The sequence below is a fragment of the Kiloniella laminariae genome, assembly GCF_027214005.1.
Taxonomy (GTDB): domain Bacteria; phylum Pseudomonadota; class Alphaproteobacteria; order Kiloniellales; family Kiloniellaceae; genus Kiloniella; species Kiloniella laminariae_A.
The window spans coordinates 521860-923771 of the sequence record NZ_JAPWGY010000002.1 but is presented as its reverse complement, the minus strand read 5'-3'; the positions used below and the strand labels follow the sequence as shown (position 1 = coordinate 923771).

At 51.6% G+C, this 401912-nt stretch carries 372 protein-coding genes, 2 tRNA genes, 2 other RNA genes, 2 pseudogenes and 2 riboswitches; of the genes and pseudogenes, 221 read left to right on the top strand and 157 right to left on the bottom strand.

Annotated elements, in window-relative coordinates:
• Positions 1-534 precede the first annotated feature (534 nt).
• The 3 genes from O4H49_RS09030 to O4H49_RS09020 form a co-directional block, all read right to left on the bottom strand.
• Complete coding sequence (locus O4H49_RS09030; RefSeq protein WP_020591136.1) at positions 535-1425, bottom strand: LysR family transcriptional regulator; 891 nt, start codon at positions 1423-1425, stop codon at positions 535-537.
• Positions 1426-1639: 214 nt separating this feature from the next.
• Positions 1640-2587 (bottom strand): thioredoxin-disulfide reductase, encoded by a 948-nt coding sequence (trxB, locus tag O4H49_RS09025; protein WP_269423086.1) that lies wholly within the window; start codon positions 2585-2587, stop codon positions 1640-1642.
• 140 nt (positions 2588-2727) lie between these two features.
• A complete protein-coding gene (locus tag O4H49_RS09020; protein WP_331283751.1) occupies positions 2728-3828 on the bottom strand; it encodes a mitochondrial fission ELM1 family protein in 1101 nt (366 codons plus the stop codon).
• A 143-nt stretch (positions 3829-3971) separates the two neighbouring features.
• Here O4H49_RS09020 and O4H49_RS09015 point away from each other — a divergent pair, with 143 nt between their 5' ends.
• Both O4H49_RS09015 and O4H49_RS09010 read left to right on the top strand, forming a co-directional pair.
• The gene (locus O4H49_RS09015; RefSeq protein WP_269423085.1) at positions 3972-4472 is read left to right on the top strand and encodes an Lrp/AsnC family transcriptional regulator; all 501 of its coding nucleotides are present in this window, start codon (positions 3972-3974) and stop codon (positions 4470-4472) included.
• A 323-nt stretch (positions 4473-4795) separates the two neighbouring features.
• Complete coding sequence (locus O4H49_RS09010; protein ID WP_269423084.1) at positions 4796-6040, top strand: SAM-dependent methyltransferase; 1245 nt, start codon at positions 4796-4798, stop codon at positions 6038-6040.
• Between the two features lie 10 nt (positions 6041-6050).
• Here O4H49_RS09010 and O4H49_RS09005 read toward each other — a convergent pair whose 3' ends face one another.
• Both O4H49_RS09005 and O4H49_RS09000 read right to left on the bottom strand, forming a co-directional pair.
• Positions 6051-7259 (bottom strand): sensor domain-containing diguanylate cyclase, encoded by a 1209-nt coding sequence (locus O4H49_RS09005; RefSeq protein ID WP_269423083.1) that lies wholly within the window; start codon positions 7257-7259, stop codon positions 6051-6053.
• A gap of 84 nt (positions 7260-7343) precedes the next feature.
• The gene (locus O4H49_RS09000; RefSeq protein ID WP_269423082.1) at positions 7344-8333 is read right to left on the bottom strand and encodes a hypothetical protein; all 990 of its coding nucleotides are present in this window, start codon (positions 8331-8333) and stop codon (positions 7344-7346) included.
• Positions 8334-8442: 109 nt separating this feature from the next.
• On the opposite strand from O4H49_RS09000, the gene O4H49_RS08995 reads away from it, so the two are divergent.
• Positions 8443-8865 carry a rhodanese-like domain-containing protein gene (locus O4H49_RS08995; RefSeq protein ID WP_269423081.1) on the top strand — a complete coding sequence of 141 codons (423 nt, stop codon included), beginning with the start codon at positions 8443-8445 and terminating at the stop codon, positions 8863-8865.
• A gap of 78 nt (positions 8866-8943) precedes the next feature.
• Positions 8944-10155 (top strand): O-succinylhomoserine sulfhydrylase, encoded by a 1212-nt coding sequence (gene metZ, locus O4H49_RS08990; RefSeq protein WP_419715216.1) that lies wholly within the window; start codon positions 8944-8946, stop codon positions 10153-10155.
• 82 nt (positions 10156-10237) lie between these two features.
• Here metZ and O4H49_RS08985 read toward each other — a convergent pair whose 3' ends face one another.
• Both O4H49_RS08985 and O4H49_RS08980 read right to left on the bottom strand, forming a co-directional pair.
• Positions 10238-10738 (bottom strand): GNAT family N-acetyltransferase, encoded by a 501-nt coding sequence (locus O4H49_RS08985; protein ID WP_269423079.1) that lies wholly within the window; start codon positions 10736-10738, stop codon positions 10238-10240.
• Between the two features lie 53 nt (positions 10739-10791).
• Positions 10792-12180 (bottom strand): aspartate aminotransferase family protein, encoded by a 1389-nt coding sequence (locus O4H49_RS08980; RefSeq protein WP_269423078.1) that lies wholly within the window; start codon positions 12178-12180, stop codon positions 10792-10794.
• A 123-nt stretch (positions 12181-12303) separates the two neighbouring features.
• Here O4H49_RS08980 and O4H49_RS08975 point away from each other — a divergent pair, with 123 nt between their 5' ends.
• Positions 12304-13188, top strand: a complete 885-nt coding sequence (locus tag O4H49_RS08975; protein ID WP_269423077.1) for a LysR substrate-binding domain-containing protein — start codon at positions 12304-12306, stop codon at positions 13186-13188.
• Positions 13189-13232: 44 nt separating this feature from the next.
• Here O4H49_RS08975 and O4H49_RS08970 read toward each other — a convergent pair whose 3' ends face one another.
• Both O4H49_RS08970 and O4H49_RS08965 read right to left on the bottom strand, forming a co-directional pair.
• On the bottom strand, positions 13233-14009 hold the full coding sequence (locus tag O4H49_RS08970; protein ID WP_269423076.1) for a PIG-L deacetylase family protein: 777 nt from the start codon (positions 14007-14009) through the stop codon (positions 13233-13235).
• Between the two features lie 15 nt (positions 14010-14024).
• Positions 14025-14891 (bottom strand): GNAT family N-acetyltransferase, encoded by an 867-nt coding sequence (locus O4H49_RS08965; protein WP_269423075.1) that lies wholly within the window; start codon positions 14889-14891, stop codon positions 14025-14027.
• Positions 14892-15130: 239 nt separating this feature from the next.
• On the opposite strand from O4H49_RS08965, the gene O4H49_RS08960 reads away from it, so the two are divergent.
• From O4H49_RS08960 to O4H49_RS08950, 3 genes are read left to right on the top strand one after another with little or no spacing between them, the layout of a single operon-like run.
• Positions 15131-15472: an EamA family transporter gene (locus O4H49_RS08960; RefSeq protein WP_020591152.1), complete on the top strand. Its 342-nt coding sequence runs from the start codon at positions 15131-15133 to the stop codon at positions 15470-15472.
• Between the two features lie 10 nt (positions 15473-15482).
• Positions 15483-16502: a glycosyltransferase family 2 protein gene (locus O4H49_RS08955; protein ID WP_269423074.1), complete on the top strand. Its 1020-nt coding sequence runs from the start codon at positions 15483-15485 to the stop codon at positions 16500-16502.
• Positions 16499-17866: a hypothetical protein gene (locus tag O4H49_RS08950; RefSeq protein ID WP_269423073.1), complete on the top strand. Its 1368-nt coding sequence runs from the start codon at positions 16499-16501 to the stop codon at positions 17864-17866. The genes O4H49_RS08955 and O4H49_RS08950 overlap by 4 nt, the downstream gene beginning before the upstream one ends.
• A 10-nt stretch (positions 17867-17876) precedes the next feature.
• On the opposite strand, the gene O4H49_RS08945 is transcribed toward O4H49_RS08950, so the two are convergent.
• The 4 genes from O4H49_RS08945 to O4H49_RS08930 form a co-directional block, all read right to left on the bottom strand.
• A complete protein-coding gene (locus O4H49_RS08945) occupies positions 17877-18470 on the bottom strand; it encodes an HD domain-containing protein (protein WP_269423072.1) in 594 nt (197 codons plus the stop codon).
• Positions 18471-18534: 64 nt separating this feature from the next.
• Complete coding sequence (locus tag O4H49_RS08940) at positions 18535-19398, bottom strand: type 1 glutamine amidotransferase (protein WP_269423071.1); 864 nt, start codon at positions 19396-19398, stop codon at positions 18535-18537.
• A 64-nt stretch (positions 19399-19462) separates the two neighbouring features.
• Positions 19463-20221, bottom strand: coding sequence for an HAD family hydrolase (locus O4H49_RS08935; protein ID WP_269423070.1), 759 nt, complete (start codon positions 20219-20221; stop codon positions 19463-19465).
• A 402-nt stretch (positions 20222-20623) separates the two neighbouring features.
• Positions 20624-21232 carry an FMN-dependent NADH-azoreductase gene (locus O4H49_RS08930; RefSeq protein ID WP_269423069.1) on the bottom strand — a complete coding sequence of 203 codons (609 nt, stop codon included), beginning with the start codon at positions 21230-21232 and terminating at the stop codon, positions 20624-20626.
• Positions 21233-21336: 104 nt separating this feature from the next.
• Here O4H49_RS08930 and O4H49_RS08925 point away from each other — a divergent pair, with 104 nt between their 5' ends.
• Positions 21337-22281, top strand: a complete 945-nt coding sequence (locus O4H49_RS08925; RefSeq protein WP_269423068.1) for a LysR family transcriptional regulator — start codon at positions 21337-21339, stop codon at positions 22279-22281.
• A 45-nt stretch (positions 22282-22326) separates the two neighbouring features.
• On the opposite strand, the gene O4H49_RS08920 is transcribed toward O4H49_RS08925, so the two are convergent.
• Positions 22327-23814 carry a flavin-containing monooxygenase gene (locus O4H49_RS08920; RefSeq protein ID WP_269423067.1) on the bottom strand — a complete coding sequence of 496 codons (1488 nt, stop codon included), beginning with the start codon at positions 23812-23814 and terminating at the stop codon, positions 22327-22329.
• 9 nt (positions 23815-23823) lie between these two features.
• Positions 23824-24270: a cupin domain-containing protein gene (locus tag O4H49_RS08915; RefSeq protein WP_269423066.1), complete on the bottom strand. Its 447-nt coding sequence runs from the start codon at positions 24268-24270 to the stop codon at positions 23824-23826.
• A gap of 141 nt (positions 24271-24411) precedes the next feature.
• On the opposite strand from O4H49_RS08915, the gene O4H49_RS08910 reads away from it, so the two are divergent.
• The 4 genes from O4H49_RS08910 to O4H49_RS08895 all read left to right on the top strand — a co-directional run bounded on the left by O4H49_RS08910 (position 24412) and on the right by O4H49_RS08895 (position 27970).
• Positions 24412-25443 carry an AraC family transcriptional regulator gene (locus O4H49_RS08910; protein WP_269423065.1) on the top strand — a complete coding sequence of 344 codons (1032 nt, stop codon included), beginning with the start codon at positions 24412-24414 and terminating at the stop codon, positions 25441-25443.
• 73 nt (positions 25444-25516) lie between these two features.
• Entirely contained in the window at positions 25517-26500 is a 984-nt protein-coding gene (gene dusA, locus O4H49_RS08905; RefSeq protein WP_269423106.1) for a tRNA dihydrouridine(20/20a) synthase DusA, read from the top strand.
• 38 nt (positions 26501-26538) lie between these two features.
• Positions 26539-26985: an OmpA family protein gene (locus O4H49_RS08900; protein WP_269423064.1), complete on the top strand. Its 447-nt coding sequence runs from the start codon at positions 26539-26541 to the stop codon at positions 26983-26985.
• A gap of 55 nt (positions 26986-27040) precedes the next feature.
• Positions 27041-27970 (top strand): polysaccharide deacetylase family protein, encoded by a 930-nt coding sequence (locus O4H49_RS08895; RefSeq protein ID WP_269423063.1) that lies wholly within the window; start codon positions 27041-27043, stop codon positions 27968-27970.
• Here the strand turns inward: O4H49_RS08895 and O4H49_RS08890 are convergent.
• The gene (locus O4H49_RS08890) at positions 27956-29242 is read right to left on the bottom strand and encodes a 3-deoxy-D-manno-octulosonic acid transferase (RefSeq protein WP_269423062.1); all 1287 of its coding nucleotides are present in this window, start codon (positions 29240-29242) and stop codon (positions 27956-27958) included. The two genes, O4H49_RS08895 and O4H49_RS08890, sit on opposite strands and share 15 nt — an antisense overlap.
• Positions 29243-29252: 10 nt before the next feature.
• A complete protein-coding gene (locus O4H49_RS08885) occupies positions 29253-30380 on the bottom strand; it encodes a glycosyltransferase family 4 protein (RefSeq protein ID WP_269423061.1) in 1128 nt (375 codons plus the stop codon).
• A 242-nt stretch (positions 30381-30622) separates the two neighbouring features.
• On the opposite strand from O4H49_RS08885, the gene O4H49_RS08880 reads away from it, so the two are divergent.
• The 4 genes from O4H49_RS08880 to O4H49_RS08865 all read left to right on the top strand — a co-directional run bounded on the left by O4H49_RS08880 (position 30623) and on the right by O4H49_RS08865 (position 35056).
• Positions 30623-31606 (top strand): NAD-dependent epimerase/dehydratase family protein, encoded by a 984-nt coding sequence (locus O4H49_RS08880; RefSeq protein ID WP_269423060.1) that lies wholly within the window; start codon positions 30623-30625, stop codon positions 31604-31606.
• A gap of 276 nt (positions 31607-31882) precedes the next feature.
• Positions 31883-32656, top strand: coding sequence for a hypothetical protein (locus O4H49_RS08875; protein WP_269423059.1), 774 nt, complete (start codon positions 31883-31885; stop codon positions 32654-32656).
• A gap of 45 nt (positions 32657-32701) precedes the next feature.
• Positions 32702-33484 carry a response regulator transcription factor gene (locus O4H49_RS08870; RefSeq protein ID WP_269423058.1) on the top strand — a complete coding sequence of 261 codons (783 nt, stop codon included), beginning with the start codon at positions 32702-32704 and terminating at the stop codon, positions 33482-33484.
• A 15-nt stretch (positions 33485-33499) separates the two neighbouring features.
• Entirely contained in the window at positions 33500-35056 is a 1557-nt protein-coding gene (locus O4H49_RS08865; RefSeq protein ID WP_269423057.1) for a sensor histidine kinase, read from the top strand.
• Positions 35057-35059: 3 nt separating this feature from the next.
• Here O4H49_RS08865 and O4H49_RS08860 read toward each other — a convergent pair whose 3' ends face one another.
• The 5 genes from O4H49_RS08860 to O4H49_RS08840 form a co-directional block, all read right to left on the bottom strand.
• Positions 35060-36364: an MATE family efflux transporter gene (locus O4H49_RS08860; protein ID WP_269423056.1), complete on the bottom strand. Its 1305-nt coding sequence runs from the start codon at positions 36362-36364 to the stop codon at positions 35060-35062.
• A 241-nt stretch (positions 36365-36605) separates the two neighbouring features.
• On the bottom strand, positions 36606-36947 hold the full coding sequence (locus O4H49_RS08855; protein WP_269423055.1) for a hypothetical protein: 342 nt from the start codon (positions 36945-36947) through the stop codon (positions 36606-36608).
• Between the two features lie 35 nt (positions 36948-36982).
• Positions 36983-37185: riboswitch (cobalamin riboswitch) on the bottom strand.
• Between the two features lie 136 nt (positions 37186-37321).
• Positions 37322-38179: a transglycosylase SLT domain-containing protein gene (locus O4H49_RS08850; protein ID WP_269423054.1), complete on the bottom strand. Its 858-nt coding sequence runs from the start codon at positions 38177-38179 to the stop codon at positions 37322-37324.
• A gap of 121 nt (positions 38180-38300) precedes the next feature.
• Entirely contained in the window at positions 38301-38705 is a 405-nt protein-coding gene (locus O4H49_RS08845) for an OsmC family protein (RefSeq protein WP_269423053.1), read from the bottom strand.
• A 169-nt stretch (positions 38706-38874) separates the two neighbouring features.
• The gene (locus O4H49_RS08840) at positions 38875-39840 is read right to left on the bottom strand and encodes an N-formylglutamate amidohydrolase (protein ID WP_269423052.1); all 966 of its coding nucleotides are present in this window, start codon (positions 39838-39840) and stop codon (positions 38875-38877) included.
• A 215-nt stretch (positions 39841-40055) separates the two neighbouring features.
• Between O4H49_RS08840 and O4H49_RS08835 the strand changes: the two genes are divergently transcribed.
• Positions 40056-40415 carry a response regulator gene (locus O4H49_RS08835; RefSeq protein WP_269423051.1) on the top strand — a complete coding sequence of 120 codons (360 nt, stop codon included), beginning with the start codon at positions 40056-40058 and terminating at the stop codon, positions 40413-40415.
• A gap of 139 nt (positions 40416-40554) precedes the next feature.
• Positions 40555-40629: transfer RNA gene (locus O4H49_RS08830), tRNA-Val, on the top strand.
• A 66-nt stretch (positions 40630-40695) separates the two neighbouring features.
• On the opposite strand, the gene O4H49_RS08825 is transcribed toward O4H49_RS08830, so the two are convergent.
• Complete coding sequence (locus O4H49_RS08825) at positions 40696-41409, bottom strand: sulfite exporter TauE/SafE family protein (protein ID WP_269423050.1); 714 nt, start codon at positions 41407-41409, stop codon at positions 40696-40698.
• 371 nt (positions 41410-41780) lie between these two features.
• On the opposite strand from O4H49_RS08825, the gene O4H49_RS08820 reads away from it, so the two are divergent.
• The 10 genes from O4H49_RS08820 (at position 41781) to rarD (ending at position 52957) form a co-directional block, all read left to right on the top strand.
• A complete protein-coding gene (locus O4H49_RS08820) occupies positions 41781-43163 on the top strand; it encodes a TadE/TadG family type IV pilus assembly protein (protein ID WP_269423049.1) in 1383 nt (460 codons plus the stop codon).
• Positions 43164-43174: 11 nt separating this feature from the next.
• On the top strand, positions 43175-43777 hold the full coding sequence (locus tag O4H49_RS08815) for a TadE/TadG family type IV pilus assembly protein (protein ID WP_269423048.1): 603 nt from the start codon (positions 43175-43177) through the stop codon (positions 43775-43777).
• Entirely contained in the window at positions 43771-44397 is a 627-nt protein-coding gene (locus O4H49_RS08810) for a TadE/TadG family type IV pilus assembly protein (protein ID WP_269423047.1), read from the top strand. Before O4H49_RS08815 ends, O4H49_RS08810 begins: the two co-directional genes overlap by 7 nt.
• 202 nt (positions 44398-44599) lie before the next feature.
• Positions 44600-45538, top strand: coding sequence for a class I SAM-dependent methyltransferase (locus O4H49_RS08805; RefSeq protein WP_269423046.1), 939 nt, complete (start codon positions 44600-44602; stop codon positions 45536-45538).
• Between the two features lie 173 nt (positions 45539-45711).
• A complete protein-coding gene (gene ykgO, locus O4H49_RS08800) occupies positions 45712-45837 on the top strand; it encodes a type B 50S ribosomal protein L36 (protein ID WP_046503444.1) in 126 nt (41 codons plus the stop codon).
• A 178-nt stretch (positions 45838-46015) separates the two neighbouring features.
• Positions 46016-47503: an FAD-linked oxidase C-terminal domain-containing protein gene (locus O4H49_RS08795; protein WP_269423045.1), complete on the top strand. Its 1488-nt coding sequence runs from the start codon at positions 46016-46018 to the stop codon at positions 47501-47503.
• 54 nt (positions 47504-47557) lie between these two features.
• Positions 47558-48769, top strand: coding sequence for an FAD-binding protein (locus tag O4H49_RS08790; protein WP_269423044.1), 1212 nt, complete (start codon positions 47558-47560; stop codon positions 48767-48769).
• A gap of 10 nt (positions 48770-48779) precedes the next feature.
• On the top strand, positions 48780-50078 hold the full coding sequence (gene glcF / locus O4H49_RS08785; protein ID WP_269423043.1) for a glycolate oxidase subunit GlcF: 1299 nt from the start codon (positions 48780-48782) through the stop codon (positions 50076-50078).
• Between the two features lie 246 nt (positions 50079-50324).
• Positions 50325-51935: a GMC family oxidoreductase gene (locus tag O4H49_RS08780; RefSeq protein WP_269423042.1), complete on the top strand. Its 1611-nt coding sequence runs from the start codon at positions 50325-50327 to the stop codon at positions 51933-51935.
• Positions 51936-52057: 122 nt separating this feature from the next.
• A complete protein-coding gene (gene rarD, locus O4H49_RS08775; RefSeq protein WP_269423041.1) occupies positions 52058-52957 on the top strand; it encodes an EamA family transporter RarD in 900 nt (299 codons plus the stop codon).
• A 33-nt stretch (positions 52958-52990) separates the two neighbouring features.
• On the opposite strand, the gene O4H49_RS08770 is transcribed toward rarD, so the two are convergent.
• Positions 52991-54277 carry a glycerate kinase type-2 family protein gene (locus tag O4H49_RS08770; RefSeq protein WP_269423040.1) on the bottom strand — a complete coding sequence of 429 codons (1287 nt, stop codon included), beginning with the start codon at positions 54275-54277 and terminating at the stop codon, positions 52991-52993.
• 289 nt (positions 54278-54566) lie between these two features.
• Here O4H49_RS08770 and O4H49_RS08765 point away from each other — a divergent pair, with 289 nt between their 5' ends.
• The 4 genes from O4H49_RS08765 (at position 54567) to O4H49_RS08750 (ending at position 57359) form a co-directional block, all read left to right on the top strand.
• On the top strand, positions 54567-55355 hold the full coding sequence (locus O4H49_RS08765; RefSeq protein ID WP_269423039.1) for an N-formylglutamate amidohydrolase: 789 nt from the start codon (positions 54567-54569) through the stop codon (positions 55353-55355).
• On the top strand, positions 55352-56488 hold the full coding sequence (locus O4H49_RS08760) for a carboxylate-amine ligase (protein ID WP_269423038.1): 1137 nt from the start codon (positions 55352-55354) through the stop codon (positions 56486-56488). The genes O4H49_RS08765 and O4H49_RS08760 overlap by 4 nt, the downstream gene beginning before the upstream one ends.
• Before the next feature lie 86 nt (positions 56489-56574).
• Positions 56575-56871, top strand: coding sequence for a DUF1244 domain-containing protein (locus O4H49_RS08755; RefSeq protein ID WP_269423037.1), 297 nt, complete (start codon positions 56575-56577; stop codon positions 56869-56871).
• A gap of 155 nt (positions 56872-57026) precedes the next feature.
• Complete coding sequence (locus O4H49_RS08750; RefSeq protein WP_331283749.1) at positions 57027-57359, top strand: DUF2312 domain-containing protein; 333 nt, start codon at positions 57027-57029, stop codon at positions 57357-57359.
• A gap of 79 nt (positions 57360-57438) precedes the next feature.
• Here the strand turns inward: O4H49_RS08750 and O4H49_RS08745 are convergent, their stop codons facing one another.
• The gene (locus O4H49_RS08745; RefSeq protein WP_269423036.1) at positions 57439-60870 is read right to left on the bottom strand and encodes an acyl-[ACP]--phospholipid O-acyltransferase; all 3432 of its coding nucleotides are present in this window, start codon (positions 60868-60870) and stop codon (positions 57439-57441) included.
• Between the two features lie 328 nt (positions 60871-61198).
• Between O4H49_RS08745 and O4H49_RS08740 the strand changes: the two genes are divergently transcribed.
• The gene (locus tag O4H49_RS08740; protein ID WP_269423035.1) at positions 61199-62818 is read left to right on the top strand and encodes a BCCT family transporter; all 1620 of its coding nucleotides are present in this window, start codon (positions 61199-61201) and stop codon (positions 62816-62818) included.
• 51 nt (positions 62819-62869) lie between these two features.
• Here the strand turns inward: O4H49_RS08740 and O4H49_RS08735 are convergent, their stop codons facing one another.
• Entirely contained in the window at positions 62870-64660 is a 1791-nt protein-coding gene (locus O4H49_RS08735; protein WP_269423034.1) for an AMP-dependent synthetase/ligase, read from the bottom strand.
• Positions 64661-64836: 176 nt separating this feature from the next.
• Between O4H49_RS08735 and O4H49_RS08730 the strand changes: the two genes are divergently transcribed.
• The gene (locus O4H49_RS08730; protein WP_269423033.1) at positions 64837-66642 is read left to right on the top strand and encodes a M3 family oligoendopeptidase; all 1806 of its coding nucleotides are present in this window, start codon (positions 64837-64839) and stop codon (positions 66640-66642) included.
• A 77-nt stretch (positions 66643-66719) separates the two neighbouring features.
• Here O4H49_RS08730 and O4H49_RS08725 read toward each other — a convergent pair whose 3' ends face one another.
• Entirely contained in the window at positions 66720-67808 is a 1089-nt protein-coding gene (locus tag O4H49_RS08725; RefSeq protein ID WP_269423032.1) for a PLP-dependent cysteine synthase family protein, read from the bottom strand.
• 334 nt (positions 67809-68142) lie between these two features.
• On the opposite strand from O4H49_RS08725, the gene O4H49_RS08720 reads away from it, so the two are divergent.
• The 5 genes from O4H49_RS08720 (at position 68143) to O4H49_RS08700 (ending at position 74377) form a co-directional block, all read left to right on the top strand.
• Positions 68143-69552 carry an ABC1 kinase family protein gene (locus O4H49_RS08720; RefSeq protein WP_269423031.1) on the top strand — a complete coding sequence of 470 codons (1410 nt, stop codon included), beginning with the start codon at positions 68143-68145 and terminating at the stop codon, positions 69550-69552.
• A 247-nt stretch (positions 69553-69799) separates the two neighbouring features.
• Positions 69800-71047, top strand: a complete 1248-nt coding sequence (locus O4H49_RS08715) for a Re/Si-specific NAD(P)(+) transhydrogenase subunit alpha (RefSeq protein ID WP_269423030.1) — start codon at positions 69800-69802, stop codon at positions 71045-71047.
• Positions 71047-71460, top strand: coding sequence for an NAD(P) transhydrogenase subunit alpha (locus O4H49_RS08710; protein ID WP_269423029.1), 414 nt, complete (start codon positions 71047-71049; stop codon positions 71458-71460). Before O4H49_RS08715 ends, O4H49_RS08710 begins: the two co-directional genes overlap by 1 nt.
• Positions 71461-71472: 12 nt before the next feature.
• On the top strand, positions 71473-72876 hold the full coding sequence (locus O4H49_RS08705; protein ID WP_269423028.1) for an NAD(P)(+) transhydrogenase (Re/Si-specific) subunit beta: 1404 nt from the start codon (positions 71473-71475) through the stop codon (positions 72874-72876).
• A 184-nt stretch (positions 72877-73060) separates the two neighbouring features.
• Positions 73061-74377 (top strand): Hsp70 family protein, encoded by a 1317-nt coding sequence (locus O4H49_RS08700; RefSeq protein WP_269423027.1) that lies wholly within the window; start codon positions 73061-73063, stop codon positions 74375-74377.
• 121 nt (positions 74378-74498) lie between these two features.
• On the opposite strand, the gene rpsU is transcribed toward O4H49_RS08700, so the two are convergent.
• Positions 74499-74702: a 30S ribosomal protein S21 gene (rpsU, locus tag O4H49_RS08695; RefSeq protein WP_020591205.1), complete on the bottom strand. Its 204-nt coding sequence runs from the start codon at positions 74700-74702 to the stop codon at positions 74499-74501.
• A 311-nt stretch (positions 74703-75013) separates the two neighbouring features.
• On the opposite strand from rpsU, the gene def reads away from it, so the two are divergent.
• Both def and O4H49_RS08685 read left to right on the top strand, forming a co-directional pair.
• Positions 75014-75568: a peptide deformylase gene (def, locus tag O4H49_RS08690; RefSeq protein ID WP_269423026.1), complete on the top strand. Its 555-nt coding sequence runs from the start codon at positions 75014-75016 to the stop codon at positions 75566-75568.
• A 67-nt stretch (positions 75569-75635) separates the two neighbouring features.
• Positions 75636-76271, top strand: a complete 636-nt coding sequence (locus O4H49_RS08685) for a COQ9 family protein (RefSeq protein WP_269423025.1) — start codon at positions 75636-75638, stop codon at positions 76269-76271.
• Between the two features lie 78 nt (positions 76272-76349).
• Here the strand turns inward: O4H49_RS08685 and O4H49_RS08680 are convergent, their stop codons facing one another.
• From O4H49_RS08680 to purE, 3 genes are all read right to left on the bottom strand, one after another.
• Complete coding sequence (locus O4H49_RS08680; protein WP_269423024.1) at positions 76350-77210, bottom strand: hypothetical protein; 861 nt, start codon at positions 77208-77210, stop codon at positions 76350-76352.
• 71 nt (positions 77211-77281) lie between these two features.
• A complete protein-coding gene (locus O4H49_RS08675; protein WP_269423023.1) occupies positions 77282-78382 on the bottom strand; it encodes a 5-(carboxyamino)imidazole ribonucleotide synthase in 1101 nt (366 codons plus the stop codon).
• A 42-nt stretch (positions 78383-78424) separates the two neighbouring features.
• On the bottom strand, positions 78425-78922 hold the full coding sequence (gene purE, locus O4H49_RS08670; RefSeq protein ID WP_269423022.1) for a 5-(carboxyamino)imidazole ribonucleotide mutase: 498 nt from the start codon (positions 78920-78922) through the stop codon (positions 78425-78427).
• Between the two features lie 239 nt (positions 78923-79161).
• On the opposite strand from purE, the gene O4H49_RS08665 reads away from it, so the two are divergent.
• Positions 79162-79908 carry a GGDEF domain-containing protein gene (locus O4H49_RS08665; RefSeq protein ID WP_269423021.1) on the top strand — a complete coding sequence of 249 codons (747 nt, stop codon included), beginning with the start codon at positions 79162-79164 and terminating at the stop codon, positions 79906-79908.
• A gap of 28 nt (positions 79909-79936) precedes the next feature.
• On the opposite strand, the gene O4H49_RS08660 is transcribed toward O4H49_RS08665, so the two are convergent.
• Both O4H49_RS08660 and O4H49_RS08655 read right to left on the bottom strand, forming a co-directional pair.
• The gene (locus tag O4H49_RS08660; protein ID WP_269423020.1) at positions 79937-80569 is read right to left on the bottom strand and encodes a glutathione S-transferase family protein; all 633 of its coding nucleotides are present in this window, start codon (positions 80567-80569) and stop codon (positions 79937-79939) included.
• 74 nt (positions 80570-80643) lie between these two features.
• Complete coding sequence (locus O4H49_RS08655) at positions 80644-80850, bottom strand: YdcH family protein (RefSeq protein WP_026261287.1); 207 nt, start codon at positions 80848-80850, stop codon at positions 80644-80646.
• Positions 80851-81029: 179 nt separating this feature from the next.
• On the opposite strand from O4H49_RS08655, the gene O4H49_RS08650 reads away from it, so the two are divergent.
• Positions 81030-82121, top strand: coding sequence for an ATP-dependent 6-phosphofructokinase (locus tag O4H49_RS08650; protein ID WP_269423019.1), 1092 nt, complete (start codon positions 81030-81032; stop codon positions 82119-82121).
• The gene (locus O4H49_RS08645; RefSeq protein WP_269423018.1) at positions 82114-82659 is read left to right on the top strand and encodes a TIGR02444 family protein; all 546 of its coding nucleotides are present in this window, start codon (positions 82114-82116) and stop codon (positions 82657-82659) included. Before O4H49_RS08650 ends, O4H49_RS08645 begins: the two co-directional genes overlap by 8 nt.
• A gap of 27 nt (positions 82660-82686) precedes the next feature.
• Here O4H49_RS08645 and O4H49_RS08640 read toward each other — a convergent pair whose 3' ends face one another.
• Positions 82687-83274 (bottom strand): UbiX family flavin prenyltransferase, encoded by a 588-nt coding sequence (locus O4H49_RS08640; RefSeq protein ID WP_269423017.1) that lies wholly within the window; start codon positions 83272-83274, stop codon positions 82687-82689.
• A gap of 374 nt (positions 83275-83648) precedes the next feature.
• Here O4H49_RS08640 and O4H49_RS08635 point away from each other — a divergent pair, with 374 nt between their 5' ends.
• From O4H49_RS08635 to O4H49_RS08625, 3 genes are all read left to right on the top strand, one after another.
• The gene (locus O4H49_RS08635; RefSeq protein ID WP_269423016.1) at positions 83649-83819 is read left to right on the top strand and encodes a YdcH family protein; all 171 of its coding nucleotides are present in this window, start codon (positions 83649-83651) and stop codon (positions 83817-83819) included.
• 271 nt (positions 83820-84090) lie between these two features.
• A complete protein-coding gene (locus tag O4H49_RS08630; protein ID WP_269423015.1) occupies positions 84091-85989 on the top strand; it encodes a propionyl-CoA synthetase in 1899 nt (632 codons plus the stop codon).
• A 166-nt stretch (positions 85990-86155) separates the two neighbouring features.
• A complete protein-coding gene (locus tag O4H49_RS08625) occupies positions 86156-86572 on the top strand; it encodes a group III truncated hemoglobin (protein WP_269423014.1) in 417 nt (138 codons plus the stop codon).
• A 94-nt stretch (positions 86573-86666) separates the two neighbouring features.
• On the opposite strand, the gene O4H49_RS08620 is transcribed toward O4H49_RS08625, so the two are convergent.
• Together O4H49_RS08620 and O4H49_RS08615 are read right to left on the bottom strand one after the other, a co-directional pair.
• On the bottom strand, positions 86667-87305 hold the full coding sequence (locus tag O4H49_RS08620) for a DUF1013 domain-containing protein (RefSeq protein ID WP_269423013.1): 639 nt from the start codon (positions 87303-87305) through the stop codon (positions 86667-86669).
• Positions 87306-87430: 125 nt separating this feature from the next.
• Positions 87431-88438, bottom strand: a complete 1008-nt coding sequence (locus tag O4H49_RS08615; RefSeq protein ID WP_269423012.1) for an NAD(P)H-quinone oxidoreductase — start codon at positions 88436-88438, stop codon at positions 87431-87433.
• A 149-nt stretch (positions 88439-88587) separates the two neighbouring features.
• Here O4H49_RS08615 and O4H49_RS08610 point away from each other — a divergent pair, with 149 nt between their 5' ends.
• From O4H49_RS08610 to O4H49_RS08600, 3 genes are all read left to right on the top strand, one after another.
• Positions 88588-88770 (top strand): DUF1192 domain-containing protein, encoded by a 183-nt coding sequence (locus O4H49_RS08610; protein WP_269423011.1) that lies wholly within the window; start codon positions 88588-88590, stop codon positions 88768-88770.
• Positions 88771-88825: 55 nt separating this feature from the next.
• The gene (locus O4H49_RS08605; protein WP_269423010.1) at positions 88826-89788 is read left to right on the top strand and encodes an AEC family transporter; all 963 of its coding nucleotides are present in this window, start codon (positions 88826-88828) and stop codon (positions 89786-89788) included.
• 115 nt (positions 89789-89903) lie between these two features.
• Positions 89904-90692 (top strand): 3-hydroxybutyrate dehydrogenase, encoded by a 789-nt coding sequence (locus O4H49_RS08600; protein WP_269423009.1) that lies wholly within the window; start codon positions 89904-89906, stop codon positions 90690-90692.
• Between the two features lie 544 nt (positions 90693-91236).
• Here O4H49_RS08600 and O4H49_RS08595 read toward each other — a convergent pair.
• Positions 91237-91776: an Hsp20 family protein gene (locus tag O4H49_RS08595; RefSeq protein ID WP_331283748.1), complete on the bottom strand. Its 540-nt coding sequence runs from the start codon at positions 91774-91776 to the stop codon at positions 91237-91239.
• 294 nt (positions 91777-92070) lie between these two features.
• Here O4H49_RS08595 and O4H49_RS08590 point away from each other — a divergent pair, with 294 nt between their 5' ends.
• Complete coding sequence (locus O4H49_RS08590) at positions 92071-92454, top strand: DUF1465 family protein (RefSeq protein ID WP_269423008.1); 384 nt, start codon at positions 92071-92073, stop codon at positions 92452-92454.
• Positions 92455-92505: 51 nt separating this feature from the next.
• On the opposite strand, the gene rpmE is transcribed toward O4H49_RS08590, so the two are convergent.
• Positions 92506-92730: a 50S ribosomal protein L31 gene (rpmE, locus tag O4H49_RS08585; protein ID WP_020594422.1), complete on the bottom strand. Its 225-nt coding sequence runs from the start codon at positions 92728-92730 to the stop codon at positions 92506-92508.
• 229 nt (positions 92731-92959) lie between these two features.
• Between rpmE and O4H49_RS08580 the strand changes: the two genes are divergently transcribed.
• Positions 92960-94837: an ABC transporter transmembrane domain-containing protein gene (locus tag O4H49_RS08580; protein WP_269423007.1), complete on the top strand. Its 1878-nt coding sequence runs from the start codon at positions 92960-92962 to the stop codon at positions 94835-94837.
• Between the two features lie 79 nt (positions 94838-94916).
• Here O4H49_RS08580 and O4H49_RS08575 read toward each other — a convergent pair whose 3' ends face one another.
• The 10 genes from O4H49_RS08575 to tkt form a co-directional block, all read right to left on the bottom strand.
• Positions 94917-96239 carry a peptidoglycan -binding protein gene (locus O4H49_RS08575; RefSeq protein ID WP_269423006.1) on the bottom strand — a complete coding sequence of 441 codons (1323 nt, stop codon included), beginning with the start codon at positions 96237-96239 and terminating at the stop codon, positions 94917-94919.
• Positions 96240-96245: 6 nt separating this feature from the next.
• Entirely contained in the window at positions 96246-97406 is a 1161-nt protein-coding gene (locus tag O4H49_RS08570) for a flagellar motor protein MotA (protein ID WP_269423005.1), read from the bottom strand.
• A 99-nt stretch (positions 97407-97505) separates the two neighbouring features.
• Positions 97506-98864 (bottom strand): OmpA family protein, encoded by a 1359-nt coding sequence (locus tag O4H49_RS08565; RefSeq protein ID WP_269423004.1) that lies wholly within the window; start codon positions 98862-98864, stop codon positions 97506-97508.
• A gap of 144 nt (positions 98865-99008) precedes the next feature.
• Positions 99009-99809 (bottom strand): inositol monophosphatase family protein, encoded by an 801-nt coding sequence (locus O4H49_RS08560; protein ID WP_020594417.1) that lies wholly within the window; start codon positions 99807-99809, stop codon positions 99009-99011.
• Positions 99810-99870: 61 nt separating this feature from the next.
• Entirely contained in the window at positions 99871-100437 is a 567-nt protein-coding gene (gene efp, locus O4H49_RS08555) for an elongation factor P (protein ID WP_331283747.1), read from the bottom strand.
• 77 nt (positions 100438-100514) lie between these two features.
• Positions 100515-101168: a thiamine phosphate synthase gene (locus O4H49_RS08550; protein ID WP_269423003.1), complete on the bottom strand. Its 654-nt coding sequence runs from the start codon at positions 101166-101168 to the stop codon at positions 100515-100517.
• A gap of 94 nt (positions 101169-101262) precedes the next feature.
• Positions 101263-101901 carry a LysE family translocator gene (locus O4H49_RS08545; RefSeq protein WP_269423002.1) on the bottom strand — a complete coding sequence of 213 codons (639 nt, stop codon included), beginning with the start codon at positions 101899-101901 and terminating at the stop codon, positions 101263-101265.
• Positions 101902-102054: 153 nt separating this feature from the next.
• Entirely contained in the window at positions 102055-103065 is a 1011-nt protein-coding gene (gap, locus tag O4H49_RS08540; RefSeq protein WP_269423001.1) for a type I glyceraldehyde-3-phosphate dehydrogenase, read from the bottom strand.
• A gap of 120 nt (positions 103066-103185) precedes the next feature.
• Positions 103186-104184 (bottom strand): class I fructose-bisphosphate aldolase, encoded by a 999-nt coding sequence (locus O4H49_RS08535; RefSeq protein ID WP_269423000.1) that lies wholly within the window; start codon positions 104182-104184, stop codon positions 103186-103188.
• Positions 104185-104283: 99 nt separating this feature from the next.
• The gene (gene tkt / locus O4H49_RS08530; protein WP_269422999.1) at positions 104284-106299 is read right to left on the bottom strand and encodes a transketolase; all 2016 of its coding nucleotides are present in this window, start codon (positions 106297-106299) and stop codon (positions 104284-104286) included.
• 271 nt (positions 106300-106570) lie between these two features.
• Here tkt and O4H49_RS08525 point away from each other — a divergent pair, with 271 nt between their 5' ends.
• From O4H49_RS08525 to O4H49_RS08505, 5 genes are all read left to right on the top strand, one after another.
• Entirely contained in the window at positions 106571-106810 is a 240-nt protein-coding gene (locus O4H49_RS08525) for a hypothetical protein (protein WP_269422998.1), read from the top strand.
• Between the two features lies 1 nt (position 106811).
• Entirely contained in the window at positions 106812-107153 is a 342-nt protein-coding gene (locus tag O4H49_RS08520; protein ID WP_269422997.1) for a cell division protein ZapA, read from the top strand.
• Positions 107154-107162: 9 nt separating this feature from the next.
• Positions 107163-107317: non-coding RNA, 6S RNA (ssrS, locus tag O4H49_RS08515), on the top strand.
• A gap of 75 nt (positions 107318-107392) precedes the next feature.
• On the top strand, positions 107393-107995 hold the full coding sequence (locus tag O4H49_RS08510) for a 5-formyltetrahydrofolate cyclo-ligase (RefSeq protein WP_269422996.1): 603 nt from the start codon (positions 107393-107395) through the stop codon (positions 107993-107995).
• A gap of 167 nt (positions 107996-108162) precedes the next feature.
• On the top strand, positions 108163-108981 hold the full coding sequence (locus O4H49_RS08505) for a TIGR00282 family metallophosphoesterase (RefSeq protein WP_269422995.1): 819 nt from the start codon (positions 108163-108165) through the stop codon (positions 108979-108981).
• 49 nt (positions 108982-109030) lie between these two features.
• On the opposite strand, the gene O4H49_RS08500 is transcribed toward O4H49_RS08505, so the two are convergent.
• On the bottom strand, positions 109031-109333 hold the full coding sequence (locus tag O4H49_RS08500; protein WP_269422994.1) for a hypothetical protein: 303 nt from the start codon (positions 109331-109333) through the stop codon (positions 109031-109033).
• A 213-nt stretch (positions 109334-109546) separates the two neighbouring features.
• Between O4H49_RS08500 and O4H49_RS08495 the strand changes: the two genes are divergently transcribed.
• From O4H49_RS08495 to glmM, 15 genes and pseudogenes are all read left to right on the top strand, one after another.
• The gene (locus O4H49_RS08495) at positions 109547-110299 is read left to right on the top strand and encodes a YebC/PmpR family DNA-binding transcriptional regulator (RefSeq protein ID WP_269422993.1); all 753 of its coding nucleotides are present in this window, start codon (positions 109547-109549) and stop codon (positions 110297-110299) included.
• A 27-nt stretch (positions 110300-110326) separates the two neighbouring features.
• Positions 110327-110782 (top strand): annotated as a pseudogene (gene ruvC, locus O4H49_RS08490) (crossover junction endodeoxyribonuclease RuvC); the annotation flags it as partial.
• 140 nt (positions 110783-110922) lie between these two features.
• Positions 110923-111561, top strand: coding sequence for a Holliday junction branch migration protein RuvA (gene ruvA / locus O4H49_RS08485; RefSeq protein WP_269422992.1), 639 nt, complete (start codon positions 110923-110925; stop codon positions 111559-111561).
• Complete coding sequence (ruvB, locus tag O4H49_RS08480) at positions 111558-112628, top strand: Holliday junction branch migration DNA helicase RuvB (RefSeq protein WP_419715215.1); 1071 nt, start codon at positions 111558-111560, stop codon at positions 112626-112628. The genes ruvA and ruvB overlap by 4 nt, the downstream gene beginning before the upstream one ends.
• Positions 112625-113080: a tol-pal system-associated acyl-CoA thioesterase gene (gene ybgC / locus O4H49_RS08475; protein WP_269422991.1), complete on the top strand. Its 456-nt coding sequence runs from the start codon at positions 112625-112627 to the stop codon at positions 113078-113080. The genes ruvB and ybgC overlap by 4 nt, the downstream gene beginning before the upstream one ends.
• An 18-nt stretch (positions 113081-113098) precedes the next feature.
• A complete protein-coding gene (gene tolQ, locus O4H49_RS08470; protein WP_020594399.1) occupies positions 113099-113866 on the top strand; it encodes a protein TolQ in 768 nt (255 codons plus the stop codon).
• A 1-nt stretch (position 113867) separates the two neighbouring features.
• Positions 113868-114323, top strand: a complete 456-nt coding sequence (gene tolR / locus O4H49_RS08465; protein ID WP_269422990.1) for a protein TolR — start codon at positions 113868-113870, stop codon at positions 114321-114323.
• Between the two features lie 19 nt (positions 114324-114342).
• The gene (locus O4H49_RS08460) at positions 114343-115275 is read left to right on the top strand and encodes an energy transducer TonB (protein ID WP_269422989.1); all 933 of its coding nucleotides are present in this window, start codon (positions 114343-114345) and stop codon (positions 115273-115275) included.
• A gap of 27 nt (positions 115276-115302) precedes the next feature.
• Positions 115303-116631, top strand: a complete 1329-nt coding sequence (gene tolB / locus O4H49_RS08455) for a Tol-Pal system beta propeller repeat protein TolB (RefSeq protein WP_269422988.1) — start codon at positions 115303-115305, stop codon at positions 116629-116631.
• 230 nt (positions 116632-116861) lie between these two features.
• On the top strand, positions 116862-117374 hold the full coding sequence (gene pal / locus O4H49_RS08450; RefSeq protein WP_020594395.1) for a peptidoglycan-associated lipoprotein Pal: 513 nt from the start codon (positions 116862-116864) through the stop codon (positions 117372-117374).
• 146 nt (positions 117375-117520) lie between these two features.
• Entirely contained in the window at positions 117521-118528 is a 1008-nt protein-coding gene (ybgF, locus tag O4H49_RS08445) for a tol-pal system protein YbgF (protein ID WP_269422987.1), read from the top strand.
• A 37-nt stretch (positions 118529-118565) separates the two neighbouring features.
• Positions 118566-119900 carry a tRNA lysidine(34) synthetase TilS gene (tilS, locus tag O4H49_RS08440; RefSeq protein ID WP_269422986.1) on the top strand — a complete coding sequence of 445 codons (1335 nt, stop codon included), beginning with the start codon at positions 118566-118568 and terminating at the stop codon, positions 119898-119900.
• Between the two features lie 87 nt (positions 119901-119987).
• Positions 119988-121934, top strand: coding sequence for an ATP-dependent zinc metalloprotease FtsH (gene ftsH, locus O4H49_RS08435; RefSeq protein ID WP_269422985.1), 1947 nt, complete (start codon positions 119988-119990; stop codon positions 121932-121934).
• A gap of 85 nt (positions 121935-122019) precedes the next feature.
• Positions 122020-123081 (top strand): dihydropteroate synthase, encoded by a 1062-nt coding sequence (gene folP / locus O4H49_RS08430; RefSeq protein ID WP_269422984.1) that lies wholly within the window; start codon positions 122020-122022, stop codon positions 123079-123081.
• A gap of 83 nt (positions 123082-123164) precedes the next feature.
• Positions 123165-124520: a phosphoglucosamine mutase gene (gene glmM, locus O4H49_RS08425; protein WP_269422983.1), complete on the top strand. Its 1356-nt coding sequence runs from the start codon at positions 123165-123167 to the stop codon at positions 124518-124520.
• A gap of 73 nt (positions 124521-124593) precedes the next feature.
• On the opposite strand, the gene O4H49_RS08420 is transcribed toward glmM, so the two are convergent.
• Positions 124594-125976, bottom strand: a complete 1383-nt coding sequence (locus O4H49_RS08420; protein ID WP_269422982.1) for a PLP-dependent aminotransferase family protein — start codon at positions 125974-125976, stop codon at positions 124594-124596.
• Positions 125977-126082: 106 nt separating this feature from the next.
• Here O4H49_RS08420 and O4H49_RS08415 point away from each other — a divergent pair, with 106 nt between their 5' ends.
• The 4 genes and pseudogenes from O4H49_RS08415 (at position 126083) to O4H49_RS08400 (ending at position 129411) form a co-directional block, all read left to right on the top strand.
• Entirely contained in the window at positions 126083-127447 is a 1365-nt protein-coding gene (locus O4H49_RS08415) for a pyridoxal phosphate-dependent decarboxylase family protein (RefSeq protein ID WP_269422981.1), read from the top strand.
• The gene (locus O4H49_RS08410) at positions 127444-128229 is read left to right on the top strand and encodes a PhzF family phenazine biosynthesis protein (RefSeq protein ID WP_269422980.1); all 786 of its coding nucleotides are present in this window, start codon (positions 127444-127446) and stop codon (positions 128227-128229) included. Before O4H49_RS08415 ends, O4H49_RS08410 begins: the two co-directional genes overlap by 4 nt.
• Positions 128230-128294: 65 nt before the next feature.
• A pseudogene (locus O4H49_RS08405) lies at positions 128295-128906 on the top strand (LysE family translocator).
• 22 nt (positions 128907-128928) lie between these two features.
• A complete protein-coding gene (locus tag O4H49_RS08400; RefSeq protein WP_269422979.1) occupies positions 128929-129411 on the top strand; it encodes a GNAT family N-acetyltransferase in 483 nt (160 codons plus the stop codon).
• 24 nt (positions 129412-129435) lie between these two features.
• Here O4H49_RS08400 and O4H49_RS08395 read toward each other — a convergent pair whose 3' ends face one another.
• Positions 129436-131220, bottom strand: a complete 1785-nt coding sequence (locus O4H49_RS08395; protein ID WP_269422978.1) for an SLC13 family permease — start codon at positions 131218-131220, stop codon at positions 129436-129438.
• A gap of 243 nt (positions 131221-131463) precedes the next feature.
• Here O4H49_RS08395 and O4H49_RS08390 point away from each other — a divergent pair, with 243 nt between their 5' ends.
• The 6 genes from O4H49_RS08390 to O4H49_RS08365 all read left to right on the top strand — a co-directional run bounded on the left by O4H49_RS08390 (position 131464) and on the right by O4H49_RS08365 (position 139669).
• Positions 131464-132624 (top strand): phosphoserine transaminase, encoded by a 1161-nt coding sequence (locus tag O4H49_RS08390; protein ID WP_269422977.1) that lies wholly within the window; start codon positions 131464-131466, stop codon positions 132622-132624.
• Positions 132625-132639: 15 nt separating this feature from the next.
• Positions 132640-134217: a phosphoglycerate dehydrogenase gene (gene serA, locus O4H49_RS08385; protein WP_269422976.1), complete on the top strand. Its 1578-nt coding sequence runs from the start codon at positions 132640-132642 to the stop codon at positions 134215-134217.
• 241 nt (positions 134218-134458) lie between these two features.
• Entirely contained in the window at positions 134459-135616 is a 1158-nt protein-coding gene (locus O4H49_RS08380) for an ATP phosphoribosyltransferase regulatory subunit (protein WP_269422975.1), read from the top strand.
• Between the two features lies 1 nt (position 135617).
• Positions 135618-136919 (top strand): adenylosuccinate synthase, encoded by a 1302-nt coding sequence (locus O4H49_RS08375; RefSeq protein ID WP_269422974.1) that lies wholly within the window; start codon positions 135618-135620, stop codon positions 136917-136919.
• A 250-nt stretch (positions 136920-137169) separates the two neighbouring features.
• The gene (locus O4H49_RS08370; protein ID WP_269422973.1) at positions 137170-139200 is read left to right on the top strand and encodes a serine/threonine-protein kinase; all 2031 of its coding nucleotides are present in this window, start codon (positions 137170-137172) and stop codon (positions 139198-139200) included.
• 10 nt (positions 139201-139210) lie between these two features.
• The gene (locus O4H49_RS08365) at positions 139211-139669 is read left to right on the top strand and encodes a hypothetical protein (RefSeq protein ID WP_269422972.1); all 459 of its coding nucleotides are present in this window, start codon (positions 139211-139213) and stop codon (positions 139667-139669) included.
• A gap of 46 nt (positions 139670-139715) precedes the next feature.
• On the opposite strand, the gene O4H49_RS08360 is transcribed toward O4H49_RS08365, so the two are convergent.
• From O4H49_RS08360 to O4H49_RS08350, 3 genes are all read right to left on the bottom strand, one after another.
• Positions 139716-140432: a hypothetical protein gene (locus O4H49_RS08360; protein WP_269422971.1), complete on the bottom strand. Its 717-nt coding sequence runs from the start codon at positions 140430-140432 to the stop codon at positions 139716-139718.
• A gap of 180 nt (positions 140433-140612) precedes the next feature.
• A complete protein-coding gene (gene rpoH / locus O4H49_RS08355) occupies positions 140613-141497 on the bottom strand; it encodes an RNA polymerase sigma factor RpoH (RefSeq protein ID WP_269422970.1) in 885 nt (294 codons plus the stop codon).
• A 134-nt stretch (positions 141498-141631) separates the two neighbouring features.
• A complete protein-coding gene (locus tag O4H49_RS08350; RefSeq protein ID WP_269422969.1) occupies positions 141632-142633 on the bottom strand; it encodes an RluA family pseudouridine synthase in 1002 nt (333 codons plus the stop codon).
• 85 nt (positions 142634-142718) lie between these two features.
• On the opposite strand from O4H49_RS08350, the gene O4H49_RS08345 reads away from it, so the two are divergent.
• Positions 142719-143075: a hypothetical protein gene (locus tag O4H49_RS08345; protein WP_269422968.1), complete on the top strand. Its 357-nt coding sequence runs from the start codon at positions 142719-142721 to the stop codon at positions 143073-143075.
• 60 nt (positions 143076-143135) lie between these two features.
• Positions 143136-144167 (top strand): threonine aldolase family protein, encoded by a 1032-nt coding sequence (locus tag O4H49_RS08340; protein WP_269422967.1) that lies wholly within the window; start codon positions 143136-143138, stop codon positions 144165-144167.
• A gap of 96 nt (positions 144168-144263) precedes the next feature.
• On the opposite strand, the gene O4H49_RS08335 is transcribed toward O4H49_RS08340, so the two are convergent.
• Complete coding sequence (locus O4H49_RS08335) at positions 144264-145592, bottom strand: sodium-dependent transporter (protein ID WP_269422966.1); 1329 nt, start codon at positions 145590-145592, stop codon at positions 144264-144266.
• Positions 145593-145981: 389 nt separating this feature from the next.
• On the opposite strand from O4H49_RS08335, the gene O4H49_RS08330 reads away from it, so the two are divergent.
• The 5 genes from O4H49_RS08330 (at position 145982) to O4H49_RS08310 (ending at position 153117) form a co-directional block, all read left to right on the top strand.
• Entirely contained in the window at positions 145982-147925 is a 1944-nt protein-coding gene (locus O4H49_RS08330) for a PrkA family serine protein kinase (RefSeq protein WP_419715218.1), read from the top strand.
• A gap of 51 nt (positions 147926-147976) precedes the next feature.
• Positions 147977-149281: a YeaH/YhbH family protein gene (locus O4H49_RS08325; protein ID WP_269422964.1), complete on the top strand. Its 1305-nt coding sequence runs from the start codon at positions 147977-147979 to the stop codon at positions 149279-149281.
• Positions 149282-149296: 15 nt separating this feature from the next.
• Positions 149297-150841: a SpoVR family protein gene (locus O4H49_RS08320; protein WP_269422963.1), complete on the top strand. Its 1545-nt coding sequence runs from the start codon at positions 149297-149299 to the stop codon at positions 150839-150841.
• Positions 150842-151132: 291 nt separating this feature from the next.
• A complete protein-coding gene (locus tag O4H49_RS08315) occupies positions 151133-151486 on the top strand; it encodes an Hpt domain-containing protein (RefSeq protein ID WP_269422962.1) in 354 nt (117 codons plus the stop codon).
• 188 nt (positions 151487-151674) lie between these two features.
• The gene (locus tag O4H49_RS08310; RefSeq protein WP_269422961.1) at positions 151675-153117 is read left to right on the top strand and encodes a sigma-54-dependent transcriptional regulator; all 1443 of its coding nucleotides are present in this window, start codon (positions 151675-151677) and stop codon (positions 153115-153117) included.
• Between the two features lie 31 nt (positions 153118-153148).
• Here the strand turns inward: O4H49_RS08310 and O4H49_RS08305 are convergent, their stop codons facing one another.
• Positions 153149-154327, bottom strand: a complete 1179-nt coding sequence (locus O4H49_RS08305) for an MFS transporter (RefSeq protein WP_269422960.1) — start codon at positions 154325-154327, stop codon at positions 153149-153151.
• The gene (locus O4H49_RS08300) at positions 154320-154655 is read right to left on the bottom strand and encodes a Rap1a/Tai family immunity protein (protein ID WP_269422959.1); all 336 of its coding nucleotides are present in this window, start codon (positions 154653-154655) and stop codon (positions 154320-154322) included. The genes O4H49_RS08305 and O4H49_RS08300 overlap by 8 nt, the downstream gene beginning before the upstream one ends.
• 367 nt (positions 154656-155022) lie before the next feature.
• Between O4H49_RS08300 and O4H49_RS08295 the strand changes: the two genes are divergently transcribed.
• The gene (locus tag O4H49_RS08295; RefSeq protein ID WP_269422958.1) at positions 155023-158493 is read left to right on the top strand and encodes an AsmA family protein; all 3471 of its coding nucleotides are present in this window, start codon (positions 155023-155025) and stop codon (positions 158491-158493) included.
• 17 nt (positions 158494-158510) lie between these two features.
• Here O4H49_RS08295 and O4H49_RS08290 read toward each other — a convergent pair whose 3' ends face one another.
• The 4 genes from O4H49_RS08290 to O4H49_RS08275 form a co-directional block, all read right to left on the bottom strand.
• Entirely contained in the window at positions 158511-158750 is a 240-nt protein-coding gene (locus tag O4H49_RS08290) for a ribbon-helix-helix domain-containing protein (RefSeq protein WP_269422957.1), read from the bottom strand.
• 75 nt (positions 158751-158825) lie between these two features.
• Positions 158826-160232: a class II fumarate hydratase gene (gene fumC, locus O4H49_RS08285; RefSeq protein ID WP_269422956.1), complete on the bottom strand. Its 1407-nt coding sequence runs from the start codon at positions 160230-160232 to the stop codon at positions 158826-158828.
• A 206-nt stretch (positions 160233-160438) separates the two neighbouring features.
• Positions 160439-160798, bottom strand: a complete 360-nt coding sequence (locus tag O4H49_RS08280) for a TfoX/Sxy family protein (protein ID WP_269422955.1) — start codon at positions 160796-160798, stop codon at positions 160439-160441.
• Positions 160795-161421 carry an alpha/beta family hydrolase gene (locus O4H49_RS08275; protein WP_269422954.1) on the bottom strand — a complete coding sequence of 209 codons (627 nt, stop codon included), beginning with the start codon at positions 161419-161421 and terminating at the stop codon, positions 160795-160797. The genes O4H49_RS08280 and O4H49_RS08275 overlap by 4 nt, the downstream gene beginning before the upstream one ends.
• A gap of 73 nt (positions 161422-161494) precedes the next feature.
• Between O4H49_RS08275 and O4H49_RS08270 the strand changes: the two genes are divergently transcribed.
• Positions 161495-161701: a hypothetical protein gene (locus O4H49_RS08270; protein ID WP_269422953.1), complete on the top strand. Its 207-nt coding sequence runs from the start codon at positions 161495-161497 to the stop codon at positions 161699-161701.
• A 131-nt stretch (positions 161702-161832) separates the two neighbouring features.
• On the opposite strand, the gene O4H49_RS08265 is transcribed toward O4H49_RS08270, so the two are convergent.
• Together O4H49_RS08265 and ssrA are read right to left on the bottom strand one after the other, a co-directional pair.
• Complete coding sequence (locus O4H49_RS08265) at positions 161833-162396, bottom strand: SspB family protein (RefSeq protein ID WP_269422952.1); 564 nt, start codon at positions 162394-162396, stop codon at positions 161833-161835.
• A gap of 82 nt (positions 162397-162478) precedes the next feature.
• Positions 162479-162846: a transfer-messenger RNA gene (ssrA, locus tag O4H49_RS08260) on the bottom strand.
• Positions 162847-163062: 216 nt separating this feature from the next.
• Here ssrA and O4H49_RS08255 point away from each other — a divergent pair.
• From O4H49_RS08255 to O4H49_RS08235, 5 genes are all read left to right on the top strand, one after another.
• Complete coding sequence (locus O4H49_RS08255; protein ID WP_269422951.1) at positions 163063-163857, top strand: thymidylate synthase; 795 nt, start codon at positions 163063-163065, stop codon at positions 163855-163857.
• 20 nt (positions 163858-163877) lie between these two features.
• A complete protein-coding gene (locus tag O4H49_RS08250) occupies positions 163878-165008 on the top strand; it encodes an alanine racemase (RefSeq protein ID WP_269422950.1) in 1131 nt (376 codons plus the stop codon).
• 150 nt (positions 165009-165158) lie between these two features.
• Positions 165159-166169, top strand: coding sequence for a TAXI family TRAP transporter solute-binding subunit (locus tag O4H49_RS08245; protein WP_269422949.1), 1011 nt, complete (start codon positions 165159-165161; stop codon positions 166167-166169).
• A 51-nt stretch (positions 166170-166220) separates the two neighbouring features.
• Entirely contained in the window at positions 166221-168275 is a 2055-nt protein-coding gene (locus tag O4H49_RS08240; RefSeq protein WP_269422948.1) for a TRAP transporter permease, read from the top strand.
• A 44-nt stretch (positions 168276-168319) separates the two neighbouring features.
• On the top strand, positions 168320-168886 hold the full coding sequence (locus tag O4H49_RS08235; protein WP_269422947.1) for a rhomboid family intramembrane serine protease: 567 nt from the start codon (positions 168320-168322) through the stop codon (positions 168884-168886).
• 69 nt (positions 168887-168955) lie between these two features.
• Here O4H49_RS08235 and O4H49_RS08230 read toward each other — a convergent pair whose 3' ends face one another.
• The 4 genes from O4H49_RS08230 to O4H49_RS08215 form a co-directional block, all read right to left on the bottom strand.
• Positions 168956-169957 carry a 4-hydroxyproline epimerase gene (locus tag O4H49_RS08230; protein WP_269422946.1) on the bottom strand — a complete coding sequence of 334 codons (1002 nt, stop codon included), beginning with the start codon at positions 169955-169957 and terminating at the stop codon, positions 168956-168958.
• A 43-nt stretch (positions 169958-170000) separates the two neighbouring features.
• A complete protein-coding gene (locus O4H49_RS08225; protein ID WP_269422945.1) occupies positions 170001-171263 on the bottom strand; it encodes an NAD(P)/FAD-dependent oxidoreductase in 1263 nt (420 codons plus the stop codon).
• A 43-nt stretch (positions 171264-171306) separates the two neighbouring features.
• Entirely contained in the window at positions 171307-172737 is a 1431-nt protein-coding gene (locus O4H49_RS08220; RefSeq protein WP_269422944.1) for an aldehyde dehydrogenase family protein, read from the bottom strand.
• Between the two features lie 336 nt (positions 172738-173073).
• A complete protein-coding gene (locus O4H49_RS08215) occupies positions 173074-173760 on the bottom strand; it encodes a GntR family transcriptional regulator (protein ID WP_269422943.1) in 687 nt (228 codons plus the stop codon).
• A gap of 179 nt (positions 173761-173939) precedes the next feature.
• Between O4H49_RS08215 and O4H49_RS08210 the strand changes: the two genes are divergently transcribed.
• Positions 173940-174458: a dihydrofolate reductase gene (locus tag O4H49_RS08210; protein WP_269422942.1), complete on the top strand. Its 519-nt coding sequence runs from the start codon at positions 173940-173942 to the stop codon at positions 174456-174458.
• A gap of 41 nt (positions 174459-174499) precedes the next feature.
• On the opposite strand, the gene O4H49_RS08205 is transcribed toward O4H49_RS08210, so the two are convergent.
• A complete protein-coding gene (locus O4H49_RS08205) occupies positions 174500-175345 on the bottom strand; it encodes a DUF1194 domain-containing protein (protein WP_269422941.1) in 846 nt (281 codons plus the stop codon).
• Between the two features lie 209 nt (positions 175346-175554).
• Positions 175555-176664 (bottom strand): iron-sulfur cluster carrier protein ApbC, encoded by a 1110-nt coding sequence (gene apbC, locus O4H49_RS08200; protein ID WP_269422940.1) that lies wholly within the window; start codon positions 176662-176664, stop codon positions 175555-175557.
• A 244-nt stretch (positions 176665-176908) separates the two neighbouring features.
• Between apbC and hflK the strand changes: the two genes are divergently transcribed.
• The 4 genes from hflK (at position 176909) to O4H49_RS08180 (ending at position 180873) form a co-directional block, all read left to right on the top strand.
• A complete protein-coding gene (hflK, locus tag O4H49_RS08195) occupies positions 176909-177982 on the top strand; it encodes an FtsH protease activity modulator HflK (protein ID WP_269422939.1) in 1074 nt (357 codons plus the stop codon).
• A gap of 18 nt (positions 177983-178000) precedes the next feature.
• Positions 178001-178864, top strand: a complete 864-nt coding sequence (gene hflC / locus O4H49_RS08190) for a protease modulator HflC (RefSeq protein WP_269422938.1) — start codon at positions 178001-178003, stop codon at positions 178862-178864.
• A gap of 98 nt (positions 178865-178962) precedes the next feature.
• The gene (locus tag O4H49_RS08185; RefSeq protein WP_269422937.1) at positions 178963-179193 is read left to right on the top strand and encodes a DUF2065 domain-containing protein; all 231 of its coding nucleotides are present in this window, start codon (positions 178963-178965) and stop codon (positions 179191-179193) included.
• A gap of 150 nt (positions 179194-179343) precedes the next feature.
• Positions 179344-180873, top strand: a complete 1530-nt coding sequence (locus O4H49_RS08180) for a DegQ family serine endoprotease (RefSeq protein ID WP_269422936.1) — start codon at positions 179344-179346, stop codon at positions 180871-180873.
• Between the two features lie 93 nt (positions 180874-180966).
• Here the strand turns inward: O4H49_RS08180 and serB are convergent, their stop codons facing one another.
• Positions 180967-181860, bottom strand: a complete 894-nt coding sequence (gene serB, locus O4H49_RS08175; protein ID WP_269422935.1) for a phosphoserine phosphatase SerB — start codon at positions 181858-181860, stop codon at positions 180967-180969.
• A 68-nt stretch (positions 181861-181928) separates the two neighbouring features.
• Between serB and miaA the strand changes: the two genes are divergently transcribed.
• From miaA to rodA, 9 genes are all read left to right on the top strand, one after another.
• Positions 181929-182906 carry a tRNA (adenosine(37)-N6)-dimethylallyltransferase MiaA gene (gene miaA, locus O4H49_RS08170; RefSeq protein WP_269422934.1) on the top strand — a complete coding sequence of 326 codons (978 nt, stop codon included), beginning with the start codon at positions 181929-181931 and terminating at the stop codon, positions 182904-182906.
• Positions 182907-183039: 133 nt separating this feature from the next.
• A complete protein-coding gene (locus tag O4H49_RS08165; protein ID WP_269422933.1) occupies positions 183040-184803 on the top strand; it encodes an acetolactate synthase 3 large subunit in 1764 nt (587 codons plus the stop codon).
• Positions 184804-184894: 91 nt separating this feature from the next.
• A complete protein-coding gene (ilvN, locus tag O4H49_RS08160) occupies positions 184895-185410 on the top strand; it encodes an acetolactate synthase small subunit (protein ID WP_419715214.1) in 516 nt (171 codons plus the stop codon).
• Between the two features lie 67 nt (positions 185411-185477).
• Entirely contained in the window at positions 185478-186497 is a 1020-nt protein-coding gene (gene ilvC, locus O4H49_RS08155; protein ID WP_269422932.1) for a ketol-acid reductoisomerase, read from the top strand.
• Positions 186498-186847: 350 nt separating this feature from the next.
• The gene (locus O4H49_RS08150; protein ID WP_020594331.1) at positions 186848-187885 is read left to right on the top strand and encodes a rod shape-determining protein; all 1038 of its coding nucleotides are present in this window, start codon (positions 186848-186850) and stop codon (positions 187883-187885) included.
• 129 nt (positions 187886-188014) lie between these two features.
• A complete protein-coding gene (gene mreC / locus O4H49_RS08145; RefSeq protein ID WP_269422931.1) occupies positions 188015-188899 on the top strand; it encodes a rod shape-determining protein MreC in 885 nt (294 codons plus the stop codon).
• Positions 188896-189408, top strand: a complete 513-nt coding sequence (gene mreD / locus O4H49_RS08140; RefSeq protein ID WP_269422930.1) for a rod shape-determining protein MreD — start codon at positions 188896-188898, stop codon at positions 189406-189408. The genes mreC and mreD overlap by 4 nt, the downstream gene beginning before the upstream one ends.
• A gap of 11 nt (positions 189409-189419) precedes the next feature.
• Complete coding sequence (mrdA, locus tag O4H49_RS08135) at positions 189420-191318, top strand: penicillin-binding protein 2 (RefSeq protein WP_269422929.1); 1899 nt, start codon at positions 189420-189422, stop codon at positions 191316-191318.
• A gap of 2 nt (positions 191319-191320) precedes the next feature.
• A complete protein-coding gene (rodA, locus tag O4H49_RS08130) occupies positions 191321-192481 on the top strand; it encodes a rod shape-determining protein RodA (protein WP_269422928.1) in 1161 nt (386 codons plus the stop codon).
• Between the two features lie 33 nt (positions 192482-192514).
• Here the strand turns inward: rodA and O4H49_RS08125 are convergent, their stop codons facing one another.
• Positions 192515-193801, bottom strand: a complete 1287-nt coding sequence (locus O4H49_RS08125; protein ID WP_269422927.1) for a nucleotide sugar dehydrogenase — start codon at positions 193799-193801, stop codon at positions 192515-192517.
• A 206-nt stretch (positions 193802-194007) separates the two neighbouring features.
• Here O4H49_RS08125 and O4H49_RS08120 point away from each other — a divergent pair, with 206 nt between their 5' ends.
• Both O4H49_RS08120 and O4H49_RS08115 read left to right on the top strand, forming a co-directional pair.
• A complete protein-coding gene (locus O4H49_RS08120) occupies positions 194008-194460 on the top strand; it encodes a hypothetical protein (RefSeq protein ID WP_269422926.1) in 453 nt (150 codons plus the stop codon).
• A 108-nt stretch (positions 194461-194568) separates the two neighbouring features.
• The gene (locus tag O4H49_RS08115; protein ID WP_269422925.1) at positions 194569-194904 is read left to right on the top strand and encodes a hypothetical protein; all 336 of its coding nucleotides are present in this window, start codon (positions 194569-194571) and stop codon (positions 194902-194904) included.
• Positions 194905-195452: 548 nt separating this feature from the next.
• Here the strand turns inward: O4H49_RS08115 and O4H49_RS08110 are convergent.
• Together O4H49_RS08110 and O4H49_RS08105 are read right to left on the bottom strand one after the other, a co-directional pair.
• A complete protein-coding gene (locus O4H49_RS08110) occupies positions 195453-196271 on the bottom strand; it encodes a sulfite exporter TauE/SafE family protein (protein WP_269422924.1) in 819 nt (272 codons plus the stop codon).
• An 86-nt stretch (positions 196272-196357) separates the two neighbouring features.
• Positions 196358-196918: a nitroreductase family protein gene (locus O4H49_RS08105; protein ID WP_269422923.1), complete on the bottom strand. Its 561-nt coding sequence runs from the start codon at positions 196916-196918 to the stop codon at positions 196358-196360.
• A 197-nt stretch (positions 196919-197115) separates the two neighbouring features.
• On the opposite strand from O4H49_RS08105, the gene O4H49_RS20635 reads away from it, so the two are divergent.
• The 3 genes from O4H49_RS20635 to O4H49_RS08090 all read left to right on the top strand — a co-directional run bounded on the left by O4H49_RS20635 (position 197116) and on the right by O4H49_RS08090 (position 201323).
• A complete protein-coding gene (locus O4H49_RS20635; protein WP_020594321.1) occupies positions 197116-197322 on the top strand; it encodes a (2Fe-2S)-binding protein in 207 nt (68 codons plus the stop codon).
• 322 nt (positions 197323-197644) lie between these two features.
• Positions 197645-200296 (top strand): aminopeptidase N, encoded by a 2652-nt coding sequence (gene pepN / locus O4H49_RS08095; RefSeq protein WP_269423100.1) that lies wholly within the window; start codon positions 197645-197647, stop codon positions 200294-200296.
• Positions 200297-200558: 262 nt separating this feature from the next.
• Positions 200559-201323 (top strand): hypothetical protein, encoded by a 765-nt coding sequence (locus O4H49_RS08090; RefSeq protein ID WP_269422921.1) that lies wholly within the window; start codon positions 200559-200561, stop codon positions 201321-201323.
• A 129-nt stretch (positions 201324-201452) separates the two neighbouring features.
• Here O4H49_RS08090 and O4H49_RS08085 read toward each other — a convergent pair whose 3' ends face one another.
• From O4H49_RS08085 to bluB, 4 genes are all read right to left on the bottom strand, one after another.
• Positions 201453-201737 (bottom strand): transposase, encoded by a 285-nt coding sequence (locus O4H49_RS08085; RefSeq protein WP_419715217.1) that lies wholly within the window; start codon positions 201735-201737, stop codon positions 201453-201455.
• A gap of 165 nt (positions 201738-201902) precedes the next feature.
• On the bottom strand, positions 201903-202460 hold the full coding sequence (locus O4H49_RS08080) for a glyoxalase superfamily protein (RefSeq protein ID WP_269422920.1): 558 nt from the start codon (positions 202458-202460) through the stop codon (positions 201903-201905).
• A gap of 223 nt (positions 202461-202683) precedes the next feature.
• Positions 202684-203949 carry a SulP family inorganic anion transporter gene (locus tag O4H49_RS08075; RefSeq protein WP_269422919.1) on the bottom strand — a complete coding sequence of 422 codons (1266 nt, stop codon included), beginning with the start codon at positions 203947-203949 and terminating at the stop codon, positions 202684-202686.
• A 159-nt stretch (positions 203950-204108) separates the two neighbouring features.
• A complete protein-coding gene (bluB, locus tag O4H49_RS08070; RefSeq protein ID WP_269422918.1) occupies positions 204109-204747 on the bottom strand; it encodes a 5,6-dimethylbenzimidazole synthase in 639 nt (212 codons plus the stop codon).
• 256 nt (positions 204748-205003) lie between these two features.
• On the opposite strand from bluB, the gene cobU reads away from it, so the two are divergent.
• The 6 genes from cobU to O4H49_RS08040 all read left to right on the top strand — a co-directional run bounded on the left by cobU (position 205004) and on the right by O4H49_RS08040 (position 212691).
• Complete coding sequence (gene cobU, locus O4H49_RS08065) at positions 205004-205543, top strand: bifunctional adenosylcobinamide kinase/adenosylcobinamide-phosphate guanylyltransferase (RefSeq protein WP_269422917.1); 540 nt, start codon at positions 205004-205006, stop codon at positions 205541-205543.
• Positions 205544-205599: 56 nt separating this feature from the next.
• Positions 205600-206634 (top strand): cobalamin biosynthesis protein CobW, encoded by a 1035-nt coding sequence (gene cobW, locus O4H49_RS08060; protein WP_269422916.1) that lies wholly within the window; start codon positions 205600-205602, stop codon positions 206632-206634.
• A 75-nt stretch (positions 206635-206709) separates the two neighbouring features.
• Positions 206710-210444, top strand: a complete 3735-nt coding sequence (cobN, locus tag O4H49_RS08055) for a cobaltochelatase subunit CobN (protein WP_269422915.1) — start codon at positions 206710-206712, stop codon at positions 210442-210444.
• Positions 210445-210480: 36 nt separating this feature from the next.
• Complete coding sequence (gene cobO / locus O4H49_RS08050; protein WP_269422914.1) at positions 210481-211140, top strand: cob(I)yrinic acid a,c-diamide adenosyltransferase; 660 nt, start codon at positions 210481-210483, stop codon at positions 211138-211140.
• A 111-nt stretch (positions 211141-211251) separates the two neighbouring features.
• On the top strand, positions 211252-211875 hold the full coding sequence (locus O4H49_RS08045; RefSeq protein WP_269422913.1) for a flavin reductase family protein: 624 nt from the start codon (positions 211252-211254) through the stop codon (positions 211873-211875).
• A gap of 57 nt (positions 211876-211932) precedes the next feature.
• Complete coding sequence (locus O4H49_RS08040) at positions 211933-212691, top strand: sulfite exporter TauE/SafE family protein (RefSeq protein WP_269422912.1); 759 nt, start codon at positions 211933-211935, stop codon at positions 212689-212691.
• On the opposite strand, the gene cbiB is transcribed toward O4H49_RS08040, so the two are convergent.
• A complete protein-coding gene (gene cbiB, locus O4H49_RS08035; RefSeq protein ID WP_269422911.1) occupies positions 212692-213690 on the bottom strand; it encodes an adenosylcobinamide-phosphate synthase CbiB in 999 nt (332 codons plus the stop codon).
• Positions 213691-213804: 114 nt separating this feature from the next.
• Between cbiB and O4H49_RS08030 the strand changes: the two genes are divergently transcribed.
• From O4H49_RS08030 to O4H49_RS07995, 8 genes are all read left to right on the top strand, one after another.
• Positions 213805-214947 carry a sirohydrochlorin chelatase gene (locus O4H49_RS08030; RefSeq protein WP_269422910.1) on the top strand — a complete coding sequence of 381 codons (1143 nt, stop codon included), beginning with the start codon at positions 213805-213807 and terminating at the stop codon, positions 214945-214947.
• Between the two features lie 22 nt (positions 214948-214969).
• Entirely contained in the window at positions 214970-215605 is a 636-nt protein-coding gene (locus O4H49_RS08025) for a precorrin-8X methylmutase (protein WP_269422909.1), read from the top strand.
• A complete protein-coding gene (cbiE, locus tag O4H49_RS08020; protein ID WP_269422908.1) occupies positions 215602-216834 on the top strand; it encodes a precorrin-6y C5,15-methyltransferase (decarboxylating) subunit CbiE in 1233 nt (410 codons plus the stop codon). The genes O4H49_RS08025 and cbiE overlap by 4 nt, the downstream gene beginning before the upstream one ends.
• The gene (locus tag O4H49_RS08015) at positions 216824-217543 is read left to right on the top strand and encodes a precorrin-2 C(20)-methyltransferase (protein ID WP_269422907.1); all 720 of its coding nucleotides are present in this window, start codon (positions 216824-216826) and stop codon (positions 217541-217543) included. The genes cbiE and O4H49_RS08015 overlap by 11 nt, the downstream gene beginning before the upstream one ends.
• Complete coding sequence (cobJ, locus tag O4H49_RS08010; RefSeq protein WP_269422906.1) at positions 217543-219411, top strand: precorrin-3B C(17)-methyltransferase; 1869 nt, start codon at positions 217543-217545, stop codon at positions 219409-219411. The genes O4H49_RS08015 and cobJ overlap by 1 nt, the downstream gene beginning before the upstream one ends.
• Positions 219408-220226, top strand: a complete 819-nt coding sequence (gene cobM, locus O4H49_RS08005) for a precorrin-4 C(11)-methyltransferase (protein WP_269422905.1) — start codon at positions 219408-219410, stop codon at positions 220224-220226. The genes cobJ and cobM overlap by 4 nt, the downstream gene beginning before the upstream one ends.
• Positions 220227-220326: 100 nt before the next feature.
• The gene (locus tag O4H49_RS08000; protein WP_269422904.1) at positions 220327-220545 is read left to right on the top strand and encodes a DUF6500 family protein; all 219 of its coding nucleotides are present in this window, start codon (positions 220327-220329) and stop codon (positions 220543-220545) included.
• Between the two features lie 186 nt (positions 220546-220731).
• Positions 220732-221628, top strand: coding sequence for a hypothetical protein (locus O4H49_RS07995; RefSeq protein ID WP_269422903.1), 897 nt, complete (start codon positions 220732-220734; stop codon positions 221626-221628).
• Positions 221629-221661: 33 nt separating this feature from the next.
• Here O4H49_RS07995 and O4H49_RS07990 read toward each other — a convergent pair whose 3' ends face one another.
• Positions 221662-222177, bottom strand: coding sequence for a MarR family winged helix-turn-helix transcriptional regulator (locus O4H49_RS07990; RefSeq protein WP_269422902.1), 516 nt, complete (start codon positions 222175-222177; stop codon positions 221662-221664).
• 127 nt (positions 222178-222304) lie between these two features.
• Between O4H49_RS07990 and O4H49_RS07985 the strand changes: the two genes are divergently transcribed.
• Positions 222305-222934, top strand: coding sequence for a nitroreductase family protein (locus O4H49_RS07985; RefSeq protein ID WP_269422901.1), 630 nt, complete (start codon positions 222305-222307; stop codon positions 222932-222934).
• A gap of 90 nt (positions 222935-223024) precedes the next feature.
• Positions 223025-224008: a DMT family transporter gene (locus O4H49_RS07980; RefSeq protein ID WP_269422900.1), complete on the top strand. Its 984-nt coding sequence runs from the start codon at positions 223025-223027 to the stop codon at positions 224006-224008.
• Between the two features lie 51 nt (positions 224009-224059).
• Here the strand turns inward: O4H49_RS07980 and O4H49_RS07975 are convergent, their stop codons facing one another.
• Entirely contained in the window at positions 224060-224293 is a 234-nt protein-coding gene (locus O4H49_RS07975; RefSeq protein ID WP_269422899.1) for a DUF2164 domain-containing protein, read from the bottom strand.
• 326 nt (positions 224294-224619) lie between these two features.
• Between O4H49_RS07975 and O4H49_RS07970 the strand changes: the two genes are divergently transcribed.
• Positions 224620-224826 carry a cold-shock protein gene (locus O4H49_RS07970; RefSeq protein ID WP_020594292.1) on the top strand — a complete coding sequence of 69 codons (207 nt, stop codon included), beginning with the start codon at positions 224620-224622 and terminating at the stop codon, positions 224824-224826.
• A gap of 655 nt (positions 224827-225481) precedes the next feature.
• Here O4H49_RS07970 and O4H49_RS07965 read toward each other — a convergent pair.
• From O4H49_RS07965 to O4H49_RS07955, 3 genes are read right to left on the bottom strand one after another with little or no spacing between them, the layout of a single operon-like run.
• Positions 225482-226285 carry an endo alpha-1,4 polygalactosaminidase gene (locus tag O4H49_RS07965; protein WP_269422898.1) on the bottom strand — a complete coding sequence of 268 codons (804 nt, stop codon included), beginning with the start codon at positions 226283-226285 and terminating at the stop codon, positions 225482-225484.
• Positions 226282-227088: a cobalt-precorrin-6A reductase gene (locus O4H49_RS07960; protein WP_269422897.1), complete on the bottom strand. Its 807-nt coding sequence runs from the start codon at positions 227086-227088 to the stop codon at positions 226282-226284. Before O4H49_RS07960 ends, O4H49_RS07965 begins: the two co-directional genes overlap by 4 nt.
• Positions 227085-228176 carry a cobalt-precorrin-5B (C(1))-methyltransferase gene (locus O4H49_RS07955; protein ID WP_269422896.1) on the bottom strand — a complete coding sequence of 364 codons (1092 nt, stop codon included), beginning with the start codon at positions 228174-228176 and terminating at the stop codon, positions 227085-227087. Before O4H49_RS07955 ends, O4H49_RS07960 begins: the two co-directional genes overlap by 4 nt.
• A 161-nt stretch (positions 228177-228337) precedes the next feature.
• Between O4H49_RS07955 and cobA the strand changes: the two genes are divergently transcribed.
• The 5 genes from cobA to O4H49_RS07930 all read left to right on the top strand — a co-directional run bounded on the left by cobA (position 228338) and on the right by O4H49_RS07930 (position 234869).
• Positions 228338-229186 (top strand): uroporphyrinogen-III C-methyltransferase, encoded by an 849-nt coding sequence (gene cobA, locus O4H49_RS07950; RefSeq protein WP_269422895.1) that lies wholly within the window; start codon positions 228338-228340, stop codon positions 229184-229186.
• 33 nt (positions 229187-229219) lie between these two features.
• Entirely contained in the window at positions 229220-230539 is a 1320-nt protein-coding gene (locus O4H49_RS07945) for a cobyrinate a,c-diamide synthase (protein ID WP_269422894.1), read from the top strand.
• A gap of 218 nt (positions 230540-230757) precedes the next feature.
• The gene (locus O4H49_RS07940; protein ID WP_269422893.1) at positions 230758-232089 is read left to right on the top strand and encodes an alpha/beta hydrolase; all 1332 of its coding nucleotides are present in this window, start codon (positions 230758-230760) and stop codon (positions 232087-232089) included.
• Positions 232090-232399: 310 nt separating this feature from the next.
• Positions 232400-233557 (top strand): tRNA 2-thiouridine(34) synthase MnmA, encoded by a 1158-nt coding sequence (gene mnmA, locus O4H49_RS07935; RefSeq protein ID WP_269422892.1) that lies wholly within the window; start codon positions 232400-232402, stop codon positions 233555-233557.
• A gap of 97 nt (positions 233558-233654) precedes the next feature.
• Positions 233655-234869 carry a winged helix-turn-helix domain-containing protein gene (locus tag O4H49_RS07930; protein WP_269422891.1) on the top strand — a complete coding sequence of 405 codons (1215 nt, stop codon included), beginning with the start codon at positions 233655-233657 and terminating at the stop codon, positions 234867-234869.
• Positions 234870-234876: 7 nt separating this feature from the next.
• On the opposite strand, the gene O4H49_RS07925 is transcribed toward O4H49_RS07930, so the two are convergent.
• Positions 234877-235380, bottom strand: coding sequence for a DUF6653 family protein (locus O4H49_RS07925; RefSeq protein ID WP_269422890.1), 504 nt, complete (start codon positions 235378-235380; stop codon positions 234877-234879).
• 251 nt (positions 235381-235631) lie between these two features.
• On the opposite strand from O4H49_RS07925, the gene O4H49_RS07920 reads away from it, so the two are divergent.
• A tRNA-Met gene (locus O4H49_RS07920) sits at positions 235632-235708 on the top strand.
• Between the two features lie 60 nt (positions 235709-235768).
• Here O4H49_RS07920 and rtcR read toward each other — a convergent pair.
• A complete protein-coding gene (gene rtcR / locus O4H49_RS07915; RefSeq protein ID WP_269422889.1) occupies positions 235769-237370 on the bottom strand; it encodes an RNA repair transcriptional activator RtcR in 1602 nt (533 codons plus the stop codon).
• 212 nt (positions 237371-237582) lie between these two features.
• Between rtcR and O4H49_RS07910 the strand changes: the two genes are divergently transcribed.
• From O4H49_RS07910 to O4H49_RS07900, 3 genes are all read left to right on the top strand, one after another.
• On the top strand, positions 237583-238968 hold the full coding sequence (locus tag O4H49_RS07910; protein ID WP_269422888.1) for an RtcB family protein: 1386 nt from the start codon (positions 237583-237585) through the stop codon (positions 238966-238968).
• Between the two features lie 222 nt (positions 238969-239190).
• Positions 239191-240339, top strand: coding sequence for an alpha-hydroxy acid oxidase (locus O4H49_RS07905; RefSeq protein ID WP_269422887.1), 1149 nt, complete (start codon positions 239191-239193; stop codon positions 240337-240339).
• Between the two features lie 76 nt (positions 240340-240415).
• Complete coding sequence (locus O4H49_RS07900; RefSeq protein WP_269422886.1) at positions 240416-240829, top strand: hypothetical protein; 414 nt, start codon at positions 240416-240418, stop codon at positions 240827-240829.
• Positions 240830-240870: 41 nt separating this feature from the next.
• Here O4H49_RS07900 and O4H49_RS07895 read toward each other — a convergent pair whose 3' ends face one another.
• The 3 genes from O4H49_RS07895 to O4H49_RS07885 all read right to left on the bottom strand — a co-directional run bounded on the left by O4H49_RS07895 (position 240871) and on the right by O4H49_RS07885 (position 243540).
• Complete coding sequence (locus tag O4H49_RS07895) at positions 240871-241707, bottom strand: alkaline phosphatase family protein (protein WP_269422885.1); 837 nt, start codon at positions 241705-241707, stop codon at positions 240871-240873.
• Positions 241708-241789: 82 nt separating this feature from the next.
• Positions 241790-242389, bottom strand: a complete 600-nt coding sequence (locus tag O4H49_RS07890) for an HD domain-containing protein (protein WP_269422884.1) — start codon at positions 242387-242389, stop codon at positions 241790-241792.
• The gene (locus O4H49_RS07885; RefSeq protein WP_269422883.1) at positions 242386-243540 is read right to left on the bottom strand and encodes a gamma-butyrobetaine dioxygenase; all 1155 of its coding nucleotides are present in this window, start codon (positions 243538-243540) and stop codon (positions 242386-242388) included. Before O4H49_RS07885 ends, O4H49_RS07890 begins: the two co-directional genes overlap by 4 nt.
• Before the next feature lie 130 nt (positions 243541-243670).
• Between O4H49_RS07885 and O4H49_RS07880 the strand changes: the two genes are divergently transcribed.
• The 4 genes from O4H49_RS07880 to O4H49_RS07865 all read left to right on the top strand — a co-directional run bounded on the left by O4H49_RS07880 (position 243671) and on the right by O4H49_RS07865 (position 246422).
• Complete coding sequence (locus O4H49_RS07880; RefSeq protein WP_269422882.1) at positions 243671-244543, top strand: LysR family transcriptional regulator; 873 nt, start codon at positions 243671-243673, stop codon at positions 244541-244543.
• Positions 244544-244699: 156 nt separating this feature from the next.
• Positions 244700-245275, top strand: coding sequence for a DUF2589 domain-containing protein (locus tag O4H49_RS07875; protein WP_269422881.1), 576 nt, complete (start codon positions 244700-244702; stop codon positions 245273-245275).
• Positions 245276-245289: 14 nt separating this feature from the next.
• Complete coding sequence (locus tag O4H49_RS07870) at positions 245290-245928, top strand: DUF2589 domain-containing protein (protein WP_269422880.1); 639 nt, start codon at positions 245290-245292, stop codon at positions 245926-245928.
• 131 nt (positions 245929-246059) lie between these two features.
• Complete coding sequence (locus O4H49_RS07865; protein WP_269422879.1) at positions 246060-246422, top strand: hypothetical protein; 363 nt, start codon at positions 246060-246062, stop codon at positions 246420-246422.
• Positions 246423-246618: 196 nt separating this feature from the next.
• On the opposite strand, the gene O4H49_RS07860 is transcribed toward O4H49_RS07865, so the two are convergent.
• Together O4H49_RS07860 and O4H49_RS07855 are read right to left on the bottom strand one after the other, a co-directional pair.
• Positions 246619-247026, bottom strand: coding sequence for a GFA family protein (locus tag O4H49_RS07860; protein ID WP_269422878.1), 408 nt, complete (start codon positions 247024-247026; stop codon positions 246619-246621).
• A 141-nt stretch (positions 247027-247167) separates the two neighbouring features.
• Positions 247168-248961 (bottom strand): SLC13 family permease, encoded by a 1794-nt coding sequence (locus O4H49_RS07855; RefSeq protein WP_269422877.1) that lies wholly within the window; start codon positions 248959-248961, stop codon positions 247168-247170.
• A 366-nt stretch (positions 248962-249327) separates the two neighbouring features.
• On the opposite strand from O4H49_RS07855, the gene O4H49_RS07850 reads away from it, so the two are divergent.
• On the top strand, positions 249328-250284 hold the full coding sequence (locus O4H49_RS07850) for a calcium/sodium antiporter (protein ID WP_269422876.1): 957 nt from the start codon (positions 249328-249330) through the stop codon (positions 250282-250284).
• Between the two features lie 154 nt (positions 250285-250438).
• On the opposite strand, the gene O4H49_RS07845 is transcribed toward O4H49_RS07850, so the two are convergent.
• On the bottom strand, positions 250439-253585 hold the full coding sequence (locus O4H49_RS07845) for an efflux RND transporter permease subunit (RefSeq protein WP_269422875.1): 3147 nt from the start codon (positions 253583-253585) through the stop codon (positions 250439-250441).
• Between the two features lie 3 nt (positions 253586-253588).
• Positions 253589-254770, bottom strand: coding sequence for an efflux RND transporter periplasmic adaptor subunit (locus O4H49_RS07840; protein WP_269422874.1), 1182 nt, complete (start codon positions 254768-254770; stop codon positions 253589-253591).
• A 116-nt stretch (positions 254771-254886) separates the two neighbouring features.
• Between O4H49_RS07840 and O4H49_RS07835 the strand changes: the two genes are divergently transcribed.
• Positions 254887-255492, top strand: coding sequence for a TetR/AcrR family transcriptional regulator (locus tag O4H49_RS07835; RefSeq protein WP_269422873.1), 606 nt, complete (start codon positions 254887-254889; stop codon positions 255490-255492).
• Positions 255493-255647: 155 nt separating this feature from the next.
• Positions 255648-256007, top strand: a complete 360-nt coding sequence (locus tag O4H49_RS07830) for a hypothetical protein (RefSeq protein WP_269422872.1) — start codon at positions 255648-255650, stop codon at positions 256005-256007.
• Positions 256008-256030: 23 nt separating this feature from the next.
• On the opposite strand, the gene O4H49_RS07825 is transcribed toward O4H49_RS07830, so the two are convergent.
• Together O4H49_RS07825 and O4H49_RS07820 are read right to left on the bottom strand one after the other, a co-directional pair.
• The gene (locus O4H49_RS07825; RefSeq protein ID WP_269422871.1) at positions 256031-257419 is read right to left on the bottom strand and encodes a multicopper oxidase family protein; all 1389 of its coding nucleotides are present in this window, start codon (positions 257417-257419) and stop codon (positions 256031-256033) included.
• Between the two features lie 159 nt (positions 257420-257578).
• Positions 257579-258490 (bottom strand): LysR family transcriptional regulator, encoded by a 912-nt coding sequence (locus O4H49_RS07820; RefSeq protein ID WP_269422870.1) that lies wholly within the window; start codon positions 258488-258490, stop codon positions 257579-257581.
• A gap of 111 nt (positions 258491-258601) precedes the next feature.
• Here O4H49_RS07820 and O4H49_RS07815 point away from each other — a divergent pair, with 111 nt between their 5' ends.
• Positions 258602-259363, top strand: a complete 762-nt coding sequence (locus O4H49_RS07815) for an SDR family oxidoreductase (protein WP_269422869.1) — start codon at positions 258602-258604, stop codon at positions 259361-259363.
• Positions 259364-259417: 54 nt separating this feature from the next.
• Here the strand turns inward: O4H49_RS07815 and dtd are convergent, their stop codons facing one another.
• The 3 genes from dtd to O4H49_RS07800 form a co-directional block, all read right to left on the bottom strand.
• Positions 259418-259867, bottom strand: a complete 450-nt coding sequence (gene dtd / locus O4H49_RS07810) for a D-aminoacyl-tRNA deacylase (protein WP_269422868.1) — start codon at positions 259865-259867, stop codon at positions 259418-259420.
• Positions 259868-259880: 13 nt separating this feature from the next.
• Positions 259881-260297 (bottom strand): OsmC family protein, encoded by a 417-nt coding sequence (locus O4H49_RS07805; protein ID WP_269422867.1) that lies wholly within the window; start codon positions 260295-260297, stop codon positions 259881-259883.
• A gap of 218 nt (positions 260298-260515) precedes the next feature.
• Complete coding sequence (locus tag O4H49_RS07800; RefSeq protein ID WP_269422866.1) at positions 260516-261007, bottom strand: PAS domain-containing protein; 492 nt, start codon at positions 261005-261007, stop codon at positions 260516-260518.
• A gap of 167 nt (positions 261008-261174) precedes the next feature.
• Here O4H49_RS07800 and O4H49_RS07795 point away from each other — a divergent pair, with 167 nt between their 5' ends.
• A complete protein-coding gene (locus O4H49_RS07795; RefSeq protein ID WP_269422865.1) occupies positions 261175-261594 on the top strand; it encodes a secondary thiamine-phosphate synthase enzyme YjbQ in 420 nt (139 codons plus the stop codon).
• A 7-nt stretch (positions 261595-261601) separates the two neighbouring features.
• On the opposite strand, the gene mog is transcribed toward O4H49_RS07795, so the two are convergent.
• Positions 261602-262141, bottom strand: a complete 540-nt coding sequence (gene mog / locus O4H49_RS07790) for a molybdopterin adenylyltransferase (RefSeq protein ID WP_269422864.1) — start codon at positions 262139-262141, stop codon at positions 261602-261604.
• A 256-nt stretch (positions 262142-262397) separates the two neighbouring features.
• Here mog and ubiT point away from each other — a divergent pair, with 256 nt between their 5' ends.
• The 9 genes from ubiT to O4H49_RS07745 all read left to right on the top strand — a co-directional run bounded on the left by ubiT (position 262398) and on the right by O4H49_RS07745 (position 271390).
• Complete coding sequence (gene ubiT, locus O4H49_RS07785) at positions 262398-263162, top strand: ubiquinone anaerobic biosynthesis accessory factor UbiT (protein ID WP_269422863.1); 765 nt, start codon at positions 262398-262400, stop codon at positions 263160-263162.
• A 2-nt stretch (positions 263163-263164) separates the two neighbouring features.
• A complete protein-coding gene (gene ubiU / locus O4H49_RS07780; protein ID WP_269422862.1) occupies positions 263165-264145 on the top strand; it encodes a ubiquinone anaerobic biosynthesis protein UbiU in 981 nt (326 codons plus the stop codon).
• Between the two features lie 2 nt (positions 264146-264147).
• A complete protein-coding gene (gene ubiV, locus O4H49_RS07775; RefSeq protein ID WP_269422861.1) occupies positions 264148-265050 on the top strand; it encodes a ubiquinone anaerobic biosynthesis protein UbiV in 903 nt (300 codons plus the stop codon).
• A gap of 107 nt (positions 265051-265157) precedes the next feature.
• Entirely contained in the window at positions 265158-265616 is a 459-nt protein-coding gene (locus O4H49_RS07770; protein ID WP_269422860.1) for a PAS domain-containing protein, read from the top strand.
• A 183-nt stretch (positions 265617-265799) separates the two neighbouring features.
• A complete protein-coding gene (locus O4H49_RS07765; protein WP_269422859.1) occupies positions 265800-267125 on the top strand; it encodes an acetyl-CoA hydrolase/transferase family protein in 1326 nt (441 codons plus the stop codon).
• A 162-nt stretch (positions 267126-267287) separates the two neighbouring features.
• A complete protein-coding gene (gene panB / locus O4H49_RS07760) occupies positions 267288-268058 on the top strand; it encodes a 3-methyl-2-oxobutanoate hydroxymethyltransferase (protein ID WP_269422858.1) in 771 nt (256 codons plus the stop codon).
• A gap of 210 nt (positions 268059-268268) precedes the next feature.
• Positions 268269-268541: a hypothetical protein gene (locus O4H49_RS07755; RefSeq protein WP_269422857.1), complete on the top strand. Its 273-nt coding sequence runs from the start codon at positions 268269-268271 to the stop codon at positions 268539-268541.
• 116 nt (positions 268542-268657) lie between these two features.
• Positions 268658-269017, top strand: coding sequence for a hypothetical protein (locus O4H49_RS07750; RefSeq protein WP_269422856.1), 360 nt, complete (start codon positions 268658-268660; stop codon positions 269015-269017).
• Between the two features lie 63 nt (positions 269018-269080).
• Positions 269081-271390, top strand: coding sequence for a molybdopterin guanine dinucleotide-containing S/N-oxide reductase (locus O4H49_RS07745; protein WP_269422855.1), 2310 nt, complete (start codon positions 269081-269083; stop codon positions 271388-271390).
• Between the two features lie 12 nt (positions 271391-271402).
• On the opposite strand, the gene O4H49_RS07740 is transcribed toward O4H49_RS07745, so the two are convergent.
• Positions 271403-272242 carry a trypsin-like serine peptidase gene (locus O4H49_RS07740; RefSeq protein WP_269422854.1) on the bottom strand — a complete coding sequence of 280 codons (840 nt, stop codon included), beginning with the start codon at positions 272240-272242 and terminating at the stop codon, positions 271403-271405.
• Between the two features lie 301 nt (positions 272243-272543).
• On the opposite strand from O4H49_RS07740, the gene O4H49_RS07735 reads away from it, so the two are divergent.
• A complete protein-coding gene (locus tag O4H49_RS07735) occupies positions 272544-273461 on the top strand; it encodes an OmpA family protein (protein WP_269422853.1) in 918 nt (305 codons plus the stop codon).
• A gap of 383 nt (positions 273462-273844) precedes the next feature.
• Entirely contained in the window at positions 273845-286393 is a 12549-nt protein-coding gene (locus O4H49_RS07730) for a DUF5801 repeats-in-toxin domain-containing protein (RefSeq protein WP_269422852.1), read from the top strand.
• A 186-nt stretch (positions 286394-286579) separates the two neighbouring features.
• Here O4H49_RS07730 and O4H49_RS07725 read toward each other — a convergent pair whose 3' ends face one another.
• The 10 genes from O4H49_RS07725 to gph all read right to left on the bottom strand — a co-directional run bounded on the left by O4H49_RS07725 (position 286580) and on the right by gph (position 298413).
• On the bottom strand, positions 286580-286846 hold the full coding sequence (locus O4H49_RS07725) for a hypothetical protein (RefSeq protein WP_269422851.1): 267 nt from the start codon (positions 286844-286846) through the stop codon (positions 286580-286582).
• Positions 286847-287008: 162 nt separating this feature from the next.
• The gene (locus tag O4H49_RS07720; RefSeq protein WP_269422850.1) at positions 287009-287977 is read right to left on the bottom strand and encodes a trypsin-like serine peptidase; all 969 of its coding nucleotides are present in this window, start codon (positions 287975-287977) and stop codon (positions 287009-287011) included.
• A gap of 152 nt (positions 287978-288129) precedes the next feature.
• Entirely contained in the window at positions 288130-290226 is a 2097-nt protein-coding gene (locus O4H49_RS07715) for an HD-GYP domain-containing protein (protein ID WP_269422849.1), read from the bottom strand.
• Positions 290227-290275: 49 nt separating this feature from the next.
• Positions 290276-290995, bottom strand: a complete 720-nt coding sequence (locus tag O4H49_RS07710; RefSeq protein ID WP_269422848.1) for a transglutaminase-like cysteine peptidase — start codon at positions 290993-290995, stop codon at positions 290276-290278.
• A gap of 165 nt (positions 290996-291160) precedes the next feature.
• Positions 291161-292489 (bottom strand): HlyD family type I secretion periplasmic adaptor subunit, encoded by a 1329-nt coding sequence (locus tag O4H49_RS07705; protein WP_269422847.1) that lies wholly within the window; start codon positions 292487-292489, stop codon positions 291161-291163.
• A 63-nt stretch (positions 292490-292552) separates the two neighbouring features.
• Complete coding sequence (locus O4H49_RS07700) at positions 292553-294820, bottom strand: type I secretion system permease/ATPase (protein ID WP_269422846.1); 2268 nt, start codon at positions 294818-294820, stop codon at positions 292553-292555.
• A 304-nt stretch (positions 294821-295124) separates the two neighbouring features.
• Complete coding sequence (locus O4H49_RS07695; protein ID WP_269422845.1) at positions 295125-295499, bottom strand: c-type cytochrome; 375 nt, start codon at positions 295497-295499, stop codon at positions 295125-295127.
• A gap of 140 nt (positions 295500-295639) precedes the next feature.
• A complete protein-coding gene (locus tag O4H49_RS07690; protein ID WP_269422844.1) occupies positions 295640-296947 on the bottom strand; it encodes an NAD(P)/FAD-dependent oxidoreductase in 1308 nt (435 codons plus the stop codon).
• Between the two features lie 219 nt (positions 296948-297166).
• On the bottom strand, positions 297167-297544 hold the full coding sequence (locus O4H49_RS07685) for a c-type cytochrome (protein ID WP_269422843.1): 378 nt from the start codon (positions 297542-297544) through the stop codon (positions 297167-297169).
• 221 nt (positions 297545-297765) lie between these two features.
• On the bottom strand, positions 297766-298413 hold the full coding sequence (gph, locus tag O4H49_RS07680) for a phosphoglycolate phosphatase (RefSeq protein WP_269422842.1): 648 nt from the start codon (positions 298411-298413) through the stop codon (positions 297766-297768).
• A gap of 341 nt (positions 298414-298754) precedes the next feature.
• On the opposite strand from gph, the gene glmU reads away from it, so the two are divergent.
• From glmU to O4H49_RS07650, 6 genes are all read left to right on the top strand, one after another.
• Positions 298755-300149, top strand: coding sequence for a bifunctional UDP-N-acetylglucosamine diphosphorylase/glucosamine-1-phosphate N-acetyltransferase GlmU (gene glmU, locus O4H49_RS07675; protein WP_269422841.1), 1395 nt, complete (start codon positions 298755-298757; stop codon positions 300147-300149).
• Positions 300150-300155: 6 nt separating this feature from the next.
• Positions 300156-301979, top strand: coding sequence for a glutamine--fructose-6-phosphate transaminase (isomerizing) (gene glmS, locus O4H49_RS07670; protein WP_269422840.1), 1824 nt, complete (start codon positions 300156-300158; stop codon positions 301977-301979).
• Positions 301980-302017: 38 nt separating this feature from the next.
• Positions 302018-302467 carry a hypothetical protein gene (locus tag O4H49_RS07665; RefSeq protein ID WP_269422839.1) on the top strand — a complete coding sequence of 150 codons (450 nt, stop codon included), beginning with the start codon at positions 302018-302020 and terminating at the stop codon, positions 302465-302467.
• 91 nt (positions 302468-302558) lie between these two features.
• A complete protein-coding gene (locus O4H49_RS07660) occupies positions 302559-303026 on the top strand; it encodes an NUDIX domain-containing protein (RefSeq protein ID WP_269422837.1) in 468 nt (155 codons plus the stop codon).
• 379 nt (positions 303027-303405) lie between these two features.
• Positions 303406-303621, top strand: a complete 216-nt coding sequence (locus tag O4H49_RS07655) for a DUF7336 domain-containing protein (protein ID WP_269422836.1) — start codon at positions 303406-303408, stop codon at positions 303619-303621.
• 49 nt (positions 303622-303670) lie between these two features.
• The gene (locus tag O4H49_RS07650) at positions 303671-303886 is read left to right on the top strand and encodes a DUF7336 domain-containing protein (protein ID WP_269422835.1); all 216 of its coding nucleotides are present in this window, start codon (positions 303671-303673) and stop codon (positions 303884-303886) included.
• Between the two features lie 168 nt (positions 303887-304054).
• Here the strand turns inward: O4H49_RS07650 and O4H49_RS07645 are convergent, their stop codons facing one another.
• The gene (locus O4H49_RS07645) at positions 304055-304423 is read right to left on the bottom strand and encodes a hypothetical protein (RefSeq protein WP_269422834.1); all 369 of its coding nucleotides are present in this window, start codon (positions 304421-304423) and stop codon (positions 304055-304057) included.
• 80 nt (positions 304424-304503) lie between these two features.
• Between O4H49_RS07645 and O4H49_RS07640 the strand changes: the two genes are divergently transcribed.
• The 6 genes from O4H49_RS07640 (at position 304504) to O4H49_RS07615 (ending at position 310052) form a co-directional block, all read left to right on the top strand.
• A complete protein-coding gene (locus O4H49_RS07640; RefSeq protein ID WP_269422833.1) occupies positions 304504-304917 on the top strand; it encodes a hypothetical protein in 414 nt (137 codons plus the stop codon).
• Positions 304918-305117: 200 nt separating this feature from the next.
• Complete coding sequence (gene rbsD / locus O4H49_RS07635; protein WP_269422832.1) at positions 305118-305537, top strand: D-ribose pyranase; 420 nt, start codon at positions 305118-305120, stop codon at positions 305535-305537.
• A 9-nt stretch (positions 305538-305546) separates the two neighbouring features.
• Positions 305547-307028, top strand: a complete 1482-nt coding sequence (locus O4H49_RS07630; protein WP_269422831.1) for a sugar ABC transporter ATP-binding protein — start codon at positions 305547-305549, stop codon at positions 307026-307028.
• Between the two features lie 41 nt (positions 307029-307069).
• Positions 307070-308014 (top strand): ribose ABC transporter permease, encoded by a 945-nt coding sequence (gene rbsC / locus O4H49_RS07625; RefSeq protein ID WP_269422830.1) that lies wholly within the window; start codon positions 307070-307072, stop codon positions 308012-308014.
• 69 nt (positions 308015-308083) lie between these two features.
• Complete coding sequence (gene rbsB / locus O4H49_RS07620; protein ID WP_269422829.1) at positions 308084-308965, top strand: ribose ABC transporter substrate-binding protein RbsB; 882 nt, start codon at positions 308084-308086, stop codon at positions 308963-308965.
• A 76-nt stretch (positions 308966-309041) separates the two neighbouring features.
• Positions 309042-310052: a LacI family DNA-binding transcriptional regulator gene (locus O4H49_RS07615; RefSeq protein ID WP_269422828.1), complete on the top strand. Its 1011-nt coding sequence runs from the start codon at positions 309042-309044 to the stop codon at positions 310050-310052.
• Between the two features lie 73 nt (positions 310053-310125).
• On the opposite strand, the gene O4H49_RS07610 is transcribed toward O4H49_RS07615, so the two are convergent.
• The 6 genes from O4H49_RS07610 to O4H49_RS07585 form a co-directional block, all read right to left on the bottom strand.
• Entirely contained in the window at positions 310126-311019 is an 894-nt protein-coding gene (locus O4H49_RS07610; RefSeq protein WP_269422827.1) for an endonuclease/exonuclease/phosphatase family protein, read from the bottom strand.
• Positions 311016-311843 (bottom strand): carbohydrate ABC transporter permease, encoded by an 828-nt coding sequence (locus O4H49_RS07605; RefSeq protein ID WP_269422826.1) that lies wholly within the window; start codon positions 311841-311843, stop codon positions 311016-311018. Before O4H49_RS07605 ends, O4H49_RS07610 begins: the two co-directional genes overlap by 4 nt.
• Positions 311840-312721 carry a carbohydrate ABC transporter permease gene (locus O4H49_RS07600; RefSeq protein WP_269422825.1) on the bottom strand — a complete coding sequence of 294 codons (882 nt, stop codon included), beginning with the start codon at positions 312719-312721 and terminating at the stop codon, positions 311840-311842. The genes O4H49_RS07605 and O4H49_RS07600 overlap by 4 nt, the downstream gene beginning before the upstream one ends.
• Positions 312722-312804: 83 nt before the next feature.
• On the bottom strand, positions 312805-314094 hold the full coding sequence (locus tag O4H49_RS07595) for an ABC transporter substrate-binding protein (RefSeq protein ID WP_269422824.1): 1290 nt from the start codon (positions 314092-314094) through the stop codon (positions 312805-312807).
• Positions 314095-314199: 105 nt separating this feature from the next.
• A complete protein-coding gene (locus O4H49_RS07590) occupies positions 314200-315243 on the bottom strand; it encodes an ABC transporter ATP-binding protein (RefSeq protein ID WP_269422823.1) in 1044 nt (347 codons plus the stop codon).
• Positions 315244-315457: 214 nt separating this feature from the next.
• Positions 315458-316252: a DeoR/GlpR family DNA-binding transcription regulator gene (locus O4H49_RS07585; RefSeq protein ID WP_269422822.1), complete on the bottom strand. Its 795-nt coding sequence runs from the start codon at positions 316250-316252 to the stop codon at positions 315458-315460.
• Positions 316253-316583: 331 nt separating this feature from the next.
• Here O4H49_RS07585 and O4H49_RS07580 point away from each other — a divergent pair, with 331 nt between their 5' ends.
• Both O4H49_RS07580 and O4H49_RS07575 read left to right on the top strand, forming a co-directional pair.
• A complete protein-coding gene (locus tag O4H49_RS07580) occupies positions 316584-318047 on the top strand; it encodes an NAD-dependent succinate-semialdehyde dehydrogenase (protein ID WP_269422821.1) in 1464 nt (487 codons plus the stop codon).
• A gap of 59 nt (positions 318048-318106) precedes the next feature.
• Positions 318107-319108 carry an NADP-dependent oxidoreductase gene (locus O4H49_RS07575; protein WP_269422820.1) on the top strand — a complete coding sequence of 334 codons (1002 nt, stop codon included), beginning with the start codon at positions 318107-318109 and terminating at the stop codon, positions 319106-319108.
• Here the strand turns inward: O4H49_RS07575 and O4H49_RS07570 are convergent.
• On the bottom strand, positions 319105-319494 hold the full coding sequence (locus tag O4H49_RS07570) for a hypothetical protein (RefSeq protein WP_269422819.1): 390 nt from the start codon (positions 319492-319494) through the stop codon (positions 319105-319107). The two genes, O4H49_RS07575 and O4H49_RS07570, sit on opposite strands and share 4 nt — an antisense overlap.
• Before the next feature lie 296 nt (positions 319495-319790).
• Here O4H49_RS07570 and gor point away from each other — a divergent pair, with 296 nt between their 5' ends.
• Positions 319791-321161: a glutathione-disulfide reductase gene (gor, locus tag O4H49_RS07565; RefSeq protein WP_269422818.1), complete on the top strand. Its 1371-nt coding sequence runs from the start codon at positions 319791-319793 to the stop codon at positions 321159-321161.
• 107 nt (positions 321162-321268) lie between these two features.
• Here gor and O4H49_RS07560 read toward each other — a convergent pair whose 3' ends face one another.
• Positions 321269-322060 carry an aspartyl/asparaginyl beta-hydroxylase domain-containing protein gene (locus O4H49_RS07560; protein WP_269422817.1) on the bottom strand — a complete coding sequence of 264 codons (792 nt, stop codon included), beginning with the start codon at positions 322058-322060 and terminating at the stop codon, positions 321269-321271.
• 382 nt (positions 322061-322442) lie between these two features.
• Here O4H49_RS07560 and O4H49_RS07555 point away from each other — a divergent pair, with 382 nt between their 5' ends.
• From O4H49_RS07555 to cysS, 8 genes are all read left to right on the top strand, one after another.
• Positions 322443-323828 carry a class II 3-deoxy-7-phosphoheptulonate synthase gene (locus O4H49_RS07555; RefSeq protein ID WP_269422816.1) on the top strand — a complete coding sequence of 462 codons (1386 nt, stop codon included), beginning with the start codon at positions 322443-322445 and terminating at the stop codon, positions 323826-323828.
• A gap of 27 nt (positions 323829-323855) precedes the next feature.
• The gene (locus O4H49_RS07550; protein WP_269422815.1) at positions 323856-325037 is read left to right on the top strand and encodes a nicotinate phosphoribosyltransferase; all 1182 of its coding nucleotides are present in this window, start codon (positions 323856-323858) and stop codon (positions 325035-325037) included.
• A gap of 9 nt (positions 325038-325046) precedes the next feature.
• A complete protein-coding gene (locus O4H49_RS07545) occupies positions 325047-325481 on the top strand; it encodes a SufE family protein (protein WP_269422814.1) in 435 nt (144 codons plus the stop codon).
• Between the two features lie 199 nt (positions 325482-325680).
• On the top strand, positions 325681-326391 hold the full coding sequence (locus O4H49_RS07540; protein ID WP_269422813.1) for a TetR/AcrR family transcriptional regulator: 711 nt from the start codon (positions 325681-325683) through the stop codon (positions 326389-326391).
• A gap of 86 nt (positions 326392-326477) precedes the next feature.
• Positions 326478-327746, top strand: a complete 1269-nt coding sequence (locus O4H49_RS07535; RefSeq protein ID WP_269422812.1) for an MFS transporter — start codon at positions 326478-326480, stop codon at positions 327744-327746.
• Between the two features lie 164 nt (positions 327747-327910).
• Positions 327911-329632, top strand: a complete 1722-nt coding sequence (locus O4H49_RS07530; protein ID WP_269422811.1) for an NAD+ synthase — start codon at positions 327911-327913, stop codon at positions 329630-329632.
• Positions 329633-329702: 70 nt separating this feature from the next.
• The gene (gene gltX, locus O4H49_RS07525) at positions 329703-331034 is read left to right on the top strand and encodes a glutamate--tRNA ligase (RefSeq protein ID WP_269422810.1); all 1332 of its coding nucleotides are present in this window, start codon (positions 329703-329705) and stop codon (positions 331032-331034) included.
• An 87-nt stretch (positions 331035-331121) separates the two neighbouring features.
• Positions 331122-332507, top strand: a complete 1386-nt coding sequence (gene cysS, locus O4H49_RS07520; RefSeq protein WP_269422809.1) for a cysteine--tRNA ligase — start codon at positions 331122-331124, stop codon at positions 332505-332507.
• 64 nt (positions 332508-332571) lie between these two features.
• Here cysS and O4H49_RS07515 read toward each other — a convergent pair whose 3' ends face one another.
• The 6 genes from O4H49_RS07515 to O4H49_RS07490 all read right to left on the bottom strand — a co-directional run bounded on the left by O4H49_RS07515 (position 332572) and on the right by O4H49_RS07490 (position 336796).
• On the bottom strand, positions 332572-333060 hold the full coding sequence (locus O4H49_RS07515) for a hypothetical protein (RefSeq protein WP_269422808.1): 489 nt from the start codon (positions 333058-333060) through the stop codon (positions 332572-332574).
• Between the two features lie 203 nt (positions 333061-333263).
• Complete coding sequence (locus O4H49_RS07510; RefSeq protein WP_269422807.1) at positions 333264-333914, bottom strand: LysE family translocator; 651 nt, start codon at positions 333912-333914, stop codon at positions 333264-333266.
• A 112-nt stretch (positions 333915-334026) separates the two neighbouring features.
• A complete protein-coding gene (locus O4H49_RS07505; protein ID WP_269422806.1) occupies positions 334027-335070 on the bottom strand; it encodes a succinylglutamate desuccinylase/aspartoacylase family protein in 1044 nt (347 codons plus the stop codon).
• Entirely contained in the window at positions 335070-335975 is a 906-nt protein-coding gene (gene rimK, locus O4H49_RS07500; protein ID WP_020591966.1) for a 30S ribosomal protein S6--L-glutamate ligase, read from the bottom strand. Before rimK ends, O4H49_RS07505 begins: the two co-directional genes overlap by 1 nt.
• A gap of 58 nt (positions 335976-336033) precedes the next feature.
• On the bottom strand, positions 336034-336504 hold the full coding sequence (locus O4H49_RS07495; RefSeq protein ID WP_269422805.1) for an ATP-dependent zinc protease: 471 nt from the start codon (positions 336502-336504) through the stop codon (positions 336034-336036).
• A gap of 10 nt (positions 336505-336514) precedes the next feature.
• Positions 336515-336796, bottom strand: a complete 282-nt coding sequence (locus tag O4H49_RS07490) for a hypothetical protein (RefSeq protein ID WP_269422804.1) — start codon at positions 336794-336796, stop codon at positions 336515-336517.
• A gap of 115 nt (positions 336797-336911) precedes the next feature.
• On the opposite strand from O4H49_RS07490, the gene mgtE reads away from it, so the two are divergent.
• The 4 genes from mgtE to rpsD all read left to right on the top strand — a co-directional run bounded on the left by mgtE (position 336912) and on the right by rpsD (position 341855).
• Positions 336912-338300 (top strand): magnesium transporter, encoded by a 1389-nt coding sequence (gene mgtE, locus O4H49_RS07485; protein WP_269422803.1) that lies wholly within the window; start codon positions 336912-336914, stop codon positions 338298-338300.
• A gap of 178 nt (positions 338301-338478) precedes the next feature.
• Positions 338479-340077, top strand: a complete 1599-nt coding sequence (cimA, locus tag O4H49_RS07480) for a citramalate synthase (RefSeq protein ID WP_269422802.1) — start codon at positions 338479-338481, stop codon at positions 340075-340077.
• 57 nt (positions 340078-340134) lie between these two features.
• Positions 340135-340932 (top strand): RNA methyltransferase, encoded by a 798-nt coding sequence (locus tag O4H49_RS07475; RefSeq protein WP_269422801.1) that lies wholly within the window; start codon positions 340135-340137, stop codon positions 340930-340932.
• Between the two features lie 305 nt (positions 340933-341237).
• A complete protein-coding gene (gene rpsD, locus O4H49_RS07470; RefSeq protein WP_020591973.1) occupies positions 341238-341855 on the top strand; it encodes a 30S ribosomal protein S4 in 618 nt (205 codons plus the stop codon).
• 102 nt (positions 341856-341957) lie between these two features.
• Here rpsD and O4H49_RS07465 read toward each other — a convergent pair whose 3' ends face one another.
• The 9 genes from O4H49_RS07465 to O4H49_RS07425 form a co-directional block, all read right to left on the bottom strand.
• Entirely contained in the window at positions 341958-342296 is a 339-nt protein-coding gene (locus O4H49_RS07465) for a hypothetical protein (RefSeq protein WP_269422800.1), read from the bottom strand.
• An 80-nt stretch (positions 342297-342376) separates the two neighbouring features.
• Positions 342377-342742 carry a hypothetical protein gene (locus O4H49_RS07460; RefSeq protein WP_269422799.1) on the bottom strand — a complete coding sequence of 122 codons (366 nt, stop codon included), beginning with the start codon at positions 342740-342742 and terminating at the stop codon, positions 342377-342379.
• 94 nt (positions 342743-342836) lie between these two features.
• The gene (gene grxD, locus O4H49_RS07455) at positions 342837-343178 is read right to left on the bottom strand and encodes a Grx4 family monothiol glutaredoxin (RefSeq protein ID WP_269422798.1); all 342 of its coding nucleotides are present in this window, start codon (positions 343176-343178) and stop codon (positions 342837-342839) included.
• Between the two features lie 43 nt (positions 343179-343221).
• Positions 343222-343458 carry a BolA family protein gene (locus O4H49_RS07450; RefSeq protein ID WP_020591977.1) on the bottom strand — a complete coding sequence of 79 codons (237 nt, stop codon included), beginning with the start codon at positions 343456-343458 and terminating at the stop codon, positions 343222-343224.
• A 151-nt stretch (positions 343459-343609) separates the two neighbouring features.
• Positions 343610-345799 carry a phosphoribosylformylglycinamidine synthase subunit PurL gene (gene purL, locus O4H49_RS07445; protein ID WP_269422797.1) on the bottom strand — a complete coding sequence of 730 codons (2190 nt, stop codon included), beginning with the start codon at positions 345797-345799 and terminating at the stop codon, positions 343610-343612.
• Positions 345800-345811: 12 nt separating this feature from the next.
• Positions 345812-346501 carry a phosphoribosylformylglycinamidine synthase subunit PurQ gene (gene purQ, locus O4H49_RS07440; protein ID WP_269422796.1) on the bottom strand — a complete coding sequence of 230 codons (690 nt, stop codon included), beginning with the start codon at positions 346499-346501 and terminating at the stop codon, positions 345812-345814.
• Between the two features lie 94 nt (positions 346502-346595).
• Positions 346596-346838 (bottom strand): phosphoribosylformylglycinamidine synthase subunit PurS, encoded by a 243-nt coding sequence (gene purS / locus O4H49_RS07435; protein ID WP_269422794.1) that lies wholly within the window; start codon positions 346836-346838, stop codon positions 346596-346598.
• Between the two features lie 106 nt (positions 346839-346944).
• Positions 346945-347691 (bottom strand): phosphoribosylaminoimidazolesuccinocarboxamide synthase, encoded by a 747-nt coding sequence (purC, locus tag O4H49_RS07430; protein ID WP_269422793.1) that lies wholly within the window; start codon positions 347689-347691, stop codon positions 346945-346947.
• Positions 347692-347898: 207 nt separating this feature from the next.
• On the bottom strand, positions 347899-348654 hold the full coding sequence (locus tag O4H49_RS07425; protein ID WP_269422792.1) for an NRDE family protein: 756 nt from the start codon (positions 348652-348654) through the stop codon (positions 347899-347901).
• A gap of 194 nt (positions 348655-348848) precedes the next feature.
• Here O4H49_RS07425 and O4H49_RS07420 point away from each other — a divergent pair, with 194 nt between their 5' ends.
• Together O4H49_RS07420 and O4H49_RS07415 are read left to right on the top strand one after the other, a co-directional pair.
• Positions 348849-349169 carry a DUF1476 domain-containing protein gene (locus O4H49_RS07420; protein ID WP_269422791.1) on the top strand — a complete coding sequence of 107 codons (321 nt, stop codon included), beginning with the start codon at positions 348849-348851 and terminating at the stop codon, positions 349167-349169.
• 226 nt (positions 349170-349395) lie between these two features.
• Complete coding sequence (locus O4H49_RS07415) at positions 349396-349719, top strand: DUF1476 domain-containing protein (protein WP_269422790.1); 324 nt, start codon at positions 349396-349398, stop codon at positions 349717-349719.
• A 91-nt stretch (positions 349720-349810) separates the two neighbouring features.
• Here O4H49_RS07415 and purB read toward each other — a convergent pair whose 3' ends face one another.
• Positions 349811-351202 carry an adenylosuccinate lyase gene (purB, locus tag O4H49_RS07410; protein WP_269422789.1) on the bottom strand — a complete coding sequence of 464 codons (1392 nt, stop codon included), beginning with the start codon at positions 351200-351202 and terminating at the stop codon, positions 349811-349813.
• Between the two features lie 305 nt (positions 351203-351507).
• Here purB and O4H49_RS07405 point away from each other — a divergent pair, with 305 nt between their 5' ends.
• The 7 genes from O4H49_RS07405 to O4H49_RS07375 all read left to right on the top strand — a co-directional run bounded on the left by O4H49_RS07405 (position 351508) and on the right by O4H49_RS07375 (position 357793).
• A complete protein-coding gene (locus tag O4H49_RS07405; protein ID WP_269422788.1) occupies positions 351508-352242 on the top strand; it encodes a hypothetical protein in 735 nt (244 codons plus the stop codon).
• 186 nt (positions 352243-352428) lie between these two features.
• The gene (locus tag O4H49_RS07400) at positions 352429-353142 is read left to right on the top strand and encodes a glycosyltransferase family A protein (RefSeq protein WP_269423099.1); all 714 of its coding nucleotides are present in this window, start codon (positions 352429-352431) and stop codon (positions 353140-353142) included.
• A 257-nt stretch (positions 353143-353399) separates the two neighbouring features.
• Entirely contained in the window at positions 353400-354548 is a 1149-nt protein-coding gene (locus O4H49_RS07395) for an ABC transporter substrate-binding protein (protein WP_269422787.1), read from the top strand.
• A 51-nt stretch (positions 354549-354599) separates the two neighbouring features.
• A complete protein-coding gene (locus O4H49_RS07390) occupies positions 354600-355460 on the top strand; it encodes a branched-chain amino acid ABC transporter permease (protein ID WP_269422786.1) in 861 nt (286 codons plus the stop codon).
• Between the two features lie 2 nt (positions 355461-355462).
• Positions 355463-356329 carry a branched-chain amino acid ABC transporter permease gene (locus O4H49_RS07385; RefSeq protein ID WP_269422785.1) on the top strand — a complete coding sequence of 289 codons (867 nt, stop codon included), beginning with the start codon at positions 355463-355465 and terminating at the stop codon, positions 356327-356329.
• Positions 356326-357090, top strand: coding sequence for an ABC transporter ATP-binding protein (locus O4H49_RS07380; RefSeq protein ID WP_269422784.1), 765 nt, complete (start codon positions 356326-356328; stop codon positions 357088-357090). Before O4H49_RS07385 ends, O4H49_RS07380 begins: the two co-directional genes overlap by 4 nt.
• Positions 357071-357793, top strand: coding sequence for an ABC transporter ATP-binding protein (locus tag O4H49_RS07375; protein WP_269422783.1), 723 nt, complete (start codon positions 357071-357073; stop codon positions 357791-357793). Before O4H49_RS07380 ends, O4H49_RS07375 begins: the two co-directional genes overlap by 20 nt.
• 72 nt (positions 357794-357865) lie before the next feature.
• Here O4H49_RS07375 and O4H49_RS07370 read toward each other — a convergent pair whose 3' ends face one another.
• From O4H49_RS07370 to sfsA, 4 genes are all read right to left on the bottom strand, one after another.
• Positions 357866-358318 carry a RidA family protein gene (locus O4H49_RS07370; protein WP_269422782.1) on the bottom strand — a complete coding sequence of 151 codons (453 nt, stop codon included), beginning with the start codon at positions 358316-358318 and terminating at the stop codon, positions 357866-357868.
• 170 nt (positions 358319-358488) lie between these two features.
• Positions 358489-359172 carry a RadC family protein gene (radC, locus tag O4H49_RS07365; RefSeq protein ID WP_269422781.1) on the bottom strand — a complete coding sequence of 228 codons (684 nt, stop codon included), beginning with the start codon at positions 359170-359172 and terminating at the stop codon, positions 358489-358491.
• 35 nt (positions 359173-359207) lie between these two features.
• Positions 359208-360017 (bottom strand): type I methionyl aminopeptidase, encoded by an 810-nt coding sequence (gene map, locus O4H49_RS07360; protein WP_269422780.1) that lies wholly within the window; start codon positions 360015-360017, stop codon positions 359208-359210.
• A 62-nt stretch (positions 360018-360079) separates the two neighbouring features.
• On the bottom strand, positions 360080-360781 hold the full coding sequence (sfsA, locus tag O4H49_RS07355) for a DNA/RNA nuclease SfsA (RefSeq protein ID WP_269422779.1): 702 nt from the start codon (positions 360779-360781) through the stop codon (positions 360080-360082).
• A 254-nt stretch (positions 360782-361035) separates the two neighbouring features.
• Here sfsA and O4H49_RS07350 point away from each other — a divergent pair, with 254 nt between their 5' ends.
• The 6 genes from O4H49_RS07350 to O4H49_RS07325 all read left to right on the top strand — a co-directional run bounded on the left by O4H49_RS07350 (position 361036) and on the right by O4H49_RS07325 (position 365528).
• Positions 361036-361590, top strand: a complete 555-nt coding sequence (locus O4H49_RS07350; protein ID WP_269422778.1) for a hypothetical protein — start codon at positions 361036-361038, stop codon at positions 361588-361590.
• 176 nt (positions 361591-361766) lie between these two features.
• Positions 361767-362183, top strand: a complete 417-nt coding sequence (locus O4H49_RS07345; RefSeq protein ID WP_269422777.1) for a hypothetical protein — start codon at positions 361767-361769, stop codon at positions 362181-362183.
• 62 nt (positions 362184-362245) lie between these two features.
• Positions 362246-363613, top strand: a complete 1368-nt coding sequence (locus O4H49_RS07340; protein WP_269422776.1) for a PepSY-associated TM helix domain-containing protein — start codon at positions 362246-362248, stop codon at positions 363611-363613.
• 96 nt (positions 363614-363709) lie between these two features.
• Positions 363710-364225, top strand: a complete 516-nt coding sequence (locus O4H49_RS07335) for a YtoQ family protein (RefSeq protein WP_269422775.1) — start codon at positions 363710-363712, stop codon at positions 364223-364225.
• A 13-nt stretch (positions 364226-364238) separates the two neighbouring features.
• Entirely contained in the window at positions 364239-364964 is a 726-nt protein-coding gene (locus O4H49_RS07330) for a competence/damage-inducible protein A (RefSeq protein WP_269422774.1), read from the top strand.
• A 228-nt stretch (positions 364965-365192) separates the two neighbouring features.
• Complete coding sequence (locus O4H49_RS07325; RefSeq protein ID WP_269422773.1) at positions 365193-365528, top strand: PilZ domain-containing protein; 336 nt, start codon at positions 365193-365195, stop codon at positions 365526-365528.
• Positions 365529-365628: 100 nt separating this feature from the next.
• Here O4H49_RS07325 and O4H49_RS07320 read toward each other — a convergent pair whose 3' ends face one another.
• Positions 365629-366150, bottom strand: a complete 522-nt coding sequence (locus O4H49_RS07320; RefSeq protein ID WP_269422772.1) for a gamma-glutamylcyclotransferase family protein — start codon at positions 366148-366150, stop codon at positions 365629-365631.
• Between the two features lie 678 nt (positions 366151-366828).
• A complete protein-coding gene (locus tag O4H49_RS07315; RefSeq protein ID WP_269422771.1) occupies positions 366829-367806 on the bottom strand; it encodes a transcriptional regulator GcvA in 978 nt (325 codons plus the stop codon).
• Positions 367807-367948: 142 nt separating this feature from the next.
• On the opposite strand from O4H49_RS07315, the gene O4H49_RS07310 reads away from it, so the two are divergent.
• Positions 367949-368185 (top strand): DUF1127 domain-containing protein, encoded by a 237-nt coding sequence (locus O4H49_RS07310; RefSeq protein ID WP_269422770.1) that lies wholly within the window; start codon positions 367949-367951, stop codon positions 368183-368185.
• 206 nt (positions 368186-368391) lie between these two features.
• On the opposite strand, the gene O4H49_RS07305 is transcribed toward O4H49_RS07310, so the two are convergent.
• Entirely contained in the window at positions 368392-369186 is a 795-nt protein-coding gene (locus O4H49_RS07305; RefSeq protein ID WP_331283746.1) for an NAD kinase, read from the bottom strand.
• A 192-nt stretch (positions 369187-369378) separates the two neighbouring features.
• Between O4H49_RS07305 and O4H49_RS07300 the strand changes: the two genes are divergently transcribed.
• Both O4H49_RS07300 and O4H49_RS07295 read left to right on the top strand, forming a co-directional pair.
• On the top strand, positions 369379-369849 hold the full coding sequence (locus tag O4H49_RS07300; RefSeq protein ID WP_269422769.1) for a molybdopterin-guanine dinucleotide biosynthesis protein A: 471 nt from the start codon (positions 369379-369381) through the stop codon (positions 369847-369849).
• 61 nt (positions 369850-369910) lie between these two features.
• Positions 369911-371149 carry an MFS transporter gene (locus O4H49_RS07295; protein WP_269422768.1) on the top strand — a complete coding sequence of 413 codons (1239 nt, stop codon included), beginning with the start codon at positions 369911-369913 and terminating at the stop codon, positions 371147-371149.
• A 40-nt stretch (positions 371150-371189) separates the two neighbouring features.
• Here O4H49_RS07295 and moaA read toward each other — a convergent pair whose 3' ends face one another.
• From moaA to O4H49_RS07240, 11 genes are all read right to left on the bottom strand, one after another.
• The gene (moaA, locus tag O4H49_RS07290) at positions 371190-372179 is read right to left on the bottom strand and encodes a GTP 3',8-cyclase MoaA (RefSeq protein WP_269423097.1); all 990 of its coding nucleotides are present in this window, start codon (positions 372177-372179) and stop codon (positions 371190-371192) included.
• A gap of 175 nt (positions 372180-372354) precedes the next feature.
• Complete coding sequence (locus O4H49_RS07285) at positions 372355-373224, bottom strand: hypothetical protein (protein ID WP_269422767.1); 870 nt, start codon at positions 373222-373224, stop codon at positions 372355-372357.
• 4 nt (positions 373225-373228) lie between these two features.
• Positions 373229-374077: a C40 family peptidase gene (locus tag O4H49_RS07280; RefSeq protein WP_269422766.1), complete on the bottom strand. Its 849-nt coding sequence runs from the start codon at positions 374075-374077 to the stop codon at positions 373229-373231.
• Positions 374078-374154: 77 nt separating this feature from the next.
• Positions 374155-375597, bottom strand: coding sequence for a mechanosensitive ion channel family protein (locus O4H49_RS07275; RefSeq protein WP_269422765.1), 1443 nt, complete (start codon positions 375595-375597; stop codon positions 374155-374157).
• Between the two features lie 104 nt (positions 375598-375701).
• A complete protein-coding gene (locus O4H49_RS07270) occupies positions 375702-376517 on the bottom strand; it encodes a M23 family metallopeptidase (RefSeq protein WP_269422764.1) in 816 nt (271 codons plus the stop codon).
• A 25-nt stretch (positions 376518-376542) separates the two neighbouring features.
• Complete coding sequence (locus O4H49_RS07265; protein WP_269422763.1) at positions 376543-377337, bottom strand: ABC transporter ATP-binding protein; 795 nt, start codon at positions 377335-377337, stop codon at positions 376543-376545.
• A 1-nt stretch (position 377338) separates the two neighbouring features.
• On the bottom strand, positions 377339-378235 hold the full coding sequence (locus tag O4H49_RS07260; RefSeq protein WP_269422762.1) for an ABC transporter permease: 897 nt from the start codon (positions 378233-378235) through the stop codon (positions 377339-377341).
• Positions 378236-378381: 146 nt separating this feature from the next.
• Positions 378382-379356 (bottom strand): ABC transporter substrate-binding protein, encoded by a 975-nt coding sequence (locus O4H49_RS07255; protein WP_269422761.1) that lies wholly within the window; start codon positions 379354-379356, stop codon positions 378382-378384.
• 273 nt (positions 379357-379629) lie between these two features.
• A complete protein-coding gene (locus O4H49_RS07250) occupies positions 379630-380451 on the bottom strand; it encodes a substrate-binding domain-containing protein (protein ID WP_269423096.1) in 822 nt (273 codons plus the stop codon).
• Positions 380452-380505: 54 nt separating this feature from the next.
• Positions 380506-381222: an ATP-binding cassette domain-containing protein gene (locus O4H49_RS07245; RefSeq protein WP_269422760.1), complete on the bottom strand. Its 717-nt coding sequence runs from the start codon at positions 381220-381222 to the stop codon at positions 380506-380508.
• Positions 381219-381923 carry an ABC transporter permease gene (locus tag O4H49_RS07240; protein ID WP_020592019.1) on the bottom strand — a complete coding sequence of 235 codons (705 nt, stop codon included), beginning with the start codon at positions 381921-381923 and terminating at the stop codon, positions 381219-381221. Before O4H49_RS07240 ends, O4H49_RS07245 begins: the two co-directional genes overlap by 4 nt.
• A gap of 236 nt (positions 381924-382159) precedes the next feature.
• Between O4H49_RS07240 and fdhD the strand changes: the two genes are divergently transcribed.
• The 3 genes from fdhD to O4H49_RS07225 all read left to right on the top strand — a co-directional run bounded on the left by fdhD (position 382160) and on the right by O4H49_RS07225 (position 385206).
• A complete protein-coding gene (gene fdhD, locus O4H49_RS07235) occupies positions 382160-383128 on the top strand; it encodes a formate dehydrogenase accessory sulfurtransferase FdhD (RefSeq protein ID WP_269422759.1) in 969 nt (322 codons plus the stop codon).
• Positions 383125-383766 (top strand): molybdenum cofactor guanylyltransferase MobA, encoded by a 642-nt coding sequence (mobA, locus tag O4H49_RS07230; RefSeq protein WP_269422758.1) that lies wholly within the window; start codon positions 383125-383127, stop codon positions 383764-383766. The genes fdhD and mobA overlap by 4 nt, the downstream gene beginning before the upstream one ends.
• 126 nt (positions 383767-383892) lie before the next feature.
• Complete coding sequence (locus O4H49_RS07225) at positions 383893-385206, top strand: MFS transporter (RefSeq protein ID WP_269422757.1); 1314 nt, start codon at positions 383893-383895, stop codon at positions 385204-385206.
• Positions 385207-385303: 97 nt separating this feature from the next.
• Here the strand turns inward: O4H49_RS07225 and O4H49_RS07220 are convergent, their stop codons facing one another.
• From O4H49_RS07220 to thiD, 4 genes are read right to left on the bottom strand one after another with little or no spacing between them, the layout of a single operon-like run.
• On the bottom strand, positions 385304-386263 hold the full coding sequence (locus O4H49_RS07220; RefSeq protein WP_269422756.1) for an ABC transporter substrate-binding protein: 960 nt from the start codon (positions 386261-386263) through the stop codon (positions 385304-385306).
• Positions 386264-386293: 30 nt separating this feature from the next.
• The gene (locus tag O4H49_RS07215) at positions 386294-387049 is read right to left on the bottom strand and encodes an ABC transporter permease (RefSeq protein WP_331283745.1); all 756 of its coding nucleotides are present in this window, start codon (positions 387047-387049) and stop codon (positions 386294-386296) included.
• Positions 387046-387843 (bottom strand): ABC transporter ATP-binding protein, encoded by a 798-nt coding sequence (locus O4H49_RS07210; RefSeq protein WP_269422755.1) that lies wholly within the window; start codon positions 387841-387843, stop codon positions 387046-387048. Before O4H49_RS07210 ends, O4H49_RS07215 begins: the two co-directional genes overlap by 4 nt.
• Positions 387840-388655, bottom strand: coding sequence for a bifunctional hydroxymethylpyrimidine kinase/phosphomethylpyrimidine kinase (gene thiD, locus O4H49_RS07205; RefSeq protein WP_269422754.1), 816 nt, complete (start codon positions 388653-388655; stop codon positions 387840-387842). Before thiD ends, O4H49_RS07210 begins: the two co-directional genes overlap by 4 nt.
• A gap of 82 nt (positions 388656-388737) precedes the next feature.
• Positions 388738-388852: riboswitch (TPP riboswitch) on the bottom strand.
• Between the two features lie 148 nt (positions 388853-389000).
• Between thiD and O4H49_RS07200 the strand changes: the two genes are divergently transcribed.
• The 10 genes from O4H49_RS07200 to O4H49_RS07155 all read left to right on the top strand — a co-directional run bounded on the left by O4H49_RS07200 (position 389001) and on the right by O4H49_RS07155 (position 399103).
• Positions 389001-389348, top strand: coding sequence for a RidA family protein (locus tag O4H49_RS07200; protein ID WP_269422753.1), 348 nt, complete (start codon positions 389001-389003; stop codon positions 389346-389348).
• Between the two features lie 405 nt (positions 389349-389753).
• Positions 389754-391388, top strand: coding sequence for a peptide ABC transporter substrate-binding protein (locus O4H49_RS07195; RefSeq protein ID WP_269422752.1), 1635 nt, complete (start codon positions 389754-389756; stop codon positions 391386-391388).
• 80 nt (positions 391389-391468) lie between these two features.
• The gene (oppB, locus tag O4H49_RS07190; RefSeq protein WP_269422751.1) at positions 391469-392389 is read left to right on the top strand and encodes an oligopeptide ABC transporter permease OppB; all 921 of its coding nucleotides are present in this window, start codon (positions 391469-391471) and stop codon (positions 392387-392389) included.
• Complete coding sequence (locus tag O4H49_RS07185; protein WP_269422750.1) at positions 392389-393288, top strand: ABC transporter permease subunit; 900 nt, start codon at positions 392389-392391, stop codon at positions 393286-393288. Before oppB ends, O4H49_RS07185 begins: the two co-directional genes overlap by 1 nt.
• A gap of 13 nt (positions 393289-393301) precedes the next feature.
• The gene (locus tag O4H49_RS07180; RefSeq protein ID WP_269422749.1) at positions 393302-394279 is read left to right on the top strand and encodes an ABC transporter ATP-binding protein; all 978 of its coding nucleotides are present in this window, start codon (positions 393302-393304) and stop codon (positions 394277-394279) included.
• Complete coding sequence (locus O4H49_RS07175; RefSeq protein WP_269422748.1) at positions 394276-395265, top strand: ABC transporter ATP-binding protein; 990 nt, start codon at positions 394276-394278, stop codon at positions 395263-395265. The genes O4H49_RS07180 and O4H49_RS07175 overlap by 4 nt, the downstream gene beginning before the upstream one ends.
• 275 nt (positions 395266-395540) lie before the next feature.
• Positions 395541-396281, top strand: coding sequence for a 4Fe-4S binding protein (locus O4H49_RS07170; protein WP_269422747.1), 741 nt, complete (start codon positions 395541-395543; stop codon positions 396279-396281).
• Positions 396269-397546 (top strand): radical SAM family heme chaperone HemW, encoded by a 1278-nt coding sequence (gene hemW / locus O4H49_RS07165; protein ID WP_269422746.1) that lies wholly within the window; start codon positions 396269-396271, stop codon positions 397544-397546. Before O4H49_RS07170 ends, hemW begins: the two co-directional genes overlap by 13 nt.
• Positions 397547-397577: 31 nt before the next feature.
• Positions 397578-397868, top strand: a complete 291-nt coding sequence (locus O4H49_RS07160; protein ID WP_269422745.1) for a hypothetical protein — start codon at positions 397578-397580, stop codon at positions 397866-397868.
• Positions 397869-397945: 77 nt separating this feature from the next.
• On the top strand, positions 397946-399103 hold the full coding sequence (locus tag O4H49_RS07155; protein WP_269422744.1) for an ATP-grasp domain-containing protein: 1158 nt from the start codon (positions 397946-397948) through the stop codon (positions 399101-399103).
• Positions 399104-399121: 18 nt separating this feature from the next.
• Here the strand turns inward: O4H49_RS07155 and O4H49_RS07150 are convergent, their stop codons facing one another.
• Complete coding sequence (locus O4H49_RS07150) at positions 399122-400183, bottom strand: P1 family peptidase (RefSeq protein ID WP_269422743.1); 1062 nt, start codon at positions 400181-400183, stop codon at positions 399122-399124.
• A 464-nt stretch (positions 400184-400647) separates the two neighbouring features.
• Here O4H49_RS07150 and O4H49_RS07145 point away from each other — a divergent pair.
• Positions 400648-401912 (top strand): cadherin domain-containing protein (locus O4H49_RS07145; protein ID WP_269422742.1); only part of this gene is annotated, 1265 nt, incomplete at its 3' end.

The window sequence follows — 401912 nt, the reverse complement described above, 5'->3', positions numbered from 1 at the left end:
CCCATGAAACACCTCCTCCCGAAAGTGAATCATAGAATACCGCTTTTGGGAATCCCGAAACCGATTCAGATCAAAAGCAAAACGCTTTAGTATCAGCGCCCCTTTTTTATCTCCTGGTGTTTGGGGAAAGCTGGCGCAGGCAGGAAGAACATACTGTTGCTTTGCCGGGCGAGTCTATTTGAAGAAGTACGTTTGAGGAAGAACGCCTTGAGTGGACGTGACAGGTGCGAAACGGGCCAGGCAAAAAAAAACCGGGCCACGAAGGCCCGGCAAGTTGAACAGGGAGGCTTCACGTCTGGGAAGACGTGGGGTCCGAAGACCCTCCAGGCCGAAGCCTGGAAAAACAGACCAACCGGAGCATGGCTCAACAGTCAATCTGTATAAGATATTGCATAGCAACATCTGATGACATGAATGTAGCGTTTTTTCCGGGGATGTCGATTTACATTATTACAGTGCCGATATGCATTGGGCGCATAGCTTTTAACTAGTTGTTATATAATGATAAAAATCAGTATATTGGTTAATTAAGTCTTAGAATTTGGATTCCGCGACCTTGCGCAGAAGGAAATCACGGAAGATCGATATGCGTTTTGAGGAGCGCATCTCTTCGGCATAGACGAAGTAGGCATCAAACTGTGGCCCTTCGATCTCGGGAAGAACCTGTACCAGGTCGCTGGTTTCCTGGGTCATGAAATCTGGCAGGGCACCAAGTCCGGCCCCTGATCTCAGGGCCTTCATGATGGCGTAGACATTATTGATGGTCATGGAGGGCGTGCGCATGTGCCCACCTTTGGTGCCGACCCGGAGTAACCAGTTGATATCCGGTAGCGGTGGGCGTGAATCATCCCCATAGACAACGATTCGGTGTGCCGAGAGATCTTCAACAGTCCGGGGCATACCGTGTTTCTTGATATAGCTGACCGCGGCATAGATGTGCATCTGCGCGGTAAGAAGATGTCTTTGAATCAGATCGGCCTGACGTGGGGGGTGCAAACGCACTGCGATATCAGCTTCGCGCATGGAAAGGTCCAGTTCCGCATCCGTGAGGACAAGGTGAACCTGAATATCCGGATAGAGCTCGATAAATTCCTGCAGTCTCGGGGCGAGCCAGGTTGAGCCAAAGGCGACTGTCGTCGTGATTTTGAGAGGGCCTTTGGGGCGGTCCTTGCTCTCGGTCAGTTGCGCTTCTGTCATGGCGAGCTTGCCAAAGACATCATGCGCAGTGCGATAGAGCAGCTCTCCCTGCTCTGTCAGGATCAAACCGCGGGCGTGACGGTGAAACAGGGATACCTTGAGGCTGTCCTCCAGGGCAGATATCTGGCGGCTGACGGCAGACTGGCTCAGATTCAGCTGTTCACCGGCGTGTGTGAAACTGCCTGCCTCAGCCACGGCATGAAAAATCCGCAACTTGTCCCAGTCCATGATGGTTGCCCCAAGACGTCCCCGGCGTTTTGAGCCCTCTGGCAAGACAGTTCTCCCTAATTTTCCGTGCGTTGTGCCGCAACAGCGATTCGTTAAATTGCGCTCATAATACTTTAGGCAGAGGTTCTTAACAAATCATGCCTGCTTTGAGCTATGCAAAAAAAAACAGTGGAGACCTGTAAGGCTCCACTGTTTGGTCGGAATCAGATAAAATTCAGCTGTTTTCCTGCTCTGTAACGAAACGTTCGGCTTCCAATGCAGCCATGCAACCCATGCCAGCCGCTGTTACAGCCTGGCGGTAAATCTTGTCAACGCAGTCACCGGCTGCAAAAACCCCGGGAATATTGGTTTTGACGGTGCCAGCGGCTGTGAGGATGTAATTTTCAGCATCCATTTCAACCTTGCCTTTGAAGATAGCTGTCGCCGGATCATGTCCAATGGCGACAAACATGCCATTAACAGCGAGTTCCGAAAATTCTCCGTTGAGCGTGTTCTTCAGCTTGAGGCCGGTAACGCCGTCATTCGCGGTGCCGAGAACGTCATCGACAACCTGGTTCCACTGAATATCGATTTTTTCGTGTTTGAGCAGGCGGTCTTCAAGAATTTTTTCGCAGCGCAAAGCATCGCGACGATGGACGAGGGTTACCTTTGAACAGATGTTCGCCAGATAGAGGGCTTCTTCAACTGCCGTATTGCCGCCTCCAATGACGGCCACTTCCTTGCCACGATAGAAAAATCCGTCACAGGTTGCGCAAGCGGATACACCACGCCCATTGTAGGTTTCTTCCCCGGGAAGTCCGAGCCAGCGGGCCTGTGCGCCTGTGCAAATGATGACCGTATCGGCAATATAATTGTTGCCACTATCGCCAGTGCAAACAAAAGGACGCTTGGAGAAGTCAACTTCATTGATGATGTCAAAATGCATCTTGGTGCCGACGTGTTCTGCCTGCTTTTGCATCTGCTCCATCAGCCAGGGGCCCTGGATCACATCGGCAAAACCGGGATAGTTTTCCACATCTGTGGTGATTGTCAGCTGTCCACCCGGCTGCAATCCCTGGACCAGTATCGGTTCAAGATTGGCGCGGGCAGCATAGATTGCTGCTGTATAACCCGCAGGGCCAGAACCAATAATCAGTACCTTGGAGCGGTGGGTTTCGGACATAATCTGAAATCTTTCTCTATGGCGTGGGGCAGCCCCACGGGAATCGGTCTAATGAATTTTGGAAAATAGAGAGACTTGCGTGTCGCTTCAAGAGGAGGTTCACGAACTTTTGTCGCAAAAAGTCGAATTCTCCAAAGTTTTCAGGTTCTGGCTTGATCGACGAGATTTCTGACTTCTTTGTGCCGGGCAAGCCTTTCGAGGACCTTTTTTGCGATTCTCTTGCTTTCCGACAAAGGGGGGTACTGCCAATGCTCTAGTGTGCCGGTGAAGTCACGAATGATGCCCTTGTCTTTAAGCTGCTGATGAAAGCGGGAAAATTTTTTATTACCGCCTTCGAGCTCAACAACATGGACCGGCTTTCCGGTTGAGGCAGCCTCAGTGACCATATTCACAGAATCGCTTGTCACGATAAAGGCATCGGCACTGCCCAGAAAACCAAAGTAGGGATTGTCGCCCGTGCCATCCCAGAAGAAAGCGGGAAGATCGGCGAGGGCCTGTCTCAGATGAGCGGTATGCTCTTTTCCGGTTCGGCGAGAGGTCGTGACGAGAAAGCTACAGCCGCTGTCCTGTTGCAGCTGGTGAAGCTGTACGCCCAGTTTTTGCACGATGGTTTCGGTCAGGCGATAGGCTTTGCTTTTTCCACCGACAAGCACAGCAACCCGAGGTCGGGGGAGTGCGTTAATTTCTGGTGCGAGATCTGCTTTTGCCTGCTCGAGCCGGGCTGGGGTCACACGGTTGATGCCGCCGGTGGTGAGAAGGACATTGTCGCCGCGAAGGGTGTCATGTTCGGGGGTAATGACCAGATCGTAGTGTCGTGAAGAAATGCGGGGATCCTGAACCTGAATGGCAAAAGTTTTGCCACGGCTTTTCTCGCGTACAAGAGCATTGAAAATAGCAGCCTGACGTCCGCAGGCAATGGTTACGTCTGGCCATTCATCTGGTGTCGTGATGTCTTGAGACGTTGGAAAATCATTGCCATAAACCGCAGGATGAAGAGGTATCAGTGCAGGAGGCAACCACTTCCAGGGCTTGGCCATTTCGACATTTTTGATAACGGGCTCAAGGCCCATAGCTTCCGCCAGCCCGGTACACTGTACCTGGATCCCGGCGCGCCCATCACTGATTACCCAGCAGGTAAGTGGTTTTTCGGTCTGATTCATGACAGGTGGAATATCGCGCCAGATCCTGATCTGTGCAAGGGAAAGCCCGGTTGAAGAATGTTTTGCGGTGATAAAGCACACGAATAATTCTTTAATGCGCCTTGAACTTGCGGGCGCTGCGGGTAATATTGTTACCCAAATCTCATCGATTCGCTCCAAAGCTTATAAATAAATGGTTTGTAAGCTTCGGGGTGTTACCGGAAATCAGTAAACAGGACCTTTGTATGCGCCGCGTAAAACTAGATCGTATTGATCTTCGTATCCTTCAGGATCTTCAGGAAGACGGACGTGTCACAAACGTTGAACTCGCCCGACGTGCGGGAATTTCCGCACCACCTTGCCTTCGGCGGGTCAGGGCCCTTGAAGAAGCTGGATATATCAAGGGATATCATGCGGAACTTGAGGCAGAGGCCTTGGGGTATGAAGTTGCTTTTTATGCTCTGGTTGGTTTGTCCGGCCAATCGGAACAGGTGCTTCAGGAGTTCGAGAGTTATATGAAGGAATGGCCAGAAGTGCGCGAATGCAGCATGACCCGTGGCTCGAACGACTTTGTACTCAAGCTGGTGGCCCGGAACACCGCGCATGAAAATCAGTTGACTGGCAAGCTGACGGCGGCTCCACATGTTGCAACCGTCCAGACGATTCAGGTAATCCGGACTTCGAAAAATACACCCGGTGTACCGATTGATGACAGTGATGCCACACTGTTAAATGGGCACGACTGAAACGCACTGACAGAACAGGGGCGATCTGTTCTTGAGAGATACAGGGACGCAGAGGCTGACTTATCTTCTGCGTCCCTTTTGTCTTTTATTATGGCTGATCCAGGGGACATCGGAAACGGACTGTCTTCACTCCCGGATTGATTTCAGTTTATACTGCCAGCTAAACAAGGGGATATTCCCTGTTTGACGGGCAGCTGAAAAAGGCTTTCCTTAATTCTGGCGGTGCCTCTGAAATAAAACGTAGTTTTCGATCTTTGGGGCACCTGATTTAATGTCTCCCAGGTGACCTGATCCCGGGTATATTTTCAGGAAGGTCCAAGGTGATGAGCTTTCTGCAGGAAAATCGGTTTTTCAAACATGCTGCGTGTGACGGCCCTGGGTCGTCTTTGGCGCTATGGTTGCTTTCAAAAATTGTCCGGAGCGGCCGACTCGAGGTGACCTTGCCCAAGGGGAATGTTGTCGAGTTGGGAGATGGCAGCGGGAATATTTGTGGTATGTCATTGCCACCTCTGAAAAATGTGCTGTTGCTGTTCTTTCGACCTGATCCTTCCTTGCCGGATGCTTTTGTCGCGGGGAAGTGGCGGGTCACAAAAGGAGAGCTGGAAGAGCTTATTTTCCTGTTGCTCGAGAATGAGAAACAGGCTCCCTGTAAAACCCTTCGTGGGATGATCTCGCGCATTAAAAAGAAGTTCTTCCATTTGCGGCAATACAGCCCTGTCGATCTGTCCAGTCACAGGGTGCGTCATCACTATGATCTGGGTAACAGGCTCTATCGCGCCTTTCTGGATCCCGAGATGTTCTATTCCTGCGCTTTTTTTGAGAAAGAAAGCGATGATCTGGAGCAAGCCCAAAAAAACAAGGTACGCATCACTCTGGAGAGACTGGGGCTGGATGACAAAACCCGGACTGTTCTGGATATCGGTTCGGGCTGGGGTGGGTTAACCCGTGCGATCGCTTTGCGCAGTGATGCTGAGGTTACCGGGATTACGCTCTCTCATGAACAGTTCGAACTGGCGAACCTGCGAAAAGAAGAAATCGGCGAGAAAAAGGCGAGAAAGCTGTTTTATGAACTCTGTGATTATCGACAACACAAGGAAGGGCAGACGGCTTGTTATGATCGGATTGTCTCTGTCGGTATGTATGAGCATGTGGGGATTACACAGTATCGGATTTTTTTTGACACGATTTTTCGTCTGCTGAAACAAGACGGGCGGGCTGTTGTCCACAGTATTGTCAGGCGAGAATCTGATACCACCAGCCGCTGGATTGACCAGAACATTTTTCCTGGCGGCTATATTCCGGCCATCTCCGAAATGATCCGTCCCGCAGAAGAGGCAGGCCTGAATGTCGAAGCTGTCTATAGTCATGAGGGCAAAAACTATGCCCGAACCCTCCGGCTATGGCGCGAACGCTTTCGCCGGGCAAAAGGTGAACTGGCGACGGAGGGATATGATGAAAAATTTTCCCGTATGTGGGAGTTTTATCTTGGTGCCTGTATAAACAGTTTTGATGCGCGACAGGAGAATCTTCGGGTGGCTCAAGTGGTGTTTACCAAGGCATTACTGTAAAGAAGTGATTTCAGTTTCGGATAACGCAGTTGCGACCTTTATCCTTCGCTTTGTATAGGGCCCGATCCGCATTCTTCATGATGTCCTCTGGTTCATCCTGTTTGTCTTTGCGCTCGGAAAGGCCAATTGAAACGGTAATCTTGACCCGCTTGTTTCCGGATGGTCCTGCCGTTCTTTTGGGTTTTTTGTTGGGGCGATCCTGTCCTCTGACGACGAAAGCCGTTTTTTCAATCCGCTCTCTGACTTCTTCAAGGTAGTCGATGGCTTCTTTTGCATCCTTTCCTGGAAACAACAGTGTAAATTCCTCGCCGCCATAGCGATAGGCCCGACTGCCGCCCCCAGTCTGGCTGAGACGAGAAGCAATCATTCGCAACACCTGATCACCGACATCATGGCCATAGTTGTCGTTGAATTTTTTAAAAAAATCGACATCGACCATGGCCAGAGAATAACGACGACCAAGCTTCTTCATATCAGCAAGCAGGGCGCGACGACCGGGTATCCCTGTCAGTTCATCGAGAAAGGCCATGCGATGAGATTCCTGGAACAGGGCCAGAATCAGAAGCAGGGAGATCAGGATCAGGAAAATGGCTGTGGCACCCTGATCCCCTTGACGCAGGCCACTGCCAAAAAGGGCGATCAGCGCACCGAGATAGCCTGCATCCAAAGGGCGATGTTTTCTTGTCAGACGTACAGTCAGAAGAAGGGTTGCCAGTGAGAAAGTCGCCAACGCCAAAGCAGGCAGGGCCAATCCAGGCCCCCAACCGGGGCGCCAGTGCAGGACGTAGTGAAGATCAATCCAGAAATTAGCAAAGATCCCGAGGTCACCGGCAGGATAGTCGAGAGAAAAAATGATAAGGGCAAGAACCACAAGGCTGGCTGCCTTCGTGAACCCGGAAGGAGTTAACAGGCCACGTTCTTCACTCAATGCCAGGACAAGCCAGCAGAGGGGAAGGATTATATAGACGGCGACAGTCTGTGTTGCTGAAAGAACATCGACAAAGTAGGCGAAGATGGCAACAAGGGAAAATGCAAAGACAGGATTGGATTTTCTAAGCCAGAAACAGATACTTGCCCCGAAAACAGGCAAAGCGACGGGTGCGCTCTCCAGAAGCAGGGAGACCGGTGCAGGGTAACTTTGAGGATAGAGAGCAAGATATACTGCAGCCGATAATAAAAACACCGAAGGCAGGTACAGCTTAAGAAAATGTGAGATCACGTTGTTCGGGCTCTGGAGTCTGGCTCTGGGATAAAAGAACTCAATCAGTGTAAAGCAGCATTAGCCTGAGCACTCTTGATGAGGTCAGTCATTCTGTGCCAGTGCCTGCTTGCTGATTCTTTCCATGATATCCTCGATTTCCGGTTTGGCAGGAGGTGTTTCGTCGTCCTGGGCATTTTTCTCAAGAAAACTGTCGATACTGTCCGAGAGGTTTTCTGCAGTATCATCATCACCAGCATCATCCTCCCCAGTGCCGTTATCTCCGGTGTCGTCATTTTCACTTTCTGCTTCAGCAGTCAGTTCTGCATCCTGATCAGCATCCTCAAGTTCAGCGTCTTCAAGCTCCATATCTGCAATTTCAAAAGAGTCGTCCGCTTCCTCAGAAGAAACAGAATTTTCACTGGCCTCTTCAGAATCCTCGGTTGCGAAGTCCTCGGGGAGGACTTCCTCGAGATTCTCTGCAATCTCGGCAATCAGGGCATCTTCAGAGTCGTCTTCCAAAGCGAAGTCATTGGAATCGTCTTCTTCCGCATCGTCCTCTTCGCCATTTTCAGAAACCAGCATGTCATCGTCAGTGGTTTCATCTGCGAGATTATCTGTACTTTCATCCGTTTCGAGAGCGGGTGTCTCATCCTGATCTGGAGTACTCTCAGTTGGCTCTTCGGAGGCAGGTTCTTCTTCGGTTACTTCGAACTCTTCGGCGGAATCGGGGGCGTCAGCAATCTCTGGGACTTCCGGATCGTCGATTTCCAGCTGCTGAACTTCATCACCGGTCTCTGTGGTCTCTTTTGCTGTAATTGCAAGGGTTTCTCCGGTCATTGCTGAAATTCGGGCATCCATATCGTGCAGAGTATCGCTGGTGTTTCCGCTTTCAATCGCTTGCAGGAGAGAGAAGAGCATGGAACGAAGCTGTTCATTTTCGCCCTCTAACTTCTCAATCACCTGGTCTTTTTGCTCTGTGACATTGAGCAGGGCAATCAGGCGTTTGCTATAACCTTGTTGCTGATCTGCAAGGAGACCAAAACGTCCCTCGGCGGCTTCTACTCTTTGGCGAAGTTCTTCTAAGTCAGACATACCAGAATCCCAAATCATAAGTATTTGAGATAAGTATTGGTCGAAAAAGGTTTTAAAATCCCTAATTCTCCATATTAATAAGCGGCTCAGGGAAGAAGGAGTAGGTTATATGGGACAGGATTACGCGGGTGATGTATCAGTTACGACCGCCTGGAAAGCCTTGCAGGAAGATCAGAACGCCATTCTTGTCGATGTGCGGACGATCCCGGAATTCCAGTTTGTCGGTGTGCCAGATCTTTCTGCTGCGGGAAAACAGGTTCACTGTTTGTCGTGGCAGGTCTATCCACAGATGCAGGTGAACCCTAACTTTGTCGAGGCAATCCAGGAGCTGGCAACCTCGGAAGATCAAGCCATTTACCTGCTTTGCCGCTCGGGTGTACGGTCTGTTTCGGCAGCGGTTGCACTGACCGCTGCAGGGTTTAAAAACTGCTATAATATCGAGCAGGGTTTTGAAGGTCCCCCTGATCCCAGTGGTCATCGTGGCGCAATTGCCGGATGGAAAGCATCCGGTCTTCCCTGGAAACAGAACTGAGGAAAGGTTTCCTCAGAAGAAAGCAGCTTAATGGCTGTTTATGACTCTTCAGCCTGAATTGGCTGGATAATGATATGGATGAGAAAGATGACGGATAATACTTCAAAGGTTTCAGCAGGCAGGCTTCGCCCCCAGACAGAACTGGTGCGTGGCGGGCTCATGCGCAGCGGATTCGATGAAACCAGCGAAGCAATGTTTCTCAATTCCGGTTATGTCTATTCCTCTGCAGAAGAGGCCGAGCAGGCCTTTAATGGAGAGCGCGAGCGCTATGTCTATTCCCGCTATGCCAATCCGACGCTTTCCATGTTCGAAGAACGGATGCGGTTGCTGGAAGGCGCTGAAGTCTGTCGCGGGACGGCAAGTGGTATGGCCGCCGTTAATGCTGCTCTTTTGTCCCAGGTAAAGGCAGGGGATCGGGTCGTTGGAGCCAAGGCGCTCTTTGGCTCATGCCTCTATATTCTCAATGAACTTCTGCCTCGATACGGGGTGGAGACCGAAGTTGTCGACGGTACCGATCTGAAAGCCTGGGAATCTGCCCTGTCAAAGGGCGCAAAAGCTGTTCTCGTAGAAACGCCTTCCAATCCCGCTCTGGATATCATTGACCTCAAGGCGGTTTGTGATATGGCGCATGCAGCAGGGGCCCTGGTGATTGTAGACAATGTTTTTGCGACACCGATGCTGCAAAAACCCTTGGAATACGGCGCAGATATCGTTGTCTATTCCACAACAAAGCATATTGATGGTCAGGGGCGTTGCATGGGAGGCGCAATCCTTTGCAGCAAGGAATTCGACGCAGATCACCTGAAAGATTTTTACCGCCATACCGGCCCCTCCATGAGCCCGTTCAATGCCTGGACCATGCTTAAGGGACTCGAGACGCTTGGATTGCGGGTCGATCGCATGAGTGACAATGCCCTTGCTCTGGCGAGCCATCTTGAGACCTTGCCTGGCCTCAGGAAAGTTATCTATCCCGGCCTGAAATCCCATCCCCAGCATGAATTGGCAATGGCCCAGATGTCAGGTAAGGGCAGTACATTGATCGGTCTGGAGCTTGATGGGGGCAAGGAAGCGGCTTTCAAAGTTCTTAACCGTTTGCGGGTTGCGGACATCTCCAACAATCTTGGCGATGCAAAAACCCTGATCACACACCCTTCTTCAACCACCCATCAACGTTTGAGTGAAGAAGAAAGACTGGCTGTCGGGATTACCCAGAGCTTCTTGCGGATCTCTGTCGGTCTGGAAGACGTCGAAGATCTCAAAGAAGATCTGGAGCAGGCCATTCGTGGATAAGGCAAAGTAACTACAAGAAACAGGGGGGCTTTTAATGCCCCCATTTTTTTATGGGTTTCTTTTTAGGGCTTCTTTCCTGGATCTACTGGCTTTGGGACTGGTGGGAGTGTGCAGGCCAACGGGTTTGTAATGCCAGTTTCATACCTTCATGGCTGGCTTTGAAACCAAGTTTTTCGTAGAAACTTATGGCGTCAGGTCTAGACTTGTCTGTGGTCAGTTGGACCAGTTCACAACCGCGTGCCCGACACTGCTCAATGGCCCAGTTGAACATCTTCTGCCCCAGCCCGCTGCCGCGATGATCTGCTGCAATACGTATACTCTCGATTTGCCCGCGCCACATCCCCTGACGCGAGAGGCCGGGAATGAAGCTCAACTGCAAACAACCGACAATCACGTTTTCCAGTTCCACCACAGCCAGATATTGATTGGGGTCGCGTTCTATCGCTTTGAAAGCCGAGATGTACTCCTTGTTGAGAGGAAGAGAACTATCTTCCCTGCTTGCTCCCAATAGGTCATCGGCAAGCAGCGTAACAATTTCGGGTAAGTCGGCCTCACTGGCGCGTCGATATCGGATAGTATTCATTCCCTCAGGCTAGGATCATCTCATGATCGAAGCAATGGTTTCATGTTTTTGTTCTAGCAATACCCCAACTCCTTTTCCACTTCTGCCAGGCTTTCATCAATTATGTTCATCGCCTGTTCCATTTGAGCCTGGGTGGTTACCAGTGCCGGGGTGAAGGTCAGGACGTTGCCCATGGTGGTCTTGAAGCTCAGGCCTTTATCGAGCGCACGGTAGAGCACCATATCTGCGGCGTCATTGGCGGGGGAACGGCTGTCTCGATCTGTCACCAGTTCGGCCCCGAAGAGGCAGCCCCGTCCCCGGACATCGCCGATCAGGGGGTGGCGGGTCATCATTTCCTGCAAACGCTCAAAGGCGTAATGCCCAACCGTGGCGGCATTCTCGACCAGTCCTTCATCTTCAATAATCTGAAGCGTGGTCAGGGCGGCGCGGGTGGTTACCGGATTTTTTTCGTGGGTGTAGTGTCCATAGGCATATTTGTCAGCAATATCCAGTTCAGGTCGGCAGAGTGTGGCCGCAATAGGCAAGATACCGCCGCCAAGACTTTTCCCTACCACCAGAATGTCCGGCACCACGTCATCATGTTCGCAGGAAAACATCTTGCCGGTTTTGCCAAGGCCTGTAGGGATTTCGTCGAAGATCAGCAAGGCACCATGATCGTTACAAGCCTGTCGCACTTTTTGCCAGAAACCGGGAGGGGCAATGTAGGGAACGGCCCGGGTAGGTTCGGCGATCACAGCGGCGATATCACCTTCTTTTTCCAGTACGTAACGGATGGTGTTGGCACAGAGATCGGCTGATCCCTCGCGTACGTCCCAGGCATTTCGATAATCCCCAAAGGGAGGAACATGCTCGGTACCGGGGAGTAATGGGCCTATGGGGCCGGAGCGGAACATTTCCTCGCCCCCGATCGAGCGGGCACCGAAACCCGCACCGTGAAAAGAATCCCAAAAGGAGATGGTCTTGAAACGTCCGGTCTTGGCCCTGGCATAGGCTAGAGCGATTTCGATGGCATCAGACCCGCCTGTGGCAAAGAGAACCTTGCCCAGATCCCCCGGGGCCAGTTCAATCAGCTTTTCCGCCAGTTCTACCGCCGGGTCACAGGTGAAACGGCGGGGGGCAAAGGGCAGGTCATCCAGCTGTTTTTTGATCGCGTCTTTCAGGCGCGGGTGCCCATAACCGATGTGGTGGACGTTATTGCCGTGGAAATCCATAAAACGTTGGCCACGATTGTCTTCAATCCAGATGCCTTCAGCCTTGCGGATGACAGAAAGGCAGGGTGTGGAAACCGACTGGTGCAGGAAGACTTTCTGGTCCCGGTCGAGGAGCTCTTTCGCGCCGCTGTCGATATTTCTGACATGCCAGTCCTTGCGCCGGGGCGAGTGATTGACGTCGCCTTCGGCTCCCTGTGGGGTGGTGTGGACATCAGGGCGGGAAGTGGACATGGACTTTTCCTTGCATGAAATGATGCGAGAGCGGGTGTGTTCTGTTCTGGAGTATGAGGACAAAAGTGATATAATTCTAATCGTAGTTTTTTATCCCTTTCATAACTAAAGATTATATCGCAGATGAATCTTTCCCAACTCCGCGCTTTTAATGCTGTTGCCCGTGAAGGCAGCTTTACCCGTGCTGCGGAACGATTGTCCATCAGTCAGCCCGCAGTGACGGCGCACATCAAGGCCTTGGAGGAAAGCTATGAGACCGGCTTGTTCCGGCGTGGCAGTAAAGGGGTGGAATTAACAGAAGCCGGGGTCGATCTGGCGGTGTTGACCCGGCAGATCTTTGCCCTTGAGCTTGAGGCTTCTGAACTGCTTTCCGCTACCCGGGCTCTGACCAGGGGTAACCTGCGTATTGCTGCGGGTAGTCCTTATTTTATTGTGCCGATCCTTGCTGCTTTCCAGAAGAAATTTCCGGCTGTGCATATTGATCTGAAGATTGGCAACTCCCGGAAAGTTACGGCTGATCTCCTTGGTGAGAGAGTTGATGTGGCAATGCAGACGGGTTGGGAGGAAAATCCGCTGGTAGAGGCTCTACCCTTTAACACCCACAATGTCGTGGTTTTTTGTCAGCGGGATCATCCCTTTGCCATGGCAGGGAAAAAGACATTGAAATTAACAGAGCTTGTCGGGGAGAGGATGATCTGGCGGGAACCGCAATCCCTCACCCGGCAGGTGTTCGAGGCCGCCTGTAAAAAAGCCCGGGTTTCTATTACTCCAGTAATGGAGGTCGAAAGCAGAGAAACCTTGCTGGAAGTTGTTGCCGCCGGCCTCGGACTGGGTATTGTTTCCTCTCACGAACTTCCCGCAGACAACCGAATTCAGGTGTTCGATGTTGAAGAATCACAACTGGAAACCACAGAATATATGTTGACCCTCAAACGCCGTCGGCACCTGAGGGTCGTCAAGGAGTTCCACAAGGTTGCCGAGGAATTTTGTCAGAGAATATGCCGTTGAATCACAAAGAGAGTCATTTGAGTGAAACTATATGAAGGGCCTTATTATTGTTCTTTGGACTCTTTAACAAGTTTTTGAATGAACCCTGTGGTTTTTTCACTGAATTCACCATAGCTCGTTACTTTCCGTGCTTCATAGAGAAGGGTGCCTTCGTGTGGTGCTTTTATAATAGGCTCTAGAGAACAAGGCTGTAGTTTTTGGTGTCCATCAAATAGGTAGTGACAAAGAGTGAAGGGAAAAAGGCCAATCCAGGTTTTAAGTTGTGAGGGGTAACTGCAACAATGCTTTAGGTAACGCCAACGCTCTTTCCAAGATATGCGGATCTTAATAATTTCGCCGTTGTGAGAAATAGGGGTTAAAACCCTGTAAAAAATCCATGGGAGAGCGTAACCGTTATAAAGAGAAAACTGGAAGGTGTTTTTCAGGCAATTATATCTCGTTGCTAAAGCTAAGCCAAGGAGATGAGCAGCATCATGATCTTGATGCCCACCTTCCCAAGCATGGATATATAATGTGTTTGGTACGCCAATTTTTTTGAAAAGATGGTGAAGTGTATTCTCTGCTGCGGAAATATTTTTATAGAGTTGTCCGTCTGCAATTTGTTGCTGGCCCCCTATAAAATGTACCTGTTCGGAAGTGATGCCAAATTTAGAGAGAACATTAAGACTTTCCTTGTTGCGGGAAGCAGAAAGATTGCCGTCAAAAGTTCCCGAAGTAAGGTAGATAAAATGAGCATTTTCAAGATTGTCTTTTAGGTCTTCGATGACTTTGAAAACGCCAAATTCATCATCCTGATGAGAAAAAAGAAAGACGTGTAACAATGTTATATGGCCTTATTAATAAGCATCAAAATCAAGAAAGTTAAAATATAGCTGTTGATTGTTCAATTGTAGATTATCTCCCTGCAGGGGAAGATAAATCAAATTTAACGGAGATGGCTTCAATTTGTCAGGCACTGGCAGATACCCCCCCCAGGAGAGGTTCTCCGGTAATGTTCCTAACATTAACCTGAAACCAAAGCCAGACTTGGGGAAGTCGATGGTGTTTCCTTGATGTGGGATTTCTGCGTATGCATTGAAAAATGGTTTGTCTGTAGGTGCTTCTATCTGGGCAAGTTGCGAGTTAGATCCCGTGATGCATCCCGGATTGTTGGGATTGGAAAGGCGCCAGCTAAGCGATGTTTCATTCCAATTATGGCGAGTGAGTGAAGGTGATGTTTGTAAATATTCGCGGGTCCTTGTCGGTAGCGCTCCAAGACCAATGCGTGCTTGTAAAGGTGTTACAAGGGAAAAACCCAGTTTGCGGAGAAAGCCTGGTGTTGAGTTGTGATTGGCGACACCGATGACAAAATCATATCCTTGGCTTTGAGCGGCTTGATAGGTTTTTTCCGCGAGTTGGGTGAATAGGCCTTTTCCTCTAAATTCAGGATGGGTCGCCGTATTGAGAGATAGTAGTCCTTTGTAGCAATTCCCGGAGAAAGACCAGTTTACAGGAATAGTGGAGTAATGGGCTGCCAGGGTATCCCCTTCCCAGGCATCATAACCAACGACTTTTCCCTCAGGATTGTCTCTATAGAGCCATTGCAGATATTTCCTGGCTTCATTTGTATCGGTAAGATGGCGAGCATTCGAAAAACAAAGACTAAAGAGTTTAGAGTATTCGCTGATCAAATTGAGAGTTGTGTGTACTGGAGAGAATTCCAAAGGTTAAATCCATAAGCGTGATTGATCAATGTCCTGCCCTGAACTATCCTTAATGGCCTTTGAATTGTCTAGGTATTTTCCCGGTTCATCAGAAAAGTGAAATGCTGTTTATGCCGCGATAGTGTCAGGTATTGTGATGCGATGATTATACCTATATCAAGAACCGGAGGTTGGGGTTGTTGGCGACTGATCCAGGTGGTGGCCAGTAATGGAACATATTATTAGTGAAAAGTTATAGCATGAAAATCTTGATCTTGGTTCTTTTCACGTTGGTTATGTCTTTGGGACAATTGCTGTTCAAAAAAGCGTCAATGGAGATTAACTGGAGCGGGGGACTGCTGGAACTTTTTAACCCTTGGCTCATTGTGGCGATCACACTTTATGCTGGTGCAACATTGGTTTGGGTGTGGATCTTGCGGACTGTGCCCCTGAATTTTGCTTATCCTTTTACGGCTCTGGCTTTCGTGATTGTGCCTGTTGCTGCCTCTTATATCTTCAAGGAGAGTCTGGGCTGGCCAAATGTTGTGGGCACGGTTCTTATAATGGCAGGGATTGCCGTTATTTCTTTGAAAGAGATTTAAGAGTATTTCAATGATGGAAGCTATATCCAAGACTTCTATAGCGGTCGTTATCCCCTGTTATCAGGTCAAATCCCATATCCAGCAGGTACTGGAAGCGATTCCTGATCTGGTAAATGAAATTTTTTGTGTTGATGATGCCTGTCCTGATAAATCTGGAGATTTCATAGAAAGTATCAGCCGGGATAAACGTGTAACAGTTATTAGGCACCAGAAAAATCGCGGTGTTGGTGGGGCAATGTTGACCGGGTTTGGGGCCGCGTTAGGGGCCGGGCATGATATAGCTGTGAAAATTGACGGGGACGGGCAGATGGATCCCCAGCTTATCCCCTTGTTCATAAATCCGATTATTTCTGGCCAAGCAGATTATACAAAAGGTAATCGTTTCTGGGATAGCCGAAGCATACTCGAAATGCCGAAAGTTCGGGTTTTCGGAAATGCAATATTGGGTTTTTTAAACAAATTCTCTTCAGGCTACTGGCGGATTATGGATCCAACGAATGGATATGTTGCCATTCATCTTTCCGTTTTTGCTTTGCTTGATTCCTCAAAAATTGCGAACAACTATTTTTTTGAAAGTGACATGCTGTTCAGACTGAATGTTGCCCGTGCAGTCGTTCAGGATATTCCAATGGAAGCGAAATACGGTACCGAAGTATCGAATTTGAAAATTCACAAGATTGTTTTTCCTTTTTTGGCGGGACATTTACGAAACGCCTCAAAACGGTTTGTTTATAGCTATTTGCTTAGAGATTTCAGTCTTGCGTCCATCGAATTTTTACTGGGACCTTTGCTCGTCTGTTTTGGTGTCTTGTTTGGTGCCTGGCATTGGTATCTGTCTTCTTTTTCAGGACTACAAGCCACACCGGGGCAGGTGATGCTTGCCGCCCTGCCAATGATCGGTGGTTTGCAATTAATTTTATCTGCTTTGAATTTTGATATGACGAATGAACCGCGCATTCCCTTGCAACAGACAATTCGACGTTCTGCAGCTTTAAAAGACAATTCCTCTGTTGATGGAGGGGGAAAGTGAAGTGGTTTTCTATGCCCGCCATCACGGGGAAAGCAATTTTCTTTGCTCCTTTGCTGATCTGCCTGACAGTGGTTTTTATCCAAATGATGAGAACAGGGTATCAAGAACCAGTTGCTGATGCCTTGGGTTATGCTGACCGGGCAGTAATTTTCTCGGTTACTCCAATCGAAAAGACGTGGGGTAATGGCATCGTTGTCGCCCCTTTCTATCCAGCATTTCTGAATCTTATGATGCAGGCTGATCCTGCTGTTGAGGTGGCATTAAAATGTTATGCCGCTAGATCAGATGGTTGTGATGTTGGTGGGTTGGCTGCTGTTTATACTGTGCAGGCAGTTGTTGTTGCACTGACAGTGTATTTCAGCTTCCTCGCGTGCCTCTTTATGTCGGGGAAATACGGCCTCTCTTTTGGGGTGATGGTACTTATTCTGGCTGCTGGACGACTGACCGAATACACGGACTGGCTTATTACCGAGGCGTGGGCTTTCTTCGGGTTTATGGGGTTTGTGGCCTCTTTATCTTATGCTGCACGTGTCAGGGATAGCTTGTGGGCTTTCCTTCTTATGGGGTTGGGACTGTCTTTATCTGTTCTGACCCGACCATCTTATTTGTATCTGGTATATTCCTTCATTATCGTAATCCCCTTGTACTGGTGGATTGTTATGAAGGGGAAACCTGTTGCGACTTTGATGAAAACGGCTGTCTTTATGATACCGTTCTTGTCTCTGGTTATCCCCTGGATGTTCCGTAATTTGTACTATTTTGATGTTTTCGGTGTCAGTGCGGGCTACGGTTCGTATATACTTTCGGAACGTGTCGCCTATAACATGATGAGCTGGTCAGAATATGCGGCCAGTTTTATATACTGGCTTCCGGATTTTGGAGATTCCCTGAGCAAAACGCTATTTGATCCAGCCCTGTACCAGAAACTCGATTTCGGGGCTTCTGACGGGTATTACCGCTATGGCAACTCTGTTCTGCGCTCTACCATTTATGCTGCAGCCGAGACGGATAAAGAACGTGTCAGTCTTTTGGTGAATGACTATATTTTAGGTGATCTGGTCAAACACATTTTTGTCACCTTTTCTTTGGCTCTGCGCGGGATGTGGGTAGCAAAATATCTGGGTTTGATTGGTGTTTTCTTCATGATCCCGGCCTTCTTTCTTTACAAAAGAATGACCGGAGTGGGGCCCCTGCTTCTTTTTGCCTATCCCTTTTTCTTTATGGTTGGATTTAACGCTTTTGTTTCGGTGAGTATTCCTCGATACAACGCGCCGATTGTTCTGCTGTACGCGATGGCTATCGTGATCTGTGGGCCAGCAGTGTTTCAGGTCGTGAAAAACCGTTGTTTGCCAAGGGTGACCTGATTTTACCTGTTCAGTAAAGCTGTCTAAAGCGTTTCAGAAAAGTTTCTTGGGCTTTCTGAGGGGGGATGGGGGTTATTCTGATATTCGGCAGTGATCTTGGTTTGCCAAAGATCTTGCTGGCTTCGCGGTCATTGAAACCGGCGAGCTGGGTGGCTTCGAGGTAGGCGGCCATACGGTCCGCGCGTTTGATCAGTTTGTTCAGGCGTTCGGGCAGATTGGCAGGCAAGCCAAAGCTGACGTGAATGGCTTCCATCAGGCGAAGTTCTAGTTCTTTGTAACTGCTGCCAATAGCGTACTTGAAGGGAGTGATCAGATCTCCTATGACGTATTCAGGCGCGTCATGGAGAAGCGCCGCCAACCTGTCTTCCTTGCTGGCGTCGGGTTTAAGCAGGCCGACGATTTCTTCTACCAGCAGGGAATGCTCGGCAATGCTGTAGCCCCATTCCCCTGTGGTTTGACCGTTCCAGCGAACCTCGCGAGACAGGCCGAGGGCAATATCTTGAATCTCGACATCCAGCGGGGAGGGATCCAGCAAGTCCAATCTGCGACCACTGAGCATGCGTTGCCAGGCGCGGGGAGCGGGAGTTGATTTTGCAGTGCTCATAAAATCAGGCCTGTCTCTCTTGCGGAGCTACAGACCTGATTTTGCAGGGTGCGATCTGCAGCGGTTATCTTCTGCGTGCCATGGTCGGAATGACAAGCCGTTCGATCCAGTTTTTAACCTCGGCCTGACGGATATCGGCGTTCATGATGTCATGGTCGATACCCAGCAGCCACCAGAGGTCTTTTCGACTTGGATCTTGGTGCAGGGCTTCGAGCATGTCTACATATTTCTGGGCATCATCCAGGTTGAGAAAGAAGCCTTTGTCGACCAGCTTTTGTTTCCGGCAATAACAAAGCCGGGCCATCTCATGCAGGTCGTATTCCGGGTGGTACTGAATGGCCCAGAAGGCTCCGCCTTTATGGGTAACAGATACCGCCTGAACAGCTGTCCAGTCGTTGGAGGCGAGGATCTGTCCGTTTGGAGGAAGGTGGGTGATCTCGTCATCGTGGCTGATAAAAGCATCAAAAACTGCTTTTTTGCCTTCGTACATCGGGTGGGCGCGGCCTTCGGCGGTCAAGGCAATCTTGCGCGCAATGCCCATTTCACGATCTTTGGGATTTACGGCACAGCGGCCGCCAGCAGCAACCACGGCAATCTGGGCTGCCCAACAGCTGCCAAAACTCGGGATCTGGGCTTCGTAGGCAGCCTTGGCAAAGGCAACCTGGGGTACAACCTTGGGATCATCGGAATGGATGGTCAGACTGGAGCCGGTCCAGGCAATGCCATCGTATTGCGCCAGACTGGCCCCTGTCGGCAGGGAGGCACCGGGATCTGCCGGATAGAGAATGTCGCAATGAGCGCCGGGGCTTTGCTGCTGGAGCATCTTGACATAGAGATCGCCGGCGGTGGAGGCACCGCCTTCGCGCAGGCCTTCACGGCCTTCTTTGGCATAACCGTCTACAACGAGGAAACGTGGGTTTTGAGGCATCGGGGTTTTCTCCGAATGAGGTCGTCGGTTTATAACGTCAGTGACAGGGCTTATTTTACAGGGCTCATTTACTGGCTGCGGCCAGACGATCAATCGCAGCAGGAAGATCTGCATAGCGTTCGACAATCGCATCGGCTGTGGTGTGCCCCTTGTCGGCATCGCGTGTCGCTGTGAAAAGGATGGCTTTCATGCCCAGCGCGTGAGGTCCCTTGATATCATTGTGATCCCGATCACCGATATGCAGCATTTCCTCGACCTGGACGCCAAGTTGGCTCGCGGCGGAATCAAACATGCTGCGATGGGGCTTGGAATGGCCAACTTCATCAGAGAAAGCAAAGCCGCTGAAATATTGTTTCAGATCGTATTGTTCCAGAATGCGTCGCAGGCCGGTTCCCGGGGTAACAATGGCATCGGAGACTATGCAGAGCTTGTAGCGACTGGCCAGGTCTGCCAGAGCTTCCTTGACGCCTTCAATGGCGTTTGGTGGAATATTGACCTCCATATCTCCTGTATCTTTGACAACACGGTTGAAAAGGTCAGTTGGAAGGCGGCGTCCCAAACCGTTCAGTATAGCGCGGATACGCTGATCAACGGTCCAGTTGATAAAGAGTTCTTTCCAGACAATGTTGAAAGAGGCATCGGCGACGTCATAGGCCAGTGTCACTGTTGCGAGATCAATTGGCTCGACTTCATTCAGGGCAGTCCAGAGAATGTGACGGCGCTCGTCTCTTTTGCTGCGAAGGCCCTGTGCGGCGCGTTTGGGTTCATCTGAATCGTCATCGACGATGGTATCCCACAGGTCAAAGGTGATGGCCTTGATCATGCCGGGTTTCCTCTTTCTTGTCTGGGCGCCTGTACGGCGACTGTTTATGCAGGTGTTTGTGTCGGCCAACGTTATGGGCCGTTTTTATTTATGCTGAAATCATACGAACGAATAGAAAGTCAAACAAGAAAAAAGTGGGAAATAAGTGGGTATTATGAAAATATTGTGGGTATTTTGCTTTTTAAGTCACTATTTTCGCGAATTGGACTGCTAAAATTTTTCATGTGTGGGTGGAAGTGGTGTTGTCTGGGCAGGCTGTAATCCAGACTCAAAAAGACGCTTCCGAAGGGGAAGCGTCTTTTATGCCAGCAGGGATGTCAGGGGAAAGTTTGATAGAACCGGATTGTCTTATCTGTTGGCTTTCCTGTTCTCTGGATTTCTCTTCTTGGGCCGGGTTGTCGATCAGGCCGCGATTGCTTCTCGCAAATCACTTTGGGCAGCGATCAGGCCCTCATCACCTTTGGCAGCATTGGCGGCGGCGATAAAATGTACGTCGGTGATGCCGAGAAAGCCGAGAACGGTTGTCAGATAGGGGTCGATAAAGTTCATTGCTCTGGCCGGGCTTCCTTCGCGGTAATCGCCCCCAGTTGCGGAGAGCACATATGCCGTCTTGTCCTGTAACAGTCCTTTTGGCCCATTTTCTGTGTAGGAAAAGGTCTTTCCCGCCCGGGCGATCTGATCAATATATGACTTCAGCAACGAGGGAATGGAAAAGTTATGCATCGCCACACCTAAAACAATGGTGTCTGCCTCGAAAAGCTCCGCTACCAGTGCATCCGAAAGCGTAACAAGCTCTTTCTGCTGTGGGCTGCGTTGATCTTCCGGTGTGAAAAACGCACCGATTGTTGCTTCATCCAGATGGCTCAAACCCGTTGAGATCAAATCTCTTTCGATGATTTTACCTTGCGGGTTTTTGTCCTGCCACTTACTGGCAAAGCTGGCGGTTAACTGGCGGGATTTTGAACCCTGACCCAGAGGACTTGAGTTGATAACCAAAAGAGTATTGCTCATGGGATTCTCCTTGCGTATCCGATACGACAAGATTTAATGTCTATTTAAATAAATAAAATTGTTATAATTAGAATGTACCTGTCTATTAAATGGAAAGATTGAAGGTGGCTTCTCCTGTCACACTTGAGCAATGGCGTGTGTTCCATGCAATTGTCCGTCACGGTGGTTATGCGCAAGCGGGCAGGGAACTGAACAAAAGTCATTCGGCTCTGCATCATGCTGTGGCAAAAATGCAGGATTTACTGAACGTCCAGTTGCTCCAGGTTGAGGGGAAAAATGTTCGTCTGACCGAAGAGGGTGAAGTTCTTTACAGACGTTCCACCCGCTTGCTTGAAAATGCTGAAGAGCTGCAACGAACAGCGGTCTCGTTATCGCAGGGGTGGGAGACGGAATTATCGTTGGCGGTAGAGAGTCTGTTTCCCACGAGTTGTCTCTTCAACACCTTGAAGGCTTTTTACCCGCTCAGCCGGGGATGTCGTCTGCGGATCAGGGATACGGTGATCGGCGCGACCACGGCGGCGATAGAAAAGCAGGAAGTCGATCTTGCCATCACAAGCTTTGTACCGAAAGGGCATATGGGGACTTCCGTGACGGAGGTCGAACTGTTGATTGTGGTGCACCGCAGCCATGAGTTGGCGCGAACGCGTGGAGAAATCAGCTTGCGCGACCTTGAGGGGCATCTGCAGATTGTTATTTCCGAACGCATGGAAATTCATTCTGGTGACAAGGGCTGGCTTAAGGCGGAACAACGCTGGACCGTTGATAACATGGGCGCTGCACTGGCCTGCCTGTATCAGGGCATGGGGTTTTGTCATCTGCCCCGGCATCAGATAGAGAAAGATCTCGCTTCTGGTGAACTGGTTGCTCTCAAGATCGAGAATGTCAGCCAGAGGAAGCTCTGGCTGACATTGGTTGTCCCCCAGCAGGAAAACCTTGGTCCTGCCGGACAGTTGCTACGTGATCTGATCTTGAAAAACAGTGGTTGTGATGTTGAAAACGGAGCAACGGTCGAGGAGACCGGAGATAATGCCGGGCGGTTTGGAGGTTGATTGTCAGGTTTGAAGCTAGGGCCGTTCCCTGCCCGTAGCCGCCTCTTATTCAGTTCGGTATTGAGGCGCCGAAGCGAGAAATTCACCGTAGGCCCAGGCAGCAGGATAGGAGAATTGTTCTGCGAGAAGATTGTTCCGTCGGGTCTTTTTTGCCCCCATATCCCTGAGCAATTCATCGAAATGTCGATAGTGGAAGGGGGCTGAACAAAGTCCGCCATAGACCTGTGCAGCCGGTCGTTCGTTGCGGCGCCAGTCGAGCATCAGTTCTATATTCTCGCGCATCTCGCTGTCTGATGGCTGTTGCTGTAATTGACCGTCGGCATAGCGCACAAGCCAGTTGGCGATCATCTCAGCTGAGAGAACAGTACAGAAACTCGAGTTGAAACCGACAAACCCCATATCAGGCAAATCGGGATTTACCGACAGACGAAAAGTCCTGTATTGTCCGTCGGGATCGATCAGTTTGTCCTGATACTGTTGCGCCAGATAGGGCAAGCCCAGCTTCCACCCCACAGCCGAAATCGCGATATCACAGCCGATAGCCTGTCCGTTTGACAGGATGACCTGATCCTCTTGGTAACGCTCGAAAGTTCCTTGCACCGGGATAACGGTCCCGTTCTCGAAGCTCTCAAACAGTCCGGGTGTAACAATGGGGATGGAACAGGAAACAGATTTTTCGATTGGGACATCCGGTATCATGTTCCATTTTTTGAGGCCAAGCTGGAGCTTCATCAGTGTTTCCAGACCACGAAAATTGGCCCAGATCAACGGCTTGAGAAGTATGCCGAGAGTTTTGCCGAGCAGTCCCCGGTTCCAGCCATTGAACTGACATTCCTGCGCGCGCATAAACAACAGGCGTTTGAAGTTGATCCCGCCGAGAAAATAGGGCAAGCGCCAGACTGGTTCCCGGTAAACAAAGGTTACGGATTGTGCCCCGTTCTTTGCCGCGTTCACAACAATGTCCGTAGCTGACTTGGAACCGCCAAGGACGACAACACGTTTTCCGCGAACCATGGCGGGGTCGGTGTATTCAGAAGAATGGATAACCTGTCCGCCCTGCGCGGTAAAAGCCTCCTGTCCCGGATGCGTGAGAATGTTTTTCTCCGAGAACTGACCGGTGCAGATGGCGACAAAATCAAATGTCTCAGTTCGGGTTTTCCCTGCCTGTTCAAGCGTCAGTTCCCAGCCCGGTTGGCCGTCTGAGCGACGGTCCATTGAAGCAATGTTTGTGTCGAGATGAAACAGTCGGGCCAGTTTGTGTTTGTCGGCATAGGAATGCAGATAGGCATGCACCTGCGGGCCTTTCGGCCATTCCGGGTAGTCGTCCGGCATCGGGTGATCGGTGAAGCAGTAAAGATCTTTGGGAGACTGGGTTTGCACATCGGGGTAGGAACGGGACAGTTCCCATACACCGCCAAAATCGTGACTGCGTTCGAAGCCAATGACCCGGTGGCCTTTTCCATCAAAAGCCTTGGCAGCGGCAAGACCGCTTATACCGCCACCGATGATGGCGACCGTTTTGCGTTTTATCATCTCATGCCCTCACTCTGTGTCGGGAGGGGGGAGAAAGTCAACTTCATGGAGTGCCGAAAGCCGCACCAGTTCTGCTGGATCAGTGACACCATCAAGAACGACAAACAGGTCATAGAGTTTTCGGGAAGGAGCAACACCAAATACACAGTTTGCCTCTGCGCCCGAACGGTTGAAAATACCGTGTGCGATTCCTTTGGGCATCCGGACAGTATCCCCGGGACCAGCCTTGAACAGATCTGGGCCAAATTCGACCTCGAGTTGGCCATCAAGTACGATAATCCATTCATCCTGTGTCGGGTGGATATGAGGAGGGACAAAAGTTTCCGCAGGAATGGTGGCATGCCAGATAAAGGCATTGTCGCTGTGAAGTTTTGGGGTGTAGGTCTGGCCGACAACGTTCCAGGAGACGCCTTCCAAACCGTCAGCTTTGGGGGTAATACCCATGGTAAATGACATTGTTAACTCCCTGTGTGTTTTTTGTTATGGGCTGAGCCTAATCCTTGGGTGGGTGCATCTTTGTCCAAAAAACGAAAAATAATGACGAGAGCCCCACCAAAAGCATTTGCTTTAACTTTAAAATGCTTTCTAGAATAGGGAATGGGTACCCTGTGGTCATCTCTCTCTGGTGAACCTCTGGCCTCTCACAGGTTGTTTCAAACCGATGAACTTGAGACGGCGCGAGGATTTGTTGCCAGCAAGTTTTGTGGTCACAGGCTTGATCGCGTGACCGCAACAGACCACTTTGACGCCTGTTATAACCACGTTTCTGGTCACACCCTTTCCCTCAATTATCTGCGTTATGGCGCGACGGTTGAAATAGAACCGGGAGAGCTCGGGGCTTTTTATCTTATTCAGCTGCCGATTAAAGGCCAGGCCGAAGTGTCCAACGGTGCCGAGACAGTCTGGACGCAGCAGGAAACAGGATCGGTGCTCAATCCCACGCGATATACCAAAATGCGCTGGTTTACGGGGTGTGAAAAGATTCTCGTCCGCATTGACCGGAGAAGTCTTCATGATGCTGCGGAAAAAATGCTCGGACAATCCATCAACGTGCCACTGGTTTTCCAGTCAACAATTTCGTTTGATCAACCAAAAACGATGGCCTGGATAAAAAAATTGGTAACCTGTGTCCAGGCTGCCGAACAGGGGTATCTGTTTGGGAAATCACAATCCCTCGGCCAAATGCTGGTTGAAGAAGAGCTTTTGACAGATTTTCTTTCGAGCCAGCCGAGCAACATCAGTCATTTTTGGAATGATATTCGCCACGAAGCCATACCGCGATATCTGCGTCGGGCTCAGGATTATATTCATGATAATCTGAGTGACGGGATAACCGTTGCTGATATTTCGGCAGCCGCAGGGGTGAGCGGGCGTTGTTTGCAGCTTGCTTTTCAACACAATTTTGGATGTAGCCCTCTGCAATATCTCCGCCGATTGCGTCTGAACCTCGCGCATTGTGAATTAATGAAGACAGAAAAAGGTACGTCTGTGTCAGAAATTGCCTATGGTTTGGGCTTTACCCATCTGGGCAGGTTCGCTATTGCCTACCGCGAGACTTTTGGGCAAAGCCCAAGTGTAACGAGGGATCAGGCCACGGCTCATCAGAATTGCCGGGTGTCGCGGAAATGAATTACTATATCTGAACCCGAGATTGGAAATACCGGTTGGAAGAAGAGGCGATTTGGTTTTGTATCAAGGTGATCTGAACAGGAAAGTATGTGTGGCACCAATGCTTGATTGGACTGATCGCCATGAGCGTTCGTTCCTCCGCATGATCAGCCGCCATACCGTGCTCTATACCGAAATGATAACCACTGGCGCTTTGCTTCATGGCAAGGATCCAGAGAGGTTCCTGCGATTTGATGAACAGGAGCATCCAGTCGCCCTTCAGCTGGGGGGGAGTGACCCGGAAGCCATTGCAGTTTGTGCAGGCATGGCAGCAGACTATGGTTATGATGAGGTTAACCTCAACGTCGGCTGCCCCAGCGATCGGGTGCAGAAGGGACGTTTTGGTGCCTGTTTGATGGCGGAGCCCGAACTGGTTGCCGAGAGTGTGGCGGCCATGCGGCAGTCCGGACTGCCAGCAACGGTAAAAACTCGCATTGGAATTGACGACCAGGACAGCTATGAGTTTTTACACAGTTTTGTCGGTACGCTTGATAAAGCTGGCTGCAAAACCCTGATTGTTCACGCCCGGAAGGCCTGGCTCGAGGGACTGAGCCCAAAACAGAACCGGGAAATTCCTCCGTTACGATACGATGTTGTTTACCAGATCAAACAGGATTTTCCTGAACTGGAAATTATTCTGAACGGGGGTGTTCAGGATCTGGATGCTGCTGAAAGTCATATGACACAGGTAGATGGGGTTATGATTGGCCGGGAAGCTTATCAGAATCCCTATGTTTTGGCTGAAGTTGATCGACGTTTTTATGGTGAGGGAGCTGTCAAAACGCGCGAGGAAATCGTATCAGAGTTGACTGATTATGCGGCCAGACAGGTTGCGGAAGGCGTTCCTGTAAAGTCCATAACACGACATGTGCTTGGCCTGTTTAACGGTTTGCCGGGGGCAAGAGCGTGGAGACGAAGCCTGAGCCAGAATGCTTTCAAGCCAGGCGCAACGGAACAGGTCATCAGGAATGCCTATGCCGATTTTCTTGGTGCTGGGGAAGCGCGTCAGGTAGCTTAACTGCTTCAAGTGTATCTGAATTAAAGCAGGAGACGTAAATGAAGATAAGAACAGGGATGCTGATCACGGCAACGGGTTCGTTTCTTTTTGGTCTTCCGGCTTTTGCGAGCCCGGTTGACTGTTCTCAACCCGTAGACAAAGCAGCATTGGTCAAAAAAGTTGTGTATTTCGAAGTGGGGAAATCTGGTCTTTCCGCGGATGCGAAACAGCAACTGGATCAATTGTTTGAAGTTATTGACGGGCATCCTTCGCTAAAAATATGTGCTGTTGGCCAGGCCGACAAACAGGGAAACCCTGTTGCAAACGAAAAGCTTTCGTTAAAACGCGCCGAAAGTGTCAAAAGCTATCTGGCGAAAAAAGGCATTGCAAAAAAACGGATTGAAACTGTTTTTCGGGGAGAAGCCTATGGCAGTGCAAGCTTCTGGAGCGACACAGAGGACCAGGCCCAGGATCGTCGGGTAGAAGTCAGTGCTTACGGTGAATAAACCCGCGAGGTCGCTTGCCCCTGCTGTTATCTGGCCATGGCTATGGAAAAGCTGAGTGTCACTTGTTCTGAATAACTGTCATATCCTGCTCTATCACGGTACCTTTGAACGCGTTCCTGAAGGAATGGAAAAAGGGCTACACAATGTTTCTCCCCTGGTCTTTCAGGCGCAGGTGCGGTGGCTTCGCGAGAATTTTGATCTGGTTACCGTGGATGAGATTAGCTCAGGCTCTGATCTGGCTGGAAAGGCTGCGATTACCTTTGACGATGCCTATAGTTCGATTTTCTCCAATGCACTTCCCTGGTTAATTGATGAAGGAATACCATCTTGCGTTTATGTGAACAGCGCATTGATTGAGGGCAGGGGGTTCTGGCGTGACAAGATCAGATATCTGATCAATTGTGGATTGGTTGCCGATTTTCTCGACTTTTGCCAGAGCGAACCGGAAATAGCAGCAATTCTTCCGGAACAATTCTATCGCGCCAGCAAGAAACCTGAATTGAACAGCTCTCTGGTTGATCTGGCCCTGAACCGTTTTTTTGCCGCGAGGCCTTCGACCAAGGCTTTCAATCTTTTACTTAAGGCTATCGCCTCGCGCAAGGAGCTGCTTGATCATCCGCTTGTGAGTTACGGTAATCACAGTCATTCACATTATGTCCTGTCATCCCTGTCTGAGGGACAGCAACATGACGAGATCCTGCTTTGTCGTGATTGGCTTGAGGTGAGTGGTTTAAATCTCAGTGAAAGCTTTGCAGCGCCGTTCGGTGGAGGCCGGGATATCAATTCATCGACAGAGAGGATCGTGCGAGAGCAGGGATACAGATCGCTTCTGATGAGTAGAAAAGCTGTTAACAGAGGTATGGTCCCTTCGAGAGAGGCGAATGGGCTCCGGATTTTGGAACGCTATATGGCCCCTGACAGTCTGGGAGAACTCCAGGGGCTTGTCAGAGAGATGGACGGTCCGACTGGTTCAGGAGCGTGGTAGTTCCTGGAGAACAGCTTGGGCGATCTGATGAATTTCCCGGCCTTTGCTTTCCATATAATTTTTTGCTGTGCCAGCGAGGGCCTGACATCTTTCAGGATTATTTAAAAGTGAGAAAAGGCAGTTTTCGAGCTCATCAATTGACTGGAGCTTGATTACCGCCCCGGCGGAGACCATCGCATCACTGATTTCCTGAAAATTTTGCATTTCCGGACCACAGACCACAGCACAGTTTTGCCGGGCTGGTTCAAGGAGGTTTTGTCCTCCTTTACGCAACAGGGACCCGCCGATGACAACCACGGGGGACAGTTCATAAAAGAGGCCGAGCTCGCCGAGTGTGTCGGCAAGATAGATATCGGTTTTATCTGTGATATCTTCTTTTTTGCTGCGAGAGCTGATCGTTAAGCTCTCGGCCCGAATTTCTGTCAGGATTTCCTCTCCACGCTCGGGATGACGTGGGGCGATGATGCAGAGAAGTCCGGGGAGTCTCTTTTGGAGTTTTTGTTGGACTTTTGCGAGGAAGATCTCTTCGGTTCTGTGGGTTGAGCTGGCGAACCAGATCGGTCTGTTGGCGATGTGCTTGCGCAGTTCCTCTAGATCGTCTTGACTCTTTAACAGGGGAAGTGCTGCGAATTTCAAATTCCCGCTGTCTTTTACACGCGGGGCACCGAGCTGTTCAAAGTGTCGGGCATCCTGCCGGGATTGTGCCAGGATCAACCGAAAGCATCCAAGAAGATCACGTATGAAAAAGGGTACTCGTAGCCATGATCGCAGGGATTTCCCAGACATGCGTCCGTTGACCAGAAGCAGGGGAACCTTGTGCTGGCAGGCGCGAAAGATCAGTTGTGGCCAAAGTTCTGATTCAACGATGAGACCCAGATCAGGTTTCCAATGCGTTATAAAACGTTCAACGGCAGCAGGCAGATCGACCGGAATAAATTGATGTCGCGCATTTGTTGGCAGTCGTTGCGCCATGAGTTGTGCAGAGGTTAGCGTGCCGGTTGTTACCAGAAAGTTCAGATCAGACTGTTGTTTGTTCAGTTCTTCAATCAGAGGCAGAATTGAAAGAGACTCTCCGACAGATGCACCATGAATCCAGATCAGCTTTCCTGTCGGGCGGGGCTCGCCAGCATACCCCAGCCGCTCGTTGTGGCGTTGCGGGTGTTCCTTCCCGCGGGTTCTTCTTTTTCTGAGATGATGTTTAACCACAGGTGTCAGAAAACTGGCTGTGCAACCGTAAATTCCGACAGTGATTTTGGTCAAAAACGAGGTCATCGAGACGTTTTTACCCCAACTGCAGAATTTCAAGCTGACGAGCAATCACCTTTTGCTCGTCATAAAGCTCAAGGGCACGTTCGCGCCCGGCATTGCCCATATTCTCCCGAAGTTTGGGGCTGTTGACCAGACGGCATAGTGCATCTGCAAGCTTGTCAGGGGACTGGACAGGGACCAGGATGCCGGTCGTCCCATCGAGTACTTCTTCGCGGGATCCCCGGATGTCCGTTGCGACAACGGGCAGGCCAGTCATCATTGCCTCGATAATGGAGCGTGGCATGCCTTCGCGGTGCGAGGGAAGGGTGAAAATATCACAGGCCCGCATGATCTGGTTTACGTCTGTCCGGTAGCCGAGGAAACGGATGCGTTTTTTGAGCTTGGGATCTGTTTCTGCAAGTGAAATAGCTTCGTTGATGTCTGACGCATGATCGCTGTCCAGACGGCTTCCGACAATCCAGAGTGTGGCATCAACCTTGCGCATCGCCTGGACTAGTTCGACATAGCCTTTCTCCCGGACCAGTCGCCCGACCATCAGAATGACTGTTTCATCTTCTTGTGCCCCAAATTCCGTGCGCAAGGCTTTTCGATAGGATTTCGGGGTTGCAGGATAAAAACGGGTCGTGTCAACACCGTTGCCAATGGCTGTGATCGTTCCCTTCGGGCAGAGATTGTATCGCTTTGCCGTTTCAGCATCTTCTTGTGCCTGTGTCATCAAGGCGTTGGTCTGACGTCCGGCAAGCCACTCCAGGCTCAGGAAGAGGTTGCGCTTCAGGGGTGGCATGTTGTCATGGAAGTAAAAGCCATGCGCCGTATAGGCTATGTTCGGGACCCTGGCAGCTTTTGCGGCAAAACGTGCGATCAGTGAGGCAACTGGTGTATGGGCGTGAACAAGGTCGAATTTCTCGTTTTTGAAGAGGGCTGTCAATTGCTGGAAAGATTTTGCATGAGACAGGAGATTCATGCTGCGCTCGATCTCGACGGTCTCAACCTGAAAACCTTCTGCCCTGATCTTTTCGACGAGCGGTCCTTCGCTGCAGACCCCCACAACATCGTGTCCGGCTTCTCTCATCCCTTTCATCAAGGGCAAGAGCATATGATAGAGGGAGAAGTCTACAGCGCAGATTTGGCAGATTTTCATTCGGGTCCTGCTGGGTTGTGTCTTGGCTATTGTTTTGGAAGAGACGCACCGGATTTGGGACAGCATATAGCCATCCGGCGAGGACGAAAACGTGTTAGTTGTTTTTTCCGCATTCTCTCCCCCCTCCATAACGATTTATCCCCCCGCTTGCAATGTCTCCAGGGCGATAGTTTCTTGACTTGCGATAATTCCATCACAGACGTATATCTGGGCAAAGAAATCAGGAAAAACGGAGCGATTTTGTGGCTGTACTTGTAACTGGAGCTGCCGGATTTATTGGGTCGACGCTTATTCATGCCTTGCTGGACCGGGGTGAACGCGTGGTCGGGGTTGATAACCTTAATGACTATTATGATGTAAATCTGAAGAAAGCCCGGTTGAAGCGTCTGGAAGATCGTGAGAGTGATTTCAGCTTTCACAAACTCGATATTTCTGACCGGGAAGCTCTTCCTACGCTTTGTGAAGCAAACCCTGATATTACAGGCGCAGTACATCTTGCCGCTCAAGCCGGTGTTCGGTATTCCCTGACCAATCCCTTTGCCTATATCGAAGCAAACTCCATGGGACATCTGGTGGTTATGGAGGCTTGTCGACGCCTTCCCAATTTCCAGCATCTTGTCTATGCCAGTTCGTCTTCGGTTTATGGCGGCAATACAAAGATGCCATTTTCTGTTGAAGATCCTGTTGATAACCCGGTTTCTCTTTATGCCGCGACCAAGCGTTCTTGTGAGTTGATGTCGGATTGTTATGCACATCTTTATCGGATGCCGATGACCGGTTTGCGGTTCTTTACGGTCTATGGACCCTGGGGGCGTCCGGATATGGCGGCCTACCTCTTCACCAAGGCTATTCTTGAGGGAAAGCCGATTGATGTATTCAATAATGGCGAGATGCGCAGGGATTTTACCTATATTGATGATATCGTAAGTGGTGTCATTTCGGCTCTGGACAGAGTGCCTGTCGCACCGGTACCGGGCCGGCCCCACAAGGTCTACAATCTGGGAAATAACAATACCGAGACCCTGATGGATTATATCGGGGTGATCGAAGAGGCCTGCGGACGAGAGGCCATCAAGAATTTCAGGGAAATGCAACCCGGTGATGTCAAAGAGACCTATGCGGATATTGATATATCGCAAAAGGAGCTGGGGTTTGAACCCAAGGTGAAAATTCGTGAAGGCTTGCCAAGGTTTGTTCAGTGGTATCGTGAGTATCACAAGGTTTAAGCCCAGCAAAAAAAGAGATTGGAATCAGGAGCTTCAGGCTCCTGATTTTGTTTTGAGTGGTTTTTTCCAGTCTTCTGGGCAAAATGCCTTATTATGGTCCTGTTTTTTCTCAAGACTGCTGACTCGTCATATTCACAGAGGCAAGAGAACCCGGCTCTGGATCTGCCGAGCAGGGGCTGTTGCCACCTTAAGGACCGTTTGATGTGCCTTTCGGCCACAAAATAAACACAAGCCCTGAGGGGCTCGTGTCGATATGGGATAACCAGTGCACACGTGATGAGACACTTAATAGCGGGATATTTTCGAGGTATGGGCAATCCGGGGGAGGCGTTACGATTTCTGTGGCTTTCGGCGCTCCTGTTGTTGCTTGCAGGCTGTAGCACCTTGTTGTCTGGCCGCGATCCTTCTGGTTCCGAGGCAGGGGCAGAGGCGCAAACCAGTTTGACCGCGTCCCAGATCGCCACACGAGGCAATCAGCCGTTCGAGCCGGAAGCTGTTCCCGATCTTCCCTATCCAAAACCCAAATGGCGCCCGGCGACTGTTCCTGCCCTTCCGCCGCAAATTGCGAATCTTGGTTTGCATACAGAAAATACGGATCTTACAGGCGAGAGGGATGCTGATGTGCAATTGCTATTGGGAAAGACATTCCTTGAAGTGAAACAGGAACTCGGGCAGCCGGTGTGGATCAGGGACGTGTATCCTGCACGGGTCTGGGGATATGATACACAGAGCTGCAGCTTGCAGGTTTTCTTCTATCCCAAGCTGGATCAGGCAGGGGATTACAGAGTGCTGACCTATGAAGGCGCCAGACTTGATCAGAAAGAGACCTCCTCTGATGAGCCGGCTTCTCAGAAAGTGCCGGCACTATCCGGGGGCGGGGAACCGAGTAAGCCAAACGCATTGGGGCCAGAAGAAATTCAGGCTTGTTTCCTTCAGCTGGTCAATAAGGCGTCCCTGTTGCGCGAGTTGCCAGCAAGTAATGGAAAACAGGCAAGACAGCCTCATTTGAACAAAAATGGTACTTTACTGGTCATTCCGGACCAGAGATAGCGCAGACAATGAAATTGAGATGTTTTTTATTCGCGGGAGAAAACGATGTTGGCTAATGCAGTAAAAGAAATCGCCAGCCCACGAGTGATCTTGGTCGATGATGATGACCTTTTTCGTGAGTCGCTTGGGCTAAATCTGGCTGAAGAAGGCTTCGATGTTGTGGACTTTGACAATGGGTCAGATGTCTTGAGCTTTCTGTTAAATGAGCCTTCTCTCGACCCCATTCTTCTGGACTGGCGGATGCCTGGTCTGGACGGCTTGGCTGTGTTGCGTCGCTTGCGCGAAGCCCGCATGGATAATCCCGTCATTTTTCTGACCATGCTGAGTGATGAAATCTATGAAGAGGCTGCCCTGCGATGGGGCGCGGTAGATTTTATAGACAAGTCACGCCGACTGCCGATTATTTTACAGCGCCTTCGGCTGATTTCCGAAGGGACGAAAGGTATACTTTCTACGCATGAAGATGATTCTCTGCCGAATTCGCCTTCTAGCGCCAAGGTCGGTGGCCTTGAAATTCGTGAAGACATCAGACGGGCCTATTGGAAAGGAGAGCAGCTTGATCTGACCCTGACCGAGTTTGCCATTGTCTGCTTTCTAGCTGGTAATGAAGGAAATGATATCAGCTACAGGCAGATATATGACCTTGTTCACGGCAAGGACTTTGTCGCGGGATATGGTTCTGATGGGTACAAAGCGAACGTTCGCTCTTTTATCAAACGTATCCGCAAGAAATTTCGAGAGCTCGACGACAGCTTTGAGCAGATCGAGAATTATCCCGGATTTGGGTATCGCTGGCGTCCTGCCGGGGCTACCGGAACACCGGAATAGTCTGGCAGCGATAACGTGAACACAAAGAGTGCATTGAGCCAAACAGCAGCTGGATACAAGGTCAGGCGATCGCCCCTGAATCGGGCAGTGCATTCGCTCTTTGCCAAGTTTGTGATTATGGTGCTGGTGTTCTTTGCTGTTCCAGCGTTGCTCTATCAGGAATTTCGCCAGGCAGATCTGGATCGTCAGCACATCGTTCTCAATGCTGTGCGTGAACAGGGGCGGCTCATGGCCGAAAGCCTGCGCCCGATGCTTGAGAGTGCCGGACCTTCCACGCTACTGGAATTGCCGGAAGAAATTCAGCGTCTTGCGACAAAGAACAACGGCATCAAGATTCTCTTCCGACCGATAGGGGAACAGGGAAGCCAGGGAGTCTTCTTTGTCGCTTCTGAACCTCGCCTTTCGACGGATGCTCTCCGAAAGGAAAAGGAAACACTGATCGAGCAGGGGGTTTTTGATAACCTGACAGCCAGCTGTTTGATAGAGCGCCCCATGGCCTTGCGCCATCTACGCCCCAGCGGAATTGAAGAGCTGCTTACTTCGATGACAGCTATTCAAACCGAAGCAGGTTGTTGGGTGGTTATTGCGACCCAGTCAGCAGAAGCCTTTCTCGGTTCTTCTATCGGCCAACCCTATTGGAAAACCCTGGAGGTGCAGATCGCTGCCGGGATCTATCTGGGTATGGCTTTGATCCTCACCTTTCTCGTTTTCACCGTATGGCGCGACCTGACCCGTTTTCGCGATCTGGCCAGAGGAATCAGAGAGGGGCGGGCAGGGAAGAGCAGTTTTTCTGTTGAGAACAGAGTGCCTGAACTCGAACCTGTTGCGCATGAGTTTGACAAGATGACACAAACCCTGCAGGAATCCTCTGATTCCATCAGGCGGGCGGCAGAAGACAACGCACATGCGTTTAAAACGCCCCTGGCAATTATCCGGCAAGCACTGGAACCGCTCAACCGCACGGTTGATCTGGACAACAAGCGGGGACGCCGGGCTTTGCAGGTGGTGGAGGAAGCACTCGACCGGCTGGAGAACCTTGTGTCCACGGCGCGACAGCTGGAACACACTTCGGCAGAGTTGCTGAACCCTCCGCGGGAAAAAATTGATCTTTCCGCTTTGTTGCTACGTATGCTTGAGGCTTATAGCGGGAGTTTTAATGCCCGCGGACTGATCCTGCAAAGTGCAATCGACCATGGAATAACCGTACTTGCAGGTGAGGAAGTTCTGGAGACCATTATCGAAAACATTATCGACAATGCCCTGGAAGCCTCACCTCGTGGAACGACCGTTTCAGTCGAGTTGATGAACGGAAAGAAAACGGCTGAATTGGCTGTTCGAGACCGGGGACCAGGAGTTCCGGGCAGCGAGCTTGAGCGAATCTTTGAGCGTTATGTATCTTATCGCGAACGTAAACCCATGGCCGACGGGGAAGACAACCCGGGGAACCACATGGGCATCGGGCTGTGGATTGTTCGCCGAAATGTCGAGGCTATTGGTGGTTTTGTTCGTGCTGAAAATCGGGGAGATGGAGGTCTTTCCCTGGTTGTTTCTCTGCCGCAGTCAGATGACTAGGTATTACCCGATTGATTTGGCCAACCCGGGGTAATAGCGCCAAAGGGTAAGGCCTCTGGCCGACATGTAGAGCAACATCGAAAGCCATAGCCCGTTATTCTGCCACAAGGGCACCAGCAATGTGATGGCGCCCAGAAAGATCAGTAATGACTGGATCATGGCGTTACGCAGTTCGCGCGTTTGTGTCGTGCCAATAAAAATACCATCGAATTGGAATCCCCCCACACCTGCTATCGGTATAAGGACAAGCCAGATCATATAGTGTCTGGACTGCTCACGTACTTCAGGAATATCCGTGAAAAGATTGATGATATAAGGGCCAGAGATAAGAAAAATCAGGGCAAAAATCACAGCGGAGAGAATGGCCAGAAGCGAACTGGCCTTAACTGCCGAGCGGAAGGCCATGTTGTTGTTTTGGCCCTTTGCCTGCCCTGTCGTGATCTCGGCCGCATGTGCGAAACCATCCAGGCCATATGAAGCGAAATACAGAAAATGAATGAGCACAGCATTGGCAGCTAGAATTGTATCGCCGAAACTGGCACTGATTCTGGTGAAGTAGGCAAAGGCGAAGATCAGGCAGAGTGTACGGATGAAAATATCCCTGTTCACTTTGAAAAGAGACTTTAGTTTTTCCGGGTTCAGAACTCCTGCCCAGTCCTGTCTGTTTCTGATAGAAAGGGGATGTGAAAGAATGATGGCTAGGCCGCTGGCAAAGCCGACGACCTCGGCAATAACGGTGGCCAGGGCAACTCCTTCTACGCCCCAGCCTAATCCAACGACAAAAACCAGATCCAGCAGGATGTTAACACTGTTGATGACGAGTTGAAGGACAAAGGTGAGTTTGGGTTCGCCCTTGCCTAGAAGCCAGCCGATAATCGCATAGTTGGCCAGAGAAACCGGAGCGCTCCAGATTCTGATCAAACTGTATTCCAGAGCCAGGTCCTGAACCTGTTTACTGCCGTCAAGCAGGCCAATGCAGAGTTTGAGCAAGGGAACCTGAAGCAGAACCAGCAAGCTACCCAAGATGAGAGCCAGGACAAGAGGACGGAGAAACACGGCGCGTTGTTCTGCGACGTTCCCGGCTCCGAAAGCCTGGGCCGCAAATCCTACAGTCCCCATTTTAAGGAAGCCGAAACCCCAGAAAAGGAAACTGAACACGGTTCCACCAATCGCTACCCCTCCTATGTAGGCCGGGTCAGGCAGATGCCCCATTACCGCAGTATCGACAGCGCCAAGCAGGGGAACGGTCAGATTTGAGAGGATGAGGGGAGTGGTGAGCAGTAAGATACGCCTGTAATGTTCTGGCAAGAGGATCTCTTCGACTAGAGTGTCACTGGAACCGATCCATCATCGAGAGATCGTTAGACCTTCCGGTATAGCCAAAGATATAGAAATGCCCAACAGCTATCTTGATTTTCTTCCCCTTGTCGAACCTCGCCCAAAAAGAAGCAGAAACACCGTCTTCCTGTTGTTCAAAGATGGTAAGAACGGGAGCAGTTGTCTTTCATGCTTTGGCTGAAAAAAGACTGCTCCCGCTTGTTGGTGATGTTCAGGCGTTATACCGTCGCCGCTTTCTGTGATTACTTCTACACAAAGAAAGACGCGCATGCGGGAACTCTGCTGTTTGCCTCAGGAAATTGAGGGTTTTGACGGCATCGTCGCGAAAGCAGGCTTCGTCGTCTGCGTATTTGTTTACCAGCCGTTTGGCTGCAAGAGCTGGATCAAGTTCTGAAGGCAGACTGATCAGCCAGGCCATAATGGCGTGTTCTGCAGGAGTATGGTTGAATTCGTCGCTTAGAATCATGCGATGAATGATGAATTTGGGATCATCACTGCGGCTGGTCGTGTTAACGGTATCATGAGACTGGAAATCTGAAGTCGTAATTGCCATGGCAATTCCTCCCTCCGGTGCACCCCGCCCGGGTCGTAAGTTGAAATGAGCGTGGCAGGTCTCCTGGCTCGTGGCTTATCAATATCTGTCACCCTTCCCAATCCTGGCGAAGGATCAGTGGGTTATCTGACAGTATCTAACCACTTACAGTTGCGGGGGCAGCTTTGGAATTAATCCTGACGGATCGCACCAAATTCCCTTTTCATCCCGGATGGGAACCACACGATTTAACCAAAGGTACTTGAGAATTTATGTGCTTGTCAATCGACTGAATCGAACAGGAAAGACAAGATCTGTACTGGTGTCTTGTTCGCAACAAGAACTGTCGCCTTTATGTATTTTTACTTTTTTCTTTGTACAAAACCAGGATGGCTTCAGCCTTTGGGAGCCATAAGTAACCGCGTTGCAATGGATCTGTTGGCAGGGCCAGAACGTGACAAGGAGTGTGAGGAAGTATTTGTTGCTTCAGGTATCGATGCGGAAGAAGTCGCGACCTCCGTTTTGCGGGGACTGTTGGACGGAATGCTCGAGGGCACCTTGTCGACCAGTCTGGCAGTCGTCTCTGACTTGATGTGGGATGTTGCAATACCACCGGGATTGCGGGCTTTTTTAATATCGGCCTTGTTTTCAACTCTTTGGGCCAGTTCCTGGCGTCTGGCTTCCTTGTTCAGACGATGTTTTTCATCACGCCAGGCGGTCAGAACTTTCTTGCGGTAAGGTGTACTGAATTTTTGGTTGTTAGAGTGATATCGACCGACAGCGGCGGTCCAGGAAGGTGAATCCTGTCGTAGCCGGGTCAGGAATTGGGCGGCATAGGCGACATTCTTGTGGGGATCAAAAGCATCTTCGAGTGAGGGAAAGGCCTTGGCATGGTGATGCAGGTTAACCTGCATGCAACCGACATCAATGTTGCGGACACCTTTGGCTTTTAGCTTTTCTACTTCTGCAATAGCAGCCTGTTTGGTAGGTAGATATCTCCCTTTGCCTTCTGCCATGACTGTCCAGGGCCAGGCAACTCTTGCCCCTTTTTCCTTGTCCCACTTTCCAGATTCGACAAGAGAGATCGCACGGAGAAGATGAAGGGGAATAGTTTCACGCTGTTCTGCCGAGGAAATGATACTTGCGCAAACATCGCTGTTCCCGGTGATTTGCGAAGCAAGCGCACTCCGGCTTTTAAGGGAAAGCCCTGCTGAAGTCAGACAAAGTACAAAGATGAAAAGAACAAAACGCATGAATACTCTCCGTGATCTTCTATACAGAAAAGCAAATGCCATGCCAGAAAAGGGTACAGACGGGCTGATGGACATTCGGGAGAGAGGTCAGAATGAAATTACGTCTTTGGGATATGTAGCTTCAGGCGTTTTCTATTGAGACAGGGATGCCCCGGGAGAGGGAGTTGCTGACCATGCAGCTTTCTTTTGCTTGTTTGATGAGAGGCGCAGGATCCGAGCCGTCCAGGAGTGTGCAGTTGACTTTCATCGCGGCGGAAGTGGCAATCAGGGGTGTACCGCTGAGGTCAACAGACACCATGACTGCCAGAGACCTGATTTGCACACCCATGCTCTCGGCAACATAACGCAAGTCATTACAAAAGCAGCCTCCTATTGCCAGGGCGAGTAATTGGGCGCCGTTAAATCCCAATCCAAGGCCCCCAGCTTTACCTTCCGGTCTGTCGACGATTATGGTGTGATATCCCGCCCAGCCCATGGCGGCTTCAGTACCTTCAATGTTTCGGAGTTCGACAGCTATGGCGACCATGGCTTTACAACCTCTATATGATGTTTCCTAAATATTGTAACGACTCTGACGTATTGCCAACAGATGCCCGGTGCCGTTGTGTTCGTAGCTGTCGAGCAATAGAGATTGCACAGGGCTGGCAGGGGGCCTGACCTGTTCTCACATGATGAGAAAAGTCTTTCAGACTGGTTCAGTAATCCAGTGATGCCTGTTCAATCGCGCCCACAGCGAGGATGATCTCATCCATCAGGGCTGTAATGGTTGCCAGCTCGGGGTTCCGTTCTATCTTGTCTTCATCCATATAGAGGTGCCGGGAAATTTCGATCTGTAAGCAGTGTATTCCCAAAGCAGGTTCACCGTAGTGCTGGGTGATAAAACCGCCTGGATAGGGATTGTTGTTGAGGACTCGAAAGTCCTTTTGCTTGAGAATGCTCTCAACACGGCGTGTAACGGCCGAAGAGGAAGACTTTCCAAAACGGTCGCCCAGAACAAAATCCACTTTTGACCGCTTGTTCTTTATGCCGGAATTTCCTGGCTGAGCTATGGTCGAAAGGCGGGGCATGGAGTGGCAGTCGATCAGGATACAGTACCCAAATTTTCTTTTTGTGCTGTCGACCAACTGGCGAAGAACCTGGTGATAGGGCCAGTAGAAACGCTCGATGCGGTCTTTCGCCTCTGCAAAAGTCAGTTTGTCTTTGTAGATGGGCTTGTCGCTGGTCACGTTTCTGGCGATGGTCCCCAGACCGACGGCGACGCGAGGTGAACTGGTGTTGACATAACTGGGGAGCTCATCTTCAAACATCTGGGGATCAAGCTCAAAAGGTTCTCTGTTTGCGTCGACAAAAGCCCTCGGGAACAGGGCGCAAAGAAGCGGGGCGCCAAGTCTAGGCGCATTACGGAGCAGCTCATCAACAAAACTGTCTTCAGACCGGCGCAGGTTATGGTGATCGAGTCGGGAGCCTTCAATAAAGGACGTCGGATAATTGCTTCCGCTATGGGGAGAGGAAAGTACCACAGGAAGTGTTTGTTCATCGGGAAGGTGGAGCTGATAGGATTCTGTGTTGCTGTCGGTTGAGGACGCAGACAGAGGAGCTGTCCCGGTTGTTTGCCTGGAAGAGTGGAGTTTGCTCGCAAGTTTGTCGAAATCGAGTGTCATTCTAGTGGTGCACTTTAAAATTGTGGGATTGCCTATATCATTTTTCAAATTTATACCCAGTACGAATCCTGCCTGATCAGGATGAGATCGTGTGTTATTCTGATCATCGCGTTAGTCTGGCGGGACAGTATTCGGGCTGCGACTCAAACCTGATTAGATCTTGGCGAAAACTCCTGATGTGGTCAATGGAACAGATCAGCGGGCAGAGAGTGAGCATGGCAAATATATTACTCGCGGAAGACGATGAGAGCATGCGGTTTTATCTGCATCGTGCTCTTGAAGCAGTTGGCCATATGGTTATTTCTGCCGAAAATGGTGCTGTTGCGGAAGAGATGCTCATCTGTAATCGATTTGATCTGGTTTTGAGTGATGTGGTCATGCCGGAAAAAGATGGCATTGAGCTGGCCCGGTCTGCCCGACAAAGACAACCGGATATAAAAGTGATGTTTATCACGGGATTTTCCGGGATTATTCTGGAAGATCAAGAGGGAGGCTTCGCCCCTTCCATGGTTTTGTCGAAGCCATTTCATCTAAAAGATCTGGTTGAGCAGGTAGAGCGGGTGTTGCTTGAATAAACTGTTTTGACCAGAGGGGATGATTTTATTTGGTTGCAACAATTTGAGGCATTTGCCCAAAACTTTTTTTTGGGCTTGTCAAACTTCGGTCAGTTTGATAATTCCCTGTTTCACCAGATGAGGTTACTCATCAGGCAGAGGGCGTATAGCTCAGCGGGAGAGCACTTCGTTGACATCGAAGGGGTCACTGGTTCAATCCCAGTTACGCCCACCATCAAAACCCCAAGGGAAACCTTGGGGTTTTGTCTTTTTGAATGTCTTTCGCAAAAAAATACTTAAATTACTTAAAGAGTAAGGCGCCAGCCGCAATCAGGAGAATAAAGGATAACCCTTTCTTGTGCTGTTCTCCTGGCATTTTCAGGACAAGACGTTTGCCCAGGACCGCAGTAATGATTGCGATGACGAAGAGGGCAAGCCCGACTGGCAAGTGGTCTGGCTGTAATATGCCATTGTCGGCATAACTGCTAATCTTGGTCAGGTTCACCCCGATCCCGGTGGCAGCCATGACGCCGATAAAAGCCTGCCTTTCGAACCCCATCTTTTCCATGGCAACGGCCTTTACAGGGTTTCCACTGCTCAGAAAGCCTGAAACAAAACCATAAAGGGCTGACACCAGAAAAGTTACCAGGAAAGTTGATGGTAAAGTCACACGGTAGCCGGTCAAATTCACTCCGGCACTGAAAATAATAAATCCGGCAAGCAATGGCCGTAGAGGTTCTGGGTCTATCCGGGCAAGGGCTTCAGCGCCGAGCCAGGCAAAGGGAACACTCACCAGCGCTATCGTCATGGCCAGTTCCCAATCGATTTCTTTCCGGTACAAGAAGGCCTTGGTCAGGGTGGCTGCAGCGAAAAGTATGGACGTCAGCGCGATGCAGTCTTTCAGGGGGAGCAGGAAAGCACCGAACGAGAGAACAATGAAGCCACTGCCAAACCCAAAAACAGCAGAAATCATGGAGCCGAAGAGGGCAATGATGAGGAAGTAAACGTAGTCCATGAATTGGTCTGCAGCCTGGTTGGGTTTGAACTGACGTCGTCTTTGTCAAAGGGCCGGAAATATCTGTTTTGTTTACTCGTGGAAATGAGGGAAGGCCCTAAATTTTATCCTCTTGTAACATAAAAAAATAATTGTGACTTCGATTGTTTCATCAAGAAAATATGATCCTTACACCATAGGCTGTTGAAAAACATATTCTTCTGATGGTGAGGAAAAATTAGAGTAAATTTTACCTAATTTGTTGTTGTTTTTTAAGGAGTTAAATTTAATTTTTTCTTAATTAATCAAGCGCATCCTGCAGATACCTCCAGGCAAGAAATGCCGGAAAAACCCCTATGGGTTTCCAGAGAGGGATAAAGGCGCGAGATGAGATGAGATCCGTTCCGGCAGTTGCCAACAAAATTCTGGATAACGTGTATAAAAGCCGAAGGTTTTTCCGGGCTTTTTGTGCCTGTGATCGCGGAGCCATTCTGGTCAACTTTGGCCTGATGGTTATTCCCCTGGTTGGCATGGTCGGGCTGGGAGTTGATGCCGGACGCGGGTATGTGGTTAAAGCGCGCCTGAGCCAGGCTCTTGATGCTGCTGCTTTGGCATCAGCGCCCTATGTGAACGATACGACCAGACTCAAGCAAGAGTTTGAGAACTATTTCTATGCGAATTTCCCTAAAGATTTTATGGGTGCCGAAATTACACTCGGCACACCCGTAGTCGGTGCCCAGAAGACCAAGGTCAGTGTAACTGCATCAGCAGTGGTCGGCACCACTTTGATGCATGTGCTGGGGATTGAGGACATGGAGGTTGCCGCCAGTGCCGAGGTAACACGTTTGATTACGCCTCTGGATGTGGTGATTTCTATCGATACAACGGGGTCCATGGGCGCTGCTGATGGTGGCGGGACTCGTCTGAGTTCTGCCCGGGCAGCATCTCATCTGCTCATCGACAAACTCTTTGGTGAAGAAACCGTCAGTGAAAACCTTCAGGTTGCCCTGGTGCCCTGGTCGGCCTCGGTCAATGTGTCCTATCGGGGGGTGTCCTATAACTCTGCCCTGAACCAACAGATCGGGGGACTTTGGTATACCAACAATTCTCCGGTCCCATTCAGAACAAGACCTGATAATGACTGGCAGGGTTGTTCCTATGCCCGCTACACAGACAATGGCATTGCGGATGATGCTGACCACCTTCTCTATGATGCCTCCGTTGGCGGCGTGAACTGGAACTCCTGGGATCCAATGCCGCGCAGGGTTATCAACCCGTATAATGGGTCCTTGCAAACCGCGACCTGTCCAAGCTGGGGTCTCTCTGCCTTGTCTGGGACAAAATCAATAACAACCTCTGCGGTTAATGCGCTGACAACACCAAACGGGACAACCAACATTGCCCAGGGTCTGGTGTGGAGCTGGCGGGTTCTTATGCCTGGTAATCCCTTTAACGAGGCCAGCAGCAAAAGTAATCTTCGACGGGCAATCGTCATCATGACCGACGGGATGAATACTACTTCTTACAGGGATTCCTATAGAGGCCATCTGAATACAGGCGAGATGGATGATCGTCTTGAGGCGGTGGCAGCGCAGGTCAAGGCAAGCGGTGTTGATGTTTATGTGGTGGAATATCACGTTGAAACCAACCTGATGAAAAGCGTTGCCAGTGCCCCTACGGCCCCTTTTTACTTCCATGCAAGTAACTCTGATGAGCTGGAAAAGGCTTTTGACAAGATCGGGACGGAGCTCTCGGAGCTACGGGTTTCGCGATGAGAGGTGGTGGTATGACAATACGCATGACCAGGAAAAGCCGTAACCGAAAACTGTTGCGTTGTGACAGGGGGGCAACGGCCCTTGAATTTGCCTTTATTCTACCGGTTTTTCTCACCTTTATTCTTGGAACATTTGACCTTGCTGGCATCTTCTTCGGCACCGCTTTGCTGGAAGGCGGGCTGCGCGAGGCGGCGCGTTACGGTATTACGGGCTATTCTTCCGGGGGAGGAATCAGTCGGGAACAGCAAATTCTGGATGTGCTCAATGCGCACGGTGCAGGTTATGTCAAAATAACAGCAGATGAATTGAAAACGCTTGTTTACAAAGACTTCGACATGATCGGCGACCCTGAACCCTTTGTCGATGCCAACGGCAATAGTAGCTACGATACGGGAGAAAGCTTTACTGACCTGAACTGCAACGGTAGCTGGGATGCTGATGCGGGTTTGAACGGTGCCGGGAGTGGCGGGGAGGTTGTTCTCTATACTGTTGAGCATGAAATGCAATTGATTACCGGATATATGGCGTCCCTTATTGGTCAGGATGGCAAGTACACACTCGCAGCCAGTGTTGCTGTCAGAAACGAACCTTATGGCGGGGGAAGTTCGTGTTGATCATCTCGAAAAAACTGGAGAGGAAGAAAATTACATCCGGCCGATCGTCTCTGCTTAAGCGTTTTGGCCGCTGTGAGAGAGGGCTTGCTCTCGTCGAGTTTGCCTTGATTTTGCCGGTCTTGCTGACGTTGCTGGCTGGTGTGATCGAGATGACCCGCTATATCTGGGTCAATCACAAAATCCTGCGCTTGTCGGCAGAAGTGAATGATCTTGTTTCCCAATCTCCCGGTATGTCTGCAAATGAGATGAATGTTATATTCGAGGCTTCAGAATACGTGATGAGGCCTTTTGAGATGGGAGCTGATTCGCTTATCATTGTTTCATCTGTCAGTGGAACTGGAGCCAATCCCCCCCAGGTCAACTGGCGCCAGTGCGGAGCAGGTTCTCTTTCAGTCGCCGGCAGTGTCGGGCTGGCAGGAAGTGATGCCAATATTCCGAACGGATTGGTTCTGGACCCTCTGGATAACATCATTATTACGGAAGTATATTACGAATATAAACCCCTGATCTTTGACAGTGTGGTTGAAGAGACACGCTTGTCTCGTGTTGCTGTCCATAGCCCGCGGATACGTTCCCTGATCTCTATCCTGAGAGACGCTGGCCAATCTGACGGCTGTTGAGAAAACTCTGTTTAAATCTTTCCTTTTACCTGCCTCTTGCACCGTTTGAAACGGGATCTCCTCTTTAATGAGTAGAAACAGGTTGAATACTTTTCGCGCGATGAAATTTGTTTTATAAATGAATTGGCCTAATGGGCGGGGGAATTTTGTTGTCGGTCAAGTTAGTTTGCAATAGCCTTCGGGAATGAGGAACGGTACTTAAATGGCGAAGGCGTCAGGAACAGAGGGCAAGAAGGGGCAGATTTCGCTCCTCGATCGTTTGCGTGCCTGGTGGTACGGGTATGAGCTTAGGGTTGTTCCCAAGGCACCTGTTATGCCCGCAATAAAGAAGCACGATGTTCGAGCTGATACCCATCAGTGGGAAAATCTCAGAATTCAGCTTTTGCAAGATGTTTGGGGCGCGGGAAATTCGTCTCCTGGAGACGAAGAGTATATCCAGGAACTGATTAAACCTTTCGGCCTGGATCCTTCGAAAAATATCCTGGATATCGGTGCCGGGCTTGGCGGGGTTGGACGGATCATGTCCAATACCTTTGGAGTCTGGGTTACGGCCATGGAGCGTGGACACGAACTGGTGGAAGCGGGCATGGAAATATCGACGATGGCGGGGATGGCTAAAAAAGCTCCCGTTATGGCTTTCGATCCAGAAAAATTCGAATTTCGCCCCAAATCGTTTGATTGTATTTTTTCGAAAGAAGCATTTTACACCATTCAGAACAAGGAACAGTTTTTCAAGGACACCTGTCGTGCCCTCAAGGACGGGGGGCAATTCCTGTTCACTGATTTCATTGCCTCTGACAAGGCTGATCCACAGGCTCTGGAGGCCTGGAAAAAAGCTGAAGGTGTTCCGGTGCAGGTTTGGACCTCGCTGGATTATGAAAAAGGCTTCACAGCGGGTAATGTACAAAAACGTGTCGCGGAAGATATTACCGATCGGTATCTGGAAATGGTCAAGCGTGGGTGGGCTGAGTATCTCGAGCGCTTGAAGGCCGGAAGTACGGATAAAAAGATGGAAGATGTTCTCGTCAATGAGATGGAGCTCTGGGCCGAACGAACTGTTGCGCTGGAATCCGGTGTGATTCGACTCTATAGATTCCTGGCTATTCGCCAGTCCCAGACCCAGATGATGTCCGATTGGTAAGAAAAACAGTCCTCAAAGACTCTTTTTGCTTTTTTTCCCCATAAAAGTTGCGTATAGAAGCGCTCAGTTTTCACACTGCTCGATCAGGCGGTTGACATCAACGAGGCCCTTGCATATTGTCCGGGCTTCTCGACAGCCCGGTCAGCGGGCACCATTTTGCCAAAGGTAGGACCATGAAAGTTGTAAACTCTCTGAAGACTGCCAAGCTGCGCGATAAGAACTGCCGTGTTGTTCGTCGTCGCGGCCGGGTTTATGTCATCAACAAGAAGAACCCTCGCTTCAAAGCACGCCAGGGCTAATCTTGTCAGTCTGGCTTCGGCCGGGTCTGAAAAGAAAAAAACCGCCTCTCGCAAGAGAGAGCGGTTTTTTCTTTTTTGTTATCAGTCTTTTCCACAAATATTGTATCTGCTTCACTTGTCATCAAAGGGATCTTACGTCAAACTGGTATACCAGTTTTTAGAATCCCGGAGATATCTGATGCAAATGCCTGATCCCGACCAGACAATTCTGGCCCGGCGAGAAGAAATTGCCAACCATTTGAGAACAATCGTTCCGGGCGAAGGGGTGGTGGTAAGCCCCCAGGAGCTCCGGGTCTACGAATCAGATGGCCTCACGGCATATCGTCAGCCTCCTTTGCTTGCGATTCTCCCGGAGACAGCCCAACAAGTCAGTGAGATCCTTGCCTATTGCCATGCCGAAGGTATCAAGGTTGTCCCGCGTGGGTCCGGAACCTCTCTGTCGGGTGGAGCATTGCCTCTGGCTGATGGTATATTGCTTTGTATGGGTAAGTTTAACCGTGTGCTTGATGTCGATTATGACAATCGTTGCGTGGTGGTTCAACCAGGAGTGACCAATTTAGGTATTACTAAAGCAGTCGAACAGGACAGTTTTTATTATGCCCCGGATCCTTCCAGCCAGATTGCCTGCTCGATTGGCGGGAATGTTGCTGAAAACGCCGGGGGTGTGCATTGCCTCAAATATGGGCTGACGACCAATAACCTTTTGGGCATCGAAATGGTTTTGATTGATGGCTCTATTTTGCGCTTTGGCGGGAAACATCTGGATAGCCCCGGATATGATCTGTTGGGGCTGATGACGGGTTCCGAGGGTTTGCTGGGCGTGGTTACCGAAGTTACTGTCCGTATTTTGCCCAAGCCCGAGACAGCGCGTGCGCTTCTGTTGGGTTTTCCTTCTTCCGAGCAGGCAGGTGATTGTGTTGCCGCAATTATTTCCGAGGGGATCATCCCCGGTGGTATGGAAATGATGGACAAACCCGCGATTGAGGCAGCCGAAGCTTTTGTACAGGCGGGATATCCTCTTGATGTTGAGGCGCTGCTGATTGTTGAACTTGATGGCCCACAGGCGGAGGTAGACCATCTGATTGGGCGTGTCTCCGAGATCTCCGGCAATTGTGGCGCCCAGACCAGTCGAACCAGCCAGAACGAAGAAGAGCGTCAGCTTTTCTGGGCTGGTCGCAAAGCTGCTTTTCCGGCGATCGGCCGCCTGTCACCTGATTATTACTGTATGGATGGAACAATTCCACGCAACAAGCTCCCGCATGTCCTGAGGCGCATGCGGGAGATGAGCACAGATTACGGTTTGCGTGTTGCCAATGTTTTCCATGCAGGGGACGGTAATCTCCATCCTCTGATTATGTACGATGCCAATAATCCGGGAGAGCTGGAAAGAGCGGAAGATTTCGGTTCGGATATTCTCAGGCTCTGTGTCGAGGTTGGCGGTGTTCTAACCGGGGAACATGGCGTTGGCGTCGAGAAACGCGACCTGATGTCTGAAATGTTTACAGAGATCGACCTGAAGCAGCAATTGAGGGTCAAGTGTGCGTTTGACAGTAAAGCGCTGCTCAACCCCGGGAAAGTTTTCCCGGAATTGCACCGCTGTGCAGAGCTGGGGCGTATGCATATTCACAAGGGAAAGTTACCATTTCCGGACATTCCCCGCTTCTGATCCTCGTTGAATAGTTCCTGATCTTGACCGACACCTTTTATCCAAGAGACCCTTATGAACCGCCTCAAACCTGAAAACGCCCAACAACTTGAAGATACTGTTAAGTGGGCACTCTCTTCCGGCTCGACGCTGGAGATCCTCGGTAGTGGAAGCAAAAAGGCTTTGGGGCGCGAGGTCGATTGTAGCTGCCAGCTCGATCTGTCGGGGCTACGAGGGATCACCCTTTATGAGCCGGCAGAGTTGGTTCTTTCGGCCCGGGCGGGAACACCTTTGCAGGAGGTGATAGAAACGCTGAGAGCAGAAAATCAATATCTTGCCTTTGAGCCGCTGGATTATGGTCCCTTGCTGAAAGGGCAAAGCGACACCGGGACGGTTGGCGGCATGATTGCGAGTAACCTTTCAGGCCCGCGCCGTTTGAAAGCCGGGGCAGCCCGGGATCATTTTCTGGGGTTTTCTGCAGTTTCAGGCCGCGGGGAGACCTTCAAGTCCGGCGGGCGAGTCGTCAAGAATGTCACTGGCTATGATTTGATGAAATTGTTGGCCGGGTCTTTCGGGACACTCGCTGTTATGAGTGATGTCACTTTCAAGGTATTGCCCGCACCGCCGGAAGAGAAGAGTTACCTGCTTGCCGGCCTATCTGATGCGGAGGCATCCCGGGCCATGATCCTGGCACTCAACAGTGCCTGCGAGGTCTCTTCGGCGGCTCATGTGCCTGTTTCTGTTGCCCGAGACCTAAAGGGGTGTGCAGGTGAAAAATCGGTCACGGCTTTCCGGCTTGAGGGGCATGCACCTTCTGTGCGTTACCGTCTGGACAGGTTGGAGAAATTGCTTGAAAGCTTTGGTAAAGGCCGCATCACAGCGACAACAGAAAGCCGGGTACTCTGGAGTTCTTTAAGGGATGCCACACCTCTCCAGGATGAGGGAAGCAGTTTGCACTCTATCTGGCGGGTATCAGTTTCTCCTGCCCAGGGATGGCGTTATGTTGAAGCTTTAAACCTTGGCCCGGAAGAACGCTGTTTTTATGACTGGGGCGGGGGGCTGATCTGGTTGTCTCTCAAGGGGGGGAACAATGCTGTCAAAGTCAGGGAGCTACTTGAGAAAATCTCTGGTCATGCATCATTGGTTCGTGCACCTGTGGATGCTCCGGACCGGAAAATCCCTACCCAGCCTCTGGGCGCGGGAGAACATCTGCTGTTCAAAAGAATAAAACAGAACTTTGATCCGGAAGGAATTCTCAATCCGGGCCGGTTATATGACGATCTGTAGGGGCCATTGAATGCAAACAAACTTCTCTCTCGCCCAGCTTGCGGATCCGGCCATCGCCGAAGCAGAAGATATCCTGCGCAAATGTGTGCATTGTGGGTTCTGTACAGCAACCTGCCCGACCTATGTTCTTCTCGGGGATGAACTCGATAGTCCAAGGGGGAGGATCTATCTGATCAAGGGAATGCTGGAAGAGGAAAAGCCAGCCACTGCCGAGGTGGCAAAGCATCTTGACCGCTGCCTCTCCTGTCTTTCCTGCATGACGACCTGCCCCTCGGGTGTGAACTACATGCATCTGGTTGATCATGCCCGGAATCATGTTGAGGCAACTTTTCGACGCCCATGGCATGAACGTCTGTTGCGTAATGTACTGGCAGAGTTAATTCCGAGACCCTTCTGGTTCAGGGGGGCCTTGAATATTGCCTCGATTTCAGCCCCGTTTGTCCGCAGGTTTGTTCGCGGACGTCTTCGTGCCCTGCTTGATCTGGCTCCGAAGAGCCTGCCTGCTGCCAGTGTGGTTGACCGCCCACAGACCTTTGCCGCCAAAGGCGAAAGGCGTGCAAGAGTTGCCCTATTGTCCGGCTGTGCACAAACAGTTCTGGCACCTTCTATTAATGAAGCCACTATCCGTTTGCTGACGCGCTTGGGAATTGAAGTTGTTATCGCCAAGGGCGTGGGCTGCTGTGGTTCGCTGGTTCACCATATGGGCAAGGAAGAGGCCGCGGAGCATCAGATCAAACAGGCAATCACCGGATGGATGGCCGAAATTGAAGGAGGGGGGCTGGATGCGATTATCACGAATGCTTCTGGTTGCGGCACAACGGTGAAAGACTATGGCTTTATGTTGCGCAACGATCCTGACTGGTCAGGCAATGCAGCAAAAATCTCAGAACTGGCTTGTGATATTACAGAGTACCTTGAAACAATCGAGGGGATTGACCGGGCCGAAGGTGATGAGAAGCCAGCCCAGATCGTCGCCTATCACGCACCTTGCTCTATCCAGCATGGTCAGAAAATTGTCAAACAGCCCAGATCCCTGTTAACCAAAGCGGGATTTGAGGTTCGCGATGTGCCCGAAGGACATCTTTGTTGTGGTTCGGCTGGGACATATAACATCATGCAACCAGAACTGGCCAGCAAACTGCGGGATCGCAAGGTCCGAAACATCGAGAGCCTTCAGCCTGACATTATAGCAACAGGAAATATTGGATGTCAGTGCCAGATCTCCGGCGGAACCGGGATTCCTGTGGTCCATACAGTCGAATTGCTTGACTGGGCCACGGGAGGGCCAAAGCCAGTCGGTCTGAACTAAAGATAGATTTAGGGGCTGTCCAATTCTAACACCTGTTCGGGTTATCTAGGACAGCCCCTAGATTTATTCGCCTGCACGGTTATTTCTCTAAAGATCTGATCGGATATCCAGAGGCAATTTTTCAGTCTGAACCAGGTACAAAAAAAAGCAGGGGAGTTGGGTGGTTTAATTCATTTGTCACTCAGGCGGTCCTGACTTTTACTGCTCGCAGGATTACCAGTAACAGCACCTTGGTTTGTACCTGATATGGATCAGTTTGATTTTGTTGTCGTCGGCGCGGGTTCAGCCGGTTGTGTTTTGGCGGACCGCCTGAGCGAAGATGGTCGCTACAATGTTCTTGTGCTTGAGGCCGGAGGATCGGACCGAAAGTTCTGGATCAAAGTGCCAATCGGATATGGCCGGACATTTTATGATCCTGCAGTAAACTGGCAATACGAGACGGAAACAGATGCGGGCCTGAACGGCCGGACCAGTTACTGGCCTCGGGGCAAGGTCCTTGGCGGGTCCAGCTCGATCAATGCCATGGTTTATGTCCGGGGACTGCCGGGAGATTATCAGGACTGGCGGGATCTGGGGAATATTGGCTGGGGGTGGGATGATGTGCTGCCCGCCTTCAAACGCTCGGAATGTTTTATCGGACGTGATGGGCAGCGGCGGGGCACAGGCAAGCTCCACGTCACGGACCCCTATAATGACATGCATCCCCTGAAGCATTTTTACATGCGTGCAGCCCAGGAAATGTCGCTTCCCATCTGTGAAGATATGAATGGTGAAGACCCTGAAGGCGCCGGATTTTTCCAGATTACCACGCAAAATGGTTTTCGTTGCTCTTCGGCGGATGCGTTTTTGCGCCCGGCTTTGAAACGGCAAAATGTCCAGTTGATTACAGGGGCGACAGTCTCACGTGTTCTCTTTGAAGGGAAACGAGCCACCGGAGTAACCTATCGCAAAAATGGAAGGCTCTGCCGCGTCCTGGCGCAAAAGGAAGTCATTCTCAGTGGTGGTTCGATCAACACGCCTAAAATACTGCAGCTTTCCGGGATAGGTCCGGGGGCGCTTCTGCAGCAGCACGGTATTAACATCGTGCATGAAAAATCGGCGGTTGGGCGTAATCTTCAGGATCACCTGGGGATCAACTATTATTACAAGTCCCGTGTTCCGACTTTGAACGATGAACTCTATCCCTGGTGGGGCAAGCTCTGGGCCGGGATGAAATATGTTTTGCTGCGTAAGGGACCTTTAAGCCTCAGCGTGAATCAGGGGGGAGGTTTTGTCAAAACTCGCCCGGATCTCGCGCGTGCAAATGTGCAGCTATACTTTAATCCTGTGACCTATACGACGGCACCAGCAGGTACTCGCCCCCTGATGAATCCCGATCCCTATTCCGGGTTTATTATTGCGCATCAACCCTGTCGGCCAACAAGCAGAGGTTATCTGGAGATTCGCTCACGCGATCCGGAGGATGCCCCGGTTATCCACCCGAATTATCTCTCGACCAACGAGGATATCGAGAATGTGATTGAAGGCGGGCACCTGATACGGGAGTTGATGAACACGCCAAGTATCCGGGATCTGGTGACAGAAGTTATAGAACCGGACCTGCGCAAGATGTCGGATGCAGAAATTGTCGAGGATTTCCGTCAAAGAGGCGGATCGAATTTTCATCCTGTCAGCACCTGTATGATGGGGCCGGATGAAAAGACGGCCGTGGTCGATAACCGGCTCAAGGTATATGGGGTTGAGGGGCTGCGCGTGGTTGATGCGTCAGTTTTCCCGACAGTGACTTCCGGCAATACCAATGCCCCCTCGATAATGGTCGGGCAACGCGGGGCGGATTTTATTCTGTCAGATGCGTAAGCCTGATAAAGGGTTAAGGGCTTCGCATATTTTATAAATTCTTCAAATGAGGTCGCTTTCGGTCTATTCAAGCGGGGGGAGGACGCGTAGGCTGCCTGCTTGTTCTGGTTGGGGAATAGGCGATGACACGCGACCAAATTCACGGTTTCTATCTGGCTTTGACGGCCTATCTCTGGTGGGGTTTATCACCGCTCTATTTCAAGGTGGTAAGTGCGGCTGACCCTCAGGAAGTCCTGAGCCACCGGGTGATCTGGTCTGTTGTTTTGCTGGCTGTGATACTGAGCCTGCGTGGCAAGTGGCCACAGGTCAAAGAAACCTTTAGCTCTCCGAAGATCTGGGGCTGGCTTCTGCTAAGCGCGTTACTGGTATCAACCAACTGGCTGATTTTTATCTGGTCCATTTCGGTAGACCGGCTGGTTGAATCCAGCTTGGGCTATTATATCAACCCCCTGGTGAATGTGCTTTTGGGTGTATTGGTCTTGAAAGAAAAGCTCAGGCTCTTACAAGGGGCAGCGGTGGCTCTTGCAGCTGTTGCTGTGGCTTTTCTGGCTTTTCAGGGGGGGCAGTTTCCCTGGATTGCTCTGACTCTTGCTTTTACGTTCGGGATTTATGGCCTCATACGGAAACGACTGCCGGTGGGTGCGCAGGACGGGCTTTTTGTTGAGACAGTGATGCTGGCGCCTGTTGCGATCGGGTTTTTGGTCTGGAGTTCAGTTCGGGGAGAAGCAGCCTTCCTGTCAATCAGTTGGGATCTGGATCTGTTGCTTTTTCTGGCTGGCGCGGTCACAACCTTGCCGCTTGTCTGCTTCGCGGCTGCAGCAAGGCGTTTGAATTATTCGACCATTGGCATGATCCAGTATGTCTCGCCGACTGTGAACCTGTTGATTGCAGTTTTCCTGTTTGGCGAAATCTTCACCTGGGTGCACGCCGTCACCTTTGGCCTGATCTGGCTGGCCGTGCTGCTTTACAGCAGCCAGTCTTTAATGGAAATGAAGCGCATAAGAAAACAGGTCGCTCTCTAGGCGACCTGTTTGGCTTGTTTTATTCGGGTAAGATCACCCCTTTGGCAGGATCAGGATTGCTCTGAAGTCATTGACGTTGGTCAGGGTCGGACCCGTCATGACCAGATCACCGATACTTTCAAAAAAACCATACCCATCATTGTTGGCCAGCCGGGCTTTTGCATCTGTTCCGGCTTTCCTGGCACGTTCAAGTGTATCCGGTGTCATGATGGCTCCGGCGTTATCTTCGCTGCCATCAATGCCGTCGGTGTCGCAGGCAATGGCATAGATATCTGCTGCGCCGTCCAGTTCGACAGCCAGAGCCAGAAGAAATTCGGCGTTGCGTCCTCCGCGCCCGTTGCCACGAACGGTAACGGTGGTTTCGCCACCGGAAAGCAGAACGCAGGGAGCCTGGGCAGGCTGCTCATGATTGGCCACCTGTCGGGCAATGCCTGCCATAACCTTGGCGACCTCACGGGATTCACCTTCGAGAGAATCCCCCAGAATAACAGGGGTGATGCCTTGGGAGCGAGCGACTTCAGCAGCAGCCTCTAGCGAGGCTTGAGGACGGGAAATCATGAACATGCTGCAGTTGTCAAAACAGGCGTCGCCGGGTTTGGGGGTTTCGCCTTCGCCGCGGTCGATGTGAGCGGCAATGGCCGGTGGCGGGGTGATGTTATACTTTTTCAGAATGGCGCGGGTATCGGCAAAAGTGGTCGGATCAGGGACGGTGGGGCCCGAGGCGATAACGTCGGGGTCATCGCCGGGAACGTCTGAAATCAACAGGCTGACGACCCTGGCAGGTGCTGCAGCTGCGGCAAGTTGCCCCCCTTTTACGGCGGAGAGGTGTTTGCGCACGGTGTTCATTTCAGAAATGTTTGCGCCTGATTTAAGCAGGGCTTTGTTCAGGGCCTGCTTGTCTTCAAGCGATACACCTTCAACAGGAAGAGCAAGCAGTGCGGAACCTCCCCCGGAAATCAGACAAAGGACCAGATCATCACTGGTGAGTCCCTGGACTTTTTCAAAAATACGCTGGGCGGCCTGCCTTCCGGCGGCATCCGGCACAGGGTGGGCAGCTTCGACCACTTCAATACGGCTGCATTTTTCCCCTTCGGGAAGGTCGTGATCATAACGGGTGACAACCAGGCCATCAATCGCTCCTGCCCAGTTCTCCTCAACGGCTTTGGCCATGGCGGCGGCAGCTTTGCCCGCACCGATAACAATGGTCCGGCCTTTGGGCAGAGAGGGGAGAAAACCGGGGACAGCCAGTCGGGGGTTGGCGGCATCAAGGCCAGCCTGAAACAGGTCGCGAAGTAGCTGTCTGGAATTGGTGTCACGCATCAATAAGGCCCTCGTATGGGATGATCTGCTTATTTGGTGACCTTTTATGAAAAGATTGTAAAGCCTTCGTCAAGCCAGCGGATAGAAAATTTCCCAAGCTTGGCGCTGAAACGAAAGATCTGGTCGGTCTTTGCCTGACCTGTTAGAAAGTGCGGCACAGGTTATTTGCCATTTGCGCATTACTTCGGGAAGCATCTTGGTATCTTGCCCGAATACGATTATATGTCATTTGGAGTTTCCTGTGTTTGAAACTGCCCAGTTTGAAGAACAAAATACCCGTAGGAAAAATATGCGAACCCAGCTTCTGGCTCTGGATGAGCCGGCCCCGGTTGAAATAATCAATCCGGATTCAGAAAACCCGTTTTTGTTTCTCTGTGATCATGCAACGGCTTTTATCCCGAGATCTCTGGAAGGTCTGGGGGTTGAAGAGCATCACATGAAACGTCACGTTGCCTATGATATCGGTATCAAAGGTGTGACTGAAGGGCTGGCGGCTCATTTCGGGTCCCGGGCAGTTTTCAGCAATTTTTCCCGTTTGATTGTCGATCCCAATCGCAAGCTTGAGAGTGACGCGCTGATGCCTGTGGCCAGTGATGGCTGTGTCGTTCCTTGGAACAAGGCGCTTTCCGGGGAAGATCGTCAGGCCCGGCTGGATACATTCTACTGGCCGTATCACAATACGATCACCAGAACTATTGATGACATGCTTGATAAGGGGCAGGTCCCGGTCATTCTCTCCATGCACAGCATGACCCATGAAATGGCTGGTGTGCCACGACCCTGGCCGATTTCTGTGCTTTGGAACCAAGATCCGCGGCTGGCGCAGCCTTTTATGACCAGGATTCGGGAAGCGGGAATACTCTGCGGGGATAATGAGCCCTATTCAGGACGGGATGGTCATGGTTATACTATGGCAACCCATGCTGATTTGCGCGGGTTGCCCAATATCCTGATCGAGGTACGCCAGGACCTTATTTCTGACCAGAGCGGTATCGCCCAGTGGACTGATATATTGATCGATGCCTTTGATGAAGTTCTGCACTGCCCGACACTGCAAGAGGTCCGACGCACGGCATGAGCCAAAAAGATCCGAGCTTTTCCATTGGTATCGAAGAAGAATACTGGGTGGTTGACAAGGTAACACGTGACCTTGTCAGAGAACCTCCCAAGGAGTTGATGGAAAAATGCAAAGATCGACTGGGCTCCCGGGTCTCGCACGAGTTTATGCAGTGCCAGATTGAAATCGGTACATCAAAGTGTAAGGGGATTACAGCTGCTGCCAAGGAGTTGGCTGAGCTACGCTTGATCCTGGCAGAAATCTGTGCAGGGTATGGTCTGGCTATTATCTCTGCCTCGACCCACCCCTTTGCGACCTGGGCTGAGCAAAAACACACACCACGGCAACGTTATGATGCTTTTGCCGAAAAAATGCAGGGTGTTGTCCGGCGTCTGCTCATTTGTGGCATGCATGTGCACGTTGGTCTGGACGATGATGAACTGCGCAATGACCTGATGGGACAGGTCAGCTATTTCCTGCCGCACATTCTGGCCCTGACCACTTCCTCGCCTTTCTGGCATGGTCAGAACACCGGCCTGAAGTCCTATCGCTTGTCGGTGTTCAAGGAGTTGCCAAGATCAGGTTTGCCAGAGCGCTTTGACAGCTATGGTGAGTACCAGCGAAATCTGGATATTATGGTCAATGCCGGAATTATCCAGGATGCCAGTATGGTCTGGTGGGATGTTCGACCATCGGTACGCTTCCCCACACTGGAAATGCGGATTGCTGACAGCTGCACCAACCTCAAAGACACACTTTGTGTTGCGGCCTTTTATGCAAGTCTTTTGCGTCTGCTATATACCCTCAAGCGGAAAAACCAGCGCTGGCGGGTCTATAGTAATCTTTTGATTGATGAAAACCGCTGGCGGGCACAGCGCTATGGCACGGATGAAGGATTGATCGATCTTGGCCGGGGGGAGGTTGTCCCTTACAGCGAACTGCTTGAAGAGCTTCTGGGAATGCTGGAGGAACATGCCGTGGCCTTGGGGTGCCGTGATGAACTGTTCCATGCCCGGACCATTCTCTCACGCGGGTCCAGCGCGCATCAGCAGGTTGCTGTCTTTGACAGGGCTTTGACGGCTGGAGACACCAGGGAAAAAGCCTTGTGTAAAGTGGTCGACTTCCTGATTGATGAAACACTTTCCGGGCTGTAGAACAGGACAGGAAAGATAAAAATCAAGCGGCTTTCCCCTGGAGAGCCGCCAGGCTTGTTTTGTGCAGGAAAGAGGGAATAGACACAATGGATAAACAAACCGAGCTGGAACTGGAAGCCGCGGCCTTCCGGCGTCTGGTCGCGCACCTGCAAGAGCGTAGCGATGTTCAGAATATTGATATGATGAATCTGGCCGGGTTTTGCCGGAACTGCTTGTCCAAATGGTTTATGGCCGCTGCTGAAGAAAAAGGTGAAGCCGTAAATTACGATCAGGCTCGTGAACGGGTTTATGGTATGCCCTATGACGACTGGAAAAAATTGCATCAGAAGGAAGCCTCGAGCGAACAAATCGCGGCTTTCGAAAAAAATAAACCTTCGCACTGATCTGCTCTTGCTATCAGGGACTTGGTTACAGCTTCCTGTGTTCTCTTCGTGAAATAGAGGCCGGGTGATCTTCTCAGGCATTGCCAAGTGGGGATCAGACGGGTAATTTCCGCCTCAACTTATATCTCCAGAATGTATGACAAGGGATCTTGTGCATGAGCGATTTTGAATCCGATTTTGATGAAGACGTTTCTGACAACAGCTTTGACAGCGATGTCAGCAATTCAGACGCCGCGCCAGTGCCTGGGGAAATCGCCGGTGTGACTGCAGATCGCCTGCGTGGTTTTATCGAGCGGATCGAACGTCTGGAAGAAGAGAAAAAAGGCCTTTCCGACGACATCAAGGAAATCTATGCCGAATCCAAATCTCTGGGCTTTGATACCAAGATCATGCGCAAGATTGTCTCCCTGCGGAAACTGGAAACCCAGGAACGCATGGAACAAGAAGAGCTGATCGAGGTCTATAAACATGCCCTCGGTATGGGGTGATCAATAGGTCCCAGCCGTTACGCATTTAACAAGAAAGGGCCGTCGTTCGCGACGGCCCTTTCTTGTTTGGTTGTGAAGCTCAGCTTGCTGTTTCGGAAACCAGTTGTTGCTGCAGACTCTGATAGTCTGTTTTGCCAGTTCCCAGAACAGGCAGCTTGTCGAGGATTTCGACTTCACGCGGTATCATCAGTTCGCTGATGCCCTGTTCCTGTGCCATGGCAAGCAGGATGGACCTTGTTGCCTTCGGGCAATCGGTGGCGAGGATCAACTGTTCCCCTTTGCGCGCATCCGGACGGGTGATGACGGCGTGCTGGAAGCCGGGCCAGATCTTGCTGGCGAGATCTTCTGCTGCGGTAAGGGAAACCATTTCACCCGCAATTTTGGCAAAGCGCTTGGCCCGACCCTTGATTGAGATGAAATCATCTTCGTCCAGTGCGACAATATCCCCGGTATCGTACCATCCATCCTCAGGGGGCTGGAGTTCGCCGGGGGCATCAGAGCGCAGATAACCCTTCATGATATTGGGGCCTTTTACAAAAAGCCGTCTGCCGTCTGTTATGCCGGGCACTTCTTCAAGACGGATTTCCAATCCGGGCAGGAACCGTCCGACAGTTCCGGCTTTGAACTGAAGCGGGGTGTTGGTTGAAAGCACTGGTGAGGTTTCTGTCGCGCCATAGCCTTCGAGAATGCGCAGCCCGAATTTGTCTGCCCAGGTTTTACGGGTGCTTTCCTTGACCTTTTCTGCACCGGCGAAGATGTAGCGGATTGAGTAAAAGTCATAGGGGTGGGCGACGCGGGCATAACCGGACAAGAAGGTATCGGTCCCAAATATAATGGTGGCGTTACAGTCATAGACCAGTGCAGGAACAATCCGGTAATGCAACGGCGAGGGATAGAGGAAGCTTTTGATCCCGGACAGGACCGGCAGGATCAGCCCGCCCGTCAGGCCAAAGGAATGGAAGACCGGCAGGGCATTGAAAACCGTATCGGTGGAATTGAAATCGATCACCGAGGCAAGCTGATGACGGTTGGACAGGAGGTTGCCATGGCTGAGCATAACGCCCTTGGGCACACCTTCTGAACCAGAAGTAAAGAGGACGACGGCGGCATCATCAAAAGACGGAGCAAGCTTGCGGTGCACCAGGCGGGCGAAAGTTCCTTTGATTGCACCAGTCAGCTTGTCCAGAAGGGTAACCTCCTGTTTGATATCTTCGAGATAGACCAGCTTACACCGGGTTTCCAGCGCTTCTGCCAACTGGTCAAGGCGTCCAAGTTCGATAAAACGGCGCGAGGTAATAATGGTCTTGATCTTGCCTGTACTACAGCAGGACAGCAGATTTTTTTCGCCCATGGTGAAGTTGAGCATGGCGGCAATCCGACCCTGGGATTGCAAGGCAAAAAAGGCGGCTGTGGTGGCGCAGGAATTGGGCAGGAGCAAACCGACAATTTCCTGATGGCTGGTGAAGCTGGCAAACTTCTTACCAAGGACAAAGCTTGCGGCGATCAGCCTGTCATAATTGAGCGGACGGCGTTCAACATCTTCGACAACTTTGCAGTCACCACCGTGAATGTCGCGGGCATCAAGCAGGGCATTGAACAGGCCGCCACTTAGGTGGCTTGAAACAAAAGCGGTTTCGCTCATGATATCGTGCAGCTCGCGGCCAATGGCGGCGCGGCGATCCCGGCCTTTGACTTCCTGATCCACAGTAATCCGACGCGGTGGATGCACAGTAATTGTGATTTTGGGGAACCAGCGGCGACGGACTTTTCCTTTCAGGCGAGAAAAGGTGCTGTACTGGGCGCCTTCGATATGTACGGGTAGCAAGGGCGCATCGGCATGATCCGCGATCATGCCAGGACCTTCATAGATCTTCATCATACCGCCTGTGACCGTAATCCTTCCTTCAGGAAAAATGACACAGCGTTTGCCGTCTTTTACCACCCGGATCATGGTTTTTGTTGCCATGGGGTTGGTCGGGTCGATGGGATAGGCATCAACCACGGCGAGGAAAGGTTTGACCCACCAGCGCTGGGCAACATGGGTATCTATGGCAAAGGTTGAGCGTCCAGGCAGGAAGGAGGCAAGCAGAATTCCATCGAGGAAGGAGACGTGGTTGACCACAATCACGGCTTTGGGGCCGAGATCATCCATGTTCTCGATCCCTTTGACCTCAACCCGGAAGCAGAGTTTTAACAGGATGCGGAACAGCAGTTTCATCGGGGCTTCAGGCAGCAAGGTACAGATGTAGAATACGATCGGCAGATTGAGCAGGCCGATAATCAGAAAAACCTGGGGAATGTTCACTCCCATGCTGAAGAGACCAAGAGTGACGATTGCCGAGGCAACCATAAAGAGGGAGTTGAGGATATTATTGCTGGCAACATTCCTGGCGCGGTGACTCTCCTGACTCTCGCTCTGGAGGATGGCATAAAGGGGGACAATATAGATACCGCCACTGATGGAAATCAGGAGAAGATCTACCAGGACCCGCAATCGCATGGGGCTGGTAAAAAACTCTTCCAGACCGATCAGGGCGGTGTGGGCAGGAGCAATTCCGGAACTGGCAGCAAAGAGATCAAAGGTAAAAAGCGAAAGACCAATCGCACCGAAGGGAACATAACGTGCCGAGATCTCGCCCTTTAAAAGCTTGTTGCACAGCAGGGAACCAATCGCGATCCCGACAGAAAATACCGTCAGGAACAGGGTGACGATGTACTCATCGCCGCCAATGACGACTTTGGCAAAATTTGGAAACTGGGTGAGAAAGGTGGCTCCGATCAGCCAGAACCAGGAAATGCCAAGGATTGATAAAAATACCGGACGGTTTCCGGCACTGTGCTTGATCAGGTTCCAGGTCTCGCCGACAAAGTTCGGATTGATTTTCAGATCGGGGACACCAGCCTTGGCTTTGGGGATGCCATAGGATGTGATGGCCCCGATGATAGCCAGGGAGATAATCAGACCCGAGATCACAACACTGCCGTTGTCGAACAGGATTACGATGCCGCCAATGATCGTGCCGATGAGAATGGAGAGAAAGGTTCCTGCTTCGATCAGACCATTGGCGCCGATCAGTTCCTGTTCCTCCATGTGATCTGGAAGGATGCCGTATTTCAAGGGGCCAAAAAAGGTGGACTGGCTGCCCATCAGAAAGAGAACCAGCATCAGATAGTTCGGCGCTTCGGTGATGAAACCTACTGCGGCCAGACCCATAATCGGGATCTCGCAGAGTTTGATAATGCGGATCAGGCGGGATTTTTCATATTTGTCTGCCAATTGTCCGGCAAAGGCCGAGAAAAGAAAGAAGGGCAGGATGAAAAGGCCTGCGGCAAGGGTAACCATTACCTGGGCATTGGTATCGGTGTTTGCGGCAACCTGATAGGTGATCAGGATGACCAGAGCATTTTTGAAAACGTTGTCGTTCAGCGCTCCCAATGCCTGGGTCAGGAAAAGCGGCAGGAAGCGCCTGCTCTTCAAGAGATGTAAAAGATTGTTGTTTTCCTGCGACATGGCTTTCTTCCCCCGGTATATCCTGTGTCGGCATCATGCCTTAAAGACAGGGTGAGTGGAACTGGTTGATCGGTTTTCTTTTTTCATAATAAGTGAGTAATCACTCATATATGATTTTTATCCATTCTGTCAAGCACGGGTCTTCGATCCAAGTAATCCGGGTTTCGTGTCGCAGTTGTCTTATTTGTTCATATGCGACCAGAAAACGATAAAAGTGACATTCGGGTCGGGAATGACAGCTAGGGCGTCGTAAATCATCATAAGAAATCTGCCTGCATCGCCATTATATCCTTGGCCCAATCCGGGCCATTTGAGGGAGGGTATAATAATGAGAGCCAAGTCAGGCTTCTTAAAAGGCCTGAACCCGACCATGGCAATCTGGTCGAAGTTCCTGGTCTTCGCCTTGGTTATTCTGGCGTTTGTCGCCACCAAGGATGTGGGAGATTTTTTTACGGGGATCAACAGTTTCCTCGTCGGTACCATGAAATGGTACTATCTGGGCATTGTTGCCTGTTTTCTGTTCTTTGTCGTATGGCTTTTGTTCAGCCGATACGGGAACTTACGTCTGGGCAAGGATAGTGACCGCCCCGAATTCAGCTATTTCTCATGGTTTGCCATGCTATTTGGTGCAGGCATGGGAATTGGTCTGGTGTTCTGGTCAATTGCCGAGCCGATCTATCACTTCCAGTCCAACCCCTTTATTACAGCGGAAATGTCGCAATCTCCAGAAGCGGCACAAGTCGCCATGCGCATTACCCTGTTTCACTGGGGGCTACATCCCTGGGCGATCTACGTCATCGTAGGATTGACACTGGCTTACTTTGCCTATCGAAAAGACCTGCCCTTGACGATCCGTTCATCGCTATACCCCCTGATCGGGGAGCGGATCTATGGTCCCTTGGGGCATATTGCTGATTTGCTGGCGGTCTACGGCACGGTGTTTGGTGTCGCTACATCTTTGGGGCTTGGTGTGCAACAGATGGCCACCGGGCTTTATGAAATCACAGGCTGGTCTTTCTGGATTACAGAAACCGTTGTGGATGGAGTTACCAAGGTTGAGCCTGCTCTTGCCGCTATGATGCTGCTGATTGCTGTGGTCTCAACATTGGCAACTGTATCTGTGGTTTCCGGTGTCGGGCGGGGCGTCAAGATCTTGTCTGAAGTCAATCTCTGGCTTTCCATCGCCATCCTGGCCTTTTTCTTTGCCTTTGGTCCCACGCGGTATCTGCTGGGTGCTTTCTTGCAGAATATCGGGGATTACCTGGGGCAAGTGGTGCCGCTCAGTCTCTGGACCAATGCCAATGATGAAACCAGCAAATGGCAGGGCGGCTGGACGGCTTTCTATTGGGGCTGGTGGATTTCCTGGGCACCATTTGTTGGCATGTTCATCGCGCGGATTTCCCGTGGACGGACCATTCGGGAATTTATCCTCGGGGTTCTGCTGGTGCCGACATTGCTTGGGGCAGTCTGGTTGACAGCCTTTGGTGGTACAGCCTTGCATATCGAACTCTTCGGAGACGGCGGGATTGTTGAAGCCGTGGGCGCAGATCTGACATCAGCACTCTATGTGACGATTGACAAGATGAATGCAGGTTTTATCGGCACGCTTGCTTCCATCGTCGCAACGCTGTTGATCGCGACCTACTTTATTACTTCTTCAGACTCGGGGACGCTGGTGGTGAACACCCTTTTGTCGATGGGTGATGAAGAACCGCCAACAGTTCACCGTGTGATCTGGGGTCTTGGTGAAGGCTTCGTTGCCGCGGCCCTGTTGTATGTCGGTGGGCTCGAGGCCTTGCAGGCAGCGGCAATCGCTGCGGCACTCCCATTTTCAATCATTATGATTTTTATGATGATTGGCCTGGTCAAGGCGCTTCGGCAAGAGGACCTGGGGCAAGCCTATGCCCTGAGTGGCGAAAAAGTCCGGGGCAGTCTGGACGGGCGCTAGAAACGAAAACGGCTCCGATTTTTCGGAGCCGTTTTTATCTGGGGTTTGGTTTCAAAGAGACTTGCGATATAGCCCTTCGATTTCCTCAGCATAGGTTTCAATTATTTTGTGCCGGCGAATTTTTAATGTCGGCGTCATCATGGCATTGTCGATGGTGAAGGCTTCACGAGCCACGACAAATTTTCTGATTTTTTCTAGCGACGAAAGCTGTCGGTTGACCTGGTCAATCGCTTTGGCGATGGAGATCTTCAAAGATGCGTTGTCATAAACCGATGCCAGAACACCGGGAATCTTGTTGGCTTCACCCCAGCGATCGAGAAAGTCTTCATCGGGTACAATGATGGCGACAAGATGCGCCCGTTTGTTGCCGTAAACCATGGCCTGATTAATTGTAGAGTGAAGGGTCAGCAGGCTTTCAATTCTAGCTGGTGAAACGTTATCGCCGCCCGAAAGAACGATGATGTCTTTTTTTCGATCAGTAATCTTGAGACGGCCTTCTGAATCAAATTCTCCGATATCACCAGTGTGTAGCCAGCCATCCTTGATTGTTGCTGCCGTGTTGCGAGGGTCTTTCCAGTAGCCGGACATCAACAGTTCACCTGAAACCAGAATTTCATTTTCCTCCCCGATCTTGACCTGAACGCCTTTGAGGGGAGTGCCGACCGTAGCCATGTCGATTTTCCCGGGGCGGTTTACCGCAACGACAGGGGCCGCTTCGGTCTGACCGTAACCCTGAAGGACAGGGAGGCCAAGAGCGTGGAAAAACAGACCGATGTCTTCATTCAGAGCAGCGCCACCGGAAACCATTGCTTTTAACCGACCACCGAAGCGCTGACGCAATTTGTCACGAACGAGTTTTTCCAGTACCGGATCAAGCAACCTTTCGAGTGCCGATAGCGAGCCTGGATTATGGTATTTTTTGCGCCCCAGTGCCTCGGCTTTGTAGAAGAGCTTCTGTTTGAGAGGTTTCTCTTTTTCCAGGCCGCGCGTGATCCGGATATGCATGGTTTCGTAAAGCCGGGGGACTGCCGTCATGATGGTCGGTTTGGCTTCGGCAAGATTACGCAGCAGGTGTTCTGCCCCTTCTCCGTAATATATCTGGGCACCAAGCAGCAGTGGAAAAAACTGTCCGGCGCTGTGTTCATAGGCGTGGGAAAGGGGAAGAAATGACAGGAAGACTTCTTCGCCCAGCCCCAGATCTTCAAGAACATCCCAGGCACCTTCACAGTTGCAAAGGATTGCGCCATGGCTCAGCATGACGCCTTTGGGAGCTCCGCCAGTACCGGAGGTGTAAATAATACAGGCTTGATCTGTTCTGTTCAGCTCATTGATTATATCAGGGGTGTTATCATTCTGTGGGTCCACTTCAGAAACCAGCTTGTCCCAACTGTGGATGGGCAGGGCACTTTCCTGCCCCTGGCCGAAACGTTCCATACCAATAACCCAGCGACATTCCGAAGCATCAATGGCAGCTGGGATGGCTTTTTGGGCCAGGGCCGAAGTCGAGACGATGATGCCCGCAGCACCGGAATGGCCGAGGATATACTGATGGTCGAGGGTATTGTTGGTGGTATAGGCCGGAACAGTGATACCACCAGCAGCCATGATAGCCAGATCGGCGATAAACCATTCTGGTCTGTTTTCCGAGACCAGAACGACCCGTTCTCCTTTTTCCAGTCCCAGCATTTTCAGGTTATGGGCCAGGGCTGATACCCGCCTTGCGGTTTCTGTCCAGCTGACTGGCGTGTAAACCTTGTTATCCTTGAACCAGAGAAAAGGTGTGTCTCCCCGTTCCTTTGCCTGCTCATAGAAGAGACTGACGAGGTTTTTTGCCTTAGGCATTGTTTTTAGTTGCTGCATTGTCCCTGATAGCCTTTTGCCTGTATCTTAGCCTTAGTAGCATTGTTTTCCCCTTGGCCTGAACTTTTTTATCTTGTTTTTGCCAAAGGGCTCATACGTTTATAGGGCAACCAAATCTATTTTTGCTGACCGTCTCACGACGGAACGAGAGGACTTTTATGACTGAAGCCGCCCACCCGAAAGATGTTGTTGATGAAAAGCTGGGCACACTCCCGGCCTGGAATCTTGCTGACCTCTACCCCGGCCCCGATTCTGCCGAACTGAGAGATGATTTGTCTGCCCTGGAAGTAAAAGCTGTTTCTTTTAAAAAAACCTACGCCGGGATGCTTTCTCAGTTAACAGGAGACAAGCTCTGTACCGCGATCGAAGAGTACGAGCAGCTTCAGGAAATCATGGGCAAGGTGATGAGCTATGCCTATCTGGTCTATGCTGGCGATATGAGTGATCCCGGAATTGGCAAGTTCTTTCAGTCCATGCAAGAACGCATCACGTCAATCTCTACCCATACCCTGTTTTTCTCGCTTGAATTGAACAAACTCGAAGATACTGCGTTGCAGGAGAAGATCAAAGATGGGCGTTTGAGTGAATACGCGCCCTGGATCCGGGACCTTCGCGCCCAGAAAGATTACCAGCTTTCAGATGATCTCGAAGAGTTGCTATTGGAAAAACGTGTTTCCGGTAGGTCAGCGTGGGTGCGCTTGTTTGATGAAACCATGGCTGCTCTGCGTTTCCCCTTTGGGAATGGAGATCTTGGTTCAGCTGAAATCCTCAACAAACTGAGTAACCGTGACCCGGCGGTCCGACAGGAAGCGGCTCAGTCACTGGGGAAGGTGCTCGGGCAAAATCAACGGCTTTTTGCACATATCACCAATACCCTGGCCAAGGACAAAGAAACCGAAGACCAATGGCGTGGTTTTGCCCGCCCCGTTTCTTCGCGCAATCTGGCGAATGTCGTGGAGGATGAAGTCGTTGAGGCGCTGGTGAGCTCTGTAACGGGGGCTTATGGCGATCTGTCCCACCGGTATTACAAACTTAAAGCCAAATGGTTCGGGGTAGAGCAATTACCTTACTGGGATCGCAATGCCCCCCTGCCGGATGATGATGATACGATCATTCCCTGGGATAAGGCCCGCGATACTGTCCTGACGGCTTATGCCGGGTTCTCTCCGGAACTTGCCGCAGTCGGGAAACGGTTTTTTGACAATCCCTGGATCGATGCACCGGTCAGGCCAGGAAAAGCGCCCGGGGCTTTTGCGCACCCGGTTGTCCCTTCGGCGCACCCTTATCTTCTGGTGAACTATCAGGGGCGGACCCGTGATGTTATGACACTGGCCCACGAACTCGGGCACGGTGTACATCAGATTCTGGCTGGAACTCAGGGACTTCTGAAGGCAGATACTCCCCTGACTCTGGCCGAAACCGCGTCGGTATTTGGGGAAATGCTGACATTCCAGTCTTTGTTGAAACAGCAGGATGATCCTAATAAACGCCGGATCATGCTGGCCTCAAAAGTTGAGGACATGCTCAACACTGTGGTGCGGCAGATCTCGATGCACCAGTTCGAAACCCGTGTTCACGACGAACGCCGCAAAGGCGAACTGCTGCCAGAACAACTGGGCGAAATCTGGATGGAGTGCCAAAAAGAGGGCCTGGGATCAGCAATCCGTTTCGAAGAGGAATATGCGAGTTACTGGTCCTACATTCCCCATTTTGTTCACTCTCCTTTCTATGTTTATGCTTATGCCTTTGGGGATTGTCTGGTGAACTCGCTTTATGCGGTTTATCAACAGAGTGAAGCAGGCTTTGCTGAAAAGTATCTGGAAATGTTGTCAGCCGGGGGCAGCAAGCGCCATCAGGAGCTTTTGGCCCCCTTTGGTCTGGATGCTAGCGATCCGGATTTCTGGAAACAGGGGCTGAAAGTGGTGTCCGGGTTTATCGACCAGCTTGAAGCCATGGAAAGCTAAGTCGTCCTTGCAATATATGCTGCCCAAACAAACAGCCCGGAATGACTATTCATTCCGGGCTGTTTGTTTGGGGTGGATCACTCCTCGAGAGAATAGCTTCCGCAATCAAGGAACTGGCGTAGACGTTTCAGCTCTGGTTCAATCAGCAGGTTTTGTTCCCGCCGCCAGCTCTCGTTGTAATAAGTATCAAGATAGCGATCACCTGAATCACAGATCAGGGTGACAATGCTGCCCTGCTCATTCCGGCTTTTCATTTCTGACATCAGGTGAAAGGCACCGCAGAGATTGGTCCCTGTTGAAGCGCCGCATTTTCGCCCGAGCAGCTCTTCAAGCAGATGAATGGCGGCGATAGAGGCGGCATCAGGTACCCGGATCATCCGGTCAATTACAGAAGGAACAAATGAAGGTTCGACCCGGGGGCGACCAATGCCTTCGATCCGGGAGCCACGGGGGCCTGTCAGACTTGCATCACGGGATTTGAAGTAGTCGAGAAACACTGAATGTTCTGGATCAACAATACAGAGCTTGGTGTTGGTGGTGCAGTTGCTTTCATAGCGGATATAGCGTCCGATGGTAGCGGAAGTGCCTCCGGTACCTGCGCTGGCAACAACCCATTGTGGATCGGGATAGCTTTCCAGTGCCATCTGGGAAAAGATCGACTGGGCAATATTGTTATTGCCGCGCCAGTCTGTTGCTCGTTCGGCATAGGTGAACTGGTCCATGTAATGCCCCCCCAGCTCATCAGCCAGGCGCTGGGATTCTCCATAGATATCTTTGGGTTCGACCAGATGGCATTCGCCGCCATAGAATTCGATCAGTGCTATTTTCCCCTTGGCGGTTGTTTTGGGAACCACGGCAATAAAACGTAAACCCAGCAAGCGGGCAAAGTACGCTTCGGAAATAGCCGTACTGCCGGAAGAAGCCTCGACAATCGGAGTGTCCTTGCAGATCCAGCCATTACAAAGAGCATAGAGAAACAGAGACCTTGCCAGGCGGTGTTTCAAGCTGCCAGTGGGATGGGTGGACTCATCTTTGAAATAGAGTTCGACACCATGACAGGTATCCAGGTTAAGTTTGATCAGGTGTGTGTCCGAAGAACGGTTATAGTCGGCTTCGATTTTTTTGACAGCGTCACGAACCCATTGTCTTTTTTCTGCATCGCGCATTTTTTTGTCCGTCCGGTCTGGTTCAGGGCGTGTATCATCCAGCTAGCATACCATGAGTGAATAGCTGTCTGTTTTGATTATGGTTTCGCGTTTATAAAGCCTCGTCTTGGCTATTTTATCTCAAAAAGATGCGCGTTATGACATGATTTTGGGATATTTTCTCAAACATGAATGTTCTTCTTTGCCGAGGGAATGGTTCTTGGCTTCAATACTGGTACTATCGAAGGAATGGACCATATAGTTATGAGAGCAGGAGAAGTACAAAGAGCAAGCATGAAAAGATAAGCCTCTCTGATTTTATCCTGTTGCGAGCTTTGACCCGAAAGGTATTTCCGTGACCCATGATGATGACCCGGCAGATCCCCGGGTTGATAACTCTTTCAATGATGACAGTTCCCGCTTTTCTGGTCGTTTGAAACGCTATGCCAAGGTGGGGACCTCGGTTGGAGGTCTGGCGGCTCAAGTGGTCGGAAGTCGCGTGTTTGGTCTTGGCCTGGATCGGGGCCGACATTCATCGGAATTAAAAAATGCTCTTGGAGGTTTGAAGGGGCCTTTGATGAAGGCTGCGCAAATTCTGGCGACGATCCCGGATGCCTTGCCAAAGGAGTATGCAGAGGAACTCAGGCAACTTCAATCCAATGCTCCTGAAATGGGATGGCTGTTTGTCAAACGCCGGATGCAGAACGAACTCGGCCCGGGCTGGCAAAAGAAGTTTGCCCGGTTTGAGCAAAAAGCTGCGGCTGCAGCTTCATTGGGTCAGGTCCACGAAGCAGAAAGTCACGATGGTGCCAGACTTGCCTGCAAGCTGCAGTATCCGGATATGATTTCTGCTGTGGAAGCTGACCTGACGCAACTGGGGATCTTGTTTGGGATCTACCGTCGATATGACAAGGCGATTGACCCTTCAAATGTTCATAAGGAATTAGCCGAACGGCTGCGTGAAGAGCTGGACTATCTGCGTGAAGCGCAAAACATGAAGCTCTACAGGCATATGCTTCAGGACGAAAAAAAAGTATTTATCCCGAAAGATGTGCCTGAGCTGACCACCCGGCGTCTCTTGACCATGAACTGGCTTGAAGGAGAGCCTTTGCTTGATTTTATTCAGAACCACGAGTCTGATCAGGATGCCAGAAACCAGGTTGCGATGAATATGTTCCGGGCCTGGTATGTTCCCTTCTATGATTATGGTGTGATTCATGGTGATCCGCATCTTGGCAATTACTCGATCCGGAAAAACGGTGATGTGAACCTGCTGGATTTTGGCTGCATCCGTGTTTTTGATCCCTCTTTTGTCAAAGGTGTGATCGACCTTTACTATGCCCTGGAACAGAACGATGAGGCGCTGGCTGTACAGGCCTATGAAAGCTGGGGGTTTGATCTCTCGAATAGAGAGATGCTCGATATTCTCAATATCTGGGCCCAGTTTCTCTATGGGCCGCTATTACAGGACCGAAAGCGAACCATCGTTGATGACCACAAGGGGGGAGCTTACGGTGCAGGAATCGCCTATAAGGTACATCAGGAATTGCGGCGGATCGGAGGTGTGAAACCGCCCCGTGAGTTTGTGCTGATGGACCGGGCCGCCGTTGGCCTGGGGTCCGTGTTTATGCATTTAAAGGCCGAGGTCAACTGGCATCAACTGTTTCATGACTTGATCGGTGATTTCGATTATGCTGCTCTACAGGCACGTCAGTCTGTTGCTTTGCAGCAGTGTGATCTGTTTCCACCATCTCTGACCGAGTAAGACGCCATTTATCGGGCGAATCGGTATCATTCAGTATTCTAAGTTTAGGTATCAAGATTTCTGATGATGGATTTTTTCCTTATCAGAAAATATCTTACTCCGTAAAGTATGACTGTTTTAGTATGTTTTTGTGCACTGCACACTTGCGCAGCAACCAATAAAACCGTTTAAATAAAAGAAAAACATCAAAAACTCAGGGTACAGTCGGTCTGCAAGAGCCGATCGGGAAACACAACCGGGAGACAAAATGAGAATAGCTATTCCCAAGGAGCGCCGCCCCCATGAAACACGGGTGGCCGCTTCACCAGAAACAGTCAAGAAACTGGTTAATCTGGGATGTGAAGTGGTGATCGAGAAGGGCGCAGGTACTGCAGCCAGCTTTACCGATATGGCTTTTAAGGATGCAGGCGCGACTATCGCCAAGGATGCCGAGACAGCTTGTAAAGATGCTGCGGTTATCTTCAAAGTCCAGAAGCCGATTGTCGGCGGCAAGGATGACGAAATTGGAAAGCTGGCTAAAGGCACAGTCATCATTTCCATTACGGACCCCTATCGTTCAGCCAAAGAAATTGAGGCTTATGCCAAGGCTGACCTGACAATTTTCGCCATGGATTTTGTACCCCGGATCACCCGGGCGCAGTCAATGGACGTCCTGTCGAGTCAATCGAACCTTGCAGGCTATAAGGCTGTTCTTGACGGGGCAGCGGTTTTCAACCGGGCTTTTCCGATGATGATGACAGCCGCAGGCAAGATTAATCCTGCCCGGGTTTTTGTCATGGGAGCAGGTGTTGCAGGGCTGCAGGCGATTGCAACAGCGAAACGTCTGGGAGCCGTGGTTCTGGCAACCGATGTTCGCCCAGCTTCCAAGGAACAGGTCGAAAGTCTTGGTGGAAAATTCGTAGCGGTCGAGGATGATGAATTCAAACAGGCAGAAACGGCAGGTGGCTATGCCAAGGAAATGTCGGATGCCTATAAGAAAAAACAGGCTACGCTGATTGCAGAGACCATTGCAAAGGTTGATATGGTCATCACGACGGCCCTTATTCCCGGGCGTCCTGCACCTGTTCTTGTTACGGCTGATATGGTCAAGTCGATGAAACCGGGATCGGTTGTTGTTGATCTGGCTGTAGAAACAGGGGGCAACTGTGAACTGTCCCAGCCTGGCAAGGTTGTGATCAAAAACGGGGTTAATATCGTCGGACATCTCAATATGCCTGGACGCCTTGCGACAGATGCTTCTGATCTTTACGCACGAAACCTGTTTAATTTCTTCGAATTACTTTTCGATAAGGAAAACAAGGCGCTTTCCATCGACTGGAATGACGAGATCGTCAAGGGCACCTGTGTGACCCACGAAGAGAACATCGTGCATCCTGCTTTGGCCCACGCCAAAGAACCAGCAAAGCCCGCGACAAAAACATCCGCGAGCGCTGATGCAGCCAAAGATGCTGATCCGGCCGTTGAGACCGGAGAGAAAGAAGGGGGGAAAGCCTGATGTCGAGCGAGCAGTTTATCAACAAGGCAACAGATGCAGCAAATGCGGCGCGGGCATTGTCTGACGAGGTCGCTTCGCTGGCTTCTGAAGCCAGCCGGCTGGTTGTCGAGACTTCCGGGCAGACAGTCGGGCATTCGCCCCTGATCATGGGGCTGACCGTTTTGGTGCTGGCTGTCTTTGTCGGCTATTACGTGGTCTGGAACGTCACCCCTGCATTGCACTCACCATTGATGGCGGTAACCAATGCGATTTCCTCTGTGATTATCGTGGGGGCGCTGATAGCGACCGGGCCCGCCGATATGGGCTTCAGTGAAGTCATGGGGTTCATTGCCGTGGTTCTGGCTGCGGTGAACATCTTTGGCGGCTTTATTGTCACGCAGCGCATGTTGCAAATGTTCAAGAAAAAGAAATAGGGGGGACTGGAAATGTCATCGGATCTATCCGCACTGTTATATCTCGTCGCCTCTATATGCTTTATTATGGCATTGCGGGGACTTTCTCATCCAACCACCAGCCGTCAGGGCAATGCTTTTGGGATTGTCGGTATGGTTCTTGCCATCGGAACGACCCTCGCAGCGCCGGGTGTCGTCAGTTATGGCACGATCTTGCTCGGGCTGTTGATCGGGGGCGCTATCGGGACAGTTATTGCCCTGCGCATCCAGATGACGGCCTTGCCACAACTGGTTGCGGCCTTCCATAGTCTGGTTGGTCTGGCAGCGGTGTTTGTTGCCCTGGCTGCATTCCACAAACCTGAAGCCTATGGCATTGGCTCAGTGGGTAATATCAATGTCTCGAGCCTTGTTGAAATGGCCTTGGGAACGGCTGTTGGTGCCATTACCTTTACGGGCTCTATTGTGGCTTTTGGAAAGCTCCAGGGACTGGTTACAGGGCGTCCTTTGGTCTTCAAGTTACAGCATCCGTTGAATGCTGCACTTGGGGCTGCTTCTGTACTGCTGCTGGTTTTGCTCTGTACAACACAGGACCCGATGTATCTCTGGATACTGGTGGCGGTAACACTTCTGCTTGGTTTCCTGTTGATTCTGCCAATCGGCGGAGCTGACATGCCCGTCGTGGTCTCCATGCTGAATTCCTATTCAGGATGGGCAGCTTGCGGGATCGGCTTTACCCTGCAGAACAACCTGCTGATCGTAACCGGTGCGCTGGTTGGCTCTTCCGGGGCGATTCTGAGTTACATCATGTGCAAAGCCATGAACCGTTCGTTCATCAGTGTGATTCTTGGCGGATTTGGTGCCGAGAGCGAAGCTGGCGGTGGCGGCTCTGAGGGACAGGATGACCGGGTTGTTAAATCCGGTTCAGGAGACGACGCAGCCTTCCTGATGAAAAATGCAGAGTCGGTTATCATTGTACCAGGTTACGGTATGGCTGTGGCCCAGGCCCAGCATGTCCTGCGTGAAATGGTTGACCTGTTGAAATCTTCAGGTGTGAATGTCCGCTATGCGATCCATCCTGTTGCCGGACGGATGCCCGGACATATGAACGTGTTGCTGGCTGAAGCCAATGTACCTTATGACGAAGTGCTGGAAATGGACGAAATCAACCGCGATTTCCGTTCCACTGATGTCGTCTTTGTCATCGGTGCAAACGACATCACCAACCCGGCAGCGAAAACAGATCCGAAATCGCCAATCTATGGGATGCCAATTCTCGAGGTTGATCAGGCCCAGACGGTTCTGTTTGTCAAACGCGGGATGGCTGCAGGTTATGCTGGAGTGCAGAACGAACTGTTCTTCCGTGATAACACCATGATGCTGTTCGGCGATGCCAAGGCAATGTGCGAAAAAATCGTCAAGGCATTGGAGCATCTGTAAGAGGTTCCGCTGATAAACACACGAGCAATCGTTATAAAAGGGCACCTTCGGGTGCCCTTTTTTTTACAGAAGAAACCGAGGGGGGGAAGTACCTAAACGGAAAAATCGGATTCAAAGGTTGATTAATCAGCCAAAACTGACCATTTATCGCGCCCTTGTTTTTGTTGAGTGTGCGGAGGATGCCATGAATAGCCTGTCAAACCAGAAAGACCTGTCCGTTGGCATCGATTTTGGTACGACCAATACCGTTATTGCCTTGGCAGAGCGGGACGGGCCGGTACGTTCCCTTCGCTTTAATCACAATGACAGCCTGTACGAGGTATACCGTACATTGTTGTGTTACGAAGAGACGATACAGTCCGGACAAAAGCGGGTTGACGTTACAGGTGGTCCCTGGGCGCTGGAGCAGTATATCAATGCGCGGGGAGAGATACGTTTTCTCCAGTCTTTCAAAAGCCATGTCGCGAGCAAGCTGTTTCAGGAAACCCAGATCTTTGCCCGTCGTTATACGCTACAGGATATCATGTCGGACTTTTTCCAGCAGTTTATTGAAAATGCGGAAGGACAGCTGGATCTGAGCGTGGCGCAGGTTGTTGCGGGGCGACCAATTGTCTTTGCCGGGCATGCACCGGATGAAGAGCTCGCCACCAGTCGCTACAACACGGCTTATGCCAGTATTGGGCTGGAGAATGTCAACTATGTCTACGAGCCTGTCGGGGCGGCTTACTACTATGCCCAGAGCATTGAAAAGGAAGCGACCATTCTCGTGGCAGACTTTGGCGGGGGTACCAGTGACTTTTCTATCGTCCGCTTTGAACGCAATGCCCAGGAGTTGCGCTCTATTCCGCTCGGTTATGCCGGTCTGGGGATTGCGGGAGATACCTTCGACAGTCGTTTGATCGACCATATCGTTTCGCCATCACTGGGTAAGGGCAGTGGTTATTATTCCCTGGATAAAAAAATCCTGGAGATGCCGACCTATTATTACAATCGCTTTTGCAAATGGCATGAGCTGGGGGTGCTCAAAAGCCCGACGACACTCAAGGAACTCCGCAGCCTGAGATCCGCTGCGGTGGAGCCGGAGTTGCTCGATACCTTTATCGATGTCGTCGACAATGACTGGAGTATGGACATTTACAAGGCCATTTCCAAAACCAAGATGGACTTGACCCTTCAGGAAGAAACAGATTTTTCTGTCAGATTCAGTGACAGCAGGATTGAGAAACGGGTGGCCCGTTCCGATTTTGAAAACTGGATTGCGAAGGATCTCAAGGCAATTGAAGAGAAAGTTGAAGAGCTTCTCGCCAGCAGTGGTTTGTCTGTCTCTGCGATCGATAAAGTTTTTCTGACAGGGGGGACATCCTACGTGCCGGCGGTTCAAAAACTCTTTGCTCGCCATTTCGGCCAGGAAAAGTTGGCCAGTGGCAAGCAGCTGGAATCTGTGGCCTATGGCCTGGCTCTAGTTGGACTGGATCAAAACCTGTCAAACTGGACAGTCTGAACTAGGGAGCCTGATTGCGAATGCAAAACGGGCCACCTTCCGAGTTGGGAGGTAGCCCGTCTTTCTTCCCAAGGGAAGATATCTCGCCTTAAGCGACGTTCTGCGAACGTCGATCAGACTATTAGTAGCCTTCGCGTTCCATACGCTTACGCAGTAGCTTGCGATAGCGGCGAACCGCTTCCGCACGCTCACGCTTTTTGCGCTCACATGGTTTTTCGAAGTTGCGACGCAACTTCATTTCACGGAAGACACCTTCGCGCTGCAATTTTTTCTTGAGCGCGCGAAGAGCCTGATCAACATTGTTATCACGAACGTGTACTTGCACGGGCGATCAGCTCCTTTCTAGCGTCAGACCGAACATCGACCTGACTGAGTTTTCTCGGTTGCCCGAGTTGAACACAAAAAGACCTTCCGCTGCACTACAAGTACAGCAGGTCCGAGGCTGTGTTATCACAGGCGGTGGATAATGTGAAGGAGGAATCTTGGGGACTGTCGATTCGTTTCTGCAGTTTTCGGGGAGTTTTAACGATTTTAGCGGGATGGAACCCGGATGGAACAAGGGCAGGGGAATTTGTTTTGACCGCATGATTCCTGATCTACATAGTAAGAAATCAGACACAAAAAGACAGTATTTGCATGACCTTGCTGAAAATCTCCAAGATGGGGCATCCGGTTCTCTGGCAAAAAGCCCAGGCTGTTGAGGATCCCTCCTCACCCGAAATACGGCAACTGGCCAGCGATATGATCGAAACCATGCAGGATGCCGGGGGGACCGGGATCGCGGCGCCACAGGTTTACCACTCTAAACGGATGTTTGTTTTTCAGGTGTCGGCTGCCCGCGCCAAAGCCGAAGCCGAGCGTCTTGGCTTTTCGCTGGATGATGAGGGCGATGTGCCTTTGACTGTTTTGATTAATCCCGAGATTGAAATGCTTGGAGTGCAAAAAGACGAAGCCTGGGAGGGCTGTCTTTCGATTCCGGGTCTGATGGGCAAGGTGTCACGATCTCGTGTGATTCGCTATCGTGGTTTGGGGTTGGATGGTAAGATGATCGAAGCCGTGGCTACGGGCTTCCACGCCCGGGTTGTCCAGCATGAATATGATCATCTCGATGGTATCCTGTACACGGAACGTCTTGAGACGCCACGGAAGATGATTTTCGCATCCGAGTTGGCGGAATATGATGAGGTCTGAACCCGTCGATCCATTTAAACCCGGGTATCAGGGGATATCTGCAAGGGTAGAAACAGAGACTGAGATAATGAGTGAAAAGCAAAAAGAACAGCTATTGGCGCGCCTGTTACCTCTGGTGCCTTTTGAGGGCTGGAGTGAAACAGCCCTGGCCGAGGCTGCGCGGGATATCGGCTTGACGACGAGTCAGACTGCCCTGTTTTTTCCACGGGGAATAACGGATGTCCTGCGTTACTATAACCAACAGCTGGATCAGCAGGTTATGGCCCGGCTGGAAGCTTCGGATGATCTTAAGGTGCGGGAGAAAATTACACTGGCTGTTCGTTACCGGCTTGAGTTGATGACGCCGAACCGTGAAGCCATCCGCAAGGGTATCAGCTTCTTTACGATGCCGCTGAAGGCCTCAGAAGGGCTGCATAATCTTTATGATACCGTGGATTCCATCTGGCTTGCGGCAGGGGATCGTTCGACGGATTACAATTTCTACAGCAAACGTATGCTGTTGGCCGGGGTTTACAGCTCGACATTATTATACTGGCTGGAAGACAGTTCAGAAGGCTATGAAAGAACCTGGAGCTTCCTTGATCGTCGCATCACTGAGGTTCTCAAGATTGGCGGAGCGTTGGGCAAGGGGATTGGCAAGCTTTCCAAAATAGCTGGGGCGGTCAGAGGGCTTGCTCCGAAATCCTTTACGCACCGCTGTTAATTTCTTCGCTGTCCTTTCTCCTGTCGGGTACCCTGTTGGATGGCCCTCTTTTGATGAATATGTGATCCCGCAGGAAGGCTATTGCTGATCTTCAAACAATTTCTTTAGCCAACGCTTTGCTGCGGTGTGACGCCCTTGGGTGTTGATGACAAATTCCTGCCCTTTCGGGGCAGAAGTGAGATGCCAGTTCTCACCGTCCGGCTGCCATTTCTCTGGCTTCATATGATAGGAAAGAGCGGGTGTCGGATGGGCGAACCACCCGGGCAATTGCCAGCGCGAGCGAGTGCCGCCCGGGCGCGTGAGTATCCGCCGAGGATGGATATTGTTGAACAGACCTCCACCGGGCAGATCTGTGGTTCCGCTGCCTCTCTGAGAAAAAAAATCGAGGCTATCCCGAGCAAGATAAAGTGTATTGTTTAAGCCAAATTCGCCATGGAAATGCGGGTGGTCTTTATAAACGGGGTCAGCAAAATTTGATGTTTCGGGATTTCCGGTCAGGGAATGAAGCTGACCAACCTGAAGCCAGCCAAAAATAACATGGAGATCTGGGCTGTTTGGAAGGGGACGGAATTCTGCGTCGACTGATCTGAACCAGCCAAAAAAGAGAAAGAGATCTCCTGCCTGGACGCCTTGTTTGGCAAGATGCTGCTGGGCAGCACCGTGCTGACCAAAACAGGGTCGCCAGTTGGCCCGCCTTGGAAGACTTTCTGGAAAAAGATCCGGATCTAGATGAACCCTGTCATCGGGTTTTGCAGCCTTGGGCGATAGCTGTTTGAGCAGTTGACCTAAATTTCCGAGCGGAGATTCCAGATCCTGATAACAAAAAGGTCCCTCTGTATGCGGAATTGGCAGAGAACAGATGCGTCCATCGGGCAATATGGGGCTTGGACCACCCCCATATTGGGAATCAAAGCCTTTTCTGCTGAGGATGATTCGCATGAGCCTGCCAATCCTCTGGTCGCCGTGGGCATGATACTATCAGCTTTCGGAACCCGTCGTTGATCGGGGGATTATTTACGGGGGATCACCCGGGTAACATGCCCCATCTTGCGACCGGGTTTGGCCTCGGACTTGCCATAGAGATGCAGCTTGGCGGACGGATCGGAAAGAATTTCCTCCCACCCGTTTACATCATCACCGAGCAGATTGGTCATCACCGCGTCGGAATGGCGGTAAACCGATCCAAGCGAGAGACCGGACACAGCACGGATAAACTGTTCGAACTGTGACGTGACACAGGCATCCATAGACCAGTGCCCGGAGTTATGGGGACGGGGTGCCATTTCATTGACCAGGACCTCGTCTTCGGTCGTCACGAACATCTCAATGGCAAGCATGCCGACCAATTGCATTTCCTCGGCCATGTGCCGGGCGATAACCTCTGCCCGATCACTGATTTTTTGGGAAATGCGTGCCGGCACGATGGTCTGATCCAGAATATGGTTCTTGTGTCGGTTCTCTACCGGGACATAAGTCTGGCAGGCGCCCTGGATACTTCTGGCAACAATGACCGATATTTCCATACGGAAATCAACCAGAGTCTCGAGAATGGTTTCGGCCTTCTTTCTGTCGCCAGCAACCGTTTTCCAGGCTTCCTTGAGGTCGGTATCGGGACCGATGAGGACCTGTCCCTTGCCGTCATATCCCATTTCTGTTGTTTTCAGAATACAGGGTCGCCCCATATCACGGACAACCCGGTCAAGGTTTTCACGGTTTGTTACTTCCGCATATTTTGTCGTCGGAACCTTGATTGAATTACAGAAATCTTTCTCTCTCAAACGGTTCTGGCATATATGTAAAACTTTGGGGCCAGGATTGACGGCTATTCTTTCAATCAGGAAGGCCGCCGTGCTGGCAGGGACGTTCTCAAATTCGTAGGTAACAACATCAACCTGTTCAGCAAATTTCGCCAGGGCAGCTTCGTCATCATAATCTGCGGTGGTATAATACTTTGAAACCTCGCTGGCGGGGTTGTTTTCTTCCGGACAGAAAATATGACAATGATATCCGAGTTCAGCCGCGGCTGAAGCCGCCATACGGCCAAGCTGTCCTCCACCCAGAATGCCAATCACGGAGCCGGGGGCCAAAGGGGCGGTAAGGGTCTTGCTCATGGGTGAGGTCTCCACTGAAGGCGGGGTGAAAGCAGGCTTGAATTAAACTTCGTCTATTGGTTCAATTGCGACGGCTTCGGTCTGTCGCATGCGCCAGGTATCAAGGGCATCGGCAATCTTCTGGTCATTCAAGGCGAGAACAGATCCAGAAAGTAGGGCAGCGTTTATTGCCCCGGCTTTTCCTATGGCAAGTGTCCCGACTGGAACACCACCGGGCATCTGGACGATCGAAAGCAGGCTGTCCTGGCCTTTCAGACTCTTGCTTTCGATTGGCACCCCAAAGACAGGTAGGGGAGTCATCGAGGCGACCATGCCAGGAAGATGGGCAGCCCCACCGGCCCCGGCGATGATGATTTTTAATCCACGTAAACGGGCTGTTGTTGCATATTCGACAAGCCGCTGGGGAGTTCTGTGTGCCGAGACAATCCGTTTTTCATAGGCGACTCCCAGGGCATCAAGAGTATCTGCCGCATGTTTCATCGTCGGCCAGTCTGATTGGCTTCCCATGATAATTCCTACTTGCGGTGACTTCTCTGGCATGGCGTGTCCTGTCTCTGTGTATCCCTGAGTGGATCGTTGGCGCATTATTAAGACCTGCTTTTCAATAAGGCAAGCAAAGAGAACCGCCACATTTTAGAACCAAAATAGCTTTTCTTGGTAACGGAATGTAAAATTATTTTGTATAAGGTGCCCGTAGCTTCGTTTGCCATGTGCGATGTAAGCTATGAATGACTCCGGCAGGATGCTGGAATAAATAAAGCAAAGGGATTGCTTGTAATATGAAGGTCCAAAGACCCAGCGGTGGGGGGAACCCTGTCAGCAGTGTTGGCCGGGTGTCAGCTGCACCAACGGTGAAACCGGCTCAACCCGTCGATGCGGCAGGAGGAATCTCTGCTCCGAAGGATGTCACGACAGTAATAGGCATTCCCGAAGCAGAATTTACTCCCAAGGTAAGGGCTGCTATCGAGCGCCTGATGGAAGAGGTTCAACTCGTTCGGCAGGAGCTTGATCAAGCCAAAAAGCGGGTGGATTATCTGGAAAAACTGGCTGATCAGGACGTGCTTACACCTGTGTTGAACCGCCGTGCCTTCGTCCGGGAACTGGGCCGAATGATGGCCTATAGCGAACGCTATGAAGTGCCGGGCAGTGTGATCTATGCCGACGTCAATGGCATGAAACAGATCAATGACAATCTTGGCCACCAGGCGGGCGATGAAGCGATCAAACAGGTGGCGTCCATACTTTTAAATAATGTCAGGTCTTCGGATATTGTTGGACGCCTCGGGGGGGATGAATTCGGGATTATCCTTTTACAGGCTTCTCCTGAGATCGCGCAGGAGAAAGCACAGCTGCTGGCACAAAAGGTGGCAAGTCAACCATTTGATTATAATGGGCAAAGTGTAAATGTAAGCATTTCATACGGCGCGCACAGTTTTCAGGGAGGCGATGCCGATGAGGCTCTCAAGGCTGCAGATCTGGCAATGTATGAACAGAAGAAAGCCAAGAAGTCACCGGAAGGGGCTTGAAGCCATCAGATGGTTTTAGGCAATAGCTTTATAACGTCCAGCTGAGCCCTTCCTGCTCCATCATCCGCTGAACCGCCGGGCGCTGCAGAACCCTGGTTGCATGTTGTTTGAGCCTGGGCCGATCCTCAGCCCGTTCGGGATAGCGTCTGCTCCAGTAACTGATCATGAAAAGGTGCAGATCAGCAGCTGTGATCCTGTCGCCAGCCAACCAGGATGTTCGTGCCAGTTGAGCTTCGAGCAGGTCCCACTGTTTTCCCATGCGTCTTGCGGCAGTGTTTTTTACATCCTGTTGGGCAGCAGGGGTCTCAGCCCAGATTTCCGGGTGCGCCCAGGCATTCGCGGTTTCCTGAAGGGTGTTGGTCATCCAGACAAGCCACTGACAGTAGACCGCACGTTCATGGGAGTGGTGTGACGGTGCCAAGGCTGTTTGAGGGTGTTTATCTGCCAGATAGAGCAAAATTGCGGCAGACTCATAAATAACAGTCTGGCCGTCAAGTAATGTTGGTACCCGTCCATTGGGATTGATCGCAAGATAGTCAGGTTGATGCTGCATCCCTTGTGAGAGGTCGATCTCAATCAAAGAGTAAGTGCATTCAAGTTCTTCAAGAAGAGCGTGTATTGCCATATTGGCGCCACCACGATCCCAGTAAAGTTTATACATTCCAGGGATGCCAGATTTGTCCAGATTTATAGAGATCGCTTCGTCCGAAAGCTCTTTCCTGTTCGTGGTACGGATCAGGCGATAATATCGGGCAGCAGTCTACTCTCGAGTTTGTTCATGTTATCCTTGAGCATAAGCTTTTTCTTTTTCAGGCGTACAAGCTGTAGCTGGTCAAAGGGCGCATGCTCTTGCAGGCGTGCGATAACGTCATCCATGTCGCGGTGTTCCTGTTTTAGTCGCTCAAGATCTTCGATGAGCTCTTTTCGGCTATTTCCGTTCATGTCTGACAATTGTAAACGTCTCGCAAACTCACTGTAGAAAGGGAGGATAGTTATACTCTCTCTTTGAAAATAAACATAGTTTTTGTATGAGAAGAGTGAGCTGAATAGACTATCTACCATGAAGTTAGCATAAAATCGGCCTCTTATGGGGTATTTTCAGGGATCTGGAGTGAATTGTTATGGACTTGGCTGGCAAGCGAATCGGCGTTCTGACAAGCGGGGGCGATTGTGCCGGTCTGAATGCTGTCGTTCGTGCCGTCGTTCATCGGGCTGTTCAGGGCTATGGAATGAAAGTGGTCGGCATTGAACAGGGAACTGCTGGACTGCTGGCGCGTCCGGTGATGGTGCGGGAACTTGAGCCATCTCTCTTTACCGGGGATATCTTGCGACGCGGCGGAACCATTCTTGGCACGACCAACAAAGGAAACCCCTTCAGTTACGAAATGCCCGATGGACAGGTTCTGGATCGCAGTGAAGAAATTATCGAAGCCTATAGAGAGTTGGGGCTTCACGCCCTGATCGGTATTGGTGGAGATGGCAGTATGGCGATTTTGCGTCAGCTGGCAGAACAGGGCGGGTTAAATTTCATCGGCGTGCCCAAGACCATCGATAATGATTTGGGGCACACAGAAGTTTCGGTTGGCTATGCAACGGCAGTGGATATTGCCACCCAGGCTCTTGACCAGCTTCAGCCGACAGCTGCCAGCCATTCCCGTGTGATGGTCCTGGAGGTTATGGGACGGGACGCGGGTCATATCGCTCTCAATGCCGGTGTCGCTGGAGGGGCAGATATTATTCTGATTCCAGAGGTGAAATACAGCCTGGCTTCAATCAAAAGAAAGATTGAAAGAATTTATGCTGAAGGGCGGAATTTTTCGCTGGTGATCGTTGCGGAGGCTGTGCGCGATGAAGAAGGGCGAAAGGTGACCGAAACCCAAGCCAGTGGCGCGGTTACCTATGGTGGAATTGGCGAGTATATCAGCCATCGTATCGCAGAAGAGACGGGGGCTGAGACCCGGGTTACGGTACTTGGGCATTTACAACGAGGTGGAGTGCCTTCAGCCCGGGACAGGATTATGGGCTCTACTTTTGGTGTCCATGCTGTTGATCTGGTTGCGGCTGGAAAATTTGACCGACTTGTTGCCTGGAGTGGCCGCCATTGCTTCGATGTACCATTGCAAGAAGCAATCGCGGGTTATAGAGCAGTGCAGCCGGACAGCTCGGTCATGTTAACGGCAAGAGGTTTGGGAATTTGTTTTGGTGATGATTGAGGCTGATAAACTGCCGCATAATCCTTTTTGGAATTTCTCCCTGGAGTCGTACAAACAGCCGGGTGTTGCTCCTGCCTGCCTTGTTTTGCAGGATAAGCACGATCTTGATGTAAATCTGCTGCTGTTCTGCTGTTGGGCGGGTCTTTGCAGTCGGCTTCTATCCGCGATTGAACTCACCGGGATGATTGCGGGTGTTGAAGCCTGGCGGGATCGGGTTATCGAACCACTTCGCGATGTTCGCCGTTGGATCAAACAGGAAAACACCCAGGGTTTTCGACAAAGCGAAGAGCTGCGACAGGGGGTTAAGGATCTGGAGCTTTGGGCCGAGGCGCTACAGCAGAACTATATGCATTTGCAGATGCCCTTGCGTCAATCCGAACGCCCATCCCCCGAGATCGCAGCCCGTAATCTGGTTGTGTATCTTGAACTTTGTGAAGTGGCATCGATTGGAACAGCAGATTGTGCCGATCTGGCGGCGATTGTCCGCGGAGGGTTCCCCGAATTGCCTCCATTGGAAGCTGTCTGGCTTTTCCAGTAAGTTCCCGGTGAGGATTCGGGGAGGCGTTTATTGCTCTGGGCGCTGTTTACTGTTCTCGTCCCAGCGGTTCATTCCGGGAATCTCGAGATCGAAAAGATCCAGAACCCGCCCAAGAGTGTAATCGACCATTTCGTCGAGGGACTCGGGCCGGGCATAGAAAGCCGGCACAGGTGGCGCAATGATTGCCCCCATTTCTGACACGTTGAGCATACTGCGCAGATGCCCGGTATGAAGAGGTGTTTCCCGAACCATCAGGACCAGGCGCCGTCTTTCCTTGAGAATGACATCAGCAGATCTGGTCAAAAGGCTTGAGGTCACGCCCGTTGAAATTTCGGACAGGGTCTTGATGGAGCAAGGCGCAACGATCATGCCGAGCGTCCGATAAGAGCCGCTGGAAAGGCAGGCAGCTATGTCGTTGATATTGTGGGAAACATCCGCGAGGGCTTTAACATCTGCGACTTTCATGCTGCTTTCATAAGCAAGGGTGATCTCGGCAGATTTACTCATTACCAGATGGGATTCGACAGGCAATTTTTGCAAAATTTTCAGGAGCCTGATGCCATAGGTAATACCGCTGGCACCACTGATTCCAATAATTAACCGCTCTTTGGTCATAGGTAACTATCTTTCACTATCGTGAAGAATAAATGAAATATTTATTCCCGGCCTCTTGGCAATATCCCTGAACAGGTTTAGCATAATCATACGCTGTCTTATCAAAAATGTTACGGGTTTGAGGTGGGGCATTACTGGCAAGAAATATGCGGTTGGGACGCTTTGAAGATATCCCATACACTAAAGTCGACCTGTCGGCTAGTTGCCAGCGCTGTATCTATTCCCAATCATGACGGCTTTTCAAATTCTGCCAAAGGTTCCTCTCGCACGGCTTGTCCGGTGGGGGTTTTTGGCATGCAGGTTTGAGGCTGTCAGGATTAAACAGGTATTGTTGAGATTGCTCTATGTAATGACGTAACCAGAGGGAGAATAATATGGCCGCAGCTGAACGCATTGAGTCTTTGCGCGTGAAACATGGTTCCTTGGAAAACGCTATTGATCGAGAAAATCACCGTCCGCTTCCTGATGAATCCCTACTGATGTCGCTTAAGAAAGAGAAGTTACGAGTGAAAGATGAACTGCAGCATCTTTCGACGGCACAATAAGGCCGATACAAGAAATCCATTTTTAATCCAGTAACAGTGTATCTCTGACAGGTGATACCAAAGCTTGGGGTTTGCGTTGTGTGGAATACAGCGTGAACCCTTTGTTTTGTTTACAGACTTATCGGTGACAGGCGCTTTTTGTAAAAAAATTATCTTTTCCCGTTTTCGAGTATGGCTCCGGATTGATTCTGGTGATGCTTTCGCGCAGTCTGGTCAGAAGTCCGAAGAGACCGCGTGATAAAAAAATAATAAGACAGAATAGGGAAGTTTTATGAGCCGTTTTGATGAAGTGCATGCCCGCTCTTTGTCTGATCCAGAAGGCTTCTGGTCCGAAGCTGCGGAGAAGATTGACTGGTCAAAACCCTGCGAACAGGTGCTTGATAGCAGTAATTCTCCCTATTATCGCTGGTTTAAAGGAGCAGAGCTGAATACCTGCTATAACCTGCTGGATCGACATGTGGAGGCCGGTCGGGGAGAGCAGGCGGCTTTCATCTATGATAGCCCGGTAACGAATACCGTCGAACATATCTCTTACAGTGCCTTGCTGGATCGTGTCGCCCGTTTTGCCGGTGTGCTGGATGGTCTGGGTATCCGCAAAGGGGATCGGGTGATCATCTATATGCCGATGATTCCTGAAGCAGCAATTGCGATGATGGCCTGTGCCAGGATTGGAGCTGTCCATTCCGTTGTGTTTGGTGGATTCGCGGCGAATGAACTGGCTACACGCATAGATGACTGTCAGCCGAAAGCTATTGTCTCTGCGTCTTGTGGTATCGAGGTGAGCAAGGTCATCGCCTATAAACCCCTGTTGGATCATGCGATTGAACTTTCCAGCCATAAACCGGATCATTGTGTGATCTGGCAAAGGCCACAGGCCCAGGCATCAATGCTTCCCCAAAGAGATGTCGACTGGAAAGAAGCCGAGGCTGTGGCCACGGCAAAAGACTGTGTTCCGGTTGCGGCAACCGATCCGCTTTATATTCTCTACACTTCTGGGACGACAGGCCAACCGAAAGGCATTGTCCGCGACAATGGCGGTCATGCGGTGGCGCTGTATTGGTCAATGAAGCATATCTATAATGTTGAACCCGGAGAGGTTTTCTGGGCGGCCTCTGATGTCGGCTGGGTTGTTGGACACTCCTATATTGTCTACGGACCTCTTCTTTATGGGGCAACATCTGTACTCTACGAGGGGAAACCGGTAGGAACGCCTGATCCCGGTGCTTTCTGGCGGGTCATCTCGCAACACAGGGTTTCGGTGCTTTTTACCGCCCCGACGGCTTTTCGGGCAATCCGGCAGCAGGATCCCGAGGCAAGCTATATCAAAAAATATGACCTTTCCTGTTTCCGTACCTTGTTTCTCGCTGGAGAACGGTGTGACCCTGATACGCTTAACTGGGCCCAGGACAAGCTCAAGGTTCCGGTAATTGATCATTGGTGGCAAACAGAAACAGGCTGGTCAATTGCCGCAAACTGTCTGGGAATTGAGCCGTTGCCCGTTGTGGCCGGGTCACCCGCAAGAGCGGTCCCCGGTTGGGATGTGCGCATCCTGGGGCACGACCAGAAGGAAATGGCCGCGGGCGAGATCGGCGCGATTGTCTGCCAGCTTCCACTGCCGCCGGGGACTTTCCCGACACTGTGGAATGCCCCTGAACGCCATCACAAGGCCTATCTCAGCAGTTATCCGGGATATTATGAAACCGGGGATGCGGGCTACAAGGGAGAAGACGGCTATATCTATGTCATGTCCAGAACCGATGACATTATAAATGTTGCGGGGCACAGGCTTTCGACAGGCGCGATGGAGGAGGTGCTTGCCGCACACGAAGATGTTGCAGAGTGTGCTGTGATCGGTGTGGCAGATAAACTCAAAGGGCAATTGCCGCTGGGATTTATGGTGTTGAGTGCCGGCACTGAAAAGGCCCCTGCTGAGATCGTGTCTGAAGTCATCCGCAAGGTCCGGGAGGAAATCGGGCCTGTTGCCGCCTTTAAACTGGCGGCAGTGGTATCTCGATTACCCAAAACCCGCTCGGGTAAAATTCTTCGTGCGACCATGCGCAAGATTGCCGATGGTGAAGATTACAAGATTCCGGCAACAATTGACGATCCGGCAATCCTGGATGAAATCACAACTGCCCTGCAGGAAATCGGTTATGGCAAACCTTCGTAATCTGTGAAATGCCGGATATTTCCCGCAGTGGTTTTGGACAATAGTCTGATTAGGGGTATCTGTGGCGATTGGCTTGTTGTAAAAACTATAAGATGTAATTTATATATTTCTTTTTGATCATCTGTTGGTGTATCAAGGAAGTCAAATATCACAGCAGGTTTGAGCGATGTTTAGGCAAGTAACGGAAGACAATATTATCATTCTGGTGGACCGTTTTTACGCCCGGGTACGTCAGGATACAGAGCTTGGGCCTGTTTTTGACGGGGTGATCAAGGGAAACTGGGAGAGCCATCTTGGCAAGATGTATGACTTCTGGTCCTCGGTTATGCTGGGAACGGGAAGATACAAGGGAAATCCGATGGTAAAGCATCTGGAGATTCCGGGAGTGTCGAAAGCGCACTTCACGCAATGGCTCGCCTTGTTTCATATGACAGCTGGGGAATTATTCGAGGAAACGATTGCCAGCGAGCTCAGGGTCAAATCTTCGCGCATAGCCGAGAGCCTGCAGTTGGGTTTGTTTTATCGCCCGGATCAGATCAGAGCCCGCTCGATAATACCCGAAGATGTTGTCAGCCGGGGATAGATCCAGACGACTAAGTAAGCAGATGAATTATTGAAAAATAGAAAAGGCCTCTTGATACAAGAGGCCTTTTCTATTGGATTTCAGCTAATTGAAATCAGCTGTTGTCTTTGAATGCGCGCGTAAAAGCGGCATAGGGGTCATCACTGACCTCTACCGGTTTTTCTTCCTCGATCGGTTCTGGCTGTGCGAAAACCCGCCCTGTTTTTTCTGCTTCCTTGCGGGCTTTCTCAACACTTGCGTTGAGATCCAGCTGTTTGCAGAGACCCAGCAGAACTGGATCGCGTGGGCGAATGTTGCTCATGTTCCAGTGCGAACGATCCCGCAGTGCCTGAATGGTTTTTTTGGTCGTACCGATCAACTTCGAGATATCGTTATCCGTCAGTTCTGGGTGGTGTCGAACCAGCCATGCAATCCCGTCCGGTTTATCCTGACGTTTTGCAATCGGGGTGTAACGAGGTCCTTTGGTGCGTTTTGACGGCAGGGGAAGATCTTCCTGCTTAAACAGACGCAAGGATCTGGTTGAATCTTTTTCACAGCGCTCCAGCTCGGCTTTGGTCAGCTGGGAGTTGGCAATGGGGTCCATGCCCCGGATGCCCACAGCAACCTCACCATCGGCAATGCCCTGAACCTCCAGCTTGTGAAGGTGACAGAACTCTGCGATCTGTTCAAAGGTCAGCGATGTATTTTCGACCAGCCATACGGCGGTCGCTTTTGGCATAAGTGGCTGAGACATTGGTTCTCCTAATCGTGCCGACGGCTATAGTTCCTCCGGCTACGGCATTGCGTGCCCTGCTGGTGGCATACCCCGAATATACCGCTAGGCCAAGTAGGAAATAAAGTGATGAGATAATTTTTTTATCAATTGGCCACCTTTAACATGATTTTTCCGACATGTTGAGAGGATTCCATCAATTTATGTGCTTCTGCTGCCAGGTCCAGAGGAAGGGTCTGATACAGGACCGGAGCAACTTTTCCTGTTTCCAGTAATGGCCAGACATGTTTTCTCAACTTTTCGGCCACATCGTATTTGAAATCACCTGACCTGGCGCGCAGGGTTGACCCTGTGATTGTCAGGCGTTTGAGCATCACAGGCATAAAGTTGACCGTTGTTTGGGGGCCTCCCAAAAACGCAATAAAACAGAGCCTGCCCTCAGTCGCCAGGGCCGAAATATCTTTTTGTATGTAATCGCCACCGACCATGTCGAGAAGAACATCAACGCCCTTCTTGCCTGTAAAGGCCTTCGACTTTTCAACAAAATCCTCACTCCGGTAGTTAATCGCCAGATCTGCGCCCAGGGAGAGGCAAACCTCACATTTTTCAGAGCTGCCGGCTGTCGTGATGACCTTGGCGCCAAAGGCCTTGGCCAGCTGTATGGCCGTCGTCCCGATTCCTGAAGTGCCGCCGTGTACCAGAAAGGTTTCTCCCGATTTCAGTAGGCAACGATCAAACACATTGCTCCAGACGGTAAAGTAGGTTTCTGGCAAGGCAGCTGCCTGTTCCATTGTTAAACCGTTGGGAATGGGCAGGCACTGGCGTGCTGGGGCCAGGCAGTATTCAGCATAGCCGCCTCCGCCAACAAGCGCGGTAACCTTGTCGCCTATATGCAGGGTTGGGGTGTTCGGTCCGGTTTCGACGATGGTTCCAGAAACTTCCAGCCCGGGAATGTCTGATTCACCGGGAGGAGGAGGATAGAGCCCCTGCCGCTGGATGACATCGGGACGATTGACTCCGGCATAGGCAACCTTGATCAGAACTTCGTTTTCTTTCGGTATAGGCAGGGGGCGGGTGGTGAGCTTGAGCTGGTCTGGACCACCTGGTTCACATATTTCGATGGCAGACATACTGGCAGGAAGGGAGGGAGACACGGGGCACCTCGGCTGTTTGATATTCTTCTGTTTTTCTATTCTCTGATCAGTCTAGTATGCTGAAGCAAGTGTTTCTAGCTGAGACTTGATTGTTTGAGAATACGAGGGATCCCGGTTGGAGGACGTCGTATGATCTGCCGGAGAAAGAAATGAATTTGGATGATTGGGACCCCAAAACGGTTAAACAAAAAGCAAAAGATCTTGAGCCTCTGGGGCTTGAGGAACTTGCTGACTATATCATTGAGCTTGAGGCAGAGATTGAACGAACGCGCCATGAAATAGCCCGCAAGGAGAAACATAGAAAAGGTCTGGACGGGTTGTTTCGTTCATGAAGGTTTTCTTGTGCGACAGAAGCAGGATCTTGGATGGGGAAAGGGTGATCGGTAAATGATCGCCAGCCTTTCTATCGTGCTCCCGGTTTTTGCACTCATCCTCTGCGGATACCAGATCGGGCGAAAGGGGTGGGTGACAGATGCTGCGCTTAAGGGGCTGTCATTTTTTGTCTATTATCTTGCCTGTCCAGCCCTGCTGTTTCGGACCATGGCGAAAGGGAACCTGTCAGAAGATATCAGTCTGCCTTTTATTGTCGCTTTCTATAGTGCAGCGCTCATTGTTTTTTCTTTTAGTGCATTTCTTGGCCGTCGTTTTTGGGGCTATCAGCTAAAAGAAATGGCGTTGATGTCTATGGGGGCGACCTATAGCAACATGCTGCTTCTGGGTTTCCCTTTGATATATTCGGCCTTTGGGGATGAAGGCATGGTGCCCCTGACGATCCTTATCGCGTTTCAGGCGCCGATACTGATGGCTTTGACATCCATGCTGACAGAATACGACCTTTCCAGAGATGCCGGGGCAGGGCCAGGCTTGCGTGTTATGGGGAAGGCTCTGGTTCGGTCCGTAATCCGCAATCCGATTATCCTGAGTTTGGTTGCCGGGGCTCTCTATCAAACTGCCGGATTTGATTTTTTTCTTATTCTTGACCGCTTTACCTCAACGCTTGGCGGGGCGGTGGTTCCCTGTGCCCTGTTCTCCCTCGGGGTTTCTCTGAACGGGTTTAAGCTTGCCGGGGATCTTAAGCAGAGTTTTCTGATCGTGGTTTTGAAAACACTTGTCTATCCGGGCGCTGTCGCGCTCCTGATCTATGGATTTGTTGATGTTCCTCCTTTGTGGGGGGCTGTTGCTGTAATCCTTGCTGCCCAGCCTACGGGGGTGAATGTTTTTATTCTGGCGCAACAGTATGGTGTTTTTACGGCTAGGGCGGCTTCGATTGTTCTTGCCTCGACAACGCTGTCTGTTGTGACAGTTACGCTTTTAATTGCGTATTATGTCAGTATTCTTCCCGGGTATTGATTTTCTATCTTGCTTCGTCTTGTCGCGAGGCCCTTTCGGCGGGTTTCGGGAGAAGAGCCAGAAAGTATAAATATCACACGAAATATTTATTGTAATACATGAACAGGAGAAAAGGATGTCCATCCTTAAAGGGAAAGCTGCCGTTGTTACAGGATCAACCAGTGGTATTGGCAAGGGGATCGCCGAGCAGCTGGCGGCTGAGGGGGCAGATATCATGCTTAATGGTTTTGGGGATGAGAAGGAAATCCGGCAGCTGGAACAGAATCTGGCCGAGCAGTACGGCGTTCGGGTTGCCTATTCAGATGCTGACATGATGAAGCCGGATGAAATTGTGGAAATGATCAAGGAGGCTCAGCGCGTCTTTGGTACCTTGGATATCGTGATTAATAATGCTGGCATTCAGCACGTCTCTCCGATTGACGAGTTTCCTGTGGATCGCTGGGATGCGGTAATCGCGATTAATCTGACTTCGGCTTTTCATACGATCAAGGCGGCTTTGCCTATGATGAAGCAGAAGGGGTGGGGACGTATTATTAATGTGGCGTCTGCTCATGGATTGAGTGCTTCAGCCAATAAATCCGCTTACGTTGCCGCCAAGCACGGAATTGTTGGTTTGACCAAAGCCGTAGCTCTGGAGGTGGCGACACAAGGCATTACCTCGAACGCTATCTGCCCCGGGTGGGTCTTGACTGATCTGGTTCGCGGGCAGATCGAAGCGAGAGCAAAAAGTAGTGGTCGCAGCTTTGAAGAGGAGAAAAAGCTGTTGGTTGCGGAAAAAACACCAACCCAGGACTTCTCAACACCAGAGCAGATCGGGAAGCTGGCTGTTTTTTTGTGTAGTGATGCTGCAGCTCAAATGACAGGGGCACCTTTTTCAGTCGATGGCGGCTGGATGGCCCAGTAATACAAAAGGTATTATTGGAGTCTGTTTTTTCTGGGGAATTAGTTTTGTCCGAAAATGGAGAGATTTCTGATGAATCTCTTCATTTTTCCCCTTGAATTGTCAGGTGGATGCACCAAATCTAGAGTGTCAATAGAGTTTATTTGTAATATTAACTCTTTTTTAGTTCATGTGTTATAATCTGGTAAGTAAGAAATCAGATTTTTTGTTTGTTTATTGTTTTTGTACACTTTTTATGATGCCTCCCTGTTGACTTGCCGCCGGATTTGTCCGGCGGTTTTTTTTTGGTTGAAAGAATATTTCGCAAAATAAAGCAGGATGGCATCATAAAAATGAGTGTTTCGTCGTAAAAGTGTCAAAAATGAAAACAAGAACTTGACGCCGGGCTCGAGTCTTCATAACCTCTTGCCTAACAAAGGCAAGTTGACAGGGTGGACAAGCAGACTACGCGATTATAATCGTAGCGTTTGTTAAAAATTGCCAAATAATAAGGGCCGAGCTTCTATTCGAAGCTCGGCCTTCGGCTTTTAATCAGGAAATGTTTATTTTAACTGTCGAGCAATTCGGCAGAACGATCGGCCATTTTTGTTATCGGGATGTTGCGTGGTTTCTTTGCTTCCGGGATCTCTCTTGCGAGCTCGATTGTAAGGAGCCCATTTTCAAGATGGGCCGCTGTAATCTTGATGTGATCAGCGAGGTCGAAGCTTCTCTGAAATGAACGGGTTGCTATACCACGATGCAGGTAAGTCACCGTCTCATCTTCGGTTTTTCCCATGTTCCCGCCGACATGCAGCGAGTTTTCTTTCACGGTGATTTCCAGCTCCTCTTCAGAGAACCCGGCAACAGCCATGGTAATCCGATAGGAATTTTCGTCAGTTTTCTCAATATTATAGGGCGGGTAACTTGGAGCGCTACTCTCGATCCGGCCAGCAGTGTCGAGCATATTCATCATGCGATCAAAGCCAACGGTGGCACGTAGCAGGGGGGTAAGGTCACGGTGATGCATTGCGTGTTCTCCTTTGAGCAACAGGCTGTTTTGTCTATGGCTCACCTTGTGGTCGAGCCGATGATTTAGAGAGAAACCCATCAATGGCATTCCTCGTCTGAATCAGAAATATGATTGAAAAATCCTATTTCAAGTCATTGGAAGTTTTCTTGTTCAGTTTTTTATGAACAGGCAGCTGTAACACAGGTGGCTTTGTACCTGGGTTGTCGGGGGAAGGAGCAGATCTGTTTTTTACCTTGAGGTTGGAGAAGAACAGTTTGAGATAAGTCGAGGCGAAGGTTTTGTTAAGGCGGCTGATGATAGAATGGGCTCAATGATAACAGCTGTTTCGTCTTAATATGTGAATCGTACGAGAAGGTAGTGTCTGGCAGCAGAATGGTTACTTATCTGGATTCGACCTATCAGGAGACCCTGTCCCTTATCAAGGAGGCGCGTGACTATATCGCCAGTGGTACCCGCGCGCGCCACGCCTGGCTGGCCCCTGAGGCCCGATTGCAAATTTGCTGCGAGAGCATGCGGCTGACGGCAAGGCTTACCCAGGTCATGGCCTGGTTGATGATGCAACGTGCAGTTCAATCCGGTGAAGTACCTGTGGAAGAGGCAGCAAAGCCTGAGAATCGTCTTTCTGGCCAGGTGGTATGTGGTCATGTCCAGAGCACACCTGAAGGTACGGACCAAAAAATGCAGGACCTTCTCGGTCGAAGCCACGCGCTCTATGTACGGATTGCCCGGCTGGATTCGCAACTGGATCGAACATAAAAAAAGACCCTGCCGAAGCAAGGTCTTTTTTTATTCGTTACTGCAAACGGCTTAGTTCTTGATGCCGAAAGCTGCAAAACGCTTGTTGAACTTGGCAACCTGGCCGCCGGTATCAACCAAACGGTGTTCGCCAGTCCATGCTGGATGACTCTTAGGGTCAATATCAAGACGAAGCGTGTCGCCTTCTTTGCCCCAGGTCGAGCGCGTTTCAAATTCACTGCCATCAGTCATGACAACTTTGATGGTGTGGTAAGCTGGGTGAATATCTTTTTTCATAATCCTGAATCCCCTTAGGAAGCGGGGGCTGTTTACCCGACCCTGCGCCGAGAAGCAAGTTAAATCCACGAATCGGAAATAAAATATTGCCCAGGGTCACAGGGTCGCATTGAACCCTTGATCGTTTTGTGGTTTGTCACACTAGAGTGGAAAGGTCAATTCCGTTATTAGGGAAATGACAAATTAAGCAGACGCTTTGTTATCAGAACGACAAACAGGAATGTACAATATGAGCCGCCAAGGCGCTGCAATGACAGGTCAAAAGACCACAGAACAGAAGACAGCAAAAAGGGAGCCCGGTGTGGTAACACAGGCCGTAGAACGCGAACGTAGCAAAGACCTGAAGAATCTTTTGTTGCTGTGGCAGTTTGTCCGCCCCTACAAGTTACAGATTGTTGGAGCAATGATTGCCCTGATGATTGCTGCTGGAACGGTTTTGGGGCTTGGGCGCGGACTCCGGGCACTAATTGACCAGGGATTCGCCAGCGGGAACAGTGAACTGCTTGACCAGGCCGTTTTTGTTCTTTTCGGGGTCACCGTGTTGTTGGCCCTGGCCAGTTATTCCAGATATTTTCTGGTGTCCTGGATTGGCGAACGGGTCGTTGCGGATATTCGTTCCGCAGTATTTGGGCATATTATCAAAATGTCCCCGGCCTTTTTCGAGGTGACGAGAACGGGCGAAATTCTTTCGCGCCTGACAACGGATACCACCTTGTTACAGGTTGTGGTCGGTTCATCCTTTTCCATAGCACTTAGAAACATCCTGATGTTTTTCGGTGGCCTGGCCCTTCTTGTCATTACCTCGCCGAAACTTACCGGGTTTGTCGCCCTGGTTATTCCCTTCGTTCTGGTGCCGATTATTTTCTTTGGCCGCAAGGTCAGACGTCTGAGCAAGGATACACAAGACAGAATTGCGGATGTCGGGGTTTATGCTGATGAGACAATTGGCGGGATTCGTACTGTTCAGGCTTTTTCACACGAAGAACTGGATCGGGAACAGTTTTCCGGGCATGTGGAGAATGCTTTTGACACAGCGGTAAAACGGGTTCGATCAAGAGCTCTTTTGACAGCGATTGTTATCCTTCTTGTCTTTGGCTCGATCAGCGGCATCCTCTGGGTCGGGGGGCATGATGTCCTGGCTGGACGGATCTCTGCTGGAGAGCTTTCTTCTTTTGTTTTTTATGCAGTGGTGGTTGCTGGCTCTCTTGGTGCTTTCAGCGAAGTGATCGGGGATCTGCAGCGCGCGGCTGGAGCAACAGAACGGCTGCTTGATTTGCTTTCTACAGAGACGGATATCGCATCTCCTGAAAATCCAGTCGCATTACCAGATAAAATCTCCGGCGCGATCGCTTTTGAGAATGTCGATTTTAACTATCCAGCCCGCCCTAACCAGTCGGCTATGGAACAGTTTTCCATCTCTGTAAAAGCCGGAGAAAAAGTAGCAATTGTTGGCCCTTCTGGCGCAGGTAAAACAACCGTTTTTCAACTTTTGCTACGCTATTATGACCCCCTGAAAGGGGTTATCCGCATTGATGATGTCGCGCTTACAGATCTTGATCCTGTTGAAATGCGCAAACACCTTGGTCTGGTTTCACAAGAGCCGGTTATATTTTCAAACAGTGCTCTGGAGAACATCAGGTATGGGCGCCCGGATGCCAGTGATGCAGAGGTGATGGATGCAGCCCGTGCGGCGTCCGCGCATGAATTCATCAAGGAATTACCGGAAGGGTATAACACCTATCTGGGAGAAAAAGGTGTGCGGCTTTCCGGGGGCCAACGTCAACGCCTGGCCATTGCACGGGCAATACTCCGAAACCCGACTATTCTACTGTTGGATGAAGCGACTTCTGCTCTGGATGCCGAGAGTGAACGTGCCGTTCAGCTGGCGTTGGACAATCTGCTTGAAGGCAGAACGACGCTGATGATTGCCCATCGTCTTGCGACTGTGTTGAAAGCAGATCGTATTCTGGTTATGGAGGCAGGCAGAATTGTTGCCAGTGGCACCCATAGTGATCTTATTGCCCAAGGCGGGTTATACGCTCGTCTGGCAGAACTTCAGTTCGGGGGCGAGGCCGCGCTGGATTTCCAGTCGCAAGCGGCAAGTTAGGCTGAAGACGAGCAAATAAACTAAAGGGCCGCGATAAAGCTAATCGCGGCCCTTTTTTTTGATCTCAGAAAGATGGAGACTATCTTTCCGTGAGTTTTAGCTCGATACGACGGTTGCGTCGGTATCCTATTTCATCACCACTGTCATCCAGGGGCTGAAATTCCCCAAAACCGGTGGCTGCAAGCCGGGAAGCTGGAATTCCCTGGCGGGTCAGGTATTTGACCACAGATATTGCCCGGGCTGTCGAAAGCTCCCAGTTGGATGGAAATTCAGCCGTTGAGATCGGCTGGATGTCAGTATGACCATCAACCCGGAGTATCCAGTTGATTTCCGGTGGGATCTCTTTGGAGAGAGTCAGGAGGGTATTGGCCAGCCTACCCAGCTGTTCCTGACCGCTTTCACCGAGAGTAGCCGAGCCGCTGGAAAAAAGAACTTCAGACTGGAAGACGAATCGATCGCCGACGATGCGAATATCCTGCCGGTTGCCTAAAACCTCCCGCAGGCGACCAAAGAATTCTGATCTGTATCGGGCAAGCTGCTGGACTTTGGTTGCCAGGGCAACATTCAGGCGACGTCCCAGATCAAGGATCTGGGTTTCCTGTTCTTTGTTGGCCGCTTCGGTGATCTCAAGGGTTGCCGAGATATCTGCGAGCTGTTTGCGCAGGGCCGCAATCTGCTGGTTGAGCAGAACGACTTCGGTCCTGGCTTCTTCGGTAAGTTCTTTTTGCCCCTGAACTTCGCCCTGTGCCCCTGCCAGCTGTTGTGTCAGGCTATCACGCAGTTCTTTGAGCAGGGCGATTTCGGCCAGTTGTGTTTCTATCTTTTCCCGGTCTGCTTCGACAACTTTATAGGCGTCTTCCAGCTCCGCGTTTACTCTGGCCGATTCTGCCGACAGTTTCGCCGCTGCCAATTCCAGGGCTGACAGCTGATCTTCAAGGTCCTTGCGATCCTTGATGAGCTTGTCCTTGTCAGCTTCCAGTGCATCCCTGTCGGCCTGAAGCAGATTCTGGGCATCAACAAAGTTCTTGAGCTGTTCGCTGACGGCGATCAATTCACCCTTCAGGTCTTCTTTTTCCTGGGCAAGGGACGCAAGTTGATTGGCAAGAGTGTCTCTGGAAGAGATGGAGCTTTGCAGCTCAGTCGTCAACTGGGTGACGCTGGAGCGCAGCCGGGAATTTTCGGACTTTTCCAGTGAAAGAAGTTCGGCAAGTTCGCTGATTTCCCTGTTCAGTCTGGTAAGTGCCTTTTCCCGGCCACTGAGAGCATTGCTCAGCGTGAACTGGGCAACCATGAAGACCATCAGCACAAAGATGATGACGAGTAACAGAGTTGCCAGGGCATCGACAAAGCCGGGCCAGATATTGATCGATCTGCGACTAACTTTGCGGCTTGGGGAAAACATTTGTGGTTATTCCGTTTCAGCCATAGCAGCCAGGGTTCTGGTTAAAAGCCGGATCTCGCTTCGGATTTCCTGAACTGAACTTTCACGACCACTCAGAATGTCACCAGAGAGCTTTTCAAGGCGCAGATCCATGTTTCGTATATGCCCTTTGGAAGCCTCGTCAAGACCGCTACTCACCGCTTTGCTCTGTGTCTGTGCAAGCTGTGCCAGAATGGGTTTCAGCTGTGACTGGGTCTCGGCGATACTGAGCATTACACTTTGTTCCGCGCGCATATGATCGGTCAGTGTTGACATCCGCTCGGTCAGGGTGACGAGTGTGTGGTTGGCCTTGACCCGCTCGTCTTCGTCCCGGGACATGGTACGCTGGAGCTTTTCAAGGCTTTCAGCCGTTTGTTCCAGCAAGGCTGAAATATATGCCGGAACGGACTGGTCACCTTCGACACCTGCGCTGCCGCTGGACAGTTTTGTGACGCCGGAAAGCCATTCTTCGAGATAGTTCAAAAAACGGTTGTGGGCTTGTCCCGCCTGCAGTTCGAGAAAGCCAAGGACAAGCGAGCCGGCGAGGCCGAAAAGAGACGAGCTGAAAGCTGTTCCCATACCCGAAAGTGGTGTTTGTAAACCTGACTTGAGTTCGTCGAACATGGCCGAAGGATCATCGGCCGTGGCGCTTAAGCCGGCAATCGTGTCACCAACGGCATTGACAGTGCCAAGCAGTCCCCAAAATGTCCCTAACAGGCCCAGGAAGATCAGCAGACCTATGAGATAACGGGAAATTTCGTGACTCTCTTCTATACGGGCCTGAATGCCGTCCAGAAGGGTTCTCATTGAGAGGGTCGAGAGGCTAAGTTTCCCTTTTTTCTCTCCGATCATGGTCGCCATCGGGCCGAGAAGGCGTGGCTCTCTGAATTCGCTGATGGCACCAGCGAAAACAACCCCCTCCTGCGTTTCTTTTTTGAGGTGATTGAGCCATGTAAGCTCTATTTGCAGAGACAAGACCTGACGGAAAATATAGATGATGCCAAAACCGAGAACGCCGAGAATCATGCCGTTCATTACGGCATTGGCCACAAATGCTTCTTGAAGGCTGGGGAAAAGTACCGCAACGGCAGCGGTGACAATGCCCAGAAAAATACCCATCCGAATAAGATAACGTGTTGGACGCTTCATGGAGTCAGATGCCTCTTGATCAAATAAACCAGCGAAGATTACAGGGCTTGTAGGGCGAAACTATGGCTTTTGCTTTGCTGTTGGCAAAGTATGGGCAGATCAATTTTTGACGGGGATGATATCTACGCGGTCTGGGTTGCCGTCTTTGGTTTTGTTCCCAAGCGCCCGCACATGCATTCTTGTACTCTGGATACCTCTGTCCATCAGTACGCCACGCACGGCAAGGGCCCGAGAGAGGGAAACCCGGCGTGCCTGGGCATTACTCTCGTTGTCGCCAGCATAGGCGAGAAGCTGGATAACCGCCGTATCATTTTCAAGCATATAATCCGCGAGCTTGTTCAGTTTGTCTTTCGCAGACGGGCTGAGTTCGGCCAGCTCGGGAGCAAAAGTCAGTTCCATCGGAGCAAGTGCCCCACCAGACGTGAGTGCAGCCGTTTCAACAGGTGTTGGACCCGCGGGCGGTGGAGGCGGCGGTGGAAGCTCTGCGGTCGTCTCGTTCAGAGACGAGTCGTCTGATGCGATGGAGGGAGCCGCAGGAATTGCAGGAGGCAGGTCTTCTGCAATAGTCGCGGGTTCGTTTGATACTGCAGGCTTTTGAATAGGGGTGATTGTCACTGGCTCTGTTGGCGCAGTAGCGACCTTTGGTGCGGGAACTTTTGCTGCTGAGCCGGAAACAGAGCTGGTAGACGGCTCCGGAACTTTTGCAATTTTGGTTTTTGGTACCACGGGAGTTTCAGCAGATACCGTTGGTGCAGGAGGGACAATGGATGGTGGAGCTTTTTTCGCAACGGTCTTGGGAGCTGGCGCTGGTGTTGCCTCAGCTTCTGTCGGCGTTGCCCGGGCAATTTTTACTTCCGGTGTAATTATATCGGAAGTTTCTGCTGGTTGTGTTTTCGGTGCAGATACCCGTGCCGTTGTTTGTGGTCGCCCTGCTGGAGGTGGCACCAAAAGTTGGGACTGGGGCTGAAATGCAGGAATCTGGTCAGGATATTTGGGCTGGGCATAGCCATTCGATTTTGCCTGTGCGAGAGGAATGACAGGTTGACCGTAAGGGTTATACAGTGAACTGGTCGCGCCCGGCTTTTGTTGCCAGCCCTGCTGTGACGTTATGCCTGATGTCTGTACAGCTGCAAAACTCGATACTGTGACCTGGCTGTGGGGGTAATTCTGGGGAGGGAAAAGGAGTTTTCCCGGCCTGCTGAGGTATTGCCCGTCACTTGTGCCAGGATAGCCTGAGGGGACTGCCTGGCCACCATAGGCGTTGGCATAGTTGGGAACCGGCCCCGCGAGCTGTTCGTTGACATAAACGCCGGAACTGCCAGATCCGCCAATCACCACCGTCTGTGCGGAAGTCGTCGATGATATCCCGATTGCTGCAAGGATAGTGCAACAGGATAAAAGGCGCATTTTACGCGTGGTGTCGGAATTTTCTAACAGGTCGATAGCTAACTTGAACAACGTATATCCCCCAGGATGATTCTCTAGTGAATCTGGGTACATAGCTTAATGCTGATACAGGGCTACGACAATAGGCAAGGCAGAAAGAACAAAGAGCCCGCATTGTGCAGGCTCTTTGTTCGGTCACCAAATATTGAAATCAGATCAGTATTTTCCTGATTCTTTGAATAGTTTCAGCATCTTGGGGTGAAGATCTATATTGGCGCACAGGATGCTCGGGCTTTCCAGTTTTATTGGACGACCTTCAACTTCGCTGACTGTTCCCCCTGCTTCTTTCACCATCAGTATGCCTGCGGCGACATCCCAGGAAGAGAGATCGCGTTCCCAGAAGGCGTCATAGCGACCACAGGCAACATAGGCCAGGTCCAGAGCAGCGGCGCCCCAGCGGCGAATACCGGCAGTCTGGGCCATAACAGCATTCACTTCCCGAAGGAAAGGTCCCCGGTCTCCGCGACCAAGATAAGGTGTTCCCGTCGCGACCACTGTAGTTTCCAGGGCAACCCGGGCAGAGACCCGAATTCTGCGGTCATTGAGGTAGGCACCGTTACCCTTTTCAGCGGTAAACATTTCGTCCTTGATCGGATCATAAATTACGCCGGCAACAATTTCCCCGCGAACCTCCAGAGCGATCGAGATCGCAAAATGTGGTAATCCATGCAGAAAGTTGGTGGTGCCATCAAGAGGATCAATGATCCAGCGCTCATCAGGACTGCTGCCTTTTTCGATCCCGGCTTCTTCTGTGAGGAAGCCGAATTCAGGACGAGCTCTTTTCAGTTCATCCTTCAGGATTTTTTCAGCTTTCAGATCCGCGGCAGAAACGAAATCAGCGGGACCTTTTTTCGATACCTGCAGATTTTCCACTTCGCCGAAGTCGCGTTTCAGGCTCCGGGCAGCCTTCTCGGCGGCTTTGGCCATAACGGTAATGCGTGGTGAGCGATATGCCATCGAAATTACTTTCCGTTAGTTAGGGCGGAGGACAGCTGCTGACTATCCTCCGTTATCGGCGTTAGTCTTTGGCGCGTTCCACATAGCTGGCATCAGCCGTGTTGACGACAACACGGGTACCAGAAGCAATGTGTGGAGGTACAAGGATGCGCACGCCATTGTCGAGAATAGCCGGCTTGAAGGAAGAAGACGCGGTCTGTCCTTTGACAACGGCATCCGCTTCAACAATTTCGCACACGACAGAGTCAGGCAGAACCACAGAGATCGGCTCTTCTTCGTAGAGTTCGATAGTGACGGTCATACCGTCCTGAAGAAAGGCGACGGGCTCACCAACAAGATCACTATGCAGGGCGATCTGTTCGTAGGTTTCGTTGTTCATGAAGTTGAGCATCTCGCCATCAGCGAAGAGGAACTGGTATTCCATCTGGTCAAGGCGAACCCGGTCAACATCTTCACTGGCGCGGAAGCGTTCGTTGAGTTTGGTTCCGTCGCGGATATCTTTCAATTCAACTTGTAGATATGCGCCGCCTTTGCCTGGCTGGGTGTGCTGGGTTTTCATTGCACGCCACAAGCGGCCTTTGTGTTCAATAATATTGCCGGGGCGAATGGCGTTCCCGTTAATTTTCATGATTAGTGCCCGTCTTTAGTTGTCAAATAACACAGGTATTCATTGTTTCGGTGCGGAAGCTATCAGTTCTGCGCCGTTCAGGCAATCGCCTCGTTGAGTTCGGCAATCGCTTTGGCTGGTCCCGCTGGATGGTTCCAGACTGCTCCCTGGACTGCGACAAAATCGGCTCCGGCTTCAGCATGGTCCCGCGCCAGATCAAGAGAGACATCATCCAGAGATATACAGGGTGGGGTCATCATCGTCTGCCACCAGGTGAGAAGATCGAGTCCTCGAGGACCGTTTTCTTCAAACTCGCGAACTTCAGGGTCATCGATCTCGGGCAAGGGGCGCCTGTTGTTGAAGGCGATATAATCGGCCCCGGCCTCTCCAGCAAGGAGGGCGTCGTGGCGTGAAACACCACAGTCGACACCGACAATGCTTTCGCTTCCCAAATGTTGTCGGGCTTTTTTGTAGGCTGCGGTGGAATTCAGGTGCACACCGTCACAACCCAGACGTAATGCTGTCTCGTAATCATCTTCCAGCAAAAAAGCGATATCACGCTGCTGTGCCAAAGGGCAGAGGCGTGTTGCGATATCCTCAAGCAGGTCAGGTGATGAAGCCGTGCCGCTGAGGAGAATGCAGGAAATCTTCCCGCCGCCCAGGGCTTCATTGAAGGAGGGGAGGAAGCTTTCAAAAGCAAGCTCGCCAGTCAGCAGTTCTGGCGGTGTAAGAAGGTAGAGTTCTGAATTCATAGTTTTTCATACCTGAGGGTATTGGAACTGACAATCGCCAAGTGAGCATAGCTCATAAACGGGTTTGGAATAGGTCCACAAGATGCCCCGAACGTTATGTGCGGTCTTGCAGGCCCAGACGAATTCCGAGGGCAACCAGAATGCTGCCAAGCAGGCGGTCCAGCCAGACACCAACCCGGGGGTGACGTCGCAATGCGAGAGTCATCTTGTCAGCACCCAGCACATAACAAAGCTCTATGGCCACGCCGAGCAGATTGACAATCAGGCCAAGCAGCAGGAACTGAAAGGTTACGTATCCAAATTCAATGTCGATAAACTGGGGCAGAAAGGCCGTAAAAAATATGGCTACTTTCGGGTTCAGAATGTTTACCATAATGCCCTGGCGATAAGCTGAGAGAGGCGTCATGGTTTTGGACGGAGTTTGATTGCCAAGCTCCAGACTGTTTGATCGCGACAGAAGCATCTGGATACCGAGATAGCACAGATAAGCAGCCCCGACCCACTTAACCAGGGTAAAGGCGAGGGCTGAAGTGGCAAGAACAGCTGAAAGACCAAAGGCGGCAGCAAGTATGTGAACCATGGCACCGGAAGCGATTCCGCTGGTGGCGGCAAAGCCGATGCGTTTGCCGTGGGCAATGGTATTGGAAAGGATATAGATCGAATCAGGTCCGGGGGACAGATTTAGCGCAGTTGCGGCGGCAAGAAAGATCAACCAGTGATTCAGGTCATACATGGGTTGGACCGTTCGTTTGAGAAGGATGAGGCAGGGTATTCAATCCTAACAGTCCTGATCTCAAGATGTGAAGAGGCAAGTTGGTCAAAGCAGAAAGCGGAGTACAATGAAGTACTCCGCTTTCTGCTTTTTGTTATGCGATAACGCGAGGCTTTACAGGTTTTCACCCATAGCGACGGCAGTATCTAGCATGCGCAGACTAAAGCCCCATTCATTGTCATACCAGGCCAGAACACGAACGAAGTTGCCGCCGATAATCTGGGTCTGGGTTGTATCAAAGACAGAGGAAGAGGGGTTGTGATTGAAATCACAGGAAACCAGCGGCAGAGAGTTGATGCCCAGAACACCTTTAAGATAGCCTTTGGAGGCATCGATCATGGCGTTGTTGATTTCCTCGACTGTCGTATCCCGTTCGGCTGTAAAAGTCAGATCGATACAGCTGACGTTTGCGGTTGGGACGCGGATGGCGTTTCCTTCCAGCTTGCCTTCAAGCACAGGGAGGACTTCGCCAATGGCACGGGCAGCCCCTGTCGATGTCGGGATCATGGACACGGCGGCGGCACGGGCCCGGCGCAGATCCTTGTGTTTGGAATCCACCGTGGTCTGGTCACCAGTGTAGGCATGAGTCGTGGTCATGAAACCATTTTTGATGCCAATGGTGTTTTGCAGTACATCGACGACTGGTGCCAGGCAGTTGGTGGTGCAGGAGGCATTGGAGACAATCTTGTGATCTGCCTGCAATTTCTTGTGGTTGACCCCGTAGACGACGGTCAGATCACAACCCTTTTTGCAAGGAGCAGAGACCAGAACCTTTTTTGCACCGCCGATCAGGTGCAGGGAGGAGCCTTCAACATTGTTGAAAGCGCCTGTGCATTCCAAAACGATATCCACGCCGTATTTGCTCCAGGGAAGCTTGGCCGGGTCACGATCGTGAAGCATGCGGATCTTGCGACCATTGACGATGAGGTTTTCCTCATCGGCATCAACATCAGCGTTAAGGGTACCGTGCACTGAATCGAATTTAAGCATATGGGCGTGCATAGAGGGTGCACCGGATGCATTGATAGCAACGATTTCGATATCGTCGCGATTGGTCTCGATTGCTCCGCGGAGCGTAAGGCGACCAATGCGACCAAAACCATTGATTCCAACTTTTACTGTCATGATGTGGAACCTATTTTCACTACTCTGATTTAAAGTTTTTTATTGTCTGTCGTCTGTTGGGCTTAAGCCCTTGGTAAAAACGCTCCAACCGTAGGGAAGGAGCGTCTTATTCTGTTCTGCCTAGGCGTAAGTTCCTGTCGCGGCCTTGCTGTTATCCTCGGCACGTTTGATAAAAGCGGCCTGCATGGCTGTGGCATTCTCGCTTTTCCCGCCCCAGGCCAGGAGCGGAGCAGCCTGCAGAGCGCGTCCATAGGAAAAACTGAGTTTCCAGGGGAGATTTCGTCCCAGTTTGTTCATGGCATTGAGATGGGCTGTTGCGAGCTCATCACTTTGGCCGCCGGAAAGGAACACAATTCCGGGTACGGCAGCCGGAACGCAACGCTTGAGCGTATCAAGTGTCCGTTCCGCAACGTCATCTACGGAATTCTGTTCAGGGCAATCCTGACCAGCAATAACCATATTGGGCTTCAGAAGAATACCTTCCAGCTCGACTTCCTGATTTGCCAGTTCGGCAAAAACCGATCGCAACACTTCTTCGCTGACGGCCTGACAAACATTGATATCGTGTTCACCATCCATCAGAATTTCTGGTTCTACAATCGGCACCATCCCGGCTTCCTGTGCCAGAGCAGCGTAGCGTGCAAGGGCATGGGCATTGGCGTGAATGGCCGCAAAACTGGGTGATTCATCCGTGATGTGATACACGCCGCGCCATTTGGTGAACTTGGCACCAAGACCGGCGTATTCGTTCAGACGATCCCGGAGGCCGTCGAGGCCTTCTGTAATGGTTTCGCCCGGGTGACCTGCCAGGGTTTTTGCCCCGAGGTCTACCTTGATACCTGGAATGATGTTCTGATCCTGGAGAACTTTGGCAAGAGGTGTGCCGTCGGCTGCAGTCTGGCGCAGGGTCTCGTCATAAAGGATAACACCGCTAATGTATCTCTCGATACCGGGTGCCCTAAACAGGAGTTCCCTGTAATCCCGGCGCGAACTGTCCGTTGATTCTGTTGAAATGGAATCAAATCGTTTTTTGATTGTGCCAGTGCTTTCGTCGGCGGCAAGGATCCCTTTGCCGTCAACAACGAGTGCCTGTGCAATGTCTGCAAGTGTTTCAGTCATGGTTTGTTACCTTGCATATTTCTGGGAATAGCTTCCCGAGTATATATAGCCTGGTGGTGTCCCGGGAGAATTTTCCCCCGGGGCACACAGGATTTGGGCTCAAAGACGTGCCTTCACAGCTTCGACAATGGCTTCAGGTGTGATCTTGAACTTCTTGTACAACTGGTCAATCGGTGCCGAAGCACCAAAATCTTCCATGCCGACAAATGCGCCATGCTGGCCGATCCACTCATGCCAGCCAAAGGACAGCGCGGCTTCAACCGCAACGGTCAGTGTGCCGGGGGAGAGAACCTCGTCTCGATAATGCTGGGGTTGCTGTTTGAAGATTTCCCAGCAAGGCATGGAAACAACAGCTGTTCCGATTCCCATTGCTTCAAGAAGCTTTTGGCCCTGAATGGCAATTTCGACTTCGGAACCTGAAGCAAGCAGAGTCACCTGTCGATCCAGAACTGATGGGTTGAGGATGTAGCCACCATATCCGGAATAGTTGACCGAGATATCCTTGCGCTGGGCAGGAAGTCCCTGACGGGTCAGGGCAATTACGGATGGTGTATCTTCTGCTTCCAGAGCCAATTCCCAACATTCGGCTGTCTCAATGGCATCTGCAGGGCGGAAGACATTGAGATTTGGAATCGCGCGTAGGGAGGCGAGGTGCTCGACAGGTTGATGGGTCGGGCCGTCTTCGCCAAGGCCAATGGAATCATGGGTCATGACATAGATGACCCGCTGTTTCATCAGGGCAGAAAGGCGAATGGAGGGGCGGCAATAGTCAGTGAAGACCAGGAAGGTTCCACCGTAAGGGATAAAACCACCGTATAGAGCCAGACCGTTCATGGCTGCGGCCATGCCGTGTTCGCGAACACCGTAATAAACGTAACTGCCTTCGAAATTACTGGCAGTTACCGGTCCCTGGCTTCCGGATTTGGTGTTGTTTGATCCAGTCAGATCCGCTGAGCCACCAATCATCTGTGGAATAGCGGCTGTCAAAACATCCAGAGCATTCTGTGAAGATTGACGGGTCGCCAGTTTTGGAACTTCGGCAGCTACTTTCTGTTTATAGGCCTGGATGGATTCTTTCCAGCCTTCAGGCAACTTGCCAGAGATCTGCTGTTCAAACTGTGTGCGTTTTTCTGCCGGAAGAGCGGCAAGATTTTCATCCCAGGCAGACGCAAATTCAGCACCGCGTTTCCCGGCTGAACGCCAGGCATTCAGGATGTTGTCCGGAATTTCAAAAGGTGCATGCGGCCAGCCGATTTTGGCGCGTGTACCTGCAATTTCTTCATCGCCGAGAGGTGCGCCGTGGGTTTTGGACGTGCCGGCTTTGGTTGGCGCACCAAAACCGATAACGGTCTTGCAGGCAATCAGTGAAGGCTTGTCGCTGTTGCGGGCAGCTTCGATGGCCTGGGCAATGGCTTCTGGATCGTGTCCGTCGACAGCGACGGCATCCCAGCCACAGGCTTGAAAACGCATCAGCTGGTTGTCGGAAACGGAAAGATCGGTCGAACCGTCAATCGTGATGCCGTTATCATCAAAAAGTACAATCAGCTTGCTGAGCTTCAGATGTCCAGCAAGAGAAATTGCTTCATGACTGATACCTTCCATAAGACAGCCGTCACCAGCAATGGCATAGGTGTGGTGATCAACGATGTTGTCGCCATAGCGGGCGTTCATCAGACGCTCACCCAGAGCCATTCCAACAGCTGTGGCAATGCCCTGTCCCAGTGGTCCGGTTGTGGTCTCGATACCCGGTGCGTGGCCGTATTCGGGGTGCCCGGCAGTAATGCTGTCCAGCTGGCGGAAATTCTTCAGCTGCTCCATTGTCATATCCGGATAACCGGTGAGATGAAGCAAGGAATAGATCAGCATTGATCCATGTCCGGCAGACAGCACGAAGCGGTCGCGGTTTGCCCAGTCGGGGCGCAAAGGATCAAATTTTAGAAAACGGCTAAAAAGAACAGTAGCAACATCAGCCATGCCCATTGGCATTCCTGGATGGCCCGAATTCGCGCGCTGAACGGCATCCATAGAAAGAGCACGAATGGCATTTGCCATTTCGCTGTGGTTACTACCTGGCGCGGCGTCCGCAGCAGAAACGGGAAAGCGCAGTGCAGTCATATTATAGGTCCCCAAGTGGGTTCAGTTTATCCTGCCCATCTACAGGGCAGGGCCCAGTACCGGCGGCAAAATGCCCCTTTGGATGCCGGAGGTCAACAGGGTTATCGGGAATTGTTGTCACGCTCCCCCTTTTGCCTGTATGAAAACCCGGCAGAGATCGCATTCAGGTAGGGACAGTTGACCGCTACGGGTGCCTCGACATACTCTGTTAGTTATTGATACTGCCGGAAAAATCACACCGGAGAGATTAGACCGGAAAATTTACCAGTGAATGGCCAATTTTAATATGACCAGACTATTGAAAGCTGTTGATCGGCTCACAAATGCAATTGAGACGCTTGATACGCGTTTGGAAGCACGATTACGCGACTCCGCTAAATCGTACGGGGTAATGGAAACGCAGCTGAAACAGAGCCGGGATGAAAATGCTGAGCTCACTAAATTAAAACAAGAAGTCGGTGATCGCCTGGACACAGTGATCGGTCAGCTCGCAGCGGCACTGGAGAAATAGGATGGCTCAGGTTACTCTTAATGTGAACGGTCGAAAATATTCGATCAGCTGTCAGGATGGCCAAGAGGATCATCTTCTCGGATTATCCAAGTATATCAATCAGAAGATCGAAGAACTCAGAGGGTCAATGGGGCAAGTCAGTGAAGCGCACCTGCTTCTTATGGCAGGCTTGCTGCTTGCTGACGAACTGCACGAAGCCTATATCCAGATCGATGATGGCAAGACTGTTGGCGGACAAAAGAGTTCGGCAAATGGCGAAGTGGAGGCAGAGCAAGTCGCTGCCGCGCTGGAAAGTTGTGCCGATCGTCTGGAAGATATTGCTGCCCGGCTGGAAAGCCAGTAGAAGAACGTTCTGGTGCTGCGGAACGCGTGAGGTTCGTAATTTCCCTGGGGCCTAAATCTTCTTACGGGAGCTGTCCCTGCTGGGATCGTGGTCTTGGTATATGGCGCCCACCTGCATTGCAGGCCACAAGAGGACTTGGAACTAACGGTTACTGTGGCACCACTTAAACTTCCTTTCGGGTTATTGATGTAACATTGAGGGCTGGACTGTTATGCCAGCACCGGAAGGGGGCGATATTCATGTCAGATGAACTCATCATTGATCAGCAAAAAAAGGCTCTCCGCAAAGAGGCCAAGAAGCAACGCGCACAGGCATTCGCTTCCGTGCCGGATGCGGCAACGCTCCTTCGTGATCGTCTTTTCGAGGCGGTCGATTTGCCTGCCGGGGCTGTTGTCACGGCTTATTGGCCGCTTGGGGATGAGCTGGATCCCCTTCCCTTGTTACATGCTTTGTATGAACGCGGTTTTCGCCCTGTGCTTCCTGTCATGCTGGGGGAGGGGAAACCTTTGATCTTCCGTAGTTGGGCGCCCGGAGATGAACTGGTCGAGGCGGGATTCGGGACAAGAGAACCTGCTCAAGGCAAGGAAGAACTTAACCCGGATGTGCTTTTTGTGCCTCTTCTGGCCTTCGATAGGGCGGGTTATCGCCTGGGTTATGGTGGGGGGTTTTATGACCGGACACTGGAAAAGCTCAGGAAATTTAAAAAGGTCACGGCAATCGGGATCGCCTATGCCGCTCAGGAAGTGGACACTGTCATTCGGGGACCTTATGACCAGCCACTGGACTGGATCGTCACCGAGCGCGAAGCCTTCCAGATTGCCCGAAACACCGAGCCTGAATAGAGGGGAGATGGGGATTAACCCCAGGTCGCCCGTTGAGATGTTTTCCCAGATTATTCTTGGACTGAGTCAGGATAAACCTTATACCTGCTGCTGGATTTAACAGCGGCTGCGTCCTTGTCTTTAACTTTGACCTGTCGAATTTGGCCCCGATGTCTGAAGGAAAAGTAATGAGACTGTTGTTTTGCGGAGATGTGGTCGGACGTTCCGGGCGCGATGCCATAGCCAAATATTTGCCGGGATTGCGTCGTGATCTGAAACTGGACTTTGTTGTGGTTAATGGCGAAAACGCGGCCTCTGGTTTCGGAATTACCGAAAAGATCTGCAAACAGTTTATTGAATCCGGTGCAGATGTGGTCTCGGGAGGGAACCACAGTTGGGATCAGCGGGAATCCTTGAGTTTTATCAATAACGAAGCTCGTTTGTTGCGTCCTGTGAACTTTCCTGAAGGGGCTCCGGGCCGGGGAGCTGCGCTCTATGAGGCGCCAGGTGGTCGCAAGGTGATGGTCATCAATGCCATGGGTCGGGTGTTTATGGATCCGATGGATGATCCCTTTGCTGTTATTGCCAAGATTCTTGAACGCTATCGGCTGGGAACGGGGCTTTCCGCCGTCATCGTTGACTTTCACGGTGAAGCCACCAGTGAAAAAATGGCTATGGGACATTTTCTTGATGGCAAGGTCAGTCTTGTCGTCGGAACCCACACACATGTCCCGACAGCTGATCATACGATCCTACCAGGTGGCACAGCTTACCAGAGTGATGTCGGCATGACCGGCGATTTCGATTCCGTAATCGGCATGAAGAAAGAAGTGCCGATTATGCGCTTTACCCGAAAATTGCCAACGGAGCGTATGAGCCCTGCAACGGGGGAAGCGACTCTCTGTGCTCTTTTTGTGGAAACTGACGATAAAACCGGACTGGCGCTTCGGGTTGAACCTGTTCGTATCGGAGGGCGTTTGTCGCAGAGTATGCCAGAAGTCGCGTGAATACAGTCAAGCAATCTCGGTAGGGGCTTTTCGGGGTTTGAATACGGGGCTAGCTGTGGCGGGACAGCTCTGCAGAGAGGTTTTTAAAGCGTTCAACCTCTTCGATCATTAGGGAGGCCTGGCCCAGAGTGTCTGCCGCGATTGCGCGGCCCTGTTGCAGGAGGTTCTGGTCGCCAGCGGTGGAGCGTTGTACATTCTTTGCTACGAGCAGCAGAGTGTTTAAGGCGTCCATACCTGCGTCCATCGCAAAATCCTCGGTCAAAGAGGCAGCAATCTCGGCTCTACGGGAAAACTCCTTGGCATCAATCTGGTTGTCTTGTGAGAAATCAAGGATATGGAATTCTTCTGCCATAATGTCGTGTCGTTCCTGTTGGAGGCAACGCAGTAGAGTATATCACGTTATTATCTTTAGCTTAAACTTTAGTTAATTGCCGGTTTACTGAGCCGGTGCAATCTGCGGTGAGATAGAAAAAAACCAGTGATTGGGGCTTCTTCTGTCGGGGAAATCCTGATAGAAGGCTTTAAAATTTCCGTTTCACTAGACAAGAATTTAGGAAGTCTGCTCATGGCAGGACATTCACAATTTAAAAACATCATGCACCGCAAAGGTGCGCAGGATAAAAAGCGGGCAAAGATTTTTGCCCGTCATACCCGTGAGATCATGGTTGCTGCCCGTTCTGGCCTTCCTGATCCCGAGCAGAATTCGGCTTTGCGTAATGCTATTATGTCTGCGCGTGTTGCCAACATGCCCAAAGACAACATCGATCGGGCGATCAAACGCGTGGCTGGTGGTGAAGAAGTCGCCAACTATGAAGATGTGCGCTATGAGGGCTATGGTCCAGGTGGTGTTGCGGTGATCGTTGAAGCCTCAACCGATAACCGCAACCGCACAGCTTCAGAGGTGCGGGCCGCTTTCTCAAAGCTGGGTGGTGCACTGGCCGAGACCGGAAGTGTTTCTTTCATGTTCGACCGCGTCGGTGTGATCACTTATCCGCTTGAGACTGCTGATGCCGACAGTATGTTCGAGGCTGCGGCTGAAGCTGGGGCAGATAATGTGGAAACTCTGGAAGAGCAGCATGACATCATCTGTGATCCTGATGACTTTGCCACTGTGCGCGATGCCTTGAACGAACGTTTCGGCGCCCCGAGTGAGCTGGGGTTGCAGTGGAGACCACAGAATACAGTCAGCCTGACGGAAGACCAGGCATCGACCATGCTCAAATTGATTGATGTGCTGGATGAGAGCGACGATGTCCAGAACGTCAGTGCCAATTTTGAAATTGATGACGAGATTATGGCCAAGCTGACAGCTGGCTAGATCATAGAGGAGGCCGGACCGGGAACTATGAGGATCATTGGACTGGATCCCGGCCTTCGTTTTACCGGGTGGGGCATTATTGAGTCTGAAGGCAACCGTTTGCACCATGTGGCAAACGGGGTGATCAAAACCCTTTCAACCAATGAACTCCCCAATCGCCTGGTTGAAATTCACGACGGCATACGTGCTGTTCTCGGGGATTATCAGCCTGATGAGGCTGCCGTTGAAATCACCCTTGCAAACAAGAATCCCAGTTCGACCCTGAAACTCGGAATGGCGCGGGGAATTGCGCTGATTACACCGGCGCTGGCCGGACTGTCGGTCGGAGAATACCTGCCGATGATTGTCAAAAAATCAGTGGTGGGAACCGGCCACGCAACCAAGGATCAGGTTGCCATGATGGTTGAGCGTCTTATGCCGGGGTGCAAAATCACATCATCAGATGCAGCGGATGCCTTGGCTGTTGCGATTTGTCATGCGCATAATGTCTCAACCGGGCGAAAGTGGGCTGCGGGCGTTAGTGATCCTATTGCTGCAGCCTTGGCCAAGCAGGATGAGGCCAAGAAACATAACGAGATTTCGCCCTACACGGCTGTAGCCAAGGGCAGGGGGAAGAAGTTTAGATGATTGGCAAGTTGACCGGCAAAGTTGATTCCAGCGGTGATGACTGGGTGATGCTTGATGTCGGAGGGGTGGGCTATATAGCTTTTTGTTCAAGCCGAACCCTTTCTGCTTTGCCACCTGCTGGTGAAATCGCCAGTCTTCTTATCGAGACCCATGTGCGCGAAGATCATTTCCACCTGTTCGGTTTTTCCAGCCAGGCTGAAAAGGACTGGTATCGCACCTTGAGTACGGTTCAGGGCGTTGGCGCCAAAATGGCCTTGTCTCTGCTTTCGGCAATCTCTCCGCAAGAACTCTCTCTGGCTATCGCGGCGCAAGACAAGACGACCCTTACCCGGGCGAACGGGGTCGGTCCCAAGCTGGCTGTGCGTATCATCACCGAACTGAAAGACAAGATTGGTAATCTCTCTTTGGGAGCGACGGTCAGTGCTGATGAAATCTCGGGGGAGGGCAAGGCGGGCATGCCACTTTCCGGGCAGAGCAACCTTACTGTATCTGAAGATGCCGTTTCGGCTTTGGTTAACCTGGGCTATCGAAGATCTGAGGCCTATAGTGCCGTTGCCAAGGTGGCAAGTGACAAGGGAGTGGATGCTGACCTTGAAGTTCTGATTAAAGGTGGATTGGCGGAGTTGATGAAATGAGTGAAGAGCGATTGATCTCTGCCGAATTTTCTGAAGGTGACGGAGCCGAAAAATCTTTGAGGCCGTTGAGCCTTGCCGAATTTATCGGTCAGCGGCAGCTGCGCGAGAACCTGCATATTTTTATCGAGGCTGCCAAACAGCGCGGTGATGCTCTTGACCATGTTCTGTTTTTTGGTCCGCCCGGACTTGGTAAAACGACTCTGTCTCAGGTGGTGGCACGAGAGTTGGGCGTTGGCTTTCGGGCGACGTCGGGACCCGTTATTGCCAAGGCAGGGGATCTGGCTGCAATTTTGACCAACCTGCAGCCCTATGATGTGCTTTTTATTGATGAGATTCACCGCCTCTCCCCTATTGTCGAGGAAATTCTTTATCCGGCGATGGAGGATTTTAAGCTTGATCTGATTATCGGCGAAGGGCCAGCGGCAAGATCTGTACAGATTGATCTGCCGCCCTTTACCCTGATCGGGGCAACGACCCGCTCGGGGTTGATTTCCACGCCCCTGAGAGAGCGCTTCGGGATTCCCCTGCGGCTTCAGTTCTATGAACCTGAGGAACTTCAGCAGATTGTTGCGCGAGGCGCCCGTATTCTTGAAATGCCAATGACAGATGAAGGCGCATTGGAAATCGCCCGCCGTTCCCGGGGAACGCCGCGGGTTTCCGGTCGCCTGTTGCGCCGTGTCCGGGATTTTTCTTCTGTCGCAGGGGTTGAGCTGATCGAGGCGCGGGATGCCGATGTCGCCCTGAAGCGGCTTGACGTTGACGAGGCGGGTCTGGATGCCATGGATCGTAAATACCTGCGGATTATTGCCGATAACTATGGCGGCGGACCTGTCGGGGCAGAAACGCTTGCAGCAGCTTTGTCAGAGCAGCGGGATGTGATCGAGGACGTCATCGAACCTTATCTGATTCAGCAGGGGCTGTTACAGCGTACCCCCCGGGGGCGCATGCTGACTTCGTCTGGGTACCGCTATCTGGGGCTGTCCGAACCTCGGGATGTATCTTTGCGCCGGACCGTCCAGATGGATCTGTTATCAGAGTCCTCTGCCAATCCGGATGAAGAGACATGAGTGTGAAACAAATCTGTGATCTTCCCCCGTCAGGGCTTATCGAAAAGGGTATCCACCATTTTCCGGTCAGGGTGTATTACGAAGACACTGATAATGCCAAAATTGTCTATCACGCCAATTACTTAAAGTTTGCCGAGCGGGCAAGGACAGAAATATTGCGTCTTGTTGGCCTTGAGCAAACTGAATTGAGCAAGCGTTTCGGCCTTTTTTTTGCCGTAAAGGACTGCTTTGTTACATTCGCCCGGCCTGCGCGCCTTGATGATCTGCTGGTAGTCCGTTCCCGAATCACTGTGATAAGGGGAGCAAGCCTTTCTTTTGAGCAGGTGATCATGTTTGGAGATGCGGAAATCGCCAGATGTGATATTCGTATCGCCTGTGTTGACGAAAGGGGAGGGCCGGCTCGGATTCCGGCCGAAGTTCGTCAGGCTTTTACATCTATTTTAGGGTTCTAGAAGGAGCTGTCAGATAAGATGGCAAATGAAGTTGTTGAGACAGTTGAGAGTGTTGCTCTTGGAGGGGAAGCCGTAGACGCCATTGCTCTTGGGGGTGCTGCTGTGCATGACCTGAGTGTTTGGGGGCTATTCCTGCAGGCTGATATCATCGTCAAGATCGTTATTTTCCTGCTGATCATGGCGTCGATCTGGTCCTGGGCCATCATGTTCGACAAGATTTTGAAGTTACGAAAACTTCGAAAACGGGCTGATCAGTTTGAAGACGCTTTCTGGTCAGGTGGCTCGCTTGACGACCTGTATGACAGAATTGAAAAGCGCCCTTCAGATCCCGTGTCGACGATATTTATTTCGGCAATGCGAGAGTGGCGCCGGGCCAGCAGCCGTGGCAACGGAAGCCGTACGGATCAGGCGCGGGTGAGTCTGCAACAACGTATTGACCGGGTTATGGATATCAGTCTTAACCGGGAAATGGATCTGCTGGAGCGCGGGATGGTTTTCCTTGCCTCTGTAGGATCCTCTGCTCCTTTCATCGGGCTCTTCGGAACCGTTTGGGGAATCATGAACGCCTTTACATCCATCGCAGCCTCGAAGAATACCAGCTTGGCTGTTGTGGCTCCCGGGATTGCTGAAGCCCTGTTCGCGACAGCGCTGGGGCTGGTTGCTGCGATTCCTGCTGTGTTGGCCTATAACAAGCTTTCCAGCGATATTGGTCGCTATGGTGCGCGGCTTGAGGCCTTCTCGGGTGAATTCAGCGCGATTCTGTCGCGTCAGCTAGAGGAACATTGAGATGGGGGCTCCTAGTCTCAGTGGCAGCAGTAGCAAGGGCGGACGTCGCTGGAACCGATCCGGTCGACGTCCAATGAGTGACATTAACGTGACTCCTTTTGTGGATGTAATGCTGGTTCTCTTGATTGTTTTTATGGTCGCGGCACCGTTGTTAACAGTTGGTGTCCCGGTGGATCTGCCTAAAACCCAGGCTCAATCGTTGAGTGAGTCGGAAGAACCCTTGGTGATTTCCGTAAATGCGAATGGAGAACTTTTCATTCAGGAGGCCCTGGTCGAGGAAGATCAGCTGGTCCCGCGTCTTCAGGCTGTGACGGAAAACAAACCTGATACCCGTATTTATGTTCGCGGTGACAAGGCGATTGACTATGGGCGTGTCATGCAGGTGATGGGGCTGGTGAACAGTGCAGGCTTTAGTAAAGTCGCATTGATTGCCGAGTTGCCTCAGAACGAAAAATAGACGGGAAGCCGCTGATATCATGCGTTCGAGCGTTGCTCTTTCCTTCTTTATTCATCTGGTTATCTTGCTGTTTGTGATCTTTGGATTGCCGCGGTTCAAGAAACCTTTTATGGCCGAGGAAATTGTCCCGGTTGAGTTGGTTATGCTGGGTGATCTGGAAGCGATGCCGGAGCCGGAAGAAAAACCGCAACCAAAACCGGCCCCTAAACCCGAGCCCAAAAAGCCTGAGCCGAAGCCCGAGCCTAAACCCGAACCAAAGCCTGAGCCGAAGCCGGAACCTAAACCGGAACCAAAGCCCGAGCCGAAGCCCTTGAAGGTTGAGGCGCCAGAGCCTGAAATCGTGCAGCCGCCGAAGCCTGAGGTGATTCCCGAGAAGCTGAAAAAACCGGAACCGCCTAAGCCGAAAGAGCCGAAGCCGGAACCTAAACCAGAGCCCAAAAAGGCTCCGGAAGTTGCGAAGAAGCCTGAGCCAAAGCCGGAACCAAAGAAAGAAGAGCCTAAGCCCAAGACGGATGCTTTGTCTTCGATCTTGAAAAATGTAGAAAAGCTCAAATCGGCGCCGAAAGAGACGCCGCCAACGACAAGCTCTTCTACATCAACAGCTCAGCCAACTTCGAACACCCGTCGGGCTTCTGCCAGCCAGATCAATGATATGCAGATGTATTTTCAACAGCGGATGCGTCAGTGCTGGCGTGTCGATGCAGGCCGCTTGCAGGCAGAAGATATGATTGTCGACATCAGCATTTCATTGCGTAGAGATGGCAGTGTGCAAAATGTTACAATTGAAGATCAGACGCGTTTCAATCGAGACGCATACTTTAGAGTTGCAGCTGAAGAAGCTCGCAGGGCCATTATCAGCTGTTCTCCCTATGCGGAACTCAAGCCTGACTTGTATACCGACTGGGAAACAGTACGTCTGCGATTCGATCCTTCATCCATGTTTGGGCAGTGAACAGGAGAAATAACGGTGAATTTATTAATGAATATACGTAATCTGGTTCTAGCTGCCGGAGCAACGCTGGGGATGATTGTTGCCAGTGTTCCTGCTCAGGCCGAGATCAACGTGAATATTTCTCAGGGCTTTGTGCAGCCTCTTCCTGTGGCGGTGTCTGATTTTCAGGGCGGGCAACCAGAAGATCAACTGATCGGGCGAGATATTGCCGGGGTTATTTCCGCGAATCTGGAGCGAACCGGTCTGTTCCGTCCGATTGACAGCAAGGCCTTTATTCAGGATGCGAACTCCCTGAGAGTAGGGGTTCGTTTTGGTGACTGGCGCCTGATCAATGCCCAGGCGCTTGTGACCGGAACAACCCAGGTTCTGGGTGACGGGAAGGTCCAGGTCGAATTCCGGCTCTGGGATGTTTATGCTGAGAATATGATGACGGGTTACCGTTATACGACGACACGCACGAATTGGCGTAAGGTTGCCCATCAGATCTCTGATGCGATCTATACCCGGCTTACCGGGGAAAGCGGATACTTCACGACTCGAATCGTCTATGTTTCCGAGACTGGTCCGCAGAATCGCCGTCAGCGTCGTCTTGCGATCATGGACCAGGATGGGTTTAACCATATTTTCCTGACCAGTGGCCGATTTGATGTCTTCACACCGCGTTTCTCACCAACATCACAGGAAGTAACCTATCTCTCTTTTGAAGGGAATGTACCGAAGGTGATGCTGCTTGATATCCAGTCCGGTAGAGAAGAGGTGTTGGGCAACTTCAAGGGGATGAGTTTTGCTCCACGGTTTGCCCCGGATGGAAATTCCGTGATTATGAGCCTTGCTGACAAAGGAAACACCGAGATCTATACAATGGATCTTCGGACCCGGAAATTTACGCGCCTGACCAACCACCCGGCAATTGATACTTCTCCTTCCTACTCTCCGGATGGCAGAAAGGTTGTCTTCAATTCGGATCGTGGCGGCAGTCAGCAGCTTTATGTGATGGATGCCAACGGCGGGAACGTGAACCGGATCTCTTTTAACAAGGGCCGTTATGCTACTCCTGTCTGGTCTCCCCGAGGAGATTTGATCGCCTTTACACGTATCTCTGGTGGAAAATTTTTCATTGGTGTGATGAAGGCAGATGGATCAGGAGAGCGGATGCTGGCTGAAGGGTACCATCTGGAGGGGCCGACCTGGTCGCCAAATGGTCGAGTCATCTCCTACTTCAAGCAGGGTAAGTCTGATAGCCGCGGTCAGGTTAAAAGCAAGCTCTATACCATTGATCTTTCCGGTTATAACGAGCGGGAAGTTGTGACTGTTCTGGATGGAGTTGACCCGGCGTGGTCGCCTCTGTTGCAGTAATGCAACAGGATGTGGTAATAATGCATTAGTTGCATTTATGTCATCATCTGTTGCTTGATAATCTCAGTCGATGCCGATATAGTCGTGGCGCTCACCGAATGGAGTCGTGTGCTAACAGATCTAGACGGTGCGACTAGGGGGTTTTTGAGTTTCTCCGGTGATCTTCCGCTTTCGGGCATGATCACCTCAACAATTAAGTATCCGGGTATTACTCGAGAGGGCAAAACACTATGCGCTTTAAGTTGCTCACCATGTTCGCCGCCGCATTGTTTCTAAGTGCTTGCGCCAGCAAATCAGATGAAAATGCAGGGGGGTCAAACGATGGGACGGCTGCGTCCACTGACCAGTCTTCCTCTGTGAGCTCATCTACAATTCAGGGTCCTCAGCCAGGCACTCTGGAACACCTTCTGGTTAACGTTGGGGACCGTGTGTTCTTCGGCTATGACCAGAGCGATCTGTCTGCTGACAGCCAGAAAACAACCGAAGCTCTCGCAGTATGGCTGAACAGCTATCCTGCGGTAACGCTGACCCTTGAAGGTCACGCCGATGAGCGCGGTACACGTGAGTACAACCTTGCACTTGGCGAACGCCGTGCAAACTCCGTACGTGATTATCTGGTTGCTCTGGGTGTAAACCCAAGCCGCCTGCAGGTTGTAAGCTTCGGTAAAGAGCGTCCAGCTGTTCTCGGTTCTACCGAAGAAGCTTGGGCCCAGAACCGTCGCGCAGTTTTCGCTGTAAACTAAGCGTAAATACTGGCCTATAAAAATCCCGTCTGGTGATGCCAGACGGGATTTTTTTTCGCTTTGTGGTGCCACATTCTTACCAAGATGGTGCGATACAAGGCTGGTGAAATACTTTAATTTGAAGATTCAAGATGAAGGTGTCTGTGATGAACACGAATTTGAAAAGATTTTGTTTTGCCATGACGGCTGCGGTTGTGTTGCTGGCGTGGCAGCCGGCTGCCTGGTCACAGAGCTCCCAGACACAGGGACTGGTAAACAAGATCGATCGTTTGCAACGTGAACTCCAGACACTTCAGCAGCATGTTTACCAGGGCAAGGAACCATCTGCCGCTGATCTGGCTGCTGTTTCCAGTGGCGATGCCGGGGGTGCCGGAACAGCGCGCCTTGAATTGCGCCTGTCCCAGTTGGAGACCGAAATGCGCAATCTGACGGGGCGCTTTGAAGAGGTGAATTACCGGATCGACCAGCTGAGTCAGCGCATGGACAGGCTGATTGCAGATACAGACCTCAGATTACAAAATCTTGAAAATGGAAATCAGGGGTTGTCCCAGCAACCGCTTTCGTCTGGTGGACAGCTTGGCAGTTCGTCAGCACAGCCTCCTGCTTCAAATCAGCCGGGTGTTCTGGGGTCTATCAGCGCAGACAGCCTTGAGAACCAGCAGCAGGTCGCGACAGCACCAACGACACCCGTCGACAGTCCTTCACCACAAAGTCTGATCCAGGGAGGCCTGCGTACCGACGAAGTCGGTGGGTATAATCTTCCAGGTGATACGCCCAAAGAGCAGTATGACTTCGCTTTTGGTTTGTTGCGCCAGGCTCGGTATGATGAGGCCGAACAGGCGTTTTCCACCTTTGTTGAGCGCAACCCCGAAGATACTCTCGCCGGGAACGCAACGTACTGGTTGGGAGAAACCTATTATGTGCGTGGGGATTATCAGCAGGCTGCAGTTACTTTCGCTGACTCTTTCCAGCGCTATCCCAACAGTTCCAAAGCACCGGATAATCTGCTTAAACTGGGGCTTTCCCTTGGATTTCTTGGCAGTGCCTCAGACGCCTGTGGAACATTTGGTGAGTTGCTTAACCGCTATCCCAGTGCATCCTCTATCATCAAACAACGTGCTACCCAGGAAATGCAGCGCCTGAACTGCCAGTAAAACCTGTCGGGCCTGCCCTGTTGATTGCGAGTGAGCTGTGCGTGATGCTTTTGATTTGACGTCCGCTGTTTCTGATTCCGAGTTTGCTGCCCTGATGACACGTATTCCCTTGATGGCGATGGGTAATCGCTTGGGAATAGCCGTTTCAGGGGGCAGCGACAGCATGGCCTTGACCCTTCTTTTGTCCCGTTGGGCAAAGGTTCGGGATAAAGCTGTTTTCACGGTAACGGTTGATCATCAGTTACGCAGCGAATCCTCTGCTGAAGCTGCCTGGGTGCAGGCACGGCTGTCTGATGAGGGAATCTCCCACGATATTTTGCCATGGACAAACAAGGTGGCCGGGCGCGGCAGTTTGCAGGTGCAGGCGCGAAAAGCCCGCTATGAAATGTTGAGCCGCTGGTGTCATGAAAAGGAAATCCGTTTTCTTGCCCTGGCGCATCATCAAGATGATCAGCTGGAAACCCTGCTTCTTCGATTGCAAAAACACAGTGGTCCTGATGGTTTGGCTGGCATGTCCCTGCTGCGTCGGGAAGCAGATGTCATGTTGATAAGGCCTTTGTTATCTGCGTCGAAAGCGAGATTGGTTGCAACGTTAAAAGACCGGGGGTGGGGCTGGATCGAAGAAGCAAGCAACTACAAGGATGACTATGCACGTAATCGTCTGCGTCGCGCGATGCCGTTTCTTGAGCAGCAGGGAATCAGGCCAGAGACTCTGACCCGTATTGTACGGAGTCTGGGACGAATCAGACGGAATTTACAAAGCAGGACCGACCACTTTATTGACCAGCATGTCGTTCTGCATCCGGAAGGTTATCTTTCTGTTGATCTGAGCGACTCGGCGGTAATTGATGAAGAGCTGTTCTGCCGCGCTCTTGTGCGGGGGCTTCTGACCGTGGGGGGAGGAAGTTATTCTCCCCGAACAGCACAAATTCAAAAACTGGTACAGGATCTTCTGGGCAGACAGAAAGATAGAGCTTCACTTGGCGGCTGTTATCTTTCGGTCACAAATGACAGACTGTTTGTTGTTCGGGAAAACCGGAATATAGAAGATTGTACGCTGGAGGAAGGCGAATTCCTCTGGGATAACAGGTTTCACGTCTTTGTTGATGCGAACCCGTCTGTGAAGGGAATGTTGCTGAAGGCTTTGGGAAGAAGAGGGTGGCAGCAGCTCTCGGAGATTTTTCCAGAAGCGAAAAAAAGCGCTATTCCTTTGGCGGGTCGTTACTCACTGCCTGCTGTTTTTTCTGGGGATAAAGTCATATTTGTACCTCATCTTGATTATTCCCATGCGGACTGTAGGGGGCAGCAGAGCATAAAAATGCGCTTTGAGCCAAAAAATATACTCTTTTCTCCCCCCTTTACTGTTGCTTAGGGGCAGAAGCGCATTATCTTCTAGGAAGAACTGATTTATGACGCAGCCCCCAAGAGAGGGCTGCATAGATTTTGGAAGGCCTATACCTTGAATTTCAGCCGTAACGCAGCCTTGTGGATCGTCGTAGGCGTGCTCCTTTTTACACTTTTTAACCTGTTTCAGGGCTCTGGAACCCAGGGCAATCAGCAGCAGATTGCCTATTCTGATTTTATTGCCCAGGTGGAAGAAGGTCAGGTCACAAATGTAATTATCCAGGGGCATGAGATTAAAGGGCACTTTAGCGATGGGCGCCAGTTCCAGACCTATGCCCCTGAAGACCCCCAGATGGTCGAAATGCTTCGCAAGAGCGGCGTGACTGTAAAGGCCATGCCACTGGACGAAGGAAATACCCTTCTTCAGATCCTGATCGGCTGGTTCCCGATGATCCTGTTGATCGGCGTCTGGATCTTTCTGTTCCGCCAGATGCAGGGCAATAGCGGCAAGGCCATGGGCTTTGGCAAAAGCAAGGCAAAGCTGCTGACAGAAAAGCAGGGGCGGGTTACCTTTGACGATGTTGCTGGCATTGACGAAGCGAAAGACGAACTTCAGGAAGTCGTTGATTTTCTGAAAGACCCGCAGAAGTTCCAGCGCCTTGGTGGCAAAATCCCTAAGGGTTGCCTTCTGGTTGGACCTCCAGGAACTGGTAAAACTCTTTTGGCCCGGGCCATCGCCGGTGAAGCGAATGTGCCGTTCTTTACTATTTCCGGTTCGGACTTTGTCGAGATGTTCGTTGGTGTTGGTGCCAGCCGTGTCCGTGACATGTTCGAACAGGGGAAAAAGAATGCTCCCTGTATCATTTTCATTGATGAGATTGATGCTGTTGGTCGTCACCGTGGCGCCGGTATGGGCGGCGGGAATGACGAGCGCGAGCAGACCCTGAACCAGTTGCTGGTTGAGATGGATGGTTTTGAATCCAACGAAGGTGTCATCATTATCGCTGCAACCAACCGTCCTGATGTTCTGGATAATGCGCTTCTGCGTCCAGGCCGTTTTGACCGTCAGGTTACCGTGCCGAACCCGGATATTCTCGGTCGCGAAAAAATCCTCAAGGTTCACCTGCGCAAGGTACCATTGGCACCAGATGTGGATGCCCGTGTCGTTGCCCGTGGAACACCGGGTTTCTCTGGTGCTGCTCTGGCGAACCTGGTGAACGAGGCCGCATTGCTGGCTGCGCGTGCTGGCAAGCGTGTTGTGACCATGTCTGATTTCGAAGATGCCAAAGACAAGGTGATGATGGGGGCTGAAAGGCGCTCCATGGTCATGACAGACGAGGAAAAGGAAATGACGGCCTATCATGAGGCTGGCCATGCACTGGTTGGTATTCATGTCAAAGGCAATGATCCGCTGCACAAGGTGACAATCATTCCCCGTGGACGTTCCCTTGGTGTGACCATGAACCTGCCGGAACGGGATCGTCTCGGGTATAAGGTGATGGAACTGAAAGCACGCCTTGCCATGATGTTTGGCGGCCGTGAAGCTGAACAGTTGGTTTATGGACCTGATAACGTCACCACAGGTGCCGGGAATGATATCCAGCAGGCGACGAACATGGCCCGTGCCATGGTGATGGAGTACGGTATGAGCGACAAGCTTGGCCGTCTGCGTTATGTGTCTCGTCAGGATGATCCTTTCAATTATTCCGGAGGCGGGGATAACGGCCTCAGTGTTTCCGGCGCAACTCAGAAGATGATCGATGACGAAGTCAGAAGCATCATCGAGGAAGCAGAGACATTGGCGCGGGATGTTCTGACCAAACACCGCGATCAGCTGGAGGCGATTACGAAAGCTTTGCTGGAGTATGAATCTCTCAGTGGTGATGAGGTCCGCAATCTTCTTGAAAAAGGCACGATTGATCGCGACGACGATAACGGCCACAACAAGGCTGCTGATAAACCCCGCAGTTCAGTACCATCCAGTGGTAAGGCACCGCGGGAGGAAGAAGACTCTTCACCCGAGGACGGGGGAGTAACCCCAGAGCCACAACCCGGTAATTGATCCGTTTTGTTTGCTTAAGTCTATGAAGACATGCCAAGGCCTTCCTTAAAGGGGAGGCCTTGGCGCTATCTAACAGGTTCTTGTCATGACTGGTGATCTCTATATTCGCCCGCTCCACATTTCTTCTGAAAAAGACAGCCTGCCTGGTGCCGCTCCGCTGCTCGGCTCAGGGGCATACTATTCGGCAGCTGAAGTGACACTTCGATCTTCTGATGGAAGTATTGCCCGGCGGGAAATTGTCGCTTCGGGAGAGATCCTTTCCTGGGTACGGAACAAGAGCCCGCTGCACGCGCATAAAGCTGTCGAGATCCTGAAAAAACTTTCAGCTAAACGCCCGGATTTTGCTGGTCTGGATATGACACAGCCCCAGATCATGGCCGTGATCAATGTGACGCCGGATTCTTTTTCGGATGGCGGAGATCGCTATGATCCCGCCCGGGCGGTTGATGATGCCCTGAGAATGCGTGAGCTCGGGGCGAGTATTCTGGATGTCGGAGGCGAATCAACCCGGCCTGGTGCTGAACCGGTCAGTGAGGATGAAGAACTCCGTCGTGTTCTTCCTGTCATAGAAAAGCTTGCGGAGGCGGGCGCGCTGGTCTCGATTGACACGCGGCATGCCCGGGTAATGCGGGAAGCCGTCGCCGCGGGGGCTGGCATCATCAACGATGTCACGGCCCTGGAAGGGGATAAAGACAGTCTGGAAACAGCAGCTCTTGCGGGCGTCCCGGTTATTTTGATGCACATGCAGGGCACGCCCCAGACGATGCAGGACAATCCTTGTTATCAGGATGTTGCACTGGATGTGTTTGATTATCTCGAGAAGAGAGTTGCTGCCTGTGTTGCAGCAGGTATCCCGCGGGAGGCAATTGCTGTTGATCCGGGAATCGGTTTTGGCAAAACGACAGAACATAACCTGAGGCTGCTGGATGCCCAGGCTCAGTTACACGGGACCGGCTGTCCTCTGTTGCTGGGGGTCAGCCGGAAAGGTTTCATCGGCAAGCTTTCGCGCAATGAAGAACCAAAGGCACGCGTCGCCGGGTCTCTGAGTTGTGCTCTGGCTGGCTTGGAGCGGGGAGTGCAGATGTTCCGTGTCCATGATGTCGCTGAAACAGCACAGGCCTTTGCAATCGCAAGGGCAATCTCCTAGGGTGTTAAATTGAATTTGGGCTCATGGTGCCCAGGCCAGAGTCGAGAGACAGGCTGAGTTTTGGTGTTGGAGAAAATAAACAGATGAGCCGGAAGTATTTTGGAACAGACGGGATCCGGGGCAAGGCGAATGAAGCGCCAGTAACAGCAGAAATTGCTCTGGCTGTTGCCAAGGCTGCAGGGGCTCAATTCCAGCGCGGCAACCATCGGCATACTGTTGTGATCGGCAAGGACACCCGCTTGTCCGGTTATCTTCTGGAACCAGCCATGACAGCCGGCTTTATCTCTGTCGGGATGGAAGTCGTGCTCCTGGGCCCCCTGCCAACTCCTGCTGTCGGGATGCTTACCCGCTCTTTGCGAGCTGATCTTGGTGTGATGATTTCCGCTTCTCACAATCCTTATGAGGATAACGGGATTAAACTTTTTGGTCCGGATGGCTTCAAGCTTTCCGATGAGGTGGAAATCGAGATTGAAAAGCTGCTGGAAGATGACAAATCTATTCCTCTGGCACCCAGCCATAAATTGGGGCGGGCCAGAAGACTGGATGATGCGCTTGGCCGTTATATCGAGTTTGTTAAAAATACCTTCCCCAAAGACCTGCGTCTCGATGGTCTCAAGATCGTTGTTGATTGTGCCAACGGCGCGGCCTATCGCGTGGCCCCAACAGTGCTTTATGAACTGGGTGCCGAGGTTGTTCCGGTTGCGGTGTCACCTGACGGCTTCAATATAAATAAACAATGCGGGGCGACCGCGACCAACCTGATGCGTGAAACCGTTGTTGCCCATGGGGCTGATCTTGGTATTGCCCTTGATGGAGATGCGGATCGCTTGATCCTTGCGGATGAACATGGGCAGATCGTCGATGGGGATCAGGTCATGGCGTTGATTGCCAAGACTCTTAACGAAGCCGGGCAGCTCAAGGGCGGCGGTGTTGTCGCGACTGTCATGTCCAATATGGGACTCGAAAGATACCTAAATGGCCTAGGGCTTGATCTGATAAGAACACCTGTTGGTGATCGTTATGTGGTTCAGGCAATGCGGGAGCAGGGCTATAATCTGGGAGGAGAGCAGTCAGGCCATATGGTGTTGAGTGATCATGCCACAACCGGAGATGGTCTGATCGCAGCGTTGCAGGTCCTCGCTGCTCTTGTTCGGGCGGAACGCCCTGCAAGTGAGGTTTTGCGTGGCTTTACGCCTTTGCCGCAATTGTTGCAAAATGTCAGGCTGAGCGGTGGGGTACCCCTTGATGATGTTCTGGCCATGGACGTGGTTCAGGCTGCTATCCGGGTTGGGGAAAGTCAATTGAATGGTCAGGGCCGGGTTCTTATTCGCAAATCCGGTACCGAGCCGTTGATCCGAGTTATGGCGGAAGGGGAAAACTCCGCTCTGGTCAAAAGTGTCGTTTCAGATATTGCCTCTGTCATCACTGACGTCGGTTAACGTATTGGGGGGATCTTTCCTGGTCTTGGCCAGAAAGGGAACTCGACAAGACAAAACTGGAATGGCGTCTGTATTAGAAGACCAGTGAATCAACGTCTGGCCCCTTGTTGAGCAAGTTCAGCAGAATCTCGAGACCCCGGGTCATCTTTTCATCACTCTCGGGTTGCCCCAGACAGATGCGTACCGCATGCGGCGGGGCTTTCCTTCCCACGACAAAGGGTTCCGAAGCCGTGATCGTCACGCCAGCTCTTCCGGCAGCGTGCATGAATTGGCTGGATCGCCAGGGGGCTGGCAGGTGAAGCCAGATGTAAAGTCCTCTGGCTTCGCTTTCGATCTCGTAATTGGTGAATATCCTGCGGGCAATCTCGACCCTGCGTCGGGCACCCTCTTTCCGACCTTCCAGAATGCGTTCAGCCGCCCCGCTGATGATCCAGCGGCTGGCAATTTCTGCTGTGATGGGCGAAGCCATCCAGCAGGTAGCCCGTACAGCCGAAATTAGGCTGGGGATGCTGTGTTGGGGTCCTGTCATATAACCGACCCGCAATCCTGGAGCTACGGTCTTTGCCAAAGATGTAATGTAGTAGCTCCGCTCCGGTGCCAGGTTGGTGATGGGGGGCAGGGCATTGTCGACAATCAGGCCGAAGACATCATCTTCGATAATCGAAACACGATAGCGCCGTGCGATATCGGCAATGGCCTGACGTCGCTCCATCGAAAGGAGGCGGGTCGTCGGGTTCTGGAAATTGGGCACACAATAGAGAAATTTTACATCCCCGGTCTGGCAGGCTTCTTCGAATGCCTCAGGCAGAATACCATTGGCATCTATTGTCAGGCCCTCAAGACGCAGCCCCAACATCCTGCAGACAGACTGTATCCCTGGATAGGTCATCTCTTCACACAGAACCCGGTCACCCGGGCGGGCTGTCGCTGCCATGGTTACGGCAATGGCGTGGTGTGCTCCTGCGGTGAGGACAATGTTATCGGGCTCTACGGTCAGACCGTTTAATTCCAGCCATTGCGCGCCAGCTTCGCGATGGTTTTTCAATCCGGCATGGGGCTGATAACTCAGAAGCCGGGAAAGATCTGGTCCGGCAGATATGGCTTGCAGAGTCGTTGCCATCTCTTTTTCTTCAGTATCCCCTGGTGGCGGATAGGCAAAATCCATCAGGATAATGTTCTGGTCCTCAAAGCGGGACGGTCGCAACATATGCCGTTCAGCAGGTGAGGGACCGTGTACAAAAGTACCACGTCCAACTTCCCCAAAGGTCAATCCCCGGCGTTCAGCCTCGGCATAGGCCCGGCTGACTGTTCCTACAGTTACGCCCAGATGCCAGGAGAGATCCCGGTGGGTAGGCAAACGATCACCCTGCTGCAAGAATCCGTTCCGGATATCTTCAGACAAGGCATCTGCGATGGCGATATAACGCGCCCCCGCACCGAATTTAACTTTTGGCATCCAATTTGTCATGGTGACAATGTATCAATTGACCCCGAATAAAATCAAGATTTAACTGTGACAATTGTTGAATTTGTCTAAGTAATCGGAAAAACAGGGGCGGACAATGAGCCGGGAACTGCTGAATAAAGCCAGGGAAAGAGCAGAACACTTTCTGGAGGAAATTGATTCTCGACGGGTTTTCCCGGATCAGGCGGCCCTGACAGGGCTTTCTGGGTTTGAGGAAGTGTTTCCAGAACAGGGGGCTACAGAAGAACAGGTTCTGGAGCTTCTTGATCGTTATGGTGCTCCGGCGACAGTGGCTTCTGCCGGACGGCGATATTTTGGGTTTGTCGTCGGTGGGACTCTCCCCGTAACGATAGGGGCCAATTGGATGGCCACCGCCTGGGATCAGGTTGCTTCCTCAAAAGTTACCTCGCCAGTAATGGACAAGATTGAACAGGTGACCTCTGGCTGGTTGCTTGATGTTTTGGATCTTCCAGAAGAATCTGTGGTTGGTTATGTGACCGGGGCGACCATGGCAACCTTCACAGCCCTCGCCGCGGCCCGGCACAAGCTGTTGGCACGGCAGGGGTGGGACGTTGAAGGCAGAGGCCTGTTTGGGGCACCCGAGATCAAGGTGGTCGTGAGTGATGAGGTGCATGTCACAGTATTGAAGGCATTATCGCTGCTTGGCTTCGGTAAAGAGCGAGTCGTCCGGGTTCCCACTGATGCTAATGGTGCGATGGATATTGCCAGCCACCCTGAGCTGGATGATATGACAATTGTCTGTGTGCAGGCGGGGAATGTGAACAGTGGTGCTTTCGATCCCGTTGCGGAGATCTGTGGCAGGGCTTCAAAAGCTGGTGCCTGGGTTCATGTAGATGGTGCTTTTGGCCTCTGGGCTCGAGCAGCCAAAGAACTGAAACATTTGACTGCTGGTGTTGAGAAGGCAGATTCCTGGGCAACAGATGGCCACAAATGGCTCAATACCCCCTACGATGCCGGCGTGGTAATCTGTCGGGACCAGCAGTCGCTTTACCAGGCAATGTCTGTTTCTGCGGCCTATCTGCGTGAGATAGATACTGCGGCACAAAATTATATGCCGGAATTCTCTAAACGTGCGCGGGGACTGGAAATCTGGGCAGCTCTCAAGTTTTTGGGGCGGAACGGTGTCGATGAACTTGTGACGGGGTGTTGTCAGCGGGCAAGGCTTTTCGCCCGTGGTCTTGAAGGACTGGGTTTGACCATCCAAAATTCAGTGGTCCTCAATCAGGTGGTGGTGTCGTGGGACAGTCCCGAGAAGACCGAGGCTCTGATGCAGGCCGTACAGAAAGAAGGGACCTGCTGGTTTGGCCCCACGGTCTGGAAAGGCAAGGCCGCTTTCCGAATTTCAGTGTCATCCTGGAAAACCACGGAAGAAGATATCCAGCTTTCTCTGCAGGCTATTAAGAAATGCATGGCGACTGTAAACGCAGGGGGCAAGGCATGAAGCAGGCATTTCCAGTTTATCAGGTCGATGCTTTTACAAATGAGGTTTTCGGGGGGAACCCCGCTGCAGTCTGTCCATTGGACAGCTGGTTGGCGGATGATCTTATGCAGAAGATTGCTGCAGAGAATAACCTTTCTGAAACGGCTTTCTTTGTTCCGGGAAAGGAGGGGTATCATTTGCGCTGGTTTACCCCGACACACGAGGTTGATCTCTGTGGGCATGCAACATTGGCAACAGCGCATGTTATTGCGACCGAACTGGTCAGGGGCACATCGGAAATTACGTTTGAAACCCGGAGCGGGGTGCTGCGTGTCTCTTGTGAAAGTGATGGCTATACGCTGGATTTTCCAGCCCGGCCACCTGTTGACTTTGCAGATGATGGGCTTGTTGCCGCGGCAATCGGAGTCCAGCCGCTGTCTGTGCTGAAATCGACAAAAATGCTGGCAGTATTGGCAGACGAGGATCAGGTCCTGGCTGTTGCCCCTGATCTGGTGAAGGTGATGGCACTTCCCTCAGACGGTTTGATTGTCACGGCACCGGGTAAAAAACATGACTTTGTCTCCCGGTATTTTGCGCCGCATTGCGGTATTCCCGAAGATCCTGTGACGGGTTCTGCCCATGTGACGCTGACACCTTATTGGAGCAAGCGTCTGGGCAAGAAAGAGATGTTTGCCAGACAGGTCTCCCAGCGGGGTGGCGAATTGTGGGTCAAGGATTGCGGTGACCGGGTCCTGATGCGCGGAGCTGCAGTCCTTTACCTCAAGGGTTTTTTCTATATCTGATTTTATCAATTCCAGCCGGGAATATCCGGGAATATCCGGGACTATATAGCAGGAGCAAATCTAAAATGTCGGACTATCTGATCTTTGCCATGGCTTTTGCCGTTGCGGCAGCTTCACCAGGGCCGGACATAGCAGCTTTGTTGGCAAAAGCCTTGTCCGAGGGGATGGTTGCCAGTCTGAGGCTGGCTTTTGGAATGGTACTTGGCAAACTGGTGCTTTTGAGTGCGGCTCTGCTGGGACTGGTGGCGATAATTGAAATAATGGGGCCGTTCTTTATTGCGCTTAAAGTTCTTGGCGGAGGCTATCTGATCTGGCTGGGGATAAAAATCTGGTGAAATTCTGGCAAGGAACTTTCTGGCACCATTGCTGCGATAAAGGGTAAAAAGCCGGGCGGTGATGTTGTTCTTGGTCTGATTATGTCTCTATCCAACCCGATGGCAATTGTGTTCTATCTGGCTGTATTGCCGGGCTTGCTTGATATAACCTCAATTGAAATCCTTGACTATCTGGCGCTTTGTGGAATTGTTTTTGTCATCATGGGTATTATCGCGCTGACCTATGGGGCTGCTGCTTCCGGGATGCGGCGGATCTTTACCTCTGGTCATAGTAAGCTGCGAATTGATCGTGCCTCTGGTGGTATGATGGTTATGGCAGGAATGTTGGTGGCAAGCCGCTAGGGGCTGATGAATGGGTTGCGAGATGACGGTAACAAAGGATTGCAGGATAACCACTGTTGAAAGTCGACGTGATTTTGATGCAGCTGTGGTGCTTTTCAGGGAATACGAAAGCTGGGCTCGTTCTTGCCCCTGTTTTTCTGGCTTTGAGAAGGAGCTGGCTGAAATTTCAAGTCGTTATAGCGGGCAGCATGGGGCGCTGTGGCTGGTGCGGGACAGGAACGATAATGCCCGCGGTGTTGTTGGTCTCAGCTTTCAGAAAGATGCTGTTGCTGAACTCAGGCGTTTATGGGTTTCTCCGGCTGGGCGCGGGCAGGGGCTTGGGGAGGCCCTGGTTTCGATCGCTCTGGCCGAAGCGCGTGCAAGAAGTTCAAAGGTTGTGCTTGAGACAGTCCCTGAACAAATGGTTTCTGCAATCAGGTTATATGAAGATCTGGGCTTTCTCCCCTTGCCCCGGAAGGAAGGGGAGACCTTGAGGATGGAAATGGTCTTTTCGCCACAGCCCTGACAGGGGTTTGTGGCTGTTTCCCCATCACCCCTGTAATGGCCAGATCCAGAGGATCAGAGGGATGGAAACCACCAGAATGATGATGTCGAGCGGCAATCCCATACGCCAGTAATCCCCGAACTTGTACCCTCCAGGCCCCATCACAAGCAAGTTGGATTGGTGGCCGATTGGGGTGAGGTAGGTCGAAGAACTGGCGATGGCGACAGCGATCAGGAAGGTGTCGATACTTACGCCGAGCTCATTGGCGATAAGAATGGCGATAGGGGCCATGAGAACCGCTGTTGCTGCATTGTTCATGACATCGGACAACATCATGGTGATCACCATCATAAGAGCCAGAATGGCCCAGACAGGCAGATGGTCACTCAGACCAATCAGAGGAGAGGCTATGACCATTGTCCCGCCAGTGGTCTCGAGTGCCATCCCGACAGGTATCATGGCAGCCAGCAAAACGATCACCGACCAGTCAATTGATTCGTAAAGGTCCTTGAGATTGAGTTCTCCGATCAGCACCATGGTGCCAACGGCTGCAAGAAAAGAGATTTGCGGCGGTAGAATTCCGAAGACGACCAGTAAAATGGAAAAGGCAAAAAGCAGCGGGGTAATAATCGAGCCTTTTTTACGTACCAGAGACAATTCCCGTTCAGCCAAGGGCAAAAGGCCGAGCGAGGCAAGGGCCTCGGGCATCTCTTCCCGGATCCCCTGTAGCAAGAGTACGTCCCCGGCCATAAAACGGACGCGACCAATTCTTTCGTGTACCGGTTGCCCCTGACGGGCAACACCCAGAGTATTAATGCCATGGTGGGTGTGCAGTTGCATATTATGTGCTGTCCGCCCTTCCAGACGGGAGCCGGGAGTGACAACTGCCTCGATGATGCCCACCCGGTCAGACTGCAGGTCCTGACTGCTGTCTTCGGCGGATCCGACAATTTCAAGATTGGCCTCATCAACGACCTTCTGTAGCGTGTCGGTGTCTGCTTCCAGAGTCAGGATGTCATCAACCTTGAGCCGCATATAGCCTGACGGCGCCAGCATACGATCTTCGCGGCGAACCAGAGCAACAACCGCGACGTTACCCTGGGCCAGGGTTTCAAGATCGACAAGCCGGTGTCCGACATAGGGAGAGTTTTCCGGAATGCGGACATCAGCGATATAATCTTCGATCTGAAACAGTTTCTGACGGTCACTGCCTCCAGCGGAGCGTTTAGGCAGAAACCGCCAACCGACAAGAGAAATAAAGGCGATGCCAGCCAAGGCAACTCCAAGCCCAACAGGCAAAAAGTCGAACATGGCAAAATTCTGTCCAGTTTCCGCTTGCCGGAAACTGGAAATGATAATGTTGGGCGGAGTCCCGATCAAGGTGGTCAGGCCTCCGAGCAAAGATCCAAAACTCAGTGGCATGAGCACTTCGCTGGTCGGTCTTTTGCTACTGTAGGCGCTCCCGATCGCAATCGGTAACATAAGAGCCAGAGCCCCGACGTTGTTCATAAAAGCGGAACAGATCGCGACAACCGTCGTTAGGGCCAGGACATGAAGAACCGGTTGACCTGCTGCCGGTTCCAGAAACTTGGTGGCCAATTCGATGATGCCGGAGTTTTGCAGTGCATGCGAAATGATCAATACGGCTGCAACGGTAATTACAGCGGGGTGGCCAAAACCAAGAAATGCCTCATCAGCTGGAACCACACCAAAGATAACGGCGCCGATCAGGGCCATCATTGCAACCACATCGTACCTGATTTTTCCCCAGATAAAGAGAACCAGAGCGAGACCTATAATGGTAAAAATGATTAACTGATCTGTATTCATCCTCAGCCAAACCTGCGAAGTTGCTGTTTTAAGTCCTATAGAACCTATTCTGGATCGACTTTCACTACAATGCTGTGCAAATGCAAAAAGATCATTTCTGTTAAAAACAGGCCAATAAACGAAAGGATTTTGCGGTGCAATATCGTTATGATGTCGCTGCGACCATAAAATGTCGGTTTGCGACCCTGTACGGGTGCGTTTTGTACTGCAGCATAGCGAGCTGCTAATCGGAGTTACAAGTCCATGAATGAAAAACCTAGTGAACGTCCCTTAAATCCTAGATTCTCTTCCGGTCCCTGCGCTAAGCGCCCCGGTTGGTCTCTGGATTCACTAGGCTCTTGTTGGCATGGTCGGTCCCATCGGGCAAAAGGCGGAAAAGCCAAGCTGGTTGAGGTTATCGAGCTGTCACGTAAAATCCTTGGTATCCCTGATGACTATCGTATCGGAATTGTCCCAGCTTCTGATACGGGTGCTGTTGAAATGGCACTCTGGTCACTTCTTGGGCCAAGGGGAGTTGATATGTTGACATGGGAAAGTTTTGGCAAGGGTTGGGTTACGGATGTAACCAAACAGCTGAAGCTTGACGATGTAAGGGTTCTAGAGGCTGATTACGGCCAATTACCGGATCTGTCCCAGGTTTCCTGGGATCGTGATGTTGTCTTTACCTGGAATGGCACGACTTCAGGTGTACGTGTTCCTGATGGCGACTGGATCGCCAGTGATCGTCAGGGACTTTCAATCTGCGATGCAACCTCTGCTGCCTTCGCCATGCCTTTGCCCTGGGACAAATTGGATGTTGTTACCTGGTCCTGGCAAAAGGTTCTTGGTGGTGAGGGCGCGCATGGCATGCTTGTGCTCAGTCCACGGGCTGTTGAACGTCTGGAAAATCATCAACCCACATGGCCAATGCCGAAAATATTCCGCATGGTCAAGGCCGGGAAGCTTGATGAAACGATCTTCCAGGGGGCGACCATTAACACACCTTCCATGCTCTGCGTTGAAGATGCGATTGATTCGCTCAAATGGGCCGAAAGTGTTGGCGGGCAGAAAGGGTTATCAGCCCGTTGTGATGCCAATCTTGCAGCTCTGACTGCCTGGGTCGGGCAGCGTGACTGGATTGATTTCCTTGCGGAAAAAACAGAAACCAGATCGAATACTTCCATCTGCCTGAAAATCACCGCGCGTTGGTTCCAGGCTCTTTCAGAAGAGCATAAGGCCAAAGCGGCAAAGGCACTTGCCACACTTCTGGAAAATGAAGGGGTGGCACTGGATATCGGTTCCTACCGCGACGCGCCGGCAGGTCTGCGGATCTGGGGCGGGGCGACAATAGAGACATCAGACATCACGGCACTTCTTCCCTGGCTGGATTGGGGAATTGAAATTGTACGTGCAGAATTCGAATAGAAGGTAATTGTGAAAATGGTAAAAGTACTTATCAGTGATGATCTGAGCCCGAAGGCAGCAGATATTTTCCGTGAGCGTGGCATCGATGTCGATGTGAAAATTGGTCTTTCCCCGGAAGAGCTAATCAAGATTATCGGCAACTATGATGGCCTGGCGATCCGTTCTGCGACAAAGGTAACGCCCGCAGTTGTCGAGGCTGCAACAAACCTGAAGGTCGTCGGCCGGGCAGGAATCGGTGTGGATAATGTCAACATCGAAGCTGCATCTGCAAAAGGTGTGGTGGTGATGAACACCCCGCATGGAAACTCTATCACAACCGCGGAACATGCAATCGCCATGATGTTCGCGGTTTCCCGTCAGATCCCGGAAGCCAACGCCTCCACCCAGGCTGGAAAGTGGGAGAAATCCCGCTTTATGGGTGCAGAGCTGGCCGGAAAAACGTTGGGTGTGGTCGGTTGCGGTAACATTGGTGCCATTGTTGCCGACCGGGGCAAAGGCCTCAAGATGAAGGTTGTTGCTTTTGATCCGTTCCTGTCACCGGAACGGGCCAAGGATCTTGGTGTGGAGAAGGTCGAGCTGGATACATTGCTGGCCCGGGCTGACTTTATTACCCTGCATGTTCCTCTTACTGACCAGACGCGGGGGATTATCAATGCAGAGGCCTTGGCAAAGACCAAAAAGGGGGTTCGGGTTATCAACTGTGCCCGTGGTGGTCTTGTGGTCGAGGACGACCTGAAGGCTGCTATGGAAAGTGGCCATGTTGCCGGGGCGGCGTTTGATGTCTTTGCGGTCGAGCCAGCCAAGGAATGTGTTCTGTTTGGCTTGCCGAATTTTGTTGCAACGCCACATCTTGGCGCATCCACGCATGAAGCCCAGGAACTGGTCGCTTTGCAGGTGGCGGAACAGATTTCCGACTATCTTCTGACTGGTGCAGTAACCAACGCCTTGAACATGCCATCCCTGACCGCACAGGAAGCGAGCAAGCTTGAGCCCTATATGGTTCTGTCCCGCCAGTTGGGCAGTTTTGCAGGGCAGTTGACCCGAACCGGTCTGAAAGCGATCAAGATTGATTATGAAGGGGCGGTTGCCAGTCTGAATTGTCGCCCCCTGACCCAGACGATTCTCGCAAGCCTGCTGGCGCCGATGATGGACTCGGTCAATGTCGTTAGCGCACCGGTTGTTGCCCGCGAACGCAATATTGATGTGACAGAAGCCAAACATGAACGCGATTGTGATTTTCAGACTCTTATCCGTCTGACAGTAACAACCGAAAAGGGAGAGCGTTCTGTTGCAGGAACCCTGTTCGGTGGCAAACGCCCGCGTCTGGTTAATATCAAAGGTATTGAAATCGAGGCAGAGCTTGGCAAACATATGCTTTATCTGACCAACGAGGACAGTCCCGGGTTTATTGGGGCTTTGGGCATGCAGTTAGGGGAAGCCGGGGTTAACATCGCGACTTTCCATCTCGGGCGTTCCGGGCCAGGACAAGATGCAATTGCTCTGGTTGAACTTGATAGCCAACTGACACCGGATCAATTGAAAAAAGTCCAGAATTTGGCTCAGTGTAAACAGGTAGCCCAATTGAATTTTTAATTTGAGTTACGTTCCACTTTTCAGGCTGCAGGTTTTTTCCTGCAGCCTGTTTTTTTTGCTTTGGCGGAGGGAAAGCAAAGTCCCAATTCAGAGACGGAAAGATAATTTTTCACTGAATCCAGTTGCCCTGACGGGCTAAAACATGTAGTCAATCATCGAAAAGGCCCCAAGGTTCGATCCTCTTGGTCGCTCCCGGTTTTTTCGCATCGCATGAGCTTAAAACCGATCAGGAACGCTGACCATGAAAAAAAATGGGGACAAGGCCTTGTTGCCTGCTGGTTTACAGGACCTACTGATGCCAGCTGCTGCCCATGAGGCAGAGGTTGTCCGTCGACTGATCGACTGTTTTTCCTCAGAAGGCTATGACCGCATCAAACCTCCGTTGCTGGAGTTTGAAAATGCGCTGCTTTCCGGTGCCGGAGAAACCCTTTCCAATCAGATTTTCCGCCTGATGGATCCCACCAGCCACCGCATGATGGGGCTTCGGGCAGATATCACGCCACAGGTTGCCCGAATTGCGGCGACCCGCTTGCAAAAAACAGCCCGCCCGCTTCGCCTTTGTTATGGCGGAGACGTACTGCAGGTGACAGGGAGCCAGCTCCGTCCCGAACGTCAGTTTACACAGGTTGGTGGAGAGCTGATCGGCGTGACATCTGATGCCGCTGATGCCGAGGTAATCGTTGCAGCGGCCAGCGCTCTGGAAAATGTCGGGGTGAAAGATCTGAGTGTTGATATCAACCTTCCGACCCTTGTTCCTGCCATCGCCGCTGATCTGTCAATCGAACCTGACCTGGCCAGAGATTTACGGGTGGCTCTCGATCGCAAAGACGCTGCTGAAGTTGAAGCGCTGGCAGGAAAACACGCGACGCTTTTCCTGAAATTGCTCCATGCGGCAGGGACAGCAGAAGAAATTCTGTCCTTTGCCAGGACATTGGATTTGCCCGGAACAGCACGCAGGGAAATTGATCGTTTGGTTGCTGTTGTTGAGCTGGTTCGTGTACAGGCACCGAAATTGACTGTGACGCTGGATCTGGTCGAGCACCGTGGTTTTGAATATCATACCGGCATAAGTTTCATTTTCTTTGCCAAAGGCGTCCGGGGTGAACTCGGGCGGGGAGGCAGGTATAATTCAGTCAGTGTTGATAACATTGTCGAGCCTGCTACCGGTTTTACACTTTTTATGGATACGGTGCTCAGGGCTTTGCCAAAGCCAAAAATTGCCCGTCGTATCTTTCTTCCCTTCGGAACTCGCCGCGAAGAAAGCGGTGCTTTCCGGGCACAGGGATGGATTACAATTTCCGGCCTTGAGCCTGTTAAAGATGATCGCGCGGAAGCGCTCCGTTTGTCCTGTAGCCACCTGTTGGAAGGTGGCCACATTCATGAGTTAGGAACTAACTGATATGTCCAATGTCGCTGTCGTCGGCTCCCAGTGGGGAGATGAAGGTAAAGGTAAAATCGTTGACTGGCTTTCTGAGCGCGCGGACGTGGTTGTACGCTTTCAGGGCGGACATAATGCGGGACATACCCTTGTCGTAGACGGCAAGGTTTACAAACTTTCCCTTTTGCCTTCCGGTATTGTTCGCAAAGGGAAGATGTCGATCATCGGTAATGGTGTGGTGATTGACCCCTGGGCATTGCTTGCGGAAATGGATCGTCTGCGTGAACAGGGCGTGGAACTGACGCCGGATAACTTGAAAGTTTCAGAAAATGCAGCCCTGATCCTGCCCTTGCACGGCGAAGTCGACCGGGCCCGCGAAGCCGCAGCCAAAGGGGAAGCCAAGATCGGAACCACCGGGCGCGGCATTGGCCCTGCCTACGAAGACAAGGTTGGCCGCCGGGCAATCCGCATCTGCGATCTGGCCGATGAGGAATTTTTGCGTGAGCGGGTAAACGCCCTTTTGTTGCACCACAATGCCCTGCTACGTGGGCTTGGCCAGCCTGAAATTGATGCAGGGGATCTGGTAAGCAAGCTTCTGGAAGTTGCCCCCAAGATCCTTCCCTATGTAGATGTGGTCTGGCAACGTCTTGAAGAGTGCCGGAAGACGGACAAGCGTGTGCTGTTCGAAGGTGCCCAAGGGGCCATGCTGGATGTTGATCATGGGACGTATCCTTTTGTTACCTCCTCGAACACCATCTCCGGACAGGCATCAGCCGGTTCTGGTGTTGGTCCAAGCTCGGTCGGTTATGTTCTGGGGATTACCAAGGCCTATACCACGCGCGTTGGCTCGGGTCCCTTCCCGACAGAGTTGGAAGATGAGATCGGTCAGCGCCTTGGGGAGCGAGGCCATGAATTCGGAACTGTTACTGGCCGGAAACGTCGTTGTGGCTGGTTTGATGCCGTAATGGTCCGTCAGGCTTGCAAGGTTGGCGGCATTACAGGCATCGCCCTTACCAAGCTTGATGTTCTTGATGGCTTTAAAGAATTGAAAGTCTGCACAGGTTACCGGATTGACGGCGTTGACTATGACCACTTGCCTTCTCTCCCGAGCAAACAGGCAAAGGTTGAGCCTATTTACGAAACTCTCGAAGGCTGGGACGACAGTACTTATGGCGCGCGTTCCTGGGCAGAATTGCCTGCGACTGCGATCAAATACATTCGCCGGATCGAGGAACTGATTGAAGTGCCTGTGGCATTGCTTTCCACAAGCCCGGAACGGGACGATACCATTCTGGTACAGGATCCTTTCCATCCAAAGTCCTGATAAATTTTCAGGTCTGCCTGATTTAAAAAAGTGTTGTCTCTGGCAACACTTTTTTTATGTGCGATCCTCTTCCCTTGTAGATTGATTTCGATCTCTTCCTCTCGGGAGACGGAGTGTTAAGTCTTTCAGGTTAAATAGCTTGGGTTACAATCTGTTAACTATCTTTTTTCGTTTGTCTGCTATAGCTCTAAAGAGATAGTGGGAAAATCCTGGTTAAGATAGGAGAGCCAGTTTTCTGGCAGGGGAGAGTATGCCTTCATACATTAAAGAAATAGCTGCAGAACTGGACTATTTACAGCATCCGGTCGAACTCGATGGTAAGTTCGAATTGCTGCCTGCAGAAAAACTGCCAGAATTCCAATCCCCAGGCACTCTTGCGATTAATGCGGTTTCGCTGAAAGGCCAGGCAACTCCTCTTCTCGCGCTGGTTTGCCAAAAAGAAGCGGCACCACGGACGGCAACAATTCGCCTGATGTCCCGTATTTCCTGTGCTGTTATGCTTGTTCCCGTTGGCTCCGGGACGGTTGTTTTTAAAGAGGACAATATCAGACGTTTTGTTGTGATATTTGAACGCCCCAAAGGCAAACGTCTGGTTCCTCAAGCTGGTATGTCGCCATCGAAATTTGATGAAGACGATATTATTCATGGTGTTATTGAAAATCTTCTTCCGGCATTCAGGGAGCTTTCATCCCGGACACTGACTCACCGTGCCATCCGGCCGGATAATGTTTTCCTCACACCAGATCGAAGGGCGATACTTGGAGAGGCCGTCTCCACGCCTGCAGGCTATGCCCAACCGGTCCTGTACGAGCCGATTGATTCTGGAATGGCGAGCCCTTCAGGACGGGCTGAGGGAACGGTTCTGGATGACTATTATTCTTTTGGTGTACTGATTGCTGAACTGGCCATGGGGGGAACCCTGTTGGATAAAAAAACAGATGAGCAGATTATTGAAGCCAAAATAAAATTGGGTTCCTATGGCGCTCTGGTAGGCCAGTCACGAGTACCCCTTAAATTGATGGAGCCCCTGAGAGGTCTCCTGAGCGATGACCCTTATGAACGCTGGGGAATTGCAGATCTTGAAATGTGGGCCAATGGGAGGCATCTGAGTCCCAAACAGGTACCCCTGCCGCAAAAGGCGGTTCGATCAATTGCCTTTGCCGGCAAGGATTATCTGACTGCCCCACTTCTGGCAAACAGCATGAGGATGCACTGGGCAGAGAGCAAACAGCTTATTGCAGGAGATCAGCTTGATTCCTGGATCCGGCGCGCCCTGTCCAATGATGAAATGGCTTCTTTGATCAAGGCCGCTCAGCAAACAGGTCAGGCGCTTGCCAGTACAGGAAGCGGGGATGATCGTACCGCTTCAGTTGCGATGATGGCGCTCGATCCCTCTGCACCCATTACCTACAAGACGGCATCGGTTCGGGTTAACGGTCTGGCTCAGGCAATAGCCTTGGATTTTTTCCAGCCAGGTAAGCTTGAACAGTATCTGGATATTATCCGGATGAAACTGCCTCAGGCGTGGGTTACTTCGCAGGTACGGACCAAGCCGGAGTTTGTCGCGATTATCAAGCAGCTGGAAAGTGTCGAGCAGAGCGTGAAGAACATGACCGCGGGTTATGGGATGGAGCGCGCTGTCTATGCTGGTAATGAAGGCTGGCCCTGCCTTTCGCCCCTTGTTGGTGACAACTATGTTGATGATGTTAAAAATCTGTTGCCAGCTCTCGAAGCTATGGTCGCAGCCGGGCGTATCGAAGGAGCACCGGTTGACCGGCATATTCTTGCTTTTTCCCTGAAACATTTGCGGGGAAACCAGGATGCTCTTCTGAAAAGGCTTAACGATCCCTTCAAGCGCGATGTGTACAATCGTGCTTCCTTGAGATTTCTGGCGGAAATGCAAAAACAGTACAGCCCGGAACCTCTTCCGGCTCTTTCAGCGCATATGGCGGATTTGTTGATTGATGCTGTTGAGACTTTTAATAACACGGCTTTTCGCAAACAGCTCAGGGATGCCGTTGAAAAAGCGAAACGTGATGGACAACTTACGACGCTGCAGATGATCCTGGACAATGCGCATATTCAGGATCAGGACAAGCTGGGCTTTACGCAAGCCCAGGCCATGTTCACCAATCTCGAAGCCCAGGCTACCTGGCTCGAAAAGGGGGGGCTGGTTTCTGATGAGAATGTCCGGATGGTAAGTGAAAAAACTTCGGCGGTTATTTCTGCCGTCTGTTCTGGAGTTGCCTTGGTTATCATGACAATTTCATGGGTATTGTGAGGAAGACAGAATGGGGCGTTTACCGCTTTTAATTATTCTTTTGCTGTTGGCCGTATTTCTCATGCCTTCAGCGATACTTGCTTGTGTTCTGATGGTTCCCAGTCTGGTCGCCTTTATTGTTGACCGGAATAAACAACGTTATTTGACCATGACAGTTGGCCTGCCGAATTTTTGTGGAATTTTGCCAGCCCTGACTTCCCTATGGGAGCGCGGGCAGACATTTGACGGGGCTTTCTCCGGGATCGCTGATCCCTGGAACATGATGGTTGCCTATAGCGCTGCAGGGTTTGGCTGGATGGTTTATTTTGGCGTCCCAGTTGTTGTCAGCAGCTATTTGAGTATCTCTACCGAGGGGAAAATCAAACAGGTTAGGAAGTACCAGGAGGATCTGGTTGAGGCCTGGGGGGAGAGTGTACGCCAGGCTGCCCGGGCAACCGCATCACCAGAAGAAAATGAGAACGACGAGTAGGTAAAGGTTACCAGTGGCTTCTTTTGGTACAAGCGTGAAAAGGGGATTATGGCACTTGCCGTTTTAATTCCTTGAGACGCCGCAAGAAGAGTATCAGATAGAATAATACAAAGAGAGCAAAGAAGAGTTCCTGCACCTCGCTGGCCCTTTGAAACAACCTGAAAGAGCTATCCATCGCAGCGAGAAGACGCTCTGTCATTCTCGTGATCTCAGCGATAAGCGCCGTCGGGAACAGGTGGAATGTCGGTACAACGATCGCAAGCGGATGGTTCCAGAGGGCGGGGCGATAGAAAAACAGGAGGGGAAGGATAATTCCACCAACAAGAATACCTATTTCCAATATCGTTCGCGGCTTCTGGTCGAGCCAGGAACTGGTATTGTGGAAGTTGGTTTCTCCCTGGTCGTTTATTGCTGCCCAGTCGCTTGATGTGCTCCACTGGAACCAGTGCTGTCCCCAGCTTGCTTCCTCGCCCGACATGTAAAAACTGCCAAGGGCTGCAATCAAAATCCAGAACCAGAGCCAGCTAAAGTTACGCAGATTCGGGTGGAACAAGATGCGCAAGGCAAGAAAAAACGAGATTGCCGGGATGATCGTATGAGAAGTCTCGAGAATTCCATTCCGTTCGTTTCCGATCCACTGATCGTAAAGCTCGCCGGGCATGAACAGGCCAAGAATTAACAGCAACACTGCCAGAGCTACAGGAAGCGCGAGCCAGAGCCATTTGGGTAGGTGGTCTTCATAAACGGCAGTTCCGGTTGTCATTTTCCAGCCTGATGCAATGATTGATGTTTTGCTGAAGCTATATTTTCTCGGGGATGGGGGCCAGTAAAAAAATATTCTGGGCTGTACTCCGAGTATATTTTTCCCTTGAGGAAGCCAGACGAACAGCAGATACGAAAAAGCCGCCATTTGGCGGCGGCTTTTTTAAAATTGGGATCTTGTTCAGGATGTCGCGAGTTTTTGTTCGATTGCTGCATTCTTAATGGCTTTCTGCAGCTTTTCAAAAGCTCTGACTTCGATCTGACGCACTCTCTCCCGACTGATATTATAGGTATGGGAAAGATCTTCGAGAGTTGTCGGGTCGTCTTTCAGCCGGCGCTCTTCAAGAATGTGACGTTCCCGGTCAGTCAGGGACTCCATCGCGTTTACCAGAAGCGCTCTTCGTTTGGTCAGCTCTTCCGACTCTGCATACTGGGTTTCCTGGCTAGGAGTGTCATCAACCAGCCAATCTTGCCATTCGCCGTCCCCATCGATACGCAAGGGTGCATTGAGCGAGTTGTCAGGCCCCGCCAACCTGCGGTTCATCTGGACAACATCGTTTTCTGAAACAGCGAGTGTGGTGGCGATGTGGGTCACCTGTTCAGGTGACAGGTCGCCCTCGTCAATTGCCTCCATCTGGCCTTTCAGCTTGCGCAGATTGAAAAAGAGTTTCTTCTGGGCGGCGGTTGTCCCCATTTTGACCAGAGACCAGGAATGCAGGATATACTCCTGAATAGAAGCACGGATCCACCACATGGCGTAAGTCGCAAGGCGGAAGCCCTTTTCCGGATCAAAGCGTTTTACCGCCTGCATCATACCCACGTTGCCTTCAGATATCAGCTCTGACACAGGCAAGCCGTAACCACGGTATCCCATGGCTATTTTTGCAACAAGACGAAGGTGGCTGGTGACGAGTGTATGAGCAGCATCGACATCATCATGCTCCCGCCAGCGTTTGGCGAGCATGTATTCTTGATTCTGTTCCAGCATTGGAAACTTGCGGATGTCCTGAAGGTACCGCGACAGGTTTCCCTCTGGGGTCAGAGCCGGAATTCTTGGTGATGCCATGTTAAACTCCCCTCTATTCGGTTGACCGTGAGGCTCTGCTCACAGGTCTAAGTCTCTGCCTGAATGGAGACATATGGTGTCTTATCCCGCATTGCACAAGGGGCAGAGATATTTCTGTTTGCGATTTTTAATTATTATAAACTATGAATCAAATCTTTCAAATCTATTGATAGTTCACTTGAGAAACTCAGTGTTTCCTTGGTGATAGGATGAACAAAGCCCAAAGTTTTTGCATGCAGAGCCTGGCGCTCGAAGTTTTTCATCAGCGTCTGGGCAGAAGCGGGCAGGCTTTTTACTCGGCTTTGGCTCTGGCTGCCATAAAGCGGATCACCCAACAAGGGATGCCCGATGTGGGTCATGTGGACACGTATCTGATGGGTTCTACCCGTTTCCAGCGTGCACTCGACAAGACTTGCGGCGCCATCAGCCAGTACTTTTAAAGTCTTGTAGTAGGTAACCGCCCGTTTCCCACCTGTGGGAACCACAGCCATCTTTTTCCTGTTTTTGGGACTCCGGCCTATATTTCCTTCAATTTTGCCGGAGACCGGTTTGGCTGTACCCCAGACAATGGCATTATAGCTCCGTTCAATGTCATGAGTGGAGAAGAGCTGCACCAGCCCCTGGTGACAGTCATCCGTTTTGGCAACAACCATTAGTCCACTGGTATCCTTGTCAATCCGGTGGACAATACCGGGGCGTTTTACCCCGCCGATACCTTTGAAATCATCGCCGCAATAATGAATCAGTGCATTGACCAGAGTACCATCCTGGTTACCCGGTGCGGGGTGTACGACGAGACCAGATGGTTTGTTTATGACAAGAAGGTGTGCATCTTCATAGACGATTTCGAGCGGAATATCCTGTGCTTCTGGCTCTGGATCAACCGCCTCAGGTACGGTCAGGCTGACGCGTTGTCCCACCTTCAGGCGAAAATTTGCTGTCTCTGTCACGCCGCCATCAATACGCAGGCATTGTTGTGCAATCAGTGCCTGTAACCTGCTGCGGGACAAATCGGGCAGCCTGTCGGCGAGAAAACGGTCGACGCGGATTTTTTTCTCTGTTTCTTCGACAGTTAATTCGTACACTTGTGCTGTGCTGTCGTCAGGGGAGTTATTGTCTGGGCCGCACTCTGCCATTGGAACCTCATCGGTTTTTCTCTGACTTGCTCTCACGGGCAAGCTCACCTATTACAAGTCTTCTTTTACGCGCGGGTTTATCAAGATGAAAGCGATTAAGAGTGCTGTTGTGATCATGAGCATCTTGCTGGTGTTGGGCTTTGGTGTCGTGATCTATACGATCGCCACCCGGGTAAGCAGCGGGGTGGGGAACAAGGAAGACGTTTCCAGTGAAAGTGTAAGTTTACCCGAAAGTCAGGAAGTTCAGGCTTTCCCACAGGCATTTCTTGAGCTGCCGGCTGGATGTGAATTGGTGGCATCCCAGTTGCAGGGTAACAGGGTGCTGCTCCAGTTTGGAGGAAACAGGGAAAGGGGCTGCCAACAGGTACTGCTCTTTTCTGCGATTTCAGGGGAACGTTTGGGGGGCTGGTCTTTGGCTGCACCGACAGCTGTGGCTGAATAGAACCTTGAGACCGGGAAAAGTTCAAAACTGTCTTTAAATTGAGAAGAAGCTATTAGGATCATGACAAATTTTGCATCTGACAATGTGACCGGAATTTCTCCGGCAATTCTTGAGGCGATTTCTGCGGCTAATCAGGATTATGCTGCCTCCAGCTACGGTGCTGATAAATGGACAGCAGGCCTGTCAGAACAGGCCTCTGAAATTTTCGAAAAGGATGTCACGGTTTTCCCGGTAATCAGTGGCACGGCGGCCAATGTGCTGCCGATCTCATCGCTAACCCCCTCCTATGGTGCTATTTATTGCCATGAGTATGCACATATTCATACCGACGAATGTGGCGCGAGCGAATTTTATACCGGGGGGGCCAAACTGCTTTCTTTGAGTGGTGAGCACGCCAAGTTTTCTGCAGAAAAGCTCTCAGCGTCAATTTTTGGCAGAGGTGTGGCCCGTCATGCACAACCTGCTCTTGTCAGCGTGACACAAACAACAGAAGCCGGGACGTTGTATCAGGTTGATGAAGTCGCGGCTATTTCTGCAGTGGCAAGAGAGAATGGGATGAAAGTCCATATGGATGGTGCCCGTTTCGCTAATGCTGTGGCAGGGCTTGGTTGTTCTCCTGCCGACATAACCTGGCGGGCGGGTGTGGATGTTCTTTCTTTTGGTGCGACCAAGAACGGGGCTATGGGCGCTGAACTTGTGGTGTTTTTTAACAAAGCGGACAGCAGGGAACTTGAGCACAGACGGGTAAGAGGGGGGCATTATCTTTCGAAAATGCGTTTTGTTTCCGCTCAGTTATCTGCATATCTGGCCAAAGACCTCTGGCTTGAAAATGCCCGGCGGGCCAATGCCATGGCAAAAAGACTTGTCGATCACCTGAAAGAAATTCCCGCTGTCAGTTTTGTCCATCCGGTTGAAGCGAACATTCTCTTTTTATCAATGCCGAAGAAGATGGCGCGTTCTTTGAAAGATGCAGGTTTCGAATTTTATGAAATGTCCGAGACTGATCCGGTTCTGGTCAGACTGGTTCTTTCTTTCAACAGCTCTGAAGCCGATGTGGACCGTTTTGGAGATATTGCCAAGTCATTGGCATGATCAGGTGCGCTGGCAGAAACAGGAAATAGTGGAAACATTACCAAGAACCCCACGTTATCCCGTGGGGTTCTTGGTATGGATCCTCGGTCTTGAGTTTTACAGAAGGCCGTTAACAAGAATAGCGGCAATAGCCAGTGGCGCGATAAAACGCAGGATGAAGATCCAGGTGAAAAGGACCAGGCTTTTACCTTCCCCTGCCGTCATTTCATTCTGGGCTTTTGCTCCCATAACCCAACCGACATAAAGCGAAACGAGCAAACCGCCCACAGGGAGTAGAATGGAACTCGAAACAAAGTCCATCAAGTCAAGAAAACCCTTCCCGGCGAATTTGAAATCGCCCCATACGCCCTGTGAAAGAGATGATGGGATACCCAGAAGGAAAGCAACAACGCCGCTTATGAGGGTCACCTTTGTCCTGGAGAAACCTTTTTGGTTGAAATAGGCAACAACAGGCTCGAGCAGGGAAATGGAAGAGGTCAAGGCGGCAATCGTCAACAAAAGGAAAAACAGGGTGCCAAAAAATGTGCCACCAGGCATCGCTTCAAAAACAGCTGGAAGCGTGATGAAGGTCAGCGCAGGGCCCTGCGCCGGGTTCAGGCCCACGGCAAATACGGCTGGCAGGATTGCCAACCCCGCCAGTATTGCGACAGTCGTATCCAGAAAGGCAACATACCATGATGATTTGCCAAGATTCTCAGTACGATTGAGGTAAGAGCCATAGGTGATCATTACTCCCATCCCAAGAGACAAAGAGAAAAAAGCCTGTCCCAGAGCTGCCATGACAGTTTTCCCATCAATCTTGCTGAAATCGGGTTCCAGATAAAAACGGATACCTGCTTCTGCTCCCGGCAAAGTCATGCCTCTGATCGCAAGTGCAATTAAAATGATGAACAGCAGTGGCATCAAAATTTTTCCGGCGCGTTCAATTCCGCCTTTGATACCGGCCAGAACAACTAACATCGTCAGCAGCATGAAAATTCCTGCATAAATCAGCGGAGAAACAGGATCACTGATGAAGCTGATGAAAGTATTTTCAATCTCTCCGCCGTTGGCACCCGCAAAAGCACCTGTTGCCATTTTCAAGGTGTAGGAAATGGTCCACCCGGCAATCACCCCATAAAATGAGAGAATGACAAAAGCGGCAAGAATGCCCATGAAACCAATAATGGACCATCCGGGGGTCTCCAGTTTCTTGAATGACGTGATTGCATCACTTTGACTGGCTCGCCCGATCACCATTTCGGCGGCAAGAACGGATATTCCGATAGTAAAGACAAGGCCGAGATAGAGGATCAGGAATGCGGCACCTCCATTTTCCCCTGTAATATATGGAAATTTCCAGATGTTGCCCAGGCCGACAGCGGAACCTGCTGCGGCCATGATAAAGCCAAGTTTGGAACCCCAGTGTTCTCGTGTTACCGCCATAAAAAACTCCAATAAAGTAAGGTCTTGCTGGTACCGTGAAACTTTCTCATGGCGGTTTAAAACATTTCCTTGCGGATCAGGGTTGTGAATTTATAGGGGCTGTTATTCCCAAAGGGTATGGCTGCAAGATTGAGCGGTGTCGTTGAAAAATATTTTGCACTTTTGAGAAAATTGTTAATCCATCGATGACTCTAGTACGTAAAAAATAAAAGAGGTTTTTCAGTCAAGTAGAGCTGAAAGTGGGAAGAGGAAATCAGTCGGCCATTCTCATAAGGGCATAAATGACGCTCTTGTTGCCGCCAGACCAGAGAGACAGGCGGGGTAGAATTTGAACTGATTGAGAGAAGGACGCAGACACAGTCTTTGCCGTTACCGCACAGGAGGTCATGATGCCCAAGACCGATATCTTCGATGTATATTCCGAACTTTATGAAAGTCGGCAACAAGTTGAACTGTCGCTGAGAGATTATCTTTCCGGCTGCCGCGATGATAAAGGCATGTACGCCTCAACCGCAGAACGGATGGTCGAAGCCATTGGCGCACCTGAACTGTTTGATACCAGCCAGGACGAAAGAATGGGGCGGGTTTTTATGAACCGTACCATCAAACGCTACACGACATTTCACGAATTCTTTGGGATGGAAGAGACCATTGAACGTATTGTCGGTTTTTTCAAACATGCGTCACAGGGGTTGGAAGAAAGAAAGCAGATACTCTATCTTTTGGGGCCTGTTGGCGGTGGGAAATCCTCGATTGCTGAACGCCTGAAGGTTCTGATTGAACGTTGCCCGGTATATGTGCTTAAGGCTGGTGACCAGATCAGTCCGATTTTTGAATCCCCGCTTGGTCTGTTTGACCCCAATCGAATGGGGGATTTGCTCAGTGAAAAATATGGTATCCCGAAACACCGTCTTACAGGTCTCATCTCGCCTTGGGCGTTGAAGCGTCTGGAGGAGTTTGAAGGTGATATCTCCAAATTTACCGTTGTAAAACTCTATCCATCAAAATTGCGTCAGATCTGTGTTTCCAAGACTGAGCCCGGAGATGAAAACAATCAGGATATTTCATCTCTGGTCGGGAAGGTAGATATCCGCAAGCTAGAGTACTACAGCCAGAACGATTCAGATGCCTATTCTTATAGCGGTGGGTTGAACATGGCGACCCAGGGATTGCTGGAGTTTGTCGAGATGTTCAAAGCACCGATCAAGATGCTTCACCCTTTGTTGACGGCAACCCAGGAAGGTAACTACGTCGGAACAGAAAATATGGGCGCCATCCCCTTCCAGGGGATTATCCTGGCCCATTCCAACGAATCAGAGTGGCAGACCTTCAAGAACAACAAAAACAATGAAGCCTTTATTGACCGGGTCTGTGTAATAAAGGTTCCCTATTGCCTGCGGGCAAACGAGGAAGGGGAGATCTATCAAAAACTGTTGCGGGATAGTGAACTAAGAGATTCACACTGTGCCCCCTCAACGATTGAGATGATGTCCCAGTTCAGTGTGATGACACGCCTGAAAGAGCATGAGAATTCAAACATCTTCTCCAAGATGCGAGTTTATAACGGGGAAAACCTCAAAGATGTCGATCCCAATGCAAAGCCGATTCAGGAGTACCGCGAAGCAGCGGGCCTGAACGAAGGTATGAATGGGATCTCAACCCGCTTTGCTTTTAAGGTTCTGGCCGAAACTTATAACTATGATGCGAATGAAGTCGCTGCAGATCCGGTACATCTTATGTATGTGCTCGAACAGGCGATTCAGCGGGAGCAGTATCCTGACGACGTCGAAAAAAGATATCTTGAGTTTATCAAAGGGTATCTGGCGGTACGTTATGCCGAATTTATTGGTAACGAGATTCAAAAAGCCTATCTCGAATCCTATTCTGATTTCGGGCAAAACCTTTTCGACCGTTATATTTCCTATGCCGATGCCTGGATTGAAGGTCACGATTTCAAGGATCCAGATACCGGACAGCTGCTTGATCCCCGAATTCTGGATCAGGAGCTTTCCAAAATCGAGAAACCTGCCGGTATTTCCAATCCAAAGGATTTCCGTAACGAAGTCGTCAAATTTACCTTGCGGACCAGAGCGAACAACAAAGGGCAGAACCCGCGCTGGACCTCTTATGAGAAACTTCGCGAGGTTATCGAAAAACGGATGTTTACACAGGTCGAAGATCTGCTGCCGGTGATTTCGTTTGGTTCCAAAAAGGACAAGGAAACAGAGTCCAAACATAATGAGTTTGTCCAGCGGATGATTACGCGTGGGTACAGCAAGCGTCAGGTACATCGTCTGGTCGACTGGTATATGCGGGTAAACAAGGCGGGGTAATGACCTGTCAGGTTCCGTCCTGAGTGCAACAGATCAGCAGGTAACCCGGACATGATGCATTTTATTGACAGACGTCTGAATCCCAAAGGCAAGAGCCTGCCAAACCGGCAACGGTTCATACGCCGGGCGCGAACCCAGATCCGCAAGGCGGTCAAGGATGCTATCAATGATGGCAAGGTCGCTGACGTTGGCCACAAGGGGAGAATTTCCATCCCGACCAAAGGGTTGAATGAACCTCGTTTTCGGTATGATTACAGCAAGGGAAAACATGATCGGATACTGCCGGGGAACAAGGAGTTTTCCACAGGAGATCAGATCAAACGGCCTCCGAAAGGCGGAGAGGGCGAGGGCGGGAAAAAAGCCAGCGAAGAGGGCGACGGGGAAGACAGCTTTCAATTCTCGCTTTCCCGTGAAGAATTCCTCGAGGTTTTCTTTGAAGATCTGGAACTCCCGGACCTGATTAAGACCTCTCTCAAAGAAGAGGTGGATTTCGAGAAACAACGCGCGGGTTATGTGCGTTCTGGTTCTCCAAGCAACATGGATCTGAAGCGAACCATGCGGCATAGTCTGGCCCGCAGAATTTCCATGAAAAGACCAGGCAATGAGGAACTCGATGAGCTCAGGGCCGAAATATTGGCGCTTGAGGCCAAGGGACGGAAGACCCAAAAACTCAAGACGATGCAGGAAAAGCTTGAACGCCTGGAAAAACGTCGACGTTTTATCCCCTACATAGACCCACTGGATGTTCGTTATAAAAGTTTCATCAAGATCCCCAAGCCCAATACCCATGCTGTCATGTTCTGCTTGATGGATGTTTCGGGTTCGATGAGCGAGGGGATGAAGGATCTGGCCAAACGATTTTTCATGCTGCTGCATCTGTTCCTTTCGACACAGTACGAACGGGTAGAGCTGGTTTTTATCCGCCATACACACTTGGCCAAGGAAGTGGATGAGGAAACCTTCTTCTATTCCCGGGAGACCGGAGGCACGATTGTCTCTTCAGCTCTGGAGGAAATGAAAACCATTCTTGAAGATCGCTATCCACAAGGCGAATGGAATATCTATGCTGCACAGGCATCTGATGGAGATAACTTTGCCAGTGACAGAGAAAAATGTTTGGAGTTGATGAACGAGGCTATCCTGCCTTTCTGTCAGTATTTTGCCTATATCGAAGTGATGGATGAGCAGGAACTGGAAATTTTCAAAGACGAGCAGAATATGACAGATCTCTGGCGTATTTATGCCCAGTTGACCGAAACTTTTGAAAATTTTGCCATGCGGCGAGTGGTCAAGCCGAATGATATCTTCCCTGTTTTCAAGGATCTGTTTGCGAAAGAACAGGCCAAGAAAGCATGAAGAAAGGAGATCGAAATGGTACAGGCCCAAGCCACGCAGCAGCCTCTCTATGAAGGGGCGGAATGGACTTTTAAAAAGCTGGATCTCGTTTTCGATGCGATTGAGGAAATAGCAAAGAAAGAGCTGGGGCTGGATGTTTACCCCAACCAGATTGAGGTCATAACCGCTGAACAGATGCTGGATGCTTATTCAGGCATCGGCATGCCGTTGATGTATAATCACTGGTCGTTCGGCAAAAGCTTTGTGCGGGATGAGTTTTATTATCGCAAAGGCATGCGTGGTCTTGCCTATGAGATTGTAATTAATTCGAGCCCCTGCATCAGCTATGTTATGGAGGAAAATTCAATGACCATGCAGGCGCTGGTCATTGCCCATGCTGCTTTTGGTCACAACCATTTTTTCAAAAACAACCATCTTTTCAGACAGTGGACGGATGCTGAGGCCATTCTGGACTATATGCATTTTGCCCGTAAGTATATTGGCAAATGCGAGGAGCGTTACGGTGTGGAGGCCGTCGAGGAATTGCTTGATGCAGCTCATGCCTTGCGGGAAAACGCCGTTGATCGTTATTCCCGACCAGCAAAGCTGTCGCATGAAATGGAACGTCAGAGAATGGAGGCGCGACAGGAACACGAGCGGACAAGCTATCGCGATATTTGGCGTACCTTGCCTGAACGAAGCAAAGATGAGGATGAAAAAGCCAAAAGTGAGCGCCAGAAGCAGATTATCAAGAAACTGGGGCTCCCTGAGGCAAATCTGCTGTATTTTCTGGAAAAACACAGTCCGGCATTGCAGGAATGGCAGCGCGAGATTTTGCGTATCGTACGAAATATAGCCCAGTATTTTTATCCGCAAAAGCAGACAAAGGTTATGAACGAAGGCTGCGCCTGTTTTTGCCACTACTTCATAATGAACCGTCTGTTTGACAAAGGACTGATTACAGAAGGCTCCATGCTGGAGTTTATTGACTATCACACGCGGGTTGTGGCGCAACCGGATTTTGATGACCCGCGCTGGAATGGCATTAACCCTTACGCGCTCGGTTTTGCCATGATGCAGGATATCTACCGGATCTGTCATTCACCAACGGAAGAAGACCGTGCCTGGTTTCCTGATATTGCGGGTTGTGGAGAAGGTATCGCTGTACTGAAAGATGCCTGGGCCAATTTTCGGGATGAAAGTTTTATTCTTCAGTTCCTCAGTCCCAAGCTGATCCGGGATTTCCGTCTTTTCCAGATCCATGACAACTCTGCTCTGCCCCACCTCAAGGTTGAAGCCATCCACAATGAGCAAGGCTATCGGAAAATTCGCAGTGCCCTTGCGAAATCCTATACAGTCTCGGCTATGGATCTGGACATTCAGGTTGCTGATGTGGAATTTGACGGAGACCGGGCACTGACACTGCGGCATATGGTGCATAATGATGTGCCGATTGAGGGCAAGGAGGCCGAGGAGGTGATGAAACGGGTTGCCCAGTTGTGGGGTTATGATGTTGGACTCTATTGCGAAGATGCTGTGAACGGCAAGATCCTTGCGACATATGACGTAACCTTGTCTTGAGATCGGCATCTGATTTTTCGTGTATTGTATTCTTTCGGTTGTGGAAGATCTTTTCTGCTTTCGTAATAGGTAAGGTTTTGGTAGCAGTTTACCCGTAGAATTCTAACAGAGCGGTATTATTCGAAAGTTCGGGAAGTTGCCCATGTTTCCGTGCCTGGAAAAATATCCGTCTCATCGTATGCAATGCCTGTAGGGGTGTCCGGATTGCTACAGGAATATCCCGGATATTTGATTTACCCGCAGGCCCCATGAGGGGAGTATGGTACAATTAGCTATACAGTCGAAAAGGAGATGTCGAGCCGCAACGACGATCTTCCCATACGCGAAAACAAGGTCATTCAGGCCCTATCTGTAGAAGTCGGGGAAGAAACAATTCCTTTCCTGCTCGAAAGGTTTGTTCTTGATCTTGAAACCCATTTACCGGTTGTTGTTAAAGCGGCACGGGCAGGTGATGCGACACCACTTGAAAGAGAAAGCCATACACTTAAGAGTGTGAGTGGCACCTTTGGAGCCCTCAGATTACAACAGCTTATGACGCGTATAAACGAATGCTGCCGCCACGGGGATTTCAAAGAAGCTTTGATCCATGCGGAACGGGTGGAAGCAATCGGTAAGTTGACACTGGAAGCTTTCCAGTCAACGTAAGTGCGACCTAAAACTATTGCTGTTTTGAAAAAGTCACGGCATCAGTTTTGATGGGGTGCTTTGTACTGTGCTGTCATATAGAAGTCTGGGGTGAAGATACTCAGACTTGGCTTTCTTGTTGTTGCTCCCTATGCTTCTTGAATACAATTCGTTCTGTTGTCCTGGAGCTTTTGGTTGAACCATTCTGAATGACGACTTCTCCTGAAATTTTGCTGGTTGAAGATACCGCCTCTCTTTCTGCGGTATACTCACGCTATCTGATCCGGTCTGGTTACCAGTCAACACAGGTTGATTCGGGTGCTGCTGCATTGGAAGAACTGGGAAATGGCGGCTATCTTGTCATGCTGCTGGATCTTCAGCTACCGGATATGGATGGGCTTGATATTCTTCGTTATGTGCAGGAGAAAGCCCTGCCTATTGCGGTCGTCGTTATCACTTCAAACGCATCGGTCAATGTTGCCGTGGAATCCATGCGTCTTGGCGCCTATGATTTTCTGGTAAAACCTTTTTCAGCAGACCGTTTGATTGTGACTGTCCGTAATGCTCTTAAGCATATGCAGCTCTCCGCCATGGTCGAAGCCATTAAGGAGCGCAGTCATTATCAGGGGTTTATCGGCTCGTCCCTGGCCATGCAGTCGATTTATCGGACAATCGACGCGGCAGCGTCCTCCAAGGCGACAGTATTTATCACTGGGGAAAGCGGGACAGGGAAAGAGGTCTGCGCCGAGGCGATACACAAAAGCAGCCCTCGTGTTGATAAACCGTTTGTCCCTCTTAACTGTGGGGCTATCCCTCGAGATTTGATGGAATCCGAGATTTTTGGCCACATCAAGGGGGCTTTTACCGGAGCAATCAGTAACCGGGACGGTGCTGCAACCCAGGCAGATGGCGGGACGTTGTTTCTGGACGAGATCTGCGAGATGGATCTTGATCTTCAGACAAAGTTGCTCCGCTTTATCCAGAGTGGAACCTTTCAGAAAGTTGGGAGTACCCGGCTGGAAAAGGTCAATATCCGGATTGTCTGTGCGACTAACAGGAATCCTCTTCAGGAGGTTCAGGCCGGAAATTTCAGAGAAGATCTGTATTATCGGTTGCATGTCATTCCGATCCATCTGCCTCCCTTAAGGGACAGGGATCAGGATGTGATCGAGATTGCCAAGGCTTTTTTGCAAGAGTATGCCCGGGAGGAAGCGAAGGATTTCACGACTTTTTCCTCTGAGGCGTTACAGGCGATTTATGAATATTCCTGGCCGGGCAATATTCGCCAGTTACAGAATGTGATTAGAAACTCGGTAGTTCTCAACTCGGGTACCGTTCTTGTGGCGTCAATGTTACCGCCTGTGTTGAGTGCGAAGAAAAGTGGCGGCGGTGCAATTATTCCTGAACAGGCGCCGAAGGATTGGCGGGGAGGGTCTCGCGGCGGTGCCGGTCATGTCACTGAAGCAAGTGCTTCACCCCAGTTCCCAGAGAAAGAGGGCTCGGAAAAAATCGTCCCTTTATGGATTGTTGAGAAGCAGGCCATCGAAGATGCCATCTCTCTTTGCGGTGGGAGTGTTACAAAAGCAGCGGCTTTTCTGGATATCAACCCTTCGACAATTTATCGGAAAAAACTTCAATGGGATGCTGATTGACCTGTTTCCCAAACTCAGTCTGAGACCAGAGCTACGACCTTTGATGTTTGAGTGATCCGGCCATCAGCAGGATAAAAGCAAAAGTCAGCAGGGCGGTTACGATAATCAGGGCGTCGTTACCCAAAAGTTCCATGACCTGCCCGGTGATCAAAGGGGCAAGACTGCCGACGCCCCACAAAAAACCAAATGACGCGTTGGCTGCAACAAGATCTGAGCCACTGTAGTCATGACCCACGGCGGTTAAGGCGGTGTTGTAAAGGGAAGTCAGAAGTCCGCCCCAGCAGAACAAAAGAATTTTCAGTGTGAATTTGTAGGGGGCAAAACCGTAAATTAAAAATATGCAGATCAGACAGAGAATGCCAAGAAAGAACAGTAGCTTGCGAGGATTTACATGATCTGCCAGCCAGCCAACCGGGTACTGGAAAAAAAGCCCGCCAATAAAGAAGATGGTCAACATAATTTCAGTATCGTTCTCGCTATGGCCCAACTCTTTGCCATAGCCGATAAAAAATGTTCCCATGATTGTCTCTGTTCCGGCGGTTAAAACCACCGCAGCACAAAGTGCCGGGGCAATCAGAATAAAAGTCAGAGGACTGAAAGTACTGGGTTTTCCCATGTCCATGCGAAAATTTTGAATAAAGAGCAAGGGAATCAGTGCGACGAAAGTGATAAGGCTGCCTGAGAGAAAAGGGGCCCAGCCTGAACTTCCGGCAATGATCAGGATCAGTGGGCCGGAGGCAAAACCGACCCCGAGCGAAATATTAAACAGGGCAAGAACTCTGCCACGGGTGTCGTCTCTGGCAAGGTAATTGATCCAGGTTTCGCTGGCGATAAAGATACCGGCCACCATCATTCCCATGATGAAGCGGATAATTATCCAGGCAAAAGGAGAAGGAAAAAGCTTGAGGCAAAGGAACATCAGAGCCTCGATCAGCATGCAAATCAGAACGTAGTTGCGCATGCCACAAAATTTTATTCCGGCTGGCACAAACCGCGAATAACAAACGGTTGCAAAACCCAGGACAGAACCGATAAGGCCAATCATGCCATCACTGGCACCATCCCTGGCCATGGAGATGGTCATAAGAGGGAGCGTGAGCCCCATGGAAACACCAGCAATGGATACGCAGGAAACAACAGCAAAAAGAGACTTCAGGCGATCACGGTGAAGATCTGTATTATACTTTCTGTCCTGCAGCGTTTCACTCACAAGGATATCTGTCCTTCAAGATAAGAACGATTGTTTCAATTGCCGGGGTGTTTGGTGAGGAACTTTGGGCAAGAACAGAGCGGATCTGATCGATGTAGTTTCCACGCGTTGTCTGGGCTGGAAAACAAAAGGCTTCAGCAATCAGGCCTTGCTCACGCATCTCCAGGAGCGATTCAACTGTACCAGTGATGTAGCCATTGCAAAGTCCGCCATACCAACGATCTTGTGAAGAGCATAAGGTAACCAGCTCTTTTTCTGTCAGCTGGGATTCAGCCTGAGCGGCGCTGGTCAAGAACAGGATCAGGAGCAGTGACAAGGCTTTCAGCAAAGTGTTTATCCTCATGGCAATGCAGGCTACGCTGTTCTTGTGGTTTTAATTTACCACAATTGTGCCCGCTATAGTTTATTTTTGTTGGGTAAAGAATTGGTAGAATTATCAACAACATCTCAACGGGGTAAAGATCTATCCGCTGCAAGCGGGTTGCGCCAGGGTTGAGTGGGGTGGAAAAAAAACCAGGATCAGAGATCGGCATGGCCTTGTTCCAGTTCCCCGTTTGCAAGCAGGCGAGGAATAGGAAATGATCTGCGTTGTCTGCATTGCAAAACAAGGACATCAAGACTAGGTTAAGGTTGAAGTTTCAGGAGCTTGAGCCTGGCTCTGGCAAACAAACTGTTGAATGAGAGAAGGTTTGATCGTGCGGAAATTAGGGGTTTCAGTCGCAACCATTTTTGTGTTGCTCATTGTTGCTGTTTTGGCTGGGCCCGGATTTGTTGACTGGAACAGGTATAAAGAAGAGATCACCAATCAGGCTGTTGCCCTGACAGGTCGAAAATTGACGATCGAGGGTGATCTGAGCTTGCAGATCCTGCCGCGTCCAAGCTTTTCCGCAAAAGGTGTCGCTTTCGAAAATGCTCTGGGTGGGTCACAGCCTTCAATGGTCCGGCTGGAAGAGCTTGGTGTTGCAATTGCAATATTTCCTCTGTTGAGCGGTTCACTCCAGGTTGAGGAAGTGATGCTGCGAAAGCCTGTCGTCTACATTGAAAAGCTGCCGAATGGACAGGGCAACTGGGAACTTTCTCCTCGATCTGCCCCAGAGAAAAAAATCACAGACCCGTCGACAGATAACGTCCTTGGAGTGGAGCCTCCGCTGGGTTCAGACAATAGTCGTTCCTTTTTGGAGGATATCAGTCTTGAACGGTTTGAAGTGGTTGAAGGAACCCTGGTTTATCTCGACACAGCCTCGGGCACTCGGGAAGTGTTTGAGGATGTAAACGCCGAGATCGTAGCAGGTTCTCTGAAGGGGCCTTTTGCCATGGCTGGGGACCTGCTGTTGCGCGGGCAGCGGACAGAGATTGAAATTGATCTGGGCCAATTTGCTCAGGAAGGCGCAACAGCAATCAATGCCGGTATCCGGCTCCCTGATTCTCAGGCAAAGCTCAAATTCACAGGGTTTGTTTCACGCCATGTGAATGATCTTTCCTACAAAGGAAAATTTCAGGGGGATGGAGAAGATCTTGGTGCTTTGCTGGCAGAGCTGATGCAGACCAATATTACAACCAAGGCAAATGGTGATTTCGAATTTACTGCGGCACTTCAGGGGGATCAATCTGAGCTCAAAGTAGAAGATATTGTTTTTCGGGTCGGCTCGCAGAAGATCACCGGGGGTATTTCCGGTACCTTGACCGGGACACCTTCCCTTGAACTTGTTCTGGCAAGCCCAAGGGTCAATCTTGATGATATTCTTTCCTTTGACGAGAGCATTGCTCCGGCTGCTAAAGAGGTTACCAGAAAAACAGGGCAAGGATCGGGAACGAATAAGGAGACTTCTTCTTCCCAAGTTCCGGAAAAAAGATCATGGCCTGTGCTTCCTTCAGATATGCGTGTATCAGCCCAATTGGTGGTTAACGACGTCATTTTCAAGAAACAGTTGATGCGTGAATTTGTGATCCAGTCAAAGGTTGAAAAGGGGATACTGCATATAGATCGTTTCAGCGCCTTCTTGCCTAATGGGGGGCAGTTATCTCTGGTTGGGAGCTATAGCGATCAAAATCTTTCAGGGCAGATCAATGCACGTACAGAAGACCTCAGAGGGGTCTTGAACTGGTTGGAGGTGGAAACACCGACTGTCCCTAATGACCGCCTGCGCAGGCTGGAAGGCAAGGTGAAATTCTCTGCGACACCCCAGGCACTTACTCTTAACCCTGTCTCCTTGACACTAGATGTTACCCATTTTGATGGTGCGGCAACGATTGCCCTGCGGGATAGGGTCGGGGTTGGTGCGCGTTTTGTCGTCGATCGGATTGATCTTGATGCCTATCAGACACAGGATTTGTCAGGCCAGACACAATCACCTGTTGCCGATCCTGCCATCACGGCAGGAGAGGAAAATCCGCAACCAACGGAAATTCAAAAAAACAAACCAGGTAAATCAAAGCCTTTGAAAATCCTGGATAGTTTTGATGCGAATGTCGATATCTCAGTTACTGAAGCCAAATACAACGGTCTCGTTTTCAAGGGAGTAAATCTTGACGCGACACTGCAACAGGGGAACCTGGAGATTCGCAACGGATCTCTGGACGACCTTCTGGGCAGCTCTGTCTCTTTTTCTGGAGATTTTTCCGGAATTACTTCAGAGCTTCAGGCCGACGCAACAGTGATTGCTTCTGTTAAGGATCTGCCTGCTCTTCTCGCTGCAACAGGGGTAGCTGCCGGGCAGGACATACCTGATCTGGGGCCTTTGGAAGTAAGTGGAAGTATCAAGGGGACTCTTGAGGATGTTACCCTTGATATTCTGGGAAGTGCGCTTGGGGGGGGATACCAGCTTCAGGGACGTCTGGATCCGGGGAATTCAAACATATACGAAGGACTTCTGGCCCTTGATCATCCCGATACCGCGCAGCTTATCCGCCGACTGGATCCAGGGGCAGCGGTCAATCACAACTGGGGGCGGATGAAAGCACGTGCCTTGGTCAAGCTGGGTCAGAGCAGACTTGAGCTAAGTGAATTGGATGGAACGGTTGCCGAGACAAAAATTCAGGGCACAGTTTTGGCTGATCTTGGCGATCAGAAGACCAAAATCAAGGTCAACCTCTTGACCGGGCTCCTTGATCTGGATCGGCTCCTGCCTCAGAAAACACAGGGTGGAGCTTCCGGAAATGCATCGGGTGGGGGGAGCCCGGCTTCCGCTGGTCTGAACAGACGTTGGTCACAGAGCGCAATTGACGTTACTTTACTGTCTTCAGCAGATGTAGAGTTGAGCCTGATTGCAGACGGTCTTCTTCAGGACGGCCTTCGCCTTGATCAGGTACAGCTCAAGGCAACCCTGGAAAATTCTGTCCTGAATATTTCAGAGTTCACGAGCCAGGTTTATGGCGGAGCTCTTTCTCTGACTGGTGTGATCGAACGGCAAGGGCAGGACAATGCTTTGGCCGCTCAGCTGGAGATTGATGGACAGAATATAGAGAGTAATGATCTCTTTCGGTCTACTGCTGATTTTAAACGTATATCCGGTCCACTTTCTTTTAAAGCCAGCCTTGTTAGCTTCGGGGCTTCAGAAGCCGATCTGGTCCAGTCGCTGGCTGGCAGTGGATCGCTTGAGGGACTTCTGAAGGCCAGAGTCAAGGATCAGGAGGTTCTGGGGGGAGCTCTGCTGGGGGCTCTGGGGAGCAAGGTTCCCGAGATTAGTGGTGTGGGGGATGCGACATCAACGTTGTTGCAGTCTTTCGCCGGACAACCTGCAAACCTGAGTGGTACCTACACGATTGGAAATGGGGTTGTTGTAACTAGGGATCTTCGCCTCGACGGGAATAATGCAAGCGTGTTCAGCGCGGCTCAAGTCGACTTGCCGGCTTGGCTTATTGACAGTCAGAGTGATCTCTTCAGAACCGGGGATGACCCGACAAAACCATTTATGACGGTCTTGCTGACAGGACCACTTGATAATCCAAATCCCCGGGTAAAAGGACTTTTCCTGCAATCCAAGTCAGGGAATAATATCTTGCAACAGCTGCTGGGTGGAGAAAGTTCTCAAACTGAAGAACCTACTGCTGAACCAACCGGGGGGGGAGCAGAAGAACCTGCCCCTGAGAATACGGACAAGAAGGAAACAAAGAAAAAGAAGACCCGCGAATTGATCAAGGGCATTCTAAATGATCTTGGTGGCTAGGCCTGAAAATCCGGTTTTCAGACGTGGCTATCCTGCTTTTCCTGCTGTTCAAGTAATCGATTAAGGACAAAAATCCGCAGGGCGCTGGAAAGGTTCCCTTCGCGGGTTTTATCTATCTTCTCGACCAAACGATTGATAGAGATCTCCTCAGCCTGGGCGACAAGTCTGAGTTGCTGCCAGAAAGCTTCTTCCAGGGTGAAGCTGGTTCTGTGCCCTGCGATAGTGATGGATCTTTTTCGGACTTCGGTATCTGGCATGAAGTGGATTATATTCTATTCTTGATAAAAAAGGAGCGGTGATGAGCCGCTCCTTTTTATTCTGGGGAGACGGGGTCAGCCCTTACGGGGACCGACCATGTTTTCCGGGCGGACCCACTGATCAAACTGTTCTGCTGTGAGGAGACCAAGATCAATGGCAGCCTGTTTCAGTGTGCTGTTTTCCGCATAGGCTTTCTTTGCTACTTTTGCGGCATTGTCATACCCGATGTGAGGGTTCAGGGCTGTTACCAGCATCAGGGATTGTTGCATAAGTTCGGTGATGCGATCTTCATTTGCTTCAATACCTTCGACACAGTTCTCACGGAAACTGTCACAGGCATCCCCAATCAGTTTTGCAGACTGCAGCAGATTATAAATCATGACCGGTTTGAAGACATTCAGTTCAAAATGACCATTAGATCCTGCAACAGTGACCGTTGTGTGGTTCCCCATTACCTGGGCACAGACCATTGTCATCGCCTCGGTCTGGGTTGGGTTTACCTTGCCGGGCATGATTGACGATCCGGGCTCATTGGCCGGAAGAAGCAGTTCACCCAGACCACAGCGGGGACCGGAGCCAAGCATACGGACATCATTGGCAATCTTCATCAGCGAAACAGCGAGAACATTCAGGGCACCAGAGGCTTCGACAATGGCATCGTGTGCGGCAAGCGCTTCAAATTTGTTTGCTGCTGTTGTGAAGGGAAGTTTGGTAATGTCAGATACGTGGACAGCAAATTTTTCGGCAAAGCCAACAACAGAATTCAGGCCTGTACCCACGGCAGTGCCGCCCTGGGCCAGTTCTGCAAGACGGGGCAGGGTCGCTTGAATGCGGGCAATGCCGTATTCGATTTGTTTGGCATAACCGGAGAATTCCTGGCCCAAGGTCAGTGGTGTCGCATCCATCAGGTGGGTTCTGCCGATCTTGATAATGTGATCAAAGGCTTTGGCCTTGTCGTCCAGTGCTTTATGGAGGCGTTCAAGGGCGGGAAGGGTTTCTTCACACAACAAGCGAACCCCAGCGATAGACATTGCAGTGGGGAAAGTATCGTTGGACGATTGGCCCATATTGCAATGATCGTTTGGGTGTACAGGCGTTTTGCCGCCACGTTCTCCTGTCAAAAGTTCGTTGGCACGCCCGGCGATTACTTCATTTGTATTCATGTTGCTCTGGGTACCCGAGCCGGTTTGCCAAACCACAAGCGGGAAATGCTCTGTCAACTTCCCATCAATAACTTCCTGTGCTGCGGCACAGATCGTTTCGCCGAGTTTCGCATCAAGAACACCCAGTTCCATGTTGGTTTTGGCTGCGGCCAGTTTTTGGGTACCCAGGGCTTTGATAAGAGCCGGGGGCATTTTCTCCCCACCAATCTTGAAATTCTGCAATGACCGCTGGGTCTGTGCGCCCCAATAGCGATCAGCCGGGACTTCGATGTCGCCCATGGAATCGTTCTCGATGCGGATATTGCCTTTACTCGACATAGTGGGGAGCTCCCTAATTTTTGCTCGGTGTTGTCATGTTTTTCCCGACTCTTTTGTGTACGGGAAAATAAATATTTCATGTTGCGGCGCAGTATACACAGGTTGTCGGCTGGTTATAATAGCCCAGGTTGGATTATTTCTAATATTTTTACCCAAAATCTTCGGCTGCGGTGGATTAGCAGGGATACGAGGCTTTTATTCTCGTTTTAACCTTTTGTTTTTTTAGGACGCTTTTGCCGGGCTCTTTTCCCGGCGGCTACCGCTCGCTCAATCCAGATAAGATATTCCTTCTGATTATCTGCCGCGACTGACGGAACTGTCCAATATGACATTTTGACTGGCGCTGTTTTCCCCTGATAGGTGAAGGGCGTGCAGTGGGCGTCAATGAAGTGTTGTTCTGTTTCTTTATCTGCTTTTAGATAGAGCAGGTTGTCAGCCTCGAGCCCAAACATTACATCTTCAATATAGAGGCCATAACCGCCAAACATTGCCCGGGCGCGAACGTCGCCAAGAGGAAGGCAGCGATTGATTGTACTCTCAACGATTGATGGCAGAGCTTTTTTCATTGGCTCTTCTCCTCAATAAATGAATCAATTCTCTGCAGGCATTCTTCCCAATTCTGAGTTTTTGTTCTGCCCGAGCGTTTTCGGGGGACCAGATCGTGGTCGCCATCTTCTACCCAATGTAGCTTGATTGTCTGGGAAAAATGATAACCAGCGACTTCATCCGGTGTCCCAAACGGGTCTCTGGTTCCCTGAAGAATGAGTCCGGGTGTTTTGAGCGTTGCAAGATGATCAGTACGGGTTTTCTCCGGCTTCCCTACAGGGTGGAAGGGGTATCCCAGACAAATAAAACCCGCAATGTTGACCTGATCGGCAATCAGGCTGGCAACGCGGCCGCCAAGAGATTTTCCAGCAAGAAATAGAGGGCGGTGCTTCTGGCTGTCTGCGATCTGCTGAAAAAAAGGCAGAAGTTTTTCCATTTTGTCGGGGGGGCGCTTTTTCCCTGAGCTGCGACGTTCGGCCATATAGGGAAATTCGAAGCGAACAACCTGATGCCCGGACAGGGCAAGGTTTTGGCTATAAAAATCCATAAAGGGACTGTCCATGGGCGCCCCGGCACCATGGGCAAAAATGATGGTGCTGTTTGTGTTCCCGGCACCATCAACGAGAAAGGGGATGCTTGTCATGAACCTTTAGTGTATAATTTCAAACGGGTAATAGAAAATATCACAGATATCACAGACTGATACGGTATAGAGCATGACCGATATTCGCCAGAAAGATTTATCAGATAAACCTGTTCAAGAGATGACAGCAGAAGAACGTAAAGAGATGCGTCGTCGTTTTGAGGAGTTTGCCACGCTGGTCGGACGGAACAATGAATCCATACTTGCCCCCCCGGAAAAGCCCAAAAAAGTAGTCAAATGGGATCCTCGAACGATGGCACGCGTGCCTAAGGGCGATTGAGTTTCAAGTCTGGCAGCCTGCTCGCTGGGAAAGACGGGAACCTGCCTTGGATGTGTTTGTCAAAGATCTGATATAAAAGGCCCGATCACCGGGCCTTTTATGTTTCGTCTTTTGTGTTGTCGGCTAGGAGGCTATTTTTTGCGAAAAGCATCCAGAGTGACGATATTGTCCGAGCCACCGTCCTTGGGTTTTTCTTTGCTGGTCTTGTCCTTGGGGTTTTCATCACTGTTGGCGATTTCATCGCCAGTGTCGAAATCATCGTCGTCTTCGTAATCTTCCAGAAGATCTTCGAGGTCATCCTCGAATTCACTGTTTTCGCCGTTGGTAATGTCAAACTGTAGACCAAAACGGACCGATGGGTCGGCAAAAGCAACGATGGCGGCGTAGGGAATGCTCATACGCTCGGGGACATCTGAGAAACTTAGCGTCACGCTGAAACCGTCCTGTCCGACTTCAAGATCCCAAAACTGGTACTGCAGAATGATGGTCATTTCACCGGGATAACGAGCCTTCAGGTGATCAGGAATGATCACTTCTTCCTGAGAGGTGTTAAAGGTGATGTAAAAATGATGGTCACCGGGCAGGCCGTTCTTTGCTGCATATTCGAGGGATTCCCGAACAACATTCAAGAGGGCTTTTTCGACCATATGGTCGTAGCGAAGTTCGCTTTCAGAGATTTCGTTGTTTCCCGACATGCCTTCGTTATTCCAGGTGTGGCCGTCCCAGACCTATGTTTTTCTTGTTCTGGCATTCCGGACTGGTCCGAAATGCTATGTAAGTGGGGGGCTTCTGTTGCCAGGTGCACCCCCGAACCCCGCCTAGGCTTGTGAGAGCCTAGGGCTTAAAAGCGGTTGCTCCGACTGCAATTAAGCAGCGAGAGCTACCTCACGAGTATTGTCATTTGCAACTACTCAAACGGCCCGATAACGGCGGAACCATGCCGGGCACCGAACAAATCTTTACTACGCGTGTCGATCCTATTTCGCCCCCATAAATCTCTCGGAGAAATCTCCGGGAGGGAATGGTGGAGGCGCCGGGTACCGCCCCCGGGTCCACAACGCTTATTCCATAAGCCCGTTTAGCACCATAGACGGCCGAAGCCGACACCTTGAATATAGTAACTATTTACAGGACTTCACAAGGGTTCATCTTTTTATTTTCCCGAATTTTTATTCTCGGGTTCTCTCAGACCGTCCCAGTCATTCCGGCTTTGCCCCGAAGTCTGACTGATTAGTGAGATTCCAGCCCGGGAGTTTTTCAGTCAGGTAGTTTTCCTGTCTTGGTCCTGTGTGTATGATCTCAGCTGGTTCGATTCTTTGTATTTTATACAGATCGCTCTTTGCTCACTTTAAGGAAATTCCATGCACCAGTATCTCAACCTCATGAAGGATGTCCTAGCCCACGGAACCGAAAAAGGCGATCGGACGGGGACGGGAACATTGAGTGTTTTTGGCAGGCAGCTTCGCTTCCATCTGGATGATGGTTTTCCGTTGATGACAACAAAAAAACTGCATATCAAATCTGTTATTCATGAATTGTTATGGTTCCTGTCAGGGGATACGAATATCCGTTATCTCAAGGAAAATGGTGTCCGGATCTGGGATGAATGGGCTGATGCCGATGGAAATCTTGGACCGGTATATGGGCATCAGTGGCGATCCTGGCCTGCCCCGGATGGAACAACGATTGACCAGATTTCCAATCTGATGACCCAATTGAAGAACAATCCGGACTCCCGTCGCCATATTGTATCGGCCTGGAATGTTGCAGAGGTTGACAGTATGGCGTTGCCACCTTGTCACAGCATGTTTCAGTTCTATGTGGCGGACGGGCGTCTTTCCTGTCAGCTCTATCAGCGCAGTGCCGATATTTTTCTGGGTGTACCGTTCAATATTGCTTCCTATGCCTTGCTGACCTGTATGGTTGCGCAGCAATGTGATCTGAAACCAGGTGATTTCGTTCATACCTTTGGCGATACGCACCTTTATCTCAATCATCTGGAGCAGGCAAAAATCCAGCTGAAGCGAGAACCGAATAGTCTGCCTATGCTGCGAATCAAGCGCAAACCCGAGAGTATTTTTGATTACCGCTTCGATGATTTTGAGATTCTTGGCTATGATGCACATCCGCATATCCCCGCTGAAGTATCCGTCTGAACCCCTGCCGGAGCCGTGCCATGCCGTTTGAAGATCTTGGGACCCCGTCACTTTTACTGAACCGGGATATTTGTGAAGAAAACTGCCGGGTGATGCAGGAACGGGCTCAAGGGGCAGGGGTTCGTCTACGACCCCACATGAAAACAGCCAAGTCGATCGAAGTTTACAAAATGGCCACCAGGGGGGGCTTCGAGGGCATAACGGTTTCGACCTTGGCGGAAGCTGACTTTTTTGCCAATGCCGGGGTAAAAGATATTCTTTATGCCGTGGGAATCGTGCCGGGGAAGCTGGCTGCAGCCCAAAAAATACAGGATAAAGGCGTAAAACTTAGCCTGATTACGGATAACGTCGCTGTTATTACTGCACTTGATGCTGAAGCCGAACGCCTGGGGACGACATTTCCTGTGGCTGTTGAAATTGATTGTGGCGGTGGTCGTGGCGGGGTTTTGCCTGAGTCTGCGGATCTTCTTGATCTGGCCAGGGCTTTGAAAAGCTCCCGCCGTCTCAGTTTTGAAGGTGTTCTTACACACGCAGGACACTCTTATGCATATTCCTCAGCAGGGGAAATTGCCGAGGTAGCGGAACAGGAACGTCTAGGGGTGGTCAGTGCAGCTGTGCGTTTGCGCAAGGCTGGTTTTGCCTGTCCGCTCGTCAGTGCGGGCTCGACACCGACTGCAGTATTTGCCAGGTCTTTTGAAGGCTTGAGTGAGATCAGGCCAGGTGTCTATATGTTCGGGGATGTTGATCAACTTTGTATCGGCACCTGTAAGGCAGATGAAATCGCCGCAACAGTTTTGACCTCGGTTATTGGGCACAACAGATCTTCTCAACGTTTACTTGTTGATGCTGGCGGTTTGGCGCTGTCAAAAGATATCAGCGCCAGTATCTTTACCTCGCAATCCGGTTATGGCCTGGTGTGTAAACTGGATGGCACGATCATTGATGATTTTTTTGTCGAGGGTGTTCATCAGGAACATGGCCTCATCGCGTCGCTGTCCGGCGACCTTTGCTTCGAAAGCTATCCCGTTGGCAGTCGCCTCCGTATCCTGCCGATTCATTCCTGCATGACTGTTGCTGCCTATGAGCACTATGAGGTGCATGATTCTCCAGGATCGCTTATTGCCAGATGGAGCCGGGTTAACGGATGGTAAGCGGTTGTGAAAACGTAAATTTTCTTGAAAACAGAAAATTGGTTCGTTTGATGAAGCGGGGGTTGTATAGTCAGGTTTGTGCATCGTTTTATCCCCCTTGCTCTGATTGAGGGATAGCCATCAGAACATTTAGTATCACGAGGAGTTCCCATGAAGCTGATACTCAAGAGGACATTTGCTGCACTGGCGACGGCTGGAGTGCTTTTTGTCGCGACCGCGTCAGCCCAGCAGATCAATTTTTTTACAATTGGGACTGGGGGAACGTCCTATACCTATTATCCCGTAGGTGGTGTGATCGCCAACGCTATTTCTAACCCTCCTGGTTCGCGTGGGTGTGATGAGGGTGGAAGCTGTGGTGTTCCAAATCTGATTGCTTCTGCCGTGTCTTCACGTGGCTCGGTGGATAATGTGAATGCAATCGATTCCGGCCTCCGCAATTCGGGGTTTGCCCAGTCAGATGTCGCCTATTGGGCCTATACAGGTACAGGAACGATGGAAGGCAAGCCTGCAATGACTGATTTAAGATCAATTGCGGCCCTGTTTCCCGAACACATTCATCTGGTTGCTTCTGCGGATTCCGGTATCAATTCAGTGAAAGACCTGAAGGGAAAACGGGTTTCGCTTGATGAACCGGGATCTGGTACCTATGTCGATGCCAATCTGATCATGGAAGCTTTCGGCGTAACCCAGTCTGATATTATGGTCGAAGCTCTCAAGGGAAGTGAAGCTGCTGAGGCACTTAGAAACGGAAAGATTGATGCCTTCTTTGTTGTTGCCGGGTACCCGACAGGCGCGATTGTCGAGCTCTCTTCCAGTGTTGATATCAAACTGGTTCCTATAGCAGGTCAGGAAGCGGATGATCTTGCCGGAAAATACAGTTTTTTTGCTTCAGATAATATTCCGGCAGGGACCTATGAGGGGGTAGCCGACGATATACCGACGGTAACTGTCGGGGCGCAGTGGTTTACCAGTGCAAAAGAGGACAACGAACTGATCTATGGCATCACCAAGGCCCTTTGGAACGAACAATCCCGGACTCTGCTGGATGTTGGCCATGCCAAGGGAAAGGTCATCCGTCTGGAAAATGCGCTGACGGGTCTTGGGGTGCCCCTTCATGCAGGCGCCGAACGGTTTTATAAAGAAGCCGGGTTGATCAAATAGGTTTTCACGAGTGGATAATACACAACGGTCGGGGATTGTCTGCGGCTGACGGTGTTTACTGCACTTACTGATGATGTCGGGCGCATGAACGAGCAAAATCTGGAACAGCTGGAAAAGACTTTTGATCCGGAAATGTCTTTTCGAAAAACGGGACGTGGTCTGACCGTCTTTGTGACCGCTGTGCTGGTCGCAATGTCGCTCTATCATTTCTATGCTTCAGGCTTTGGGGTGATCAGGGAGCTCACGCATCGGGGCATACATCTTTCTTTTGTGCTTGGGCTTGTCTTTATTCTTTTTGGGGCAATAAAGCACAAAGAAGGCCAGGCTGTTCAGCCAGGGTGGTATCGCATCAGCAGTATCGGGGTTTGGGATTACTGTTTTGCCACGGCTGCTGTTGTCGCTGCGATGTTTCTACCGCTTCTTCCGTCAGAAATGATCGCGAACCGGGTTGGGGCACCTGGGACCGTTGATGTCGTGATGGGCTCGATCCTGTTGTTGCTGGTATTGGAAGCCACAAGACGTTCTGTTGGTCCGACACTTCCGCTCATTGCTCTGGTTTTTATCCTTTATGCCCTGTTCGGGAATTATACACCGGGAGTGTTGCAACACTCAGGGACAAGCTGGCTGGGCCTGATCAATCATCTTTATCTGACTGACCAGGGCATATATGGAATCGCAATCGGAGTGGTTGCCAAGTATGTTTTTTTGTTTGTTTTGTTCGGCGTTCTGGCAACTCGTGTGGGGTTGGGGCAACTTTTTATTGATCTGGCATCTGCCCTTGCGGGACGGTATTCCGGTGGTCCGGCCAAGGTAGCGATTTTTTCTTCGGCCATGCTTGGGACCATATCCGGTTCTTCCATCGCCAATACGGTCACAACCGGTTCCCTGACTATTCCGGCGATGAAAAAAGTCGGATACCCGCCCCATTTCGCGGCGGCGGTTGAGGCAACTGCTTCAACCGGTGGACAGATAACGCCACCGATCATGGGAGCTGCGGCCTTTATCATGGTCGAGTTCCTTGAGATACCCTACCGGGATGTTCTTATGGCGGCACTGTTGCCGGCACTGTTACATTACTTTGGTATTTTTGTGATGGTGCATCTTGAGGCAAAACGCTTGGGGCTTCGCGGCTTGACCCCCGAAGAGATGCCACAGATGTTGCAGGTACTGCGGGTTCACTGGCCAACGCTTATTCCGCTGGGGATACTGGTATATCTGATTGTTTCTGGGCGCACACCAGACTATGCGGCTGTCTGGGGGCTGACCGCCTGTGTCGTGGTCGGTTTTCTCAACCCTCATCAACGCCTGACACTTTCTGATTTGATCAGGGCACTGGCAACAGGGGCCAAGTATGCACTTGCTGTCGGGGCTGCTGCTGCGGCTGTCGGCATTATCGTCGGGGTGGTTACCCTGACAGGAACGGGGTTTCGTCTCAGCTATATGGTCACGCAAGCTGCGGCTGATCTTGGCGGGGTTATCAGTGTCGGCTGGATAGGGAGCTTTCTGACACAAGAAGCCCTGACTCTGTTTTTCTCCCTCCTTCTGACGGCAATCGCCTGTATTATTATGGGCGCAGGAATTCCGACGACGGCCACCTACATTATTCTGGTTTCGATTGCAGCCCCGTCTCTTGCTGTTCTGGGGGTTGAACCGCTTGTCGCACATTTCTTTGTTTTTTATTACGGTGTCCTTGCAGATATTACTCCTCCGGTTGCCTTGGCCGCCTATGCAGGGGCTGGAATCGCCGGAGCCAACCCTTTTAAAACCGGAAATACGGCCTTTCGTCTGGGAATAGCCAAAGCACTGGTTCCTTTTGTCTTTGTCTACTCGCCCTCCTTGTTGCTGGTGACACCGGATTTTTCCTGGCAAAGTCTGGTCATTACCCTGACAGGGGCAATGGCGGGTATCGGACTGCTGGGGGTTGCTTTTTCTGGATATTTCCTGGGCGATTTAAATCGTTATCAACGTTTGTGGTTCGGGGCTGTTGCGTTGATTTTTGTGGCACCGGGCAGCATAACGCTTGCATTGGCGACACTGTTGGCGCTACCAGTTTTCTTGTTCCAGTATTTTGAACTATACAAAAAAACAGATCGTAAGATGACATAATCAGGCATCATGCATCTGACTTATTAGGGGGATTTAATACTCAAATGCTGGAAAGGCTCTTGCGGCTTAAAGATGTGATTATCTTTGCTGGAATCATGTGGATTGCCCACTTTACGAACTGGATGCTCGATGGAAAATTCTGGTCTTATGGTGTTGCTCCTCGCAGCGTGGATCACCTCTCCGGCATTGTGTTCTCGCCTTTTATTCATGGCGATTATATTCATCTGATATCCAATACAGTTCCGCTTCTGATTTTCGGGGGTCTGATTTCTCAAGAAGCAAAGTGGCGCTTCTGGCAGGTGTCGGTCACCCTGATATTTCTGAGTGGCGGTTTACTCTGGCTGGTTGGTTTCGATGGAATCCACTTTGGCGCAAGTGGTGTCGTCTTCGGGCTTTTCAGCTATCTTTTAGGGCGGGCCTGGTGGCGCAGAGATTTTCTGTCAATCCTTGCTGCAGTGATCGTTCTGGCACTTTATAGTGGCCTGATTTCGTCCTTGTTTGTGATCAAGGAAGGCATTTCCTGGGAAGGTCACCTGGTCGGTTTTCTGGCTGGCGGGATTGTTGCTTATGTGGTGACACGCTTTCAGCGACCCGCAATCAAACAAGTTTGAGACAACCACACAGCATGAAGTGCAGTTGTCTCAAAGAAGACGAAAAGTGTCCAATAATATCAGCAATGATCAGGTGAGCAGGAAACCTTTGGCGTAAGGGTCTCGGTCATCGATGAAGAGGGTATTGAGGCCATGAATTCTGGCCCAGCCTTCGATGGAGGGGATAATTGCCTTGTAATCACCGATGCTTGTCTGATCTTCCACACGCCCACGGAACAAACTGCCGATGATACTTTCGTGGACAAAATCCTCCCCGACTTTCAGATCGCCTCTTGCGGCAAGCTGCGCCATACGAGCGGAGGTGCCGGTTCCACAGGGTGATCGGTCAATGCCTTTGTCACCATAAAATACAGCATTTCGCGCATGGGCATCATGGTTGGTCGGTTTGCCCGTCCACTGGACATGTGAACAGCCGTTTATGCGTTCGTCCTCGGGATGGATAAAACTGTATTTCTCGTTGATCAGGCGACGAATGACCGGGCTCAGACGCTGGATTTCTCCCGGGGTTATGTCGCTCAGATCATGGTAATTGTCCTGGGGTTCGATAATGGCATAGAAATTACCGCCATAAGCAACATCAAAGCGGAGTTTCCCCCACTCCGGCACGTCAATTGTCAGGTCCGACGAATGAAGGAATGAGGCCACATTTCTGATTCGCACTGAATCGACATGTTCGCCGTTCATATGGTAGTCGGCTATAACCAGGCCGGCAGGAGTATCCAGACGCAAGGTTCCTGGTGTCTTTGGCTTGACCAGACCGCGTTCGATCATGACGGTGACAGTGCCAATCGTTCCATGACCACACATGGGCAGGCATCCGCTGGTCTCGATAAAGAGAATGCCGATATCACAATCTCCTCTTGTTGGAGGATAGAGGATACTGCCTGACATGATGTCGTGTCCCCGGGGCTCAAACATCAACCCGGTTCTGATCCAGTCATATTCAGCCAGAAAATGTGCCCGGCGTTCCAGCATGGATTTCCCTTCAAGCAAGGGACCACCTCCGGCTACAACGCGGACTGGGTTGCCACAGGTATGGGCATCGACACAGAAAAAGGTATGGTTCGTCACGATCAAAACCCCATGATCATCAAAAATTTAGTCGTTGAACTGTTCAGTCAAACCGATTGATATGAAACGGTTTCGGATCAAAAGTGCCCGGGCGCCCAGCAATCATATTGGCAATGGTCCGTCCGGTGACGGCGCCTCCCGTTATGCCCAGATGTCCATGGCCAAAGGCGTAATGGACATTGTCATGATGTCGCGAAGGGCTGATCACCGGAAGACTGTCTGGTGTAGAGGGGCGGCGTCCCATCCAGCGGGTACCGCCCTCGCCATTCAATGTGGGAAGATATCCTTTTGCCAATTGCAGCAAGGTATCACAACGGGCGTAATTCGGTTCTGCCTCTATGCCTGCAAATTCGACAGCGCCACCAACACGCAAGCCTATATTCATGGGGGTTGCCACAAATTTGTCTTCGGCAAAAACAACCATGTTGTTCAGTTCGGCATCCGGATTTGGCAGAGTGGTATTGTAACCACGTTCAGTATCCAGCGGAAATTTATCACCAAGTTTAGCCGACAAGCGGGCCGACCAGGCGCCTGCTGCGATGATCAGTTGATCAAATTCAATTCTTTGGCCATCCCTGGTTCTGACGCTTACGGGTTTGTTGTCTTTGATCTCGAAGCTTTCGACTTCGCCTTGGAGATGGTTGCCACGGTTTTCCTGAAAGAGTCTGGCGAGACCGTGTACCAGATCTCCGGGATTGGCAAAATGTCCCCAGTCCGGCGTATAGACCCCCGCATAGGCCTGGGGACCCAGGGCCGGTTCTCTCTCGTGTATCTCTTTCTGGTTGAGAGACTGGAGTGTGACCCCGTTACGACGGGTGAGATCCCAGAAATAGTTATCGAGAGCTAGACCCTTGTCACTTTTGTAGACAAAGATTGTTCCCTCTTTTTTTAATAATCCTTCAAGTCCTGCGGAACCGAGAAGAGGTTTGTAATCGTCAAAAGCAGAGCCAAGATAAGAAGACATTGCTTTTGCGCTCGCCTCTGCTTTGGTCTGGTTACATGACTTCAGAAACAGGTAGAGCCAGGGCAGAAACTGGGGGAGGTAGGACAGTCGAAGGCTCAGCGGTCCCAGAGGATCCATCAGCCAGCCCGGAACCGATTTCCAAAGACCGGGAAGGGGATAGGGAGCTACTTCTGCTGCAGCGATGGCTCCTGCATTCCCACAGGAAGTACCATCGCCAAGCGGATCGCGCTCGACGATGGTCACATCACAGCCATCCCGCAAAAGATAATTTGCACTGCAAAGGCCAACAATGCCTGATCCGATAATCAGGACGCGCTTTTTTTTATCTTTTGCTGTTGCCACGAATAGTCTCCGCTAATCCATAGTTCCCGGTTTGTGGGATGAACTAGGCAAGTGTGTAGGATGTTTTTACTGTGGTAAAGAACTCGGCTGCGTAGCTGCCCTGTTCCCGGCTGCCAAAGCTGGAGCCCTTTGTTCCTCCAAAGGGGACATGATAATCCACTCCGGCTGTTGGCAAATTGACCATCGCCATACCGGCTTTTGCATTGCGTTTGAAATCGGTCGCGTACTTGAGTGACGTGGTGCAGATCCCGGACGAGAGACCAAATTCTGTATCGTTTGCAACAGCGAGGGCTTCCTCGTAGTTTTTGACTCTGATCACACTGGCGACTGGCCCGAAGATCTCTTCGCGGTTGATGCGCATGTTGTTGCTGGTTTCGGTAAAGAGTGCCGGTGAAAGATAAAAACCTTTGGTCGCGCGTTCCAGTAATTGTCCGCCAAATGCGAGTTTTGCACCTTCAGCTTGGCCAACACGGATATATTCGAGGTCTTGGGCCAGTTGGCTGTCATCTACGACAGGCCCGATATGTACGCCATCACTCAATGCGTTGTCGACTTTCAACCCTTCAAGGCGCTTGATTACCCCGGCAACAAAACGATCGTGAATACCCTCGGTAATGATGAGCCGGGATGAGGCGGTACAGCGTTGTCCTGTTGAAAAGAAGGCTCCCTGTACGGCGGTTTCAACAGCACTATCAAGATCGGCATCATCCAGAACAACAAGCGGATTTTTTCCACCCATTTCAAGCTGAAACTTGGCCATTCGTCCGGCGCAGGTTGCTGCGACATGCTGGCCAGTTGCGACAGACCCGGTAAAGGTAACGCCTTTGACTTTGCGGTTGGTCAGAATTTCCTCTCCAACGACAGAACCACGTCCCATCACCAGGTTGAACACGCCTTTGGGCAGGCCTGACCGGGCGATGATATCGGCAAGGGCCCAGCCGCAACCGGGTACCAGGTCAGCAGGTTTGAAAACAACGGCGTTGCCGTAACAAAGAGCAGGAGCAATTTTCCAGGCTGGGATGGCAATAGGAAAATTCCAGGGTGTAATAATACCAATAACGCCCAGAGATTCCCGGACAACTTCGACATCGACACCCGGTCGTACGGATGCGAGCTTGTCGCCTTTCAACCGCAGGGCTTCACCCGCAAAAAATTTGAATATCTGTCCAGCTCGGGCCGTTTCGCCGATCCCTTCCGGCAAAGTTTTGCCTTCTTCGCGTGAGAGCAGTTCTCCCAGTTCGGCTTTGCGCGCCAAAAGTTCGTTTCCAATGGCATCGAGAACATCAAAACGCTGTTGAGGTGTCGATTTAGCCCAACCTTCTGCGGCTGAGTGAGCAACATCAATAGCTGCTCTGGTCTGGGCCGTATCGGCCTGGCTATAGATTCCCACAATTTCAGAAATATCGGAGGGATTAATGTTTTCGCGCGCTGCAGCGCCTTCGATATATTGGCCGTCGATGTAGTTCTTTTTCAAAGTCAGTCTCCCGTCGGCGGTCAGCGCCGGGTAATGCAAATGAATCAGCGCCTGTTTTGCTTCGGGCGCGAGCGGTACAGGTTCATCAGGGCTGTTGAATGGAGCGGAAAGGGTGGTCAAACAGACCGCGAAACAGTCGAGTGTTTCGCGGTAGTATCTGGCGGAGTCTTCCTGATTTTACAGCGACCTGAAGAACATTGGTTGTTTGAGGCGACAGTATAATCTTTGATTGGATATTGTATACAAAAATATTCAACAAATGAGATTTTCTGCAAATGAACACCCCAAACCAAGGGATGAGTTCAAGATTCGCTGGAAAACGATAGAAAAGAGGGTTTATTCTGAGGGAACTTGGGAATCTAGAAAAGTAATGAGGTTCTCACAGCCATTTTGGATATGCTGATCCAGAAGACTGGTTGCTTCTTCTATTTGACCTTTTTTGCAATAATTATAGATCTTCCAGTGGTCGTCTCTGGCTTTTGAGCGGGCACCGGCATTGCTGAGCTGGATGCGCAGATAGCGATCTATGTTGTTGTGCAGGTTCTGGACAATCGCCAGGGTTTTGGGGCGATCTGCTGCGACATACAGGATGTGGTGAAAACGTGCGTTAAGCTCTCCCCAGAGGGCGACCTCCCCATTTTCCAGGGCGATATCATAACGCTTGAGAATATTCTCGGCCTCATCAAGGACTTCCTGCGTCATCTGCGGAATAGCGCGTTTAAGCAGATCACTCTCAAGCAGCCTTCTGATGTCAAAAAGTTCACAGATTTCTGTCCGGGAAAGGATAGAGACGACAGCCCCTTTATGAGGATAAAAGGTCACCAGTCCTTCTGCTTCCAGCTGGCGCAGGGCTTCGCGAACGGGAATTCTGCTGACATTGAAGCGCGAGGCAATTGCATCCTGCCGGAGCTGTACGCCTTCTTTTTGTTGCCCGGTAAGGATCTCTTCCCGCAGGGCCTCTGCAACAGCTTCTGTAATGGTCTGGCGTTTGAAGCCACTTGATTTGGTAGATGTTTCGGCCATTCGGTTTTAGACTTCCGTTTTTATGTTTGGCTTTTTATGATGCAATCACTATGTCCTGACTGGTCCGCATCTTAGGGTATTTTGATCCCGCTTGACCAGCGGCTTTGCTGCTTTATGGATAGGCTTCTGCCTGGATCGTCTGTTTTTGTTAATTTGTCTCATAGTCTGTTAGGAAACCAATGACAATAATTTCTCTGATTGTCGCGCACGGCAAAAACCTGGCCATCGGCAAAGATAATGCCATGCCCTGGCATATCCCTGAGGACCTGAGATTTTTTAAAGCCCAGACTTTGGGAAAGCCAGTCATTATGGGGCGAAAAACCTTTCAGTCGATTGGGCGCCCCTTGCCAGGACGACCAAATATTGTCGTTACTCGCGATAATTCCTTTTCAGCCGAAGGCGTTACTGTTTGTTCCAGCCTGGAAGAAGCGCTTAAACGTGGCGAAGAGGAGGCTGAATTTCTCGGTGGTGACGAGATCATGATTATTGGCGGAGCCCAGATCTATAAACAGGCCATCAATCAAGTTGACCGCCTTTATATTACCGAAATAGATCTTTCTCCTGAGGCGGATACCTTTTTTCCGGCAACAGACCCACAGGATTGGGTCGAACACTTTCGCGAAAGTCGCCCTGCCGAAGCGGACGTTCCGGGGCATGCTTTTGTAATATTGGACCGTAAAACGGATGCGGGGCGGTAATGGGTCTCTGGATGAGGCGTTGAACCCGTGGTTGACCCCCCTTACGGGGGCTTTTGCGGGCTATGACGGGAGAAGTGAGCAGGAAGAGACGAGCCAGAAGAAAGAGAGATCTCGGTCGACCCGCTGATTTCCCGCTTCAGCTTCTCTTTCAGTGCGGGGCCAAAATTTTCGAATTCGATGACCTCCATCAAAAAGGCATTTGTTCCACCGATGACATTTTTGATGTAATAGGCATCTAGCCAGGCAGAAGGTGGGCCAAGTCCGTTTGGATTGGGTCGGGACGACAGAACAGGCAGTCCATTGATGGTAATGCCCAGGGCGATGGCATCATCGCGGGCTTCGCGCACATGTCGCCCATCACTGTTTGGCCCATCTCCGGATATATCTATGACCAGCCGATCACCTTGATAAGCATTTCCAAAAAGTGAAATAATTGCGACATCGATGATGCTGCTGATTGAGGTCGAGGGCGCCGAGGTAATCGGTTGACTTTCCAGGGCTTGAGCAAATGCCCAGGCACTTTCGCGACTATCAAGTAAAGACCAGCCAATAACCGGGTGTTGATATCGACTGCCTGCCCATTCGATATAGGTTATGGCAACACGGCCTTGTGGACCTGACGTGATGGCCTCTATCACTGCGGGGTCGCGCAGGGCATCAATATATCCTTGCCGCTGCAGACTTGCCTCGTAATCATCAACACTGTGGGATACATCTACGGCCAATACCAGTTCGAGATCAACAGCGATCACCGGGTTGTCCTGTTTGCCCGGGAATGACGGGGAGGGAGCTGGAGATTGTTCCAGTGCAGCAACGGTCTGGATGCCGACTAAAAGCTTTCCCAGAAAGAGCAATGAAAACAGTGAGGATAAAGAAGGGGTAACCATAGCAGCTTCTGTCTCTCGAGTTTGTCAGATCCAAGGTTATCTCGAAAACAGGCTTTTCCCTAATCATCCTTCATGTAAAGGGGGGCTTTGCTCCAGCGGGCTCTATGACGGAAAGGGCCGACAGAAGATCAGGAAGTCTCGTTGCATCCGTTATCTTCTGTCGGCCCGCTATCTATGAGACTGATGTCTTGATCAGCCCTGCAGTGACTTTATTCCATCGAGATCGAAGGTGATTTCCGGCCCGCACTTTTTAATTCCTGCCATACAGCATCTGCGATCGCTGCATAACGTTTGCTGTGATCGCTCTCCGGTGCAGAAACGACGACTGGTTCACCCTCATCACTTGTTGTTCTGATCTCGAGGTGCAGAGGCATTTCACCAAGGAAGGGGCAGCCAAGTTTCTCGGCTTCCTTGCGGGCTCCCTGGTGACCAAAGATATGGGCCTCATGACCGCAGTTGGGGCAGATGTAGACACTCATGTTCTCAATGATGCCCAACACCGGGACATCGACTTTTCGGAACATGTTGAGCCCCTTGCGAGCATCCAGCAGGGCAATGTCCTGTGGAGTAGAGACGATCACCGCACCATCCAGAGGTACCTGTTGGGCCATCGTCAGCTGTGCGTCACCAGTGCCGGGGGGCATGTCTACAACGAGCAGATCAAGGTCTCCCCAGACAACATCCCGCAACATTTGTGTCAAAGCACTTTGTACCATGGGGCCGCGCCAGATCATCGGGGTGTCTTCCGCGACGAGAAAGCCAACAGACATGCATTTGATGCCGTGGCGTTCCATCGGCAGCAATGTCTTCCCGTCCGGAGAGGAAGGTCGCCCGGTAATGCCCATCATACGGGGTTGGGACGGACCATAAATATCAGCATCCATCAGGCCGATCTTGAGGCCTTTTTTCGCCAGGGATAATGCAAGGTTTATTGCGGTTGTCGATTTGCCAACCCCTCCTTTGCCACTGGCGATGGCAATGATGTGCTTGATACCATCAATCTGGAGTTTTGCACCCGGTGCTGCTTTGGGTTTTGCGGGGGCTTCTGCGGGTTTGTTTTGGGCAGCCTGGTTGTGGGCCGTCAAAATTGCGCTGACTGAAAGTACACCAGACAGGGCGTGAACCGCTTTTTCAGCTGCTTTACGGAGGATTTCCATGTCAGCGGCACGGGCAGGATCGATTTCAATGGAAAAACCGACATTGCCTTCCTTGATTACCAGACCCGAAATCATGCCGAGTGTAACGATGTCTTTTTTGCTTTCTGGCTCGATAATTGTGCCTAAAACCGAGAGAATTTCTTGCTCCGTAACGCGACTCATCCTTGAATTCCCCATAACTTGGACAATATGTGCAGGTACTGTTAGTTTTGTTCCTGACTGGTTATAAAGTGTTATGCCCACTTTATATGGTAGGGTCCATGACAAAGATAAGGTGAAATTGACGCACAGCAGAGCGGGTTTATAGGTTTTTCTGCGAATGAGCGCTTGAAAAGCAGGTGCTTTTAGTGACAGATTCAGGCAAATTTCGGTTGTACTCTTAAATTGTTTAACACAGGGAAAATAGATGCCTTGGGAAAATAAAGGTTCTGGCGGCGGTGGCCCATGGGGCAGCGGTAGTGGCGGCGGTGGTGGACATCGTCCACCGGATATTGAAGACATGATACGCAAAAGCCAGGATCGGATGAAAGAAATGATCCCGGGTGGTGGCAACTTCAGTGGTAAAGGATTTATCTTTATTCTGGCCGTTGTCTTGCTTTTCTGGCTTGGCTCCGGTTTTTATCGGGTTCAGCCAAACGAACAGGGGATTGTCCTGCGTTTTGGTCAGTGGACCAACACAACGGAAGCTGGCCTGAATTGGCATCTACCCTATCCGATTGAAACGGTCATGACTCCTGAGGTTACGACCATTCATCAGATCAACATCGGTTTCTCCTCTTCCAACACTGGTGGTCGTTTGACCAAGCGGGATGTCCCTGAAGAAAGCCTGATGCTGACCGGGGATCAGAATATCATTGATATTGACCTGACACTGCAGTGGAAAATTGCTGAGCCAGGCAAGTTTCTTTTCAATATCAGGGATCAGGAAGCGACTGTAAAAATTGCTGCAGAATCTGCGTTGCGTGAGATTATTGGCCAGACGGACATCCAGCCGGCCCTGACCGAAGCACGTGATTCGATCCAGACCAAGACCCAGGTACTTCTGCAGTCGATTCTTGACCAGTATGAAGCGGGTATTCTTATTACCGAAGTCCAGTTGCAGAACGTTCAGCCGCCCGAGGCCGTCATTGATGCGTTTGATGATGTTCAGCGTTCTTTGCAGGACCGTGACCGGGCCCGTAACGAAGCGGACCGTTATCGAAATGATATCTTGCCGCGTGCGCGTGGTGAAGCTCAGAAGCAAATTCAGGAAGCAGAAGCTTATAAAGAGCGTCTACTGAATGAAGCGACGGGTGAAGCAGATCGTTTCCTGTCTGTTTATAAGGAATATAAGCAGAATCCTGAAGTGACCAAACGGCGGATGTACCTGGAGACCATGCAGAAGGTGTTCCAGAATACAGACAAAGTTATCCTGGGTACGGGGGAAAACAATGTTCTTCCCTACCTGCCGCTCAATGAACTTCGTAAGAACAGCCAGTAAGCGCGGGAGAACAGGAATATGAATAACAAGATTACTCTCGGTATTGGCGCTGCGCTATTATTAGGCGCTTTTGTCTCAAGCATGAGCCTCTTTACCATCTATCCTCATGAGCAGGCCATGGTTCTCGAGTTTGGTAACCCGCAGAAAACCATCCAGGATCCAGGGCTCTATTTCAAAACGCCCTGGCAAGATGTGCAGAAATACGAAAAACGTGTTTTGAATCTCGATCCTCCGGTGGAGCGAATGATCCTCTCGGATCAGAAGCCGTTGCTGGTTGATACTTTTGCCCGTTACCGTATTGCGGATCCTTTGGCGTTTTTCACGACAGTGCGATCTGAAGAAGGTGCCCGTGCACGTCTGGGGACAATCATCAATGCTGGTTTGCGTGGCGAACTGGGGAAAGCGACCCTGAGCACGGTTCTTTCTGAAGAGCGAAATGTTTTCATGCAGAACGTACTGCGACATGTGAACACCCAGGCAAAACGCTTTGGCATTGATGTTCTGGATATTCGGATCCGTCGTGCGGATCTGCCAAACCAGACCAGCCAGGCGGTTTTCAACCGAATGAAAACCGAGCGTGAAAGAGAAGCTGCTGAATTCCGTGCCCAAGGTTTTGAACAGGCACAGCGGATCAAATCAACAGCGGATCGTGAAGCCACAGTTATTACTGCCGAAGCCAAGAAAGAATCAGAGATTCTTCGTGGTCAAGGGGATGCGGCGCTGACCAAAATTCTCAATGATGCTTATGGTCAGGATCCTGATTTCTTCAAATTTTATCGTTCCATGCAGGCTTATGAAGCTTCCCTGAACAAGGGAACTTATATGGTTCTGTCACCGGATAGCGATTTCTTTGAATTTTTTGACGGTGTTACCCCGGACTAAATTCTTTACGGATTGTTTCTGGAATACTCTCAAGTGCTGAAAGCGGCGATGTCTTTACTGGCATCGCCGCTTTCTTTTATGCTATCCCGGATGAAAATATGAATAATCCGGTTCCGGGTTATCTGATGTACAGGGTATATATGATTGATTTTTTGATTGCTCTAGCGCTTGTTTTTGTGATCGAGGGGATTTTTCTTGCACTTTTCCCTCATCGGGTAAGGCAGATACTGTCGTTACTGGACGAGATGCCTCCTGAAAACCTTCGCAAGGGAGGATTGGTCTGCGCTGCTATTGGTGTCATGCTGGTTTGGCTTCTTAAAACCATCTGATTCTTCCTGTGGATTGTCACCGGGAGGTCACAATTACGCCCCTTTCATCGCGCAGCCTTCAGACTGTGCGGCTTACTTGATCTTTTTAAGATCGTGCCCAGATTTACTGTTGATCGCTTTCAGGCGAGAAGAACATCGGAGAGAACACAAATGAATACAAGAGAGGGACGAGGGAATCGTCAGGCGCAGGGGCATTCCCGTGCTGTACTGGCCGAAGAATCTTCGTATCAAACTTTGGCCCAGTGGCTGGTCGGATCGGCCGTGGCGCTTGGGGTTGTGTGTCTATCATTCGCTGTACAGGCTCGTTCTGCGCCGGAAAGTTTCGCTGATCTTGCAGAAGAGCTGTTGCCTTCGGTTGTCAATGTCGTGACGACCCAGAATGTCGTGCCGGATGAGCGCGCTGATGGGGGAGGTCAAATTCCCCAGGGCGAGAATTTTGAAGAATTTTTCCGGGATTTTCTTGAGCGTCGTGGTGGTGGCCAGCCACAACAGCCCCGACCCGGTGGTGCCCAGGGCTCCGGCTTCATTATAGACGCGAGCGGATATATTGTTACGAACCATCATGTGATTGAAGGTGCCGATGCGGTTACCGTGCGTATGCATGACGGGGCTGTACTGGATGCCAAGATTGTCGGAAGTGACGAAAAAACCGATCTGGCACTTTTGAAAGTTGATACAGAGCTGGAACTGCCCGCAACCAAATGGGGTGATTCTGATAAATCGCGAATTGGTGACTGGGTTGTTGCAATCGGAAACCCCTTTGGTTTGGGGGGCTCTGTCTCAGCGGGTATTATTTCTGCCCGCGCTCGGGATATCAATTCCGGCCCCTATGATGATTTCATCCAGACAGATGCCGCGATCAATCGCGGGAACTCAGGTGGCCCCCTCTTTAATATGGATGGTAAGGTTATCGGAGTGAACACCGCGATCTACTCACCTTCCGGGGGGTCAATCGGTATCGGCTTTGCGATCCCTTCTGCCATGGCAGAACATGTGATCCAGCAATTGCGTGAAAACGGTGAAGTTAAACGGGGTTGGTTGGGCGTTCACATCCAGACTGTAACGGAAGAGCTGGCGGAAGGGCTGCGTCTTGATGAAGCCTCGGGAGCCCTGGTTGCTTCTGTTGCCAAAGATGGTCCAGCTGAAAAAGCCGGTATCCTTCAGGGGGATGTTATTCTCGAATTCAATGGTCGAAAAGTCCCCGAAATGCGCAAACTGCCACGTATGGTCGCTGAGACGCCAATTGGCCGTGAAGTCGATGTTGTCGTCTGGCGTAAAGGAGAGCGGAAAACCCTGCAGGTGGACCTCGGTAAACTGAGTGACGATGTGGTTGCTGCTGTTGCTCCGGCTGATCAGGTTGAAGAAACACCCAAGTCAGACAAGGTCGAAGACCTGGGGCTGTTTCTGGGAGCTCTGAACGATGATGTTCGTGAACGTTTCCAGATAGGCGATATTACCAAGGGTGTTGTTATCACTGATGTTGTAAAGAACAGCAGTGCAGACGAGAAAAACCTGCGCCCCGGAGATGTCATTGTCGAGGTCGATCAGGAAGAGGTAAGCAAACCGGATCAGGTTGCTTCACTTGTTACGCGGGCTAAAGAAGCGGGGTTCCGGGTGGTGACGCTTCTGGTTTTCCGTCAGGGTGAATATCAGTGGGTCGCTGTCAAACTTGACTCGTAAGGCTTGGCCAACTCGATCTGCGGGGCTGATACAGATAAGGGGTGTCGATGTCGACACCCCTTATCTTTTGGTTTCTGAAGGAATGTCTCCGCTTCAGCAAAACTCGTCACGTCGATAGCCTTGATAGAAAAGCGCGGCCTGATGATCTGTATGGTTGATCAGAAATGCGGCTGTTTCCTGGACGATTGGCTTGCCGTGATAGCCGATCCCCATGCCAACAGCTGAGAGCATGGCAAGATCATTTGCTCCGTCACCGATGGCACAGACATTTGACAAATCGATCTTAAGTTTTTGTGTAAGATCCAGCGTGGCTTCAAGTTTGGCTTCCCGTCCAAGGATGGGTTCACTAACCAGCCCCGAAAGACGACCTTCCTCGATCAACAGGGTATTGGCTCGGTCTTCGTCGAAGAGGCAAAGCTCTCTGATTTGTGAGGTAAAATAAGTGAACCCGCCAGAAACAAGTGCAGTGTAAGCGCCGTGTTTTTTCATGGTTCTGACAAGGATGTCTGCTCCGGGATTAAGAGTCATCAAACCTGACAATTTGGCAAGTTCTGTTTCATCAACTCCTTTGAGCAACGCGACCCTTTGGCGCAAAGAGTCTTCAAAGTTCAATTCTCCGCGCATGGATTTGTGTGTAATGACCGCAATTTCTTCCCCAATCCCCTGTCTGAGTGCGAGTTCATCAATCATTTCCTGTGGGATGATGGTGGATTCCATATCTGCGACCAGCAGGTTCTTGCGCCGCCCCGCCGGAGGTTGCAGAGCAAAATCTATCCCTGTGCCGAGGAGCTCGGTTGACAGCAATTCCTTGGTTGTCTGTATTTCCTGGGCATTAAAAAAAATATCGCAGGCCTCCCCTTCAGACAGCCAGTCTTCAGCTTCAAGAACAGCGCCATGGGTCATAAGGCAACGCGAAAGGGACTGAATAAGAGAGTGATCCACGAGTGACCCTGCTGCTGGGCCGACGAGAGTGGCGACAAGACGCATGGAATTGTGTCCTCTGATGCTGATTTGTTTTGTGGCTCTTTAGCCTGCGCTATAGTAGGAAGCTAGGAATGAATGTTAAAGCAGAGAAAACATCCGTGAGCAATGACAAGCCTCCAGTGATCGTTATTACCGGGCCGACAGCAAGTGGGAAATCCGCTTTGGCTGTCGAGGCGGCGTTGAAACTTGGCGGCGAGATTATCAATGCGGATTCCATGCAGATCTATCAAGAGCTGGATGTTCTAACCGCGCGTCCGGACCGGCAAGCCCTGGCACGGGTTCCTCATCGACTTTACGGTGTACTTTCCGGGGCTGTGCGCTGCTCGGCCGAACAGTGGCGGCGGCTTGCTATCCAGGAAATAGAAGAACTTCACAAGGCAGGAAAAGTACCTGTTCTTGTGGGGGGGACCGGACTCTATATTCGGGCTCTGGAGAAGGGAATTGCACGTATCCCTGCTATTCCAGAAACGGTTCGGCTTCAGGGACGGGAAAAACTTGCACAGATGGGCGGGGAAAAATTCCGGTCCCTGTTAGCAGAACTTGACCCGGAAATGGCCTTGCGGTTGCCCCCGGGAGATAGTCAACGGCTGGTGAGGGCCTGGGAAGTGGCCTCTTATACGGGGAGGTCTATTCTGGCGTGGCAACAGGATGCACAGGAGTCTGTGCCTGAATATGATTTTATTCGCTTTGCCATGATCCCTCCACGAGATGAGCTCTATGATAATTGTAACAAACGTCTTGAAATGATGCTGGAGCAGGGGGCACTTGAAGAAGTCGAGGCGCTGATCAAGCTGGATCTCGATCCGAGTTTGCCGCTCATGAAAGCGTTGGGGGTGCCGGAACTGGTTCGTTATCTTGACGGAACCCTGTCCAGAAGTGAGGCGATCTCGCAGGCGCAACAAAGTACGCGACGTTATGCAAAACGCCAAATGACGTGGATAAGAACACAATATAGTGACGCTAAAATCATAAATGAGAAATATTCGGAAAGTTTAAGGGGTGAATTTTTTAATTTTATTCGCCAAAGCGGCTTGACCCTTATAAATTAAGAGGCTAGCTTTCGCGCTCGCAAACTCGCTCGGTGGTCCTGTTTCTGAACAGCCTGTCCACCTCTCTTGAGGATTAACTTCGGGAGGCGAGGGTGCAGATTATTAAAATGCCAGTGTTTGAGAGGAATAACCAATGGCGACCGAACAGTTGACCGGCGCGGAAATCGTGATCAGAGCCTTGAAAGATCAGGGTGTGGACACCGTGTTTGGCTATCCTGGCGGTGCAGTGCTCCCGATCTATGATGCCCTCTTTCTCCAGAACGAAGTAAAGCATATCCTCGTTCGCCAGGAAGGTGGTGCGGTGCACGCAGCGGAGGGATATGCGAGATCTACTGGTAAGGTCGGTGTCGTGCTCGTGACATCAGGTCCCGGTGCAACCAACGCTGTAACCGGTCTGACCGATGCACTGATGGATTCTATTCCCCTGATTTGTCTAACCGGGCAGGTTCCGACACATCTGATCGGGAATGATGCCTTTCAGGAAGCAGATACGACCGGGATTACCCGCCCTTGTACCAAACACAATTATCTGGTTCGGGACGTTGAAGATCTGCCCCGTATCATGCATGAGGCTTTCTACGTTGCCCAGAATGGACGCCCTGGTCCGGTTGTTATCGATCTGCCCAAAGACGTCCTCCAGCTCAAGAGCGAAAATTATCTTGCGCCAGAGCAGGTTAAACACCGCAGCTACCGTCCTCAGGTTGATGGCGAAGAAGAGCAGATTGAAAAGGCTGTCGAGGCGCTTGCAAAGTCTAAGCGACCGATCTTCTATGTTGGCGGGGGTGTCATCAACTCAGGCGATCGGGCAACCGAACTTTTGACTGAATTCATTCATTTGACTGGAGCCCCCTGTACAACAACCCTTATGGGGTTGGGAGCCTTTCCGGGGAGCGACAAACAGTTCCTTGGGATGCTTGGTATGCACGGGACATACGAAGCAAATCTGGCCATGTACAACTGTGATGTCATGATGAATATCGGGGCACGTTTTGATGATCGTGTGACGGGTCGTTTAGATGAGTTCTCGCCAGATTCGATTAAAGTCCATGTCGATATTGATGCCAGTTCGATCAATAAAAACGTTATGGTCGACATTCCAGTGATCGGGGATGCCGAGCGGGTTCTTGAAGCTATGCTCAGTCTCTGGAAAGAGCGTAAATACAATCTGGATAAAAAAAGCGCGAAAGCCTGGTGGGGACGTATTAATGAATGGCAGGCCAAAGATTGCCTGAGCTACGTTCAGGATGGCCCTGTAATCAAGCCACAGCATGCGATCAAACGCCTTTATGAACTGACCAAAGACCGGAAGCCCTATATTACGACTGAGGTTGGGCAGCATCAGATGTGGGCGGCCCAGTACTTCAAGTTTGAAGAACCCAAAAAATGGATGACCTCTGGTGGTCTGGGAACAATGGGTTACGGTTTGCCGGCAGCCGTTGGGGCACAGCAGGCACATCCGGGAGAGCTGGTTATCGATGTCTCGGGTGAAGCATCTTTCATGATGAACATGCAGGAGCTTTCGACCATTGCTCAATATAATCTGCCGGTGAAAGTTTTTATTGTAAACAATCAGTGGATGGGCATGGTGCGTCAGTGGCAGCAGTTGTTGCATGGCAGCCGTTATTCAGAGAGTTATTCGGATGCATTGCCTGATTTTGTGAAACTGGCTGAGTCCTTCGGACTGGTCGGGATGCGCTGTGAAAAAGCAGAGGATCTTGATCGAATGATACAGGAAATGATTGACTGTCCTCGTCCTGTTCTGTTCGACTGCCTTGTCTCACAGGAAGAAAACTGTTTCCCGATGATTCCTTCAGGTGCAGCACATTATGAGATGTTGCTGGGGCCGGATGATTCTGCAGCCAGACCTATTTCTGATGAAGGAATGGTGCTGGTCTGATTGGAACATCCTTCCAGGAAAATCTTGGTTTGCTGCTCTGGTTGAGCGCGAACTGTTCGTTTTGGTTTAAATAGATTCAGGATTGCCTCCAATGGCGCCAATGGAATATCTGATTGAAAGCCGTACCATCGCGGTACTTGTTGATAACGAACCGGGCGTTCTTGCCCGGGTTATCGGCCTCTTTTCGGGACGCGGCTATAATATCGAGAGCTTGACGGTGACCGAAGTTGATGCTGCGCATGGCCTCTCTCGTATTACGGTTGTTACATCCGGTACAGCGCAGATCCTTGAGCAAATCAAGGCCCAACTCGGCCGACTTGTTCCGGTTCACCGTGTCAGTGATCTGACCAAGGAAGGTACTTGTGTCGAGCGGGAACTGGCTCTGATCAAGGTGGCCGGAGCCGGAGACAAACGTGTGGAAGCTCTGCGTATAGCAGATATTTTCCGGGCCCGTGTTGTTGATTCCAGTCACAGTCATTTCGTTTTTGAATTGACTGGCAAGAGTGACAAACTGGATGTTTTTGTAGACTTAATGCAGCCTCTGGGATTGATTGATGTCAGTCGAACCGGGGTTGTTGCGATTTCCCGCGGAGCAAAAGCGCTCTGAGCGAGATGGATACCCACTTTTTCTGTTTGAAATAGCTGCTGAAGCTACTGTTAGGAAGGAATGAGCTATGCGTGTCTATTATGACCGTGATGCGGATGTGAATCTTGTTAAAGGCAAGAAGGTTGTAATTGTCGGTTATGGTAGCCAGGGACATGCCCATGCCAATAACCTCAAGGATAGCGGTGTTAAAGACGTGCGCGTTGCGTTGCGTTCCGGGTCCTCTTCTGCAAAGAAAGCAGAAGCCGCTGGGTTCCAGGTGATGTCTGCAGCCGATGCTGCTGCCTGGGCTGATGTTGTCATGATCCTGACCCCTGATGAAAACCAGGCGGCTCTTTATCGTGACGATCTGGCCGCGAACCTGAAAGAAGGCGCCGCAATCGTTTTTGCTCATGGTCTGAATATTCATTTCAGCCTGATTGAGCCTCGCCCTGACCTCGACGTGTTCATGGTTGCGCCTAAAGGCCCTGGACATACAGTTCGTGGTGAGTATCTCAAAGGTGGCGGTGTTCCCTGTCTGATTGCTGTACATCAGGATGCTTCCGGTAACGCCAAGGAGATCGCTCTTTCTTACGCTTCTGCTATCGGTGGTGGCCGTTCAGGTGTGATCGAAACGTCTTTCCGGGAAGAGTGTGAGACTGACCTCTTCGGTGAACAGGTTGTTCTCTGTGGCGGCCTATGCGACCTGATCAAAGCTGGTTTCGAAACTTTGACCGAAGCTGGTTATGCACCGGAAATGGCATATTTTGAATGCCTGCACGAAGTTAAGCTGATTGTTGATCTGATGTATGAAGGCGGAATGGCCAACATGCGGTATTCAATCTCCAACACTGCTGAATTTGGTGACTATGTGACCGGTCCGCGGATTATCACTGATGAAACCAAAGCGGAAATGAAACGTGTTCTTGCTGACATTCAGTCCGGTCGTTTCGTACAGAAGTTTGTGCTTGATTGTCAGGCAGGTCAGCCTGAGCTGAAAGCGACCCGTCGCCTGAACGCAGAGCATCCGATTGAAGAAGTGGGTTCACGCCTGCGTGCCATGATGCCATGGATTGCATCCAATAAACTGGTCGACAAAGAAAAGAACTGATAGTTCTTTTTCTTCAAGAGACAGAAAAAGGCGGGCCGGGAGGTCCGCCTTTTTCGCTTGTCGTGTTTTTGCGAGTTTCTGTTTGAATCTCCTGATTTATTTCCCCTGCGGCCTTATTTTGGCCGATATAGCATTGAAATATTCAAAGAGTTGTCGCCCAATTACATTCTGGCTTTCACTCTATGGGAAAAGTGTTATTGTGTCCGACCATCGGGACCTTGTGTCTCGTGGGGGGATTCTATGACTTTCTCCAGTTATATCGGGGCGCGGCCTTGCAAGATTTTTTGTGAGGGGGTATCCCTTGCATTAATGTATGTTTCTGACGTTTGATATTTAGGGATAGCTAATTCATGGTCTCTTTGTTTGGCATGTTTTCTACCGATATGGCCATTGATCTCGGTACAGCCAATACTTTGGTGTACGTAAAAGGACGCGGGATTGTTCTGAATGAACCCTCCGTTGTCGCAATCGGCGAAAAAAAGGGTAAGAAACATGTTCTTGCCGTTGGTGATGAGGCTAAGCTTATGCTTGGACGTACACCGGGCAATATCCAGGCTATCAGGCCTCTGAGAGACGGGGTTATCGCTGACTTTGATGTCGCGGAAGAAATGATCAAACACTTCATCCACAAAGTCCATGGACGCCGTTCCTTTGCCCGCCCGCGTATTGTTGTCTGCGTGCCGTTCGGCTCGACAGCAGTTGAGCGTCGTGCAATTCAGGAATCAGCCGAAAGTGCTGGTGCTCGGGAAGTCCATCTGGTCGAAGAGCCAATGGCTGCCGCGATCGGTGCCGGTCTGCCTGTGACAGAGCCAACAGGCTCGATGGTTGTGGATATTGGTGGTGGGACTACAGAAGTCGCGGTTCTTTCTCTGGGGGGGATTGTCTATTCCCGATCCGTGCGTGTTGGTGGTGATAAAATGGATGAGGCAATTATCGCCTATATCCGTCGCAATCATAACCTGCTGGTAGGTGAGGCTTCTGCCGAGCGTATCAAGAAGGAAATCGGTTCCGCCTGCCCACCAGAAGACGGTGAAGGCATGACAATGGAAATCAAGGGTCGTGATTTGATGAACGGTGTTCCGAAGGAACTGATCATCTCTGAGCGACAGATTGCCGAAGCATTGGCCGAGCCAGTTGGTGGTATCGTCGAAGCGGTCAAGGTTGCACTCGAGCACACAGCCCCGGAACTTGCTGCTGATATCGTCGACAAGGGAATTGTCCTGACAGGTGGTGGCGGGTTGTTGCGTAATCTTGATTATGTCCTGCGTGCCTCAACGGGGCTGCCGGTTTCTATCGCGGATGACCCCCTCAGCTGTGTTGCCATGGGGACAGGACGTTGCCTTGAGGATTGGAAAACTCTTCAGCACGTTCTTATCCAGATGTACTAGATCCCAAAAAAATACATAAAATGCACTGATCGTTGAAAGGTTTTATTTAACCTTTTGGGGCATAGTATGTAGAATGGATTCAAAGGTTTGCGTGGTTAACGTCACGCAGTTCTGTGACAGGAGCAGGATTTGAGCAAGAGAGTTGGTGCTATCAGTCATGTAACCACACCGGTTCGTGCGTGGCTTCAGGGCTCTGCCTATGCTGTTCTCCTCGTCTTTGCGATCACTCTGATTATTCTTGCAAAAACCGGCAATCCTGGCGTGGAACGAATTCGTTCTGCTGTGACAGATGGTGCGGCACCTCTGATGGAGCTCGCGACCAGGCCTGTGGTTGTTATTAGTGATACTATTGAAACAGCACAGAATTATGTCGCACTTAAATCCGAGAACGAGGAACTGAGACGACAAAATGAAGCGTTGAAGCGCTGGCAACTTGTCGCGGTCAAGCTTGAGGGTGAAAATGCGGCGTTGAGGGATGTCCTGAATGTTGCAGGGGAAAGTAAACCAGACGTCGTAACGGCACGGGTTGTTGCCGATCAGGGGGGGGCTTTCGTGCGTTCCGTCGTGATCAGTGCGGGGAGCCTTGACGGTGTTCGCAAGGGGCAAGCCGCGATGACAGGGCTTGGTCTTGCTGGGCGTGTTTCAGAGGTTGGGCGCCATTCGGCTCGTGTTGTGCTTCTGACGGATATCAGTAGCCGAGTACCGGTTTTTGTGGGTAAAGCGCGTTATCGTGCGATGATGGTGGGGAATAACTCGCCGTTTCCTGCTTTGCTGTATCTGGACCAGGATGCTTCCATTGTTGCTGGAGATACAATCTATACATCGGGGCATGGTGGTGGATTTGCACAGGGCCTTCCTGTTGGTGTTGTTCATTCTGTTGCCGAGAAAAAAGCAATAAAGGTTCGTCCTTTTGCTGACTGGGGACAGATTGAGTTTCTACGCCTCGAAGACTATAATCTTGCAGAAAATCTGGATGTTCTTTATCGAGACAATGGGGCCGGGGAGCCACAGTGAGTCCTTCTTTCTGGCAACGTATTGACGGTGTCGCCCGTGCGGCCTGTCCCTTTACGATTTCGCTGCTCCTGATTATCTTGGCTCTGGTTCCGCTCCAGATCCCACATCTTGCCACGATCATGCCATCTCTGCTGTTGATTTCGGTTTTTTACTGGTCACTGCATCGGCCTGATCTCATGCCTGTTTGGGCCGTTTTTGTTCTGGCCGTTATTCAGGATCTTCTTTCCGGTTCGTTGCTTGGTGTTGTGCCATTTATTTTGCTTTTTTTCTGTATCGCGCTTAACGGTCAGCGTAGACTGTTGGTTCACGCATCTTTTTTGATGCTCTGGATCAGTTTTTCTGTTCTTTCAAGTCTTGCTCTTGCATTGCAATGGTGTCTGATCTTTATATTGGAAACAGGCACACCGGATTACAGGCCGGTACTTTTCCAAAGTTTAACAACAATAGCTGTATATCCCGCTTTGTCATGGATGTTTGTTCTGATTCAGCGGTCACTTCTTAAGGGTTAGGATCGTTCTCTATGCCGATGGTTCATGAGGACCAGGACCGCCACAAGGGGTTTACCCGGCGGGTGCTGATGCTGTCTTGCGGGAAAGTTGCTCTGCTTTCCGCGCTTGTGGGGCGAATGTATTATCTGCAGGTGATCGAAGCTGAAAAATACAAAACCCTTGCAGAAGACAACAGGGTAAATCTTCGGCTCCTTCCTCCGCGCCGGGGAAAAATTCTTGACCGCTTTGGTGTTGAACTTGCCGGAAATCAACAAAATTTCCGCGTGGTTGTGGTGAAAGAACAGACCCCGGATCTGATCGCTACGCTTGATGCCCTGTCCCGGCTGATCAAGCTCTCAGAACATGACTACAAACGGGTTTTACGGGATGTAAAACGGAAAAGAGCTTTTGTTCCGGTTACGGTGAAGGACAACCTCAGCTGGGACCAGGTCAGCAGTATCGAGGTTAATTCTGCTGATTTGCCTGGCGCGAGTATCGAGGTTGGAGAGACGCGTTTCTATCCGTTCGGTGCTGATATGTCACATATTCTCGGGTATGTTGCGGCTGTATCCGAGGCCGAGTTGACAGGCGATCCCTTGCTCGAGCTTCCAGATTTCCGGATCGGTAAAAACGGTGTTGAGAAGTTCTATGATCAGGAAATGCGGGGGCAGGCTGGCACCAGCGAGTTTGAAGTCAATGCTTATGGGCGGGTCATTCGAGAATTGAGTCGTAAGGAAGGCGCGAGCGGCCGGGAAATGATCCTGACGATTGACGCCGGGCTACAGACTTTTGTGCAGCAGAGGCTGATGAGCGAATTATCAGCAGCAAGTGTTGTGATTGATATTGAAAATGGTGACATTCTCGCAATGGGTTCGGTTCCGGCCTATGACCCCAGTTCTTTTAATCTCGGCTTGAGTTCTGCCCAGTGGAACAGCCTGATTAATGACCCCTTGTCCCCCCTAACCAACAAGAGTATTGCCGGGGGATATGCTCCTGGGTCGACCTTTAAAATGGCAGTGGCACTGGCTGCTTTAAAAGAAGGGATCGGTGCTCATACTCATACAGCCTTCTGTCCGGGTTTTATGAAGCTGGGCAATTCGAAGTTTCATTGCTGGAAACGCGGCGGACATGGCCGTGTTAACATGATCGAGGCCTTACAGTATTCCTGTGACGTATATTTCTATGATGTCGCCCGTCGTATCGGAGTGGATAATATCGCAGCCATGGCAAATCGCCTGGGGCTTGGCGAGAAAGTCGGAATAGATTTACCAGGTGAAAAGCCTGGTGTAATCCCGACTAAAGCGTGGAAAGAAGCCAATATTGGTGAGGCATGGCAAGGGGGAGAAACCCTGGTGACTTCAATTGGTCAGGGCTTTGTCCTCACAACACCGTTGCAACTGGCTGTGATGGCTGCTCGTTTGGCGAGTGGACGCAAAATGGTTGTTCCCCGTTTGGCCAGAGGATATCGCGAAGGTGGCCAGGCTTATGGTCTGGCTCGTCCTGAGTTCGAGGATCTGGGGATACCGGAAGAACATATCAGAGTGATACAACAGGGAATGGATGCCGTTTCCAATCATCCCCGAGGAACAGCCTATCGATATCGTATCAAGGAAGAAGGCTGGGAACTGGCTGGAAAAACAGGCACAGCCCAGGTGCGCCGTATTACCATGGCCGAACGTCAGGCAGGTGTCTTTAAAAATGAAGATTTGCCCTGGCGGAGAAGGGATCATGCTCTGTTTACAGCTTATGCTCCGGTTGACAATCCCCGGTATGCCTGTTCGGTTGTGGTTCAGCACGGCGGAGGTGGTTCGACTGTTGCCGGACCTATTGCAAGGGACATCTTGCGTGAAACACAGCGCCGAGACCCTGCTCGGGCCGCCGCGATTCCCTTGAAGTCCCGAAGTGGTTCAGATAACACAGGCGATGTGTAGCAATGGCGCAAAGAGCACAATATCTTGGTCGACATAATCCGGAAATCTCTCTCGGGCAGAAAATCTGGCAATTGAACTGGGGGATGGTTCTCCTGGTTGGCATTATTGCGATGATGGGGCTCGGAATGCTTTATTCTGCGGCAAACGGAAGTTTTGATCCCTGGGCTTCGCGTCAAGCAGTCAGGTTCGGCATCGGTGTGGTTCTGATGTTGCTCGTTGCTTTGGTTGATATCCGTTTGCTGTTCCGTGTCAGCTATCTGTTTTATATTGTAGCTCTTTTGTTACTGATTGCTGTTGAGGTGATGGGCAGTATAGGTATGGGGGCCCAGCGGTGGATTGATCTGAAGTTTATTCAGCTGCAGCCTTCAGAGTTAATGAAAATTGCCATTATTCTGGCTCTGGCCAGATATTTTCATGGTGTATCTCAGGAAGATATCGGTCGGCCGGCTTTTCTTTTGGTGCCTTTATGTATGGTATTGTTCCCGTCTGCTCTGGTGTTGCGGCAGCCTGATCTGGGGACAACGGGGATGCTGGTTCTGGCGTCAGGGGCAATTTTCTTTTGCGCCGGGGTGCGCTTGTGGAAGTTTGTCGTAGTAATTGTTGCCGGGCTTGCCGCGATCCCTGTTGGGTGGCAATTCCTCCACAGCTATCAGCAAAACCGGGTTTTGACTTTTCTGGATCCGGAGCAGGATCCTTTGGGAACTGGGTATCATATTCTCCAGTCCAAGATTGCTTTTGGATCTGGTGGTATCTTTGGTAAAGGTTTCTTGCAGGGCTCACAAAGCCATCTGAATTTTCTACCCGAAAAACAGACTGATTTTATTTTTACGATGCTGGCAGAAGAGTTTGGTATGGTCGGAGGGCTGGTGCTGCTCAGCCTTTATCTGTTGCTGATGATTTATGGCGTTGCTATCGCCGTTCGTAGCCGAAACCAATATGGCAGGCTTTTGGCTATTGGTTTGACCTTTAATCTGTTTCTTTATGTTTTTATCAACATTGCCATGATTATGGGGCTGGTTCCGGTCGTTGGAGTTCCCCTGCCGCTTATCTCTTACGGCGGGACTGTGATGCTGACAGTTATGATGGGGTTGGGTATGGTGATGTCCGTCTGGCTTCATCGGGACATCAAGATATCGCGCAGAGGTGTGCAGGACGACTTCTAAAGAAGAGTCGCCCTGTGATCCCGATGTGGAAATCTAGAGGCACCAATAGCTGAAAGAAGAGGTGAAGTCCCTTTTCCTCCACATACCTTTCATATCAGCGATCAGGCCATTTGGTTTTACCAGCTGTTCGATACTGCTGTTGGTTAGTTCCAGATAACCTGCGTGAGGCACGGCTCCAATAATGCAGTCGTAGGGCTCTTCACTTTCCAGGGATGTCTTGAGAGTGATGTTAAAGAATTTTTCCGCCTCAACAGGGTCAGCCATCGGGTCGTGGACTTCTACCTGGTGGCCCAATAGGGTTAAAGCTGAGATGATATCGGTTACCTTTGTGTTTCGCAGATCGGGAACGTCTTCTTTGAAGGTTAGGCCCATGATAAGCGTTTTGGGGCTCTTGATGTCAGGTGTTTTTCTTTTCAAGGCGAGATGAATAGCATTGCTGACAGCATCACTCATGGCTTCATTCGTCGAACGCCCTGAAAGAATAACCTTTGGATCATGCCCAAATGACTTTGCGCAGTGCGCAAGATAATAGGGGTCAACACCGATACAGTGTCCACCTACCAGGCCCGGTTGAAAATTCAGGAAGTTCCATTTGGTTCCCGCAGCTTCGAGGACATCATAGACAGAAATGCCTAGATTTTGAAAAATAACGGCAATTTCATTGACAAAGGCGATGTTGATATCTCTTTGCGCATTTTCGATGACTTTTGCGGCCTCAGCTGTCTTGATGTCTTTGGCCAGAAAAATGTTGCCGTTGTTCATGGTGCCGTAGATTTTGCGCAGGCGTTCAGCAACGTCATTGGTCTGACCGGCAACAACCTTGGTTATTCGATCAACCGTATGTTCTCTGTCCCCCGGGTTAATTCTTTCAGGTGAATAACCCAGAAAGAAATCCTTGCCACATTCGAGTCCAGAAATCTCGGCGAGTATGGGGCCACAAATGTCTTCGGTAACGCCCGGGTAAACGGTGCTTTCATAAACGATAATATTGCCGGGTTTAAGCACCGTTCCAACTGTTTCTGATGCCTTGCGAACAGGCGTAAGGTCTGGTTGGTTATTTGAGTCGACCGGAGTGGGGACCGTCACGATATGGATATCATGGTCGTGGAGTTCTTCCTGACGGGATGTCAGGTGAAGTGTAGAATTGCGCAGATCCTGGGATGTAACTTCTCCGGTTTTATCGTAACCTTCCTTCAGCTTTTTGATGCGGTCTTCATCGATATCAAAACCTGTTACCCTGTAGTATTTGGCGAGATTTATGGCCAAGGGCAGACCGACATAGCCCAGGCCAACGATAGTGATTTGTGGAATGTCCGACATAAAATTGTTTACTCGCAGGAATGAAATTTTATCATTTTTAGGTGATAAGTTTGAGCGAAGCAATCTCATTTGCCTCTTCAACAGGGAGGATCAGGAGATCAGATGAGGTGTTTTTCGTTCTATCCGTGTGGCTTTGACAATTTATTTACCAATAAGGTGATATTAAAATCGCATGTGTGTTTGTCATGAAAACAAAAGGTTGCCTGATGGCTGAGTATACAGGGATAGAGCGTCGACTGGTTTTTCGCTTGTTGGATTATTGGGAGCGGCAAAAGCAGGAACGCAGTATGCCTAGCCTGGCAGATATAAAAGAAGAAGATCTGGGGGATGATTGGGACTGGTGTTTTCTGATTTCACTGGGGGATGAGGGGGAGAATCCTGTTTTTATTCATGTCGGCTCCCTGATCTGGCCAGCTGAACGGGGAATTCTTAAGGGAACTGGTGTACTGGAATGCCCGGAACCAAGTCTAATTAAGCAGGCAACGGCTTTCATGCCCCGTGTTCTCAAGCTTGGTGTTCCTGTCAGTATTGGTGGCGAATGCGAAGATGGTGGGGATAAATTATTATATCGCAGTACCCTGATGCCACTTTCTTCGGATGATGTTTTCGTTGATGGCTTGTTTGGGGGGGCTAATTGTCGCAAGGTTGCAAACGGATAAGAAACCACCACAGGGTTCAAGATTTATATGTCGCAGGTTGTTTCATACGAGGTAGATACTTATCAGAATAACAGGTGGGTCCTGGAATGTGTCCTTGATGATAAGGATATGGCGCTTTCCACTGCCAAGCGCCTCTATGATACCAAACGCTTTGCCGCCGTTCGTATTGTCCAGGAAACATATGATGAGGACGAAAACTCCAGCCGGGAGCGGGTGATTTTCGAGACAACTATTGCAGATCGAGAAAACCGGGCTGCGAAACAGACACAGGTCAACACGACACCAAAAGTCGATCGCTCGGAGCGGCACCCTTTGCGGAAAAGACCAAGGGTTGAGGCGCCGGTCGTTGAGAAGAAAGGGCCGAGCTTGTGGCTCCTGCTGCTTTTGCTTGGTGTGATTGTTGCGGGCGGTTTTGGTTTGTTGTTGTTTCTGCAAAGCCTGTAAAGAGGCCTGATAGCAAGAAAAACCATAAAATTCAATTGATTAGGCATGGTTCCCCATGGTTCGAGCCTGGGGAGGGGTGCGAAGGTCCGGCGCCGTCAAAGGCGGTTGAACCTGTGGAAGCCCTTGTGTCCAGCGGGGCGAGGAGAGCAGTGGTGGGAAAATCAGAGAAAAATCCACGAGGACTGACGTAACCGATAAGGCTGACGCAACGGATACTGAAGTGCGGGTGATCGGGAATGCGGGTTCTTTCGCTCAAAAGTCCTTGAACGCTCTGAGGAATGTCGGGTTCGTTCAAAAGATTCCAGAACACTCTGAGCGATGTCGCGCCTGTTACCTCAATGAGTTATAGAGCATTATCGGGGATGTGTGCCCGTAAGCTCAAGAGGTCCTGGAACATTCTGAGGAATATCGGCTTCGTTCGTTCAAAAGGTTTCTGAACCCCCTGAGTGAGGCCATGGCTGTTATCCCAATGAGTTATAGGGCGTTATCAGGGATGTGAGGCCGTTCGCTCAAGGGGTTCTGGAACAATCTGAGGGATGTCGAGCTGATTAATACAACAGGTTGTAGAACATTCTCAGGGATGTGAGGCCGAGGAAGAGCGCGAAGGTCCGGCGCAGCCAAAGCCGGTTGAGCCTGTGGGCTATCCTGGCGCCCAGGGGAGCGAACAGCACCGTGGTTGGAAAGATCAGACAGAAGCCGACAAGACTGACATACCCCAGACTTAAAGGCGGGCGTTCCGCAACACCCGCGCCGATGAGAATAAACCCTGTCACACCGGGAATGGCGATGAGCAGCCCCAGGGCCGAAGCGGTCCCGACGGCCTTGTGAATGGGGAAGCTGAAGGAACTGAGGACGGGCACTGAAAGGGTTCCACCCCCAATCCCCATAATGGCCGAAAATGATCCGATTATCATGGAAATCAAAGTATTGAGCCAGGTGCCCGCTGGCAGTGCCGGGCTCAGTGTCAGGGCTTCCGAGCGGACCATGTTCAGGGATACAAGCAGGGCAACCACAGCAAAGACGGCGGTGAGGACATCGCCCTTGACCTGTCCGGCGATAAAGGCCCCGAGTACAGAGCCCGCAAAAATCCCGAGGCCCCATTTTTTCAGAAGGGGAATATCGACCGCCCCCTTTTTGTGATGGGCGCGCAGAGACGAGAGCGAGGTCGGTACAATGGTCGCCAGCGACGTCCCCACAGCCATATGCATGGCTGTGGAAGCGGGAAGGTCGAGCAGGCCAAAGAGGTTGAAAAGGACGGGAACAATAACGATCCCGCCGCCAACGCCAAGCAGACCTGCGAGCGTGCCCGCGACGGCCCCGGTGAGGATCAGGAGCAATCCGGTGTAGATAAGATCAATACTGTCCATGACGGAGCCTGCTGTTGTTCTTTTATCCAGGGGCGGTTTTTACAGTTTCCCTGCCCCCATCAAGGTTTCATGTCCCCATTAAGGTCTCACTGGCCCCAGTAGCGTGTGAACTCACTTGGGTCCGGGCGTTTTCTTTCGCGCACTTCGCGCTCGACTGAGCCGATATAGAGGAAGCCGACGATATCGGTATTGTCGTCCAGATCCAGACCTTCGCGGACCATGGGGTCATAGGCGGCAGCACCGGTCAGCCAGATCGCGCCATAGCCGCGTTCATGTGCCGCGAGAAGAATGTTCTGGGCGGCGGCTCCGGCAGAGAGAACCCGTTCGTTTTTGGGCACACCCGGTTTTTCGTCGGTCATGACAGAGCAGACAACGATGACCAGCGGGGCAAACTGTGGACGGCTCTGCTCTTTTTCAATCTGTTCCCGGGTGGCTTCAGGATTTCTTTTTTTCAAGGCACTGACAAAAAGATCGGAGAGTTTGTTCCTGGCATCACCCTGGATCACCAGAAAACGCCAGGGGCGGAGCCAGCCGTGATCCGGCGCTGTCACAGCGGCCTGGAGCAGGTAATCGATATCTTCTTTGGACGGAGCGGGGTCTACCATCCACTGCGGGACAATGGATTTACGGGATAAAAGAAAGGACAAAAACAGGTCTCCTGTAAAAATGGGCCAGACAAGGGCCTGGAAAGGTCATAGCGGAAAAACGCCCGGGGTTCATCATCTTTATCTTGATCAGGATCAAAGCGCGAGCATAACAAGGCTGTTAATTTATTTGCAATCAATTCTCATTTACACTATGTATAGAGAGCGGATGAAAATCATTCTCATGCTGAGAGAAAAACATGTACGTTTGTCTTTGTAACGGTTTTACAGAAAAAGATGTCCGGAACGCGGTCGGACTTGGCGCCTGTTCAGTTGCGGGTGTATATAAAGCCATGGACTGTGCGCCACAGTGTGGAAAGTGTGGCTGTGATATCAAGGACATGCTGGAGCAGGAGCGGAATCTTGCCGTGCATTTTGCCTCGATGCAAAATCTGGCAGCCGAATAGGCCACAGACGACACCCTTTGCCGATCGCCAGGATCGGAACTGGGAAGCCGGAATTTTTATCCCCCCCATTTTATCTGCATCATCCTGATCCCGTACAATTTCCGTTCTGTCTTTCTGGCTCAAGGGAAGCGGGTTGACCGATTCTTTCCCTGCTTTTTCTGAAGTTTGCATTTCCAGAAGCCAGAGCTGATACTTCTCTGCATAAATTCCATACAGAGCTACGCAAATCAGGGGAATGGCTTGCCTAATCGTATTAGGTGGATTGTCCTTGCTGTTTGTTTCAGACACTATGGGGAAAATCTGGATTCTAGGGTGAGGCATGATGAAAACGGAACAACCAAAAGCAATTAAATTACAGGACTATACCCCCCCTGCTTTTTTGATCGATCATGTTGATCTGGAATTTTTTCTGGAGCCAGAGGGGACCAGGGTGAAATCCCTGTTGAAGGTCCGGCGTAATCCGGATTCATCAGGCCCCCTGCATCTGGATGGCGATACTCTGGAGTTGCTTTCGATTGCCGTTGATGGCCGCGCGCTGCAAGAAAAAGAATATCTTCTTGATGAATTTTTTCTCGAAGTCGAAGGCTTGCCGGACAAGTTTGAGCTCGCGATCGAAACCCGGATCGATCCGGTATTGAATACACGGCTTGAGGGCCTGTATCTTTCAGGCGGGAATTTCTGTACCCAGTGTGAGGCCGAGGGCTTTCGCCGCATCACCTTTTATCCTGACCGTCCCGATGTCATGGCAACCTATAGCGTGACCATGCAGGCGGATGAGGCGAAATATCCGGTTCTGCTGTCGAACGGCAATCTGGTTTCCCAGGGCAAGGGTGAGGGCGGAAAGCATTGGGCGAAGTGGCATGATCCCTTTCCCAAGCCCTGTTATCTTTTTGCTTTGGTTGCGGGGGATCTGGCCTGCTACGCCGACAGCTATAAAACCGGCAGTGGCCGGGATGTGGCCCTGAAGATTTATGTGCAACACGGCAATGAAGACAAATGTGCCTTTGCCATGGATTCCCTGATCCGGTCCATGCGCTGGGATGAAGAACGCTTTGGTCTGGAATACGATCTGGACATTTTCAATATCGTGGCGGTTGATGATTTCAACATGGGGGCGATGGAGAACAAGAGCCTTAATATCTTTAACTCCAAATGTGTTCTGGCCAGCCCGGATACGGCAACGGATGCGGATTTTGAACGTATCGAAGCCATTGTCGCCCATGAATATTTCCATAACTGGACCGGGAACAGGGTGACCTGCCGCGACTGGTTCCAGCTCAGCCTCAAGGAAGGTCTGACGGTTTATCGCGATCAGGAATTCTCGTCTGATATGCGCTCGGCCCCGGTCAAGCGGATACAGGACGTGCGGACCTTGCGCGCGCGTCAGTTCCCCGAGGATGCCGGGCCGCTGTCTCACCCGATCCGCCCGGAAAGCTATATCGAGATCAATAATTTCTACACCGCCACGGTCTATGAAAAAGGGGCCGAGGTGATCCGCATGATGCAGGAAATCCTGGGCCGGGAAGGTTTCCGCAAGGGCATAGATCTTTATTTCGAGCGCCATGACAATCAGGCCGTAACCTGCGAAGACTTTGTCGCGGCAATGGAAGATGCCAATGGTGTGGATCTGGAGCATTTCAGGCTCTGGTACAGTCAGGCTGGCACACCGGATGTGGCGGTGACCTGGGAATATGATGCGGCTTCCAGCCTATTCACCTTCAAGCTGTCTCAACACACCGCCGACACACCGGGGCAACACAATAAACAACCCCTGCATATTCCGCTGACGATTGGCCTGCTGGGGCAGGACGGTCAGGATATTCCGCTGATACAGCAGGGGACAAACAGCGGTGACAGAACATACAGTAAAACCCTGCGGTTTGATTGCGAACAGCAGAATTTTTCCTTTACGGATGTGCCGCCAGGCGCCGTGCCCTCGATTAACCGGGGCTTCTCGGCCCCTGTCAAATTGTCAGCAATGTACAGCGATGATGAGCTGTTGTTCCTGATGGAAAACGACAGTGATCTGTTTAACCGCTGGGAAGCGGCGCAATCCTCTGCAACGCGTCTGATCCTGAAGATGATCGGGGAAATCCAGTCCGGTCGTGAGCCGCAATATGTATCAGGCTTTGCCCGGGCACTGGCGAGCAACATGGCCAACCCCGACCTTGATCCGGCCTTTGTCGCCCAGCTGATGACCCTGCCGTCGATCAGCTATATTAGCGAGCAGATGCAGGTTGCCGATTTTGATGCAGCGGAAAAGGCCAGGAGCTTTTTCAAGCACGCCATTGCGACAGAGTTGTGTGGCAGCCTGAAGGCCTTGTACCAGCAAGGCGTGGCAGGAACGGCCTACAGCCCTGATGCAGCCTCAATGGGGCGCAGAGCTTTGCGTAATGCGGCGATGGATTATCTGGCAACTTTTGAAGACGATCGCGACTGTCGTGAACTGGTTGTCCGGCATTACGAGACCGCGGATAACATGACCGACCGCATGGCTGCACTGGCTCTTCTGAATGATTTTTCTGGAGCGGAGCGGGAGGTGGCACTTGCCGCTTTTGAACAGCGTTATCAGCAGGATCCGGTTGTGATGGACAAGTGGTTTATGGTTCAGGCCTGCTCCAGACTGCCGGATGTGTTGCAACGGATTAAAAAGCTGACCTCGCACCCCGGGTTTTCCTATAAAAATCCGAACAAGGTACGGGCGCTGGTCGGGGCATTTGCCTCTGCCAACCCGGTCCGGTTCCATGCCGAAGACGGCGAAGGCTATCGTTTCCTGGCTGACAACATTATCCATATGAACGCTATCAACCCGCAGGTTGCCTCTCGCATTCTGGCTCCTTTGGGCGGTTGGCGCCGGATGAACCCCAAGCATCAGAAAATGATGAAATCTGAGCTTAAACGAATACTGGCGACAGAAAAACTTTCCGGCGATGTCTATGAAATGGCCTCGAAATCGCTGGGCAAAGAGGCGTAAAGGGAAGTCTCGATTAACGCCATCGAACGAGGGCAACTGGCGTTGCCCTCGTGAAGGGGTGAGTTTTGTTTTGGTGCAGTATTTGTAATGCAGACTTAATGAGACTATTCGAACCGTGAAGACGACCTCTTTAAAGAGATTGATCGATTGTATGACAGTTTGATTGAACTGCTTAAAAGTGCAGATTGAGAAAGTGCTTAAAGTCTCTTAATTTAGGTGTGTTGAATCCAAGGCGGATTCGTATGATTTTATTCGGTGATGGATGAACGGCGTGAACCCTGTCGCACTAATTACTGAAATGCTGGGCGGGCTTGTCCCGACTTACCTCTTGAGCAGGCTTGCCTTATACCTTCTAAAGAAATGGGAAGGGGGCATCGGAAGGCTTGCGGCTGGACATGTCGCCTCGCTGGCTTTGTGTACCGTGATTGCAGGATTCGGGATGGCCGATGGTGGATCCTTCGCATGGGAAGGAGCGCTAAGCACTTATTTTCTTCCTCAGGTGTTTTGGTTTGGCTTTGATGTTTGGCGGGAACGACGGAAATCAATAAGGTCTGATCCGACGCCTAATAACCAACAAGCCCCAGACCAAGCAAGGGCCAAAAGCCGCTTCAAAAATGTAATGGAAAATGTCTTGGCTCTCGTCATTGGGCTGATTACATTTTTCGGCGCCAAATATTTAGTCCAGGACGTGCTTTTAAAGCCTTCGCTTGATGATGAAATTGCGCAGGCGTCAGTTGGCCTTAACCGCAATCTACCCCAAAAGATCGATGAGATAACCACGCTAGAAAGGACCTCCTCCAAGGGACCAGTCCTTCAGTATCACTACACCATTCTGCTCACCCCAGATCTCGTGGACGCCAAGACATTCTCATCAAACATGAGCAGCCAACTAAAGGGGTTGGTTTGCAGTGCGGATAGTATGGTAGACACACTGAACGACGGGGGGGGCTACAGATACACCTACGTTTACGAGACAGGGCAGCCTCTGTTTGACACGACCCTATTCAAAGCCGACTGTATTAAATAGGAGCTCTAACTGTACGGGCTTGAAATGATCAGAGCTTGAACTTGAAATCATAACGCCGGGCTCACTTTAAGTGATAATATAATCAGTGTCGCCAAAGTGTTCCTAATTGGATCGAATTAGGCTCAGGACTCATTGATTGATCCAAAAGATCATAATAGCTGCGATTGTTATAGCGGACATGAAAGTGTGTGCACAGCGATCATATCTTGTGTGGATACGTCGCCAGTCCTTGCTTTTTCCAAACATGTTTTCGATCTTGTGTCGCTGGCGATATAGAGTTTGATCATGAGGGATCAGTTTTTTCCTGTTAACTTTTGAGGGAATACAGGCTTCTATTCCACGTTCAGCCAGAGCCTCTCTGAACCAGTCGGCATCATATGTCAGCAAGCAAGGTTTTCGCCTTTGGAAAAGCATCAACCATGAGTGCCGCCCCTTTAAAGTCCGCTCATCTGGCCCTCACTCAACAGCATAATCAGCGGGCGTCCCTGCCCATCACAGACTGCGTGCAACTTGGAGTTCAGACCGCCTCTGGTACGTCCGATACGTCTTGGAACAGCCCCTTTTTAAGCAGGCTGGAAGCTATCCCGCCTTTTCGCAAAAGCGGATACGGTTTCCAAAGGGGTCGTGGACCTCGAGCTGGGTGCCCCATTCCTGTTTCTGCAAGCCGGGGCGGCCATAGGAATAATGCCTGTCCAGAAGTTCCTGATGATAGGCTTGGATGCCTGTCATCGGAACAAAGACGGTTGATCCGGGGCTGGCATCGCCGTGGTGTTCCGACAGATGCAGCTGCAGACCCGTGCGGGCGATGCCCAGGTAGAGTGGCAAGCCGGGTTCAAAACGATGTTGGAATACTTCCTGGAAACCAAGAAAACCAATGTAAAACTCGCGGGCCTTTGCCTCGTCAAAAATCCGGAGGACGGGGCTGCAGTTCTCAAAACGGATGCAGTCGGTGGCGTTGGATTTACCGGAAGAATCTGGAGGGGATTCAAGCAGGGCTGAGGCTGTATTCCAGTCTGCATAGCCCAGGGCGGCGGCGGCAAGTTCGAGGGCGCGGGAGTGGGAAATATCGATCTTGTCCCTTGCCAGTGCGGCGCGGATAGAGCGGGCCATGGATTTGGCCTGGTCGTGATTTGTCATGATGACCTCTCTGCCAGTATGTCTCAACAGCGCTCGCGTTACCGATTGACGACTGGATGGAGAAGATAAAGCAGTTCATCCGAGGTGCTTTCACCATCCCCGAAGGGGCGAGCGGCTGGTAGCACAGGCCGCCGCCATTCAAGCACAACGGAAAAGTGCTGCCAAGAGGCGATGTGAACGCGGGATATTTTGCCCTTTTCTGTTCGCCTTTATCTCTCTGTCTCTATCTTTCTGGGGAGGACCAGTCGCTTTCGACGGTCTTGCGGCGGCTCAGACGCAGGGCAAGGCCCACGGAGACACCAACGCCAATGGCCACCGTCAAATCTACCAGCACGGTCAAAACGAGGGTTAAAAGTAAAAGCAGGATGTCGCTTTTCCTTCCGCGAGCATATTCGCGCCATTTATGCGGTTCGGTCATGTTCCAGGCAGTCACAATCAGCAGGGCAGCGAGTGCTGGCATGGCCAGGTAGCCTGCCAGAGGTGCCGCCAGCAGCATCACCAGTAAAATGATAACGGCGTGGATGAGCCCTGCAACAGGTGTTTTTCCCCCTGCTTTGATGTTCGTTGCGGTTCGCGCAATTGCCCCTGTAACCGGAAGGCCTGTGAAGAGTGCAGAACCGATATTGGCGATGCCTTGCGCCGTCAGTTCGGCATTTGGTCTGTGGCGTCCTGCAATCATTTTGTCGGCGACCATGGCTGACAAAAGTGATTCAACCCCTGCCAAAAAGGCGATGATAAAAGCAGATGGAAGAAGTTCGATAATTCTGGAGGGCGAAAAATCAGGCAGCTGCGGCCATGGCATCTGGTTTGGAAGCTCGCCAAAGCGAGAACCAAGAGTATCTACTGGCAATAACAGGAAGGCCACAAGAGCAGAACCGATCCCGACGGCCACGATGAGGCCGGGAAAACGCGGGGCTATTCGTCGCAAGAATACAATCAGGACAAGCGTTACAAGTGCAATAGAAAAAGACGCCAAGCTGAAAGTTTCCCGCGCCTCCCATAGCAGGGGTATTTTCTCTAAAAATTCGGCGGGAACCGTATTGATCGTCAGCCCCAGAAAATCCTTCAGCTGACTTGTGGCAATGATGATGCCAATCCCGATTGTGAAGCCGTTCACCACGGCCTCGGGAACAAACGCAATCAAATTTCCAGCCCGAAAGTATCCACCAATAAGCAGAATAATACCCGCCATAAAGGTTGCGAGAACAAGACCATCGTATCCATGTTGGGCAATTACACCGAACACGACGACGATAAACGCGCCTGTTGGTCCGCCGATCTGAACGCGGCTTCCGCCAAAAAGTGAAATTAAAAAACCGCCGATAATGGCGGTTACAATTCCTTTGGATGGGTCTGCACCCGAAGCAATAGCTATGGCAAGGCTAAGGGGTAAGGCAACCATTGCAACAGTTACCCCGGCCAGAAGGTCCTTTACAAAAAGTTGCCAGCTATAATTTCGAATTGTTGTGAGAATTTTGGGTTGGCGCATTTCGAGAGTCCGGCGTTGAATTGGCAAAATTTCACGGTCTCCTTCCCAGCCTTCCGGCTTACGCAGGGCTGTCTTAAAGAGATCGGACGATATACACAGAAAAATTCAGATTACTATAAGCTGGTGGCCGGGCTGAGTAAAAGAGGGTTTGTTTCTCTTTCAGCGTTTGAGGACCTGCCGACAGTCGGCCTGCCGATCCTGCCAGCCGAGCTTGACCAGCTCCGGCGTGTCGTCTTCCTGTTCGGGATAGCCGATGCAGCAATAGGCGACCAGTGACCAGCTGTCAGGAACCGCGAGGGATTGTTTGACCTTTTCGGCATCGAGAATGGAAACCCAGCCGAGGCCAACGCCTTTTGCACGGGCGGCCAGCCAGAGGGTATGGACGGCGAGTACAGCGGAATAGCGCAGCATTTCCGGCATGGACTGGTGCCCCAGACCGTGGCCCTGTTCGGTTGCCTCGTGGGCGAACACCGCCAGCTGGACCGGGGCCTTGTCGATGCCTTCCAGTTTCAGATTGGCGTAAAGTCGGGCGCGGTCGCCATCATAGCCTTGCAGTGCCTGGGTATTTGCTTCCTGAAAGTTATCGCGCACGGCTTTTCTGTTGGCCGGGTCCTCGACCAGGACAAACCGCCAGGGCTGGCTGTTGCCAACCGAGGGTGCCAGACAGGCGAGATCGAGAAGATTGTCGAGCAGACCTTCCGGCAGGGGCGTGGTTTTAAAGTGCCGCACATCCCGACGCCATTCCAGCAGTTCCGTCAGGCCATCGCAGAAGGTATCGTCGAAATCGGGCTTGGTCATTGATCAGGGTGTCACTCGCAGTTAGGGGGTGGCGCAGTTAAGGGGCGGCACAGTCAGGGGCCATCCTGTAGAAATTTGCATGGAAAGCCGGAGACTGTCGAATGTTTTCTGGTGAATGGTTTTCCGGATTGCCATTTTGGCAAAATTGCCTTGCATCCTCTGGCGATCAAAGGGAAAAGTCATCTGTTATGTACATGGATCTTTACGTGGGTCTTAACACGGGTCTGTGCGCGTGTGACAGGGGAGAAAACAGTCAATGACCGGGAGAGAAGGTTCTTTGCCAAACAGTCTGGTTCTGGGCGGGGCACGTTCGGGCAAGAGCAGTTTTGCCGAGCAACTGGTTGAAGCCCAGCCGGGTGACTGTCTTTATGTGGCGACGGCGCAGCCCTGGGACGCGGAGATGGGCGAGCGGATCGGCGAACACAGGCTTCGCCGGGGAGAGCGCTGGCAGACCTTTGAAGAGCCGCTGGAACTTGTGGCACGGCTGCGCGGGATCTGTCGCCCGGATGCCGTGGTTCTGGTTGATTGCCTGACCCTGTGGGTGACCAATCTGATGATGGCGGGGCGCGATCCTGACGTGGAAGGTGCACAACTGGTCGCGGCTTTACCTGAACTGGCGGGCCCGGTTGTGCTAGTGTCCAACGAGGTTGGATTGGGAATCGTTCCCATGGATAAAATGTCTCGAGATTTCAGGGATTACGCAGGTCGTTTGCATCAAGGCATTGCTGCGGTCGTCCCTTCGGTGACCTTTATGGTTTCCGGACTGCCGATGCAGGTAAAACCTGCCGTTGGATAACTGATCTGGTCCGTTGGGCTGAACTTGAAAAATGAACGCAGGATTTGAATAAACAGATGGCACAGACAAAAAAAATTCCAGCAACAGTGATCACCGGATTTCTGGGTGCAGGCAAAACCAGCACAATCCAACACCTGTTGAAAACAGCCGGTGGGCGCAAGCTGGCCCTGATCATCAACGAGTTTGGCGATCTGGGGGTGGACAGTGATATTGTCAAAGGCTGTAACATCGAAGGCTGTAATGACGATGATGTGCTGGAACTGGCCAATGGCTGTATCTGTTGCACCGTGGCCGATGATTTTATCCCGACAATCGAAAAATTGCTGAACCGGGAAACCCCGCCGGACCACATTATCATCGAAACATCCGGGCTGGCCCTGCCAAAACCCCTGGTCAAGGCCTTCAACTGGCCGGAAATCAGAACCCGTGTGACGGTGGACGGGGTGATTACCCTTGTTGACGGACGTGCGGTTGCCGACGGGCTCTTTGCCTCTAACCCGCAGGCGATTGAAGCCCAGCGGGCAGCCGATGATAATCTGGATCACGAGAGCCCGCTGGAAGAGCTGTTTGAAGAACAGCTGGCCTGTGCCGACATGGTGGTGATCAACAAGTTTGATCTGCTGGAAGAAGGCGACATGGACAAGGTTCTGGCGGCGGTGCACAAGGAGATCCGCCCGGAAGTGAAAATCGTCAAGATTGCCCATGGCCAGATCGATGCCTCTGTCCTGCTGGGGCTGGAAGCTGCAGCAGAAGATGATCTGGACTCGCGCCATTCGCATCATGATGACGGCCATGAGCACGACCATGATGATTTTGAAAGCTTTGCTGTCGAGTTTGGTGAGATCAATGACCCGGAAGCGCTGATCGCAAAGTTGCTGCCGATTGTTGCCAAGCATGAAATCCTGCGGATGAAGGGTTTTGTGGCCGTTGCGGGCAAAGACATGCGTCTGGTCATCCAGGGCGTGGGCAGTCGCTTCCAGCATTATTATGATCAGGAATGGTCTGATACAGCCACACGTCGCAGCCGTCTGGTGGTGATCGGGGATCATGATATGGACGAAGCGACAATCCGGGCCGAAATCACAGCCTGAGTGAAGGTTACCTGTCTGCCAGAGGGGGATTGAGACCTCCTCTGGCAGACCATTACAGGCGAAGAGAAGAAATTTATGCATCTGTTACAAGCCCAGCCCGGAATGATTGCCGACGGTTCCGAAGCCGTTGATCTGGGGCAGTCACCCGGTGATATCCTTATCCTTTCTGCTGCAGATACCGAACTGGCCAGTCTGGTCCAGGCCCGGCAGCTTCTGGGAGAAGCGTATCCGTCGTTGCGCCTGGCTAATCTGATGCAGCTGTCCCACAACATGTCGGTCGATCTTTATGTCGAGGATATGGTGGCGGAGGCAAAATTTGTTGTCGCCCGTATTCTGGGGGGGATCGGCTATTGGCCCTATGGGGTGGAGCAGCTCAGATCTGTCTGCAAACAGAAAAACATTCCGCTGGTGCTTCTGCCCGGCGATGATCAGCCCGATGCCGAGCTGGCCGCCTATTCAACAGTTCCCCAGGAAACATATCACCGGATCTGGCAGTATTTTATCCATGGCGGACCGGATAATGCGCGGAATTCACTGTGTTATCTGGCGTCCTTGTCGGGTGCGGCATGTGAGTGGGTTGAACCCAAACCCCTGTTGCGGGCCGGGGTTTACTGGCCGGGTCTGGATACCCCCGATATCGACGATCTGAAAGAACAGTGGATTGAGGGCGCGCCGGTTGCCGCGATTGTGTTCTATCGGGCTTTGCTGCAGGCCGCGAACCTGACCCCGGTTGATGCCCTGGTGCAGGCCTTGCGCGACAAGGGCGTGAACCCGATGCCGATCTATTGCTCTTCGCTCAAGGAGCCGCTGTCAGCGGGAATTGTCAGCAACTATCTGTCCGGGGCCGGGACCGGTATTATCCTCAATGCCACCGGTTTTGCCATTTCAACACCGGGCGCCGAGCGCAAGGAAACGCCGTTTGATGTGGTTGACTGTCCGATCCTGCAGGTGATTTTCTCAGGCGGAAACGAAGCGGGCTGGCGTGACGGTCTGAGCGGCCTTTCCGCGCGGGACATTGCCATGAATGTGGCGCTTCCCGAAGTTGATGGACGTATTCTTTCACGCGCGGTTTCCTTTAAATCCGAGGCGCGTTTTGATGCGCTGACCGAATGTTCCGTGGTCAGCTATCAGGAAGTGCCGGACCGGATCGTCTTTGTTGCCGAGCTGGCGGCGAACTGGTTGCGGCTGCGCAATTGTGAGCCCGCCGGGCGCAGGGTGGCCCTGATCATGGCAAACTATCCCAACCGGGACGGGCGCATGGGCAACGGGGTCGGGCTGGATACACCTGCCGGAACCATTGAGCTGCTCAAGGCAATGGCCGGGGCGGGATATGACGTTACGGACATTCCCGCCAATGGAAACGCGCTGGTTGAACGCATGGCCGAAGGACCGACCAACGCGGCGGTGGATGGCCGGATCATTCGGGAGACCCTGTCGCTGCCTGCCTATCAGGCCTTTTGGCAGAGCCTGCCGGAAGCCGTGCGCGAGGCCGTGGAAAGTCGCTGGGGCGGACCGGAGAAAGATCCGTTCTTCATGCCGGAGCAATCGGCCTTTGCGGTGTCGGCCTTTCACTGTGGCAAGATTATCGTCGGATTACAGCCTGCCCGCGGGTATAACATCAATCCGGTCGAGACCTATCACTCGCCGGATCTGGTGCCGCCGCATGGTTATCTGGCTTTCTATGCCTGGTTGCGCCAGCAGGAACAGGTTCATGCCATTGTCCACATGGGCAAACACGGCAACATGGAGTGGTTGCCGGGAAAATCGCTGGCGCTGTCGAAGGAATGTTTCCCGGAAGTTGTTTTCGGGGCGATGCCGCATCTCTATCCCTTTATTGTCAATGACCCGGGCGAGGGCACCCAGGCCAAGCGCCGGGCGCAGGCGGTTATCATCGACCATCTGACGCCGCCGCTGGCCCGCGCGGAATCCTATGGACCGCTGGCGGATCTCGAGCAGCTCTGTGATGAATATTATGAAGCCGCCGGGGTTGATCCACGCCGTCTGAAGCTGTTGCGGGACGAGATCCTGAAGCTGACCCAGCGCATCGGGCTGGACAAGGACTGCGGCATTTCCGAACAGGACGATGAAGATGCTGCCCTGTCCAAGCTGGATAACTATCTTTGTGAGCTGAAGGAAATGCAGATCCGCGACGGGCTGCATATCTTTGGACAGTCGCCGGACGGGCGTTTGCTGCACGATCTGCTGGTGGCGCTGACCCGTTTGCCCCGCGGCGACGGCAAGGGCGGGGATGCGTCCCTGATCCGGGCGCTGGCGAGGGATCTGGGCTTTCCGATAGAATTTGACCCGCTGGACTGTCGTTTTGGCGATATCTGGGAGGGGCCGAAACCGGAGGTGCTTCAGGCTGAAGGCAGCTGGCGAACCAAGGGAGATACGGTCGAGCGTCTGGAAATTCTGGCGGTGAAGCTGGTCTCTGGCGCTGCTGACGTGCCTGAAGACTGGCAGGCAACAAAGGCGGTTGTGGCAAAAATCAAAGCGCATCTCGACCCGATTGTCCGCTCCTGTGGGGCCAGTGAAATCGAGGGTGCCCTGCGCGGGTTGAACGGACAGTTTGTCGAGCCCGGCCCCTCGGGTGCCCCGACACGCGGCAAACCGGATGTGCTGCCAACCGGGCGCAATTTCTATTCGGTTGATTCCCGGGTGGTGCCAACGCCGGCGGCCTGGCAACTGGGCTGGAAGTCCGCCAACCTGATGATCGAGCGTTACCGCCAGGAAAACGGCAGCTGGCCCAAACGTATGGTTTTGTCAGCCTGGGGCACATCAAACATGCGTACCGGGGGCGATGATATCGCCCAAGGGCTTGCCCTGATGGGGGTGCAGCCGCAGTGGGAGCCGACATCGCGTCGGGTGATCGGCTTTGAAATCCTGCCGCTGTCGGTGCTGGATCGCCCGCGCGTGGATGTGACCCTTCGGGTTTCCGGGTTTTTCCGCGATGCCTTTCCGGCCCAGATTGATCTGTTTGATTCTGCGGCCCGGGCGGTCGCAGCGCTGGATGAGCCAGAGAAAATGAACCCGCTGGCGGCGCGGGTATCGAGCGAAAAAGCCGAACTGATGGCGCGGGGGCTGGATGAAAAGTCTGCAGCACAACGATCGGGCTATCGGGTTTTTGGCTCCAAGCCCGGTGCCTATGGCGCGGGACTGCAGGCCCTGATTGATGAACGCGGCTGGGAAAGTGATGCTGATCTGGCCCGGGCCTATGTCGCCTGGGGCGGCTATGCCTATGGCAGTGGCGGGAATGGAGAAGCCGGACACAGCCTGTTTGAAAATCGCCTGCGCGATGTCGAGGCGGTGGTGCACAATCAGGATAACCGCGAACACGACCTGCTGGATTCAGATGATTACTATCAGTTTGAAGGCGGGGTGACCGCGGCGATCCGCCATCTGTCCGGGGCGCAGCCTGTGGTCTATCACAATGACCATTCCAGGCCGGAAAGTCCCCAGATCAGGACCCTGCAGGAAGAGATCGCCCGGGTGGTCCGCGCCCGTGTGGTCAATCCCAAGTGGATCGAGGGCGTGATGCGCCACGGTTACAAGGGGGCCTTCGAGATGGCGGCGACCGTTGATTACCTTTTTGCCTTTGCCGCCACGGCGAAAGTAGTTGAGGATCATCACTTTGATGCCGTGTTTGATGCTTATCTGATGGATGGCACCGTGCGCGAGTTTCTGGAACAGAACAATGCCGCGGCCCTGAAGGAAATGGCGGAACGTCTGATCGAGGCGCAGGACAGGAACCTGTGGAAGGCGAAATCGAATTCGGCGCGGGCTTTACTGGAACAGCTTGCTGCGCGTTAATTTAAGACAGAAATAAACAGGATTGGGAGAAACAGAATGTCCGAGGCAGAAAACCAGCAGGACGAGAGCACCCTGGATCAGGCTGCTTTTGAGCGTGCAAATGAAAAATCGCGGAAGCGCAAGGCCGCCAGAGACAAGATGCTCTCGAGCAAGGTTAATGAGAAAGGCCTGATCATCGTTCATACCGGCAAGGGCAAGGGCAAGTCCACCGCTGCTTTTGGTCTGGCGACCCGTGCCGTGGGCAACGGCATGAAAATCGGGGTTGTCCAGTTCGTCAAAGGCAAGTGGGAAACCGGCGAAAAATACGTGCTGGAAAAATTCCCCGATCAGGTCGAGATGTATGCTCTGGGCGAAGGTTTTACTTGGGATACGCAGGATCGGGCGCGGGATATCGCCGCCGCCGAGAAGGCCTGGGAAAAGTCCAAGGAAATGATCGAAGCCTGTCGGGGAGAAAACCCGAAGTACAACATGATCATTCTGGACGAGCTGAACATCACCCTACGCTATGACCATCTGGTGCTGGAAGAGGTGATTGATTTCCTTGAGGACAAGCCGGAAGACCTGCACATCGTGATCACCGGGCGCAACGCCAAGGATGAAATGATCGAGATTGCCGATCTGGTGACCGAGATGACCCTGGTGAAACACCCCTTCCGCGATCAGAACATCAAGGCCCAGCGTGGCATCGAATTCTGATCTGCGATAAAGCTGCTGCGAGAAGGGCGGATTTTTCCGCCCTTTTTCTTTGCCGTAAAGATGTCTAGGCTCCTGATCAAATCAAGTCAGGTTTGTTTTCAGGAGTAGAGAATGTTTTTTGAGCCGGGGCACCATCTGGAACAGGGATTGCCGCATAACCCTTTCAAAGGCTGTGTTCTGCCGCGCCCGATTGCCTGGATCTCCAGCCAGTCCGCAGCGGGGGTCTGTAACCTTGCGCCTTTCAGTTATTTTAATGCCTTTTCCGACGAGCCGCCAATTATCGGGGTGGGTTTTTCCCCTGATGGCCGCGAAGAGGGGATCAAGGACAGCTTGCGTAATATCCTCGAGACCGGAGAGTTCGTGTTTAATCTGGTGTCGTGGGAACAGCGCACTGCCATGAACGAAAGCTCAAAGCCAGTACCTTTTGATCAGGACGAATTCGAGGCGGCGGGTCTGGAAAAATTGCCGTCGAAACTGGTGACACCGCCACGGGTCAAGGGGGCGCCGGTACATTTTGAATGCCGGTTGTTCAAGTCGCTGGACCTGCCAGCCAATGCCGCTGGTCAGCATTCGACGATGGTTCTGGGCGAAGTTGTCGGCATCCATATTGACGAATCCTGTCTGACCGACGGTCTGGTTGATGCGACCAAGATGCGTCCGCTGGCCCGCCTGGGTTACCAGGACTACGCTGTCATCAACGAAGTTTTCCAACTGGTACGACCAAAAGCCGGGTAACCTCTCTAGACTGATCAATCCTGCGAGCGAGTCGCGGACGATCCCGGGGGGAATGAAATGGAACAGTTGTTGACCTGGACAGAATTCCAGCTGCCGGAATTCTGGATGGTGCTGGCTTGTGGCCTTGTGGCAGGGCTGTGTCGGGGATTTTCCGGCTTTGGCCTTTCTGCCCTGATCGTGACCTCCCTGACCCTGATCCTGCTTCCGGCAGAGGTGGTGCCGATTGCATTGTTGCTGGAGATGATTTCCAGTCTGGTGATGGCACGCATGACCTGGAGCGCGATTCACTGGTCGCTGTTGCGTCTGCTGTTGGTCGGTGCTGCCGTTGGGGTGCCGGTTGGGGTTCTGATTCTCAAGTTTATTGCACCGGATCCCTTGCGGATTGCAATTTCCCTGAGTGTTCTGCTCGCGAGCCTGCTGCTGTTCTTTGGTCGATCAATTGTCCTGCGCGAAACCGGGGGGCGGAATTTTTCCGTTGGCCTGCTTTCCGGTCTGGCCAACGGAGCAGCGTCAATCGGTGGTCTGCCCGTGGCGATCTATATGATGGCGGCGGCCCTGCCTGCCGAAGCGGTGCGGGCGACGCTCAATCTCTATTTCCTGCTTCTGGATGCTTATGGCACAGGGGCGCTGATCTTAGCCGGATTGCTGGACCTGGTGACCCTTGCCAGAACCGCGGTGCTGGTGCTGCCGGTCCTTTTGGGGATCTGGTTGGGCCATAAAATCTTCAAACGCAGCTCGGCCCTGCACTATCGTTATTTTGTGCTTTTCCTGTTGATGGTTCTGGCGTTGCTGGGGTTGGTAAAAAGCCTGCTTTGATCACAGCAAGGCAGGCAGCAGCAAGGCGGCAACAGTGGTCAGCATCCAGAACCCTGCACCGAGGTAAAGCTTGAGGGCCTGACGGATATCCGGGGCATCGAGATCCTTGCGCCCGCCGTCCCCCATAAAGGGGTCATTGACAACATAACCGGGATAGGTTCGTGGACCTGCCAGGGCAAAACCGAGTGCCCCGGCCACCGCGGCCTCCTGCCAACCGGCGTTGGGCGAGCGATGCAGTCCGGCGTCGCGAAACATGATCTTCAGGCCGCGTCGGGCAGACGCGCCGGGCACAAGCAAGGCGGCTAGGACAAAAAACAGTCCGGCGAGGCGGGCCGGGATCAGGTTCACAACATCGTCAAGCCGGGCAGCAAACTTGCCAAAAGCTTCGTAACGCTCGTTCTTGTGACCGATCATACTGTCGAGGGTGTTGACCGCCTTGTAAGCGCAGATGCCGGGCAGGCCAAAGAGCGCAAACCAGAAGACCGGGGCAACAACGCCGTCGGAAAAATTCTCGGCCATGCTTTCTATGGCGGCGCGGCTGATCCCGGCTTCGTTGAGGCTGTCCGGGTCGCGCCCGACGAGATGCCGGATGGCCAGACGCCCCGGTTTCAGGCCGAGAGCAAGTTCTGTTGCAACATGCTGTACCGCCTTGCCCAGCCCGCGATAGGCAATCAGGCTGGAGGCAAGAAGCGATTCGATAATCCAGCCATGGGGGACTTGCCCTAGAAGGTATGAGAGTATAAGACCGACAGCAGTGCTGGCCGTGATAATTGTAAGGGCCAGTACCGTTCCGAGGATTATTCTGGCGAAGCGAGATTTTTTTGGCTGGTTGAGCCAGCTTTCCATAAATTCTATGGCTTTGCCGATAAGAACGACGGGATGGGGAACGATCTTGTAAAGACGTGCCGGATCACCGACTGCCGCATCGATCACAATGGCGGCTATCAGGGTTAGGACGGGTAAAAAAAGCGGCTCTTGGAGCAAATAGGACAATAACATGGCGTGACAATGTTAGCGCTGTTGTTCCAGGTCAAGTACTCGTGTGCGTGGATAGATAAAAATACTGTACGAGGTGGCCGTAGATGTCACCGTCAGATAGGAAGAGATGAGAAAATGGCAGAGAACGGAACCAAGATTGGCGTGATGGTCTGTGGGCATGGCAGCCGTGATGAAGGCGCTGTGCGTGAGTTCGAGTCTGTTGCCCGTGGCATCCGTGAGCGTCTGCCCCAGTATGTGGTTGATAGTGGCTTTCTTGAGTTCGCAACACCGATTATCCGCACCGGTCTGGATAATCTGCGCGAAGCCGGACACGATCTGGTCCTGGCAATTCCGGGTATGCTTTTTGCTGCCGGTCATGCAAAAAATGATATTCCTTCGGTCTTGCGGACCTATGAAGCCCAGCATCCGGCAATGAAAATCGAATACGGGCGCGAGCTCGGCATTGATACCAAACTGATCGCAGCAGCGGGTGCACGTATCCAGGAAGCTGTTGACGCGGCGAATCAGGAAAAGGGTGAGGTGCCGATCCATGAAACCATGCTGATGGTGGTCGGGCGCGGTGCATCTGATCCAGATGCCAATTCCAATGTGAACAAGGTCATGCGCCTGTTGTGGGAAGGTTTTGGTTTCGGCTGGGGTGAAGTCTGTTATTCCGGTGTGACCTTCCCGTTGGTCGAGCCCGGTCTGGAACATGCAACGAAGCTCGGGTACAAACGCATCATTGTTTTTCCGTATTTCCTTTTTACCGGGATACTGGTCAAACGGATTTATGACTACACGGATGTGGTTGCGGAACGCCATCCGGATATCGAGTTTATCAAGGCGCCTTATCTGTCTGATCACCCCAAGGTTCTGGATGCCTTTGCCGACCGGGTTCAGGAAATTCTCGACGGTGCGAACCTGATGAACTGCAAGCTCTGCAAATATCGCGAGCAGGTTCTGGGCTTTGAAGCTGAAATCGGCCTGCCGCAGGAAAGCCACCACCACCATGTGGAAGGGATCGGGACGGGACCAGCCGCAGCAGATGGTCATGATCACAGTCACGATCATTCACATGATCACGCGCACTCTCATGATCACGACCATGAACATGCTCATTCACATGGTCACAGTCATGATCACAGCCACGATCACAGTCATGGGCACGACCATGCACATGGGCATGCTCACGGGCATGATCACCACCATCATCCCTATCCCCATGCAGATCATCCGCTGGGGCCAGTAACGATGAAAAAGGGTGCCAAGGGCGTCTAGTCAGGGGCGAGGGGGAAGCTGTATGTCTGTTACCTATGACTATATTCGTGATCCGCAAGAGATCTACCGCCAGTCGTTTGCCCAAATTCAGGCGGCGGCTGATCTGAGTGCACTGCCTGCTGATATTGCAGATGTTGCCATCCGAATTATTCATGCCTGCGGGATGCCTGAGGTCTTGGATGAATTGGCCTGGACCAATGATGCGGCTGCCAAAGGCCGCGCAGCCCTGAAAGCTGGTGCACCGATCATTGCCGATTGTCGCATGGCGATGGACGGCATTATCCGCAATCGCCTGCCTGCAGATAATGCGGTGCTTTGTCCTTTGACGGATGAACGGGTGCCGGATCTGGCGCTGGAGATCGGCAACACCCGCTCTGCTGCAGCTGTCGAGCTGTGGCGGGAACATCTTGAAGGTGCTGTCGTTGTAATTGGCAATGCCCCGACGGCGCTGTTTCATCTGCTGGAAATTTTACACGACGGCGCGCCCAAACCATCGCTGATCCTCGGATTTCCTGTCGGTTTTGTTGGTGCCGCGGAATCAAAGGAAGCCTTGATCGAAGCAAATATCGGGGTACCCTACATGACATTGCGCGGACGGCGGGGCGGCAGTGCCATTGCCTCGGCTGCGCTGAATGCGGTGGCAAAGGATAACCAATGACGCAGGCGGCCTGGTTGACAATACTGGGGATCGGGGAAGAGGGGCTTGATAGCCTGACACCCGTTGCCCGCAGTCTACTGAATCAGGCTGAGGTTGTTGTCGGCGGAGAACGTCATCTTGCCATGCTTGGCGAAGATCCCCGGGAGCAGCTTGTCTGGGGTTCTCCCTTTTCGGCGATGATTAAAACTGTACTTGCCCGTCGTGGTGAGAAAATCTGTGTTCTGGCAACGGGTGATCCTATGTGTTTTGGCGTCGGGGCAACCTTTGCCAAACAGTTACCTGCCGAAGAAATGCAGGTTGTGCCGGGAATTTCAGCCTATTCTCTTGCCTGTGCCCGTCTTGGCTGGCCCTTGATGGAAGTTGATCTTCTGACACTGCATGGCCGGCCCTTAAGCCTGTTGCAAAGCCACATACAACCCGGCGCGCGTCTGTTGATGCTCAGTGAAAATGGCAAGACACCGGGAGAAGTCGCCGATCTTCTGACCGAGCGGGGTTTCGGGGACAGCCGGATCACGGTGCTGGAACATATGGGGGGAGAGAGCGAACTGCGGATGGAGGGCGTTGCCCACTGTTGGGATCATCCCGCTGCAGCTGATCTGAATACGATTGCCGTTGAATGCATTGCCACACGTCACGCCCGCGTTTTTGCCACTACACCGGGATTGCCGGATGATGCTTTTCTTAACGATGGGCAGATGACCAAAAGGATTGTCCGTGCGGCAACCCTTGCGGCATTGACACCTGTTCCCGGCCAGTTGCTTTGGGATCTGGGCGCTGGTTGTGGTTCGATTTCGATTGAATGGATGCGTGCGGCGCGGGGCGCAAGGGCTGTTGCAGTAGAGCGTAACAGTGAACGCCTGACGATGATTGCGTCAAATGCGCAGGCACTGGGCACCCCTTTTCTTTCTGTTCATGATGGTGCCTTGCCGTCGGCTTTGGTGCAGTTGAGTGAAAAGGGTGAGCGCCCCGATGCAATTTTTGTTGGCGGCGGTGCAACCAGCGAAGGGCTTTTTGAACATTGCTGGCAGTTATTAAATCCCGGAGGGCGCTTTGTCGCCAATGTTGTGACGCTTGAAGGGGAGAACTGTCTCTATGAGTGGCATAAAAAAGTCGGGGGAGAGCTGAACCGTATTGCGGTCAGTCATGCTTCTCCTGTAGGACCTTATCACGGCTGGCGCTCTGCCATGACCGTGACCCAGTTTGTGGTAACGAAAGAATATGGCCAATAAAACGTCAGGAAAGTTATATGGTGTCGGGATTGGTCCCGGCGATCCTGAACTTCTCACTCTCAAAGCTCTGCGCCTGATCCAGGGCGCGCCTGTGCTGGCCTATCCGGCACCGGATGTGGGCGACAGTCTGGCCCGCTCGATTGTGGCGGATCATCTGCCCGGCGGCCAGGTCGAATATCCGATCCGTATCCCGATGGTGACAGAACGTTTCCCGGCGCAGGATGTTTATGACAAGGCGGCTGAAGATCTGAGTGTCTATCTGGAAGCAGGACAGGATGTGGTCGTGCTCTGTGAAGGTGATCCCTTCTTTTACGGGTCGTTTATGTATCTTTTCGGCCGGATGATGGAACGTTTCGAGGTCGAGGTGGTGCCGGGAGTGTCATCGTTGATGGCCTGTGCCGCGATGGTCGGGGCCCCGCTTGCAGCCCGTAATGATGTGATGACGATCATTCCCGGACCGGTGGATGCCGAGATTATGAAACAGCGCCTGCGCAATGTGCAGGCGGCGGCGATCATCAAGGTAGGTCGCCACTTTGAAAAAATTCGCAGCATTCTGGAAGAACTGGACCTGGTTGATTGCGCCCGTTATGTGGAGCGCGCGACCATGGACAATCAGAAAGTAATGCCCCTGAGTGAAGTCGGTGATGCCAAGGCACCCTACTTTTCAATGATCCTGATCCACAAACGTGGTGAAGCCTGGACACTGTAATGACGCAAAAATTTGATCACTCTCCTGCTTTTGTTGCCCTGACGGCTGAAGGCGCAAAGTTGGCCCGTCGCCTGCGCGATGCTTTTGGTGCCGGTGAAGTTCACGGTCGCAGCGGTCGTGTAGACGGCGCTGATGTGACCTTTGACGAAACCATCAGCCATCTGCAATCGCTGTTTCGCGAAGGTCGCGCCATTGTCGGAATCTGTGCTGCCGGGGTCTTGATCCGCGCTCTGTCGCCGCTGCTGGCTGACAAACGGGCAGAACCTCCGGTGTTGGCGGTTGCCGAGAACGGCTCAGCCGTTGTGCCGCTTCTGGGCGGACACCACGGAGCCAACGACCTGGCAAAAGCCTTGTCCGCCCAACTGGAAATTACAGCAGCCATTACAACGGCATCAGATAACCGTTTTGGCATTGCCCTGGATAATCCGCCCGCGGGCTGGAAGCTGGGTAATCCCGCAGATTATAAAGCCTTTATGGCAGAGGTTCTGGCGGGTGCTGCGGTGCGTCTTGTCGGGGAAGCTGACTGGATCAAGACAGGAAATCTGCCACTTGCCGCAGAGGGTACCCTGACGATCACTGTTACAGAAAAAGCAATCGCCGGGTCGGAAAAGGAGCTGGTGCTGCATCCGGCGGTGTTGTCCCTTGGGGTTGGCTGTGAACGCAACGCCGATGCAGCAGAGCTTTCGGCATTGGTGCAGGAAACCCTCAGGGCTGAAGGTCTGTCACCAAAAGCGGTTGCGGCGGTTTTCTCGATTGATGTGAAAGCTGATGAAACAGCGGTTCAGGCATTGGCGGCTGAACTTGATGTCCCGGCACGGTTTTTCCCGGCTGCAACACTTGAAGAACAGACCCCCCGGCTGGCAACGCCTTCTGATGTTGTCTTTGCCGAAGTTGGCTGTCACGGCGTGTCCGAAGGATCAGCCCTTGCAGCGGTTGGGGCCTCGGGAAAATTACTGGTTGCCAAGCACAAATCGAAACGGGCGACCTGCGCCGTTGGTCAGGCCGCAGATATCATTGAGCCCTCTACACTGGGGCAGGCACGGGGCAAGCTTTTTGTCGTTGGTCTGGGACCCGGTGACCAGTGCTGGCGTGCGCCAGAGGTTGATCGTGTGGTGCGGGGGGTGACCGATCTGGTCGGGTATCATCTTTATCTCGATCTGCTTGGTCCCTTGGCCGAAGGCAAAGGACGCCATGGCTATGAGCTGGGTGAAGAGGAAATGCGCGTGCGTATTGCTCTTAATCTTGCGGCGGAAGGACGGTCTGTGGCGCTGGTCTGTTCCGGTGATCCGGGCATCTATGCCATGGCTGCACTGACGTTTGAGCTGCTGGATCGCGGGAATCGTGCCGACTGGAACCGCGTTGCCATTCAGGTGACTCCTGGAATTTCCGCACTGCAGGGAGCGTCAGCCCGCATTGGTGCGCCGCTTGGACATGATTTCTGCACCATTTCCCTGTCTGATCTGCTGACACCATGGGAAGCCATTGAAAAGCGTCTGAACGCTGCGGCGCAGGGTGATTTTGTCATTGCGTTCTACAACCCGGTGTCCCGTCGCCGGACCCAGCAATTGACCACCGCAGTCGAAATTTTGCTGAAACACCGTCCGGCGGATACGCCTGTGATGCTGGGCCGCAATCTGGGCCGCGAAGGCGAGAGTATGACAGTGCTGCGGCTGGATGAATTGACGTCGGATCAGGTCGATATGCTGACCGTGGTTCTGGTCGGGTCCTCGACATCGCGCCGGATTGAAAAGTCCGACGGCTCCTGCTGGGTTTACACTCCGCGTGGATACGAGAAAAAAGCCCATCTCTATGATGATTTTGACAAGACGGGCGAAGTTAAAGCGATAACAGAAGGATCAGCGGCATGACGGTATATTTCATTGGTGCGGGTCCCGGTGCGCCTGATCTGATTACCATTCGCGGACGTGACCTGATTGCCCGCTGCCCGGTCTGTCTCTATGCCGGATCCCTGGTGCCGCAGGGGGTGATTGACTTTGCCCCTGAAGGTGCCTTGATCAAGGATACCGCACCGATGAATCTGGACGAGATCATCGCCGACATGGTCGAGGCCCATAAAGACGGCAAGGACGTTGCCCGGGTGCATTCCGGCGATCCCTGTCTCTATGGATCGGTCGCCGAGCAGATGCGCCGCCTTGATCAACAGGGTATCGACTATGAAGTGGTCCCGGGGGTATCGGCCTATGCGGCGGCTTCTGCCGTGATCCAGAAAGAACTGACGCTGCCGGAAGTCAGCCAGTCGATTATCCTGACCCGTACCGCGATGAAATCGTCGGCCATGCCGAACCGTGAAGACCTAGATACCTTTGGTAAATCAGGGGCAACGCTTGCCATTCATCTGTCGGTGCGCAACCTGAAGCACGTTCAGGAAACCCTGATTCCGCATTATGGGGAAGACTGTCCGGCGGTGATCGCCTATCGCGTGACCTGGCCGGATGAGCTGATTATCCGCTGTACCCTCAAGGACCTGCGCGAAAAAGCACGGGAAGCCAAGATTACCCGCACCGCCCTGATCCTGGTGGGTCATGTTCTGGCCGAGGAAAAAGACTTTATCGACAGCAAGCTCTATGATCCGGACTTTGTCCACGTCCTGCGTCTGGGCAAGGACAAGAAAAAAGCCGCTGCCGTCGAGCTGGAAGCCAATGTGCCCGGTGGATTGGACTGATTTTATTTGTCACAAGAAGATTGAATTTACAGAAGAGAGGAAAGCTGACCAGCTTTCCTCTCTTCTGTTTTTTGCTTTGAGTAAATTTTTTGGGGGGGATATGAGAGAGGCTTTACGGCAGAAAATCATCCAGGTCTGCACTGCCAAGATAGAGAAAAAGGGACCGGGAGTAGGGCTTTCCTTTTATGCCTTTTTTGCCAATAAAAACGACGATCCCGCGCTTTTGATGGAAGCGGCACAGTGGTGGATCATGACCCATAAGCTGGATCACTTCGAGAAGGCGCTCAAGATCAGGGAAATGGTTGAAGCCGGGAAATAACAGTCTCAAACCAGAGAAAGAAGCCGTTTTTCCGGTGTCCTTGTCCCGGGGTGTATTTTTCCTTTTGCTTAACTTCTCTCGGGCATCATGGCTGCTGTGGCGCGGTCATTGTGGTCCTTCTGGCAAGGATCAGATGGGGTAACAAGTTCTAACGGGCTTCGGGTAATAGATCGTCGGTGGTGTGTGATGCTGTTTGGTCGAATGATCTTTGGCGGGTTGTTTTTTGCAATCATACTTTTCCCGTGTTTTGCCGCACAGGCTGTGGAGCCGACGGTTTTTACCTCACGGGGACCGGAAACGGCTCTTGATCGCCGCTATGAATATCAGCATCAATTGCTGGAGTTGGCGCTTGAAAAAACCATTGCGGAATTTGGCCCCTATCGCCTGGAGAGATCAAAAATCGGCGCAAATACCAAGCGTGCGATGATTGAAGTTGAAAAAGGATCTTATCAAAATTTCTTTGTTGCCAATGCCGTCACGGTTGAACGGATGCAGGAGATGGTGGCAGTCCCCTTTCCCATAGATCTGGGAATATTGGGGTATCGCGTGTTTTTTGCTTCTGAACAGACCTGTGAGAGGTTGCGTCAGGTTACGACCCTGGAACAGTTGAAAAAGTTCACCATGGTCCAGGGGATTGGCTGGGGAGATACAAAAATTCTTAAACAGGCAGGTTTCAGGGTGACTGAAGCCAGTGATTATCACGGCATGTTTCAGATGGTGGCCAATAACCGGGCGGATCTTTTCCCGAGAGGAATCAACGAGTTTTTGCGGGAGTGGGAAGTCAATCGCGAAGTCGAGAACCTTTCCTATGATACTCAGTTGATCCTCTACTATCCCTTTCCAAAGTTCTTTTATACAGCAAAAGGCAACGAAGCCCAGGCGCAGCGGATTATGACCGGCCTGATTGCGGCCTATGACGACGGGTCGCTGCTGAAGCTTTGGCAATCAGAATATCAGGCGAGTATCGACAGGATCAACCTGTCCTCTCGCCGGATACTTTCGGTCGAGAACCCTGAGCTGGACAGAATTGACCCTGCCTATAAAAAATATTTCTATCTTCCAAGTCAGGTTCTGACCCAGTAGGGGCTGCCACGCCCTGTTCTTGCTGATTTCGAGCTATCGGATCTTTCCCAACAAGTTGCGCAGTTGATCGCGCTCGGTCTCTGTCAGTTCCGAGATCATGTTTTCTTCGGTCCTGACATGAGAGGCAACGATTTCATCGGCCATGGCAAAACCTTCCTCGGTCAGGGCGATTTTAAGGCCGCGCCGATCCTGGGGGTCGCTGGCTCGAAGGACAAGCCCGCGCTTTTCCAACCGATCCAGCCGGTTGGTCATGGCCGAGGTCGAGAGCATCATATCCTTGGCAAGTGCAGAGGGGGAGAGCGTTTCTCCCTTTCCCTGGCGACGCAGGGTCAGCAGCACATCGAAGCCGGCAAAATCCAGATTGTACTGAACCAGATTGGCGAGAACTTCCTGACGCAGTCTTTCGCCTGCCCGCCAGATCTCCCCGCAAACAGCCATGGGGGAGGGATCAATATCTGGCCGTTCCCGGCGCCACTGCGCCAAAATCGAGTCCATGGGACCACCTTCGGAATGAGTTGTGGCAGGGGACAGGTGTGATTTTTTTTTCATGGGATCTTGACTCATCTCAAAGGTCATCTTAATTATTCGATATAAAGTAATTTGACATCGAAATAGTTTGCGTCGAAATACATGATGTCAAATTAAACTCAAATCTCTCAGGTGTAAAGGAACGGTCATGCCTTTTGATACAAATAATGCCAGGAAGAATCCGAGAAACCCTGATTTTCCGGTGGACCAAATCTTTGTCGAGCGCTGGTCACCCCGAGCCTATGATGCTGATTTCCAGTTGCCGACCACAGACTTTATGACGATCCTGGAGGCCGCGCGCTGGGCGCCATCGTGCTACAACATCCAGCCCTGGCGTTTCCTCTATGCCTTTCGGGGAGACAGACACTGGGATGACTATCTGTCTTTGCTTGACCCCTTTAACGCAGGCTGGGCAGCCCAGGCATCTGCGCTGGTGATCGTCCTGTCTGACAAAATGATGCCAGGGGATGAAACCCGGCCTGCGAAACCATCGGGTTATCATTCATTTGATACGGGGGCGGCCTGGGCGCAGATGGCGTTGCAGGCAACGATGCTGGGATATCAGGCACATGCCATGGCCGGGATCTATCATGACCAGATTGCTGAAAAACTGAATATTCCGGGGCAGTATCGCGTCGAGATCGCTGTAGCTCTAGGCAAAAGATCTGATCCTTCTGTCTTGCCGAAAGAACTGCAGGAACGGGAAGAGCCGAGCCAAAGATACGGGCTGCAAGAGATCGCGTTTCCAGGGTTATTCCCTGAAGCGGGGGTGGATTAGTCTGGTACAGGGTCTCCTTTGGGGCTTGTGGAAGGCGCGTTTAAAAACGCCAGACAAGATTGTCTGGTTCCGAATTGAGGAAAGTGATGGATGATGCCGGTATCTTCTGAAAATACTGTTTGTGACAGGAAGCATGTGGGGGGCGAAAACAGGATCCGCAGGATCATTGGCAGCTCTGCTTTTCTTCTGTTGGTGACGGGGACGTTGATTGGTTTTAACTTTCCTCTTGGTAAAATTGCGGGAGAGGCCGGGGTTTCACCCATGATCTGGGCCCTGCTTGTCTCACTGGGGGCCAGCGCGATGCTCTTGCCAGTCCAGCTGTTGCGCCGTCGACTGGTTTTGCCGAAAGGGCGGATGCTGCGCTATGTCATTTTTTCCGCGCTGATCTCTTTTGTTTTGCCCAATGTGCTTTTGTTCAGTGTTATTCCCCATGTCGGATCAGGCTATGCCGGGCTGATGTTTGCGCTTTCTCCTGTTTTCACCCTGACACTGGCCGTGGTGTTTCGGCAGAAGACCCCGGGACGTATCGGGCTTGTGGGCATCGGACTGGGGCTGATCGGCGCGATGATTGTCAGTATTACCCGGGGGGCTGCACCTGAAGCCCCGGAGATGATCTGGATTATTGTTGCGCTGCTGGTCCCCGCGACCCTGGCTTGTGGCAATATATACCGGACGATGGACTGGCCGGATCAGGCGCAGCCGGACGGACTGGCCTTCTGGAGTCACAGCTTTGCTCTTGTTGTTTATCTGCTGCTTCTGCTGGCAAGCGAAGGTGCGGTGCCTCTGGAGCAATTGAGCAGGGTTCCCTGGACGGCTGTGGCGCAAGGTGTCGTTGCGGGTTTGACTTTTCCCGTATTCTTCAGGTTACAGCAGCATGGAGGACCGGTGCTTCTGAGCCAGATCGGGTATGTGGCTGCCGCGGTTGGGTTGCTGGTCGCGACGGCTGTGCTGGGCGAGGTTTATAGCGCGATGACCTGGCTTGGAGCAGGTGTAATTGCACTGGGGATTGCTGTCACAATCATCGCACAGACTGGCGGAGGCCAGAGCAGGCAGGGGGCAAAGAGTAAACCATAGGGGAGGGCAGCTCTGCCAAGTGCCTGCTGTATATTTGTTTTATACTTCGGGCTATGATTCGGGCAGATAAAACTGGGCATCCAGATCGTCAATTTTCTCAGCTATATATTTTCGGGCGTCAGCAATGCCCTGGTTATAGTGGGACGGGCCGAGCTTTCTGTGCAGGAAGTCGACGATGGCTTCGGCACGAAAGTCGCTTAGATTCTCGTCAAACTCTGAGTAATAAAAACCGATGAGCTCCTGGATGATTTCGGATTTACGGTCGCTTTCAAGCTTGACGGGCATGGATTCTCTGCTCCTGTGTATATTATAAAAAGGTGGTTTCTGTCGGCCATGAACTGGGGGTGAGAGCCAACGGGGGCTGACAGATCTACTGATTACCAGGGCAGGATACTGCCGAATTACGCCGTTAAGGTGAAAAACTTTCCCAGTTGACTCTTCTCCAATATCGGTTATAAGTGCGGCATACGTATTGCATCTACTTAGTGTTATTTGAACTTTCGGTTCGCCGATGAGCTTTCTAATCCCTGACAGTGTGAGCGTTGAAACAAGCGTGTTTTGCATAAGGTGAAACACAAAATCTAATTCTTCCTGTCATGAGGATATATATTATGACTATCGGTACAGTAAAATTCTTTAATGCAACTAAAGGCTTCGGTTTCATCGAGCCAGAAGATGGTTCTAACGACGCTTTCGTTCACATTTCTGCTGTTGAACGCGCTGGCCTGTCTTCCCTGAACGAAGGCCAGAAAGTTTCCTACGATCTGGAAGCTGGACGCAACGGCAAGTCTTCTGCTGAAAACCTGAAGCTGGTTTAAGCTTTAGACGAACGTCTGAATGCGAGAAAAGGTTCGCGGTTTCGCGAACCTTTTCTTTTTCATTCGAAGAGAATGATCTTCCCGGAAATTCCGGGAAACTGTCAGGCTAGGTGTATAAGCCTGATTTCTGGACCTTATGGAATTATCGAGCACAGCTCTAATCTCCCGGTTTGTTCTGAAGTCGTCTTGATCCCCCAAAACAGAGCGATGAAGCTCAGGGACAAGTTTCAGGCCTTTATATCTCCGGCAGTTATCTGAAAATAAAATCGACATAGACTGATTTTGCCAGACGGTAAAATAAGCCGCCCAGAAACCAGAACAGGCTTGTTTTGTGTCTGCCTTTTCAAAAGCGCCCTGTTTTTCAGCCGCTTCAATAACGAATACAAAATCAACAATAAGAAGAAAAAAATGACTAAAGAACTCAATTTCCTAATTACGTATGGTCTCCATAATTTTGTGTCCCATTCCCTCAAGAGTGGACGTCATACCTTTAAGATTCACAAGGCCGAGAGCCTGAAGATGATTGCTCACGCGAAAAATCTTATTCAGGAAAATTTTGGACGCTCGGTAAAGATCCAGGTTGTCTGAGCCAGAGTGTCTGGCGATATCTTCCTTGCTCGAAATACCTTGTAGCCCCCGTCGGCCTCTGTTGGTGCTAGGGGCAGCCTGCTCCGGTGATCCGGGTTAATTCCCTGTCTTTCAGGATCAGGCTGATCCCTGTTTGTGTTGCTTCCTGGCAATAGCGGCTTATCGTCTGCAGCCTGTCGGTATATTCCGCTGCAAAAAAGGTTTTGCCTGTCTTAGGGTAGGGCGACATTTCCTGGCACCAGCCCTCGACAAAACAGTCTTCGGTCAAGGCCCAGTCAAAATGAGAAACGAGATTTCGGGCAAGATCCGGTGCGTTTTTCTGACCGATGGACAGCCCGCGACGGTGGGCTTCCTCGGCTAACCAAATACTGTAGGCAAGCTGATCCTGCCGTGAAATTTCAAAGCCGGTTTCTGCATTGTGCAAATCCATATTGTCAGGCTCTACGCCGTCAAAGCCCTTGGCTGCGCAGAGGTCGAGCCGTGCCAGCATGATCGGCGCAAGCAAATCCCGGCGTCGGATATCAAGCCATCTTTCCCCTTCCCACCCCTGGTAGTCCTTACCCAGAATTTCAGGGGGGAAGGTCAGGGCATCATTGCGCCAGTCCTCCCAGGCGCCGACGTTGATATAACAGACAACTTTAGTGCCACTTTGCTGTAGAGAGTCGATGGTTTCTTTCGGGGTGTCGAAGAGATCGAGATCTATCATCTGAAGCTTGCGGTCAAAATTGTGCGGTGGTTGCAGTTGCCAGTCCCAATCAAGGATCCCATGAGGTCGCCACCAGTCTTCTGCAGCTGCAGAGGTCACTTCAAAGATGAAAAGAAATAGAGAGAGAAGCAGGCAGAATTGTTTGTAAGGGAGGTTGAAGCTCAAGGCCGATCTTCCTGGCTTGTCAGGGTTTTTCGCAATGCTTCGAGCCACTCTATAGCCTGTTCGGCTGTTTCGACGACATGAGAACCAGCAGGAACAGGGGGGCGTTCAATCATCAGTACGGGCACAGCAAGCGCCTGGGCAGCCTTGAGCTTGGCTTCTGTAGCCTGCCCGCCGGAGTTTTTACTGACGAGCAGGTCTATCTGATACTGTTTCATCAGAGCCAGTTCTTGCGCCAAAGAAAAAGGTCCGCGTTCGAGAAGAATGTCCATGTTGGCAGGAGGGCTCTCGAAGTCGGGAGCCTCTATCATTCTGGCGATAAAATGATGATGGGGTAGCGCCGCGAAGGCTGAAAGTTCCTGTTGCCCGGTGGTAAGGAACACACGTCTGCCTGAAGGCAGGTTTTTTATATAGTTCACTGCTCCAGCAAGATCGGGAAGGTAACTCCACAGATCTTTTTTCTGAGCTTTCCATGCCGGGCGCTGTAGAATTAGACGTGGAATCCCAAGCTGCCCACAGGCACAGGCGGCATTCTCGGTCATATTTCTGGCAAAGGGATGTGTGGCATCAACAACGGCATCAATGGATGTATCTGTCAGATAGTTTTTGAGACCATCAACCCCACCAAATCCCCCGAGACGTTCCGATCCGGAAATGACGACCCTTTGGCTTGTGACGCCAGCGCGGGAGGTCACTGCAATAAAGTCGTTATGTTTTTCAAGCAATTCAGCAAGATTGTTGGCTTCAGTAACGCCGCCAAGGATCAGAATCTTCAATTGTGGAGAGGATCTTGGGGGCGCTTTCATGAAGCGATCTCGCTACGGGCGATAATTTTCCCGGGACGGTCAATAAGAATAACATCGACGGCGGTTTCGCCTTTCAGGACTTTCAGTGCTTCATCACGGGCAAGTCTGGCAATGCGTTCTGCCAGAGGGATATTTTCCTGAAGGCTGCGAGTCAGGATCTGATTGGCTGTATTTGCTGTCTCAGCTTCCCTGATAAAGTCTGACGATGCACCAAGTTCTCTCAAGCGTTCGGCCAGCCAGTTCATATCGACCTGGCTGCGACTAGAGTGCAGGTCGAGGTGCCCCATGGCCAACTTGGTCAATTTGCCAAAACCCCCGCCGATTGTCAGGCGGGGCAGAGAATGATTTCTCAGGTATTTGAGCATGCCGCCTGCGAAATCCCCCATATCAAGCATGTCGCCTTCGCCGAGGCCATAGAAATCCATGACGGCTTTTTCTGATGTGGAACCCGTACAGCCTGCAACATGAGATCTGCCTGTGGCGATGGCGACGTCGATGCCCCTGTGAATGGAATGGATCCAGGAAGAGCAGGAAAAGGGAACAACGACACCTGTTGTGCCGAGGATGGAGAGACCGCCGACAATACCCAGTCGCGGGTTCCAGGTTTTTTGTGCCAGGGTCTCGCCGCCGGGAATTGAGATGGTGATCTCCACGTCTCCGGTACCGCTATGTTCGGCAGCAACTTCGGCAATGACAGCCTGCATCAGCTGACGTGGCACTGGGTTGATTGCAGGTTCCCCCGGAGGAACAGGCAATCCGGGTTTGGTCACCATCCCGACGCCTTCGCCCGCGTGAAAGACTACGCCGCTTCCAGGCAGGCCGTGACGAACGGAGGCCACGATAATGGCGCGATGTGTCACATCGGGGTCATCGCCTGCATCTTTGACGATTGCTGTCATGGCCATATCTGAAGTTTTTTCTTCACGGCAAAGCGCAAAAGCAGGTTGCTCTCCCTTGGGCAGAGTTATAGTAACGGGATCAGGAAAGTGATTTGTAAGAAGAGCTGTATAGGCCGCTTTGGTTGCCGCAGTGGCACAGGCACCCGTGGTCCAGCCTCTTCTTAATTTTCCTTCAGGTTTTCGTGCCATGACGTTATTCTACAGACCGTTTGGCTTGTCTCCGGGTGGGCCCGCCAGTTATCTTCGGTTTTCCTATGCATCAAGCCTTTCTACTGATAAGGCTGTTTAAGGAAATAGCGGGTTTGGTGGTGTCGATCAAGCGAAGCTACACGAGAAGGACAGTGTGATAAATGGATAAACTGCTTCTTGATTTGCCGGAATTTCAACCCGGCTGGGTTTGGCTTGTCGGGGGAGGCCCCGGAGATGCCGGATTGTTGACGCTTTATGCTCTGCATGCGCTGAGATCTGCTGATGTGCTGGTTTATGATGCACTGGTTGGAGAAGATATTCTCAAGATGGCCCGACCAGACTGTTTGCTTGAATATGCCGGCAAACGTGGTGGGAAGCCTTCGCCAAAGCAGACGGACATTTCCCAGCGGCTGGTTCAGCTCGCCCGGGAAGGCAAGAGAGTCTTGCGTCTTAAGGGCGGCGACCCTTTCGTTTTTGGCCGCGGTGGAGAAGAAGCACTGACCCTGGTCGAGGCCAAGGTGCCTTTCCGGATCGTACCTGGTATCTCCAGCGGTATTGGTGGTCTGGCCTATGCCGGGATTCCGGTAACGCACCGTGAATGTAACTCTGCTGTGACCTTTCTGACCGGGCACAATGCCAATGGCATTGTGCCGGACAATATCAACTGGGCGGGTATCGCCCAGGGATCTCCGGTGATTGTGATCTATATGGCGATCAAACACCTGGGGGAAATCGCAGCCCGCCTGATGGAAAATGGTCGATTGCCAGACGAGCCCGTCGGCATTGTCAGCAAGGCTTCTACCCCTCAGCAGGAAGTGCTGGAGACGACTCTTGGCAGCTGCGTTCAGGATGTAGAGACCAGTGGTATCCAGCCGCCAGCTCTGGTGGTGGTTGGCGAAGTCGTCCGGCTGCGTTCCGGACTGGACTGGCTTGGGGCAATCAATGGGCGGATACTGGACAGTGATCCGCTTGGCCATCGGAAGGCGCCTGAAAAGACTGCGAGTGCGTAACGTGGCGGCACATTTTTAGAGGGGGCGGCGCAAATGCAACCATCCAGCAAAGGTCTGATTATCGCAGCGCCTTCCTCTGGGAGCGGCAAAACCACGCTGACACTTGCGCTGCTGCGTCACTTCCGAAATAGCCAGGAACGTGTGTCCCCGGTAAAAACGGGACCTGATTATATCGATCCAGCCTATCATGCTGCTGCTGCAGGCAGGGCCTGTTATAACCTGGATCCCTGGGCTTTACGTGATGAAAGCCTTGCGGCTCTTGTTACCCTGGCAGGACAGGATACGGACGTCGTTTTGGCAGAAGGTGTAATGGGGCTGTTTGATGGTGCTGTCGGTGGTGCAGGATCGACCGCGGCCCTTGCCAAGAAAACGGGCTGGCCTGTAGTTCTGGTCATCGACGTCAAGGGTATGTCGGCTTCTGCCGCCGCGGTGCTCCACGGGTTTTCAAGCTTTGATCCGGAACTCGATATCGCTGGTGTTATTTTTAACCGGGTTGGATCTCCGCGTCATGCGTCATTGCTGGATGAAGCCTGCCGCCCTTTGGGAATCCCTGTTCTTGGGCACCTTCGTCGTCAGGAGGATATGGTTTTACCAAACCGTCATCTCGGTCTGGTGCAGGCAGTTGAACACAGTGAACTGGATGGGTTTCTGAACCGGGCGGCCGAGCAGGTTGCCTGGGATGTTGACTGTCGCGCCTTGCTTGATCTGGCGCGTCCCTCACGGCTGGAAAGGCGTGAAATGGGCACACTGGTGCCACCGATTGGTCAACGCATTGCTGTCGCAAGTGATGTTGCTTTTTCTTTTTGTTATTCATCATTACTTGAAGGGTGGCGTCAGAGTGGCGCCGAGTTGACGTTCTTCTCTCCCCTTGAAGATCAGCAACCATCCCCTAAAGCAGATGCAATCTATTTGCCCGGCGGTTACCCGGAACTCCACGTCGGGCAGCTTGGAGCCAACCAGAATTTCATGGGGGCGCTTCGGGCTGCTGCAGAGAAGAAAATCACCATTTTCGGAGAATGTGGCGGTTACATGGTATTGGGGCAGGGGCTGATTGATGGTCGGGGAGATCATCATGCCATGACAGGATTGTTACCTGTTGAAACATCCTTTGCTGTCCGCAAACGCTCTCTTGGCTATCGGGTGGTCCGCAGTCTGGTTGATAGTCCTCTTGGCCCTGTGGGGCAGGGGTTTGCTGCTCATGAATTCCACTATTCCACTGTCGTCAGGGGCGAGGGAGAACAACCGTTATTCAACGTCGAGGATGCTGCAGGAAAGAATCTTGGGACAGCGGGCTGTCGACTCGGATCTGTGATGGGATCCTATATACACCTGATTGATACCTTGCCCGGATGACGGGTTGAGGTTGCTGTTCCAAAGGAAAACAGGGTGTTCTCTCGTGAAAATCGAGTGCTTAAAGGTAATTGATGCGTATTTTAGATAAATTTTTGCTATAATCGGGATGTGTCGAGCTGAAGCGTTATTTTTTTGAACAGAAACGCATAGAAAATCAGGTGAATAGAGAACGGTTTCATAGCTCAGCCCAGTGTCTTCCGCCGCCGCGTCCTTTTCCAATGGTCCGAGGTACAATAGGGCGTTATCTGGCCCGTCCCTGGTTTGATGCCCTGGCGTTGCGTTTGGGGGTCAACTATCTCTTTCCCTTATCGCGCATCCTCCACACCGCCATTGCCTGTGAGGGTGATTCGCGTGCTCTTGTTGACAGGCTTCAGCTTAGACAAGGTCTTCCTGACAGCTGTGATGATGCTTTGACCGAGGTCAGTATCCGGCATTATGTTGCCAAGTCTGCTTTTGAGCGCTGGAAGGTTGTCATGTTTGGAGACAATCTGAGCATTGCCGGGCGGATTTTTTCAGAGTTGCGTCGCCAGGAGACGGCCCAGAGGTTACTGGAATCGGCTCTTCTGTTTCGCGACCTGCGGCGTCAGGTTGCCCCGATCAGCTGGGATCTGCCGACACCAAGAGATTTTCAGGAAAAATATGCTGATTTTCTGCAGGAACCAGAAAAGGCATTTGCTCCTCCGACCACCATGCCCCGGATGATGATGTCGCATTCCATTCACGGCGTCTATGGACGCGAGTACTGGTTGCGATATCCCTCGAGCTTGGGGGGAGGGGAAAACTGGGTGCGTTGTTATGAGCCTTTGACGGGTCTGGAACCTGATGCGCCGACATTTATTTTTTTACAGGGGCTCGGCGTTGAACAGGATTGTTTCCAGGACAGGGAAGATCCTATTTGCGCTTTAACCGAAGCCGGCTTCCGGGTTTTACGCGTACAGCAGCCAGAACATGCTTTTCGTAAAACAGCTGGCTGGTTTGCCGGGGAGCGGACGCTGGCCCGTGGTCCAATCGGGCTGGTTGAGTTTTTCCGTCAATGGATCAGTGACCTGTCCGTCCTGATTGACTGGGTGCGTTGGCAACGGGGTGGCCCAGTGATACTGGGAGGGGTCAGTATGGGGGCCCTGACTGCGCAACTGCTATCGACGGTTGCCTGGAACTGGCCTGATAGAATGAAGCCAGATGCGCTTTTGTTGATTGCCACCAGTGGTGACGTTATGGGGGTGTTGAAGAAAAGTTGCCTTACCGGGGCGTTGGGGGTACCGAATCAGCTTCACGAACTGGGCTGGCGAGAAGAGGACTACATCCGTTGTTTGCCCTTTGTACAGCCTTCCGGTCATTCTGTGGTTCCTCCGCACAAGGTGATCATGATGCTGGGGCAGTCTGATGATCTGACGCCTTATAAAGGAGGCTTGGCCCTGGCTGACCGTTGGCGCGTCCCGCCGGAAAATCGCTTTCTGCGTAAAGGTAAAGGGCATTTTTCGCTGCTTATTGATCTGATCCGGGATCCCATAGTTCTCCGGCGGCTGGTTGATGTTGCCCAGGCAGATTGAAGGAAAGTTTTTTAGGGAACTCTGTGTCATTCCTGATCACTCTTCAGTCTGTATTTCTCAGTATGCATTTCTTGCACAGGGCCTCTGCTGCCCGGACCATTAACAAAAGATGACTTCTCTGTTAAGCTGCGCAAAATTCCGGAGCAGGATTGTGCTTGCTATACCCGATTGTCTCCCTTGGGTATTAAGGCTTGATTGCCAGTGCTGTGCGCCTTACATAGGCCGGGAGAGTAAACAGGTCTTGGAGGACAGCCCTTTGGTCTTTTTGTAAAGCGGGCTGACAACACAAGACAAACGAGATGGCGGATTGATGAATTCTCTTGGCATAGATAAGGACCCCAAGGACACGCGTGTGGTTGTTGCCATGTCCGGCGGTGTGGACAGCTCGGTTGTGGCTTGCCTGCTCAAGGAAGAAGGGTATGACGTTATCGGTGTCACGCTTCAGCTCTATGATCACGGGATCGCGCTGGAGAAGAAAGGTGCCTGCTGTGCGGGGCAGGATATCTATGACGCAAGGATGGTCGCGGATCGTTTTGGTTTTCCCCACTATGTGCTCGATTATGAATCCCGTTTTAAACAGGATGTAATGGAAGATTTTGCCGACAGCTATATGCGCGGTGAAACGCCTATCCCCTGTGTTCGCTGTAACCAGAAGGTCAAATTCAAAGACATGCTGGCCATGGCCAAGGACCTGGGCGCCGATGTTATGGCGACCGGACATTATGTGCAGCGGATTGACGGTCCAAACGGACCCGAATTGCACCGGGCATTTGATGACAGCAAAGACCAGACCTATTTTCTGTTCACCACTACGCCAGAACAGCTTGATTTCCTGAGGTTTCCACTGGGCGGCTTGCCAAAAACCGAAACCCGCCAGATTGCGGAACGGATGAGTCTGTCGGTTGCGGACAAGCCGGACAGCCAGGATATATGTTTTGTCCCGGACGGGTCCTATGCCCGAGTGGTTGAGCGCTTGCGTCCGGGTGCCCTGGATCAGGGGGACATTGTTCATCTGGATGGTACGGTCCTTGGGCAGCACGACGGCATTATCAAATACACCGTTGGGCAGCGCCGGGGGATCGGGGTCGGAGGAACCGCAGATCCATTGTACGTAATCCGCCTTGACGCCGAGAAAAAGCAGGTTGTTGTCGGGCCGAAAGAAGCGCTTTCCCGCGATGTTATCCTGGTCAGCGAACTGAACTGGCTGGGCGACCCTCTCAATGATCTGGGCCGAAAGGTTTCGGTCAAGATTCGCTCGGCATCGAAGCCATCCGAAGCGACGATATACCCCGAAGGCCAGGGCCTGGGTATGGGCGGTGCCCGGGTCGTACTGCATGAGCCCCAGTTCGGTATTTCTCCCGGACAGGCAGCCGTGTTCTATGACGGTAACCGGGTGCTTGGCGGGGGCTGGATCGTCTCGACACAAAAGCAACCTCTGCCCGAAGAAGAAGCACAAGGCGCGGCATAGGCCGGAAGGTGCGAAGGTACTTTTATCTTAACTGGATTTTCTGATTTGTTCCTGTTATGTTCGTAGTGATTTTTCATCGCCCGCGAGCTTTTGCCTTATGCTTTTCCAGATTACAAATTCCCAGGCCCGTCGTCTGTTTATGTCCCGGCAGGGGCTCTGTGATAACCCGGCTTTCAAGCAAAGCAGGGTTGCGCTGCTTGAGCTGATTGAGCGCATGGGCTTTGTTCAGGTCGACAGTATCAATACGGTGGAACGGGCCCACCATATGATTCTCTTCTCGCGGAACCAGACCTACAGGAAAGAAAATCTGAACGGGTTGCTGGAACAGGACAGAACGCTTTTTGAGCACTGGACTCATGATGCCTCTGTAATTCCTGCCCGCTTTTTCCCCTATTGGCGCCACCGCTTTGCCCGCAATGAAGCTGCCTTGCTTGAGCGCTGGCGGAAATGGCGCCGGGAGGGCTTCGAAGAAAGCTTTGCTTCTGTGTTGGACCACATCCGGGCTGAGGGGGCGGTTCTGTCGCGGGATCTGCTTGCCCTTGAAGGGGGTAACAAAAAGCCAAAAGGCAGCCAGGGCTGGTGGGACTGGCACCCTTCAAAAACCGCGCTGGAGTTTCTCTGGCGTACGGGGGCGCTTTCTGTCGATCGGAGAGAGGGGTTCCAGAAAGTCTATGATCTGACCGAGCGGGTCTTGCCAGCATCTGTGACCGGGAAAAGTGTTCATGAAAGTGAATTTATTGACTGGTCCTGTCGCTCGGCGCTCGATCGGCTTGGCTATGCTACAGCAGGGGAGCTGGCGGCTTTCTGGGACGGTATTTCTCCGGCAGAAGCAAAGTCCTGGTGCCTGTCGCACCTGGGGAAAGACCTGGTTGAAGTTGAGGTCGCTGCGGCGGATGGTTCCAGGCCGCGCCGGGTTTTTGCCTATGGTGATATTGAACAGCAGTTGGAAGAATTGGCTCCGGCACCGGGGCGTGTCCGGGTGCTCAGCCCTTTTGATCCCCTGATCCGGGATCGTAAAAGGATGGAACGCCTGTTTGATTATCACTACAGGATCGAGGTTTTTGTCCCCGAAGCAAAACGCCAATATGGTTACTATGTCTTCCCGCTTCTTGAGGGAGAAAAGCTGATTGGCCGGATTGATATGAAGCGGCAGGACGGCGTGCTTGTGGTCAAGGGTTTGTGGCTGGAGCCCAAGATAAAGTGCTCAGCGGGCAGGCAACAGGCAATTGAAGCCGAGCTTGAGAGGATCCGGCGGTTCACGGGACAGGAGAGCGTGGTTTTTGAAAATGGCTATTTGAAAACGCCATCATAACACAGTTTCAGTAAACCCAGTTGGCCAGTTCGGGATGGGCGTCAGTGGCGTCGTTGAACAGCCAGACCATGCGATCACAGAACCACAATTTCCCGACGATCATTGCGAGAGCAAAAAACATGGTTGGCCAGAAAAGATTGAACGCTGCGGTGATTGCGCCGCCGATAAAGCCAATACCAGCCAGTATCGCGAGTAGCCTGGCGGGCATCCGGTGCATCTCCAGAATTTCTTCCAGTCCGTCAAAGGGCACTTCCTTGAGCCAGACTCTTTCCCCGAAAGTTACCTGTGAGGCCCAGGAGCCTGTCTGGCGCGGTTTCGGAAAGACCCGCGGGTTCAGATACATCCAGAAGGCAAAGGTGAGGATGAAAATACCGGCAAGGGTCCAGCCCCAGCTGCTGTGGCTCCAGATCGCGGGGAAAATCAGCCAGCCGGTGAGGACGCGGGACCAGACGCTGAGAGGGTGAGAATGGTGTTCCCAGGTCGTACGGTTCATGGAGAAGTTGAGGCCCATTGCGACTCTTGTTCTTTTCTTTGATGGGCGTTCAGCGTAGGGCGGGGCAGGAGATACAGCAAGTGAATGTTTGTAGTATGTATAGGCTGAAAAAATACCCTTTGGTGGCGGGCGGAGCGAAAAAAATGTTTCTTCAGCTATTCATCTATTGACAGTTTTGTTTCGGCGCATTATCACCCTCTCACCACGCAGGCTGATGACGAATCAGACCTGCGACAATCAAATCAAGTACGATATGATTGTCCCTCTGTGGCGGAGTAGCTCAGCTGGTTAGAGCAGCGGAATCATAATCCGCGTGTCGGGAGTTCAAGTCTCTCCTCCGCTACCAAAACTTCCCTTCTTGATCTTTTAGATTGTTTCTCCACCGATTGTTTTTGGTTGCTTTGCTCTATAGATCAAGCTGATCAAAGCTCAATCCAAAACGCTGCAGGTATTTTCGCAGGCGGTCAGCATCGTTGCCGCTTTTTTTCTGGTTGCGGGATACGGCAAAAAGAGTGCGACCCGCAGCGCTGATGCTTTTGCTGTCGCGACAGACGCGCAAGACCGTGGCCAGCTGGCTTTGATCGAAAAGATCAAGCTGGTCGATCTGTTCCTGGGTAAAGGTTTGCCTCAGGCAGTCCTGTGCTTCAGACACATTCCTGGTCGTTCCCCAGAGCAGTTTCAGGCGCTGGATTTCCTCTTTGACAGTAGCTTCGTCAATCCGTCCTCTGGGCGCCAGGGTTGCCATGCGGGTAACCGAGGCCGAGAGATCGCGGAAATTTGCCCGCCATTGGGCATCCGGTTGGTGGGCAAAGTTCAGATAAAGGGATCGTGCTTCCTTGTTGAAGGTAACGTTGTCACCTTCCTGTTCACTGTATCTCTGCAGTTCGAAGTCCAGATTGGGTTCGATGTCTTCGCGACGGTCTTTCAGGGCCGGGAGCTGAAAGGTCCAGAGATTAAGGCGGGCAAAGAGATCCTCGCGAAATGTTCCGGCTCTGACGCAGGAAGCAAGGTCCTTGTTGGTGCCAGCCAGCAGTTGGAAATCAGATGTGCTGTCTTTGTCTGAGCCAACAGGAAGAAATTTCTTTTCCTCAATGGCACGCAGGCACATCGCTTGTTCGTCAGGACCGAGTTCAGCAATCTCGTCCAGGAAAAGCATGCCCTTGTCGGCTGATTTCATCAGTCCGGCCCGGTCAGACTGGGCGCCAGTAAAAGCGCCTTTGACATGACCAAACAGGGTGGACATGGCCTGGTCCCCGCGCAAGGTGGCGCAGTTGACCTCGATAAAGGTGCCGGAAATCTGTCGCTGCGCTTTTTTTAGCTCAAAAATCCGTCTTCCCAGTTGGGATTTTCCGGCTCCCGTTGGCCCGGTAAGCAGAACAGGTGCTTTGGAGCGGATTGCGACTTTCTCGATCTGGTCGATCATCTGATTGAAGGTCGGGTTTCTGGTAGCGATGCCGGATTTCAAAAAGGAGGCGGCCTGATCCCGTTCGAGAGAAAAGCGGGTGGCGATTTCATCGTAACGCGAGAGGTCCAGATCGATGATTCTGTGGGTGCCCGCGGGACTGTAATCCCTGTCGTTCTTCTGGCGTGGGGAAAGTTGCAGCAGGCGGGCGGGGATAAAGTGTGCTTCGGTCAAAAGGAACCAGCAGATCTGGGTGACATGGGTTCCGGTCGTGATGTTGACCAGATAGTCCTCCTTTTCCGGGTCAAAGGGGTAACTGCGGGCGAAGTCATACATCACGGAATAGGCTTCGCTGAAATCCCAGGGATCTTTCATCGTGAGAACGTGTTCTTGCACCTCGGTGCCGGGCGAGACTTCGGCGATGTCCTTGATTATAGACCGGGCGAGGCCTGCTGATCTGTTACCGCGGATCAATTCCAGGCGGTCTACCGGAAGTTCCGGTTGCTGGCAAAGGGCAACAGAGGGGCGCCATCTCTGCCAGCGTTTTGCCGCCATCCCGGTGTCGAGTGTTGTGCCGAGAAAGCCGATGACGACACGTGATTTCATAATATATCCTAAATAATCAATTATTATATAATAATATAAATTGATTTGGTGTTTTTGATAAGGTGAATTTTGATTTCATACTGTCAGGTTAAAATAAAAATAATTTATAACAATATGTTATGGTAAAAATTCATTTATATTTCACGCTTTGTAGAATGTGGCACACAACTTGAAGTACAGGAGGTATCGAAGAAAAAAGAAAGCAAAACAGAATGACTGACATTTTAACCGGACAGGATCTGATCAATGCGGGGTTACCCGCTGGAAGATGGTTTGGCAAAGCCTTGAGACAGGCCAATGCCCTGTTGGCAGCAGGGGGCAGCGTAGAGCGGGCGATTGACCTGGCGCGGAGTTTTGAACCCGCGCCTGCGGTGCCTTTGAAATCTGCCGCGACAGTGAATTTTCATCTGAATATCGAAGCGGAAACCGAAGACGAAGTCTCGAACGTGGAAATGGTGAAAAACACGATGACCGGGTTGATGCGCACGCCTGTGGTTCGGGCAGGGGCCGTTATGCCTGACGCCTGCCCTGCCGGGCCACACGGGACCATCCCGGTTGGAGGGATTGCTGTATCTGATGCTATTCATCCCGGGATGCACTCAGCAGATATCTGCTGCTCGATGGCTCTGTCGGTTTATCCTGGTGTTGCTCCTGCGGCTTTGCTGGACGCGGTCCATGCGGTCACCCACTTTGGACCGGGAGGCCGGCCCAGAGGGCAACAGATCCGTCCTGCCGAAGAGATTATGGCGCGGTTTGATGCCAACCCTTTCCTGCAGGATATCTCGAGCCGGGCAATTGAACAGTTCGGGACCCAGGGCGACGGTAACCATTTTGCCTATGTCGGGACAATCAAATCTACCGGAGAGACAGTACTGGTAACCCATCATGGCTCTCGGGCTCCCGGTGCCCGGCTTTACAGTAAAGGCATGAAGCTGGCAGAGAAATACCGCAAGGAGTTGTCGCCAGAGACGCTGAAAGAGAATGCCTGGATTCCAGCCGACACGCAGGATGGTGACGATTACTGGGAAGCCCTGCAGATCATTCGCGACTGGACCAAAGGCAACCATCTGGTCATCCACGATATGGCCGCGGAGCGTTTGGCCTCGTCGGTTTCCGATCGTTTCTGGAACGAGCACAACTTTGTCTTCCGTCGGTCAGATGGGCTGTTTTATCACGCAAAGGGGGCCACGCCTGCCTTTGACAATTGGGCAGAGGATGCAACGGACCTGACACTTATTCCGCTTAACATGGCCGAGCCGATCCTGATTGTCCGGGGGAGTAATGCCGCGCATGGACTTGGCTTTTCACCGCATGGTGCCGGGCGTAATTTTTCCCGGACCAAGCATAAAAAGCGCCTGATGGGGCGAAGCAACGCAGAGATCTTCGCCGAAGAAACCAAGGGCCTTGATGCCCGGTTCTTTACCGGACATATGGATATTTCAGAATTGCCCAGTGCCTATAAATCTGCCGCGACAGTCCGGGCACAGATCAAACAGTACGACCTGGCTGAAATTATCGACGAGGTGCTGCCTTACGGCTGTATCATGGCAGGGGACTGGGAGATCAATGCCCCTTGGCGCAAGAAAAAAGGATGGTAAAGGCGTGCCGATTTTTAGTCATGTATTGAGATCGTTCCGGCAAGTGGCCGGGACGATCTGGCTAAATACAAGAAAAGAGGGACAAGATTGCTTCTCGCCCGCGGTAAAACAACGCAGATACTGGTATACCAGTTTAAGGTCTGCTAAGTATTGTCAGCTTTCTCTCGGCGTTTGTCGTTGCGCCGGGATGAATTGATCTTTTCTGAGGGAGATAGAGGTATCATGGCTGCCGTTCTGGAAATCGCTGATCTGAAAAAACTGGCCCGGTGTCGGGTGCCCAAGATGTTTTTTGACTATGCGGATTCCGGTTCCTGGAGCGAGAGCACCTACCGGGCCAATGAAAGTGATTTCCAGAAGATAAAATTCCGCCAGCGGGTGGCGGTGGATATGACCAACCGGAGCCTGGCAACGCAGATGGTCGGGCAGGAGATTTCCATGCCGCTGGCGATTGCGCCGACGGGGCTGACCGGGATGCAGCATGCGGACGGGGAAATTCTGGCGGCGCAGGCCTGTGAAGAAGCAGGTGTGCCCTTTACCCTTTCGACCATGTCGGTCTGTTCGATCGAGGCGGTTGCTGCGGCAACCACCAAACCTTTCTGGTTTCAGCTCTATGTCATGAAGGACAAGGACTTTGCCGGACGCCTGATTGACCGGGCCAAGGCGGCGGGCTGTTCAGCGCTGGTTCTGACCCTGGATCTGCAAATTCTGGGGCAACGGCATAAAGATCTGCGCAACGGGCTTTCCACACCACCGAAATTCACCCCACACCATATCTGGCAGATGGCAACAAGGCCGCGCTGGTGTCTGGGGATGCTTGGCACTAAAAACCGTTCCTTTGGCAATATTGTCGGCCATGCCAAGGGGGTAAAGGACCTGCGCTCGCTCTCGTCCTGGACGGCGGAGCAGTTTGATCCGAAACTCTCGTGGGAGGATGTGGCCTGGATCAAGGAGCGCTGGGGTGGCAAGCTGATCCTTAAAGGAATTCTGGACCCGGAAGATGCCGTCATGTCACTGAAAACCGGGGCTGATGCGATCATCGTGTCAAATCACGGGGGCAGGCAGCTCGACGGGGCAATTTCGTCGATTGAAGCCCTGCCTGAAGTGGTTGCGGCAGTGGGTGACAAGGTCGAGGTCCATGTAGATGGCGGGATCCGTTCGGGGCAGGATGTGCTCAAGGCCGTTGCACTCGGGGCGAAGGGAACCTACATCGGACGTCCGTTCCTCTATGGTCTGGGGGCCATGGGCAAGGCCGGAGTGGCCAGGGCACTGGAGATCATCCGCAACGAGCTGGATGTGACCATGGCGCTGTGTGGCAAGCGTGATATCAAGCAGGTGGATCGCTCGATCCTGCGTCAGGATGGAAGCCTTTAAAAAAACGGGTTAACAATTGAGTTGATCAGAATGATCGGTTAAAGCTCTGGTCTGTTCAGGTTTTGGAGGATGACCATTGTCCCGTTACGCTTTTTATACCGCCCATTTACGCTTTCTGGCGGACCGTACCGAGCGCATCAATGCCGAGGTGGCCGAGATGATGGATATTCTTCAGGCTGTGGCAGCACAGATCGAAGCGGAACCCGCAGAAACGCCCGCTGGTGGAGACAAAGTTGTGACTGCGGGTTTTACCCTCAAGGCAGCCCAGCTCCGTTTGGGGGCAAGGGCCTTGGCGGGTGTTGCAGGTTTCTTGCAAAAACAGATCCTGCCCGAGGTGGTTGCCAATCAGAATACGGTGGGAGAACGTGACGTTCGCTGGGTGATTGATACCTCGATGGCGCTGACATCAAAAATCCTGATGCATGCGGAAATTACCAAAGATGCCGAGGACCTGACGCTGAGCCTGCCAGTACCGCCAACTCTACATTGAGGGCGTCTGAACGATCTCTTTCTTACGTAGACAAGGGCTGCCTAGTCTGAAAAAAGCGTCTCGGCTTTCATGCTGTCCGGGATAGTTGCCCCAAGACGCTGCAGCACGGAAGGGGCAATAGCCAGCTGGTCGAGTACCGAATCTTTGTCAGCAGTGATCGTGCCCTTGCCAAAATAGTAGAAGGCGACGTGGCGCATGATGTCTTCTGCCCCGCCATGGTGTCCGTCTGCGTTCATGCCGTGATCCGCGGTAACAATGACCTCGTACCCTTCTTCGAGCCAACGAGGAATACCCCGGGCCAGGGCATTGTCGATGTGCCAGGTCTGGATGCGGTATTGGGATGAGTCGGCGGTGTATCTGTGGCCGAGACTGTCCACTGAAGAGCTGTGGAGCAGAAGGTAGTCCGGGCTATGGCGTTTGATCAGCAGGCTTGCCTGGGCGCAGAGGTCAATTTCAGCCGGCGCACAGATGTTGGTGCCGTTGTAACCTTCCATGGAATAGAACCGTCCGAACTGGATATTTTTCTCTTCATCCTCAACCTCGATATGATCAAAGAGATCATAGGGGCCGTTATAAAGCGTATGGAAATAGGAATGTGCGACTGCAGCGGTTTTGAAGTTCGCGTCGTGCAGAGTCTGAAAGACGTTTGGTACAATGGAGGGACGTAGTGCTTCGTTGCCGGTAACCCCATGATCAATGGGTGAAAGACCACTGTGGATGGTTTCGTACATGGCGGCAGAAATGGTGGGCAGGGCGGTGCGCATTTTCCAGCGTCGGGCCCGACCGAGCTCAACCATACCTTCCAGATAGCCACATTGGGAAACAGCGGTGTCATAACCGACACCATCCATGATCACGAGGAGTATCTTGTTGCCCATGCGTCTCTACCTGTGGTTATGCGTATTTTCTTTGTTATGAAGAAGCCCCGGAGAGTATAACCCCGGGGCATCGTGGTGCGATTTATTTCTGTGCAAAAAAGCCGTCGACGACCCGCTGGAGGATCGGGGCGTAGTATTCAAAAGGCGGGGTTGTGACTTTCGGATCCTTGCCAGCATCATCCCAGTAGCGCACCTGAACGATTTCCTTCAGGTGCGGGTTTTTCTCCATTTCAGTTATTTCCTCTGCATTCATCGGGCCACCCTGAAGGTTGAGGGTGTGGATTGAAGCATCGGAAAGTTTACCGAAATAGCTGTCATCCGTAGCGCAGAGGTAGCGTTTCGCCGCGACGTGCTGACGGACACATTCGGTGATGACCGGGGGGAAAAAAGCCTCAAGCACGGCAGCACCGGCTTCGTCATGGTGGTTGTTGATGCCTTTGGCCAAGGCATCATCAGGAAACTCGTTGGTGTAATGACCAATGTCGTGGAGCAGAGCCGCGGCAATCAGGATATCCCCCGCGCCCGCCTGTTCCGCGAGTTGTGCACCCTGGAGCATATGTTCAGACATGGTGACCTGCTCACCGAGGTAGGAGTCCGCACCACGACGGTGAAAGATGTCGCCGATAAAATCAACAATGTTATCTTTGTTCAGGCTCTTAAAAGCTGTTTTGGCAAAAGTCATTCTGCGGCCTCCTGCATTTTTTCTTCCAATGCAGCAAGGGTGGATAGCAGCCCGTCCTTGTCGGCGTAACACCCCTGAAGCCAGCGGGTTCCCGCGCCGGAGAAACCTTTTCTGGCGTGTAGAACGCGGGTGTTATCAACGATGAAAAGATCCCCTGCTTTCATCTTGAAGGTCACTTCCATCTCTGGCCGTTCGATAATTTCTGCCAGCTTGCGATAGGCGCGATAATAGTCGGCCATACTTTCAAACGGGATATCCGTGTAGGGTGCAGAAGAACGGTTATTGAACCTGATCGCGATCAATTCGCCATCAGGGCCGAGTTCGATCATCGGGCGTTTGGCACGGAGGCGAATATCATCTGCTCCGGCATATTCAAAGCGGACAGGGAAGCGGGCGAGAAGGTCAAAACTCTCTGGTGATTCCTGTCGGAGAACCTGTGCTGCCTTGAAGCCATCAACCACCATGGATTCTCCGCCATCAGCCGAGTTTTCCAGACAGGCCAAAAGCTGAAGTGTCGGAACAGGATCGCGATAAGGGTTGTCGGTGTGTGCCTGAAGTCCGAGGCCAGTATAGGCGAGGTTGACCGGATTGATTTCCGAGCGCACTTCGAACCAGCGGCCATAATTGGTTTCGCGGATGTAGCCGAAGAGTTCTGCAACTTCGCAAAGACTGCCGCTGTCCGTGGACAGACCAGTCATAATGGCAAGCCCGTAGCGCCGCACGCCTTCAAGCCAGTTGGCAAGAGAAGTCCGGTCAGCTTTTGCCTGATTGAGATCAACAGTCGGGACCGAAGCATTCAAGCCTGCATCCCAGGTGGTGATATGTTTCGGACACCAGCCGCGATCGGTAACAGCGGGAGTGTCATAAATTCTTTTCCGCAGCCAGTTGCCTGAGAAAACAAGTTCTTTGTTTTCCGGTGTCATTCGCAGATGAAGCTGGTCTCCTGCTTTGATTTCAGCAGAGGCCAGCCGGGTATTGGCAGGAATGTCGAGGATGGTGATCAGGCGCTGGCCATTTCCACTGGCTCGTGTTTCGGGGTCCTGGGCATTGTCTCTGAGCCAGATCGCATGAAAACGGGCAGTTTTTCCATCACTCCATTGCAGGCAGACGGCTTCACCATCCTGAAGGAGCCCGGCAGTTTCCAGTGACATTTTTCTCTCCGTAAGGGCTGTTTTTAATATTTGACTCGATTAGTCCAGTAAAAAGCAATAAGAACAATAAATATAAAATAGGTCTTTGACCTTATAATATTTATGAGTTGAGGGTAACATATTGTCTTTATTGCCACCTTTAGATTGGCTTAGAACTTTTGAGGCGGCGGCCCGTCATGAAAATTTCACAGAAGCTGCAGATGAACTGGGTCTGACACAGGCGGCGGTCAGTCAACAGATCCGAAAGCTTGAGGCGCATTTCAAGATCACATTGTTTCATCGTCTGGCCCGCGGGGTTGAGTTGACAGCGGAAGGGGATGCCTATCTGCCTTCTGTACGTTCTGCAATCCATGCGCTTGCCCGCAGCACCGAGGACCTTTTTGGTAAAAAGGGGTCGAAGGTGATTACTATTGCCTGCCCGGCGTCAATTGCATCGCTTTGGCTGGTGCCAAGATTACAATGGATTATTGCTTCGCGACCGAAGATTTCACTTTCAGTGGCAGCGATCCACCGCCCTGCGGACTATGAGGCAATCAAGGCCGATATCGAGATTCGCTTTGGCAATGGCAAGTGGGAAGGAAAAATCGCGACCCACCTGTTTTCAGAAGTTCTCTCACCGATTTGTGCGCCGTCTCTCCTGGTCGGTGTGCCTGAAGGCAAGTGGCAGAGCCTGCCGTGCATCCGCCTGGCCGGGCGGCGCAGTGGCTGGTCGGAATGGGCGATTGAGGCCAAGATGTCACCGCCTCGCAAAACAGCAATCCGATTTGACAGCTTTATTACCGCGCTGGACGCAGCCAAAGCCGGGGTCGGTGTCTTGCTGGCCTCATTGCCTCTGAGTGAGCGGGCATTGGCGCAACAGGAGGTGGTTCGTTTGTCCCCGGTAGAGCTGGCAATGCCGATTGGCAACTGGCTGGTGCGCAATCCGGAAGTACAGATGCGGGCCGAAGTCGAGGAGCTCTGTCGACTGATTTCACATTCTGTTGCCAGTGATCTGCCGTTTTAGCTTATTATCGAAGGTGGAAATACACATAGCACCGTAGCTCATTCGCCCGCCACGAAACGTCGGGAGCAAGGGATGAATTCATATGGTTGTGACTAAATGGGTTTGATATCCCATAGGTTGATGTTAACGTTGTGTTAACCAACTTGGGGAATCAGCTTGTCACAGTCTCTTCAAAACCTTCTCGAAGGGATTTACTCTTCGGTTCTTGAAGCCCGGCGCTTTGTAAACATGCAGCATCTGAAGCTGTTTCAATCCTATTTCGAAACCAGAGTCATAACAGACCCGGACACGGGTGAAAAAATCGAAGTCTATGTCCCCCGCCTGGTTGCGATGGCAACCAGCAAAGGGGTGGGGGATCAGGAGACCTTCGAGATCTTCGAAGCCGCGGCTGTAACGCTGGTGCCGATGTCCACGTTGTCGATTGATACACTGGAGATCGAATTTGAGACCAAGCTGACCAATCTGGATGTAACCCCGACAGCGAAACCAGATTCCAAATCAGAAGGTGAAGAGGCCACTGACGCTGATGACGTGGAAGATGACAGTGGTATCATCCGGCGGACGATTGATGATCTGTTCGGGACGGCATCCGAAATTACGATCATGCCCAAGGGAGACAGTTTTCAGTCCTCTACTTCCCCGGCCAAGGTGAAAATCAACTTTAAAATGTCAGATCCTCCAGAAGGGGTGAGCCTGATTCAGGAGCAGTTACTGGATTATCTGAGAACATAAGGAGAGCAGTAGATATGGCAGATGATAAAACGCCCGCAAAAGGGAGCGGTGGATCGGCGATCGGCAACGAGCTGGGCAGTATCCCCATGGAACATCTGATTGCTGCGCCGCTGGCGGCTTCGATCAAAGCGCAGAAGCAACTGGGGCACGAGATGGTCAGCTTCATCAACATGCTGGCCTATGGGGAAGAAGGAACGCCGAAAACAAAAGGGGCAACGCCCAAGGATATTCTGAGCTTGCCGATGAAGCTTGAACGCCCTGTTACCGGAGATGATGGCCAGATTTCGGTACATTCACTTACCGTTGCTCCCCCTGTGCTGGGGCTGGTGCCCATCCCAGCTCTGTTAATTGACAGCGTTGATATTAATTTTTCGATGGAAATCCATACGGTCGATACGGCAAAAAGCAGTTCATCGGCAGAAGTGGAAGCGAAAGCCAAGGCAGAAGCCAACGGAATTTTTTATAGCGGCAGCCTTGAGGTGACAGGCAAAATGTCGGCTCAACGTGAAAATACCCGCTCGACGGACAAGACAGCCAAATATGATGTGACTGTCAGAGCAACACAGCAGCCTCCGACTGAAGGCATGTCAAAGCTGATGGATTTGCTGGCAAGTACCGTTGAACCAATCAAGCTGGAGAAGAGCAAACCCTGAACTGATATCTATATAAAGGGAAAGCTGAAATGTTAAGGTGCACGCAATGCAACGCAACGTTTGCTGCGGGAACCTGCCCACGGCACCCGTCAGCTCGAGCGACAAGGTTTGGAATTAAACCGGATGGCAGTGTGGATAGCCCCCCGCAGTCTGCTCAACCCGCCCGGCAAGGCCGTCAAGCACGGCAACCTCTTCCTCCCCAGTCAGCAAGTTTCAATCAGGGAAGACCGCAAGGCGTAAATTTGCGGGTCGACCAGGGAGTCCTGCAAAACGCGATTGACCGTCGCCATGTTCAAGACATGGGAGGAGGAGGTTTTGGCTGGATGACTGCGCGAGGGGATCGGCTACATGCCTATGGATACCGTGATGAAAGTGGCGACTTTATCGTCAATGGCATCGCTGCTGGTGCCCATGGTGCCGCAAGGCGACCCCAGCTTAACCGTGCACAGGTTGATTATGAATTACAGGAATTGTTCCGGCGCTGCCCCCGATAGCAAAAAGTGGGGATGTCTTAGGAAGCCCAATAGATAAAAACAGGATGCTTCTTAAGAAATGATTCTGGGTTGAAAGCTATCAATTGGATTATTCTACCTGTAAAGGCCAGATGGAGGGAGTGTCAAAAGCAGTGGTGCTCTCGATGACAATGTTCATCGGTATATCGATTTTCGACATGATGTTTTTCTTTGCAAGTTAGCCAGGAGGTCCTGCCATCATTGGAATATTTTCCAACCCTTCGTCCCAGGTTGCTCTGCTTGAAATAAAGATATGTGCGTAGGGTTGAACCGTTAGCTCTGTATCAAGGCAGCCGGCAGGGACAACCAGCAGATTTTCAGCAGAGAGAAAATTGGGAAGGGGCGATCCACAGCAAGAGCAAAAGCATTTGACATGACGTGTTTCAGGAAGGATGAATGTCTTGACATTTTCTTTCCCCTTAACCCATTTCAATTTGGCAGTAGTTGAGAATAAATTTGCGGCATGTGCGGAGCCGGTATCTTTCTGACAATGCTGGCAGTGGCAGAGATAAAATTGTTCAAACTCTCCGGTTATTTCAAAACTTACCTGCTGGCAGAGACATGAGCCGATACTGCTAGGTTTCATTACTATAATCCTTTGTGAATAAGAACTATGCTCCTGTTTTACAGGGGAGGTATTTTCTTGTTTCTGGTAAGTTATCTCGCTGTTCTTTTTCTAAAGAATATTTTGTATCTGTGCCAGTAGCAGGACATCTCGGAGCAAATTTTAATCCAGGATCAGGGGCCAGATGTAGGGGATGGTGAAAACGGTGGTGATACCGACTACAATATTCATGGGAATGCCGATGCGCAGGAAATCTGAAAAGCGGTAGCCTCCGGCGTTATAGACCAGTGTGTTGGTCTGATAGCCCAGAGGGGTGGCAAAACTGGCGCTGGCGGCAAACATGACGGCGACGACAAAGGGGCGCGGGTCGAGGCCAAGTTGTGCCGCAATTCCGGCGGCGATCGGGGCCATGAGGACCGCGACGGCGTTGTTGGTCACCAGTTCTGTCAGGATTGAGGTCACGGCATAGACCAGGGCCAGAGCCAATAGTGGTGAAACTGTTCCAAGCAGGCCCGTAAGCTGTCCGACAATCAGGGTTAGTGCGCCCGATCCTTCCAGAGCGGCACCGAGTGTCAGCATTGAGACAATCAACAGCAGCAGGCGGCCATCAATGGCCCCTACACCCTCGTCGGCGTCAATGCAGCGGGTGAGAAGCACAACAGCGACCCCCAAAAGCGCCAGAGGGAGGATTGGTGCGACATCCAGGGCTGCCAGAAAAATAACCGCGAACATGCTTGCCAGAGCAATGGGAGCCTTGGTCCGGCGAAAGGCGCGTGAAGATATCGGGGAGAGGAGGATCAGCCGTTCTTCTTCTTCCAGGCGCTTGATGTCTTCGATAGAGCCTTCCAACAAAAGAGTGTCCCCGATTTCCAGACGTATTGTCTGGAGTTTTTGGTCCTGAAGGGTGCCTTCGCGGTGCAGGGCCAGGGGATAAACGCCAAAGTGGCGCCGCCACCTCAGCCGACCAAACATTCTGCTTCTGGCCCGGGTATTGGGCCCGACCAGGGCTTCGACCACAACAGATTGCCGGGCCTTTGATGCTTCTGCCCCAGCGATGGCAGCACCCTGGGCGGTTCCTTCGCGAAAGCCCATGATCTCTGCATCAGCAGTCTTGATCACCACCTGATCTCCGGGGGCCAGGCGGATCGTTTCGAGGCTGTCCCGCAAAGAAAAATCCGCACGGATGACATCGACGACCAGCCCGCCACCGCGGCGGAAGGCGTCAATCTGAAGGGGAAACTGGCCGATGAGTGGCGACCCTACCGGGATCAAAAGTTCAGCGAACCACATGCGTTGTTCTCTTGCCGCTTCGGTCGGGCTGGAACTTTTACGATCTGGCAAGAGTTTCGGGGCGATGAGAGCGAGAAAACTTCCCCCGACCAGGGCGACAATGATTCCCAGCGGTGCGATTTCGAAAAGAGTAAAGGGCGCAAGGCCGATTTCCCTGGCGACGCCATCAATCAGAATGTTGGTTGAAGTCCCGACCAGAGAGCAGGTGCCGCCGAGGATGACCATAAAGGAAAGGGGCATGAGCAGACGCGATGAACTGATTTTGGTATCCCGGGCGAGGCTGATGACCACAGGGATCAGCACCATGACAACCGGAGTGTTGTTCATAAAGGCGGAAATTCCGGCTGCGGCAAAGAAAAACAGAGCAATGGTCAGCAGGGGGTGACGCTTTGCCTGCGTGCTGAGGCGAATTGTTGCCGCCTCAAGCACACCTGTCCTGACCAGCGCAGCGCTAAGGACAAACATGGCCCCGATTGTCGCGGGCGCCGGGTTGCCAATGGAATTGAGTACCTGTTTTGTGTCAACCAGCCCGAGGGCCAGAGCGGCGGCTGCCCCGGAAAAAGCAATGATTTCCGGGGATCTCAGTTCCAGAAAGAATAATATAAAGACCCCGAGCAATAACAGAAGGGCAATGTAAGGAGCAGCCGAGCCGAGATCAAAAAGCATGCGCGGCCCTTTTTATATTTTTCCTGTACATCTCTTTTCCTCTCTCTGGGCGATCTGGACTCTGGACGCTCTGGTCTCTGGGTGGTCAGGTCTCTGTGTGGTCAGGTCCGGGACGCCCTGTTCAACCGGGGGAATTTCACCGAATCCAGCAACTGTGTGCCAGCGCCGAATTCAATAAAATCTACTGCTTCCGAGCATGCACGTCTCAAAATATATTTTTTCGAGGGATACTTGTGTTTGCCTTGTCGTTCTCCCAATTCATGGGCGACAGCAGAGCGACTGTGTCATTGACGGATTGTGATTTTTATTCCGGGTTGGCGGCTGGACCTTATTTCTTTTTTTTCCTCATGCGGAGTGTCCGTTTCTATGCTCACATTTGCCGGAATAATCGGTGGTCTTGTCCTGCTGGTCCTTGGAGGGGACGTGCTGGTCAGAGGGGCAAGTTCCCTGTCCCTGCGCTTTGGCGTTTCTCCCTTGCTGATCGGATTGACCGTCGTCGGTTTCGGGACTTCTACGCCGGAGCTGGTGACCAGCCTTCTCGCAGCATCCCTTGACCTGCCCGGGATCGCCATCGGGAACGTTGTCGGAAGCAACATCTGCAACATTCTGCTTATCCTTGGTATTTCCGCGCTGATCTATCCCATGGTCATCAACCGGCGATCCTTTGTCCGGGACGGGGCTGTGTTGACGGTGGTCACCCTGCTTTGCGTATTTGTCCTGCTGTCCGGTTCTCTGGAACGGCTCTGGGGAGCGGTTTTTGTTCTGTTGCTTGTGGGCTATATTGTTTTTACCTACCTGAAAGAAAAAACAGCATTTTCTGAAGAGACAACAGACATAGCGGCTGACAAGAGTATCCCTGTGCCACAAGCCGGTATCCTCAAAGCATTGCTCTATACCTTTGGCGGCATTGCCGTGACCATTCTGGGGGCGAAGCTTCTGGTCGACGGAGCTTCGGGGCTCGCGATTGAGGCGGGCATATCCGAGGCCCTGATCGGTGTCACGATTGTTGCTATTGGTACCTCTCTGCCAGAGCTGGTGACCTCTGTCATCGCAGCCTTGAAACGACAGACCGATATTGCCCTTGGGAACGTTATCGGCAGCAACATCTATAACGTGCTCGGTATTTTGGGGATCACCGCCCTGGTGGAACCTGTTGTTGTCCCTGCAGAGATTGCGGGCACCGACGTCTGGGTCATGCTTGGCGCGACAGGACTTCTGATAATCTTTTCTGTTTTTGGCTGGAAAATCAGCCGTCTGAAGGGCGGGTTGTTGCTGGGGGGCTATGGCGGATATCTTGGGTATCTGGTTATACCACTGGTCTGATGGTGCTAGGCATCATGGCTGTCGTAACTGAAAAGAGCTGAGTGCATTACTTTGTTGTCAGGTAAGAACACGCCTGCAAAGCATAAGTCACTTCTGCGACTGGCGACCTGCGGCTGCGGGTCGCCAGTCTGGTCTTCGGGGTGATCAGGGGAGCTTATTTTTCCTGTGCTTGCCCTGTTGGAACCGCCTTGTCGATTTTTTCTCGTTCAGGCCCAGGAAAGATGCGTTTGAAATCTTCGGTAATGGCCAGGAGTGCTGGCACCAGAAGCAGCATAAGTGCAGTCGAGAACAGTTCGCCATAAGCCAGCGATACGGCAGCAGGAATAAGATACTGGGCCTGTTCTGAAGTCTCGCTTAACAAGGGAGAAAGACCGATAACAGTCGTGGCTGTTGTCAGGAATATGGCCCGAAACCTTCCCAGACCGGCCTGATGAATGGCGTCAAAAGCAGAAATTCCCTTTTCCCGAAGCTGGTTGTAGCTGGTAATGAGGACCAGACTGTCATTGATGACGACACCTGTCAGGGCCAGCATACCAAAAAAGGACAGGACAGAGAGTGGCAGGTCCATAATCAGATGACCTATGGCTGCGGAGACAAATCCCAGCGGTACGATGGCAAGAATAATAAATGGCTGCCAATAGGATTTGAGCGGCACGGCCATCAATACATAAATCAATACGGCTGCCAGCAGCAGAGCCTGTTTCATACCCCCCTGTATTTCCCCGATTTCTTCCAGTTCTCCTGCCCCTTTGATCTCCAGGCCGGGATATCTGGCGGCAAGTTCGGGAACAAGTTGTTCGAACACGGCCTGGGCAACTTCTTCGGAGGCAACCAATGAACGGTTTATAGAGGCTGCTACAGTATTGACCAGCTTGCCGTTCTCGCGATGTATGGTACCAGAGACATAGCTCCCTTTTATCTCGGCAACAGATTGAAAGGGGATCCAGTTGCCGTTGTTGCTGCGCACTTGACTTCGCAAGAGGTCGTCGATGCTGTCGCGTGTTGTGTCAGTGTTCTGGACAATCACCTTGAGCTCTGTACCGTCGCGCATGATCTTCTGGACTTCGGCGCCGCCAAAGGCATTGCCTATCTGGGAGGCGAGGGTTTCTGTGGTGAAGCCGAGATTCCTTGCTTCAGGTTTGACCTGGATGTCCAGCTGTGGTTGGCCCGGAGTCAGGCTGTCGCGAATATTGTTTACCCCGTTAATATCAGCCAGAAATTCACGCAAATCCTGACTGGCCAAAGCCAGAAGGTCGGAATCCTTGGCATAAAGGCGTAAAAGAAAGCCCCCGGCGAGTTCTTCCGACCCGGTGAACTGCAGCTGCGTGGCACCTTCTATGGTTCCCGTGTGTTGGCGCCACTGTTCCATAAATTCGATGATGCCGAGATCCGGGCGTTCTGAAACCGGTGTTAGTTCAGCAAAAATCTGCGCTGTACTTGCATCTGATATAAACATGAACATGGAACGTACAGGTGCGTTTTCCAGTGATTTTTCTTGCTGGAAAGTATGGCTGAGTTCTTCTCCGACAAGCCGGATATGTTCAAGGTTGTCCCTGGTCAGTTCAAAGGGGGCGCGGGCATCCATTTCCAGGCTCACGGTAATGACCTGGCCAGGAATATCCGGAAAGAAGACTGTTTTGATCTTGCCCAGACCGATCAAGCCGATCCCAAGCGTGGCCGCGGCGATAAAAAAGACAAGGGTTGCATAACGATGCCTGATGGATCGGGCGAGCAATGGCCCATAGATCCTGTCGCGAAACCCATGCAAAAGATTCTGGGCGGCCTGCTGTACTTTTGTCCAAAGCCGTCCCGGCAAAAAGCGGGGCTGTTGATCAAGTTTTGTGCGGGCGAGATGGGCCGGGAGAATAAACTTGCTTTCGATCAAGGAAAAGGTCAGGGCAAAAATGACAATTCCTGAGAAGCTGGCAAGAACTTTCCCCAGGGGGTTTTCCAGCATCAGCATGGGGAAAAAGGCCGCTATTGTCGTCAAGACACCGAATACTGTTGCAACAGCAACTTTCCTGACCCCCTTTTCAGTGGCCCGAAACGGGTCTTTATCTGCCCGTCGTTCTTCGAAAACACTTTCCCCGACCACAACAGCATCATCAACCAAAATGCCCAGAACAATAATCAGGCCAAAGGTGGTGACATCGTTCAGGGAATAATCGACCCACTTTGACCCGGCAACGGCGAGAGCTCCCATAAGAGAAACGGGAATACCCATGGCGACCCAGAAGGCCAGACGCACATTCAGAAAGAGGGAGAGAACCAGCAGAACCAGCAACAGGCCCTGAATGCCGTTGTTCTTCAAAAGTTCCAGCCGATCAGCTATATAATCCGCGCTGTTACCCCATATCGTGAGTTTAACGTCCGGCGGCAATCGGGTTCTGAAGGTTTCAACAACGTCATGGACGACTTCTGATACCTGGAGCAGATTTTCTTTCTGGCCAATCAGGATTTCCATGCCGGAGGTCAGCTCGCCATTGAAGCGAAACAGATAGTCCCCTTCCTTGAAGCCGTCCTGGACTGTTGCTATGTCACCCAGGAGAATGCGGGTACCATCGGCGTGTTCGATGACCGGAATTGCCGCATATTCTGTTGAAAATCGTGCCTGATTATCGGTTTTCAGAGAGATGGTCCCGCCTTTTGTCCGAAGGACGCCGGATTTGTAATTCAGCGAGTTCAGCTTTATCTGGGTGACCACATCGGCAACGGTGAGGTTATGACGCTGGAGTATCTGCGGGTCGAGTTCAATCTGCATTTCCCGCTCATACAACCCCCAGATATTCATCCGGGACAACTCTGGACGAGAGAGAAGTTCCTCGCGCAGGCGTTCGGACAGCCTTTGCAGGGTTACAGGGTCAGTCTGTCCATGGAGGTTGAGATAGAGGGCCGGAAAATCATAGCCGCCATCTTCTATGACCGGTCGTTCAGCCGCTGCGGGAAAGTCAGAAATTCCATCGATCCGCAAGCGCACCTTATCAAGAAGTTTCTGCAGATCCTGTCCACCACTGCGTCGCAAGGTGATAACAGAAGAATCGTTATTTGATTGAGAGCTTACACTGCGTACGCCCTCGATACCTTCAAGGGCTTTTTCGACTTTTTGGGTTATCAATTCGTCAATCTGGGCAGTGGTCGCACCAGAATAACTGGTGGTAATACTGATACTTTCCGGAGGGATGCGGGGGAACCCTTCGATGCGAATTGTGGTTAGGGCCTGCCAGCCGAGGAAGAGAAAAAAAGCCATCATCAGATTGGCTGCGACGGGATTCTTGATGAACCATCCGGTCAGAAAATGCATGGTCTATTTTTCCTTTTCCCGAGCGTACACTTTCTGGCCGGGTAAAAAAGAGACCAGTGGCGTAATGGCAAAGCGCCAGCTGTGTTCCCCAGCAGGTGCCTGAATGATGATGCGGTCGTCACGACGCGAGAGAACAAGCGGTTCGAGCCTTTGCAAGCGGTCCTGGCTGTCGAGGTACCAGAGATATCCGTCTTTGGTGAGGGATGACGCGGGAATATCAAGCGCTTCGGAAATGGTGATGCCGGGGAGTGACAGTTTGACAAAGTCGCCAGAAAGCACCTTTGAGGGGGCGGTTTCTTCTATCACAAGAAAGATTTTATACTGGCGGGTCGCTTCATCCAGAAAGCCACCACCCCGGCGGATCTTTGCCTGCGCGATCAATTCTCCTGCTTGCCCTGTTATCCTGGCCTCCAATCCTTCAAAGGGTTTCTGAAGCAGGTTCCATTCGCGTCGTCCGATTTCGGCTTCCAGCTCAAACCGGGTGTTGTCAACCAGCTTGAGCAGTTGGTCACCGACATTCACCATTTGCCCGGGGCTGACAAAACGCCGGGTTATAAAAGCAGGGAAGGGGGCAAGGATTGTCGTATCCTCAAGCTGTTGTCTTGCAGCACGGACTCTTGCGTTTGCTGAGGTGACGGACTGCTTTGCAATTTCCAGCTGGGGTATTTTCAGGGCAAAATCGTTCGGGGCTTTTCTACTGCTGCGCTCGAATTCTTTCTGAGCTATGTAATTGGCATTTTTTGCCTTCAAAAGTTCGAGTTCAGCTTCCTTGAGGGCCAGTTCAGCTGCGGCAAGCTCTGCAACATAGCGGCTGTTTTCTATTTCAATAAGTGTCGTCCCCTTATCAACAGCTTCACCGGCCAGGGCGTTGTCGTGAACCTTGTCTATCCTCCCTGATACAGCGGCCCGCAGCTCGGCAGACCAGCGTGGACGTATTTCTGCAAAAGATGTTATCTCCAGAGTTTCCGGTCCGGTCTGCACCTTTTCGAAAGATACCAGTTGTAACGGGGCGGGCGTCCCGGTTCTGGTGATATCTGCGGTGTCTTCCTCCATGACGAGCAGAAAAATGACACCGAAGAGCGTTATCAAAGAGATGACTATCCATAACCATCGTGCATGTGACTTGCCCACGCCGGGTGGCTTGGGTATTCCTTCACTGGTAGATTGTGGAGCGTTGTTCGTCATTATGCCCTCAAGACATCAGTTGCATGGATTCATAGAATAATTAATGTAAATACGAACGTTCGTTCATTCAATTAAAGCTGTTGTTGTTGCTTTTCAAGTCGAAACTGGAGTTACCCATGGAAAAGAGTGGTACGCGCGATAAATCAACCAGCCGGCGGCGACAGCTGATTGTCGAGACAGCAATAAAATGTTTTGCGGAAAAAGGCTTTCATCAGACAAGCATGCGTGATCTTGCCAAAAGTGCCGGGATCAGTCTGGGAAATGTCTATAATCATTTTGATAGTAAAACGGCGCTGGTGAAGGAAATCGCCAACCTTGAAGCCCAGGAGTTTCTGGAGTTTCAAGCCGTACTGGAAAAGAACAAAGACCCTGTCAAGGCACTGGACCGCTTCCTCAAGATATACCTTGAGGCCTGTTCCGAGCCTGACTATGCCTTGCTTGCGGCAGAGATTCTTTCGGAAGGACTACGCAACCCCGAAGTCAGATCCGGTTTTCTCAACAATCGTTCGCTTCTTGCATCCGCGCTGGCCAGGGTTATTCAGGAAATCGGAGAAGAGAAGGGGCTTGTTCTAATACCCGCTGCCGAGGATTGCGCAGAACTGGTTCTCGATATTGTCGAGGGCTATTCAATACGGCAGGCCTTTTCGGGAAAAGCAAAAACGAAGAAGGACGAGGCGTCAATAAAAGCGGGGGTCTATCGTTTGATAGGGTTAAAGGGATGATAGGACACGATGCTGCTTTTTGCGTTTGAAGCAGATTGGAAATTTTGTCATGTTTTTTTGACCTCTGCCCGAATCTGGTGATTGCACCTGTCTTTACGGTAGACTAGAAACGGAAAAGAAACAGCAGAAACACTGCCGTCGCAGGTGCCGGGGAAATGAGTAGAAAAGCGTCTTTTGATCTGTCGGTGATCAGTGATTCCCAATTGAGAAACCGCCTTGCTGAAATGTTTGAAACAGCTATGGCAATATTTGCAGACACATCTTTGCTGCAAATCGGAGAACCGCACCGCCAGAAACTTGTGGGTTTGCGTCAGGAGTATCGTTCCGAGCTTGCACAGCTTTGCAAGGAAGGTGAAGATATTCACTTCAAGGAACAGTGCCTCAAGTCGATCAGTTGCCTGTTGAGCGGTTTTGACCAGTTTCTCTCAGCCCTGGATACTGCTCAAAAGGGTCTTGAAGTCATGGCTCTCTGGCCTGATGCCCTGCGGGATAACGCAGGTGCTTCGGAAATTTGAACGAGTAGGCCTGAAGAGCCGCATCAGGTGATGCGGATAAAGCTGCTCATCCCGGTTTTCTGATGTTCGATGATGTGACAGTGCAACAGCCAATCCCCGGGATTGTCAGCGACAAAGGCCACATCAATCTGTTCGTCGGGTAACAGCAAGGCAGTATCGGTAATCAAAGGTTCCAGCGGGCGTTTGTTCGATTTCAGCAGGGTGAATGACAGGCCGTGCAGATGGATCGGATGGGTGTGAGGTGTCCGGTTGATAAAGCTGAAGATGTAGCTTTTCCCGAGTTTCAATTCTGCCATGGGGGCCATGGGATCAGGAGAAACACCGAGCCAGGGTTGACGGTTTATGGCCCAGAAGGAAAAACCCAGACTGCCACAGAAACCGCTTTTGGGGGCAGATTCTGCCGTCGCAGTGAATTCAAAGGGAATGTGTTCTGCCGAGGCCAGATCCGGGATCGGCACGGGATTGGCAGGCAAGGGTTTCAGGTCGCCTATGGCCCGTTTAAGGGACGGTCCTTTTGTCTTCAGGGTTGATACCGTCCAGGGCGTGGAGGCCGAATAGTTGATCAACTCGACATCCACCCCTTCTTCTTCGGGAAGCAGAATTGCGAGATCCATGCGTTGGCCGGGGCCGACACTCTGCTGGTCCAGTCCTGGCTGGCCCGGTGTCGGATAGCCATCGAGGGCAATGATTTTTGCAGTTGCACCAGAAATCCCCAGTTTGAAAATGCGGGTGACGTCGGTGTTGACCAGCCGCAGGCGGATCAAACCTCCGCTAGGCACTTCAAAGAGGGGGTTTTCCTGCCAGTTCGCGGTTTTAACTGTGCCAAAGGTTCCTGATCGGGCACTTTTTCTGGCTTGATAGAGTTTGATAAACTGGCCGTCGGATCCCAGTCGCCAGTCCCGCAGGTTCAAGGCCAGATCCTGATCAAAGCCGGGGTCTTTTTCTTCCTCTACGATCAGGATGCCATTGAGACCGTAGCTCATCTGCTCCAGCGTATTGCAATGGGGGTGATACCAGAAGGTGCCCGCATCGGGGGGGGTAAAGATATAGTCGAAGGTCTCATGTTCATAGACATAAGGCTGAGTCAGAAAGGGAACTCCGTCCATGGCATTGGGCAAGCGCAATCCATGCCAGTGAATGGTGGTTTCTTCCGGCAGGGCATTTTCCAGCCGTACATGAAAAGGTTGTCCCTGACGGGCGCGCAGAACAGGGGCAGGGCCAGTGGCGTTGTAGGAAAAAACCTTGCTGGTCAAGGTGTCAGGCAAAAAACTGTGCTCTGTCAGGGCGGGCTTCAGCACCAGATCCGGGCGGGCCTGGGCTTTTGAGCCGAGAAAACCAACAGCAGCACCTCCGGCGACGGCAGAAGCTGTGACCAGAGAGTTTTTCAGGAAATTACGTCGGCTTTGCGTCACGTGAACACCAGAGATCAGGATAAAAAAACAGTATAAAAATCAAAGAATTGTCTGACAAGAAAAAGCAAAAAAAACGATGGCGACATTTTGACCCGGACAGGGAACAGGCCATGATTTACGGGGCAGAGATTCTATTGGCCATGCCAAATTGGCAGCAGATCAGTCCGAGGGGGCGAAACGGGAAAGGCGGGGGCGTAAAAAATCCACAGCGGCTCTGACCTTGAGGGGGAGGAAATTCCGGCTGGGATAGAGCAACCAGGCACCGGTATCAAAAGAGGTTGCTGTAACGCGGTAAGTCGGGAAGAGATCCAGGCAATGCCCATCCGCAATGGTCTGATCAACCAGCCAGTTAGGCAGGAGAGCAAGCCCCTGATCGGCGAGTACACTTTCACGGATTGCCAGGGCATTGGAGATAACCAGATTGCCTTTGACCGGTATTGTGGCTGTCTTGTTGTCTGCAGAACGAAAATGCCATTCAGTCCGGTATTCAGGCAGATCGAACAGAATCATATCCTGACGAACAATATCTTCGGGCGTTTCAACAGGGGGCGATTTGGCAAGGTATCCCGGGCTGGCAACCACATGATAGCGGGTGGTATGAAGTTTTGTGCAGATCACATCCGTTTTTATTTCCGGGGCCAGCCGGATTGCCAGATCAATCCGGTTGTCTACGAGATTAAGCTTTTCGTCGGTAAGCAGGAGTTCCAGTTCAATGTCGGGAAAAGCAGAACGGAACGCGGGGATCTGTGCAAGCAGACAGCTCTGTCCATAGGCAACTGAAGCGGTAATACGCAGTGGACCACGGGGTTCAGTATGGACGGCAATGGCCTGCTCCCGGGCGAGTTCCAGTTCATCGGGAATGGCTTGTATTCGGGCGAGATAAAGTTCACCTGCTTCTGTCAATGTCAGGTTGCGGGTCGTGCGTTGGAACAGACGGACGGCCAGTTCGTTTTCCAGCCCGGCGACTATTCTCGAGACAGAGGAGGGGTCAATATTTTCCTTACGCGCAGCTGCTGCAAAGCTGCCCAGTCTGGCTACCGTCATAAAGATCTTAAGAGAGGTAATATCCATTCGTGTATTTTATGCATGATATAGATGGATATAAAGGTGTTTCATGAAAATATATCTTTGGCATACTGTTGTAAATTAAAGTGTGAAACAGACAGGCAGCAGGAAGAAGCGATGACAGAGTTGCGGGACAAGGTGGCCTTGATTACCGGAGCAAGCAAGGGGATCGGGGCAGCAACGGCACTTGAGTTTGCCAGACAGGGCGTAAGAGTTGTGTTGGCTGCGCGGAACGCTGCGGCACTTGAGGACGTCTTGGTCAAAGTCGAGCAGTTGGGTGGCAAAGCCGCGGTGATTTCCTGTGATGTGAGCAGATATGAAGATGTTTCTGCTGCGGTTCAGCTTTGTCAGGAGCAATTTGGTGGGCTGGATATTCTGGTGAACAATGCAGGGGCGATTGACCCCATAGCCAGACTTGCTGACTCTGACCCAGAGCTCTGGGCAAGGGCCGCGGATGTGAATTATAAAGGGGTTTATTATGGCATGCACGCTGCGATCCCGGTGATGCAGCAACGGGGCAGAGGTGTGATTATCAATGTCAGTTCCGGTGCCGCAACTTCCGCGCTTGAAGGCTGGAGCCACTATTGTTCAAGCAAAGCTGCAGCTTTGTCGCTGACCCGCTGCGCGGATCAGGAATACCGGGAGCAGGGGATTACCGTAATCGGTCTTAGTCCTGGTACTGTGGCAACGGATATGCAGGTTTCGATCAAGCAGTCGGGAATTAATCCGGTAAGCCAGCTTGACCCCTCTGTGCATGTTCCTGCGGACTGGCCAGCCCGGGCCATTGCCTGGCTCTGCACCGGGGCTGCCAAAGAATATGCGGGAACGGATTTTGTTCTGAAGGACGAGGAAAACCGTCGAAAAATCGGCTTGATTTAATAGGTCAGATATCGCGGGTGCCAGCGCGGGAGGGCAGGCTGATCCAATCGGGGATCAGCTCTTGTCGCTTGAATCCATGACGATGGTTACAGGACCGTCATTGAGCAGCCTGACTTCCATCTGTGCACCGAAGATCCCCTTTTCAACAGTATGCCCAAGCTTTTCAAGGCTGTGGCAGAAATGTTCGTAGAGTTGCCTGCCTTCATCGGGGCTGGCTGCTGCTGAAAAACCCGGGCGGTTTCCCTTGCGCCAGTTGGCTGCGAGGGTGAACTGGCTTACAATCAGCAGGGAACCACCAATATCTGCGAGAGAGAGGTTCATCTTGCCTTCAGTATCAGTGAAGATCCGCATCTTGCTGATCTTGCTGGAAAAATAGTCAGCTTCGGCAAGTCGGTCGCCCTGTTCGGCGCAAAAAAGGACCAGAAGTCCTGTGCCGATAGCTCCGGTGATTTCTCCGTCAACTGTAACAGAAGCCTCCCGGACCCGTTGAAGAACGGCTTTCACTGATTTCTTCCGATCACGATGCCAGAATTTCGAAGCTGTGGGTGACTTCAGCCGTTTTGCCCAGCATGATCGAGGCAGAGCAATATTTGTCGGCAGAGAGTTCAACTGCGCGACCGACTTTCCTGTCGGTCAATCCGGCCCCGATGACTTTGAAATGCATATGAATTTTGGTAAATACCTTGGGGTCACTGTCGGCGCGTTCAGCTGTGATATCTACTTCGACGTCTTCGATGTTTTCGCGCCCTTTGCGCAGAATATGCACCACGTCATAGGCCGAGCAACCGCCCATTCCCATCAACAGCATCTCCATCGGGCGGGGGCCGAGGTTTTTACCACCGCCTTCAATGGCCCCGTCCATCACCACAGCATGCCCGGAACCGCTTTCTGCCATGAAAGCTACGTTTTCTATCCATTTGATGCGTGTTTTCACAGGGGTACTCCGCTTGAGACTATGGGACGTGCAAGGTAACGCCAGCATCAATCGCTGTTCAAGAGGAAAGATTGCGGCTGGCGGTTATCGAATGCGTCAAAAGGAAAAGAACGGCCTTGTTCTGTGCGTCTACCCGGAGAAAACCCTGAGTAACGGGAAATAATCCGGCGTAAACCCGACAGAGATCTGGAAATACTGTTGTTATCGCACTCTGTTGTCTAACGGTGAAAATAGATGGAATTGAGTATTTTCAGCTTGATTTGAGGGTGGTCGATCCTGAAAGGCAGGAATAAAACGGTATAGGCCCTTTTTTGTTCTTCCGGGGCGGCCTCGACTTTCCAGCTCATGGTTTTCTGTACCAGATGAGGTTTGGCACTATCAAGCACATGGGTCAGGCGACTCTTGACGTCACCCAGGACCCTGGCCGGGAAGATATCTTCCAGCGGTGAGCGCTTGGAAGGAATGCCAAGGTTTTCCCGACAGTTTTCGCCCGTGATACACACAAAAAAGTTGCCGTCTTCGTAGGCATCATAAAGCATGATGTCAGGCAGGCTCTCGCGTACCGCACAGGGATCGAAGTCCTGCCAGTTTGGGAGTGCTCTGTCAGCCTTGAGTTGTAACCAGTAGCGATAGAGGTTTGCCTGAACTATTGATTTTATATTTAGCTCGGATACTTCTAAAACTTTAGGTATATCAATTGTTTCTGCCATTATTGTTCATTTGCTCTATCGACTTGAAACGGAACTGTTCTGCGGCAAGGACACTGTATGTAACATGTTTCATTTGAACATGGGTTAATAACAGGCAAAAATGTGATAATTGTCAGGCACAGACAAAACCACACTACCGTGGCGGTAAAACCGACCGGATAAGGCAAATGAAACAGAGGCAGACGATATTTGATATTGATACCCGGGGGCAAGGATTTTATGAGTTTTCTCGTGAAATCCGCAGATGGTGTGCTGATCAGAAGCTCTATTGCGGGTTGTTGACCCTGTTTATTCGCCATACCTCTGCCTCTCTGATTATTCAGGAAAACGCAGACCCGGATGTGCAGTACGATCTGAACAGGTTCTTTGGCAAGCTTGTCCCAGAAAATCCCGAGCTTTACAGGCATCGTTGCGAAGGTCCGGATGATATGCCAGCGCACATCCGCTCTGTATTGACGTCAGTACAGTTGAGTGTTCCGGTCGTACAGGGTGAACTGGCCCTTGGAATCTGGCAAGGTGTGTATCTGTTTGAACACCGCACAGCGCCGCAAAGCCGACAGGTTGTCGGGCACCTGATCGGAGAGTGAAATTATCTCAGGCCTGTTTGGGGCGAAATGCCTTGCAGACGGTTTCGTCGGTTTCCAGATAAGGACCCTCAACCAGATCAATGCAATAGGGGACAGCCGGGAAAACAGCTTCCAGGCAATCCTTGATGGCCGAGGGTTTGCCGGGCAGATTGATTATCAGGCACTTGCCCCTTATCCCGGCGGTCTGTCGTGACAGAATGGCTGTGGGGACAAACTTCAGGCTGACCTGGCGCATCAATTCTCCAAATCCGGGCATAAGCTTTTCGCTGACGGCTTCAGTTGCTTCGGGGGTGACATCCCGTTTGGCCGGACCTGTGCCCCCGGTTGTGACAATCAGGCAGCACCCTTCTTTATCGGCAAGCTCTTTCAGGGTTTGCTCGATTAAAGGCTGATCATCAGAAACCACTCTTTCTACAGCTTCCCAGGATGAAATCAGCATGCGCGATAGCTCCTGATGAATTGCAGGACCACCGAGGTCTTTATATTCTCCCCGGCTTGCCCGGTCAGAGATGGTCAGAATGCCGATGCGGGCGGTTGTTGAATTCATAAAAGTTCCTAAAAATTTTTTGTGCCCGGTTGTTTTGTGCCCGTGTTTTTTGTGCTCGTGTTTTTTGTGCGAGGGGCTGCAACCCTTGTTCATATTACGATTCCAGAAATCATCTGTCTTTGACAAAGATCAACTGTGGTGCCGGAGGAGAACTCCTATTCCGGATTTCCTGTGATGTCTTGATGAAGATCAATGTCTGATCAGGACAGGATCATCATGCTCTGGCTTCTTTGCTTGGAAAGATGACGTCAAAGACATGCAGGATCAAAATTTCTCTCAAGAGTATCCGCCTTTTTCTCCTGTCCTGTTGGCGGGTATAGCTCTCAGCCCGCTGCCCATCCGTTTTTTTGCTCCAATTGCAAAGTATATGCTGGGGCGGGTAATCAAGCTCTATCCCGATGTGTTCAAGAGGCTTGAACCACTGGGACATTGTCGTTTTGCCGTGCGCCCCAGTGATCTTCCCTGTTGTTTTCTCCTTGAGCTGGATCATGGGAAAGCCCAGCTGTCGCTTTTTTCCCGGCTGGATGACTTGCCCGTGTCGGATGCAACAATTAGCGGTCCGATTTCTTCTCTTGTTCTGTTGCTTGAGGGGAAGGTCGACGGGGATGCGTTGTTTTTCTCTCGGGAACTGGCTGTTTCCGGCGATACAGAGGCTGTTCTGACTTTGCGCAATGCAATTGACAGCGCGGACATTTCTCTTGAGGAGATCTGGCTTGGAGAAACCGGTTTTTTACGGCCAATAACGGGGAGGGCCCTGTCAGGTTTCGCAGGGCTTTATGAAAAGGCCAACAGGGATCTTTCCTTGATCAAAAACGCTCTGATTTCCCCCGTCACCCGACAGCATCAATTACTCGAGGACGATTTGGACCGCCAGCAGGAACAGCTCGACAAGATGGAAAAAGAGGTCCGGAAGATCAGGGCCCAAAATGCCAGAGCCCAGAATGCCAGAACCCCAAATGCCCGAGCAGTGAGAGAAACGCCTGTCGCAGAAAATCCTGTCGCAGAAAATGAGGAAGACTGACAATGGAGCTTGTTTGTCCGGCCGGAACGCCTTCGGCATTAAGAGCCGCCCTGGATGCCGGAGCCGATGTTGTTTATGTCGGCTTTAGGGATGAAACCAATGCACGTAATTTCCCCGGTCTGAATTTTAGTCCGGATGAGTTGAGAGAAGCTGTGGCTCTGGCCCGGGGGATGGGGCGTCAGATCTATGTGGCGATCAACACCTACCCCCAGGCAGGAAATCTTTCGCCCTGGCATAAAGCCGTGGACAGTGCTGCAGAGATAGGCGTGGATGCTGTCATTCTGGCGGATATCGGTCTGCTGGATTATGCTCAGAAGAGACACCCGGATTTACGACGCCATCTTTCGGTACAGGCCTCTGCTTCCAATCCGGAAGCGATCAATTTTTATCGCTCTGCTTTTGATGTCCAGCGGGTTGTCCTTCCCCGGGTGCTGACTGTACGGGAAATTGCGGCCTTGATTGGCGAGATAGATGTCGAGACCGAAGTCTTCGCCTTTGGCGGTATGTGTGTGATGGCTGAGGGGCGTTGCTCGCTTTCTTCCTATGCCACAGGCAAGTCTCCAAACATGAATGGTGTCTGTTCGCCTGCCAGCCATGTCAATTATGAACAGCGGCGGGGCAAGCTGATCTCGAAGCTGGGTGATTTTACCATCAATACTTTTCCGGACAATGAACCTGCGGGCTATCCGACACTCTGCAAAGGCCGCTTTGTCGGTCAGAGTGGTGACCCGTCCTATCTGTTCGAGGAGCCAACCTCGCTGAATGTCATGGCGATGCTGCCAGAGCTGATTGCGGCGGGGGTGAAAGCGCTCAAGATTGAAGGGCGACAAAGGGGAAAAGCATATGTTTCGCAGGTTGTTTCCAGTTATCGCCGGGCACTGGATGCGGCCCTGCGCGGAGAAGTCGTTCCCCTGATGGATATGGGGAATATCGCTGAAGGAGCCAGAAGCACCCCTGGTGCCTATCAGAAAAACTGGAGATAATCATGAAGAATACTGCTTCGCGCCTTACGCTTGGGCCTCATCTCTACAACTGGCCAGCCGAGCAGAAACGGGATTTCTATTTCCGTATCGCCGATGAAGCCGAGGTAGATGTGGTTTATCTCGGTGAAGTTACCTGCTCAAAACGTGCGCCTTTTTTCCTGCCTTTCATCCCGGAAGTCTGTGATCGGCTGGAAGCGGCTGGTAAAGAGATCGTTCTTTCTTCTCTGGCGCTGGTGATGACCGGACGCGAGAGGAAAGAGCTACATGAGCTTTCTGATGATTGCCCCTGGGAGCTTGAGGCCAATGATCTTTCTGCCGTGGCTCTGTTGAAGGGGCAGTCGCATGTCATCGGCCCCTTTATCAATATCTACAATGAGGGCACGCTGGACTATCTATATGACAATGGTGCCAGGCGCATTGTTTTGCCCTGCGAATTGCCGGCGGAGTCTCTACAGAAGCTGGGAGAGGCGGCGAGAGGTCGGGAACTGGAAGTCCAGGTTTTCGGGCGGTTACCCCTGGCGCTTTCTGCGCGCTGTTATCATGCGCGGGCGCATAATCTGAGTAAAGATGGCTGTCTTTATGTCTGCGAAAAAGATCCGGACGGTATGGACGTGATGACCCTTGATGGAGCGCCTTTCCTTGCCGTCAACGGGACCCATACGATGTCCTATAGTGTCAATAGTCTCGCCGGAGAGCTTGAGGCCCTTCAGAAATCCGGAATGACACATTTTCGTCTTTGGCCGCAACAGGTGGATATGGTGGCTGTGATTCAGGCATTCAGACAGGCGCTTGATGGACAGATTGACGGGGAGGAGGTTCAGGGCCGCCTTGATAAACTGGTGGATTTTGCCCCTTTCTCCAACGGGTTTTTCCACGGTGCCGAAGGTGCGCGAATGGTTGAATAGAGCGGGAGGCAATGATCGGTTTGTGATCGGGATGTTTTTAGGCTAGAACTCTGGGCGTCGAGCCGAAACCAGAAGGCTTTCGGAGTGTTTCAGAGGGCACAGCGGGTTTGTATTCAGAAGTTGAACTGGCAGGGTGGGACCAGAGAGTCCGGGCCTTATACGACTATTGGATCTCTATCCACCCAAGAGAGCAGGAACAGTCTGTCCTGCCTGGTCGCCAGCATTTTGATCCCCTTGATGTTCCTTCTCTTTTACGACACATCTGGCTGGTTGATGTGTCGGGAAATCCGACCCGCTTCAAATTTCGCCTGTTTGGGACGACACATGTCGAGGCGATGCGGGGCGATTTTACCGGGCAATGGATTGACGAGGTTTTTGGCGACTTCAAAACATCGGCTGTCTACGGGGACTATCTGCTGGTCGCGGACAAGGGCCTGCCGAGTTACCGCAAAGGGCCTGCGGGTTACCATGTGCCAGATTACAATACGATAGAGCGCATCATGCTGCCTCTTTCGAAGAACGGACAGGATGTGGATATGATCCTTGCCCTGACTGTTTATCTTTAACATCGACGAGATTGTTATCAACTTTTACTCTCAGGCGTCAGTTTTTACGGTGAAACTGACGATTCCTTGAGGCAGATCATCGTCACAGCCGTTATTTTGCGACAGGGTCTGTTATATTTGCGGGAGCAGGTCTTTCTGTACTGTCCAGGACCTCTCTTGGCAGGCGGATCCCTGAGCGAGGTAATGATGAAAACTCCCCAAGAGCACTATCGTGAAAAAATCTGTTCGGCTGAAGCTGCCGCGGCCTTGATCGGCGATGGTAGCAACTTGATGGTTTCTATGGGGGTTTCAATGCCCCCGGCCTTGCTTCATGCAATTGCTGATCGGGCCAGATCTGGTTCCCTGACGAACCTGAAGGCCTATTATATGCACGCCAGTGCCCATGCAGGGGAAAGTATTCTCTCTCCCGATGTGATGCAGGTGATCAAGCCCTATTCGTTGTTTATGAGTGGTTATGACCGCGAGATCGAACGACTGGGGCGGTTAAACGGGCAATGCTGGATGAACTATGTTCCCTGCACCTTTCATCAGGTGGGCAGACTGATGACAGAAACAATCGGGGCAGAAGCCTTTATTGCAACAGTTTCACCCATGGATCGACATGGTTATTTCAGCCTGGGGACAAACAGTGATTATGGCACTGTGGTCGCGCGCAACTGCGGGAAGCTGATTGTCGAGGTGAACGGGTCAATGCCAAGAGTTTTTGGCGAAGCCCTGATACATATCTCTGAAGTGGATGCCCTGGTCGAGAATACCTGCCCTTTGCTTGAGGTGCTTCCAGCAGATCCTGGTTTCGAGGATGACTTGATTGCCCGTCAGATTGTCGAACAGATCCCTGATGGGGCAACCATTCAGATGGGGGTGGGCGGGGTGCCTAATGCAGTTGCGACCTATCTACGAGGGCACAATGACCTCGGGCTGCACTCAGAGCTTCTGGCTCCGGGGCTGGTTGATCTGATCAGGAGAGGGGTGATCACAGGGAAGCGAAAGACGCTGCACCGCCTGAAGCATCTCTTCACTCTCGCCCTGGGAGATCGGAAGATGTATGAATTTATGGATGACAATCCCTCGTTAGCAGGTTATCCGGCCTCTTATATCAACGACCCCGGTATCATTGCCCAGAATGCCAATATGATATCGGTAAACTCGGCCTTGCAGGTGGATCTGACTGGACAGATAAATGCAGAATATCTGCAGGGAAAAGAATTCAGTGGTCCCGGAGGGCAGCTGGATTTTGTCAGAGGAGCCTATGCCTCCAGAGGTGGGAAGTCTTTTATCGCGTTGCATTCTACCGCCAAAAATGGATCCCTGTCCCGTATTGTCCCCCAGCTTGATGGCCCGGCGACCGATCCACGTATGGATACCCACCATGTTGTCACAGAATATGGTATGGTGAATCTCAAAGGGCTTTCCCTGAATGAGCGGGCTCAGGCTTTGATTTCGCTGGCGCACCCTGATTTCAGAGAGGCGCTTGGCGAAGCTGCGGTGACGCGAGGATTGGTAAGTTAGCCTTTTTGTATCAGAGAGTTGATCTTTTTCTCCGGGAAGGAATTGTATCGGTGCAATGAAAATTATATTACAGGTTTTGTTGCGACGCACAATTAAAGCTGTTTATAGTTTTGCCAGAGTTTTTCCTGACACCAGAGTTTTTTCTGACAATTAGAGATTAAAATGACCAAACGTATTACCGTTCCCCAGATCATGAGACTGAAAGGGCAGCGCCCTGTTGTCAGCCTGACGGCCTACACGGCTTCTCTTGCTGCGCTGCTGGATGATCATGTTGATTTTCTACTCGTCGGTGACAGCATGGGCATGGTTCTCTATGGGATGCCGAATACATTGTCTGTGACGCTGGATATGATGATTGCCCATGGCGCTGCAGTGGTCCGAGGCAGCAAAAAGGCCTGTGTTATTGTTGATATGCCCTTTGGCAGCTATCAGGCCAGCCCGGCTCAGGCCTTTGAGAATGCAGCGCGGATTATGGCTGAAACCGGTTGTGCCGGTGTGAAGCTTGAAGGTGGTGCGGAGATGGCCGAGACGATTTCGTTCCTGGTAGAACGGGGAATCCCTGTTCTGGCGCATGTCGGCCTGTTGCCACAGCACGCCAATACGGTCGGGGGGTTCCTGACACAGCGCAATGAAGAGAAGATCTTGGCAGATGCCCATGCTGTGACCAATGCCGGAGCTTTTGCGGTGGTCATTGAATGTACCGAGCCCGCCATTTCGAAAAAAATCTCTGGAGAAATTGCCATTCCGACAATCGGGATTGGGGCCGGATCAGACTGTGATGGCCAGATTCTGGTAACCGAAGACATGATCGGTCAGGGGACAGGTTATGTGCCCTCTTTCGTAAAGCGCTATGCCGAGGTTCATGAGGACATTACCCGTGCTGCCCGGGATTTTGCTGATGATGTTCTGAACAAACGCTTTCCGAGCAAGTAACGACAGACCTGTTTAATCGCTGCGACCACAGGGCCGGCTGTTCTCAGGCCGGTCCTCAAGCCGAACCCAGGCGGTTTCTGAGGTAATCCTCAAGTTTCAGAGTATGAGTTAAGGGCTCTGTGTGAAGTCATGCCCGGCAGTAAAAATGGCGGGGGAAGCTTTTTGCTTTTCTGATTCTTTCTGCTCTGCCATAAAGTCGGCAGAAACACCATGAATAAAGGGCACCTTGCCTTTATCAGGATCAGAGAAGGATTGATTGTGAGCGAAACCGGGATCGAGAGTGAAGACCTTCTGGAAGGTCTGCGGGAAGAACTGGAAGAATATGGCGCAGAAGACCTGATTGTTTTTGGTCTGAAGTACACAGATGATGACGAGATTGATATGTCAATCTGGGATTCTCTTGGCGATCCGGAGCTGGTGGCTGATCTGCTGGAAGATTATGTCAAAGCTTACCGCGAAGAAACAAAGACCAAGAAAAAATAAATATACGAATAATAACTATACGTTTGAAGAACCCATAGATCAGTGGATCAGGCGCAACCGGGGGGGCTATCCCTGCTGAGTAGATGTCGTCTGACAGTGCACAAGAAGACAAGGCCATGAGTGACGTAGTCGAAAATGAAGATGAATTTTCCTGGGAAGTAACTGTTACCCTTCAGGGAGCTGAAGTTGCTGTTCCTCTGAAGAAATCAGTAATCAAGCAGGAAATTGAAGACCAGATTTCTATCAAGGGTGCCCACAGAAAAGCAATTCTGCGTTCAACGATCAAGAAGTTTACCAGTGGCCTGAAGAAGGGACCCGAAAACCTGAAGGCAGATGCCCTGAAGGAATTTCAGTGGAATGCCTTTATCCTGCTTGTGGATGACGTGATTGCAAACCGGCATCTGGCGATGCGGAGTGATGCTGTTCTTATTGAAGAGGCGCTCAAAGATCCGCGTCTGGTTTCACCACAGGACTAGACAGATCCTGTGAGCAGGCAGATTTTTTGCTATACTGAGGTCAATCATATCGAGTAGCTGACGATGAACAAGATACTGACAGCGGCGCATTGGGGCACCTATCTTCTTTCTGTTGAAGAAGACCGGATCACGGGGGTCGAGCCTTTTGCCCAGGATCCCGATCCTTCGCCAATCGGTCAGTCCTTCATTGACGGTATCCAGCACCCCTGCCGTGTCACCAAACCTGCGATCCGTAAAAGCTACCTTGAGCAGGGGCCCGGCGCAGCAACAGATCTGCGCGGGGCTGAACCCTTTGTCGAGGTTGAGTGGGACACCGCCTTTGATCTTGTCAGCCGGGAACTGGACCGGGTGCGACAGGATTACGGGAATCAGGCGATCTTTGCCGGTTCATACGGCTGGGCCAGTGCCGGGCGTTTTCATCATGCGCAAAGCCAGATTCACCGCTTTCTGAACTGTATTGGCGGTTATACAAAATCGGTCAACACCTATAGCTATGCAGCAGCGGAAGTGATCTTGCCACACGTGGTGGGGCACATGGACTGGCTGTTGAAGAATCATACCTCCTGGCCTGTTCTGGAAAAACATTGTGAACTGATGGTTATGTTCGGTGGCATCGCCCTGAAAAATGGCCAGATCAATGTTGGGGGTGTGGGAAAACACAGTGCGAAATCCGGTTTGCGTGCCTGTCGCGATGCCGGGACAAAGTTTGTCAATTTTGGCCCGGTACGTGATGATGTGGATGCCTATCTTGAAGCCGTCTATCACCAGCCACGACCCAACAGTGATGTGTCGATCATGCTGGCGCTGGCCTATACGCTCTGGCAGGAAGGCTTGCACGACAAGGATTTCCTTCAGCGGTATTGTGTGGGGTTCGAGCGGTTTCTGCCTTACCTGACCGGCGAGTCCGACGGGCAGGCCAAAACACCGGAATGGGCCGCTGGTATTTCCGGTCTGGAAGCAGGGACCATTCGCGATCTTGCGCTGGAGATGGCGCGCAAACGGACGATGGTGACAGCCAGCTGGTCGATGCAGCGGGGCGATCATGGTGAGCAGGCCTACTGGATGACAATCGTTCTGGCAGCCATGCTCGGGCAGATCGGTTTGCCTGGGGGTGGTTTCGGGTTGGGCTATGCCGGTGTTAACGGCGTTGGTCATCAGTTCATGGATTTCGCCTGGGCATCCCTGGATCAGGGAACCAACGAGGTCCGCGACTTTATCCCGGTTGCGCGGATCAGTGATTTGTTGCTTAAGCCGGGAGAAGCTTTTCAGTATAACGGCAGGGAATATCGTTATCCAGAAACCAAGGTTGTCTACTGGGCTGGCGGCAATCCTTTCCATCATCACCAGGACATCAACCGTCTTTTGCAGGCCTGGCGTAAACCTGACAGCATTATTGTGCATGAGCAGACGTGGAACGCGCTATCGCGTCATGCCGACATTGTCTTGCCCGCAAGCATGACCGCAGAGCGAAATGATATCGGCTGTGCCAAACGGGATGAATATCTCTTTGCGCTCAAGCAGGCAGTGAAGCCTGTCGGTGAGGCCCTGGATGACTATGCCATTTTTTCCGGTATTGCCGAGAAAATGGGTGTAGGGGATAAATTTACCGAAGGGCGCAGCGAAATGGACTGGTTGCGCTATCTTCACACAATCAATCGCCAGCGGGCGGCTTCCTTTGATATCGCGATGCCTGACTTTGATGCTTTCTGGGAAGAGGGTGAGTTTACCCTTCCTCTGGGGCATGAGTTGATCATGATGGCAGACTATCGTGCTGATCCGGACAAGCATCCTTTAAAAACCCCCTCTGGCCGGATCGAGATTTTTTCCGAAACGGTGGCTTCTTTCGAACTGGAGTCCTGTCCGGGACATCCGACCTGGATCGAACCAAAAGAATGGCTAGGTTCGCCCCTGGCCAAACGTTTCCCGTTACATTTGATGTCAAACCAGCCGGTCACCCGGCTGCACAGTCAGTTCGACCATGGCAAGACCAGCCAGGACTCAAAGGTTGCCGGACGGGAAGCCCTGACAATGCATCCAGAAGATGCGCGTTCCCGTGGATTGAAGGCCGGGGATGTCGTGCGGGTCTTTAATGATCGCGGGGCGACGCTGGCAGGGCTGTGCGTGGGCGATAACGTGCAAAAAGGGATTGTGCAACTCCCGACCGGTGCCTGGTACGACCCTGTTGAGCCCGGCGTGATTGGTAGTCTCGACAAGTCAGGTAACCCGAATGTGCTGACAAGAGACGAGGGAACGTCTGAGTTGGGGCAGGGGCCTGTTGCCCATTCTGTTCTGGTAGAAGTCGAGCGTTTCGAAGGTGAAGCGCCCAGAGTTACTGTTTATCAACCGCCTGAAATATTACGTCATTTGTCTTGAACTGTGGTTTGCTCAAAGGTTGGGGCGTTGGCTGTGGCCCCACTCGTTGTTGGCCGTTTTCAGACTGGCAAAGGCGTGGCTGTCTTTACGGTTTGGACTGTCGTTTCGGTTAAAAGCTGCCGATGAAATCAGTTTATATGTCCCGTTTTGGTACATGATTGTCGGGAGGGAGCGCTGGTTTTCCCGGCTTTCTCTGCAGGGGATGCTCCCGATTCCAGGGATTTTCTGTGTGGCCTCTTTAGAGCAGTTGGATGACAGCTTTACCGCATGTCCCCAGCCGCTGTGATAACCGGCATTGAAGATGTTGGCTGTTCCGCTACGAAGTCTCTGGCGCAACCCCTGGTCCATGTTTTTGAGACCAAGCCACCCGGTGCGCTGGCCGAGGGGTTCCTTCAGGGTGACGAGAGCCCAGTCTCCGGTCATGCTGGCCAGGCTGTTGGGGTTGGCCGGGTCATAGCTTTCGGAAATTTCTATTCTGGCGATATCAGAAGAGCCGATATGATTGTCACGCTGATAGCCGGCACGGAAGTGGAGTTCCTCTTCTTTCCACCAGCGTTTCTCGGCTTTGTTGTACAGGCAGTGAGCCTGGGTATAGAGGTGGTTCTTGCCAATCATGACGCCTGTGCAAAAGGCCCGTCCCCCAATGTTAAGTCGGCCCAGTGTGCTCCAAGGATAGCTTTCCGTATTAACGGTTCCCCTGGTCAAGTCCAGATTAGCTGTTCCTTGTAAGGGAGACGCCTCGAGGGTTGAAAGGGGAAGGAGGCACAGTAATGTAACGGCCAAAAGCGGGCGCCGCCAGAAATCAAACAGAGCTGTTGCCTGGCGGTTGGGGGCTTGTTGCAGATGTGACATGGGGGAGGATGCTTTTGCTGTTTCAGGTTTGTTCAGGCAAAAGCTAACAGGAAGGGGGGCACTTGGGTGTGATCTTTTTGAGTCTGTTATTTTTACAAAAAATTAACTTTTAGAGACGGATTCTGCTGTGCAGTTGTGGTTTTCCTGTAAGTGATTCCACTGATTCTGGATAAAACCGGATGATTTTGCCGATGAATTGCTATAAAGTATCTTCTGTCACTTGCTCTTCGTCTCGGGAGACGTTATAGGTGTCACTGAATTATTTCTGCTGTGAGTTGCAGCACTCATCAAGGGGTGGACAATGAAAACAAAGAGTTTTCTGTTCGGGGCTGTTGCGGCCGTAATCGCTGCCGCTCCGGCTAATGCTGGACCGCTGGACGCTGTTTTTGGCGGCCTTTTCGATACTGATTCTGCGCAGGATCGTGAAGTTACCGGAATTCAGTTCAGCAATGCATTGTATGATGGTTATCTCGCGCTTTCTGATGAGCGTGACAGTAACTGGGATCTGCTCGATGCCGAGCACTTTAACCACAAGGCGCGGACAGCCGCGCGTCGGTCAAGTGTTCTTCCTGATGAGCCCGATGATCGCTGGCTGAAAGACGAAGACAAGCCTGTCTTCGCTGATGCTCTCTTGCGTATGCGCAAGGCGTTTGATCGTGGTGGCCGGGTTGTTGCGCCACAGCTGGCAGCGAAAGCCCAGGTAAACTACGATTGCTGGATCGAGGCGACTGAAGCTGCGCGTTCTGTACAGTATCAGCCAAGCACACGTGGTGGTGAGTGCAAAGAAGCCTTTGATGCCGCGATGAATGGCCTTGATGCTCTGGCAACTTTCAAGTTGACTGACTTTCAGCCTTACGTAAGCCAGGCAGCAGCGCCAGCACCGCAGGCCGATTCTTTCCTTGTCTACTTTAACTTCGACAGCACTGTTGCAACAGATGCCGGGCGTGTTTCTCTGGAATCCGCTCTGGTTGCTGCCCAGACTGCCGATAGTACAACAGTCCGTCTGGTCGCGCATGCTGACCGTGCTGGTGCTGTAGATTATAACCAGGCTCTTTCCCAGCGTCGTTTGTCCGTGGTGATGGAAGCCATGGCGCGTGCCGGTGTGGATGTTGGCCGGATTGTTCCGGACGCGGTTGGTGAGACGCAGTCTCTTATCCCAACAGAAGACGGTGTCCGTGAGCCCGGTAACCGCGTTGTTGAGATTGATCTGGTTCAGTAAGACCCGGAAAATTTGAAAATGCCGAAGCCCCAGGGCTTCTGAATACAAGCCCCGCTATGCAGCGGGGCTTTTTTTTTAGGTTTTGGCTAGCAATCGTCATCCGTAAAGGAATGGGTAAGGTTTACTTAGGGTTTTTTTAGGGCTTAGGTCCTAACAATGAAGAAACACTTGGCAGGGCTTTTGGCCTTGCTGTTTTGCTTGAAGTCTGGAGATTCGGGTAAAACTCATATATATGGCTATGGTTTTTGAGGAAGTAATGCTTGTCCCTGAAAACGGGACTGTTAAAATTCCTGTTCGGATAAAAGCCAGCGGTCTGTTTGTTTTTTGCTAATTCGTGTCTGAAACGGACGCATAATAATACGGAACCTTAAGGGAGATTCCAAATGACTGATGATCTTACTCGTAATAACGGTGAGGCGAACCCAACAATTGACGCAACTGATTCTGCTGAACTGGGCCGTGCGACCCTGGTTGGACAGGCGGTTGGCGCAATTGATGTATCGGCGCCCGCCACGGGTGAAGTTGTCAATATTTCTCTTGTTAAGGGGCAGACAGCGGTTCTGAACTTTGACGCGGCTGCAGCAACGCCGGTCGTCGAAGGGAATGACTTTGTCCTGACATTTGATACTGACGGCGACGGGGCGGCCGACAGCAGGATTGTCTTCCTTAATCTTGTAGCTGAATCCCAGGGTGCTGATGCACCGGTTCTTGTCATCGGGGGCGTAGAACTGGCAGCGGATCAACTGATCGGGCAGGCACTGGCACTTGCAGGCGGAGACGGCACACTTGAAACAGCAGCTGGCGCGGGGGCCGGTGCTGGACCTGCTGGCGGTGGCGGCAGTACTTACAGTGATGATCTCGGTAATTCGATTGATCTCCTGAACGCACAGGGCGTTATTGACCCGACCGAGCTGCAGTTTGGCCTGCTTAGCGGCATCGATGAAAACACAGACCCTGCACAGGGGACGCTGTTAATAAGTTTCCTGACCACAGTTACTGAAGTGGAAGAAGGTCCAAACGGTGGTATAACAGGCTCCTTTGGTGGCGGTTTTGAAGACTGGTTGCCTAACCATCACTTGGTTGATGGTGATGACGGTCAGGATAGCAGTCCGTTTCTTGGTAGCTCTCTTGAGACCTTTGCTGCACCCATGCGGATGGTGTTGACCTTTACGCCTTCTGATAATGAAACCCTGGATTCTGTCGTTATTAACGAACTTCCAGATGGTGTGCGCCTGTTTATTGGTGGCAGTGATGAAGGGGATGAATACACTGGTGGATTCCCGATAACGATTTCGCCTTCTGATTTTGCGGACATTTATATCCTTCCCTCACCACATTCGGATGCTGATATTACCATTACTGGTTCGGCGACGATTTCTGATCCGGATTCTGGTGAGAGCGCAACGCTCCCTTATTCTTCTGTTGCGATAATTGACGCTGTTGCTGACTTGCCTGAAGGCTTGCAGATCGGGACGGATTCCAGCGGTAATTATGACCCTAGCGGGAACTATGATCCAAGCGGTGTGCTGGTAAATTCCGGGGTGGAGGAAGAGACGGTCACGATTCCCGTAACTGTCGAATTTGCCGATTTCGCTGATGATTCAGAAGCGCACGAATTGGTGGTCGACGGGGTACCTGTCGGTTGGGATATCCGCGAGATTGCTGGCGCACAGATCTGGCAGATGGATGGTGACAGCGTTTATAAAGTAACTTTTGACGGGGCAGGAAAGCCTGTTCTTACCTTGGTTACGGATACTGCCGATCTTCCTGCATCTCTTCAGCACCAGATTGCTCTGGCTGCAGGTGTGATCGTAGACCCTAACGCTCTACATACCCTTGAAGAGACGATTGGTGACGAAGTTGCCGGAGACGGATATGTTCGTTATTTCATTGACGTGTCCGAAAATGTGGATGAGGCAAATGGCGGCAATACGGCTGACACATCCGATGATGGCACCGGGCGACTGACCACTAATATTTCTTTTGATCCTAATGACTGGACCAACGACCGCCTGCCTGATGGTACGCCTCGGGGCGGCGAAGGTGGTGAAAATCAGGATCAGGGGCCTGCAACGATTACGGTGCATGCCGTTTCCACAGAAACCGTGCCTACGGGCTCTGGTTCTGAATTGACCGATGCAGACGGTACGCCTGTTGATGAAAATAATCAGGCTGTGTCAAATCCGGTTTCTGTCGTGATTTCCATAGATGAAGACATTCCGACCATTAATAATGTTAATCTGACTTATGACGAGTCAGAAGGTGGGCAACGGAACACCAACGATTCTTTCCCGGCGCTGTCAAATGAAGACGTCGCTGATCTTGTTGGAACAGCACCGTCGATAACGGGGACAGATCTTGTTATCAAGTTCCCAGGAGGAAATTCCGGGGAACACATCGGGACTGCTCATAACGGGTTGGCTTATGACCTGAAATCTGATGGCTCCAATGATGAAATTGATAACTCTGACGGGGCAGACCAGAATCCTGATGGCTTGCCTTCTGGCCAGGTTTCCGGTGTAGACGGGCGCGAAAATATTGCTTTTGACAGTGTGAACGGTCAAGACAGCGGCCTAGTGACGTCAGAGGGCAATCGCCCGATTGCCCTCTATAACGACACTGCAAATGATAACATTGTCTGGGGTATCGATTCCGAAGGCAATGTGGCTTTCGCCGTTGTTATTTCTGAAGATGGATTGACTGACGGTCCCCATAATGGCTCTCTGACCTTTATCCAGTATCAGGCGATTGAGCACCCGACTGGTGGGGACAGCCACAATGAGGATGTAAATTCTCAGGGTGTCGATCTGCAGTTGACCTATACCATCACAGATGATGAGGGTGATACAGCCTCGGGGACGGCCAACATTGAAATTCTGGATGACGGTCCTGAAATCACGACATTCCAGACCAATGAAGGTGCCGAGATCCGCCTTGACGAGTCCGTGGGTGTGGATGCCGGTGATGCGAATGCCGCTGACGAAACAGGACGCCCGGCAGGCGTCATTGGCTATGCAACGATTTCTGGTGCAGATCTTGTCACTCTGGTCAAAGATCCGGGCACTGACGGCGAAAAATCGACCGTGTTTAGCCTTACCCTTGATGATGGTATTCCGTCTGGCCTGGTTGATACAGCCAGTGGTGCAGATGTGGTGCTGGTTCAGTCTGGTGACACGATTACGGGTACAGCCGGCGTTGGGGGGGCACCTGTCTTTACCATCACGGTTGACCCTGCAACGGGTGGCGTGACGGTCGAACAGTTCCGTGCGCTGAAGCATGGTGATACGGATGACCATGATGAAGCAGCCGATCCTCTCGAAATTGCAACTGGTGCCCTCAAGCTGACGGTCACACTTACTGATAATGACGAAGATACGGACAGTGAATCCGTTGAACTTGGTGGTCTGATCAAGTTTGAGGATGATGGTCCTGTTCTTACTGCGGTTTCTGCTGGAGCGGATAGTCTGCAGGTTGACGAGACTGATCTTGGAACGAACGCAACAACAGACTTCTCTGGCCTGTTTACTGTTGATGCTGGTGCCGACGGTTCTGCTGGTGTTAGCTATGCGCTGAGTGTTTCTGCGCCAGGAGTTGACAGCGGTATTATTGATACGGCGTCTGGGCAGAAGGTTATTCTGACCAATAACGGCGGTGTTATTGAAGGTCATACTGAGACAGGTGGCGATCTTGTCTTTACAGTGAGTGTTGCCAGCGACGGCAAGGTTACCCTTGATCAGGTTCGTGCGGTTAATCACGGTAATGATGGTAATGATCACGACAGTGAAGTCAGTCTGACATCTGGTGTTGTTACTCTGACGGGTACACTTACGGATGGTGATGGCGATACGGATACTGCGACGGTTGATCTGTCTGGAGCGATCTCTTTCAAGGATGATGGTCCTGTTCTTACTGCGGTTTCTGCTGGAGCGGATAGTCTGCAGGTTGACGAGACTGATCTTGGAACGAACGCAACAACAGACTTCTCTGGCCTGTTTACTGTTGATGCTGGTGCCGACGGTTCTGCTGGTGTTAGCTATGCGCTGAGTGTTTCTGCGCCAGGAGTTGACAGCGGTATTATTGATACGGCGTCTGGGCAGAAGGTTATTCTGACCAATAACGGCGGTGTTATTGAAGGTCATACTGAGACAGGTGGCGATCTTGTCTTTACAGTGAGTGTTGCCAGCGACGGCAAGGTTACCCTTGATCAGGTTCGTGCGGTTAATCACGGTAATGATGGTAATGATCACGACAGTGAAGTCAGTCTGACATCTGGTGTTGTTACTCTGACGGGTACACTTACGGATGGTGATGGCGATACGGATACTGCGACGGTTGATCTGTCTGGAGCGATCTCTTTCAAGGATGATGGTCCGACGAACACAACCGGAACTGCTTCCGGCACTGTCGAAGAAGATAATCTTGTTGATGGCAATGATGAAGACGCTTCTGGCAGCACCGTTGCAACCGGATCAGTTGCCAGCCTTGTTGATTTTGGTTCTGATGGTGCAGCAACAGGCGGTGGTTTCAGCCTGGCATCTGATCTGAGCAATCTTCCGGTTCTGACATCGAATGGTCTGGCGGTTAGCTATAGTGTTCTTGGTGGTACACTGACGGCCTCGACCACAGCAGGTCCTGTTTTCACGCTGGAACTTGATGCCAATGGGGACTACACCTTTACGCTTAAAGATCAGATTGATCACCATCCCGCAGCTTCTGCGGACAATGTAGAAGGATTCCTTACACTGGATCTTTCGTCTGCTGTTGTTGCTACGGATGGTGATGGCGACACAGTGACTGTTGACAATGGCTTCACTATCCGGGTTCAGGATGACGTTCCGATTGCCTTTGATGATGATTACACTAACCAGGGTGCGGATTGTCTGACATTGGAAAATTCTGTCGTGGTCGATGTTCTTGCAAACGATAACGTTGGCGCGGATGATCCTGCCTCTGTTACAAAAGTTACTTTTGGATCGACGACTGTTGATGTGCCCGAGACGGGAACAGTAACAATCAATGGGGACTATGGATCTCTGGAAATCGGGGCCGATGGTAAAGGAACCTATACGGCGTACGACGAAGATCACTTTGAAGTCACGAATACTGTCGGTAGCACCAATGGCAATAATTGGAATGACGTAAAGCTCTTTGCTTTCGACGCAGGAGAAGCTTTGGATTTCAATGCTTTGCCGACTGAGAACCAGGATGTGACCTTCACAGGTCGCGGCATTGGTATTCAGGGAAATACAACCAGTGGCGGAAGCCAGAACCAGATCAATCACGATCTGAATACGAACGATAGTCAGAAACTGGTCGTTGATTTCGACGTCGCTGTTGACCGGGCAACCATCACGCTGTCCAACCTTTACAAAAATGAAGGTGGAAGCGGCGGGCATGAACAGGGAACTTGGAAAGCCTACGATGCGGCGGGTAATGTTGTCGGCGCAGGTGTCCTTGATAGCTCAAGCCTCAGTTTTATCGATAATAACGTGGCGACGATCTCGATCAACCCACCTGCGGATTTCCAGTATCTGGTCTTTGAAGCGACCGAATATGAAAACGGTGGTGCATCTGGTGGGGACTCTTCCGATTATTTTGTTCGGACGATCGAATACACAACCAACCCGGATGTGCATGGTAAAGATCTCTTTACCTACACCATGTCTGATAGTGACGGTGATACCGACACGGCTGATATCTGTGTTTGTGTGGATGATCACGGCGTCTACATCACCGACCTGACACCGGCATTGCTTGGTGGCGATGCGATTGTTGATGAGGATGATCTACAGCCAAACGGTAGCGACGATACGCCTGAATCAACCACTGTTACCGGTGATTTCAAAATTACTGCCGGAGACGGAATTGCTTGCCTCGTTATTAAAGGCCAACCGGCAACTCCTTACGAATTCACCGAAGCTCTGTTGCTGAATTCGGGCACAATCAATCTCGAAGTTATTACCGAACTTGGCAATATCCTCACCATTAACGGTTACAACGCATCAACAGGTGTTGTGAGCTACAGCTATCAGTTGGTCAACAACGAGACGCATGCTTCCGGTGCGGGTGAGAACAAACTGTTTGATGATATTGACCTGACGGTGAAGGACACTGACGGAGACACTGTCTCTGCGACCCTTTCGATCCAGATTGTTGATGATGTTCCGTCGGTCAGTATTTCTGACGAGAGTTCTGTTGTTGAAGGCGAAACCCTGAACGGTACGTGGGATTCTGAAGTTGGTGCGGATGTACCCGGTGTAACGAAAGTTGTTGTTGGCGGCACAGAGCATGATCTGGATACAGCGATCACTGTTCCTGGTCTTGGAACGCTGACAGTGAATACTGATGGGACCTGGTCTTTTGTTGCGACAAAAAATCAAAATGATGCCACACCAGACCCAGTTGTAAGTTTTTCTGTTAAAGTCACAGATGGCGACCAAGATGTTGCTGTTGCAACGGAAGCATTCACAATCACTCTGATTGAAGATATTGACATCACGGCAGGTCCGATTGTTACAACGGAGACGGACGCGGCGTTGCCAGTTGATCTTTCCGCTGCGATTGCAGTCGGGATTAATGGCAGTGAAGGCAATGAAGTACTGACGGCATTGAGCCTAACGTTTACGGGTCTGCCAGCAGGCACTGTTGCTTCTGGATCATCTGTTCTTGTCGGTAATGTCCTGACGATCACATTGAACCCTGATGGTTCACTGCCAGCGGACTTCGGTATCGTTCTGCCGAAGGATTTCTCGACCGAGAACCCGGATACCAGTATCAGCTACACGGTTAATGCGACCTCGAACGAGGGTACGGACAGTTCTGGCCCGCACGATCTGACGGTTAACTTCGAAGGGGATGTGACCGTTGATGCGCAGGATGTGACAGTAAATGAGGGTACGACAACGATTGCTCTCAATATCGTAGCTGCTGCGACAGATGCGGATGGTTCCGAGCATATAGTTGAAATGCCGGACCTTGCTTTCCCGGGTGGAACAATCCCGGCCGCTCTGGTTATCTTTAGTGATCTTCCTGCAGGAGTAACCTTTAACGGTGGTAGTGTTATTACGCCACCACCAGGTAGCACAGACACTGTCTGGATTGGAACGGAAGCTGAGCTTGAAGCTCTTGAGCTACAGAATGTTCCGGTTGATTTCTCGGGTGTTATCAATGGTTCTGTTCAGGTTGGTACAGACGAGTATGGTCTTGCACTGGATCCTTTTAAGATCACAATCAATGCTACAGAAGATATTGACATCACGGCAGGTCCGATTGTAACGACGGAGACGGACGCGGCCTTGCCAGTTGATCTTTCCGCTGCGGTTTCTGTTGGTATCAGTGATGCAGATGGATCTGAAGTACTGACGGCATTGAGCCTGACGTTTACGGGTCTGCCAGCAGGCACTGTTGCTTCTGGATCATCTGTTCTTGTCGGTAATGTCCTGACGATCACATTGAACCCTGATGGTTCACTGCCAGCGGACTTCGGTATCGTTCTGCCGAAGGATTTCTCGACCGAGAACCCGGATACCAGTATCAGCTACACGGTTAATGCGACCTCGAACGAGGGTACGGACAGTTCTGGCCCGCACGATCTGACGGTTAACTTCGAAGGGGATGTGACCGTTGATGCGCAGGATGTAAATCTTCCTGAAAATTCAACATCAGTTGCACTCAATATTGTTGCTGCTGCAACAGATGCGGATGGTTCTGAAAGTATCACGACAACACAAGTGGTCTTTGATAGCTTGCCTGTGGGTACAACCGTGAATGCTGGCACGTTAACCGGTTTGACCTGGACAGGTACTGAGGCACAACTCGAAGCGCTCGTGCTTGAAAATCTGCCAAACGGGTTCGAAGGTTCTATTACCGGCACCGTTACAGTCAATACGGATGAAGGTGGTGTTGCGACAGATACTTTCAGTGCGACAATCGCTGCAGATAGTACACCGACGGTTACATCGACGAGCGGTGTTGTTGAAGAGGCAGCGCTTGCTGATGGCAGTAATCCAACGTCGACAGCCGAGAGCACAACGGGAAGCCTGAGCATATCCACTGGTGGCGATACTGTGCAGACAGTAGAGATCCAGGATGGTACTGGTGCCTGGGTTGATGTAACAGGTGGTGCGACAGTCACCGGGGATTACGGCAGTCTTGTTGTGAGTGTTGATGGTGCAGGGAATTACAGCTGGACCTATACACTGAGTGACAACACGACGGATCATACGAACACTTCTACGGATGGTACTCCGGGAGATCGTGGTGCGGATGATGTTGTTCCAGACAACTTTGCGGTACGTGTCACCGACAGTGACGGTGACGTCTCAGCGCCAAGCAGCTTTAGTGTTTCTGTACAGGATGATGGTCCTGTTGCAGTTGATGATGTTGATTGTGTCGAGGTTGTTATCGGTAGTCAGCCGCCACAGAACATTGCTTTTGTGGTTGATGAAAGCGGATCTGTTGGTCAGACAAACTATCAGACCCAGATTGATGGTGTTCGGACCTTCATGAACAGCCTGGTTAACCAGGGGGATCCGTCACAGCTGGCAATCTCGCTGGTGACCTTCGGGTCTGATGCTGAAGACTATGGAACTTTCGTCTTTAATGATGATGGTAACGGGGTTCTGGATCTGGACGACTTTGTTCGCCTCAATAACGATGGCACACCGTCTTCCACAACGCTTGATGACACCCTGCTCGATGTTCGGGCGGATTACGATAACGGTGGTTCCACGAACTATGATGCAGGGATGCAGTCTTTGTTCTCTGCTAACTCTGAATATCTGACCAATCCTGTGTCGGGTCTTTCAGGTGCTGAAAACCGTCTCTATTTCATCAGTGATGGTGGGCCAAATGCGACGAGTACAAGTGGTTCAACTGAAATTGATACGGATATCGCAAATGCGATCACAGCCAACAATATTCAGGTAACCGGAATTGGTATCGGGACTAGCTCTTCTGTTGAAAACGGTTTGGCTGATTACTTCCTGGATCAAGGTGGTTCTGATAGCAGCAACCCGTCAATTCCTGGAAGCCAGTACAGCTTTGTTTCTGTACCGAACTTTGCCGATCTGGCAGATGCTCTGGACGGGACAACCGGAACGGCGCCTGTGGCAACGGGTAACGTTGTGACAGGTACTGATGTTGCCGGGGGTGATGCAAATGTCACAGATGGCAATGCCGATACGATGGGGGCTGATAGCTTCGGTTCCATTTCCTGGGCTGGGGCAACCGGAGGAACAACTGTTGTCGGCACCTATGGTACGCTGACAGTCGATGCCAACGGGAACTACAGCTATGCTCTGGATTACAACAATCCCGCTGTTACAGGGCTGGCTCAGGGAGAAACCCTGCCAGAGGTCTTTACCTATACTGTTACGGATGGGGATGGCGATACAGACACGGCGACCCTTACCCTGACAATCAAGGGTGCGGATCACGATGTGACGATTACAGGCCTGACACCGGAAGTTTCTGGTGGGGATGTTGTCGTCAACGAGGAAAACCTTGCTGATGGTTCGAATGCCAATCCGGCTGCACTGACGCAGACTGGGGATTTCACTGTTACGGCAGTAGATGGTGTTGATGATATTACGATCAACGGTGTTCTGGTTATCGAAAATGGGGCCCTGACAAACAACCCGGTCGCTACCCCGTTGGGTAACAGCCTGACTGTAACGGGCTTTAATCCGACAACTGGTGAAGTTACCTACAGCTACACACTGGGAGATAATGAAAATCATCCGACAGCTGGTGGTGAGAATGATCTGTTCGACAATATGAGTGTTGTTGTGACAGACCAGGACGGTGACAGTGCCAGTGATACACTTTCGGTCCGTATTGTCGATGATGTGCCGACAGCTGTTGATGATGTTGATTCTGTCACCGAGGACGGGGCGACAGTTGCAACCGGCAATGTTGTGACCGGTGGTACAGATAGCGGTGATTTGAACACAACAGATGGCAACGCAGATACCCTCGGGGCTGACGGTTTTGGATCTATCTCCTGGACCGGGGCTGCAGGCTCAACCGTTACCGGGTTGTATGGCACGCTGACTGTTGGAACCAATGGTAGTTACAGCTATCAACTGAACAACAGTCATACAGCTGTTCAGGGCCTTACTGGTGGCGAAAGCCTTGATGAGGTGTTCAACTATACGATCGCCGATGTGGATGGTGATACTTCACCAGCCAAGCTGACCATCAAGATCAATGGTGCGGATGATGGTGTCACGATCACAAACCTGACGCTACAGGCTGATGGTGGAGAAGCAGTTGTTGATGAAGACAATCTTGCTGACGGTTCCAGCCCAGATGCTGGTGCTCTGACGCAGACAGGTGATTTCAACATCTCTGCGCCGGATGGTCTTGATGATCTGACGATTGGCGGCACGGCTGTTATTACCAACGGCGTGTTCACGGCAGTTACGATCACCACACCGGAAGGTAACTCGCTGGAAATCACGGCGTTTGATGCCGCTACGGGTAAGGTCAGCTATAACTATACACTGGTTGATAATACCACAGGCCATGGCCCGGCTGATAACGGTGAGAACCATCTGTTTGATAATCTGGCTGTTATAGTAACGGATACAGACGGCGATTTTGCCAACAGTACCCTGTCGATCAAGATTGTCGATGATGTGCCGACAGCTGTTGACGACGCAGCGACAACATCAACAGATGCAAGTGTTCTGCCGCAGAATATCGCGTTTGTTGTTGATGAAAGCGGATCTGTCGGTCAGACAAACTACCAGACCCAGATTGACGGGGTTCGGACTTTCATAGCAGAACTGGTTGCCAATGGAGCACCGGCCAAGCTGGCATTCTCTCTGGTGACCTTTGGTTCCAATGCCGAGGATTATGGAACTTTCGTCTATAAAGATGATGGCAACGGGGTTCTGGATCTGGATGATTTTGTTCGGATCAATGACGATGGTACCCTGTCATCAACAACACTGGATGACACCTTGACCACGGTCCGGGGGAATTACGATAACGGTGGTTCGACGAATTACGATGCCGGTATGCAATCGCTGTTCTCGAGCAATTCCGAATATCTGGATAATCCGGTAACGGCCCTGCCGTTTAGCCAGAACCGGATGTACTTCATCAGTGATGGCAGCCCGAACGCAACAAGTACCAGTAGCTCGGGTGAAATTGATAGCGATATCGCAACTGCGATTGTTAACAATAGCGTTCAGGTGACTGGAATTGGTATCGGCACCAGTTCCTCTGTCGAAAGCGGTCTGGCGGATTACTTCCTGGATCAAGGTGGTTCTGATAGCAGTAACCCGTCAATTCCAGGAAGCCAGTACAGCTTTGTTTCTGTGCCAAACTTTGGTGATCTGGCTGATGAGTTGCTGGATGCTGTGGGGACGACGCAACAGATTGCATCTGGTTCCCTGCTTGCCAATGATGATCTTGGTGCAGATGGCGCAAGTGTAACAGCAATCTCTATCGGCGGTGTTGCCGCGACATTCAATGGTTCCACGAATTCATGGGAACTGGATGGAGCCACTTTCGAGTTTGGCTACGATCCGGTTGCAGATGAGTTTGTTCTGATCTTTGATGACGGGGCTGCAACAGATCTTACAGTGAACTACACGATTACTGATGGTGATGGGGATGCCTCATCGGCTGTCCTCAATATTCTGACGCATCAAACACCGGGTACGGATACGGTACTAACGAATGATCTGAGTGGAAATTCTATCCTTATCGCTGAGGCAGATCTTCTGGCAAATGATGGGGTAACCGCAACGAATATTGGTAGTGTCCTGAACGCAACTGGCGGCAGTGTTTCTATGCCTGGCGATATTCTTTACGATCCATCGGGCACAGGGGCATTCACGGGATCTTTTGACTATGTTGTCAGTGATAGCGGTCTGACAGGTTCTGTTAATGTCATCGGAACTTCCGGTTCGACGATCACAGGAAGCAACAAGGACGAAATTCTGATTGGAACAAATGCTGCTTTATCTGATCCAGTCGTTATTCCCGGTGTTGTTGAGGATTTTAGAGGTGTTAGTGACTGGACCGTTATTGGGAAAGCAGATCGAGTTGATGGAAATCAAAATATTCGATTGCAAACATCTGGTAATCGCCCAAGCATGTCATCTTTTGCGAATGTGTTTGCTGGAGTAACTGCTGCAGATATCAACCAAGCAGGGGGAGGCTCTGTTGAGAATTTACAAACTGGTTCTGGCCTTTACAGAGATTTTTCAGTAACGGCAGGCCAAACTCTTCGCTTGGACTTTGATTTCTCTGATGGAGAAGGCGGCAGTACATTTTTTGCAAATGATAAAGCTGTAATCGTAATTGGGGATCAGGTTTTCTCCCTCTCCGAGACTGGAAATCCTGATGCAGATGGAATTTTTGAACATGTTATTACTCAGACAGGTACAATTAGAATTGGTATCGGTGTGTTTAATGATAATGATACTCAAGCGGATTCCTCACTGCTCTTGGAAAATTTAAGTCTTTCCGATGTAGTCGTTCCTCCTACAACTATTGGAGACACTCTCATCGGTGATGCCGGGGATGATATCCTTTACGGTCTTGCCGGAGATGATATTCTTATCGGGGGTGTCGGGAATGATACCCTGACTGGCGGAGCTGGTAACGATACCTTTGTCTTTGGTGAATATGGTGCCGCTAACGCTGACCTCATCACGGACTTTGATATTGCTTCAGGTTCCGGAGATGGGAATGCGGCAACCAGCGATATTCTGGATCTGCACGATGTTCTCAGTGATCTTGGGGCTCATGCGGCTACTGATCTTTCGATTATCTTTAATAACGGAACCAACTCGGCTTCGGTGATGATCGGTAGTAATGAAGTTGCGACTCTCCAGGGCACAGGACTTGGTGTAGGTGATCAGGTTCGCGTTATTGATGAAAATGATGCCGAGATCCTGTTCTCGATCACATAAGGTCTCTTTTCGAATATTCAAAAAGGCGTCCTTCGGGGCGCCTTTTTTTGTTCTGGGGCCCGATTTATGTCTGTATTGGCTTGGCTTGCGTGGTTGCTTCCGAGGCAAAATAAAACCCTGACCATCTGCGGATCAGGGTTTTGTGGGGTGTCAGACCTCTGAAGAACAGGTCGGGAGGAGCTGCTGTTACAGCTGGGTCAAAGCGTGTTCGTTGTCTTCCTGTTTTTGCATCTGGGCCTTGGCTTTTTCGTCGGCCTGGATTTTTTCCATGGTATTGGCCAGCTTCAGGGTGACGTCTTTCAGTGAAGACATCGGCAGGATCAGGGTGGAGGTCGGTTCTGATATCAGTTTGCCGGGAGTCTTGGGATCGCGTACGATCTGGCGCAATTCAATCCGGACTGTGCCGTTGACCACGGTGATGGTGCCGATACCGTCAGTGAAAATATGGTCCATGATTTTTTCCTTCAATCCCTCAGGTTCTCTTGGGGCCTTGTTTCCCGGTTTTGTTCTGTGACTTGTCCCTGGTGCAGTACTGGGGCCTGTTCTCTGGATCCTGTTTACTGGACTTTGCAGTGGTTCCAGCGTTTTGCACAGTCTCCCTTTTACCAGAATATATTACTTTAAGGAGAGAATGAGGTCACCCAGTACCTGAAAATTTGTCTGTTCGGGAGCCTGTTTCCCGAGTTTTTTATAAAATCTCTGCAGAGCGCTATCCAGTACAGCAGGATCGGAAGCCGTTTCGGCCTTTCCCAGATATCCTTTCTGTTCGAGCAAGAGCGCGATGGTTTTTTCAGGTACTCTTCCTGCTTTGCTCCCCTTCTCGGGAAATGCCCCCTGATCCCACAGAAAATTAAGTTTTCCTATGGCCTGCTTGACATCCTTGCTCCCCGTGTCCGGATGAAAGCGTCCGGAGGTGAGGGCACCGACATATTCGTTGCTGCGGCCATTGTCAGAGCTGAAGCCGACGACGTTGATGCCGACAATGGAAAAAACACCCTGGTCATAGAGCAGCAGAGGCGACCCACTGTCGCCGTTTTGGAGAAAACAGCGATGGGCGATGCCGTCGCTGCCTTTGATCCGGCCAGGGAACTGGCAGTCAAAATCAACCGTCTGGGCATGAGGGGCCCCTGCGCGGTACCCCGAAGACACAAGGACACTTTTGTTCTGTTTTATCCGCTGTAACACACTGTTTGAAAGCAGTTCGAGAGCCAGCCAGCCGGTTTGATTGCCGATGGGTTTTTCCAGTTCCAGCAGAGCCCAGTCAGTTTCGGTGTTACGGGCAGAGGCCTCGTTCAGGGGGCGGTAGTTTACTGATTTTCTATAGGACTTTACCGGGGCATGGATCTCGTATGTGCTGAACTGGTACCCGGCGACAAAATGCAGCTCCTGTGGCGCGAGCCAGCGCCCGGTTCTGACATCATAGATACAGTGTGCTGCGGTCAGAACATGGCGTTCGCTGACCATAGCACCAGTACAGTGGGCTCTGCCGGCTGCATTGACCCGTCCCAGCGCGCTCCAGGGATATTCCATGGCATTGACCAGAATACGGTCTTCTTTTCCGGCGGCCTGTGCCTCTGTACCCATAAGGGAAAGGGGCAGCAACCCGAGCCAGAGAAACAGCCAGGATTTGATGAAACAAAGGGGGGATCTTGAGCTGGTGGTAAAGGTGTCAAAGCTCTCTGTGGCAGGTGCCTTACAGGGTTCCTGCCACAGGAAGTTAAATGGCGGGTGCCTTCTCAATGCTGGATAGAGGCGATCAGCTTTTCACCTTCAACCGAGTTCACGACATTGCGCAGGGCATTGATGACATCAAGATCATAACGGTCATTGTTATCATCCAGGATTTCCAGTGCCCGCAGGGGTTCCAGTCCATGCCTGTAGGAACGGGGTTCGATACGGGCGCAGAAAACATCACAGGCTCCGAGAATACGGGCCGTGACCAGGATATCATCGCCGGACAGACCTTTGGGGTAGCCTTCACCATCAAGGCGTTCGTGCATCTGCATGATGGTATCAAGAACCGGCAGGTCAAAATCGATACCACGCAGCAACTGTTGTGTGTGCTGAGGGTGTTTCTGAATTTCAGCGATCTCTTCCGGAGTCAAGCGCTCGGGCTTGTTGAGAATTTCCCGCGGGATGGCAAGCTTGCCGATCTGGGACAGGTTGGATGCGATCTCGAGGGTGGCAACCTCTATATCACTGAGGTTCATACGTTTGCCAACCATGACTGCGAACTGGCTCACCCTGCGGGAGTGTCCGCCGAGATAGGGGTCCCGCAGTTCGACAGCACGAACAAGAGCGGTAACCATCTGCTGGACCGCCTTTTCCTTTTTCTTCTGTTCCTCGACCAGATCGGTAACATCGCGGAAAACGGAAACAATGCCGGATACCTGATCATCTTCGCCGATAAAAGGTACCTTGCTGATCTGCAGGTGGTGTTCCTTGTTATCCAGGAAAACACGTTCGTTCGCAGTGACGACATTACCCGAAGCGACGGCCCGCTGATCCGTGATTGACATGCGTGCTGCTGTGCCCGTACCAAAAATGGCGGCGTCGTCCATGCCAATAAGCTGGTCTTCGTCGCGACCCACACCCTTGGCAAAGGCCGCATTGACATAACGGTAGCTGCCATCAACGGCTTTCAGACCAATAAAGTCGGCAATGGTGCCATTGATCTTGTCGAGCAGCTGTTTCTGGGCGTGGATGCGGTTGGCCAGTTCCTTGAACTGGCGCGCCAGGGCACCGTTGTGTTCCGAACTGAGACGCCACCAGAATGCCAGGAAAACCGAGGCGACAATCACAACGATCAAGGTGGCCATGAGAATGGCAATATTCCGGAACTCAGCCAGGCTTTTTTCAGCCTGGGTACGATCAATTTCCTGAACTACCCAAAGCTGATCGGGCAGAAGAACGGCCCCGGCGGCATAGACCTCGGTTCCACTGCCATCAAGGCTGGGGCGCAGGTTGAAATCGAACAGCTCGCTCGGGGAAAGATCTGATGAAACGGGACGTATCAACCGGGAATCTTGCGGGATGATCTCTTCGTAACGCTCGCCTGTCTTTTGAACCAGACGGGTTTCTTCACCGATTTCGGAGAGGGCGCGGGGAGAGAGAAATTCGCTGATTTTCGTGGTGACCGGAAAGGTCAGTAACATCAGACCGACAGGGACTTCCTCATCAGCCTCGGACTGGGCTGGCAAGACAGGGAGGAGCAGGTCGATCACCAGCCCCGAAGCGTCCTGCCGGATCGGTCCGAAGGTGGCTTCTTTTTGCCCGAAATGGGCCAGCGCCAGCGCCTGTTGTTCGGGACTGACCGGATCAGATCCACTAGAGGCGAGATAGGCCACGCCTGTTCGACCAAAGAGATAGCTCGTTGTGAAATTGCTGTTGATGGTAAAGTCAGTCAATACCCGTTCCATGAAGGGGAACTGTTCAAAAAGTGAAACCCCCATACTGGAATCTTCTTCCTGTCCTTCAGGAAGAGGGGTGATCTGGGTGAAGTCACCGCCAGCGAGGTCGACTTCGTAGGCGAAAAGACGGAAAAGCTCGTTGGTGACAAGACGATCTGACTGGGCTTTTACTGAATCAAGCCAGGCATGAATAAGCTCGCTGCGTCCGGTTGCCAGGATTTCCTGACGTTCCTGGACCTTCGAGACGATTTCACTTTTGCGGTTTTCAATGATCAGCCCAGGGACAATGACCGACAGAAGAACCAATGCCGCGATGACCAGCAGCCCCGTTATCAGCGTCCGTCGGGGCATGGTGCGACTGTCTGCTGCCATAGAGTTGATGGCGTGAAATTCAAATTTGTCTTTACCGTTTTTATTCTTCATCTTCTCCGCTCTTTCCCCCCAGGGAGAAACACTTGTCAGTCGGGACAGGCTATTTGATATGTGCCCAACGTGTCGTCGCATTCATTGAATATTGTGGCACATAATGCCGGTATTTTGTATGGGGCAGAATCAGATTAGAAAGACTGTCCAGTATCAGGATGTCATTCGGCTCATAGATTGCCAGCACAGCATGCCCAATGCCACGGATACGATCGAGTAGAATAACGATCCGTAACTCGTTGTCCTTGAAACCCAGTTCTTTCAAGGCATAGTACTTGGCAATGGAATAATCCTCACAATCACCTGATGTCTTCATAAACTGGTTTGGTGAGGCCCAGTACTCACTTACACCATAAACTTCCTGATCAAGCTTGTAGGGCCATTTGTTAAAAAATCTGTTTACTGCATCAAGCTTTTGACGCCGCGTCATGTTCTGGGCTGCGTGGATGATTTTACGCCAGGAGTTCTGCTGTGCTGTTTTGCATTTGTTGATATCATTAATGCAGGCCTGGAACTGGCCCATTTCAGTCTTTGCCTTTTCCAGTACACGCGCCCACTGTGGCAAGGCCTTGAAGGATTTCGACTGGAACTCGACAGTATTGAACAGGGCTGTTCCCTTGCCTTTTGCCGCTTTGGCAAGATCACCAAGGGTCTGAGCCTGAACAACAGGGGCAGGCATGGCGCTTAAAAGAAGAGCGGCCAGGGTAGTTGCCTTTGTTAACTGCCTAAAGTTCATCAACGGTGGATGCTCACGCTCGCCTGATCTCATCTGTAAAACAAGCTCTCAAGATGACAATTACAGCTTAAGAGACAGTTAACTTTCTATTCGCGGGCCTGCTTCTTTTTCTTGTTCACGTTGTATTGATTGAGGTGACCGGTTTTTCAGGGCGGGAAAAGTGAAAAACGATGCCCGCCCTGAGCCGTTCATATGGGGCTATTTTTCACGCAGGGCTGAATCCCGGGCTTTCAGGATCGGCTTGAGCAGATAGTCCATTACTGTTTTCTTGCCAGTCAGGATTTCGACATTCGCGGTCATGCCCGGAATAATATCGAGTTCCTTGCCTTTACTGACAATCTTGTTGTCGTCTGTGCGGAGATAAACACGGTAAAAACTTTCCCCCTGTTCATCCTTGATTGTACTGGCAGATATTCGTTCAAGCTTGCCTTCCATGCCGCCATAGATCGAGAAATCATAGGCTGTGATCTTGATCGTCGCTTTCTGGCCTGCGCGCAAAAAGGCTCGGTCTGAGGGCCGGATCTGGGCTTCGACCAGCAAGGTGTCATCAAGGGGAATGATTTCGGCAATATCTTCACCTGGGCGGATCACACCGCCCACTGTGTTGCGGTGGAGTTCCTTGATGGTTCCGCGGACTGGGGAGCGCACATCGGTACGACGTACGATGTCTTCGCCTGCTTCACTGCTTTCAATGATGGAGTTGAGTTCCGAGCGTGCCCGATTGAGCTCATCTGATACCTCGGCCTTGGTCGAAAGAACCAGTTCGTCAATGCGCTGTTTGGCCTCGAGAGCGGCACCTTCAAGACGGGGGAGCCCAACCCGAAGTGTTCGGATTTCCCCCTGGAGATCCGCAACCTGCCGTTCGATACGAATCAGTTCCAGACGGGGAGAAATGCCTTTTTGCACAAGAGGTTTTGTTATGTCGAGCTCTTGTGTAGCCAGGGAGAGGCTGTTGCTAAGCTGTGAGATCCGGCTTTTGACTTCTGCAATTTCCTGCTGACGTTGACGGGCCTGGTTTTCCAGTACCTCGATCTGTGCCTCCTGCTGACGCATGCGGGCGTCATAGAGAGCCTGCTGGTCTCTGACCTGATCTGGGGCCGTGCTTTTTGTCTCTTCCGAGAAAACCAGCTTCTCTCCACTCAGCTCTGCGGTAAGGCGTTCAACAGTTGCCGAGAGAATCTGCATCTGGCTTTGGGAATCCCGAAAATTGGCATTGGCTGCAGTGTTGTCAATCCTGACAAGGATATCACCGGTATTGACCTCATCCCCCTCGCGGACGAGGATTTCCGAGATAATTCCCCCTTCCAGGTTCTGAATTACCTGGGTTTTTCTGGAGGGAACAATCGTGCCTTCGCCTCTGGTAACCTCATCGAGTTCTGCCATGCTGGCCCAGATGCCAAAAATCAGGAAAAACAAAAAAGCAGTGAAGGTCAGTGTATAGGCGATGCGCCGTCCCTTGCGAAAGGTGGCCGCATGGAGATCCGGCATAAAAAGCAGATCTTCGTCTTTTTTAGACATGGAAGACATAACAGTCCTTTTCCTTGTGTCTTAAGGTCTTGGTTTAAACAGGTGCCTGCTGTCGCGGACGGTTTAGCTTGCGTTGGCCCGGATCTGCCCCTGTTTCAGAGCTTCGAGTACCTCGGCTTTTGGTCCATCAGCAACAATACGTCCACTGTCAACAATGATAAGCCTGTCGACGAGGGTGAGCAGGGAGCTCCGGTGTGTCACCAGGACCAGTGTTTTTCCGGCAACCACCTTTGTCAGACGGGTCTTGAAACCGGCCTCTGAAGAGTTGTCCATGCCACTTGTCGGTTCATCCATCAACAGGATTGGCGGGTCAAGCAACAGCGAGCGTGCGATAACCACAGCCTGTCTTTGTCCCCCGGAAAGCGACATACCGCGTTCGCCGACCTGCAGGTCAAAACCATGAGGATGGGTTTTGAGAAAATCGGTCACGCCGGCGAGGGTTGCTGCGCGAAGGATTGTCTGATCATCGACATGGGGCGACCCAAAGGAGATGTTTTCCTTCACCGAGCCGAAAAACAGATAGTTGTCCTGAGAGACATAGCCGATGTTCCGGCGCAGATCCGCAGGGTCAATCTGTCTGATATCCGTCCCATCTGCCAGGATTGATCCTTCGGTCGGGTCGTAGAGGCCAAGTATCAGACGGGCAATAGTTGATTTGCCTGACCCAATCCGGCCAAGAACACCGACGCGCTCGCCAGGCCGGATTTTGAGACTGATGTTATCGAGTGCTTTCACTTCCTGTCCCGGATAGTTGAAAGTGACTTTTTTCAGCTCGATTTCACCGCTCAGTCTTGGCCGGTGCAGATAGGTTTTGTCGATAGAGCGTTCGACTTCGGCATTCATGATGTTATCAAGTGATTTGAGCGCAACACGAGATTGCTGTAGCCGGGTCAGCATGCCTGCAATTGTCCCAAGAGGGGCCAGGGCACGACCGCTGAGCATGGTTGCGGCAACCAGTGCCCCCATGGTCATTTCCTTCTCAATGATCAGGAAGACACCTACAATCACAACGACAACGGTCGTCATCTGGATTGCGAGCTGGGCAAAGGTGGTCGAGATCCCGGAGAGCAGCTTGGCCTTGCCTGCTGAATCTGCCGTCAAACCAACGAAACGTTCCCATGAACGTTGTATGCGCCCTTCGGCTGCGCAGGTCTTGATGGTTTCCAGGCCATCAATTGTTTCCACCAGCAAGGCGTGTTTCTGGCTTGATTCCTTATGGGTCCTTTCTATGACCTTGCGCAGGGGGATCTGGAGAATGAAACCAACGCCGATAACCAGAGGCACGACAAGCAATGGCACAATGGCGATCTGGGGGGCAGCGACAAGCGAAATGATCCAGATAAAGAGGAAAATAAAGGGAAGGTCGATCAGTGCGACCAAAGTCCCCGAGGTAAAGAAATCGCGCAGGGATTCGAACTCGCGCAGATTGTTTGCCATGGCCCCTGTAGAGGGGGGCTTGTTGGAAAGCTTCATGGCCATGAGTTGTTCAAGCAAGCGGCTGGCAATAATGACATCCGCGTTCTTGCCTGCGACATCAACCAGATAGGTTCGCAGGTTTTTCATGACAAACTCGAAGGTAAACACCGTCGCCACACCGATCGCGAGCACAGCAAGTGTTTCACTGGCACCATTTGGCACCACGCGGTCATAGACGTTCATGATAAAGAGAGGACTGGCGATAGCAAACATGTTGATGAGGACTGACGCCATCATCACATGACTGTAGATCGGCCAGAATTTGAGCAAAGTCCCCCAGAACCAGGCTTTGGGTTTCTTGAGCTGGATGTCCGAAGCGCGGGAATCAAATTTGTATTCTGCGCGGGCGAAAATGGCGAAGCCCAGATACTGTTCTTGTAACTCGGCAAGGGGGACAGTTTTCTCTCCCCGTCCTTCCGGAACCGCAATCGAGGCTGTACCCGATGCATCGTAGCTCAAAAGAATACAGGCTCCACCCTTCTTCAGAAGCAGAATACAGGGCAGGGTCATGGGCTGGATGTCTTTGATCGTTGCCCGGCGTACAGTACGTGCTGTCAGTCCTGCTCGTTCTGCCGCCCGGACTGCGAGATCCGGCGAGAACTGGGCACCGCTGTGCGGCAGGCCTGCTTTTAGTGCCTCAACCGAGATCGGCCGCTGCATCATCGAGGCCAACATGAAGACACACTCCAGAAGCGGGTCTTCGAAATTTACTGATCCCGGATCAAGCTGCCATTCGGCCTTGGGCGGAAGACCACCTTCGATTACATCTGCCGGTTTAAGAACAGCTGCTTTCTGTTCGTCACTGGAAACCTTGTCACCATCCATAGGTTGGGTCGCCGTTTTTTTTGAACTCATTTTACCCCCGATCCCCCTAATACCAATTATCGGATACACCTGCTGGGAGTTGCAGGGTCCGGTTACGTATGACTGTTCGTTCTGATATATATACAATTAACCTTAATCTTTATATTACTTTGATCGTTTAAGGTTAACGAATAATTGAATAGGCACAGAGTTTCCGAGTCTAAACCTGATCGGGAAAGATCATATTAACAAATTCCAGGAAACTTTTCCGGTATTTCGGGGAAGGGGTAAAATCCCAAAGCAGAAGCAAGAGTTTTTTGCGATTAGTCTAATCTGGTCTGCTAAAATTTCTATATCAGGGGACGGTCGCCTCTTTCAGATAGGCGATCAGGTTTTGAATATCGTCATCTTTTTTCAACCCGGCAAAAGCCATTCGCGTCCCGGGAACAAGGGCTTTGGGCTTTTTGAGGAAGGTGGCAAGATTTTCTTCTGTCCAGGTCAGGCCGGAGTTTTGCATCGGGTCCGAATATTTGAAACCTTCGATTGAAGCTGCGGGGCGGTTTATGATACCGGCAAGGTCAGGGCCGATTTTGCTCTTGCCGATGGCATGACAGGCTTTGCACTTGTTAAAGACCTTTTTTCCCGCGGCGACATCAGCTGCTGCGGCAGCAGAAACCGTGAAGGAAAGGCCTAGGGCTATGCCCCATAATGTCGTTGCGATCCTCGCCATAGAATTCTCTCCGTAAAATCCAGTTCTGTTGCTGGAAACAGATCGCAATCAGGTTTTGCCTTCATTGCCCTGTTCCTGAAAGCATGATGGCGTGGGAAAATCGCTTTGTCTGCTGTCTCGCGAACAAGTGAACGTTCGTGTTATCTTTGCAGGGAGCGGAGCTTGTCTTTCAGGCCGATATAGAGAAAACCCAACCTTAAGATCTGGTTTTTAAGAAAGGGGCTGTCGGGTATCGACCATTGCGGGACCGAGGCGAGAAGATCAAATTTTTCTGCAGTACCCGAGACAAGATCAGCCATCAGTTTTCCGCCCAAAGCACCCAGTGCAAGGCCGTGTCCGGTATAACCCTGGGCATAGAAGATATTTGGTGCCAACCTGCCAAAATCGGGTAAATGGCTAAAGGTATTACAGAAGGTTCCTCCCCAGGAATAATCGATGCTGGTCTGAGCAAGCTGCGGATATATTTTCAACATGTGGGCCCGCACTATTTTGTCGATCCCTTTGGGATGGCGACCCGGCAGGCCAAGCCCTCCGCCAAATATCAAGCGATTATCAGGGGTGAGGCGGTAATAATAGACCTGGTTGTGAGAGTCCCACAGGCAGCTTCTGTTCCTGATGATATTCTCTGCAAGGTGATCTGGCAGCGGGGCGGTGGTCAGCTGAAAGTTTTCGGCAGGCAGAATTTTACGTGCCATGGTTCTATTCAAGGAGCCGAGGTAACCATTGCAGCCAAGTATAACGAAGCTGGCTTTTACTGACCCGTGAGCGGTCTTCACCCGGGCAGGATCAGTCCTTTGAATATCCAGCACAGCAGATTTTTCATATATTCTGACACCGGCTTTGAGACAGATCCTGGCATAACCGAGCGCAAGGTTCAGGGGGTGGAGGTGGCCTGCTGTCGGGTCGTAGAGGGCCCCAGCATAGGCGGTTGATCCACTGATATCTCGAATTTCCTCCTGTTCCAGCAACTGGTAGTGAGAATAACCATAATCGCCGCTAACGATAGCTGCATGTTCCCGGTGATAGGAAAAATCGCCTTTTGTGACCGCGCATCCCATGTTCCCGGGGGTATAGTCGCAGTCAATCTGGTGTTCCCGGATCAGTTCTTTCACCAGAAATTTGGCATCCTCGGCGATATCCCACAGGGCGCGGGCGCGTTCTTTGCCATATTTACGGATCAGATCAGGCTGGAGCACAGTGTGGGCGCTCCCCAGTTGGCCACCATTCCTTCCGGATGCCCCCCAGGCGATACGATTACTTTCCAGCAAGACAACGCTGTAGCCCTTTTGGGCGAGATGAAGCGCGGCTGACAAACCGGTATAGCCTGCCCCGATAATGCAGACATCACAGCTGAGATCTTCGGTTAAAGGTGGCTGAAAAGGCAGTTCATTTGCTGTCGCATGGTAATAGGACTGGGGATAATCCATCGTTTTATCGGACAAAAGCATGGCAAATTTCACCTGGTGCATTGAAATGAAATCGAGCTGAGGATGGCAGATCAATCTCTGATTTTGTCGATATTATATTATTTTATATGAGCGCTCAAAATAAATATATTGTTGCAAAACAAACTCTGGAGCTGCCTTTGAAAAAAATAGGCAGATACATAAAGAAGCCCGGGCACTTTCGCATCCGGGCTTCTTTATTTGGCGTGATAAATCAGGAAATCAGCTGTTGGCTTGCAGATAGGCAATCAGATCTTCGATCTGTTCAGCTTTTTTCAGACCACCAAAGGACATTTTTGTCCCTGGCATAAAATCCTTTGGCTTGGTCAAGAACTCTGTAAGAGCTTCTTCTGTCCAGGTCACCCCGGATTCCGTCATGGCATCAGAATACTTGAATCCTTCAGCTGCTGCGGCGGCTTTGCCGATAATACCAAACAGATTTGGGCCGATCTTGTTTTTCCCGTCAGCTTCAATGGTGTGACAGGATTTACATTTTTTGAATACCTTTTCCCCTGCAGCGGCATCGCCAGCCTGGGCTGTGCCAAGGCCAAGGGCAATTCCGGCTGTCAGTCCAAAAGCCATCAGGGCAATTTTTTTCATAAGAACTCTCTCCTGAGCAGTTAGTTTAGTGTGTCCCGGCAAGGGGGTGTCTGTCTGACAAAACCCGATAATCCTTTGACGGTATCAAAGTTTCGTTAAGAAAACTGTCTTGAAGCAGTCTAGTTCCGATTACCACCTTGCGAATTGATTTTGCGCAATACTAGGCGTTTTTCAGGGTTTGTGTGCGGGAAAATAAAAACCGCGCTGTCTTGTCGCATCATTTATCCGGCAAAAGGTGGGAGAGAAGAAAGTTCTTGATAGCTGTCGAGGATATAGTCCGGGCCGAGAGCCCGGGCAGCTTCTGTTCCATATCCCTGGGTGAAGAGGATCGAGGGAATCCCCGCGTTGCGGGCGGCAAGGACGTCGTTCTTGCCATCGCCCAGCATGATGGCCTGTTGCGGATCAGCATCCATTTCCTTCAGCAGGCAAAGAATATGATCACCGTCAGGTTTTTTGACCGGGTAGCTGTCGCCACCGACTGCTTTTTCGAACAGGGGTTCGAGATCAAAGAGGCTTAATAGCTGTCTGGTTGGGGCAAAAGGTTTGTTGGTACAGATCGCCAGCCGCCATCCCTTATGCTTTAAAGCCTGAAGCTGTTCTGTCACGTGAGGATAGAGAACCGTGCCGACGGCCAGATGGTCGTTGTAGATCGAGAGAAACTCTTTGACCTTTATCGTCAGGGCGTCTTCAGAGAGTTTGTCTCCTGTTGCGGCGTAGCCTCGCTCTACCAGTTTGGTTGCTCCGTCGCCGATCATGTTCTTTACTTCCGCAAGATCCGGTTCGCGCCGTCCATCCTGACGCAGGAGCAGGCAAAGGGTGAGCGCAAGGTCGGGGGCACTGTCGATCAGTGTGCCATCAAGATCACACACCAGAATACTCCGTTTTTTTTCGGATGGCGGTATCTTTGGCGCGTGCGTTTCTGGCAATTGTGTCATGTGAAGCCTGGCAGTTGTTCGTTCGTAAGGGGTCGGCAACGCTACCCAGCGGATGACCTGGTGGCAAGGGGCTAACAAAGGGAGCTGTAATAATTGGAAATATTGTGTAACAGGCCGAAACAAAAGGTGATTTGAGATGGAGAAACCCGCATGGCATTTTCAATCCGCAATAATCTCGCCTGATTTTCTCTCTATGATGTCTAGTAGTTGTTGATTGCAGGCACGGCAGCAGGTAATCACAGAGAAGATTTCACGAATAGTGACACTGAGGACCAATGAGCGCTCGCAAACTCGCCGTTATTGTTCTGGCTGCCGGCCAGGGCACCCGCATGAAATCAAAGTTGCCAAAAGTCCTGCACGGACTGGCCGGGAAATCGATGCTCGCGCATGTGCTTTCCGGGGTCGAGCAACTGTCACCTGATCAGGTCGTTGTCGTTGTCGGCCCTGATGCACCAGCCGTTGAAAAGGCCGCTGCGCCACACCGGGTTGTTGTCCAGCATGATCGCTTGGGAACAGGGCATGCCGTGAGGGAAGCCTTTTCGGCGCTTGCAGGATTTTGCGATGCTGGCGATCAGGCCGATATACTGGTGATTTTCGGGGATACGCCGCTGATCCGCAGTGCGACCTTTGAAAAAATGGTCGCCCGGCGTCGCGCAGCTGACGGGCCGGTGTTGTTGGGGCTGGCGTTTCGTCCGAAAGATGCGGGACGCTATGGCCGGGTCAGACTTGATGCGCAGGGCCGGGTTGCAGGTATTGTTGAATTTGCCGATGCGTCGGATGCTGAAAAGGCCATTGATCTTTGTAACGCCGGAATTTTGCTGGGCGATGGGCCGACCGTCTGTCGCCTGATCCATCAGCTCGACAATAACAATGCCCAGGGGGAGTATTATCTCCCGGTTATTTTTGATTTCGCCTATGCCGAAGGTCTGGATACCCGCGCGGTGGAAGCCAGTGAAGAAGAAGTGATGGGGGTGAACTCCCGCCAGGAGCTGGCCGCCGCCGAACAGGTTCTGCAGCAGCGTCTGCGGAATGAGGCCATGGCGCAGGGGGTGACACTGATTGATCCGGCCTCGACCTGGCTTTCGACAGATACAGTGTTTGGTCGGGATATCATTATTGAACCTTCCGTCTTTATCGGACCGGGAGTGACCATTGCCGATGATGTGACCCTCAAGGCTTTTTCTCATATCGAGGGGGCGAATATTGCTGAAGGAGCCGTGATCGGCCCCTATGCCCGGTTGCGTCCGGGAACCGAGATCAAGGCCGGGGGCAAGGTTGGCAACTTTGTCGAAACCAAGAATGCCGTGCTGGGTGAAGGGGCCAAGGTCAACCATCTCAGCTATATCGGCGATGCGGAAATCGGGGCCCGGGCCAATATCGGTGCGGGGACCATTACCTGCAATTACGACGGCTATAACAAGTGGAAAACCGTGATTGGCGAAGAGGCTTTTATCGGGTCGAACACGGCGCTGGTTGCGCCTGTCACCGTCGGGGCGGGGGCCATTGTCGGGGCCGGGAGCACGCTGACCAAAGCCGTTGAGAAAGATGCCATTGCCGTGGTCCGGGGACGACTGGTTGAAAAGGCCGGCGGCGGTGCCTCTTTCCGGGCCGGGCGCCAGAAGATCAAAGACCAGAAGACAGCAGAACAAAACGCAGAGAAAAAGGGTTAGACAACAATGTGTGGCATTATCGGCATTATCGGAACCAAACCTGTTGTCCCTCTGCTGCTGGACGGTTTGAAGCGGCTGGAATACCGCGGCTATGATTCTGCGGGTATTGCCACGCTGGTGGATGGCGGGTTGGAACGCCGCCGCGCCCAGGGCAAGCTGGTCAATCTGGAAAAGCGGGTTGAAGCCGAACCTCTGGGTGGCATGACCGGGATCGGCCACACCCGCTGGGCCACCCATGGCCGCCCCAATGAAATCAACGCCCATCCCCATGCCAGTGATCTGGTGTCGCTGGTCCACAACGGCATCATCGAGAACTTTCAGGAACTGCGGGCCGAACTGGATGCCAAGGGCCAGACTTTCCAGACCGAAACCGATACCGAAGTCGTGGTCTATCTGATCACGCACTATCTGCGCGATGGTCTGTCACCGGAAGAAGCGGTGCAGACAACCCTGAAGCGCCTTGAAGGGGCCTTTGCCCTGGCGATTGTCTTTGCCGGACGCGAAGACCTGATGATCGGCGCCCGCCGTGGCAGCCCGCTGGCTGTCGGCTATGGCGATGGCGAGATGTATCTTGGCTCGGATGCCCTGTCGCTGTCACACCTGACCAACCGGATCTGCTATCTGGAAGAAGGTGACTGGGTGGTGCTGGACAACAACGGTGCCTCCATTCGCGATCTGGACGGCAACCTGCTGAACCGCGAAGTGGTGCAGACAGCGGTATCCGGTGCCATGATCGGCAAGGGCCAGTATCGTCACTTTATGATGAAGGAAATCTTTGAACAGCCCGCCGTGATCGGCGATACGCTGCATGCGATGTTCAACCCTCTGGCGCGGACGATCCAGCTGCCGGAATTCCCTTTTGATCTTGCCGATATTTCCCGTCTGACCATTGTCGGCTGTGGCACCGCGTCGCTGGCCGGGATGGTGGCCAAATACTGGATGGAGCAGGAAGCGCGACAGCTGGTCGAGGTCGATATCGCCTCGGAATTCCGTTACCGCGAAGCGCCGCTGCCGGAAAAAGGCGTCAGCCTGTTTATTTCCCAGTCGGGCGAGACCATCGATACCCTGGCTGCCCTGCGTTATGCCAAGTCACAGGGGCAGAAGATTGTCTCCATCGTCAACGTGCCGGAATCAACCATCGCCCGTGAATCCGATATGGTCTTGCAGACCCTGGCCGGGCCGGAAATCGGTGTGGCTTCGACCAAGGCCTTTACCACCCAGCTGACTGTGCTGGCCTGTCTGGCAATCGGTATTGGCCGGGCCAAGGGCACGATCTCGCCGGAACGCGAAGCCGAACTTTCCACCGCCCTGACCGAAATCCCGGCGCGGATTGCCGAGCTTCTCAATGCCGATGAGACCATTCGCCGGATTGCTGTCGATGTCAGTGAGGCGCGGGATGTGCTTTATCTGGGCCGGGGCAATCTCTATCCCATGGCGATGGAAGGGGCGCTCAAGCTCAAGGAAATCAGCTATATTCACGCCGAAGGTTATGCCGCAGGCGAGATGAAACACGGCCCGATTGCCCTGATCGATGAAAACGTACCGGTGATTGCCTGTGCTCCAAGCGGGCCTTTGATGGAAAAAACCATCTCCAACCTGCAGGAAGTCGCCGCCCGCGGCGGCCAGATCATCCTGTTGTCGGACAAGGAAGGCCTGAAACGGGCCGGATCAATCGCCAAACACAGCGTCGAGCTGCCCCGGGTTGATCCCTTTGTCGCCCCGATCCTCTACGCCCTGCCAATCCAGCTGCTGGCCTATCACACCGCTGTGCTGAAGGGAACGGATGTGGATCAGCCTAGGAACCTTGCCAAATCTGTGACTGTTGAGTAATTTCTCTGTATGGTTGTGGTTTTGCAGGGATTTTACATATGAAAATGTTAGGCAATGCTATCATTCGGATGAGGCTTTCAATTTGTGTTGTTATTTTACTCTCATTCTTAAGTGGATGTGATGAAAATTGGGATGAGGGTGGTGTTCTTTTAGGTAATGAAATTCCGACTTATGCCCTTAATTACATTCAAGAGCATGATATATTGGCCACAGAAGAGAAATTGATCGCCTTTTATGATGTGACGATTGTACTCGACGCAACAGAAGCCGCTCTATTAACAGATAAGCGGGTCATATATCATAAAGATAATAAAAATAGCGATATCAGATATAGTGATATTCTAAATGTTAAACATTCAGAAGAGAGTTGGACCGGTGATGTATTTATCATTCAATCGAAGGAAGGTGATTGGATGAAGATTGAAATAGCGCCGTTTAATGGTGGTAGTGTTTTTAAAGAAGTGCTCATGGGGCAGCTACCATCTTAGTAGCATAGTCTGTATTACATGAACTTAATCATTCGAAGCGAAGCATTTTCGGCTCTTAACATAGTAGACAAATATAAGCTTATTCCAATCAATGAAAAGACGTCGCGCTGTTAGAGCGGTCATGCTCTCGCCGGACAAAAGGATATTGTTGGCGAAGATGCAGTATGCCCATCGCGTGCCTCTGTGGTTAACACCCGGAGGCGGCCTTGAGGGGGAAGAGGATCCCGTTCATGCCTTGCGTCGGGAATTGAACGAAGAGATCTTTGTTTCGGATTGGAAAATCGGTCCTGCTGTCTGGACCAGAGAGCATTGCCTGATTTTTAAGGGCAGTGAAATCTGCGTTAATGAAATCTTCTATTTGATTGAAGCCGCGAAATTTGTTCCCCCGCAGGCGATGCCTGATGAAAATGAAAACCAGAACTTCCAGGGCTATCACTGGTGGAGCATTGCGGAAATCATTGGGTCGGATGAAGTCTTTGTTCCTGAAAAGATTGGGTTTTATCTGCCTGATCTAATTGAAGGCGTTATTCCAGATAAACCCGTTGAGGTCGGCGTGTAAATTTTGGTGACCTATTAAATTTGCGGGTGAAATTTTCTCGTGATGATACCAATTCTGACTGTCAGAGTTGCAGCTACCGAAATCTCAACACGGGTTGTTGATGTTTCTGCTGGCCTGTCACGCCGTGGTTCTGAAAGAGCAAATGTGGATCAGTCCGGCAGCGAGGTTTGTGAGAAAAGTGAGTGTGCACAAGGGTGAGCGGAGTGATTCCTTCTACTGCTCACTCCCCTGTTGAGGGAGAAAAGCGATAACTAATCTGGCTGTCTCAGGAGTTTAGGTGAATTTTCAGATTTTCCCTTCCTTGTTTATCTTCTTGATGACCAGGTCGCCCAAGAAATTGAGGAGAGAAGTAGTGAGATGCCTACAATGGAGGGAGAAAATGAGAAAAGTATATATTCTTGAGCATGTACAGGAGTTTGATGAGTATAGAGAGATTGTTAAAACACTTGGTGTTTTTGAAAATGAAGAAAAAGCAAGAAAAGCAATAGCCAAATTAAAGTCAATGCCAGAATTTACTGGCAGTGAGGATGGCTTTTCAATTTCTTGTACAATTGTTGATAATACCGGTTGGTTGGAAGGGTACGGGGAAGGATAATTAAGTTTTCAGAGAAGGGTAGTTGAGTATGTCTGGGATAAGGGGAGGTATGAATAAAATTTATATGCTTTTTCATTCCTGGTATCCTGAGGAGGGTTACAAGAGTGTCAAAATAGTTGGTATTTATGATACGATGAGTGAGCTGGAAAAAAACCTTGCCTTGCTGAAAACAAAACCTGGCTTTTGTGATGCAATAGATGGGTTCTATATAAAAGAATATGAATTAAACCAAATTGTAATGGATGAGGGTTCGTTACAGCTTTAATTGGATATGTTTGAACTCACATCATATTTTGGGCTTTTCACACAGCAGTTCTGGCAAGCCCTGAGATCTTGATCAAACAGCCCCTGATTCACCTGTTGTGAGTCATTGAGACTTGCATAAATTCATACGAAAAATCAAATAGTATAGGTTTTGTTTAGTGCCCGTTTCTTATCTATAGCGCATTTCTAAATATGGTTTGTATTGATCTGGTGCCAAGCTGATCAAGTTAATGATACGTTCTTCATCTCTGGCAAATTTTCCAATAAGCATCTCTACAAAGTAATATTGCACTCCAAGATCTAATGCTAGTTTTTCTCTATTGTTTGCTAATAAGGTGCAGATTTCCTCATATTGGAAATGATCCGCTATATACATAGCTAAGAACTCATAGGCAGAAATATGAAATTCTTGTTCAATAGCTCCATCAAGACCGTCTATATCAGCAAGAATTTGATCTATTTGTTTGCGGGTTAATAATTTCACCGATAGCAGGCAATCGACGAAATGTACAAGAATGTCAGAAGATGAACGCGTCATTTAAGTTCTCAATCTAATTTTTACGTTTTGTATCTGCATTAATTGACACAGGTAACCTTGATTTCTTCGGGGTCATTTTGATGAAAGTTGAATCGAGAAATATATGGCAGGATGGTCGTAAAATAAAGCTTCATGCGGTTTTAGAGGAACTGTCCGAAAATTTCTCCTGTGACAGCTATCTTTGGTCCTTGTTGTATTTTGATGGCAAGGGGTCGCCACCAGCCAACTTATCGGTGCCCGATTTGGAGGATGTCGTTCGCAGCAATCCCAAGGGATATCTATTCAGCTGGGCTGAGGTGTGTGATTTTGCGGCAACTCTTTATGATACGAATGACTGTCTGATAGTTGCAGTAAAAGAAGAGGCCAGTTTGGTAAAAGCAGAACTGGATAAAGATGATTTTTCCAGATGTGAAATTGTGATCGATTATCATGATTCCACTATTCTGACCTTATTGATGAAAGACGAAGCAACATTGCCTGAGAGTTCTGTATAGCTTCTGCAAGATTGTCCGCCTTTATCTTAAACGTGACCACGCTTATCCTGTGAAAATACCGGGCGGGCCTAGTCCTGTTTCCGCCCATAAACTCCCGACATGATTTTTTAAAAATCACCTCAGAAAAACGTTTGCGCAAACGTTTTTCTGAGGTATTGTTGAGGCATAAACCGCTAAAGAATAAGCGGGTGGGAGAGAGCATGAAAAAAACCGCCTTGTTGAACGGGCCGCTGTCGGCGCTTATCGCGCAGCTGGGCCACGGAGAAGAGATCTGTATCAGTGATGCAGGGCTTCCCATTCCCGAGACTGTCACCAGAATCGATTTGGCGCTTACCCGCGGGATACCTTCGTTTCTTGATGTTCTTGACGCGATATCCAGCGAGATGATGGTGGAAAAAGCCCTGGTTGCAGAAGAGCTTTCTGTCAACAGCAGTGCACTGCACAGTGCGATCAACGAGCGGATCAACCGGCTGGAAACGGCCCAGGGAAACTGGATTTCGTTACAGACAGTCTGCCATGAAAAATTCAAGCTCCGCAGTGCCAGTTGCCGGGCGGTGGTGCGGACAGGGGAATGTACGCCCTATGCAAATATTATCCTGACTGCCGGCGTCGATTTTTAGCGAGGGTGCATGAGCGAACTGTTGCGCCTTGAGGCTGTATCCAAGTCGTTTTCCGGAAACAGGGTTCTGGACGAGGTCAGCTTTTCGCTGTTCCGCGGATCGGTTCTGGCCCTGGCCGGGGAGAACGGGGCGGGAAAATCGACCCTGATGAAGGTGATTACGGGGCTTTATACCTGTGAGGCCGGGCAAGTGCTTTATCGCGGGGACATCGTGTCTTTTGATAATCCCCGCCATGCGATGGATGCGGGGATTGCGATCATCCACCAGGAACTCAATCTCTTGCCCAATCTCAGCGTTACCGAGAATATTTTCCTCGGACGGGAATTGCGCAACGGTTTTGGCCTGCTGAGGTCAGCCGAGATGATTGCTGCAACCGAAACCCTGTTGGCCAAACTCAAACAGACAATAGATCCAAAGGCGCTGGTCGGCAGTCTTTCGCTGGCGCAGCAACAGATGGTGGAAATCGCCAAGGCTTTGAGCTTTGAAGCCGAAGTTATCATTATGGATGAGCCCACCGACGCGCTGAGCGATGTGGAAACCAGGGTTTTGTTCGAGGTGGTGGCGAACCTGAAGCTGCAGGGCAAAGGCCTGATCTTTATCTCTCATCGGCTGGAGGAGATATTTGAGCTGTGTGACCAGGTGGCGATCCTGCGCGATGGCAAGATGGTCCATGTTGGCCCCACCCGTGAAATCAACGAACAAGAACTGATCCGTCATATGGTCGGCCGCGAACTGTCGGACCGTTATCCCTATGCCGCGGTGCCAAAGGGGGATCTGCGCCTGCAGGCAGAAGGGCTCTGCGCGCCGGGGATCAGCGACATCAGCTTTGATGCCCACGCTGGCGAGGTCATCGGTTTCAGCGGCCTGATCGGGGCCGGGCGAACCGAGCTGGCGCACGCGCTTTACGGGGTGGCAGAATTGTTTGCGGGACGGATCATGGTTGAGGGGGCAGAACGTCGCCTGACCTCGCCCCAGGATGGCGTTGCTGCGGGAATTGCCTATGTCAGTGAAGACCGCAAAGGCGAAGGCCTGATCCAGATACACAGCCTGAAAAGCAATATGACCCTGGGGACAGTCAGGAAGTTTTGCTCTGCTCTCGGTCTGCTTGATCTTGCAAAAGAAAGCCGGGCGGTCGAGCAGTTTGTTGATGCCTTTGCCATCAAGGCAAGTGGTCACGATATGCCCGTTCAACAGATGAGCGGTGGCAATCAGCAAAAGGTTTCCCTGGCCAAGTCCCTGATGGCCGAACCGCGGATCCTGATTCTGGATGAGCCAACCCGCGGTGTGGATGTCGGGGCCAAGCGGGAAATCTATGCGCAAATACAGAGTTTGAAAGAAAAAGGCCTGTGCATTCTTTTGATGTCGTCCGATTTGCCAGAAGTGCTGGGGATCAGCGACCGGGTGCTGGTGCTTTCCAGAGGACGGCTGACGGCCAGCTTTACCCGGGAAGAAGCCAGTCAGGAAAAAATCATGCAGGCGGCAATTGCCTGATCTGAGGCAATAAGACAACTGGACAAGACAACTGGAACAGAGTGATGTCATTTAAAAAAGTACTCATAGACAACAAGTCGCTGATCGCTCTGCTTTTACTGATGGGCGCAGTGTCACTTTACAGTCCGAACTTCTTGACGGTTGATAACCTGCTGAACGTGCTGCGTCAGACTTCGATCAACGCGATCATTGCCCTGGGGATTACCTATGTGATTCTCACCGCGGGGATTGATCTGTCGGTGGGGTCAGTCCTGGCCTTGTCAGGTGCGGTCTGTGCCAGCCTGCTGGCGGCGGATACGCCTTTGATTGTGGCCTTTATGGCAACGCTGTTTGTCGGTGGTATGCTGGGCGCGGCCAATGGGGTTGTCATTTCCTTTTTCGGCGTGCAGCCCTTTATTGCGACCCTGGTCGGCATGACCATGTTGCGCGGTGCGACACTGGTGTTCACGGACGGACGCCCGATCTCCACCGGGGATTTTGAGGTCGCGGAAGCCTTTTATCAGCTGGGCGGGGGCTATGTCGCCGGTATTCCGGTGCCGATCCTGCTGGCTGCGGCGGTTTTCGGGGTCGGATGGCTGGTGCTCAACCGGACAGCTTTTGGCCGCTATGTCTATGCCATCGGGGGCAATGAGCAGGTCACCCTGATTGCCGGGATCAATGTGCGCCGGGTCAAGATTGTTGTCTATATGCTCTCTGGTGCTATGGCGGCGCTCGCCGGGATGATCCTGACAGCGCGGCTGGAATCTGCCCAGCCCACAGCCGGACTTGGCTATGAACTGGATGCAATTGCCGCGGTAGTGCTGGGGGGAACCTCGCTTATGGGCGGGCGTGGAACCCTGATCGGAACCCTGATCGGGGCCCTGATTATCGGTGTGTTGAACAATGCCCTCAATCTTATGGATGTCTCTTCCTATTACCAGCAGATCGCCAAGGGGGGGGTGATCTTGCTGGCTGTGGTTGTGGACAGCCGTGTCAAATCCCGATGACGTTCAAGTAAAATCAAAAGCCTGAAAGGTATGGTGCCTTGAAAGGTTGCTCTAACAGGAGGAAAATAAATGCGGAAAATTATCGTTTCACTTTCATCCCTTGCGCTGCTGGCCAGCTCGTTCACTATGGCCAAGGCGGAAGACACGCTGGCGCTGGTGATCTCGACCCTGAACAATCCGTTTTTTGTCACACTAAAGGAAGGTGCAGAAGCCAAGGCATCTGAGCTGGGATATAAACTGGTTGTACTTGATTCACAGAATGACCCGGCAAAAGAGCTGGCAAATGTCGAGGACGTGCTGAACAAGGATGTCAAGGTCCTGATGATCAATCCGACCGATTCAGATGCGGTCAAAAGCGCGATCAAGGCGGCGAACAGAAAGAATATCCCTGTTGTGACGCTGGACCGTGGCGCATCCGGAGGCGAGGTGGTCTCTCATGTTGCCTCTGACAACATCCTTGGCGGGACCATGGCGGGTGAGCTGATTGCCCAGACGCTGGGCGGCAAGGGCAAACTTGTTGAACTGCAGGGTGTGCCGGGAACATCTGCGGCGCGCGATCGGGGCGAAGGATTTAACAAGGCGGTACAGGCTGCTGCCGGTCTGGAAATCATTGCCGTGCAGCCCGCGGACTTTGACCGGACCAAAGGTCTGAACGTGATGGAGAATATTCTTCAGTCCCAGTCGGAAATCACGGCTGTCTTTGCCCACAACGATGAAATGGCGCTGGGTGCGATCAAGGCAATCCAGGCAGCAAAACGCGATATTCTGGTGGTTGGTTTTGACGGTACCGATGATGGTGTGGTTGCCGTACAGGATGGGTCGATGCTGGCAACAGTTGCCCAGCAGGCTGGATTGATCGGGGAAATCGGGGTCGAGACGGCCGCCAAAATTTTGAAAGGCGAAACGGTTGAAGCCTATACACCAGTGGCTTTAAAGCTTATTACAAAATAAATCTGAATCTGCTGCGCAGGAGTCTTGTCTGGCTCCTGCGCAGTTTTTATTTCTCTTCGGGAATTTACAGTATCCAATGACGGTCAGTATCAAGGATGTGGCATGTGAAGCGGGGGTTTCTGTCTCGACGGTTTCACACGTCCTGAACAAAACCCGCTATGTCGCGCCGGAGACCTCTGACCGGGTTGTTGCAGCTGTGAAATTACTGGGTTATCAGCCCAGCTCGCTGGCCCGGGCATTGAAAACCAACAAGACAAAAACGCTGGGGATGCTGGTTTCCAATTCGACCAACCCGTTTTTTGCCGATGTGGTCCGGGGCGTGGAAGAAGGCTGCTATACCCAGGGCTATAGCCTTATTCTCTGTAACTGTGATGACAAGGCCGAACGTCAGCTGGCCTATCTGAATAACCTTTCCATGCGCCGGATTGATGCACTGGTGGTCATGACCACCCATGGGGACCCTGATTTCGATCGGGCGCTGGATCGGAAATCCGAGTTGCCGATGGTGGTGCTCGATGCCAAACCAGCAGAGAATATCTGTGTTGTTGGCGATAATTCGGTGCTCGGCGGGCGTCTGGCAACAGAGTTTCTGCTGGGGCGTGGTTTCCGCCGCATTGCCATTCTGTCAGGTCCCGAGCAACATCCGCGTTCCCAGGAACGGCGTCAGGGTTTTGAGGCGGCAATGCTGGCGGCGCAATGCCCGGTCAATCCTGACTGGTGTCTCTCGGGAAGTCTGGATGCCGCCGGAGGCTATCGCGCCATGAGCAAACTTCTGGAGCGCTTCGGGGCAACCGGGCTGCCTGAAGCGGTTTTTGCCTTCAATGATCTTATGGCCCTTGGTGCGATCAGAGCCTTGGGCGAAAGAGGACTGACTGTCCCGACTGATATCTCGCTTATCGGGTATGATGATATTGATCTTGCCCCCTATCTGACCCCGGCTTTGACAACGATCCGCCAGCCGGGCTTTGAGCTGGGGAGCCGTGCGGCTATGGTCCTTATTTCCCGACTGGAGCAGGGAACAGCCCTGCCAGCTTGCCTGAGCCTAAATCCGGAACTGGTTATCCGGGAATCTGTCGGGCAGATTTAGCAGCCGCTGGGCTGTCCGTCCGGAACACTTCTGCCTTTAGTGATCCCATGACTATCCAGTGTTTATCCCGTGATTAACAAGCCGTGTGCTTGAGCCGTAATAACAGCGGCTGGTGATCAGAAGCCGAAGTTTCTTCCTGTACTGTGATCTGTTCAAGTAAATCAACGAGCTCAGAAGATACAAAAAAGAAATCCCGGCAATGTGGCCCTTCTGGCCATTGCACCTGGTCATAAATGCCACAGGTTGCTGAATGAGGTTCCTTTGGGCGCAACCTGGTCCAGCAGTCCAGATATCCCCCGGAATGTTGTATCTGCTGCCTGTGGGTTTTCTGATCCTCAGGTGGAACGAGAATGTTGTAAACCTGATCGCCGGGAGCCGAGTTGAAGTCCCCACAGAGCAGGCTGCGTTCCGGGCGTGGGACCGCCGCATAAGGTCCGGAAGCCGGTGCATGGTCTGCATAGTTTCTGTTGCTGTTGTTTTCCTGCTGGATCTCAATCAAACGGGCGGCTTGTGCCTGTCGTTGCAAGGCGGAATGATATTCAAGATGGGTGGTCGTTACGCTGAGGGGGCCATCGGGTAAAGACACAACAACTTCAAGAGCCTGTCGAGGCATGTGTTTACACAGAATTTCAGGGTTGGGCTGTGGCAGCTGGTGCCTAAAGACCTGAAGCAGAGGTCGCCTGGACAAGATCAAGTTGCCGAATTCGGACCTTTTGTTCGTGTTGGCTAGCTTGCGGCTGATGGCTGGACCGAAGACGGGGCTGTGTTCCGGGAAAAGCTGTGCCAGGACTTCCACCTGATCTTCTCCCCTGCCGTTATCAAGCTCGGGATCAAAGCGCGCAACTTCTTGCAAGCAGATGACATCTGCATCGCTCATGCCTTTGATTACGTCTGCTATTCGGGGCAAGTCTACCTTGTTATCGGTCCCGCGCCCGCACTGGATATTCCAGGTTATGAAATCTGTCACTTGATACCTGCATGCATGAAGGACTGTACGAACTGGCGCTGGAACAGCAAAAAGGCGACCAGCAATGGAGCAACAGCGAGCAGGGTTCCGGCGGTGATGATCGACCAGTCAACACCAGATTCCGGGGCGCCGAATATCGCCAGCCCGACGGTCAGTGGCCGGGTGGTAACGGAGTTGGTGATGACCAAAGGCCACAGGAAGTTATTCCAATGATAACTTACGGATACCAGGCCAAAGGCAACATAGGTTGGACGGGCAAGGGGAACATAGACCTTCCAGAGGATTTGAAAAGGGCCACAGCCTTCGACCTTGGCGGCTTCTTCGAGCTCTTTGGGGATGGTTTTGAAAGTCTGACGAAGAAGGAAAATACCAAAGGCACTGGCCATATAAGGCAGGCCGATGCCGACGATGCTATCTACCAGACCGATTTGGCTCATCGTGACGTAGTTTTCGACGATCAGAACCTCGGGCATGATCATGAGCTGGAGCAATACCAGTCCAAAGGCCAGGGACTTTCCGGGAAACTCAAAGCGGGCAAATGCGTAGGCTGCCAGAGTGCAAAGGATGAACTGAGCACAAAGAATGATACTGACCAGAATAAAGGTGTTCAGAAAGTAACGGGCAAAGGGTGCACGGGACCAGGCTTCGCGAAAGTTATCCAGTGTGAGGGGGGCGAAAAGGTCGAAACGGGTGGCGTATTCTGAAGGATGAAACGCACTCCAGAATGCATAGATCAGCGGCAACATCCAAATCAATGCCAGCAGATAGGCTGCACCATTTTCCAGTTGAAGGGCTATCGTTTCTTTTATGTTTGAGCTTCTCACTGGTAATGCACCTTCTTATCGAGGAAGACAAACTGACTGATGGCGATTACGGCCAAAGCTATCAACAGAACAACCGTCAGGGTCGAGGCATAGGCTTGATCGAGGAAGCTAAAGGCTACTTCGTAAATGTAATACAGCAGAAGAGAGCTGGAATTATCGGGGCCACCCTTCGTCAGGATAAATAGTTGATCGACGAGTTTGAAAGAGTTGATAATTGCGTTAATCAAAACAAACAGTGTGGTGGGCATGAGCAGCGGGAAGATGACCCGTCGGAAATAGTACCAGCGGCCCGCGCCTTCCAGTTTTGCGGCCTCTTCCAGTTCAGGAGAGAGAGTTTGCAACGCTGCGAGGTAGAAAATCATAAAGAATCCGGCTTCTTTCCAGATCGTGATTATGATGATGCAACCAAGAACCGTGTCAGGATCCCCGAGCCAGTTATGGCCCGATATACCAAAAACGCCAGCAACCTGATCGATCAGGCCAATGTCCGGGGTGTAAAAAAACAGCCAGATATTAGCGACGGCAATCATGGGCAAAATGGTTGGCGTAAAATAACTCATGCGTGCCAGGGACTTAAATGGCAATTTGCCGTTCACCCAGAGCGCCATCACCATAGCAAGGCCGATGGAAATGGGGATGGTCGTTGCCGCATATATGATGTTGTTGCCGACGACCTTCCAGAAGACTTCGTCGGTGAGAAGGTATTCATAATTTTCCAGGCCGACAAAACGGGAGGGTTTGATGGCATTTCCCTGAGAAAAAAAGCTTTTCGCCAGAGTGGCAATGGTTGGGTAATAAGTGAATGCGATCAGAAATACTGCCGCAGGCATCAAGAGCAACCAGCCATGGATATGGGACTGTGAAGGTCGTCGGATCATCGCTGCTTGGCTCCTGTAGCTCTGATATCGGAAGCGGGTAACCCGGGTCAACCTGTCAAAGGTCGCCCGGGTTGTTGCCTGGATTAACGATAGTTTTTCAACAAACGATCAGCCTGTTTTTGAGCGCTGTCCAAGGCTTCAGCCGGAGTTTTGTCACCAATCAGAACCGATTGGATGGCATCATCGAGAAGCTTTCTTACCCGTCCGTTCTGAAAGGTGGAGAGCTCTGCTGTTGCAAACTCAAGCTGGTCACGAGCTACGGCTGCGGGCGGGAAGTCCTTGACGTATTGTGTGAGTTCTGGTGTGGCATAGGCATCAGGACCTGTGCCGAGATAGCCAGTACCGATGCTCCATTCTGCTGTGCGTTCAGGTTCAGTCAGGAAACGGATCAGCTTAATGGCAGCTTTACGTTCTTCGGGTGAGCTTTTTTCGAAGATATAGAAGTTACCACCGCCTGTAGGTGTTCCGCGGCGCTTTTGGGCAGGCAGCATGGCTACACCAAAGTCAAATGAAGCATCATTTTTTACCGCTGTTAGATTCCCTGTGGAATGCCACATCATAGCGGTTTTCCCCTCGAGAAAGTTTTGGCGCAGAGTTGCCCACTCGATGGTGCCACTGGGCATTATCCCATGTTTGTTTCCAAGGTCCTGCCAGTATTGCAAAGCTTCGATGGTTGCCGGGGCGTTAAAATAGGTTTCGTTGCCCTCACTATTCATCAGTGTCTGACCATTCTGCATCGCCAGAGCGCCAAACATCCAATAAGGATAGCCTGTCGAGGGAATCATGGCGCCCCATTGTTCGACAGTGTCGCCATTTTTTTTGGTCAGTTTTTTGCCAGCTTCCACCAGTTCATCCCAGGTCGCGGGTGGGTTTTCCGGATCAAGACCAGCTTCCCGGAAAGCATCCTTGTTGTAATACATCACAATAGTGGAACGTTGGAACGGAATGCCCCAGGTCTTGCCTTGTGTTTTCCCGTTTTCCATCAGGGCCGGATAAAAACTGTTGAGCCAGGCTTTTTCTTCTTCAGTTTCAACAACATCGTCATATGGGACAATGGCGCCTTGTTCAATCAGTTCATAAATGTCGATTGAAAACATGACAGATGTTTGAGCGGGTTCGCCGCTTTGCAAAGCGGCCAATGCCTTGATGCGGGCGTCGTTGTAATTGCCGGCATAGATCGCATTGACATTGATGTCAGGATTGGCTTTTTCAAAATCCTCCACCATGCCATCGACAACTTTGGTCAAGGGGCCGCCAACTGCGACGGGATAGTACATTGTCAGATCTACTGCCGATGCTGATGAGGCCATGCCAAGGCCCAAAGCAGCGGCGAGTGTCCATTTTCCTGCGTGGTGTTTCAGTTTTGTAAGCATGGTTAGCTCCCATTGTGAAGGAGGAAAATTCCGTCTGTGGCTTTCCTCTTGTTCCCGAACCGCAATAGCATCGGTGCCGGGTCTTGTCGTAGGCGTGTCGTGGTTCTAAAAATCGGTTGCTTTGATCGTGTCATTCCTTTTTCCGCTGGAAGGATCGAAGAGATGAACATCTTCTTTTTGCCATTGAAGCCGAGCATTGTAAGGCTCCGGAACACTGACTCTGCCAGGGGTTCTTACCTGTAATTCCTGGGTGCCAATACGGGCAGTGATGACAGTGTCTGCGCCGAGGTAATCGGCAGAGATAAGACGGGCGGGAATGCCCCCTGCATCTACAATACGGATGTTTTCCGGCCGAATGCCGAGGATTGCCGAGCTTGTCGGTTCAGCAAGAAGAGGGGGAAGCGTTCCCATCTTTGTAATATCAAGGAGGTTCATTGGCGGTGTGCCGATAAAGGCAGCAGCAAAAGTGGTTGCAGGTTTATTGTATAGTTCGTCCGGTGTGCCCTCTTGCTCGATCTGACCTTTTTTTATCAGGATAACCTTGTCCGCCATGCTCATGGCTTCGGCCTGATCGTGGGTAACGTAGACCACGGTCATTTTCAGGCGTTGTTGCAAGGCGCGAATCTCGATCCGCATATCATGGCGCAGTTTGGCATCGAGGTTCGAGAGTGGTTCATCCATCAGACAAATCGGGTTCTCAGCGATAAAGGCGCGTGCCAGAGCTACCCTTTGTCTTTGTCCGCCAGATAATTGAGCTGGCTTTCGTAAGAGAAGCTCTGCCAAACCAACCAGTTCAGCCACTCGGGCCAAACGTTGTTCCTGTTCGGCGATTGGAATTTTTCTGACTTTCAGGCCAAAGAGGATGTTTTCTTTGACATTGAGGTGCGGGAACAGGGCATAGGACTGAAATACCATGGAGAGATTGCGCTGTGCTGGTCGCGCGGTTGTCATGTCAGTATCGCCGATCAGGAGCTTTCCTTCACTGACATCCTCCAGACCTGAAATCATACGCAGGGTGGTTGACTTTCCACAGCCCGAGGGACCCAGCAAGACTGCGAAGGTTCCTTGCTCAACCTTGAAGCTTACATCCGTGACGGCGAAGGAGTCGCCCCAGCGTTTGCTGATATTACATAGCTCAATGGCTGACATATGACGGAAGCCTTCCCTGATGTTTTATGCCGCTCTGCCCCAGCAACCGCTTGCAACTAGACTGACGCTGGAACAGTTCGATGTGTCTTGTTTATCGTTAAGGTGTGTATGTTTTATGACACTAATGTAAACAAACTTACATTTTGTGATATAAAAATTCCATCTCTTTTTAAGAATGCTAGAGGAACTTGGTTTTAACGGGTAGATAAAGATCTTATCTGGAAGTCGAATCCGTTGCGACAAAAAGAGAGGTTCCAGCCTTTTCGATCGCTTCTACAATTTCTGACGGGGGTGTCTGGTCTGTAAAAATACCATCTACTTCTGAAGCATGGGCAAAGGGCATCATTGCGTCGTTATTGAATTTGGAATGATCCCCGGCGGCAAATTTACAACGAGATATTTCCAAGGCGGCGCGAGACGCCTGCGCATCGCGATAGTCATAATCCAGCAACTGGCCATCATCGGTGATTGAACCGATTCCGAAGATGCCATAACCGACACGAAATTTTCGGAGAAATTCGGCGGTGGTTTCCCCTGTTATCGCCCGGTCCCGGTTCCTGACCAGACCGCCGGAAAGGATGATCTCAAAATCCGTATTTTCGCAAAGGATTGAAACAACACCGATATGATTGGTGAGGACACGCAAGCCTTCGTGATGAATGAGCGCTTCAGCAACAGCTTCCATTGTGGTGCCGATATCGATAAACAAGGACGCACCGTTGGGAATTTTTGCGGCGATAGCTTGGCCTATCAGTGCTTTTTCCCGGGCATTTCGAACTTTGCGGTTGGAATAGGAAAGGCGGTCTATTCCAGGCGGGAGACCAGCCCCGCCATAATGGCGCTGGACAAGATTTTTTTCGTTAAGATAGATGATGTCCCGGCGAATTGTTTGCTGAGAAACGCCAAACTTCTCAGCCATCATTTCCAGGGAAGCATACCCTCGCTCTCGTACCAGAGTGATAATTTGATCCTGACGACCATTGATACCCAGGCGTTTTTGATCTGTCACAGGTTTCTCTCGAGCAGGGGGGAAGACTGATTTACGAAATTACTCAGGTCAGTTTAATTATAGACATCATAAATGTAAATCTTCTTACATTTATTTTGCAATCATGTAGACCTGCTTCAAGGTAAAGGAGATCATGCTGGATGATTATCTGGGAATTGATTGTCCGGCTACAAAGCAGTTTAGCGGAGAACCACCTTGTGAAGCGCGGGAGGCTCGGATAGCGTTTGCTCCAGAGTGTACGTTTTTAAATATATGTTTTTTGTGATGTCTGCTGTGGTGTTTCTTCTTTGATGCTTCATCTGCGCACCCTGTCTTGACCTGGTAGTATTGTATGTCAGTTCCTCTAAAAGATGAATCGCTGTTCCGCCAACAGGCTTTTATCAACGGTAAATGGATTGATGCGGACTCTGGCCGTAAAGTTCCCGTCTACGATCCCGCGACAGGCAAAGAAGTCGGCATGATGCCCTGGATGGGGGCTGCTGAAACCCGCCGGGCGATCGAAGCAGCCGAACGGGCTTTTTCTTTGTGGAGAAAACGGACGGCAAAGGAGCGGGCTGCGGTGCTGCGGCGCTGGCGCGATCTGATCCTGTTGCATCAGGACGACCTGGCCCAGATCATGACAGCAGAACAGGGCAAGCCTCTGGCTGAAGCCCGGGGAGAGATCGTTTCCTCGGCAGGATACATTGAATGGTTTGCCGAGGAAGCCAAGCGAACCTATGGCGAAACCATTCCGGCAGGAAATTCTGGTCAGCAGCTTTTGACCATTCGTCAGCCCATCGGGGTTGTGGCGGCGATTACCCCCTGGAATTTCCCGATTCAGATGATCGCCAGGAAATGCGCCCCAGCGCTGGCAGCAGGCTGTGCTGTGGTGATGAAACCCGCGCCACAGACACCCTTTTCGGCTCTGGCGCTGGCGGATCTGGGGCAACGGGCGGGACTGCCGGATGGCCTGTTTAACATCGTCACTGGAAAGGCCGGGGAAATCGGCGACGAGATGACCAGCAATCACATCGTTCGCAAGCTGTCCTTTACCGGGTCGACTGTGGTCGGCAAGGTGCTGATGGAAAAATGTGCGCTTACGGTCAAGCAGGTTTCCATGGAACTGGGTGGCAATGCCCCCTTTATTGTCTTTGATGATGCGGACCTTGACCGGGCGGTAAATCACGTTATCGCCAGCAAATTCCGCAACGCAGGCCAGACCTGTGTCTGCGCCAACCGGATCATGGTGCAAAAAGGCGTCTATGATGACTTTGCCAGACGGCTTTCTGAGCGCGTGCGCGGCTTGAAAATTGGTCCCGGCACCGAAGATGGTGTGTTTCTTGGTCCCCTGATTGATGATCGTGCTATAGACAAGGTGGATGATCTGGTGAAAGACGCCCTGTCCAAAGGAGCAAAGGCACCTGTTGGCGGTGCCCCTTTGAAAGAACTGGGAGCACAGTTCTATGCCCCGACGGTGTTGACTGATGTGACCCAGAATATGCAGGTCTTCCACAAGGAAATATTCGGTCCGGTTGCGCCGCTTTATTGTTTTGAAAGCGAAGAAGAGGCGGTTTCTCTGGCCAATGCCACCCGATATGGCCTGGCGGCCTATTTCTTCTCGCAGGATGTGGGAAGAGTCTGGCGGGTTTCCGAAGCTCTGGAATATGGGATGGTCGGGGCCAACAGTGGTACACTTTCATCAGAGGCCACGCCCTTTGGCGGGATCAAGGAGTCCGGCATTGGCCGCGAGGGCGGAAAGTACGGTATTCAGGAATATCTGGAGATCAAATACATCAACATGGGATTCGATGCATAGACTTGCGGCTTGATCGCTCTAAGTTCGGCCTGGTGTGTGGATAGCGAGGAATTTTAAAGATGAAAAACCGGAAACTTGTTTTGGCAAAACGCCCTGACCCCACGGTTGATCGGGGACTGTTTCGGCTTGAGGAAATCGAGTTGTCACCCCTGAAAGAGGGACAGTTTCTGGTCCGGAATCTTTTTCTTTCCGTTGATCCGGCGATGCGGGGCTGGGTGGCTGACATGCCAAGCTATATTCCTCCTGTTGCTCTTGGGGAGGTTATGCGCAGCTTTGCTGTTGGTGAAGTGGTCGAAAGCCGTCACCCTGATTATGTCACGGGAGACATGCTCTATGGCCGTTTCGGCTGGCAGGAACTGGCGGTGAGTGATGGGGCCGATGTCGAGCGCAAGGTTGATCCGCAAGCTGCGCCACTTGCGGCCAACCTGCATGTTCTGGGCATGACAGGCGCCACAGCCTGGTTTGGCCTGACAGAAATCGGCAATCCCCAGTCGGGCGAAACCGTTGTGGTCTCGACGGCAGCAGGGGCTGTCGGTTCTATGGTCGGTCAGATTGCCAAGGCAAGAGGCTGTCGAACAGTTGGAATTACGGGGAGTAATGACAAGGCCCGACGCTGCCGGGAAGAGTTCGGCTATGATGCCGTGATCAATTACAAGGCGTGCCAGGGGGAAGATCTGTCGTCAGGGCTGGCAACGGCTTGCCCCAAAGGGGTTGATGTCTATTTTGATAATGTCAGTGGACCGATATCCGATGCCGTAATGGGGTTCTTTAATGTGGGAGCCCGGATGACGGTCTGTGGTGTGATCGGTATTTCTCCCGCACACCTGAGCGGACCGCGTGTGGCACGCACCTTGCTGGTCAAACGGGCCAGAATGCAGGGCTTTCTGATTTTTGATCACATGCACCGGCTTTCGGAGGCCGTAGAAAGTCTTTTGCCGCTGTTCAAAGCAGGCAAGCTGAACTACAGCGAAGAAATCTATGAAGGACTGGAGCAAGCGCCGGTTGGACTGGAAAACCTTTTGGCCGGAACCAACCAGGGAAAGGTGCTGGTCAAACTTTAGGGTTTTTCCAGCTGTCCCGGATAGCGGGTGCCGTCTTCAGCAATCCAGGTCAGGAGATTTCCTTCGGCAGTCATGACGTAACAGCTCCAGCCAAAAGGGCCCCATTGGGAACAATAGCGATCTCCCTGGACATTCCAGTATCCGACTTCTTCTTTGCGTCCGGTTTCCTGATAGCGGGTTTGGCCGTTTTGTTCAAAAGACTGCCTAAAGCTGGTCTTGCCTTCCGGGCGGTTCACGACGATTTTCCCGCTCAAATACGCCCTGATCTGATCTGCGGACAGTTTCACTTCCTCTGCCGAAGCTGTCTGGGCCAAAAGCAGAAGGGGAAATGCAATAGCAATTTTCACGATGAACAGTGTTGCAGTCACAGTCGTGGAGGTACGCACTTTTACGGGCCCTTCTGCCGAAAATTTTGGGAATTCTGATGCAGATCATTGCCATTTTGCAAGACAAGATCCAGGCTTCACAGGATTGTGACAGTCTGTTTCGCAGAACTTGTGTGCCTTTGCTCCCCCTGCGTTCGGGCCGTTGCATATAGCTAGATTCACAGTCAGCCGGTTTTTCAACTGGTCTTTTGGGGAACTATATTGCCGAGGGTCTGGAAAAGGGTGCTTTAATTCAGGCCTCTTCTGCCCTAGATATTGTGTGAACACTTAACTAACCTGTTGCGGGAGACAGTTTGATGCCAAGTTATCACGACGATGATATCCAGTATGATTACGACCTTTTTGTCATCGGTGGTGGATCTGGCGGGGTTCGCGGTGCCCGCATGGCAGCTGCAACAGGCGCAAGGGTGGCTTTGGCCGAAGAGTATCGCTATGGCGGAACCTGTGTAATCCGGGGCTGTGTGCCGAAAAAGCTCTTTTCCTATGCCAGCCATTTCCATGAAGAATTCGAAGATGCTGCCGGGTTCGGCTGGACCGTGGGGGAAAGCTCCTTCAACTGGAAAACACTGATCGCCAACAAGGACAAGGAAATTGACCGGCTTGAGGGGATCTACAAGAACCTGCTCGATAATGCCAAGGTAACCCGGTACGACGGGCGGGCGACCCTTGAGGATCGCCATACTGTGCGGGTGGGAGACAAGACCTTCACAGCCAACAAGATCCTTCTGGCCCCAGGCGGCCATGTGACCTTCCCCGAGGGCAAGGGCTGGGAACATGCGATCAGTTCCAACGAGGCATTCCATCTGGAAGACTTGCCCAAGCGGGTGATCGTCTATGGTGGTGGCTATATCGCCGTTGAGTTTGCCGGAATTTTTAATGGTCTGGGATCTGACGTGATACAGGTCTATCGCGGAGATGCCTTGCTCCGGGGCTTTGATCGGGATGTCCGTGAATTCCTGGGGACCGAGATGGTCAAGAAGGGCATCAAGGTTGAATTGAATAAAACCATAGAGAAGATTGTCAAAACCGAGGGAGGGTTGCAGGTAACCCTGTCTGATGGTGCTGAGCTTGAAGTCGATGCCGTTTTTGCGGCCACTGGTCGCAGTCCCAATGTGACAGGGCTTGGGCTGGAAAAAGCAGGTGTTGCCCTGACAAAGAAAGGGGCGATCCAGGTTGATGAGTTTTCCCGTACGACCGCAAAGAATATCTATGCGGTCGGTGATGTGACGGACCGGGTCAACCTGACGCCAGTTGCGATACAGGAAGCCATGGCTTTTGTTGATACGGCCTTTAAGGACACGCCACGCGCCATGGACCATCATAACATTGCGACAGCAGTTTTCAGCCATCCACCAGTCTGCACCGTTGGGCTTTCAGAGGAACAGGCAATTGACCGCTATGGTGATGTCGAGATATACCGCTCCAGCTTTCGACCAATGAAACACACCCTGTCCGGACGGGATGAAAAGACCCTGATGAAGCTGGTTGTTGAAAAACACGGCAAGAAAGTTGTCGGCCTGCATATGGTGGGGGCTGATTCCCCTGAAATCGTCCAAGGTTTTGCCGTGGCGATCAAGGCTGGTGCGACCAAGGCGATGTTTGATGCCACGGTTGGTATTCACCCTACGGCAGCAGAAGAATTTGTGACCATGCGTGAGCCTGTCTGACCCGTTCTTTCCCGAACGTAAGATCTTTGAAAACCAGAAGGGCCGGGAAATTTTCCCGGCCCTTCTGGTTTTGTCGTTTGGTCTTATCTTGTTTACTTCAGGCCTGTTTACTTCAGGAAGGTCCAGTTCTTGTAGAAGATGCCATTGAATTTGATAAAGACCTGTTGCATCAGCTTCATCAACAGATTCTGAAGTCCGGTAAATTGCGAGGGACGCAGGACATCGACAAAGACGCAGTAGCGTTCGTGGTCTTCTTCATTGATGGACTGGTGTTGCAAGGTGTCATCAAAGATAAACAGTGGATCGTCGTGCCAGAAATGCTTTTTGCCATCGACCTCGATAAAGATGTTATCGCTTTTGATCGGGGTCAGGTTGTAAAGCACACGCAAGGTCAGACGCAGAGGGCCGAAATGCAGCGATGTGGATTTCTTCTTATTGAAGACCGACACGCCGATAGTCTTGATGTACTGGTAGTCTTTATTAAAAGCCGGGACCGCGTCATTGGTGTTTTTGCCATACCATTTGTAGAACAGCATGCCGCGACTTTTGCCTTCCAGCTGTTTCCGGATATCATTGATGATCTCGGTTTTGTTTTCATCAAAGGTGCGCAGTACCGTGGAGATCTCTGCGCGGTGTCCTTCTGGAAAATCGTCCAGTTTATAAATGTACCTGTTGCGGTGGGAAATCAGGTCAAGGAACAGGTTGACCGGAGACAGTACCCAGGTGAGCAGGCCATTCCCGGTAAAGTACTTCTTTGCCAGTTCCGGCGTGATTTTGCTGTGCCTGCCCAGATCAAGCAGCCCCATGCAGATAAAGGCGAGGGTGAAAATCGGGATGAAATACAGCAGCAAGGCCAGAGGGAGGAGGACTCTCAGGAGCCGGCTGATCTTCTTGGGCATGGATGTCTCTCTGTCGCGATAGAATGTGCAGGTGGCAAAGTAATATCAGGCATAGCTTATAAGCCATGCCCGCAGACTTTCAAACAGCTCATATAGGTTTTGTGCGAATCGATATCAACTCTAATTGTTTGGTTCCGGAGCTGGTGCCAGATCTCTGATAGAGAAGATCAGCAGAGGGCTGAATAATGACCAGAGAAAGGTGAGCGCCGAATTGAGCCGGGCTTGAGAGAATTGTTTGAGTCTCACTTCATCTTCGGGCTGCTCTTGAGTGAGGAGATTTGATGAATATATCAAGATGTGAAAGGCTTTCTGCTGGTAAAGGACAGAAAAGGTGATTAAAACTGTCAAACGTAAAATATTATTATGATTTTGAGGTATTATTATGAGCGCGAAATGGACACCTGATTCCTGGCGCGCCAAGGATATTCGGCAAGTGCCCGAATACCCGGACTCTGCTGCTGTAGAGACCGTGGAAAAAACCTTGGCGGGTCAACCGCCACTGGTTTTTGCAGGCGAAGCTCGTCGGCTGCGTAAGCAGTTGGGTGAAGTTGCTGAAGGCCGGGCTTTTCTTCTGCAGGGCGGCGACTGTGCCGAAGCTTTTGCCGAGTTTCATCCCGATAATATCCGCGATACCTTCAAGGTTATGCTGCAGATGGCGGTTGCCCTGACATTCGGTGCTGCTTGCCCGATCGTCAAGGTCGGTCGTATGGCTGGACAGTTTGCCAAGCCCCGTTCGGCTGGAACCGAGACAATTGGCGGTGTGGAGCTGCCAAGTTACCGTGGTGACATCATCAACGGGATCGAGTTCACCGAGAAAGATCGTATTCCAGACCCTGAACGTCTGATCAAGGCCTATCACCAGTCAGCATCCACGCTGAACCTGCTGCGGGCTTTTGCCCAGGGCGGGTACGCCAATCTGCGACAGGTTCATGCCTGGAACCATGACTTTGTCCGCAATTCCCCGCTGGGTGCGCGCTATGAAGAAATGGCAACCCGGATTGAAGAAGCACTGAGCTTCATGGAAGCCTGTGGTCTGACTGCCGACAAGATCCCGCAGTTGAGCGAGACAGATTTCTATACCAGCCACGAGGCGCTGCTGCTTAATTACGAGCAGTCTCTGACCCGTGTCGACAGTTTGTCCGGCAACTGGTACGACTGTTCTGCCCATATGCTCTGGATCGGGGATCGTACCCGTCACATTGATGAAGCGCATGTCGAGTTCATGCGCGGTATTCACAACCCGATCGGTATGAAGTGTGGCCCGTCCTCCGAGCCGGATGATCTGCTCAGGCTGATTGATCGTCTCAACCCGAAAAACGAGGCTGGTCGCCTGACCCTGATCGTGCGCATGGGCCATGACAAGGTTGAAGAGCACCTGCCTGCGCTGATCCGTGCGGTCGAGCGTGAAGGTAAAAAAGTGGTCTGGTCCTGTGACCCGATGCACGGGAATACCGTCAAGTCTTCCAGTGGATACAAGACCCGGCCTTTCGACCGGGTTCTGACGGAAGTCCGGAACTTCTTTGCTGTTCACAAGGCAGAGGGAACCTATGCCGGTGGTGTTCATTTCGAGATGACAGGCAAGGACGTGACAGAATGTATCGGTGGTGCTCAGGCAATCACTGATGAAGATCTGTCGGCACGCTATCACACCTATTGTGATCCCCGTCTCAATGCCAGCCAGGCATTGGAACTGGCTTTCCTGATCGCTGAACATCTCAAGGAAGAACGCATCAGCCTTCGTTCCGAGCAGATTGCTGAAGCTTCCTGATAATATTGCGACGGCAGGAAGGTACGTATGCCTGACAGTGCTAATGCCAAGACAGAAGCTGTGAAACAGGGGGAGGAGCGATCCTCCCTCTGGCCTGTTGAAGACAGGGATGTCACAGCCTGGACCGATCACTATTTCAATCGCAGCAAAAAAGTGGTTGAGAAGTTTGGTGACCAGAAAGTCACCTATGCCGTCTTTATGCGTCGCCCGGTGGTCTCTGCACCGGGGCTGGCCATCCGCTGGCTGGAGGAAGTTGCCAGTAAACGTGGTATCCAGCTTGATATCGAGCTGCGCTATGCCGAAGGTCGTTGGGTCGGCGCGGGGGAGCCGATCATGTATCTGACCGGATCGCTTTGTCACCTTGTCGATCTGGAAACGTTGCTGTTGCAACGCCTTGGTCCTGCCTGTGTTGCGGCCTATAATGCCTTTACCATGTGTTCCGATCTGGCCTCTGTTGCCTTTCTGGCGATGGATGCCCGGCATTGCGCCGGATCTGATATGGCCGAGATGATGGCCTATGCCGCGTCGGTTGGTGCAGATCGGGCACGGCGCAAGAACGGGGCCATTGGTTTTATCGGCAATGCAACGGATGCTACGGCCCATTATTTTGGGCAGGCTGGTGGTCTTGGAACCATGCCACATGCCCTGGTCGGTTATGCAGGATCAACGCTTCGGGCAGCGGAAATGTTTGATGAAACATTTCCGAATGACTCCATGACGGTGCTGGTTGATTATTTCGCCCGTGAAATTACCGACGCCCTGACGGTCTGTCGCCGCTTTCCGCGGCGGGCGGCAGACGGGCGATTGTCGGTGCGACTTGATACCGCCGGGAGCCGGTTTATTGAGACACTCGATCCGCCCAGTTCCTATGCTGTCCTGGAACGCAATGTGCCAAGAGCCATTCGCGGATATCGCAATGAAGAGGAATTGCGCTATCTGGTTGGTCCGGGTGTTTCGGCTGCGGCGATCTGGACCATGCGTGAGGCTCTGAATGCTGAAGGGTTCGACAAGGTCAAGATTGTTGCCTCTTCAGGCTTCAATCCGGCCAAATGTCGCCTGATGGCGGAGGCTGAAGTGCCGCTGGATGTTGTTGGAACCGGAAGCTATCTGCCAAACAGCTGGTCAGAAACCTATGCCACGGCTGACATTGTTGAATATGATGGTGTCGCCCGGGTCAAAGTGGGACGTGAGTTCCTGATAAGAAAGTAAACGTATCAAATGTCTGTTGCTGTGACCGAGAGTTCGATTGAGGACCTGATCGAGAGTTTTGAATTCCTGGATGACTGGGAAGAGCGCTATCGCTACATCATTGATATGGGGCGCAAGCTGTCGCCGATGGATGATGCCCTCAAGACAGAGAGCTCTCGTGTGCAGGGCTGCACCAGCCAGGTCTGGCTGGTCTGTAACCCGGATCAGGAGCAGACGCCGGTGCGGCTTAATTTTATTGCCGATAGTGACGCGCACATTGTCCGCGGACTCGTTGCCGTTCTGATGATGATTTTCTCGGGCAAGACGGCACAGGAAATTCTTGATACCGATATCGAGGACATTCTCAAACGCCTCGAGTTTGCCCAGCATCTCAGCCCGAACCGGGCCAACGGCCTGCACGCCATGGTCAAACGGATCCAGGCCACCGCCGAGAATTACCGTTGATTTTTCTGGTCTAGTCAGATTTCTACCGGGGTTTTAATCGCGATAATAATTGCTTTCTTCCTGCCGTGGTGCTGGCCATGCCGGAAGGGGATTTGTCTTGACCGTTTGTATTTTTTAAATAATATTCGAACATTATTCATTTTATATAAGGCCTCTTGGACATATCGCTGTCAGAGATCAGTCACGGGCAAGGCGAATAATGTCTGCAGAAAAACGACATCTTAGAGAACAGGAAATCCTTGATCAGACCCTGCTCATGATCGAGGAGGACGGGTTCTTTACGCTCAAGATATCTGATCTGGCTAAACGCTGTGGTGTATCTATTGGCACGATTTACAGCCATTTTTCCTGTAAGGAAGACCTGCTTCTTGGTCTGGAAATTCGCGAAACTCGCAAGGCGTTTAAACTGGTGCGAGAAGCAACGGCGCTAGGAACCAATGCGATTGAGAAGTTTGTCCTGGCCGATATCAGCTGTAGCAGCCTGCTGCAGGAGCAACCGACCTTTGCCGAGATCGAGCTTTTGGTCAAAGCACCGTCGATCTGGAAGAGGGCTTCGCCACAGGTCTATGAGATGATGGAAATCCTGTTTCGCCAGTTTGCCGAATTTTTTGATCAGTTGCTTGAGGCTGTCGCAAAGGAGCTGCAGGGAGAACAGGATCTGGTGCATTTGACCCGGGTGTTGGGTATCGGCACCTGGTCGCTTAATTTTGGCCTGCAAGCTATTGCCATATCGTCTTATAGCAAAGATGAGCAGGCCCCGAAACTGCCGAGCCATTGGGCGGGTATCCATCACGCCAACCTGAACTGCTTCCTGAAAGGCTGTGGTTGGCAGGAAGCAGATGGAGAGGCATTTATTGCCAGGTTAAGTGGCCGTCTGGCTGAGTATCGCAAGTCCCAGAACCCGCACTAATGTCTTGCGCGGCAATCGCTGACGCAGTTTCCTGATCAAAAAATGAATGAAATTCGAATTTAAATATTCAGTAAGGTATGGCAGAGATGACGACAGAAAAAAGCACGATGGCAGTAGTCTTTATGACGGTCTTGACCGCTTTTATCGGCTATTCTCTGCCATTCCCCATTTTCAGTCATCTTTTCCTTTCGCCGGAATACGGGCTGGTCGGATCAGATACGACGGAAAGTTACCGGACGATGCTCTATGGTGGGGCGGTTGCCATGTATCCGTTGGGTCAGATGGTGGGCGGGCCATTGCTTGGACGCTGGTCTGATCTTTATGGCCGGAAGAAGGTGTTGCAGCTGTCACTGGTCGGGACTGTTATCGGGGCGAGTATCATGGCTGCGGGCATATCTTCTTTGTCCATACCCATGGTTTTTGGTGGCTATCTGCTTGCCGGGTTGTGCGAAGGCAATGTGGTGATTGTCCAGTCAATCGCCTCTGACATCAGCAGTGGCAAAAACAAAACCAAAAACTTTGCCCTGATTGCCATTGCCATCGAACTCGGCTTTGTCTTCGGGCCTCTTCTCGGGGGCCTGCTTGCGGACAAGACGTTGCATCCCTGGTTTGGTGCGGCTGTTCCTTTCTGGGCCGGAGCGGCGTTGATGGCGGCCAATCTTCTGATCGTGCGGTATTTCCTTGTCGAACCCAAAAAGAAAGCTGCTGATCCATTGGCAAGCCAGAGCGAAACCCAGAGGAGGTCGTTACGTCAGACCCTGTTTGATCCTGCGCTTGCCCCTTTTTATCTGGTAACCTTCTTCAGTTTTGTATCGGTCTTTGCGCTTTTCAGCTTTTTTGCACCCTACCTGGTGCAGGTCTTTAAGGTCCAGCCGGGCATGCTCGGGGTCTATACCGCCTTCAGTGCGATACCGATGATCATTATCGGTTTGGTGGTCGGGCGGCTGAACGATCGGGTCGGGGCTGGTGTGTTGGGAATCGTCGGGCATTTTGTACTGGCAATCGGTCTGGTTCTTTATGTGTTGCCAGAGACGATCAACGGCCTGATCATTCCCTTCTGTATTGCCTTTACCGGAGCAGGGGTGGTTCAGGTGGCAACCTCGCTGTACCTGTCCAATGCAGCGCCTGTTGGGGAACAGGGGCAGGTTATGGGCCTTTACCGTTCTGTAATGGTTGTTGCTGAACTGGTTATCGCCCTTGTCGGCGGTGTTCTTGCCGGATATGCCGCAGGTTATCCGTACCTTGCCGGAGCCTTGACGGCTGTCATCTGTGGTCTCCTGCTTTTGTGGATTTTCAGAGGACAGACGCGACGCCGTTCGCTTTCTTCAATGGGTTCTTGTGCCCAGGAACCCTGATCATATTCTTGCAGGACGAGATTGTGATTGCATGTTTTACTTCTTGTAAGGCCTCAAGGGAGTCTGTTACTTATACTCATTCGGAGAATAACAAGATTTGTTGTTCTCTGGTTGCAGGCAGGTTCGCTCTTGCTGCCTTATGCGTATAGAGGTAAGAAACTCACATGACGAAAAAACTGACCATTGCTTTTGCACAGATCAATCCAACCGTTGGCGATATCAGAGGAAATCTGGCGCTGATACGCTCTGCACGTGAAAAAGCGGCAGCTGCCGGGGCCGACCTGCTTGTGACGCCTGAGCTCTGTCTTGTGGGATATCCCCCGGAAGACCTGGTGCTAAAGCCTGAATTTCTGATCGAGGCACAAGCGGCCTTGCGGGACTTGATGGCGGATACAGCTGACGGCGGTCCGGGGATTCTTGTGGGGGCACCGATACCGGATCAGAAACTTCAGGAGAATCCTTTTAAAAAGGCTTTCACCACTACGGGGTCAGAGATCTATAACGCTGCGGTATTGCTGGATGCGGGGGGACTGGTCGCCTGGCGGGGTAAACACTTCCTGTGCGACTATAGTGTGTTTGACGAAAAGCGCGTCTTCAAGGTCGGGGCATTGACAGGACCTTTTGCTTTTAGAGGCGTTCGGGTTGGTGTCTTTATCTGTGAAGATATGTGGGATGCGGATGTCTGTGAAACCCTGGCCGAGGCCGGGGCAGAAATGCTGATCGGGATCAACGGTTCGCAGTTCAATTCCGGCAAGGGCGATACCCGTATGCAGCTGGCTGTCCAGCGGGTGACGGAATGTGAGTTGCCCCTGGCCTATCTCAATATGGTTGGCGGACAGGACGATATTGTTTTTGATGGCGGTTCTTTTGTCCTCAATGCTGACTGCACCCTTCAGGCACAGGCCCCGCAGTTTGAGGAACACTTGCTGGTAACGGAATGGGCGCGGGGTGAAGAGGGGGGCTGGGCCTGCCTTCCTGCCGAAAAGCATGCGCCGGAAGAAGATCTTGCCGCGGTCTATCGCGCGCTGGTTCTCGGGGTGCGGGATTATATTCGCAAGAACCACTTCCCGGGTATCGTTATCGGAATGTCCGGCGGGATTGATTCTGCCCTTTCCGCCGCGATTGCGGTTGACGCAATCGGGGCAGAGCGGGTGCGTTGCGTGATGATGCCCTCGCCCTATACCTCGGCAGATAGTCTTGAGGATGCAGAACGCGCGGCGGAAATGCTGGGCGTGCGCTATGATTCGATCTCGATCGGTCCGGCGATGAAAGCCTTTGAGGAAATGCTGGCGCCGATGATGGCGGGAACGGCGGCTGATACGACCGAAGAGAACATTCAGGCCCGGTCTCGCGGACTGACCCTGATGGCGATTTCGAACAAGCTTGGGTTTATGGTTCTTTCAACCGGAAACAAATCGGAAATGTCCGTGGGCTATGCCACGCTCTATGGTGATATGTGTGGCGGTTACAACGCTTTGAAGGATGTGTATAAAACCAAGGTTTTTGCCCTTTCCAGATGGCGCAATGCCCACAGGCCGACAGACACGCTGGGGCCGGATGGCCCGGTGATGCCGGAACGGATTATCACCAAGCCACCTTCGGCAGAACTGAAACCGGATCAGAAGGACCAGGACAGCCTGCCGGAGTACGATGTGCTCGATGGTATTCTGGAGTGCCTGATCGAAGAAGAACTGCCACTGGCGGATATTCTGGCGCGTGGCTATGATGAAGAAACGGTGTATCGCATCTGGCGCATGCTGGATCTGGCGGAATACAAACGTCGCCAATCCGCACCGGGAGTAAGGGTAACCTTGCGTGATCTGGCCCGCGACAGACGCTATCCGATAACCAACGCATTCCGTGGACGCCCGCGCAGCGTGGTCTGAAGAATATACTGATCTTATGCTTGTCCCGAGGGGGCAGGCCGAACTCAATTGGAAGATGAAGACTGATTTCATGAAAGTACGTTTTGCCCCCAGCCCGACTGGACGTCTGCATGCCGGAAATGCCCGGATTGCCGTATTGAACTGGTTGATGGCCAAAAAGGCAGGCGGGACCTTCCTGCTGCGGCTTGATGATACTGATACTGAACGTTCTACGGATGAGTACGCCGAGGCGATTCAACAGGATCTGACCTGGCTTGGCCTGACATGGGACGAGTTCGCGGTTCAGTCTCACCGGATGGATCGTTATGATCTGGCGGTTGAGAAGCTGAAAGCTGACGGACGGCTTTACCCCTGTTACGAAACGGCTGATGAGCTGGGACTCAAACGCAAAATAGCCCTGCAAGCCGGACGCCCGCCGATTTATGATCGCGAGGCGCTGAAACTGAGTGCGGCTGACCGGGCGAAGTATGAGGCCGAGGGGCGGAAGGCACACTGGCGGTTCAAGCTCGACCATTCCGTGATCGAGTGGGAAGACCTAGTGCGCGGTCCTTGTCATTTTGAAGGCCAGAATCTGAGTGATCCGGTTCTTATCCGCGAAGATGGTCGCCCGCTCTATACTTTGACATCCTGTGTTGATGATCTGGAGCTGGAAGTTACCCATGTACTGCGCGGTGAAGATCACGTTTCCAACACGGCTGTGCAGGTGCAGCTCTTTGAGGCCCTCGGGGGGCAGGTGCCATCCTTTGCCCATATCTCCCTGATGGTCGGGGCCGATGGTCAGGGCCTTTCAAAGCGTCTTGGCAGTTTGAGTCTTGGCTCTCTGCGCGACGAAGAAGGTATTGAGCCGATGGCGTTGAACAGCTATCTGGCCCGTCTGGGGACACCGGACCCGATAGAAGTGCGTCAAAGCCCGAAAGAGCTGACAGAGCTGTTCGATATCAGCCGTTTTGGCCGGGCTACGCCCCGCTTTGATCCGGTAGAGCTGGGGCATCTCAATGCCAAGGTTTTACATGGGGCCGATTTTGCGACTGTACAATCCCGCTTGCCGGATGGCTTTGATGAAGAGCTTTGGGATGTGGTCCGTCCCAATCTTGAAAAGCTGGCTGATGCCCGTTCCTGGTTTGATATCTGCCGGGGCGCGGTGAAACCGGAGATCCTGGCCGAAGACGCGGAGTTTCTGGCTTTGGCAGCGGAGCGTTTGCCCCCGGCACCGTGGCACAAGGGAACATGGAAAGAGCTGACAACAGTGCTGAAGGATGAAACTGGTCGCAAGGGGAAACAACTGTTCCTGCCTTTGCGGAAAGCCCTGACAGGACAGGACCATGGGCCGGAACTGGCTGACCTGCTTCCCTTGATAGGCCCCGCCCATGCTGCTGCCCGCCTGCAGGGAAAAACCGCTTAATTCGCTGGATTGATTTTACAAACGCGCCTATGTTAGGCGCCCTGAGGCATTCAAGTTCTCATTTAAACCAGGAAACGGGAAAGACTAATGACGATCAAGGTTTACAACACACTTGCGCGGGAAAAACAGGAGTTCGTGCCGATCGACCCTAAAAACGTGCGCATGTATGTCTGTGGACCCACCGTCTATGATCTTGCCCATATCGGTAATGCCCGTCCGGTCGTTGTTTTTGATGTTCTGAGCCGTTTGCTGCGTGTCGAGTATGGGGCGGAGCATGTGACCTATGTGCGCAACATCACCGATGTTGAAGACAAGATCATCGAGGCGTCGTTGAAATCAGGCGAGCCGATTGAAAGCATCACAAAAAGGACGACCCAGGCCTATCACGATGATATGGCCGCGCTGGGCGCGCTGGAACCGGATATCGAACCACGGGCGACAGATCATATTCAGGAAATGATCGACATGAGTGCCGAGCTGATCCGTAAAGGTCACGCTTATGAAGCAGAAGGGCATGTGCTGTTTTCGGTATCATCCATGGCGGACTATGGTGAACTGTCCCGGCGGAACCGGGACGACATGATCGCCGGTGCCCGTGTTGAAGTGGCTCCCTACAAAAAGGATCCTGCCGATTTTGTGCTCTGGAAACCGAGCAGCGAGGAACAGCCGGGGTGGGACAGCCCCTGGGGCAAAGGGCGCCCGGGATGGCATATCGAATGTTCTGCCATGTCGCGCAGCCATCTGGGTGAGACGTTTGATCTGCATGGTGGCGGACTGGACCTGACCTTCCCGCATCATGAAAACGAGATTGCCCAGTCCAGGTGCTGCAATGACAAGCCCTATGTGAATTACTGGATGCACAATGGTTACGTTGTGGTCAACGGCGAGAAGATGTCCAAATCTCTGGGGAACTTCTTTACGGTTCGCCAGCTCCTTGATGAAGGGCTGAATGGCGAGGCATTACGTTTGACCCTGTTGTCCGGTCATTATCGCCAGCCGCTGGATGTAACCCGTGAAAAGGTGGCAGAGTTCAAGACCCAGCTCGACCGCTTTTATGGAGCGTTACAGTCTGTTGCCAAAGTTGACGCAAACACGGACCAGGCATCAGAGGCTTTTCTTGAGGCACTCAGGGATGACCTGAACACGCCATTGGCGCTTTCGGTATTGCATGACATTACTACCGAGTTGAACAAGACCGGGGATGATCGCAAGAGCGAGCGCAAGAAGCTTGGCCGCCTCAAGGGCGAGCTCCTGGCCGGTGGGTATCTGCTGGGCATTATACAGCAAGACCCTGAAGTCTGGTTCAAGGGTTCGGGTGAGGACAGTTCGGAAATCGAAAGCCTTATCGCTGAAAGAATAGAAGCGAAAAAGGCCCGTGATTTTGCCCGTGCTGATGCCATCCGTGACCAGTTGTCTGCCGATGGGATCGAGCTGCTTGATTCACCGCAAGGCACCAGTTGGCGTCGTAAGTAGGGCTCGAGAGCCCAGGGTGACTGATTTGTAAAGGAGCAGGGCTGATTAGCTTTGCTCCTTTTTCTTATGCATCATCGGCTGTCGAGACGGTAATCTCGTTGGCTTCTTCCGGGGCCAGTAACTGTTGAATCCGTTGCTGGATGTTCTGTAACCGGATGCGCTGTTCTTCTGTCAGGTTTGGCCGTGAAGGGTTGCCTTCGCTATCGGTAGAAAGCGCCTCTGTGATTCTGGTGGATATGTATTCAAGTTTCCGGGTGGTCCCGGCGGAGAGCTGTTCATTTTTCTGCTCGGCTCCGGACAGGTTTTTGTTCATCCACTTTTCCAGGGCCGAAATTCTACCCTCGTGACCATTGCTGGTCTTGTGGAAGTTCCTGGCATGTTGCTGGGCCTTCATGGCTTCGCGGGCCTTGGGAGACAGGGTGATCTTGTCTTCAGGCTGTTGCCGTCTTGATGTTGCCGCCTTTTCTCGCGCCAGCGGAGGGATGCGCTGAACGCTCTGTTCGTTACGTAATTGTGAATTACGGTACGCGGCAAATGTCTGTTGAATGTTCATGAGCTGGACTCCTTTTATCTGATCCAGGTCGCCTGAACATTACAAAGCATATCCTGTGCCAGTTCGGATAAGCACTTGATCTTTCATCCAGAGCACAATTGCCAGCAGAAGAGGGAGTGTTGCGGAACAGCCCAGCAGGAAGAAAATGCCGGGGTAACCGCAGAACCGGGGTAACCGCTGAAAAAGAAGAGAAGAGTTATCTGTTATTTATCTGTAAAGGCCAGCCGTAAAGCCATTCCGCCCAGAATGCCTGCTGTGCACCAGCGCAAGAGGGTACGTATTCTGGTGCTTGCCTTTAGCCTGGTTGCGGCCAGCATGGTCAGAGTGATCAGGATTACGAAGATGAGATAGCCATTGATGTTGAAGATCAGGCCAAGAACAAGAGTCTGCCAGATAATATTCTCCGGGGCTGCATCAATAAACTGTGGCAGAAAGGCCAACATGAAGAGGCCAACCTTGGGATTGAGCAGGTTGGTTGTTGCGCCTTCCAGAATGATCTTGATTGCAGCGGGCTGTATCTGAGGCTCCTGGCTTTCTTCTGAAGAGGGTGCTGGAGGTTGAGACGCCAGGATTTTAAAAGCGATATAGAGAAGATACGCGGCACCAAGGATCTTGAGCACAAGGAAGGCGGTTTCAGAGGCCGCAAGCAAGGCTGAAATCCCCAGTGCTGAAGCAGTGACATGCACCATGGAGCCAAGAGAAATTCCAAGAGCAGCATAAAGCCCTGCATTTCGTCCCTGTTGAGCCGTCTTTGCCAGAACATAGGCCATATCGACGCCGGGAGTAAGATTGAGCGCAATCCCGGCAAGAATAAAGGGTACGAGAAGGGATAGTTCCGGAAGAAGGTGAAGCATGTTTTAACCCAAGGCCAATAGAAGCAGGCCAGGGCTGAAATGAGCACTCTTGTCCTGCAACAGTCCCGGAACATTGAGCCAGATGTATTATCTGGTCAAGAGCTTTGGCGGGCTAGATGATTTCATCTTCGTCGAACAGCGGGTCTTCTTCCAGCTGGGTTGTGAGGCTGTCGATGGTGGTTTCGGCATCTTCACTGCGCTTTATTCTGGCAATGTGGAACAGACCGTCTCCTTCGTTCACAATCGGCAGGTTTGTTCGACCTATCAGCAGGCCATCCTCTTCGACCAGAATCTCGGTCTCCACTTCACCAAAGGGGTCTGATATTGCGCCGAGAACATCTCCAGCTTTTACCTCATCACCGCTTGTCTTGTATGTACGCAGAAGGCCGCCGGCCTGGGCTCTCAACCAGAAACTGGAGGTTGAGCGAATGGAGGGGGCTTTTGGTTTTGTGACACCCTTGCCTGATATCATACCAATCTCGCGCATGACCCGCAAAATACCGGAAACACCGGCACGGACGGCAAACTCGTCAAAGCGGAGACCTTCGCCAGCTTCATAAAGCAGGATATCGACATTATGGTCCTGAGCGGCTTGTCTCAAGGAGCCTTCGCGAATTTTTGACGTGAGAATCAACGGGGCACCAAAGGCCTGAGCCAGCTTCATGGTGTCGGGTTTTTTTGGCGATACGCGGATCTGCGGCAGGTTGGTCCGGTGGATCGCGGCGGAATGCAGGTCAATGCCATAGTCAGAGCGCGAGGCAATCTCGGTCATGAAGATATGTGCCAAACGCCCGGCCAGAGATCCCTGTGGGCTACCGGGAAAGGAGCGATTGAGATCACGTCTGTCAGGCAGATACCGCGAGTGGTTCATGAATCCGAAAGAGTTGACGATCGGAATGGCCAGGAGCGTGCCGCGCAGCTTTTCCAGATTGGGTGCGCGCAGCAGGCGTCGAACGATCTCGACACCGATGACTTCATCCCCGTGGATTGCTGCGCTGACAAAGAGCGTAGGTCCGGGGCGATTGCCGTGCACCACATGGACGGACAGGGAGACAGGCGTATGATCCGAAAGGAAACTGACGGGAACATCAATGGTCTGACGGGTGCCAGGAAGGATAGACTTCCCGCCGATCTCAAAAGGTTCGCGACGGGGCATCAGCCTTTGCCTCTGGTCTTTGTTTTTCCAGGTTTGGCATTCTTTTCCAGAAACTCGATAATCAGGCCGGCAATATCAATGCCTGTTGCCTTTTCAACACCTTCCAGTCCAGGGGAGGAGTTTACTTCCATCACAACGGGTCCATGATTGGATCGTAACATATCGACCCCACAAACATTGAGCCCCATGGACTTCGCCGCGCGAATAGCGGTTGAGCGCTCTTCCGGGGAAATCTTGATCGGTTTTGCACTGCCGCCACGGTGGAGGTTGGAGCGAAAATCGCCTTCTGCCCCTTTGCGTTGCATCGCGGCAACAACTTTGCCGCCAACGACCAGCGCCCGGATATCTGTCCCTGCTGATTCCTTGATGAATTCCTGAACCAGAATGTTCACCCCGGCACCACGAAAAGCTTCTATCACTGATTTGGCCGATCGGTCGGTGTCTGCAAGAACCACCCCAATTCCCTGTGTCCCCTCAAGCAGCTTGATCACAACAGGGGCCCCCCCGGAGATATTCAGAACCTCTTCAGTCTGCTTTGGATCGTGAGCAAAAGTCGTCACAGGAAGTCCAATGCCATCGCGGGCAAGAAGTTGCATCGAGCGCAGTTTGTCGCGAGAACGACCAATGGCGACAGACTCGTTCAAAGGATAAACGCCCATCATTTCGAACTGACGCAGAACAGCCGTCCCATAGAAAGTGACAGAGGCACCGATACGGGGAATGACCGCGTCATAAAGCGGAAGCTTTTCGCCGTTGTAATAGATTTCCGGCCGGCGGGAGGCGATGTTCATATAACAGCGAAGTGTATTGATGATATCAAGTTCGTGTCCCCGGGCTTCTGCTGCTTCCTGCAATCGCTTGTGCGAGTAGAGGTTGGCATTCCGGGCCATCATCGCTATTTTCATGACGTTTCTCCAGTCCTGGTTGTCGCGCAACCAGCGTGTTGTCGGCTAATGCTGTCTCTTAGTCCTCTGGAGTGGTCGCCGTCAACACCGCAGGAGGACCGGCCAGAAAAGATCTGCCGGGATTAACCAGAATGCGTTTTCCCCGAATTGCCGTTCTCCCTATAATCAGGGCAAATCCCATGGAACGGCGGTTGGCCAGAGAGACTTCAATTGGCCAGCTTTGTTGCCCCAGTACAAGTGTAGTTTTTACGACATAACGTTCCTGTGCTTCCCCGCCGGTGTTCTTGATGTGGCGCTGGTCCACGACTTCGCAAAAACACTGGATACCGTGTCGGTGGTGATGCAAGGGTACCCAGAACTCAACCCAGTCCTTGCCGTCCTGGACAAAAGGTTTGATATCGACAGCATGCAGGGCAGATGTTCTGGCGCCGGTATCTATTTTTGCTTTCATGTCTTTAATTTGAAGTGAAGGGAGAGAAATTACCTCTCGCCATCCGATTTCAATGGTGAGTTTCGGTTTTTTTTGCACCAACTCGGGTTTACTCCAGGCTGTCTTCGTTGACGCGTCTGTAATTTACAAAGGTGTTGGCGTTCATAACCACGAAGAAATTGTCCATGTCGATGAGGATGTAACCGCGTTCAATCATTGCCCGGGTCAGGGCAAGTATATCTACTTCATAGAGGCGGCGGCGTTTTGCCAGTTTACGGACAAGCTTTACAGCAATCCGGTAACGTCCGCTTGCCTTCCCGCCAAAAGACTGGGTGTACAAGGCAGCCAGCCGATCTGCAACAGCGGTAAAACTATGTGTGTCCATTTCCATGCGACAATCATAATGATGTAATATTATTTGTCTATAGAATAAAAACTTTACTTATGGATGGTTTTTGCTGTCTTATTGACGCATTGCCTCACCCTGCTACTGAAAGGGAGCACCAATGACAGACATGGAAGAACAGCAGGACGTGCCTGAGCCATTGCCCGAACCATTGGTGGAAGTCCGATTGCGGGAATATCTGGCTGCGAATGATGCAGAGGGATTGTTTGACCTTCTTGATCCGCTGGCGTTGAGTGAGGCTCTGCGTGAAATTCTTCAACTGACACCGGATGAACGAGACCGTCTGCTGACCTTGATTCCGGCTGAACTGGCAGCTGAGCTGATCGAGGAAGCGCCGAGTGAGCTTGCGGCTGAGCTAGTGGAGCGCCTGGAGCTGGAAACAGCGGTCGAGATTATTGACGAGCTGGACTCTGATGTTCAGGCCGATGTTATCGGCGAGATGGACGAAGAGGATGCCGAGGCAATTCTCGCGGGTATGGACGCCGAAGATGCGGCGGATGTACGCCGTCTGGCTGCCTATGCAGAAGACACGGCGGGTGCTTTGATGATTGCCGAGGCTTTCACCTTTAGCGAAACCGACACAGTCGGTAATGTGCTGCGGCGAATGGTGAGTGAAGATGATGATTTCGAGCGATATCGTGGTCAGCACCCCTATGTTCTCAATGCAGCAAACCAACCGATCGGAGTTGTGTCCCTGCGCGGATTGCTGACAGCAAAACGCAGTCATAAACTGACAGAGATCATGGTTGAACCCATGACCGTTACTGCCGATCTCCCTCTGGATCAGTTGCGGGATATTTTTGATGCCTACCCTTTTCTGGGTGTTCCTGTGGTCGAGAGCGAGGGTCAACTGGTCGGGGTGGTTTCCCGCTCGGCTGTTGATGAAGCGGCTCTGGAACGCGCCGAGAGTGAAAGCTTGCGGATGCAGGGTGTTATGGGCGAGGAAGTCCGTTCCATGCCACTGTTTCTGCGATCCCGTCGGCGTCTGGCCTGGCTGTCGGCCAATATTGTCCTGAATGTTATCGCCGCGAGTGTTATCTCTGCCTATGAAGAAACCCTGGCTGCAGTGATAGCGATCGCCATCTTCCTGCCGATGGTATCCGACATGAGTGGCTGTTCTGGTAATCAGGCCGTGGCTGTGACCATGCGTGAATTGTCCCTTGGTCTGGTTCGTCCGGTTGATGCACTGCGGGTCTGGCTCAAGGAAGTATCGGTCGGTGTGATAAATGGTCTGGTGTTGGGGTTGCTGATCGGTGTTGTTGCCTGGATCTGGAAGGGAAATGTTTTCCTGGGTCTGGTAATCGGTCTGGCGCTTAGCTTCAATACGATTATTGCAGTCTCTATCGGAGGTGTTGTTCCCCTGTTGTTGCGGAGGATTGGTCAAGATCCGGCGGTTGCCAGTGGTCCTTTGCTGACGACGATCACTGATATGGCCGGGTTCTTTCTGGTGCTCAGTCTGGCAACGCTTTTTATGCCGCTGCTTGTCTGAAGACACTTTGCGGCGTTGTGGCGCCTGTCCGGACAGGGCGGGATATATTCTAAACTGGGTAATGGCACCTCCTGCGCTTCACCTGAGCGGCAGCATTGACCTTTCGTGATCCTTATGGTCAAAAGCTGGTATGGAATAAATTTACCCAGAAACAAGAAATAATATGTCGTCAGGACCCATGAGCGAAAATCGTGTTTATCTGTTTGATTCTACCCTTCGTGACGGGCAACAGACCCAGGGCGTTGATTTTTCCGTTGCTGACAAGACGGCTATCGCGACTGGATTGGACAGAATTGGCGTCGATTACATTGAAGGTGGCTGGCCGGGAGCAAATCCGACCGATAATGAGTTCTTTTCAACCCGACCGCAGTTAAGTTCATCCCTTTTTGTTGCTTTTGGTATGACCCGCCGTCCAGGCCGTTCTGTCGAAAATGATCCGGGGCTGGCTTCTCTGGTCAACTCGGCTGCAGATGCGGTTTGTATTGTTGGAAAAACCTGGGATTTTCATGTTGATGTTGCGCTGGACATAGCACGCAGTGAAAATATCGACATGATCGGGGAGTCAGTCGCCTTCCTGAAAACCCGCAAACAGGAAGCCCTGTTCGATGCGGAACACTTTTTTGACGGCTATAAGGCAAACCCTGAATTTGCCATGGATTGTTTGCTGTCTGCCTATCAGGCTGGTGCGCGCTGGATTGTTCTCTGTGACACAAATGGCGGGACCTTGCCGCATGAGATCAGGCGGATCGTCGGTGAAGTCACGCAAAAAATTCCAGGAACACATCTGGGTATCCATTGTCATAACGACACGGAGAATGCCGTTGCCAACTCTCTGGCCGCTGTTGAGGCTGGCGCCCGGCAGATACAGGGGACCCTGAACGGGTTGGGAGAACGCTGCGGGAATGCCAATCTGGTTTCCCTTATCCCCTCTCTCAAGCTGAAGACCAGCTACGACATCGGGATTTCCGACGCGCAACTGGCCCAACTGACATCCCTGTCACATATGCTGGATGAACGCCTTAACCGCGCGGCACAAAGCAACATGGCATACGTGGGGCAGTCTGCCTTTACCCACAAAGGCGGGTTGCATGTCTCGGCTGTGGAAAAAGATCCCAGAACATATGAGCATATTGAACCGTCACTGGTGGGAAATCATCGGCACGTTATTGTTTCGGATCAGGCGGGTCGCTCCAACGTTATAGCGATGCTCCGGGATATGGACATTACCCCGGATGATCAGGACGGCAGCAAAATGGGCAAGTTGCTGCAGCGGGTGAAAGACAGGGAATACGAGGGCTATTCCTATGATGGTGCAGAAGCCAGTTTCGAATTGCTGGCCCGTCGTGCCTTTGGCGAGGTACCAAAATATTTTTCCCTGAGCCGTTTTCGGGTCATGGATGACCGGCGCCGGGATGCCCGGGGCAAGCTGGTCACAGAATCAGAAGCAACTGTGACGCTGGAAGTCGGCAGCAGGCATATCATGGAAGTTTCTACAGGAAACGGTCCCGTTAATGCGCTGGACTGTGCCTTGCGCAAAGCCCTGCTGCCCTTTTATCCTGCCCTTGAAGACATGGTGCTTCTTGATTACAAGGTACGCATTCTGACACCACAGGATGGAACCCGGGCTGTTACCCGCGTCATGATTGAATCCGGGGATTCAAAGGGGCGCCGCTGGACCACCGTCGGGGTGTCTCCCAATATCATTGATGCGTCTTATAACGCGATTAATGACGGCATTACCTGGAAGTTGTTCCATGAGAAAGCTGCTGGCGCCTGATCTGAGGGTGATGGTATTGCGCTCAGGTATTGCCTCAATTTGTAGTCGGAGATAGCTATGGCTGGAACAGACGGGACCCAGTCCCCGATTGCCGGAGGGCCTGTGATCATTTTGGTTGGCCCTCAACTGGGGGAAAACATCGGCATGGTTGCCCGGGCAATGCTCAATAATGGACTGACCGAGTTGCGTCTGGTCAAACCCCGGGATGGCTGGCCCAATCCTGCAGCAGAAGCCTCGGCTGCCGGGGCGATTGAAGTGCTGGAAAAGGCCCGGGTATTTGAGACCACGGCCGAGGCCATTGCCGATCTAAATCATATCTTTGCTACGACAGCGCGCACCCGGGACATGACCAAACGGGTTGCTGTTCCACGTCGTGCGGCACAGGAAATGCGGGCGCTTGATCAGGCCGGCCAGAAAATCGGTATTTTGTTTGGTCCAGAAAAAGCGGGCCTGCACAATGATGATGTTGTCCTGTCTGATACAGTGATCTCGGTGCCACTCAACCCGGCCTTCTCTTCGCTCAATCTTGCCCAGGCGGTTTTGCTGGTGGCTTATGAGTGGTTCCAGCAAGGGACAGAGGTACCGGATCAGGAGCTGGTTCTGGGTGGTTCGGAGCTGGCGCCAAAGGCCGAGTTGGTGAACTTTTATGAACGTCTTGAAAGTGCACTGATCGAGAATGGTTTTCTCTGGCCGCCAGAAAAGCGTCCGAACATGATCCGTAACCTGCGCAATATCTTTCAACGTGCCATGTTGACTCAGCAGGAAGTCAATACGCTGCACGGTGTGGTCAAATCCTTGCGGCATGGCCCCCGGAAGCAGGGCGGAGATGATTCCGGAAAATCCAAGGATACGTGAATAGTTTATCGGGCGGCAGGCCGGATAAATTTGCAGGCGACTCCAGAATATATTTGATTTTTCGAGCTTGTTTGCGATCAGAAGACCGCTCAGGGGATACTGTGAAGCCTGGTTTACGCTGACCAGAGACAATAAAGCCCGGATTTGACAGTTTTGTTGATGTTTGAGGGGGAAAGGGGTTTGACTTTTGTCTGCTGATCCCTATAGTCGCGCCTGCATTCCTGGGAAAGTGGGACGGTCAAAGACCTGTGCCCCGTCCGTTTTGGAACTACCGGGACAATAAACAGACTTTAGGATACAAGACAATGTCCAAGCGTATTGCTTCGAAATACAAGATTAACCGCCGCCTTGGTGTAAACCTTTGGGGTCGCCCAAAGAGCCCGCTGAACCGTCGTGACTACGGTCCAGGTCAGCACGGTCAGCGCCGTAAAGGCAAGACTTCCGACTTCGGCACCCAGCTGATGGCGAAACAGAAGCTGAAAGGTTACTACGGTAACATCGGCGAGAAACAGTTCCGTCGCTACTTCGCTGAAGCGAACCGTCGCAAGGGTGATACAGGTGAAAACCTGATTGGCCTGCTTGAGAGCCGTCTGGACGCAGTTATCTACCGCGCCAAGTTTGTACCGACAGTTTTCGCAGCCCGTCAGTTTGTCAACCACGGTCACGTCACAGTTAACGGCAAGAAGGTCAACATTCCTTCTTACCAGGTTAAAGTTGGCGATGTGATTGAAGTGAAAGAAAAAAGCCGTCAGGTACCAATGGTTCTCGATGCGGTTGAATCTTCCGAGCGTGACATTCCAGAATACATCGATGCCGATCACAAAGCGATGAAAGCCACCTACGTGCGCGTTCCTGAGCTGGCAGACGTTCCATATCCAGTTCAGATGGAACCAAACCTGATCATCGAATTCTACTCCCGCTAATCGGGACGAAAATTCCGCCGGTTTACTGGCAGACAAAAGGCCATCCGCAGAAGCGGGTGGCCTTTTTGTTTTGCCTGCTGCTTTTAGGGTCTGCGGCTAAAGTCAGTCGAACTGCTCGACACCGGGGAATTTGCATTCGCCACGGCTATAAACATAGTCTACGCGACCAAACCTGTGCTGGTTCACCTGAAGATAGCCTGTGCAGCTGTGAAACCTGTAAAAAGTCTGGTAGCCAATCAGTTTTTGATCCCGTTCCGAACGGGAATTTCTCTCAAGTGTGTTCTGAGAGCGAATATCCTCGGCAGTGATCCCAAGTTTTGTCAGGAGTTCTTCCAGAGGTTCCGGATAGGGGTTGCGTACGCCTGCCTGTACCGGGCTGGACAGGATGGTTGCAGAAAGGCAGATGCCAAGAAACGGCGCAATAAACAGTTTTTTAAACATGGGAAATCCTTGGGAATAGAGATTTTCAGGAGATGTCATGGTGTTTTTTCCCACCAGATAAGAGATAGGCATTCACAGGATTAATTAAACCACCTGATGCCGAGAAAGTGACAATCTCCGCGACTATAGACCTGTTTGATGACGCCAGAGTAGCTGTGCTGGATCACAAGATGACCGCCGCAGTCGGTAAAGCGGACATAGCTATTATAGTCAATAGACCGATATAATCGGCGATACCTGGACAAGCGTGGCAAACCGGAATGGTTTTCGAGTGTTTTGACTGAAGCTACTCTTGATAGCTCAATCGCATTTTGATCAAGCACCTGTTGAACAAAGGAAGGGTAGTAAGTTGTTTCCTGCGTTGAGTGTCTTTCATTTACGCCTGGGGAGCAGGCTGTCAGGAACAACAGCGTCGCCGTGGTCAAAAAGATCTGTTTGATGCTCAATCTTATTCCCTATCAAAATACCTAGGGGCGCAGTTGAAAACGCAAAAGGGCCGCCTTAGGCGACCCTTGTACAGAGTTGATCGTCAAGAAAAACTCAGGAAGCCTGGGCTTCGGCGTTAATGCCCTTTTCCTGGAAGAACTGCTGCAGTTCTCCGGTCTGGAACATTTCACGGAGGATATCACAGCCACCAACAAATTCGCCCTTCACATAAAGCTGGGGAATGGTTGGCCAGTTGCTGAAATCCTTGATTCCCTGGCGAATACTTGGATCTTGCAATACGTCAACACCGGTGAACTTCACGCCGAGGTGGGTGAGGATCTGGGCAGCAGTGGCGGAAAAACCGCACTGTGGAAAAACAGGGGTGCCTTTCATGAAAAGCACTACGTCGTTTTCTTTTACTTCCTGACGGATGCGATCTGCGACAACATTATCCATAAGGCTTGTTCCTTGCTCGTTTGTTCAAAGCAGCTGTGGCGTATCAGGCTGCGGGTGCCGAGGTCTGAAGAGCAAGTGCATGCAATTCATTGCCCATGCGCCCCTGCAGGGCCTGATAGATCATCTGGTGCTGCTGCACTCTGGTTTTACCCTGAAAAGTCGGGGATACGACATAAGCTGCATAATGATCACCATCACCACGAAGGTCTTCGATGGTCACATCAGCGTCGGGCAGTGCTTCCCGAATCAGTGCTTCGATTTCAGCAGGGTTCATCGGCATAAATACTGTCCTTGTTCTTTTTTCTCTCCAGCCAGGCCGGAGTCCCGGCCTGTTCCGTCTACAACACTACAAAGCCTTTTCTGAAAGATCCACAGGAGAGGTATCTTTTACCGCCCCTGTGGAGAAGATTCTTTCAAATCGGCAGCGAACATCAGCTTGCCATATAGTTCGGCAGCCAGGATTCGTTGGTTTCACGTAGTTCTGCTACCGATATGGTGCTGCCACCGGGCAGGGTCAAGCCCTGACCGCCAGTGCGACCAATCACCTCAGCAGACACACCAGCTTGTTTTGCTGCCGAAAGGAAGCTTTCCGCATCGGCAACCGACACCAGATAGCGGCCCTGATCTTCACCGAAGAGCCAGGCCGTTGTTGGAACTGAACAGGTGGCTGGCTTCGTAACCGTTGCTCCCATACCTGAAGCGATGGCCATATCGGCAACAGCTGCGGCGAGGCCACCATCTGAAAGGTCGTGACAGCTTGTCAGAAGGCCTGCCTCGATCCGGGAGCGAATGAACTCGCCATTGCGACGTTCCGCGGCCAGATCAACGACAGGGGCATTGCCCTCGCGTTTGCCTTCGAGCACATCCATATAGACAGAGCGGCCAAGATGGCCTTTGCTTTCGCCGACAAGAACAAGTGTTTCATTCTCTGCGCCAAAGGCAACTGTCGCCAGGCGGTCTGCATTTTCCAGCAGTCCAACGCCACCGATAACCGGCGTTGGCATAATGCCCTTGCCATTGGTTTCGTTGTAAAGCGAGACGTTCCCAGACACCACGGGGTAATCCAGTGCAAGACAGGCATCACGCATGCCTTCGATACAGCCGACAAACTGGCCCATGATCTCGGGACGTTCGGGGTTGCCGAAGTTCATGTTATCGGTGATCGCCAAAGGCTTGGCCCCGACGGATGTCAGGTTGCGGTAGGTCTCTGCGACAGCCTGTGCGCCACCGCGAACCGGGTTTGCCAGACAATAGCGCGGTGTGCAGTCCGATGTGACAGCAAGGGCACGGTTGGTGCCGTGAATCCGGACTACACCGGCATCACCGCCGGGGCGCTGGATCGTATCGCCCATCACCATGTGATCATACTGTTCCCAGACCCAACGGCGGCTGGACATATTCGGTGAGCCGATCAGTGTCTTGAGGGCTGCTGTGGTATCAGCGGCTTCTTTGACATCTTCTGGCTTCACATCCTTGCTGTCGGGTGTGGGGACCCACGGGCGATCATATTCAGGGGAGTGGTGAGCAAGCGGTTTGATCGGCAAATCGCCAACGACTTCACCATGGAACTTCAGAACCATGCGTTTGCTGTCGGTCAGTGTCCCGATAACTGCAAAATCCAGATCCCATTTTTCCATGATGGCTTTGGCGATGTGTTCCTTGCCGGGTTTGAGGATGATCAGCATCCGCTCCTGGCTTTCAGACAGCATCATCTCGTAAGGCGTCATGTCATCTTCACGCTGGGGAACCTGATCAAGGTTCAGCTCAACGCCCATGTCACCAGAAGAAGCCATTTCAAAGGACGAAGAGGTCAAGCCTGCTGCGCCCATGTCCTGGATTGCGACGATGGTATCTGTCTGCATCAATTCGAGACAGGCTTCGATCAGCAGCTTTTCTGTGAAAGGATCGCCGACCTGTACCGTTGGGCGCTTTTCGTCAGAATCATCGTCGAACTCGGCAGAAGCCATGGTCGCACCGTGAATACCGTCGCGCCCGGTTTTGGAGCCGACGTAAACCACGGGGTTGCCGACACCGGAAGCCTGGGCGGTGAAAATCCGGTCAGCACGGGCAAGACCAACAGTCATGGCGTTGACCAGAATGTTGCCATTGTACGAAGGATCAAATTCGACTTCACCAGCAATGGTTGGAACACCGACACAGTTACCATAACCACCAACACCGGCAACGACACCGGAAACCAGATGTTTGGTTTTCGGATGATCAGGTTCGCCAAAACGCAGGGCGTTGACGTTGGCAATGGGGCGTGCGCCCATGGTGAAGACATCGCGCAGGATACCGCCAACACCGGTTGCCGCGCCCTGATAGGGCTCGATAAAGCTCGGGTGGTTGTGGCTCTCCATCTTGAAGATCGCGGCATAACCTTCGCCAATATCAATCACGCCTGCGTTTTCACCGGGACCCATGATAACCTGAGGCCCCTCGGTTGGCAGGGTTTTGAGCCATTTTTTCGATGACTTGTAAGAACAGTGCTCGGACCACATCACCGAGAAGATGCCCAGTTCCAGGAGATTGGGCTCGCGTCCCATGATCTCGAGAACCAGTGCGTATTCTTCTTTGTTCAGGCCATGTTCGGCGACGATTTCGGGGGTAATTTCACTCATCTTTTCATCACCTTATGAAAGAGCCGCAACGAGGCTTTCAAACATGGCTCGGCCATCTGTACCACCGAGAGCCGCATCGCAAAGACGTTCGGGGTGAGGCATCATGCCAAGAACATTGCCTTTGGCGTTATAGACTCCGGCAATGTTGTTGAGCGAACCGTTGGGATTGTTTGCCAGATCCACTGTTCCATCTGCACCGCAATAGCGGAAAGCAACCTGGTTGTTATCTTCGAGCGCTTTCAGCCCTTCGGAATCAACGAAGTAGTTGCCGTCGTGATGGGCGACAGGAATACGGATTGTCTGACCCGCAGCATAGCCGCTGGTGAAGATGCTGTCGTTGCGTTCGACCTTCAGGTGGAGATCGCGGCAGACAAACTTCAGGCCGGCATTGCGCATCAGGGCACCGGGAACCAATCCGCTTTCGGCAAGGATTTGAAATCCGTTACAGATCCCCAGGACAGGGACACCCTTGTTCGCCCGGGCGATGACTTCTTTCATCACCGGGGATTTGGCTGACATGGCACCACAGCGCAGATAGTCGCCGTAGGAAAATCCGCCGGGGAGACAGATCAGGTCAACAGAATCAAAGTCGGCATCTTTATGCCAGACCATCTGGGGTTCAGATCCCATAGACTGACGCAACGCGACCTGAATATCACGGTCACAATTGGATCCTGGGAAAACGATCACCGCCGCTTTCATTGGCAAGTTCCTCGTGGTTCGAAGTTACAGTAAGTCATCTCAGATACTTTTGCTCTGATCACCACAGATATTTTTATCAGTGGTGAGGGGCAGCTTACTGTTCCAGATCGATGGAATAGTTTTCGATCACAGTGTTTGCCAGCAGCTTTTCGCACATGGCAGTGACGGCTTCATGAGCTTTGGCCTTGTCAGTTTCTTCAAGATCCAGCTCGATGAATTTACCCTGGCGGGCCTGATTGACACCTGCGAAGCCCAGTGAGCCAAGTGTGTGTTCAATTGCTTTACCCTGAGGGTCCAGAACTCCGTTTTTCAGAGTGACATGGATGCGCGCTTTCACCCGTAATCTCCATTTTTAGTTGCTGACGGGGGCAATCAATACACCCCGCTAAGCTGATATAGCTTAAATACTTCGGGGACCCACTGGGCCCCCGTTACAATCGGCCCTAGGCCGGATTTTTCTCTGCAAAACTTTCCGGCAATACACCGAGGCGTCTGGCAATTTCGATGTAGGCCTCTTCAACCGCGCCAAGGTCACGGCGGAAGCGGTCCTTATCCATCTTTTCGTTGGTCTTGACGTCCCACAGACGACAGGAATCAGGACTGATCTCGTCGGCGAGAACAATCATTGTGCCCAGGTCATCCTGCAAACGACCAAACTCGATCTTGAAATCAACAAGGCGAACGCCGATGCCAAAGAACAGCCCACGGAGGAAATCATTGATCCGGTGGGTGTAGTGCAGGATGTCTTCGATTTCATCCTGCGTAGCCCAGCCGAGAACGACGGCATGATCGCGGGAGATCAGGGGATCACCCAACTCGTCCTTTTTATAGCAGAATTCTACTAGGGATTCGGAGAGTGGAGTGCCTTCGACAAGGCCCAGATTTTTGCATATCGAACCGGCAGCAACGTTGCGGACAACCACTTCCAGCGGAACAATCTCGACCGATTTGATCAATTGCTCGCGCTCATCCAGACGTTTGATGAAGTGCGTGGGAATACCCAACTCGGCCAGACGCAACATGATGTATTCGGAAATGCAGTTGTTCAGAATACCCTTGCCGGTGATCGTGCCTTTTTTCTGGTTATTAAAGGCTGTGGCATCGTCTTTGAAATACTGGATCAGCGTACCGGCCTCAGGCCCTTCAAAAAGAACCTTTGCCTTGCCTTCATAAAGCTGTTTGCCGCGCATGAAATCTGTCCCTTGGGCCTGGCCCAGTAAGAGGTGACGCGAGGCGGAAAGACCGAGGCTTTTCCATACCTCATATATTCGCGCCCCGTATAGCAGTCTCGGTCGCGGAAAACAATCCCGCTTCTCCCCCATTGCCAGCTTTTTATCAGGTTGTGTAATCCAAGAAGCGATAAGGTCTTTATCTTAAAGGGCTTGGCAAAGGTAAACTCAGATATCCACCTTTTCAAAAGGGACTTTCCCCGGTTGCCCGGCGGCAAAGAGCCACTCTGTTTTGACCTTGTCTCCGCCAGAAGAGACGTTCTCCGGGGCGGGAAGGCCAATAAGCGAAGAAGAACTGGTTCCAAAGCCCTCTGCTGTGGTGAAGCTCATGGCTGTATGATGGTCGGGATCTTGGCGTGCCAGGATGGCCTGCCATCCGGACCAGTTGGCTTTGTCCGGATCGGGGATCTTTGATCCAAAGTCGGCGCGATGGGCCTGGATACGGGGGCTTTGATCATTCCCGTCACCAGCCGTGATCATGAAAACGCCTTCGGGGATCGGGAAAATCTCGATGCGTCCTGTTCCGGAAAGCTCGTCGTGGCGTAACCAATAGGCATCTTTGAAGTCGGCGATAATCAGATTGAAACTGCGGTAGGCCATGGGGTTAAGCTCGGCCAGTGCGTCGGCAGCGACGCGGGCTTCTGCATGATCCAGGGCTTCAAGAACAATTTCCCCCCGACTCCGTTTGTCTGCTTGAGGGCCGAGACTGCCCCGGCGATTCAGAATGCACGAGAGCAGTCCAAAGTCATTGATGCCCAGCCAGCTCCCTCCAGCAGTTTCATCAAGTCCGGCGACAACGTCGGGACGGTCTGCCCAATGCCGGGCAGGTTTTTGCCAGGGGCGATCATTCATTTCGTCCCGGTTGCCCGCGAAGAGGAGCGGCCATTTATGCCCGGGGCGTCTGAGAAGGGTAACAGTACACATTTTTCCTGCCGATTTCGTGCCAAAACCTGATATTAACGAGTTTCCCTTGCGGAAACGAAAGGTTATAACGATCTATATAACAGATGCTTTCTGTTGCGTCGCCCTTTCAGGCTGAAGGTGAGCTTCATAAATGAAGGGCGGGTGGACAGAAAGGTTACATTGTTCGTTACTTCAAGACGGGGAGTCTTTGTCTCATGACCAATCTAAACAACCGCGAAAAAGCGTTTGAAGAAAAATTCCAGCACGATGAGGAACTGCGGTTCAAAACAGAAGCCCGTCGCAACAAACTTCTTGGACTTTGGGCAGCAGAGTTGATGGGCATGACTGGTGAAGCGGCCAGTGAATATGCTGCCTCTGTGGTCAAGGCCGATCTGGCCGAGCCCGGTGAAGATGATGTGAAACGGAAAGTCCTGAAAGATTTGCAGGATCACAACGTGGACAAATCAGAACACCAGGTTATCCGCCAGATGGCAGATTTGATGGCCGAAGCCAAAAAACAGTTGATGGAACAATAGGATTTACCTGTTGTACGCTTTCCCTTTCAAAGGGAACTGAAAAGAGATCTGGGATACCAGGTCTCTTTTTTTGTTACCTCGGCTTGGGGCATCTGAATGGATGTATTTTAAATAATTCCAAGAAAATGTTAGGGATCGGGAAACTTTTTGGAAGCGGTTTGTTAAAGGATTTTTGCCATACTCTTTAGTGCTCGCATGTTGTGTTACTTCTGTAAGGGATGCAAAAATGACGACAGCATTTAATGAACTGGAAAAAGCGCACGAAAACAAATTCCAGCACGATCTGGAGCTGCAATTCAAGGCGAAGGCGCGCCGAAACCACCTGGTGGGTTTATGGGCCGCGGAGCTTCTGGGGCTAAAAAATGGCGAGGCCCACAAATACGCTGAAGAGCTTGTTGGTCTGCACATCAAGGACACGGGCTGGCAGCAGATTCATCACAGGATACTGTCAGATTTTTCCCATCGGGGTGTACAAAAATCTGCCCATCAGATCGAGCGTACCATTCATGAACTGATGGCTGAAGCCGATTACCAGATCAGAAACGAATGACGCTGGTCTTTTAAACTATTCAGACGAACCCCCAATACAAAACAGGCCCCGTTTCCGGAGCCTGTTTTGTATTGGGGGTTCGTCTGGCTTTCTAGTGCGTGAAAATGCGCTTGAAGATCCGGTCGATATTTTTGGTGTGATAGCTGATTGAATCTTCCTCGAGCAAGGCAGTCAATTTCTCAACCGGGAGAATTTTGGTCAGGCCGTCATCTTTGGACATAAAGAAGAAGAAACGGTTGTCGTGGCTCTGGGCTTCTTTTTCCACAGCGTCCAGCTCAGCGGGGCTATCGGGATTGTCCGGGTCAATGCCATAGCTTTTCCATACCCGCATGGCGTTGCGCTGCACAATACGATAAGCCTCTTCACGGCTGACGTTGTTCTGTGTGAGATAGAGCAGAACACGCTGGGCATCATGGATACCACCAAAATTGTTCAGGTGATCGAGCATGTTCTGGGGATAGACAACCAGCTTCTCTATCGTGCCAGCCAGGCGATTCAGGGCGAAGTCCAGAGTGATTGTCGCATCTGGTCCAATCATCCGTTCGACGGAAGAGTGGGAAATATCCCGCTCGTGCCACAGGGCGACGTTTTCCAGAGCAGGTGTAACTGCGGAACGGACAATCCGGGCCAGTCCTGTCAGGTTTTCTGTCAGGATCGGGTTGCGCTTGTGCGGCATGGCAGAGGAGCCCTTTTGCCCAGGTGCAAAATATTCCTGGGCTTCCCGGACTTCGGTGCGCTGCAAATGGCGAATTTCAGTCGCGATATTTTCCACAGAAGAGGCAATGATCCCGAGTGTCGCAAAATAATTTGCATGGCGGTCACGCGGGATAACTTGGGTGGAGATGGGTTCTGGTGTCAGACCCATTTTCTCGGCGACATGCTCTTCTACTTGCGGATCAACGTTGGCAAAAGTGCCGACGGCACCGGAAATCGCACAGGTAGCAATTTCTTCACGGGCGAGCTGCAGGCGTTTTTTGTTCCGCAGCATCTCAGCATAGAAACGGGCAAATTTCAGTCCCATCGTCACCGGCTCGGCGTGGATACCGTGCGAGCGACCGATGCAGACCATGTATTTGGTTTCTTCAGCGCGTTTTTTCAGGGCAGCAAGAAGACGGTCCAGGTCGGCAAGAAGCAGATCAGCAGCCTGGGACATCTGGACCGAGAGGCAGGTGTCGAGTACATCGGAAGAGGTCATCCCCTGATGGACAAAACGGGCTTCATCGCCGACGTGTTCGGCCAGTTCAGTGAGAAAAGCGATGACGTCATGCTTGACTTCCATCTCGATCTCATCGATCCGGGCAATACGTTCCTGGGTGTAGGGCTTCTGCCCTTTTGCCCAGACGACTGCTGCGGCTTCTTTCGGGATGACCCCGAGTTCGGCCTGTGCATCGCAAGCGTGAGCTTCAATTTCGAACCAGATACGGAATTTGTTTTCCGGTTCCCAGATGGTGGTCATTTCCGGACGGCTGTAACGGGGGATCATGGTGCCTCGGTTCCTTTAGGACATTGCACAAGATCTGCGTACAGGCTCTGCACACAGGATCTGCCGCAGTTTTAACTGATCGCATGTTTCAGGGTGAAACAAGCGAAGTTGCTGCTTTCTGTCAACCTCCATAATGATTTTTGTTGAAATGGGAGAGCCTAAATCGAGATCCTAGGATGGGATTCCTCTTTCTTTACTGATGGTTCTTGGAAAGAAGAGCCTCGTTTCATCTTGCTTCTGCTTGTGATATATCCCTGTCCAGAAAATCTCAGTTTACAATAATCAGAAAACAACTCGAGGCGGATGTGACAGATATTTCTCAAAACAAGACGGCTGGTCTGAGAGATTTCCCCAGTCTTTATTGGTTATGGCTTCCATTATTAATGGTTGTCATCATGGTGATTGGGAGAACGATTTTTCCCGATTGGACTGAATACGAACACTATTTTGAAGGGGAACGACGGGGTATCGTCGAAAATGCCGCATTTGTTGTGTTGGTTGCAGCCGTGGTTTTCGGGAGTCTCTCCTGGTTAAAAAGAGAAAGTCTGCCCTCCAAGTATCTTGGCCATTGGTTATTACTCTGTACGGTCGCTGTCTTTATTGCGGCAGGAGAGGAAGCCAGTTGGGGGCAGCACTGGTTTCAGTGGGCTACCCCAGAAGGTCTGGCTGCAATCAATGACCACAATGAAACGAATTTTCATAACACCCTGAATGGGCATGATTCGACGATTAAAACGATTATCATGATCGGAATGGCTATCGGAACAATCATCATCCCCTTGATTATTCGGTTTGGCTTCCTGCGTAAACCAGTTGTCGGTAGTGATCTTTACTGGCTTTTCCCGACAGTTGTTGGTTTGCCGGTGACACTTTATTGTTTAGCTAGTCGATTGTTAAAGCAGACTTTCCAGAAATGGACAGATCTTGGAGAACTGCAATATTTTGACATGGATTTTAATGAACTGAGCGAGTTTTATGTCGCCTGCTTCCTGTTCTTCTATCTGTTTTCCTTCTGGTATCGCCTGAGGCAGTCTAAATAGGTAAACAGCTTAAGAAATGTCGTGAAAAGGCCACTTCTCCTGGGCCTTTTTGCGCTCTATAGTTTAGTTTATCCACCTCAGGAGTGGGCTGATTAAGACACTATCCACTCTTTAACAGGGGGAATTTCATTGGAGCAGAGTGATCTAAAATTTATCATTCAGAAGCCGCTGAGTGAGATCCGGGTTGTGGTCGTAACCCCCACCTGTGATCGAATGAAGTTTCTTCAACAAACCTATCGTTATTTTCGCGCTCAGGATTATCCCTATCCGGAAAACCTGTTCTGGTGTGTTTTGGATGACAGCAAACAAAGGCCAAGTACTCTGTTTCACGCATCCCTCATGGCGTCGCCTCAGATACAGTATAAACATCATCCCGGGAAACTTCGCATTGGGCGCAAACGAAACCTGTTAAATAATATGGCTCTGGAGATCGGGGCCGATATTATCTGTGCTATGGATGATGATGATTGGTACGGGGAAAGCTATGTACGGGAGATGGTTGATCTTTTGATGAATTCTGATTTCCCGATGGCTGGGGGGTCTGCAATTCACTACTATGTCGCGGGTGAGGATCGCATCCTGTTTTTTAACCGTCCATTTGGCCCTTATCATAGCTGTAACAACCTGCTGGGCTATAAAACTGATTTATTGAAGCACACTTCTTATGATGATGCGAAGGCGACCGGTGAAGAGATGGCTTTCACGAGGCATTTTAAAATACCGCTCGTTCAGCACCCCATGACCAAAAGAGTGTTTTTAGGGCTTATTCATTCCGCGAATATTGTTCCGAAGAATTTTATTTCGCAGAATAGCAAATTTATTACGGACCTAAGACTGGAAGACTTTGCCATGGATAACGAGACCAAAGTTTTTTTGAGATCAATCACCCCGATTAATTAAATTCAACCCATAATTGGGGCTTGAGGAAATATCTACTCAGGTGCGATTTCTTTTTGTCTGGAACTCGAATTAACCAAGCTTGTTGAAATGAAGATCTGTGCTTTAAATTACAATTATTCGCCAGCACAAGTCATTTTATTCAAAATAATTTCGACTGATTGTTAGAAAATTGTGCGTTGTAGAGATTCTTTCTCCTTGACTGAAAAAACTCCTCCCCCTTAAACTTGTATATACATATTGAACGGGGAAGTGAAATAATGTCTATAACAAAGCAAATGATGGCAGCTCTTGCCATCACAGGATCTTTGATTTCTACGGCTGTACTGGCCGATACCGTAAAAATTGGCATGAATGTGCCTTTAACGGGGTTTGCTGCTGCTGATGGCAAATCTGCCTTACTGGGGGCTGAGCTGGCGATTGAGCAGGCGAATGCGGAAGGTGGAATCAATGGAACCCAGATTGAATTGATTCAATATGATGATCTGGCTTCCCCAAAAGAAGCTGTTCCAATTGCCAACAGATTGATCAGTCAGGATGAGGTTGTTGTCGCGATCTCTGGCAGTTATTCAGGCTCGACCCGCGCTGCAGCGGGCATTTTCCAGTCTGAAGGGGTGCCTTATGTTTCTGCCTATGCTGTACACCCGGATATTACAAAATCAGGCGATTATGTTTTCCGGACATCTTTTGTTGGTGAGGTTCAAGGGCGTGCCGGTGCAAAACTGATTGGTGAAATGCTGGGTAAAAAACGTGTTGTCGTTATTACCCTTCAGAATGATTTTGGCCAGTCTCTTGCCGCCGGCTTCAAGGAAAAAGCCGCTGATTATGGGATTGAGATCATCAGTGAGTATGAATATTCGATCAAGGATCGTCAGTTCGGACCGATTGTCACCAAGGTAAAAGCAGATCAACCCGATGCAATCTATGCCTCTGGCTATTTCTTTACAGCAGGGCCGCTGGTCAACCAGTTGCGTTCAGCAGGTATTGATGTGCCTGTGATCGGTCAGGAAGGGTATGATTCTGACAAATTCATCGAGATTGCAGGCCCCACATCTGAAGGTGTCCTGATTACCACCTCACTTGATCGGGACTCAACTGTTGCGGAAACCCAAGAATTTATTAAGGCGTTTGAAAAGAAGGCCGGCTATAACGCTGACATGGTAGCGGCATCGGGACATACAGCAGCGAAAGTCGTGATTGAAGCCATGCGCAAGGCTGGAACAACAGACCGGGCGGCGATCCGTGATGCTATTGCACAAACCAATCTGGTCGCATCAACGGGAACAATTTCCTTTAACGGCCTGGGGGAAGTGAAAAAAGATGTCCAGATCCAGATCGTGAAGGACGGCGCTTGGCATCACTTTGCGGTTATTGATGACAAGGACTTGCTGGCCCCGCCTGAAGAATAGGCCGGTTTGCTGATCCATCACTTTCCACGATCCTAACTGGAAATTTACCTGATGTTATATGTCGAACTGCTGGCCCAAGGCCTGGTGCAGGGTAGTATCTATGCGCTGGTCGCTGTCGGTCTTACCCTAGTCTATGGACTGTTGCGCATTCTCCACGTTGCGCATGCGGGGCTCTTTACCCTTGGCGGCTATGTTGGCGTGCTCGTAACCAACGCAACGGGCAGCCTGTTGCTGGCATTGCTGGTGGCCATGGTGACAGTAGGGATCGTGGGAATGGCGATTTATCGCCTCTGTTATCAACCGATCCTGGACAAACCGCCCTATGTGGCTCTGATTGCTTCGATCGGTTTGTTTATCGCCATGGAAGAGATTTATCGTCTGGTCTTTGGGCCCTACGGGATCTCTTTTGAAAACCCGCCTTTGCAGGATGTTGTCCAGATGTTCGGGGTGACGTTGCGACTGGGGGAAGTTGCAACCGCTGCAGGGACACTGCTTCTGGTCGGGGCTTTGGCGGTGTTTTCGGGGAAGACCCGTTTTGGCACTGCGTGGCGGGCAACGGTCACTGACCCAGCCATGGCCGAGTCCTTCGGAATTGATATTATCAAGGTTCGCTATCTGAACTTTTTTATCGGATCTGCTTTTGCCGCATCTGCCGGTGTAATGGTGGCCCTGCTGAACAACATGGTCGAGCCAACCATGGGCAGTGTTCCCAGTTACAAGGCGCTGGCAATTATTGTTCTGAGGGGACTGGGGGATGTCAGAGGGACGCTTGTTGCGGCGTTGGCGCTGGGGGTGATTGAGGCCTTTGGCACAATATATCTTGGTAAATTCCTGGATCGCGATGCAATTGCCTTTGCCTTCCTTATTCTGGTCCTGATGGTTCGCCCTCAGGGTCTGTTCGGGAGGGCGTGATCATGCTGGGACTTGGTGCTTATGAAATCAGTGTGATTACGGCAATGGGCATTGCGGTAATTTTTGCCCTCAGCCTGAACCTTATTACAGGATTCTGCGGCCAGATCAGTCTGGGGCATGCTGCATTCTATGGTATTGGTGCCTATACTTCGGCACTTCTGACCAAGGCAGGGTTCCCCATTGGTGTTGGTTTGCTGGGGGCGGTTATTCTGGCAGGGCTGGTCGGGATTGTTGTCGGTTTTGCCTCGCTGCGCGTACGGCATGATTTTCTGGCGATCACGACAATGGGGGTCGGGTTTCTTTTTGTTGGAATCACGCGTCAGATGGATTTTGTCGGTGGTGAAATGGGGGTCTCGGGTATACCGGCCTCGGGCTTTGGCAAGCCGGGCTTTATGCTTTTTGTCATGCTGTGTGTTGTACTGACAATTTTGTTTAGCCTGCATCTCAAGCGATCATGGATGGGTTATTCTTTTGATGCGATCGCCTCGGATGAAGATACTGCCAAAGTTATCGGGCTGGACGTGTCCCGGTACAAGCTGGCCGCCTTTGCCATGGGAACGGCGCTGGCGGGACTGGCGGGAGCGCTCTATGCGCATAATGTCCGCTTTATTGACCCAGAAAGTTTTGGTTTTGTGGAATCCATTACAGTGCTGGCGATGGTCGTGATTGGGGGAATAGGATCTGTTCCGGGTGTGATTTTTGCTGCGGCGCTGCTCAGCGTGCTGCCACTCTGGATTCAATTTTTTGATGAATACAAATTGTTGCTCTACGGCGGTTTGCTGTTTGCAATGATGCGTTTTAGCCCAGGGGGCATGGCCGGGTTGGCACGTCGTATAATCCCCTCAAAAGCCAAGGGGGCGAGGTCATGACAATGCTTCTTGATGTTTCTGCGGTCACCGTCCGGTTCGGGGGGGTAACAGCGGTGAATGGGGTTTCTTTCTCACTGAACAAGGGAGAACTGCTTGGGTTTATCGGCCCCAACGGGGCAGGAAAGACCACAATGATGCGCGCGATCACCGGAGTTGTGACGCCAACAGAGGGAGAAATCCGTCTCTTGGGCAAAAATCTGACGACATTACCGGTACATCAACGTGTGCGTCTGGGTCTTGGTTTTTCTCAACAGCTGGTCAAGCCTTTTCGAAATATGACGGTACTGGAAAATGTTGCCCTGGCTGCAGGCGCTCGACATACAGCGTCCCCCTTTTCTGCGTTATTCCGGATAAAAAGAGATCGGGAAAAAGAGCAGGCAGCACAGCTTCTGGCCCAGGTCGGAATTGCCGATGCTGCAGATGCCGACCCTTCGAATCTGCCCCTTGGGTATCTGAAAAGACTGGAAGTTGCGCGTGCCCTGGCATTGAAGCCGAGCCTGCTGCTGCTGGACGAGCCGCTGGCCGGACTTAACCATGCCGAGGCTCATAAGCTCGCCGATATGATTGTTGCGCTGAACCGGGCGGGGCAGAGCATTATCCTGATCGAGCACAATCTGGGGGAAGTCATGCGTATTTGCTCGCGTCTGATTGTTCAGGATAATGGAAACAAAATCGGCGAAGGTGATCCTGAAACGGTAATGAACACTGCTGTTGTCCGCGCGGCTTATCTGGGAGAGGGAAATGACCATGTTGCAGCTTGAGAATATGGACTGTGGATATGGTGCTTTTCACGCGGTTCATGACCTCTCCCTGACTATTGAGCAAGGGGAAATCTTTGCCCTGCTGGGGCCGAACGGTGCCGGGAAATCCAGCACGATCATGAGCATTGCCGGGCATGTCCAGCTAATGTCCGGCGCAATCAGGTTTGACGGTACCGATATCTCAAGCCTGTCGGCGAGAGAACGGGTAAGGCTGGGTATCGCCGTGGCCCCGGAAGGACGACGGCTGTTCCCTGATCTGACGATTGAAGAGAACCTTACTGTTGGCGGTTACAGCCTGTCCCGGGAACGCGAAGCCGTAAACAGAGAGATTGTCTTTACGCTTTTCCCCCGCTTGACGGAACGCCTGAAGCAACCGGCCAGCACACTTTCCGGGGGGGAACAGCAGATGCTCGCCATGGGGCGGGCAATGATGGCGGAGCCTCGCCTGTTGATGATTGACGAGGTCTCTCTGGGGTTGATGCCCAAGATGGTTGATGTCTGTTACCACGCCATTAACCATCTCAAGAGCCAGGGGGTGACAATTCTGCTGGTCGAACAAAACACCAAAAGAGCGCTGGAAGTCGCAGATCATGTCTGCGTGCTGGAATCAGGGCAATCTGTCTGGCAAGGAACGGCAGCAGAGGCACAAAACGCCCCGGATCTGATCGAAGCCTTTCTCGGGATGGCAAAAGAGGCTTCCTAGGAAAAATGGTTCCCGGGGCTTTGATGGCTTTTCTTTAGATGGACCGATGTTGGATTGAGCGACAAGCTGCTTTTATGCTTCCCCGTCTTCGGCAACAACGGCATCTGCTTCTATTTCAACAAGCCATTCCGGGTTTACGAAACGGGTAACCTGCATAATCGTATCGACGGGTTTCGCTTCCTTGCAAAATCGGGCACGCACGTCGATGACAGCTTTCCAGTCGTCTATATTTGTGAGGATGATACGTGTTCTTACGACATCGTTCCAGCCAGAGCCAGCGCGATTAAGCGCGTCGCTGATGATTTCAAAGCATTGTTCAGCTTGGCGTTTTGCATCCCCGATGCCGACGGTTTTACCGTTCTTGTCAACAGGGGCGGTACCTCCGATGGTGATGTAGGGACCAACTCTGACAGCGCGGGCAAATCCAACAATTTCTTCCATGGGATTGCCATTGAGTATCAGCGTTCTTTTCATCGGATTGATCTCCAGCTGAAGTGAAAGTTTCATACTAGAGATTTTTGGCAATTTTGTCTTCCTTCGCGGAAGCCCAAGGGGGGGGAGCGAAGTGGTTTAAAAACAGGCTCTGCTCACTGTTGATGGTACTGTTTTGCTTTATCTGCGTGGAGTGTGGGTAGCATCAGTAGGTATAAGACGAAGTGTGTTTCTTATGGGCTTGGTTTTGTCAGGTTTATCGATCAGAGCAGCCCGAGATTACGCATACTGCTATGGCCGCTGCGGCTGATAATAAGGTGATCATGCAGCTCGATTCCGAGCTTTTGACAGACGGCTTTGACTTCTCTTGTCATCGCCAGATCAGCGGCAGAAGGGGTCGGATCTCCACTGGGGTGGTTGTGGACCATAATAAAGGCCGAGGCATTGAGCTCGAGCGCCCGTTTGACCACTTCCCGCGGGTAAACTGGAGTATGGTCAACAGTACCCTTTTGCTGGACTTCGTCAGCAATCAACCGGTTTTTACGATCAAGGAACAGCAATCGAAATTGTTCAATCCGCTCATGGCTCATGGAGATCTGGCAGTAATCAACGAGTTTTTCCCAGGAGTTGATCAAAGGTTGATCGAGCAAGGTCGTTTTGCTCATCCGGCGGGCAGCTTCCGGGACAATTTTGACAAGGCTGATCGCCGCGTTTCCCATGCCGGAGATCTTTTCCAGCTCTTCAGGTGCCGCGGCAAAAACCCCGGCAAGGGAGCCGAATTCCTCGATCAGCTTTTTTGCCAGCGGTTTGGTGTCGCCGCGGGGATTGGCACCAAAAAGCAGACATTCCAGCACTTCATAATCTGCAAAACTTTCCGCACCCTTGTCGAGCAAGCGTTGGCGCAGACGTTCACGGTGGCCATGAAAGTGAGGTTTGTCCTTTTGCACGCGACCTCCGGGGCAGAGTTTGTAAGTGGGGAACCCTAGTCGTAAGGCGGTTTATGCCATCCTTTGGGGGAAAGGGTGAAGATCTCGCAGCCGTCTGCAGTTACACCGATAGTATGTTCAAACTGCATGGAAAGCGAGCGATCCTTGGTAACTGCAGTCCAGCCGTCATTGAGGATTTTGACCGCGTACTTGCCACCATTGATCATGGGTTCGATTGTAAAGATCATCCCTTCGAGCAGACGGGCACCCTTGCCGGGCTCCCCATAGTGCAGCACGCTGGGGGGTGTATGAAAGCTGCGCCCGATGCCATGGCCACAGAAATCTTCGACCACGGAATAACGGTTGGCTTCGGCGTAGGTCTGGATTGCGTGACCGATATCCCCGAGGGTCGCACCGGGTTTGACCACTTCGATCCCCCGGATCAGGCAGTCGTAGGTTACATCACAGAGGCGCCTGGATTTTACGTTCGGATTTCCGGCAAAAAACATGCGGCTGGTGTCGCCATGCCATTCGTCGAGGATGACAGTTACATCAATGTTAAGGCTGTCGCCATCGCGCAGGATCTTGTCTTCGCCGGGAATGCCGTGGCAGACGACATGGTTGACAGAAGTGCAGATCGACTTGGGAAATCCCTTGTAATTCAAGGGCGCGGGTACAGCGTTGTGATCGGTGATAAACTCATGACAGAGGTCATTCAGTTTGCCAGTTGATACCCCGACTTCTACATAGGGCGTGATGAAATCGAGTGTTTCAGCCGCAAGTTTGCCTGCCTTGCGCATTCCGGCAAAGTCTTCTTCGGTATAGGTAACGAACTGTCGTTCTTCTCTTGTCAGATTGTCGATCACGTTCTCTGATCCATTTCTTCGATTATTTCTGCACCGCATCAGCGCTTAAAAAAGGTTTCCGCTTATATACTCACCACAAGGGGCTTATCCAAGAAAATTCCCTCCGGAGTGACCTGGCAGCCATAGGCCAGAACCTCAACCCCCCGTTTGATTGCCTGTTTGAGAGCTGCGGCATAGACCGGATCAATATCGTTTGCAGTGGCAAAGTCGGTACAGTCGCTGCGCTGTGCAAGATAAAACATAACTGCCCGATGTCCCTGCTCGACCATGTCGCCCAGCTCTTCCAGATGTTTGGTGCCTCTGCTGGAAACGGCATCTGGAAACTCGGCAACGCCTTGTCTTCTGCTCAGGGTTACGGATTTGACTTCGACATAACAGTCTGGCCGCCCTTCCTGTTGCAAGAAGACATCGATGCGGGAATTTTTTCCGTATTTCACTTCGCGTTTGATTGTGCTGTATCCGGTAAGGCTGTCCACGTTACCTTTGGAGATCTCGTCGAAGACAAGCAAGTTGGGGATGGCCGTGTTGACCCCGACGGCTGTCGATCCCGCCGCGCCAATTTCCCAGGTGTATTTGAGTTTTCGTTTGGGGTTGTCGGATTCCGACAGCCAGACCGGGGAGCCCGGTTCGACAAGTGTCAACATGGAACCGGTGTTTGTTGTGTGCGCTGTAACGATTGTGCCGTCTGTTAACTTTATGTCAGCCAGAAAACGTTTGTACCGTTTAAGAAGGGTGCCTGGGATAAGGGGGAGCGCAAAAATCATAAGGAGTTCCGGGGTGATGGGGGAAATGTGCTCTGTGAGTCATGGGGGAAAAAGAATCACAATCCTGCAACTATGGTGACTTCTTTGTGTTTTGTTAAGCGGGTAGGGTCCATGATACCATTTATAACACTTGTAAAAGACTCTGAAGACGGTGCAGATTGCCCATGTCATTCTGTTCGCTGGTCAACTAAAGGGCAAGTCTGTGATATTACAGGCTGACTCTATGTGAAGACTGTTCTACTGGGAGATTTGTTATGCCGAACCTGAAAACTGTTACTCTTTTTGCATCTGTCATTCTTTTGTCTGGCTGTGCTTTTGGCGGAAACAGTCAAAAGGAAACCCCGGTTGCAAAAACCACGGCACCAGCCAGCAGTTCTTCGACCCTTTCCCTGCCGCCGAGCGATAATGGAACCGGCGTTAACAACAGTTCTGTTTCTGGTACTGTCAGCAATACCCCGGATGGCCTGACAATCAGCGATCAACCTGCTGGTGGAGACAATCCTTACGCGCCCGCCAAGCCACCAGTCCTGATTGAGGGGAGTGACGGGAAACTCTATTCCGCCACAGAGCCAAAGAGTGAACAGGAATATCAGTCTGATGTCGCCTCCTGTCATTATTATGCCGAGGCCCTGATCGCACATGACGCCCGGGTTGAAGATGATCGGGGAGGCAGCTTCAACGACGATCTCGGGGGAGGAGGATCTTCTCTATCCACTTTACGTAAAAGTATTAACACGCAGGAACCCAAACAACGTCAGGCGGTTCATTTTAGCCGCTGCATGCGTTCCAAGGGCTATTATCAGCGATAAGCATTTTTCCTGACTTTGTGTCTCTGTTTTCACGCCTGGTAAAGTTCTCAAGCCTTCTAACCGTAGGTAAGTGTTTGTGAACTCCTGCGGCCTGGCTGTCGTTGTCTTGACAAAGAGCCTGCGGACGTAGATAGATTTTTCGAATTGGGTCTTTACTCTTCGGGAAAACAGGTATTTTGGCAGCTGGTGCAGAAAAAAGACGGTGGAGCGGACGAGGAACAGTTGCTTTCCTGGCTCTGTCTTTGCTGTTTTTCCGTCTCGTTGCGGCCTGCCATCCTTCCGCTCATACAGTACAGAATAATGATCTCCTTTCAGGTCAGGTCATCTGTACGCCGGATGGCATTGTTTCCCTCGCCGACAAGGCACCGACACCGCCGGATCATGATCCTCTGGTGGATGGCTGTTGTTTCAATATCTGCTTTTCCGCTTTTGGTGACCGACTGGTTCAGGTCGAACTGGCAAAAGCAGCCACCCCGTCCTTCTATCTTGTCGGGTCGATTGTTCATCAGAATGATACCCGTCTTACCGGTTTTTTACTCAATCGGCAGTCACATCCCCGTGCCCCTCCTCGTCTCACAACAGATTTCATCTAAATAGTTATCCTGAAATTTGAGGCCTTTCTGGTGAAAGTGCCTTCTGTGAACCGAGGTATTCCATGACCGATATGACCGCGACGGATGTCTCCGTCGCCAGCAGCAGCTATTCCGGGCTCTATAAAGCCGTCTGGCGCTGGCACTTTTACGCAGGGTTGCTGGTGCTGCCCTTTATGATTTCCCTGGCTGTGACCGGGGCTCTTTATCTGTTTGATGATGAGCTTGATGCGGTTTTGTACCGATCCCAGTTACAGGTTGAACAGGTTGTTGATGCAAAAGTAAGCCATGCAGATCTGGTTGCCGCGGCGCTGACTGCCGTGCCTGAGGGCAAGTCTTTCAGTTACGCACCTCCGGCGACAGAGACATCCAGCGCCAGGGTCGGCGTCAAGGACAGCACAGGGGAAAGGCTGTTTGTCTATGTAAATCCCTATTCAGCAGAGGTGTTGGGTGTGATCCCGCGTGAGGGGCATATCATGCGGATGATCAGCAAGATCCACAGTCTGGCCTATTTCGGCAAGGTCGCGAACTATGTGATTGAGCTTGTCGCCTGTTGGGCCATTATGCTGACAATCACGGGGATCTATCTCTGGTGGCCGCGTGGTCAGGCTGGCGGTGTAGTTACCGTGCGGGGGACGCCGAAAAAACGTTTGTTCTGGCGTGACACCCATGCTGTCCTCGGGCTGTTTACTGCCGGGTTTATTGCCTTTCTGGCGATGACAGGTCTGCCCTGGTCGGTCTGGTGGGGCGCTGAAGCAAACAAACTGGCGGCAGAATCCGGCCTTGGTTATCCACCAGCTCTATGGGACGAAGTACCAAGCTCGACAGTTCCTTCAGCAGAAGTCATGGAGACGACCTCCTGGTCGCTTGAAAATGCGCCAATGCCGCTTTCAACTGTTACAGGAGCTGGTGTTTCGCCGATCTCTCTCGATACAGCAGTGAGTACTTTTAACCAGCTTGCCATTACGCCGGGATATTCCATTGATCTGCCGTCTGGTGCTGAAGGAGTATACTCTGCTTCTATCTTCCCGGATCTGGTCGAGAACCAGCGGATGATCCATCTGGATCAGTATTCGGGGCAGCCGATTATCGATCTGCACTATGCGGACTACGGACCTGTTGCCAAGGTAATGGAATGGGGCATTAACGTGCATATGGGCCAGGAGTTTGGTCTGGTTAACCAGCTGGTGCTGTTGCTGGCCTGTCTGTCGATTGTCATGCTTGCGGTCTCTGGCGCTGTGATGTGGTGGAAACGCCGTCCTGCGGGTGGCCTTGGCGCGCCTCGTATTCCGGCGGATTACCGTATCGCCCGTGGTGTGTTGCTGATTGCCCTGGCGCTCTGCCTGATCTTTCCGTTGATGGGCGCCTCGTTGATCGTGGCGTTAATCATTGATTTTGTTATCACCCGTGTTTCAGGCAGGAAAGCAGCCTGAATTTTTCATCCTGCTCTATAGCGGTCTTGTCACAAAGGGTCGGAGGAAACTTCGACCCTTTGTTATTTTAGTTTCTCTGGTCTTCAACGGGGGCGAATGTCATCATCAGAAAAATCATCAGAAGAACTAAAGGGAGCTGATATGGCGTTGCAGGTTTATCTTTCAGGAGAAATTCACACTAATTGGCGGGATGTAATCGTGCGAAAGGCGGGAGAAGCCGGGCTTGATGTCGCCTTTCATGCGCCCGTGACCGATCATGCAGCTTCTGATGACTGTGGCGTGACCATTCTTGGCGCAGAGTCTGACAAATTCTGGCATGACCACAAGGGAGCCAAGCTCAATGCCATTCGGACCCGGCGACTGATTGAACAATCCGATGTGGTTGTGGTCTGCTTCGGAGAAAAATACAGGCAGTGGAATGCCGCTTTTGATGCGGGCTATGCCGCTGCTTTGGGGAAAAGCCTTGTTGTGCTGCATGGTGCAGATCACCAGCATGCCCTGAAAGAAATTGATGCGGCAGCGCTGGCAGTTACCGAGACGCCAGAACAGATTGTCGAGATCCTGCGTTATGTCTTGACCGGAGAGCTTCCGATTTCAAAGCGTCCAGCGTAATCAGGAGAGCGTGATGGAGCGGATTTACAAAGCCTGCTTGCTGATTATCGGTAACGAAATTCTCTCTGGCAGAACCCAGGATGCCAATATGGCCTTTCTTGGGGAGAAACTGAACGAAATCGGTATCCGCCTTGATGAAGCCCGGGTTATTCCGGATGTTGCTGAACGCATCGTCGCCACGGTAAACGAGGTTCGGGGCAAGTTTGATTACGTGTTTACCACCGGTGGGATCGGGCCGACCCATGATGATATTACCTCACAATGCATTGCCGATGCCTTTGCCGTCCCCTTGATCCTTCACCCGGAGGCATATCGGCTTATGCTTGATTTTTATGGTCAGGAACAACTGACAGAGGCACGTTTGCGCATGGCGCATGTGCCTGAGGGTGCAGAGCTGGTTGAAAACGATATTTCGATTGCGCCGGGATATCGCATGGGCAATGTTTTTGTGATGGCTGGTGTGCCGAAGATTATGCAATCGATGTTTTCCAAGCTTGCACCAACTCTGACCGGTGGCTTGCCGATGATCTCGAAAACCCTGAGCAGTTCAGCCAAGGAAGGGGAAATTGCAGGTGATCTCAAAGAGGTACAGGCAAGATTCGCCGAAGTGGATATTGGCAGTTATCCCTTTATGGGGAAGGGGGGGACAGGCGTGCGGATTGTCATGCGTTCGACGGACCAGCAGCTCCTTGACCACTGTGCAGAGCAGGTTGAGGAAATCCTGAAACTCCACGGCTAGTTTTCTGAAGATAGGAATAGTAATAATTCTCAGGTGAACTGGAGTAATTATCGGCGCTTTGGCCTAATAGTTTTGTTATGGGGTAATAAAATCCCGGGGAGAAGCAGAATGTAACAGGCCAACGGGTCCCGGATCTGTTTATTTTCTTGTTATTTTTTGTAAAGCGCGTCACCTTGTATAGATGGGATTTTATGAAAATGCACTGAAATCGATGGGGGATCGGTCGATATGCAAGATGCTTTGAATACAAAGATTGATGAACGCCGAGGCCGCACAAGGGTGAATGCGGGCCTGAATGGCTGTCTGAAATTTGGACCTGAATTGACCACAGATTGTGAAATTCTTGATGTTTCTGTAACCGGTGTACAGGTTCTGTTGACAGATACAGTGCCACTGAACAGTGATGTTACCCTGATTTTGCCAGGCTCGGTTCATTTCGGTGGCGAGGTTGTCTGGCGCCATGGTCTGAAGGTAGGGTTGAAGTTCCGGAATTCGCCTGAGAAAATTGCCGAGCGACTGGCCGGGATCCTGAACCAGGACACGATGCGGCAACTTCACAGTTAAGTAACAACGGTACGGGACAGTTGCGTCCCGATGAATATAAAGCCCCTGTATTTAAGGACAGGGGCTTTATTTCTGTTGGAAATATAGATCTGGATGCAAATTAAAGGGACTGTCCGCGTTTGAGGGCGCGGGGTTTTTTTGCCTCGAATTCCTCAGTCAACTGATCCCAGTACTTAAGGGCTTCTGGAATTGACATTTTCCCGTAGGCTGCCATGAACGCGCTGGCCAAGGGTAAAAAATCTGACTTTTCAGTCGCCTGCCAGACATTCAGACGCCAGGTGTCACCCGAGGTCTTGATGCCTTCGCCTGTTGCAAAGCCTTGAGCTTCCAGTTTGCCGGTCCCGTCATCTACTGTGAAGGGAACCAGGTCGTATTCTCCTGTTTCATAAAACAGAATTCTGTCGATCTCTGTTTCACTCAGTCCCTCTGCAATCAGAACGGTTGCTTTCCCGCCGGGACAGGGCACCAAGACAGGGTAACTTTCCTTTACTTCACGTTCGCAGCGATAGCCTTCCAGCGTACCTGGTTTCAAATGGGTTTGATCAATAGCTCGACCGGTTACTATTTCGAGTACATCGGGATCCATCAAGGAACCAAAGAAGAAGAGGCGCTGGCCTTGCATAAGCATTACTCCGTCATGCCAGGGGTACTGGCAGTTATCATCTGTCAAAAGCTCATTTTCATCCGCTGCAGGTGATCTCTGGAGCAGGGATCACAGTCAGTTCGGAAAAGGGGGCTTATCTCATCTGTTGTTGAAAGAGGGAGAGTGGTGCGGACGGCGGGACTTGAACCCGCACGACCGAAGTCAACGGATTTTCTTACCTGCTACGGTTTTCACCGCCACCTGATGATCGAAATCACCCGGTGTTTGGGGTCTGGACTATCCCTTCACCCTAATCATGGCATACCACACTGTCGCCTGATCTTAGGTGCTGCCCGTCTAGTCTCTACACCTTCCTGTTCTTCTTGGCGAAGTTCAGGCTTGGCTCGGGATTGGCATAGACCTTTAGGTTTCAGCTTTCCCCGAATTTGAGCAGTTCTACTCCAAGGGTTTCCCCAAGGGCACTCAACGTTTTAAGTCCGGCGTGTCTACCAATTCCACCACGTCCGCACGTGTTGTCTTCGACACTCTACGGGGAATTCTCTCGCCCGAAAGGACAGAAGTGTCAATGATTCGTTTCCTGTATCCGGAATTTTTCCAGAAGAGGGGCAAAGAATATACTTTGCCTTAGGATAAAAATTCTTTTGGGATTCCCGCCGGGTGTTTGCTTGCAGGGCGCTCGGGAGACCTGGTGGTTTTTCAGGATGTTTCCCCGCTGCTCAGTAACTTTCTTTCTCGGGCACGGTCCAGATCGACTTCGATATTCGGGACAAAATCATCGGCTTTGGCTTCGGAAAGAAGCCATTCGCGGAAAACCCTGATCTTGGTGATTTCCGAAGTGCTGTAGGGGGAAACCACATAATACTGATAGTTGGCAGGAGCGCGGGGACCAAAGGGACAAACCAGCCGCCCGGCCTTGAGATCGTCATAGGTCAGTGATGTTCGCCCCAACGCGACGCCTTGTCCTTCGATCGCAGCCTGAAGGATCAGACTTGAGTCGCTATAGCCGGGACCTCTGTTTGGATCAACCCCGGTAACACCGGCCAACTGTAGCCAGCGGCGCCAGTTAACAGCAAAGGGTTCTTCACCGACATCATCGTGCAACAGGGTGTGGTATTTGAGGTCTTCCGGGCTTCTGAGGGGCAGAGGGCCTTTGAGCAGATGCGGGCTGCAGACAACCAGACTTTCGTCTTTCATCATCTGATCGACCTGCAGGCCGGGGTATTGGCCACTGCCAAAGCGGATTGCCATATCGACATCGTCACGGTTGAAGTTGACCTTGCTGATCGTGGCGGAAACCAGAATATCGATTTCAGGGTGCAGTCGGCGGAATTTTGGCAAGCGGGGCAAAAGCCATTTTGCGGCAAAGGAAGGCATAACAGAGACCTTCAGCGCGCCCCTGTCCCCTCCGTCATAAAGTTTCTGGGTCGTCGATTTGATGATGTCAAAGGCCTTGCTGACGGCAGGTAAAAGAATCTGGGCTTCATCAGTTAAAATAAGGCGACGGTTCATGCGTCTGAACAGCTGGATACCCAGATGGTCTTCGAGTGATTTTATCTGATGGCTGACCGCAGCCTGTGTCACAAACAGTTCCTGTGCGGCTTTCGTAAAGGAAAGGTGCCTTGCAGCAGCTTCAAAAGCACGGAGGGCGTTGAGAGGGGGTAGAGGTCTGAGCATGATTTCACATCAAAATAACTAATCCGATATATGAAATAACATCGTTTGAGAAACAAAGCAATTGCTCCTACCTTAGCTATACCAAAGATAATTGAGACAGGCGATCCAGTGTGGTTCGCATTTTCGGATAAGGAGAATTGTCATGGCAAATGTAACAATGCACAAAGGTTATGCCTTGGGTGAGTTGCGTATCAACAAGCCAGGCATGACTTTTCTGATGACCCCGGTAACCTTTGTTGCCTCTGTACTTCTGGCTTGGCAAAATCGCTTGAACGAGCGCGCAGCGCTGCGCGAAATCGACAGCCACCTGCTACAGGACATGGGGATTTCAGTCGAAGATGCGCAAAAGGAAGCCGCCAAACCTTTCTGGTCGATCTAGAGTTTCAAAGTCGACCCTGCCCCGACACGCTATCGGGTACCCTTCGGGGATAGCGTACTCTTTCCTCTTTGAGGAATAACCCAGGAGCCTGACAAAAGCGGCCGACGCTTGTGTCAGGCTCTTGCGGTTTCAGGACAGGATGCCAGCTTTTCTCGCCAATACGCGTGCAACAGACAGTTTCATCCGTTTTATCTGGAGCGCGTTATTCAGGGCAGAAACTGTTCGCGGATAATGCGCTCTTCCAGATTGTGTTCCAGATCAAAGAGCAGGTTTAACGATACAGATGTATCCTGGCGGACAGTGACCTGTTTGACGTGTTTGATCTCGGTAAAATCAGCAGCAGCAGACAAGGGCCGCTTTTCGGTATCCAGCGTGCGAAAGGATACCTCTGCACTGGCAGGCAGGAGGGCGCCGCGCCATCTGCGAGGACGGAAGGCACTGATTGGTGTCATCGCCAGCAGGGAAGCACCGATCGGGATAATCGGTCCGTGGGCCGAGAGGTTGTAAGCCGTGCTTCCGGCAGGGGTTGAAACAATAACCCCGTCACAGACCAGTTCTTCCATCCGTTCTATACCATCAATATCAATTCCTATACTGGCAGCCTGACGACTTTCACGGTGCAGGGAGACTTCGTTGATGGCGAGGGCTTCGTGTCTTTGGCCGCTTACGGTAAGCACCGACATGCGCAAGGGGTGAAGGGTAACGGTGACGGCCTGTTCAATGCGGGTATCCAGGGCTTCTTCATCATAGCGGTTGAGCAGAAAACCTATCGTTCCCCGGTTCATGCCATAGATCGGAACTTCGAGCCCGATGTACTGGTGCAGCGTTTCGAGCATAAAGCCGTCCCCCCCCAGGGCAACGATAACATCGGCTTGCTCGGGGGCTACGGCTTGATACCGTTTGGTTAGACGCTCCAGTGCATTGGTTGCTTTCTCACTGTCAGAGGCAACAAATGCAAGACGCTTTCTGCTCATGGCTACAGCCTTATTCCCGTCTGTCATGGTCTGGGACCACACATTCATTTTCACAAAGAATAACAATAGACTGACAGCGGGGAGAAGCACTGTCAAAATGTCTCGTCGTTCGATTCTGTGAAAATTCCTTTTTACCGCTTTGTTGCAGTTTCAAAGGGTTGCAGGGATCATGCTGATTCGAGCGAGAGTGAATCTTGGACCTTAAGGGGGAATCCCACCGTGTTTCGCATATTCTTTGCCCTGTTATCCTTGCTGATTATTTTCCAGTCAGCGCAGGCGGAAGACCGCCATGCCGGGTATTATTACCCCGAGCCGATTTACCGGGAAATCTATCATGCTCGGGCAAAGTCATTGGAAACTGCAAACCGGAAAACCCGCGTAGCTTTTGTTACTGCGATCACCCAGGAAAACATGAAACGGGAGTTCCCACCGGAAGCGGCAATTTTTGCCAAAGGCGAAGATGCCGAGAAGCTGATTATCGTCGGGCTGGTCGATGGCCGCCTTGATACGATTTACCGTGCCAGGGCTATTTTCGCCAACATGACCGCAGCGGTGCGTACTTTGCCGATTTTTCAGGAACTGGGGGTGCAGGATGTCTTCACTTTCTTTGATCTGGCTGCTTTGATGGGGTTCAAGCAGATCACGATCACCAATGGCCGGAATTTTACCCATCAGGTGGTTTTGCAGTGAAGTTTTTCTGCACTGACAGAGATTGCAATGAGAGAAATCTTGCCAAGGGTTTGATCCAGTCATGATATTGCGCGTTTTCCTGCCCTTTGCTCTGGGATATTTCCTGTCTTTTCTTTTGCGGGTGGTCAATGCCGTCATCGCACCTGACCTGGTAAGCGAGCTGGATCTTGACGCCTCTGATCTGGGGTTGATGACCAGTACCTTTTTTATTGCCTTTGCTGCGACCCAGTTACCGTTGGGGCTGTTGCTGGACCGCTATGGCCCCCGCAAGGTGGAAAGCCTGCTGATGCTCTTTACCGCGGCGGGCTGCCTGCTGTTTTTCTGGGCCGAAGCCTTTCCCCTGCTTTTGCTTGGCCGGGCTATGATCGGTTTTGGGGTGTCGGCCTGTATGATGGCGGCTTTTAAGGCTTATGTCAGTTGGGTGCCAAAAGAAAGATTACCGCTGATCAATGGCTGTCATCTTGCTGCCGGAGGACTGGGGGCTATTGCTGGTACAGCCCCGGTAGAGTTTCTTGCGGGTGAAATCGGCTGGCGGGGGATTTTCCTGGTATTTGCCGGGTTGTCTGTAGTTATCTCGTTCCTGATTTATTTTGTTATCCCGCGCCGGGGAGAAATTCCACCTCTCCTGTCGGTGGGTCAACAGTTTCGAGAGTACGGACAGATTTTCCGGAGCCACTATTTTTGGCGCATAGCCCCCTTTACCATCATGTCCCAGGCTGCCTTTTTTGCCTTGCAGGCGCTTTGGTCAGGGCCTTGGTTGCGCGATGTCGCCGGACTGGAACGCAATCTTGTGGCCTCGACGCTGGGCTTTATCGCCATTGCTGTTTTTTCCGGCTTTCTGGTGGGTGGTTTTATTACAGATTGGCTTCGCCGACATCATATCAGCCCGATCACAGTCGGTTGTATCGGAATGAAGCTCTGTCTTCTGCCCCAGGCGCTGTTACTGGTTGCCGATGATTTTTCTTATGTTCAGCTTTTAGCCGTCTGGATGAGCTTTGCCCTGTTTGGTACCGGGGGATATCTGGTGTATCCAGGGCTTTCTCAGCATTTTCCAGCTGATTTGGCCGGGAGGGTCAACACCGGGCTGAATTCCATGGTCTTTACCATGGCTTTTGCTGCGCAATGGCTTGTGGGCGAAATTATCGAACTCTGGCCATTGCAGGAAAACGGGGGCTATGCTGTCGAAGGTTATCGTGCCGGTATTATCTTGCTGCTTTGCGCACAGATTCTGGCCGTGGTCTGGTATTATCTCCAGCCGTTGATCCTGAATAAGAAGCGATCTTCAATCGAAACGGGTTGACCGGAGAAGACAGCTGTCTGGCTTGATCTCTTGTTGTTACCTAGCCACCAGTTACACTCATATGGCGGGCAACAGATGGCAGGGTGTCACGGTCTATGATGAAGTCATGGCCTTTGGGTTTACGGGCAATAGCTTTGAAGATGGCCTGCTCCAGAGGTTCATCACTGTCGCTGCTGCGCAAGGGCGCACGTAGATCCATGGCGTCATCCTGTCCAAGACAGAGATAAAGTGTCCCGGTGCAGGTCATGCGTACCCGGTTGCAGCTTTCACAGAAATTGTGGGTCATCGGGGTGATAAAGCCGATCTTTCCTCCGGTTTCCCTGACCTCGACATAGCGGGCAGGTCCCCCGGTTTTATAGTCGATCTCGTTCAGGCTCCAGCGTTCGGAAAGCAGGCTGCGGACTTTGGTCAGCGGGAGATACTGATCGACGCGGTCTTCGTTGCCGATATCGCCCATGGGCATGACCTCGATAAAGGTCAGGTCAAAACCTTCATCACCACACCAGGAAACCAGCGTGTGCAGTTCATCATCGTTGACCCCCTGAAGGGCGACGGTGTTGATTTTTACTTTCAGTCCGGCTTTTTTTGCAGCCTGTAGCCCTTCCATCACCTGATCAAACTTGCCCCAGCGGGTGATCGCGGTGAATTTGTCACTGTTGAGTGTATCCAGGGATACATTGATCCGTCGCATACCGGCATCTGCCAGTTGCTGGGCATATTTACCCAGCTGGCTGCCGTTGGTGGTCAAGGTCATCTCGCGCAGGGCACCAGACTCAAGCTGGGGTGTCAGATTGTTAAACAGGGCCATGATGTTCTTGCGCACCAGCGGCTCGCCCCCGGTAAAACGCAGTTTCTTGACCCCGAGACGGATAAAGGCGTTGGAAACCCGGGTCAGCTCCTCGATGGTCAGCAGTTCTTTTTTCGGCAGAAAGTTCATGTCTTCCGACATGCAATAGACACAGCGAAAGTCACAGCGGTCTGTCACGGAAATCCGCAGATAATCCACCATGCGGCCAAAAGGATCGACCATAGCGGGATGTCCGCTAGTTACCGGGGATACGCCCGCTGGGGAAAGCTGAAAATCTGTTGTCTGTGTCATTGTTTTTTATTTCTCCTGAACAGAGGTCAGACTAACACCTCTTTTCCTCTGATGCACCTGTCACGTTGTCGCGTGGTATGCCTTCACAGAAATGGAGCAGGGGAGTTCACTTCAACTGGATATGTATATGATCGTCGTGGCGGGCGGCGGTGCAGCCTGCGGGTCTGATCCTGGCATCATTGAAGCCCAAAGCTTTCTCCAGATAGGGTTCGAGGAAGACCTTGCCGATCTGCTTTCGAGAACCCTTGTCGTCGATCAGAAAACCGAGCAGGGCGCGGGTGCGTTCATGGTCCAGCGCAAGATCTGTGAAAAGGCCCTGTAGCCAGTCCATGCGCCAGCGCAGGATACCATCTTTGGTACAGGCGGGGGATGTTTCATAAATCCGGGCCGGGGCAAAGATCCAGTACCCGAGAAACCAGCCGCCCGCCCGAAGATGTTTTTCGCCGCTGGATTTTTCTTGGTAGAACAGGGTGAGATCAAGTTTCCTGCAGTCCTGATGGCTCTTGTGCGGCAGGAGCGGGAAGCCATCGAAGAAAGGAAAATTGGCGTCGAGATAGGTGGTGATGCTGCCGGGATACTGCCTGGCTACCTGCGCGGAGAGATCTTCGATCAGTGGTTTCAGCTCCGGGGCAACGTAGTGGCGATTGAGCAGACAATACAGCGGTGAATTGGCGGCATAAGGGGCTTGCGTCGTAGCAAAACAGTTCAGGGCAACCCGGCCAAATCCGGGGGCGATCCGGGGCAGGATCAGAAAGCTGATATTGCTATAGATCAAAAGAAAGCAAAGAAGGCTGCTGCTTTTCCAACCCGTCCCATAACGGCCAGACAGAATCTGCCCCATGCCAAAAGCCAGCCAGAGAACTGCCCCGCCGATTTGGGTCAGGAAAGTCAGGAGGATAATCGCCATAACGGCGCTGAACAGGGCAAAGGGCGATCGCCGGGTTGAAAACGGCCCCCGTAGAACTGTAAGCAGCATGGGCTTAGCTGATGCGTTTGATAGCCGTCATGCCTGTGCCGCCGGTGTCCATTTCAACCCGTTCGGTAATATGGGAAATGGGCTCGATTGTTACATCCATACTATGGGCGGTGGCATGGATCGCAGTCTTGCTGTCGAGCGCTATGGCGACGTGACCGGGCCAGTAGAGCAGGTCGCCTGTGGTTACCTGGTCCGAATTGATCGGGGTACCCAGGGTCTGTTCCTGCATGCCTGTATCCCGTAAAACCGAATGACCGCAGGCACCGAGAGCGATCTGGACCAGTCCGGAACAATCTATGCCTATCGAGGTTTTCCCGCCCCAGCAGTAGGGCGTGCCGAGAAAACGTTTTGCGACACTGACATGATCAGCTGCGGTTTCACTCTGAGGGGAGATATGGTCGGTAAAGACCCAACCTCCTCCCTGAATCTGGGTGAAACGTCCTTCCTGTCGAAGAGAGAGCACAGCGCTCTGCATGGATAGCAGGTCAAGTGGCGGTGTTTTCATATCGGGTTGTGGGTAAACATAGGTGCGTAGTGCTGTTACCCGGTGGGTTGTGGCACGTACTTCCCGACTCAGATCCGAGAAACGAACGTAGCCGACATAGCTGTCGCGGGCATTCTGCACCCAGGCCCAGCCGTCTTTTTCTTCGTAAACCGTCAGCTTTTCACCAAAAAGTAGCTCGCTGTCCTGCACAGATTCTACCACGGGGTGGCGACGCAGGGAACTCTGGCCAACAATGACCTGTGCCGGGTAGCCCTTGCTATAACGCACTGCTGTAAGTTTGCCCTTGAGATATTCGGCAGCAAGGTCGTCGCGATAAGGGTGGAGCCGGGGGGGCAGTGTGTTTGTCATGGCTGGATATCAAGTCCGATTTGGGGTGTTCCGAGGGTAACGCTGGCTGTTCCTGAGTGCCAGATTTTTTTCAATATCTAGTCGTCTGTTGCATCCTGGTCCCCGAGATCGAGATCTCCATGATCCTGATCCCTGGAGGCCTTTGATCGCTTTGCACCTGACTTTTCCATTGGTATAGTGGCAGACCCAGATGGTTGTTCTGAGCGGGTGATAATCTCGACCGGGCCTTTAATATGCAAATCGCGTTGCGGGAAGGGAAATTCGACGCCCGAGGCATGGAACTTGTCCCAGATGGCAAGCATCAGGGCGCTTTTGATGTTTCCCAGGCCGTTCTGAGGGTCCGGGATCCAGAAGCGAACTTCAAGATTGACCGAATTGTCTCCAAAGCCTGTGACCAGACAGTTGGGCGCCGGGTCGTTCATGATTCTGGGGTTTTCTTTTGCTGCCTCCATACAGAGTTCGATGGCACGGTGAATGTCAGAACTATAGGAGACGCCGACAGGGACCCGAACTCTGATCCAGCTGTTGGAATAGGACCAGTTTTCAACCCGCTGGGTGATGAATTCCTCGTTGGGGATCAGATGTTCTGTGCCATCACGGGTGATGACTGAGGCATAGCGCGCACCAAAAGACTTTACCCAGCCGTAGGTGTTGTTGACCGCAATAACATCGCCCGGTTTGATCGAGCGGTCCATCAGCAGAATGATGCCCGAAACCAGATTGGCGATGACTTTTTGCAAACCAAAGCCGATACCAACACCAAGCGCACCACCAAAGAGAGCAAAGGCGGAGAGGTCAATGCCGACACTTTTCAGGCCGATGATAATTGCGAGACCGATCAGGGTTACTTTGAGAAGTTTGCCAAGAAGAACCTGAACCGAGGGGGTCAGTTCGGGGACCGCTTTGACCCGTCGTTCCAACAGAGAGCTAAAGGCAATGGCGCCCCAGAGTAAAACCGCAAGAGAAATCACTCCCTTGAGAACCATCAACAGGGAAATTCGCAAGCCGCCGATGTCGAGAGCTGCGGAATCAAGGATTTCCTTAGCAAGATCAAGCTGGCCAAGTATGTTCAGCGCTGCTATGGCCCAGATGAACAGGGTTACCATTTTGGCGACAATCCGGGTCTTGATCAGACTGGTGGTCAGGCTGATAATGACCCAGGCCAAGGTCAGACTGGCAACGGTGTTGATCAGGAAGCGGCTGCGGAGGGGGGCGTCGATCTGAAACAGAACCCCCAGTGTAATCCAGAGTGCAATCAGATAAATAACCCAGGGAATCAAGGGCCGAAGGTTACTCAGGATTGAACGCAGGAGAAGGGGGGTACGGGACTTATGATTCCATTCTGAAGCAATGGGGCTGATCTTTTTCCCCAGATAACGACTTGCAGGCAACAGCAGGATCAGAAGGACAAGCTGGAGGATCACGGGCCAACTGAGCAGGTTATGGCTGAGCCACTCGAGCAATTTCCAGACAGACTGTTCAATTTCCTGCAAATTTGGAAGCTCTATTTCGTCCAACATGGTCTCCTGATCGTGTCTGAAAAATGTCCCTGGGCGACTGCCCGGTTTTCAACAGCTTAGCAACTTTATCGCAAAACGCGTAGTTTTACTTCTTGTAGAGGGTGTTATGGATTCTTGAAATTAACCGGGTGGCTTTGAAAAGCCGGGCCGGTTTTCCGGGCACTGGAAACATGAAAGTGAAGATGAGGGCTGGTAGAAAAGCCGGTGTTGCCTGAGTAACCGATAAGCTGGCCTCTGTGGACGGCATCGCCGACTGAAACGACAACACCATCTTTCTGAAGATGCAGGTAATTGCCAACTGTTCCGTCCGGATGGACAATCCAGATGAAGTTTTCTTCTCCCTTGGAGCTTTCGTTAGGGCCTCCTTGATCAGAATTTTTGCGTGTGGCAATAACTCTTCCTTCACGGGCGGCAAGAATTTCTGTGCCTTCAGGCATTGCCCAGTCGATGGCCCATTGTTGCGGTCCAAAGTGGCTCAGTTGACCGCCGGGGGGCTGGCTAACGGGAAAGGCATGTTGTGCGGCAAACGGCAGGTCATAGAGCAATTCCGGATCGTGTCCCGTGAAGGGGAAATCCGGGTGGACTTCAGAAGTCCAGCGGTAATACCAGTTTGTTCCCCGTTTGGCCCTTAATGAAAAAAGAACCTGCTTGCCTCCGGCAGGAAGAGGCAAATTGAGCGCGAATTTTCCAGGTTCGGTATTGTGTCCGGTGAGTTCTAGCGAGATCCGGATAGGAAAGGGAAAATCATTTTGCAAGGAGAGCCAGGCAGAGCGGTTGTTCTCTACTGTCGTGTAACAAAGCAGCAGTTTGAAGCATTCGATCCGCGCGGTATCGGTTGCCCTGGCTCCGCCTGTTTTTGTTATCGGTGCCAGAAACAGTACTAAACAAAAAAGGATGACCCCTTTTGGGATCATCCTCATAGCTGTCTTCAGGCAAATCATAATCCTACCCCAGAAGGAGGCTGTCGCTGTCGAGTTGTTCGCCGCGTACTTTGGCGAACATATCAACCAGATCGTGGATGGTCATCTTGCTGCGTTCCTGACCAGAAACGTCCAGAACCACCTGACCTTCATGCAGCATGACTGTTCTGCTGCCGAACTGGAGGGCCTGTCCCATGGAATGGGTAATCATCAGGGTCGTCATACCTTCCTCCTCAACCAGATCGTGGGTGAGTTCCAAAACAAAGGCCTGCATGCGTGGGTCAAGCGCAGCAGTGTGTTCATCAAGTAGCAGGGTTTTTGTCGGTTGAAGTGTCGCCATAATCAGACTGACGGCCTGGCGCTGCCCGCCACTGAGCAGTCCCATCTTGTCTTCAAGGCGGCTTTCAAGTCCCAGCCGCAAACGGGACAGGCGTTCGCGGAAAAGTTCCCGCTTGTAGTTGTTGATTGCCCGGCCAAAACCCCGGTTTGTACCCCGGGAATGAGCCAGAGCAAGGTTTTCCTCGATGGTCAGGTTCTCGCAGGTTCCTGCCAGAGGATCCTGAAACACCCGGGATACCAGACGACTGCGCTTGGCGGCATTCCAGCGGGATACCTCCTGATCACCAATGACAATAGAGCCACTGTCGGCAATCAATTCTCCGGTCAGGCAGTTCATCAGGGTTGATTTTCCCGCCCCGTTTGAGCCGATGACGGTGACAAACTCACCATTGGCAACTGTCAGATCAACACCTTGCAGAGCCTTGTTTTCTATCGCGGTACCTTTGCCAAACGTGATGCGGAGGTCCTGTACAGCAATCATTTTATTTCCCCCGCTTCATGAGGTTCTTGAGAGGATTCTTTGCCCCTGGCAGAACCAGTGCGATAACCACGAGAACAGCCGTAACCAGATTAAGGTCTGAAGACTGAAGGCCGATGGCATCGGCCTTCAGGGCAAAAGCGATGGCAAGACGATAGACAACAGAGCCAAAAATACAGGCAAGGACGGCCAGGAGCATGCCACGGGTCGAGAAAAGGGCCTCTCCGGCAATCAGGGCAGCCAGTCCAATGACGATGGTGCCTGTGCCGATGGTGATATCGGCAAAGCCGTTCATCTGGGCAAAGAGAGCACCAGCCAATCCGACTAGGGCATTGGAAAGGGCCATGCCGACATAGGTTGTCCGGTTGGTGTCAATACCCTGGGCACGGGCCATCTTCTGGTTGGCCCCGGTCGCGCGCATGGACAGTCCGTAATCCGAGTTGAGAAAACGGGCAACAATCAGCGCGACAACCAGAACGATAACACCAGCGACAAGAGGCTTGAGCAGATACATCTTTATATCAAGCCCCAGAAAAGGCGTCAGAATAGTATCTTCTGTAATCAGCGCGAGATTAGGGCGCCCCATTATTCTCAGATTGATCGAATAGAGGGCGATCATGGTCAGAATGGAGGCCAGCAGATTCATGATCTTGAAGCGCAGGTGCAAAAAAGCCGTGACCAGCCCGGCAATTCCCCCGGCGATAAAGGCCACAAGTGTTGCCAGAAGCGGGCTGCTGCCGCCAATAATCATGGTGGCGCAAACTGCAGCACCAAGAGGGAAGCTGCCATCAATTGTCAGGTCCGGAAAATCCAGAACCCGAAAGGAGAGGAAGACTGCCAGGGCAATCAAACCAAAAATAAGGCCCAGTTCTACGGCCCCCATCAAGGAAACGATATTCATAAGGGCTGGCCTCTGGATTTCGAGATATCGGCGAACATAAAATTCAGGGTCTTCTTTTAAAGAAAGTGACGAAATTCCGATCAGGGAACTCCGTCACTTTTTAAACGTATCACCAGCTTCCAGACAAGCAAGAAGCGGCGAATGTCTTATTCAACGACTTCAGCCGCACGTGCGATAACGTCGTCAGACAGGGTTACACCCATCTTGGCAGCCATGGCAGGATTGACGAAAAGGTTGGTTTTGCTCACACCCTGGAAAGCAATCTCGCCGGCCTTTTTGCCGTTGAGGATATCAACGACGATCTTGCCGGTCTGGCGGCCGACATCGTAGTAGTCAAAACCAAGAGCAGCCATGGCGCCACGTTTGACGGAGTCCGTATCCCCGGCATAGACCGGGATCTGGTTCTCGACGCCGACTTTCACAACAGCCTCAAACGCGGAAATAATGGTGTTGTCGGTTGCGACATAGATTACATCAGCCTGCCCGATCAGGTTCTGGGCTGCGGTCAGGACTTCCCCCGTTTTAGTTGCAGGAGATTCGATCACTTTATACCCGGCAGCCTCGCCGTGTTTCTTGACGAGATCAAGCAGGACAACCGAGTTGGCTTCCCCTGGATTATAAGGCACACCGATGGTTTTTGCATCCGGGGTCAGTTCCTTGATCAGGGCAATGTGCTGGTCAATTGGAGAAAGATCGCTGACGCCGGTCACGTTGGTGCCGGAGGAGCCTTCTCCTGCGACCAGTTTGGCTGCAACAGGGTCGGTTACAGCAGAGAAGACGACCGGAATGTCCGGGGTCGCGGCGACGACGGCTTGCGCTGATGGCGTTGCAATCGGAACAATAACATCTGGCGCGTCGCCAACGTATTCACGGGCGATCTGCGCAGCAGTAGCCGGATTTCCCTGGGCGCTTTTATAGATAAAAGTCAGGTTTTTGCCTTCTTCAAAGCCGTTGGCTTTAAGTTCGTCACGTACACCATCGCGTACGGCATCAAGAGCAGGGTGTTCAACAATGGCCGTTGTCGCCACTGTTACATCTGCAGCCTGTGCCATCAAAGGCAGCGACAGACCGAGAGCAACGCCTGCGGCCAGGATTTTTGATCCAAAGCGCTTGGAATTCATAATATGCCTCCAGTTCAGAATATCATTCATTGGTGCCAAGAGAGCCCCTGTGGGGATATGAGGGGATTCTCCCCTGCGTTATTATCCCGTAATAATCAGGTTCGCTCCGTCGAAAGCAAGTTCTTAATCTGTTTGCCCGGATGAATTTTATGAAGTCTGGGACGTTTTTAATGGTCTTATTCTGCCCAAGGCCTTTACTCAGACATACAAGCGGCAGCCCTGACAATATTTTGTCAGGGCTGCCGCGCAAACCGGTTCAGATCGGGAACAATTCTATTGGGCGTTTGTGAAAAACAGTTGTTCTCCCTCCAGCTTAAAGGAAGCGATAGCATCCTGTCCCTCTTTGGAAAGGACCCAGTCGATAAAGGCCTGGCCCTCTTCGGCTTTGACATGGGGATGTTTTTCCGGATTGACCAGTATGACGCCATACTGATTGAACAACAGGGGGCTACCTTCGGAAACAATGCTGAAATCGCCCTTGTTTTTAAAGGCAATCCAGGTGGCGCGGTCAGAAAGCGCATAGGCACCCATGGCTACAGCGGCATTGAGTGTGGCGCCCATTCCCTGACCGGTTGCACGATACCATTTCCCAGAAGCAGCTTCATAGTCTACGCCAGCTTTTTTCCACAGACCCTGTTCTTTTTTGTGGGTTCCGCTGTCATCACCGCGCGAGGCAAACAAGGCTTCTTTATCAGCAATCTGCTTGAAGGCCGCTGTAATATCGGAATTTCCAGCCACGCCTGCAGGATCACTATCAGGACCCACAAGGATAAAATCGTTGTACATGACATCAAAGCGCTGCAGGCCGTAACCTTCCGTGACAAATTTTTCCTCGGAAGGTTTGTGATGGACAAAAAGCACATCGGCATCCCCGTCCTGGGCCATACGGATGGCTTTGCCCGTGCCCTTGGCGACAACCCGCACTTCGATACCTGATTTCTCGGTAAAAATCGGAAGGATATAGGAAAACAGGCCGGAGTTTTCGGTAGAGGTCGTTGAGGCGACAACGATATAACGATCCGCTGCAAAGGCGATATTTGTGTTTAAAACCAGTAAGGTCGCAAGGAGGTAAGCGAAAAATCTATTTATTTTCATAATCATTTTAGTTGGTCATTCGTTTAATTGATGAGTGTTTTCAGGGACAGGTCTTCAGAGAAGAAGTTCTCCTTCGAGGAAAGCCCGCCCTTCTGCACTGTGGGGGCTCGTGAAAAAATCGCTGGCTGCTGTGCGTTCAGAAAGAACACCCTGATTGAGGAATATGATTTCGTCAGCCAGCCGTTTTGCCTGGCCCATATCGTGGGTCGACATGATGATTTTTGTTCCGGCTGCGTGAATGGTCTCGATCAGATCCTCAATTGCCCGTGTTGCCTTGGGGTCAAGACTGGCAGTGGGTTCATCAAGAAACAGTACCTGAGGCCGGAGTGCCCAGGCACGGGCAATGGCCAGACGCTGTTGTTCGCCGATGGACAGCACGCGCGCAGGGCGTGTTGCAATTCCCGACAATCCGGTTTTGGCAAGTACTTCGTTGCGAAGTTCTGCCGCTTCGGCTTTTCCCAGCCCCTTCAGGCCGAGGGCATAGTCAATATTTGCAGCAGCGGATCGGCGCAGCATGACCGGGCGTTGAAAGACCATGGCCTGATGACGTTGGGGGTGGCGTTGTTGCCACTGGACTTGGCCTGAAGTCGGTTTGAGCAAGCCGTGGGCCATACGCAGAGTTAAGGATTTTCCCGCACCGTTCGGGCCCAGGATCAGGGTTTTTGGTCCCTGGGTAAATTCGAGTGTCAGGTTTTGAACCAGCTTCTGGCCATCAACTGCATAGGTGAGGTCAATCAGCTTCAGGGGGAGAATAGAGCCGGGCAAGGTCACAGGCTTTCCCCCTTAACCTGATCACGGATCATAAAAGTGGCCACATTGATGGTCAGGGACAGGGTGATCAGGATCATGCCCAGTGCCAAAGCTAGCGAAAGATTCCCTTTGGAAGTCTCCAGGGCAATGGTCGTGGTCATGACGCGGGTAACATGGTCGATATTGCCGCCGACGATCATCACGGCCCCGACCTCGGCTGTAGCGCGGCCAAAACCGGCCAGTACCGCGGTGGTCAGGCGATAGCGTCCATCCCAGAGAATTGTCGGAACCGCGCGAAGAGGCTCGCAGCCCAGCGAGGTCAACTGGTCGCGATATTCACCCCAGAGATCTTCGCTGACCTGACGGGCCAGGCTGGCAATGATGGGTGTTATCAACAGGCTCTGGGCAATGATCATGGCCGTGGGGGTAAAGAGTAATCCCAGCGACCCCATGGGGCCGGATCTGGAAAGGAGCAGATAAACCACCAGCCCGACCACCACGGGAGGCAAGCCCATGAGCGAGCTGAGAAAGGCGTTTACTGTCCGGCGTCCGGGAAAGCGCAGTGTCGCCAGTGCTGCACCCAGAGGCAGACCGATAAGCGTTGCAATGAGCACGGCAGAAAGGCTGACGCGGAGGCTGAGCAGGACAATTTCGGCCAGACGGGCGTCGAGCGAAAAAATCAGGTCGAGAGAGAGACTGAATGCCTGGGAAAAATCGTTCATTCGCGGATGGAACAGTCCCTGAATTTATGAAGGGTTAAATGCTGCGTGCCTGTCTACTATATCTGCAGAGAAAAGCCTTATGGGAATTTTCTAATATCAGATAGCTTTTCACGAATAGAGCCACTCTTGTTTGATTTTCTGGCAGGGGACATAGTGGTTTAATCTTCTTGTCAGAACTTCCGTTACCAAATACCAAAGCCTATTGTCCCGACTGAGAGAGTTTATTCGAGATCCTGATGAACGACAAACCTGCATCCTCTAAAAATACGAAGACAGAAATACCTCTGGTTAGACGGGGTGTCTCCAAGGCAGACCCGGCGCTGTTGAAAGATTTTCTGTTGCGACCCGACCCGGAAAATAGTGGATTGACCGAGCAGGTATTGGGAACGGATCAGGATGGCAAAACGATAGAAATACCGGTTGTGATCGAGAAACCACTGACGCTTTTTCTCAATGGCCAGGAAATTGTCACCATGATGACCATCGGGGATTACCCTGATTACCTTGCTGTGGGATATTTGCTGAACCAGAATATGCTCAAGCTGGACGATGTGATTACGGCGATTGAAGTTGATGAAGAACTTGATCTGGTTGTTGTGCGGACAGAGCGTACGACCAACTATGAGGAAAAGCTGAAAAAGAAAACCCGGACCTCTGGCTGTGCGCAGGGAACAGTTTTTGGGGACCTGATGGAAAAGTTCGAGGATATCGTCCTTTCTGCTGAGGCACGCATACATACGTCCTGGATCTATACCCTCAGCCGCAAGATCAATGCCGCGCCCAGTCTTTATCTGGAGGCGGGTGCCATTCATGGCTGTGTTCTGTGCCATGGCGACAAGCCCTTGATCTATGTCGAGGATGTTGGCCGTCACAATGCGGTGGACAAGATCGCGGGTTATATGTTCTTGAAGGGGATCAGCGCTGAAGACAAGATTTTTTACACAACCGGGCGGCTGACCTCGGAGATGGTGATCAAAACCGTTCATATGGGCATTCCGATACTGGTTTCCCGGTCCGGCTTTACTGCCTGGGGAGTAGACCTGGCGCGACAGGCCGGTCTGACTTTGATTGGCCGGGCCAAAGGGCGACGTTTTACGGCGCTGGCCGGGCAGGAGCGAATTGTTTTTGATCATGATGAAAATGATCTGGAGGAAGAAGACAGTCGCCATCAACGTGCCGCCAGCCGTGGATCGGAAAAATCATGAGTACCCTTGTTCGGCAGCACGATGTGGCTGGCGTTATCCTGGCAGGAGGCCTGGCCCGCCGCATGGGGGGAGGGGATAAAAGTCTCAAGTTGCTGGCAGGCCAAACATTACTGCAAAGGGTTCTGGGCCGGATAATACCTCAGGTCGGACCTCTGCTCATCAATGCCAACGGCGATCCAGCGCGATTTGCGGAACATCATCTGCCTGTTGCTGTGGATGTGCTCGAAGGACACCCAGGTCCCCTTGCCGGAATCCTGACAGCGATGGAGTGGTTTGCAGAGCACCATCCTGACATAAAGTGGCTTGTCTCGGTGCCTTGTGACGCCCCTTTGATTCCGCAGGATCTGGTTAAACGGCTTAAATCAGCGGCTGAACAGGAAAAACTACCCCTGGCATGCGCTGTTTCAAGGGGGAGAAGTCACCCTGTCGTCGGGCTCTGGTCGGTTCATCTGCGTGCAGACCTTAGACAGGCGCTTGTCGAAGACGAAGTGCGAAAAGTAGATCTCTGGACTGCCCGGCATGGAATAGCAGAGGCGGTTTTTGCTGATCTCGAGATTGCCGGGCAAAAACTCGATCCCTTTTTCAATGCCAACAAACCGGGTGATCTGACTGAGGTCGAGGCATTTCTGCTCACCTGATTGTGTGGGAATAGGCTTTGCCTTTACCCGTGTAGTTGCCCACTATGCCTGCTTGCCTTTCGTTGGTCGACCTGATTTTCGTGTGGCAGCCGGGCTTCTTTCATTTCTGTATCGGAAAATATTATCGTGTCAGTTTCGGTTTCCACCAATGACGATCTGGTTGAACAGGATTTGCAACAACCGCCAGCCAGCCTTGCCTGGCTGATGTGGACCCTGGGGGGATTGCTGTTTTTAATCGGGTTCTTTCACCGGATTGCTTTTGGAGTGATGGGGGACCCCTTGCGGGTGGAGTTCGCCCTGACGGCGACAACGCTGGGAACCCTGGCAAGTTTTTACTATTACAGCTATATGCCGATGCAGGTGCCGGTTGGTATTATGGCCGATCGCTTTGGGCCGAGAAAACTGTTGACCTGTGGCGCGGGAATAACTGCGCTTGGTACTGTTCTGTTTGTCATGTCGACCAATTACTGGATGCTGGGGCTCGGTCGGCTGCTGATTGGCGGTGCTGTTGCTGTGGCGTTTGTCACAATGATGAAAATTGCCCAGCACTGGTTCGATCTGAAAAAATTCTCTCTCCTTACCGGATTGGGGCTACTGGCTGGGAATCTTGGCGCTGTTGGTGCTGGTGTGCCGCTGCAATTCCTGATCGGTGAAATCGGCTGGCGTCCGGTTCTGTTGGGTCTGGCTGCCCTGACTGGTTTGCTGGCGGTTGCAACCTGGATCTGGGTTCGGGATGATCCAGAGGATCTGGGATACAAAAGTTATGATCTCAAAGGGGCACGGCATGAGCCCCATGGATCTATACTCTCGACGATGAAGGATGCGATCTGTCATCGGAATGTTTTGCTTTTGACATTGGCCTGCGGTGCGGCGGCGGGGTCTGCGTTGACCTTTGGTGGTCTCTGGGGCGTTCCGTTTCTACGCACGGCGTATGGTTTCAGCAGCCAGGAGGCAGCGACGATCACGACGGTTATGCTTCTGGTCTGGGCCGGGAGCGGGGTTCTTCTTGGTTTCTGGTCTGACCAGTCGGGCAAACGCAAAGTTCCGTTCATAACAGGAGCAGTGGTTGCTGCCCTGGGGTGGGCAGTTGTTACCCAGATTGCAGATCTGCCGCTCTGGTTGTTGTATCTTGCCCTTGTTGTTGCCGCAGCGGGCAGCAGTATCATGATTGTCGGCCTGTCACTGGCCAGGGAGTCTGTGCCACGGCGGCTGCAGGGAACCGCGCTGGGCTGGTGCAATATGGGGGTGATGATCGGTCCCATGATCTTGCAACCTCTGACGGGGTTTTTGATTGACCTGAACTGGGATGGCACACTTGAAAACGGGACAAGGGTCTATGATCTTACGACCTTTCAGGTTGGCTTTATTCCAATGATCGTCTGGCTGTTGCTCGCAGCGGTGTTGATCTGTTTTGCCCGGGAAAAGAAGTTCGGTAGCTGAGACCGAAACACTGGGAATGTTAATAAAGTAAGTAAAAAAGGGATGCGTGCCTCTTCAGACACACATCCCTTTTTTTGATTTATATATCTTGAGAAGATTATTTTACTTCAACGGCGTAGTCGGAAACGATACCCGTGCTTTCGATCAACTTTCTGTTTTGCAGGAAAATTGCAAATTCCTTATAGCGCCGCTGGTCCAGTGCGGCTGGACGGAGCGCAAAACGTGGCAGGGTATCACGCCAGGCCCGTTTGTTGAGTTCATCGTCAAGATCCGGATAAGCCAGCACAAACAGAGCCCAGCTTTCATCCGGATGGTTGATCAGATAGGTCGTGGCTTTTTCCAGTCCACGAAGAAAGCGGGAGATTTTTTCATCCCCTGTTTTATCCTTGTGGGCAACAAGAATAAGCTCATCATAACTCGGTACACCTTCTTCCTCGACATAAAAGGCCCGTCCCGGTTGTTTGATGATATCCATCTGGTTAAGCTCAAAATTCCGGAAGGCACCGATAACTGCATCGACCTGCCCGGAGACAAGTGAGGGAGAGAGCGAGAAGTTGACATTGACCAGTTCAACGTCTTTGACGCTCAGGCCATGCTTTTCCAACATGGCATCCAGCAGAACATCTTCAAAACCGCCGACGGAATACCCAACCTTCTTGCCCTTGAGATCTGCGAGCGATTGGATCGGCCCGTCTTTGAGCACCACCAGAGAGTTCAGGGGTGTTGCCACCAACGTTCCTACGCGACTGAGAGGGAGCCCCTCAGCGACCTGAATATGAAGCTGGGGCTGGTAGGATACGGCGAGATCAGCCTGCCCTGCTGCGACCAGTTTGGGTGGGGCATTGGGGTCTGCCGGGGCCTCAAGTGTTACATCCAGTCCCTCGGCAGTAAAAAAGCCCTTTTCCTTGGCAATGACCAGAGTGGCATGATCCGGATTGACAAACCAGTCGAGCAGAACTGTTACTTTTTCGTTTGCCATGGCGGGGGCGGAAAGGGCTGAGCCAGCCAGGCCAGCAAGCAAGGCCAGGCGGATAAATCGGGAAGTGAGTCTTTTCATTGATGGAATCCTCGGTTTGAAAAGGAATGTTCAGATTTTATCTTCATCGAGCGAGAAGTGTTTGAGCAGGCGTTTTAAAAGCTGATCGGTGAGTTGATAGAGAAACAGGGCCATGATCATCAGGATGACGAGGGCGGCAAAGAGCAGATCAATCTGCATCCGTCCGTTGGCGTGAAGCATCAGGTACCCCAAACCCCGGGAAGAGCCGACCCATTCGCCGACAATGACTCCGATCGGGGCGCTGACCATGGCAACCCGCAAACCGGAGGCCAGGGACGGCAGGGCAAAGGGAATACGGACGTGCCAGAGGAAAGCCATCCTGTTTGATTTCATGATCCGGCCAAGGTCGCGCCAGTCTTTGGGGGTACGTTGCAATCCGTCATAAAAGGCTGACGCTACAGGAAAATAGATAATGAGAACGGCCATGGCGATTTTGGAGGCGAGGCCATATCCCAGCCAGAGCACCAGCAGGGGAGCCAGGGCAAAAACAGGTAGTGACTGGGTCATGACCAGTATCGGGCTTAACCAGACCTGCAAGGGTCTGACTGTTGCAAGAAGCAGCGCCGAGATCATGCCAAGGAGAGCACCGAGACCGAAACCGAGCAGGATTTCGCTCAGGGTGTAGGTTGCATGGGGCAGCAAGGTGGGAAACCGGGTCAAAAGTGTCTGGGCCACGACACCAGGCCCGGGCAAAATATAGGGGGGAACATCTGTGACAGTGACAAGGAGCTGCCAGCCTGCTGTCAGTCCGATCATAACCAGAAGACTTCGAAGAACTTTTATCACATGATCTCTCCGGCAAGAGAGAGCTCGGCAATGATCCGGTTTTCACACCATTGCAGTTCTGATGAAAATCCGGAACGCAGGGGCACGGTTTCCGGGGGGGAGACCCGGGTAAGTTGAACGGGCGATCCCTTAAGCAGATAGATATCATGACCCAGGCGGAGTGCTTCTCGTGGATCATGTGTGATCATGATCACCGTCTTGTGCATCAGTTGTTCGAAAGCCAGGTCTTGCATCTCGCTGCGGGTCAGCGCGTCAAGGGCAGAGAAAGGTTCATCCAGCAAAACGACGGGCCGATCTTCCAGCAGGGTTCGGGCAAGGGCAACGCGCTGTCTCATGCCACCGGAAAGTTCGGCAGGGCGTTTGTGGAGATGCTCTCCCAATCCCAGGGCCCTAAGCAAATTCTCGGCCTTGTTTCGGGCAATTATCGGGAAAGGGGATCGGCTCCAGGCTCTTAAACGATTACCAAGCAGACTGTTCTCAACTACCGAGAGCCAGGGAAGTAACAGATCGTCCTGTGTCATCCAGCTTACCTGGTCGGAGACAAGCTTTTTGCCATCAAACAGGATTTCACCGCTGTAGCTTGTATCGGGAAGAAGCCCGGCGAGTGCCCTGAGCAAGGAAGTTTTGCCGACACCGCTCCGTCCGAGTAACAGGTTCCAACAGCCGGTCGCCAAATCCAGATCAAGCCTGTCAAACAGCAGTTGCCCCTTGTAGGAAAAAGAGAAGTTGCGAAACTGGATGGTCGGGGCAGGAGGCACCTTGATGGCAAGCAAAGCCTTTTCGTGCGATGTCACTGTTGCGGGCTTTCCCAGAAGGCGTGGAAATGGTGAACCGGGCCGTGGCCTTTTCCTACCGAGAGGCAGTCCGCACCAGACAGAGCCTTTGTCAGGTACTCTTTTGCTGTTGTTACAGCCTCATAAAGAGACAGGTTCCGGGCCAGACCTGCGGCAATGGCAGCGGAGAGAGTGCAACCGGTTCCATGGCTGTTCTTGGTTTCAATACGGGGACTGGCAAGACAGATTGTCTCTTGCCCATCAAAGAAGAGGTCATCGCTGCTTGCCCCGCCAAGATGCCCGCCCTTTAACAGAATCGCCGGACCATTTTTCTGCTTCAGTTTTTCGAGCAGTTCTTTCATCTCTACAAGGTTGCGCGGCTCTTTCTGTCCAGCGAGAACAGCTGCTTCGGGAAGATTAGGCGTAAGAACAGTGGCCAGTGGCAGAAGTTTATCTCTCAGACTGTCAATGGCTTCGGGCTGCAAGAGTTTGTCGCCGCTTTTTGCCACCATGACGGGGTCGAGCACGACGGGGATGACAGGATAGTGTCTCAAGGCCTCAGCGACGGCTTCGATAACGGTGGAATCTCCCAACATGCCGATCTTGACGGCACGGATATTAAGATCTTCAAAAACCGTGTGGATCTGGTCCTGGATAAAATCCGGGGATACGGGAAAGATGCTCTGAACCTTGCGGGTATTTTGTGCTGTCAGGGCTGTGATGACAGAAGCTGCATATACGCCAAGTGCCGACATGGCCTTTATGTCGGCCTGTATGCCTGCACCGCCGCCGCTATCCGAGCCTGCGATGGTAAGAGCGATTGGTACTGCCATTCTTGCCTCCCTTTTTAAAAGTAGTGGAGGCAAGATCAATGCAATTTTTTGAGGGTTGTTCTTATTTCAGGAACAGCAGGATAACCCATTGCATCTCATTTTCCTCCGCCGGTATTAACCGGATCAGGTTCAACGGGTTGGCTGTTAAGCCTCTCAGCCCGGTTCCGGTGAAGGAAGGGGCACCCCGACGAGATTTCGCTGGAATTATGGAGGGCTTTGGCGAATTGACAAGAGGGAAAGTTTACTTTGTTGTTGGCTGCTCTATAGATGATGTGTCGAAATTCGGAAGCTTTCCGTTTCCGCTCTTTATCAAGATCATATTTCAAAAATCAGAATGAGGTTATTATGAGCGAAATTACACGGTTTGAAACTGGCCCGCGCATGAGCCAGGCAGTTGTTCACGGTAACACGGTATACCTTGCGGGCCAGGTTGGAACCGCGGGTGCGTCAGTTGCCGAGCAGACAAAGGTGATTCTGGAGAATATTGACCGCCTTTTGGCGACGGTGGGAAGTGACAAAACAAAAATTCTTCAGGCAATCATCTGGCTTGATGACATGAAACATTTCCAGGAAATGAACGCGGTGTGGGATGGCTGGGTACCCGCAGGCCATAGCCCGGCACGTGCCACCGGTGAAGCACGTCTGGCGACGCCTGAGTATAATGTCGAGATCATTATCACGGCAGCAAAATAAGCTTTTATCGCGCAAAACGTTGTTATCAGACTGTCCGGCGTCGTTTGCCGGACAGTTTTTTTATGTCCTAAATGAGTTAGGCTGGATTCGTGTGTTTCGTTAAAGTATACTATCGCGATGCTCGCCTATTTTGATCACTTCTGTAATGAAAAATGGCTGTTTTCCTTAATTTATTGCGTAGTTGATCTAAAGCAAAGACCGCCTCTTGTCATTGAGCGAAAAGAAGGCCACTCTCCGTGTTTGCACGTGAAGGTGTAAAAGGCTTTGGCGAGCGCAACGAACGATAACGACAGGGACTGGCTGAAAGTTTTATCTAAATGAGCTGTTCCATTATTTGGGAGTGAAATTACCAATGACTGGAAATAGCGGACAAGATTTGCTTCTGCCATGAAACATGAGGGCATTATGAATAAAAAAATTGTAGTCCTGCTGCTTTTGATAGTGGCAGTAGCTGCTGGTATCTTTTTTTATATGAAAAAAGAAGATGAAAAAGTAGCTGAAGAAAAAGTTGTAACACCAACTAAAGAGATGGTTTTTAACCGGGGTAATGGTGCCGAACCGGGAAGTCTCGATCCCCAGATTTCCGAAGGTGTTCCTTCTTCACACATCATTCGCGATACCTTTGAAGGTCTGACCGCTGAATTCACAGATGGTTCGATTATTCCTGGTCAGGCCGAAAGCTGGACCATCAGTGAAGATGGTACGACCTTTACCTTCAAGATTCGCAGCAATGCAGTCTGGAGTAACGGGGACCCTGTGACCGCGCATGACTTTGTCTATGCCTGGCAGCGCGCAGTGGACCCGGCAACAGGTTCAGAATATTCCTTCTTGCTCTACCCGCTGCAGAACGCTCAGGCGATTGCAAACGGCGAAGAAAAAGATCTTGCCCAATTGGGTGTCAAAGCTCTTGACGATAAAACTCTGGAAGTGCAGCTCGAAGGACCTGCGCCTTATTTCCTTGGGATGATCACACACTCTGTCGCTTACCCTGTGCATAAAGCAACAGTCGAAGCCCATGGGGAAGCCTGGACCCGTCCTGAAAATATCGTTTCCAACGGTGCCTTCAATGTAACAGAGTGGACCCCACAGTCTCGTATTGTCGCTGTGAAATCCGATACCTATTGGGACAAGGATTCTGTGAAGCTCGACAAGGTTGTCTACTATCCGACGGAAAGTACAACAACAGAGCTGAAGCGCTATCGCGCTGGTGAACTGGACTGGACCTATGAGGTGCCAAACGACCAGATCAACTGGATCAAGGAAAACATGGCCGATGAGTTCCATGTGTCCAACTATCTTGGTACCTATTACTACGGCTTTAACATGACCAAGCCCCCGTTCAATGATCCGAAGCTCCGCAAGGCTTTCACCATGGCTATTGATCGCGATATTCTTACTACAAATATCGTTACAGCCGGTGAAGTGCCTGCCTATGCTTTCGTGGTGCCAGGTGTAACCGCTTATGATGCGGTCTATGCTGACTTTAACGGCATGACGCAGGCCGAGCGTGAAGCAGAAGCGCTCAAGTTGTACGAAGAGGCTGGCTATTCAAAAGACAAGCCGCTTGAAATGGAGCTGCGTTACAATACCAATGACAACCACAAGAAAATTGCTATTGCGGTTTCAAGCATGTGGAAAAAAGTCTTTGGTGCCAAAGTCAACCTGGTGAACGAAGAGTGGAAGGTTTATCTGGAAACCCGTAAGCAGAAAGAAGTTACCCAGGCTTTCCGTGCAGGCTGGATCGGGGATTACAATGATCCGAACACTTTCCTTGAGCTTTGGTTGTCTGATTCAGGCCTGAATGATACCGGCTTCAACAATCCGGAATTTGACAGCCTTCTGAAGCAGGCTTCACTGGAGCAGGACGCTGCAAAACGCAAAGAACTTCTGATGAAAGCCGAAGGCATCTTCCTGGAAGCAAATGCGGTTGCACCGATTTACCACTATGTGACCAAACGTATGGTCAAGCCTTACGTCAAAGGCTGGCAGAGCAACGTTATGGATCACATTCGTTCTCAGTATATTACTGTTGAAAAATAGGAAGCCCCCGGTTTCTCTATAATTGACCGGCGCGTTGTCAGGATGATGACGCGCCGGACTCTTTATCAGGACAAAGTGTAATGTTCTCGTTTATTCTCAAGCGTCTTGCCGGGGCTATTCCGACGCTGTTCATTATCGTTACCCTGGCTTTTTTCCTTATTCGTACCGCACCAGGTGGCCCCTTTGACAAAGAGCGGACAATTCCGCCAGAAGTCGAGGCCAACCTCAATGCGGTCTATCATCTGGATAAACCGCTCTATGAGCAGTATGCGCACTATCTGGTCAATGTGCTCCAGGGAGATTTCGGTCCTTCATTCCAGTACCGGGACTTTTCAGTGACTGACCTGATCGGATCCGGTTTTCCTGTATCCCTGACCCTTGGTCTGACAGCGATCTTTTTTGCGATTACGATTGGTATGTCCCTCGGTGCGATAGCTGCCTTACGACAAAATTCGCTGATTGACTATGCCGTGATGGCGACAGCCATGACCGGAATTACCATTCCCAACTTTGTCATGGCACCATTGCTGACGCTGGTCTTCGGCGTCTATCTCGGCATGCTGCCTGTCGGTGGATGGGGCGATGGTATGTCCCAGGCGATCCTGCCTGTGGTGGCTTTGGCCCTGCCGCAGATTGCCTATATCGCGCGTCTGACCCGTGGCTCCATGATTGAGGTCTTGCGATCTAACTTTGTCAGAACGGCGCGGGCCAAGGGCTTGCCTGAACGGGTCATGTTGACACGACATGCGATGAAGGCCGCGATGTTGCCGGTTGTTTCCTATCTCGGTCCGGCATCCGCTGCGATTATTACCGGCTCGGTTGTGGTCGAACAGATCTTTGGCATTCCCGGGATCGGGCGCTATTTCGTCCAGGGTGCTTTGAACCGCGATTATACCCTGGTGATGGGGGTGGTGATTTTCTACGGAACCCTGATCATTCTTTTCAACCTGATTGTTGATATCGTTTACGGCATGCTTGATCCAAAAGTGAGGATGGGATAATGGCGATCGATATGGAAATAAAAAGCGCCATGGATGTTGAACCCGAAGTCAAGGGACGCAGCTTGTGGCAGGATGCGTTTCGCCGTCTCCTGAACAACAAGGCCTCGGTGGCAAGTTTTGTTGTGCTGATTACAATTGTTCTCGTGGCGCTGATTGGCCCGTTGTTGCATTCTCACCCCTTTGACGAAGTTTACTGGGATTATATCCAGGCCGCACCTGATGTGGAGGCGGGGTTCTATTTCGGGACTGATACCAATGGCCGAGATCTTTATGTCCGGACGCTCTATGGTATCAGGGTTTCTCTTCTGGTGGGGCTGGTTGCCACAGGGGTTTCCCTGCTGATCGGGGTTACCTATGGTGCGATCTCCGGTTATGTCGGCGGGACCACCGACCATATCATGATGCGTTTTGTCGACATCATGTACTCCATGCCTTTCATGTTCTTCGTGATCTTGCTGATGGTGATCTTTGGTCGGAATATCTTTCTGATTTTTGCGGCTCTTGGTGCCGTTGAATGGCTGACGATGGCCCGTATTGTCCGGGGACAGGCCCTGTCGATCAAAAATCGGGAATTTGTTGAAGCTGCCCGCGCGGCAGGTGTCAGCGGGTTTAATATCGTTCGCCGTCATATCATTCCCAATGCCCTGGGACCGGTTATTGTCTATGTGACTCTGACTATTCCCCAGGTCATTCTGATCGAGAGTTTCCTCTCCTTCCTCGGCCTGGGGGTACAGGAACCGATGACCAGTCTCGGGGTTCTGATCTCTGAGGGTGCACAGCAGATGGAATCTGCCCCCTGGACCTTGCTGTTCCCGGCGAGTGCACTGGCCATCATTCTGTTCTGCTTCAACTTTATCGGCGATGGTCTGCGTGATGCGCTTGACCCGCGTGATCGCTAGGGAGGTCAAATTCATGAGTGATATTATTCTTGAAGTAAAGGACCTCTGCGCCAGTTTCTCGACACCTGAGGGGCCGGTTAACGCGGTCAACAACCTCAATTTCACCATTCGAGCCGGTGAAGCCATGGGGGTTGTGGGAGAGTCAGGATCAGGCAAAAGCCAGACGTTCCTCGCGATCATGGGGCTGTTGGCTGCAAATGGTACCACAACGGGCAGTGCAAAGCTGCTGGGGCAGGAGTTGATCGGACTGGGTATGGACGAGATCAACAAGATCCGCGGCCATACAATGTCGATGATCTTCCAGGATCCCATGACTTCGCTTAACCCCTATCTCAAAGTCTCCCGGCAACTGACCGAAGTTCTGGTCCAGCACAAGGGAGCCAGCGAGAAAGAGGCACGAGTACAGGCACTGCGTATGCTGGATCGTGTGGGGATACCCGAAGCCGCAAAGCGGTTTGATATGTATCCGCATGAGTTTTCCGGGGGGATGCGTCAGCGGGTCATGATTGCCATGGCGCTTCTCTGTGAACCTGCCTTGCTGATTGCGGATGAGCCGACAACAGCGCTGGATGTGACCGTGCAGGCCCAGATCCTTGGCTTGATGCGGGAACTGAAAGACGAATTCGACACGGCCATTGTCATGATTACCCATGATCTCGGCGTGGTGGCCGGCCTGTGTGATACCGTCAACGTGATGTACGCGGGACGGATTGTCGAACGGGCGCCTGTGGACTTTGTCTTTGCCGAACCCCGCCATCCCTACAGCCAGGGACTGTTGGCTTCGACCCCGCGTCTTGATGAAAAAATTCATGATAACGAACTGGTCACAATATCGGGGCAACCACCCAATTTGCAGCGCTTGCCCAAAGGCTGTTCCTTTGCCCCACGGTGCGTCCACGCAAGGGATCGCTGCCTTGGGGAAAGGCCCGTCCTGCATCAGGCTTTGCCTGATCGCTACAACGCCTGTCATATGGAAGAGGGTTGGTCATGACGATATCGGATACAGTTCTTCTGGATGTAAAGGATCTGAAAGTTCACTTCTCCATTCCCGGAGGGGGGCTTTTCCAGAAGGCCAAGCTGCTTAAGGCTGTCGATGGCGTATCCTTCCAGGTGCGTGCAGGTGAAACACTTGGTGTTGTGGGCGAGTCCGGCTGTGGCAAGTCCACTCTGGGCCGGGCCGTTTTGCGGCTGCTGGAGCCAACTGCAGGGCAGGTGGCCTGGCTGGGGCAGGACATGGGCGGGATGAAATCTGAAACGCTGCGCAGTGCCCGTGCAGATCTGCAGGTGATTTTCCAGGATCCTCTTGCGTCTCTCGATCCACGCATGACCATCGGCCAGATTATTGCAGAGCCTCTGATTACTCATAAACCTCACCTTTCCAAAGAGGAGGTCAAGGAAGCCGTCAAGGCGATTATGGCAAAGGTTGGTCTGTTGCCCGATCAGCTTAACCGCTATCCGCATGAGTTCTCTGGGGGGCAGTGCCAGAGGATCGGTATTGCACGGGCGATGATTCTGGAACCCAAACTGATTGTCTGTGACGAGGCGGTCAGTGCGCTGGATGTTTCAATCCAGGCCCAGATTGTCAATCTGTTGATGCGCCTGCAGAAAGAGTTTCATCTCAGTCTGATCTTTATCTCTCACAACCTGAGTATTGTCCGCCATATCAGTAACCGTATTATGGTGCTGTACCTTGGGCGGATGATGGAATTGGCTGATCGGGACCAGATCTATAGTGATCCGCTACATCCCTATACCAAAGCGCTGATTTCAGCCGTGCCCATTCCTGATCCGAAGGTGGAGAGGAACAAGGAGCACATCGCGCTAAAAGGTGATCTTCCCAGTCCGCTCAACCCGCCTTCGGGTTGTGTGTTTCGGACGCGGTGTCCTTTTGCCAAAGAGATCTGTGCAACGGATGTGCCTGAACTCAAGGTCTATGATGGCAAACGGGAAGCAGCTTGTCACTTTGTCGAGAGCTGATTTCTGAAGTTGATCAGAGTATTGTAAAACGGCTGCTTCTCTTTGGGGAGCAGCCGTTTCTGTATTGAGAAATTGGTGTCTGATCTTCAAATACATATCAGTTATCTTTGGTTGTGCTTATAATATAAATACCATTTATGTTTGTATTTTGACAGATTCTCGCTATACTCCTGATCGATGTTTATTGGATCGGGTGGGACATTGCGTGTCATGTATCTAATTTTACATATAGTTATTTTTTATAGGTCTCTTTCCAAGACGAGACATGCCCTTCCATGACCTGGTTGATTCGGCAGCAGGAAGCAGATCTACAGGATTTCCACCCAGAATTTAAACATGCCATCGATGCATTGATGGAGGTAATCCCCAATGCGGAAGTGGGGAGTTTCAGGCTGTCGGGAGAAATCATCGATGAAATGCCGACGAACGCTGCGCAGAAAATGCGACCTTACCAGGAAGCTATTGTTACCTGTTTCGCTATTCCCATTACTGAAGACAGTCTCTGGATCTGGCATAAACATGGAGAAAATCGTTCTCTCATGGCCAACTATATCCTTGGGCTCGCCGCCAAGTCGATAATTGACCGGCTTGCAGCCCTGGACAATATCAAGGTCGAGGAAATAACAGCCCTGGTCGAGCAGGAACTGTCGATGGTGCGACTGGGAGAGTTGGCCGGGTTGGGGCGGCGTGGATGGAACAACCTCTTGATCCACCCGGAATGGGGCGCCTGGCTGCAGATTCATGCCGTTATTGGATATATGTCTGCTCCCCTGGCCTCTGAATTGAGCTCTGACGTCTGTATCCATTGCGGGAATTGTATCAGGGCCTGCCCCGTAAAGGCCGTAAAACCCAATCTCTTTAATCCCGTCGCCTGCAGCAGTGTTGTTGCTGCCCCGACAAGGCGCAAGTCCAAGGCCATAGCACTTACTGAAAACAGTTATATCGAATGCAGGGAATGCATCAAAAGTTGTCCCATAGGATCCGAACCGGAGGAGATTTTTGAATGGAAGCATTGAGGGAAAGGGTTCTGGACGATCAAGAATACCTTAGGGATGACGGGGCATTTGTCTTTCACCACCCGCCCAAATATCTTTGGGAACGTAGCCCCGAAACGATTGATCGCGCGCTGGTCTGGCAAAATTATCACCTCTATATCCATGTCCCTTTCTGCCGGAAAATATGTACCTTCTGTACCTTTGAGCGCCGCCAGCTTCACCGCGGGGCAATTGACTGGTTCACCACGTTATTGGACAGCGAAATGGATCTGTACCAAAGCCAGGACAGCTTTGATCAGGCCAATATCCAATCGGTTTATCTGGGGGGTGGTACAGCCTCGCTTTTGAGTAATGATAATATTGCACACATTCTGAAGCGTTTGAGAGCTGAGTTTGGTCTGTATGGCGAAGAGACGGAAATAACACTGGAATCTGAACCAGGCACAAAAAAGCCAACAGATCTGCAAGCTATTCGAAAAATCGGTGTGAACCGCATCTCAATTGGTGCCCAGGCTTTTGATGACGTGCAACTGAAGCTATTGAACCGCTCCCACTCGGTCCAGCAAACGCTGGATATGATTAGGGCCGCGAAGCATGCCGGTTTTGATAATCTGCACATTGATGTCATGTATGGATTGCCCGGGCAATCCATGGCGCGCTGGCAGGAAACGGTCAAGCGTACCATCGATCTGGAACCCACACATATCTCTGCCTACCCGTTGATTGTTTTCCCGGGTGAACTGCTGGACCGTTCTTTAGAAAAGAATGCTTTGCCCAGACGCCCGGACAAGGAAGTCATCAATGAAATGCGTGAATATGCCACGGCTGAATTTGCAGCTGCCGGTCTGTTGCGGTATTCGACAGCAGAATTCGCCCGGACCGGAAAAGAGTGCCGTTATGTACAATCCACCTGGGACAGTTCCGATTATCTCGGGTTCGGCCCGGGCGCGTACAGTCGATATGGCCATCTTTTGTGGGAGGATGAGGTTATTCATCCTGGGTATGAAAGAATGATTCAGGCAGGGACGAAACCACTCGGCAAACGCTATGAAATGGCTCCCGAACAGCAATTGCAACGGGATATTGCCATGGGCCTTTGTCTTCTCGAAATAGATATCGACGTGCTTCAGAAAAAGGCGGGTTGCGTCTTTGAAAATGAATTTCTGGAAACCTATGAGCACCTTGAAGATCAGGGGCTCATTGACCGTAAGGGAGCCAGAATTTTTCTGACGGAAAAGGGAGTCAGATACGCCACTTACGTCATGAAATGTTTCACCACTCAGTAACTCAAACTAAAACAAATTAGGGAGATTTCTTATGGCTGAACAAAACGCAGGATTGATGAAAATCGGCTTTGTCCTTGATGTAGCAAGAAAAGATGTCCGGTTTTTAAACGATCTGGATCGAAGTCCTTTTCAGACCTTGATGGAGAGTGGCATTGACCTTTCTCCGGGGGAGATCCAGGCGGTTATTGATGTGGTGAAAGATACCTCTTTATCCCACTATGCCCCTGCTTTGAAAAAAAACAGGGTGCTTTGGCAGGATATCCTGAAAGAGGCAGCTATTGACCTTGATAATCTGCGTAAGAAACCGACCAAAGGTAAATAACCGGTTCAGGAACTCATCTCATCGCAGGTATTGCCGAAACAGTGTGCAGTACCTGCGTTATTACTTCAGGAACTACTGTGCAGCATCTACTGCTTTACGCGGGACTGGACTTTATACTGGATCAAGACGGTCATTGGCACTTCATTGAAATCAACGACCATCCTGTGGCTTTAAACCGAGCAGATATTCTTGCAAAACAGTGCCATTATCCGCTGTTTCCCGGGCAAGGCCTTTCCAGATTGGCGCAAGAGCTTGTCTGTCAAAGTACCGGAAATACGATTGCGCTGTTGCTGCCGGATTGTTTTCGGATCACGGGCCGGGCCGAGAAGTTTGATTTTATTGATCCGCTGCAGAACGAAGGCCCTGCCAGGCTGACCATGGCAGAATTTCACGAGATCGCAGCGCATATTAGAGAAAAAGGCCATCCTTGCGATATTGTTGATATAACCCAGATTTTCCCTCAAGCTGGCCGCTATTATTTACGGGATGGCAAAGAGTTGGGACTGCTTTACAGGCGGGCCTATGCCTTTCCCAAAACACAACCCTTGATTCCTTGCGTGAATGATTTGCGTCTCAGGGCAATCTGTACAGACAAGCGTTTGATTGCTTCATTGCTGCAGGAAAAGGCACCAGATATTGGATGTATCCCGACTTACTCCCACAGGGATGAAAATGCTCTCTATCGGTTTCTTGACGAGATGGCCATGGCGAACAGCTACGTTATCCGAAAACCGCGGGATGGTGCGGGGAGCCGTGGAGTAGAACGCCTTCTGGCTCGTGATCTGTTGCAGGATATTTCGGTGGAAACAGATAGCCAGGTGATCTATCAGCCCTGGATCCGCCCCTGTACCTATAAAAAGGGGGGGCACGAGTATCATGTTGATTTCCGGCTTTATATGGTTGCTGGTGAGGCTGTAGGTGGATTTGCCCGGCAAGCTGCAGCCCCCAACGCCCACTTAACGGCAGAAAGCCCTCTGTCCTGGATGACGACCAACGGCCCGGCGCTGCCTCTTTCACAAAAAGAACTGACGGATAAGAAGGAAGCCTCTTTCTCCTTATCCGCTGTTCAGCTGGAAACGCTTTGTGACAGGGCCAGCACAATTGTAAAAATTATCGAAGAATATGCAGCAAAACTCGAGTATAGAAAAACCTGTCAGAAGATTCCCGGTTTTGAAAATCAGGTGGCTTTAGACGGCCAAATGAGAACAATTGAGTTACGTCCGGCCCAGGCTTGAGGTCTGTCTGCTGCCTCACTACCCGTTTAAAGCGCCGGGCATGATTCTGTTGTGCTTCCTCAATATAGCACAGAGGCGTTCATGTGGCAGGGCATGAATTGTTGTGTTGTTAAGGCCTGTCATGGTTTCTGCTGCGACGAGGGCATTGATGATGGCTTCTTCTGTGGCTTCAACTGTGGCCTGAAACAAGGCGTTCATGCTGTCGTTGTCGAGGGGAGGAGTTGTTTGCGATGCGGTGGAAAAGGCAATAAAAATATCACCGCTGCCGTTGTTGGCGACACTGCCCAGCCGGGCCAATCCCATGCTGACACGGCGGGCCAGTCTCTTGCATTGATGTGCCAGCAGGGGGGCATCAGTGGCAATGACGACAATGATCGATCCCGTACCGTCTGCGCGGCTTGCCTCTTCCGGCATCAGATCAGTGAGTTCCTGTCCGACAGGAATTCCGGCGATGACCAGCTGTTCACGCAAGCCGTAGTTTGACTGAACAAAACAGCCGAGGGTGTAGCTGTTTTCTCCGATAGCGGCCTGTCGGCTGGAGGTACCGTTCCCCCCCTTGAACTGATGGGTGATCATGCCTGTTCCGCCACCAACATTTCCTTCCTCGACCGGGCCGCTTTGGGCGACATCCAGCGCGGCCTGGGCATGCTCAGGCCGGATATGAAATCCGTTGATGTCATTAAGAACACCGTCATAGGTTTCTGCAATCACGGGCAGAAGAAACCGCTGGCTTGCCTCTGTATCTCTGGCGAGTAACCAGCGGCAGGTCCCTTCGTGTGCGGCCCCGATACTGTGCGTATTGGTCAGGATCACCGGGCCAGTCAGCAGGCCTGATTCTTCCAGCCAGTGGGTCCCGGTCATCTCTCCATTGCCATTAAGGGAAAAGAAAGCAGCGGGAATTGCGGAAAGGGCGGCGGATTGGCCGCAAGGCAGGATCGCGGTTACGCCGGTCCTTACAGAATTGCCTTCGATCAGTGTGGAGGTGCCGATTTCAAGTCCGGGAACATCTGTAATGCCATTGTAAGGACCCGGCTGTCCGGTAAAGGGAATTGCAAGATCCCTTGCGCGTACTTTTGGCATAGAGAATAGCTCCTGTCTGGTTGGGGATAGGCTGTTTATACAGATGGTACAGCAGCAAATATTTCTGGGATGAGCAAGTGCTCATTAAAGGGGGGGGCTTGATGGGTCAGGCGGTGAGACGGATTCGAATAGATGGCATTTTATATGTAGTTATCGGAATTTTCTTTAAGTAATAATTTTATACGATTTTATTTAAAATAAAATTCTTATAAGATTTTGTTTTTAAACAATTTATATGGAAATTATATGAGAAAAATAAGATTAAAATTTTAGATAAATTAAGTATAGATTTTCGGTTTTTTGAATAAATCATCATCTGTTGAAAATATAGGCTCATGTAATTACTTATAAAGGAAATCAAGGTAGATTTGGATTTAGTATATTTCGTTTTTTGATTTGTTGTTCCCTGAGGATGGTTGGGCCAGATGGTTGATGTAGTAAAGCAAACGGTTTCTGAGACAGAGATGAATAACCCAGATGCGCTGGCTGTGGTCAAGCCTGCAGCCGGGCAGGAACGCGTTGTTGAAACCAGGGCAAACACCGATTATCTGCTCGATTTTGATCTGGCAGAGGTGCAGGTTTCCGATACGGGCTCAGAACAATTCTCGCTGATCTTTTCTGACCAGAGCCGCATCACCTTTACCCGGTTGGCGGGATATGCAGAAGGTGAAGAGCCCCGGTTGATTGTCGGAGATGACAGGATTGCCTTTTCGGCTCTTTTTGATCTGCTTGCCCAACTTGATGGCGGGGATGTTATCGAAACGGCAGCTGGTGCGGGAGACGGTTTGTCTGCATCTGGGGGGGGAGGGTCTGTTTATGGCGATGATCTCGGAAAAATAATCAATGGCCTTGAGAGCAGCAGCGCACTGGAAGATGAAACCGTTCCTTTGTTCAATCTCCTGGACAGCGATCAACCCGACGATCTGTTTTTTGATGAAGGCTCCGCTGCTGATGCCCTGCCAGTTAATCAAGGCATCAGTGCGATTACCGACAGTGATCTGGCTGTGAACAGTCTTCGTGAGGACGCGGGCCAAGGGGAGACAGTTCATATTACTGCCTTTGCCAATGATCCGGACGGGGAAGAGGTAACCTATAGCCTTGCAGATAACGCCAATGGCTTTTTCACCATAGACCCGGTCACGGGTGTGGTTACCTTGACTTCGGCGGGTGCCACAGGTCTTGATTATGAAACCGCGACCAGCCATGACATCACTGTTGTGGCGACATCGTCTGATGGCACGTCCACTTCCCAGGTCTTTACTGTTTCGGTAATCGATCAGATCTGCGAATTCAAGTTTCCCGAGACGACGAACCTGATTGAAGGTGACGGGCGAAACAATACTTTGCGCGGAACTGACGGGGCGGACGAAATCAGAGGGCATGCTGGTAATGATCACATTCTCGGTGGAGCCGGGGATGATTTGATTATTGGTGGCACGGGAAATGATACGCTGCGCGGCGAAGCTGGCAATGATGTTTTTCTGGTTCAGGGCAAAGATCAGGGAGCCGACCGTTTTATCGGCGGGGACGGTATCGACCATATTCACGGGGGAGACGGCGATGATGTGATTACCGTTAGTCACCTGACCAAAGGAGATTCCATCGAGGAAATTGATGGATGCGAAGGTACCAATGTGCTGTCGGGGACTTCAGGGAACAACACGATTGATTTGAGCAACACCACCCTGACCAATGTTGCCCGCATTGAAGGCGGTGCGGGAAATGATTC

Excerpts from the sequence above, each read along its gene's own strand:
- O4H49_RS08700 (WP_269423027.1), top strand. The coding sequence starts at position 73,061 with ATGAATAGCCTGTCAAACCAGAAAGACCTGTCCGTTGGCATCGATTTT.
- O4H49_RS08805 (WP_269423046.1), top strand. The coding sequence starts at position 44,600 with ATGGCGAAGGCGTCAGGAACAGAGGGCAAGAAGGGGCAGATTTCGCTC.
- O4H49_RS07160 (WP_269422745.1), top strand. The coding sequence starts at position 397,578 with ATGGCTGAACAAAACGCAGGATTGATGAAAATCGGCTTTGTCCTTGAT.
- tolR (WP_269422990.1), top strand. The coding sequence starts at position 113,868 with ATGGGGGCTCCTAGTCTCAGTGGCAGCAGTAGCAAGGGCGGACGTCGC.
- panB (WP_269422858.1), top strand. The coding sequence starts at position 267,288 with ATGACCAAACGTATTACCGTTCCCCAGATCATGAGACTGAAAGGGCAG.
- O4H49_RS08625 (WP_269423014.1), top strand. The coding sequence starts at position 86,156 with ATGTTTAGGCAAGTAACGGAAGACAATATTATCATTCTGGTGGACCGT.
- O4H49_RS07540 (WP_269422813.1), top strand. The coding sequence starts at position 325,681 with ATGTCTGCAGAAAAACGACATCTTAGAGAACAGGAAATCCTTGATCAG.
- O4H49_RS07715 (WP_269422849.1), bottom strand. The coding sequence starts at position 290,226 with ATGAAGAATAAAAACGGTAAAGACAAATTTGAATTTCACGCCATCAAC.
- O4H49_RS08885 (WP_269423061.1), bottom strand. The coding sequence starts at position 30,380 with ATGAAAATCTGCCAAATCTGCGCTGTAGACTTCTCCCTCTATCATATG.
- ubiT (WP_269422863.1), top strand. The coding sequence starts at position 262,398 with ATGCAGGATCAAAATTTCTCTCAAGAGTATCCGCCTTTTTCTCCTGTC.
- O4H49_RS08395 (WP_269422978.1), bottom strand. The coding sequence starts at position 131,220 with ATGAATACAGATCAGTTAATCATTTTTACCATTATAGGTCTCGCTCTG.
- metZ (WP_419715216.1), top strand. The coding sequence starts at position 8,944 with ATGAGAAAGATGACGGATAATACTTCAAAGGTTTCAGCAGGCAGGCTT.
- O4H49_RS07560 (WP_269422817.1), bottom strand. The coding sequence starts at position 322,060 with ATGCCCAAGAAGATCAGCCGGCTCCTGAGAGTCCTCCTCCCTCTGGCC.
- O4H49_RS08270 (WP_269422953.1), top strand. The coding sequence starts at position 161,495 with ATGACCGATATTCGCCAGAAAGATTTATCAGATAAACCTGTTCAAGAG.
- O4H49_RS07450 (WP_020591977.1), bottom strand. The coding sequence starts at position 343,458 with ATGCCGATGAACCCTGCTGAAATCGAAGCACTGATTCGGGAAGCACTG.
- ykgO (WP_046503444.1), top strand. The coding sequence starts at position 45,712 with ATGAAAGTTGTAAACTCTCTGAAGACTGCCAAGCTGCGCGATAAGAAC.
- O4H49_RS08185 (WP_269422937.1), top strand. The coding sequence starts at position 178,963 with ATGAATAATCCGGTTCCGGGTTATCTGATGTACAGGGTATATATGATT.
- O4H49_RS08660 (WP_269423020.1), bottom strand. The coding sequence starts at position 80,569 with ATGTATAAACTTTACTGGGATCGTGGTGGCGCCAATATGGCAATACAC.
- rpoH (WP_269422970.1), bottom strand. The coding sequence starts at position 141,497 with ATGGCATCACCAAGAATTCCGGCTCTGACCCCAGAGGGAAACCTGTCG.
- purQ (WP_269422796.1), bottom strand. The coding sequence starts at position 346,501 with ATGAAAGCGGCGGTGATCGTTTTCCCAGGATCCAATTGTGACCGTGAT.
- rbsB (WP_269422829.1), top strand. The coding sequence starts at position 308,084 with ATGCGGAAAATTATCGTTTCACTTTCATCCCTTGCGCTGCTGGCCAGC.
- O4H49_RS08745 (WP_269423036.1), bottom strand. The coding sequence starts at position 60,870 with ATGTCGCAGGAAAACAACAATCTTTTACATCTCTTGAAGAGCAGGCGC.
- mobA (WP_269422758.1), top strand. The coding sequence starts at position 383,125 with ATGAGTACCCTTGTTCGGCAGCACGATGTGGCTGGCGTTATCCTGGCA.
- O4H49_RS07985 (WP_269422901.1), top strand. The coding sequence starts at position 222,305 with ATGCCTTTTGATACAAATAATGCCAGGAAGAATCCGAGAAACCCTGAT.
- hflC (WP_269422938.1), top strand. The coding sequence starts at position 178,001 with ATGAATAACAAGATTACTCTCGGTATTGGCGCTGCGCTATTATTAGGC.
- O4H49_RS08030 (WP_269422910.1), top strand. The coding sequence starts at position 213,805 with ATGGCAGAGAACGGAACCAAGATTGGCGTGATGGTCTGTGGGCATGGC.
- O4H49_RS07390 (WP_269422786.1), top strand. The coding sequence starts at position 354,600 with ATGTTATATGTCGAACTGCTGGCCCAAGGCCTGGTGCAGGGTAGTATC.
- O4H49_RS08120 (WP_269422926.1), top strand. The coding sequence starts at position 194,008 with ATGGCTGAGTATACAGGGATAGAGCGTCGACTGGTTTTTCGCTTGTTG.
- O4H49_RS07600 (WP_269422825.1), bottom strand. The coding sequence starts at position 312,721 with ATGATCCGACGACCTTCACAGTCCCATATCCATGGCTGGTTGCTCTTG.
- glmM (WP_269422983.1), top strand. The coding sequence starts at position 123,165 with ATGAGCCGGAAGTATTTTGGAACAGACGGGATCCGGGGCAAGGCGAAT.
- O4H49_RS08980 (WP_269423078.1), bottom strand. The coding sequence starts at position 12,180 with ATGTCCACTTCCCGCCCTGATGTCCACACCACCCCACAGGGAGCCGAA.
- glcF (WP_269423043.1), top strand. The coding sequence starts at position 48,780 with ATGCAAACAAACTTCTCTCTCGCCCAGCTTGCGGATCCGGCCATCGCC.
- O4H49_RS07695 (WP_269422845.1), bottom strand. The coding sequence starts at position 295,499 with ATGGCGAGGATCGCAACGACATTATGGGGCATAGCCCTAGGCCTTTCC.
- folP (WP_269422984.1), top strand. The coding sequence starts at position 122,020 with ATGACTGGTGATCTCTATATTCGCCCGCTCCACATTTCTTCTGAAAAA.
- cobW (WP_269422916.1), top strand. The coding sequence starts at position 205,600 with ATGGCACAGACAAAAAAAATTCCAGCAACAGTGATCACCGGATTTCTG.
- ruvA (WP_269422992.1), top strand. The coding sequence starts at position 110,923 with ATGATTGGCAAGTTGACCGGCAAAGTTGATTCCAGCGGTGATGACTGG.
- O4H49_RS08590 (WP_269423008.1), top strand. The coding sequence starts at position 92,071 with ATGGTTACTTATCTGGATTCGACCTATCAGGAGACCCTGTCCCTTATC.
- O4H49_RS08825 (WP_269423050.1), bottom strand. The coding sequence starts at position 41,409 with ATGGACTACGTTTACTTCCTCATCATTGCCCTCTTCGGCTCCATGATT.
- gap (WP_269423001.1), bottom strand. The coding sequence starts at position 103,065 with ATGACAGTAAAAGTTGGAATCAATGGTTTTGGTCGCATTGGTCGCCTT.
- cobJ (WP_269422906.1), top strand. The coding sequence starts at position 217,543 with ATGACGCAAAAATTTGATCACTCTCCTGCTTTTGTTGCCCTGACGGCT.
- O4H49_RS07930 (WP_269422891.1), top strand. The coding sequence starts at position 233,655 with ATGCTTTTCCAGATTACAAATTCCCAGGCCCGTCGTCTGTTTATGTCC.
- O4H49_RS08820 (WP_269423049.1), top strand. The coding sequence starts at position 41,781 with ATGAGATCCGTTCCGGCAGTTGCCAACAAAATTCTGGATAACGTGTAT.
- O4H49_RS07265 (WP_269422763.1), bottom strand. The coding sequence starts at position 377,337 with ATGATTGCTGTACAGGACCTCCGCATCACGTTTGGCAAAGGTACCGCG.
- O4H49_RS07260 (WP_269422762.1), bottom strand. The coding sequence starts at position 378,235 with ATGAATATCGTTTCCTTGATGGGGGCCGTAGAACTGGGCCTTATTTTT.
- O4H49_RS08760 (WP_269423038.1), top strand. The coding sequence starts at position 55,352 with ATGAGCCAAAAAGATCCGAGCTTTTCCATTGGTATCGAAGAAGAATAC.
- O4H49_RS07975 (WP_269422899.1), bottom strand. The coding sequence starts at position 224,293 with ATGCCCGTCAAGCTTGAAAGCGACCGTAAATCCGAAATCATCCAGGAG.
- O4H49_RS08535 (WP_269423000.1), bottom strand. The coding sequence starts at position 104,184 with ATGACTGAAACACTTGCAGACATTGCACAGGCACTCGTTGTTGACGGC.
- O4H49_RS07640 (WP_269422833.1), top strand. The coding sequence starts at position 304,504 with ATGAAAGTTGAATCGAGAAATATATGGCAGGATGGTCGTAAAATAAAG.
- tkt (WP_269422999.1), bottom strand. The coding sequence starts at position 106,299 with ATGACTGCACTGCGCTTTCCCGTTTCTGCTGCGGACGCCGCGCCAGGT.
- O4H49_RS08345 (WP_269422968.1), top strand. The coding sequence starts at position 142,719 with ATGAAAGCGATTAAGAGTGCTGTTGTGATCATGAGCATCTTGCTGGTG.
- cobU (WP_269422917.1), top strand. The coding sequence starts at position 205,004 with ATGACCGGGAGAGAAGGTTCTTTGCCAAACAGTCTGGTTCTGGGCGGG.
- O4H49_RS08380 (WP_269422975.1), top strand. The coding sequence starts at position 134,459 with ATGAAAAAAAATGGGGACAAGGCCTTGTTGCCTGCTGGTTTACAGGAC.
- cobA (WP_269422895.1), top strand. The coding sequence starts at position 228,338 with ATGGATAAACTGCTTCTTGATTTGCCGGAATTTCAACCCGGCTGGGTT.
- O4H49_RS09015 (WP_269423085.1), top strand. The coding sequence starts at position 3,972 with ATGCGCCGCGTAAAACTAGATCGTATTGATCTTCGTATCCTTCAGGAT.
- O4H49_RS08335 (WP_269422966.1), bottom strand. The coding sequence starts at position 145,592 with ATGGCGGTAACACGAGAACACTGGGGTTCCAAACTTGGCTTTATCATG.
- cbiE (WP_269422908.1), top strand. The coding sequence starts at position 215,602 with ATGACGCAGGCGGCCTGGTTGACAATACTGGGGATCGGGGAAGAGGGG.
- O4H49_RS07285 (WP_269422767.1), bottom strand. The coding sequence starts at position 373,224 with ATGCTGCTTACAGTTCTACGGGGGCCGTTTTCAACCCGGCGATCGCCC.
- O4H49_RS08685 (WP_269423025.1), top strand. The coding sequence starts at position 75,636 with ATGAGTGAAAAGCAAAAAGAACAGCTATTGGCGCGCCTGTTACCTCTG.
- O4H49_RS20635 (WP_020594321.1), top strand. The coding sequence starts at position 197,116 with ATGTACGTTTGTCTTTGTAACGGTTTTACAGAAAAAGATGTCCGGAAC.
- O4H49_RS07350 (WP_269422778.1), top strand. The coding sequence starts at position 361,036 with ATGCCGAACCTGAAAACTGTTACTCTTTTTGCATCTGTCATTCTTTTG.
- O4H49_RS08085 (WP_419715217.1), bottom strand. The coding sequence starts at position 201,737 with ATGCTTTTCCAAAGGCGAAAACCTTGCTTGCTGACATATGATGCCGAC.
- O4H49_RS07150 (WP_269422743.1), bottom strand. The coding sequence starts at position 400,183 with ATGCCAAAAGTACGCGCAAGGGATCTTGCAATTCCCTTTACCGGACAG.
- O4H49_RS07795 (WP_269422865.1), top strand. The coding sequence starts at position 261,175 with ATGAAACAGAGGCAGACGATATTTGATATTGATACCCGGGGGCAAGGA.
- O4H49_RS08645 (WP_269423018.1), top strand. The coding sequence starts at position 82,114 with ATGATTGAGGCTGATAAACTGCCGCATAATCCTTTTTGGAATTTCTCC.
- O4H49_RS08330 (WP_419715218.1), top strand. The coding sequence starts at position 145,982 with ATGCCCAAGACCGATATCTTCGATGTATATTCCGAACTTTATGAAAGT.
- O4H49_RS08750 (WP_331283749.1), top strand. The coding sequence starts at position 57,027 with ATGAGCGATTTTGAATCCGATTTTGATGAAGACGTTTCTGACAACAGC.
- O4H49_RS08165 (WP_269422933.1), top strand. The coding sequence starts at position 183,040 with ATGGCGACCGAACAGTTGACCGGCGCGGAAATCGTGATCAGAGCCTTG.
- O4H49_RS07545 (WP_269422814.1), top strand. The coding sequence starts at position 325,047 with ATGTCTGTTGCTGTGACCGAGAGTTCGATTGAGGACCTGATCGAGAGT.
- O4H49_RS08955 (WP_269423074.1), top strand. The coding sequence starts at position 15,483 with ATGATGGAAGCTATATCCAAGACTTCTATAGCGGTCGTTATCCCCTGT.
- O4H49_RS07415 (WP_269422790.1), top strand. The coding sequence starts at position 349,396 with ATGACGACAGCATTTAATGAACTGGAAAAAGCGCACGAAAACAAATTC.
- O4H49_RS07240 (WP_020592019.1), bottom strand. The coding sequence starts at position 381,923 with ATGAACGATTTTTCCCAGGCATTCAGTCTCTCTCTCGACCTGATTTTT.
- pal (WP_020594395.1), top strand. The coding sequence starts at position 116,862 with ATGCGCTTTAAGTTGCTCACCATGTTCGCCGCCGCATTGTTTCTAAGT.
- O4H49_RS08075 (WP_269422919.1), bottom strand. The coding sequence starts at position 203,949 with ATGCGCCAACCCAAAATTCTCACAACAATTCGAAATTATAGCTGGCAA.
- cbiB (WP_269422911.1), bottom strand. The coding sequence starts at position 213,690 with ATGTTATTGTCCTATTTGCTCCAAGAGCCGCTTTTTTTACCCGTCCTA.
- thiD (WP_269422754.1), bottom strand. The coding sequence starts at position 388,655 with ATGGCAGTACCAATCGCTCTTACCATCGCAGGCTCGGATAGCGGCGGC.
- O4H49_RS07970 (WP_020594292.1), top strand. The coding sequence starts at position 224,620 with ATGACTATCGGTACAGTAAAATTCTTTAATGCAACTAAAGGCTTCGGT.
- ilvN (WP_419715214.1), top strand. The coding sequence starts at position 184,895 with ATGGCGCCAATGGAATATCTGATTGAAAGCCGTACCATCGCGGTACTT.
- O4H49_RS07660 (WP_269422837.1), top strand. The coding sequence starts at position 302,559 with ATGAAAAGACGTCGCGCTGTTAGAGCGGTCATGCTCTCGCCGGACAAA.
- O4H49_RS08960 (WP_020591152.1), top strand. The coding sequence starts at position 15,131 with ATGAAAATCTTGATCTTGGTTCTTTTCACGTTGGTTATGTCTTTGGGA.
- O4H49_RS08150 (WP_020594331.1), top strand. The coding sequence starts at position 186,848 with ATGGTCTCTTTGTTTGGCATGTTTTCTACCGATATGGCCATTGATCTC.
- O4H49_RS08580 (WP_269423007.1), top strand. The coding sequence starts at position 92,960 with ATGAGCCGCCAAGGCGCTGCAATGACAGGTCAAAAGACCACAGAACAG.
- O4H49_RS08665 (WP_269423021.1), top strand. The coding sequence starts at position 79,162 with ATGAAGGTCCAAAGACCCAGCGGTGGGGGGAACCCTGTCAGCAGTGTT.
- O4H49_RS08835 (WP_269423051.1), top strand. The coding sequence starts at position 40,056 with ATGGCAAATATATTACTCGCGGAAGACGATGAGAGCATGCGGTTTTAT.
- O4H49_RS07740 (WP_269422854.1), bottom strand. The coding sequence starts at position 272,242 with ATGTCACATCTGCAACAAGCCCCCAACCGCCAGGCAACAGCTCTGTTT.
- O4H49_RS08705 (WP_269423028.1), top strand. The coding sequence starts at position 71,473 with ATGTCATCGGATCTATCCGCACTGTTATATCTCGTCGCCTCTATATGC.
- O4H49_RS08275 (WP_269422954.1), bottom strand. The coding sequence starts at position 161,421 with ATGACAAGCATCCCCTTTCTCGTTGATGGTGCCGGGAACACAAACAGC.
- O4H49_RS07705 (WP_269422847.1), bottom strand. The coding sequence starts at position 292,489 with ATGTCTTCCATGTCTAAAAAAGACGAAGATCTGCTTTTTATGCCGGAT.
- O4H49_RS08400 (WP_269422979.1), top strand. The coding sequence starts at position 128,929 with ATGACGGTAACAAAGGATTGCAGGATAACCACTGTTGAAAGTCGACGT.
- O4H49_RS07860 (WP_269422878.1), bottom strand. The coding sequence starts at position 247,026 with ATGAAACCTAGCAGTATCGGCTCATGTCTCTGCCAGCAGGTAAGTTTT.
- O4H49_RS07310 (WP_269422770.1), top strand. The coding sequence starts at position 367,949 with ATGGCAAATGTAACAATGCACAAAGGTTATGCCTTGGGTGAGTTGCGT.
- O4H49_RS07615 (WP_269422828.1), top strand. The coding sequence starts at position 309,042 with ATGACGGTCAGTATCAAGGATGTGGCATGTGAAGCGGGGGTTTCTGTC.
- cobM (WP_269422905.1), top strand. The coding sequence starts at position 219,408 with ATGACGGTATATTTCATTGGTGCGGGTCCCGGTGCGCCTGATCTGATT.
- rimK (WP_020591966.1), bottom strand. The coding sequence starts at position 335,975 with ATGAAAATAGCGATGATGGCCCGGAATGCCAACCTCTACTCGCACAAG.
- O4H49_RS08290 (WP_269422957.1), bottom strand. The coding sequence starts at position 158,750 with ATGCCAGATACCGAAGTCCGAAAAAGATCCATCACTATCGCAGGGCAC.
- O4H49_RS07980 (WP_269422900.1), top strand. The coding sequence starts at position 223,025 with ATGATGCCGGTATCTTCTGAAAATACTGTTTGTGACAGGAAGCATGTG.
- O4H49_RS07185 (WP_269422750.1), top strand. The coding sequence starts at position 392,389 with ATGGCGATCGATATGGAAATAAAAAGCGCCATGGATGTTGAACCCGAA.
- apbC (WP_269422940.1), bottom strand. The coding sequence starts at position 176,664 with ATGAGTCGCGTTACGGAGCAAGAAATTCTCTCGGTTTTAGGCACAATT.
- O4H49_RS07690 (WP_269422844.1), bottom strand. The coding sequence starts at position 296,947 with ATGCTTTTGTCCGATAAAACGATGGATTATCCCCAGTCCTATTACCAT.
- O4H49_RS08910 (WP_269423065.1), top strand. The coding sequence starts at position 24,412 with ATGGGTACCCTGTGGTCATCTCTCTCTGGTGAACCTCTGGCCTCTCAC.
- O4H49_RS08850 (WP_269423054.1), bottom strand. The coding sequence starts at position 38,179 with ATGCGTTTTGTTCTTTTCATCTTTGTACTTTGTCTGACTTCAGCAGGG.
- O4H49_RS08915 (WP_269423066.1), bottom strand. The coding sequence starts at position 24,270 with ATGTCATTTACCATGGGTATTACCCCCAAAGCTGACGGTTTGGAAGGC.
- O4H49_RS08600 (WP_269423009.1), top strand. The coding sequence starts at position 89,904 with ATGTCCATCCTTAAAGGGAAAGCTGCCGTTGTTACAGGATCAACCAGT.
- O4H49_RS07220 (WP_269422756.1), bottom strand. The coding sequence starts at position 386,263 with ATGAAAAGACTCACTTCCCGATTTATCCGCCTGGCCTTGCTTGCTGGC.
- O4H49_RS08815 (WP_269423048.1), top strand. The coding sequence starts at position 43,175 with ATGACAATACGCATGACCAGGAAAAGCCGTAACCGAAAACTGTTGCGT.
- O4H49_RS07890 (WP_269422884.1), bottom strand. The coding sequence starts at position 242,389 with ATGACTTTTGCCAAAACAGCTTTTAAGAGCCTGAACAAAGATAACATT.
- O4H49_RS08340 (WP_269422967.1), top strand. The coding sequence starts at position 143,136 with ATGACAAATTTTGCATCTGACAATGTGACCGGAATTTCTCCGGCAATT.
- O4H49_RS08545 (WP_269423002.1), bottom strand. The coding sequence starts at position 101,901 with ATGTATGACCTGAATCACTGGTTGATCTTTCTTGCCGCCGCAACTGCG.
- O4H49_RS07465 (WP_269422800.1), bottom strand. The coding sequence starts at position 342,296 with ATGTTTAAAAAACTGTTTATTGCGCCGTTTCTTGGCATCTGCCTTTCT.
- O4H49_RS08210 (WP_269422942.1), top strand. The coding sequence starts at position 173,940 with ATGACAATAATTTCTCTGATTGTCGCGCACGGCAAAAACCTGGCCATC.
- O4H49_RS07475 (WP_269422801.1), top strand. The coding sequence starts at position 340,135 with ATGGCTGGAACAGACGGGACCCAGTCCCCGATTGCCGGAGGGCCTGTG.
- O4H49_RS08560 (WP_020594417.1), bottom strand. The coding sequence starts at position 99,809 with ATGGCATATCGCTCACCACGCATTACCGTTATGGCCAAAGCCGCCGAG.
- O4H49_RS07330 (WP_269422774.1), top strand. The coding sequence starts at position 364,239 with ATGGAGCGGATTTACAAAGCCTGCTTGCTGATTATCGGTAACGAAATT.
- O4H49_RS08680 (WP_269423024.1), bottom strand. The coding sequence starts at position 77,210 with ATGCGAATCATCCTCAGCAGAAAAGGCTTTGATTCCCAATATGGGGGT.
- mog (WP_269422864.1), bottom strand. The coding sequence starts at position 262,141 with ATGAATTCAACAACCGCCCGCATCGGCATTCTGACCATCTCTGACCGG.
- O4H49_RS08215 (WP_269422943.1), bottom strand. The coding sequence starts at position 173,760 with ATGGCCGAAACATCTACCAAATCAAGTGGCTTCAAACGCCAGACCATT.
- cysS (WP_269422809.1), top strand. The coding sequence starts at position 331,122 with ATGACGATCAAGGTTTACAACACACTTGCGCGGGAAAAACAGGAGTTC.
- O4H49_RS07580 (WP_269422821.1), top strand. The coding sequence starts at position 316,584 with ATGTCAGTTCCTCTAAAAGATGAATCGCTGTTCCGCCAACAGGCTTTT.
- O4H49_RS08620 (WP_269423013.1), bottom strand. The coding sequence starts at position 87,305 with ATGTCTCAGCCACTTATGCCAAAAGCGACCGCCGTATGGCTGGTCGAA.
- O4H49_RS08500 (WP_269422994.1), bottom strand. The coding sequence starts at position 109,333 with ATGGCAGAAGAATTCCATATCCTTGATTTCTCACAAGACAACCAGATT.
- O4H49_RS07840 (WP_269422874.1), bottom strand. The coding sequence starts at position 254,770 with ATGACGAACAACGCTCCACAATCTACCAGTGAAGGAATACCCAAGCCA.
- O4H49_RS08595 (WP_331283748.1), bottom strand. The coding sequence starts at position 91,776 with ATGGGTTTCTCTCTAAATCATCGGCTCGACCACAAGGTGAGCCATAGA.
- O4H49_RS07375 (WP_269422783.1), top strand. The coding sequence starts at position 357,071 with ATGACCATGTTGCAGCTTGAGAATATGGACTGTGGATATGGTGCTTTT.
- def (WP_269423026.1), top strand. The coding sequence starts at position 75,014 with ATGACCTTGCTGAAAATCTCCAAGATGGGGCATCCGGTTCTCTGGCAA.
- O4H49_RS07990 (WP_269422902.1), bottom strand. The coding sequence starts at position 222,177 with ATGAAAAAAAAATCACACCTGTCCCCTGCCACAACTCATTCCGAAGGT.
- O4H49_RS08735 (WP_269423034.1), bottom strand. The coding sequence starts at position 64,660 with ATGCCTAAGGCAAAAAACCTCGTCAGTCTCTTCTATGAGCAGGCAAAG.
- gor (WP_269422818.1), top strand. The coding sequence starts at position 319,791 with ATGCCAAGTTATCACGACGATGATATCCAGTATGATTACGACCTTTTT.
- O4H49_RS07650 (WP_269422835.1), top strand. The coding sequence starts at position 303,671 with ATGAATAAAATTTATATGCTTTTTCATTCCTGGTATCCTGAGGAGGGT.
- O4H49_RS08780 (WP_269423042.1), top strand. The coding sequence starts at position 50,325 with ATGGATCAGTTTGATTTTGTTGTCGTCGGCGCGGGTTCAGCCGGTTGT.
- tolB (WP_269422988.1), top strand. The coding sequence starts at position 115,303 with ATGAATATACGTAATCTGGTTCTAGCTGCCGGAGCAACGCTGGGGATG.
- O4H49_RS07425 (WP_269422792.1), bottom strand. The coding sequence starts at position 348,654 with ATGTGTACTGTTACCCTTCTCAGACGCCCCGGGCATAAATGGCCGCTC.
- O4H49_RS08900 (WP_269423064.1), top strand. The coding sequence starts at position 26,539 with ATGAAGATAAGAACAGGGATGCTGATCACGGCAACGGGTTCGTTTCTT.
- O4H49_RS08280 (WP_269422955.1), bottom strand. The coding sequence starts at position 160,798 with ATGAAAAAAGCTCTGCCATCAATCGTTGAGAGTACAATCAATCGCTGC.
- O4H49_RS08930 (WP_269423069.1), bottom strand. The coding sequence starts at position 21,232 with ATGAGCAATACTCTTTTGGTTATCAACTCAAGTCCTCTGGGTCAGGGT.
- O4H49_RS08350 (WP_269422969.1), bottom strand. The coding sequence starts at position 142,633 with ATGGCAGAGTGCGGCCCAGACAATAACTCCCCTGACGACAGCACAGCA.
- O4H49_RS08390 (WP_269422977.1), top strand. The coding sequence starts at position 131,464 with ATGAATGAAAAACCTAGTGAACGTCCCTTAAATCCTAGATTCTCTTCC.
- O4H49_RS07960 (WP_269422897.1), bottom strand. The coding sequence starts at position 227,088 with ATGAAAGCGCCCCCAAGATCCTCTCCACAATTGAAGATTCTGATCCTT.
- O4H49_RS08640 (WP_269423017.1), bottom strand. The coding sequence starts at position 83,274 with ATGACCAAAGAGCGGTTAATTATTGGAATCAGTGGTGCCAGCGGTATT.
- O4H49_RS08655 (WP_026261287.1), bottom strand. The coding sequence starts at position 80,850 with ATGAACGGAAATAGCCGAAAAGAGCTCATCGAAGATCTTGAGCGACTA.
- O4H49_RS07280 (WP_269422766.1), bottom strand. The coding sequence starts at position 374,077 with ATGACAAACACACTGCCCCCCCGGCTCCACCCTTATCGCGACGACCTT.
- purB (WP_269422789.1), bottom strand. The coding sequence starts at position 351,202 with ATGATCCCCCGTTACAGCCGTCCGGAAATGACCACCATCTGGGAACCG.
- O4H49_RS07340 (WP_269422776.1), top strand. The coding sequence starts at position 362,246 with ATGACCGATATGACCGCGACGGATGTCTCCGTCGCCAGCAGCAGCTAT.
- O4H49_RS08935 (WP_269423070.1), bottom strand. The coding sequence starts at position 20,221 with ATGATCAAGGCCATCACCTTTGACCTGTGGGATACCATCGTCGATGAC.
- O4H49_RS08505 (WP_269422995.1), top strand. The coding sequence starts at position 108,163 with ATGAGACTGTTGTTTTGCGGAGATGTGGTCGGACGTTCCGGGCGCGAT.
- O4H49_RS08495 (WP_269422993.1), top strand. The coding sequence starts at position 109,547 with ATGGCAGGACATTCACAATTTAAAAACATCATGCACCGCAAAGGTGCG.
- O4H49_RS08115 (WP_269422925.1), top strand. The coding sequence starts at position 194,569 with ATGGCGCTTTCCACTGCCAAGCGCCTCTATGATACCAAACGCTTTGCC.
- O4H49_RS08360 (WP_269422971.1), bottom strand. The coding sequence starts at position 140,432 with ATGACAACCGGAACTGCCGTTTATGAAGACCACCTACCCAAATGGCTC.
- O4H49_RS08855 (WP_269423055.1), bottom strand. The coding sequence starts at position 36,947 with ATGGCAATTACGACTTCAGATTTCCAGTCTCATGATACCGTTAACACG.
- O4H49_RS07730 (WP_269422852.1), top strand. The coding sequence starts at position 273,845 with ATGACTGATGATCTTACTCGTAATAACGGTGAGGCGAACCCAACAATT.
- O4H49_RS07955 (WP_269422896.1), bottom strand. The coding sequence starts at position 228,176 with ATGGCACGAAAACCTGAAGGAAAATTAAGAAGAGGCTGGACCACGGGT.
- O4H49_RS07645 (WP_269422834.1), bottom strand. The coding sequence starts at position 304,423 with ATGACGCGTTCATCTTCTGACATTCTTGTACATTTCGTCGATTGCCTG.
- hflK (WP_269422939.1), top strand. The coding sequence starts at position 176,909 with ATGCCTTGGGAAAATAAAGGTTCTGGCGGCGGTGGCCCATGGGGCAGC.
- O4H49_RS08205 (WP_269422941.1), bottom strand. The coding sequence starts at position 175,345 with ATGGTTACCCCTTCTTTATCCTCACTGTTTTCATTGCTCTTTCTGGGA.
- O4H49_RS07725 (WP_269422851.1), bottom strand. The coding sequence starts at position 286,846 with ATGGACCATATTTTCACTGACGGTATCGGCACCATCACCGTGGTCAAC.
- O4H49_RS08025 (WP_269422909.1), top strand. The coding sequence starts at position 214,970 with ATGTCTGTTACCTATGACTATATTCGTGATCCGCAAGAGATCTACCGC.
- O4H49_RS07335 (WP_269422775.1), top strand. The coding sequence starts at position 363,710 with ATGTCATCATCAGAAAAATCATCAGAAGAACTAAAGGGAGCTGATATG.
- O4H49_RS08975 (WP_269423077.1), top strand. The coding sequence starts at position 12,304 with ATGAATCTTTCCCAACTCCGCGCTTTTAATGCTGTTGCCCGTGAAGGC.
- O4H49_RS07530 (WP_269422811.1), top strand. The coding sequence starts at position 327,911 with ATGACGAAAAAACTGACCATTGCTTTTGCACAGATCAATCCAACCGTT.
- mnmA (WP_269422892.1), top strand. The coding sequence starts at position 232,400 with ATGAATTCTCTTGGCATAGATAAGGACCCCAAGGACACGCGTGTGGTT.
- O4H49_RS07905 (WP_269422887.1), top strand. The coding sequence starts at position 239,191 with ATGGCTGCCGTTCTGGAAATCGCTGATCTGAAAAAACTGGCCCGGTGT.
- O4H49_RS08635 (WP_269423016.1), top strand. The coding sequence starts at position 83,649 with ATGGCCGCAGCTGAACGCATTGAGTCTTTGCGCGTGAAACATGGTTCC.
- O4H49_RS08250 (WP_269422950.1), top strand. The coding sequence starts at position 163,878 with ATGCCGTTTGAAGATCTTGGGACCCCGTCACTTTTACTGAACCGGGAT.
- O4H49_RS07855 (WP_269422877.1), bottom strand. The coding sequence starts at position 248,961 with ATGCTTTTTGATCTCGGCTCGGCTGCTCCTTACATTGCCCTTCTGTTA.
- trxB (WP_269423086.1), bottom strand. The coding sequence starts at position 2,587 with ATGTCCGAAACCCACCGCTCCAAGGTACTGATTATTGGTTCTGGCCCT.
- mgtE (WP_269422803.1), top strand. The coding sequence starts at position 336,912 with ATGACAGACATGGAAGAACAGCAGGACGTGCCTGAGCCATTGCCCGAA.
- O4H49_RS09030 (WP_020591136.1), bottom strand. The coding sequence starts at position 1,425 with ATGGACTGGGACAAGTTGCGGATTTTTCATGCCGTGGCTGAGGCAGGC.
- O4H49_RS07765 (WP_269422859.1), top strand. The coding sequence starts at position 265,800 with ATGATGAAAACTCCCCAAGAGCACTATCGTGAAAAAATCTGTTCGGCT.
- O4H49_RS08525 (WP_269422998.1), top strand. The coding sequence starts at position 106,571 with ATGGCCAATTTTAATATGACCAGACTATTGAAAGCTGTTGATCGGCTC.
- O4H49_RS08520 (WP_269422997.1), top strand. The coding sequence starts at position 106,812 with ATGGCTCAGGTTACTCTTAATGTGAACGGTCGAAAATATTCGATCAGC.
- O4H49_RS08315 (WP_269422962.1), top strand. The coding sequence starts at position 151,133 with ATGTCGAGCCGCAACGACGATCTTCCCATACGCGAAAACAAGGTCATT.
- O4H49_RS08410 (WP_269422980.1), top strand. The coding sequence starts at position 127,444 with ATGAAGCAGGCATTTCCAGTTTATCAGGTCGATGCTTTTACAAATGAG.
- O4H49_RS08235 (WP_269422947.1), top strand. The coding sequence starts at position 168,320 with ATGCTGGAAAGGCTCTTGCGGCTTAAAGATGTGATTATCTTTGCTGGA.
- O4H49_RS08575 (WP_269423006.1), bottom strand. The coding sequence starts at position 96,239 with ATGTTTTCCCCAAGCCGCAAAGTTAGTCGCAGATCGATCAATATCTGG.
- O4H49_RS07550 (WP_269422815.1), top strand. The coding sequence starts at position 323,856 with ATGCCTGACAGTGCTAATGCCAAGACAGAAGCTGTGAAACAGGGGGAG.
- O4H49_RS07200 (WP_269422753.1), top strand. The coding sequence starts at position 389,001 with ATGAGCGAAATTACACGGTTTGAAACTGGCCCGCGCATGAGCCAGGCA.
- O4H49_RS07395 (WP_269422787.1), top strand. The coding sequence starts at position 353,400 with ATGTCTATAACAAAGCAAATGATGGCAGCTCTTGCCATCACAGGATCT.
- O4H49_RS07895 (WP_269422885.1), bottom strand. The coding sequence starts at position 241,707 with ATGGGCAACAAGATACTCCTCGTGATCATGGATGGTGTCGGTTATGAC.
- O4H49_RS08945 (WP_269423072.1), bottom strand. The coding sequence starts at position 18,470 with ATGAGCACTGCAAAATCAACTCCCGCTCCCCGCGCCTGGCAACGCATG.
- O4H49_RS07665 (WP_269422839.1), top strand. The coding sequence starts at position 302,018 with ATGAAAATGTTAGGCAATGCTATCATTCGGATGAGGCTTTCAATTTGT.
- O4H49_RS07735 (WP_269422853.1), top strand. The coding sequence starts at position 272,544 with ATGAAAACAAAGAGTTTTCTGTTCGGGGCTGTTGCGGCCGTAATCGCT.
- O4H49_RS07195 (WP_269422752.1), top strand. The coding sequence starts at position 389,754 with ATGAATAAAAAAATTGTAGTCCTGCTGCTTTTGATAGTGGCAGTAGCT.
- O4H49_RS08265 (WP_269422952.1), bottom strand. The coding sequence starts at position 162,396 with ATGTCGGGAAACAACGAAATCTCTGAAAGCGAACTTCGCTACGACCAT.
- O4H49_RS07490 (WP_269422804.1), bottom strand. The coding sequence starts at position 336,796 with ATGGAAATGGACACACATAGTTTTACCGCTGTTGCAGATCGGCTGGCT.
- O4H49_RS08770 (WP_269423040.1), bottom strand. The coding sequence starts at position 54,277 with ATGCGTGACACCAATTCCAGACAGCTACTTCGCGACCTGTTTCAGGCT.
- O4H49_RS07420 (WP_269422791.1), top strand. The coding sequence starts at position 348,849 with ATGACCAATCTAAACAACCGCGAAAAAGCGTTTGAAGAAAAATTCCAG.
- moaA (WP_269423097.1), bottom strand. The coding sequence starts at position 372,179 with ATGGTCGATCCTTTTGGCCGCATGGTGGATTATCTGCGGATTTCCGTG.
- hemW (WP_269422746.1), top strand. The coding sequence starts at position 396,269 with ATGGAAGCATTGAGGGAAAGGGTTCTGGACGATCAAGAATACCTTAGG.
- O4H49_RS08045 (WP_269422913.1), top strand. The coding sequence starts at position 211,252 with ATGTTTTTTGAGCCGGGGCACCATCTGGAACAGGGATTGCCGCATAAC.
- O4H49_RS08875 (WP_269423059.1), top strand. The coding sequence starts at position 31,883 with ATGAGACACTTAATAGCGGGATATTTTCGAGGTATGGGCAATCCGGGG.
- O4H49_RS08245 (WP_269422949.1), top strand. The coding sequence starts at position 165,159 with ATGAAGCTGATACTCAAGAGGACATTTGCTGCACTGGCGACGGCTGGA.
- O4H49_RS08995 (WP_269423081.1), top strand. The coding sequence starts at position 8,443 with ATGGGACAGGATTACGCGGGTGATGTATCAGTTACGACCGCCTGGAAA.
- O4H49_RS07750 (WP_269422856.1), top strand. The coding sequence starts at position 268,658 with ATGAGTGACGTAGTCGAAAATGAAGATGAATTTTCCTGGGAAGTAACT.
- O4H49_RS08015 (WP_269422907.1), top strand. The coding sequence starts at position 216,824 with ATGGCCAATAAAACGTCAGGAAAGTTATATGGTGTCGGGATTGGTCCC.
- O4H49_RS08790 (WP_269423044.1), top strand. The coding sequence starts at position 47,558 with ATGAACCGCCTCAAACCTGAAAACGCCCAACAACTTGAAGATACTGTT.
- oppB (WP_269422751.1), top strand. The coding sequence starts at position 391,469 with ATGTTCTCGTTTATTCTCAAGCGTCTTGCCGGGGCTATTCCGACGCTG.
- O4H49_RS08000 (WP_269422904.1), top strand. The coding sequence starts at position 220,327 with ATGAGAGAGGCTTTACGGCAGAAAATCATCCAGGTCTGCACTGCCAAG.
- O4H49_RS08255 (WP_269422951.1), top strand. The coding sequence starts at position 163,063 with ATGCACCAGTATCTCAACCTCATGAAGGATGTCCTAGCCCACGGAACC.
- O4H49_RS08740 (WP_269423035.1), top strand. The coding sequence starts at position 61,199 with ATGAGAGCCAAGTCAGGCTTCTTAAAAGGCCTGAACCCGACCATGGCA.
- O4H49_RS07175 (WP_269422748.1), top strand. The coding sequence starts at position 394,276 with ATGACGATATCGGATACAGTTCTTCTGGATGTAAAGGATCTGAAAGTT.
- O4H49_RS07325 (WP_269422773.1), top strand. The coding sequence starts at position 365,193 with ATGCAAGATGCTTTGAATACAAAGATTGATGAACGCCGAGGCCGCACA.
- O4H49_RS08730 (WP_269423033.1), top strand. The coding sequence starts at position 64,837 with ATGACTGAAGCCGCCCACCCGAAAGATGTTGTTGATGAAAAGCTGGGC.
- ubiV (WP_269422861.1), top strand. The coding sequence starts at position 264,148 with ATGAAGAATACTGCTTCGCGCCTTACGCTTGGGCCTCATCTCTACAAC.
- O4H49_RS07535 (WP_269422812.1), top strand. The coding sequence starts at position 326,478 with ATGACGACAGAAAAAAGCACGATGGCAGTAGTCTTTATGACGGTCTTG.
- O4H49_RS08940 (WP_269423071.1), bottom strand. The coding sequence starts at position 19,398 with ATGCCTCAAAACCCACGTTTCCTCGTTGTAGACGGTTATGCCAAAGAA.
- grxD (WP_269422798.1), bottom strand. The coding sequence starts at position 343,178 with ATGGATAATGTTGTCGCAGATCGCATCCGTCAGGAAGTAAAAGAAAAC.
- gltX (WP_269422810.1), top strand. The coding sequence starts at position 329,703 with ATGAAAGTACGTTTTGCCCCCAGCCCGACTGGACGTCTGCATGCCGGA.
- O4H49_RS08415 (WP_269422981.1), top strand. The coding sequence starts at position 126,083 with ATGAGCCGGGAACTGCTGAATAAAGCCAGGGAAAGAGCAGAACACTTT.
- rpmE (WP_020594422.1), bottom strand. The coding sequence starts at position 92,730 with ATGAAAAAAGATATTCACCCAGCTTACCACACCATCAAAGTTGTCATG.
- O4H49_RS08845 (WP_269423053.1), bottom strand. The coding sequence starts at position 38,705 with ATGGTCGCCATAGCTGTCGAACTCCGAAACATTGAAGGTACTGAAGCC.
- O4H49_RS08710 (WP_269423029.1), top strand. The coding sequence starts at position 71,047 with ATGTCGAGCGAGCAGTTTATCAACAAGGCAACAGATGCAGCAAATGCG.
- O4H49_RS07255 (WP_269422761.1), bottom strand. The coding sequence starts at position 379,356 with ATGAATTCCAAGCGCTTTGGATCAAAAATCCTGGCCGCAGGCGTTGCT.
- O4H49_RS07575 (WP_269422820.1), top strand. The coding sequence starts at position 318,107 with ATGAAAAACCGGAAACTTGTTTTGGCAAAACGCCCTGACCCCACGGTT.
- O4H49_RS07590 (WP_269422823.1), bottom strand. The coding sequence starts at position 315,243 with ATGTCAGCCATTGAGCTATGTAATATCAGCAAACGCTGGGGCGACTCC.
- O4H49_RS07830 (WP_269422872.1), top strand. The coding sequence starts at position 255,648 with ATGAGTAGAAAAGCGTCTTTTGATCTGTCGGTGATCAGTGATTCCCAA.
- O4H49_RS07315 (WP_269422771.1), bottom strand. The coding sequence starts at position 367,806 with ATGCTCAGACCTCTACCCCCTCTCAACGCCCTCCGTGCTTTTGAAGCT.
- O4H49_RS07995 (WP_269422903.1), top strand. The coding sequence starts at position 220,732 with ATGCTGTTTGGTCGAATGATCTTTGGCGGGTTGTTTTTTGCAATCATA.
- fdhD (WP_269422759.1), top strand. The coding sequence starts at position 382,160 with ATGAACGACAAACCTGCATCCTCTAAAAATACGAAGACAGAAATACCT.
- O4H49_RS07870 (WP_269422880.1), top strand. The coding sequence starts at position 245,290 with ATGGCAGATGATAAAACGCCCGCAAAAGGGAGCGGTGGATCGGCGATC.
- O4H49_RS07940 (WP_269422893.1), top strand. The coding sequence starts at position 230,758 with ATGGTCCGAGGTACAATAGGGCGTTATCTGGCCCGTCCCTGGTTTGAT.
- O4H49_RS08310 (WP_269422961.1), top strand. The coding sequence starts at position 151,675 with ATGACGACTTCTCCTGAAATTTTGCTGGTTGAAGATACCGCCTCTCTT.
- O4H49_RS07755 (WP_269422857.1), top strand. The coding sequence starts at position 268,269 with ATGAATAAAGGGCACCTTGCCTTTATCAGGATCAGAGAAGGATTGATT.
- O4H49_RS08570 (WP_269423005.1), bottom strand. The coding sequence starts at position 97,406 with ATGAAGCGTCCAACACGTTATCTTATTCGGATGGGTATTTTTCTGGGC.
- O4H49_RS07745 (WP_269422855.1), top strand. The coding sequence starts at position 269,081 with ATGAACAAGATACTGACAGCGGCGCATTGGGGCACCTATCTTCTTTCT.
- O4H49_RS07305 (WP_331283746.1), bottom strand. The coding sequence starts at position 369,186 with ATGACAGACGGGAATAAGGCTGTAGCCATGAGCAGAAAGCGTCTTGCA.
- O4H49_RS07270 (WP_269422764.1), bottom strand. The coding sequence starts at position 376,517 with ATGAGGATGATCCCAAAAGGGGTCATCCTTTTTTGTTTAGTACTGTTT.
- O4H49_RS08870 (WP_269423058.1), top strand. The coding sequence starts at position 32,702 with ATGTTGGCTAATGCAGTAAAAGAAATCGCCAGCCCACGAGTGATCTTG.
- serA (WP_269422976.1), top strand. The coding sequence starts at position 132,640 with ATGGTAAAAGTACTTATCAGTGATGATCTGAGCCCGAAGGCAGCAGAT.
- O4H49_RS07515 (WP_269422808.1), bottom strand. The coding sequence starts at position 333,060 with ATGAACATTCAACAGACATTTGCCGCGTACCGTAATTCACAATTACGT.
- O4H49_RS07180 (WP_269422749.1), top strand. The coding sequence starts at position 393,302 with ATGAGTGATATTATTCTTGAAGTAAAGGACCTCTGCGCCAGTTTCTCG.
- O4H49_RS07250 (WP_269423096.1), bottom strand. The coding sequence starts at position 380,451 with ATGAAAATAAATAGATTTTTCGCTTACCTCCTTGCGACCTTACTGGTT.
- bluB (WP_269422918.1), bottom strand. The coding sequence starts at position 204,747 with ATGACCAAGCCCGATTTCGACGATACCTTCTGCGATGGCCTGACGGAA.
- O4H49_RS07850 (WP_269422876.1), top strand. The coding sequence starts at position 249,328 with ATGCTCACATTTGCCGGAATAATCGGTGGTCTTGTCCTGCTGGTCCTT.
- glmS (WP_269422840.1), top strand. The coding sequence starts at position 300,156 with ATGTGTGGCATTATCGGCATTATCGGAACCAAACCTGTTGTCCCTCTG.
- O4H49_RS07655 (WP_269422836.1), top strand. The coding sequence starts at position 303,406 with ATGAGAAAAGTATATATTCTTGAGCATGTACAGGAGTTTGATGAGTAT.
- O4H49_RS08110 (WP_269422924.1), bottom strand. The coding sequence starts at position 196,271 with ATGGACAGTATTGATCTTATCTACACCGGATTGCTCCTGATCCTCACC.
- O4H49_RS07275 (WP_269422765.1), bottom strand. The coding sequence starts at position 375,597 with ATGTTGGACGAAATAGAGCTTCCAAATTTGCAGGAAATTGAACAGTCT.
- O4H49_RS08890 (WP_269423062.1), bottom strand. The coding sequence starts at position 29,242 with ATGACCTCGTTTTTGACCAAAATCACTGTCGGAATTTACGGTTGCACA.
- cobO (WP_269422914.1), top strand. The coding sequence starts at position 210,481 with ATGTCCGAGGCAGAAAACCAGCAGGACGAGAGCACCCTGGATCAGGCT.
- O4H49_RS07505 (WP_269422806.1), bottom strand. The coding sequence starts at position 335,070 with ATGCCCCGTCGCGAACCTTTTGAGATCGGCGGGAAGTCTATCCTTCCT.
- O4H49_RS08920 (WP_269423067.1), bottom strand. The coding sequence starts at position 23,814 with ATGATAAAACGCAAAACGGTCGCCATCATCGGTGGCGGTATAAGCGGT.
- tolQ (WP_020594399.1), top strand. The coding sequence starts at position 113,099 with ATGGCAAATGAAGTTGTTGAGACAGTTGAGAGTGTTGCTCTTGGAGGG.
- O4H49_RS08365 (WP_269422972.1), top strand. The coding sequence starts at position 139,211 with ATGGGGCGTTTACCGCTTTTAATTATTCTTTTGCTGTTGGCCGTATTT.
- O4H49_RS08375 (WP_269422974.1), top strand. The coding sequence starts at position 135,618 with ATGTCCAATGTCGCTGTCGTCGGCTCCCAGTGGGGAGATGAAGGTAAA.
- O4H49_RS07820 (WP_269422870.1), bottom strand. The coding sequence starts at position 258,490 with ATGGATATTACCTCTCTTAAGATCTTTATGACGGTAGCCAGACTGGGC.
- O4H49_RS08630 (WP_269423015.1), top strand. The coding sequence starts at position 84,091 with ATGAGCCGTTTTGATGAAGTGCATGCCCGCTCTTTGTCTGATCCAGAA.
- ybgC (WP_269422991.1), top strand. The coding sequence starts at position 112,625 with ATGAGTGTGAAACAAATCTGTGATCTTCCCCCGTCAGGGCTTATCGAA.
- O4H49_RS08325 (WP_269422964.1), top strand. The coding sequence starts at position 147,977 with ATGATGCATTTTATTGACAGACGTCTGAATCCCAAAGGCAAGAGCCTG.
- O4H49_RS07885 (WP_269422883.1), bottom strand. The coding sequence starts at position 243,540 with ATGTCACTGGAAACTGCCGGGCTCCTTCAGGATGGTGAAGCCGTCTGC.
- O4H49_RS07910 (WP_269422888.1), top strand. The coding sequence starts at position 237,583 with ATGACTGACATTTTAACCGGACAGGATCTGATCAATGCGGGGTTACCC.
- rpsD (WP_020591973.1), top strand. The coding sequence starts at position 341,238 with ATGTCCAAGCGTATTGCTTCGAAATACAAGATTAACCGCCGCCTTGGT.
- O4H49_RS07700 (WP_269422846.1), bottom strand. The coding sequence starts at position 294,820 with ATGAGTTCAAAAAAAACGGCGACCCAACCTATGGATGGTGACAAGGTT.
- O4H49_RS07685 (WP_269422843.1), bottom strand. The coding sequence starts at position 297,544 with ATGAAAAAAATTGCCCTGATGGCTTTTGGACTGACAGCCGGAATTGCC.
- O4H49_RS08765 (WP_269423039.1), top strand. The coding sequence starts at position 54,567 with ATGCGAACCCAGCTTCTGGCTCTGGATGAGCCGGCCCCGGTTGAAATA.
- O4H49_RS08080 (WP_269422920.1), bottom strand. The coding sequence starts at position 202,460 with ATGACAAATCACGACCAGGCCAAATCCATGGCCCGCTCTATCCGCGCC.
- glmU (WP_269422841.1), top strand. The coding sequence starts at position 298,755 with ATGAGCGCTCGCAAACTCGCCGTTATTGTTCTGGCTGCCGGCCAGGGC.
- O4H49_RS07945 (WP_269422894.1), top strand. The coding sequence starts at position 229,220 with ATGCAACCATCCAGCAAAGGTCTGATTATCGCAGCGCCTTCCTCTGGG.
- O4H49_RS08550 (WP_269423003.1), bottom strand. The coding sequence starts at position 101,168 with ATGAATTCAGAACTCTACCTTCTTACACCGCCAGAACTGCTGACTGGC.
- O4H49_RS07510 (WP_269422807.1), bottom strand. The coding sequence starts at position 333,914 with ATGCTTCACCTTCTTCCGGAACTATCCCTTCTCGTACCCTTTATTCTT.
- O4H49_RS08040 (WP_269422912.1), top strand. The coding sequence starts at position 211,933 with ATGGAACAGTTGTTGACCTGGACAGAATTCCAGCTGCCGGAATTCTGG.
- O4H49_RS07630 (WP_269422831.1), top strand. The coding sequence starts at position 305,547 with ATGAGCGAACTGTTGCGCCTTGAGGCTGTATCCAAGTCGTTTTCCGGA.
- O4H49_RS08985 (WP_269423079.1), bottom strand. The coding sequence starts at position 10,738 with ATGAATACTATCCGATATCGACGCGCCAGTGAGGCCGACTTACCCGAA.
- O4H49_RS08755 (WP_269423037.1), top strand. The coding sequence starts at position 56,575 with ATGGATAAACAAACCGAGCTGGAACTGGAAGCCGCGGCCTTCCGGCGT.
- O4H49_RS07800 (WP_269422866.1), bottom strand. The coding sequence starts at position 261,007 with ATGGCAGAAACAATTGATATACCTAAAGTTTTAGAAGTATCCGAGCTA.
- pepN (WP_269423100.1), top strand. The coding sequence starts at position 197,645 with ATGAAAACGGAACAACCAAAAGCAATTAAATTACAGGACTATACCCCC.
- O4H49_RS08675 (WP_269423023.1), bottom strand. The coding sequence starts at position 78,382 with ATGAGCAAGACCCTTACCGCCCCTTTGGCCCCCGGCTCCGTGATTGGC.
- O4H49_RS08180 (WP_269422936.1), top strand. The coding sequence starts at position 179,344 with ATGAATACAAGAGAGGGACGAGGGAATCGTCAGGCGCAGGGGCATTCC.
- O4H49_RS07815 (WP_269422869.1), top strand. The coding sequence starts at position 258,602 with ATGACAGAGTTGCGGGACAAGGTGGCCTTGATTACCGGAGCAAGCAAG.
- O4H49_RS08090 (WP_269422921.1), top strand. The coding sequence starts at position 200,559 with ATGAACGGCGTGAACCCTGTCGCACTAATTACTGAAATGCTGGGCGGG.
- O4H49_RS09000 (WP_269423082.1), bottom strand. The coding sequence starts at position 8,333 with ATGTCTGACTTAGAAGAACTTCGCCAAAGAGTAGAAGCCGCCGAGGGA.
- O4H49_RS07710 (WP_269422848.1), bottom strand. The coding sequence starts at position 290,995 with ATGAGATCAGGCGAGCGTGAGCATCCACCGTTGATGAACTTTAGGCAG.
- O4H49_RS08725 (WP_269423032.1), bottom strand. The coding sequence starts at position 67,808 with ATGCGCGATGCAGAAAAAAGACAATGGGTTCGTGACGCTGTCAAAAAA.
- rbsD (WP_269422832.1), top strand. The coding sequence starts at position 305,118 with ATGAAAAAAACCGCCTTGTTGAACGGGCCGCTGTCGGCGCTTATCGCG.
- O4H49_RS08840 (WP_269423052.1), bottom strand. The coding sequence starts at position 39,840 with ATGACACTCGATTTCGACAAACTTGCGAGCAAACTCCACTCTTCCAGG.
- mrdA (WP_269422929.1), top strand. The coding sequence starts at position 189,420 with ATGCCGATGGTTCATGAGGACCAGGACCGCCACAAGGGGTTTACCCGG.
- O4H49_RS08370 (WP_269422973.1), top strand. The coding sequence starts at position 137,170 with ATGCCTTCATACATTAAAGAAATAGCTGCAGAACTGGACTATTTACAG.
- O4H49_RS07295 (WP_269422768.1), top strand. The coding sequence starts at position 369,911 with ATGATATTGCGCGTTTTCCTGCCCTTTGCTCTGGGATATTTCCTGTCT.
- rtcR (WP_269422889.1), bottom strand. The coding sequence starts at position 237,370 with ATGAAATCACGTGTCGTCATCGGCTTTCTCGGCACAACACTCGACACC.
- ybgF (WP_269422987.1), top strand. The coding sequence starts at position 117,521 with ATGAACACGAATTTGAAAAGATTTTGTTTTGCCATGACGGCTGCGGTT.
- O4H49_RS08795 (WP_269423045.1), top strand. The coding sequence starts at position 46,016 with ATGCAAATGCCTGATCCCGACCAGACAATTCTGGCCCGGCGAGAAGAA.
- O4H49_RS07845 (WP_269422875.1), bottom strand. The coding sequence starts at position 253,585 with ATGCATTTTCTGACCGGATGGTTCATCAAGAATCCCGTCGCAGCCAAT.
- O4H49_RS07320 (WP_269422772.1), bottom strand. The coding sequence starts at position 366,150 with ATGCAAGGCCAGCGCCTCTTCTTCTTTGGTTCCTTGATGGATCCCGAT.
- O4H49_RS08715 (WP_269423030.1), top strand. The coding sequence starts at position 69,800 with ATGAGAATAGCTATTCCCAAGGAGCGCCGCCCCCATGAAACACGGGTG.
- serB (WP_269422935.1), bottom strand. The coding sequence starts at position 181,860 with ATGCGTCTTGTCGCCACTCTCGTCGGCCCAGCAGCAGGGTCACTCGTG.
- O4H49_RS07555 (WP_269422816.1), top strand. The coding sequence starts at position 322,443 with ATGAGCGCGAAATGGACACCTGATTCCTGGCGCGCCAAGGATATTCGG.
- O4H49_RS08605 (WP_269423010.1), top strand. The coding sequence starts at position 88,826 with ATGATCGCCAGCCTTTCTATCGTGCTCCCGGTTTTTGCACTCATCCTC.
- cimA (WP_269422802.1), top strand. The coding sequence starts at position 338,479 with ATGAGCGAAAATCGTGTTTATCTGTTTGATTCTACCCTTCGTGACGGG.
- purE (WP_269423022.1), bottom strand. The coding sequence starts at position 78,922 with ATGCCAGAGAAGTCACCGCAAGTAGGAATTATCATGGGAAGCCAATCA.
- O4H49_RS07720 (WP_269422850.1), bottom strand. The coding sequence starts at position 287,977 with ATGGGTACAGAGGCACAGGCCGCCGGAAAAGAAGACCGTATTCTGGTC.
- purC (WP_269422793.1), bottom strand. The coding sequence starts at position 347,691 with ATGCGCGGCAAACAGCTTTATGAAGGCAAGGCAAAGGTTCTTTTTGAA.
- O4H49_RS08650 (WP_269423019.1), top strand. The coding sequence starts at position 81,030 with ATGGACTTGGCTGGCAAGCGAATCGGCGTTCTGACAAGCGGGGGCGAT.
- efp (WP_331283747.1), bottom strand. The coding sequence starts at position 100,437 with ATGAAAATTAACGGGAACGCCATTCGCCCCGGCAATATTATTGAACAC.
- O4H49_RS07385 (WP_269422785.1), top strand. The coding sequence starts at position 355,463 with ATGCTGGGACTTGGTGCTTATGAAATCAGTGTGATTACGGCAATGGGC.
- O4H49_RS07925 (WP_269422890.1), bottom strand. The coding sequence starts at position 235,380 with ATGGGCCTCAACTTCTCCATGAACCGTACGACCTGGGAACACCATTCT.
- O4H49_RS07835 (WP_269422873.1), top strand. The coding sequence starts at position 254,887 with ATGGAAAAGAGTGGTACGCGCGATAAATCAACCAGCCGGCGGCGACAG.
- purL (WP_269422797.1), bottom strand. The coding sequence starts at position 345,799 with ATGAGTGAAATTACCCCCGAAATCGTCGCCGAACATGGCCTGAACAAA.
- O4H49_RS08510 (WP_269422996.1), top strand. The coding sequence starts at position 107,393 with ATGTCAGATGAACTCATCATTGATCAGCAAAAAAAGGCTCTCCGCAAA.
- rodA (WP_269422928.1), top strand. The coding sequence starts at position 191,321 with ATGGCGCAAAGAGCACAATATCTTGGTCGACATAATCCGGAAATCTCT.
- O4H49_RS07595 (WP_269422824.1), bottom strand. The coding sequence starts at position 314,094 with ATGCTTACAAAACTGAAACACCACGCAGGAAAATGGACACTCGCCGCT.
- ruvB (WP_419715215.1), top strand. The coding sequence starts at position 111,558 with ATGAGTGAAGAGCGATTGATCTCTGCCGAATTTTCTGAAGGTGACGGA.
- O4H49_RS08125 (WP_269422927.1), bottom strand. The coding sequence starts at position 193,801 with ATGTCGGACATTCCACAAATCACTATCGTTGGCCTGGGCTATGTCGGT.
- miaA (WP_269422934.1), top strand. The coding sequence starts at position 181,929 with ATGAATGTTAAAGCAGAGAAAACATCCGTGAGCAATGACAAGCCTCCA.
- rarD (WP_269423041.1), top strand. The coding sequence starts at position 52,058 with ATGACACGCGACCAAATTCACGGTTTCTATCTGGCTTTGACGGCCTAT.
- O4H49_RS08320 (WP_269422963.1), top strand. The coding sequence starts at position 149,297 with ATGGTACAGGCCCAAGCCACGCAGCAGCCTCTCTATGAAGGGGCGGAA.
- O4H49_RS07170 (WP_269422747.1), top strand. The coding sequence starts at position 395,541 with ATGACCTGGTTGATTCGGCAGCAGGAAGCAGATCTACAGGATTTCCAC.
- ilvC (WP_269422932.1), top strand. The coding sequence starts at position 185,478 with ATGCGTGTCTATTATGACCGTGATGCGGATGTGAATCTTGTTAAAGGC.
- O4H49_RS08610 (WP_269423011.1), top strand. The coding sequence starts at position 88,588 with ATGAATTTGGATGATTGGGACCCCAAAACGGTTAAACAAAAAGCAAAA.
- ubiU (WP_269422862.1), top strand. The coding sequence starts at position 263,165 with ATGGAGCTTGTTTGTCCGGCCGGAACGCCTTCGGCATTAAGAGCCGCC.
- O4H49_RS08420 (WP_269422982.1), bottom strand. The coding sequence starts at position 125,976 with ATGCCAAAAGTTAAATTCGGTGCGGGGGCGCGTTATATCGCCATCGCA.
- fumC (WP_269422956.1), bottom strand. The coding sequence starts at position 160,232 with ATGTCGAGTAAAGGCAATATCCGCATCGAGAACGATTCCATGGGCGAC.
- sfsA (WP_269422779.1), bottom strand. The coding sequence starts at position 360,781 with ATGATTTTTGCGCTCCCCCTTATCCCAGGCACCCTTCTTAAACGGTAC.
- O4H49_RS09010 (WP_269423084.1), top strand. The coding sequence starts at position 4,796 with ATGAGCTTTCTGCAGGAAAATCGGTTTTTCAAACATGCTGCGTGTGAC.
- O4H49_RS07380 (WP_269422784.1), top strand. The coding sequence starts at position 356,326 with ATGACAATGCTTCTTGATGTTTCTGCGGTCACCGTCCGGTTCGGGGGG.
- cobN (WP_269422915.1), top strand. The coding sequence starts at position 206,710 with ATGCATCTGTTACAAGCCCAGCCCGGAATGATTGCCGACGGTTCCGAA.
- O4H49_RS08460 (WP_269422989.1), top strand. The coding sequence starts at position 114,343 with ATGCGTTCGAGCGTTGCTCTTTCCTTCTTTATTCATCTGGTTATCTTG.